The following is a 446773-nucleotide window of genomic DNA, read 5'->3' as shown; positions in this document are numbered from 1 at the left end:
CGTCCGCTACGAGCAGCAGGTCTCCCGCCGCCGCCAGCACCTCCAGCGCACGACCGACGACTGCAGCGCGGAGATCGCACGGCGGTACCGGGACGGAGAGGCGCAGGTGGACGACCTGCTGACGTGAGGGGGCGTGGCGGCGGTGCGGACCGGTGGGCGGGCGGTCGAAATCCCCGCGACACCCCCGCCGCGGTACACCTACCGTGACCCCATGAGCCGCCCCGCCGAAGACATCGACGTCCGTCCGGTCACCGAAGCCGATTTCGCCGACTGGCACCGCGCGCTGAACACCGGTTTCCTGCGGGAGCCGACCGTGTCGCAGGAGCAGCTGGAGGCCCGCCGGCACCAGTTCGTCCCCGGCCGTCTCCTCGGCGCCTTCGACGGCGGCCGGTGTGTGGCGACCTTCCGTTCCTTCGCCCAGGAAGTCACGGCCGTGGGCGGCGCGGCCGTCCCCGCCGACGCCATCTCCAACGTCACGGTCAGCCCCACCCACCGCCGCCGGGGCCTGCTCACCCGCATGATGAGCCGGGACCTCGCCTCCGCGAAGGACCGCGGGGACGTCGTCGCCACCCTCATCGCCGCCGAGTATCCGATCTACGGCCGCTATGGCTTCGGCCCCGCCACCTGGACGACCGAGTGGACCGTGGACGTGGCTCGCACCGGCCTGGACCCCCGTTGGTCGGGCCCGCAGGACGGCGGCCGTATCGACCTCGTCGACGGCGAGGAGGTACGCAAGACCGGCCCCGAACTCCACGAGCGCATACGCCGCACCCGGCCCGGTGCCGTCAGCCGCGACGAGCTGTGGTGGCGGGTGCACACGGGCACCGCACGCTTCGGGGGCGAGTGGACCGAGCCCTTCTACGCCGCCTACCGCTCCTCGTCCGGCGAGGTCGAGGGCCTGGTGTCGTACGAGGCGGACGACAACTGGGACGGCAAGCTGCCGAACAACACGGCCGAGGTGAACTGGCTGCTGGCGACGACCCCGGCGGCTGAGCGCGCCCTGTGGAGATACCTCTGCTCGATCGACTGGATCACCCGGGTCAAGAGCGGCTGGCGGGCTCCGGACGACCTGCTCCCCTTCTTCCTGCCCGACCCGCGCGCGGCCAAGGTCACCACGCACGGCGACTGGCTGTGGGTACGGATCCTGGACGTCGTACGGGCCCTGGAGACGCGGACGTACGAGGGGACGGGCACGCTGGTGCTGGAGGTCGTGGACCGGCAGGGGCTGGCCGGCGGCCGCTACCGGCTGGCGGCGTCGCCCGCGGGCGCGTCCTGCGCACCGGCCACCGAGGAGGCCGAACTGGTGCTGGACGTCGCCGACTTGGCCACGCTGTGGCTGGGCGACGAGTCGGCGGCGCGGCTGGTGGCGCTGGGCCGGGCCCGGGAAGTACGAGAGGGCGCCGCCCGGGTGGCCGACGCCCTGCTGCACACGTCCGGGCGACCATGGTGCCCGGACCTCTTCTGAAGCCCCCTTCCTCTTGACGGCGGTGCTGAACTCATCATCCGTAGCGAACTGTTGAGTTGTGGCTGTGCGGTCGATGTGGAGTTGTCGGTGTTGAGTTGTGGCTGTGCGTTCAGTTGTGGCTGTGCCTCTTGTGCCGCTCTGGTTCGTCACCGGCCGGTCCGGCCTTCCGGGCTCCCGGCTCCCCTCCGGAAGGGAGTCCGGTCGGCCAACCACCGGGAAGTTTGACCATGTTGCTTGAGTTGGCGACCAACTCAACAGTACTTATCTCCGTTTGGGTGCGACTCATAACCACCTTCGCATGAACTGCCGAAAGATGGCGGGAAGTTGTAGGGTTTGTGCGTGGACCCGGAACACGCCTCCGTCAATGGGCGGAAGAGGTCACAGCGGCCACAGAAGTCACATCGTGAGGTGGCCGACGAGCTGCGCACCCGGATCAGGTCCGGCGTGCTGCAGCCGGGTCAGCGCATGCCGACCCAGGCCAAACTGGCCGACGAGTTCGGCGTGGAGCGCGGCGCCGTACGCCTGGCGCTGCGCATCCTGCAGTCGGAGCACCTGCTCACCAACGTAACCAAGGGCAGCCCGGCCACGGTGGCCCTGGATCCGGGCCTGCCCCTGCTCACGGCCGGGCCCGGGGCGCCTCCGCAGCCCACCATGGTGGCCCTGGCCCCGCGGACGGCCGCCGCCTTCGCGGCCCAGCACGTCGAGATCGACGCCCTGTGCCTGACCTCCGTCTCGCTCACGCTGGCGATCGGCGAACCGCTGCGCCAGATCCACGCCGGGCGACTGAAACCGGCCAAGGTCGACGTCCGGGTCCTGCTGCCGAGCCGCGACATCGACCTCGCCTTCCCGGCGCCGGTGGACGACGCCTCGGCCGCGGGCCTGCTGCACCGGCGCTGGCTGGCCCAGCGCAACGCCCAGGGCCAGGTGCTCCGGCACAACCTGCTGGCCCTGCGCGCCACGCACGGCATGGACGTGCACGTCTCCTTCCGTGCCCTGCCGTTCACACCGCCGGTGAAGCTGTATCTGCTCAACGGCACGGAGGCGCTCTTCGCGTACTACACGCTGACGCGGCGCGAGCGGGAGATCGAGCACGAGCACCTGGAGATGTACGACGCAGAGGGCACCCGGTCGATGCTGTTCGCCTTCGAACAGGGTGCCGGCCTGCGGGACACGACGTTCGTGGAGCAGTCCCACCTGTGGTTCAACGCACTGTGGGAGACGATCAGCACGGAACTCGTGCTGACGTCATAGGGCGGGCCCGGCGAGCAGGATCGCGAGGAGCACGGCCCCGGCGGAGCTGACGGCGGGGCTCTTGGCCTTGATGCCTATGGTGAACAGCAGCAGGCCGACGATGCCGGTGGCACCGTACTTCCACTGGACGAGCTGCTCGAAGCCGACGACGAAGACGGCGGAGATGAGGGCGAGGGCAGGCACGATGATTCCCCCTTCGGGCTGCCGGTGGGCGGGAGACAAGGGAAGCAAAACTTCCGCCAACTCAACCAAGTTGGCAACCAACTCTGACTAAGTTGTCCCCACTTGGTGACTACTCATAAACAACTTTCGGACAACTCCCCTTAGATGGATCAGAGTTGTAACGTTTGGTCGTGACTCAGGAGAACGTGGCAGTGAACGGCAGCAGAAGGCTCACTCCCGAGGAGATCGCCGACACCCTGCGGGAGCGGATCCGCGTCGGCGACCTCAAGGCGGGGGACCGCCTGCCCACCCAGGCCGAGCTCGCCGAGGAGTTCGGCGTGGAGCGCGGCGCCGTACGCCAGGCCCTGCGGTCGCTCCAGGCGGACGGCCTCCTCAGCAACGTCAGCAAGGGCAGCCCGCCGCGGATCGCGGAGCCGGCACCCGCCCTGGACGAGCCCCAGCCCACGATGGTCGGCCTCGGACCCCGTCTGGCGGAGGCCTTCTCGGCACCGCGGGTCCGGGTCGACGCGGTCTGCCTCACCGCCGAGAGCCTGATCCCGGCACTGGGTGAACCCCTGCGTCAGATCCATGAAGGCCGCATCCGCCCCGGGACGATCGACGTCCGCATCCTGCTCCCGTCCCGGGACATCAATCTGGCCTTCCCGGTACCCGTCGAGGGTCGCGGCGACGACGACCCCGTCCACCAGCGCTGGCTGGCGATGCGCAACGCCCAGGGCCAGGTCCTCCAGTACAACCTGCAGGCGCTGCGCTCCACGCACGACATCGACGTGCACGTCACCTTCCGCGCCCTGCCGTTCACCCCGCCGGCGAAGCTCTATCTGCTCAACGGCGCGGAAGCGCTCTTCGCGTACTACATGGTCACCCGCCGCGAGGAGTCGACGGACGGCGGAACCCTCGACATGTACGACGTACTGGGCTCCAAGTCCCTCCTCTTCTCCTTCGAGAAGCGCAGAGGCCAGCGGGACGAGGCGTTCGTGGAGCAATCCCAGAAGTGGTTCGACGCCCTCTGGGAAACCATCTCCAAGGACCTGACACTCTCCTAGTGACTTCTGATACGCAGCAGACTGCACCGATGGTGGCGGGAACGGAGAACGAGTCGCAGACCGAGACGGCGGGGCTTCGGGAGCTCGTGGCCCGCGCACGGGTGGTCCTGTGGGACTTCGACGGCCCGGTCTGCCGGCTGTTCGCCGGTCACTCGGCCAACCGCGTGGCCCGCGAACTGGTGGAGTGGCTCGAAGGACGCGGCATGCGCAGGCTGCTCACGGACGACGAACGGGCGGCCCCGGACCCCCATGTGGTCCTGCGCGCCGTGGACCGGCGGCATCCGCGCAGCGACCTGGTGACCGAGCTGGAGGAACGTCTCACCCAGGAGGAACTGCGCGCCGTTCCGTCCGCGATGCCCACCCCCTACGCGGACCCGCTGATCCGTACCTGGTCGGCGGTCGGTGTCCGGCTGGCCGTCGCGACCAACAACTCCCCGCTCACCGTCCGCGAGTACCTGGTGAGCCGTGGCCTGCTCGGCTGCTTCGCCCCGCACATCTACGGCCGCACCGCGGAGCTGCACCGTCTCAAGCCGCACCCGCACTCCCTCAACCGCGCACTGAGCGCGACGGGCGCCGACCCGGCCGCGGCCCTGATGATCGGCGACTCTCCCTCGGACCTCACCGCCGCCCAGGAGGCCGGGGTTCCGTTCCTGGGCTATGCGCGCAACGAGCGGAAGGCGAAGCGCCTGGTGGATGCCGGAGCGCAGCACATCGTCGGGTCGCTCCAGCCCGTACTGGAAGCGCTCCGGCGGTAGCTTCACGCCTGTGCCATGGGGAGCGATCACGACTCCCCCTGCCGTCGGCGACGCGCACCACGGTTCGCCCGCGGGCTCGGTCCTTCCCGCCGAATGAGCGGTTCTCCGCCGCTGCTTGAGTCCCGTGGAGTAACGTGCCTCCACCCTTACCCCATTGGTTCCACCGGAAATGGCCTGAAACCAGAGAATGACTCCGCGACCGGTCTCCGACGTTCGGCAGCGGGCCGACGAGTTGAGTGGCAATGCGACCGTGGTCATCGGCCCGCTCGAGGGCTACCACCACGAAACGTACGTCTTTCCGCTGCCGGACGGGACGCGGGCCGTCAAGTGCCGGGAGCCGCGCGCGCACATCCTGTGGTTCGACCGGCGATGCTTCGTGTCGGAGGAGGAGCTGCTTCGTGCTCTGGCAGGGCGCATCGCGCGTGTGCCCGAGATCGTCGACATGGAGGGCGTGGGGCTGCAGCGGTTCATCGAGGGCCGGACCCTCGGCCGGGGGCGCCGGCTCTCCCGGCGGGTGCCCGAAGCGGCCTTCGGCCAGATCGTCGGCCTGTTCCCGGAGATGGTGCGGATCACGCCGGCCGAGCTCGTCTCCGTGGAGCGCCGCTGCGCTCCCGAGGACCGTGCCGAGGACGGGGACAGTGACGGATTCCTCGAGCGTCTGGTCGTCTTCATCGAGGAGCACGTCTACGCGAGGAACGCCGAGCAGTTCGGGACGCTGTTCCACGCCCTCGGTGTGGGCGAGGATTCGTTCAGTCGCCTCAGGAAGCATGTCGTGGGACTGAAGGGGCGGCCCTTCAGCCTGCTGCACGCGGATCTGCACCGCGAGAACTTCATCGTCGACCCGCAGGGCCTGCTGTGGACCATCGACTGGGAACTGGCCATGCTGGGCGATCCCCTCTACGACCTGGCGACCCATCTGCACCTCATGCGCTACCCGGCGGACCAGGAACTCCGTATGACGCGGGAATGGTGCCGGGGCGTGGAGGGGGTCCGGCCGGGAAGTTCCTATGGATGGGAACAGGACCTGCCGCGGATCCTCGGCTTCAAGCGGGCGCAGTCCGTCTTCACGGACGTCATCCGGGTCTCGCTCTCGCTGTCCGAACGGGGTGAGCCCGGTTGGTTCGCGCTGCACGGAGCCGCTGGGAAACTGCAGCGGGTCCTGATCGCCGCGGCCGAGCCGCTCGGGCTGGAGGAGGTGCCGAGCCGCTCGGAGATCATGGCAGCGCTCGTCCGGCAGCATCGAGAGCGACGGTGACCGCTCGGGTTTGAGGCGCGCGGGGTGTGCCGGGGCCGGTGGAGGTCGAGCGGACCCTGTTCGGGTGGCGGCGGCAGGACCGGCGGCGATGCGTAGGCTCGGCGGCATGGGTGAGGAGATGGGCCTGCGCGAGCGCAAGAAGATGCGGATGTACCAGGAGGTGTCCGCGGTCGCCGTGCGGCTCTTCATGGAGAAGGGGTTCGACGCCGTGTCGGTCGCGGAGGTCGCCGCCGCGGCCGGGATCTCCAAGCCGACCCTCTTCCGGTACTTCCCGGCCAAGGAGGACCTCGTCCTGCAGCAGATCGCCGACCACGAGGGCGAGGCGGCGCGGGTGGTGACCGGGCAGGCGCGGCCGGTCGACGCGCTGCGGCGGCACTTTCTCGACGGGCTCGACCGGTGCGATCCGATCACCGGGCTCAACGACGACCCCGGCGTGCTCGCCTTCCACTCCCTTCTGTACGGGACTCCGGCGCTGGTCGCGCGGCTGTACGGGTACCTGGAGCGGTCCGAGGACGCGCTGGCCGAGGCGCTCGGCGGGGGGCTGGACGCACGGCTCGCCGCCGCGCAGATCATCGCCGTGCAGCGGATCCTCGCGCAGGAGAACTGGCGGCGGGTGGTGGCCGGGGAAGGCGTGGAGCGGATCAGGGAGGACGCGGTGGCGGCGGCCGAGCGGGCGTTCGGGCGGCTGGAGGCCCTGATCAGGTTCGAGACACGGTAAAGAATTTAACTCGGTTATATAATTTCACGTACGGTGGGTCGCATGACGTCACCCCACCCTGTCCTCGACGACTCCCTCCGCGCCGAACGCGACCATCACGACACCTGCCGTGCCGCCCTCGCCGCCATGGTCGACGGCGCGGGCGAACAGGTCGTCACCGGCGAGGACGTCTCCGCCTCCGGTGCCGACGCCGAAGTCCTCGGGTACCAGCTGCGCAGCCGGGCCAAGGCGCTCACCGAACTGCCCGAAGGTCCGCTGTTCTTCGGGCGGCTGGACTTCGGTGCCGACGGCGGCGAGCACGGCGGGCAGCACTATCACCTCGGCCGGCTGCGGATCTCCGAGCATCCGGCCGCCCCGCCCCTCGTGGTCGACTGGCGCGCCCCCGTCTGCCGCGCCTTCTACCAGGCGAGCGCCCGCGACCCGCAGGGCGTGGCCGTACGGCGCCGCTTCGGCTGGGCGCCGGGCAGCCGCGGCGACTCGGCCGACCTCACCGGGATGGAGGACGAGCACCTGGGCAGGGGTGAGTCGGGGACCGGCGACTTCGTCGCCCGCGAGATCGAGCGGCCCCGCGTCGGGCCCATGCGGGACATCGCCGCCACCATCCAGCCCGAGCAGGACGACCTCGTACGCGGCGACATCTCCGGCTCCGTGTGCGTGCAGGGTGCCCCGGGCACCGGCAAGACCGCCGTCGGCCTGCACCGTGCCGCGTATCTGCTGTACACCTACCCGCAGCGCATCCGGCGCGGCGGACTGCTGATCCTCGGCCCGAACCGGACCTTCCTCTCCTACATCGCCGAGGTGCTGCCCTCCCTCGGCGAGACCGCCCGTCGCGGAGCGACTGGTTGGAACTATCGGCAGTCCACCCTCCACGACGAGATCGCCCTCCACCCGGTGACCGGCACCGACTCCGAGCGGGCCGCCGCTCTCAAGCACGACGCCCGCATGGCCGAGGTGCTGCGCCGGGCGCTGTACGCACGGGTGTCGGCCGACACCGGCGAGTCCCTCTCCGTGACGGACGACTCGTACACCTGGCGGGTCCCGGCCCACAGGCTGGCGGAGATCGTGGCGGGAGTGAGGGCAGAGGAGCCGCCGTACGCCGTCGGGCGCGAGCGGGTGCGGGCCCGGGTGGTCCGCTCCATCCAGGCGCGGGCCGAACGGCGGGCCGGACCGCAGCCGGGTGCCTGGGTGCGGCGGATCGAACGGGCGCGGGCGCTGAGCGCGTACCTCGACGCCGTGTGGCCGAAGGTCCGGCCCGAGGAGGTCGTGGCCGGACTCCTCATGGATCCGGGGGCGCTGGCCCGGGCCGCCGACGGGCTGCTGGACGCCGACGAGCAGGCGGCGCTGCGCTGGGCGCGGCCGCCGCGCTCGTACAAGTCCGCGCGCTGGTCGGCCGCCGACGCCGTGCTCCTCGACGAGGTCGCCGGGCTGATCGAACACCCCGAGGGGTACGCCCATGTCGTCGTCGACGAGGCGCAGGATCTGTCGCCGATGGAGTGCCGGGCCATCGCGCGGCGGGCCTCCTTCGGCTCACTGACCGTGCTCGGCGACCTGGCGCAGGGCACCACCCCGTGGTCCGCGCGCCGGTGGGACGTACTGCTGCGGCACCTGGGCAAGCCGGACGCGGCCGTGGTCCCGCTGACGACGGGCTTCCGCGTGCCCACGGCGGTCGTGGAGCTCGCCAACCGGCTGCTGGGACGGCTGGACGTCGACGTACCGGCGCCCCGGTCGCTGCGGCGGGACGGGGAGCTGCGCATCCGGCACACCGACGACGTCCTCGGCGAGACCGTGGCCGCCGTACGGGACGCACTCACCCGGGAGGGTTCCGTCGGGGTCGTCGCGGCGGACGCGGAGGCGGCCCGGGTGCGGGAGGCGCTCACGGCCGCCGGGATCGGGACCGCGGACCCGGACGAGCTGGGCGCCCGGGTCGCGGTGGTGCCCGCCTCCCTCGTCAAAGGCCTGGAGTACGACCATGTCGTGGCCGTCGAACCGGCCGCCGTCGCGGAGGCCGAGGAACGGGGGCTGCACCGCCTGTACGTGGTGCTGACCCGGGCGGTGTCACGGCTGGACGTGGTGCACGGGCGGCCGCTGCCGTTCTAGGCCATCTGGGAGGCGAAGCACCGGGCCCGTATCGACATGATTCTCGGCGCGAAGGGTTTCGATGGCTGATCCTGACTGGTGATGCTCCTGTTCCTCGATGTCGACGGCCCGCTGATCCCGTTCGGGGCAGCCGACCGCCCGCATCCGGTGTACGAGGTGGCGGCTGTTCCTCCGGAGCCCGCCGCCGGCCATCCGCTGCTGTCCCGGATCGATCCCGGCCTCGGCCCGCGGCTGGCGGCGCTGGGCTGTGAACTGGTGTGGGCCACCACGTGGATGGACGACGCGAACGACGTCGTCTCGCCCTGGCTCGGCCTGCCCCCGCTGCCGGTCGTGGAGTGGCCGGACGAGGACGAGCCCCCGGCCCTGCTGCACTGGAAGACCCGGCCCCTGGTCGCCTGGGCGGCCGACCGCCCGTTCGTCTGGCTCGACGACGAGATCACCGAGGCCGACCGCGCCTGGGTCGCCGCGCACCATCGCAGCCCCGCGCTCCTGCACCGGGTCGAGCACTCCTACGGCATCACGGACGCCGACTTCACGACGGTCACGGAGTGGCTGCGGACGAACAGCCGGTCCGCATGACGCCGCGTGGCGCCGGGCCTGCGCCGGTTCGCCGAGTACCAGCCCTACCTGTGGTCGCGCTCGCCGTTCAACGGCACCCCCCGGCACTGACGCGCCGACCCCCCGCAGGAGTGGCGTGACGCACTTTTGCAAGCAGGTGCTTGCAATTGTTAGCGGGGGTGGGGCAAGGTGAGGGCATGGCATCGCTCAACGTCGGCAATCTCGGTGAGTACCTGCGCGAGCAGCGTCGCAGTGCGCAGCTGTCGCTCAGGCAGCTCGCCGATGCCGCCGGGGTGTCCAATCCGTACCTGAGCCAGATCGAGCGCGGGCTGCGCAAGCCGAGCGCGGAGGTGTTGCAGCAGGTCGCCAAGGCCCTGCGGATCTCCGCCGAGACGCTGTACGTCCGCGCCGGCATCCTCGACGCCGAGCGGGACCTGGACGAGGTGGAGACGCGTGCCGTCATCCTCGCCGATCCCACGCTCAACGAGCGGCAGAAGCAGGTGCTGCTGCAGATCTACGAGTCCTTTCGCAAGGAGAACGGATTCGCAGGCGTCGCGGACGGCGACGGTACGGAGGAGACCCGGCCCCACGACGACACCACCGTGCGCGGCACCCGCACGGCCGACACGAGCGACGCCGGTCCGCAGCAGACGGCCAGCTGAACCGGACCAGGGCGCCGGCCGCCCGACCGCGGACCACAAAACCCTCAGCCGAAATGTGAATCCGGGAGGACCATCACCATGGCCATCACCGACGATCTGCGCAAGACCTTGAGCGACCCGACCCCGCTCTACTTCGCGGCCGGCACCGCGGACCTGGCGTTCCAGCAGGCCAAGAAGGTGCCCGCGCTGGTCGAGCAGCTGCGCGCCGAGGCCCCGGCCCGTATCGAGGCCGTCCGCAACACCGACCCCAAGGTCGTGCAGGAGAAGGCCGCCGCGCGCGCCAAGGAGGCAGGCGCCAAGGCCAAGGAGGCCCAGGAGACCATCCAGGCCAGGGTCAACGAGTTCATCGGCGCCCTCGACGGCGACCTGAAGAAGCTCGGCAGCACGATCGACGCGGACCTCAAGAAGCTCGGCGAGTCCGCCCAGGACCTCGCCCTGCGCGGGGTCGGCGTCGCCGCCGAGTACGCCGTGAAGGCCCGCGAGACCTACGAGAAGGTCGCCGAGCACGGCGAGCAGACCGTGCGGGCCTGGCGCGGCGAGGCCGCCGAGGAGATCGAGGAGCTCGCCGTCGCCGTCGAGCCCAAGGGCGAGCCGGACCGGGGCGGGTCCGAGCCGAAGCCGGCCGAGGCCACCCCGGCGAAGAAGCCGGTCGCCAAGAAGGCCCCGGCCCCCCGCAAGGCCCCGGCCAAGAAGAGCACGCCGCCCGCCAAGTAAGGGCGACTACCCGCACGGGCCGGGCACCCTTGGGGTGCCCGGCCCGTTGGACGGGTACGGTGGCCGCGTAGGAGTCGCGAGAGAACGGGCGGTGGGCGGCATGTTGATGTTGGGCTTCACGGGGTTCCTGGGACTGCTGAAGATCGTCCTGATGGCCCTGGCGGCGTTCGGGCTGTTCGACGCCGCGTTCCGGCGCGAGGACGCCTTCCGCGCGGCGGACAAGCAGAACAAGATGTTCTGGCTGATCATCCTCGGCATCGCGCTCGTGGTGAGCTACCTCTTCTCGCTCCTGTCGATCCTGCCCATCGCGGGCGTGATCGCGAGCATCGTCTACATCGTGGACGTGCGCCCCGCGCTCAAGCAGGTCTCCGGCGGCCGCGGCTGGGGCCGCCGCCGCGGAAGCAGCAGCGACGGTCCGTACGGGCCGTACAACGGCGGCCGCTGACCGGATCCCTCACCGCCCCCGGTCCGGTCCCTTGCGGCCCCCGGTCCGGCCCGTTACGGCACCCGGTCCAGCAGGACCACCGCCACGTCGTCCGTCAGCTCCCCGCCGTTGAGCTCGCGGACCTCGTGCACCGCGGACCGCAGCAGATCCTCGCCGCGCAGCCCGGCGGCGAGCTGCCGGCGCACCATCGCCACCATGCCGTCCTGGCCCAGACGCTCCCCGCCCGCGCCGACGCGGCCCTCGATCAGGCCGTCGGTGTAGAGCATCAGGCTCCACTCGGCGCCCAGCTCCACCTGCATCCGCGGCCAGCGGGCGCCGCGCAGCAGGCCGAGGGCGGGGCCGTTGTTGTCGTACGGCAGCAGCTCCGCGGGCCGGCCGGGGCGGGCGATCAGCGGAGACGGGTGACCGGCCAGGCACAGGCCCGCGGTGCGGCCGTCGGGGGAGATGTCCACCGTGCAGAGGGTCGCGAAGATCTCCTCGTCGCCCCGCTCGTGCTCCAGCACTTCCTGCAGCGTGCTCAGCAGCGCGTCGCCGCACAGCCCGGCCAGCGTCAGCGCCCGCCACGCGATGCGCAGCTCCACGCCGAGCGCGGCCTCGTCGGGGCCGTGGCCGCAGACGTCACCGATCATGGCGTGCACGGTGCCGTCGGGCGTGCGCACGGTGTCGTAGAAGTCACCGCCGAGCAGCGCGCGCGAGCGGCCGGGGCGGTAGCGGGCGGCGAACCGCAGCGAGGAGCCCTCCAGCAGGGGCGTGGGCAGGAGACCGCGCTCCAGGCGGCGGTTCTCCTGTGCGCGCACCCGGCCCTCGGCGAGGCGTCGCTCGGCCGAGTCCGACCGCTTGCGCTCCACGGCGTACCGGATGGCGCGGCTGAGCAGCCGTCCGTCCAGTTCGTCCCGGAAGAGGTAGTCCTGGGCACCCACGCGCACCGCCTCGGCGCCGCGCTCGGCGTCACCGGACGCGGTGAGCGCGAGCACGGCGTGCCGGGGCGCCAGCTCCAGCACATGCTTGAGCACGGCCAGCTCGTCGTCGCCCTCGCCGGCCCGGCCGGGCGCCGGGAGCGCGAGGTCGAGCAGGATGCAGTGGACGTCGTCGGTGAGCAGCCGCCCGGCCTCGGTGAGGTTGCGGGCGGTACGCACGCGGATGGGCTTACCGGCCGAGTCGAGCAGTTCGGGCACGATCGGCCAGCCCGCCGGATCGTCCTCGATCAGCAGCAGGGTGAGAGTGGTGCCTGCCGCGGTGCTGTTGGCTGCGGCGGACTCGGTGTGGTTGGCCTCTTCCTTGAGGGGGCCGCCGACTGCGGACGCGGCCTGCGCCTGACCACTCTCCACGGCCGGGATCGCTCTCTGCCGCGGTACGGGTACGGGCATCTCGTTGGTTCCTTCCCTCCCCCCGAGGGCATGGTGGGGGCGAGGGACCTCGACCCACCGACGGGGACCCTAGCGGTACTGGCCACCGCAGCGGAATGGTGTGAGCCGCGTCGCTCCGCCGCAGACCCCTGTCATATGCCGCGTTCCCTACCGCAGTTGGACAGTCCGGGAGCCGAGAGGGGATGACGAAGGTCACGTCCTGCCAGGGGTTGGAAGGTTGTTGACCGTGGACTGGGTCACATGGCGCGTATCACACGTCTGGGCGCACTACGCCCAGAATGGGCATTTCGCCCGCCCCGGCGAGCGTCACCGTCCGTCCCGGGCGCGGGGCATGGATGATCGCACCGTCGCCCACGTACATCGCCACATGGCTCGCGTCGTCGAAGTAGATGATGAGATCGCCGGGGCGCATGTCCTTGATGTCCACGTGCTCGAGCTGCTTCCACTGCTCCTGCGAGGTGCGCGGAATGGGATGGCCGGCCTTCGCCCAGGCCTGTGAGGTCAGGCCCGAGCAGTCGTACGACTCCGGGCCCTCGGCGCCCCATTCGTACGGCTTTCCTATCTGGGCCGTCGCGAACTCCACCGCCTGCTTGCCCTGCTTGGAAGCCTTGCCGTTGATCTCCTTGAGGATGCCGGTGTCCAGCCAGTCGGTCTGCGCCTTGTAGGCAGCCTCCCGCTCCAGCTTGGCGAGGCGCTCCTTCTCCTTCTCCTCCAGCTGGGACTGGAGCTTCTCGGCGGCCGCGATCTGCTGCTCGATCTTCTTCTTGGCGGCGGCCTTGGTCTTGCGGTTGGCCTCCAACTGGTCCCACCGGTCGGAGGCGTCCGTCGCGTACCGCTGCAAGTCCTGCTGGGTGCGGGTCATTTCCCCGATCAGGCCCTTGGTCGCGCGCTGGCCCTGGAGCACCCGCCCCGCACCGTCCAGGAACTGCTGCGGGTCGTCGCTCAGCATCAACTGGGCCGTGGGCGGCAGTCCGCCCGTGCGGTACTGGGCGCGGGCCGCGGCGCCCGCGCGGTCCTTGAGCTCGTCCAGCTTCTTCCGGCCCTCGACGATCTTCTTGGCCAGCTCGACGATCTCGGCGGACTGCTTCTGGGCCTTCTCCTCGGCCGCGTTGTACTCGTCGGTGGCGACGGCCGCGTCGTGGTAAAGCTTGTCGAGCTTCTTGCGGACGGCCTCAAGGTCCTTGTTCGGCGGGAGGGTCGGCGAGGCGCTGGGGGTCGCCGTGGCCGTCGGCTTCGGGGCCGCGAACGCCGTGCCGGGTGCCGCCAGCACGGTCACCGCGCAGACCACGGTCACGGCCGCCGTGATCAGGCCGCGCTTGCCCGTCCCCATACCCGTCCCCCAAACTGATTTACCGTCAGTAACTTACGGTTGCCCGGGGGATCGTGCCACGTCGCGGTGTAAAGCGACAGAGGTGGTACCCGGTGGATCCTCCCCACTTTCCCGCCCGGACATGACGATCTCCCGCCCTTGTGACGAACGCCGCATGAAGATCGTTCCCCGCAGGTCAGGGGCGGGGAGGGGTCAGTTCCGGGGTGCCAACGCCCCCCAGGCCACCGTCACTTCGCCCTGCCGCCAGCGCGCCGCCGAGTCCGTCACCGGCCAGTCGGCCCTCAAGTCCCGCACCGCGCGGATCCAGCGCTGGCGGGCGCCGTAGGAGGCGTAGGGCGCGGCGGCCGCCCAGGCGCGGTCGAAGTCGCGCAGGAAGGCGTGTACCGGTTCGCCCGGGACATTGCGGTGGATGAGTGCCTTGGGGAGGCGTTCCGCGAGGTCGGACGGCCGCTCCAGGGAGCCCAGGCGGGTGGCGAAGGTGACCGTCCGCGGCCCCTCGGGACCGAGCGCGACCCATACGTGCCGCCGCCCGATCTCGTCGCAGGTCCCCTCCACGAGCAGCCCGCCCCGGGAGTCCGCGCCCGCCGGCGCGAGCCGCCCGCACAGCCGCTCCCACACGGCCGAGACCTCGTTCTCCTCGTACTGCCGCAGCACGTTGGCTGCGCGGATGAGGTGCGGCCGCTGGGGGACGGGGATCTCGAAGCCGCCGTGCCGGAAGGCCAGGCCCGCGCGCTCGAACGGCTTGGCCGCCGCGACCCGGGCCGGTTCGATCTCGACGCCGACCACCCGCGCGCGGGGCGCGGCGGTGCGCAGCCTGCCGAGAAGTTCGACCGCCGTCCAGGGCGCGGCCCCGTACCCCAGGTCGATCGCCACGGGGTCGGCGGCCCGGCGCAGTTCGGCGCCGTGCGTGGCCGCGATCCAGCGGTCCATGCGACGCAGGCGGTTGGGGTTGGTGGTCCCGCGTGTCACCGTTCCCACGACGGGGGTGCCCCCGCTCGGGCGAAGCCGAGAGCGGTGGAGGGTGGCTGCGCGGGCTGTCATACGTACGAGGGTATGCGGGCGCGTGTCGGCGAACGCACCCCCGCATCGAACGGTTGAGCGACTGAGGGTAATGATTCGGCAAAGCTCCGTAATCGGGAAATGGAGCAGACCCCTCCGATGTTGCATCCCCTGGAGGGCCGAGGTCCTCCCACCGGCATGCCCGCAGCAAGGAGGAACGCCACGTGAGCCAGTACGTCAGCAGGCTCGGGCGTCGCTCTCCGGCGGCACCCTCGCGGCTCAGGCTGCACCGCAGGCCCCGCCGTGTCGCCATGCTCTCCGTGCACACCTCACCGCTCCACCAGCCCGGCACCGGCGACGCCGGCGGCATGAACGTCTACATCGTGGAGCTCGCGCAGCGGCTCGCCGCCATCAACATCGAGGTCGAGATCTTCACGCGGGCCACGGCGGGCGGCCTCCCCCCGGCCGTCGAGCTCGCCCCCGGCGTCCTCGTCCGGCACGTCGACGCGGGCCCCTACGAGGGCCTGGCCAAGGAGGACCTCCCGGCCCAGCTGTGCGCCTTCACCCACGGCGTGATGCAGGCCTGGGCCGGCCACCGCCCCGGCCACTACGACCTCGTGCACTCCCACTACTGGCTCTCCGGCCACGTCGGCTGGCTCGCCGCCCAGCGCTGGGGCGTCCCCCTGGTGCACGCCATGCACACCATGGCCAAGGTCAAGAACGCCAACCTGGCCGACGGCGACACCCCCGAGCCCGCTGCCCGGGTCATCGGGGAGACCCAGATCGTCGCGGCCGCCGACCGGCTGATCGCCAACACCGCCGAGGAGGCCGACGAGCTCGTACGGCACTACGCCGCCGACCCGGCCAAGGTCGCCGTCGTCCACCCGGGCGTCAACCTCGACCGCTTCCGCCCCTTCCCCAAGGGCTCCGACCGGCCCCGCCCAGGGGGACCCACGACCGCCCGCGCCGCCGCCCGCGCCCGCCTCGGCCTCCCGCAGGACGCCCTGATCCCGCTCTTCGCGGGCCGTATCCAGCCCCTCAAGGCACCCGATGTGCTCCTGCGCGCGGTGGCCGCCCTCCTGGACGAGCGCCCGGAGCTGCGCTCGAGGATGCTCGTACCGGTCGTCGGCGGCCCCAGCGGCAGCGGCCTCGCCAAGCCCGAGGGTCTGCAGAAGCTCGCCGCCCGGCTCGGCATCGCCGACGTCGTACGGTTCCGCCCGCCCGTCGGGCAGGAGCAGCTCGCGGACTGGTTCCGGGCCGCGTCCGTCCTCGTCATGCCCTCCTACAGCGAGTCGTTCGGACTGGTGGCCATAGAGGCGCAGGCGGCCGGCACGCCGGTGCTCGCCGCCTCGGTCGGCGGGCTCCCGGTGGCGGTGCGGGACGGCGAGACCGGATTCCTGGTCCGGGGCCACGATCCGGTCGACTACGCGCGCGTGCTGCGTGGTTTCGCCGACGATCCCTCGCTGCCGGACCGCATGGGCGCGGCCGCCGCCCGGCACGCCCAGTCCTTCGGCTGGGACACCGCGGCCGCCGCCACCGCCGACGTGTACACGGCCGCGACCCAGGCCCATCGCCGTCGCGTACGCTCCCACCATGGGTGAGGCTTCACAGCAGCAGCAACGGGCGGCGCAGGTCATCGAGGGTGTCCTCAAGGACGCCGAACTCGACTGGGAGAGCCCCGAGCCCGGCAACTACGTCGCCAAGCTCCCCGGCACCCGCAAGCTCTCGACGACGGTCTCGCTCCTCGTCGGCCGTCACTCCCTCTCCCTGAACGCCTTTGTGATCCGCCATCCCGACGAGAACGAGGCGGGCGTCCACCGCTGGCTCCTGGAGCGCAACCTCAAGCTGTACGGCGTCGGTTACGCCGTCGACCGGCTCGGCGACATCTACGTCACCGCCCGCCTGCCCCTCGTCTCCGTCACCGCGGACGAGATCGACCGGCTCCTCGGCCAGGTCCTCGAGGCCGCGGACGGCAGCTTCAACACCCTCCTGGAGCTCGGGTTCGCCTCCGCGATCCGCAAGGAGTACGCCTGGCGGGTGGCGCGCGGCGAATCGACGCGGAATCTGGACGCGTTCACCAATCTGATCCAGCGTCCACCGACTGAGTCATCGATCTAGCCGTCGACCGTTGCATCGACTGACCGTACGACCCCTTCCCCGTAGCGGGGATCTGGTGGCATGCTCACCGCCAACGCACATCTGAACGTCGTTCACATCTGTGAAAATCTCCATGGGAGGGCGGGCGGACATGGGCAAGGCGCACCTCACAAGACGGGCTCTGCTCGGCGGAGCCACCGCCGTGGCGCTCGGCGCGGCGACGGGCGCCGCGGCGGGCGCGGAAGTCCCCTCCCTCTGGCGGGAGTTCACCCGCACCCCGTTCACCCACCCGCAGATCCCGTACATCGGCCGGGCCGGCTGCCACGGCGGGGCGGCGCGCTTCCCCCGCCGTCCCGTCGTGGCCGAGGTGACGGACTTCGGCGCCGTGCCGGACGGCACCACCGACTGCGCCCCCGCGATCAACCGTGCCATCGCCGCCGCCGGAAGGGCCGGCGGCGGCACGGTCACCATTCCGCCCGGCACCTTCCGCATCGACGGCCTGATCCGGGTCGCCGACTCGAACGTGGTCCTCAGGGGCGCCGGCAGCGACCGTACGAAGCTGTACGCGACCAAGAACCTCACCGAGCTGATCGGCGTCTACGGCTCCCGCTACGGCGGCGACAAGTCGTCCTGGTCCTGGGCAGGAGGGCTCATCTGGCTGGCCCCGCAAACCCGTTGGGACTCCCTGGTCGCCGCGATCGGGGCCAGGGCCTGGCCGTTCGAGGGCTGGACCGGCAACCGGCGCGACGAGTGGACGACCCTGACGACCGTCGAACCGGCCCGCCAGGGCTCCTGGACCCTGACCGTCGCGGACTCCCGGCAGCTGAGGCCGGGTCAACTGGTCCTCCTCCGCCTCGCCGACGACGCGGACCACACCCTCCTGGAGCACATGTCGGGCGGCGGGCCCGGTCCGCAGGCGTACTACTGGGCCGACAAGACCAAGCTGACCTCCTACGTCCCCTACGAGTGGCCCGTCCGCATCACCCGCGTCCACGGCCGCCGCGTCACCCTCGAACGCCCGCTCCCGCTCGACGTGCGCCCCGATTGGGACCCCCGGCTGACCACCCACGTACCGGAGTTGACCGGCGCGGGCGTCGAGGGCCTGACCCTGGAGGCGATGGAAACCCCGCAGTCGCAGCACCTCCTCGACAAGGGCTACAACGGGGTCGTCCTGCAGTGCGCCTACGACTGCTGGCTGGACGACGTCACCGTCCGGCACGTCGACAACGGCTTCGGCCTGGTCGCCGCCTCCGCCTGCACCCTGCGCGGCACCCGCGTGTCCGGCCGCGGCCCGCACCACCCGTACTTCTGCCGCGAGGGCTCGCACGACAACCTGATCGAGGACTTCACGATCGAGGAGCGGACCGTTCCCGCCCCGCCCAACACGCAGCTGCACGGCATCAACGTCGAGGGCCTGTCCTCCTACAACGTGTGGTCGCGCGGCGACATGCGCATGGGCACTTTCGACAGCCACCGCGGACTGCCCTTCGCCAACGTCCGCACCGACATCACGGTGAACAACAACGGCCGCCACGGCGGTGACGCGAGTGCCGGTCCGCTGTTCGGCGCCCGCTTCACCCACTGGAACGTCCGGGTCACCAACGGCCGCGCGGGCCTGATGAAGATCGACGGCCTGGCACCGTACTCCGCCACCGTCGGCCTCAACACGGTCACCGAGTTCGACCAGATCGACGTACCCGACTTCACGGGCGAGCTGCACTCCCGGCTGGAGCTGTACGGCACGACGGACGCGGTGCGCCCGCGCAATCTGTACGAGGCGCAGCGGGCCTGTGGGCCACGGGGACTTCGGGGGTCCGAACGGCGTTCGTCGACGGGCTGTTAACCTGCGGCGATCCGAATTCTCACCGGAACCTTACCGGTCTCTCACCAGCAAGAGGTTGTGCATGCGCACAGGCAGATCCGGCTCCGCGGTCGTGCTCGCGGGAGCGCTCGCCCTGGGGGCGTTCACCGCGCCGTCCGCGGAGGCGGCGGACACCGGCGTCATGGTGTCGAACCTGGTCGTGAACAAGGGCAAGCCCGTCATCGTGGGCACCACCGCGGAGGTGAGGCCCGGCTTCACCTTCCACATGTCCCTGCCGTCCGGCGTCGGTGCCGACGACGTGACCCCGTTCCCGTACCTGTACCACGACACCACGGCTGCCAAGGGCGCCGAATCCGGCGGCATCTACACGGGCTTCACCACCTGCAACGAGGCCGGCCCGCGCGCTGCCGACTGCGAGGGTGAGCTGTACATCGATCCACGCTGGCGGCTGGACTCCAACAACGACGCGACGACCTGGAAGACGGCTGTCTGGGTGCGCGTCTGGGACTCGAACGACCACCTCAAGAGCGAGGAGTACCTGACCGGCTTCAGCTCCGTGCAGGTCAAGCGCGCGGCGAAGGTGACCGTCAACGCCGCGCCCGAGCCCGTCGTGAAGGGCAAGACGCTCACCGTGACCGGCAGGATCACCCGCGCGGACTGGGTGAGGCACGCCTACACCGGCTTTGGCGGCAAGGCGGCCAAGCTGCAGTTCCGCAAGGCGGGCACCAGCACCTACTCGACGGTCAAGACCGTGTCGGCGGACTCCGCGGGCTACCTGAAGACCACGGTCACCGCGTCCGCGGACGGCTACTGGCGCTGGACCTTCGGCGAGACGACCACCACGGGCGGCGCCACGTCCGCCGGCGACTACGTCGACGTCAAGTGACCCGATGCCGCCTCACCGGCCGCTGAGCCGGTAGCGCCCCGGTGTCACACCGACCAGCCTCCTGAAGTGCCGGGTGAGATGGGCCTGGTCGTAGAACCCGGTCGCCGAGGCCACCTCGCCCGGCGCGCGCCCGTCGAGCAGCAGCCGGCGGGCGCGCTCGACGCGGCGGGACATCAGGTACTGGTGCGGCGCGATGCCGTACGCCCCGCTGAACGCCCGTACCAGATGGGCGGGATGGGCGTGCAGCAGTCCGGCCGCCTCCTCCAGGGAGAGTCCCTGCGGGACGCGCTCGTCGAGCAGCTCACGCAGCGCGCGGGCGACGGCGGGGTTGCGCCGGTCCTCCGTCGGGCGCACCCGGGGGCTGAGGTGCTCACGCAGCCGCTCCCCGATCAGCGTCAGCCGGCTCTCGGCCTCCAGCTCGTCGCCGGGGTGCGCGAGCGCGCCGTGCAACTGCCCCACACGCAGCCGCAGTACGGGATCCCTGAGATCCGGTCCGTCGACCGCGGGCCCGATGAGTTCCTCCCCGAGACGGGTGGCGTCGAGATAGAGGACGCGCTTGCGGAAGCCGTGCGGGGTGGCCGGGGAGCCGTTGTGCGGGACGTGCGGCGGCAGCAGCGAGACCGTGTCGTGCGGGGTGCCGTGCTCGTGCCGGTCGAGGTCGTACCGTACGGCCCCGTCGTCCACGATGAGCAGCGTCCACGCCTCGTGCACGTGCATCGGGTAGGCGTACTCGGTGAAGTGCGCGTGGAACACCTCCACGACACCCGGGACACGCGGGCGCCAGGCGGAGACTTCCGGCTGGGCGGCGGCCATGCAAAGAACGTACAAGACGGTGTCGGGAACGGCCCGGCAGTCTCAACCCATGAACACCGAGCCGACTGCCGCACCGACCTCCGCACCGACCCCCGAACCGATCCGCTTCGACACGAAGATCGCCGTCCTGCTGCGTGAGGACCTGGAGACCTGGCAGCGCCTCAACGTCACCGCCTTCCTGGTCAGCGGCCTGGGCACACAGCTTCCCGAGGTGATCGGGGAGCCGTACGAGGACGCGGACGGCGTGCCCTACCTGCCGATGTTCCGGCAGCCGGTACTGGTCTTCGAGGGCACGAAGGAGACGCTGACCGCGGCGCACACCCGGTCGCTCTCCCGCGCCCTGCCCCGCGCGGTCTTCACCTCGGACCTCTTCACCACCGGCAACGACCGGGACAACCGCGCGGCCGTACGTGCGGTGCGGACAGGGGAGCTGGACCTGGTGGGACTCGCGGTGTACGGCACGCGCAACGCGGTGGACAAGATCCTGAAGGGGGCACGGATGCACCCGTGAGGCGCCCGCCGCCGAGTCGGCCCTACGCCGTACGGACCTCGGGCTCGGCGTCCGCCGGAGCGGGGGAGCCCGCCGCCCCGACCGCCGGAAGGCGTCGCATGACCACGCCGTACCCGATCGCAGCCGCCATGCCGACCACCGCGCACATGCCCCACAGCCACTCCGCGCCGAACCGGTCGATGACGACGCCGGACATGAGCGGGGCGACCAGAGCGGCGACGGACCAGGACAGGGTGTACATGCCCTGGTAGCGCCCGCGCCCGTGCACCGGCGACAGCCGGACGACAAGGCTGGTCTGGGTCGGGGCGTTGATGATCTCGGCGAGCGTCCAGACGCACACGGTGAGCGCGAAGACCCCGACCGACCCGGCGAAGGCGGTGAGCCCGAAGCCGTACCCGGCGAGGACGGAGGAGACGACGAGGAGGCGTCGTGGATCGCGATGCTCGATGAAGCGGGTGACGGGGATCTGCAGGGCGACGATCAGGATGCCATTGACGGCGATGGCCATGCCGTAGTCCGCGGGCGAGAACCCTGCTGCGCCCATCGCCACCGGCAGTCCGACCGAGCCCTGCTGGAAGACGACCGCGACGAGGAAGGACAGCCCGACGACGGCCATGTACCGGCCGTCCCGCAGCACGGTGCCGAGACCGACCTCGTCCCGCGCCTCCTTGGCGGTCTTCACCGGCCGCGACTCGGGCAGCTTGACGAAGACGACGACCGCGCAGACCACCGTCATCCCCGCCTCGATCAGGAAGCCGGCGAGATAGCTGACCTCGGCGATGAAGCCGGCGGCCATGGACGAGACGGCGAAGCCGAGGTTGATCGCCCAGTAGTTGAGCGAGAAGGCCCGCACCCGGTCCGCCGGCCGTACGATGTCGGCCATCATCGCCTGCACGGCGGGGCGGGAGGCGTTGGAGGCCATGCCGACGAGGAAGGCGACGGCGGCGATGGCGACGGGGTCGCGCATGAAGCCGAGCAGCGCCACCGACGCGGCGGTGGCGGACTGGGCGACGAGCAGCGTCGGCCGCCGCCCGAGCCGGTCGGCCATCACACCTCCGCCGAGGGAGGACACGACCCCGCCGAGCCCGTGCAGCGAGGCGACGAGGCCCGCGTAGGACGCGCTGTAGCCCCGGTCCAGGGTCAGGTACAGCGCCATGTACGTCGCGACGAAGGCGCCGAGCCGGTTGACGAGGGTGCTGGTCCACAGCCACCAGAACTCGCGGGGGAGGCCGGAGACGGTTTCCCGGGCGGCGCGTCTCAGGGCGGCGAGTGGCATGGGTCCCCCACGGTCGGACGGTTGGCGAAGACGAGCCGGAAGTAAGTGGCCCTACGGCTCAGTGCAACTTACTGGCCGGGGCCTTCGCCGGGCCACTCGATTAACAGATGCCGTCAACCGTCCGGCCTTCGGGCACTCGAGCGGGGGTCCGAATACGTGGATTACGCTCTGAGGCATGGCCGACGCACCGTACAAGCTGATCCTCCTCCGCCACGGCGAGAGCGAGTGGAACGCGAAGAACCTGTTCACCGGCTGGGTGGACGTCAACCTCAACGAGAAGGGCGAGAAGGAGGCAGTCCGCGGTGGCGAGCTCCTGAAGGACGCCGATCTTCTCCCCGACGTGGTCCACACGTCCCTCCAGAAGCGAGCGATCCGCACGGCGCAGCTGGCCCTCGAGGCCGCCGACCGCCACTGGATCCCCGTCCACCGCTCGTGGCGCCTGAACGAGCGCCACTACGGCGCCCTCCAGGGCAAGGACAAGGCGGCGACGCTGGCCGAGTTCGGCGAGGAGCAGTTCATGCTCTGGCGCCGCTCGTACGACACCCCGCCGCCCCCGCTCTCGGACGACTCCGAGTTCTCCCAGGCGAACGATGCGCGCTACGCCTCCATCCCGCCGGAGCTGCGCCCGCGCACGGAGTGCCTGAAGGACGTCGTGGTCCGCATGCTTCCGTACTGGTACGACGGCATCGTCCCCGACCTCCTGACCGGCCGCACGGTCCTGGTCGCGGCCCACGGCAACAGCCTCCGTGCCCTGGTCAAGCACCTGGACGGCATCTCCGACGCCGACATCGCGGGCCTGAACATCCCGACGGGCATCCCCCTGTACTACGAACTCGACGCCGACTTCAAGCCGGTGACCCCCGGCGGCAAGTACCTCGACCCGGAGGCAGCGGCGGCGGCCATCGAGGCGGTCAAGAACCAGGGCAAGAAGAAGTAACCAGCACCGATCAAGCCCCCGACCTGCGAATTTCTCGCGGGTCGGGGGCTTTTTGGTGGGGCTGGGCCGTCTGTGGGCCGTCGGCTTAGAAGTCATCTCATTTGGCGGCTTCGATAGCCTGTCGGCGTGGGAATCGTTGAGCGACTGGTGCCGGATGAGCTGTGGGAGCTGTTCCAGAGAGTGGTGCCGGAGGCGCCGGTCCGACCTCAGGGCGGCGGCCGGCGCCGACATGGTGACCGGGAAGTGCTGGCTGCGATCGTGTTCGTGGCGACATCGGGCTGCACGTGGCAGCAGCTGCCATCCGCATCGTTCGGGCCGTCGGGAGCGACAGCCCACCGGCGCTTCGCCGAGTGGTCAAAGGCCCGGGTATGGGCGAAGCTCCATCGCCTGTCCTCGACGAACTCGGCTCCCGCGGTGAACTGGACTGGTCCCGCTGTGCGATCGACTCGGTGAACATGCGGGCTCTGAAAAGGGGGAACTGACAGGTCCGAATCCTGTGGACCGGGGCAAGTACGGCTCGAAGATCCACTTGATTACCGAGCGGACCGGACTGCCCCTCTCTGTCGGGATCTCCGGCGCGAACCTGCACGACAGCCAGGCCCTCGAACCGCTCGTACGCGGCATCCCGCCCGTCCGCTCCCGCCGCGGTCCTCGTCGACGACGGCCCGCCAAGCTCCACGGCGACAAGGGCTACGACTACGATCACCTGCGCCGATGGTTACGCCAGCGCGGCATCCGGCACCGCATCGCCCGCAAAGGCATCGAATCTTCCAAGCGGCTGGGACGACACCGTTGGACCATCGAACGCACTATGGCCTGGCTCGCCGGATGCCGCCGCCTGCATCGCCGCTATGAACGCAAAGCCGAGCACTTCCTGGCCTTCACCAGCATCGCCTGCACCCTCATCTGCTACCGCAGACTCACCAAATGAGATGACCTCTTAGCCGAGGACGCCGAACTGATCGTGAGCGAGCTGAGCGCGAACGCGATCCTCCACACGGCAAGCGGCCTGGAGTCCGGAAGGTTCCACCTGGCCCTCGCGATCTCCGGACAAGCCATCGCCCTGTCGGTCACGGACGACGGAGGCACCGCCACGGCCCCGAAGGCCGAGGACCAGGCCGACGATGCCGAGCACGGCCGAGGCCTGAGCCTGGTCGGCGTGATCGCCCACCGGGTCGTGGTCCACGACAGCGACGACGGCCGGACCGTCACCGCAGAGCTCTTCACGGACGCACGCAAGGGAGAGCACCTGTGCTGATCAACGAGCCCCGCCGCGGCTACTGGTGCGAGTGCTGGACGCAAGACGTCGACGAACAGGAGCCGCCGGCACTCCGCGGATCCTTCGATGCCTACTCAGCGCCTCAGGCAGACAGATGGGTGGCGGTCACGCTCCGCACGATCTCCCCCGCGCTGGACCCCGACGCCTCAGACCAGGCATGGGCCTGGCTGTACCAGGGCCGCATAGCAACACGGCATGCCCTGCTGCGCTCCGAGCCCTGCACGGTCACCGTCACCCAGGACAGCATCCGCATCACGTGGACGATCCGACCAGTGGTCTTCCTGCCGCTCGCACACCGTCAGGGTGTTGAACTTCCAGCCTGCGCATACGACTTCGAGCCCCACGCGGCCGACTGAGTTACAACTTTCTCTACTGGTTCAAGCCCCGGCTGCGCTCCGCTCCGCCGGGCGCGCTCACGGCTCCGCTCGGGGCGCCGCTCCTGCCTCCGGCCCGCTCCGCCCCGGCTGCGCCTCCGCGCGCCCACATGTGGATAGGGTCGGTGGCCATGAGCCGAGCACCGTGGAGCGCGGCCCAAGGTCAAGACGATGCCTCCGGCGGGGGATCGGCCGGCACCAGGATGGAGGGGGCGCCGTCGCCGGCCGCGGGTACGTAGTGGCGTGCGCGGGTGCTCCCATCCCATCCACCGTCGACCCAGGCAGAGCCGAGCAGACGCGGCCCAGGGGCGTCAAGGTCGTTCGTACAGTGGCGCGCTCCACCTTGACGCCCCTGAACCACGCCCGCTCCACGGTGTGTGGGTCGACGGCGGACGGGATGGGAGCTGGACAACTGCATCGGCTCTCGGAACACCCCGAGCATGCCTACCAATCACGCCGACCCACCGGGCAACTCCAAGATCCCCGACAGAGTCAAGCTCAGCTATGGACTGTCTGTTTGACGCCGTCCTTGTCGGTGATGCTGACGGAAACGCGCCACCGCGTCCGCTTGTCGGCCTCGATCTTGACCGTACCGCCGAACTTCCGGCCATCCAGGTCTTTCGCCTTCATCGAGGCACCGTAGGTGGCGCTGTCGTCACACACTTCGATCCCGGCGCGCAGCGCTGTCCCACTACTGACCTGCAGACCACCCGGGGGACCGAGACAGTCATACCGCACGGACAATGCGGCAATCCGGTCCGCAGCCACGGGCAGCTTCACCGTCCCCGGACCCAGCCGGCCCGGTGTCTTAGCGCCCTTGTCAGGATTGTCCGGATCGGACACCAGCGCCGCCTTCGAGGCACTCGGCGAAGGCGGCGTACTCTTCCCGCCGCTGCACCCGGACACCACAGCGGCGGACACCATCAGCAGAACGATCCCTGCGCTGCGCGTCAGCTTTTCCCGTGCCACGTCTCGCGGCCCTTGTAGACCAGCCGCGCCGATCCCTTGCGCAGCACCTTGGTTGTGCAGTTGGGCTCGGTCTGGTTGTAGTTCCACTTCGTGTACCTAACCTTCGCCCCGGCGTGCAGGTAACCGTGCCTCATCGTATTCGGCACCTTCCACGACCACGTGTAGGTGGAGCTGTTCGTCCACTGCCAGGCGAAGTGGTAGTCGAACTCAGCCGACGCCTTGACCATCACCACCTTGGCTTCGCCGGAGATCGCCCCGCCGACCGTCGACGTCGTCGTCTTCCCCTTGTGGAAGGTGATGCTGATCGTCGTGCCGCTGTCGCCGCCGGAACGGGGTTCCATGTCCCTGTAATAGTTGTAGCTGCCCGAGAAGTCGTAGCCCTTGTCGGGCGGGCATGTCATCGGATGGGCCGTCCCGGCACTGGCGGGTACAGCACCCACAGCGGCAAGTGCGGTGACGGCGCAGCCGACTGCGACGATCTTGGGTATGGAACGCACGTGTTTCCCCCGTGCTTCTCTCGATGAAAGCGGCCCCGTCGACCGCCAGGAACTGACCCTAGGGCGCAACTCTCCTGCCAGTCACGGCAGTTGAGTGAAACCTGAGGTTCAGGTCACCCTAAGGGTTGTCCCGTAAGTCATCTTGGAGTTGTCGTGGATGCGGCGACCGGAGCGCGATCGGTTCCGCTATCCGTTGAGGGCGAGGTTGTGCAGGCGGGCGATGCCGAGCGTGGCGTAATGGACGCCGTCGCCTTTCAGGCGGCAGTCGCGGAGGATCTTCCAGCCCTTCATGCGGGCGAAGGTGTGCTCGACGCGGGCGCGAACTCGCTTGTGGGAGCGGTTGTGTTCCTCCTTCCAGGCGGGGAGTTCCTCGCCCTTCGTTCCTCAGCGCGGGATGACGAGTCCGGTGCCCTGGTAGCCGTGGATCTTGAGAGTGACCCACCGGCATCCTGCCGTACAGCAGCCAGATACAGCAACCACAGCAACCGGTCCCACCCCGTGGCGTCCCCTTGGGGCCGATGCGAGACCTGTATGACCGTCTCCGATCGAACTCTGTAGAGCTACGGATCAGAAGGCTTCTGACCTCCATGGCTGACGACGCCGGACGGGAGCCCTGTACCGCAGCCGCTCCAGCCGCCGGCAGCAGTCGTAACAGACTCGGACCGAACTCCTGAAGCGGCGTCGTAAGAGGGCCAGCGCCTCCACCTGCTGCGGTCGCTACGCTCGGACTTGTGAGCGAAGACGCCCGACTCATAGCGAACCACCGAGTTCACCTCGTGCCCGTTGTGTTGGCCTTGGCCAATCCACCATGGCAGGGGGACGTGTGGCTCGACCCGTCGACGTTCGAAAACCTGGACCATGTTTTCCACACGCTCTTCGACGACTTCTGTGACGCCGACGAGCCGGACCGGTACCTCGGAGTCAGCCTCCGAAGTGACGAAGAGGTCGTTCTGATGAGAGAGCTCGGTGTCGCGCTCAACGCCGCGGCGGCCGAGGCGCCCAACGACACGGACGCGGAGTATCTCCAGGCCTCTTCCTGGCCGGAAGTCGTGGCAATCGCCGGACGCCTCGCTCAGGTCATGGTCGCGAACGACCTTAGGGAACTCGCCGTGCTGCTCGACGACGCGGCCGTGCCAGACCCGTGCCAGATCGTGCGGGGAACCACAGGGCACAGCGGAGAACGGGCAGGAGGAGATCCAAGCTCCGAGACGGCGTCGCCACAGATCAGCCCGGCAACCACTCGTAAACGCCCCTAGCTTCCCAAGCTGATGTGCTCCCCGCGGACCTCGCACTTGTGTCTCTGCCCTCACTGTGACGGGGAGGTCGTTCAGCGTGGCGTCGCATTAGTCCCGGCCCTATGGCGGCACTCTGGCGACCCATCAAAGGCCGGCTGAGGAGATAGGCCCGTGACGAGGATCGACCAAGTGCAGACGTCAAAGCTTCCAACCGGCTACGCCCAGTTGGCGCTGAGTCCTGAACACCTTCTCGATGCCCCTCTGCCTGAGCTTCTCGCGGAGCTGGACGTCACGCTTGATGAGTCTTCGATCACTGACCCAAGCTTCACGGGTGCTGCCGTGATCACCCGAGACCGTGTGATTCTTTCGATGAGGGCAGGTCAACCGGACTGGGAGCGCGACGCCGTTGCACGGGCGCTGTTGGGGCGCGTACTCGACGTGCCGTTGTCGCCGTTGCCTGATCCGTACCGCATGAGTGAGGTCTGAGCCGGTCGAGTGTCTGGGCCGTCTCTGGGCCGTCCGAGGCCGCTCGACAGCAGCCAACGACGACCACTGTCGACCTCTCAGGCGCAGGCACCCGCCCGCCTGACCAGCAAAAACCCAGCTCACCCAGATCCCCGACAAGACCCAGGGCAAGAAGAAGTAAGCCGGCCGAAGTAGCCCCCTACCTGCGGATTTTCCGTCAGGAGGGGGCTCTTCCATGCGCTGGGACCGTGTCCGGGCCCTCGTGCTCAGATGCGGCGCAGCATCCCCCGGCCCCAGAGCGTGCATGCGGGAACATGGATGTAGCGGTCCACGTGCACGCGCCCTTCGCGCCCGATGAGCGGATGAGATGAGTCTGGAAGGCATGGTCGGCCTGCGCGCGACCATCGACGATGTCCGGGTAGCGCTCCCGTCGCTGAGCGGCGATGAATGGGCTGCTCCGAGCGCCGCCACCGGCTGGTCGGTCAAGGACGTCGCCACTCACATGGCCGATTTGCTGAGCCTCCTGATGTCCGCGGTGAGGGGCGAAAGCGGGGAACGTTGCAAACGCCAAGGTGGCGCACACGTCAACGCCGCGCCGCAGTTTTCTGCTCAGGAGGGGCTGCCGGGGCGGACCGTGAGGTAGGTCCACCGGCTCCACACGCTGCCGGTCTGTGCACCCTTGGTCGGCGGCGTGTAGGAGCCGCGGATGCGGTAGTGGTCGTTGCTCGTGAAGAGATTCAGAGCCCGGCCGTAGCCGTACCAGCCGTCGGAGTACAGGGGCACGCACCTTTGCGCGGTGACCTGGTGCCAGGCCCCCGAGTAGTAATGCTCGAGGTACACCGACGTGCAGCCGTCCGACTGATGGGGTGTGACCTGGAGGTCGAAACCCATGTTGACTTCGGACTTGTAGAACACCTGGTACGTGGTGGATCCGATGCGCGTGGTCCCGGTCGGCCACTGCGTGTTCGTACGGACCGTCGGTGTGAGGGTCGTACCGGTCGTCACGGTGCGCGGCGCGTAGCGGTAGTCCCCCGCGAAGGCCGCGCTGAAGACGGTGTTGCGGGTGGCCTTGTAGTACGCGACGAGGTTTCCCTGCGCGTCGACCTTGCCGCTCTTGAGCTGCGTCCGCGACGCGCCCGCAGGCTGGTCGTACAGCGTCACGAGGCGTGAGTTGTACGTGGTCCCCAGGTGCGCGGTGACCTTGACGGTCGCGCCGGAGTGGTACGACTTCGCGTCGGTCGCCACACTCAGGCTCGGAGTTGCCCGGGACACCTGCACCTTCGCCGACGCCGTGACCGGAAGGTAGGACGTGCCACCGTCGTAGGTGAAGGCGTAGGTGTTCGCTCCGCCGGCCTGTGGAGTGTCGTGGAAGGCGAAGCTGCCGTCGGCGGCGACGGACACGGTGCCCGCCGAGTAGCCGGAGGGGTGCGCCAGGTCGGTCTTGACGACGTGGACCGCGCCGGTCGTCACATGTGCGTGCGGCCAGGTGAGTTGCCCGGTGACGGTCAGCGGTGCGGCCCGGTCGGCGGCGGAGGGAGCAGTCAGCGCCATGGTGGGCGCGTACTTGGCGACGGGGATGTCGAAGGTCTGGTCGGCCGGGGCGTAGTGGCCGCCTCCGGAGTAGTCGACGTGGAAGCTCAGTGGGCCGGTGAGGGGAGCGGTGCCGGCGACGTAGTAGGAGCCGAAGAAGTCGACCGGTCCGTGTGCCGGGGTGGTTGTCGGGTCCGGGATGAGCACACCGTCCGGGTCGGCGTCGTCGTAGCGCGTGATCCGTACGGTGCCCGGGATCATGGATTGCCCGGCGTCGAGGCTGAGGGGCGAATCGAAGCCGGCCCGGAACGAATAGGTCTCGCCGGGAGCGAGCGGATCGGTGGTCGAACGGCCGTAGAGACGGACCCAGGCGATTTCCGGGTTCTGGACTGTCCGGAGCGTCGGTGTGCCCGTGGCGGCGTTCACGCCCACGGCGTAGAGCCGGCTTCCGTCCGGTGCCCAGGCGAGGCCGTGTGCCGCCAGACGCAGCGGGGAATGGATCTCGTACTGGTGGTAAGAACCCTCGCCCGTTTCCGGAAACGTCTCGAACCCGTTGGGGCGCTCGCCGTTGGCCACGGTGCCGTCCGGGGCCACGGCAACCCCGTTGGGGCCCATGGCCATGGCGAATCGCCCGTCCGCCGCCAGGTCCGAGGTGCGGAACCGATTGTTCGTCCAGTCGGCCTGGGACGAGACCGCCAGGTGCTGCCCGTCCGCCGTGACCCTGACATCGGTCAGGCCGGGGACGGGCAGGGTCTTCGCGGCTTGCCGTGTCAGTGCTCCGCCCTCGGCCCGGTACGTGGCGAAGGCGGCGGTGTCGCCCGTCTGCACGGCAGCCGCGAGTACGCCGGAGGGCGTCGGGGTCGTCGCCAGCATGGGCGGTGCTGCCCAATTGCCGGAATCCTGAGGCAAGGTGACCGTACCGGCTCCGTTCACGGACCCGATGCCGCCGGCGCCCGCCGTGCCGTACCCGAACCAGAGGGTGCCCCCGGCGACGGCCAGCGAGTCCGGGTGGGTGCCGGCGCCCGTGCCGTAACGAGCCGCCTCGGTCAGGCTCTCGGTGTTGATCGCTGCGATCGCGTCCTGGTCCGGGAGGGACGCGTACAGCGCGGATCCGTCGTCGGACAGGGCGAGCCCGGTGGCACCCGGCTCACCACTGATCATCGTCGGGTTTCCGCCGTCGAGGTCGGTGACGAGAATGCCGTCGGTGCCGGCGCCGCCGCTGATGAACAGGTGCCCGTGCGGAGCGTCCACGAGCATGTGCGCGAAGTGCGCGATCGGCAGCGGTACGTCCGACGCCCCGTACGACTCGTACGCGCCGGGACCAATGACAGTCGTCAGTCCCAGGAGCAGCGCTGCGGCCGACGGCGTCGAGAATCGCGCCAGTTTCATGAAAGGCCCCCACCCAACCTTCACGATCAAGGAGCGCAACTTAGCACGGGAGAAGCTCGGTTCTGACGGCTGGGGGAGGCGTGCGATGGGCCGGCGAGGAGGTTCGGCGTTCGGAGAACCGCACCATTCGTCTCGTCGCGCTCCGTGACGGCGGCTCGGGTCTTGTTGATCGCCGCGACCAGATCCTTGACCGAGCACCGCGCGTTCGCGGTGCCGCCGGCATGGGCGACGGGTGCCGGAAGTACCGTCACGGCGCCGGCCGCCAGGTGTGGGGCGACAAGATCAACCCGCAGAACTTCCAGCGCAAGGCGCGCGGAATCGAGGGCTTCCTGGTGAAGACCGGTGAGAGGCGCACGGCCCAGCCCGGGAAGCCGGCCGAGCTCTTCCGGGTGGGCTCGGCCCCGTCTCTGTATTCACCTAGGAAGCGGTCGGGGCAACGTGCCCGGACCGCCGGCCTCGCCGACGAGACTCCGGTGTTCTAGCAGGCCGACCACGACAGGCCGCCCCGGGCGCCATCGGTTTCACCAGATCGACAGCGGTACCGGGTGGATCTCGTCCGCCCGGTGGCCCGTGCGTTCGTGGATGCGTTGGATCGCTTCGGCCGAGGGGGCCTCGGACAGGCAGTAGACCGTGCCGGACCCGGGGTCGGCCCAGGCGCGTTCGAAGTGCACGCCCTCGTCCTTCTCTATGGCCTGGTCGGCATCGTGGGCCTGCTGCAGCTGCTCGGCAGTGATGCCCTTCCACCCGTGGTGGACGTCCATGAACTGGGTCATGGCCTCACACCTCTTTCCTGCTCCCTGCCTGTGCCCCCTCCTCCCCTTCATGCTGCGCCTCGGCGGGGTGGAGGGCGAAGGCCCCCGGTGATCTCTCGCACCGGAGGCCTTCGTCGTCGTATCGGATGTGAGGCGTCAGCCGCACTGGCAGGGATTGCCGGACTGGCACCCGCAACCACAGCCCGAGCCACAGCCGCACGCGCCGAAGAGCGGGAGGCTCCTGGTCTCGGTGGGCTGGTCGGTCTCGCGCTGCTGGGTGGGGTCGGGCGTGGTGCTGGGGGATTCGGCCATGGGTCCCCTCCTGGAGGCTAGGGCCTGGTGCCCTTTGCCCACTTCATGCCCGGTCCGCCGGGCGCATGAACGGCGCACAGTGGCGTCCACGCGCCCGGGAAGGGCAACGCGCGACGCCGGGCAACCCTTCGAGCGCCCGCGGTCCCTGCCCGCGGCCCCGAGCCCCCGGCCCGGGAGGGCTACGCCCCCTCGACCCCCGTCACCGGCTGGATGTCGTCCGCGTGCTCACCCGTCACCAGGAACACCACGCGCTTGGCGACCGCCACCGCGTGGTCGGCGTAGCGCTCGTAGTAGCGACCGAGCAGGGTGACGTCGACGGCGGTCTCGATGCCGTGCTTCCAGCGCTCGTCGATCAGGTGCTGGAAGAGGGTGCGGTGCAGGAGGTCCATCTCGTCGTCGTCCTGCTCCAGCTGGAGCGCGAGGTCGACGTCCTTGGTGATGATGACCTCGGCCGCCTTCGCCATCAGGCGCTGGGCGAGCTGGCCCATCTCCAGGATCGTGGCGTGCAGGTCCTGCGGGACCGCGCGCTCCGGGAAACGGAGGCGGGCGAGCTTCGCCACGTGCTGGGCGAGGTCGCCGGAGCGCTCCAGGTCGGCGGACATACGGAGCGACGTGACCACGATCCGCAGATCCGTCGCCACCGGCTGCTGACGGGCGAGCAGGGCTATCGCCCGGCCCTCGAGGTCGTGCTGGAGCTCGTCGACCTTCTTGTCCGCCTCGATCACGCTCTCGGCCAGCTTGAGGTCGGAGTCCAGGATGGCCGTCGTGGCGCGCCCGATCGCCGACCCGACCAGCCGGGCCATCTCCACCAGTCCGTCGCCGATCGAGTCCAGTTCCTCGTGGTACGCGTCCCGCATCAGGGTTCCCTCTCGTACGTGTTCTTCGGGGGTTCCGGGGGCCGGGGCCCGTGGCGAAACCACCGGTACGAACCCCACGCTCCCACGTTCCGGCCCCGACGCGTCCGTTTCTGCCACCTCAAATGAACCATCACTGGCTCCAAGGTGAACTCTGGGCGACGAGTGTTCGAGCTCGCACCTCGACGGCTGTGGGGATGTCGTACGTCATGCCTAACCTGGATGCATGGACGTGAACGCGGCGGTCGCCGCAGCGGCAGCGATCGCCGGGGTGCTTACCGGTGTCATCGCCATGCTGGCGTTCCGCTGGAGCGAACGCGACCAGAAGCGACCGACCAGGACTTCTCTGCACACCGACCCCGTGCTCCCACCGGGCGTGGACACCGTGCTGTCCGTGCTCCGGTCGTCGGCGGTCGTACTCGACGAGGGCGACGCCGTCGTCAAGGCGAGCTCCGCGGCCTACGCCCTCGGGCTGGTGCGCGGCGGCAAGCTCGCCGTGGAGCCCATGCTCCAGATGGCCCGGGACACCCGGCGGGACGGGGAGATACGCCAGGTCGAGCTGGATCTGCCGAGGCGGGGCACCGGCCGGGGCGAGGCCCTCGCGGTGTCCGCCCGTGTGGCGCCGCTCGGCTCCCGGCTCGTGCTGCTCCTGGTCGAGGACCTCACCGAGGCCCGCCGGATCGAGGCCGTGCGGCGTGACTTCGTCGCCAATGTCAGTCATGAGCTGAAGACCCCGGTCGGGGCGCTCTCCCTGCTGTCCGAGGCCGTCATGGACGCCTCCGACGACCCGGAGGCCGTGCAGCGCTTCGCCGGCCGCATGCAGATCGAGGCCACCCGGCTGACCAACCTGGTGCAGGAGCTCATCGACCTCTCCCGGGTCCAGAACGACGACCCGCTGGAGGACGCCGAGCCCGTCCGGGTGGACGAGCTGGTCGCCGAGGCCATCGACCGCTGTCGCCACCAGGCCGGTACGAAGCAGATCACCATGGCCGCCGGCGGCACCGCCGACCTGCATGTGTGGGGCAACCGCGGGCAGCTCGCCGCCGCCCTCGGCAACCTCGTCGAGAACGCCGTCAACTACTCCCCGGCCCGGACCCGCGTCGGCATAGCCGCCCGCCGGGTCGGCGCATCCGGCGGCGACATGATCGAGCTCGCCGTCACGGACCAGGGCATCGGCATCACCGAAAAGGACAAGGAGCGCATCTTCGAGCGCTTCTACCGCGTCGACCCGGCCCGTTCCCGGGCCACCGGCGGTACCGGTCTGGGTCTCGCGATCGTCAAGCACGTCGTCGCCTCGCACGGCGGGGAGGTCACGGTGTGGAGCGCCGAAGGCCAGGGCTCCACCTTCACCCTGCGGCTGCCGGAGGCGGGCGTGGCCCGTGACCGCGCCCTCCAACACCCCGACCTCGACGAAGAGGCCGGACCCACCGCACACTCGTCCCCCGAGTCCTCCCACTCGGCCGCATCTCACCAATCCCCCGACTCAACCGCGTACGAAACGCTTCCCGCCCCGGAGGTCCTTCCGTGACCCGAGTGCTCGTCGTCGAGGACGAGGAGTCCTTCTCCGACGCCCTGTCGTACATGCTCCGCAAGGAGGGCTTCGAGGTCGCCGTGGCGGCCACGGGCCCCGACGGACTCGACGAGTTCGAGCGCAACGGCGCCGACCTCGTCCTCCTCGACCTGATGCTGCCGGGGCTGCCCGGCACGGAGGTGTGCCGCCAGCTGCGCGGCCGCTCCAACGTCCCGGTGATCATGGTGACCGCCAAGGACAGCGAGATCGACAAGGTGGTCGGCCTGGAGATAGGAGCCGACGACTACGTCACCAAGCCGTTCTCCTCGCGGGAGCTGGTCGCCCGCATCCGCGCCGTGCTGCGCCGCCGCGGTGAGCCGGAGGAGGTCACCCCGGCCGCCCTGGAGGCGGGCCCGGTCCGCATGGACGTCGACCGGCACGTGGTGACGGTCTCCGGCTCGAAGGTGGACCTCCCCCTCAAGGAGTTCGACCTGCTGGAGATGCTGCTGCGCAACGCCGGCCGCGTCCTGACCCGTATGCAGCTCATCGACCGCGTCTGGGGTGCCGACTACGTCGGCGACACCAAGACCCTTGATGTCCACGTCAAGCGCCTGCGCGCGAAGATCGAGCCGGACCCGGGTGCGCCGCGTTACCTGGTGACCGTGCGTGGGCTGGGCTACAAGTTCGAGCCGTAAATCGTCCACCTGGACTGACACGAGTGAAGGGCGGTACCCCCGAGGGGGCCGCCCTTCACTCGTGCGGTGGGGTCGTACGGCCGATCAGTGGCCGGACGGCGTGACCGACGCCGACGCCGAGTCGTTCGGGGTGGACCCGGTGGCGGACTCCGTCGCGGTGGCGGTCGCGTGCTTGCCGGGCTTGGCGCTGGTGGACGCCGAGGCGCCGGCGGCGGCCGAGGGCGAGGCCGAGGGCGTCGGGATCTCGCTCGGGCCCCATTCCGTGAAGTAGTGGGTGGCCGGGACGACGAAGGCGCGCAGGCTCACGTCACCGGTCTGGCTGAAGGTGAAGGTGATCTTCTGGGCGTTGCCGTCCTGGACCGACTCGCGGCTGCTGGCCAGCACGGCGGAGGCGTTGTTCTTGCCGCCGAGGATGAGCCGGCCACCGGCCGGGACGGTGAGCGATCCGCCCTTGGCGGGGGAGAGCTGCGCGGTCTTGCCGGTGCCGGGCACGACGAGCGACTGCAGCGTCTGCGGCGTGGTGCCGGTGTTGAAGATGGTCGCGGAGATCACGGCCGGACCGGTGGACTGCAGATCGGGCTGCGTGATGACGGTCGCGTTCTGCACCTTGATGGTGCCGACGCTGGTCGCCGCGTTGTCCGGCTTGACCTCCAGCGTCTGGGAGTCGTTGCCGGCAGCGCAGGCGGCGAGCGAGGCGATCGAGAAGGCGATGGCGGAGGCGGCGAGGGCGCCGCGTCGAAGGCTGCTGCTCACGGCGGCGGCAACTCCTTGAACGCACGGGCGGCCTTCCTTATAAAGCCACCCTAAGTGTCTGTCAGCGGCCATAGGTTACCGAGCCGTTCCGGAGCGCTGGCACCCGACCCTCCCCCAACCTCACAGGCTTCGCTCGTGCAGGGGGTACCCGGGCGCCACAAGTGACTGCCGAGTCACTTTGACTCGGGGCTTGTCCGGCATTCACATAAGGCGTCTCGCAAAATTTCCGTGAAGCAATGCGAGGCCGAACCGGAATTGATCACGTACCGCTCAGTCTGCCGCCCGTGATCAATTCCGGAAACGTCTCGTACCCGACTCAGGCCAACCGAACGGAGTAGCGGAAGTCGCACGCCTGGGAGCGGACAAATGTGGACGTTCAGCCACTTGGAGGGGCCTCCGGATGTGTGTAACGTGCGCGTTTCACCTCGCCCGAAGAGCGGCTCCGACCTGCGAATACCTGCTTCCGCCAGCCTTCCGAAGCACGTTCCTGTTGCTGTTGTCAAGCCCCGAGATATGCCCTGACCTGCGAAAACGCCATTCAGAAGACGCCGTATCCGTGTTACCCTGGATAGCCACGGAAGGGGTACCTGTCACATGACGTTCAAGGTTGGCGACACCGTGGTCTATCCCCATCACGGGGCCGCGCTGATCGAGGCCATCGAAACTCGCCAGATCAAAGGCGTGGACAAGACCTACTTGGTGCTGAAGGTCGCCCAGGGTGACCTGACGGTGCGTGTGCCAGCGGACAATGCTGAGTTCGTGGGCGTGCGTGATGTGGTCGGTCAGGACGGGCTGGACCGGGTCTTCGAGGTGTTGCGCGCGCCGTACGCCGAGGAGCCCACGAACTGGTCTCGTCGTTACAAGGCAAACCTGGAGAAGCTCGCCTCCGGCGATGTCATCAAGGTCGCGGAAGTCGTGCGTGACCTGTGGCGTCGCGAGCGCGAGCGTGGACTCTCCGCCGGTGAGAAGCGCATGCTCGCCAAGGCTCGCCAGATCCTGGTGAGCGAGCTCGCTCTTGCGGAGAACACGAACGAGGACAAGGCCGAGGCCCTGCTCGACGAGGTCCTCGCGTCCTGACGCGAAGCCGGCTGCGCCCGCTCTGCTCAGCACAGTGAATGCCGCGGTGCCCGATGACGTGACTTCTGTCGCCGGGCGCTGCGGCATGTTCGTACTCGGATGCCGTACGCCTGTCACGTACTCGGATCCCCACACTCGAAACCCTCGAAACCGTTGAGTCGAGTATCGGATCCATCGAGTATCAAGTCGAAGGGATTTCCCCCCGATACATGGCGTGCCGGGCCCGGGCAGCAGGCTAGACCGGTGTCACGGAAGGGTCCGGTCAAGGCGTCGCGCCCGGCACTTCCCAGGCCATACCCACGTAGGCCGAGCACACAAACCTGACAGGAACCGATGTCTGACGATTCGCGCCCTTCGCCCGCGGAGTTGCGTACGGCCGCGGTGATTCCGGCCGCCGGCCGGGGCGTACGCCTCGGCCCGGGCGCCCCCAAGGCACTCCGCACGCTGAACGGCACTCCCATGCTCATCCACGCGGTGCGCGCGCTCGCCGCGTCCCGTGCCGTCTCCCTGGTGATCGTCGTGGCCCCGCCGGACGGCACCGCCGAGGTCAAGTCGCTGCTCGACGCGCACGCGCTGCCCGAGCGGACGGACTTCCTGGTCGTGCCCGGCGGGGACTCCCGCCAGGAGTCGGTGAAGCTGGGGCTGGACGCGCTCCCGCCCGACCACGGCATCGTCCTGGTGCACGACGCGGCCCGTCCGCTCGTGCCCGTGGACACCGTGGACGCGGTGATCGAGGCGGTGCGTGACGGAGCTCACGCCGTCGTCCCCGCGCTGCCGCTCGCCGACACAGTCAAGGAGGTCGAGCCCGCGACGGTGGCGGGCGAGCCCGAGCCGGTGCTGGCCACGCCCGAGCGTGCCCGGCTGCGCGCCGTACAGACACCGCAGGGCTTCGACCGGGCGACGCTGGTACGGGCCCACGAGACCGTCACCGACGACGTCACCGACTGCGCCGGCCTGGTCGAACGGCTCGGGGAGCCGGTCGTGGTGGTCCCCGGCCACGAGGAGGCCTTCAAGGTCACCCGCCCGCTGGACCTGGTCCTCGCGGAGGCGGTCCTGGCCCGCCGGAGGCTGAACGATGGCTTCTGACACGGTGCTTCCCCAGGTCGGCATCGGCACCGACATCCACGCCTTCGAAGAGGGCCGTGAGCTGTGGTGCGCCGGCCTGAAGTGGGAGGGCGAGGGGCCTGGCCTGGCCGGTCACTCCGACGCGGACGTCGTCGCCCACGCCGCGTGCAACGCGCTCTTCTCGGCGGCCGGCCTCGGTGACCTGGGCCGGCACTTCGGCACCGGGCGCCCGGAGTGGTCGGGCGCGTCCGGCGTCACCCTGCTCACGGAGGCGGCCCGGATCGTCCGCGAGGCGGGTTTCCGCATCGGCAACATCGCGGTCCAGGTCGTCGGCCCCCGCCCCAAGATCGGCAAGCGCCGGGACGAGGCCCAGAAGCTCCTCTCGGAGGCGGCCGGGGCCCCGGTCTCCGTCTCCGGCGCCACGACCGACGGCCTGGGCTTCCCGGGCCGGGACGAGGGGCTCATGGCGGTGGCCACGGCACTGGTCGTCCGGGTGGACCCGGCCGGCCCCTCCGGCGTCTGAGGACACGAGCCACGGCGCACCGGAACGAAATGGCCGCCGAACCGCCGGAGGCAAACGTCACGAATTCGTGGTCCTTCGGCGGAAGGTCGCAAGGCACTACCCGGCGCCCACTACCCTGGAGTGGTGACTATTCGGCTGTACGACACCAACGCCCGGCAGATCCGTGACTTCGCCCCGCTCACGCCGGGTTGTGTCTCGATCTACCTGTGTGGTGCCACCGTGCAGTCGGCGCCGCACATCGGGCACATCCGGTCGGGCCTCAACTTCGACATCATGCGCCGGTGGTTCGCCTACCGGGGCTACGAGGTGACGTTCGTCAGGAACGTCACCGACATCGACGACAAGATCATCGCCAAGGCGGCCGAGCAGAGCCGCCCGTGGTGGTCGATCGGGTACGAGAACGAGCGGGCGTTCGACGCCGGTTACACGGCGCTCGGCTGCCTGCCGCCGACGTACGAGCCCCGCGCCACCGGCCACATCACCGAGATGATCGAGATGATGCAGGGCCTCATCGAGCGCGGCCACGCCTACGAGGCCGACGGCAACGTCTACTTCGACGTGCGCTCCTTCCCGCAGTACCTGGAGCTGTCCCGGCAGGAGCTCGACAACCTGCTCCAGCCCTCCGGCGAGGGCGAGACCGGCAAGCGGGACCCGCGCGACTTCGCCATGTGGAAGTCCGCCAAGCCCGGCGAACCGACCTGGCCGACGCCGTGGGGACCCGGGCGTCCGGGCTGGCACCTGGAGTGCTCGGCCATGGCGCACAAGTACCTGGGCAGTGCCTTCGACATCCACGGCGGCGGCCTCGACCTGATCTTCCCGCACCACGAGAACGAGATCGCCCAGGCCAAGGCCTACGGCGACGACTTCGCCCAGTACTGGGTGCACAACGCCTGGGTCACCATGGCCGGAGACAAGATGTCCAAGTCGCTGGGCAACAGCGTCCTGGTCTCCGAGATGGTCAAGCAGTGGCGTCCCATCGTGCTGCGCTACTACCTCGGCACCCCGCACTACCGCTCGATGATCGAGTACAGCGAGGACGCCCTGCGCGAGGCCGAGTCGGCGTTCGCGCGGATCGAGGGCTTCGTGCAGCGCGTCGTCGAGCTGGCCGGGGGCGTCGTCGAGCCCTCCGCCGAGGTGCCGCCCGCGTTTGCCGAGGCGATGGACGACGACCTCGGTGTCCCGCAGGCACTGGCCGTCGTGCACACCACCGTCCGGCAGGGCAACTCCGCACTCGCCGCCGACGACAAGGAAGCCGCCGTCGCCCGCCTCGCCGAGGTGCGCGCCATGCTCGGCGTCCTGGGCCTCGACCCGTTCGACCCGCACTGGGCCGGCGACGGCGCCGACCGCGGCGAAACCGTGCTCAACAAAAACGTGCACGGCGTGGTCGACAGCCTCGTACGACTGGTCCTCGACCAGCGCGAGGCGGCCCGCTCCCGCAAGGACTGGGCCACCGCGGACGCCATCCGCGACCAGCTCAACCAGTCCGGTCTGGTGATCGAGGACAGCCCGCAGGGGCCGCGCTGGAGCCTCGGCCAGCGCTGAGGCCCACCGACGGTCCGGTGATCGATTGTGCCGCCCGGGTGTCCGGGCGGCACACTGCATATACACGTACGCACGCTTCCGTAGAGAACAGGTAGGTCATGGCCGCGAACAACCGCCGCATGTCCGGCAAGAAGGGCGCGCAGGTCGGCAGTGGCGGCCAGCGGCGCCGGGGCCTCGAGGGCAAGGGGCCGACCCCGCCCGCCGAGATGCGCAAGGGACACGCCAAGCAGCGTGCCGCGAACGCGAAGGCGCGTCGCGCCGCCCAGGGGCGCACGCCGCAGCGCCGGGGCGGCGGCAAGGCGTCCTCCGAGCTGGTCGTCGGCCGCAACCCGGTCGTCGAGGCGCTGCGCGAGGGCGTGCCCGCGAGCACCCTCTACGTCCAGCAGTTCATCGACAACGACGAGCGCGTCCGCGAGGCCCTGCAGCTCGCCGCCGAGCGCGGGGGCATCAACCTCATGGAGGCCCCGCGCCCCGAGCTCGACCGTATGACCAACGGGCTCAACCACCAGGGTCTGGTCCTGCAGGTCCCGCCGTACGAGTACGCGCACCCCGAGGACCTCGCCGACGCCGCCTACGACGAGGGCGAGGACCCGCTGATCGTCGCCCTCGACGGGGTGACCGACCCGCGCAACCTCGGCGCCGTCGTCCGCTCCGTGTCCGCCTTCGGCGGCCACGGCGTCGTCGTGCCCGAGCGGCGCGCGGCCGGCATGACCGCCGGCGCCTGGAAGACCTCCGCCGGTACGGCCGCCCGTACGCCCGTCGCCCGCGCCACCAACCTGACGCGCGCCCTGGAGGCGTACAAGAAGGCCGGGATCGTGGTCGTCGGCCTCGCCGCCGACGGAGAGGCCGAACTCGGCGACCTGGAGGCCCTGGAGGGCCCCGTCGTCATCGTCGTCGGCAGCGAGGGCAAGGGCCTGTCCCGACTGGTCGGCGAGACGTGCGACTTCCGGGTGCGGATCCCGATGCCGGGTGGCGCGGAGTCGCTCAACGCCGGTGTGGCGGCGGGGATCGTCCTGTACGAGGCCGCTCGGCGCCGGAGCTGACGGCGGGTCGGCCGAGGAGCCGACGACGGGTCGGCGAGCAGCCGACGACGGCTGCGGGCGCGCTTGAACGCGCGTCCGCAAGTTCACCCGTACGGGCCAAATCCGGCGTCCAGGGCAACCTTGACGCGGTCCGGACAGATCCGACCGGTCAAAGCAGTGTCCTAACTCCACGTCACTCGGTTAGATGAGTGTGGACACCAGAACACCCCGCACACCCACGGGGGACCGCTCGTCGGGATTCGACGACGCTCCCGCGCTGAGCATGGTGAAGGTGCCGAGCGATCCGGCGCAGGTCATCGTCAATCACGCGAGCTTCCGCGTGCAACTGGGCGTATCGACGCGGCGTAACCAATCCCCGCGGGTCGCACGGCACTTGAGCGCCACCGAGCACACCGCCCGCATCCCGGTCACCGGCACGGCGGGCAGAGCGGCCCCGGCCGCACGCCGGCGCCGCCCCGTCGTCTGGAGCGGCAGGTCCGCACCCGACGACACCGGCGCCCACCGGCTGCTCCAGGCCGTGCGGGGCGGCAGCGTCCGCTATGCCGACGACCCGTCGGTCGAGGCCGGGGCCACCCGCGTCATCCCGCGCGTCGGTCTCGGCGGCGGCTACGGCGGCGTCGGTTACGACGACTTCGACCGGACCGTCGAGACCCCCGTCGTCGGCCCCCAGCGCGCCCCCGCCTCCGGCGAGAAACGTCTGCTGCCCCCCATGCGCACCGTGGGCAGCGCCTACGACGAGCCCGCCTACGACGAACATCCCTACGCCGACGGCGAGTTCGAGGACTACGAGGAACCGGCCCAGACGCCCCCCGCACCCCGGACCAGGCGCCACGCCGAAGACCCGGCCCGGCACGCCTACTACCCCGGCCGCCGGTTGAACCTCGGCGTGGTCCTGCTCCCCCTCCGGATCTTCCTCGGCTTCATCTCCATCTACGCCGGCATGGGCAAGCTCTGCGACCCCGTCTACTTCGACGGCGGCAAGCGCGGCTCCATGGTGAAGTGGCTCAACACCCTGCACCCCTGGGAAGTCGCCGAGCCGCTGCGGCAGTTCGCGCTCCAGCACCCGGTCGGCTCGGGGCTCGTCATCGCCTTCCTCCAGGTCGTCGTGGGCGTCCTCACGATCCTGGGCTGCTGGCAGCGGGTGGCCGCGGTCTTCGGCGCGCTGCTCTCCGCCGCGCTCATCGTCACCGTCAGCTGGAAGACCGTCCCGGCCTACGACGCGCCCGACATCATCTACCTCGCCGCCTGGTCCCCGCTGATCATCGCCGGCGCCCCCGTCTACTCCGTCGACGGCCGCCTCGCGGGCCGCGCCTGGCGCACCCTCGGACCCCGCTCGGACATCTGGGAGCTGCGCCGCTACGTTCTGCGCCGCGGCGCCCTGATCACGGCCGTCACCGTCGGCCTCACCCTGCTCATCGGCTCCCTCCTGGGCGGCGCCGTCCGCGACTCCAGCCGCGTGGTCGTGCCGGGCCCCGGCGAGGCCCCGCGCAACAATCTGCCTGGCTCCCCGCTCCCGGAGGAGCCCGCCAAGCAGCGCCAGAAGGCTCCGGCGGCCTCCACCTCGCCGTCCGGCGGCGCGACGGCCTCCACCTCGCCGTCCAGCGCGGCGACGACGCCGGGCGCGGCCCACTCGTCCGGCGCCGCCACCGGTGGCGCCCCCAGCCAGACCCAGGGCACCGTGGGCCAGGCCCCGCCGCAGCACACCTCCCCGGCCGGCCGGGCCCCCAGCACCACCTCGGGCCCCACCTCCGGCGGGACCGCGACGGGCGGCACCGGCTCGACCGGCGGCACGGGCACCGGCGGCGGCAGCACGTCCTCGGGCCAGCCGGGCCTGGTGGGCGGCCTGCTGGGCTAGCGGGAGCGGCCGGAGAAGGGGCCCCGCACCTCGTGGTGCGGGGCCCCTTTCGACGTACGGGACCGCGTTTCTACGTACGGGACTACGCCGCCGTACAGGACTGTGGCGCGTGGGCGCGGCGAGCCGCAACGGCCCCGCAGACGACCACGACCGTCAGCGACCCAGCGCCGCCAGCTCCTTCGCGGCCTCCGTCAGATCCTTCGCCGTGTCGATGGCCCGCCAGTACGCCCCCTGCGGGATCGGGAAGCCCGCCAGCCGGCGCTCGCGCGCCAGATGCGGGAACGTGGTCCGCTCGTGGTCGCCCCGCTCGGGAAGCAGCCCGGCGAACTCGGGCGAGAACACGTAGACGCCCGCGTTGATCTCGAAGGTCGACGGCGGGGCCTCGATGAAGTCCGTGATGTGCCCGAAGCCGTCCGTCTTCACGGCACCCCAGGGAATGCGCGGTCGTGCCAGCGCAAGGGTCGCGACGGCGTCGCGCTCGGTGTGGAAGTCCGCCATCTCGCGCAGCGAGAAACGGGTCCAGATGTCGCCGTTGGTGGCGTACCAGGGCCGGTCCGGGTGGGGCAGACGGGCGGCCGCGTACTTCAGGCCGCCGCCGCGGCCGAGGGGCTCCGTCTCCACGACGGTGGTGACACCGACCGGCAGGTCGGCCGAGTCCAGCCACTTCTGCAGGACCTCGGCGAGGTGGCCGCAGGAGACCACCACGTCCGTCACGCCCTCCTCGGCGAGCCAGGACAGCTGGTGGCCGATGATCGGGGTACCGGTGCCGGGGATCTCGACCATCGGCTTGGGCCGGTCGTCGGTGTAGGGACGCAGCCGTGAGCCCTGGCCACCGGCCAGGATGACGGCTTGAGTGGGGCGCGACGCGGCGTTCGGATGGGTCATGCCCGAACTGTACGTGGCGCCCCGCTCGTGAATTTCACCTGCAACCGTTCCTTAACCAGCCGTTACCGAGCTCCCAACCACCGCTTGCCGGGAAGCCGCGGTCGGGTGCGGGTGCGGTCGGCCGGGTGCGGTGCGGTCGGCCGTATGTGGACCGGTCAGCTGTGTGCCGCCAGGACGCCGGAGGCGAAGGAGGTGTCGCAGACCGGGCGCGCGTACGCCTGGGCGCGCGAGGCGCCGTACATGCGGACCGCGGCGCGGCCGAGGGCGCGGGCGATGGAGGTGCAGTGCTTCGCGAGCGACGGGTGGCCGTTGACCGCCTGCTGGAGGTGGGTGAGGACCTCGCCGGGGTTCTTCTCCTGCAGCTCGGTCATCAGCTGGTCGCGCAGCACGTCCTGTGGGGCGCGGGAGACGGCACCGGCCCGGGCGGACGACACCTCCGCCGAGGAGACGTCCGAGGCGGTGAGCACCGAGTTCCGGGGGCTCCCCGTCCAGTTGACTCGGGTGACCGCGAGGGTCCCGGAGAGCACCAGGACGACGGGCAGGACAAGGGCGAGGGTGCGGCCGATCCGGCGGGCAGGACCCCGGTGGCCGCGTCGCGTCTGTTGGGTGGTGGAGTGCTTCACGCGTGTGAGGTTAGCGCCCAGTAATGATTTGGCGACATTTGGTCACCGTTTCGAGGGACGAAGTCGTGCCCCCTCACGGGTGACGGGTTGACGTACGCCGATCGAAATGAACGGTCTTGCCGGGGTATCCGGCGGCGATGGAAAGGGCCCCGCAGCGGTCTGCGGGGCCCTCATCGTCAACCTGGGTGAATTACCCGGGGTTGTTCCACTCCATGCGCGGTCCGAGCGACCGTGCCGGACGGTGCCGGACGGTGTCAGCCGGTGTCAGTCGGAGAGGCGCTCGCCCGTGGAGGTCGAGAACACGTGGGTCTCGCCCGGCCGCGGCACGACGTGCAGCTGCGCGCCCTTCTCCGGGACCTGACGGCCGTTGACGCGGACCACCAGGTCCTTCGTCTGGCCGCCGACCTCGGCGCTGCCGTAGACGTAGCCGTCGGCGCCCAGCTCCTCGACGACGTTCACGGAGACCGCGAGACCCGCCGGGGCGTCCTCGGTGTCCTTGGACAGGGCGGAGGCGGCGGCGCCGTTGTGCTCGACCACGTCGAAGTGCTCGGGGCGGACGCCGACCGTGACGGTGCGGTCACCCTTGTCGGCGGCGGCCTTGAGGGCCTCGCGGTTGACCGGGACGACGCTGTTGCCGAACTTCACGCCGCCGTCGGTGATCGGGACCTCCACCAGGTTCATGGCGGGGGAGCCGATGAAGCCCGCGACGAAGAGGTTGGCCGGGCGGTCGTACATGTTGCGCGGCGAGTCGACCTGCTGGAGCAGACCGTCCTTGAGGACCGCCACGCGGTCGCCCATCGTCATGGCCTCGACCTGGTCGTGGGTGACGTAGACGGTGGTGATGCCGAGACGGCGCTGCAACGAGGCGATCTGCGTACGGGTGGAGACACGGAGCTTGGCGTCCAGGTTGGACAGCGGCTCGTCCATGAGGAAGACCTGCGGCTCACGCACGATGGCGCGGCCCATGGCGACACGCTGGCGCTGACCGCCGGACAGGGCCTTCGGCTTGCGGTCCAGGTACTCGGTGAGGTCGAGGATCTTCGCGGCCTCCTCGACCTTCTGCCGGATCTCCGCCTTGTTGACGCCGGCGATCTTGAGCGCGAAGCCCATGTTGTCGGCGACCGACATGTGCGGGTAGAGCGCGTAGTTCTGGAACACCATGGCGATGTCCCGGTCCTTCGGCGGCAGGTGGGTGACGTCGCGGTCGCCGATGCGGATGGCGCCGGCGTTGACGTCCTCGAGCCCCGCGAGCATGCGGAGCGAGGTGGACTTGCCGCAGCCGGACGGACCGACCAGGACGAGGAATTCGCCGTCCTCGATCGCGATGTCGAGACCATCGACGGCGGGCTTGGTGGAACCCGGGTAGATCCGGGTCGCCTTGTCGAACGTGACAGTGGCCATGGTGAATGGGCCCCCTTCTACCGGCAGGAACGTGCCGGACGATCCGAGTAGGAAGGTGGTTGGTGTAGTCCACAAGAGTGGACTGGGTCAGGACGGTACCTGGCGTTCACCGGTCTGTCAGTAGCTGGAGGACTGTGAACTTCGCGGAAATTTTCGACGAGACGCCCCGGGGACCTGGGTACACTGCACGGGCACGTACGCACCACGCACGCGTACAGGCCTCCTTAGCTCAGCTGGTCAGAGCGCCGCTCTTGTAAAGCGAAGGTCGTCGGTTCGAATCCGACAGGGGGCTCCGTACGCCGAAGGCCACCCGCAGATTTCTGTGCGGGTGGCCTTCGGCGTTCGTGGGGCGGGCGGTCAGCCCGTGCGCAGGAGGGTCGCGAGGACCTTGCGCAGGGCCGCCTCCGGGTCCGGTACGGCGCCCGGTGCCCGCCAGGCCACGAATCCGTCCGGGCGTACCAGGACCGCTCCGTCGGCCGTGGTGCCGTGGACCCGTGCCCAGTCGTCGGTGCCGGAGTCGTAGGTCAGGTCGGCGTCGGGGCCCGGGCCGATCCGGTACGCGTCGAGCCGTACGCCGTCCCGGTCGGCGACCCGGCGGGCGGCGGCGTGCCAGCCCGCGTCGTCCGGTGCGTCGGTGAGCAGGACCAGTGAACGCTCGTAGAGGTCGATCGTGGAGATCCGCTCGCCGGCGCGGTGCAGCCACAGGTGGGGGGCCCGGCTGCCGGGCCGGCCGGCGAGGTCCATGCCCTCGGGCACCACCGGCTGCGCCGGGTCGGCGTCGATGACGGCGCCCTTCGGGTAGCAGTAGCCGAGGACGACGGGCAGGATGCCGCCCTTCTTGTTGCCCACGCCGGGGCTCGGCGAGAAGCCGGGGTGGCTGTGCTCCACGGAGCGGGCCGAGGCGCGGGCGCTGGTGGCGACGGCCACCGGGCGGCGCTCGGTGTCGTAGGTCTCCAGCAGGTGCGGGCCCGCCCAGCCCTCGAGCACGGCGGCGAGCTTCCAGGCGAGGTTGTGCGCGTCCTGGATGCCGGTGTTGGAGCCGAAGGCGCCGGTCGGGGACATCTCGTGGGCGGAGTCCCCGGCGAGGAACACCCGCCCCTCCCGGTACCGGTCGGCGACGCGTTCGGCGGCCCGCCAGGACGCCTTGCCGGTGAGCTCCACATCGAGGTCGGGGACGCCGACCGCACGGCGGATGTGCCGGGCGAGCCGGTCCTCGGTGAACTCGTCGAGCGTCTCGCCGCGCTCGGGGTGCCAGGGGGCGTGGAAGACCCAGCGCTCCTTGTTGTCGACGGGCAGCAGGGCGCCGTCGGCCTCGGGGTCGGTGAGATAGCAGCAGATGAAACGCCGGTCGCCGACCACATCGGCAAGGAGCTTGGACCGGAAGGTGACGCTGACGTTGGCGAACAGGTCGCCCGGCCCGGTCTGGTGGATGCCGAGCCGGTTGCGGACGGGGCTGCGCGGGCCGTCGGCGGCGACGAGGTAGTCCGCATGGACGGTGTAGCGCTCCTCGGTGCCGCGGTCCCGGACGATCGCCGTCACCCCTTCGGCGTCGTGCTCGAAGGCCTCCATCTCATGGGAGTAGCGCAGGTCGCCGCCGAGCTTGCGGGCGCTGTCCAGCAGTACCGGCTCCAGATCGTTCTGGCTGCACAGGCACCACCCCGTGGGGCTGAACTTCGCCAGTCCACCGCTGGGGTCGATGTGTTTGAACAGCCACTCCCCGGCGTCGCCGACCAGCGTCGGGGCCTGCAGGATGCCGTGGTTGTCCGCGAGCAACGAGGCCGCCGTATGGATGTCCGGCTCGATGCCCGCCACTCGGAACAGCTCCATCGTCCGGACGTTGTTGCCGCGTCCGCGCGGGTGGTGGGAGGTGCCTGAGTGCCGCTCGACGAGCATGTGCCGCACACCGAGACGGCCCAGGAAAAGGGACATGGACAGGCCCACCAGAGAGCCGCCCACGATGAGGACGGGGACCCGGTGGTCGGCTTTTCGATGCATCGAAGCCTCCAGAGGCAGGGGTGCGCGCATGAGGCGCCTGTGAGTTTCCATGCCCTCTCGGGCCTTGTGGGAGCGCCTCGGCACGCCCAATCACCCACGTGGTTCATACGAGTCGCGCACTGCTGGGGACCGGCACAGGATCAAGGAACGCTGACGTCGCGTCACCCGCGGCCGACGTCCGCCCCTGCCCTGTGAAGGAGATGTGCGCAGGATGACCACTACGTCTGAGCGTGTTTCAGAAACGCCGTCGCGACAGGTGTCGAAAGTCTCCCAGTCCGTGTTCGACGGCTCCCGGCTGCGGGTCGTCCTGCTGGTCGACGTGTACGACGGAGCCCAGCAGCAGTTCCTGGAGGCCTACGAGCAGCTGTGCAACCAGGTTGCGTCCGTGCCCGGCCATGTCAGCGACCAACTCTGCCAGTCGATCGAGAATCCATCCCAATGGCTCATCACGAGTGAGTGGGAAAGCGCTCCGCCGTTCCTCGCCTGGGTGAACAGCGAGGAGCACGTGCGGATGGTGCAGCCGCTGCACAGCTGCGTCCGCGACACCCGGTCGCTGCGCTTCCACGTCGTCCGCGAGACCGGCGGCGAGGCGACCGGCGCCAGGGCGTCGCAGCGCCGGCTCCAGACCCGGCCGCGGATCGGCGACGGCGTGATCCGCCACGCCCTGACCTTCACGGTCAAGCCGGGCAGCGAGCCGGAGGTCGCGAGGATCCTCGCGAACTACGCCTCGCCCGAGGCCCGTGTCGATGACACCACGCGGCTGTGCCGCACCTCCCTGTTCATGCACGGCAACCGGGTCGTACGGGCCATCGAGGTGCGCGGCGACCTGCTCGCGGCCCTGCGCCACGTGGCCCGCCAGCCCGAGGTGCGTGCCGTGGAGGAGGCCATCAACCCGTACCTGGAGCAGGAGCGGGACCTCAAAGACCAGGAGTCGGCGCGGGTCTTCTTCACCCGGGCGGCGCTGCCCGCGGTGCACCACGTGACGGCGGAGGAGCTGCACGACGGCGAGCGGCACGCGCTGTACTACCCGGCGAAGCCCGGCAACGGCATGCGGCTGGCCGAGCTGCTCGCCCAGCACGACGAGGCGTCGGCCGAGGACCCGGTGAGCCCGGTCCTGCGCAGCACGATCTTCCAGCGCGACGACGTCGTGGTGCGGCTGGTCGATGTGCGCGGCGCCGGCGGTGTCGACCCCGCCCTGCCGGAGTCCGCGCAGGCCGCCGAGCTGAAGAAGCTCCTTTACGGCGCCGCGGTCCGCATGGACCTCATCACCGACCGCCGCTCGCCGGACGCCTGACCCGGTGGCCACGCCCCTATGCCGACGCAGCACACCCATCGGAGGAACGTCGTGATCAAATCCCGTCCGAGAATCGTGGACCTCAGCGAGGTCGAGCCCAATGTCCGGCGCGGCGGTGATCTGCGCGCCATGCTCACCCCGACCACGGTGGGATCGACCAGCGGTTTCATGGGAGTGGCCATCGTGCAGCCCGGCGACCGCATCGGTGAGCACTACCACCCCTACTCCGAGGAGTTCGTGTACGTCGTCTGCGGGCAGCTGGAGGTGGACCTGGACGGCGAGCCGCAGGCGCTGCAGCCGGAGCAGGGCCTGATGATCCCCGCCCACATGCGTCACCGCTTCCGCAACGTCGGCAATGTGGAGGCGCGCATCGTCTTCCACCTGGGTCCGCTGGCGCCGCGTCCGCAGCTGGGTCATGTCGACACGGAGGAGACCGAGGTCATCGGTGCCGCCGCCGTCGTCACGGAGGGAGCCGGGGCGGGCGCCGACCGCTCGGCCGACCGAGGCCGGGTCCGGTCATGACCCGGCGCGTGGCGGTCACCGGCATAGGCATCGTGGCTCCGGGCGGGATCGGCGTACCGGCGTTCTGGGATTTGCTCGCCAACGGCCGGACCGCGACGCGGGGCATCACGTTCTTCGACCCGACAGGCCTGCGCTCGCAGATAGCCGCGGAGTGCGACTTCGACCCCGTGGTGCATGGCCTGGACGCCGAGCAGATCGAGCGGGCGGACCGGTACATCCAGTTCGCCCTGGTGGCCGGGGACGAGGCCGTCCGGGACTCCGGCCTCGACCTCGCCGGGGAGAACCCCTGGCGGGTCGGGGTCTCCCTGGGGACCGCGGTCGGCGGCACCACCCGTCTGGAGCACGACTACGTTCTGGTCAGCCACCGAGGGCAGCGCTGGGACGTGGACCACCGGGAGGCGGAACCCCAGCTGCACCGGGCGTTCTCGCCCAGCACGCTGGCCTCCGCGGTGGCGGAACGGTTCGGCGCGCAGGGGCCGGTGCAGACCGTCTCCACGGGCTGCACCTCGGGCCTGGACGCGGTCGGATACGCCTTCCACACCGTCGAGGAGGGCCGTGCCGACATCTGCATAGCAGGCGCGTCGGACTCGCCGATCTCACCGATCACCATGGCTTGCTTCGACGCGATCAAGGCCACGTCGCCGAACAACGACGACCCGGCACACGCCTCCCGGCCCTTCGACAACAACCGTGACGGGTTCGTCATGGGCGAGGGCGGCGCGGTGCTCGTCCTGGAGGAGCTGGAACACGCGCGGGCCCGAGGCGCGCACGTGTACTGCGAGCTCAGCGGCTACGCCACCTACGGCAACGCCTACCACATGACCGGCCTGACCAGTGAGGGCCTGGAGATGGCCCGGGCGATCGAGGTCGCCCTCGACCACTCCCGGCTCGACGGCTCCGCGATCGACTACGTCAACGCGCACGGCTCGGGCACCCGGCAGAACGACCGCCACGAGACGGCGGCCGTGAAGCGGGCACTCGGAGACCACGCCTACGGCACGCCCATGAGCTCCATCAAGTCCATGGTGGGGCACTCCCTCGGGGCGATCGGCGCGATCGAGGTCGTGGCCTGTGTGCTGGCGCTGGCCAAGCAGGTCGTGCCGCCGACCGCGAACTACGAGACCCCCGACCCCGAGTGCGACCTGGACTACGTCCCGCGCGTCGCCCGCGAACGGAAGCTGGACAGCGTGCTCTCCGTGGGCAGCGGGTTCGGCGGGTTCCAGTCCGCGGTGATCCTGACCCGTCCCAGGGAGAAGGCACGATGAGCGCACCCCATGAACGGCGCGCGGCCATCACCGGCATCGGTGTGGTCGCGCCCAACGGAACCAGCACCGACACCTTCTGGAAGGCCACCCAGGAAGGGCTCAGCGTCCTCGACCGGATCACCCGCGAGGGCTGTGGGCATCTGCCGCTGAAGGTGGCCGGCGAGGTCCGCGCCTTCGACCCGGCGGCGGCGGTCGAGGAGCGCTACCTCGTCCAGACCGACCGGTTCACGCACTACGCCATGGCCGCTGCCGACCTGGCGCTGGACGACGCCCGCCTCGGGCCGGCCTACACCGCCGACGCGCCGTTCTCCATCGGCGTGGTCACCGCGGCCGGCTCCGGCGGCGGCGAGTTCGGCCAGCGGGAGCTGCAGCAACTGTGGGGAAAGGGCAGCCGGTTCGTCGGCCCGTACCAGTCCATCGCCTGGTTCTACGCCGCCAGCACCGGTCAGATCTCCATCCGCCGCGGCTTCAAGGGCCCGTGCTCGGTCGTGGCCGCCGACGAGGCGGGCGGGCTGGATGCCGTCGCCCATGCGGCGCGGGCCGTGCGGCGCGGCACCGATGTGATCGTGGCCGGCTCGACCGAGGCGCCGCTGGCCCCGTACTCGATGGTCTGCCAGCTCGGTTACGAGGAGCTCAGCACCGTCGAGGACCCCACCCGTGCCTACCGTCCGTTCACCACCGCGGCCTGCGGATTCGTGCCCGCCGAGGGCGGCGCGATGCTCGTCGTGGAGGCGGCGGACGCGGCGCGCGAACGGGGCGTCCGGGTCCGGGCGCTCGTCGCGGGGCACGCGGCGACGTTCACCGGGGCCTCCCGCTGGGCCGAGACCCGGGAGGGGCTCGCCCAGGCCGTGCGGGGAGCCCTGGACGAGGCCGGCTGCGCCCCCGAGGAGATCGACGTGGTCTTCGCCGACGCCCTCGGGGTGCCGGAGGCGGACCGCGCCGAGGCGCTGGCCATCGCCGACGTCCTGGGCACGCACGGCAGGCGGGTGCCGGTCACCGCGCCGAAGACCGGCACCGGCCGGGGCTACTGCGCCGCGCCCGTGCTGGACACCGCTGCGGCCGTGCTCGCGATGGAGCACGGACTGATCCCACCCACCCCCAACGTCTTCGACGTCTGCCACGACCTCGACCTCGTGACCGGACGCGCCCGCGCCGCCGAACTGCGCACGGCGCTGGTCCTCAGCCGGGGACTCATGGGGTCGAACTCGGCGCTGGTGCTCCGGCACTGCGCCGCCGACGCCTCGTAGCGGGGCGCCTCGTCGCGGGGAGCGCCGCAGCACTGCCTCGCAGCAAAGGAGAGGAACCGCATGACTGCCCAAATCACCGTGGAAGAACTGGCCGGGCTCATGAAGAAGGCCGCCGGGGTCACCGTCGCCCCGCAGGATCTCGAGCAGCAGAGCGACGTGGGCTTCGACGTCCTCGGTATCGACTCGCTCGGCCTGCTCGGCATCGTGGGCGAACTGGAGAACCGTCACGGCACGCCGATGCCGCCCGACGCGGAGCGCTGCAAGACCCCCCGGCAGTTCCTCGACCTCATCAACAGCACTCTCATGGCAGGAGCCTGACATGGCCGGACACACGCAGAACGAGATCACCATCGCCGCCCCGCTGGACCTCGTCTGGGACATGACCAACGACCTGGAGAAGTGGCCGCAGCTGTTCAGCGAGTACGCGGCCTGCGAGGTCATCTCCCGGGAGGGCGCGAAGACGACCTTCCGGCTGACCATGCACCCGGACGAGAACGGCACCGTCTGGAGCTGGGTCTCGGAGCGGGAGCCGGACCGCGACACCCTCACGGTCAGGGCCCGTCGTGTCGAGACCGGGCCCTTCGCGTACATGAACATCCACTGGCAGTACGAGGAGGTGCCCGCGGGCACCCGGATGGTCTGGACGCAGGACTTCGAGATGAAGCCGGACGCCCCGGTCGACGACGAGTGGATGACCGACAACATCAACCGGAACTCCAAGGTCCAGATGGCCCTGATCCGGGACAAGGTCGAGAAGGCCGCCGCCGGACACCGGCCCGCGCCGGCCCTGGCCGACTGAGCCGGACGGAGGACACGTTCCGATGCATCAGGCCCTCATCGTCGCCCGCATGGCCCCCGGTTCGGCCCCCGACATCGCCAAGGTGTTCGAGGAGTCCGACCGGGGAGAGCTGCCGCACCTCGTCGGTGTCGTACGGCGCAGCCTCTTCCAGTTCGGCGACGTGTACATGCACCTCGTCGAGTCCGAGCGCGAGCCCGGACCCGCCATCGCCAAGGTGACCGAGCACCCCGAGTTCCGGGACATCAGCGAGCGGCTGTCGGCGTACGTCAGCGCGTACGACCCGGAGACCTGGCGCTCGCCGAAGGACGCCATGGCACGCCGCTTCTACGTCTGGGAGCGCCCCTGAGCCGTCCGGTCCCCCCGAACGGCCACCGGTCGCCGGGCCCGCAGCGTCGCGGGCCCGGCGACCGGTGGTCTGCGGGGGTGTGCGGTCACCCCGGTACGTGGCAGTCGAACGCGTGCAGAGAGGGGGTGAACGGAGTCATGCCGTCGACGACCACGCCCGCCGCGGTCAGCCGGCTCACCATGCTCTCGGTGGTGTGCTTCGCCCCGCCGACGTTGAGCAGCAGCAGCAGGTCCATCGCGGTGCTGAAGCGCATCGACGGGGTGTCGTCGACGAGGTTCTCGATCACCACGACGCGCGTTCCGGGGCCACCGGCCCCGATGACGTTGCGCAGCGTGCGCGCCGTGCTCTCGTCGTCCCACTCCAGGATGTTCTTGATGATGTAGACGTCGGCCTTGACCGGGATCGCCGCGCGGACGTCGCCGGGCACGATCCGGGCGCGGTCGGCGAGGTCACCGCCCTCGCGCAGCCGCGGCACGGCGTTCTCCACGACGCGGGGCAGGTCGAGCAGACTGCCGTGCATCGAGGGGTACTTGTCCAGCAGGCAGGCCACCACATGCCCCTGGCCGCCGCCGATGTCCGCGACCGACTTGCTGCCCGACAGGTCCAGCAGGGCCGCGACATCGCGCGCCGACTGCTCGCTGGACGTGGTCATCGCCCGGTTGAAGACGTCGGCCGACTCCGGGGCGTCCTCGTTGAGGTACTCGAAGAACTCCTTGCCGTACAGGTCCTCGACGACGTTGCTGCCGGTGCGCACGGCCTCGTCCAGCCTGGGCCAGGCGTCCCAGGTCCACGGCTCGGTGCACCACAGCGAGATGTAGCGCAGGCTGTTCGGGTCGTCCTCGCGCAGCAGCTTGGACATCTCGGTGTGCGCGAACATGCCGTCCGGCCGCTCGGCGAAGACGCCGTAGCAGGACAGGGCCCGCAGCAGCCGGCGCAGCGGCCTGGGCTCGGTCTTCACCGCGGCCGCGAGGTCCTCCACGGCCATCGGGGCCTGGCCGAGGGCGTCGGCGACCCCGAGCCGGGCTGCCGCGCGGACGGCGGCGGCGCAGGCCGCGCCGAACACGAGCTCTCTGAGCCGCATGGACGGCGGTGGGGCGGTTTCAGCGGTCGTCATGTGCCGCCTTCCTTCCTTGGATGTACGCGGGGGTACGGCCGGTCAGCACAGCCCCGAGGGCTTCGAGGCCGTGCAGGAGTTGCCCTGGAAGGTGTTGTTGCTCTTGGTGTGCTCCTGGTTGACCAGGTCGGCCGGGGCGTTGCCCCTCAGCGCGTTCTCGCTGATCCGGTTCCGCTCGCTGATGACGCCCACGAAGCTCTTGAACAGCACGATCCCGCCCGACAGCGGGGACTTGCCGGAGTTGCCCGTGACCAGGTTCCGGTTCACCTGGGTGTTCTCCACCCCGGTCAGCACGATGCCGGAGCCCTGGAGCGCGGGCAGCCGCGGGGTCTTGGGGCAGGCCTTGTTGTTGGTGGTGACCACGTTGTTCGCCACCGTCAGCGCCCCGGCCCGCGGCACGTTCTCGTCGCCGACGACGAAGACGCCCGCGCAGTTGCCGGTGACGTAGTTGCCCGTGACGGAGAGGTTCCGCAGGCGCCGGACGGTCAGGCCGATCCGGTTGCCCTCCATGCGGTTCTGCTGGACCACCGTTCCGCGGGTGTCCGTGGCGCCCTGTTCCTTCGAGATGGTGTTGGCGAGGAACAGGCCCGCGTCGCCGTTGTTGCGCAGGTAGTTGTTCCGGAACACGCCGCGCACCGACTGCTCCTGGGCGATGCCCCAGACGCCGTTCCCGACCGCGTACACCTTGCGCACGGTCAGCCCGTCGGTCGCCTGGCCGAGCACCCCGGTCCTGGCGAAGCCGGTCACGGTCAGGTGGGAGACGGTGACGCCCTCGACGGCGCGGTTCGCCGCGCCCACCACGCAGATGCCGTTGCCGCCCTTGGCGCAGGTGCTGGAGGCCTTGGCGGCGGGCTCGATCACCGTGCCCGGGCCCATGCCGCGCAGGGTCAGCCGGGACGTGCTCACCGTGACGCTCTCGTGGTAGGTGCCGGGGGTCACCAGGACGGTGTCTCCCGCCCGAGCGGCGTCCACCGCCTTCTGGATCGATTCCCCCTGGTGGACCAGGAAGGTCCTGGGGACAGCGGCCGCCGGAGTGGCGCCGAGCCCCGTTCCGATGAGCGCGGCGGCGCACGCCAGATATGCGAGATGGCATTTCGTCATATCCTGTACGCTATGGCCGATTAGTTGATAAACGTGGTGTATAGACCTTCTGGTGGCGTGTCACCCGCGCAGCGCTCGCCCCATCCCCAGCTGCACTGCCTCCGGAGGGCGGCCGCCCTCGATCTCCCACAGACAGTTCCGCGGCACCGCCCCAGCGTCCATGCCCGGGGCCGCTCCCGGTCGATCGCCGGCAGGTCCGGCAACGCGTCGAAGCGCCGGACGGTGTAGCCGGGGTCGTAGCGGTTGTCGATCGCCGGCAGCAGTTCGAAGCCGGGATTGCCCGCGAGCGGCTTGGGGTCGATGGCGACCCGTCCGCCCGTTCGGCCGTCAGGACGTTGTCGTAGCGCAGGTCCCCGTGCGGCACCCGGTCCCCGGGCTCGCTCACGACCTCCCGCACGGCGCCGCACGGACCGCGAGGAGCCGCCGGTCGGCCGGATCGGCTCCCGCTCCAGCGCCCACGGCATCTGTTCCGGCATGGCCCGCGTGATGTCCCCGAGGCGTCGCAGCCCCGGCGGGGCCGCTGCGGCGGTCAGCCGGGCCGGCAGCCCGTAGATGACGCGCACGGCCTCACGCGTGTCCGGCAGGTCCGTCGGCGCCCGGCTCTCGTCCAGCCGCTCCGGCGGCAGCGTGCAGCTGGGCTCGTCGTGCTCCAGCAGCCGTACGGCCTCGTCGCCGCCCCAGGCCCGCAGGGCGAGCGGCTCGCCCTAGCTCTCGGCGTCCAGCGGCTGGAGCTTCAGCGCGGCCGGAGTGCGGTTGGCACGACCACCGGAAGGACCAGCGTGCCTGGCGGGCCCGTCGAACCGCAGCCCCCACCACCGGAGGAACTCCTCCGCCCGCCGGGGCGGGTCCGCGATGAACGCCCGCCCCGCATCCCCATTGAATTTCTGCTGTGAAGCGGCCGGCTCGCCGGGCACCTCGATCACTTTCCCGACGATACTTACAGGTGTGAACAGGGTCATCCGATTTCGACGTGGGCTCCGGGCGGTGACGGCCTACGTCCGCAGCGCCCCGGGGACTTATGTCTGGTTGCTGATCCTGTTCGTCTCCACCGTCGCCCTGCACCACATGTCGCCGGACTTCGAGGAGGACTTCCTGCGGCAGCGCTCGACCAACATCCACGAGCTGTCGCAGAACCCCGTACGGGTGCTGATCACCAGCGCCATGTGGATCGACGGCGGGCACTGGGTGCCGTACGCGATCCTGTTCACGGTCTTCCACGCCCAGGCCGAACGCTGGATCGGCACCGCCCGCTGGCTGGCGGTGTGCGTGGCCGCGCATGTGTTCGCAACGCTGATCAGCGAGGGCGCGCTGCTGAAGGCGGTCCGGGACGGGATCGCCCCGCACTCCGCGGTCAACACCCTCGACATCGGGGTGAGTTACGCGCTGGCCGGCGTCATCGGGCTGCTCACCTACCGGCTCGCCGTGCCCTGGCGGTATCTGTACCTGCTGGCCGTGCTCGTCTTCTACGGAATCCCGCTCTACACCGACCGCACCTTCACCGACTTCGGGCATTTCGTCGCGGTCCTGATCGGTCTCGCCTGCTATCCGCTGGTCAGGGGCCGAGGAAAAGCATGGAATCCGAAGGAGACACTGGCCGCCCTCAGGGGTTAACGTCCGGCCATGAGCAGCACGGCAAGCAGTGTCGTCAACGGTGGCATCTCCTTCTGGTTCGCGGACGACGGCCTCCCGGAGGTCCGGGAGCCGCTGTCCGGTGACGCGACCGCCGACGTCGTGATCGTCGGCGGCGGCTACACGGGGCTGTGGACCGCGTACTACCTCAAGAAGGCCGCCCCCTTCCTCCGCGTCACCGTCCTGGAGCAGAAGTTCTGCGGCTACGGCGCTTCCGGGCGCAACGGAGGCTGGCTCTACAACGGCATCGCGGGCCGCGACCGGTACGCGAAACTGCACGGCCACGAGGCCGCGGTGCGGCTGCAGAAGGCGATGAACGACACCGTCGACGAGGTCGTCGCGGTCACCGTGGCCGAGGGCATCGACGCCGACCTGCACAAGGGCGGCGTGCTGGAAGTGGCGACCACGCCCGCACAGTTGGCGCGGCTGAAGGCCTTCCACGAGCACGAGCTGTCGTACGGCGAGAAGGACCGCGAGCTGTACGGCGCCCGCGAGACGCGCGAGCGGATCCGGGTCGCCGACGCGGTGGGCTCCACCTGGACCCCGCACGGCGCCCGGCTGCACCCGGTCAAGCTGCTCAAGGGGCTCGCGGCCGCCGTGGAGGCGCTCGGCGTCACCATCCACGAGTCGACTCCGGTGACCGAGATCCGCCCGATGCACGCCGTGACCCCGTACGGCACGGTCCGCGCCCCCTACGTCCTGCGCTGCACCGAGGGCTTCACGGCGAACCTGAAGGGCCACCGGCGCACCTGGCTGCCGATGAACTCCTCGATGATCGCCACCGAGCCGCTCACCGACGAGCAGTGGCAGAGCGTCGGCTGGGACGGCCGGGAGACCCTGGGCGACATGGCGCACGCCTATATGTACGCCCAGCGCACCGCCGACGGCCGGATCGCGCTCGGCGGGCGCGGGGTGCCGTACCGCTTCGGATCGCGGACGGACAACGACGGGCGGACGCAGGAGGCGACGATCGAGGCGCTGCGGGAGATCCTCGTCCGGTTCTTCCCGGGCCTGGCCGGTGTCCGCATCGAGCACGCCTGGTCCGGGGTGCTCGGGGTGCCGCGCGACTGGTGCTCGACGGTCACCCTGGACCGCTCGACGGGACTCGGCTGGGCGGGCGGGTACGTCGGCTCGGGCGTCGCGACCACCAATCTCGCCGGGCGCACCCTGTGCGACCTGGTCCAGCAGGACTCCGGGCAGGCAGGGCGCACCGATCTGACCGACCTGCCGTGGGTGGGCCACAAGGTGCGCAAGTGGGAGCCCGAACCCTTCCGCTGGCTCGGCGTCCAGGGCATGTACGCCACCTATCGCGCCGCCGACGAACGCGAGCGCCTCCACCCGGGCTCGCAGTCGTCACGACTGGCCCGGATCGCCGACCGGGTGGCGGGACGGCACTGACCATGATCCGCACCGCGACCCCCTCGGACATACCTGTCATCCACGCCCTGATCCGCGAGCTCGCCGAGTACGAGAAGGCCCCGCAGGAGGCGAGGGCGACCGAGGAGCAGCTGCACTGCGCCCTCTTCGGCGAGCGTCCTGCGGTCTTCGCGCACGTGGCGGTGGACGAGGCAACCGGCACGACGGTCGGATACGCCCTGTGGTTCCTGAGCTTCTCCACCTGGCGCGGGGTCCACGGCATCTACCTCGAGGACCTGTACGTCCGCCCCTCGGCCCGCGGCGGCGGCCACGGCCGGGCGCTGCTCGCCGGGCTGGCCCGGATCTGTGTGGAGCGGGGTTACGAGCGTCTGGAGTGGTCGGTCCTGGACTGGAACCGGCCCGCGATCGGCTTCTACGAGTCGCTCGGTGCCCGTCCGCAGGACGAGTGGACGGTCTACCGGCTGACCGACGGGCCGCTGGCCGAGCTGGGTGGGTCAGAGCGCTGACTCGGGAACGGGTGCGTTCGCGGGGGCCGCTTGCGTGGGCGGCTTCGACGTGACCATCAGGCCCGCGACCAGGCCCGCCAGGAGCATCACGCCCGCGGCCCACCAGATGGCGACCGTGTAGCCGTGCACGACGCCCTCGGGGACCACGGTCGCCCGCTGGGCGGGGTCGTGCAGGTGGGCGGCGACATAGGCGGTACTGCTGGTGGTGGCGATCGTGTTGAGCAGCGCCGTGCCGATCGAACCGCCGACCTGCTGCGAGGTGTTGACGGTCGCCGAGGTGACCCCCGCGTCCTGCGGGGCGACTCCCGCGGTGGCCGTGGCGAAGATCGGCATGAAGGTCAGGCCCATGCCGAGGCCGATCAGCAGCAGGGCGGGCAGGATCTCGGTGGCGTACGAGGAGCCGACGGCCAGCCCGGTCAGGATGACCATCCCGCCGGCGGCGAAGACCATCCCGGGGACCATCAGCATGCGCGGCGCCACGGACGGCAGCAGCCGGGCCGATATCTGCGTGGAGCCGACGACGATCGCGGCGGTCAGCGGCAGGAAGGCCAGGCCCGTGCGCACCGGCGAGTAGCCATGGATGACCTGCAGGTAGTAGGTCATGAACAGGAACAGGCCGAACACGCCGATGACGGCGAGGGCCATGGTCAGGAAGCAGCCGGACCGGTTGCGGTCCTCGATGATGTGCAGCGGGAGCAGCGGCACCCGGGCCCGGGTCTGCCACCGCACGAACACCGCGAGCAGCAGCACGCCCGTGCCGAGCAGGGCAAGCACCAGCGGGTCGGTCCAGCCGCGCGGCTCGGCCTCGCTGAACCCGTAGACGACCGCGACCAGTCCGCCGCAGCCGAGCACCGCGCCGGGCACGTCGAGCCGGACGCCCGAGTGGCCCGAGCGGCTGTGGAGCAGGGTCAGGGCGCCGAAGACCGCGACGACCGCGATGGGCACATTGACGTACAGGCACCAGCGCCAGTTCAGATACTCGGTGAGCAGGCCGCCGACGATGAGCCCGATCGCCGAGCCGCTGCCCGCGAGGGCGCCGTAGATGCCGAAGGCCCTTCCGCGCTCCCTGGGATCGGTGAACGTCGTGGTGACCAGGCTGAGCGCGGACGGGGCGAGCACGGCGGCGAAGGCGCCCTGCAAGGCGCGGGCGCCGAAGAGCATGCCGGCGCCGGTGGCCGCGCCGCCGAGCGCGGAGGCGGCCGCGAAGCCGATCAGGCCGATGACGAAGGTGCGTTTCCGGCCCACCCGGTCGGCGATCCGGCCGCCCAGCAGGAGCAGGCCGCCGAAGGCCAGCGTGTAGGCGGTGATGACCCACTGGCGGTTGCCGTCGGACATGTTCAGGTCGCGCTGGGCGGAGGGGAGCGCGATGTTCACGATCGTCGCGTCGAGCACCACCATCAGCTGTGCGAGCGCGATGACCACCAGGCCCCACCAGCGGCGGGGGTCGGTGGCCTCGGATCCTGGGGTGGACTCACCTGTTCGGGTGATACGCACGCGGTCAGAAGACCATGAATCGGTATGTACTGCATCCCGGGGTGTTCTGTGCCTGGTCATGGTTCCAGGACCACCTTCCCGACGGTGCCGCGCCCCTCCAGGGCCCGGTGCGCGGTGGCCGCCTCGGCGAGCGGGAAGCGCGTCACGGCGGGGGTCAGCCGCCCCGCGGCGGCCTCGGCGAGCGCGCGCAGTTCCAGGGTGCGTACGGGGTCGGGGCCACCCGCCCGCTTCAGTATCGCGGGGCCCAGGACCTGCTCGGAGACGCCGTCGACGACATATCCCTGCCCGGCGGAGATCCCCTGCGCGGACCAGCCGAAGACGAGGTGCTGCCCGCCGGGCCCGAGCAGGGCGACCGCCTCGCGGGCGACATCGCCGCCGACCCCGTCGAAGACGACGGTCGCGGGCCGCTCGCCCAGATACCCGCGGACCTGCTCCGGCCAGGCCGCACCCAGGTAGTCGACGGCGAGGTCGGCCCCGTTCTTCGCCACCCGTGCCACCTTCTCCGGGCCGCCGGCGAGACCGATCACCGTGGCACCGGCGTTCTTGGCGTACTGCACGAGCAGCGTGCCGATGCCGCCGGCCGCCGCCGGGACGACGGCCACCGAGTCCGGTCCGAGCTCGGTGAACCGCACAATCCCCAGCGTCGTCCGCCCCGTGCCGATCATGGCGACGGCCTGGGCGAAGTCGAGGCCGTCCGGTATCTCGTGCAGCCGCCCGGCGTCGGTGACGGCGAGCTCGGCGTAGCCGCCCGGGGCGAAGCCGAGATGGGCGACCACGCGCCTGCCGAGCCACCGCTCGGGCGTGCCCTCGCCGAGGGACTCGACGACACCGGCGACCTCGCGGCCGGGCACGGTGGGAAGCGGTGTCGGGGCGGGCGCCGGGCCCTGCACGCCCTCCCGCAGGGCGGTGTCCAGGAGGTGGACACCGGCCGCGGCGACGGCGACACGGACCTGGCCGGGGCCCGGCACGGGGTCCTCGACCTGCTCGTAGGTGAGGTTCCCGGCCGGGCCGAAGGCGTGCAGGCGGATGGCGTGCATGAGGACCCCCATCGACGTTTCGTCGGTCGCTGCGTTCGTCGTCCGGGGTCCACCCTTCAACCTCAAGCATGCTTGAGGTCAAGGGCGTGCCGGCCGAGGGCCAGCGACACGGCGGTGAGGGCGCTGTTGAAGGACACCTCCGACAGCACGCCGGGGGCGGCGACCTGGTCACCGGCGAGATAGACGCCGTCGCCCCGGTCGATGGCGGGCCGGTCGCGCCAGCTGGTGCCGGGCAGGTCCACGGCTCCGGTACGGCCGTTGGCGAGGGCCTCGCGCCGCCAGGTGACCCGCTCCCGCCACCCGTCGAAGGCGAGGTCGAGCAGCCGCTCGGCACGGGCGATGCCGTCGGCCCGGGACTCCCCGGGACCGATCGGGATCTGCCCCTGCACGAGCTGCTCACCGGCCGGGGCGAGCGAACGGTCCTGCGCGGTGAACCGCTCGAGCCACCCGGGTGCGTCGAGATCGGACACCGCGAAGGCGTCACCGCGCCGGGTGCGCAGCGCGAGGTCGACGAGGGCGGTACGGCCACCGGTCCAGGTCAGCGAGTCGTCCTTCAGCAGACGCCGGGCCGCCTCGAGGGAGGTGGCGACGACCACGGGGGTGCCGGTGGGAAGGGCATCGACCCGGGACAGGGTCTCCATCCGCACACCGAGGTTCCAGGCCCGTGCGGCCATCCGGTCGATGACATTGGCCCAGCCACCGCGCGGATAGTGCGCTTCCGGCGGCAGCTTGGTGGCGCGGCGCAGACGTTGCTGCACGAAGGCGGCGGACAGCGCGCCCGGATCGTGGTGGAAGAGGGCGACGGCCGAGTAGTTGGCGGCGGCGCGCGCCCCCTCCTCGCCCGCCTGCCGTGTCGCCCAGCTCATGAAGTCGACGTCGACGGGCGCCTGTTGGGCGCTGCGGCGCAGCAGCTTGAGCATCGCGAAGGGCGGGGTGCGGCGCAGGACCCCGTGATGGCGCAGCCGCAGCCGGGCCGCCTCCAGGGGCGGGACCGGAGCGACCGGCCCGATGAGGTCGCGCTGCTTGAGCCAGACCCAGTGCGGGCCGCCGTTGTACAGGGCGTGCGGGCCTTCGTTCGTGCGGTACGGGCCCTCGGCGGTCCGCGCCCGTCCGCCGAGGGTGTGGTGGGCTTCGTACACGGTGACCTTGGCGCCCGCCTCGGCGGCGGTGATCGCCGCGGTGAGTCCGGCGAGGCCGCCGCCGACGACGGTGATTCGTTGCATGGGCGGATGTCTCCCTCTGCTCGGGGTCGCCTCTTCTCTGCAGGTACGACTGCCCGCGCCGCCGAAATGTGACATCGCCGGTGTCTGTGCAGGTCGGGGCGATTGTCAGTGGTGGGGTGCAGCATGGGGGCATGGCGAGGAGAGCGACGGGTGGGGCAGGGGTGCGGTCCGCGCGGCGGCCGGAGGTGCGGCTGCCACCACTGGAGGCGTACGGCGGCGGCGGGCTGGAGCCGGACGGGGACTACGACGGGCTGGATTTCCGGGAGGCGGACTTCGCCGGGCAGGACGGCGGGGGTGCCCGCTTCATGGACTGCGCGCTGACCGGCTGCGCCTTCGACGAGACGCGACTGCACCACGCGCGCATCCTCGACACGGTCCTCACCGGGGCAAGGGGAGTCGGCACGTACCTCGCCGAGTCGACCCTGCGTGACGTCGAACTCGTCGACGCGCGACTGGGCGGCACGCAGTTGCACGGTGCCGTGCTGGAGCGCGTGCTGATCCGCGGCGGAAAGATCGACTGTCTCAACCTGCGCAAGGCGAAGCTCAAGGACGTCGTCTTCGAGGGCTGCGTCCTCGTCGAGCCGGACTTCGGGGACGCGCGACTGGAGCGGGTCGAGTTCGTGGACTGCGCGCTGAAGGGCGTGGACTTCAACGGGGCGACACTGACGGACGTGGACCTGCGGGGGGTCGCTTCGCTGGACATCGCCCGGGGCGTGGGGCGGCTGGCCGGGGCGGTCATCAGCGCGGGCCAACTGGTGGATCTGGCGCCGGTGCTGGCGGGGGAGCTGGGAATCCGGGTGGAATGACCAGCGCGTGGGGTACCCCCTGCCCGTAGAGCTCGGGGGAGCTCGAGGACGAGGCCGTTCAGGCCGGAGCGGGAGGCTTGGGGCGGCAGCCACCAGGGCGGCCACCGCAGCTCATGGCAGCCTGGGAAAGCGAGCCTGCAGCGTCCAGATCGCCGGGTTCTCGGCCAGGGACTCGTGCAGATCGGTGAGGTCGGCGAGCAGGTCGTGGAGGAAGTCCCGTGCCTCGCGGCGCAGTTCCGTGTGGGAGAAGGTGAGCGGAGCTTCCTCGGCCGGCATCCAGTCGGACTCGATGTCCACCCACCCGAAGCGCCGCTCGAAGAGCATCCGGTCGGTCGACTCGGTGAAGTCCAGTTCCGCCCGCTGCGGGCGGGCGGCGCGGGAGCCCGCCGGGTCCTGGTCGATCCGCTCCACGATGTCGCACAGCGCCCACGCGAAGTCCAGCACCGGCACCCATCCCCAGGCTGTGGACAGCTCCCGGTCCGTCTCGGTGTCGGCCAGATACACGTCCCCGCAGAACAGATCGTGCCGCAGCGCATGGACGTCCGCGCGCCGGTAGTCCGTCTGCGGCGGGTCGGGGAAGCGGTTGGAGAGGGCATAGCCGATGTCGAGCACGTACGTGATGGTGTCACGGTCGTATCCGGTCACCGGCACGCCCCGACCGTCACCCCGCACCGTAGGATCTCTGACATGTCCAGATCCGCGCGCCTTGTCCCGGTCGCCGCCGGCGCCATCGCCCTCCAGCTCGTCCTTTCCGCATGCGACGGCGGCGTGCAGGGCACCCCGGGCGGCTCCGGCGTACACGACCCGTATTTCCCCAAGGCGGGCAACGGCGGATACGACGTCACCCACTACGACCTCACCCTCTCCTACGACCCCGGCACCCACCGCCTCACCGGCAAGGCGGTGATCACAGCCCGCGCCACCCAGGACCTGTCCGCCTTCGACCTGGATCTGAAGGGCCTGGACGTCGAGGACGTCACCGTGGAGGGCAAGGACGCCCGCTTCAACCGCTCCGGCCAGGAACTGACCGTCCGCCCCCATGACGACCTGGACAGGGGGGAGACCTTCAGCACCACGGTCCACTACTCCGGCACCCCGGAGAAGATCACCGACCCGGACGGCTCCGAGGAGGGCTGGCTGCGCACGGCGGACGGCGCGCTCGCCCTCGGCGAACCCACCGGCTCCATGGCGTGGTTCCCCGGCAACGACCACCCCTCCGACAAGGCGACGTACGACATAGCCGTCACCGTGCCGAAGGGTCTGCAGGCCGTCTCCAACGGGGAGTTGACGAGCCGGCGGACGACCGGCGGCCGCACCACCTTCACCTGGCACACCGCCCAGCCGATGGCGACCTATGTCGCCATGGTCGCCATCGGCCACTACGACATCACCCGCTACACCACCAAGAGCGGCCTGCCCGTCTACGTCGCCGTCGACCCGAAGCAGACCGAGGCGAGCCGCAAGGTGCTGGCGAAGATCCCCGAGATCATGGAGTGGGAGGAGTACAACTTCGGCCCGTACCCCTTCTCCTCCACCGGCGCCATCGTCGACGGCCCCGACGACGTCGGCTATGCCCTGGAGACCCAGAACCGCCCGGTCTTCCCCGGCGCCCCCGACACCGGGACCCTCGTCCATGAGCTCGCCCACCAGTGGTACGGCGACTCCGTCACGCCGAAGAGCTGGCGGGACATGTGGCTGAACGAGGGCTTCGCGACGTACGCGGAGTGGCTGTGGGAGGAGGACCACGGCGGCGACACCGTGCAGCAGACCTTCGACGCGGTCTACAGCGGCGACCACTTCGACGACCCCGACCGGGCCAAGGCCGTCTGGGCCTACCCGCCGGCGAAGCCGTCGAGCGCGGCGCACATCTCCGACAGCCCGGTCTACGAGCGCGGCGCCATGGTCCTGCACAAGATCCGGCAGAAGGTCGGCGACGACACCTTCTACGACATCATCCAGGGCTGGGCGGCCGCCCACCGTCACGGCAACGCGGACACGGCCCAGTTCACGGCGTACGTCGAGAAGATGGCGCCGGACAAGAACTTCGCCGCGATCTGGGCCGACTGGCTGTACGGGAACGGCAAGCCGGACCACCCCTGAGAGGCAGCCCGGCCTTCACCGGCGTGTGTGCCGCCGGTCAGTTGACGTTGACGGCCTTCCAGGCCGCCGCCACCGCGTTGTACTCCGCGCTGCCGGCCCCGTACAGGTCGCTCGCCGCCTGGAGCGTGGCGGTGCGGGCGCCCGCGTAGTTGGTCGACGAGGTGAAGTACGTGGTCAGGGCCTTGTACCAGATCTGGTAGGCCTTGGTCCGGCCGACGCCGGTGACCGTGGAGCCGTTGTAGGTCGGGGAGTTGTACGACACCCCGTTGATGGTCTTCGCGCCGCTGCCCTCGCTGAGCAGGTAGAAGAAGTGGTTGGCGACACCCGACGAGTAGTGCACGTCGAGGCGGCCGACGGTGCGCGACCAGTAGTCGGCGGAGCCGCCGTCCTTGCTGGGCCTGTCCATGTAGCGCAGGGGCGTGCCGTTGCCGTTGATGTCGATCTTCTCGCCGATGAGGTAGTCACCGGGGTCGGAGGAGTTGTTCGCGAAGAACTCCACCGAGGTGCCGAAGATGTCCGAGGTGGCCTCGTTCAGGCCGCCGGACTCCTTGCTGTACTTCAGGCCCGCGGTGGCCGCGGTCAGGCCGTGGCTCATCTCGTGGCCCGCCACGTCGAGCGAGGTGAGCGGGTCGGCGTTGCCCGCGCCGTCGCCGTACGTCATGCAGAAGCAGCTGTCCGACCAGAAGGCGTTGACATAGGCGTTGCCGTAGTGGACGCGGGAGTAGGCGGCCCTGCCGTCGCCCGCGATGCCGTTGCGGTTGAACGCGGACTTGTAGAAGTCCCAGGTGACGGCGGCACCGTAGGCGGCGTCGACCGCGGCGGTCTGGCGGTTGGCGACCGTACCGTCGCCCCAGATGTCGTCGGCGTCGTGGAAGAGCGTGCCGGTGCCGTTCGTCCCGCCGTTCAGGTCGTAGGTCTTGTGGCCGCCGCGGCCGCCGTCGACGAGGTCGTACCCGCCGGAGGCGGAGGCGGTGCTGCCCAGCGGCACGGTGCCGCTGTACCGGCTGGTGCCCGTGCCGGTGTCGATGGCCTGGTAGGAGTAGATCTTCTTGCCGGTGGCGGCGTCCGTGATGACGTGCAGCTCGCTCGGGGTGCCGTCGTGCTGGAGGCCCTTGACCACGGACTCGTAGGCCAGGACGGGCTTGGTGCCGACGGCCCAGACGACCTTGCGGGCGGTGGTGGTCGTGGCCTCGGTGGAGCCGGCGGCCTTCAGGGCGGACTTCCTGGCGGCGGCGGGGGAGAGGGTGGCGTCGGTGGACGCCACGGATATCCGGGCCTTGGCCGCCTTGCTGACGCCCTCGAGCGTGCCGCTCCTGGTCATGTGGGTGACCAGGTCGCCGCCGAGGACCGGCAGACCGGCGTAGGTCCGCTCGTAGCGGGTGTGGACCGTGCCGTCCGCGTCCTTGATGACGTCCCGGACGACGAGTTTCTCCTGGGCGCCGAGCCCGAGCTCGTGTGCGGTCGAACCGGCCGCGTCCTGCGCCGCCTTGATGGCGGTGGCGCGGGCCGAGGCGGTGAGGGGGAGTGCGGTGGCGCCGGGCGCGTGCTCCGGGGCCGCGGTGGCGGCACCGTTCTGCAGTGCGAGGACGACCATCGCCGCCGAGCCGACGAGGGCGGCGGTGCGTACGGCGGTCCTGCGGGAGGTGCGGGTGGAGCGTGGCTGCTGTCTCACTCGATCTCCTTCGAGCCGGCCTCGTGATGGAGGCACAGGTGATGCACAGGTGGGGCACAGCGTTGCGGCGGCGAGGAGAGGGTGACACCTGGGGCTGTCCGTTCGACAGGGAGCCGTCGAGACTTTACGTGTTCGTATCCGAAAGCCGTCGCCGTGGATCCGTTATGCGGACAAGCCGGGTTGCGTCAACTCCCCATTCGCTCAGCGCACTTGGTGGCCGAACCGTCACGCCCGACGTCCCGCCCCACGCGGGAGGCACCGCCGTCTGTTCAGTCCCACTCGAACGGCATCCGCCCCAGACCCGGCGGCCGGACGGGCTCGGACGGCTCCTCCCGCGTCCACCGGCGCCACGTGAGGATCCGCTCCTCGGCGTGCGCGGTGGCCAGGTCCGGGGCGGTCGGCTCGCGGCGCGGCCCCCGGGCGACGTACACGTGCTCGTGCCGGCGGACGGTACTGGAGGAGGACTGAGCCGTCCGGGTCGACGACGGCTACCCGGGTCGCGCGGCGGGCGTGCGCAGCACCTTGCGCAGTACGGCGCAGGGGCGGCCCAGCTGGAGGTCCTTGCGGTGGCCGATGACCTCGTACCCGAGGGCGGTCCAGAAGGCCATCCCCTTGGGGTTGTTGTCGAGGACGGCGAGACGTACGGCGGTACGGCCCGCGGCGCGGAAGCGGTCCTCGACGAGTGACGCCAGGCGGCGGCCGTACCCGCGGCGCTGCGCCCGCGCGTCGACCATCAGCAGCCCGATCCAGGGATCCGGGTCGGCCGGATCGGGGTGGTGCGCAAGCGTGATCACCAGCCCGACCAGCAGCCCCTCCCCGCGCGCCAGCAGCACCTCGGCATCCGGATTCGCCATCTCCACGGCGAGTGCCGCCGCCACCTGCTCCGGCCGGACGTCGTCCGGGTCCGGGAAGTCGCCGCTCAGGGCGTTGAAGTCGCGGTGGGAGGCGTGCAGCGCGGTGAGTTCGGTGAGGACGGGGCCCGGGATGTCGCGGTCGGGTGTGAGGCGGAGAGGCTCGAGGATCACAGGGGGAACCTAGCGCGGGAACCGCGGAGCCCCCAGCGGTTTCCCGGCTGGGGGCTCCGGCACGGCTTGGGACCGGCTCAGACGTTGACGCCGAAGTCCTGGGCGATACCGACCAGGCCCGAGGCGTAGCCCTGGCCGACGGCGCGGAACTTCCACTCGGCGCCGTTGCGGTAGAGCTCGCCGAAGACCATGGCCGTCTCGGTGGCGGCGTCCTCCGACAGGTCGTAGCGGGCGATCTCGGCGCCGCCGGCCTGGTTGACGATGCGGATGTAGGCGTTGCGGACCTGGCCGAAGTTCTGGCCGCGGTTCTCGGCGTCGTAGATGGAGACCGGGAAGACGATCTTGTCAATGTCGGCCGGGAGACCGGCGAGGTTGACGTTGATCGCCTCGTCGTCGCCGGCGCCCTCGCCCGTGCGGTTGTCGCCCGTGTGGACGATCGTGTTGTCCGGGGTCTGCTTGTTGTTGAAGAAGACGAAGTGGGCGTCCGAGTAGACCTTGCCCTGCGTGTTGACCGCGATGGCGGAGGCGTCCAGGTCGAAGTCCGTGCCGGTGGTGGTGCGGACGTCCCAGCCGAGGCCCACGGTGACGGCGGTCAGGCCCGGAGCCTCCTTGGTGAGCGAGACGTTGCCACCCTTGGACAGGCTTACAGCCATTGTTGGGAGTCCCTTCCCTAGTTCTGTGTGCACGAAGCTACCGTCACCCCGGAGAACGCCGGGAGGGGTCCCCATGGTTCCGGTTCCCTTTACCTTTTTTACCAAGTGGGGGACATTCGGGCCGCGAAATACGGATGACGTGGACCGGACAGAGGCGGGAACATGGGACGCATGTCCGGTCCTTACGTCATCCGCGGCTCCGTCCTCCTGCCCGAGGCCGAGCTCATGTGGCGTTTCTCGCGGTCGTCCGGGCCCGGCGGTCAGCACGTCAACACCAGTGACTCCCAGGTGGAGCTGCGCTTCGACCTGGTGAACACCGAGGCCCTGCCCGAGGTGTGGAAGCGGCGGGCGCTGGAGCGGCTGGCCGGGCGGCTCGTCGACGGTGTCGTCACCGTCCGCGCCTCCGAGCACCGTTCCCAGTGGCGCAACCGCGAGACCGCCGCGGTACGCCTCGCAGCCCTGCTCGCGGAGGCCACCGCACCTCCGCCCAAGCCCCGCAAGCCCACCCGCATCCCGCGCGGCATCAACGAACGCCGACTGCGGGAGAAGAAACAGCGCTCGGACACCAAGCGGGGGAGGTCGGGCCGGGACTGGGGGTGAGCCTTGGCGCACGGCGCCTGTCTGTGGGGCGCCTGCCTGGGCCTGTCTGTGCGGTGCCTGCCTGTACGGCGTCCGTCGCACGGCGCGAGCCCGAAGGGCGCCCGCCTGTCACACCCCCGCCCCGCGATCCGTCACCTCACCGACAGCGGATTGCGGTGAGGGGTGTGAGGGCGATGAGTGACAGTGAGTTTCTGGCTCAGCGTTTCGAGGCGCATCGGGGTCGGCTTCGGGCCGTTGCCTACCGGATGCTCGGGTCGGGGGCCGAGGCCGATGACGCGGTGCAGGAGGCCTGGTTCCGGCTGAGCCGTTGCGATGCCGGGCGGGTGGAGAATCTGGGCGGCTGGCTGACGACCGTGGTCGGCCGGGTCTGCCTGGACATGCTGCGCTCCCGCAAGTCCCGCGCCGAGGAGCCCCTGGAGGCCGCTCCGGCCTCCGCCGCCGATCCCGAGCAGGACGCGCTGCTCGCCGACTCGGTCGGTGTTGCCCTGCTCGTCGTCCTGGACACGCTCACGCCCGCCGAGCGGCTCGCGTTCGTGCTGCACGACCTGTTCGCGGTGCCGTTCGAGGAGATCGCCTCGATCCTGGGCCGTTCGCCGGCCGCGTCGCGGCAGCTCGCCAGCCGGGCCCGGCACCGGGTCCAGGGCGCGCCCGCCCCCCACGCCGACCTCGCCCGGCAGCGGGAGATCGTCGACGCCTTCCTGGCCGCCGCCCGCGACGGCGACTTCGACGGGCTGCTCGACGTCCTCGACCCGGACGTGGTGGCCCGCACCGATGCCGGGGTGACCACGGGCGCGGCGGCGGTCGCGGCCGGTGCGACGCACTTCGCGCAGCTGGCCCGGCTCGCCCGCCCGGTCCTCGTCGACGGCGCGACGGGCCTCGTGGTCCTCGCCGACGGCCGCCCGGAACGCGCCCTGACCTTCAGCTTCGTACGCGACCGCATTGCCGTCATCGACATCGTGACCGACCCGGGCCGGGTGTCCGCCCTCGACATCGGCCTCGCCTAACCGAGGTCCAGCATCCCCACCGTCTGGCCCCTGCTGGTCTCCCCGGTCGTACGGAAGCCGAGCCGCAGATAGAACTCCTCCGGGCCCGTCGGGCCGGGATGCCAGGTGACGTGGAGCTGTTTGCCCCCGCGGCGGCGGATCTCGGCGGCCACGGAGTCGACGGCGAAGCGGCCGTATCCCCTGCCCTGCTCCTCGGCGGCGATGTTCAGCCGCCACAGGCCGGAGCGGAAGACGGTGCCGTCGCCGTGCCAGTCGATGTCCAGGAACGCCATCAGGAATCCCACCGGGCGGCCGTCGTCGCCCTCGCCGTCGACGATCAGGCGCGGCCACGCGACCCCGGGCGGACGCACATACGCCTCGGCCAGGGAGTGCGCGACGGGCTCGACCGCATGCTCCTGGTCGGGCCGGATCCGAATGCCGAGGGCGGCTTCCAAATTCCGGGGTGTGACTTCTTCGAGGCGGGGTGTCATCCGGGCACCTTAGGCGGGCCGTTCACGAGGGTTCCACGGAATTTCCGCGGCCCCTTCCGGACCCTGTCGGCCCGTCCCTTCCACCCGTCTCTTCCGTCCCCGATTACCCCAACTGCCGGTAGCGGCCCCGGAAATAGAGCAGCGGTCCGCCGTCCGCGCTCCGCACCCCGGCGGTCAGCACGCGGCCGATCACCAGCGTGTGGTCCCCCGCCGTCACCCGCTGCTCGGTCCGGCACTCCAGGGTCGCCAGGGCGCCGCCCATCAAGGGGGCGCCGGAGGCCTCGCCGCGGACGTACGCGAGGTCCTCGAACAGGAGCCGGTCGCTGATGCGGCCCTTCATGGCGAAGCGGCCCGCGATGTGGCGCTGGCTCTCGGAGAGGACGGAGACCGCCCACAGGGGCTGTTCGTCGAGCAGGTCGTCCATGCGGGACCCGTTGCGCAGGCTGACCAGGACGAGCGGCGGCTCCAGGGAGACCGACATGAAGGAGGTGGCGGTCATGCCGACGTCCTCGCCGCCCGGCGCCAGGGGGTCGTCCGGGTCCAGCGGCGGCTCCTGCGCCGTCACCAGGACCACGCCCGCGGCCAGCCGGGACATGGCGGCCCGGAACTCGTCGTTGCTCACCCCCTCAGCATGCCCGGGGGCGGCCGTGGCGGTGGGGGAAGGCGGGGCGGAGGGAGTGTTCAGCACGCCGGAAACGCTAATCTCCACTCCGTGCGCGGCGCATCGGACCCCGGTCCGAGGTGGGTCCTAGGACCACGGTCGTGCATCATGTCCCCACACCCGCAAAGCATGCGTTCAGTAAGCCCACAGGGAAAACGCAGAAACTCCACTCAATTGTTCACGTTCTTCTGTGACTTGAGTCACAAGGGCCATTAATTGTTGACCCTGTGTACCGAGTGGGCAGCGCGCTGTGATTCAGTGGCGGGGCAAGATGCAAGGGCACCACTGATAAGAAGCGCCAAAGACAACCCTTGATTCGCTGCGAGGTCTCGGGGGGAGGGCGAGCATGGAGACCGAGTCGGAGCCGTATGTCCGTCTTGCGTCCCTGCGGCAGCTGCACCAGGTCATGGCCGACATGAACACGGCACGCAGCCTGGCGGACACACTGCAGACCGTCGCCGACGGCGCGGTCACCGCCCTCGGGTACGAGATGGCCTGCGTCAACCTCGTGCGTCCCGACGGTGACCTCGTCGTCGCCGCCTTCTCCGGCAACCCCGCGGCCGAGGCCTTGATCACCGGCCGTGTCGGCTCGCGCGAGTCCTGGGAGCGCCGGCTGACCATGGGCGAGGCCTGGGGCGATCTGCGGTTCATACCGCACACCGAGGGCTGGGTGCTCGACGAGGACGACGTACCGCAGTGGTACACCGACGGCCCCGCGCCCCGCTTCGAGGACGAGTGGCACCCCTCCGACCGGCTCTTCGCGCCCATGTACACGCCCGGCGTGCAGGGCGGCTCCTCCGGTGAGCTGCTCGGCGTGATCTCCGTGGACCGGCCGCGCAACGGGCGCCACCCGGGCGCGTGGGGGCGCGAGGCGCTCCAGATGTACGCGTTCCAGGCGGCCATCGCGATCAGCAACGCCCGGCTTCGGGCCAATATGCAGCGCGCCCTGGTCCGCCTGGAGCGGGAGCAGCAGGCGCTGCGCGCCAGCGAGGAAAGCTTCCGGCAGGCCTTCGAGTACGCCCCGTCCGGCATGGCCATAGCCGAGATGGGCGGTGACCAGCACGGACGGATACTGCGCACCAATGACGCACTGTGCCGACTGCTCGGCCGCCCCGCCTCCGCGATGCGCCGCTACTCCTTCTCCGACCTCGTCCATCCCGAGGACATAGGCACGCTTCTGCGCACCTCCGCCGAGGGCGGCCGCGCGGAGCTGCGCCTCGGCCGCCGCGACGGCAGCTATGTGTGGGTGTCCCTGCGCAACAGCGTCGTCGCCGACGCGGCCGACGGCCCCCGCTTCCTGCTCACCCACGTCGAGGACATCGAGGAGCGCAAGCGCCGCGAGCTCCAGCTCGCCCACCGCGCCTCCCACGACTCGCTCACCGGCCTGCCGAACTCGGCCGAACTGCGCTCGCGCCTGTCGTCCCGGCTCTGCCAGCGGGCCGGCCACGCCGGCGAGATCGAGTCCCTGGACGCCGCCTACGGCCACCCCGCCTTCGACGTCAACGGCCACGGTTTCGACTTCGCGGCGGTGGCGCAGTCGTACGACGGCTTCGACCACCATGTGCACACCATCGCGCCCGAGGGCGAGCGGGACGACGGCACCAAGGGCCTCGCGGTCCTCTTCTGCGATCTCGACGGCTTCAAGTCGATCAACGACCGGTTCGGGCACAACGCCGGTGACGCGGTCCTCATCGAGGTCGCCCGGCGGCTCACCCGGGGGGTGCGGGACGGCGACACCGTGGCCCGTCTCGGCGGGGACGAGTTCGTGATCCTGGCCGACGGGCTGGGCAAGGCCGACGCGCAGGACCTGGCCGTACGGCTGCGCAACGAGATCATCCAGCCGATCCGGGCCGAGGGCCGGGCCGTGCGGGTGGGCGCCAGTTTCGGCATCGGGTGGGCACACTGCGGCATGACCGCGGACGAAGTGTTGAAATCCGCTGACGAACGGATGTACGTCGAGAAACGATCTCGTCCCAAACAGCACCGGCGCGCGGGATGATCCGCAGGTCATTGGGTTGAAGCGGTGTGAGTCACCCGTTTGGGCGAGCGAGAACGGGTAGGCTCGCCATTCCATACCCGTACCGCATCCGCCCGCACCTGTTGAGGAGTACCAAGGGATGACGCCCGGCGACAACGGCGCGAGCACGCCCGAGGACGAGGACCCGTTCGGCTATCTGTACGCGGACGGCCAGGCCAGAGGGGCCCAGCCGCCGTCCGGTGGTTACGGCTACCCGAACTCGGTCAGCAGGGTGCGTTCGGTCGGTGAGCGCACCTACGGCGGACAGCAGGGCCAGACCATCCCCCAGCAGGGCACCTACGGCCAGCCGAACGCGCACTACCAGGCACCGGAGACCCTCCCGGGCGGCGCCCCGACCACCCAGCAGCCCCTGCCGGGCGGCGGTGGCCGCGGCCGCGGCAGCGGCCCGAACACCAAGGGCCTGCTGATCGGCGCCGTCGCGGTGGTCGCCGCGGTCGTGATCGGCATCAGCATCGCCATGATCAACGGCAACGACGACGACAAGAAGGGCAACGAGGCAAAGCCCACCCAGTCCCAGTCACAGAGCGCCGCCTCACCCAAGCCGTCCAGCACCAGCTCGGTCTCCGACTCGGGCGAGCTCCCGAAGATCGACGCGAAGGCGCTGCGCCTGGAGGGCGGGGCCACCACGGCGTCCGAGTTCAAGGGCGCCAAGGCCGACGGCGGCGTCTATGTGACCGGCTTCAACCAGGTCGGAGCCAAGGTCACCTGGACTGTGAACGGCATCCAGAAGGCCGGCACCTACCGGCTGTACGCGCAGTACGGCATCCCGGGCACGGACGCCAACGCGACGCTGTTGGTCAACGGCAAGGCCAACACGCAGCCGCTGAACATGAAGAACTTCGGCGGCACGCCCGCAGGTGACTGGGAAAAGGGCTGGCAGAACACTTGGGCCAACGTCAACCTGACCCAGGGAACCAACACGATCGAGATCGCCTGCAACGAGGGCAACCAGTGCAATGCCGTCCTCGACCAGTTGTGGCTCACCAAGTAACAGACGGCAGCCAGAAGGAAGCCCTCCTGCCTGACGGGGGAGCGGCCTCCTCACGTTTTCACGCCGGGCTTCCAGCGGATGCTGACGTCCCGATGGACGTTCCAGCCTCCGCCCCGCTCCTGGGAGGGGTTTACGCGGCGGTGGCCTCGCTCAGCACGGCGACCTGCCCCAGCAACCCCTCGTATGCCGCCCGGTCGAACTCGCCCGCCACGGGCGCCCGTATGGTCGCCACCGCCAGCGCGACCGCGCGGGACAGCCGGTCCGGCCAGGGCAGTTGTTCCACCAGCCCAGACAGCAGGCCCGCGACCGCCGAGTCGCCGGCGCCGGTCGGGTTGCCGTGGACGTGGGTGGGTGGGGTGGCGCGCCAGCGGCCCTCGGGGGTCACCGCCAAGAGGCCCTCCGGGCCCAGGGAAGCCACCACCGCGTGCGCCCCCCGTCGGCGGGCGTCCTGGGTCGCGCGCAACGGCTCGTGGGAGCCGGTCAGTTCGGCCAGCTCCTCGGCGTTCGGCTTGATGATGTCCGGCCGCGCCGCGACCCCGCGCCGCAGCGGCTCCCCGCTGGTGTCCAGCAGGACGGGAACACCGGCGGTCCGGGCCGTCCGCACCAGTCCCGCGTACGCGCCCACCGGCACCCCCGGCGGCAGGCTGCCGCACAGGGCCACCGCCGATGCCTCGCCCAGCAGGTTCTCGTACGCGTCCAGGAAGGCGGACCACTCCACCGGAGTGATCTGTGGGCCCGGCTCGTTCAACTGGGTGGTGTCGCCGGTGAGTTCGTCGACGACCGCGACGGTGCGCCGGGTCGCCCCGCCGACCGGGACCAGCGCGTCCACCACACCGGGTATGCCCGCCAGCCCCTCCCGCACGGCCCGCCCGGTGCCACCGCCCGCGAACCCGGTGACCGTCGCCTCGTGTCCGAGGGCCGCGAGCACCCGGGCCACGTTCAGGCCCTTGCCGCCGGGCCGTTCGGTGACGGCCGAGACACGGTGCGAGGCGTGCGGCCGCAGGGACCGTACGCGATAGGTGATGTCGAGAGCGGTGTTCAGTGTGACCGTGAGGATCACCCGGGCCGACCTCCCTCGAAGTGTGTGCGCCTGCCGTCGTTCCGGGCCCGATCATGCCAAAGAGACGGCGACCGGCCCAGCCCATGGTCGGCCACCGTCTCTCTGTCCGGGGACGGATCAGGGCAGTTGGGGAGGGACCGCCCACTCGCCCCGGCGCATCACGCCCCTGAGTTCGAAGCCGGAGTCCAGCAGCACCAGATCGGCGTCCTTGCCGGGCTCCAGCGAGCCGATGGCGTCGTACATGCCCAGCAGCCGGGCCGGGTTGACGGACAGGGCCGTGACCACGTCCTCCACGGGGAGCTTGTCGACGGTCACGGCCCGCTTGAACGCACGGTCCTGGGTGAGCGTGGAGCCGGCGATCGAGCCGCCCTCCACGAGCCGGGCGACGCCCTCGCTGACCTCGACCTCCAGCGGACCGAGCATGTAGCGGCCGTCGCCGATCCCGGCCGCGTCCATCGCGTCGGTGATGAACGCGACCCGTCCGGCACCCGCGTGACGGAACGCCAGCTCCAGGGCGGCCGGGTGCAGGTGGGTGCCGTCGTTGATGAGCTCGACCGTGACCCGCTCGTCCTCCAGGAGCGCGGCGACCGGGCCGGGGGAGCGGTGCCCGAGGGTGGGCATGGCGTTGAAGAGATGGGTGGCGACGGTGGCCCCGGCGTCGATCGCCTCGACCGTCTGCTCGTACGTCGCGTCCGTGTGGCCGACCGCCGCGATGACCCCGTGCTCCGCCAGCAGCCGTACGGACTCCAGGCCGCCCGGCAGCTCGGTGGCCAGGGTGACCATCCTGGCCCTGCCGCGCGCCGCGTCGATCAGCTTGCGGACGTCCGCCGGGTCCGGGTCGCGCAGCAGTTCCTCGGAGTGGGCGCCCTTGCGGCACGGCGAGATGAACGGGCCCTCGAAGTGAATACCCGCGAGATCGCCCTGCTCGGTCAGCTCGCTCAGCAGCCCGGCCTGCTTGACCAGGAAGTCCATGTCGTCGGTGACGGTGGAGGCGACGAGGGTCGTGGTGCCGTGCCGGCGGTGGGTGCGGATCGCCGTCAGCACGTCGTCGACCGTGCCGGAGAACGACGCGCCGCCACCGCCGTGGTTGTGGATGTCGACGAAGCCGGGGACCAGCCAGTGGCCCGTCACATCGAGGGTCTCGGCGTTCGGTCCCGCGGCGGCCGCGATCTTCGTACCCTCGACGACCACACGCCCGTCGTCCACGGTCCCGGTGGGCAGAACCACCCGGGCACCGGCGAGAACCATGCTGGGGGCCATCAGGCGGTTACCTCCGAAGGGTCAGTGGTTTCGAGGAGATCCCGGGCGAGGAGCCCCGCGCCCAGGCATCCGGCGGTGTCCCCGAGGGCGGCGGGGACGATCGACGGCAGCTTCTGGAAGGTGACGCGCCGCTGGACGGCCTCCCGCAGCGGTGTGAACAAGGTTTCCCCCGCCTCGGCCAGGCCGCCACCGATGATCAGCGTGCGCGGGTCCAGCAGGGTGAGCGCGGTGACCAGGCCGTCGGCGAGCGCGTCCACGGCCTCCTGCCAGATCCGGACGGCGTTCGGGTCACCGGACGCGACGGCCTTCGCGCAGTCCGCGGCGTCCGCGCCCGGGTCTTCGCAGGCGGCCGACCAGGCCTCGCTCACGGCGGCCGCGGACGCGTACCGCTCCAGGCAGCCGCGCTGCCCGCACGGACAGGGGGCACCTTGGGGCCGTACGACGATGTGCCCGATCTCGCCCGCGAAGCCGTGTGCGCCCGCCTCCACCCGGCCGTCGAGGCCGATGGCGCCCGCGATTCCGGTGCCGAGGGGCACGAACAGGAATCGGTCGGCACCTTTGCCCGCCCCGATCCGGCCCTCGGCGAGCCCGCCGGTGCGCACGTCGTGACCGAGGGCGACCGGGACGCCGAGCCGTTCGGCGAGCAGGTCGCGCAGGGGTACGTCGCGCCAGCCCAGGTTGGCCGAGTACGCGGCGACGCCCCGCTCCTCGTCGACGATGCCGGGGACGGCGACGCCGACGGCGGCCGCGGGCTCGCCCAGGTGCCGTGCGCCGTACGCGCGCAGATCGGCGGCGAAGTCGAGGATGCCCTCGACCGCCGCGTCGGGTCCGCGCTCGCGCCCGGTCGCCCGGCGGTCCCGGTGGAGCAGATCGCCGCCGTCCCCGACCAGGGCGGCCTTCATCGCGGTGCCGCCCACGTCGAGGGCGATGACATGTCTCACGGGAACAGTGTGGACCTCCGACCCGCAAGAGGTCTAGTCCACTCGCGTGGTGTAGACCTTGGTGTAGACCTCATGGTCCACATGGTGAAACGACAAGACGACAGGGTTGGGGCAGTAGTAGTGCGGCGGCTAGGTGCAGGAATGATCGCGGTGGTGTCCGCAATGGGCATGACGGCGGTTCTCGGTGGCTGTGGGAGCGCGGGTTCTTCGGACGTGACCCTCAGACTGGTCGCCGCCGACTACGGCGACTCCGCCGCCAACAGCTCCAAGAAGTACTGGGACAAGCTGGTCGAGGAGTACGAGGCCCAGCACTCCGGGGTGAAGGTCGAGGTCAGCGTCTACTCCTGGAACGACGTCGACCGCAAGGTCAAGGAGATGGTCGACGCCGGGAAGGCGCCCGACATGGCCCAGATCGGCGCGTACGCCGACTATGCGGCCGCGGGCAAGCTGTACCAGGTCTCCGATCTGCTCTCCATCCCCGTACAGGCGTCCTTCCTCCCCCAGCTCTCCGAGGCCGGGCAGTGGAGCCACGTCCAGTACGGCATCCCGTTCGCCGCCTCCACTCGCGTGCTCTTCTACAACAAGACCCTCTTCGCCAAGGCCGGCATCACCGCGCCCACCGACTGGAGCGAGCTCGCGGCCGACGCGAAGGCGCTGAAGGCCGAGGGGGTGAAGTTCCCGTACGCGCTGCCCCTCGGGCCCGAGGAGGCGCAGGCCGAGACGATGCAGTGGCTGCTGAGCGGCGGCTCCGGCATCACCGACGACGTCGGCACCTACAGCCTCGACTCCGCGCAGAACGTGGAGACCTTCACCTGGCTCAAGGACGAGCTCGTCGGCAAGGGACTGACCGGGCCGGTCGCGCCGGGCAAGCTCAACCGTGCGGATGCCTTCGCGGCGTTCGCGGACGGCCAGGTCGGCATGCTCAACGGGCATCCCACGCTGATGAAGCAGGCCGCCGGCAAGGGCGTGAAGTTCGGCATGGTGCCGATGCCGGGGCGGACCGGGCAGTCCAGGTCCTCGATGGGCGTGGCCGACTGGATGATGGCCTTCAAGCAGAACGGCCACGCCGAGCAGGTCGGCGACTTCCTCGACTTCGTCTACAGCGAGAGGAACGTCCTCGGCTTCTCCCGCGAGTACGGCCTGCTGCCGGTCACCAGCGCCGCGTCGGACGCCATGTCCCAGTCCGCCAAGGACGCGAACCTCCACCCCTTCCTGAACCAGCTCCCCACGTCGGCGCTCTACCCGGTCGGCAAGACCTCCTGGGCAGGAGTCAGCGCCGACATCAAGAAGACCATCGGCCAGGCCGTCACCCCCGCGGGCAGCCCGGTCACGGTCCTGAACCGTCTCCAGACGACAGCGACCACGGCGGACAGCCGCGACGCGGGGTGAGGCGCTGCCCGGTGGGGGCTGCTGGCCTGGGCATGGAGCGGGAGGGGCCGGGCCGGTTCGGCCCCTCTGCGCTCCACCCCGTCGGCAAGACCCCTGGGCGGCGGCCGGCGCCGGCACAAAGAGGAACGTCGGGTCCGGGATGGACCATCGGCGGGCGTGACTCGCGGCGGAAGCGCGGCCGTCGTCCCACGGGAGCCGCTGTCAGTGGGCCGGGCTACCGTTCCCGGTATGGAGCGGGACGAGCTGGGGATGCGGGAGCGGGGGATTCTTGCGTTGGAGCGGCGGGGGTTTGCGGGGCCCGGGGCCAAGGAGCGGGCGATACGTGAGGAGCTCGGGCTCGCCCCCGTGCGCTACTACCAACTGCTGAACGCCCTGCTGGACGACGAGCGGGCGCTGGCGCACGACCCGGTGACGGTGAACCGCCTGCGGCGGGTGCGGGAGGCGCGGCGCTCCGAGCGGTGAACACCGCGGCGCTTCCGTGTGCGCCCCCCTGAGCCATGGGTGCGCCCGCCCTCCCGTGGATAGGGTCGCCGTATGGGCATCCATACGACGGACTCGACGGACCCGATGGATCCGCTGCCGACCCCCGTGACCCAGGCCGGACGGGAAGGGCTGGCGGCGCTGCTCGCACGGCCGCGCACCGCGCTGATCGGACTCGACTTCGACGGCACACTCGCCCCGATCGTCGCCGACCCCGAACAGGCCCGGGCCCACCCCGACGCCGTACCCGCGCTCGCCGCCATCGCCCCGAAGGTGGCCTCCGTCGCCGTGATCACCGGCCGCCCGGCCGGGGTCGCCGTGCGGCACGGCGGCTTCGCGGGCGTACCCGGCCTGGAGCACCTAGTCGTCCTCGGCCACTACGGCGCCGAGCGCTGGGACGCCGTGAGCGGAACCGTCAGCGCGCCGCCCCCGCACCCCGGCGTCGCCGCCGTCCGCGCCGAACTGCCGGGGTTCCTGGACCGGATCGGCGCCTGGCGGGGGACCTGGATCGAGGAGAAGGGACGGGCGGTCGCCGTCCACACCCGCCGCGCCGAGGATCCGCAGGCTGCCTTCGAGGCCCTGCGCGAACCCCTCGCCGAGCTCGCCACCCGGCACGGCCTGATCGTCGAGCCGGGCCGGATGGTCCTCGAACTCCGCCCGCCCGGCATGGACAAGGGCGTCGCCCTCCTGGAGTACGTCCGCGACATCGGCGCCGAGTCCGTGGTGTACGCCGGCGACGACCTGGGCGACCTCCCCGCCTTCGCCGCGGTCGACAAGCTGCGCTCCGACGGCGTCCCGGGCCTGCTGGTGTGCAGCGGCAGCTCGGAGGTGACGGAGCTGGCCGAACGGGCGGACCTGGTGGTGGACGGTCCGGAAGGGCTCGTTCGACTGCTGCGGATGCTCGCCGCTCAGCTGGACTGATCGGCGTCCAGCGCGTGCAGCTGGTCCAGGAACCACTGCGTCGGCGGTAGCGCCGTGGCGGCCGCGGCCAGCCGCTTCGTGCGCTCCGCCCGCTCCTCGGGGGGCATGGTCAGCGCCTGGTGCAGGGCGCGGGCCGTGCCCACGATGTCGTACGGGTTCACGGTGATCGCGTCCTCGCCCAGCTCCTCGTACGCCCCGGCCTCCCGCGAGAGCACCAGCACGCACCCCTCGTCCGAGACGACCGGAATCTCCTTGGCGACCAGGTTCATACCGTCCCGGATGGGGTTCACGAGCGCCACGTCCGCCAGCCGGTACGCGGCCAGGGAGCGCGCGAAGTCGTCCTTGACGTGCAGTACGACCGGGGTCCAACCCGGCGTGCCGTAACGGGAGTTGATCTCCTCGGCGACACGCTGCACCTCCGCCGTGTAGTCGCGGTACACGGCCAGGTCCTGCCGGGAGGGGTAGGCGAAGGCCACGTGCACGACCCGCTCGCGCCACTCGGGGTGGTCGTCCAGCAGCTGCCGGTACGCCAGCAGCCCGCGCACGATGTTCTTCGACAGCTCGGTGCGGTCCACCCGGACGATCGTCTTGCGGCCCGCGCCGATCTCCGCCCGCAGCGCCGTCATCCGTTCGGCCACGTCCGCCTCGTGCGCCCGCTTGCGCAGGAAGTCCGCGTCCGCGCCGAGCCCGTGCACGCCGATGCGCGTGCCGGCCGGGATGCCGGGGCCGAGCACCGTGTGACAGCAGTCGGTGAACGCGTCCGCCCAGCGCCGGGTGAGGAAGGCGGCGCGGTCGGCGCCGAGGATGCCGCCGAGCAGCTCGGCCGCGATGTCGTCGGGCAGGAGACGGAAGTAGTCCGGCGGGGCCCAGGGGGTGTGCGAGAAGTGGCCGATCCGCAGATCGGGCCGGAGCTGCCGGAGCATCCGGGGGGCGAGGGCGAGATGGTAGTCCTGGATCACCACCGCGGCGCCCTGAGCGGCCTCCTCCGCCAGCGCCTCGGCGAAGGCCCGGTTGTAGGCCTCGTACGACGCCCACTGGCGCCGGAACTCGGCGTCGAAGACCGGCTCCAGCGGGGTCTGGTAGAGCATGTGGTGGACGAACCAGAGCACGGAGTTGGCGACGCCGTTGTACGCGTCGGAGAAGATCGTCGCGTCGATGTCCAGCATGCGCACCTGCTGGCCGCCGGTCGCGTCCACGGACAGCCGCCGGCCGCCGTGCGAGCGGCGCACCGCCTCCCGGTCGGCGTCGCTCAGCGCGGCGCACACCCACACCGCGTCCGTGTGCGGCCCGATGGCCGACAGCCCCGAGACCAGCCCGCCGCCGCCCCGCTTGGCGTGCAGCGCACCAGCCGCGCCGTCGGGGCGTACCTCGTACGAAACCGGGCCGCGATTGGACGCGACCAGCACTTCAGCAGCACCGTGCGTGGAAGCCATACGCCTCAACCTAGCCCGGCCCGGAAACGCTCAAACGTACGTTCCACCCTGAGAGGGGGCCGTATACAGCCGTTCTCCAGCCGATCAGGCCACTCTGCGCGAGGCGTACTCCGCGATCTCCGCCATCGGGGGCCGCTCCTCCGTGTCCACCGAGTAGGTACGCGGCTCGAAGCCGTCCTCGCCCCGCTCGAACTGGGTGAGGGAGGGACGGATGAGGTGACCGCGGGCCAGCCGCAGTTGCGCCGTTCGGTAGATCGCCGCCGCCATCCGGCCCAGCGCCTGCCCGTCCTGGTGCCGGTGCTTGCGCACGCCCACGTCGACCTGGGCCAGGGCGTCCAGGCCCACCAGGTGCAGGGCGTCGACCAGCATGCCCAGCTCCACGCCGTAGCCGACGGGGAACGGGAGCTGTTCCAGCAGGGAGCGGCGGGCCGCGTACTCGCCGCCGAGCGGCTGAACGAAGCCGGCCAGTTGCGGCCAGTGCATGTTCAGCAGCGGGCGCGCCATCAGCTCGGTGACCCGGCCGCCCTGGCCCGCCGTCCTGCCGGAGGCGAGTGAATTCAATTCGGTGCCGAGTGGGCGGTCGTACATGGCCTTGACCAGGTCGACCTCCGGGTCGGTGAGCAGCGGGCCGACGATCCCGGAGACGAAGCCGGAGGAGAACTCCCTCAGGTCGGCGTCGATGAAGCAGACGATGTCCCCGCTCGTGACCAGCAGGGACCGCCACAGGACCTCCCCCTTGCCGGGGACGGCCGGAATGCGCGGCAGGATGTCGTCGCGGTGGACGACCCTGGCGCCCGCGGCGGTGGCCACCGCGGCGGTGCGGTCGGTGGATCCCGAGTCGACGACGACGATCTCGTCGACCAGCGGGACCTGCTGCATGAGGTCGTGGCGGATCACGGCGACGATGTCACCGACCGTCTCCTCCTCGTTGAGCGCGGGCAGCACCACGGACACCGACTGACCCGTCCGCTGCTTGGCGGCGAGGATCTTGTGGAGGGGGCGATCGGTCACGGACCAGGAGCGGGTGGCCAGCCAGCGCTCGACTTCTTCCAGCACAGTCAGCGGCTCCTCACGTTGTCTCGCGGTTCGGACGACTATCTCAACTGTCCTGGCCTTCGGTTACAGTCTTGAACAACGCCGATGACCATCGCATGTCGAGGGTCGTGGGCGTTTACAACCACATACAGCTCATCCAGAGGGGCAGAGGGACACGGCCCGATGAAGCCCCGGCAACCCTCCAGTCGGTTCTCGTTCTCCAGCGAGGCTCCCGGCTAGGGAAGGTGCCAAATCCGTCTCACGGCGAGATGCGTCGTGAGGAAGATGAGGAGAAAGGGCCTCGCCTCCATGGCTGTGCAGACAGTTGCAAGCACCAGCAATCCCACCGTAGACCTCGGCCCGGCCGCTGCGCTGAGCTGTCGCGAGTGCGGTCACCGGGTACCGCTCGGACCGGTGTTCGCCTGCGAGGAGTGTTTCGGCCCGCTCGAGATCGCGTACGACTTCTCGGCGTACGAAACCGAGGAACTCCGCAGGCGCATCGAGGCGGGCCCCGCGAACATCTGGCGCTACGCGCCGCTGCTGCCCGTCCCCGCGGACGTGGCCGGAAAGCCGAACCTGAACCCGGGCTGGACGGAGCTCGTCAAGGCCGACAACCTGGCGCGCGAGCTCGGAGTGACCGGCGGCCTGTATGTGAAGGACGACTCCGGCAACCCGACGCATTCCTTCAAGGACCGCGTCGTCGCCCAGGCCCTGGAGGCCGCCCGCGCCTTCGGCTTCACGACCCTCTCCTGCTCCTCCACGGGCAACCTGGCCGGTGCCGTCGGCGCCGCGGCCGCCCGGGCCGGCTTCCGCTCCTGTGTGTTCATCCCGCACGACCTGGAGCAGGGCAAGGTCGTCATGGCCGCCGTCTACGGCGGTGAGCTCGTCGGCATCGAGGGCAACTACGACGATGTGAACCGCTTCTGCTCCGAGCTGATCGGCGACCCGGCCGGCGAGGGCTGGGGCTTCGTCAACGTCAACCTGCGGCCGTACTACGCGGAGGGCTCGAAGACCCTGGCGTACGAGATCTGCGAGCAGCTCGGCTGGCGGCTGCCCGACCAGATCGTGGTCCCCATCGCCTCCGGCTCCCAGCTCACCAAGATCGACAAGGGTCTGCAGGAGCTGATCAAGCTCGGGCTCGTCGAGGACAGGCCGTACAAGATCTTCGGTGCCCAGGCCGAGGGCTGCTCGCCAGTGTCGACCGCCTTCAAGGCCGGGCACGACGTCGTCCGCCCGCAGAAGCCGAACACCATCGCCAAGTCCCTGGCCATCGGCAACCCGGCCGACGGGCCGTACGTCCTCGACATCGCGCGCCGTACCGGCGGCGCGGTGGAGGATGTGACGGACGAGCAGGTCGTGGACGCCATCAAGCTGCTGGCGCGTACCGAGGGCATCTTCGCCGAGACGGCGGGCGGTGTGACGGTGGGCGTGACGCAGAAGCTCATCAAGGACGGGGTCCTCGACCCGACCAAGACCACGGTCGTCCTCAACACCGGCGACGGCCTCAAGACGCTTGACGCGGTGGCCGGCACGGGGCTGACCGCGACCATCCGCCCGAACCTGGACTCCTTCCGAGAGGCTGGCCTCGCATGAGCGTGACCGTCCGCATCCCCACCATCCTGCGCACCTACACCGGCGGTCGGGCCGAGGTGACGGCCGAGGGCGCGACCCTCGCCGAGGTCATCGAGAGCCTGGAGAAGAACCACACGGGGATTGCCGCCCGCGTGCTGGACGACCAGGGCAAGCTGCGTCGCTTCGTCAATGTGTACGTCAACGACGACGACGTCCGCTTCGAACAGGGCCTGGAAACGGCGACCCCCGACGGCGCGGGTGTCTCCATCATTCCGGCCGTTGCCGGCGGCTGATCATTACCGTGGGTAACGGCAGTTACCGATAGTTCATCTGATTGCCTCCTCCGTGAGAGAAGCGGAGGGGGCAATTCAGTGTGGTTGAGCGCGGTACAGTTGGGGAACTCGCTCCCGATCTCCGGGTCGGAAGCCCTGGATTCATGCCGTAGACCCGACAAGAAGTAGCCAAAGTGTGCGGGCCTTCTGCGGCATTTGCGCCTTTTATGGGGCCCGACTTGCCCTGAATTCGGGTGAATTCTCACCACATTCCGGACCGGTGGCGTCCAGAATTCTCGTCCGATTGACCTGTTGCAGACGGCAGTTGGACAGATACATTCAGCCGCGGTCGACGCGTTCCGGCGCACGCCCCCAAGCCAATGGGGGGTGAGGTCTGACCCGGATCCGCGAAGTGTGGATCTGTGCAAGGGCCAGTAATAGGGGAGTTAGGCATGGCTCAGGGCACCGTCAAGTGGTTCAACGCGGAGAAGGGGTACGGCTTCATCGCGGTCGACGGTGGTGCGGATGTTTTCGTCCACTACAGCGCGATCCAGATGGACGGCTACCGCACCCTGGAAGAGGGACAGCGGGTCGACTTCGAGATCTCGCAGGGCCAGAAGGGCCCGCAGGCGGACATGGTCCGGCTGGCGACCAGCTGAAGCACGCGTCGACTGACAGCGACGTTCTGTTCATCTTCGAAGGGCCCGTACCTCCCGGGGGACGGGCCCTTCGGTCTGCCCGGGCCGTCCGACCACCCCCCTCGAGGGGCCCCGCTTCGCGGGCGCTTCTTGCACTCGGACGGGGCGAGTGCTAATCATTGGCGTTAGCACTCTGAAGGTGAGAGTGACAACGAAGGACCGGGTCGGTGAGGTCCGCAGGCCGGGTGGGGCAAGGAACCACCGGCCCGTGGGCCGTCCGTCGCGGGCGCGGGCGCGGTCCGAAGGAATCACCCCCAGTCCTGGAGGGACCACTTCACATGGCCAAGATCATCGCGTTCGACGAGGAGGCGCGGCGCGGCCTCGAGCGCGGCATGAACCAGCTCGCGGACGCCGTGAAGGTGACGCTCGGCCCCAAGGGCCGCAACGTCGTCCTCGAGAAGAAGTGGGGCGCCCCCACGATCACCAACGATGGCGTCTCCATCGCCAAGGAGATCGAGCTCGAGGACCCGTACGAGAAGATCGGCGCCGAGCTGGTCAAGGAAGTCGCCAAGAAGACGGACGACGTCGCCGGTGACGGTACGACCACCGCGACCGTGCTCGCCCAGGCCCTGGTCAGGGAAGGCCTGCGCAACGTCGCCGCCGGCGCCAACCCGATGGCGCTGAAGCGCGGTATCGAGAAGGCCGTCGAGGCCGTCTCCGCCGCCCTGCTCGAGCAGGCCAAGGACGTGGAGACCAAGGAGCAGATCGCTTCCACGGCCTCCATCTCCGCCGCCGACACCCAGATCGGCGAGCTCATCGCCGAGGCCATGGACAAGGTCGGCAAGGAAGGCGTCATCACCGTCGAGGAGTCCCAGACCTTCGGTCTGGAGCTGGAGCTCACCGAGGGTATGCGCTTCGACAAGGGCTACATCTCGGCGTACTTCGCCACCGACATGGAGCGGATGGAGGCGTCGCTCGACGACCCGTACATCCTCATCGCCAACTCCAAGATCGGCTCCGTCAAGGACCTGCTCCCGCTCCTCGAGAAGGTCATGCAGTCGGGCAAGCCGCTGCTGATCATCGCCGAGGACGTCGAGGGCGAGGCCCTGTCGACCCTGGTCGTCAACAAGATCCGCGGCACCTTCAAGTCCGTTGCCGTCAAGGCCCCGGGCTTCGGTGACCGCCGCAAGGCCATGCTCGGCGACATCGCCATCCTCACGGGCGGCGAGGTCATCTCCGAGGAGGTCGGCCTCAAGCTGGAGAACGCGACCCTGGACCTCCTGGGCCGCGCCCGCAAGGTCGTCATCACCAAGGACGAGACCACCATCGTCGACGGTGCCGGCTCCTCCGACCAGGTCAACGGCCGGGTGAACCAGATCCGCGCCGAGATCGAGAACAGCGACTCCGACTACGACCGCGAGAAGCTGCAGGAGCGCCTGGCGAAGCTCGCCGGCGGTGTCGCGGTCATCAAGGCCGGTGCCGCCACCGAGGTGGAGCTCAAGGAGCGCAAGCACCGCATCGAGGACGCCGTCCGCAACGCCAAGGCGGCCGTCGAGGAGGGCATCGTCGCCGGTGGTGGCGTGGCCCTGCTCCAGGCCTCCCAGGTGTTCGAGAAGCTGGAGCTGCAGGGTGACGAGGCGACCGGCGCCCAGGCCGTGAAGCTCGCGCTCGAGGCTCCGCTGAAGCAGATCGCCGTCAACGCCGGCCTCGAGGGCGGTGTCGTGGTGGAGAAGGTGCGCAACCTGACCCCGGGCCACGGCCTGAACGCCGCGACCGGCGAGTACGTCGACCTGGTCAAGGAAGGCATCATCGACCCGGCGAAGGTGACCCGTTCCGCGCTGCAGAACGCCGCCTCCATCGCCGCGCTGTTCCTCACCACCGAGGCCGTCATCGCCGACAAGCCGGAGAAGGCCGCCGCGGCCGCTCCGGGCGGCATGCCGGGCGGTGACATGGACTTCTGATCCCTCACGGATCAGCCTGTCCTTTCCGAGGGCGGCACTCCCTGTTCAGCAGGGGGTGCCGCCCTCGGGCGTTTTCCGGCTCGGGCGGTCGGCGGGGCTCGTGCCCGGCTGCGCGCAGGCGGTGACGACAGCGCGTCCGGCCGTCGAAGCGTCCGTCCAGCGCACGGAGTCCGGGTCGAAGTGCGCGATCGGCAGTCCGTCCCCGGTCGGCCGGGAGGCGGCGCGGGCGAGCAGTCGGAGCCGGCCGCCGATGTGGTGCAGGCCGCGGACGTATCCGCCTCAGGCCGGTCAGCGGGGTTCGTAGTGGGAGCTCACCGCGGGCTGGCCCGTGTAGTTGGGGCCCGCGTCGGGGTTCGCGCCGGTGCAGTGGAACGGGAGGCGGACGGCTCGCCCGCCTTGCAGGGTGAGCCGGTGGTGCCGGGGGCTGTAGTCGTAGCCGGCCGCGCGCAGGGCGGTGACGGCGGCGCGGCCCGCCGGCGAACCGTCCGTCCAGCGCACCGAGTCCGGGTCGAAGTGGGCGATCAGCAGTCCGTCCTCGGCCAGCCAGGAGGCGGCACGGGAGAGCAGGCCGAGTTGGTCGCCGATGTAGTGCAGGCCGTGGACGCAGGTGATCAGGTCGTACGTCCGGGACGGGGTCCAGGAGGAGACGGAGGCGACGATCTCCTCCAGTGCGGGCGGGGCCGGCCGCGGGAGGAGCGGGCCCACCAGGTCGACGCCGGTGAGGACCGCGTCCGCGGGCAGGGCAAAGGCGGCTTCGCGCAGGGCGCGGCCCTCGCCGCTGCACAGGTCCAGCCAGGAGGGGGCGGGACGGGCCCTCAGCCGGAGGAGGGGGTCGAGGCCCAGCTCGCGGGCGTAGCTGTTGACCCCGGCCAGGCCCCGCTCGCGGTTCATCGTGTTGTTGGCGACCACGGAGGATCGTTCCAGCTCGGGCGCGGAGAGGAGCGGGGGCTTCGGCATACCGGCATTCTCTCGGGGGCGGGCGCGTGGCCGGGAGCACGTGGCCGGGATCACAGAGGTTCCCCGGGCTGGACGGAATGGTGCCGACGGCGGCGGGGTTCTTGTACAGAAGCACTTGATGCATGTGCACATACCATGTGGTACCCCGAACGAGGAGCCCCCCGCGTGAGCGTCACCGAGTCCGCCCCCTCCCGCGCCGCCGAGATCCTTTCCCGGCCGGTCTCGATCAACGGTCTGACCGTCCCCAACCGGATCGCCATGGCCCCGATGACCCGGCAGTTCTCCCCCGGCGGCATCCCCGGCGAGGACGTGGCCTCGTACTACTCCCGCCGCGCCGCCGCCGGCGTCGGCCTGATCGTCACCGAGGGGACCTACGTCGGGCACGACTCCGCCGGGCAGAGCAGTCGCGTCCCGCGGTTCCACGGCGAGGAGCAGCTGGCGGGCTGGGCGAAGGTCGCCGAGGCGGTCCACGCGGCGGGCGGCACGATCGTCCCGCAGCTGTGGCACATCGGCATGGTCCGCGAACAGGGTCAGCCGCCGTACGCCGACGCCCCCGCCGTCGGCCCCTCCGGCCTGCGCATCGGTGCCACCGAGGCCACCGGCAGGGCCATGGACCGGACCGACCTGGACGCCGTCGTCGGTGCGTTCGCCGAGGCCGCGGCCGCCGCCGAGCGCATCGGCTTCGACGGCGTGGAACTGCACGGCGCCCACGGCTACCTCATCGACCAGTTCCTCTGGGCGGGCACCAACCGCCGCACCGACGCCTACGGCGGCGACCCGGTGGCCCGCACCCGGTTCGCGGCGGAGATCATCGCCGCCGTCCGCGAGGCCGTCTCCCCCGAATTCCCCGTCATCTTCCGCTACTCGCAGTGGAAGCAGGAGGCTTACGACGCCCGGCTCGCCGAGACCCCGGAGGAGCTCGAGGCGATCCTGACCCCGCTGGCCGCCGCCGGTGTGGACGCCTTCCACGCCTCCACCCGCCGCTACTGGCTCCCCGAGTTCGAGGGCTCCGACCTCAACCTGGCCGGCTGGACCAAGAAGCTCACGGGCAAGGCGGCCGTCACCGTCGGCTCGGTCGGCCTCGACGGCGACTTCATCAGGGGCTTCATGGGTGAGGGCTCCCCGCTCAAGGGCATCGACGACCTGCTCGACCGCCTGGAGCGTGACGAGTTCGACCTGGTGGCCGTCGGCCGTGCGCTGCTCCAGGACCCCGAGTGGGCGGCGAAGGTCCTCGCCGGCCGCTTCGACGAGCTGGCTCCTTACGACGCGGCGGCGCTGAAGACGCTGAGCTGAGCCCAGGCGGGCCCGGGGCCAGGGGAGCGCCCTGACCCCGGGCCGGCGGTCCGCCGCGGCGGCGGCTCCGGCCGCGGTAGAGGCGGTGGAGACCGCAGGGGTGAAGGTGTAACAGGGTACGAGCAGAACGGAATTGGGCGGTCATCACTCGTTCGAGTGGGGTGTTGGCCGCCCGGCACTTGTGCCCTCGCCCGTCCGTTCCACCGACAACGGATCAAGGAGCGAACATGACGACACCCGTTCCGCACGACCCCCACAACCGGCCCTCCCACGACCCGCACCGGCCCTCCGAGACGGCCGGCCCCGTGGTGCGGACGACCGCGGGCGCGGTGCGCGGCCGCCGGGAGGACGGGCTGGCGGTCTTCCGGGGTATACCTTTCGCCGACCCCCCGGTGGGGGAGGCGAGGTTCGCGGCACCGCGCCCGGTGCGCGCCTGGGACGGGACACAGGAGGCGTACGAGTTCGGGCCGCCGCCCCCACAGGAGGCGGGAATCCAGGGACGCACGGGCATGCCGACGGGGCCCCTGGGCGACGACTGGCTGACGCTCAACGTCTGGACCCCCGACCCGGATGCGTCGGCCCGCCGCCCGGTGATGGTGTGGATCTACGGCGGTGCGTACAAGCTGGGCCACTCCGGCCAGCCGGGCTACGACGCACAGCGCATCGCGCGGGACGGCGACGTCGTGGTGGTCACCTTCAACTACCGCGTGGGAATGGAAGGTTTCGCCCGGATAGAGGGCGCGCCCGCGAACCGCGGCCTGCTCGACCAGGTGGCGGCGCTGGAGTGGGTGCGGGAGAACATCACGGAGTTCGGCGGCGACCCCGGCCAGGTCACCGTCTTCGGGGAGTCGGCGGGAGCGGGCTCGGTGGCGTCGCTGCTGTCGATGCCGAGGGCGCGCGGTCTCTTTCGGCGGGCGATGGCCCAGAGCGTGCCGGGGACGTACTTCTCCGACGAGCTGGCCCGCGACATGGCGACCGCGCTCGCGGCGGAGGCGGGCCTGCGCCCGACGGTGGCGGACCTGTCGGCGGTGGACCCGCGGCGGCTGACGGACGCCGGGCAGGCACTGAGCGCCAAGATGCTCCAGTACCAGGACAGATGGGGCCGGGCCGCGCCCACGGTGACCCCCTTCTCACCGGTCGTCGACGGCGAGGTGCTGCCGACCACCCCCTGGCAGGCGCTGGCCTCGGGAGCGGCCAGGGACATCGACCTGGTCGTGGGGCACAACCGGGACGAGTTCCGGCTCTTCCTCGTCCTCGGCGGAATGCTCGGCAAGATCACGGACGGGCGGGCCACGGAGGCCCTGCGCCTGTTCGCACCCGGCGGAGAGGCGGGCGAGCGGGCCTACCGCGCCGCCTTCCCCGAGGCCTCACCGACCGAGCTGTACGAACGCGTCCACACCGACTGGCTGTTCGGCATACCGACGCTGCGCCTGGCGGAGGCACAGCTCATGGGCGGCGGCCGGGCCCACGTCTACGAACTGACCTGGCCGGCCCCGGGGAACGGAGGCGTTCTCGGGGCCTGCCACGGGCTGGACATCCCGCTGCTGTTCGGCACATTCGGCGCGGACCTCGGGAACCTCCTGTTCATGGGGGCGGAGGTCCCGGCTGAGGCGACGGAACTGTCGTCCCGGTTCCGCCGGTCGTGGACGGCGTTCGCGCGGACGGGGGAACCGGGGTGGCCGGAGTACGACGCAGAGCGGCGACTGGTGCAGGTGCTGGACGTGGCGCCGGAGGTGGTGGCGTACCCGGAGGACAGGAGCCGGAAGCTGTGGGAGGGGCACGACTTCGGGCCGCTCCCGCTGGTCGGCGGCTGAGACGCGACAGGGCCTAGAGGTTGCCCATGGGCTCGATGTCGACCTGCACGGGTGTGCCCCAGATCCGCAGTACCTCGTAGTCCGTGAACTCGTGCACGAGCCGGTACGCCATGGCGGGCCGGGAGCCGCGCCGCTGGGCGGCGAGATACTGCTCGGCCTCGCGCCGGTCCCGTCGGGGCGTACCGCACAGCTGCCACTCCCGTCCGTTCCACAGTTCCGGCAGCCAGCGCTGCTGGGGCTGGGGGCGGTCGGAGCGGACGCCGTAGCGGGACGGGACGGGGGAGGCGGAGTCGGACTGCGGGCGGCTGCCGTGCAGCTCGGACCGGCGCGCGGCCCGCCGCCGTGTCTCGCAGAGCAGGCACAGATCCGGCGCGCTCTCGTCGACGGGTCCGTTCGGATGCTCGGGACACCGTGTGGTGACCGCGCCCGTGGTGACGCTCTCGTCCAGCAGGTCCAGGGCCCTGCGCAGATCGGCCTTCACCTCGTGCAGCCGCGCGTCCGGGGTGTCGGCGGTGAGGGCTTCCCCGTGCTCGCCGACCAGCCGGAGGGCCCGGCCCAGGGCGGTCAGTTGGGCGTGGTTCATGGAGCGCTCCCGTCTTCCGGCCGGCGGTACGCCTTCGAGTACACCCTCAGTATGAATCCGCCAATGGATCCGCCCTGTGCGAGGCCGGCACGTCAAGTGGATCGCCCGGATCTCCGCCACCGGGCCTGACCACCGCATACGTCGCCAGGAAGCCGACGACGTAACCGGTCAGCAGGCCTCCGCCGTAGATCGCCGCCGTGAGGGCCGGGCTCCTGTTGCCCGCCAGCAACGGGAACAGGGCCCAGCCCGACGGCCCGATCGCCGTCGCCCCCACCTTGTCCCCGAGCATCGCGAAGAACCCGATGAACGCCCCGCCCGCCGCCCCGCCCGCACAGGCAGTCAGAAACGGCCGGCCGAGCGGCAGGGACACCCCGTAGATGAGCGGTTCGCCCACGCCCAGCAGCCCGGCCGGGAGCGCCGATCTGATCGTCGTGCGGATGGAGATGTCGTGGCGCAGGCGGACGTACACCGCCATCGCCGCGCCCACCTGGCCCGCGCCCGCCGTGGCCAGCAGGGGCAGCAGGACCGTGTAGCCCTGCTGCTGGATGAGGGTGGTGTGGATGGGGATCAGGGCCTGGTGCAGGCCCAGCATCACGAGGGGCAGGAACAGCCCGCCCAGGACCAGCCCGGCGAACGCGCCCGTCGTCGCCAGCAGCCGGTCCGCCGCCGTGCCGATGGCCGCCGAGACCACCCCGGCCGCGTACATGAGGCCGTACAGCGTCGCCAGACCCGACACCAGGACCGTCACCGTCGGGGTCAGCAGGACGTCCAGCGCGCCCGGCACCCGGCCCCGGCACCACCTCTCCACATACGTCCCCAGCAGCGCCGCCGCCAGCGCGCCCAGCACCCCGCCCTGGCCGGGCGCCAGGTGCACGCCGAACACGGTCACCTTGGCCACGCCCGGATAGACGATCACCGCCGCGACCGCCCCGCCCAGCACCGGTGTGCCGCCGAACTCCTTCGCCGTGGTGTACCCGACGAACACCGCGATCAGCGCCATGAAGGCGGAGGCGATCGCGGCGAGGGCGGGGGTGAGGCCCGGCAGCCGGCCGGCGTTGACCAGCAGGCCGTTGACGCCGGCCAGGATCCCGCAGCCGATCAGCGCGGGGATCAGCGGGACGAACACGTTGGCGATGCGGCGCAGGGCTGTCTTGGCCGGGGTCGCGTTGCGCTGCCGCTGCGCCGCCCGCAACTCTGAGCCCTTCAGCGCGAGTCGGTCGGCGGCGGTCGGCGCCACCAGCCCCTCCAGCTCGGCGGTGACCTCCGCCACCACCCCCGGCCCCAGCACCACCTGGTACGAGCCGCCGTCCACGACGACCCCGAGCACCCCGGGCACCGCCCGCAGCGCCTCCCCGTCGACGGCCGACGGGTCGGCGAGGCCGAGCCGCAGCCGGGTCATGCAGTGGGCGACGGAAGTGACGTTCGCGGGGCCGCCCACCAGGGGCAGGATCGCGGCGGCGGTGGAGGCGGGGTCGTTGCGCACCCACCGAGCGTGCGCGTCAGCGCCCCGCGTCCGCCAGCGCGGCACGCAGATGGCCGCCGGACTCCTCCAGAAGGCGGGCGGCCGTCGGGCCGTCGACACCGGCCAGGATGGTCAGGATGGCGTTCTTCACCTCGCCGCCCGACTCCGACAGCGCCTTCTCGATCTCCTCGTCCCGCGCGCCCGTGGCCAGGGCGACGATGCGGCGGGAGCGGGCCCGGAGCTTGTCGTTCGAGGCGCGTACGTCGACCATCAGGTTCCCGTAGGTCTTGCCCAGACGGACCATCGTGATCGTCGACAGCATGTTGAGGACCAGCTTCTGGGCCGTACCGGCCTTCAGCCGGGTGGAGCCGGTGATCAGCTCCGGCCCGACGACGACCTCGATGCCGTGCTCGGCGGCCGCCGCCAGCGCGCTGTCCCTGTTGCAGGCCAGACCCACGGTCAGGGCACCGAGTGCGCGGGCATGTTCGACGGCGCCGATCGCGTACGGGGTCCGGCCGGAGGCGGAGACCCCGACCACCGTGTCGTCGGGCGTCAGCACCAGCGCGTCGAGATCCTTGCGGGCCAGTTCCTTCGAGTCCTCGGCACCCTCGACGGACGTGACCATCGCCTCCGGCCCGCCCGCGATCAGACCGACGACCTGAGAGGGGTCGGTGTTGAAGGTCGGCGGACACTCGGAGGCGTCCAGCACGCCGAGCCGCCCGGCGGTACCCGCGCCGGCGTAGACCAGCCGGCCGCCCCGGGACATGCGCGAGGCGATGGCATCGATGGCACGGGCGATGTGCGGCAGACACTCGGCGACGGCACCGGGGACACCCGAGTCCTCACCGTTCATCAGCCGAGCGATCTCGAGGGTGGACAACCGGTCGATACCGGCGAGTTCCGGCCGGAAGGCTTCGGTGGTCAGGGCCTCCAGCTCGGCACGGAGGTCATGGGGGTCGGACGCAGCAGTCATGGGGGGCGGCTCTTTCCGGGATCCTTCGAGTGCGGTTCGGGCAGCTTGCCCGGGGCGCGGGGCTGTGACATTTGCGGCTCCGCCGCGGGGCGCGACAAGCCACGACGAACCCGCTGATCCCCACAACGATCAAGCCCTACGGTGGTCTATCGCGGCGAACTCCGGTGCCGATGGGCCAACGCCTCGTAGGAAGCGGCCAGCGCCGGCGCGGCCGACTCGTACGTCCGTTGCGCAACACCCACGAACAGGCAGTCGACCACCAGCAGCTGACTCGTCCGAGAGGACATCGCCGCGGGCCGCAGCTCGCTCTCCCGGGCGGTTGACGTCGTCAGCACATGGTCCGCGTACTGAGTCACGGACGAATCCGGGCGCCCCGTGATCGCGACGGTGGTCGCCCCGTGCTCGAACGCCACCCGCAACGGCTCTATGACGTCCCCCGTCGAGCCCGAGTGCGTGATCGCGATCGCCACGTCCCCGGCGCGCAGTTGCACCGCGTTGGTGACGGCGAGATGCGGATCGCTGTGCGCGTGGGCTATGAGCCCTATCCGCAGCAGCTTCTGGGTCAGATCCTGGGCGACCAGCCCCGAGGCGCCTATGCCGTACACATCGGTCCGCCGCGCCCCGGCCAGCGCGGTCACGGCCGCTCCCAGCTGCGCGGTGTCGAGGCCGGCGGCCGTGTCGGCGAGGGTCTGCTGTTCGTCGTAGGCGAGCTTGGCGACGACGTCCGCGATCGGGTCGTCGACCGCGATGTCGGTCGTGATGGCGGGCGCGCGGCCGGACTGCTGCTGCGCGGCGAGGCCGGCCAGGGCGAGGCGCAGGTCGCGGTAGCCCGGATAGCCCAGCAGCCGAGCCGTTCGGACGACCGTCGCCTCGCTGGTGCCGGTGAGTTCGGCCAGACCGGTGACCGTGAGGGCGGCACAGCCTGCCGGGTCGCTCGCGACGGCCTCGGCGACGCGCTGCATGGAGCGGGTCATGGAAGGGGCGAGCGTGCGTACCTTGGCGGCGAGGGCGGCCGGGGCCGGGGGCGCGCTGCCGGGGTTGCCCGGGCTGCCGAAAATTTCCTTCACGTCCTGGGTCACATATGAAAGATATTTTCGGCTCGGTGTCGGGGTCAAGACCGCGCACAATGGGACCATGGATCCCGTAGGCCCTCTGGAGCAGGCGTTGCACGCGGCCCGCGCCCTGGTGCTCGCCGATCTGGTCGCGGGCGAGGTCGCCGAGGCGGACGTCGTCTCCCTGGTCGAGGACTCCGTCGTACAGCGCCGCTGGTGGGTCGAACAGTGGCCGGACGGTGCGGGCTATCTGGCCGGACTGGTGGCGCAGGACGTGCAGGACGCGCTGCTGGACCGGTACGGCCGCTGGCCGCTGTGCCCCGTCTGCGGCTCGGGCGACCCGCACGCGCTGGACGTCGAGCCGGAACTCGGGCCCGATCCGCACTGGGTGTGCCACAAGGCCGGGGTGAAGGTCGCGGCGGTCGGGTCGCTGGGGCGGGCGACGGGCGGGGCGTCCTCCTCGTGACGCTCTACATCGACCCGCCGACCTGGCCCGGACACGGGCGCCTGTGGTCGCACCTCGTGAGCGATGTGTCGTACGAGGAACTGCATCTGTTCGCCGCGGAACTGGGCGTGCCCCGGCGGGCCTTCGAGCGCGATCACTACGACATTCCGTCGCACCGGTACGCGGACGTGGTGGCCGCCGGGGCGGTGGAGGTGGACAGCCGTGCGGTGGTGCGGCTGCTGCACTCCTCCGGGCTGCGCAGACGCAAGCGGCGGGCCCGCGACATCGGGCGGGCCCGGTAACCGCGCCTACGCGCACGGCAGTTCGTAGGCCAGCTCCTCGTCACTCTCGCTCACCTGCTTGAACCCGGCCCGGGTGACCACACCCTGGGAGGCGGTGTTGTCCCGGTCGACGGTCGCGAACAGGGTGCGTACGTCGTCCCGTGCCAGCGCCCACTGCGACAGCGCGCGCAGGGCCTCGGTGGCGTAGCCCTGGCCGCGGGCGCCCTCGACGAGGTCGTAGCCGATCTCCGCCCGGCCGTCCTCGTCCGGGGCGCCGTGGAAGCCCATGCCGCCGATCGCGCGGCCGTCCTCCCGCCGTACGAGGACGAACAGCCCGAACTCCGGCCGGTGCACGCCCGCCTCGTACGCCTTGACCGTCATCCCGGCGGCGTCCCGCGTGCCCTCGTACGGGCCGCCCTCGATCCAGTCGAAGCCGCCGTAGCCGCCGAGGCGCAGGTCACGGGCGGCGGCCGGGCGGACGCCGGTCAGGGTGAGGCGCTCGGCACGGATGACGAGGTTGTTGCGCCAGCGCCACTCGGTGACCGGGGCGCGGCCGGGCAGCTCGCCGCGGCCGGTCGCCCACAGCAGGGTGGGCCAGGCGGCCGGGCCGGGCTGGACGTGCGGGAAGAGCCAGGTCAGGACGGACTCGGTCAGTTCCTCGGAGGGCTCGTAGGGGAAGCCGAGTCCCTCGGCCATGTCATGCGTGTGCAGCAGCACTTCGGCGATGCCCATCGCGGCGAAGCCCTCGCGGTCCGCGCTGCGGAAGGGATAGGGATGCCAGGCGCGGACGTCGGGCGGGGTGGCGCGGACCGTGGCGGCGAGCAGGGCGCCGGTCGTCTCGATCACATGCAGCAGGCCCGCGTTGTCGGTGCCCTCGTCGAGGGTGATGTCGAAGGGTACATAGGTGTCCCGGGCGCGCCCCGCCAGCTGGCCGGCGTAGGCGATCAGGTCCGAGGCGATGTGGAGCGCCGTCTTGTGGCAACTCCACTCCAGCCGCCCGGCCTTCACCTCCGTCCAGTCCCGGTCCGCCACCGTCCGCAGCGCCGCCGTACAGCCCGCGACGGCCTCTTGCACCTGTTCCCCGCCCAATGCACGCATGGGCCGCAGACTAGGCGGTCGGGTCGGCGGGGGTCGACAGCATTTCCAGCTCGGAGCGGAGGTTGTAACGGGCGGTGGCCTCCCACTTCGCCTCGCCGTACGGCGTCCTGAACAGACGTGGCAGATCGAGGAGTTGGCGCAGAATTGCCGAGCGGCCCTCGCGGAACGCGTCGCTCGGGACGAAGTGGTACTCCTCGCGGACGGCCGCGGTGTAGGCGGCGTACACCGACGGGGCCGCGGCCAGGATCGCCAGGTCGGCGTCGCACAGGACCTGGCCGTCGCGGTCGTCGTCGGCGGGGTCGTGGGTGACGGTGAGCCGGACCAGCCGGGCCACCTCGGCGGTCCGCTCCTCGGGCACCCCGGCCTCGGGGAGCGCCCGTTCGGCGAGCCGGGCCGAGCGCTCCTCGTTCTCGGAGCGGTCGGGGAGGTAGACGGCGTCGTGGAACCAGGCGGCCAGGCGTACGACGTCCGGGTCCGCCGCGTACTCCGCCAGCACGTCGATGTGGTCGAGGACCGCGGTGAGGTGGGGGAGCGTGTGGTAGTGACGCTGGGGCTCCTGCCAGCGGGCGAGGAGGTTGTCGGCGTACGGGACCGGGTCGGGACCGCCGCCGGGGCCGCGGGCTCCTTCCAGGGCACGGGTCCAGCGGGTGCGGAGGGCGTCGAGGTCGGCCATGGGCTCATTCTCCCGCGCAGGCCCGGTGCGGGCCCGGCTCGGTCGCCATGACTGACGTTCAGGATGTAGGCGAGCCCGAACTGCCCGGACTGCTGCTGACCGTCGGGCGCGATGCCCTGATACCCCTGCTGCGGGCCCGGCCCGACGCGGACTTCGCCCTGCCGAGCCGGGTGCCTACTCCGGTGCCGGGGTGCCGTACGCGCTCACCCTGCCGTCCCGGGCGACCCGGAGAAGGGGCATCTGCAGGTGCACGGCGACCTCGATGACCTGGACGAGCCGCTGCGGTTGGGCGGCGAGTGGCTCGCGGACCCGGCGCGGTTCATCGGCGACGGCGCGCTCGTACGGTCTGTACTCGGGGCGAACGGCCGAGGGGGCGTCTTACGAGCCGGTGGGGACGGAGGTCGCGGAGATGAACATCTTCGGCTGACCGGGGGGCCTTCTCGCGGCCCGGGGCCGTCCCACGTACCCTGAGATTGGACTAGACCTGTAGCCGCTCCAGGGAACACCGACGGAAGGGGTCCTATGAGCACCCGTGCACTCCTGGAGGTGATCGCCCTCGGCCCCGAGGACGCGGTCGCCGCCCAGGCCGGAGGCGCGGACCGCCTCGAGCTGGTCACCGACATGGCGGCGGACGGCCTGACCCCGCCACCCCGGACCTTCGCCGGCATCCGGGCCGCCGTCGACATCGACCTGCGCGTGATGCTGCGGCTGGCGGACGGATTCGCCGCCGGGGACGTCGAGGGCCTGGTGCGGACGGCCGGGGAGCTGCGCAGCGCCGGAGCCGACCAGTTCGTGCTCGGCTTCCTCGGCGCGGACGGCGAGGTGGACCTGGCCGCGGTGGAGCGGGTGGTCGCCGAGCTCGAGGGCTGCCGGTGGACCTTCCACCGGGCGATCGACCGGGCTGCGGACCGGGACGCGCTGCGCAAGCAACTGGACGGGCTGCCCGGGTTGGACACCTATCTGACGGCGGGGGCGGCGGGCGGGGTGGATGAGGGACTGTCCACGCTGGTCGCCGAAGCGGCGCTTGGCGGGCAGCCCGGGTATGAGCAGCAGATCCTCGTGGGTGGGGGATTGCGGCTGGATCACGTACCGCGGCTCCGGGCCGCAGGCATCGACGCGTTCCACATCGGTGGGGCGGCCCGGCCTGGCGGGTGGGCGGAGCCCGTGTCGGCGGCGGCTGTCGGCGAGTGGCGAGGCGTGCTCGACGGCTACTGATCCGGGCACCGGCCTCCCATCGGGCCGCCGTCCTCACCGCCGGGCGCACGGCGGGTCGTAGCGCAGTTGTGGGATGTACCTGTGCCAGACCTCCGGCGTCAACAGGTTTCCGGTCGCCCGGCAGACGTAGTCCTCGGCGGTCTGGACGGACATCGGCAGGATGCGCACCGTGTACTCGCCGTCACCGATGAAGAGGTGGTGCCCGTCCGGGGAGAAAACGATCGCGTTGACGTAATTGAGAATGCCCGTCACCGGCATTCCGTGGGCTCGCGCGTGCGTCCGGTCGCGGACGTCCCACAGCCGGAGCGTCTGGTCGAAGCTGCCGCTGACCAGTGTCTGCCCGTCCGGGCTGAAGGCCAGGGTGTACACGGTGTCCGTGTGACCGGTCAGGGGCGGGCCCACCTGGGTGGGGTGCGTGCGGTCAGTGAGGTCCCACAGGTGGATTATGGCGTCGTTGCCGGACGTCACGAGGGTGGGGCCGTCCGGGCTGAAGGCGAGTGTCTGAAGCGGGTCCGCGCTGACGCGCAGCGGTGCCCCCAGGGCGCTCGGGTGAGCAGGGTTGGTGATGTCCCACAGGCGGAGCGTGCCGTTCTGGCCCGCGCCGGCCAGTGTGCGGCCGTCCGGGCTGATGGCCAGGCGGTTGATCCAGCCCGCGTGCGTGACCAACGGCGGTCCGAGGGAGACGGGGTGCGAAGGGTCGGACGCGTCCCACAGCCTGACCGTGCCGTCGCCGTTGCTGCCCGCCAGAGTGCGCCCGTCCGGAGTGAACGCGAGGGCGAGGAAGTTCTCCTGCGAGCCCTTGGCCGCGCGCAGAGGTCCGCTCAGCGGCCTGGGCTTGGCCGGTACGGTCACGTCCCACAGCTGGATCTCCTGTCCGGCCGCGACGGCCAGCGTCCGTCCGTCAGGGCTGAAGCCCACCCAGTTGACGTACGGTGTGCGGCCACGGATCGACTCGCTGACGGGGTGGGGGTCGGCCGGATTCCCGACGTCCCAGAGACGGACGGTGTCGTCCTTGGAGCCTGATGCGAGCAGCCGCCCGTCCGGGCTCACGGCCACCGTGTCGACGTAGTTCGTGTGTCCGGTGAGGATCGTGCGCGGAATCGTCCACAGCCGGATCGTGTGGTCAGCGCCCGCGCTGGCCAGCATGGTGCCCTTCGGGTCGAAGGCCAGCGCCAGCACATGTCCGGTGTGGCCCTTCAGAGATGGTGCGAGATTCCAGACGTCGTCCGGAGCCGTCACGTTCTCGAGCCAGATGCTGTTGTCGTCACCGCCGAAGGCCATGAGGTGGCCGCTGCGGGAGAAGGCAACGGTGTTGACGACGTTGTTGGTGGTCGGACCGCTGAGCGGGGTGGGCTTTGCGGGCTTCGTGACGTCCCACAGGTGGGCGGTCTGGTCGCTCCCGGCCACGGCGAGTGTGCGACTGTCCGGGCTGAAGGCGACCGCCTGGGCGGATCCCGGGAGTCCGGCCGTGAAGGGGATGTCGTCGGGCATCCGGCCGAGGGACGACGGATGCCGTCGGTCCGTCACCTGCCACAGCCGTACCGTCCCATCGCTGCCACCGCACGCCAGCAGCTTGCCGTTGGGGCTGAAGGCGACTCCGTTCACCTCGCCCGCGGAGCCGGGGAGCGGTTTGACGAGGGGCCTCGGGTGCCCGGGGTCGGTGATGTTCCACAGATGGATGTGACCGTCGTGTCCCGCCGTGGCCAGGGTGTGGCCGTCCGGGCTGAAGGCGAGGTTCTTCAGAGTGCCACCACGGTCAGGGGCGAGGACACCGACAACGGCCGGGCGGTGGAGGTCGTGTACGTCCCACAGGAGCCCCCCACCGTTGTCCCCCGCACTGGCGAGGAGGTGTCCGTCGGGGCTGAAGGCGACCGTGCGTATCGCACCACGGGGGCCGCGCAGCGGTGCGTCGAGCGGGGCCGGCTGCCCCGCGCGGGCGGTGTTCCACAGACGGATCGTGCCGTCACTGCCCGCACCGGCCAGCAGACGTCCGTCCGGGCTGAAGTCCACCGCGTTCACCCTGTCCTTGTGGCCGGTCAGCACGGTGGCCAGCGGCTGGTTCTGGGCGCTGAGCAGGTGGGTCTCCGTCGACGCGTCCGGTGACATCCGGTGCGCGACCAGATCCAGCTGGGCGGCCAACGACGCGTCGGCCGGGCGCACCTGGTCGGCCTCGGCCCTGATCTCACGGAGGATCGCGGTGTTGCGTTCATGCTGTGCCGTGTTGCGCTGCTGGAACGCGAGGGCGGCCAAGCCCGCGGCGAGCAGAGCCAGCACGGTCAGACCGGCGACCACTCCTCGGTGGATCAGACGGGCGTGCTGCCGCTGCTGTACCGAGGCAACCAGAAACGCGGACGCGACCGGATCGAGCTCGCCCGTACTCCTGTTACCGGCCAAGGCGCAGGCCTCGTCCAGTCTGCCGCCCCGGTACAGCAACCCCGGGTCGCGGCCTGCCTCCTGCCACGCGGCGGCCGCGTCCTCCAGCCGCTGTCGGACCACGTACTGGGCGCGGTGCTCCTCGATCCACTGCCGCAGACGCGGCCAGGCCCGCAGCAGCACCTCGTGGGTGATGGTCACCGTGTCCTGCTCCCGGGTCAGCAACCGCCCCCGGGTGAACGTCTCGATGACCCGGGCGGCCTCTTCCGAGCGTGTGCCGTGACCCAGCAGGTCGGCGTACCGCACCGGGCGCCGCGTGTCGTCGGTGCCGTCGCCGAACTTGACCAGGCGCAGGAATATGGACTTGGCCATCTCCTGCGCCTGCGGATCCAACCGGTCGAACCAGCGGTCCGCTTCGGTGGTCAGGCTGTGCGCGATACCACCGGTGGATTCATAGCCGTCCACGGTGAGGACATGGCCGGCCCGGCGCAGCCAGGTGGCGCGCAGCGCATGGGCGAGCAGTGGCAGCCGCCCGACCTCGTAGGCGGCCGTCTCGTCCGTTCCCGCGCCCGCGTCTCCCGGTTCCGGGGCGCCGAGATCGCGCAACAGGACCTGCACGAGACCTGGTTCGACGTCCAGCCCCACGGAGCGGGCAGGGTGGAGGATCGCCTCCCGCACCCCGGCCAGGGACAGCGGTCCCACGATCACCTGATTGCGTTCCACGGCGTCGAGGAGACCCGGACAGGCCGCGCACTGGGTGTAGAAGTCGGAGCGCAGACCGAAGACGACCAGGCCGACAGGCGGTTCACGATCGGGCCCGGCCTCCGCCACGCCCAGGACCACGTCCAGGAAGTCCCGCCGCTCCCGCTCGTCGGTACACAGCGTGAACAGTTCCTCCAACTGGTCCACGACGAGCATCAGTCGGCGTTCCGCGCCTGACTCGCCGCCCTCCGTCGCGAGCGCACGCCGCAGCACGGCCGGTCGCCACACCGGACCGTCCGACCCGTTGCCGCACCATCCCAGCGCCCCGTGGGTCACCTCCGACAAGCGGGTACGGAGGGCCGCCATCGGATGCGCGGTCGGGGTCAGCCAAAGCCGGGGCCAGAGCGCCGAACCCGGCAGGGCGCCCCGCGCGACCTCGGGCAGGAGTCCCGCTCTGAGCAGCGAGGACTTACCGGCCCCGGAGGGCGCGACCACGACCAGAGCCCCGCCCACCACGAGGCAGGCGTCCAGCCGGACCAGGAGCTTGGCCACCAGCGCGTCCCGGCCGAAGAACCACTGGGCCTGTTCGGCGCTGAAAGCTGCCAGGCCGGGGTACGGGCAATCCTGGGAAACCGCGGCGGTGCGCACACGACGGGCGGTGCGCACGCCGTCCTCGTAGTGCAGGTGCAGGTCCCGCTCCGACACGTACAGATCCCGGCGTGCCTGGTAGATCCTGGCCCGCTCCGAGGCGTAGGCCTCCAGCCGGATCTCCTCTCCGTGCACGGGCTGTCCGGCTGCGGGGCTCATGGCTCATAAATGTTCTGGTCGTGCCCGGCCTGGTACACCCGGCCGTGTCCGGACGCCTCGGCCCGGAACTCCTGCGGTGCGGCCTGGGCGCCGTCCCCCCGGCGCAGGAGCGGGGCGATCTCCTCCTCGATCAGCCGCCGCAGCTCACCCGTCAGCGCGGAGTCCTCGCTCAGCAGTGCGGTCAGACGGACTTCCCAGGCTGCTACCAATTCCGCTTCCGCATCCTCGTCGTGCGCTCGACGGGCCGTCAGCACGCGGCTGCGGGAGTCCACGAGCGCCGCGTCCACCCGGTCCGCCTGATTCGGACGCATGCGACGCCACCAGGAAACGAGGGCCGCCCGGACCTGCTGCCATGCGTCGGTGGTCATTGCCCCCACCAAGGCCGTGGCCGCCGACGATACGATCGCGTCCATCGCCATCAACCTCGTTATGTCCTGCCTGCAACCAATATACCCAATAGGGTGATATCAAGGCACTTTTGTTGAAGCGTGAAGGAGGTGGGCGGGCGGTGGCCGGGCGGCTAGGCGAGCTGCGTCGGCAGTGGGGCCGCGTGGGTCACGATCAGGCCGGACACCGCTCGGGTCAGGGCCACGTACAGGCGGCGCAGGCCGGTGCGTTCGTCCGGTTCGCCGTCGACCACGGCCCGGGGCTCGTCCAGGACGACGTAGTCGTACTCCAGACCCTTGGCGAGCGAGGCCGGGACCAGGGTCAGCCGGGTCTCCCGGGTCGTCTCCTCACCGGGGTTCAGATAGCCGATGCCGGCGGTGGTGAGCGCCTCGGCGAGGGCCGGGACGCGGGCGTCGGCGGCGATGAGGCCGGTCGAGCCCTCATTGCGCAGCAACTCCGCGCAGGCGGCGACCACTTCGGCCGTACCGGCGATCGTACGGACCTCGAAGAAGCCCGGGTTCTCACGCACCGATGCGACCGGGGTGAGGCCGGGCGCGATGTGGGGCAGCAGGAGTGAGGCGTAGGTGATGACGTCCGTCGGCACGCGGAAACCGGCGGTCAGCTCCTCGACGACCCCGTCCGCCTTCCCCAGGTGGGTCAGCGCCTCGTCCCAGCTCCGGGTCGCCCACGGGGTGGTGCCCTGCGCCAGGTCGCCGAGGACGGTCGCGCTGCCGGTGGTGCAGCGGCGGCCGACGGCCCGGTACTGCATGGGCGAGAGGTCCTGCGCCTCGTCGAGCACCACATGCCCGAGCGAGTGCGTGCGCTGTACGAGGTCGGCGGCCTCGTCGATCAGCACCGTGTCCGCGGGCGACCACTTGGCGGACTTGACGCTGCGCACCGGCTTCGCCCACAGGATCGTCTTCTGCTCGTCCTCGTCGAGGATCCCCTCGGCGTGCTCGGCGAGAAAGTCCGCCTCGGTCAGCAGCCGCAGCACCAGCTTCGCCGGGTCGACGGGCGGCCAGATCTCCTTGACCGCGGCCTTCACCGCGCTGTTGCGGGCCACGGCGTCCTGCACCCGGTCGTCGGGCGCCTCTCCCGACCGCTCCATCTGCACCAGCACGGCGTGCGCGATGCGCTGCGGCAGGACCTCGCGGGCGGCGCCGTAACGGATGTCCCGGGCCAGCAGCTCCCGCACGATCTCCTCGAGTTCGTACGCGGGCACGCGCCACCGCCGCGAGCCGCGCACCACCACGACCGGCTCGCTGGGCATGGTCACGCGCGCGTACACGGCCTTCCGCAGGACGTCCGCCATACGTGCGTCGCCCTTCACGATCGCGGCGGCCGCGTCGTCCGTGCCGCGCACCTCCACATGGGCGACCAGGTCGTCGACGGTGGCCTGGCGCACCGTCAACTCGCCGAGCGCGGGCAACACCTGCTCGATGTAGTGCAGGAAGGACTTGTTCGGGCCGATGACGAGGGTGCCGGTGCGGGCGAGCCGCTCCCGGTGCGCGTACAGCAGGTACGCGACCCGGTGCAGGCCGACCGCGGTCTTCCCGGTGCCGGGGCCGCCCTGCACACAGACGGTGCCGGACAGACCGGACCGCACGATCTCGTCCTGCTCGGGCTGGATGGTGGCCACGATGTCGCGCATCGGGCCGACGCGGGGGCGCTCGATCTCCTGCTGGAGCAGCTTGCTGGTGGTGGCAGCCCCCGATGGATCAGCCGGGTCGGAGAGATGCTCGTCCTCGTACGCGGTGAGGTCGCCTCCGGTGTAGCCGAAGCGGCGGCGCAGCCCGACGTCCATCGGGTCCTTCTTGGACGCCCGGTAGAACGGCTGCGAGACCGGCGCGCGCCAGTCGATGACCATCGGGTCGCCGTCACCGTCGTGCACATGCCTGCGCCCGATGTAGAAGCGCTCGCCCTCCGCGCCCTCGGCCTGGTCGGCGCCCGGAGCGTGCAGGTAGTCGAGGCGGCCGAAGAACAGCGGGGTGTCGCTGAGGTCGGCCAGCGCCTTGATGCGCTCGTCGATCTGACGGGCCAGGACCTCGGCGTTCACCCAGTTCGCGGTGACGTCGCTGATGTCGAGCGACTCGACGTCCTCCCGCATGGCGCGCAGGGCCGAGCGGGAGCCGGCGAGGTGGGAGCGCTCACGCGCGAGGGGGTCGTCGGCGGGCGTGGACAAGGGGGTGCCTCCGGTGGGCCTGCTGCGGCTGCTTGGTGTGTGCTGAGGGGGGTGCCGTCCGGTTTCCGGCCGGGCGGCGGCACTCCGGTGCGGAGGCGGGCAAGAGCGGAGATTCTAGTGAGCCGGGCCGGGCGGGGGCCACTGAATTTCCGTCCCCTAGGGGGCGGGGCCGCCCGGCGTAGGGGAAGGGGTCCGCCTGCGGGTGGACGGAGAGGCGGCGCGGGTTGGCTCTGGAGACCGATGCCGATCACAGGTCACCGGAGCCACCATGGAGACATGAGCGCAGCAACAGTCCATTCAGTCCCAGCCCGACCGTCCGGTGCCACGGCCGTCGCGGGCATCCACCATCACCGCCTGGGCAACGCCCTCCGCGCCATCAAGGTGTTCGCGGAGGCGGCGTTCAGCGTGGTCGTCCTCGGGGAGTACGGCGAGGAAGCGGGCATACACCGCAAGTAATGGCATAGGTTCACCCCCGTGACGCCTCGGACGGTGAAGCCTGCCCTCCCGCCTTTCCTTCCGTCTTTCCTTCCGCCCCTTCTCCTCACGCTCTCCCTCTGCTCCTTCGCCGCCCTGTGCGTCCTACAGCGCATCCCGATGGCCGACGTGCTGGTCTACCGGGCCGAGGGCGAGGCCGTCGCCCACGGCGGCGATCTCTACGGCTTCACGGTCACCGAGTGGCAGCTGCCGGCGACGTATCCGCCCTTCGCGGCGGTCCTGTTCGTCCCGACGACCTGGATCCCCGTCCCGGCCCTGAAAGTGGCGTTCCTCGCGGGCAACGCGCTCCTGCTCGCCGGTCTCGTCCTCCTCTCCGCCCGCCTCGCGGGAAGAACGGCCCCGGCGCCTCTCCTCTGTGCCGCCACCGCCCTGTCCCTGTGGCTGGAACCGGTCTTTCAGACGCTCCTGTTCGGCCAGATCAACCTGCTGATCGCCTGCCTGGTCCTGTGGGACCTCACGCGTGCTCCGGGCGCCCGGGGCAAGGGCGTGGCCCTGGGCCTGGCGGCCGGGATCAAGCTCACCCCGGCCGTCTTCATCGCCTACCTCTTCCTGACCGGGCGCCGTCGGGAGGCGGCCACGGCGACGGCGGCGTTCGGCGGTACGGCCCTGCTGGGCGCGTTGATGCTCCCCGCCGCAAGCGTGGACTTCTGGACCAGACGCCTTTATGAGACCGGCCGGGTGGGCAAGGGCTGGATCGTCGACAACCAGTCCCTGCAGGGGCTCGTCGCGCGGGTGTCGGGTGACCCGGCGCCGGGGCTCGGCTGGCTGCTCCCGACGGTGGTGGCCGGGGCGCTGGGCCTGTGGCTGGCGGCACGGGCCGAGGAGGAGCGGCACGGGATCCTGCTGACGGCGTTCACCGCCCTGCTCGTCTCGCCGATCAGCTGGTCCCACCACTGGGTGTGGTGCGTCCCGCTGACCGCGGTACTCCTCGCGGAGGGCCGCATCCGCCTCGCTGCGCTGACCCTGACGGTCTTCACCGCCCGCACGATGTGGCTGCTGCCGCACCAGGGCGATCTGGACCTGCGGCTGCCCTGGTGGCAGGAACCGCTGGCGGCGCCGTATCCGCTGCTGGCGCTGGCGCTGCTCATGGGATCAGCTGTCGTCCGGCAGCGTCGGCAGGAGGCTGCCCTCGGTGACCGTCCGCTCCGGAAGGATCCGAGAGGCGAGCAGGACCTCGCGGCTCTGCTCGCCGACGCCGAGCGGCGATGAGATGGCCGACCGGCGTTGAGACGCCGGAGCCGGCAGAGCAGTCGCGCCCGCTTCGGCTCTCAGCCCTCAGCTCTCAGTCTCGGCCAGGATCTCGTCCGCGTCCATGATCCGGTAGGCGTAGCCCTGTTCGGCCAGGAAGCGCTGGCGGTGGGCGGCGAAGTCCTGGTCGATGGTGTCGCGGGCGACCACGGAGTAGAAGTGGGCCTGGTGGCCGTCGGCCTTGGGGCGCAGGACGCGGCCCAGGCGCTGGGCCTCCTCCTGGCGGGAGCCGAAGGTGCCCGACACCTGGACGGCGACCGTCGCCTCCGGCAGGTCGATGGAGAAGTTGGCGACCTTGGAGACGACGAGGACGCTGATCTCGCCCTCCCGGAAGGCGTCGAAGAGCTTCTCGCGCTGGGCGTTGGACGTCTCGCCCTTGATGACGGGCGCGTTCAGATGCTCGCCCAACTCGTCGAGCTGGTCGATGTACTGGCCGATGACGAGGATCTGCTGTCCCGCGAAGCGCCGGACGATCGCCTCCGTCACCTTCCGCTTCGTGTCCGTGGTCGCGCAGTAGCGGTACTTCTCCTCCGTCTCGGCGGTGGCGTAGGCGAGCCGCTCGGAGTCGGTCAGATTGACCCGCACCTCGACGCAGTCGGCGGGCGCGATGTACCCCTGCGCCTCGATCTCCTTCCAGGGCGCGTCGAACCGCTTGGGCCCGATGAGGGAGAACACGTCCGACTCGCGCCCGTCCTCACGCACCAGGGTCGCTGTCAGGCCGAGACGCCGGCGCGCCTGGAGGTCGGCGGTGAACTTGAAGACGGGAGCGGGCAGCAGATGCACCTCGTCGTAGACGATGAGCCCCCAGTCACGGGAGTCGAAGAGCTCCAGGTGGGGGTAGATCCCCTTCCGCTTCGTGGTCAGCACCTGGTAGGTCGCGATGGTGACCGGCCGGATCTCCTTCCTCGTCCCGCTGTACTCACCGATCTCGTCCTCGGTCAGCGAGGTCCGCTTCACCAGCTCGTGCTTCCACTGCCGGGCGGAGACGGTGTTGGTGACGAGGATGAGCGTGGTGGACTTGGCCTGGGCCATGGACCCGGCGCCGACCAGTGTCTTGCCGGCGCCGCAGGGCAGTACGACCACACCGCTGCCGCCGTGCCAGAAGTTCTCGACGGCCTGCTTCTGGTAGGCCCGCAGTGCCCATCCGTCCTCGCGCAGCTCGATCGGGTGCGCCTCGCCGTCCACGTACCCGGCGAGGTCCTCGGCGGGCCAGCCCAGCTTGAGCAGCACCTGCTTGATCTGCCCGCGCTCGGAGGGATGCACGACGACGGTGTCCGGATCGATCCGGGCCCCGACGAGAGGAACGATCCGCTTGGAGCGGAGGACCTCTTCGAGGACCGGGCGGTCGGTGCTCGTCAGGACCAGACCGTGGGCCGGGTGCTTGCTGAGGGTCAGCCGCCCGTACCGGTCCATGGTGTCGGCGATGTCGACGAGCAGCGCATGCGGGACGGGATAGCGGCTGTACTGCACGAGCGCGTCCACGACCTGCTCGGCGTCGTGCCCCGCGGCCCGCGCGTTCCACAGCCCCAGCGGCGTCACCCGGTAGGTGTGGATGTGCTCCGGCGCCCGCTCCAGCTCGGCGAACGGCGCGATGGCCCGACGGCAGTCGTCGGCGCGCTCGTGGTCGACCTCGAGGAGCAGGGTCTTGTCGGACTGGACGATCAGCGGACCGTTCACGCGGGCACCCTTTCCATACGGCCATCGTCATGGCCCAAACGTCCAGTGTGCCCTACCGGCCGACGATCACGGCCGGTCGTGGACGGGCCGGTCGGATCATCGGAACCGTCGGCCGGCTCAGTCGTCCGCGAGCTCCGCCACCCCCGTCACCCGGTGCAGCGGATACGTCCGTACCTCGTCCGCCGTGTGGTCGTACGCCGTGACGAAGCCGCCCTCGACACGGATGGGGGCGATGACGCGCTGGCTCGCGGCGCCCTCGGCGTTGACATAGCCGATCCACAGGGCCTCGCCGGTGAGGACGGCGGCCTGCATGGTGGCGAGGGTCTCGGCGGAGCTGGTCCGGGGGAGGTCGCCGCTCGCGGCCGGGGCGCCGGCCGGCTTGCGCGGCGTCGTGGCGGCGAGGTCGCCCGCCCGGATGGCGCGGATCGCGGCCGACAGAAGCGTGGCGTCGGGCGTGGGCGGGCCGTCCGGGACCGGCTCGGGGGCCGTGCGGGGCGGGGTGCGATGGGCGTGGACGCGGGTGATCAGGACGTCGCCCTCCGCGGACTCGGCGGCGGGGGCGAAGCCCATCGAGCGCAGGCCCTCGAGGAGCGTCGCCGGGTCGGCCTGGGCCGCCAGCACCGTCGGAGCCAGGCGGCGCAGGCGCAGCGCGGACGCCCGCTTGTCGGCGAGGATCTCGTTCAGGACGGCGTCGTCGTCGCAGCGGACGTAGGCGGAGGCCGCGCCGACGCGCAGATGGCCGTGCTTGCGGGCCACGTCGTCGATCAGATAGGCCAGCGGCTGCGGAACCGGCGTGCGGGAGTGCGCGGCCAGGAAGGCATGCAGGTCGGAGGCGGCGCGGCCGGCGTCCAGGGCACGGCGTACGGAGGCGGGGGTGAAGCGGTAGACCGTCGCGCCGCCCTTCGACTCCACGTCCGCGAGCACACCCAGCATGTCGGCGAGCGGCCGCTCCAGCGGGCCGGGGGCCACCGCCGTCAGGTCCGCCTGGAGCAGCACATGGTCCAGCGGCTCGGGCAGCAGCGGGGCGAGGAGCCGGGCGGCCGCGGCGGACGCCACCGCCTGCTCCGGCGCGGACAGGGGTTCGTGGGGCGCGGGCGCGTGAGGGTGGTGGCGGACGGGGAGTTTGTCGCCGGGGCCGGACGGCTCGACGGCCGCCTGTCCGTGCGCGGGACGGCCGGGCGATGGGGGTCCCCCCTGCTCGAACGAGGTCGAGAGCTTGGGGGAGGCTCCCAGCAGCGCCCTGCCCTGGGCGGACAGCGCCCCGCGTCCGGTGACGCCGAGCAGCTCCGCCTCCGACAGGGTCCACTGGGCGAGGCGGGTGCGCAGGTCGTCGTCCCGCTCGGGGCCGCGCAGCGGCCGCTCCCAGCGCAGCCGGGCCAGCACGGAGTCGGGGGCGGGGGCCGCGCCCTCCGGCAGGGCGGCCAGCAGGGACAGGACGCGATGGCGTACCTCGGGCGCGGCGGAGCGGTCGAGCCCCGGCCCCAGCGCCGACAGCGCACGGTCCTTCACGTCCCGCCCGCCGACCACACCCGCGGTCCGGGTCGCGGTCAGCCATACCTCGGCGAGCCGCGCCCAGCGTTCGGCCGGGGGCTGCTCCAGCCACTCGTCGTAGGCCGGGGTGGCCGCGTATCGCTCGTCGGCCTCGCCGTCCGACGCGAGCAGGCCCGCCGCGTAGGCGAGCTCGACCCAGAAGGCGGCGACGGGTTCGGGCACGTCGAGTGCGACGGCGGTCCGCTTGAGGTCCCGGACGCTCAGACCGCCCGCCCGCAGTACCGCCGGACCGCCCTCGTCCCAGTCCTTCAGCAACTCCTCGACGGTCGCGAGGGCGCCGTACGCCTGGCCGGCGGCCGTCGCATCCACCATCTGCGGAGCGTGTGTCGCGGCCGGTTCGACGGCGGGCGGTACGGCCTCGGGCGCGCGGTGGGCCCGGCCCGCGCGCAGGTGCAGGGCGACCTCCCGGGGGAGTACGACCGTGCCGGGCGCCGTCGGCAGCAGCAGACCGCGGTCGAGCAGCCAGCGCAGCCGGGGCGCGGGGTCGGGGGTGACCTGGCCGTACGGCGGGCCCCAGACCAGCCGGGTGAGGACTTCGAGGGACTCCTCGGGTGCCTCGCGGAGCAGGGCGGCCATCTTCTTCCGGTCCGTGAAGAGACCGGTCAGCGAGGCCGCGGCGGAGACCGCGTCATGGGTCGAGGGCAGGCCGACGGCGGCGACGATCTCCTGGATGCGGCCCGGGGACATCCCCGCCGTCGTCTCCTGCACGGTCGGGCCCAGGCCCGTCGGTGACGGGTGCTGCGGCGACGGGGCCAGCACCTCACGGGCCGTGCGCACCAGGCGCAGCCGGTCGTCGCCGCCCCAGACCAGGGCCTGCTCGCGGAGGGTGGCCAGGGCGCGGGGGAGGGCCGCGGCCACGGCCGGGTCGCCCTTCTCACCGGCGTCCCCGGCCATCAGGCCGAGCAACTCGCCGTACGTCGCCGGGTCCGCCGCCACCGCCAGCGCCTCCGCGGTCTGCAGCGCGAAGCGGTCCAGTCGTTCCAGGGCGCGCAGCACGGAGGCACGCGTGCCCGCGCGGGTGGCGAGCTGGGTGAGGTCGGTGGGGACGGGGGTGATGAGGTCGGGGCGGCTGCGCAGGAGCGCGGCCAGGGAGGCGTCGTCCCTGGCGCGGAGCGCCTCCGCGAGAGAGCGGGGCGCCGGGCGGTCCTCGGTGCTCATCTGACCCACGGTAGCGGGTCGCCCCCGGCGGTTTTGCCGATGAGGCGCGGGCCGGTGGGGGGCCTTGTCCCCGAATGCCGGATGGGCTGGTCGATGCCGACCTGCGCTACCTTCGTCCCGCCGGTTACCAACATGTCAGCCCCGGAGGGGACTTCGTGGGTATCGAAAGCGACCAGGTCGTCTACGAGTATCTGAGCCGCGTCGGCGATGTGGCGCACCAGCGGCAGCTGTCGTCGGCCGCCCGGATGCGTCTGGTCTCGGAGTTGCGGAACGAGATCGACCGGCGCCGTGCCAAGGTCGCCGTCGACAGCCCCGCCGCCGTCCGTCGCATCATCGCCCGCCTGGGCACCCCGGACGAGGTCGTCGCGGCCGCCGGGGACACCGCCGGTGCGCCGTCGCCGACCGCCTCCGTGCCCGTACAGCCGGCGCGCCCGGAGCCCGAGCCGAAGCGGCTGCGCCGGGTCGTACCGCGGCCGCGCCCCGCGGAACCGGAGCCGCCCGCCCGCTCGGACGTCCCGTCCCCGCCGCATCTGGCCGGGGAGCACGAGCTCGGCGACAGCGCGTTGCAGCCGGACTGGTGGCGGGTGGACAGCAGCCCGTTCGGGGAGGGCGACAGCGTGCCGGGCTTCGTCGGCGGTGTGGAGATCCCCGAGCTGCTCAAGCCGCCGCTGAAGGAGAAGCCACCGGAGCGGGACACGAAGAAGGAGAAGGAGGAGGAGACCGCGTCGGTCGAGCGGGACGCCGACGCCGAGGCCGCGGCCCCCGCACCGGCCCCGCGCCGTCGGCTCGCCCCGCCCCGGCCGGCCGCCGGCTGGACCAACCCCCTCCTCCTGCTCGCCGCCGGGCTGCTCGTCGCCGGTGCCGTCCTCGGCAACTGGTTCGGACTCATCCTGGGCTGGCTCATCGCATACGGCTCGCGCCGGCTGACCCCGGCGGAGACCAAGTGGGCGGTCATGGGCATGCCCGGACTGGCGCTGGCGGCGGGAGTGGTCTGGCTGTGGGGCAGGAACGAGGGCCGCTGGGGCGCCCCCATCGCCCAGGGCCACATGAACACCGCCGTCGCCGAGACCTGGCCATGGGTCGTACGGGGCGCGGCCGTGGCCTCGGCCCTCTACCTGGTCTGGCGCTCGCAGCGCCGGAGCTAGGCCCCGTCGTCACCCGCGCCCTGCCTGCGAACTGACCACAGGACCTGGGCCCGACAGGACCTGGGCCCCGTGGCGTCGCCCACCTCACAGCCCCGGGCGGCCTGGTCGGGGTGCCGTCTGGGCACAATGGCCGATATGACTGCTCCCGCGCCGACCGTCGGCTTCGACCTCGACATGACCCTGATCGACTCCCGGCCGGGCATCCATGCCTGCTACCTGGCGCTGGCCGAGCGGACGGGGACCTACATCGACGCCGACCTGGCGATCACCCGGCTCGGGCCGCCGCTCGCGGAGGAGCTGATCAACTGGTTCCCGGCCGAGCAGGTCGGGCCGATGAGCGATCTGTACCGGGCGATGTACCCCGACATAGCCGTGGCCGCCACGCCCGCGATGCCCGGTGCCCGGGAGGCGATCACGGCGGTGCAGGCGGCCGGCGGACGGGCGATCGTGGTCACCGCGAAGTACGAGCCGAACGCCAAGCTGCACCTGAGCCACCTCGGCCTGGAGCCGGACGTGGTCGTCGGTGACCTGTGGGCGGAGCAGAAGGCGGAGGCCCTGCGCGAGCACGGGGCCGCCGTGTATGTCGGGGACCATGTGGGGGACGTGCGCGGCGCCCGTACGGCCGGAGCGCTGTCCGTCGCCGTCACCACCGGCCCGTGCGACGCGGACGAGCTGCACACGGCAGGGGCGGACGTCGTGCTGGACGACCTGGCCGCGTTCCCGCGCTGGCTGACCGGCTACCGTGAGGCGCCGCGCGCCTGACGCCGTCCCGCCGCGATCGACCGGAGCACCCCCGCGCCCGCGATGAGGAAGCCGACGCCCATCAGCATGCTCAGGCCGAACATGTACGTCGGAAAGGGCTTCGCACCGAGGAACAGCGGTGCCACGGTGACGAGAGTGGCCACGGCACCGATGAAGAAGACGACGGCACCGGTACGGATCAGTCCGTCACCGGGCCCGGTGGAATTCGTTTGGGTTTTGTCACGCACCGGACCAGGGTAGTTCCCAGCGCGAAGGAACAACCGGGCGACGTCTTGTCACCCGCCCGAAGACCATTAGCCTTGGTACCGGCGGGTCACGGACGACCCGCTCTAGTGCTATCAAGAGCCGTTTTCAGAAGCAGTTTTCCGACGAGTACGAGGACGAGGACAGACGTGCCTACCGGCAAGGTCAAGTGGTTCAACAGCGAGAAGGGCTTCGGCTTTCTCTCCCGCGACGACGGCGGTGACGTCTTCGTCCATTCCTCGGTCCTCCCCGCCGGAGTCGATTCACTCAAGCCGGGACAGCGCGTGGAGTTCGGCGTGGTCGCCGGCCAGCGCGGCGACCAGGCGCTCTCCGTCACCGTCCTCGACCCGACGCCCTCGGTCGCGGCCGCGCAGCGCAAGAAGCCGGACGAACTGGCCTCGATCGTGCAGGACCTGACGACCCTCCTGGAGAACATCACTCCGATGCTCGAGAAGGGCCGTTACCCCGAAAAGACCTCCGGCAAGAAGATCGCCGGCCTGCTGCGGGCGGTCGCCGACCAGCTGGACGTGTAGGGCCTGTCCGGTCAGGGGAAGTCGAGTGCCCGGGGGCCGAGGGGCGGGACGAGTCCCTCGGCCGCGGCGCGCGTCAGCAGACCCCTGACCGCCGCGTAGCCGTCCACGCCGAGATCCGACGTGAATTCGTTGACGTACAGCCCGATGTGCTGGTCGGCGACGGCCGGGTCCATCTCCTGGGCGTGCTCCATGACGTACGGGCGGGAGGCCTCGGGGTCGTCCCAGGCAGCGTGCACGGACGTGTGGATGGCCGCGGCGAGCTGTCGCAGCGTGTCCGCGCCCAGTGACCGCTTGGCGATGATCGCGCCCAGCGGAATCGGCAGCCCGGTCGTGTTCTCCCAGTGCTCGCCCATGTCCGCGAGCTTGTGCAGCCCGAAGTTCTGGTACGTGAAGCGCGCCTCGTGGATCACCAGCCCGGCGTCGACCTTCCCGTCCCGCACGGCCGGCATGATCTCGTGGAACGGCAGGACGACGATCTCACCGACCCCGCCGGGCAGCGTGTCCGCCGCCCACAGCCGGAACAGCAGGTACGCCGTCGACTTCTCGCTGGGCACGGCGACCGTGCGACCCGTCAAGTCGGCCCCGGCCTCCCGAGTGAGCACCAAGGGCCCACAGCCGCGCCCCAGCGCACCGCCGCAGGGCAGCAGCGCGTACTCGTCGAGGACGTACGGCAGCACCGCGTACGACACCTTCAGTGCGTCGAATTCGCCGCGCTCGGCCATGCCGTTCGTGATGTCGATGTCCGCGAAGGTCACGTCGAGCGCGGGCGCGCCCGGGACGCGGCCGTGGGCGAGGGCGTCGAAGACGAAGGTGTCGTTGGGGCAGGGGGAGTAGGCGATCTGCAGGGGTCGGCTCTCAGGGCTCATATGGGTTCCAACTCTCCAGTACGGGCGCGAGCTTCCCGAAGCCCTCGGTGAGGGCCGCCAAGGCGTCGCCGATCCGCCAGGCGGCGCGGTCGCGCGGGCCGACGGGGTTGGAGACCGCGCGCAACTCCAGGACGGGCACGCCGTGCGCGGCGGCCGCCTCGGCCACCCCGAAGCCCTCCATGGCCTCGGCGAGGGCACGGGGGTGACGGGTGCGGAGCTCCGCGGCGCGGGCGGTCGTGCCGGTCACCGTCGAGACGGTGAGGACGGCTCCCGGGCGGGCTCCGGTCGCGGCGGCGACGTCTCGTACGAGTGCTTCCGGCGGACGGTGGCTGACGGTCCCGAAGCCCAGCTCGGTGACCGGAAGGAAGCCGTCGGGCGTGTCGGCGCCCAGATCGGCGGCGGTGATCTCGTCGGCCACGACCAGGGAACCGACGGGGGGCCCGGGCTGGAAACCGCCGGCGATTCCGGCGGAGACGACCAGGGCATAGGGGGTGCCTTCGAGGGCCGCCGCGGTGAGGGCGGCGGCGGTGGAGGCGGCGGCGAGGGCCGGGCCGACACCGGCGGCGGCCACATCGAGCCGGGGCAGCCGGCGCAGGGTCACCCCCGGAAGCCGCAGCTCACGCTCCGGCCCCGCAAACGCCCGTGCCACCGCGTCCCGTTCGGCGGGTACCGCGGTGGCTACGAGAACACGTACGGAAGACGTGGTCAGGAGTCCTTCTTGAGCTTGAAGGACCACAGACCCTTGACGTCCTTCTCGCCCTCCTTGATGGAGACCAGGGTCGAGTTGCCCTGGGCGCCGTACTGGGCGTTGAAGAACACGCTGCCCGGGATGGTGCGGTAGGTCTTTTTGCTGGAGTCGGTGAGCGGCTGACCGTTCATCAGGATCGTCCACCCGTTGTCCGCGACCGCCGGGTCGACGCCGAAGCGCACGGTCTCGTCCGGGTCCACCTTGATCGACTTGATATCGGTGTCCTTGAGGCAATTGGCCAGGATGGCCGTGCTCAGGGCGTTGCCGTCGTTGTAGCAGGTGGCCTCTGAGTTGACCGAGCTCGTGCCGACGGTGATCGTCGCGACGGGCGACGGCTTCTCGCAGGCCGACAGAACGAGCAGTCCGGCGGAAACGGCACCGGCAGCGGCGACGGCGCGGCGGCGTCGCGAGGCGGATTGCAGCGTGGTCATGGCCGAAGGCTATCGGGCACTCGGGCCGTCGCCCCATGTGGGGTGCGGCGTGCCCGGTTCGTTACGCCACTCGCGGCCGCGTCCGGCCACCCTGGCGCGCCGAGTTCAGCAATCCGCGCAGGGTGGTCAGCCAGCCGGCGGCCACGATCACGGCGGCCACCGTCAGGCCCAGCATGCCGTTGAGCGGCATCACGATGCCGACCGCGCCACCGAACACCCACGCCATCTGCAGCAGCGTCTCGGAGCGCGCGAACGCCGACGTACGGACCAGTTCCGGCACGTCCCGCTGGATCAGCGCGTCCAGGGACAGCTTGGCGAGGGCCTGGGCGAACCCGGCGACCGCGGCCAGACAGGCCACCAGGAACGCGCCGAAGAACACGGCCGCGACGATGGCCGTGCCCAATACCACCGCCACAACGGTCACGATGATGATCTCCGGCGCCCTCGACCGCAGCCATGCCCCGACCGCCGTACCGAGCGCGTTGCCCACGCCCGCCGAGACGGCCACTATCCCCATGGACACCGCCGCGCTCTCCCCGGTCAGCGGGTGCTCGCGCAGCAGGAACGCGAGGAAGAAGATCAGGAAGCCGGACAGACAGCGCAGGGAGGCGTTGGCGCCGAGGGCGTGGGTGACGGCCGGGCCGACCGTGCGCAGCCCCGGACGTTTGACCGGCTTGCGGTGCGGCCCGTGCAGATGCTCCTCGTCGGCCGCGAGCAGCGCGATGTCCTCGCCCTTGGCCGAGTCGACCTTCGGCGGCAAGGAGAAGGAGAGGAACGTGCCTGCCACGAAGATCACGAAGGCGCCGTAGAGCGGCCAGCGAGAGCCGACGGCCTGCAGTCCCGCCCCGACGGGCGCGGCGATACCGGTGGCGAGGAGCCCGCCCAGGGTGACCCGGGAGTTCGCCTTCACCAGGGAGAAGCGGGGCGGGAGGAGCCGGGGCACGACGGCGCTGCGCACGACCCCGTACGCCTTCGAGGCGACGAGCACCCCCAGGGCGGCCGGATACAGCTGGAGACTGCCGCTGGCCACCGCTCCCGAGATGATCAGCGCGAGCAGGGCACGGGCGAACATCGCGCCGGCCATCGCGGCGCGCCGGCCGTGCGGCAGACGGTCGAGGAGAGGGCCGATCACGGGCGCGAGGACCGTGAAGGGGGCCATGGTGATGGCGAGATAGAGGGCGACGCGGCCGCGGGCCTCGTCGGTCGGCACCGAGAAGAAGACGGTGGACGCGAGGGCGACGGTGATCATGACGTCGCCGGCGCCGTTCACCGCGTGCAGCTCGATCAGCTTTCCGAGCCCGGACTCGCCCGCGCCGTGCGCATGGGTCGCCTTCCGGATCCCGCGGGCGGTGCCGGTCACCGGGAAGTGCAGGGCACGGCCGACGGAGCGGACGGCACCGCGCATCCGGCCCGAACCGCCACCTCGACTGCTCCCCTTGACCCCACCGACCCCGGTGGCGCCTTGGGACGACTTCGCGGCTGCCACGACGTTCATAGTGCCCTGAGATGATGGTTCGTAGTGCGGTTACGGCGCGTCCGGCGGGTCAAACACCGGCTTGAAGCGGCGTACTGTCCCGTCGGTGTAGGCCCAGCGCCTACGAACAGGTAGCGTGCGTATCTCAGCCATCCCGCAGAATGGATGGCAGAGGTGCGCGCGAGAGCGATCGGACGCGGACGTCGATGCGGCCCACAGGTCCGCTCCGTCCGCCCCACCGCCGGAGGCAGGCGCACCCGTGAGACGGCGTAGGAGAGAAGCGATACCTGTGAGCGCAGCGAGCACGCGAAGCCGCACCCCCGACCGCCTGTGCGCCGAGGCCGTCGACCTCGCCCGCGCCGCAGCCGAGGAGGCCGCCGCCCCGGGTGTGGTCGGTGAGCACGTCGGCCTGGTGTCCGAGGGAGACCGCGTCGTCACGCACTTCTTCGAGTGCAAGGAGCTCGGCTACCGCGGCTGGCGCTGGGCGGCGACCGTGGCCCGGGCGTCCCGCGCGAAGGTGGTGACGCTGGACGAGGTCGTCCTGCTGCCCGGCCCCGACGCGCTCCTCGCCCCGGAGTGGGTGCCGTGGAGCGAGCGGCTGCGGCCCGGCGACATGGGCCCCGGCGACCTCCTACCCACGGACGCCGAGGATCTCCGGCTGGAGCCGGGCTACTCCGGCGAGGACCAGCCCCTGCCGAGCTCGCCCGTGTCGCACGAGATGGCGGAACTGGCGGAGGCGGAGGACGCCGAGGTCACCCCCGGCGCGCCCGCCACACTGCCCACGATCCCCTCCCGGGGATCGATCGCCTCGGTGGCGGAGGAACTCGGCATGCGCCGGGCCCGGGTCCTCTCCCGCTACGGCCTGCACATCGCCGCCGACCGCTGGGACGAGGCGTTCGGCGCCAAGACCCCGATGGCACAGGCGGCTCCCGCCTCCTGTGCCACCTGTGGCTTCCTGGTCCCCCTCGGCGGGTCCCTCGGCCAGGCCTTCGGCCTGTGCGCGAACGAGTTCTCCCCGGCCGACGGGCGGGTCGTCTCGCTCACATACGGCTGCGGCGGCCACTCGGAGGCCGCGGTCATGCCCAAGCCGCCCCAGCCGGCGGCGCCGGTCATCGACGAGACGAAGGTGGACCCCTTCCCACTGCGCCCGGCGCCGGACTCGGGCTCGGTCCCGGCGGTGGGCGACGAGGAGACGGCAGAACTCGGCCACTCGTAAGAGGGCGATACACGGCCCCTCTCGGGGAACACTTTCGGCCGACTGGGACGGGGGAGTGGGTCGGCGGACGGTGTGCACGGGCTGAACCCCGGCGGCAGCGGTACGTGGTCCCTGTCGGAGACGACTTTCGGTCCACCGCGACGGGCGAGCGGGTCCGTGGGCGGGGCGCGGGGGTCGGGCCCCGTGGCAGTGGCGCTTGGTCCGTCCCGGGGATGTGTTTCGGCCGACTGGGACGGGGGAGTGGGTCGGCGGACGGTGTGCAGGGGCCGAGCTCCGGCGGCAGCGGCTCGTGGCCCTCTCGCGGACTTGTCTCAGCCCGCTGAGACGGGGAGCGGTCGGAGGTTGGGCGCAGGGGCTGAACCCCGGCGGCAGCGGCTCGTGATCCCTCTCGAGGGCGAGTTTCGGTCCACCGGGACGGGTGAGCAGGGCGGCGGGCGGGGTCCAGGGGCGGAAACCCCATGGGCAGCGGCGCGGTACCTTGCATCGTCACGCCGATGAGGAGAGTGAACGTGAGCAAGTTCGTGCGGCCCGCTGCCGAGGGCGCCGACCCCTTCGGCACCGCCCGTCTGCGCCGCGGTGTTCTCGACGCCTGGGCCACCAGCCCGGCCCGCTTCCGCGAGGACGCCAACGCCGAGGAGGATCTGGTCCTCGGCGGCTACCGGGACCGGCTCGTCGTGGAGCTCGCCCAGAACGCCGCCGATGCCGCCGCCCGGGCGAAGACACCCGGCCGCCTCCGGCTCACCCTCCGCGACGGCGTCCTGGTCGCCGCCAACACCGGCGCCCCCCTGGACGCGGTCGGCGTCGAGTCGCTCGCCACCCTGCGTGCCTCCGCCAAGCGCGAGGCCCACGAAGGCCAGGGCACCGTCGGCCGCTTCGGCGTCGGCTTCGCCGCCGTACTCGCCGTCACCGACGAGCCCGCGGTCGTGGGCCGGCACGGCGGTGTCCGCTGGTCCCTCGCCGAGGCCCGGGAACATGCCGCCGAGAGTGCCCGCCACAGCCCCGGCCTGGGCGACGAGATCCGCCGACGCGACGGGCACGTCCCCCTGCTGCGCCTCCCGTTCGCCGCCGAGGGCACCGCCCCCGACCCGTACGACACGGTCGTCATCCTCCCGCTGCGCGACACGGCCGCCACCGACCTTGCCGAACGGCTACTGCAGGCGGTCGACGACGCCCTCCTCCTGGCCCTCCCCGGCCTGACGGAAGTGGTCGTCGAGATCAACGGCGAGGCCCCCCGCACGCTCACCCGCCGCACCGACGGCCCCTTCACGATCGTCGAGGACTCGCGGGACGGCGTCACCCACTGGCGCACCTCCGCCGCGCACGGCCCGCTCACCCCGGCCCTGCTCGCCGACCGCCCGCTGGAGGAGCGCCTGCGCCCCCACTGGTCCGTCACCTGGGCCGTACCCGTCGACGCCTACGGCAGCCCGGTCCGCCCCCGCACCACCCCCGTCGTCCACGCCCCCACCCCGAGCGACGAGCCCCTCGGCGTGCCCGCCCTGCTCATCGCCTCCCTCCCGCTGGACACCACCCGTCGGCACGCCGCCCCCGGCCCGCTGACCGACTTCCTGGTGCAGCGCGCGGCGGACGCGTACACCGAACTCCTCGCCGAATGGCGCCCGGTGGCCGAGAGCATCATCGACCTCGTGCCCGGCCCCCTCGGCAAGGGCGAGCTCGACGGCGCGCTGCGCCAGGCGATCCTCGACCGCCTCCCGCGCACCGCCTTCCTGCCGCCGGCCGTCGAACCCGAGCCGCATGCCGAGGACCTCCCCGAGGCGCTGCGCCCCCGGGACGCCGAGGTCGTCGAGGGCGCGGGCGGCGACACCGTCCGTGTCCTGGCCGAGGTCCTGCCCACCCTCCTGCCCGCCGGCCTGGAACGCCGCGTCGAGCTGCGCACGCTGGGCGTCGCCCGTCTGCCGCTGGCCGACGCGGTCGACCGGCTGGCCGGGCTGGAGAAGGACCCGGACTGGTGGCACCGGCTCTACGACAGCCTCGCCGGGGTCGACCCGGACCGGCTCTCCGGCCTGCCCGTGCCGCTCGCCGACGGGCGCACCACGATCGGCCCCCGCCAGGTCCTGCTGCCCGCACCGGACGCCACCCGCATCGACCCCGAGGTCCTCGCCCGGCTCGGGCTGAAGGTCGCCCACCCGGACGCCGCCCATCCGCTCCTGGAGAAGCTCGGCGCCCTGCCCGCGACCCCCCGGGCCGTCCTCACCACGCCCCAGGTGCGTGCCGCCGTCGCCGCCTCCCTGGACGACGAGGGCGGGGCGAGCTGGGAGGAGGACGCCCCGGACGCCGAGGAACTGGCCGACATCGTCCTCGCCCTCGTCCGTGACGCGGGCCTGGAGCCGGGTGACGAGCCCTGGCTGGGCGCCCTCGCCCTCCCCGACGAGGACGGCGAACTCGCCCCCGCCGGTGAGCTGGTCTTCCCCGGCAGCCCCTTCGCGCGCGTCATCCGCGAAGGCGAACTGGCCGCCGTGGACGCCGACTTGGCCGAGAAGTGGGGCGAGAGCCCGCTGGCCGCCTGCGGTGTCCTCGCCGACTTCGCCCTGGTGCGCGCCACGGACGTGGTCCTGGACCCGGACGAACTCGAGCCCAGGGAAGGGGACTTCGCCGAGCCCGACGACGCCGGCCTGCTCGACGCCGTCGACGTGTGGTGCGAGGACATCCTGGACCGCTTCCCGGACAGCCCGGTGCCACCGGTGGCCACCGAGCTCGTCGCCGTGCGCGACCTCGACCTCGTCGACGACGAGCACTGGCCGCAGGCCCTCGCCCTGCTCGCCCGCCCGCCGCTGCGCGACGCGCTCACCCAGCCGGTGCGGATCCTGCTGGCGGACGGCACGCACGAGGTCGTACGGCCGTACACGGCATGGTGGCTGCGCGGGCACCCGGTCCTGGACGGGCGCCGGCCCGCCGGTCTGCTCGCGGCCGGCGGCGACCCGCTGCTGCGCGGGCTGTACGACGAGGCCGACGCCACCGGGTTCGAGGACGAGCAGGTGCTGCGGGCCCTCGGTGTGCGCACCTCCGTCGCCGCGCTGCTCGACGAGCCCGGCGGTGCCGCCGAGCTGCTCGACCGGCTCGCCGACCCGGAGCGCCCGGTCACGCCCGCCCAACTGCACGGGCTCTACAGCGCGTTGGCGGACCTGGACCCCGAGCAGGTGACCCTGCCGGACGAGCTGCGGGCGGTCGTCGACGGGCGGGTGGAGGTGGTGGACGCGGCCGACGCGGTGGTCGTCGACTCGCCCGATCTGCTGCCGTTCACCGAGGGCGTGCCGCTGCTGCCCGTACGGCCGTCCCGGGCCGCCGAGCTCGCCGAGCTGTTCCAGGTCCGGAGGCTGAGCGAGTCCGTCACCGGGTCCGTGGACTCCGAGGGCACCGAGCACGACGTGCCGGAGTCGGTACGGGTGCTGCTCGGCCCGCGCACCCCGGGCACCTATGTCGAGCACGAGGAGCTCGTCGTCGACGGTGTGGAGATCGACTGGCGGCTGACCAGCGACGGCGTCCTGCACGCCGCCACCCTGGAGGGCGTGGCCGCCGGTCTGGCCTGGGCGGCCGGACAGTGGCCGCGGCGCTTCGAGGTCGCGGCGCTGCTGGAGGACCCGTCCCGTACGGAGGAGCTGGCGCGGGACCGCTGGTTCGACTGAGCGTCGGTCGCCGGTTCCGCGAGGGGCGGGCGAAGTTTTTCGATGAAAGATTCAACTTCCGTACAACCATCCCCACCCACCGTGGATCTGATCACCTGAGTCAACAGGCTCCATGATCACTTGGGCACCGCGGCGGCGACGAGCCGTGAGGAACGACCCGCCGCGGGGGCCCATTTCTCCAAGCAGGGGAACGCATGCGCATCCGTGCCACCGTGGCTGCCGTCTCCGGCGCCCTGGCTCTCTCCGCTTTCGCTGTGCCGGCCGCGCAGGCCGACAGCTCTTCCCACAGCCCCGCCGACCTCGTGAAGATCGCGAGGGCCGCGCACCAGGCCGCCTCCGGCAAGTCGGCGTTCACCGCCACCACCGCCGACGAGGGTGTGCCCTACCAGCTGGACCTCACCGTCTCCGGCGTGAAGGTCAACAACGGCAAGCCGATCGTCGCGGGCATCAGCAACAAGGTCTCCGTCCCGCTGACCTTCAAGGTCACGCACGGCGCGGACGTCAACATCCACGCGAGCGACTTCGAGCTGGACGTGGACATCTACCGCGAGTCGTCCACCAACCCGGAGGACGGCAACGTGCTGTTCGGCGACAAGGCGCCGACCTGCACCGACACCTCGGCGACCACCGCCGACTGCAAGGGCACGATCGACGTCTACCCGGACCTCGAGCTGACCAACGCGGACGCCGCCACCTGGACCGCCGAGGGCTACGCCTTCGCCTGGAACGGCCAGGACCCGATGTCCGAGACCATCGACTGGACCAAGGTCGGCTTCGCCTACCAGGACGGTCTGGGCAGCGTGAAGCTCCAGCGCTTCTCCAAGCTGACGGTCAACGCCGCGCCGGAGCCGGTGAAGAAGGGCAAGACCATCACCGTCACCGGCAAGCTGACCCGCGCGAGCTGGGACAGCCACAAGTACACGGGCTATGTGACCCAGCCGGTGAAGCTGCAGTTCCGCAAGAAGGGCTCCAGCACCTACACCACGCTGAAGACCGTCAAGACGGACTCGACCGGCAGCCTGAAGACCACGACCACCGCGTCGGTCGACGGCTACTACCGCTACTCCTTCGCGGGCACCGCGACCACCCCGGCGGTCAACGCCACGGGTGACTACGTCGACGTGCAGTAAGCCGTGCGGTAGGAACTGAGTTCCGGCCCTGGACGCCTGCCGTTTCCGGGGCCGGAACGTTGTCTCTCACTTGTCCCATGAGCTGGCAATACGCGGCCAAAATCTGGCCGGGAAGCGCTCTTGCCGTACAACCCGGCACACCCCTCACGGATCTGATCGCGTGAGTCAACCGACTCCACGATCACTTCTCCCTCCAGGGGAACGCAATGCGCATACGTGCCACCGTGGCCGCCGTCTCCGGCGCCCTGGCCCTCTCCGCCTTCGCCGTGCCGGCCGCGCACGCCGCAGGGACGGCGCTCGACGTCACCTTCTCCGATGTGCAGGTCAACAGCGGCAAGGCCATCACCGTCGGCGCCACCTCCACGGTCAAGGTCAAGGCGACCTACACCCTGACGCACCCCTCCAGCGTGAGCGTCGCCAACGTGAAGAGCGGCCCGCTGCTGTACCGCGGCACCACGGCGAAGGACGCCGACACGCTGGTCGGCAGCGACCAGCCGGGAACCTGCACCACGGTCTCCTCCACCACCCTGCACTGTTCGGCGACGATCACCATCCCCGCCGCCGAGCTGTACAACTCCGACGCCGGTACGTGGAAGAAGGGCGGTGTCGCCATCGACTCCAGCTCCCACGCCGAGAAGTGGCAGAGCGACCTGGGCACCCTCCCGGTCCGCCGCGCCGCCAAGCTCACCGCCGACGCGACGCCGGAGCCGGTGAAGAAGGGCAAGACCATCACGGTCACCGGCAAGCTGACCCGGGCCAACTGGGAGACCGGCAAGTACACGGCCTACGTGACCCAGCCGGTGAAGCTGCAGTTCCGCAAGAACGGCTCCAGCACCTACACGACCGTCAAGACGATCAAGAGCTCGTCGACGGGAGCCCTGAAGACCACGGTGACGGCGTCCGCGGACGGCTACTACCGCTACAGCTTCGCGGGCACCGCGACCACGTCGGCGATCAACTCCGCGGCGGACTTCATAGACGTGCAGTAGGCGGATACGCCCCCCGAAAGGGGCGCGGGGCGGTATCGATCTGCGGCTCCGCCGCGCGGGCGCGACCAGCCACAAGGGACCCGCAGTTCCCCGCGGCCCAGCCCACCCCTTCCCCGGCCAAAGCCGAGCGCTAAGCGGGAAAGCGGCGGTCGACCCACTTCCACAGGAATTCCAGGGCGACCGCCGCGACCACGGAGATGGCCACCGCCGTCCACGGCATCGCGACACCGACCAGCTTCAGCGCGAAGAAGCTCTGCAGCGAGGGCACGACGAGCACGAACAGGAACGCCACGCCCATCGAGGCCACCAGGAGCACCCGCCACCAGGTGTAGGGGCGGGCGATGATCGCCAGGACCCACATCGAGATCAGGAAGAGCGTGAGCGTGGCCGCGCTGGTCTCGGCGTCCAGCGAGCCGGCGCCCGTGTAGTAGTGCCGGGCGATCAGATACGTCACGAAGGTCGCCACCCCGGCCACCACACCGCCCGGGATCGAGTACCGCATCACCCGCCGTACGAAATGGGGCCGTGCGCGTTCCTTGTTCGGCGCGAGGGCGAGGAAGAACGCGGGGATGCCGATGGTGAGGGTGGACAGCAGGGTCAGGTGCCGCGGCAGGAAGGGGTACTCCACCTGCCAGCACACCACCAGCAGGGCCAGCAGCACCGAGTAGACGGTCTTCACCAGGAAGAGCGTGGCCACCCGCGTGATGTTGCCGATGACCCGCCGGCCCTCCGCGACCACCGAGGGCAGCGTGGCGAAGCTGTTGTTGAGCAGCACGATCTGCGCGACCGCGCGGGTGGCCTCGGAACCCGACCCCATGGACACGCCGATGTCGGCGTCCTTCAGGGCCAGCACATCGTTCACGCCGTCGCCGGTCATCGCGACCGTGCGCCCGCGCGACTGGAGCGCGCCGACCATGTCCCGCTTCTGCTGCGGGGTGACGCGGCCGAACACGGTGCCCTCGTCGAGGGCGGTCGCCATGTCCGCCCGCTCCTCGGGCAGCCGGCGAGCGTCCACCGTCGTACCGCTGAGCCCGAGCTTGGCCGCGACCGCGCCGACGGACACCGCGTTGTCGCCGGAGATGACCTTGGCGCGGACGTTCTGGTCGGCGAAGTAGCTCAGGGTGTCGGCGGCGTCGGGGCGCAGCCGCTGCTCCAGTACGACGAGGGCGGTGGGCCTTGCGCCCCTGGCGACGTCGGTGTCGTCGAGGTCCCGGGTGACGCGGGCGAGCAGCAGGATCCGCAGCCCCTCCTGGTTGAGCCGTTCGGTTTCGGCCAGGGCCGGGTCGCCGTCGGCGAGGAGCACGTCGGGGGCGCCGAGGAGCCAGGTGCTGGTCTCCCCGTTGCCCTCGCTGAAGGTGGCACCGCTGTACTTGCGGGCGGAGGAGAAGGGCAGCGACTCGACGCAGCGCCACTCGTCGCTGTCCGGGTAGGCGTCGATGACGGCCTGGAGGGAGGCGTTGGGCCGGGGGTCCGACTCGCCGAGCGCCCCGAGGACCCTGCGCACATACGTCTGGTCGCTGTCGCCCAGCATGCGCAGCTCGGTGACGTCCATCCCGCCCTCGGTCAGCGTGCCCGTCTTGTCCAGGCAGACGGTGTCGACGCGGGCGAGGCCCTCGATGGCGGGGAGCTCCTGGACCAGGCACTGCTGTCGGCCGAGGCGGATGACGCCGATCGCGAAGGCGACGGAGGTGAGGAGGACGAGGCCCTCCGGGACCATGGGGACGATGCCGCCCACGGTGCGGGCGATGGCGTCCTTGAGCCCGTTGTTCTTGACGAAGAGCTGGGTGACGACCAGGCCGACGGCGGCCGGGATCATCATCCAGGTGACGTACTTCAGGATCGTCGAGATGCCGCTGCGGAGCTCGGAGTGGACGAGCGTGAAGCGGGAGGCCTCCTCGGCGAGCTGGGCGGCGTACGCCTCCCGGCCGACCCTGGTGGCCTTGAAGGCGCCACCGCCCGCGACGACGAAGCTGCCGGACCTGACCTCGGCGCCGGGGTGTTTGACGACGGGATCGGCCTCGCCGGTGAGGAGGGACTCGTCGATCTCCAGCCCGTCGGCCTCGGCGCACACGCCGTCGACGACGATCTTGTCGCCGGGGCCTATCTCTATGAGGTCGTCGAGAACGAGTCCCGAGGTGCTGACCTCGGTCGTGATGCCGTCACGCCGGACGGTGGGCCGGGCCTCGCCGATCACGGCCAGCGAGTCGAGGGTCTGCTTCGCCCGCCACTCCTGAACGATGCCGATACCGGTGTTGGCGAGGATCACGAAGCCGAAGAGGCTGTCCTGGATCGGGGCGACGAACAGCATGATCAGCCACAGGACGCCGATGATCGCGTTGAAGCGGGTGAAGACGTTCGCGCGGACGATTTCGGAGAGCGTGCGGCTGCTGCGGACCGGGACGTCGTTCACCTGACCGCGGGCGACCCGCTCCGCGACCTCGGCAGACGTCAGCCCGGTCGACGGAGGCACCGACGCGGCCGGCACCGGGTGCACAGGGTCCAGCTCCGCTCCCGCGTCGGTGTGCGTCATGCATTCGACGGTACGTGCGGATCTACGGCTTCACCTGCCGAGTGACGGGAAGATCCGACCTGGGGAGGAGGGGATTCGTGCGCTGGTCGTACGGCCTACTTGGCCGTTGCCTCGCTGAGCGCCGCCGCCCTCTTGATCGCCGCGTCCCGCTTGCGGACGTACCAGATGCCGATCAGGCCCAGGCCGCCGCCGGCCAGGCAGGTCCACAGCCACCAGGTGTGGCCATGGTCGTCGAACCAGCCGTAGAACGGCAGCTGGACGAGGAAGAGGACGAACCAGACGATCGTGCCGCCGGTGATGGTGGCGACCACGGGGCCTTCCAGGGGCTCCGGTGCCTCGTGCTTGGGGGTCCACTTCGTCATGCGCACAGCTTACGAGGCGACCGGCGGCGGCTCGTGAGGCGACCTGGCCGCCCGAGGTCTACGCGCGGAGATAGCGATCTCGTTCTTATGCGTTCATACTGAAACCGTTTGTCTCTGGCCGTTTCTGCTCGTATGAAAGTCCAAAGGGTCCTTGGGGGAGTCCCTTTGGTGATGAGGTCCCGCATGTCCACCTCGGCACCCGCCAAGGTTCCCGCCCCCGAACAGCCGGGGAGCATGCCGTCCTACGGCGCACTCGACCGCTTCTTCAAGATCTCCGAGCGGGGCAGCACCCTGTCGCGCGAGGTCCGCGGCGGCTTCGCCACGTTCTTCGCGATGGCCTACATCATCGTGCTGAACCCGATCATCCTCAGCAGCGCGAAGGACATCTACGGGCACCAGCTCAACAACGGGCAGCTGGTCACGGCCACCGCCCTCACCGCCGCCTTCACGACCCTGCTGATGGGCGTCGTCGGCAACGTGCCGATCGCGCTCGCCGCCGGTCTCGGGGTGAACTCCGTGGTCGCCCTGCAGCTCGCGCCGCGCATGTCCTGGCCCGACGCCATGGGCATGGTGGTCCTGGCCGGTTTCGTGGTGATGCTGCTCGTCGCCACGGGGCTGCGCGAGCGCGTCATGAACGCCGTGCCCTACGGGCTGCGCAAGGCCATCTCCATCGGTATCGGCCTGTTCATCATGCTGATCGGCCTCGTCGACTCCGGCTTCGTCAGCCGCATCCCGGACGCCGCCCACACCACCGTCCCGCTCCAGCTCGGCGCCGACGGTCACCTCAACGGCTGGCCGGTTCTGGTCTTCATCCTCGGCGCGCTGCTCACGCTCGCGCTCATCGTGCGGAAGATCCCCGGCGCGATCCTCATCTCGATCGTCACCATGACGGTGCTCGCGCTGATCATCGAAGCCGTCGCCCATGTGCCCTCCTGGGGCCTCACCACCCCGAAGTGGCCGGGCAACCCCGTCTCCACCCCCGACTTCGGGCTCGTCGGGCAGGTCAGCCTCTTCGGCGGCTTCGGCAAGGTCGGTGTCCTGACGGGCGTCCTCTTCGTCTTCACCGTCCTGCTGTCCTGTTTCTTCGACGCCATGGGCACGATCATGGGCGTCAGCGACGAGGCCAAGCTGACCGACGCCAAGGGCGAGATGCCCGGCATCAACAAGGTGCTCTTCATCGACGGTCTCGCGGTCGCGGCGGGCGGCGCCACCTCCTCCTCGGCCACCACCGCCTTCGTGGAGTCCACGGCCGGCGTCGGCGAGGGCGCCCGCACCGGTTTCGCCAACGTCGTCACCGGCTCGCTGTTCGCCGTCGCCCTGTTCCTGACCCCCGTCGCCACGATGGTCCCGTCCCAGGCCGCCACCCCGGCGCTGCTCGCGGTCGGCTTCCTGATCCTGGCCGGCTCGGTCAAGGAGATCGACTGGGCCGACTACACCATCGCGGTCCCGGCCTTCATCACGATGGTGATGATGCCGTTCACCTACTCGATCACGAACGGCATCGGCATGGGCTTCATCACCTTCGTGCTGATGCGGCTCGTGGTCGGGCGCGCCCGCGAGATCCCGGCCCCGATGTACGTCGTCGCCGCCGTGTTCACCTTCTACTACCTGATGCCCGCCCTCGGCCTCACGTGAGCCGCGCTCAGGTGACCCCGTAGAACTTCTCCGTCTCCTCGACGGCGGCCTGGAACCGCTCGTCGAAGTCGTCCCGAATGAGCGTCCGGACCACATAGTCCTGGACGCTCATTCCTCTTTTCGCCGCATGGTGCCGGAGCCGGTCGAGCAGTTCCCGGTCCATCCGCAGGCTGAGCACTGTGGTCCCCATGCAGATGAGGGTCGCCACATCAGGTCGTCCGGCGCGTCACTTTCCGCGCTCGACTCACTCGTACGGGTGATGAGAGGGTTCAGTGGCCAGGGTCACGGGCATCCGGGCGTGTCGCCGGTGGTCTTTAGCGAGAGTAATGAGTTACTCTAAAGAACATGCCGGACCTTACCCATGGCGACGACGCTGCCGCCGTGAACTCCCTGCGCTCCGCCGTGATGCGGTTGTCCCGTCGGCTCAAGCACCAGCGGGTCGACGAGTCGCTGAGCCCCACCGAGATGTCGGTGCTCGGCACCCTGTCCAACTGCGGCCAGGCCACACCGGGCGAACTCGCCCGCAAGGAGCACGTCCAGCCGCCCTCGATGACCCGCATCGTGGCGCTGCTCGAGGCCAAGGGCCTGGTCCGTCTTGAGCCGCACCCGGAGGACAGACGCCAGAAGGTCGTCACCAGGACCGAACAGGCCGAGGCGATGCTCGAGGAGAGCCGCCGCAAGCGCAACGCGTTCCTGGCCGGCCTGGTCGAGGGCCTCGACGAGGACGAGTGGGCGAAACTCCGCGCCGCCGCCCCCGTGCTGGAGAAGCTCGCGCACCTGTAACCGGCTCCGGCGCCCCGGGGCGAAGGAGCAATCGAAGAAGGAGGCGAACCCACTTTGAGTACGGGATCCGGAGCAGCTTCCGCCCCCGCACCGACCACTCCCACCACCCCTGGCCGCACCCGCAGATCCTCGATGTTCAGCTCGCTGAGGATCCGGAACTACCGACTCTTCTTCATCGGCCAGGTCGTCTCCAACACCGGCACCTGGATGCAGCGCATCGCCCAGGACTGGCTGGTGCTCAGCCTCACCGGCTCCTCTGCGGCCGTCGGCATCACGACGGCCCTGCAGTTCCTGCCGATGCTGTTGTTCGGCCTTTACGGCGGCGTCCTCGTCGACCGCCTGCCCAAGCGCCCCACGCTGCTCGTCACCCAGACGTCCATGGCGGTCACGGGCCTCGCGCTCGCCGCGCTGACCCTGACCGGACACGTCCAGGTCTGGCACGTCTACCTCGCCGCCTTCGCCGTCGGCCTCGCCACGGTCGTCGACAACCCGGCGCGCCAGTCCTTCGTCTCCGAGATGGTCGGCCCGGAGCAGCTGCAGAACGCGGTCAGCCTGAACTCCGCGAACTTCCAGTCCGCCCGCCTTGTCGGGCCCGCCGTCGCCGGCCTGCTGATCACCGGCGTGGGCACGGGCTGGGCCTTCCTCCTCAACGGCCTGTCCTTCGTCGCCCCCATCGCCGGACTGCTGCTGATGCGAGCGCGTGAGCTGCATGCGGTCGAGCGCGCCCCACGTGGCAAGGGCCAGCTGCGGGAGGGTCTGCGCTATGTCGCCGGCCGCCCCGAGCTGATCTGGCCGATCGTCCTGGTCGGCTTCATCGGCACCTTCGGCTTCAACTTCCCGGTGTGGCTGTCGGCCTACGCCGACGACGTCTTCCACGCCGGCGCCGGTGCCTACAGCCTCTTCAACACCCTGATGGCGGTCGGCTCCCTGGTCGGGGCCCTGCTCGCCGCCCGCCGCGGCACGGCCCGGCTCCGCATCCTGATCGCGGCCGCGGCGGCCTTCGGCACCCTGGAGATCGTGGCCGCGCTGGCGCCCTCGTACTGGCTCTTCGCGCTGCTCATGATCCCGATCGGCATCTTCGGCCTGACGGTCAACGTCACCGCGAACACCGCGGTCCAGATGGGCACCGACCCGGCCATGCGCGGCCGGGTGATGGCCCTGTTCATGATGGTCTTCATGGGCGGTACGCCCCTGGGCGCACCGGTCGTCGGCTGGATCACCGACACCTACGGCCCCCGTGTCGGCTTCGCCCTCGGCGGCGCCATCGCGGCAGCCGCGGCCGTCACGGTCGGCCTGATCCTCGCCCGCGTCGGCGGCCTGCGCCTGACGGTGGGCTGGAACCACGGCCACCCGAGGGTGCGGTTCGTGCCCCGCGAGCAGGAACTGGCGGCCGCGGCATGAGCTGCCCTGCCCCGAGGACGGCCTACAGGACCCGCCGGGCCAGGACCTGCCCCGGCCACTTGTCCTCACCGAAAGTGAAGGCCTCGGTTCGGGTGAAGCCGTTGTTCTCGTAGTAGGCGACCAGCTTGCCGTCGTCGCCCGCGTAGCAGTCCACGCGCAGGAGGGAGATCCCGGCTCGGCGGGTTTCCTCGGCTGCGTGGGTGAGGAGTGCGGCGCCGACGCCCTGGCCCTTGAAGCGGCGGTCGGAGGCGAGGATGTGAATGTAGCGCTCGGGCTCGTCGGCGGGCGCCAGATACGGGCCGGGCGAGCCGGTGAGGGTGAGGGTGGCGGCCGGGACGCCGTCCACCTCGGCTATGTACGGGGAGCCCTCGCCGACGGTCCGCTCGATCATGGCCACCGCGCGCGGGTTCTCCGACAAGGGCTCGACGCCCCACTGCCGGGTCCTTCCCTGGGCGACCAGCCAGGCCACGGAACTGTCGAACATGCCGAGGATCAGCGGAACGTCGTCGAGGCTGCCTTCTCGAATGTCGATCACCATGAACCCATCATGCCCGCCCCGTCTGGGAGGGTGACCGCATGAGACTTTTCGCCGCCGTACTGCCCCCGGAGGACGTGATGAACGAACTCGCCGCGGAGGTGGACGTACTGCGCCACCTGCCCGGCGCCGACGGGCTGCGCTGGACCGGCCGACCCGGCTGGCACTACACGCTCGCCTTCTACGGCGAGGTCGACGACGAACTCGTACCGGACCTGTCGGACCGGCTGGAGCGCGCGGCCCACCGCACCGCGCCCTTCCCCCTCGCCATCTCGGGCGGCGGCCAGTTCGGGCACGGACGGGCCCTGTGGGCCGGAGCAGAGGGCGACCTGGAGACGCTGGGGCTGCTGGCCGACCGGGCGGAGGCCGCGGCGCGCAGGGCGGGCGTGCCGATGGGGGAGCACCGCCGCTACAAGGCCCATCTGACGGTGGCGCGCAGCCGGGACTCGGTGGACGTACGGCCGTACGTCGAGAGCCTCCGCGACTTCGCCAGCCGCACCTGGACCGTGGCCGACCTGGCCCTCGTGCGCAGCAACCTGCCCAGGTCCGGTGCGCCCGGGGAGCAGCCCCGGTACGAGGCGGTCGCCCGCTGGCCACTCGGCGGGGCCGGTTAGGCTCGAGTGCGTGGACCCGAAAACCCGGAACCGGATCATGGCCGGTGCGCTTGTACTGATGTTCGTGGTGGTGGCGCTGGCGGCGGCGGTCGGAAAGTAGACCGCCGCCGCTTCGCCATGCCACCCGCCGCGGCTACCAGGCGAAGGCCTCGGGGGACGGCCCCGGACCCGGGAAGATCTCGTCCAGCCCCGCCAGCAGTTCCTCCGGCAGTTCCAGCTCCACGGCCCTGAGGGCCGACTCCAGCTGCTCGGCGGTGCGCGGCCCCACGATCGGGCCGGTCACCCCGGGCCGGGTCAGCAGCCAGGCCAGCGCCGCCTCACCCGGCTCCACCCCGTGCTTGTCGAGCAGATCCTCGTACGCCTGGACCTGCCCGCGGACGGCCGTGTTGGCGAGCGAGTCGGCGGCCCGGCCGGAGGTGCGCCGTCCGCCCTGCGCCTCCTTCTTGATCACGCCGCCCAGCAGTCCGCCGTGCAGCGGCGACCAGGGGATGACCCCGAGGCCGTACTCCTGCGCGGCCGGAATGACCTCCATCTCGGCGCGGCGCTCGGCGAGGTTGTACAGGCACTGCTCGCTCACGAGCCCGATGGTCCCGCCGCGCCGGGCGGCGATCTCATTGGCCTGGGCGATCTTGTAGCCGGGGAAGTTGCTGGAGCCGGCGTAAAGGATCTTCCCCTGCTGGACCAGGACGTCGATGGCCTGCCAGATCTCCTCGAAGGGGGTGCTGCGGTCGACGTGATGGAACTGGTACAGGTCGATGTGGTCGGTCTGCAGCCGCTTCAGGCTGGCGTCCACCGCTCGCCGGATGTTGAGGGCGGAGAGTTTGTCGTGGTTGGGCCACGGCTCGCCGTCGGCGGCCATGTTGGCGTACACCTTGGTCGCCAGCACGACCTTGTCGCGCCGCTCGCCGCCCTTGGCGAACCAGTTCCCGATGATCTTCTCGGTACGGCCCTTGTTCTCGCCCCAGCCGTACACATTGGCGGTGTCGAAGAAGTTGATGCCCGCGTCCAGCGCCGCGTCCATGATCGCGTGACTGTCGGCTTCATCGGTCTGCGGGCCGAAGTTCATGGTGCCGAGGACGAGTCGGCCGACCTTGAGTCCCGTGCGTCCTAGCTGCGTGTACTTCATGGTCCACAAGCCAACGACTTGGAGTGCGCTCTATGCAAGCGGCTCGGTGTCAAGTCCCGAGTTCCCGTGCCACGCCATGCAGTGGCATGACCCGGCAGGCGGCTCCCGGCCTAATGGACACAAGGCCGTTCGGCCTCTCTTCCCCCGACCCCACCACTGCAGGACGTGCATTCCCATGACTCTTCGTACTCGATTCCACCGCCATGCGCTGCTTGCCGCTTCGGTCGTCGTGACCGGAGGCGTGCTGCTGCCCGGCAGCGCGTTCGCCGCCACGGAGGCACCGCCGCCCACCAGCGCGGGCACTGCCGATCACTGGGTGGAGGTCACCGACGCCCCGAGCGGCATCAAGGTCGAGCTGCCCGGAAAACCCGAGGTCAAGAAGTACACCGAGGCCAAGGACGGCATGGACGGTCGGATCTACATGGCGGGCAACGACGACCAGATCACCGGCTTCGCGGTCTTCGACGTCCACGGTGCGAAGGACCTCAAGGACAACCTTCGGGCCTTCCTCGGCGGCTACAACCAGTACTCCCAATCCCCCAGTGACGTGCTCACCAGCACAGTCACCAAGGAGAGCGACGTGAACGGCCGCCGTACTCTCGACGCGCGGCTCACCGCCAAGGACGGAACCGTCGGCTCCACACGCTTCATCGACGACGGCAGCCACTACGTGCAGCTGCTGAGCATCAGCTCCAAGAAGCAGGCGGCGTCGATGACCCCGACGTACCGGCAACTCCTCGACAGCCTCCGCATGCCGGCCCCCGCCGACACCGAGGCCTCCTGAACGCCCCCGACGGCGATCAGTCCCGCGGGAACTCGTCCGTTCTGAGGGTGAGCCCGACGACCGTGTTGGTGAGGTCCAGGTCGCTGCCGAAGGGAACCGTGGTCTCGATCTCGTAGTCGCCTTCCTTGGGCTGGGTGTAGATGTGGCACCGGCGCTGGTACGGATCGGCGATGACATAGACCGGAACCTCCGCTGTGGCGTAGGCGGTCTTCTTGGGGCCGTAGTCGTTGGCCGCGGTGCCCTTGGAGATGACCTCGGCGACGAACTCGACGTCCTCGTGGCGCCAGTGGCCGGCTTCCGTCTTCTCGGCGCTCTCGACCATCACCGTCACGTCGGTGGCGAAACCGTTGAGATGGCCCGGGTAGTCGATCCGGACGTCGGACTTCACCCGTTTCCGGGGGTACTTGGTTCGCAACTGCTCGTAGAGGTCGGCGATGATTTCCCAGTGGGTGTCCCGCTGCGGCGTCATGTAGACGGTCCCCTCGACGATCTCGACCTTGTATCCCTCGGGGACGGGCATCTTCTCGAGCCGCTCGAACATCTCGTCCAGCGTGCTCTCGCTGTCGCTCTCGGCCATCGCGATCCTGTCTTCAAGGACGGTCATCGTGGCGCTCCTCCCCGGCTGCTCCGTCGACGAGTGCAGCCGCGCGGTTCAACGATACGCACAGTGACAAGGAGACGCCGGGATCAAGTCAGCTTGTTCCAGCCACGTACGGCTGTCCGACCCCCCACGCCTCCCACATCGCCCCCGCGAACGCCTCCGCGATCCGGTGCTCCCCGCTCTCGTTGGGGTGCGTGCCGTCGTAGGTGTCGGCATGGATGTCGTACGACTCCGGCGGCGACGCCAGCAGGATCGGCGACCGGGGCTCGTCCAGGTCGGCGGCCGCCTTCGCGAGCAGGACGTTGAACCGGTCCACCTGCTCGGCGAAGGGCGCGTCGGCCGCGGCGCGGACGTTCGGGATCACCGGGAGCACGACCATACGGACACGCGGGTTCGCCTCGCGGGCGGCCGCGACGAAGGCCCGTACGTTGTCCGCCGTCTGCTCCGCGTTCGTGTAGAAGCCCAGGTCGATCAGGCCCAGGGAGACCAGCAGGACGTCCGCCCGGCACTTCTTCACCGCTTCGCCGATCAGCGGAGCCATGTGCTGCCAGCCCTCGCCCCAGCCGGCCAGATGGGCGCGGGGGAAGCCGGGGTCGGCGTAGTAGTACGACGTGGGGGCGTCCGTCGCCTTGTCGTAGAGCGTCTCGCGCGGGCCGACCAGCGTGAACGGGCCGCCGTACGTCGCGCACAGGTGCTGCCACAGCCGGTAGCGCCACGTGTGTTCGCCCGCGCTTCCGATCGTCATGGAGTCACCGACGGGCATGAACCTGAGCATCCGCTCATGATGGACGATCAGGGGGGCGGGTGGGGTGTGAGGCCCACCACGTGGCCGTCGGGCGCCTGCCGCGGCCGTGAACGCGCCGGTGGGATGGCAGGCTTGGGGGCATGCGTCGATCCTTCGCCCTCCTCGCCGGGGTCCTGCTCACGGGCGCCCTCGCCCTGCCCGCCTCCGCCGCAGGCGGTGCCGGTGACGAAGGGTTCACGATCAAGGACTCGCGGATCACCGAGTCCAGCGGTCTCGCCGCCTCGCACCTGCACCCCGGCATCTACTGGACGCACAACGACAGCGACGACGGGCCGTACATCTACGCCGTGGACAGCAGCACCGGCAAGACCGTCGCCACCGTCACACTCAGCGGCATCGGTTCGCCGCGCGACGTGGAGGCCATCTCCATCGGGCCCGGCAACCAGATCTACGTCGGCGACATCGGCGACAACCTCGATGGCAGCTGGCCCTACATCTGGATCTACCGGCTGCCCGAGCCCAAGGTGCTCAAGAACCAGACGATCAAGGCCACGCAGTACGTCGTGAAGTACTCCAACGGGGCGCGGAACGCCGAGTCGCTCGTCGTCCATCCGAAGACCGGCCGTGTGTACATCATCGACAAGAAGGAGAACGGCGGGCACCTGTACGAGGGCCCGGCCCAGCTGTCGTCCTCAGGCGCCAACATCTTCAGGCCCGTCGCCCCCGTCGACCTCTGGGCCACGGACGCCGCCTTCTCGCCCGACGGCAAACAGCTCGCCGTGCGCGGCTACTTCGGCGGCATCTACTACGACTGGAACGGCGGGAGGATCGAGCGGAAGGGACGGCTGGACGTGCCTCTTCAGGGGCAGGGCGAGTCGATCACCTACTCCGCCGACGGCACCAGGCTCATGTACGGCAGCGAGGGCGCGGACAGCGCGGTGGAGGCGGAGAGCGTACCGGGCGACGGCGGGGCCGGGGCCGGCAAGTCCCCTTCCGGAGGGGGGAGTTCCGCGGCTGCCGGGAGCGGTGGCGGTGCTGCGGGCGACGGCGTCAAGGTCGGAGCCATTGCCGTGGCCGTGGCCGCGGCCGCCGTGTTCGGCCTCCGACGGCTGCGGCGACGCGGCTGAGGGGGCGGGCGGTACGCCTGCACGTAGCTCGGGATACCGCCGCCCCGGGCCCCGACTCCCGGTCCTGACACGTCACTTCGCACACCCGGGGGCCGGGAAGGCCGTCGTGCCCGCGGGGTGGCCGCCGCCCTCCATGTTGGTGAGGAGCTTGGGGGCCTTTCCGTAAGGGTCGATGATGCGGGCGACGAAGCCGGCGCTCTTCGGTAGCGCGGGGTGCGCTCGGTTGACGACACCGCCGACGCGCGTGCCGTCACCGGCGTCCTTGAAGAAGGCCGACGGTCCCTTGGGGCCGTTGCTCAGCACGGCGACGGTCCCGGCCCCGATGAAGTTCTCCTCGATGATGGTGCAGCCCCGTGCGTCGGGGGTGCCGACCTTCGGGAGCGGGTAGGTGTGCGTTCCGGTTCCGGCGCTGGTCACCGTGAGCGCGGGGGCGGAGCCCTTGACACCCACCAGGCTCAGGGAGAGACCGCGCTGCTTGGCCGTCCCGTGGGAGCGGTCGAGCTTGTCCAGGACGCGGTACATGTAGGCGTCGCCCTGCCGCCAGGTCGGCTGCACGGTACGAATCCACGCTTCGGGGCCGCCGGCGTCTGGGTTGTTGCGCAGGACGGCCACCATGTCCTGGCCGATGGCGACGGACTTGCCCGCGTAGCGGGCGGCCGGGTTGGTGGCGGGGGCGGCCGAGGCGGTCGCCACCGGCAGAAGGGCGGTGGCGCCAAGGGCGCCCACGAGTACCGAGGCGGTCAGGAGAGAGCGGCGGTGGCTCACGTGCACGGCTGGCATGGAAGAGCTCCTCGAAATGGTGGCCGTGAAACCGGAAGAAAGGAGTCGCATGCCGCTCCTGGCCGTTGCGGCGCCCGGGCGTCATCGCGTGGGGGTTTGCGCGCTTCGGCGGCCAGCAAGAGGGGGGAGGAGACGACGGTTACACGATATGTAAGTGCGGTTCATGGTCTAATCCCGTAATTGTCGCAAAATATCGACAGAAAACAGAATCTTGATCTCCAGGGTGTTGCTCTCCGGGGTGTTGACCTCCGACGTGATGACCTCCGGACACGCGAAGGGCGCCCGGCACATGCCGGGCGCCCTTCGCGTCGTACGAGGAACGGCTACAGCTTCTCGATCACGTAGTCGACGCACTTCGTCAGTGCCTCGACGTCGGCCGGGTCGACGGCCGGGAACATCGCGATGCGCAGCTGGTTGCGGCCGAGCTTGCGGTAGGGCTCGGTGTCGACGATGCCGTTGGCGCGCAGCACCTTGGCCACGGCCGCCGCGTCGATCTCGTCCGCGAAGTCGATCGTGCCGATGACCTGGGAGCGCTTGGCCGGGTCGGCGACGAACGGGGTGGCGTACTTGGACTCCTCCGCCCAGCCGTACAGGCGGGTCGAGGAGTCCTTGGTGCGGGCCGTGGACCAGGCGAGGCCGCCCTGGCCGTTGATCCACTCCAGCTGCTGGTTCAGCAGGAAGAGGGTGGCGAGGGCCGGGGTGTTGTACGTCTGGTTCTTGCGGGAGTTGTCGATCGCCGTCGGCAGGCTGAAGAACTCCGGGACGTGCCGGCCGGACGCGTGGATGCGCTCGGCGCGCTCGATCGCGGCCGGGGAGAAGACGCCGATCCACAGGCCGCCGTCGGAGGCGAAGGACTTCTGCGGGGCGAAGTAGTAGACGTCGGTCTCGGCGACGTCGACCGGGAGGCCGCCGGCGCCGGAGGTGGCGTCGACCAGGACGAGGGCACCCTCGTCGGCGCCCGCGACCCGCTTGATCGGGGCGGCGACACCGGTGGAGGTCTCGTTGTGGGTGAAGGCGTAGACGTCGACGCCCGCCTCGGCCTGCGGCTCCGGGTGGGTGCCCGGGTCGGAGGAGAGCACGGTCGGCTCGGCGAGCCACGGGGCGAGCTTGGCGGCCTTGGCGAACTTGGAGGAGAACTCGCCGAAGGTGAGGTGCTGCGACTTGTTCTCGATCAGGCCGTGGGTCGCGATGTCCCAGAACGCGGTGGACCCGCCGTTGCCCAGGACGACCTCATAGCCCTCGGGCAGGGAGAACAGCTCGGAGATGCCCTCGCGGACCTTGCCGACCAGGTTCTTGACCGGAGCCTGGCGGTGGGAGGTGCCGAGGAGGGACGTACCGGTGGCGGCGAGGGCGTCCAGCGCCTCCGTCCGCACCTTGGAGGGACCCGCGCCGAAACGTCCGTCCGCGGGCTTGATGTCAGAGGGAATCTGGATCTCAGCCACGAGCCGGAGGGTATCCCTTCGGTGAAACGGTGCGGAAACGTGTCCGTTCGATGAGACGACCTCACCCGGCCCGTGGACTTGTGAAGAGCTACGACGTCACGGCGGGTCCGTCACTGTCAGTGGTCGGATGCATCCTGGACGCATGACTGATCTGGCGGCGGAGCTGCGGGGAGCCGTCCGGGGCGAGGTGGGTTTCGACATCACGTCCCGGGCGCTGGTCACCATGGACGCTTCGAACTACCGGCGTGTCCCGCTGGGGGTGGTGGCACCACGCGATGTTGACGACGTGGCGGCGGTCCTCGAGGTGTGCCGGACACACGGGGTGCCGGTGGTCGCGCGCGGCGGCGGCACCTCGATCGCGGGACAGGCGACGGGCACGGGCGTGGTCCTGGACTTCACCCGGCACATGAACCGGGTGCTTTCGGTGGACCCCGAGGCGCGCACGGCCGTCGTGCAGCCGGGCCTCGTCCTCGACCGGCTCCAGGAGGCCGCCGCCCCGCACGGTCTGCGCTTCGGCCCGGACCCGGCGACGCACAGCCGGTGCACGCTCGGCGGGATGATCGGCAACAACTCGTGCGGCTCCCACTCGGTGGCCTGGGGGACGACCGCGGACAGCGTGCGGGAGCTGGCCGTGGTCACCGCGCGCGGGGAGCGGCTGCGGCTGGGGCAGGACTGGGCCGGGGCGCCGCAGGGCCTGCGCGCCCTGGTGGAGGGCGAACTGGCCCGGCTGCGCACGGGCTTCCCGGACCTGCCCCGCCGCATCTCCGGGTACGCGCTGGACGCACTGCTGCCCGAGAAGGGCGCCGACGTCGCCCGTTCCTTCTGCGGCTCGGAGGGCACCCTGGGCATCCTCACGGAGGCGGTCGTACGACTCGTCGAGGCGCCCCGCGCGCGTGCCCTGGCCGTACTGGGGTACGCCGACGAGAGCGCGGCCGCCGAGGCCGCGGCAGGGCTGCTGCCATGGGGGTCCCCCCGCTCGAGCGAAGCCGAGAGTGGGGGAGGCCCGCTCACGGTCGAGGGCATGGCGGCCGACCTGGTGCCGTCCGCGGCCGGGCTGCCCGGGGGCGGCGCCTGGCTGTTCGTGGAGACGGGCGGAAAGTCGCCGGGGGAGGCACGCGCGCATGCGGAGGCGATCGTCCGCGCCGCCGACGTCATGGACTCCATGGTGGTCACGGAGGACGCCGCCCAGCGGGCCCTGTGGCGCATCCGGGAGGACGCGAGCGGCACGGCGACCCGTATGCCGGACGGGGCGGAGGCCTGGCCGGGCTGGGAGGACTGCGCGGTGCCACCCGCGCGGCTCGGCGCGTATCTGCGGGACTTCCGCGGGCTGCTGTCCGCGCACGGGCTGCGCGGCACGCCGTACGGGCACTTCGGGGACGGCTGCATCCATGTCCGCATCGACTTCGACCTGATGACCGAGGCCGGCGTCGGCCGCTTCCGGCGCTTCTCCGGGGAACTGGCCGACCTTGTCGTGGCCCACGGCGGTTCGCTGTCCGGGGAGCACGGGGACGGGCAGGCCCGCGCGGAGCTGCTGCCGAGGATGTACGGCGCGGAGACGGTCGCCCTCTTCGAGCGCGCCAAGGGCGTGTGGGACCCGGACGACCTGCTCAACCCCGGGATGCTGGTCCGCCCCGCCCCGCTGGACGCCAACCTGCGCTTCTCGGTGCTGCCGCGCCGCCCGGTCGACGTGGCCTTCGGCTACCCGGCGGACGGCGGTGACTTCTCGGCGGCGGTGCGCCGGTGCGTCGGGGTCGCCAAGTGCCGTACGACCACGGCGGCCGGCTCCGCCGTCATGTGCCCGTCCTTCCGGGCGACCGGCGAGGAGGCGCACTCCACGCGCGGGCGGGCCCGGCTGCTGCACGAGATGCTCGCGGGCGAGCTGGTGACGGACGGCTGGCGCTCGACCGAGGTCCGGGACGCGCTGGACCTGTGCCTGTCCTGCAAGGGCTGCCGCTCCGACTGCCCGGTCGAGGTCGACATGGCCACGTACAAGGCGGAGTTCCTGCACCACCACTACGAAGGGCGGCGGCGGCCGGCCGCCCACTACACGATGGGGTGGCTGCCGCTGTGGCTGCGCTGGGTGGCCCGCACGCGCACCGCGCCGGTACTCAACGCGCTCGCCTCCGTGCGGCCGTTGGCGCGGGCGGCGAAGCGGCTGGGCGGGATCGCGCCGGAGCGGGAGATTCCGCGGGTGGCGGGGGAGACGTTCAGCCGGTGGTGGGTGCGGCGGTTCGGGGCGCAGCTGCGAGGGCGGGCCGCCGCGGGGTGGACGGGCGAGCCTGCCGAGGCGCCCCGGACCACCGTCCTGCTGTGGCCGGACACCTTCACGGAGCACTTCTCGCCGTCGGTGGGAAAGGCGGCCGTACGCGTCCTGGAGGCGGCGGGACTGGTCGTGATGCTCCCGCCGACGCGACGGATGAGGGTGCGGCGGTCGGCGCGGGGCGATGCGGAGGGGGTCGGCATCAACCTGTGGGCGCCGGGCCGCCGTATGCGCGTCTGCTGCGGTCTGACGTACGTCTCCACGGGCCAACTGGACCGTGGCCGCGCGGTGCTGCGCCGCACGCTCGACCTGATGGAGCCGTATCTGCTGCCGGAACCGGGCGGCGACACACCGCCGGTCGTCGTCCTGGAGCCCAGCTGTGCGGCTGCCCTCCGTACGGACCTGCCCGAGCTGCTGCACGACGACCCGCGCGCGGCACGCCTGGCGTCGGTGGTCGTCACCTTCGCGGAGGCCCTCGAGCGGTACGCGCCCGAATGGACGCCGCCGCCGGTGGACCGCCCCGTGGCCGGCCAGACCCACTGCCATCAGCACGCGGTCCTGGGTGACGCCCCCGACCGCAGGCTGCGCGAGGCGGCGGGCCTCACCGGCGAACCGAGCGGCGGCTGCTGCGGCCTCGCGGGCAACTTCGGCTTCGAGAAGGGCCACTTCGAGGTGTCGAAGACCTGCGCCGAGGAACAACTGCTGCCCTCGGTGCGAGCGGCGCCCGAGGGGACGGTGATCCTGGCGGACGGCTTCTCCTGCCGCACACAGCTGGAGCAGCTGGCCGGGGTGCGCGGGCGGCACCTGGCGGAGGTGCTGGCGGATGCACTGGAGGCGAGGGGGAGTTGAGTACGACTCGGAATACCAGCCCTACGACTTCCGGGGCATCACCGACACCCTCGAGGAGTCCAACCATCTGCTCGGCCTGCTCCGCTTCAAGGCGGGTGCGGGCGGCGAGGCCGTCGAGTACCTGGGGGAGTGGGACTTCCCGCTGAAGCGGCTGTTGCACAAGGCACTGGACGTCTACATGGCCCGCCGCTGAGGAAACACTCAGCCTGCCAAACCAACACCCAGCTTTTCCCAGGGTATTCACAGCGCTCCTTTGCCATTTTTGCCGTCACAGCACATGCAAGCCGTGTAGCTTCTTCGTCATCGGGAGCCGGACGCGGAATTCTCGAATCACTGAACCGCGAAACACTAGGAGTCGGAATGAGCTTCAAGAAGCTTGCCCCGCTGCCCCCCAAGCCCAAGTCGAAGCAGCTCCCTCCGCCGCCGCCGAAGCCGAAGAGGCGCGCGCACAAGCCGCTTCCCAAGCCGCTGCCCGGCCAGGACGGCTGATCCGGCGCTGAGCGAATGAGGGGGCCGATGGTGCACCGTCGGCCCCCTTCGCGCGTTCCTGAATTCAAATAGCCATGAATCTCGGCGACGGAAAGCGGAGGGAATGTGAAATGGACAAGGATGGCAGTGGGAGTGAGGAACTCGAATACGAGGACACTCCGACCATCCCCGCCCGTACCGCCTTTCGCCGTTTCTGGCCGCTGACCAGAGGACTGCGCCGGTGGCTGCTGATCGTCTGGGTGTGCACGGTACTCGCGGCGCTCGCCGAGACCGAGGCCATCCTGCTCTTCAGCGACCTCACCGACCACGCCCTGCAGAAGGGCTCGCTCAGCGCGTTCTGGAGTCCGGCCGTGAAGTGGCTGGGCATCGCCGCGGTCGGCGCGGCCGTCGCGTACGCGGGCAACTCCCTCGCCGCCTGGGTGACGGAGCGCTTCGTGATGCGGCTGCGCGAGCACGTCTTCGACCATGTGCAGCAGCTGCCCCCGCACTTCTTCCAGCGCCACCGGCAGGGCGATCTGCTCTCCCGGCTGACCAGCGACGTCGAGGCGATCGAGACGATGGTCGTGTCCGGTCTCGTCGGCGCAGCCTCGGCCGCCTTCTCCGCCCTCTTCTACGCGGCCGCCGCGTTCTGGCTGCGCTGGGACCTGGCCGCCGCCACCTTCGTCCTGGCCCCGCTGTTCTGGCTGGCGGCCCGCCGCTTCTCCGGCTCCATCAAGGACGTCTCGCGCGCGGGCCGGGTCGCCGACGGCGCGATCACCTCCGTCGTCGAGGAGTCCCTCGGCAACATCGTGCTGACGCAGGCCTACGACCGCCGCGGCGCGGAGCGGCGGCGGCTGAGCGAGGAGGCGAACGCCTGGTTCCGCGCCTCGGTCCGCTCCACCCGCCTCAACGAGGCCTACGAGCAGTTGGTCCAGGTCATAGAGACGGTCTGCGTCCTGGCGGTGATCGGCATCGGCGCCTGGGAGATCTCCACCGGCCGGATGACGCTCGGCCAGCTGCTCGCCTTCGCCGCCTTCCTCGGCTACCTCTACCCGCCCGTCCGGGGCCTGGCCCAGCTCGGTCTCACGGTCACGGCGGCCACGGCGGGCGCGGAACGGCTCATCGAGATCCTGGACGTGAAACCGTCGGTCACCGATCCCCGGCGGGGCGTGGAGACCGGCCGCCCCGACGGCACGGTGCAGGTCCGGGACGTCGGCTTCAGCTACCCCGGCGCCGACGGAACGGCCCTGCAAGGCCTCTCCTTCACGGTCAGCCCGGGCGAGCTGGTGATCATCACCGGCCCGAGCGGCGCGGGCAAGTCGACGGTGTCGAAACTCCTCCTGCGCTTCTACGACCCCGACACGGGCCAGATCCTCCTGGACGGCGTACCGCTGCCGGACTTCCCGCTGGCCCGGCTGCGCGAGTACATCACCCTGCTCCCGCAGGAGACCCTCGTCCTGCACGACACCGTCCGCGCGAACATCGCCTGCGGCCGCCCCGGCGCCAGCGAGCAGGCGATCGTCGAGGCGGCGAAGGCGGCCGACGCGCACGACTTCATCGTCCGGCTCCCCGACGGCTACGACACCAGGGTCGACCCCCACTCGGCCCGCCTGTCCGGCGGCCAGCTCCAGCGCCTCGCCATCGCCCGCGCGATCCTGCGCGACGCACCGGTCCTGGTCCTGGACGAGCCGACGACGGGCCTGGACGCAATGGCCGCACGCCGGGTGGTGAAGCCGTTGCGCCGCCTGACGACGGGTCGTACGACCATCATGATCACCCACGACCTCAACCTCGCTCCCGACGCCGACCGCATCCTGGTCGTCGACCGCGGCCGCATCGTGGAGACGGGCCGGCACGAGGAGCTGCTGGCGCGGGGCGGTGCGTACTCCCGGCTGCACCGCTCGCAGAACAACGCGGCGATGGACACGGCGGAACTGCGCATGCCGCTGTTCGTGGAGGAAGCGCCCGTACCCGCGCACGAGTACACATACGCGTACGACAACGGATACGACCCGTACGCAGGCGCCGCGGTCTGGCTCCGGCCTCCCTACGAGGCCCAGGGGACCGTCCCCACCACCCTCCCGGACGGCCGCCCGCTGTTCCGTGACGCGGACCCCTGGCCGGGCAGCTGATCTCAGCATCCAGGACAGTTACATAAGCGGTTCACACTCCTGACGAAGTCTATTACCCTGGACTCGGAAGTACATCGCGATGAACACATCCTGACTCGAGCCAGCCCCCAGGACCGCCCGTGAGCACCTCAAGCGCCGCCACCCCGTCGTCCTCACCCATCTCCGTGACGGACCACGCGCCCATACCCGCTGGTGGCGCACCCCGCCGGTTCGGCTCGCTCGGGCCGGTCGGGCTGGTACTGGCCGGCGGGATCTCGGTCCAGTTCGGCGGAGCCCTCGCCGTGACGCTGATGCCCCGGGCCGGCGCGCTCGGGGTGGTCACCCTGCGCCTGCTCGCCGCCGCGGTGATCCTCATGCTGGTCTGCCGCCCCCGGCTGCACGGCCACTCGCGCACCGACTGGGGGACGGTGATCGTCTTCGGCGTCACCATGGGTGCGATGAACGGCCTCTTCTACGAGTCCGTCGCCCGCATCCCGCTCGGCCCCGCCGTGACCCTGGAGGTACTTGGCCCCCTGGCCCTCTCGGTCCTGGCCTCCCGCCGCGCGATCAACGCGCTCTGGGCGGGCCTCGCCCTCGCCGGCGTCTTCCTCCTCGGCGGCGGGGGCTTCAGCGATCTCGACCCGGTGGGCGTCGCCTTCGCGCTCGGGGCGGGCGCGATGTGGGCGGCGTACATCGTCTTCAGCGCCCGCACGGGCCGCCGCTTCCCGCAGGCCGACGGCCTGGCGCTGGCCATGGCGGTGGCGGCGCTGCTGTTCCTTCCGCTGGGGATCGTCGAATCGGGCTCCAAGCTGCTGAACCCGACCACGCTGGCCCTGGGTTCAGCGGTGGCGGTCCTCTCCTCGGTCCTCCCCTACACCCTCGAACTCCTCGCCCTGCGCCGTCTGCCCGCCTCCACGTTCGCCATCCTCATGAGCCTGGAACCGGCCATCGCGGCGACAGCGGGCTTCCTCATCCTGGACCAGACCCTGGCGCCCACCCAGGCGGCCGCGATCGCCCTGGTCATCGGGGCAAGCATGGGAGCGGTACGCACACAGGTGGGCCGGGGGAAGACGACGGCCCCGAGGGGCGCTTCCTGACGGCTTGTGGCATGGCCGGGTGCGTGGGGACCGGAGTCGGGCTTGTGCCTTGAACCCCTGGCGCACTGGCCGGCCCGGCCCTCCGCCCTGACGGCCGCTGCACCTCGTTCTGAGGCCTCCGCCTCAGAAGCCCGCGCCGACCCACTCTTCGAACGTCGGCCCCGCCAGCCGCGCCCCCGCTCCCGGCAGCAGCCCCCCGTTCTCGAACAGGTCCCGCTCCGGGTTGGCCGGGTCGCTCACGGCCACCACCTTCGCCGACGGGTCCCGGTGGGACATCAGCAGTCGGGCGGCCTCCTCCAGGCTCTCCTCGCGCGGCCCGGCCACTTGCGGGAACGGTGCCCGCGCCCCCGGCGCCGCGTCGGCCTCCGCCAGGTCCACCAGCGCTTCCGCGACGGTCCGAGCCGCGACCAACTGCGTCCGCATCTTCGGGACGTACACCGTGTCGCCCTGCCGCCCCCACTGCGTCAGCTGCTCCACGAACTCGTTGAACTGCGCCGCCCGCAACACCCGCACCGGCACCGGCCCGGCCAGCACCGCGCGCTCGTGCTCCAGCTTGGCAGCGTTGTAGCCGGCGACGGACCCGTCGATGCCGATGATCGACACGACGACCATCCGGCCGACCCCTGCCTTCTGCCCGGCCTCGTGCAGATTGCGGGCCGCCGCCGTGAAGAACTCCGTCGCCACCTGCTGGTCCGGCGAGGGCGTGCTGGCCGCGTCGATCACGACGTCCACACCCTCCAGCGCCTCGGCCAGCCCCTCCCCGGTCACGATGTCGACCCCGGTGGCCCGGGACATCGACACGACCCGGTGACCGCGCTCCGTCAGCACGTCCACCACATGCCGCCCGAGCCGCCCGGTCGCCCCGGCCACCGCGATCTTCTTGGCCTCGCTCATGTCCATCTCTCCCTCGGTTTCCGTCCCGCGATTGCGTCGTCACCGGTCTGACGGATGAGGGCGAGGGGATGTGACGGGGGCCGCCCGCTTCTTTGTCAGTGTCGTGCTTCCACGCCCCGAGTAAAGGGCGCTCCGCTGTCGCTCCGCGTCGCCTTCGGCGATCGGCCTGCGGCCGACCCTTGACTCGGGCCGCTCCAGCACGGGTGAGAAGCGAGCGGGCGGCCGGGGGAAAGTGGCCGGCTTGGGGCACCATCCCTTGGGTGGGCTGCGTTCGCGTCCGGGGTGGTGGGGGCGCGGTCGCGCCTCGCCAGCACGCCGGGCGGGCTTAGCGGCGAACGGCCGGTGGGCGGTGGGGCGCGGGGGCTGGGTGGCGGCACGCCGGGTGGGCTTGGCGGCTTGCGGGTGGTGGGTGGCGGGGCACGCACGGGCTGGGTGATGGCACGTCGGGTGGGCTTGGCGGCTTGCGGGTGGTGGGTGGCGGGGCACGCACGGGCTGGGTGATGGCACGTCGGGTGGGCTTGGCGGCTTGCGGCCGGTGGGTGGTGGATCGGCAGCGGGGCCGGAGCGAAACCTTGGTGGGGCCTGGGTGGGGGCACGGTGGGGGCTGCCTGGCAGTGACTGGAATGTTTGGGCCACCGTCCGGTTGCAAGTCCGGAGGTCCCATGTCCCCACGGTGACCCAAAAGTGCCAATAGCCCAGCATGGGCTGCGGCTTGAGCCTCCCTCGTCACATTGGGCTCATCCGGCGTCGGGGAGGGGGCACACCAAGCCGTCGGCGGCTGACCTCGGCCGGGGCTGGGTTCCCCTGTTGCTGTGCTTCGCCCCACCGGCAGTGTGCCGCCGAGCTGACCCGGTGCGGTCCCCAGCCGCCGCGCGTCTCCACCCACCGGCCGCTCGCCGCTAAGCCCACCGGGCGTGCAGGCGAGGTGCGACCGCGCCCCATCCACCGGCCGTGAGCCGCTAAGCCCACTCGGCGTGCCGCCACCCAGCCGCCGCGCCTCCACCCACCGGCCGCTCGCCGCTAAGCCCACCGGGCGTGCAGGCGAGGTGCGACCGCGCCCCATCCACCGGCCGTGAGCCGCTAAGCCCACTCGGCGTGCCGCCACCCAGCCGCCGCGCCTCCACCCACCGGCCGCTCGCCGCTAAGCCCACCGGGCGTGCAGGCGAGGTGCGACCGCGCCCTATCCACCGGCCGTGAGCCGCTAAGCCCACCCGGCGTGCCGCCACCCAGCCCCCGCGTCCCCACCGCCCACCGGCCGCAAGCCGCTAAGCCCACCCGGCGTGCCGCCACCCAGCCCCCGCGCCCCGGCCACCCATCACCGGCCGTTCGCCGCCAAGCCCACCGGGCGTGCAGGCGAGGCGCGACCGCGTCCGCAAACCCCGGTCCGGGATGCAGCCGACGGTTGCCCGCGGACCCCGCTCGGCCACCCGTCTTTCCGGGCCGCTCGCTCGCTTCTCACCCGTGCTGGAACGCCCCTAGTCAAGGGTGCCCCGAAGGGGCATCGGCGAAGCCGACGCGACCGGAGGGAGCGCCCTTTACTCGGGGCGTGGAAGCACGACACTGGCAAAGAAGCGGGCGGCCCCCACGGTCACTTCGTGGCGTACGTGACGAAGTCGGCCCAGGCGGTGGCGGAGAAGGTCACGTGAGGGCCGACGGGGTCCTTGGAGTCGCGGACGGCTATCTGGGGGTGAGGTCGGCGACCCCGACGCATTCGCCGCCGCTGCTGCCGCTGTACGACGACTTACGCCACTGCGCGCGCGTCAGGTCCGGCTTGCTCCCCATGGCGTTCCTCCACCACGCGAGCGATCAGGGCAGCCGACTCCCTCGGGGAAAGGGCTTCGCCCTGCAAGCGAGCGTAACCGACTGAACGCCCCCTGATCAGCTGCGGATTGGCCGTCATGTGGCCCGCGTCGTAGCTCGCGCTGTAGTAGAGGTCGGGGGTGATCGTCGAAGCGCAGGAGCGTGAACGAGCCCATCAATCCTGTGTGCTGGCCCGCCGAGAACGGCAGTACCTGGAGTTCCCCCCATGGTTTCGGTTGCTCCCGCCTGAGCATGCGCTGGCGTTCCAGTCGCGCCGCCACCATCTCGTCGAGCCGTTCCGCCTGCACGACGCTGAGCACCGCTCGCGCGTACGCCTCCGTTTGGAGCAGGCCCGTACACCAGCTCACACTGATATGTGGAGATATACGTCGCCTTCGCCTCCAACTGGGCGAACGGCTGAAACCAACTGGGCAACTGGCTCCGCAAAACCAGCCCCGCCAGCCGCGAGAACAACCCATCCGTCCCCAGCGCCGCATCCAACCGCTCCGAAAAGTCCCGCTGCGGAACCTTCGCCGCCGTCTCGATCTGCCCTATCAGCGACCCGGTACAGAAGACAACCGACCCCAGCTGCGCCAACGTCAGCCCCGCCCCCTCCAGGGCCCGCCGCAGCTCATACCCGTAGTAGTCCAGCGGCGACGCAGGCGCCCGGGGCTCACTCGGGTCGAGTTCGCGGCTTCGCATGGCAACCGTCACCGAGAGTAGCGATGCACCTGTAACCGAGTGACGGGTTATGGAAAGACAAATTCATGCAAGCACGCTTGATTGTTTCCGGTGGCGCTGCCATGCTCCCCCCATGTCCGATCCGACGCCCGTGTTCGACGATCTGCGTGACGAATGCGAAGAACTCGACCGGCTCGTGGCCGAGTTGAGCCCGGCACAATGGGCGCTCCCGACTCCCGCGCCCAAGTGGACCGTCGCCCACCAGATCGCCCACCTCGCCTGGACCGACCGCTCCGCCCTCCTCGCCGTCACGGACGCCGACGCCTTCCACGGCCTGGTCGAGAAGGCCCTCGCGGCACCCGAGACGTTCGTGGACGAAGGTGCCGAGGCCGGCGCCCAACTCCCGCCCGAGGTACTGCTGTCGACGTGGCGCGAGGGGCGCGCCGCGCTCGACCGGGCCCTGCGCGAGTCCCGGCCCGGTGCCCGATTCCCCTGGTACGGGCCACCCATGTCCGCCGCCTCCATGGCCACCGGCCGGCTCATGGAGACCTGGGCCCACGGCCAGGATGTCGCCGACACCCTGGGTGTGGTCCGCACCCCCACCGACCGGCTGAAGCATGTGGTCCGCATCGGTGTGCGCGCACGGGACTTCGCCTTCGGAGCCCATGGGCTGCCCGCACCCGCCGAGGAGTTCCGCGTGGAGATCCTCGGCCCCTCCGGTGAGGTATGGGGCCACGGCCCTGAGGACGCCACCCAGCGCGTCACCGGCCCCGCCCTCGACTTCTGTCTCCTGGTCACCCAGCGCGCCCACCGCGCCGACCTCGCCGTACGCGCCGAAGGGCCGGACGCCGACCGCTGGCTCGACATCGCCCAGGCCTTCGCGGGCCCGCCCGGCGGTGGACGTCCCCCGAAGGGGGACACGGAGTGACGCTGCGCATCGGCAACGCCTCCGGCTTCTACGGCGACCGGTTCGACGCCATGCGCGAGATGCTCACCGGCGGTGAACTGGATGTCCTGACCGGCGACTACCTCGCCGAGCTGACCATGCTGATCCTGGGGCGGGACCGGCTGAAGGACCCCGCCGCCGGTTACGCCCGCACCTTCCTGCGGCAGCTGGAGGAGTGCCTCGGGCTGGCGCACGAGCGGTCCGTCAAGATTGTGACGAACGCCGGCGGTCTGAATCCGGCCGGCCTTGCCGAGGCCGTACGGCAACTGGCCGACCGGCTCGGTATTCCCGTGCGAGTCGCCCACGTCGAGGGCGACGACCTCACCTCCGCCCACCCCCATGGTCTCGCCGCCCATGCCTACCTCGGCGGCTTCGGTATCGCCGACTGCCTGCGCGAGGGCGCCGACATCGTGGTCACCGGGCGGGTGACCGACGCGGCCCTCGTCACCGGGCCCGCCGCCGCCCACTTCGGCTGGCGGCCGGGGGAGTACGACCGGCTCGCGGGCGCCGTCGTCGCGGGGCACGTCCTGGAGTGCGGAACGCAGGCCACCGGCGGCAACTACGCCTTCTTCGGGGACGGCGACGTACGGCGGCCCGGCTTCCCGCTCGCCGAGATCCACGAGGACGGCAGCTGCGTCATCACCAAGCACCGCGGCACGGGCGGGTTCGTGGACGTGGGCACGGTCACCGCTCAGCTGCTGTACGAGACGGGCGGCGCCCGGTACGCCGGGCCCGATGTGACCGCCCGCCTCGACACCGTGCGGCTCACCCAGGACGGCCCCGACCGGGTGCGTGTCGACGGGGTCCGCGGGGAGGCTCCGCCGCCCACGCTCAAGGTCGGGCTCAACCGGCTCGGCGGCTTCCGCAACGAGGTCGTCTTCGTGCTGACCGGGCTCGACATCGAGGCCAAGGCCGCGCTCGTGCGCGAGCAGATGTCCGACGCGCTGGCCAAGTCGCCTCCTGCCGACTCCCGGTGGGAGTTCGTCCGGACCGACCGGGGCGACGCGGACACCGAGGAGACCGCGAGCGCGCTGCTGCGGCTCGTCGTACGAGACGCCGATCAAGGGGTCGTCGGGCGTGCGCTGAGCGGGGCCGCGATCGAGCTGGCGCTGGCCAGTTACCCCGGGTTCCATGTGGTCGCGCCACCAGGGAAGGGTGCGCCTTATGGGGTCTTCGAGAGCGTGTACGTCCCCCATGGGGCTGTCGACCATGTCGCGGTCCTCGATAATGGGAGGCGCGTCCATGTGGCTGCGCCCCACGACACCGCCGTACTCAGTGATGTACCGCAGCCGTCCCTCCCGGATCCCCTGCCCTCGGGGCCCACGCGCCGTGCCCCTCTCGGTCTGATCGCCGGCGCCCGCAGCGGTGACAAGGGCGGGAACGCCAACGTGGGGGTCTGGGTGCGCTCCGACGAGGCCTGGCGGTGGCTCACCCACGAGCTGACGGCCGAGCGGTTCCGGGAGTTGATCCCCGAGAGCCGTGAGCTGACCGTGGTCCGCCATCTCCTGCCCAACCTCCGCGCCCTGAACTTCGTCGTCGAGGGAATCCTCGGCGAGGGCGTCGCCGCCCAGCACCGTTTCGACCCGCAGGCCAAGGCCCTCGGCGAATGGCTGCGCTCCCGTCATCTGGACATCCCGGAGGTCCTCCTGTGACCGTCCTCTCCTCCGCCCTGGACAGCAACGGCCAGGACTACCGGGCGAACCGCGAGGCCATGCTCGCCAAGCTCGCCGACCTCGACGCCGAGCACGCCAAGGCGCTCGCGGGCGGCGGGGAGAAGTACGTCCAGCGGCACCGGGGGCGCGGCAAGCTGCTCGCGCGCGAGCGCATCGAGCTGCTCCTGGATCCGGACACACCGTTCCTGGAGCTGTCGCCGCTGGCCGCCTGGGGCAGCGACTACGCCGTCGGCGCCTCCCTCGTCACCGGTATCGGGGTGGTCGAGGGCGTCGAGTGCCTGATCACCGCCAACGACCCGACCGTGCGCGGCGGCGCCAGCAATCCCTGGAGCCTGAAGAAAGCCCTGCGGGCCAACGACATCGCGCTCGCCAACCGGCTGCCCTGCATCAGCCTGGTCGAGTCCGGGGGCGCCGACCTGCCCTCCCAGAAGGAGATCTTCATCCCCGGAGGCGCGATCTTCCGGGACCTCACCCGGCTGTCCGCCGCCGGGATCCCCACCGTCGCCGTCGTCTTCGGCAACTCCACCGCCGGCGGCGCCTACGTCCCCGGCATGTCCGACCACGTGATCATGGTCAAGGAGCGCGCGAAGGTGTTCCTGGGCGGGCCGCCGCTGGTGAAGATGGCGACCGGCGAGGAGAGCGACGACGAGTCCCTGGGCGGCGCGGAGATGCACGCGCGCGTGTCCGGGCTCGCGGACTACTTCGCCGTGGACGAGCAGGACGCGCTGCGGCAGGCGCGGCGCGTGGTCGCCCGCCTCAACCACCGCAAGACGTACGACGATCCGGGCCCGGCAGCCCCTCCCAAGTACGACCCGGAGGAGCTCCTGGGCATCGTCCCCGGCGACCTGAAGACCCCCTTCGACCCGCGCGAAGTCATCGCCCGTGTCGTCGACGCGTCCGACTTCGACGAGTTCAAGCCGCTGTACGGGACGAGCCTCACCACGGGGTGGGCGTCCCTGCACGGCTATCCGGTCGGCATCCTCGCCAACGCGCAGGGTGTCCTCTTCAGCGAGGAGTCGCAGAAGGCCGCCCAGTTCATCCAGCTCGCCAACCAGCGCGACATCCCGCTGCTCTTCCTGCACAACACCACCGGCTACATGGTCGGCCGGGAGTATGAGCAGGGCGGGATCATCAAGCACGGCGCCATGATGATCAACGCGGTCTCCAACTCGCGCGTGCCGCACCTCTCCGTGCTCATGGGCGCCTCCTACGGCGCCGGGCACTACGGCATGTGCGGACGGGCCTACGACCCGCGCTTCCTGTTCGCCTGGCCGAGCGCCAAGTCCGCCGTCATGGGCCCGCAGCAGCTCGCCGGCGTGCTGTCGATCGTCGCCCGGCAGTCGGCGGTGGCCAAGGGGCAGCCGTACGACGAGGACGCCGACGCGGCCCTGCGCGCCATGGTGGAGCAGCAGATCGAGTCCGAGTCGCTGCCGATGTTCCTGTCCGGGCGGCTGTACGACGACGGCGTCATCGACCCGCGCGACACCCGCACCGTCCTCGGCCTGTGCCTGTCCGCCATCCACACCGCGTCCTACGAGGGCGCGCGCGGCGGCTTCGGCGTCTTCCGGATGTGAGGGTCCCAGTGACTTCAGAGACTTCAGTGATCACTTCTGTGCTCGTCGCCAACCGGGGCGAGATCGCCTGCAGGATCTTCCGCACCTGTGCTGAGTTGGGAATCCGGACGGTCGCCGTGCACTCGGACGCCGACGAGCACGCCCTGCACGCGCGCGTGGCCGACACGGCGGTACGGCTGCCGGGTGCGACGCCCGCCGAGACGTATCTGCGCGGCGACCTGATCGTGAAGGCGGCCGTCGCGGCCGGCGCGGACGCCGTGCACCCCGGTTACGGCTTCCTCTCCGAGAACCCCGACTTCGCGCGCGCCGTCCTCGGCGCGGGCCTGGTCTGGATCGGTCCGTCCCCGGAGGCGATCGAGGCGATGGCGTCCAAGACGCGCGCCAAGGAGCTGATGGGGATCGAGCCGCTGCGCGAGGTCACCGCGGCCGATCTGCCGGTGCTGGTGAAGGCGGCCGCGGGCGGCGGCGGGCGCGGGATGCGGATCGTACGCAGCCTGGAGGGGCTCGCCGGTGCGCTGGAGAGCGCACGCGCCGAGGCCGCGAGCGCCTTCGGGGACGGCGAGGTCTTCGTCGAGCCCTATGTGGAGCGCGGCCGCCACGTCGAGGTGCAGGTCCTCGCCGACACCCACGGGACGGTCTGGACGCTCGGCACCCGCGACTGCTCCCTCCAGCGACGCCACCAGAAGGTGATCGAGGAGGCCCCGGCGCCGGGTTTGAATCCCGAACTCACCGCCGAGCTGTACGAGATGGCCGCTCGCGCCGCCCGCTCGGTCGACTACGTGGGCGCCGGCACGGTCGAGTTCCTCGTCGCCGACGGCAGGGCCCACTTCCTGGAGATGAACACCCGCCTCCAGGTCGAACACCCCGTCACGGAGGCCGTGTTCGGCCTCGACCTGGTCGCCGAGCAGATCCGGATCGCCGAGGGCCACGCCCTCGCCGCCGACCCCCCGAGCGCGCGCGGCCACGCGATCGAGGCCCGCCTCTACGCCGAGGACCCGTCCCGCGACTGGGCCCCGCAGACCGGCACGCTGCACGGCCTCGCCGTACCGGACGGCGTCCGTCTCGACACCGGCTACACCGACGGCGACGACATCGGCGTCCACTACGACCCGATGCTCGCCAAGACCGTCGCCCACGCCCCCACGCGCGCGGAGGCCCTCCGCAGGCTCTCCGGCGCCCTGGAGCGGGCGCGGATCCACGGTCCCGTCACCAACCGCGAGCTGCTGGTCCGCTCCCTGCGCCACCCGGAGTTCACGGCGGCCCGCATGGACACCGGCTTCTACGACCGCCACCTCGCCGACCTGACCGAGCCCTCCCCCGACCCGTACGCGCCCCTCGCCGCGGCCCTCGCCGACGCCCACGGCCGCTCCCGCTTCGGCGGCTGGCGCAACCTGTCCTCCCAGCCGCAGACCAAGCGCTACCTCATGGCGGGCGAGGAGCACGAGGCCAACTACCGGCACACCAGGGACGGTCTCGTCGCGGACGGCGTCCGGGTCGTGCACGCGGACGCGCGTCTCGTCGTGCTCGAAGTGGACGGCGTACGGCGGAAGTTCGACGTGGCCCGGCACGGCGACCAGGTCTACGTCAACGCCACCGCCCTCACCGCCCTGCCCCGCTTCCCCGACCCGACCGCACACCACGCCCCCGGCTCCCTGCTCGCCCCCATGCCCGGCACGGTCGTCCGCATCGCCGACGGCCTGGCCGTGGGGGCCGCCGTGAGCGCCGGAGCGCCCCTCATCTGGCTGGAGGCGATGAAGATGCAGCACCAGATCACCGCACCGGCCTCCGGCACGCTCAGCGCCCTGCATGCCACCCCGGGTCAGCAGGTCGAGGTCGGTGCCCTGCTCGCAGTCGTAGAGGAAGTACAGAAGGAGGTTCAGGACCAGTGAGCGCCACTTTGGAAACCGAGGAACACAAGGCCCTACGATCCGCCGTCGCCGCCCTCGGCAAGCGCTACGGCCGTGAATACCTCGCCCGTGTCGTCGCCGAAGGCGCCCAGCCCACCGAGCTGTGGGCGGAAGCGGCCAAGCTCGGCTACCTCGGCGTGAACCTCCCCGAGGAGTACGGAGGCGGAGGCGGCGGCATCGCCGAGCTCTCCATCGTCCTCGAGGAACTGGGCGCCGCCGGCTGCCCCCTCCTCATGCTCGTCGTCTCGCCCGCCATCTGCGGCACCGTCATCGCCCGCTTCGGCACCGAGGAGCAGAAGCGCGCCTGGCTCCCCGGACTGGCCGACGGCACCCGCCTGATGGCTTTCGGCATCACCGAGCCCGACGCCGGCTCCAACTCGCACCGCATCACCACGACGGCACGCAGGGACGGCGCCGACTGGCTGCTGACCGGCCGCAAGGTGTTCATCTCCGGCGTCGACCACGCTGACGCCGTCCTGATCGTCGGCCGCACCGAGGACGCCCGCACCGGCAACCTCAAGCCCTGCCTGTTCATCGTCCCGCGCGACGCCGAAGGCTTCCAGCGGCGGCAGATCGACATGGAACTGCACGGCGCGGAGAAGCAGTTCGAACTGGTCCTCGACGACGTACGGCTGCCCGCCGACGCGCTCGTCGGCGACGAGGACGCGGGGCTGCTCCAGCTCTTCGCCGGGCTCAACCCCGAGCGGATCATGACCGCCGCGTTCGCGATCGGCATGGGGCGCTACGCCCTGTCCAAGGCGATCGAGTACGCCCGCGACCGCACGGTCTGGAAGACCCCGATCGGCGCCCACCAGGCCATCGCCCACCCCCTCGCACAGGCGCACATCGACCTCGAACTGGCCCGCCTGATGATGCAGAAGGGCGCCCACCTCTACGACGCCGGGGACGACATCGGCGCGGGCGAGTCCGCCAACATGGCCAAGTACGCGGCCGGAGAGGCCTGTGTGAAGGCCGTGGACCAGGCCGTGCACACGCTCGGCGGCAACGGGCTCACGCGCGAATTCGGGCTCGCCTCGTTGATAACGGCGGCGCGCGTGGCTCGTATAGCACCGGTGAGCCGGGAGATGATTCTCAACTACGTTTCCCACCAGTCCCTCGGCCTGCCCAAGTCGTACTAGGCCGTACCGGCGCACCCCGTCGCCCGAGGAGGAACCGTGTTCCGCAGCGAGTACGCAGACGTCCCGGCCGTCGAACTCCCCATCCACGAGGCCGTGCTGGGCCGGGCCGCCGAGTTCGGCGACCAGCCCGCCCTGATCGACGGCGCCGACGGCACCACCCTCACGTACGGACAGCTGGACCGGTTCCACCGGCGCATCGCCGCCGCGCTCGCCGACGCGGGTGTGCGCAAGGGCGACGTCCTCGCCCTGCACAGCCCGAACACCATCGCCTTCCCGACCGCTTTCTATGCCGCCACGCGCGCGGGTGCCACCGTCACCACCGTGCACCCGCTCGCCACGCCCGAGGAGTTCGCCAAGCAGCTGCGGGACTCGGCCGCCCGCTGGATCGTCACCGTCTCGCCGCTGCTGGAGGCGGCCCGCCGCGCCGCCGAACTCGCGAGCGGCATACGGGAGATATTCGTCTGCGACAACGCGCCCGGACACCGCTCCCTGCTCGACCTGATCGCCTCCGACGCGCCCGAACCGGACGTCTTCACCGACCCGGCCGAGGACGTCGCCGTGCTGCCCTACTCCTCGGGCACCACCGGCGTCCCCAAGGGCGTGATGCTCACCCACCGGCAACTCGCCACCAATCTCGCCCAGCTCGAACCCGCCGTCACGGCCGGACCCGGCGAACGCATCCTCGCCGTCCTGCCCTTCTTCCACATCTACGGCCTCACCGCGCTCATGAACGCGCCCCTGCGCAAGGGCGCCACCGTCGTCGTGCTGCCCCGCTTCGACCTGGAGACGTTCCTCGCGGCCATCGAGAACCACCGCATCACCGGCCTGTACGTCGCCCCGCCGATCGTCCTCGCCCTCGCCAAGCACCCGGCCGTCGCCCGCTACGACCTGTCCTCCCTGCGGTACATCATCAGCGCCGCCGCACCCCTGGACGCCCGGCTCGCCGCCGCCTGCTCCGAGCGCCTGGGCCTGCCGCCGGTCGGCCAGGCCTACGGCATGACGGAACTCTCGCCCGGCACGCACGTCGTTCCGCTCGACGCCATGCACCAGGCACCTCCCGGCACGGTCGGCAGGCTCATCGCGGGCACCGAGATGCGCATCGTCTCCCTCGACGACCCCGGCAAGGACCTCGGCACCGGCGAGCCCGGCGAGATCCTCATCCGCGGACCCCAGGTCATGAAGGGCTACCTGAACCGCCCCGAGGCCACCGCCGCCATGATCGACGCCGACGGCTGGCTGCACACCGGTGACGTCGGCCATGTGGACGCCGACGGCTGGCTGTTCGTCGTCGACCGTGTGAAGGAGCTCATCAAGTACAAGGGCTTCCAGGTGGCACCCGCCGAGCTGGAGGCGCTGCTCCTCACGCACCCCGGCATCGCCGACGCCGCCGTCATCGGCGTCTACAACGAGGACAACAACGAAGTCCCCCACGCCCACGTCGTGCGCCAGCCCACCGCCGGCGACCTCACGGAGAACGAGGTCATGGCGTACGTCGCCGAACGCGTCGCCCCCTACAAGCGCGTCCGGCAGGTCACCTTCATCCAAGGCGTGCCCAGGGCCGCCTCCGGCAAGATCCTCCGCCGGGAACTGCGGGAACTGCGGGAACTGCGCGAACTCAGGGAGCGGAAGTGACATTGATCGGACGCACGCGCGCGCGTGGCATCGAAACCCTCAGCCTGGACTCGGCCGACACCCGCAACGCCCTGTCGGCCGCGCTCGTCGGCGAGCTCGCGGACGCGCTGACCGAGTGCGCCAAGGACGGCGACGTACGGGCCGTGGTCCTCACCCACTCCGGCAACACGTTCTGCGCCGGAGCGGACCTGCGCGACCCGCCGCACCCCGACGCCCTCGTCGACCTGCTGCGGCAGATCGTCGAGCTGCGCAAGCCCGTCCTGGCCCGGGTGACCGGACACGTCCGCGCAGGCGGACTCGGGCTGCTCGCCGCGTGCGACATCGCTGCCGCGTCCGCCGCGTCCAGCTTCGCGTTCACCGAGGTACGGATCGGGGTCGCGCCGGCCGTCATCTCCCTCTCGGTGATCCCGCGTGCCGATCCGCGCGCCCTCGCCCGTTACTACCTCACCGGCGAACGGTTCGACGCGGCCGAGGCGGCCCGCATCGGCCTCGTCACGGCGGCCGGGGACGACGTCGACGCCGTACTGGAACCCATCCTCGACGGTCTGCGCCGATCGTCCCCGCAGGGCCTGGCCGAGACGAAACAGCTGCTCACGGCTAGGGTGCTGGAAGCCTTCGACCGGGACGCGGCGGATCTGACCGCGCTCTCGGCGCGGCTGTTCTCCTCCGCGCAGGCGTGTGAGGGGATGACGGCCTTCCTGGAACGACGGGATCCCTCGTGGGTGATGTGAGCGCAAGATGAGTGTGAGTACGGCCGAACGCGACCGCCTGCCCAAACAGGACCGCAGCCGGGCCACCCGGCAGCGGCTCCTGGAGGCCGCCGTGGCCTGCCTCGCCGAACACGGCTGGGCGGGCTCCACGGTCTCCGTCGTCGCGGAACGTGCCGGAGTCTCCCGCGGGGCCGCCCAGCACCACTTCCGTACCCGTGAGGACCTGTTCACCGCGGCCGTGGAGTACGTCGCCGAGGAACGCTCCACGGCCCTGCGCGCCCTGTTCCCCGAGGGCGCCGCCGACCGCCGCGCCGTCGTCTCCGCCCTCGTCGGCCTCTACACCGGCCCCCTCTTCCGCGCCGCCCTCCACCTGTGGGTCGCCGCCTCCAACGAGGACCAGCTGCGCCCCCGCGTCACGGAGCTGGAGGCCCGCGTCGGCCGCGAGACCCACCGCATAGCGGTGGAACTGCTCGGCGCAGACGAGTCCCGCCCCGGCGTCCGCGAGACGGTCCAGGGCCTTCTCGACATGGCCCGCGGCCTGGGCCTGGCCAACCTCCTCACGGACGACACGGGCCGCCGCGAACGGGTGGTCGCCCAGTGGACGGCGCTGCTGGAGAACACGCTGGGCTGAGGGCTGGGTCCCACGCTGATGGCGGTCGGGGCTGACGGCGGGTCCGGGGTGCGACGCCGCGCGGCCCGAGCAGCTGATGTCGGGACTGGGGGGCTTACCGCGGGGCCCGAGGGATTTCGCCCTGCTCAAGCGGTACGGCCGGAGCGGCCGCCGCGGAGGGTCGCGGGATTGCCGACGGCGTCTGAGGGCCTCAGGGCGCGGGCCGATGCGTTTGACGCCGGGCCAGGGGCAGGGGCCGGAGGAGCTCCGCCGGTCCAAAAGTACGGCCGGCGCGTGCCGACGGGGTGACGCCGGGACGCGGGCGCCGGCGGGGTGCGGGGCTGTCCTCGGGTTCCACGGGTTTTTCATGGGGCGCGTTACCCTTGGCGCATGCTTCCGATGCTCGTTCGACGCCGTCACGTGGACTACGTGCGCGTCACGAGCATGGGCTGTCGGCTTTCGGCCTGAATCAGCCCCTTTATTCTCCCGTCTTTTACGGCATTCTGGGCGCCGCCCTACCCTCGGCGGCCTGCCCGTGGCCCACACACCCTGTGGACGCATTCATGACGACGCACATCGCGACGACCCCGTCGTACGATCAACTCCCGATCATCGACCTGTCGGCCGCCGACCGCGGCCCCCAGGCCCGCGCCCTCCTCCACGCCCAGTTGCACAGCGCCGCCCACGACGTCGGCTTCTTCCAGCTCGTCGGGCACGGCGTCACCCGTGCCGAGACGGACGCGCTGGTCAGCGCGATGCGCGCCTTCTTCGCGCTCCCCGCGGCCGACCGGCTCGCCCTCGACAACGTGAACTCGCCCCACTTCCGCGGCTACACCCGCACCGGCGACGAACGCACCCAGGGCGCCCGCGACTGGCGCGACCAGCTCGACATAGGCGCCGAACGCCCCGCTCACGTGCCCGCACCGGGCGAACCGGCCTACTGGTGGCTGCAGGGCCCCAACCAGTGGCCCGCCGCCCTCCCCGAACTGCGCACGGCCGCACTCGCCTGGATCGACAGGCTCAGCGGCGTCGCCGGCCGCCTCCTGCACGAGCTGCTCGCCGCCATCGGCGCCCCCGCCGACTTCTACGACCCGGTCTTCGGCGAGAGCGCCCACCCGCACCTCAAGCTCGTGCGTTACCCCGGCAGCGCCGACGACGGCACGGAACAGGGCGTCGGCGCCCACAAGGACTACGGCTTCCTGACGCTGCTGCTCCAGGACACGGTCGGCGGACTGCAGGTCCAGCGCGAGGACGGGCTCTTCCACGACGTGCCGCCGCTGGAGGGCGCCTTCGTGGTCAACCTGGGCGAGCTGCTCGAAGTGGCGACGAACGGCTATCTGATCGCCACCAACCACCGCGTCGTCAGCCCGCCCGGCGCCACCGAGCGCTTCTCCGTCCCGTTCTTCTACAACCCGCGGCTCGACGCCCGGGTGGAGCCGCTGCCCTTCCCGCATGCGACCAACGCCCCGGGCATCACCGACGACCCCGCCAACCCGCTCTTCGCCGAGTACGGCTACAACGAGCTCAAGGGCAAGCTGAGGGCCCACCCGCTGGTGGCGGAACGGCACCACGCGGACCTGCTCAGCCCGGCGTGAAGAGCGACTAGTGGGCGATGGCCGCGTAGCCCTCGATCTCCCGCGGGCTGCGCGGCCCCGGCCCCACATACCGGGCGGACGGCCGGACCAGCCGCCCGGTCCGCTTCTGCTCGAGGATGTGCGCCGACCAGCCCGCCGTACGGGCGCACGTGAACATCGACGTGAACATGTGCGCCGGAACCTCCGCGAAGTCCAGCATGATCGCCGCCCAGAACTCCACGTTCGTGGCCAGCACCCGGTCCGGACGGCGGTTGTGCAGCTCCTCCAGCGCCGCCTTCTCCAGCGCCTCGGCGATCTCGAACCGCGGAGCGCCCAGCTCACGGGCCGTACGGCGCAGCACACGCGCGCGCGGGTCCTCGGCCCGGTACACCCGGTGCCCGAACCCCATCAGCCGCTCACCCTTGTCCAGGGCCCGCTTGACGTAGGCCTCCGCGTCGCCCGTCCGCTCGATCTCCTCGATCATCCCGAGGACGCGGGAGGGGGCGCCGCCGTGCAGCGGTCCGGACATGGCGCCCACGGCACCGGACAGCGCGGCCGCCACATCGGCGCCGGTCGAGGCGATGACCCGGGCGGTGAAGGTGGAGGCGTTCATGCCGTGCTCGGCGGCCGACGTCCAGTAGGCGTCGACGGCCGCGACGTGCTTGGGGTCGGGCTCGCCCCGCCAGCGGATCATGAACCGCTCGACGACCGAGTGCGCCTTGTCGATCTCCCGCTGCGGCACCATCGGCAGGCCCTGCCCGCGGGCGGACTGGGCGACGTACGAGAGCGCCATCACCGCGGCGCGGGCGAGGTCGTCGCGCGCCTGCTCCTCGTCGATGTCTAGGAGCGGTTTCAGGCCCCACACGGGGGCGAGCATGGCGAGCGCCGACTGTACGTCCACCCGGATGTCACCCGAGTGGACGGGAATGGGGAACGGCTCGGCGGGCGGCAGCCCAGGATTGAAGGCTCCGTCCACCAGCAGCCCCCATACGTTGCCGAACGAGACATGACCGACGAGGTCCTCGATGTCGACCCCCCGGTAGCGCAGGGCGCCACCCTCCTTGTCCGGTTCGGCGATCTCCGTCTCGAACGCGACGACTCCTTCGAGCCCGGGTACGAAGTCGGACATCAGGCGGCTCCTAGATGATGTGTGCGGCGCGCGGAAGAATGCCTGGAAGCGGGTGCCGCAGCGGCTCCACGGTCACTCTCGGGACTCGCGGTCCGAAACGGTCACCCCGGTGATGCCCCGAACGGTTGGTGGTCACCCAACCGGAACGGCATCTGAACGATATCTCCGAGTGCCACCTTTGGGGAGCCCAAGCGGCACTCAGTGCCACGCGAAGTCGTACGTGCATACGGCAAGATGACCGCGTGACCGACCATGAACCCATCCTCGACCCGGCCGCCATGCGCAAGCACTACCGGGTCGAAGGCTTCGAGGAGAGCGATCTCGCCGCTCACCCGATGGACCAGTTCACCCTCTGGTTCGAGCAGGCCGCACGGGCTGCCGCGGGTGGCACGATCTACGAGCCCAACGCCATGGTCGTCTCCACGGCGGACGCCGAGGGCCGCCCCAGCTCACGCACGGTTCTGATGAAGCAGTACGACACACAGGGCTTCGTCTTCTACACGAACTACGACTCCCGCAAGGCGCAGGACCTCGCCGCGAACCCGCATGTCTCCCTGCTCTTCCCCTGGCACCCCATCGCCCGCCAGATCATCGTCACCGGCACCGCCCACCGCACCGGGCGGGACGAGACGGCGGCGTACTTCCGCACCCGCCCCCACGGCTCCCAGCTGGGCGCCTGGGCCAGTGCCCAGTCCTCGGTGATCTCCTCCCGGGCCGAACTCGACGCCTCCTACGCCGAACTCTCCGCCCGCTACCCGGAGGGCGAACAGGTCCCGGTGCCCCCGCACTGGGGCGGCTTCCGCGTGGCGCCACGGGCGATGGAGTTCTGGCAGGGCCGGAACAACCGCCTCCACGACCGCCTGCGCTACGTCGCCGAGCCGGACGGCACCTGGAGGGTGGAACGCCTGAGCCCGTGAAGCGCGGGCGGTCCCCGAAACGCAGACGACCCGCGAGCTCGGGTCCTTCGCCTCGGCGAAGAAGCCGGCCGGACGTACCGGCGAGCTCGCGGGTCGGGTGACTGCTGGGATTGGGCCGGCTGCACGCGTGTCTCACGTGCTGGTCCGGCACCGCACTGGGTGTGGTGGCGAGCCGCTAGCCCGCAGTCACCTCACGCGTCCGGTTTTCATACATCTGCCGAACCACCTCCCTTCTCGTGTGCATCACACACTAGGAACCGTTCGGCGACCGATCAACCATTTTTTCTCGACCACGATGGCTCTAGCGTTCCCGCCATGACGGAGCGGCGTGCGGTACTCAGTGGTTCGGTGTTCGAGGAGCAGATCGGGTATGCGCGGGCGGTGATCGACGGGGACTGGGTGCATGTCTCCGGGACCACTGGATTCGACTACACGACCATGACGATCTCCGAGGACGTGGTGGAGCAGGCCGAGCAGTGTCTGCGGAACATCGGGGACGCGCTGGCGCAGGCGGGGTGCGGGTTCTCCGACGTCGTACGGGTGCGGTATCTGCTGCCCGAGCGGGAGGACTTCGAGCCGTGCTGGCCGGTGTTGCGGCGGGTGTTCGGCGAGGTGCGGCCGGCGGCGACGATGATGATGTGCGGGCTCGCGGATCCCCGGATGCGGATCGAGATCGAGGTGTATGCGCGACGGCCCTCGCGATCGGCGCCGGCCTCGTAGTCTGCCCGAGTGACTGATCTTCGGATAACGGCCGTGGACGGCGAGGCCATGCTGGAGCAGTGGCGGCACGTCCACAACGTGATCGTGCCGCCCGCCGCGATGGGCCTGGACGAGGTCCGCGAGCGGGCGGGGCGTTACCTGCTGGAGAACGCGTACGTGGGGGACGTGCTCGTCGGCTGTTCCACCGTGCGGCCGCCGCAGGGGGAGGACGCGGTGGCGACGGTCATCGCCCGGGTGCTGCCGGAGTACCGGCGACGCGGGTACGGGGCCGCGCTGTACGAGAACGGCCTCGCGCACGCGCGCGTGCTCGGTGCCCGGGCGGTCGAGACATGTGTCCTCGCGGTCAACGAGGACGGGCTGCAATTCGCCGCGAAGCACGGGTTCGCCGAGGTCGAGCGGTATGTGCTGGAGGGCGAGAGCGACCTGTGGGTGGACCTCAGGCTGGCGTCCGACGACGGCCTCTAGGGCATGGTTCGGCGCAGTCGGGACGCGGCGGTCTGTTACAACGATTCCTTCAATCTTGTGGGAACCAAGTGTGTGCTGCGTCACGTTCGAGTTGAATGAAAGGGAGTGAGCGAACTTTCGCGCCGTACGTGCGGACGCAGCCTGCAGGGGGTCCAGGTGAGTGCTTCCCGGCGTAGTGGGACCACCGATGAGCTGGGGCCCGACGAGCCCGAGCCCACCGGCGGCGGCCCCGTGACCGACGACGGCCCGGACGGCTCGGGCGGCTCCGATCTGCTCGCCGCCCTGCTGGACGGGATGGACGCGGCCCTGTGCGCCTTCGACGCGGACGGGGTGGTGACGCACTGGAACCGTGAGGCGGAGCGCATCCTCGGCTGGACCGCGGCCGAGGCGGTGGGCAGGCAGGGGTTCGCCGGCTGGGCGGTGCGCGAGGCGGACGCCGAGGAGGTCGAGGAGCGGCTGCTGTCCGTGATGCACGCCCCCGGCCGGCAGGTGCACGAGTTCGCGCTGGTCACCAAGGACGGGGGCCGGGTCCTCGTACGGACGCAGTCCGCCGCCGTACGCGGTCCGGACGGGAAGCCCGCGGGTGTGTACTGCGCCTTCAGCGAGGTGCACGCGCAGATAGACCTGGAGCGTTCCATCGCGCTCAGCGAGGCGCTGTTCGAGGACGCGTCGTGGGGTGTCGTGCTGGTCGACGCGGATCTGCGGCCGGCCGTGGTGAACGCGCACGCGGCCCGGGCGCTGGGCATCGGGCGCACGTCCGTGCTGGGGCGGCCGCTCGGCGAGCTGCTCGCCCAGGGGGTCGAGGAACTGGAGAGCGCGCTCACCCATGTGCTGGCCGAGGGCGCTCCGCCCGCGCCCGCCGAGATGTGGGTGAGCGTGCGGACGCCGGAGGGCGAGAAACGGCGCTGCTGGCGGAGCGGGTTCCTGCGGCTGGCCTCGCCGCTCGCGGAGGAGCCGGTGCCGCTCGGGGTGGGCTGGCTGTTCCAGGACGTGACCGAGGCCAAGCAGGGCGAGCAGGAGGCGGCGATGCTGCGCTTCCGCGCCAACCAGCTGCACCGGGCGGCCCGGGCGGCCGCGGAGTGCGAGGACCCGGCGGAGGCGGCCACCGTGCACCTCGACTTCGCGCTCGCCGGTTTCGCCGACCACGCCCTGATCGACCGGGTGGCGGGCGATGCGCGGGCCGACGGGGAGTCGGGGCCGGTACGGCTGGTGCGGGTGGCCGAGACGCCCGCCGGGGCGCCGGGGCCGAGCGTGCTCACCGGTCATGCCGGGCTGCCCGTGCGCTACGAGGAGGGGCATCCCGCCCTGCAGTGCGTGGAGCGGGCCGGATCGGTGCGGGCCGATGCCGGGTCCGTCCCGGCGGAGCGGGCCCGGGAGTGGGCGCTGGCCCGGCAGTGGCCGGGTGACGCCGTACACGCGATGTGCGCGGTGCTGCGCAGCCGGGGGCGGACGTTGGGAGTCGTGACGTTTCTGCGCGGGGCCGGGCGGAACCGCTTCGAGCGGACCGACGCGACGTATGCGGAGGACGTGGCGGTGCGGATCGGGGCCTCGCTGGATCTGGCCGGGGTGCTGGAGGAGAAGTAGTCCGCAGGGGTGGTCCGCGTACGCGGGTCGTCAGTGCCGGTAGAAGATCCGGTCGCGGTACTCCTCCATGATCTGGCCGTTCCACTCGTGGCCGCCGTCGACGTTTCCGGAGCGCAGGAGCGGGGGCTCGACGCCGCGGTCGGCCAGTGTGGTGGCCGTCGTGGCCATGACCGCCTGGAGGAGGGCGGCGGTGACGACCGTGGAGGCGGGGGCGAAGGGGGCCGGGATGGCCTCGTGGGTGAGTTCCGCGTCGCCGACCGCGATCTTCGAGTCGAGGACGATGTCGCAGTGGTCCTTGAGGTACGTCCCCGAGGCGTGCCGGGACTTCGTCTGCGAGGCGTACGCCACCGACGTCACACCGATGACCCGGATGCCCAGGGCGCGGGCGTTCGTCGCCATCTCCACGGGCAGGGAGTTGCGGCCGGAGAGGGAGATGATCACGAGGGCGTCGCCTGCGCGGATCGGCGCGGTGTCCAGGACGGCGGCGGCGAGTCCGTCCACACGTTCGAGGGCGGAGCCGAGGGTGGCGGGGGTGACGTCGACGCCCACGACGCCCGGGACGGCGAGCAGGTTCATCAGGGCGAGGCCGCCGGCGCGGTAGACGACGTCCTGGGCGGCGAGGGAGGAGTGGCCGGCGCCGAAGGCGAACAGCCGGCCACCGGCCTGGACGGTGTCGGCGAGCAGGGTGCCGGCGGCCGCGATGGCCCCGGACTCCTCGTCGCGGACCCGTTGCAGCAGGCCGATGGCGGCGTCGAAGAACTGGTCGGCCGGCGTGCCGTCGCTCATGCGGTGCCCCTTCGCAGCGTCTGTGTCGCGGATCACCGTGCGGTCTGGACCAGTGCGGTGTCAATACGGCCGGAAGTCCGGGGCGCCGGTGTCGGGTCGCCTGGCTGAGCGGCCGCGCCGCCCCCGTTTTCCCGGTGCGGCACGCTTGTCAGTGGGATCCGGCAGAATTGGTGCCAGGGCCAGCGCACGCGCCGGACTTCCGGCAGAGGTAATCGAGGGGCACGTATGTCCGGACTGATCGACACCACGGAGATGTATCTCCGCACCATCCTCGAACTCGAAGAGGAAGGCGTCGTCCCCATGCGCGCCCGCATCGCGGAGCGGCTGGACCAGAGCGGGCCGACGGTGAGCCAGACGGTGGCGCGGATGGAGCGCGACGGTCTGGTGTCCGTCGCGAGCGACCGCCATCTGGAGCTCACCGACGAGGGCCGCCGCCTGGCCACGCGCGTCATGCGCAAGCACCGGCTCGCGGAGTGTCTGCTGGTCGACGTGATCGGCCTGGAGTGGGAGCAGGTGCACGCCGAGGCGTGTCGCTGGGAGCACGTGATGAGCGAGGCCGTCGAGCGGCGCGTGCTGGAGCTGCTGCGCCACCCGACCGAGTCGCCGTACGGCAACCCGATCCCCGGTCTGGAGGAGCTCGGCGAGAAGGACGGTGCCGACCCGTTCCTCGACGAGGGCATGGTGTCGCTGGCCGACCTCGACCCGGGCACCGACGGCAAGACGGTCGTCGTCCGCCGGATCGGCGAGCCCATCCAGACCGACGCCCAGCTGATGTACACGCTGCGCCGGGCGGGTGTGCAGCCCGGTTCGGTGGTGAGCGTCACCGAGTCGGCGGGCGGTGTGCTCGTGGGCAGCGGCGGCGAGGCGGCCGAGCTGGAGGCGGACGTCGCCTCTCATGTCTTCGTCGCCAAGCGCTGACCGGCTCCGACCTTCGTATATGTCAACTCCCGTGCTGCGAGGGGCAGTTGTGGCGCCCCGTCGAGCGCGCCGAATCCAAGATTCAGTGCGCCGAATCGCAGCGCTCGGGCGCTTCGCGTGCAAGGCTGTCGCGAGAGGCATATGACCTGAGGGGGCGGGGAGGATGTGCCGCAGGCACGTGGATGGCCCCGGCGCCTTGCGGCGCCGGGGCCTGTCCTCCCCTGTGCTGACCCGGAGCCCCGAGCTCTCAGGGTCATCCCCCTCGGACCGTTTTCCCCGAGCGGTCCGCCTCCCGCTGAAGAAATCCCCTCGACAGCGGCGATCATGCCTCAAAAGATGTCACTCGATTGAGGGGTGTTGTCCGCAGAGACAGAATTTTCGAATGGGCATTCGATAATCTGGGGTCGGAACACAGGCAACGCAGCGGTACGACGGCACGACAGCAGCGGTCCGAGCGGAGCTAGGGGGGTGCCAGCCCATGGCACGGCGCATCGACGTGACGGGAGCGGGCGGCGTACGCCTCGCGGCCTGGGAGTTCGCCGACCCTCCCAAGGCGGATCCGGACCAGGCACATCCCGGTGTGCTGTTACTGCACGGCCTGATGGGCCGTGCCTCGCACTGGGCGTCCACCGCCCGCTGGCTCTCCGAGCGGCATCGCGCCGTCGCTCTCGACCAGCGCGGCCACGGCCAGAGCGACAAGCCCCCGCAGGCCGCGTACACCCGTGAGGCCTATGTCGAGGACGCCGAGGCGGCCCTCGAACAGCTCGGCCTCGCCCCGGCCGTCCTCATCGGCCACGCCATGGGCGCGCTGACCGCCTGGCAGCTCGCCGCCAAACGCCCCGAGCTGGTGCGGGGCCTGATCATCTGCGACATGCGGGCCTCCGCTCTCGGCGCGGCCTCGCAGCGCGAATGGGCCGAATGGTTCAAGTCCTGGCCCGTTCCCTTCGCCACGCTCGCCGACGTACGCAAGTGGTTCGGCGAGGGCGATCCCTGGGTGGAGCGGCCGAACGCCGCGCGCGGGGAGTTCTATGCCGAGGTCATGCACGAGTCCCCCGACGGCTGGCGCCCCGTCTTCGAGCCCGAGCAGATGCTCAAGTCCCGGGAGACCTGGGTGTACGACGCGCACTGGGAGGAGCTGGCGCAGGTCCGCTGCCCCGCGCTCGTCGTGCGCGGCCTCGACGGGGAGCTGGGGCGGGCGGAGGCGCAGGAGATGGTGCGGGTGCTGCCGCTCGGCGAGTATGCCGAGGTCGCCGATGCCGGGCACCTCGTTCACTACGACCAGCCGGTGGCCTGGCGGGCCGCCATCGAGCCGTTTCTCGATGCGGTGAGTGTGGAGTGAGGACGCCTGGGAGCTCGGGGGGTTCTGCTGTGTGGCGGCCGCGGGCTCGTGTGGGTTGATCGCGCAGTTCCCCGCTTTCCCAGGGGGGTGCAGGTGCCGTCAGCCCCTGCTTACCGCCGTCAGAATTTCCGGCAGGTGCTCCGCCGTCCGCGGGGCCGCCAGGCGTAGACCGATGGCGGTGACCCCGGCCCCGTAGGCCGCGCCCACCGGGAGCAGCAGCCAGGTCCACGCCTGCCCGTCCGCGCTCACGTTCAGCCAGATGGTCAGGGTGATGACGGGGGCGCACAGGAGGGCCGCCGCGACCATGCCGCCGAAGATCGAGATCCAGGCGAGGCCCCCCTGGCCGGGCGCCACGTTCTTGTGGCCCTCCTGCGGGATCGAGTACGGAAAGCGGGCCGAGGTCCACGCGCCGGTCGCCAGCATCGCCCCGAGCAGCGCGAAGGACAGCCCGAGCACCTCGGGCAGCCGCGCCCAGTCGCCGAGCATCGCCGTCGTCAGGACGGTCACCAGCGTCGCGTACGGCAGGGTGATCACCAGCAGGGCCAGCGCCCGGCCGCGCAGCTCGACATACGCGTCCCGTGGTGACGCGATGACCATGGCCACCATCCAGAAGGCGGAGGTGTCCTGGCCGAACTGGTTGTACATCTGGATGCCGAGCATCCCGGCGGCGAAGCACGCGAAGTAGATCGAGCCGGTGCCCTGCAACGCGTTGAACACGGGCACGATCAGGCCGATGGCGAGCGAGGTCACCCAGGCGGCCTTGGTCTTGGGGTCGCGCCAGATGTAGCGCAGGCTGCGCTCCATGACCGTACCCGTGCGGCCCGCGGGCAGCAGTCGCCCCAGGCCACTGGACGGGCGTTCCCGGGCGCCGGGGTCGGCGGCCTGGAGGGTGGATGAGTCGGGGGAGGTCATCAGCCGGGTCAGGCCGCGTGCCCACACCGCCACCAGGAGCCCCAGCGCGGCCGCGCAGAGCAGCAGTTGGGCGGCCGCCGTCCCGTACGACCCCTCGCTCACCGACTGCACCGCGCCCACCGCCGACGCGGGCGGCAGCCAGCGCAGCACGTCGGCCACCGGGGCCAATTGGCCGAGCCCGGCGGAACCGAGGCGCTGGGCGCCGAAGTTGACCAGCTGCGCCCCGATCGCGATGACCAGCCCGCTGAGCACGGCCAGATCGCGGCCCTTGCGGCTGGTCAGCAGCCGTACGTTGGCGGTGGCGACGGTGCGCGCGAGGGCCACGCAGACCAGCAGCGCGAGGGCGACGCCGGCGACGGCGGTGACATGGGCGGCCGTGCCGTGCGCCACGGAGAGCACGCAGCCCGCCAGCAGGAGCAGGGTGAACAGCGGCCCGATGCCGACCAGTGAGGCCGCCAGCAGGGCCCGTACCAGCGGGCGCGGCCGCAGGGGCAGCATCACCAGGCGGGTCGGGTCCAGGGTCTCGTCCCCGCCCGGGAAGAACAACGGCATCACCGCCCAGCCGAGCGCCAGCACCGACGTCCCCAGCAGGGCGACGGCGTCGGCGTGCGCGTGCCCGCGCAGGGCGAGCAGACCGACCAGTTGCAGGGCCGCGAACAGCAGCGCGACGACGGCCGACGCGACGAACGCGGCCCGCCGGCCGCCCGACTGCCGCAGCCCGTTGCGCAGCAGGGACAGCTTCAGCCGTACGAGGGTGGAGGTGACGCCGCTCATCGGGCCCCGCCGCCCAGCCAGTCGAGGTCGGAGGCGGCGTCGCGCCCCCGGGCGCCCACGAGCTCCAGGAACGCCCCCTGAAGGGTGGGGTGTTCTCCGCGCACCTCGGCCAGCGGGCCGGTCGCGCGGATACGTCCGGCCGCCAGCACGGCGACCCAGTCGCACAGCGACTCGACGAGCTCCATGACGTGCGAGGAGAAGACGACGGTGGCGCCGGAGGCCGTGTACCGCTCCAGGACGCCCCGGATGGTCTGCGCGGACACCGGGTCGACCCCCTCGAACGGCTCGTCGAGAAAGAGGACCTCGGGGTTGTGGAGGAGAGCGGCCGCGAGCCCGATCTTCTTGCGCATGCCGGTCGAGTAGTCGACGACGAGCTTGTGCTGGGCCCCGGCCAGATCGAGGACGTCGAGGAGCTGCGTGGCCCGCTTGTCGACCTCGCCGCCCGGCAGCCCGCGCAACCGCCCGGAGTATCCGAGCAGTTCCCGGCCCGACAGCCGCTCGAAGAGCCGCAGTCCCTCGGGCAGGACGCCGATCCGCGCCTTGACCGCCACCGGATCCCGCCACACGTCGTGGCCCACGACCTCGACGGACCCGTGATCGGGCCTGAGCAGCCCGGTCACCATGGAGAGGGTGGTGGTCTTCCCGGCCCCGTTGGGCCCCACCAGCCCGATGAACTTCCCCGCGGGCAGATCCAGATCGATCCCGGCGACGGCGACTTGCTGCCCGAACCGCTTCCAGAGCCCGCGTACGCGTACGGCTGCCGCTGCTCCCACCACTGCTGCGTCCGTCATGCTGAAACCCTACGGGGGAGCAGCCGGACTGAAGGGGCGCAGGACTGTGCCGATGTGCGGCTCCGCCGCGTGGATGCGAAAGGCGAACCGCTACCGATCCCGCCCGCACGCATAGGCGAGCGGCGAGATCAACTCCTCCGCGTCCGGCAGCCACCGGTTCGCGGGCGTGGGCCGGCGGGCCCACTGCACGGCGCCACCCGACCCGAAACGCGTGGGCGGCGCGGCCACATAGGCCCCCTCGCCGAGCGTCACCAGGTCGAGTGTCGCCGGGGACCAGCCGAGCCTGCGCACCGAGTCCGGCACCTTCGAGGACACGCCCGGCAGCACGAAGAAGTGCATCCGCCGGTCCGGGGTGAGCGTCACCGGCCCCAGCGTCAGCTCCATCCGCTCCATCCGGGCCAGCGCGAGGAACCCGGCGGTCTCCGGGACGGACAGCGCGTCGAAGGTCCGTCCGGTCGGCAGCAGGATCGACGCCGTCGGCTGCTTCTGCCACATCCGGCGGGCGACGGTCGCGCTGCCGGTCGCCTGGGTCTGCCAGTCCGCGCGCGCGGGATGCGCCCCCGGTGCCGCGCACGCAACGTGGTCGCAGGAGCAGCGCTGCACCCCGTCGACGGCTTCCAGCCAGGTGCCTGGGACCACGTCCCAGTGGCGCTCCTCGGCGTAGCGTACGGCGGTCTCCAGCAGCGATTCCCCGCGCTGCTTCGGAATCCGGGCGGCTTCGGTACCTGCGATCGTCTCGTCCACGTTCCACTCAACTCCCGCGCTCACCTGGAGTTACGGGCGTAGCGCGCGCGGGGGAGGAGCATCGATTCGGCGGCCGGGGCGCATGGGTGCACATGCGGGGGCGCGCGGGAGGAACCGTGGAGTGAGGTGGGTAGCCACGTGTGGGGGTCGGCAGCAGCCTTTACCCCGGCAATCCTCGCATGTCCCGCATTTTAGGTATGCCCGCGGGGCATCGATCTTCACGGCCGGATCTTTCCGCTTCAGGGGTTCGCAGGGGGTTATGCCATGGCCGCGAGGCCTCTCGTCGCGCGACAGCCGAACGAACGGCTGCAGGCGCTCATCCAGGAGGCGGGGTGCTCGAACGCCGGGCTCGCCCGCCGGGTCAACATGTGCGGTGCCGAGCACGGTCTCGACCTGCGCTACGACAAGACGTCCGTGGCCCGCTGGCTGCGCGGACAGCAGCCGCGGGGCCGGGCGCCCGCGATCATCGCCGAGGCGCTCGGCCGCAAGCTGGGCCGTACGGTCACGATCGACGAGATCGGCATGGCCAACGGCAAGAACCTCGCCTCGGGCGTGGGTCTCCAGTTCTCGCCGACGGTACTGGGGGCCATCGAGCAGGTCTGCGAGCTGTGGCGCAGTGACGTGGGCCGGCGGGACTTCCTGTCCGGCTCCTCCGTCGCCGCGTCCGCGCTCGTCGAGCCGAGCCGCGACTGGCTGATCTCGGCGCCGGACTCGCAGGTGGCGCGCCAGGCCGGACCGCGCGTGGGGCACTCCGACGTGGCGGCCGTCCGCGCGATGACGCAGGCGCTGACCGACCTCGACCACCAGTACGGCAGCGGGCATGTGCGCCCGGTCGTCGTGCACTACCTCAACAGCGTCGTATCCGGGCTGCTCGCCGGCTCCTACCGGGAGGCGGTCGGCCGCGATCTGTTCGCCGCGGTGGCCCGGCTGACCGAGCTGGCCGGGTACATGGCCGTCGACACCGGCCAGCCGGGGCTCGCCCAGCGCTACTACATCCAGTCCCTGCGCCTGGCGCAGGCGGCGGGCGACCGCGGGTACGGCGGTTATGTGCTGGCCGCCTCCATGAGCCACCTCGCCGCGCAGCTCGGAAACCCGCGGGAGATCGCGCAGCTCGCGCGGGCGGCGCAGGAAGGGGCGCGGGGGCGCGTGACTCCGCGCGCGGAGGCGATGTTCTTCGCCGCCGAGGCGCGCGGCCATGCCCTGCTGGGCGATGTGCGGGCCGCCCAGGCGGCGTCCGGGCGGGCGATCACCGCCATGGAGTCGGCCGACGCCGACTCCGGGGACGACCCGGCGTGGATCGCGCACTTCGACGAGGCCTACCTGGCCGACGAGCTGGCGCACTGCCACCGCGACCTGGGGCAGGCCGAGGCGGCGGCGCGGTGCGCGGAGCAGTCGCTGGCCGGACATCCCGAGAAGCGGGCGCGCCGGCGGGCGATCGGCTATGTGTTGCTCGCCACGGCACAGGTGCAGCAGCGTGAGATCGAACAGGCGTGCAGTACGGGCATGAAGGCGGTCGAACTCCTCGAGACGCTCCGCTCCAACCGGGGCGCTGAGTACCTGGAGGACTTCCAGCAGCGGCTGGAGCCGTACCGGGACGAGCCCGTGGTGCGGGAGTTCGGGGCGCGGCTGGACGTGCAACAGGCCGCGTGAACAAGCGCCCTGTGGGTGCGTGAACGAGCGGGAAACGGCCCGTTTATGCGCAGGGGACACACAGGAGGTGCCATTAACAGCGCGCCACGGGGCGGTTCTGTTACTGCTGTCACAGGGAGCAAGATCGCCGTTGAGCTGCGTGGCACCCGGCTCGGGGGACCCGGTAGCGTGACCCGACGATTCCGAAAGTCCCCCATTCGTAGGAGTCCCGGTGACGCAGAGTGGACAGGGCGAGCCCGCACGCGAAGGCATCGTGCTGCCCTCCGACGGCAGCGAGCCCGTGCTGCCGGGAATGGCGGCCGGACCTGCCGCGCGCCCGGCCGCTCCGACGGGCGGGCCCCCGGCCGGGGCCCCGACCGGCGGCCAGGCCTGGGGTCAGCCGTGGGGTCCCGACCCGCGGCAGGCCCCCCAGCCCGGCGAGGGCTGGCCCCCCGCGGCGGCCCAGCAGTGGGGCACCCCGGAGCAGCCCGCCCCGTGGCAGCCGCAGGAGGCCCCGGCCATGCCCGGCGCCGGTCCGCTGCCCCCGGAGGGCGCGGCGCCGACGTACGGCGGCCAGGACTCGGGCTACGGCTTGCCGCAGCCCTACGGCTCCGAGCAGCACCAGCTGCCGTACGCACAAAGCGGCCAGGCGGCCCAGCCCCTGCCGCCCGCCGTGCCCGACCCGTACGCCGGGCAGGGCGCCGGAGCGGGGGCGTACCCGCAGGCCGCCGCTCCCGTCGACGAGGGCGCCACCCAGTACATACCCCCGGTCCCGGCGGCCGGTCCCGCTCCCGTGGACGAGGGAGCGACCCAGTACATATCCCCGGTGGCAGCGGGGGCGATGCCGCCCGAGGCCCCCTCCGAGGAGACACGGTTCCTGGGGCGCGCGGCGCAGCCCGCCGCCCACCCCGATGCCCAGGCCACGCAGTACATCGCTCCGGTGACCGATCCGTACGGCGGCGGCGACCGGCTGCCGCCGTCCGACTTCGACAACCTCTTCCGCAGCGGGCCCGGTGGCGGCGCCCCGGCCGGGTCCACACAGCAGCTCCCGCGTGTCCAGGAGGCCCCGGGCGGCTACCCCGGGCAGCCCTCGTACTCCCCGCCGGGACCCGGTGGCGGGCGGCGCGCGGACTATGCGGACTTTGACGACGACGATGGCGGCCGCGGCGGCCGTTCCGGCTCGAAGGTGCCGCTCATCGCGGCCATCGGCGTCGGCCTCGCCGTCCTCGGCGTCGGCGCGGGCGCGATGCTCAGCGGCGGTGGCGGCGGCGACCAGGGCAACGCCAACAAGAACGTGGCCGCCTCGGCCCCCGCGACCGGCGAGTCCGCCTCCGCGGCCGCAGACCCGGCCCAGCAGCAGGCCGTCGCGCTGGACAAGCTGCTCGCCGACAGCGGCAGCAGCCGGGCGTCGGTGATCAGGGCCGTGGCCAATGTGAAGGCCTGCAACAACCTGGACACGGCCGCCTCGGACCTGCGTGACGCGGCCAAGCAGCGCAACGAGCTGGTCACCCGCCTGTCGAAGCTGTCCGTCGACAAGCTGCCGAACAACGCCGCGCTGACCGCCGCCCTCAACAAGGCCTGGCAGGCGTCCGCGTCGGCCGACAACCACTACGCGGCCTGGGCCGACCAGATCTCCGGCAAGCACGGCTGCAGACACGGCCAGGCCCGCAGCACCGGCCAGACCCAGGCGGGCAACCGTGAGAGCGGCACCGCCAGCACCCAGAAGGTCACGGCGGCGCAGCTGTGGAACGCGATCGCCGGGAAGTACGGCCTCACCCAGCGCCAGCCGACCCAGCTCTGAGCCGCAGGGGCCCGGGGCCGCACGGCCCCGGGACTCGTCGGCAGGACCTGGGTGTGCTGTCCCCTAGCTGAGGTCCGCGTTCTCCAGCGTCGTCGTCACGTCGACGACCCCGCCCTTCTTGGCCGACACCAGCCTGCCCTCCTGGACGACCTGGAGGGTCACGTGGGCGTTGACCAGGCGGGCGAAGCCGACGCCGGCGAGCTTGCCCGTGTAGCGCTGCCACTGGAGCGTCGGGGTGAGGCCGCCCGTGCTGACCTTGAGGCCGTTGTCGAGGGTCCGGCGCACGCTGTCCGCGCTCACCTCACCGCTGCCGATCCGCTCCAGGACGGCCTTCAAGACGGTGTACGCGATCCACGTGGTCTGCACTCCGGCGTCCGCGGGGTCGATGCGGTTGTCGCCGAAGGCCTCCTCGTTGATCACCTTCTTCATCCGGTTCCAGCGCGCGTCGGAGGTCACGGGGTACCAGCCGCTGATGTAGGACCCCTCGTACGGGCTGTTCGCCCCGCCCGTCGAGTTGATCACCGTCTGGTCGACGCTGCCGAGCACGGTCGCGGTCTTCACCGCCGGGAACTCCTCGCGGGTACGCCGGAAGGAGTCCATGAAGGTGTCCGTGCGTTCCCCGAGCGCGGGCACCACGCACCCCTTCTTCACCGGGTCCTTGGTCGACGCCTGCAGGGCCCGCTCCGACGGCACGCCGTACTCGGTGGAGTCCTCGGCAGCGAGCAGGTCTTCCGCCGGCGTGTGACCGCCCGACTTCAGGCCCGAGTCGAGCAGCGGGGGCAGCTCGTCGCCCGCGATGCTGTCGGGCCGGACCAGTGCCACGGGGCCGCAGTTCACGGCGAGCGCCTTGCCGAGCCCGGCCAGGAGCGCGGGCTGGCCGCCGTTGACGGGGTAGGACGTGACGCTGGTGAACTCGTCGTTCGTCACGCCGTACCCGCCGATGTACGGGATGCCCGCACTCTCCAGCGGGGCCAGGTAGGCGTCGCCGAACTGGCTGTAGGAGCCGACGACCGCGACCACGTTCTCGTCGACCGCGCGCTGGGCGCACTTCGCGGCGTCGACGCTGTCGTTGTGGTCGTTGCAGTACAGGACCTTGAGCTTGCGGCCGTTGATGCCGCCGTGGGCGTTGAGCCAGCGGGCGTACGTCCCCGCCATGGCGGGCATGCCCGGCTTGTTGGTGGCGTTGGTGTTCTCCGGAGCCCAGGTCATGACCTTGATCGGGTCATCCCCGGAGCCCCCCGTGGCACCGGGGATGACCCCGCATCCGGCGGTCAGCGCGGCACACGCCACCAGAGCGCCCGCGGAGAGTGCGGTTGCTCTTCTGACAGGGCGGGTGAAGATGGGGAAGAAGGTGCTGCGCGAGTATCGCCTGCCGGTCATGGACACGCACGATTCCGCCACATCACTAACCCGGGAGTGACCCTCGGTCAACGAAAGGTGACGCCCAGGTGAATTACGGGGGCCGGTGAGACGCCTGAGACGAAGAACGTACGATCGATGACCGTGCAAGGTTCGGAGAACTCTTCCCGTCGCGGCCGTCGCTCATCCACCATGGGCGGCATGCCACTCAACGACATGCCGTGGTGGCGCTGGCGCAGCAATGTGCGCTCCGCGCTGCACATGCTCTCCGATCCGGACTTCCAGCGCGACGTCTGGCTGGCCGGCGCGGACGGATACGGCGATGTGACCGACGCCGTGTACCGGCTGGTGGAGGACACCTGGCTGGACAGCTGGTCCGCCGAGAAGTACGTCGGCACGATCTTCCGGGACTCGCAGGAGGCGGCGCTCGTCGACACCGCCGTGCTGCGGGTGCTGCGGATCATGCACCAGGTCGGGCCGGACGCGCCGGTCCAGGCCTACGTCGAGCACCACGCGTGGCCGGAGGCGGTGCGGGCGGCACGGGACGCGCACGTCAGGATGTCGGCGAGCGACGGGGAGGACCCGGACGCGCCGCCGCGGAGCCTTGAGGTACTGCGGATAATGACGCGGTCCGCGTAGCGGACGCCGAACCGCGGGGCAGGCCCGGTATGGGACCCTGTGGTGCATGAGTGAGCAGTCCGGCCGAGCCGCGGCCCCCGCCGACCAGTACGTCCTCACCCTCTCCTGCCCGGACAAGCAGGGCATCGTGCACGCCGTGTCGAGCTATCTGTTCATGACCGGCTGCAACATCGAGGACAGCCAGCAGTTCGGCGACCACGACACGGGACTGTTCTTCATGCGCGTCCACTTCTCGGCGGAGGCGCCGGTGACGGTGGACAAGCTGCGGGCGAGCTTTGCGGCGATCGGCGACTCCTTCCAGATGGACTGGCAGATCAACCGGGCCGACGAGAAGATGCGCATCGTCCTGATGGTCAGCAAGTTCGGGCACTGCCTGAACGACCTGCTGTTCCGCGCCCGTATCGGTGCCCTTCCGGTGGAGATCGCGGCCGTGGTCTCCAACCACACGGACTTCGCCGAGCTGGTGGGGTCTTACAACATTCCTTTCCGCCACATTCCGGTCACGAAGGACACCAAGGCGCAGGCCGAGGGGCAGCTGTTGGAGCTCGTCCGCGAGCAGAACGTCGAGCTGGTCGTCCTCGCCCGCTATATGCAGGTGCTCTCGGACGACCTGTGCAAGCAGCTCAGCGGCCGGATCATCAACATCCACCACTCCTTCCTGCCGAGCTTCAAGGGCGCCAAGCCGTACCACCAGGCGCACGCGCGGGGCGTGAAGCTGATCGGCGCCACGGCGCACTACGTCACCGCCGACCTCGACGAGGGCCCGATCATCGAGCAGGAGGTCGAGCGCGTCGGCCACGACGTCACTCCGGACCAGCTGGTCGCCGTCGGCCGCGACGTGGAGTGCCAGGCGCTCGCGCGGGCCGTCAAGTGGCATGCGGAGCGGAGGATTCTGCTCAACGGGCGACGGACGGTCGTCTTCGCCTAGGGACTGGGGGTCTGCTTCGCGGGCGGCTGCAGGTGCGTGGGGGCCGTTCGCGCAGTTCCCCGCGCACCTTTGCGGCGGCCGCACGTCGAGGGGCGCGGCGAACTGCGCGATCAGCCACAGACAACCCGCAGCCGTCCGCGAGCGGCAACCGCCCCCTACATCCGGCTACATCCGGCTCAACGAAGCCGCCGCGAACAGCACATCCCTGATCGCCTCCCGGTCGCCGACCTGACCTGCCGCCGCCTCCGCCGGAGACACATGGCCCGCGGCCAGGCGGCAGAACTCGACGCCGTCCAGCGCGACATGGGCCACCTCGTGGTCGGCGGAGCCCACCGCTCCCGGGGCGTCGAGCGGGATCAGCCACTCGCCGCCGCCGGAACCCTCGATCTCCAGGCGCAGGCTGCGGCCGGGCGCGCCCGCGGTGACCAGATGGCGGGCCGCGCCGGGCGAGGCCAGGCCCGCGCGGCGCCTGGCCGCGAGAACGGCCGGGAGCATACGGGCCGCCAGGTCGACCATGCGGTTCAGATGGCGGGGCGAGGGCGGTTCGTACGGGTAGTCCACCGCCTCGGCGATGTCGTGCGCGTGCACCCAGCACTCGAAGGCCCGGTCGAGCATCGCGTCGCGCAGTGGCAGCTCGAAGTCGCCGTACGGGACGGTCAGTTGTCCGCCGCCGCCGGTGAAGGACACGGTCCGTACGATGCTGTGGCTCTGCTCCCGCCACGGTGCCCGCACGGAGCGGGTCGGCGGGAAGCGCGAGGCCTGCCAGAACGCCTCGGTGCGCGCGGCGGGGCTCAGCGGGGCCTCTCCCTCCGCCTCGCCCAGCGGATCCTCGAGGCCCAGCGCGACCGCGACCAGGCCGTCGACGGACATCAGGTGCGCGATCACCCCGGCGACCGTCGTACGGCGGCTGGTCGCCACGTCGCGCTCGAACCACCGCAGCCGCACCGGCGCGTGCCACTCGGCGTCCCCGATGTCCTGGAGCAGCGCGTCGAGACGCGCGGTCTCGGCGTCGTACGGAGCCGCCCACCCGGGCACCGGGATGGCCGGTGGCCGACGCTCCAGGCAGCTCTCCAGGACCCGGGTGCGCAGGGTCGGGTCCAGGTCCAGGCTCTCCGGCTGGTGCAGCAGACCGACCGCGTCGCGCAGCCGCAGCGCCTCGTCCGCGCATGTGCCGCACTCGCCGAGGTGTTCCTCGACGGCCGCCGCCTCCGCGGCCGAACAGGCGGCCAGTGCCCACGCTCCGAGCAGCGACTTCAGGACGTCGTGCGGCAGCACCAGTGGGGCGGGTGCGATACCGGAGGGCTCGGGCAGCGGCAGCCCGCTGTCCTCGACGGAGATCCGGGGCATCGGTATGCGGGGCGGCCGGTCCGGGTTCCTGCCGCCGCCGTTCCCGCCGCCGTCGGTGCCGCCGGGGCCGCCCGGCTCCGACGGCCGCGCGCCGCCGCTTCCGGCGCCCTGACCGTCGTACTCCGTGCCGCGCTCGCTCTCCTCGTCGAAGTCGCCGTCGAAGTCGTCGTCGAAGGGGCCGTCGCAGGAGCCGTCGTAGCCCCCGTGCTCGTCGCGCCCTTCGTGCTCGTCGTACGCCTCGAAGCGTCCCGCTCCGGTCACAGCGCACCCCCGTATCCCGACGGCCGGCCGGCGTCGTGGGCGGTGGACAGCAGCTGCAGGCCCAGGCGGAGCCGGCGGCGGGCCTCGTCCTCCGTGACGCCGAGGTCCACTGCGGTCTGGCGGTAGTCGCGGCGCTGGAAGTAGGCCAGCTCCAGGGCGGCGCGCAGCGGGGCGGGCATGGAGTGGACGATGTAGTCGGCGCGGGCGGCGACCGAGGCGTGGCGCACCTTGCGCTCCAGTTCCTCCGCGGAGCCGGTGTCGCCGCGGGTGAGCGCGGCGGTCTCGGTGGCACGCAGCCGCTGGACGGCGAGCCGGTGGGTCAGCGCGGCGACCCAGGAGCGCAGGGGGCCCTGCTTGGGGTCGTAGGCGTCCGGGTGCTCCCAGACGTGCGCGAAGACCTCACGGGTGATGCCGTCGGCGGCGCGCTCGTCGCCGAGGACGCGGTGGGCGAGGCCGTGCACGAGCGAGGCGAAGCGGTCATAGAGCTCACCGAGGGCGGCCGTCTCGCCGCGAGCGAGCCGCTGCTGCATCTTGCGGTCCCAGCGGGGCGGTGCGTCCTTCTTCGCCATCCGGCCCCCTCCCCATGTCCGTGTCCAGCGTGTATCCACCGTCTCCTCGAATGTAGTCGGCACCTCCGGGAGCGCACGCCCCTTTGTGTCAATGTGCGCCCCCCGAGAGGCCGCGGGTGGTAAGGGGTCGCTGTGCTGCTGCCCAATCCTCTTCCGATCGAACAGGATCGATAGTGACCGAAACAAGACCCTTGTCGATCGCCCTCTGTTTGTTACCCGGGGTTTCAGGGAACGGCCGCTGGGCAGCCGCGCGGAAAGAAACGTAGGAACTGCTTCCGTTTCCGGGCGGTTCCATGAGATCCGGCGAGCGGAGGGCTGGGCCGTGGCATTCAAAGTGACCGGCATCGAGCGGGGCGAGTGGGCCGTGCTTCGGGTGTCGGGCGAACTGGACCTGGTGACGTCGCCGGTGCTGCGGCAACGGGTGCACGACGTGGTGGCCGAGGGCCATCACGCCCTGGTCCTCGACCTCTCTGAGGTCTTCTTCTGCGACTCCAGCGGCGTCGGCGTACTGATCGCCGCCCGCCGCCTGATCCGCTCCTGCCGAGGCAGACTACGCCTGATCCTCCCGGCCCTGGGCACGGCTGACGGCTCGCACGTCAACCGAGTCTTCGCCGCACTCGGCGTCCGCCGCCTGTTCGACGTGTACCCGGACCTGGAATCGGCGACAACGGAAGACACGGAACCCCTGTCGGCCTGAGCCCCGCCCCGGCATGGATGCGACTCGGTCCAGCATGCTCCTGGCCACCGTGACGAACTCGGTCACCGGCGCCCGGGTCGCATCCCGGCGTTCGTCGAGCTCGGTCCGGTCGGGAGCCTTGTGAACCGGGTCCATTCGCCACATGGCCTGCCTGGCCATCACAGTGCGCCACCGCCACACTGTTGTCCCAGAATTCCCCCGGTCTTGGCACAACCGTCGGTTTCCCGTCCGCAAGTGGGCCGGAGCGTCGTACGCTCCCGGTCAGACGTACCCCGACGTGATGTGAGGCGGCCCGAGGAGACATGGTCAGCAGCGAGTACGAGCGAAGGATCGCCGCCCGGTTCGCCACCTTCGACCAGGACGGCAACGGCTGGATCGACCGGGAGGACTTCAGCGGAGCGGCCAAGGCGCTGCTCGCGGAGTTCGGGACCGCGGCCAGATCCGCCAAGGGGCAGGCCCTGTACGCGGGCGCCGAGGCGTTCTGGCAGGGCATGGCGGGCATCGCCGACCGCGACGGCGACCAGCGCATCACCCGCGAGGAGTTCGTGAACGGCGCGGTCAAGCGGCTGCACGACAACCCCGACCGGTTCGCCGAGATCGCCCGCCCCTTCCTGCACGCGGCCCTGGACCTCGCGGCCGCCCCGGACGGCATGGTCACCGTGGAGGACACCGCGCGCGTGCTGAGGGTCCTCGGGGTGCACGACGACATCGCCCGGTCGGCCGCCGGTGCGCTCGACACCGACGGCGACGGCAGGGTGGGCGAAGCGGAGATCGTGCCCGCGGTCGCCCGCTATTTCACCGTGTCCGAATAGCGCTCCCGCAGCTTGTACTTGAGTACCTTCCGCAGGGTCTCGTTGCGCGGAAGGGCGTCCACCAGCTCCAGCTGCTCCGGCAGCTTGTGCACCGACAGCCCTTCCGCGCGCAGGTACGAGGTCACCGCGTCCAGGGTCAGCCCGGCGGCCTCCGGAGACTGTGCCGCCACCTCGATCACCGCGCACACCCGCTCCCCGCGCTCGGCGTCCGGCAGGCCGATCACCGCCACGTCCCCGACGGCCGGGTGCCGGTGCAGCAGGTCCTCGATCTCCTTCGCGGAGATGTTCTCGCCCTTGCGGATGATCACGTCCTTGGACCGGCCCGTCAGCACCAGATGACCGCTGTCGGTCACCTGCCCGAGGTCGCCGGTGCGCAGAAAGCCCTCCCCGTCGAAGGCCTGCGCCGTCTGCGCCGGATCCAGATACCCCTGGCAGACGGCCTCCCCGCGCAACCGCACCTCCCCGTCCACGATCCGGATCTCCATCCCCTGCGGCGGCCGCCCCTCCGTCGTCGCAAGGTTCTCGGCCGTGTCGTCCGGCGACCCCATGGTGATCATCGGGACCTCCGTCATGCCGTACCCGTGCGTGAGCTGCACCCCCATCTCACGGACCACCGCGTGATAGACCTCCGGCGGCTTCGGCGCCCCGCCGCCCGCGAGCAGCCGCAGCGTCGGGATCACCTTCTCGCCCGGCTGTTTGCGCTGCTCGGTGAGGAACATCGAGTAGAACGCCGTCGACCCGCCCGCCACCGTCACCCCGTGCTTGCGGTACCCCTCCAGCGCCTGGGGCAGCGCGAACTGCTCGAACATCACCGCGGGGAAGCCGTAGAGCAGGAGCATCACCGTGTAGTCGGGCCCGGCGATGTGCGCGTACGGGAACGCCATCGAGCCCACGTCCGCCGCCGACAGATGCAGCGCATGGGCGAGGCAGGAGCCGCCCGCGATCAGTGAGCGGTCGGTGTGCAGGACGCCCTTGGGGTCGGAGGTGGTCCCCGAGGTCCAGTAGATCCAGCGGACCGAGGTGCCCTCGGCGGGCGGGGCGGGGAGCACCCCTGGATCGCCGTCGGGCAGGTCGTCGTACGCCTCGAAGACCCCCTTCGCACCCAGCCGCCGCGCCATCTCCGTGTGGTCGAAGCCTCGCCAGGTGCCCGGCACGGCGAAGAACTCCGCCTTGGACTCCCGCAGTGCGAAGCCGACCTCCCGGTCCCGGTAGAAGGGGATGACCGGCGACTGCACGGCGCCCAGCCGGGCCAGCGCGAACGACAGCAGGGCCGTCTCGATCCGGGTGGGCAGCTGCCAGGCGACGACCGTGCCGGGCCGCACCCCCATGCCGTACAGGCCCGCCGCCACCCGCTCGGCGCGCCCGCGCAGCTCCCCGAAGGTCAGCGCCCGGTCGTCCTGGAGGAACACGGCCCGGTCGGGGGTGAGTTCGGCGCGGCGGGCGACCAGGTCCCAGAGCGTGCGGGACGTGCTCAGTTCATGTGCGGTGACGTTCATCCCGACACCCTCCCTCAAGCTGACGCTACGTCAGATCGTGCGGAGAGCGTAGGGCCGCCCGCCTTGTCGGTCCAGAGGCGCGGGGCTAGCCTGCCCGGAGTATCTGACGAAGTATCAGATGGGTGGGGGTCGGAATGGACCTGTCGTACACGCCCGAGGAGGAGGACTTCCGGGCGCGGCTGCGGGAGTGGCTGGCCGAGGTGCTCCCCGGCCTGCCGCCGAAGCCGTCCCCCGACGACTGGCCGGCACGGCGCGCGTACGACCTCGGGTGGCAGCGGATGCTGTACGACGCCGGGTACGCGGAGGTCCACTGGGACGAATCACCGAGCGTCCGCATGATCTTCCTGGAGGAGACGGAGCAGGCGGGCGCGCCTTACGTCGGGGCCAACTTCGTCGGGCTGCTGCACGCCGGGCCGACGATCGCCGCCGAGGGGACGCCCGAACAGCGGGCCCGCTGGCTGTCGCCCGTGCTGCGCGGCGAGGAGGTGTGGTGCCAGGGGTTCAGCGAGCCGGACGCCGGTTCCGATCTCGCCGCACTGCGCACGCGCGCGTGGCGGGACGGCGACCACTACGTGGTGAGCGGGTCCAAGATCTGGACCTCGCACGCGGAAGTCGCCGACTGGTGCGAGCTGTTGGTGCGCACCGACCCCTCGGCGCCCAAGCACCGGGGCATCACCTGGCTGGCCATGCCCATGGACGCGCCGGGCATCACCGTACGCCCGTTGCGCACCCTCGCCGGGTCGGCGGAGTTCGCGGAGGTGTTCCTGGACGAGGTGCGGGTGCCGGTGGCCAACCGGGTGGGCGCCGAGAACGACGGCTGGCGCGTGACCATGGTTACGCTGTCGTTCGAGCGTGGCACGGCCTTCGTCGGCGAGGTGGTCGCCTGCCGCCGGGGCCTGGGCGAACTGGCCCGTGAGGCCCGCAAGAACGGCCGATGGGAGGACCCGGCGCTCCGGCGCCGGCTGGGCCGGCTGAACGCCGAGTTCCGGGCGCTGTGGCGGCTGACGCAGTGGAACGTGAGCGAGGCGGAGGCGGGCGGCGGGGTGCCGGGCATCGGCGGCTCCGTCTTCAAGCTGAGGTACTCGCACGCCCGCCAGGAGCTGTACGACACGGCGGCGGACGTACTCGGCGTGGAGTGCCTCGACCTCGGCCGGCCCTGGGTCCTCGACCGCCTCTCCTCCCTCTCGTACACCATCGCCGCCGGCACCTCGCAGATCCAGCGGAACATCGTGGCCGAACGCATCCTCGGACTGCCGAAGGGGCGGTGAGCTGCACCATGCGCTTTCAACTCACCGAGGACCAGCGCGCGTTGCGCGACGGCGTACGGCAGCTGCTGGCCCGGCGCTTCGACGCGGACGCGCTGCAGGCCGCAGTCGCCGAGCCGGGCCTGGACCGTGCGCTGTGGCGCGAGCTGGGCGCGGCGGGCTTCTTCGCGCTGCGGCTGCCGGAGGCCCGGGGCGGGGTCGGACTCGGCCTGCCCGAGGCCGTGTTGGCCTTCGAGGAGGCCGGGCGGGCCCTGCTGCCCGGGCCGCTGGTGGCCACGCATCTCGCGGCCGGGGCCGTGGCCGGCGCGGCGACCGGGGAGACGGTCGTGACCGCCGTCGGCGGTGGGCCGGTGGAGTGGCTGACGGAGGCCGACGTGGTGCTCGGGGACGCCTCCGGGGCCGTGCCGATGCGGTCGGTGGATCCGCTGACCCCGCTGCACCGGGTGCCGGACGCCCTCCCGGCCGCCACCGACCCAGTCGCCGTGCTCCTCACCGCCGCCGAACAGCTCGGTACGGCCGCGCGCGCGTGCGAGCTCGCCGTGCGCCACGCCCGGACGCGGGAGCAGTTCGGGCAGCCGATCGGGGCGTTCCAGGCGGTCAAACACCTGTGCGCGGAGATGCTGGTACGCGCCGAAACGGCCCGTGCGGCCGTCTACGCGGCGGCCGTCACCGCCGACCCGGTGGACGTCGCGGCGGCCCGGCTGCTCGCCGACGAGGCCGCCGAACGCGGCGCCCGTGACTGCCTCCAGGTGCACGGCGGCATGGGCTTCACCTGGGAGTCCGAGGTCCACCTGCATCTGAAGCGGGCCTGGGTGCGGGCTCAGCGTTGCGGTGGGATTACGGAGAGTGAGAAGCTACTCGCCGTGGACCTGGCGGGCTGAGCCACCCGAACCCCATCTGGGCTGCGGTAACCGTGCGGCGGGTGCGGCGGATGTCGCGGATCGTGGCATACCGGAACTACGGAGCGTCGATACCGGGTTGTGTCCAACGCGTGACTCGTCACGGCCTGGAGTCGGCTGTCCGCTCCGGTACCTTCTGTGGGATGCGAGTGGTTCCGAGCACGCGCCATGCCGGTGTCGCCCCTGGGGCGGCCCCGCATTCGGCGGTGCGCGCCCCTGCTCGCAGGGCGGTAAGGGCTTGTGTCCCCGCCCGTTCGACTCCCCTGAGCGAGCGTCGCACAGTATGCCGCACGCGTACTCCTTCGCGCTGGAATATGCCCGAAGCGCTTGTTGGGGTGACTGTACGTCAACCATGCTGTCTCGTAAGGGAATCACGTTCCGTGACCCTTGCTCTGGCCGTTGTTCTGGCCATGCAGAAAATGGCTACGATCGTGGCCCCCGTCGTGGTGCTCGTCGCGACCCTCGTCGTGGCGTTCGCATGGTGTGGGGTCATGTGTCCGCCGGTTCGGATGGTGTGAGCGGTGCAGGTGCTTCAAGTGCAGCTGGAGATCCGGCCCGACCCCGCGGAGGTGGGGCGGGCCAGGAGGTGGGCCCGCTCGCGGCTCGCCGGGTCCGGGATAGCGGCCGACGAGTCGCTGGCCGAGATCCTGATCCTGCTCGTCTCCGAACTGGTCACCAATGCCGTGGTGCACACCGGCTGTCCGGCCGTGCTGCGGCTGTCGCTGCCCTTGGCGGAGGTCGAAACGGCGACGGTGCGCCTCGAGGTGGCCGACACCAGCAATCGCGCCCCGGTGCCGCGGTGCGTGGACGGGAACGCGACCGGCGGGCGCGGACTTGCGCTCGTCGACGGCCTCGCCGACCGCTGGGGCTGGAGCCCCGACGGCGCCGGCAAGCGCATCTGGTGCGAACTGGACCGCTGCTCCAAGCGCGGGGAGAGCACGGCGGCGTACGGGGGCGGGGTCTCCGAATTCGAGGGGCTGGCTTTCGAGGCCGTGTAGTTCCGGTGCACGGTGATGCGCCGGGTGTGCATCCGTGCGCGTGGGCTCCAAACAGGATGTAAGTAATAAATCGCCGTACCGGTGTTGACGCCTCGTGACCGTTTGATCACGCTTGTGTTCAGCGATTCGCCGCGAGGGGACGGCGAGGGCCTGGGTGACTCAAGCCCTCGTCGAGTGTGGGTCGAACCGGATGGCGGCGCGTGAGACGGTGCCCGCGCCGCCAGCCGGAGCCACCGCCGGCCGGGAGGAGCGGCTCAGAGAACGACCACCGGCGCCACCGGAGTTCCCGTCGCCCCTACGAACGGCTCGGGCATGGCCGACAGCAGGAACGCATACCGCCCTTCTTCTCCACAGGCTGTGGACAACTCTTCGAGATTCCAGTTCTGGCCCTGGAGCATCCCCATCTCCACCAGATCCAGGGCGTGCACGGGCAGCCACAGATTCTCCGTCTCGGGCGGAAATATCTCGAATGTGAGCGTGTCGTTCGCGACGGCAGCGACATCGCGCGCGTGGAACCACTCCGGGGTGCGCACCGAAAGACCCGGCGACGGATAGCCGTACGCGTGCTTGTCCCCGGCGAGATACACCTGGACCTGTCCGGTCCGCACCAGCACGATGTCGCCGGACCGCACCCGCGTACCGGCGAACTCCTCGGCCGCCTCCAGGTCCTCCGGGGTGACCGCGTGCCCACCGTCGAGCCGGTCCACTCCCCGCGCGCGTGCCACGTCGAGCAGCACCCCGCGCGAGACGATGTGCCGCGCCTTGTCGATCCCGCTGAACTCGGCGCCGCCGTGCGCGGTGACGGTGTGCGCGGGACGGCCGTTGTAGAGCTTCCCGGAGTGCGAGACATGGGTCAGCGCGTCCCAGTGGGTCGCCGCCTGCAGCCCCATCGTCACGGTGTCGTCGCTGCACGCCACCGTTCCCGGCCCGAAGATCTCCTGGTTGATCTGCACCATCGCGTGCAGCGGATTGACCCGCCCCGGGATCATCCCGGTCTGCACGCCGTCCTCGCGCAGTGCCAGCGCGAGCGGCACGCGACGGCCGGTGCGGACCGTCGCCGCCGCCTCGCGCACCACCTCGTCGGTGATCAGGTTCAGGGTGCCGATCTCGTCGTCCGCCCCCCAACGCCCCCAGTTGTTCACACGCTTGGCGATGTCGTGGAACTCGTCCGGCAGTGACATCGGGGCCTCCCTGGGGCTTGTCCTTCACGGTCCGACGCGCCATAAAATCTAACGGTCCGTCAGAAATCGCGGGAAGGGGCCGGGCGTGGGGAACTTCTTGGCAGGCAAGGTCGTCGCCGTGACCGGCGCCGGACGGGGCATCGGCCGGGCGGTCGCCCTCGCGGCCGCGGCCGAGGGCGCCCGGGTCGTCGTCAACGACTACGGCGTGTCCACCGACGGCACCGCGCCGACCAGCGAGGTCGCCGAGGCGGTGGTCAAGGAGATCGAGGCGGCGGGCGGGAACGCGGTCGCGGTGGCCGACGACATCTCCACGATGGCGGGCGGCCAACGCGTCGTCGACACGGCCCTGGAGGCGTACGGCCGTCTCGACGGAGCCGTCTGCGTGGCCGGGATCCTGCGCGAGCGGATGCTGTTCAACATGACCGAGGAGGAGTGGGACCCGGTCGTCGCCACCCACCTCAAGGGCACCTTCACGGTGTTCCGCGCGGCCTCGGCGGTCATGCGCAAGCAGAAGTCCGGCACGCTCATCGGCTTCACCAGCGGCAACCACCAGGGCTCGGTGTCGCAGGCCAACTACAGCGCGGCGAAGGGCGGGATCATCTCGCTGGTGCGGAGCGCTGCGCTGGGCCTGAACAAGTACGGGGTGAGCGCGAACGCGGTGGCGCCTGTGGCTCGTACGCGGATGTCGGCGGGCGTTCCCACGGAGTTGAAGGAGATCGGCGAGCCGGAGGACGTGGCCGCGCTGGTGGTCTATCTGCTGTCCGAACGGGCCCGCGAGGCGGGTGTCACCGGGCAGGTGTACACCGTGGCCGGGCCCAAGATCGCGGTGTGGGCCCAGCCCAGGGAACTGCGTTCGGCTTACAGCGAGGGGGCGTGGACGCCGGAGCGGATCGCCGACTTTCTGCCCGGGAGCGTGGGGGTGGACCCCATGCCGATGCTGGTGCAGCTGGAGGCGATGGAGAGGGCGGCGCGGGAGGGGGATCGGCCCAACGCTTGAGAGCTCGGGGTGCGTCGAGGTGTGGCGGCTGCGGGTTGTCCGTGGCTTGTCGCGCAGTTCCCCGCGCCCCTGGGTTGGCCGACGTGACCGGTGTTGAGAGGAGAGCCCCGTGGACTTTGGATTCAACCGTGAGGACGAGGTGTTCCGCACCGAGGCCCGGGCCTGGCTCGCGGAGCACGCCGGAACCGCCCATGACCGCCGCGCCTGGGAACGCACCCTCGGCCAGGCGGGATGGATAGGCCTGGGCTGGCCCGAGCCGGGCTACGGCAACCGCGCCGCCACCCTCACCCAGCAGGTCGCCTGGGCCGAGGAGTATGCGCGGTCGGCCGCGCCGCCGCGTTCCGGGCACATCGGTGAGAACCTGCTCGCGCCCACCCTGATCGCCCATGGCACCGAAGCCCAGAAGTCCCGTTTCCTGCCGCCGGTCGCCGCCGGTGAGGAACTGTGGTGCCAGGGCTACAGCGAACCCGGGGCCGGCTCGGACCTGGCCGGGGTGCGCACCACCGCCGTGCGCGAGTCGCAGGAGCCGTACTACCGGATCACCGGTCAGAAGATCTGGACCTCGCTCGCCCATGAGGCCGACTGGTGCTTCGTGCTGGCGCGCACCGACCCGGACTCACGGCGGCACCACGGGCTGAGCTTCCTGCTGGTGCCGATGGACCAGCCGGGCCGTATCGAGGTGCGGCCCATCCGCCAGATGACCGGCACCAGCGACTTCAACGAGGTCTTCTTCGACGGTGCACGCGCGCACGTGGAACACGTCGTGGGCGGCGAGGGCGCGGGCTGGCAGGTCGCGATGAGCCTCCTCGGCTTCGAGCGGGGCGTGTCCACCCTCGCCCAGCAGATCGGGTTCGCCCAGGAACTGGAGCGCGTCCTGCGCACGGCCGTCGAGACCGGCGCCGCGGCCGACCCGGTCGTCCGCGACCGGCTCGTCCGCCAGTGGGCCGAGCTGCGCGCCATGCGCTGGAACGCCCTGCGCACTCTGGGCGGTTCGGGCGACCCTGGTGCGCCCAGCGTGGCCAAGCTGCTGTGGGCCGGCTGGCATCAGCGGCTCGGGGAGCTGGCGGTGCAGGTGCGCGGCGCGGCGGCGGGCGTGGGGCCCGCGGACTGGTCGGCCTCGGCGCCGTACGAACTCGACGCGGCGCAGCACCTGTTCCTGTTCTCCCGGGCCGACACCGTCTACGGCGGCTCGGACCAGGTACAGCGCACGATCATCGCCGAGCGCGTGCTCGGTCTGCCGAGAGAACCCAAGGGGGTCGTGTGATGCGCGGTGTGATGTTCGACGGCAAGCAGGTGGAGGTCGTCGACGACCTGGAGGTGCGGGATCCGGGGCCCGGCGAGGTGCTGGTGGCGATCTCGGCGGCCGGGCTGTGTCACAGCGACCTGTCCGTGGTGGACGGGACCATACCCTTCCCCGTCCCCGTCGTGCTGGGGCACGAGGGGGCCGGGGTGGTGGAGGCGGTCGGCGAGGGGGTCCGTCATGTGTCGGCCGGCGACCACGTGGCCCTGTCCACGCTCGCGAACTGCGGTACGTGCGCGGACTGCGACCGGGGGCGCCCGACCATGTGCCGCCAGGCCATCGGCCGCCCGGGCAGGCCCTTCAGCAGGGGCGGGCAGCCGGTCCATCAGTTCGCCTCCAACTCCGCCTTCGCGGAACGGACGGTCGTGAAGGCCGTGCAGGCGGTGCGGATCCCCGAGGACATCCCGATGCCGTCCGCCGCGCTGATGGGCTGCGGTGTGCTGACCGGCGTGGGGGCCGTGCTCAACCGGGCCCGGGTGGGTCTCGGGGACACCGTTCTGGTCATCGGGACCGGCGGGATCGGCCTGAACGTCATCCAGGGCGCGCGGATCGCGGGCGCGCCGCGGATCGTGGCGGTGGACGCCAACCCGGCGAAGGAATCGGTGGCCCGGCAGTTCGGTGCCACGGACTTCCTGACCTCGACGGAGGGCGTGAAGGACATCCTGCCCACCGGCGCCGACCACGCCTTCGAGTGCGTGGGCCGGACCGAGCTGATCCGCGAGGCCGTCGACCTGCTCGACCGGCACGGCCAGGCGGTCCTGCTGGGGGTTCCGCCGGCGTCGGCGCAGGCGTCCTTCCTGGTCTCCTCCATGTACCTGGACAAGTCCATCCTGGGCTGCCGCTACGGCTCCTCCCGCCCCCAGCGCGACATCGCCCTGTATGCCGAGCTGTACCGGCAGGGGCGGCTGCTGCTGGACGAGCTGGTGACGGAGACGTACCCGGTCGAGGACTTCGAGAAGGCACGGGCGGACGCGGAGGCGGGAAGGGTGGCGCGGGGGGTGCTCACCTTCTGAGCCACGGCACCGTGGCCCGGTGGTGTGGCCGGATGGTGTGGCCGAATGGTGTGGCCCGATCCTAACGAATGCTGTCCCTCGGGCCACTCGATCACGGGACGCGCGGAACGGACCCTTTATGGCGTGACCCAGACAACCGATGCCATCGCAGCCGCACAGGAACCGAAGCCCCGCCGATCGCCCCGCGTCCACCGGGCGTGGTTCGTCGCCGCCGTCACCTTCGTCACGATCACCGGCGCGGCCGCCTTCCGCTCCCTGCCCGGCCTGCTCATCGACCCGCTGCACCAGGAGTTCGGCTGGTCGCGCGGCACGATCGGCGCGGCGGTCTCCATCAACCTCGCGCTGTACGGGCTCACCGCCCCCTTCGCCGCCGCGCTGATGGACCGCTTCGGCATCCGCCGGGTGGTCGCCGTCGCGCTGACCGTGATCGCGGTCGGCTCGGGCCTGACGGTGTGGATGACGGCGGCCTGGCAGCTGATGCTGTGCTGGGGTCTGCTGGTCGGCCTGGGCTCCGGCTCGATGGCCCTCGCGTTCGCCGCGACGGTCACCAACCGCTGGTTCACCGCCCGCCGCGGCCTGGTGAGCGGCATCCTCACCGCGGCCTCGGCCTCCGGTCAGCTGATCTTCCTGCCGCTGCTGTCCTGGATGGTCGAGACGCACGACTGGCGCCCGGCCGCCGTGACGGTCGCCCTGGCCGCCCTCGCGGTCGTTCCGTTCGTCTGGCTGCTGCTGCGCGACCACCCGGCCGACGTGGGCCAGAAGCCTTATGGCGCCGAGGAGTTCGTACCGAAGCCGGAGCCCGTCACCGGCGCCGCCCGCCGGGCCGTCAGGGTCCTTCTCTCCGCGGTCCGCACCGGCCCCTTCTGGCTGCTGGCCGGCACCTTCGCGATCTGCGGGGCCTCCACCAACGGCCTGATCCAGACACACTTCGTGCCCGCGGCCCACGACCACGGCATGCCGGTCACGGCGGCGGCCTCGCTGCTCGCGGTCATCGGGGTGTTCGACGTGGCCGGCACGATCGCCTCCGGCTGGTTCACCGACCGCTTCGAGCCGCGCCGCCTGCTCGCCGTGTACTACGCGCTGCGCGGGATCTCCCTGCTCTTCCTGCCGATGCTCCTCGCCCCGTCGGTCCACCCACCGATGATCTTCTTCATCGTCTTCTACGGCCTCGACTGGGTCGCCACCGTCCCGCCCACCCTGGCCCTGTGCCGGGAGCAGTACGGCGAGGACAGCGCGATCGTCTTCGGCTGGGTGCTCGCCTCCCACCAGGTGGGCGCGGCCCTCGTCGCCTTCCTCGGCGGTGTGGCACGGGACGTCTTCGGGTCGTACGACACGGTCTGGTACGCCTCCGGCGCGCTGTGCGCGGCGGCGGCCCTGATGGCGCTGGTGATCCGGCGGCGGCCGGCGGTCTCCGTGGCGGTCGCGGCCTAGAGGAAGCGCCCCTTGTGGAACAGCAGGGGAGCCGCGTCCTCGTCGGCCGTGCCCAGCGCGTCCACCCGGCCCACGACGATCAGATGGTCGCCGCCGGTGTGCACGGCGTGGACGGTGCAGTCGATCCAGGCGAGCGTGCCGGCCAGGCGCGGGGAGCCGGAGACCGGTGCCGCGCCGTATTCGACACCCGCGAACTTGTCCGCGCCCCTCACCGCGAAGCCCCGGCACAACTCGCCCTGGTGGGCGCCCAGGACGTTCACGCAGAAGACGCCCGCGCGGGCGATCCGCGGCCAGGTCGTCGACGTACGGCCCACCATGAAGGCGACGAGCGGCGGGTCGAGGGAGAGGGAGGAGAAGGACTGGCAGGCGAAACCGGCGGGGCCCAGCTCGCCGTCGACGGCGGGGGCCGTCACGACGGTGACGCCGGTCGCGAAGTGCCCCAGCACCCGGCGGAACTCGCCCTGGTCGACCGGCGCCCGCTCGTCCTCCCCGACGCACCGCAGCTCCGGGCGCGGCAGTGCCTCGACGGGCCCCGCGGGCGGGGCGTCGACCGACCTGAGGTAGCGGACGGCGGCGGCCGCCATCCCTGCGTGTCCCATCACACCGTCCATTGAAGCTGACGGTGTGTCAGATTGGAAGGGGTGCGACGGGCTGCCGGCAGGGCGTACGTAGGCTGCAGACATGGGGCGGGGAGAAATACGCCGGGACTTCGGCCTGGCCGTGCCGCTGTGCGCAGCGCAGATTCCGTCCGCCGCGCTGTTGGCGTGGATCATCGACGCCAGCGGTGACGACTACGGCAGCGGATACGGCGGCGCCTTCGGGATCCTGTGCCTGCTGGTCTTCGCGCCCTTTCTGCTGCCCTTTCCGGGCCTGGTCCAGACGGTCCTCCTCACCGGGCCCGCGCTGGTGGCCGCCCGGCGGTTCGGCGGGCCCGGCTGGGTCTGGTACCTGGTGGGCCCCGTGGCGCCCGCGGCCGTGTGGGGTGCGCCGGCGGCGCTGCTCCGGGACTGGCCGCCGGTCACCACGGTCATGTGCCTGACGGCCCTGGGCGTCCTGCCCTCGCTCGGCGTCGCCCGTACGTGCGGGCGCACCTGGCAGCCGTGGGGCCTCTGGTGGCGCTCGGCGCTCGCCTCCGTCCCGCTGTTCGTGCTGACCTTCGGCGGCGGCGCCCTGGCCACCGTCACGGGACTGATCCCCCAGTACGTGCCTCCGAAGCTCACCACCGCCCAGCTCATCGGGGTCTGGCACGGGCCGGGCGGATCGGAGCTGCGGCTCGGCCCCGGCGGGCGGGCCGAGGCCACCCGGCCGGCCACCCAGCCCACGGGCGACGACTTCGGCATCAAGGACTACGTCAGGTGCGGCAGCTCCGGCACCTGGGAGCCGGACCGCTCCGGGCGCGACGGCGTGCTCGTACGGCTCGACGGCGACTGCGGGCACGACACCCGCTGGACCATCGGCGGCACCGAGGACGACCCCGAACTGTTCGTGCTCTTCGGCGATCCGGACGCGGGTGAACTGTGGATCCTCAAGCGAGCGGCGGCCGGTTGACACTCACCGCCCGCGGAACTCCGGGCTCCTGCGCTCCACGAAGGCCCTGAGCCCTTCCCGCGCGTCCTGCGTCGTCATGTTGACCTCCTGCGCGGCCGCCTCCGCCGCGAAGGCCGAGGCGCGGTCGGCGTCGAGGGAGGCGTTCACCAGCTGCTTGGTCAGGGCGAGCGCCCGGGTGGGCCCTGCGGCCAGGCGGCCCGCCCACTCCCGGGCCGTCTTGTCCGACTCCCCGTCCGGCACGACCCGGTTGACCAGCCCGAGCCGCTCGGCGTCCACCGCGGAGAGCGCGTCGCCGAAGAACATCAGCTCCTTGGCGCGCTGCGGGCCGATCAGCCGGGGCAACAGATACGCTCCGCCGCCGTCCGGTACGAGTCCGCGCCGTACGAACACCTCGATGAACCGGGCGGACTCCGCGGCGAGCACGAGGTCACAGGCGAGCGCGAGATGGGCGCCGAGGCCGGCCGCCGTACCGTTGACGGCGGCGATCACCGGCTTCTCGCAGTCCAGCACGGCCGCGATCAGCCGTTGGGCACCGAGGCGCAGCGTGCGCGCGACGTCACCGGGGATCCGCTCACCGCCGCCGGTCCCGCCCCGCAGATCCGCCCCCGCACAGAACCCGCGCCCCGTACCCGTCAGGACCACGGCCCGTACGTCCGGGTCCGCGGAGGCCTCCGACAGCAGCCGGATGACGCGTTCCCGCATGTCCGGGGTGAGGGCGTTGAGCGCCTCGGGGCGGTTGAGCGCGATGTGCGACACCCCCTCACCGGTCGTCTGCTCCACCGCGGCCGTCACCGGCACACCGCCAGCGCGTCGAGCGCCACCGCGCCCTGCCCCCGGTCCAGCACCATCAGCGGATTGATGTCCAGCTCGGCGAGTTCGCCCCCGAGCTCCAGCGCCATGCGCTGCACCCGCAGGACGACCTCGACGAGTCCGTCGACATCGGCGGGCGGCCGCCCCCGCACCCCGTCCAGCAGCGCCCGCCCGCGCAGTTCCGCGATCATGTCCCGGGCCTGCTCCTCGCCGAAGGGCGGCACGCGCACGGCCGCGTCCCGCAGCACCTCCACCAGCACCCCGCCGAGACCGACCGTCACGGTCGGCCCGAACAGCTCGTCGTGCGTGACGCCGACGACCATCTCCACGCCCCGCTCGACCATCTGGCACACCAGGACGCCGTCCAGTGACACGTCCTCGTAGCGGGCGATGTCGGTCAGCTCGCGGTAGGCGTCCCGGACCTGGCTGGCGGAGGTCAGGCCGATCTTCACCAGGCCCAGCTCGGTCTTGTGGGCGATCTGCGCGCCGGACGCCTTCATGACCACGGGGTAGCCGACCTGCCCGGCGGCACGTACGGCGGCCGCCGCGCTGGTCACCAGCTGCTCGCGCGGCACCCTTATGCCGTACGCGCGCAGCAGCTGTTTCGCCGCGTGCTCGCTCAGCTGCCGGCCCGGCTGCATCAGCGCCCGTGCCTTCTTGAAGGACGGGGAAGGGGTGCGCGGCGCCTCGTCGAAGGGGGAGCGGTAGGAGCGGACGAAGCGGTGGTGGTCGAGGTAGGCGCGGACGGCGGTGAGGCAGTTGCCGACCGTGCGGAAGGTGGCCACGCGGGAGGAGCCGAGCAGGACCTCGCGGTACGCCGGTTCGGTGCCGACCGGCGATCCCCACACCACGCACACCAGCTTGTCGCTCGCCTCTGCCGCGTCGGCCAGGTCCCGTACGAGCCGGTCGCTGAGGGGCGGGAACGGGCCGGTGATCGGGCAGATGAGGACGCCCACCTCCGGGTCGTCGAGGATCGAGTCGATGATCTTGCGGCCGCGCCGGTCCCCGACCGGATGCCCGCCGTTGTCCACCGGGTTGGCCACGCTCAGGTACTCGGGTATCCACTGGTGCAGCTCGGCCTGCCTGTCCTCGGAGAGCACCGGCAGCCTGAGCCCCGCTCCGGCGGCCAGGTCGGCGACGTGCGCACCGGTGCCGCCCGAGATCGAGTAGACGACGACCCCGTCGGCGAGCGGCGCCCGCGCGCGGGCCAGCAGGGCGGCGGTGTCCTGGAGTTCGTCCAGGCCGTCGACCCGGACGACCCCGAACTGCCGCATGGCCGCGTCCACGACGTCGTCGGCCCCGGTCAGCTTGCCGGTGTGCGAGGCGGCGGTACGGGCCCCGGCCTCCGTGCGCCCCACCTTGACGGCGACGACCGGCACCTTGCGGCGGGCGGCGCGGTCGGCGGCGAGCAGGAAGGCGCGGCCGTCCTTGAGGCCCTCCACGTAGCAGGCGATGGCGCCCACCTCGGGCCGCTCGGCGAAGTAGGAGATGAAGTCCGCGGTCTCCAGGTCGGCCTCGTTGCCGGTCGGGGCCCAGTGGGAGAGCCGGATGCCGAGCTCCTGGAGGGCGAAGACGGGCCGGCCCTGGTGCCCGGACTGGGTGATCAGGGCGATCGCCGGTCCCTCCAGGTCCTCCCGGAACCGCTCGAAGGCGTTGAGGTTGGTGTTCGGCCCGAGCAGCCGTAGCCCCGAGCGCCGGACGGCGGCCGCGAGCCGCTCCTGGGCCTGTGCCCCCGCCTCGCCCGTCTCCGCGAACCCGGAGGCGAACGCGACGGCGAACTTCACCTTGGCCTCGGCGAGTTCCTCGACCACCGGGAGCGGATCGGCGACCAGCAGCACGGCGAGGTCGACCTGCTCGGGCAGATCGGCGACGGAGGCGACGCAGGGGACGCCGAAGACCGACGGCCGGGTGGGATGCACAGGGTGCACCCGCGCCCCGACCCGCTCGGCCCAGGCGAGCAGCTGCCGGGTGATCCCGGTGTTCGGCCGTCCCCCGCCGTCCGAGGCACCGATCACGGCGACGGACTCCGGCTGGAAGAACCGGTCCAGATCCGGTACGTCCGCATACAGCGGCCGCCCGCTCACATCGAGGTCGTCCACGTCGGCGGCCCGGCCGTGGACGGCGGGCCCGGGACGCGGCTCACCGCAGGCGATGACCCGGGCCCGGCGGGAGTCGGTGGTGAGGGTGCCGTGGGTTGATCCAAGCATCGTTCCGCCCGCCCTTTGTGACAGCACAATTAACTGACGCAGCGTCAGATTACTGAACTGACGTAGTGTCAGGAACTGTCCTGCACGCAAAGGTTGACGAACGGTACGACGAGATCGTCCGGGCCGCGGACGTTGTCGTCAACATGGCCGGGCTCTGAGCGCCTGCGGCTCAGGACCGCCCCGCGCGCACTGAGAACGGGTGGCGGGGCCGTTCAGGCGTACGTGCTGTCGCCGGGGACGGTGAGCCGGAAGCCGATGCCGCGGACGGTCGCGATCCAGGCCGGGTCGCCGAGCTTGCGGCGCAGCGCCGATACATGCACGTCGAGTGTGCGAGTAGGGCCGAAGTAGTTGGGGTCCCACACCGCGTCGAGGATCTGCTGGCGGGAGTGCACGGCGCCAGGATCGCCGGCCAGTTGGGCCAGGAGATCGAATTCCTTCGGAGTGAGCGTGAGCGGGCGGCTGTCGATGGTGACGCCCCTGGTCCGCCGGTTGATGGTCAGCGGGCCGAGGCGCTGGACTCCACGCTCCTCGGGGAGTTGCGCGTGCGGGAAGCCTTGATGGGGCACTCCGGTCGCGGCGGTGCCGGTGTGCAACGGGGTGTGCCTCTCGGGGTGGGTGCGGCGGGTGACGGCTCGGATACGGGCCACCAACTCGCGTACGCCGAAAGGCTTGGACAGGTAGTCGTCCGCTCCGACTTCCAGGCCGACGACGCGGTCCGCCTCCTCGCTTCGTGCGGTGATCATGATGATGGGGACCGCGGAGCGGGCACGCAGGGCCCGGCAGACGTCGATGCCGTCCATGTCGGGCAGTCCGAGGTCCAGAAGGACGAGGTCGGCGGGGGAGGCCGACAGGGCCGAGGCCCCGGATTTCACGTGGTCGACGGCGAAGCCGTAGCGGTCCAGCCCTTCGATGATGGGGCCGGCGATCCGGTCGTCGTCTTCGACGAGGAGGAGTCGCATGGTCTCCGGTGCGGGGTCGGCCGGGACGACCTGCTCGCCCCCTGCGGTACACGAGGGATCGGTGTTCGTCGTCATGGGCGTGTCCGTGAATGTCTGTGGTGCGGGGCGGGATGCGGTGCTTACGGGCTGGGAGTGCGGCGAACGGCACGACCCTACGGCCGGGCAGGGCAGCTCAGGGCCAAATGCCGTCCAGCACAGTGTTAGGAGATGGCCAATCTTCGTCCCAGCGCTCACTGTTGCCAGTCGGACACGGCAAGCGGGCGCTCGGCGGGGACGGGCGGCACCCCGTCCTGTCTTCCCCGTATCGCCGACCGCGGACGCCGTGGATGGGCTGTGCGGTGTGCGCCGGCGGTCCTGAGGCGGACAACGGCATCGAGCCCTCCGCCGGAAGCGGCCTGCAAGGTCACCTCGCCCCCAGAAGCACGGGCCAGCTGCTTCACGATGGGCAGGCCGAGCCCGGTGCCTTCGTGGTCGGCGTCGTGCGCCCGCCAGAAGCGATCGAAGGCGCGTCGCCGCTGTTCCTCGCTCATGCCTGGGCCCTGGTCGACCACGTGCAGTTCGACGGTCGCGGGCGCACCGTTCGCCCAGGCGGTGGCCAAGGTGATCGTGCTCTGGGGCGGCGAGACCCGCAGCGCGTTGGAGAGCAGGTTGTCGATGATCTGCTCCAGCGCGTCGGGGAGGGCCCACACCCGGCCGATCCTCGGCCCGGCCACGACGATGTCCACGTAGTGCTCGCCGGCGAAGGCGGCCCACACGGCTGCGCGGTCGGCGATGACGGAGTCCAGGTCGGTGGCATCCGGTGTGGTCGCCGCGTTCTCCAGCCGGGCCAGGGCGAGCAGTCCGTGCACCATGCGGCTGAGCCGCTCCACCTCGCCCACCGCCGCGTCGAGGCTGGGTCGAGCCCGTGGGTCGAGATGGGGCTCGAAGTTCTCCAGTCGCAGCCGCAGCGCGGTCAGCGGGGTCTTCAGCTGGTGGGACGCCTCCGAGGCGAAGGCGTGCTGGGCTTTGAGCAGATGCTGCAGCCGGGTCGCGGTGCGGACGAAGCTGGACGCCAGGCGCCGCAGCTCGGGGGGCCCGAGGTCGGTGGCGGGCAGGTCCTTCAGGGTGCCGTCGGCGAGCTGCGTCGTGGCGTGCTCCAGCGCCCGCACCGGGCAGGTGATCCAGCGGGCCAGCGCGAGAGCTATCAGCGCAACGGCCGCCAGCACCCCCAGCCCCACGGCCGCCAGCGCCAGCCAGGCGTCGTGGACCTTGGAGGTCACCGTGGTCAGGGGAAAGGACGCCCGTACGACGCAGCGGACCGTGCTGCCCGAGGCGCCCGGCACAGTCACGAGGAAGACGTCTTCGTCCAGGGCCGGATCCTGCCGGGTTGTGGACCTGGACCGGTTGGCCAGCGCGGTTGCGATGTCCGGCTGCGCAGACAGGTCCGTACCGGCGGCCACCACGTTGCGCGAGTCGGCGAGCAGATTTCCCTTGTTGTCCACGACGGTGACATGGCTGCCGGTGCGCCGCGCGAAGCTCGCCACCACTTCGGGGACGTCGGTGACGCCCCGCCGCTCGACCTTCTCCTCCAGCACCTCTGCAAGCATGACCGCGGCCTGCTGCCCGTTGCCGGTGAACCGGGACATCTCCCCGCGGGCGTAGACGTAACCGAACGGCACTTCCAGGCACAGCAGCACCAGCAGGGTGAGGCTGAGATAGCTGAGCAGGAGGCGGCGGGTCACCGGTCACCTCCTTGGACGTGCTCTTCGACCTGCCTGGCGGCCGCGGCTTCGGCGGGTGGCGTGAGCCGGAATCCTACGCCGCGGATGTTGTCGATCCAGGCAGGATCACCGAGCTTGCGGCGCAGTGCGGCGACGTGGACGTCCAGGGTCTTGGTGGGGCCGAAGTAGTTCGGTTCCCACACGGCGTCCAGGATCTGCTGTCGCGTGCGGACGGCGCCGGGATCGTCGGCGAGGTAGGCGAGCAGGTCGAACTCCTTGGGCGCGAGGGCGACGGAGGTCCGTTGCAGGTGGACTTGGCGGCCCCGCCGGTCGATGGCCAGCGGGCCGATCCGCTGGGCCCGGGCCGCCGGATCAGGACGGTCGCCTCCCGAAACGGGAAGGGCCGGAGCCTGCTCGGCCGCAGCGGGCCCGGCACGCCGGAAGACGGCGCGGATCCGCGCGACCAGTTCCCGGACTCCGAACGGCTTGGACAGGTAGTCGTCGGCCCCCAGCTCCAGACCGAGAACCCGGTCGACCTCGTCGCTTCTCGCGCTGATCATGATGATGGGCACCTGGGAGCGCAGTCGGAGCGTCCGGCAGACATCGATGCCGTCCATGTCGGGCAGTCCCAGATCCAGCAGCACCATCTCCGCGTCCACCGCGGCGAGTCCGTCGGCGCCGGTACGGGCGTGCTCGACGGTGAAGCCGAAACGGCTCAAGCCCTCCATCAGCGGGCCGGCGACCCGGTCATCGTCTTCGATCAGTAAGAGACGCATGCCGACAGAATCACAAGCCCGCGGTCCGCCGCGCCGGGAAAGCCGCTGAATGTCGCGTGAATTACTTTCGGCGAACCTGAACAACTGTATTCCTTTACCCTCTCCCGCCTGTCATCGACCCTACGGGCCCTGCCGCAGCAGAACGTCAATGAAATGACAGCGCCAGGGAAGCGGACTGTTAAGAAAGTACAGCGAAGGCTTCGGCACCCAGCAACCGCTTCCCGGTCAAGCAGCAGCCCGGCGCGGCCGCTCCGCCCGCCGGGACGGGCAACACGGGACATGCGGCCAATTGTCCGCCGACAGTTCCATTTTTCGGCACGGCGGAGCGGACGGAATGCTGGATCGATTCTGATGCCGGCCTTCCTTTTCTCTGGCGATCGGTTAACTAACGATCCCGTAACGTTGTCGGCAGCTGATCACGGACGGCGCTCGCAATTGCGCTCTCTTTTCGCCTCCGCAGCCTCTCCCTTGCTTTCCTATGCCAACGGGACGGTGAAACATGCCGTACAGCAGCACGATCGACGAGCTGCGCCAGGTGCGCCCCGATCTGGTCGAGCCCTTCATGGCTGCGCTCCCCGGTGCGCGCGCCACGGTGCTCGGCCGGCTCTGGGGCGCACTCGCCCGCGAACCCCTCCCGGGTATCGCCGACCGCAACCACGACGCGGGCACGCTCGCCATCCGCCTCACGGGCGGTGGGCAGCTCACGGGCCCGGCCTCCGCGGCCGAACGATTCGCCCCGGTCCCCGCCGACTTCACCGTGCAGGGCCCCGACGGCCCGATCGACGAGCCGACCCGGCTCCTCTCCGCCCTCGGAGCCCACACGGAGGCCGCGTCGCGTCTGGCCGCCGAGCTCGACAACAGCATCGCCAACCTGGCCCTGGCCCGCGCGGCGAACCACGCGCCGCACGAGGTACGGGACTGCGCCGACGCCGAACAGGCCGTGGTCGACGGCCACCCGCAGCACCCCTGCTGCCGTACGCGCACCGGACTGTCCGTCACCGAAGTGCTCGCCTACGCGCCCGAGCACCACCCCGTCATCGAGCTGGCGCTCGTCGCCGTACCGGCCGACCGCTGGCAGGCCACCGGCGAGTGGCCGCAAGAGCTGCGCGACGGCGACACCGTCCTGATGCCGATCCACCCCTGGCAGCGGGACCACGTCCTCGCGCACCAGCCCGACCTCGCGGTCGTGGACCGTACGATCGCCGCCCGCCCGCTGCTGTCGATGCGGACCATGTCCCCCGTAGACGCCCTGCCCGGCTGCCACATCAAGACGGCGCTGGATGTGCAGGTCACCAACTACCGGCGCACCATCTCCCCGGCCGAGGTGGCCGACGGAGCCCCACTGTCCGAGCTGGTCACCGCCGTCGTCGACAAAGCCGGCCACGGGGAGAGCCTGCGCATCCTGCGCGAACTCGCCGGCGGCGCCATCCGCGTGAACGGCAAGCCCTCGGCGAGCCTGGCGGCGATGATCCGTGAGGCCGGCGAACGGCACCTCGGACCGGCGGAGATCGCCGTCCCGCTCACCGCCGTCCACGCCACCGGGGCCCGCATGGTGAGCGGCGACCCGGTCACCTGGCTGGCGGAGTTCGCAGAACTCGTCCTGCCGCCCGCGCTGACGCTGTTGTCCATGGGCGTGGCCCTGGAAGCCCACGGCCAGAACACGCTCGTCGCGCTGCGCGACGGACGCCCGGTGCGAGTGCTCTACCGCGACCTGGACGGTGTGCGCATCCACCCGGGCCGACTCGCCCTCCACGGCTTCTCGCTCCCGCCGCTGGCCGGCACCCGGGCCGGGAACGAGGAGACGGGGCTGCGCACCAAGCTGTTCGGCGGCCTGCTCAGTGGCGTCTTCAGCGAGCTGGTCTCCGTGTTGTCGCGCACGCACGGTGCCGACCGCGAGCAGCTGTGGGCAGCGGTGGCCACTGTCGGCCGCCGCGTCTACGCCGACCTTCCCGACGCGGGCTCAGACCGGGAGGTGTTCTTCGGCGACACGCTGCCGCTGAAGGCGACCATCGCGATGCGCCTGGCCGAAGCCTCCGGGGTCGCCCAGTGGACTCCCGTCCCCAACCCCCTGGCCCGCCACCGCTGACAGCCCGCTTCCGGCTGCCGGGCCCGGCCGACCTCCTCGCACCTCTCCTTGCACCGACTGGAGTCCTTCCGCATGACCGTCCCCAGTACCACCGGCGCCCTTCTCGCCACCAGTGACAGTCCCGCCCGGGCCGCCGACGCCGTCACCGCCCACACCCTGCTCAACTGCCTGATCCGCGAGGTCTCCGCGCCCGAGCGCCAGGTCACCGTCGACCAGGACCACCTGCTGCTGTGGCTGCCCCGTCGCGACATCCTGCTCCGCGTCCCCCTGCGCCGTATCTCCTTGATCGGCGCGCACCGCTTCGACGGCCCGCTCAAGAGGTACGACGGCGGGGACTGGTCCGCGATCGGATGGCGAGAGCTCGCCGGATACATCCAGGACGAACTGGAACTGCGCACCGGCGTGGCCAACGACGAGTTCCTGGCCCAGGTCACCGACAGCCGGAACACCATCCACACCGTCCTGGAGCAGCGTGCCACGGCGGCCTTGCCACAGGACCCGTACCTGGAGTCCGAGCAGTCCCTGGTATTCGGCCACCGCTTCCACCCCGCGCCCAAGTCGCGCACCGGCGACCCCGAGGACTGGCTGGACTACGGCCCCGAGACAGGCACCCGCTTCCCTCTGCGCTACCTAGCCGTCCACCGGCGTCTGGTGCGCGAGGAAGGCGACCTGAGCAGGCTCGACGCGCTTCGTCCGTACGGGCGACGGGATTACGTGACCCTGCCCGTGCACCCGTGGCAGTACCGGCTGCTCGCCGACCACCCCGCCCTGCGCAGGGCCCTGGCCGCAGGCTCGATCGTCGACACGGGCGTCGTGGGCCCGGACTTCGCCCCCACCGCCTCGGTGCGGACCCTGTACCAGCCGGACGCCGACACGTTCCTGAAGTTCAGCCTCAACGTCCGCCTGACCAACTGCGTCCGCAAGAACGCCGCGTACGAGCTGTCCGGCGCCGTGGCCCTCAACCGGCTCCTCCACCCCGTCTTCGCCGAAATCGGTCAGGCCCATGCCGGAAGCTCACTGCTCGCCGAGCCGGGGTACCGCACCCTCGCCCTCGACGACGACCTCTCCCTCGTGGAGGGCTTCGGCGTCATCGTCCGCACCGGCCTGCGCGAACACCTGCGTCCGGGCGTGACCCCGCTGCTGGCCGCCGCGATCGCCGACGAGCACCCCACCAGCTCGGCCCACATCTCCCGCCTCCTGTCCCGCGGTGACGGCGATGCGCTCGCCTGGTGGGACGCGTATCTCGGCCTGCTGCTGCCCCCCGTCCTGACCGCCTACTTCGAGCACGGCATCGTCCTCGAACCCCACCTCCAGAACGTCGTCGTGGGGGTGAGCGGCGACGGCACCCCCGCCCAGGTGATCTTCCGCGACCTGGAGGGAACCAAGCTCGTCCCCGAGCACCACCGCCCGTTCCTCGCCGCCCTGCCCGAGGACGTGCGCACTCCGATGACGTACGACGCCGAGCGCGGCTGGAACCGGGTGGCCTACTGCCTCCTGGTCAACCACACCGCCGAAGTCCTCGCCGCACTCGCCGACACAGACCCCGCCCTTGAGCCCGGTCTGTGGGGTCTGGTCCACGATCACCTCGACGCCTACTCCCGCAGCGCGGGCGAGCCGCCCCGGCTGCGCGCCCTGCTCTCGGGCGTACCGCTGCCCGCCAAGGCCAACCTGCTGCTGCGCTGGTCCCGGCAGGCCGACCGGCACGCCGACTACGTTCCCCTGCCCAGCCCGCTGGGCGAGGGCTTCCCCCGTGAGGTGACCCGATGAAGCAGCAACTTCTCCAGTACGTCGCCGAGCTGGACGCGGAGGATCTTCCCGCCTACCTCTACGACCTGCGGGACCTGCGCGAGCACGTGGCCGCCATCCGTGCCGCCCTGCCCGAGCGCGTCCAGCTCTTCTACGCCGCCAAGGCCAACTCCGACCCCCGGCTCCTGGACGTCCTGCGCGACCACGTCGACGGCTTCGAGGTCGCCTCCGGCGGCGAACTCCACCACATCAAGTTCACCTGCCCCGGTACGCCGATCGCCTTCGGCGGCCCCGGCAAGACACCCGCCGAACTCGAACAGGCCCTGCGAGCCGGAGTGGACCGCCTGCACATCGAGAGCGAACAAGAGCTCCACCTGCTCACCGGCATGCTCGGTGAGCGCACCGTGGACGTCCTGCTCCGGGTCAACCTCCCCATCGCCCTCGGCCCGGTGGCCCTCGCCATGGGCGGTCGGCCCAGCCCCTTCGGCCTCGACCCCGGTCACCTCGACCGCTGCCTCGCCCTCATCGCCGACGACCCCCGCATCCGGCTGCACGGCATTCACGTCCACCTCGCCAGCGGCCTCGATTGCGCCGCACACCTCGACCTCGCCGGGCAGGTCCTGACCTGGGCGAGGGAATGGGCGGACCAGCAGGACGTGGAACTGAGCGAGGTCAACCTCGGCGGTGGCATGGGGGTCGACTACGCCGGCCCCGACCGGCGCTTCGACTGGGCGGCCTTCGGCGCCGGCCTGCGCCGCCTGCTGGAGGGCCATCCCGACCTGACCCTGCGCATCGAACCGGGCCGCTCGGTCACCGTGTACTGCGGCTGGTACGTCACCGAGGTCCTCGACATCAAACGCAGCCACGACCGCGCCTTCGCCGTCCTGCGCGGCGGCACCCATCACCTGCGCACGCCGGCCACCAAACAGCACAACCAACCGTTCACCACGATCCCCGTCGACACCTGGGACCGGCCCTGGAAGTGCCCCGAAGCCCAGGACGAACTCGTCACGCTGGTCGGGCAGTTGTGCACGCCGAAGGACGTCTTGGCCCGCAACGTGCACGTAGGGCGGCTGCGCGTCGGCGACAGGATCGCCTTCGCCCTGGCCGGGGCGTACGCCTGGAACATCTCCCACCACGAGTTCCTGATGCATCCCGCGCCGCAGTTCCATCACCTCGACCACGCTCCCGTCCCCGCCGGACCCCTCCCGTAGAAGGCCATGAGCAAGCACCGCCGTGTCCGCAGCAGCGACAGGACGCAGACCCTGCGCGCCCGACTTGCCACCCTCGACATGGGCGGCCGGCACCGCAGGGTCCGCCAGGGCGGAAAGCGACGGGCCCCGAGCGAAGCACTCGCCACGCTCGGGGCCCGCAACTTCCGCCGCTACCTGATCGGGCAGCTCGTCTCCAACATCGGCACCTGGATGCAGCGCGCCGCCCAGGACCTGCTGGTCCTCCAGCTCACGGGCAACAGCGGCAGCGCCGTCGGCATACTCACCGCCCTGCAGTTCCTGCCGCAGACACTCTTCGGTCTTTCCGGGGGCGTCTTCGCCGACCGGTTCGCCAAACGCCGCCTGCTGATCGTCACGCAGTCCGCCATGGGAGTGCAGTCGCTCGTTCTCGGCATACTGACGGTCACCGGCGCGGTGAACCTGTGGGGCGTCTACCTGCTGGCCTTCCTGCTGGGCACGGCCACGGCGCTGGACAGCCCGGCCCGAGGCGCCTTCGTCTCCGAACTCGTCGGCAAGGAACGCCTGGCCAACGCCGTCAGCCTGAACTCCGCGCAGTTCAATGCCGCCCGCGCGATCGGTCCCGCCGTGGCGGGCCTGGCGGTCGCCGCCGCGGGTACCGGACCCGTCTTCCTGGTCAACGCGGCCTCGTACCTTGCCGTCCTCTACGGCCTGATCGCCATCCGCGCCGACGAACTCCACGCTCCCAAGGAGAAGAACCGCGGAAACACCCGCCTGTCGGACGCATTCCGAGCCATCCGCGCCACCCCCGAACTGCTGCTGCCGGTCACGGTCATCGCCTTCGTCGGCACCTTCGGCCTCAACTTCCAGGTCACCATCTCCCTGATCGCCACAACCGTCTTCAACTCGGGCTCCGCCGCCTACGGTTACCTGTCCGCCGCGTACGCCATCGGCAGCCTCGTCGGCGCGCTCAGAGGAGCCGGCAAACGAAAACCTCCCACCGCCCGCCGCCTGGTCACCGCCACGGTCGTCTTCGGCGCCCTGGAAGCCCTGGCCGGCTTCATGCCCGGCTACGCCACCTTCTTGCTCGTACTCCTGCCCACCGGGCTCGCCTCCGTGACCGTGATGACCACGGCCAACGCCATGACCCAGCTGAACGCCGATCCGGGCATGCGCGGCCGCATCGTCTCCGTCTACCTCCTCGTCCTGCTCGGCGGCACCCCGGTCGGCGCCCCTCTGGTCGGCCTGGTCTCCGACTCCCTCGGCGCCCGCTTCAGCCTCGTCCTCGGCGGCGCGATCTCCGCCGTCGCCGCCGTCGGCCTGTCGGCCGTGATCACCGCACGCTCCCGCACCACCCGGCAGAGCACCCCGCTCACCACGGTCGCAGCACCGCCGCCGATAGCCATCGACGGCCGCTTCCACCCCGAATCCACCCCACCACCCGTGGCACGCCGACCGGCGGCCTGACGTACGACGGATTCAGCGGCGAGAACGCGTCACCTCCCTCGCCACCTCCACCGGGCCGGCACATGGCCGTTCGGAGTGGGCGATGCCCGGTCCTACAGCGCCTCCAGCACCTCCTTGGCCGCGCGCTCGCCCGACCGCACCGCCCCGTCCATGTACCCGTTCCAGTACGTGGAGGTCTCGGTCCCGGCCCAGTGGATGCCGCCCACCGGCTTGCGCAGTGCGGCGCCGTACTCGGTCAGCACCCCGGGCGGAGCGTAGGCGACCGGCCCGCCCCGCGAGAACCCCTCGTTGTCCCACCGCTGCAGGACGAAGGAGGCCGGGGACTTCGCCTTGTCCCCGAAGTAGTTCGCGTAGTCCTTCAGCACGGCCGCCTTGACGTCGGCCACGCTCGCCGCGTCGTACGCCCGCATCTCGTCGGCCTCGATGAAGCCCATCAGCGCGCCGTACGAAGCGTCGGGCGGCGAGTTGTCGAAGGTCGACCGCACGACTCCGGAGTCGCTGACCGCCTGCCCGTTCAGGCCGTCGGCCCGCCAGAACGGGGTGTCGTAGACGGCGATCGCCTTCCCGACCGACCCCATCGGCATCCGCTGGCACAGCTGGTCGCGCTCGGCGGGCAGCAGCGGGTCGTACGAGATGCGCGCGGCCAGCGGCGGCGGCACCGCGACGACCACCCGGGTCGCCGTGACCGAGATCCCGTCCGCGATCAGCTCGTACCGGCTGCCCGACTGCGCGATGGAGCGCACCGGGGCGCCCAGTACCACCCGGTCCCCGAGCGTCGCCGCCAGCTTGAGCGGCACCTGCTGGGAGCCGCCCACGAAGCGGGAGTCCTGGGCGCCGTTCGCGGTGTCGGTCAGGCGCTCCAGGGTGCCGGCGGTGGCGGCGTTGCCGGCGGCGGCGATGTAGTACAGCACGTACAGGAGGGAGAGCTCGCGCGGCTGTGCCGAGAAGACCGACGTACAGGCCACGTCGAGGAGGAACTTGGCCGAGGGGATGACGGCGTGGGCGTTCAGCCAGCTCTCGAAGGTCTGCTTGTCCCACTCGGCGGCCTTGGCCGCGGTCCACGGTGCGTCGACCGGCACCTGCTTGGCCATGCTGTCGAGCTCGGACTGCACGATCGCGGCGTTGGCGAGCCCGGCCGCGTCCACCGGCGGGACGGAGCCGAGCAGCCCGCTGGTGTCGTACGGGGTCCTCCTGCCGTCCTTGTAGAGGAGGTTGTTCCCGGCGTTGTAGGTGGCGAAGGTCGCCACGCCGAGGGAGTCGGCGAGGGCCTTGATGCGGTCCTGGGTGGGGCCGATGAACTCGCCGCCGCCCTCGGTGAAGCCGCCGCCTGCCAGCTTCAGGTTCACCACCCGCCCGCCGACCCGGTCCCGGGCCTCCAGGACGACCACCGACCGGCCGCCCGCCACCAGGTCACGAGCCGCCGTGAGCCCCGCGAGCCCGCCGCCGACGACGGCCACGTCGACGGTACGGGTGGTCGCCGCGGACGCCGTACCGGCGGTGGTGGCGGTGAGCGCGACGGACCCGGCGGCCGCGCCGCCGAGCAGGGAGCGCCGGGAGAGCTGTCTTTCGCGTGCCACGTGCATCCTCCGTCATGGGCGAGAGGGAGTGGAGCCGGAAAGTTGAGCAGTGCTCATATTCTGGCCCCGTGCAGCGGCGACGTACAGCTCTCCCGTCACATCTGACTCTGAAGTAACAGGACGCGTACGTAAGTGAGTTGAGGACGCCTACGTCAGCCCGGGATCTTGGACAGCCGTCCCGCGGCGGTCCTGGCGACGGCCTTCGCGATCTTCTCCGCGTCGATCGCCATCTCGCGGAACATGCCGCTGATGGGGTTGGTGAAGCCGGTGAAGTAGAGACCGGGGGCGTTCTTCGGGGTGGCGCCGCCGTGGACGACCGGCCGGCCCCGCCCGTCGAGCACGTCGAGGTGACCGACGAGCCCCTCCAGGCCGCGGACGTACCCGGTGGCCGCGACGACCGCGTCCGGGGAGAGCCGGCTGCCGTCGGCCAGGACGACCTTCCCGTCCTCGAACGCCTCGACGGCGGCCACGACCTCGACCCGGCCCTTGCGTACGGCGTCGATGAGGCCGACGTCCAGGACCGGGACCGCCCCCTCCTTCGCCCGGGAGTACAGCCCCGTGTCCGGGCGCGGCAGCCCGTGGACCGACAGGTCCGGCACGCTGAGCCGGGCCATCGGCCTGGCCAGCCGGTCGACGAGCCCCACGGGCAGGCGCCGGATCAGCACGGACGAGTACTGGGCGGCCCACCCGGCGGTCGACCGGCGCACGATGTGCGGAGTGGTACGGATGCTCAGCCGCACCCGCGACGCGCCCCCCTCGACCAGGTCAACGGCTATCTCGGCACCCGTGTTGCCCACCCCGACGACGAGCACGTCCCGCCCGGCGTAGGGCTCGGCGTTGCGGTACTGGCCGGCGTGCAGGAACTCGCCGGCGTACTCGTCGCGCCCCGGCCAGTTGGGCACGCGCGGGGTGTGGTTGAAGCCGGTGGCCACGACCACCGCGCCCCCGGTCAGCTCACGCCCGCCGGAGGCGTGCAGCAGCCAGCCCGTGCCGTCGGCCGAGCGCTCCACGCGCGAGACCTCGACACCCGTGACGATCTCCAGCTCATGGTGCTCGGCGTACTTCTCCAGGTACCGCACCACGTCGTCCCGGGACACCCAGCGCCCGAACCGGCGCGGCATCGGCAGCCCCGGCAGGGCCGACAGCCGCCGGGTGGTGTGCAGACGGAGCCGGTCGTAGTGGTGCCGCCACGAGGCGCCCACCCGGTCGGACTTCTCCAGGACGACGGCCCGTATGCCCCGGGCGCGCAGCGCATATGCGACCGCCAGGCCGCCGGGGCCGCCGCCTATGACGTAGACGGGGCGGTCGGCGGGGTGCGCGGCGGGGTTCGCCGCGGGCTGAGCGAGGGATCTCGCGGGCGTGCTTGAGTCGGTGGAGTCGGCCATGAGCGCGAGCGTAACCACGTCCCACGTTGATGGGTCTCGGTCAAGACCGGAATTGGTTGCGGATTGATCACGCCTGTAGGAGGAGTGGGGGGAACCAGTGGCGTAGGTGACCTGGTTGTGGGCGGGGCGGTGCGGTTGTGGGCGCCCGGCCAATTCTCAACGGGGTCTCGGCTTTCCTCCCGATCTGACGTACCGTCAGTTTCATGGATGCGATCTGGCTCAGTGGCGCGCAGTTACTGGCGGTACTGCGTATCGGCCTCGGCCTGTGGTGGCTGGAGAGCTGGCGGCACAAGGACAAGAAGACCTGGTTCACGGGGAGCGGGATCGCCTGGGCCGCGGACATAGCCGAAAAGCACCGCTGGAACGCGGTGCGCTCCGGCTTCGAGGCCGTGGTCAAGCCGCGCCCGAAGGCGATGGCGTACGTAGTCGCGTACGCGGAGCTGGCCCTCGGACTGGGCCTGATCGCGGGCTTCCTGACCCCGATCGCCCTGGTCGGCGGCCTGCTCCTGAACCTCGTCTACTTCGTCCTCATGATCCACGACTGGGCGGAGCAGGGGCAGAACTCGATGATGGCGCTCATCTCGGTGGTGGGGTTGTTCGGGATGGCGTGGCAGACGTGGTCGCTGGATGCGGCGCTGGGGTGGTTCTGATCGGGGCGGTGGGGTGGTTCTGATGGGATCGGCGAGATTCGACGTGCCGGAGGCGGACGCCTTCACCAGGACGTACTGGGAGGCGGCGACGGAGGGCCGGCTGCTGATACGCCGCTGCCGGGCCCCGGGCTGCGGCCGCGCCCACCACTACCCCCGCGAGTTCTGCCCGTTCTGCTGGAGCGAGGACGTGGCCTGGGAGGAGGCGAGCGGCCGGGCGACCCTCTACACCTGGTCGGTGGTCCACCGGAACGACCTCCCGCCGTTCGGGGACCGCACGCCGTACGTCGCCGCCGTGGTCGACCTGGCGGAGGGACCACGGATGATGACGGAGGTGGTGGGGTGCGAGGCGGGGGACCTGCGGGCGGGGGCCGAACTGGCGGCCGCGTTCCGGGAAGGGATCGCGGTATTCCGGCCTTCGGGCGAGTGACACGGGCCGGGGGACTCAGGACCGGGGGATTCAGGGCCGAGGGATTCAGGGCCGAGGGATTCAGGACCGGGGGATTCAGGGCCGAGGGGATTCAATGGGGCCCATGGCTACAGCGCATGAACACATCCCCGATCCGCAGCGTCCCGAGCTCCACGGTCACGGTCTGCGCCTTCGCCGATGGGACGCGAGCGCGGACCCCGACGCGGTGACCTGGCTGCGCGGCCGGTCCGATCCCGAATTCCGGCGCTGGAACACCCCTCTGCTGGCGGTGACCGACCTGGACGGAGCGCGTGCCTCCCTGCACAAGCAGGCGGAGAACGAGGCGGACGGCAACTGCGCGCACTTCTGCGTCACGGACGCGGACAGCGGTACCGCGCTGGGGCACATCGGCCTCAACATGATCGACCGCGTCACCCGCAGCGCCCGTGTCGGCTACTGGGTACTCCCGGAGGCTCGCGGCAGGCGCGTGGCCACGCGGGCGCTCACCCTCGCCTCAAGCTGGGCATTCACGGAACTTGGGCTGCACCGGCTGGAGTTGGGGCACGCCGTCGGACATGACGCGTCGTGCCGGATCGCGCAGAAGTGCGGGTTTCCGTACGAGGGGACACTGCGCGGCGCGATGTTCGAGGCGGGGCGGCTCGACGCGTTCCGGGATGTGCATCTGCACGCACGGATAGCCACGGATCCCGAGGCGCACGAGGGTTGATGTGCGGGCGTCGCGCATGTCTTGCCGAGATCATGAGACATGGCCCCTGCATACGACTGGCAGCTCACCGAAGACCTGGACGACTTCCTCTCCCGAGCGGGCGACTTCCTGCGCTCCCGGCCGGCTCTGCACACGGTGCAGCTGACGGTGACGGATGTGCTCCGAACGCGTGGACTGCATGTCTACGGCGAGGGGTCACCCCTGTTCGGCGTGCTGACGGAGGAGGACGGGACGGTCCGGGCGACCCTGCTGCACACGCCTCCGCACCAGCTGAACTTCACCGCACTCACCGCCGAGGAGGCCGACGCCCTCGCGGGCCGGCTGCTCGACGCCGGCCACCCCGTCCCCGCCGTCTCGGCCGAGCGGGAGACGGTCGAGACGTTCGTTGCCGCCTGGCAGCGTCGCTCGGGGGCGTCCGGGGAACTGCGCATGCGTCAACGGCTCTACCGTCTGGGGGAACTGGCGGTACCGGAGCCGGTGCCGGAGGGACGGGCGAGGGCTGTCGGCCCAGCCGACCGGGACCTGCTCAGGCGCTGGGTCGTGGAGTTCTCCGAGGCGGTCGGAGAGCCCGGCTTCATCGCCCCCGACGAGTGGGCCGACGCGCGCATCGCCCATGGCGGCACCACCCTCTGGGAAACCCCCGACGGCACGCCCGTCTCCCTGGCCGGGGTGACCCGCCAGGTCGCGGGGCAGATCAGGATCGGCCCCGTCTACACCCCGGCGCACCTCCGCGGACGCGGATACGCGGGCGCGGCGACAGCCGAGGCCAGCCGAGCCGCGCGGGCGGCCGGGGCGGAGGAGGTACTCCTTTTCACGGACCTGGCAAACCCGACGAGCAACGCGCTGTACCGGCGGATCGGCTACCGGGAGGTGGCCGATTTCGCGGCGTACAGGTTTCGGGGGTAGGGGGTTTGAGGGGGGCGTGGGGTGGAGTGAGGTGGGGGGAGTGGAGGGTGGTGGGGGAGTGGATTGAGGTGGTGGGAGTGGAGTGAGGTGACGTGAGGTGGGGTGGAGTGGGTGAAGTGCCCGGTGCTGAGAAGTGACCGTGGGGCCGCCCGCTTCTTTGTCAGTGTCGTGCTTCCACGCCCCGAGTAAAGGGCGCTCCGTTCCACTTCGTTCCACTCCGCGTCGGCTTCGCCGATGGCCCTGCGGGCCACCCTTGACTAGGGGCGCTCCAGCACGGGTGAGAAGCGAGCGGGCAGCCCGGGGAAAGTGGCCGGCTTGGGGCACCATCCCTTGGGTGGGCTGCGTTCGCGTCCGGGGTGGTGGGGGCGCGGTCGCGCCTCGCCAGCACGCCGGGCGGGCTTAGCGGCGCACGGCCGGTGGGTGGCGGGGCGCGGGGGCTGGGTGGCGGGGCGCGCGTGGGCCGGGTGATGGCACGTCGGGTGGGCTTGGCGGCATGCGGCCGGTGGGTGAAGGGCACCCGGCGGCGGCCTGATGGGCAAGCCGTCTGATGGCTGGTGACCTCGTGAGCGAGCGAGCGAGCGACCGACCGGCCGACCGATAACGTGATGGCCGATGTGAGGGTACGGGGTGGGGCGGGGTGGTTGATGGTGACCGTTGACTGGCGCGAGGACCGGATTGGCAGCGCGCTGCGGGGCGAGAACCCTTCGGTGCTCGCGCGGCTGGAGTCGGGGTTCGCGGTGATCGGGGACGTTCAGTTTCTGCCGGGGTACTCGCTGCTCCTGGTGGACGACCCGTCGGCGGGGCGACTGTCGGAGCTTCCGCGGAGCAAGCGACTGGCGTTCCTCTCCGACATGGACAAGCTGGGCGAGGCCGTCGAGCGTGCCTGCAAGCGCCTGGACCCGGCCTTCCGCCGGGTCAACCTGGAGATCCTGGGCAACACCGACCCGTTCCTGCACGTCCACGTCTGGCCGCGCTACGACTGGGAGCCGCCGGACCTGGTGGGCCGCCCGGTCTGGCTGTACCCGAGTGACCGATGGGGAGACGAACGGCACGCGCTGGGCCACCAGCACAACGCCCTCCGCAAGGCAATCACCGACGAACTGACCCAGGGCACGCGCGGAGAGAGCCCCTGAGGTGGGCCCCTGACAGCGATTGGAACCTTTGGGCCACCCCAAGCCCTGAAGACCTGCTCACTCCGCCCCCCTCGCTGTCCCATTCCTCCCAATAACACCCGCCAACGCAACTGGTGTGACGGAAGCGACCAACGAGACACGGCGAAGCGCTGGCGCCGGTGCGATGGCTGGGAGATGCGATGGCGCGGCGCTGGAGCAAGGGCCCACCCCACCCACCCGCCCACCCACGCATCCATCCGCCCGCCCCGCCACCCTCCGGCGGCAAGCCGCCAACCGCACCCGGCGTGCCATCACCCGGCCCGTGCGTGCCCCGCCACCCACCACCCGCATGCCGCCAACCGCACCCGGCGTGCCATCACCCGGCCCGTGCGTGCCCCGCCACCCACCACCCGCATGCCGCCAACCGCACCCGGCGTGCCATCACCCGGCCCGTGCGTGCCCCGCCACCCACCACCCGCAAGCCGCCAAGCCCAGCCGGCGTGCCGCCACCCAGCCCACGCGCGTGCCCCGCCACCCACCGGCCGCAAGCCGCCAAGCCCAGCCGGCGTGCCGCCACCCAGCCCCCGCGCGTGCCCCGCCACCCACCACCCGCAAGCCGCCAAGCCCACCCGGCGTGCCGCCACCCAGCCCCCGCGTCCCGGCCACCCATCACCGGCCGTTCGCCGTTAAGCCCGCCCGGCGGGCTGGCGAGGCGCGACCGCGCCCCCGCCATCCCGGACGCGAACGCAGCCCACCCAAGGGATGGTGCCCCAAGCCGGCCACTTTCCCCGGGCCGCCCGCTCGCTTCTCACCCGTGCTGGAGCGCCCTTTACTCGGGGCGCGGAAGCACGACACTGACAAAGAAGCGGGCGGCCCCACGGCAACCCCCGTGGCTCACGGCCACAGCAGTTCCCTCATCCAGCCCTCCGCACCGTGGCGGTACAGCAGGCGTACGTGTCGTCGGTCCGGGTCGCCCTGGAAGAACTCGACCTCCTTCGGGTCGAGACGGTAGAGCGTCCACGTCGGGGAGGGGGCCGTCGGGTTGTTGCGGGCCCGGTCCCACGCCGCCTCCGACGCCTCCCTCAGCTCTTCCACCGAGCCCAGGACTTCGCTCTGGCGCCCCGTCAGGGCCGCTGCCAGCGCCCCCGTCGAACGGGCCTGAAGGTCCGCCTGGCTCTCTTCCGACGGAGCCGACGTGACCGGGCCCCGGACCCGGACCTGGCGGCCCAGCACCGGCCAGTAGAAGGCCAGGGCCGCATACGGGTGGACGCTCAGGTGGCCGCCCTTGCGGCTCGTCGCGTGCGTCGCGAAGGCCCAGCCCTCCGCGTCGGCGCCGTGCAGCATCACGATCCGTACGTCCGGGTGGCCGTCCTCGTCCGTCGTCGCCAGCGACATGGTGTGCGGCTCGTGCTGGCCCGCCGCCACCGCCTCCGCGAACCATCTCGTGAAGAGCGGGAGGGGCGTCGGGGGTGCCGTGTCCGGGTCGAAGGCGGGTAGCTCCGTGACACCGGGCGCCCATACCCGCAGTGACCTCAGGAGTTCGTGGAGATCCGTTGCTGCCATGGGGTGAGTATCACTCCGGCGCCGCGCACGGCCGCACAAGCTGAGCCGTCAGCACCCCGTGCAGGAGCTCCGCGTCCACGAACTCACCTACCTCGGGCGGCCCGGCCCGCCAGCTCAACGGATACGTGTTGCCCTCCGGCGTCGGCACCCCGATGTACTCGTCCCGCGTCGACCTCGTGAACCTCCGTACTCCCGGCGGCCAGTCGAGCTCCTCGCTCTCCCCGGGTGCCAGGAGGAAGCACGTCCAGCGGCAGCCGCTCAGCTCGCGGACCACCGGACCCGGGTGGCCCTCCGTCAGCGACGACAGGTGGTGCAGTACCGCCTCTCCGCGGATCCCGCAGACACGGATCGCGTCGAAATGGATGCCTGCAAGGCGGAGTTGGAGGCCGGTTCGAGGAACCCAATTCGGGTGCAGTTTGCCCGTCATGACTATGAGGGCCCCGGCGATTGCGTAGCGTCACCAGACGGACGCGGTCCACATTGCCGTTTGCGGGGAGGAAGGTGGTCGTCGTGGGGGCCAACGCTGAGGTTTCCGTGGCTCGGCGCGTGGTGGGGGATCTGCTGCGCATCCACCGGGTGCGGCTCGACCTCACACAGAAGGAGGCGGGGGAGCGGCTGCATGTCTCCGAGTCGTGCCTCGGGTCGTACGAGAGAGCCGAGCGCATTCCGCCCACGGAGTTCTTGAGGCACGCGGACGAGGGGCTGGATGCGCGGGGTGCGTTTCTCGCGTGCGTCGAGATGATGGAGGGGGAGAAGTACCCGCCCCAGTTCCTGGGCTGGGTCCGGCTTGAGCGGGAGGCGCGGGTGATCAGCGCGTACGAGACGATGCTGATTCCCGGGTTGCTTCAGACCGAGGCGTATGCGCGGGCGCTGTACGAGTCACGCGTGCCCGCGTTCGGCGAGGAGGAAATCCAGCGGTACGTCCGGGCCCGACTGGAACGGCAGACGGTGCTGGGGCGGGAGCCGGCGCCCCGCATCGGCCTGCTGGTCGAGGAGTCGGTGCTGGAGCGGCCGGTGGGCGGGGCGGAGGTGCTCAAGGGCCAGCTCAACCATCTGCTGGAGTGCGCGCGGTCGCTCAGCCATCTGATGCTCCAGGTGATGCCGACCCGGCGGCACACGCACGCCGGGCTGAACGGCCCCATGCAGTTGATGGTCACCGAGGAAGGCCAGAGCCTTGTCTACGTTGACGCGCAGGGCTCGGTTACTTTGATCTCCGAGCCATTGCAGGTGACGGATCTCTTCGACCTCTTCGGCATCCTGCGGGCCCAGGCGCTCAACCCTTGGGAGTCCGCGGATCTCATCGAGAGGAAGGCGGCACAGCTGTGAACACGACCGGACTGATCTGGCGCAAGTCGAGCTACAGCAACAACGAGGGCGGCGCCTGCCTCGAAATAGCCCCCACCCCCACCACCATCCACATCCGGGACTCCAAGCACCTCCCCACCCCCGACGCCGCCACCCCCACCCTCACCGTCACCCCCGCCACCTGGACCGCGTTCCTCCAGTGCACCTGATCCCCGACACCCCTTTCCCGGAGCTCGGTTTCCCCTTCCAGGTCACCGAAAGTGCCGATGGCCACTGGCTTGCCGTCAGCTGCCACGCGAGCGGGTCGGGCGGCGGCCGCGTCGCCGTGTACCGGCTGAGCGACCTCGCCCTGTGGGAGCAACTGGAGTTCGAGCACGGCGTGGAGTGCCTGGCCTTCCACCCGAGCCGCCCGGTCCTGGCCCTCGGGACGGAGGAGGGGGACGACGAGTACGAGCGCCAGGGGCAGCTGATCCTCTACGAGCCGGAGACCCGCGTCCGCGCGACCCTGGCCTTCGACGACGTCGGCGTCACCGCCCACCGGTGGACCGATGACGGGAGGAGCATCGAGCTCACGCTCTCCGTGCCGGACGCGGAGGGCAAGCAGGACGGGTTCGATCGATACCTCGTCTGCATCGTCGACGCCGAGACCCTGACCCCCGGTCCGCGCTCCCCCGTCGAGGTCGACTGGACCGCTCCCGAGCGACTTCCCCGCATCCCCGACGCACGCGCCCACCTCGCCGAGTTGGCCGCCCGCCGGGGCCACGCCTGGGCCCCGCGCGACGGAGTCACGGTCCTGGAACCCCTGCGTGACGGACGCGTCCTCGCCGTCCTGAGGTCCCGCACCCTCCTGGAGTGCTGGTCCGGGGACGGGGAGCCGCTCTGGTCCGTGACCGTGCCCGACGAGCACGGTCACGTCGGACGGCAGGTGTACGTGGCTCCGGACCAGGAGACCGCCTGGGTCCCCTACCTCGTGGGGGACAGCGCCGACCGCCGTACGCGGCTGCTGCGCCTCTCCCTCACCGACGGGACCCTGATCGGTACTCGAGAACTGGAGTTCCCCGTCGACATCGTCGACAGGACGGACGGCGCCTGGATCGCCCGCGATTCCCGGGACCTGTTCCCCGGTCCGCAGTGGCCGCCGTACGACAGTGTGGTCTTCACGCCCTCGGGCAGGCGGCTGGCCGAGGTTCCGCTGGGGGAGTGCGACGGCTCGTACGGCTTCCGTGTGCGCAGGTCGCCGTATCTCCTCGTGCTGCGGGGGCTCGGTGACGCCCCTGGCCGTGAGCTTCTCGACAAGTGGGTCTCGAGGGTCACGCCGGACGGCGTCGAGACGCTTTTCCCGTTTGCCTGGGACGCCTCCGTCACCGGGTATCTGCGCAGTGGGCCCGCCGTGTACGTGGACGGCGACGCGGGACTCCACGGCCCCGGGCTTCTCCATGCGTGCAACGGCTCGACCGGGCCGCACGTGCTGCTGCGGGCCCTTCCCGGTGGCGAGGTGCTGTGGGCGCACCGGACCGATGCGGAGGTCGTGGGGCTCGATGTGCACGAGGGGCTGGTGCATGCCGTGACCCGGGCACGCGAGCTGCTGACCATGGGCATCGAGGACGGCAAGCCGCTCGGCCGTACCCCGACCGCCGTCGGTGATCATGTCTTCGCGCCCCTGTGCCTGGCGGTGTCGGGAAGCGGTCGCGTGCTGATCGGCACCGCGGAGGGACGCATCCTCGTGCATGCTCCGTGAGCCGTGCCCGCGGGCTCAGTCCCGCCCCAGCACCACCGTCCCCGACGAGCAGAACCAGCCGCCGGTACCTGACGCCACCCCCAGCCGCGGCAACGCGCCGCCCGGCCGTCGCACTTGCCGCTCCCCGGCCTCCCCGCGCAGCTGCCGTACCGCCTCCACCAGCAGGAACAGGCCCCGCATCCCCGGATGCTGGGCCGACAGCCCGCCTCCGTCCGTGTTCACCGGCAGTTCCCCGCCCCGCACCAGCAGCCGCCCCTTCTCCACGAACGCCCCGCCCTCGCCCTTCCCGCAGAAACCCAGGTCCTCCAGGGTCACCAGCGTCATGTAGGTGAAGGCGTCGTAGATCTCCGCGAAGTCGATCTCCCCGGGGGTCACCCCGGCCCGCTCGAACGCGAGCCGGCCGCTCACCGCCGCCGGTGACACCGTGAAGTCGGGCCACTCGGACATCGCGGCGTGGGAGATGTGCTCCCCGGTGCCGAGCACCCACACCGGCGGGGTCCGGCAGTCCCGTACGTATTCCTCCGCCGCCAGCAGCACCGCCGCGCCCCCGTCGGAGCGTATGCAGCAGTGCAGCTTGGTGAAGGGGTCGGCGATCATCGGGCCGGCGAGGACGTCGTCGGTGGTGATCGGGTCGCGGAACATGGCGTCAGGGTTCAGGGCCGCGTTGGCCCTGGTCTGCACAGCCACCTCCGCGAGCTGCTCGGTCGTCGTGCCGTACTCGATCATGTGGCGGCGGGCCGCCATCGCGTACTTCGCGATCAGCGTGTGGCCGTACGGGACCTCGAACTGGAGCGGTCCCCGGGCGCCGAAGGACAGGTTTCCCGTACGTCTGCCCGCCCGGATGTCCGCGCGCGCCGTCGAGCCGTAGGCCAGCAGGACGGCGTTCGCGTGGCCCGCCGCTATCGCGTCCGCCGCGTGCGCCGCCATCACCTCCCAGGTCGAGCCGCCCACGGAGGTGGAGTCGACCCAGGTGGGGCGCAGGCCCAGGTACTCGGCCACCTCCACCGGTGCCAGGGTCCCCAGGCCCGCCGAGGCGAAGCCGTCCACATGGGCGCGGTCCAGGCCCGCGTCCGCAAGCGCCCGGCGGGCCGCCTGGGCGTGCAGGGCGTACGGCGTCGCGTCGTCCACTCGGCCGCAGTCGGAGAGGGCGACGCCCACCACGGCCACTTTCCTGCTGCTCCCCGGAGACATGAATCTGACGGTACATCAGATTCGGTCCGGCGTGGCAGGTGTCGTCTCTCTGGGCATCCCGGCTTCCTCGCCCTAACATGACGGCCCGTCAGATCGGGCGGTCAGATCGGGCCGGAGGGAACAGCCATGGACACGCGCCTCACCGCCGAACAGGACGAGATCCGCCGCACCCTGCGCGAACTGCTCCACAAACGCTGCGGCCCGGAGGAACTGCGCACCGCCCTCGACACCGACACCGGGCACGACCCCGTCCTGTGGACGGCCCTCGCCGACCAGCTCGGCCTGCCGGGGCTGGCCCTCCCCGAGGCGTACGGCGGGGTCGGCTGCTCGGCCACCGAACTCGCCCTCGCCTGCGAGGAGACGGGCCGCGCGCTGGCGCCGACCCCGCTGCTCGCCACCTCCGTGCTCGCCGCGCCGCTGATCCTCGCCCTCGGAACCGACGCCCAGCGCGCCGGCCTTCTGCCCCGGCTCGCCTCGGGTGCGCTCACCGCCACCCTCGCCGTGCCCGGCAACGCCCTCGCCTCCGTGCTCACCCTGACCGGCGACAACGGAGGGGAGTGGGCCGGCGGCGGCCGAGCGGGGGGTGTGCAGGCCGGCCGGGCGGGGGACGGGTGGCGGCTGTACGGGGAGGTGGGGCAGGTGCTCGACGGGCACAGCGCCGGGCTGCTCGTGGTGGCCGCCCACACCGGGGGGTTCGCCCGGTCGCGGACCCTGCTGTTCCTGGTGGACGGGGACGCGGCGGGGGTGGTGCGGACGCGGCAGACCGCCCTCGACGCCACCCGGCCGCAGGGGCGCGTGCAACTGCGCAACGCCGACGCCCGGTTGCTCGGGTCGGCCGACTCCGACGTGCTCGGCGCCCTCTCCTCCCTCGGTGACACGGTCGCCGCGGTGCTCGCCGCCGAGGCCGTCGGGGCCGCCGACCGGGCCCTGGAGCGGACCGTTGAGTACGTGAAGCAGCGGGAGCAGTTCGGGCGGCTGATCGGGTCCTTCCAGGCCGTGAAGCACCGGCTGGCCGATGTGTACGTGCAGGTGCAGGCGGCGCGCTCGGCCGCCTACTACGCGGCCTGGGCGACGGCCGCCCGGGGCGAGCGGGTCGGCGGACTCGCTCTCGCACAGGCCCTGAAGGCGCTGCGGACGGCCGCCGGTGAGGGGATCCAGCTGCACGGCGGGATCGGGTTCACCTGGGAGCACGAGGCCCATCTGTACTTCAAGCGGGCCGCGGGGGACGAGCTGCTGTTCGGGCCAGTCCACCGGCTGCGCGCCCGCGCGGCCGACTCGGCGCGGCTCTTCGAGCAGGGGGAGGTGGCGGTCTGATGGCCGGTCTGGGTGTCCGCCTGGTGCAGAAGGTGTCCTCGACGCGGGGCTTCGCGAAGGTCGCCCCGCATGTCATTCCCGCGCTCGACCGGGCCGTGCACCGGGTCACCCGGGGCAAGGTGCTGCTCAGCGCCCAGCTGCTGCCCGGTGTGGTGCTGATGTCCACCGGTGCCCGCAGCGGGCTGCCCCGCCGCACGCCGCTGGCCTGCATGCCCGAGGAGGGCGGGCGCGGCTGGATCCTCGTCGGATCCAACTTCGGGCGGACCGGCCATCCCGCCTGGACCCACAACCTGCTCGCGCATCCCGACGCCACGGTGAGCTGGAAGGGTGAGGACATCCCCGTCACGGCCCGGCTCCTGGAGGGTGAGGAGCGGGCGGCGGCCTGGAAGGCGCTGCTGGTGTTCTGGCCGCCGTATGCGACGTACCAGGCGCGGGTGGCGCGGGAGATCCGGATCTTCAGGATCGTGCGGAGGTAGTCCTCACAGCGTCGCCAGTCGCTCCACCAGCAGGAACGCGCCGATTCCGAGCATCGCCGCGCCCGAGGTGCGGGTCACCGCGCGGGCGGCCGCGGGGCGGGCGGAGAGCAGGGCGCGGGACAGGGTGCCGACGGTCAGGTACACGGCGGCGCAGCAGGCCATGTGGAGGAGACCCAGGGTGGCCGTCTGGGCCGGCACGGGAAGGTGGGCGCCCCTGAGGGTGAGGAACTGCGGGAGGACGGAGAGGTAGAGCAGCAGGCCCTTGGGGTTGAGACCGCTGATCGTGGCGCCGCGCAGGAAGGCACGGGAGTTCCGGGTGTCCGGTGCGTCCGCCGTCGCCGCTTCGGGCGCCGCAGGCTTGCGCAGTACGCCTGATCCCAGCCAGACCAGATACCCGGCCCCGGCCACCGTGAGCGCCGTGAGCAGCCGGGGCGAGCCCGCGACCAGTACGGCCAGGCCCGCCGCGGCCAGTGTCGTGTGCAGCGCGTACCCGGCGACCAGGCCGGCCACCGCGCTCAGCACCGAGCGGCCGCGCAGGCCCGCCGCGATCACATAGGCCCAGTCGGCGCCCGGCACGCAGACCAGCAGCAGGTCCACGGCCAGGAAGGAAATCAACGCTCCCGCATCCATGCTAGGGACATTAGGCGTGAATGGCCCGAAAGTGTTGCCGAAGTTTGCTCATGATCGCTGGTTCTGGGCAAATATCTTCTTCATGGACGACGTGGACCAGAAAATCCTTGCCGAGCTCCAGCAGGATGGGCGGCTGACCGTGACCGAGCTGGCCGCGCGGGTGCGGCTGAGTGTCTCGCCGTGCCACCGGCGGCTGCGTGAGCTGGAGCGGTCGGGGGCCATTCAGGGGTACCGGGCGGTGGTGGACCCGGCCGCCCTCGGGCTGAACTTCGAGGCGTTGGTCTTCGTGTCCATGCGGCAGGAGGACCGGGACACGGTCGCCGAGTTCGAGCGGGCGGTGAGCGAGGTGGAGTACGTGCTCGACGCGCAGCGGCTGTTCGGAGAGCCGGACTATCTGCTGCGGGTGGCCACGGCCGACCTCGCCGCCTTCCAGCGGCTGTACGACGAGCGGCTGGCGACGCTGCCGGGCGTGCAGCGGCTGACGTCCACGCTGGTGATGAAGCACGTGGTCCGCGACCGGCCGCTGCCTGCCTAGGCCCGACAGGACCTAGCAGTGCGGGCGGCAGCTCACCGGTGTGAACTGCCGCCCGCCAGACAGGACGTGGGGACGTGGAATGCGGTCCGCTGGTGTGCGGGGCTACTTCGCCGGCTTCTTGCCGGTCACGCCCAGGTGTACCAACAGCGCCAGGTTCGGCTTGAGTTCGGCCTGCTTGACGCCCCAGGTCTGGAAACCCTTCTGGTGCGCGGCCACCGCCGCGAGCATCGCGACCAGCGAGCCCGCGATCGCCGCCGGGTTCACGTCCTTGTCGATCCGGCCCTTGGACTGGAGTTCGGCAATGGAGTCCGAAAGGGAGTTGTTCACCGAATTCAGGATCTTCATGCGGATCTTGTAGAACCGCTTGTCCCCCTCGGCCGCGCCGAGGTCGACGACCCGCAGGATCGCGTCGTTCTTGCGCCAGAACTCAAGGAAACCGTCGACGAGTTCCTGAGCGGTCTGCCAGCCCGCCTTGCCGACCCAGGAACGCCCTTGGAGCAGCTCGGTCAACCCGGCGCCCTCGGCGGCCATTTGCTCGGCGATCTCCAGGACGGCGCCTTCGACGTCCGGGAAGTACTGGTAGAAGGTCGCGGGCGAAGTGCCCGCCTTCCGGGCGACATCGATGACCTTGACGTCCCGGTAAGGGGAGGAGCTGAGCATCTCGCTGAGGCAGTCGAGCAGCTTCTGCCGGGTCGCCTGCCCACGTCGACCGGCCACGCGGCCGTCGACGGTACGCACTTGTCCTGTCATGCCGTCAGCTTACCGAGGGGTGATGGGAGCGCGATTCGGCCGACTGCAAATGGGGTGCATGGGGGTGCGGAGGGAGGTGTGCCTGGTCTGCGGGGTGTGCGCGGCACAGTTACTTTGGCGGCATGGCCGAAAACAGGGCATCGGTGTACGGAGAGGGCGTCCCGTGCTGGGTGGACGCGCAGCTTCCCGACGTGGAGGCGGGAAAGCGGTTCTACGGTGAGCTCTTCGGGTGGACCTTCGAGGAGGGCGCCACGGAGTACGACTCCGCCGTATGGGCCCGCAAGGACGGCTCGCCCGTCGCCGCGCTCGCGCACAAGGCGGACGGCCGTATGCCCACCGTCTGGACGGTGTACTTCGCCGCGCCGAACGTGCAGGCGCTGTGCCGGCGGATCCTCGCGGCCGGCGGCCAGGTGGTCACGGCGCCGACGCCGGTCGACGACCTGGGCACGGCCGCCCTCGCCACGGACCCCGAGGGCGCCGTCTTCGGGCTGTGGCAGCCGGGCAGCCACAACGGCTTCGGGGAGCGGCACACCCCGGGCACCTTCGGCTGGGTCCAGCTCTACACGCGTGACACCGAGGCGGCCAACGACTTCTACGGCGACCTCTTCCACGAGGCCCTGTTCGGCTCGGACACCGAGCCCGACTTCGGCCGGGCCCCCGTCTCCGACGTCTTCCCCGCCGAGATGCCGCCCCACTTCCTGGTCCACTTCCGGGTGGAGGACACGGAGGACTCGGTGGAGGCGGTGCGGCGGCTCGGTGGGCGGGTGCAGGCTCCGCCATTCGAGACGTCGTACGGCACAGTGGCCGTCGTCACCGACAATCAGGGGGCGTCGTTCGCACTGTTGCGGCGCTGAAATGTCTCACTTATCACGAGACACCCTGAATTATCACCGGGTTCGCAACCTGTGCCCGGGCCAGGAAGAATCGGGGTGCGTGCCGCCGCGGCGGTGCGGTGGTGAGACGCTGCACGGGGTCGCGTACATATGTGGGTGACGTGGCCCGTACGGGGAGGTGGCAGGCAAGTGGTGGATCAGCTGACGCAGCACGACCCGCGGCGGATCGGGCCGTTCGAGGTGCTGGGACGGCTGGGTGCCGGCGGTATGGGGCTCGTCTATCTCGCGCGCTCGGCGTCCGGCCGTCGCGTGGCGATCAAGACGGTCCGGACCGAGCTCGCCGAGGACCAGCTGTTCCGCGTCCGCTTCACACGTGAGGTGGAGGCGGCCCGCGCGGTCTCCGGCTTCTACACGGCCGCGGTCGTGGACGCCGACCCGCGCGCCGCCGTGCCGTGGCTGGCCACCGCGTACGTTCCCGCGCCCTCCCTCGAAGAAATAGTGAACGACTGCGGGCCGCTCCCGGCCCAGGCGGTGCGCTGGCTGGCGGCGGGCGTGGCGGAGGCCCTGCAGTCCATCCACGGCGCGGGGCTGGTCCACCGGGACCTCAAGCCCTCCAACGTGCTCGTCGTCGAGGACGGTCCCCGCGTCATCGACTTCGGTATCGCGTCCGGCGTCTCGAACACCCGTTTGACGATGACGAACGTGGCCGTCGGCACGCCCGCCTATATGTCTCCCGAGCAGGCGAAGGACTCCCGCAGCGTCACCGGCGCGAGCGATGTCTTCTCGCTCGGCTCGATGCTGGTCTTCGCCGCCACCGGACACCCGCCCTTCCACGGCGCCAACCCCGTCGAGACCGTCTTCATGCTGCTGCGCGAGGGCCCCGACCTGGAGGGCCTCCCGGACGAGCTGCGCCCGCTGATCGAGTCCTGCATGCAGATGGAGGCCACCGGCCGGCCCAACCCCGCCGACCTCCAGGCCCAGCTCGCCCCCCACCTCTTCGGCTCCGGCTCCGACGACAGCGGTACGGCGTCGGCGTGGCTGCCCGAGAAGGCGGTCGCCCTGATCGAGTCCCGCCGCGGCGGCCGCCCGGCGGCCAAGCCGGCGCCCGCCGGGCCGCGCAGCGGCGGCCGGGCCGCGGCACCCGCCCTGCCCGGCGGGCCCGGGGTGCCGCCCCCGCCGCCGCACGACCCCATGATCCCGGCCCCGCCCGTCCCGGTCGGCGCGCCCGCCGGCGGCCCCGACGCCGGTCCCGTCCGGCTGGCCGGCGCCCAGGTGCCCATCGGCCCCGGCCCGCGCGTCGCCGACGCCCGCGCCGCCGCCGTCAAAGCACCCCCGCCGGAGGCCGGCCTGGTCGCCAACTGGTCGCGTCCCCACCCCGGCGTCAACGGTGCCGACCCCGCCGTACCGGCGCCCCCGGCCGCACCTCCGGAGACGGCGTCCGGCTGGCGCCCGTGGCGCTTCCGGATGTCCAACGACGTCTGGGGTACCCCGTCCGTCGACGGCGACCTCGTCTACGTCACCTCCTTCGAGGTGCACGCCCTGGACGTCGCCACCGGCCGCCGCCGCTTCAAGACCCGCGACGTGGCCTGGTCGATGGCGGTCGCGGACGGCCGTATCCACGCCTCCGACGGCCCCACCCTGTTCGCCCTGGAGGCCCGCGAGGGCGCCGATCTGTGGCGGCTGTCCACGGAGGCCTGGGTGTACTCCCTGCACGCCGACCGGGGCACGGTCGTCACCGGCACCCGCGGCGGCGGCGTACAGGCCTGGGAGGCCTCCAACGGGCAGAAGCTCTGGGAGATCACCGGCTGCCAGACCGACTTCGAGTCCCCCGAGGCCGGACCCGCCGTCCACGACGGCACGGTCTACGTCTGGCAGGACGCCCGGCTGCGCGCCCTGGAGGCCCGCACGGGCGAGGAGCGCTGGTCGTACCCGATCGGCGACGCCGCGTCCTGCGGCGGGGTCCCGGTCCGGCTCACCCGGGCGCCCGACGGCTACCTCTATGTCTCGGCCGGTTCCAGAGTGCTGGCCATCGAGGTGGCGAGCGGCATGGTGCGCTGGCACTTCGAGGCCCCCGCGGTCTTCCTCTGCCCGCCCACCTTCGTCCCCGGCCCCGCGGTCACCGGCGGCGGCATCTACCTCGCCGACTACCTCGGCACGGTGTACGCCCTCGACGCCACCGACGGCCGCGACCGCTGGCGCATCGCCACCGAGTCCCGCGCCTCCATCGAGCCGGTCCTGGTGGCCGCGGGCCATGTCCACGTCGGCAGCGGCAAGGGCCTGTACACGCTGGACGCGGTCACCGGCACGCCCAAGTGGCGCTTCCAGTCGGGCGGCGACATCGTGGGCGCCCCCGCGGTCGCCGAGGGCCGTATCCACTTCGGTTCGAACGACCACCTGCTCTACACGCTCAAGGCCGACGACGGCCGCCTGCGGTGGAAGCTGGCGACCGGCGGTGAGATCACCGGATCGCCCGTCGTGAAGGACGGGGTCGTGTACGCGTGCAGCAAGGACCGCTGTGTCTACGCCCTGGACGCGGAGAAGGGGACGGGCACCGCGCGGACCACGTAGTCCCCCGGTGGGTAGGGTGACGGCATGCGATCACGGGGGCGCACACTCAGGTTCACAGCGGTGTCGGCGTTGGTGGTTCTCTCGCTGACCGGTTTCACGTCGGGACGCGGGCACGGACACGGGTACCACCATTCCGGGAGCGGCGGAGGCGGCTGCAGCAGCTCCAGCCAGGACCACGACGACACGTCGTCGTCCACGTCCGGCGGCGGGACGTACAAGGACGACGACCACGACAGCTCGGGCGGCGGCTCCGGCTCTTACCGGGACCCGGATCCGTACGACGACTCGTACGACGACTACGGCAGCAGCGGCGGCAGCAGCACCAGTGCGCCGGCCCTGGAAGACGCGACGGCGAAGCTGCTGAGCTGCGCGACGCCGAAGAGGCCGTACGCGACCGTCGAGGTCACCAACCCCAACGGCGACGAGGGCAGTTTCGCCGTCACCCTCACCTTCAGGGACGCCCGGGACGCCGAGATCATCTCCCGGGTGGAGGAGGTCGACGTGCCCGCGAACGGCAAGGTGACCGTGAAGGCCGACGTCCGCGGCAGCGCCGACCGTGCCGCCCGCGTCGACCACTGCGACCTGGAACCGGCCGCACCGGCCGTCAGCTGAGCCGTCAACTGACAGGCCCGCGCGTCACCGTGTCCGGAATCCGCCGGGCCGCCGGGCGGCGAACAGATCCGCCTGCCGCTCACCCGGCAGGTTCCCCAGCGCGATCAGATGCGGCGCCTGCGCGTACCCCCGGTCCCGTGCCGCCTCCTTGGCCGCCCACAGCGCCCGCACCGTCCCCTGCACGGCCTCGGCCGGATACCCCGCGATGACGGTCGCACACCGCACCGCCGCAGCCAACGCTTCGCCCGGCTCGGCGAGTTCGGAGACGAGCCCGATCTCATGGGCCCGCCGGGCCCCGATCCGCTCGGCGTTGCCCATCAGGACCATCCGCGCGACCTCCCCGTACGGCATGCGCTGTGCCATCAGCACGGACTCGTACGCGCTGACCATGCCGTACGTCGTGTGCGGATCGAAGAAGGTGGCGGTGGTGTCGGCGACGAGGAAGTCCGACTCCCCCAGCAGATAGAAGGCACCCCCGCAGGCCATCCCGCACACGGCGGCGACGACGGGCTTCCACAGGTCGTTCGCCTTCGGCCCGACGGCGATCAGCGGATCGTCCTGCATGTACGGCGACGAGGGCTGCGGCACGACGGCATCCCGGTCGAGACCGGTACTGAAGGCCCGCTCCCCGGCCCCGGTGAGCACGACGGCCCGCACCGAGTCGTCGAACCGCAACGCCCGCCATGTGTCGCCGAGTTCGGCGGCCATGGCGAGGTCGATGGCATTGAGCTTCCGGGGCCGGTCGAGGGTGACGACGGCGACTCCGGTGTCCTTGTCGGTGGTGACCCGGAGGGTGCTGCTCATGGCCGCTCCAGGACCCACTGGGGAACACCGCTGCCGGGCTCGAAGACGACCTGCACCCGCGCCCCGATCCGGATATGGCTCTCCGGAACGGAGTTGAGCGATGCGCCCGCCGCACTGACGAGATTCCCGACGATCCGTATCCGGGGCAGCTCGTCGAGCTCGACGAGGACGACGTTGTACGGCGCCGACTCCGCGTAGTCGGGCAGCAGCGGCGGATGGGGACGGACGTACGACCAGATGCGCCCCCGCCCGGCCGTCGGCCGCCACTCGCAGGCGAAGGAACGGCAGTGCGGGCAGCAGGGCCGGGGCGGGAAGCGGGGCTCACCGCAGTCGGCGCACGCCTGGACGCGCAGCTCACCTTGGGCGGCGTACTCCCAGAAGGGGGCGCCGTCGGCATCGGTGACGGGAGACAGCATGGCAGGTCAACTCCTCAGCAGGAGAGCGGACGTGGGAACTCCCTCGCCTGCCGTGACCAGGCAGGTGGAGGCGCCCGGGACCTGTGCGGTGCTGGTCCCGCGCAGTTGCTTCACGCCTTCGTTGATGAGGTTGAAGCCGTGGACGTACGCCTCGGAGAGCCCGCCTCCTCCCGTGTTGACGGGCAGCCGCCCGCCGATCTCCAGGGCGCCCCCTTCGGTGAACGCCCCGCCCTCCCCTCGACCACAGAAGCCGTAGCCCTCCAGCGACAGCGGTATGAGCGGGGTGAACGCGTCGTATATCTGGGCGACGTCCACGTCCTCCGGGGTGAGGTCGGCGTGCTTCCACAGGTGGCGGGCGGCGGTCCAGGCGGGACCGGTGAGGGGGTCGTCGTTCCAGTAATTGACCATGCCGTGGTGCTGGGCGGGCAGCCCCTGGGCGGCGGAGTGGACGTACACGGGCGCCCGCCGGCAGTCCCGCGCCCGCTCGGCGGATACGACCACGCACGCCAGCGCCCCGTCCGTCTCCAGGCAGTTGTCGTAGAGGCAGAGCGGCTCGCTGATCCAGCGGGCGGTCATGTACATCTCGCGGGTCAGGGGGCGCTCGTACATGATCGCGGCAGGGTTCTGGTTGGCGCGGTTGCGGCAGGCGAGGGCGACATTGAAGAGATGATCCCTGGTCGCGCCGTACTCGTGCATATAGCGACGGGCGAGCATGGCGATCTCGTCGGCCGGTCTGAGCAGCCCGAAGGGCCGGGTCCACTGGGCGGGCGTGGGCAGCTGCACGGCGGTGTTGGTCCACGGCCGCGGCCCGCTCCCGCGCTTGCGCGACCGCCAGGCGACGCCGACGGTGGCCTGCCCGCTCGCGATGGCCGCCGCCAGATGCGCGACGGTGGCGCAGGAGCCCCCGCCCCCGTACCCGACCTTGCTGAAGAAGGTCAGGTCGCCGAGCCCGAGGGCCTTGGCGAGCTCGACCTCGTCCGTCTCCTCCATGGTGAAGGAGGCGAGGGCGTCGACCTCTCCGGGGTCGATCCCGGCGTCGTCGAGGGCGGCGAGGACCGCACGGCAGGCGAGGGTCCTCTCGTCCTCGGGGAGGCGCTTGGCGAAGGCCGTCTGCCCGATCCCGACGATGGCCGTGGCGTCCTTGATCCCCGACGCTCCTGATCCTCCAGCCATGCTGCGCACACCTCCGGGGCGGTCACCGTCTGCTGACAGGCCGTCAGGCTACAGCTAATCTGACGGTCAGTCAGCTATGCGGTGGGGAGGCCGGTTGTGCGCGGTGACGTGGAATGGGGCAGCATCCCTGGCCTGGTGCGGTCGGCGGCGGAGCGGTACGCGGACGCCGAGGCGGTGGTGGACGGCCGTACGAGGATCTCTTACGCGGAGTTGGGCGCGCGGGTGGAACGCGCGGCGGCGGCCTGCCTCGCGAGCGGGCTGGAGGTGGGCGACCGGGTGGCCGTCTGGGCCCCCAACTCCCTCGACTGGATCGTCTCGGCACTCGGCGCGGTGTCGGCGGGGGCGGTCCTGGTCCCCCTCAACACCCGCTTCAAGGGCACGGAGGCGGCGGACGTACTGCGGCGCAGCGGCACCCGGCTCCTGTTCGTGACGGGAACGTTCCTGGGGACGTCTTACGTGGCCTCGCTGAGGCGGGCGGCGGGGGAGGGGGATGAAGGTCCCGGCCCCCTGCCGGGGCTGCCGTCCCTGGAACAGGTGGTGGTCCTCTCGGACGACGCACCGTCCGACTTCCGGACGTGGAAGGACTTCCTGGCGGCGGGGGAGGGCATCGGCGCGACGGAAGTCCGGACCCGGGCCGGTCGGCTGGACGGCTCGTCGCTCTCGGACATCATCTTCACGTCGGGCACGACCGGCCGCCCGAAGGGCGCGATGATCACGCACGCGCAGACACTGCGGGCGTACGAGGTGTGGGCGGACCTGGCGGGTCTGATCCGGGGTGACCGCTATCTGATCGTGAACCCCTTCTTCCACACCTTCGGCTACAAGGCAGGCGTGATCGCGTGCCTCATGCGGGGCGCGACGATGATCCCGCAGCCGGTGTTCAACGTGGACACGGCGCTGGCGAACATAGCGGCGGAGCGGGTCTCCGTACTGCCGGGCCCACCCACTCTGCACCAGTCCCTCCTGGACCATCCGGCCCGGGACGCCCACGACCTGTCGGCCCTGCGCCTGGTGGTGACGGGCGCGGCGGTGGTCCCGCTGCGCCTGGTGGAACGCCTGCGCGGCGAACTGGGCGTGGACACGGTCCTGACGGCGTACGGCCTGTCCGAGGCGAGCGGCATCGTCACGATGTGCCGCCGCGGAGACGACCCGACGGTGATCGCGTCGACGTCCGGCCGGGCGATATCGGGAACGGAGGTGAAGGTCGTGGCCGGAGAGGGCAGGTCGGTGCCTCCCGGCACCCCCGGCGAGGTTCTGGTCCGCGGCTTCAACGTCATGCGCGGCTACTACGAGGACGAGACGGCGACGACGCAGACGATGATGGTGGACGGCTGGCTGCGCACGGGCGACGTGGGCGTCCTGGACGAGGCGGGCAATCTGAGGATCACCGATCGCATCAAGGACATGTTCATAGTCGGCGGCTTCAACGCGTACCCGGCGGAGATAGAACAACTCCTGGGCCTGCACCCGGATGTGGCGGACGTGGCGGTGATCGGCATCCCGGACCCCCGCCTGGGAGAGGTCGGCAAGGCGTTCGTGGTGCGGAGGGCGGGGGCCGTGCTCACCGGGGACGACCTGATCGCCTGGGCCCGCCGGGAGATGGCCAACTACAAGGTCCCGAGGACGGTGGAGTTCGTGGGCGAGCTGCCTCGGAATGCCGGGGGGAAGGTGGTCAAGGGGGAGTTGCGGGGGCGGTGAGGGGGTGGGTGGGGGCGAGGTGTCTGACCGGTGCCGGTGCCGGTGCCGTTGCCGTTGCCCTGACGAGTGGCCGTTGGGCCGCCCGCTTCTTTGCCAGTGTCGTGCTTCCACGCCCCGAGTAAAGGGCGCTCCCTCCGGTCGCGTCGGCTTCGCCGATGCCCCTTCGGGGCACCCTTGACTAGGGGCGTTCCAGCACGGGTGAGAAGCGAGCGAGCGGCCCGGAAAGACGGGTGGCCGAGCGGGGTCCGCGGGCAACCGTCGGCTGCGTCCCGGCCCGGGGTTGACGGGTGCGCGGTCGCGCCTCGCCGGCACGCCGGGCTGGCTTAGCGGCGAACGGCCGGTGATGGGTGGCCGGGGCGCGGGGGCTGAGTGGCGGCACGCCGGGTGGGCTTGGCGGCTTGCGGCCGGTGATGGGTGGCCGGGGCGCGGGGGCTGGGTGGCGGCACGCCGGGTGGGCTTAGCGGCTTGCGGCCGGTGGGCGGTGGGGCGCGCCTCGGCCGGGTGGCGGCACGCCGGGTGGGCTTGGCGGCTTGCGGCCGGTGGGCGGTGGGGACGCGGGGGCTGGGTGGTGGCATGCCGGGTGGGCTTAGCGGCTTGCGACTGGTGACGGGACGGGTACTCGGCGGTGACGGTGCTTGAGGACATCCCACTGGTCACATCAGCCCCACTGCTCACGCTCAGTGAACCAGTTGGAGGACGTGGGTCAGTGGTGAGGGAGGAAAGCCTAGATAGGCCTGGTGAGGAGCCGCCCAGATCTCCCAAGAGGTCCATCCCACCCTCCCGAACTCACCGCCGGCTCGCCCCTTCACACCCCGAGCCGCCACTGCTCCACCCACCGGCCGCAAGCCGCCAAGCTCACCCGGCGTGCAGGCGAGGCGCCGCCGCGCCCCACCCACCGGCCGCAAGCCGCCAAGCTCACCCGGCGTGCAGGCGAGGCGCCGCCGCGCCCCACCCACTGGCCGTTCGCCGCTAAGCCCTCCCGGCGTGCCGCCTTCCAGCTGCTGCGCCCCGCCCGCCGGCCGTTCGCCGCTAAGCCCTCCCGGCGTGCCGCCACTCACCCCCCGGCGCCCGGGCGAGCCACCACCGGCCGTTCGCCGCTAAGCCCTCCCGGCGTGCCGCCTTCCAGCTGCTGCGCCCCGCCCACCGGCCGTTCGCCGCTAAGCCCTCCCGGCGTGCCGCCTTCCAGCTGCTGCGCCCCGCCCACCGGCCGTTCGCCGCTAAGCCCTCCCGGCGTGCAGGCGAGGTGCGACCGCGTACCCGGCAACCCCGGCCCAGACCGCAGTCGGCGTCCCCGCAAACCCCGTCAGGCGGCCACCGCCTTTCCGGGCCGCTCGCTCGCTTCTAACCCGTGCTGGAGCGGGCCGGGTCAAGGGTGGCCCGTAGGGCCATCGCCGAAGGCGACGCGGAGCGCCCTTGAGGCGGGCCGTGGAAGCACGACAATGACAAGAAGCGGGCGGCCCCCACGGTCACTTGAAATCGACGCGAAACTGGGAAGCCTTCCTTCCCTCGGAAGCCCCACGGGACCGACTCAACCCCGGCCGGCGATGGCGTCCCGTTGTTCCAGCGCGGCCAGCACCCTCCGGATCTCCCCGACCATATGCGCCGGCCGGTGGAAGACCTCCTCGGCGCTGTAGCGGAGGAGCCTCCTGATCTCCGGGCACTGGTGGAGTTGGTTGTAGCGGGCGATGTCCCGTCGGTGGGCGTCCCGGCTGCCGTGATAGGCGTACCCCTCGATCTCCACGGCAAGGCCTGCCGCCCGGAAGAGGAAGTCCACGAAGCGGCGGCGGCCGTCCGGGGTGTGTACCTCGGCTTGGCTTTCGGGGCGGAGCCCGGCGTCGTACATCCGCAGGCGGGCGACGGTCTCGGCCGGTGAGCCCGCGCGAGGATCGCACAGCGCCAGCCACTTGAGGGCCCTGACCGTACCGCGTGAAGGGACTTCGAGCGCGTCGGCGATCGAGTCGAGCCTCGTGAGCGGGGCGCGGCGGACGCGTCCGACCGTGCGGTAGGCGAGGGCGGAGTCCACGGCGACGATCGCGTCGTCCCTGGGCCCGTCCCGGAGCAGGTCGATCAGGGTACGGCCGGGAAGGGTGACCCGCAGGCCCTGGCGTTCCACCACCTCCGTCTCCGCGAGGGGGGTACGGTGCGCGCGTACGCCTCCATCCCGGCGACGGAGGGTGAGCCCCGGGTCGATGAACTCCAGGGGCGCCGTCTTGCCCCCGGTCAGGGTCTCGATCCTCCACAGGGCAGCCGCCGAACGGTGGCTCACCACCAGCCGGGGTTCCAGGAGTTGCGTTGCCCGGAGCCGGGTGAAGAGGTCCGGGTCCCGTCCCGGTTCGACCCAGGCGCCGAGCCGGAGCAGGGTCCAGCCCTCGCCCCGCAGCGCCCGCGTGAGGCTCCGCCGAGGCCAGCCGGCCTCGACAGCCCGTGCGGTGAGGAGGATGCCCCTCACCGCCAACGTCCTTAAGTCCCTTCGCTCCACCCGGCCAAGATCGCAGAATCCGTGATCTGCCGGGTGCCCTGTGGATAACCCGGCGGCGTCAGCCCTTCAGGGCGGCGACGAACGTGGTCCAGGCGGGTGGGCGGAAGAGCAGCACGGGTCCGTCCTGGGCCTTCTTCGAGTCGCGGACGGGGATCACCACGCCGGGGTGAGTGTCCGAGACTTCGACGCAATCCCCGCCGCTGCCGTTGCTGTAGCTGCTCTTGCGCCACACGACGTGGCTCAGGTCAATCCCGGTGCTTGCCATCTCGGTAGTCCTCTGCCGCTCGTTCGACCATGGCCAGGGACGCCTCTGGCGGGAGTGCCGCGGCCCTGAGCAGATCGTACGACCTGCGGTAGTCCTTCACGAGCGCTGGATAGTCGATGAGTTGGCCATTGTGGAGGCCCTCGGTGTAGGCCACGGGCGGGGCATCCGGGAAGGTCATCACCTTCATCATGCCCATCATGAACGGGTAGGCGTTTGCCATTTCCGGGAGGATCTGCAGGACGCCCTGCGTAGAGCGGATCACGTGAGCGATGTGCTCCAGTTGTACCGCCATCTCTGTCGACGGCAGGAGAGGCTTGCGGACGAGGGACTCATGCAGGACCGCCCAGAACGACGGCCGTTCTTCGCGTTTCCAGATCTCCGCACGCTTCAAGCGAGCCCGGACCTGCTTGTCGACGGTGTCGGGTGGCAGCCAGGGCAGCGAGGTGTGAACGACGGCCTCGGCGTACGCCTGAGTCTGCAACAGCCCCGGTACAAGCATCGGAGCCCACTCCTCGATCGTCTCCGCATGCTGCTCCATCTCCGCCGCATCCGCGAAGTACTCCGCATGTCCCGACTGCCGTGCCCTGCGCGCATCTTCACAGCGCCGCTCGAAAAAGCCGTCCGTCCCCAGCACCTTGTCGACGTGCCGCGCCAGATCCAGGGGCATGCGCCGCTCACCCCGCTCGATCTGGCTCAGGAACGGGACGCCTCGGAAGCTTCCCTCCGCCAGCTGTTCGAGCGTGAGGCCGGCCAGCTCCCGTTGGTAGCGCAACTCGGCGCCGTAGAAGGAGGGGACGTTCGCGGACGCGTCGGGGTCCTTGCGTGGGGGCACAACTCATCACCGCCGTTTGCCAGATGCGTTTGCGCAGCCGAAGGGACTTCAACGCTACGCGGCTCGACGTCATGGTGTGACTGATCCGTCACAGAACGCACTGAAAGGTGTAAGCGACCGTGCCGCCACAGCAGTTCCCCTCCGACTCCGGCGTCTACGACACGACCCTCTGTGTGGAGGGACTGCGCGGCGCCCTCGCCGTGCACGGCATCACGCTGCCCTCGCTCCGAGTGGACCTGCCGAGCTTCGCGGCGGCGTCTCAGGCATCCGCGGGCCTCGTCGCGCTCGGCAGCTGCAACATCGCGACCGCGCGCAAGCTCACTGCGGCGTTGTCGCGAGGTGGCGGCCGGGTGCCGAGTCCGTCGGCTCTGGACCTGGATCTCCTCGCCGTACCCAAGGCGGTGTCGTGCCTGCGCCGTACGGTACGCCGGTATCTCGGTGCCCCCTGTGCCGACGTCCAGCTCTGCGTCACCGAGCTCGTCAGCAATGTCATCCGGCACGTGGGGGAGGGCACCCTCATCCGCGTACGGGTGGCCCGCACGGATGGTGACCGCATTCGCGTCGAGGTCTCGGACCCGGCCGAGCGAGCGCTTCCCGTCTCCCTGCCGGCCACGCCCGACGATGAGACGGGACGCGGCCTGACCCTACTGGATGCGGTGACGGTGCGGTGGGGAGTGGAACAGGGGGCGGTGGGCAAGACCGTGTGGTGCGAGCTGGCGGAAGCCGAGTGAGTGGCGGGCCGATGATGGATCGGCTGGGTCCTGCCCCTGGACGCACCTCGGCCGCGGCGGCTCCCCTCCGCGCCGCCGCGGCCGATCCCGTCGGGCACGAGGCTTACTTGCCGCCCAGGTCCAGGGCCGGCGGGACGGGCGCATGGTTCTCGAGAGTGGTGATCTCCTCGTCGGTCGACGGAGTGGACGTCTGGGTGTCCTTTGCCGTGGTGGCCGGCTTGTCGAGAGCCGGCGGCATGGGCGCGTGGTTCTCCATCGTGGTGACGTCCGTCGTCTTCTTCTCGGTGCTGCTCATGTTCAGGCTCCCCCTGGGAGTGATGTTCAAGTGGTGAGATGCCTCTGTCCGGCGATTCCCCCGAGTATCGCCGGACAGAGGACATGAGCCGGACCCACCCCCCGTGGGCTCGGTGCGGCCCTCATGTCCCCCGACACGATGAACCGTTGAGTCGACTCTGGCAGGCGGTCATAAACGTTCGATGAACGCCGACGACGAGCTCACGGTGCGTCCAGCGGCGCCAGCAGGAGGCGCACTTCGGAAGCCTCGGGTGCTCCCGACTGTTCCAGCAGGAGCAGGGCCTCGTGCCAACAGGCCCGTGCCCGGTCCAACTGCCCCAGTGCGTGAAGGCTCTTGCCCAGAGTGTTCAGCACGCTGCCCCGGATTAAATCACCGCCGATGAACCCGATCGCCAGAGCCTGCTCGGCGTGTTGGGCCGCCTGAGCCGGGCGCCGAGCGGCCAGGTGAAGCTGTGCGATGCGGAAGTGCGCCGTCCCCTCCCACAGGCGTTGCCGGTTGTTGCCGAACATCACCAGTGCATCGGTCAGTTGCACGAGGCCGTCGGCGAGGCGTCCGGCCTGGATGAGTGCGACACCGAGGGCGTAGCGGCCATTTGCGAGACGCAGTGTAAGGCCGAGCTGCTGAAAGATGTTGACGCCCTGCTGCGCCAAAGTGACCGCGTCGGAAGTGCGGTTCATGCGCTCGTAGAGCCGCGACAGATTGCACAGTGAGTTGGCCTCACCAGGCCGGTTCCCGTCCGCTCGATATCCGTCCCTGGCCGTGGTGAGGAACTCCTCGGCCTCTTCGTAGCGGCCCTGACTGAGAGCGATGATCCCCCGGTCGGTGGAGGCCCAGCTGATGGGGGCGGCATCTCCCGCTGCGGCAGCCAGTGCGACGGCGCAGCGCGCCTCCTCGTCCGCCTCGAAGTAGCGTCCGGCGGCCAGGTGAACATTGGAGAGTGCTGTCCGGGCACGGCTTTCTGCTCGGACATCGGTGTCTTCCTGCGCGGCATCCCGCAGGGCCACGGCTGCCGTTTCGTATTGCTTCGCGTTCGCTCCCGACTCCGCCAGGTCTTTCGCGGCCCACAGCAGATCAACGGCTCGACCGAGCCCGCTGCCGGTCGTCTGCTGCCTGGCACAGGCCAGTAGGCACTGAGCCTCCGCGAAGAGCCAGTCGAGGGCTTCCGCCCGCCCTGTGAACGAAAGGCCTCGGTAGGAGGTCGGCGCCAAGTGGACGACCATGCGATCCCCGGGCCGCTCGATCGCATAGACCCCCGCCGCCGTAGCCAAATAGAAGTCCAGCAACCGCGACATGGCCGCTTCCCGCTCACTCGGCGGCTGCTCGTCCCTTTCCGCACAAGCACGCGCGTAGAGCCGGACCAGATCATGGAACCGGTACCGGCCGGGCGCCGCCGATTCCAGCAGCGAGGTGTCGACCAAGGCCTCCAACAAGTCCTCGGTCTCGTCCATCGGCAGGTCCAGGACCGCCGCCGCTGCCGCCAGGGACATGTCCGGCCCGTCGGCCAGTCCCAGCAGGCGGAAGGCGCGGGCCTGGGCCGGCTCCAGTTGGCCGTAGCCGAGTTCGAACGTCGCCTTGACCGCCAGGTCGCCGGCCTGGAGTTCGTCCAGTCGCCGACGCTCGTCCGCGAGCTTGGCCGCCAGTACCGACACGGTCCACGTCCGCCGGGCCGCAAGCCTCGACGCCGCGATGCGGATCGCCAGCGGCAGGAAGCCGCACGCCGCCACCACGTCCAGCGCGGCCTCGCGCTCCGATGCCACCCTCTCTTCGCCCACGATCTTCGTGAACAGGGACAGCGCCTCGTCCGGGGACATCACGTCCAAGTCCACCAGGTGGGCGCCGGCCAGGTCCACCATCCGGACTCGGGAGGTCACCAGCGCCGCGCAGCCCTCGGTGCCCGGCAGCAGCGGCCGTATCTGCGCCGCGTCCTTCGCGTTGTCCAGCAGGACCAGGACCCGGCGGCCGTCCAGCACCGAGCGGTACAGCGCCGCCCGCTCCTCCAGCGAGTCCGGAATGGAGGCGTCCGGTGTACCCAGGGCCCGCAGGAAGGAGCCCAGGACCGTCTCCGGCTCCGCCGCCCGCGGGCCCGCGCCCTGCAGGTCCACGTACAGCTGTCCGTCCGGGAACGCCGCTCGCGCCTGGTGCGCCACGTGCACCGCCAGCGTCGTCTTGCCCACGCCCCCGATCCCCGCCAGCGCCGATACGGCCATCACCCGGCCCTCGGCCGAGGCCAGCACGTCGCTCAGCTCGGAGACGAAGGAGGAGCGGCCCGTGAAGTCGGGGACGGTCGCGGGGAGCTGGGCGGGCCGCACCGGGACCGCCGCGGGCTCGGCCACCGGAGCGGAGGGTTCCGCGAGCGCCGGGTCCGCCTGCAGGATCCGCTGCTGGAGTTCCTTCAGTCCGGGGCGCGGGTCGACGCCCAGCTCCTCCGCCAGCAGCCGCCGTGTGTCCGCGTAGACCGCCAGTGCCTCCGCCTGGCGGCCGCTGCGGTACAGCGCCAGCATCAGCAGCTCGCGCAGGCGCTCCCGCAGGGGGTGCGCCGCCGTCAGCGCCGTCAGCTCCGAGACCGCCTCCGCGTGGCAGCCCTGCTCCAGGTCCATGTCCAGGCGGGATTCGAGGAGTTGGAGCCTCCACTCCTCCAGCCGCACTCGCTGCGCGTCCGCGTACGGGCCGGGTACGCCGGCCAGCGGTTCCCCGTCCCACAGTCCCAGTGTCTGGTTCAGTACCTCCCGGGCATGGCACAGATCTCCGGCGCTGCGCGCCTTCTCCGCCTCCGCCGCCAGGTCCTGAGCCGCCGCCAGGTCCAGCGCGCCCTCGCCCAGGCCGCGGATCGCGTAGCCGCCGGACTCGCTCACCAGGACCCCGGGGTCAAGCACCTTCCGCAGCCGCGAGGCGTACGTCCGGACCGCCGCCAGCGCCTGCGAGGGCGGCTCGGCGCCCCACAGGGCGTCGATCAGCTCGGCCGCGGTCGCCGTCCTGCCCTCACGCAGCAACAGGGCGGCGAGCAGCGCCCGCTGCTGGGGGGAGCCGGTGTTGAGCGGCTCCTTGCCGCGCCAGGCGCGCACCGGACCGAGCACGCTGAAGCGCAGCACGGCCGACTCCTTTGAGGAGCCGGGGCGCCGCTGCTCCGGTACCCGCGGTACACCGTCCATGTCCGTCCCCCTAGACATCCCGAACCACTCCGTCAGTTTGCCTTGTTCATGGTGGATGCGTCAGCCGTGCGAGACGCCGATCACAGCCCGGCTCACGGGAGTCCACAACCCCGTCACAAGCTCTACGCACAGTTCCGCACAGACCTCACCATCGCGGACGCCCGCACGATAGCTGACGGACCGTCAGATCGGCGCTACCGTGAGCGCCATGGACACCCGGACAGAACTTCCGGAGATCATCTCCGTCGACGACCACACCGTTGAGCCCGCGCACGTCTGGCAGGACCGGCTGCCGGCCAAATACCGGGACACCGGGCCGCGTATCGTCCGCGCCCCGCTCAAGGACATGTCCTTCCTCGGCGGGCGGTTCAAGCCCGTGATGGGAAAGCAGGGTGACGACGGTCCCATCGGCGACTGGTGGGTCTACGAGGACCTGCACCGGCCCCTCACCCGCCTCGACACCGCCGTCGGCTACAGCAGGGACGAGATCAAGCTGGAGGTCATCACCTACCAGCAGATGCGGCCCGGCTCGTACGACGTCCCGCAGCGGCTCGCCGACATGGACGTCAACCACGTCCAGTCCGCCCTCTGCTTCCCGACCTTCCCCCGCTTCTGCGGCCAGACCTTCACCGAGGCCAAGGACCGCGAGCTCGCTCTGCTGTGCGTCCGTGCCTACAACGACTGGATGGTGGAGGAGTGGTGCGGGCCGCAGGCGCACGGTCGGCTCATACCGCTCGGCCTCATACCCCTGTGGGACGCCCACCTCGCCGCAGCCGAGGTCCGCCGCAACGCCGCCCGTGGCGTCCGTGCCGTCGCCTTCTCCGAGATACCCCCGCACCTCGGGCTCCCCTCCGTCCACACCGACGACTGGGACCCCTTCCTCGCCGCCTGCGACGAGACCGGCACGGTCGTCGCCATGCACATCGGCTCCAGCAGCCGTATGCCCTCCACCTCCGCGGACGCCCCGCCCGCCGTCGGCTCCACCATCACCTTCGCCAACTGCTGCTTCTCGATGGTCGACTGGCTGATGAGCGGGAAGTTCGAGCGCTTCCCGAACCTCAAGGTCATGTACGCGGAGGGGCAGATCGGCTGGATCCCGTACATCCTGGAGCGCGCCGACGTGGTGTGGGAGGAGAACCGGGGCTGGGGCGGGGTCGCCGACAAGGTCACCCGGCCGCCCTCCGAGCTCTTCGCCGGGCACGTCTACGGCTGTTTCTTCGACGACGCCTTCGGGCTGCGCAACCTCGACTCCATCGGCGTCGGCAATGTGCTGTACGAGACCGACTACCCCCACTCCGACTCCACCTGGCCGAAGTCCAGGGAGGTCGGCGAGGCTCAGATGGGCCATCTCCCGGCGGACGTCGTCGAGCGGATCGTCCGCGGAAACGCCGTCGAGCTGCTGGGACTCACGCGTGGCGGACTCTGGAAGGGGTCCGCGTGAGCCTCGCCTACGGCATCCAGCTCCCCGTCCAGTCCCAGAGCACGATCTACGCCGAGGGCTGGGAGGCCGGCGCGGGCCCGGCCGACCTGGTGGAGATCGCCCGGACCGCAGACCGGGCCGGGTTCGACTACCTCGCGTGCTGCGACCACGTCGCCATCCCGCGGCGGCTGGCCGCGGCCATGAGCACGGTCTGGTACGACCCCGTTGCCACCCTCGCCCACCTCGCCGCCGTCACCGAGCGGGTGCGGCTGCTCAGCCATGTCGCCATCGTGGGCCTGCGGCATCCGCTCCTCACCGCCAAGCAGTACGCCACCCTCGACCACCTTGCGAGCGGCCGCCTGATCCTCGGGGTCGGTGCCGGGCACGTGGTGGAGGAGTTCACGGCGCTCGGGGTGGACTTCCGGCAGCGCGGGGCCGTGCTCGACGAGACGATCGACGCGCTCAGGGCCGCGCTGGGGCCGGAGGAGTTCCCCGAGCACCACGGGAAGCGGTACGACTTCGAAGGGCTCGGGCAGCTTCCCCGGCCCGCCCAGACCCACATCCCCCTGTGGGTCGGCGGTTCCTCGCCCGCCGCCGTACGCCGGGCCGCGCTCAAGGGCGACGGCTGGCTGCCGCAGGGGGACCCCCGGGACCGGCTGCCCGCCCAGATTGCCGAGCTCAAGCGGCTGAGGGCGGAGGCGGGCATCGAGGCGCCCCTGACGATCGGAGCCATCGCCGAGCCCCTGTACGTCGGCACGCCCACCTGGGACGTCGGCCGCCGCACCCTCACCGGCACCCCCGACGCCCTCGCCGAATCGCTGCGTGCGTACCGGGCCATGGGCGTGCACCAGCTCCAGGTGCGCTTCCGCTGCCGCAGCCGCGCGGAGCTCACCGACCAGATGACCGCCTTCGGGGCCGAGGTCGCCCCCGGGCTCGACCCAGGCTGAGGAGTGGACATGGGCAAACTGGACGGACGCGTCGTGATCGTCACCGGAGCGGCGCGCGGGCAGGGCGAGCAGGAGGCGCGGCTCTTCGCCTCAGAGGGCGCGAGGGTCGTCCTGAGCGATGTGCTGGACGACCGGGGCGAGGAGCTCGCCAAGGAACTCGGCGCGCCGTACGTCCACCTCGACGTGGCCGAGGAGGCCGACTGGCAAGGCGCGCTCACGGCCGCCAAGAAGGCCTACGGCCGTGTCGACGGGCTCGTCAACAACGCCGGCATCCTGCGCTTCAACTCCCTCGTGGACACGCCCCTCGAGGAGTTCATGCAGGTCATACAGGTCAATCAGGTCGGCTGCTTCCTCGGTATGAAGACCGTGGCGCCCGAGATGACCGACGGGGGCACGATCGTCAACACCGCCTCGTACACCGCGCTCACCGGGATGGCGGCCGTGGGGACGTACGCGGCGACCAAGCACGCCGTCCTGGGGCTCACCCGGGTCGCCGCCCTGGAGTTGGCCGGCCGCCGGATCCGGGTCAACGCCATCTGCCCGGGCGCCATCGACACCGCGATGTCCAACCCGGCCCGGCTCGACCCGGACGCGGATCCCGAGGAGATGACCCGGGCCCTGGACGAGCTGTACCGCAAGCTCGTGCCGCTCGGCCGGATCGGCAGGCCGGAGGAGGTGGCCCGGCTGGCCCTCTTCCTCACCTCGGACGACTCCTCGTACATCACCGGCCAGCCGTTCGTGATCGACGGCGGATGGCTGGCGGGCGTGAGCGTGATCTGACTAATCGTCAGCTATTGACGGTGCATTCCCGTGGTGCCACAGTCAGGCGCTAGTTGAATCTGACGATGTGTCAGAAACAGACGAAGAACAACAGGGACGGTGAACCGCCTTGGAATTCGGGCTCTTTGTACAGGGATACGTGGGCAAGCGCGCCGAGACCGACCCGCTGGCCGAGCACAAGGCACTGATGGAGGAGACCGAGTACGTCATCCAGGCGGACAAGTCCGGCTTCAAGTACGCCTGGGCGTCCGAGCACCACTTCCTGGACGAGTACTCGCACCTCTCCGCCAACGACGTCTTCCTCGGCTACCTGGCCCACGCCACGGAGCGCATCCACCTCGGCTCGGGGATCTTCAACCCGCTCGCCCAGGTCAACCATCCGGTGAAGGTGGCCGAGAAGGTCGCCATGCTCGACCACCTCTCCGGCAACCGCTTCGAGTTCGGCAGCGGGCGGGGAGCGGGCAGCCACGAGATCCTCGGCTTCCTGCCGGGCGTGACCGACATGAACTACACCAAGGAGATCTGGGAAGAGACCATCGCCGAGTTCCCCAGGATGTGGCTCCAGGACGAGTACGTCGGCTTCCATGGCAAGCACTGGCAGCTGCCGCCCAGGAAGGTCCTGCCCAAGCCGTACGGCAAGTCGCATCCGGCGATGTGGTACGCGGCCGGGTCGCCGCCGTCGTACGCCATGGCGGCGCGGAAGGGGCTCGGCGTGCTCGGCTTCAGCATCCAGAAGGTCTCCGACATGGAGTGGGTTCTGGAGCAGTACAAGACCGCCGTCGTGAACGCGGAGCCCGTCGGGGACTTCGTGAACGACAACGTGATGGTGACGACCACGGCGATCTGTGCGCCGACGCACGACGAGGCGATCCGCATCGCGGCGTCCGGGGGGCTGCACTATCTGCCCTCGCTGGTGTTCCGGTACCACGACACGTTCCCCCGTCCGGAGGGCTTCCCGGTGTGGCCGGAGACCCTTCCCGAGTACACGCCGGAGTTCGTGGAGCTTCTGGTCGAGGAGGAGCTGCTGATCTGCGGCGACCCGGACGAGGTGCTGCGCCAGTGCAAGCGGTGGGAGCAGGCCGGTGCGGACCAGTTGAGCTTCGGGCTGCCGGTGGGGGTGCCGAAGGAGGAGACGTTGCAGACGATCCGGCTGATCGGCGAGCACGTGATTCCGAAGATCGATACGGATCCTGTGCATCGGACCACGCGGTTCCGGGCGGGGGCGGGGGCGTAAACGCCGTTTCGGGTTGCGGGTGCGTGGGGGTGGTCGCGCTCACGCGGCGGAGCCGCATATCGAAACAGCCCCGCGCCCCCAAAGCAGGTCGGTCACCGCATCGCAGGTTTGAGGAGACCAGGTTCATGCTCGATCACGTCATTGAAGGGGCGACCGTTGTCGACGGGACGGGCGCACCCGCCTTCACCGCCGACGTCGGCATCCGTGACGGCCGTATCGCCGTCGTCGGCACCGTCACCGAGGAGTCCCGTACCAGCGAGGACGCCACCGGTCTCGTCCTCGCCCCCGGCTTCGTCGACCCGCACACGCACTACGACGCCCAGCTCTTCTGGGACCCGTACGCGACCCCGTCCCTGAACCACGGGGTGACGACCGTCGCGGCCGGGAACTGCGGGTTCACCCTCGCGCCGCTCAACCCGGAGCGGCCCGAGGACGCCGACTACACCCGCCGCATGATGTCCAGGGTGGAGGGGATGTCCCTGGTCGCGCTGGAGGAGGGCGCACCCTGGAGCTGGCACACCTTCGGGGAGTATCTGGACGCGCTGGAGGGGCGCATCGCCGTCAACGCGGGCTTCATGGTGGGGCACTGCGCGCTGCGGCGGTACGTCATGGGGCCGGATGCGGTGGGCGGACAGCCGACGCAGGAGCAGCTCGCCGAGATGCTGCGGCTCTTCCACGAGGCGATGGACGCGGGCGCGTGGGGCCTCTCCACGACCCAGTCCTCGACCCACTCGGACGGCGACGGGCAGCCCGTGGCGTCGAGGCACGCGCTGCCCGCCGAGCTGCTGGCCCTGGCGAAGGCCGTCGGGGAGCACGAGGGCACGCAGATCGAGGCGATCGTCGCGGGCTGCCTGGACCAGTTCAGCGACGACGAGATCGATCTGTTCGTGGAGATGAGCGCGGCGGCCGGACGCCCGCTGAACTGGAACGTCCTCACGGTCGACGCGGCGGTCCCGGAGCGGGTGCCGAGGCAGCTGACGGCGAGCGAGCGGGCGCGGAAGGCGGGCGGGCGGATCGTCGCCCTCACCATGCCGATCCTCACGCCGATGAACATGTCGCTCGGCACGTTCTGCGCGCTGAACCTCATCCCCGGCTGGGGCCCGATCCTCGGTCTCCCCGTCCCCGAGCGGATCGCGAAGCTCCGTGACCCGGAGGTGCGGGCGCAGATGCTCCGGCGCGCCGAGTCGAAGGAGGCGGGCGTCTTCCGGCGGCTGGCGAACTTCGGGCGGTACGTCGTCGGCGACACGTACAGCGAGGCGAACGCCGGGCTGACCGGCCGGGTGGTCCGCGACATCGCGGCGGAGCGGGACCAGGACCCCTTCCACTGCCTGGTCGAGATCTGCGCGGCCGACGAGCTCCGCACGGTCCTGTGGCCCATGCCCACCGACAACGACCCGGCCTCCTGGGCGCTCAGGGCGGAGACCTGGCAGCACGAGGACGTCATGCTGGGCGGCTCGGACGCGGGCGCGCATCTGGACCGCATGTGCGGGGCGCCGTACACCACCCGTTTCATCGGCGACTGTCTGCGCGGCCGGAAGCTGCTGGGCCTGGAGCAGGCGGTGAAGATGCTGACGGACGACCCCGCGCGGCTGTTCGGGCTGCGTGAGCGCGGCCGGATCCGGGAGGGCTGGCATGCGGACCTGGTGCTGTTCGACCCGGAGCGGATCGACGCGGGCCAGGCCACCCTGGTGCACGACCTGCCGGGTGACAGTCCGCGGCTGGACTCCCGGGCGATCGGGGTGCGGGCGGTATGGGTCAACGGGGTCGAGGCGATCCGGGACGACGTGGTGAGCGGGACCGTACCCGGGAAGGTGCTGCGCTCCGGGCGGGACACGAGGACGGTGAGCACCCGGTGAGTTCCTCGTCCGAGGGGCAGCGGCTGTTCATCGGCGGCGCCTGGGTGGAGCCGGACGCGGGTCACCACCCGGTGACCGACCCGGCGACCGAGGAGACCGTCGGCCTGGCGCCGGAGGCGTCGCGGGAGCAGGTGCGCGCGGCCTGTGCCGCGGCCCGCGAGGCCTTCGGCCCGTGGTCCCGGACGACCCCGGAGGAGCGGGCGGCCGTGCTCGGGCGGGCCGCGGACATCATCCGCGGCCGGCTGCTCCCGTACGCGGATCTGGCCCGGGCGGAGACCGGCGCCACGACCGGGACGGCGCGCGCGATGCAGGTGGGCGTGGCGGCGGCCCGCTTCCGCCGGTACGCGCGGGTCGAACCGTCCGAGTGGGCGATCCCGCCGCAGATCAACGAGGCCGGCCCGATGGGCAGGGCGGGCGTGATGGGCGCGTTGGCGATACGCCAGCCCGTCGGCGTCGTCACCTGCATCACGTCCTACAACAACCCGTGGGCGAACCCGGCCGGAAAGGTCGCCCCGGCGCTGGCCATGGGCAACACGGTGGTGGTGAAGCCGGCGCCGCAGGACCCGCTGTCCGTCTACCGGATGGCGGAGGCACTGGAGGCGGCGGGGGCCCCGCCCGGGGTGGTGAACGTGGTCTGTGGCCGGGCGGTGGAGGTCGGCGAGGAGGCCGTGGCGTCCCCCGACGTCGACATGGTGAGCTTCACCGGTTCCACGGCGGTGGGGCAGCGCATCGCCGAGGTGTGCGGGCGGCAGATGAAGCGGCAGTTGATGGAGCTGGGCGGGAAGGGGGCGGCGGTCGTCTTCGACGACGCGGACATCGGGTCGGCGGTGGCGGGGATCGGGACGACGTTCTCCTTCTACAGCGGCCAGATCTGCACGGCGCCGACACGGGTGCTGGCACAGCGGGGTGTGTACGACCGCCTGGTCGGACAACTCGCGGCCTACGCCGCCCGGTTGAAGGTGGGCGATCCGAGAGAGCCGGACACGGTGGTGGGCCCGGTGATCTCGGCGGAACACCGCGACCGGGTGGAGTCGTACGTCGAACTGGCCCGCAAGGAGGGCGCGACGGTGGTGACGGGCGGCGAACGTCCCGCCCTCGAGCGTGGCTTCTACGTCTCTCCCACCCTCCTCGCCGACTGCACGAACGACATGCGTGTGGCCCGGGAGGAGATCTTCGGCCCGGTGGTGTCGGTGATCCCCTTCGACGAGGAGGAAGAGGGCGTGGCCCTCGCCAACGACTCCGACTACGGCCTGATCGACTACGTCTGGTCGGGCGACGTGGCCAAGGCCTTCCGGGTGGCGCGGCGGCTGCGGGCCGGCGGAGTCGGCGTCAACACCGTCGGCCGCAACATGGAGGCGCCGTTCGGGGGTTTCAAGAAGAGCGGGGTGGGCCGGGACGTGGGTGTCCACGCCCTGCACGCGTACAGCGAGGTGCAGGCGATCGTCTGGCCGGGGTGAGGGTCACCCCGTCAGATCCACCCGCACCGTCAGCAGGTCGGTCCCCAGTGCCCACACCGCCGTGCTGTTCAGGCGGGGCAGGGTGCGCAGGCGGGCCAGGGGGTCGTCGTCCGGGAGGAGGTGTGCGGTGCCGGTGTGCCAGCGGCCCCTGATGCGGACGCGGACCGCCGGCTCGGCCTGGATGTTGCGGATGTACTGGGACCTCTCGCCGAACTCCGAGACCAGCCAGAAGGAGTCACCGATGCGGCGTCCGCCCACCGGCGTCCGGCGGGGGAGGCCGGACTTGCGGCCCGTGGTCTCCAGGACCGTCTGGAGCGGGATCCGGCGCAGGACCGGGTTGCCGATGTGGCGCTGGAACCGGGTGACGGCCCGGTGCTTCAGGTCGGTGTATCGGGACATGCGGTCGGGGCCTCTCGCGGGCGGCTGGATCGGTTGATGCGAAGGTACGCCCATGAGCATCGTGAAAGCCGGGATCATCCGCACGGCGCGGCTGGAGCTGCTGCCGCTGCTCGTCGAGCATGCGCAGGAGATGGCCGCGGTGCTCTCCGACCCCGCCCTGCACGGCTGCACCGGCGGCACTCCCGACACCCCGCAGGAGCTGCGCTCGCGCTACCGGCGCATCACCGCCGGCTCCCCCGATCCGGCCGTCTCCTGGCTGAACTGGGTGATCCGGCTCCGGGAGGAGGACCGGCTGACGGGCACCGCCCAGGCGACGGTCGGACCGGCGGGAGGCGGTGCGGGCGCCGTCGCCGAGGTCGCCTGGGTCGTCGGGACGCCCTGGCAGGGGCGGGGCATCGCCTCCGAGGCGGCCCGCGGACTCGTCGGCCGGCCAGCGGGGCAGGGGGTGGAGTGCGTCATCGCCCACATCCACCCGGATCACCGCGCATCCGCCGCCGTCGCCACCGCCGCCGGGCTCACGCCCACCGGTGACATGCGGGACGGCGAGGTCCGGTGGCGCCGGGTCATCGGTCCGCGGCCGGCCCACGCCCCAGGAACACCGGGTTCGTGAAGGCCGCCAGTGAGCCCGGCAGCGGGCCCAGTGCGGTCTCGTGGCGCAGCTCCGCCCGGACATAGGCCGCGTACGCCGGTGTCGTACGCCACTCGACCGCCCCGGAGCCGGTCACCGGCAGCGGGTCGCTCGTCAGCAGGACGCCCTGGTCGGTGACGAGGCGGACGGTGCAGCGCGGGGCGCCCGAGGCCTCCAGGCGTACGGTGACCGGGGTGTCGGGGTCCGCCTCCAGCCGTTCGCCGATGCCCGCCCGTTGCCCGTCCTCGCCCGTCGCCGTGAACGTCAGCGCCACGTTCTTCGACTCGGCGACGTACGAGTGGCCCGCGCGCAGGCCTTCCTGGACCGCCTCCCGTGTCAGGTCGTCGGCCAGGACAACCGTCTGGGGCATGCCGACGACGTCCGGGTCGCGGTGGGCGTCGCTGTTGCCCATCGCCGGGAGCCAGCCCCGTCCCTCCCGCACCGCTGTCACCAGCTGCGCGTCCCAGGTGGCCAGTGCCACCTCGTCGTCGGGCGTGTAGGGGCCGTTCCACACCTCGACCGCGTCCGCCTCCGCGAAGCCGAACTTCCAGGCACAGCCGACGCAGGTGGCGTGCGGATGGGCGGGGACGACCAGACCGCCCGCCCGGTGGATCCGCCGGGCGAAGCGGCCGAAGCGGTTGTCCCGTGCCCGGTAGCGCCAGTCGACGAAGGTGCCGGGGTCGGTGCCGAGGGCCAGTACATGGCCGTTTCTCGTCGTGACCTCCTCGCCCAGCAGGATCAGCAGGTCGTCGCCCGCCGCGGCGGCCCAGTGGGCGTGTGCCGCGTTGGTGTTGTGCTCCGAGGTGTTGATGAAGTCCAGGCCGGCCGCCCGCGCCAGCGCCGCGATCTCCGCCGGGGTGCGGCGGCCGTCGGAGTGCCAGGAGTGCAGATGGCAGTCGCCCCGGTACCAGGCCCGGCCCCGGCCCCTGGCGCGTGCGGGCGGGTACACCGGCGGTACGGCGTTCCCCGGCTCGCCGTGCGTCAGCGTGACCGTCAGCTCGTAGTCCAGGCCCTGTGGCGCCACCGTGTACGGGCCGAGGACGAGGTGCCAGGTGCCCTCCCGCAGCGGGCCGGGGAGGTAGCCCGGTGTCGCCTCGTCCGCGCGGACGAAGAACTCGGTGCGGGCGCCGCCGGACCAGCCCCGGAAGCCCTCGCCGCCCAGCTCGGTGCCGCGTTCGTCGAAGAGGCCGATGTCGAGGGCGTTCCCGGGGATGCCAGGTGGGACGGGAGGCCTGCCGTAGGTGTAGGAGACCTTCAACTCGGCCACGCCTGCGGGGACTTCGACGGGAATGTAGACGTAGTCCGGGGAGCCGGGCGGCAGGGTGCCGCGTATCGTCCTCACCTTTCCCAACCTAGACGCGGCGGTCGGTCCCGTCATCAGTGCGATACCGCCACGCGCAATGCCTACCGGTCGGTATCGACAGGTGGCCCGGGGCTGGGTACACCTGGGACATGCGAATCGCCGTCACGATCTTTCTCACCGACGAGACCATCGCCCCCGTCCGGCTCGCCCGTGAGCTGGAACAGCGCGGCTTCGCCGGGCTGTATCTGCCCGAACACACCCATATCCCCGTCGAGCGCACCACTCCCTACCCGGCCGGGGGCGAGCTGCCGCGCGAGTACGGCCGTACCCTCGACCCGTTCGTCGCGCTCGGGCAGGCCGCCGCGGTGACCGAGCGGCTGGGGCTCGGCACCGGCATCACGCTCGTCGCCCAGCACGACCCGATCGCCCTCGCCAAGCAGATCGCGACCCTGGACCATCTGTCCGGCGGGCGCTTCACGCTCGGCCTCGGCTTCGGCTGGAACGTCGAGGAGGCCGCCGACCACGGGGTCGAGTGGCGCACGCGGCGGGAGCTGGTGCGCGACCGGATGGGTCTCATGCGTGCGCTGTGGGACGAGGAACCCACCGCCTACGAGGGGGAGTTCGGGGGCGTGCGGGCCAGCCGGGCCCACCCCAAGCCGGCCCAGAAGCCCAGGGGCCCGGTCGTCGGCCCCCGTACGCTGGTCGGCGGCGCCGCCGGGCCCAAGTTGTTCGCGCACATCGCCGAGTACGCCGACGGCTGGCTGCCGATCGGCGGCCGCGGGCTCGCCGAGTCGCTTCCCGTGCTGCGCTCCGTGTGGGCGGACGCCGGGCGCGACCCGGCCGCCCTCCAGGTGGTGCCGTATGCCGTTCAGCCCACGCCCGGAAAGCTCGCCCACTATGCCGAACTCGGCGTCGAGGAGACCGTGGTGCAGCTGCCGCCCGCAGCGGAGCCGGAGGTGCTGCGGCTGCTCGACGAGTACGCCCGATATCTGCCCGGTGCCAGTGACACCGTGTAACGACGAGCGGCCCGGGACGAATCGGACAGCACCTCTTTGCCCTGATCAACCCGAACGTATGCTCAAACAATGACGACTTCCGCGACCTCCGGAACCGGCCCGACCGAGAACTCCATGCGTCGCGCCCTCAAACGTGCCCGGGACGGCGTCGCCCTCGACGTCTCCGAGGCGGCGGTGCTGCTCCAGGCACGCGGCGAGGCCCTCGAGGACCTCGCCGCGTCCGCCGCCCGGGTGCGGGACGCGGGCCTCGAGGCGGCGGGCAGGCCCGGTGTCATCACGTACTCGAAGAGCGTCTTCATCCCCCTCACCCGGCTGTGCCGGGACAAGTGCCACTACTGCACCTTCGTCACCGTGCCCGGCAAGCTCCGCCGCGCCGGGCACGGGATGTTCATGTCCCCGGACGAGGTCCTCGACATCGCCCGCAAGGGCGCGGCCCTCGGCTGCAAGGAAGCCCTGATCACCCTCGGCGACAAGCCCGAGGACCGCTGGCCGGAGGCCAGGGAGTGGCTCGACGCGCACGGTTACGACGACACCATCGCGTACGTCCGGGCCATCTCCATCCGCATCCTGGAGGAGACGGGCCTGCTGCCCCATCTCAATCCGGGCGTCATGAGCTGGACGGACTTCCAGCGGCTCAAGCCGGTGGCCCCGTCCATGGGCATGATGCTGGAGACGACGGCGACCCGCCTGTGGTCCGAGCCCGGCGGCCCGCATCACGGCTCCCCGGACAAGGAGCCCGCCGTACGTCTGCGCGTCCTGGAGGACGCCGGCCGCTCCTCCGTGCCCTTCACCTCGGGGCTGCTCATCGGCATCGGCGAGACGTACGAGGAGCGCGCCGACTCCCTCTTCGCCCTGCGCCGGATCTCCCGCTCCTACCACGGCATCCAGGAGCTGATCATCCAGAACTTCCGCGCCAAGCCGGACACGGCGATGCGCGGCATGCCGGACGCCGAACTGGACGAACTGGTCGCCACGGTGGCGGTCGCGCGGCACATCATGGGCCCGGCCGCCTGCCTCCAGGCCCCGCCCAACCTCGTGGACAGCGAGTACGAGCGGCTCATCGGCGCCGGCATCGACGACTGGGGCGGGGTCTCCCCGCTCACCATCGACCATGTCAACCCCGAGCGCCCCTGGCCCCAGATCGAGGAGCTCACCGAGCGGTCCCGGGCGGCCGGGTTCGAGCTGCGCGAACGCCTGTGTGTGTACCCGGAGTTCGTCACGCGCGGCGAGCCCTGGCTGGACCCGCGCCTGCTGCCGCACGTGCGGGCGCTGGCGGATCCGCAGACGGGCCTGGCACGGCCGGACGCGGTCGTGGAGGGGCACCCCTGGCAGGAACCGGAGGAGGCCTTCGTCGCCACCGGGCGCACCGATCTGCACCGCACCATCGACACCGACGGCCGTACCTCCGACCGGCGCGACGACTTCGACGAGGTGTACGGCGACTGGGGCGCCCTGCGCGAGGCGGCCGCCCCGGGGATGGCGCCGGAGCGGATCGAGGCCGACGTCCGCGCGGCGCTGTCGACCGCGGCCGACGACCCGGCGCGACTGACCGACGCCGAGGCGTTGGCCCTCTTCCACGCGGACGGCCCGGCGCTGGACGCGCTGACCCGAATCGCGGACGACGTGCGCAGGTCGGCGGTCGGCGAGGACGTGACGTACGTGGTCACCCGGAACATCAACTTCACCAACGTCTGCTACACCGGCTGCCGCTTCTGCGCCTTCGCCCAGCGCCGCACGGACGCCGACGCCTACACCCTGTCCCTGGAGCAGGTCGCCGACCGCGCCCAGCAGGCGTGGGACGTGGGCGCGGTCGAGGTGTGCATGCAGGGCGGGATCCACCCGGACCTGCCCGGGACGGCGTACTTCGACATCGCGAAGGCGGTGAAGGAGCGGGTCCCCGGCATGCATGTGCACGCCTTCTCGCCGATGGAGGTGGTCAACGGCGCGACCCGTACCGGCATGTCCATCCGCGAGTGGCTCGCGGCGGCCAAGGAAGCGGGCCTCGACAGCATCCCGGGCACGGCGGCGGAGATCCTCGACGACGAGGTCCGCTGGGTGCTGACCAAGGGCAAGCTGCCCGCGGCCACCTGGATCGAGGTCGTCACGACCGCGCACGAGCTGGGCATCCGGTCGAGCTCGACGATGATGTACGGCCATGTCGACCAGCCCCGCCACTGGCTCGGTCATCTGCGTACCCTGGCCCGCATCCAGCAGCGGACGGGCGGTTTCACGGAGTTCGTGACCCTGCCCTTCATCCACACCAACGCCCCCGTCTACCTGGCGGGCATCGCGCGCCCCGGGCCGACGACGCGGGACAACCGGGCGGTGACGGCGATGGCCAGGCTGTTGCTGCACCCGTGGATCCCCAATATCCAGACCAGCTGGGTGAAGCTGGGCACGGAGGGTGCGGCGGAGATGCTCCGCTCCGGTGCCAACGACCTGGGCGGCACGCTCATGGAGGAGACGATCTCCCGGATGGCGGGCTCGTCGTACGGCTCGTACAAGTCGGTCAAGGACCTGATCGCGGTGGCGGAGGCGGCCGGCCGCCCGGCGCGGCCGCGGACGACGCTGTACGGGGAGGTGCCGAAGGAGCGGCAGCGGACGGCGGCGGCGTCGGACGGGCATCTGCCGGAGCTGCTGCCGGTGCTGGACTGAAGCATCGCCCGGGGGTGCTCACAGTACGATGATCCGACCCCCGTGTGATGGGGGACCCGGAGCTGAGGAGATGCGTGCCCGTGCCTGCCCGACTGCCCTCATGGGCCTGGGTCACCGGCCTTACGGCGGGGGCGACCGCTGCCGTCGTCGTCCTCGCGGTGCAGGCGGACAAGGGCCCGCACCCGACGGCCGCGGCCGTCCGGCCGAGCGCCTCGGCGTCGGCCGGCGCGCACGGGTCCGGCTCGTCGAAGCCGAAGTCCAAGCCGAAGACGTCCGCCGTCCCCGCGATACCGGCCGCCTCGGGCACGGGCCGCCGTGTCGTCTACGCGCTCGGGCAGAAGCGGGTGTGGCTGGTCGACGCGAGCGACAAGGCCATCCGCTCGTTCACGGTGTGGCCGGGAACGGTGAGCCCCGATCCCGGCACCTACACGATCTCCAAGACCCTCGCGTCCACGACCGGCTCCGACGGCGTGCAGATCGAGCACATTCTGTACTTCGCGGCGAAATCGGGCCTGTCGATCGCCTTCTCCAACGCGGTCGACGGCTCCTCCCCGGCGCCCGCCGCCGGCAAGCAGACCAGCGGCATCCGCATGCCCGAGGCGGACGGTGCGGCGCTGTGGACCTTCGGTACGGAGCCGAACACCAAGGTGACGGTCGTCAAGTAGCCGACTTCTCGGGCAGCTGCACGAAGATCAGGGTGATCCCGGTGAGCACGAGCACGCGGGTCGCCGCGTCCAGCCCGTTCCAGGTCTTCGACTGCCACATGGCGAACCACTCACCGCCGATCGCCATGAACCCGGCGCCGAACAGCAGCATGAGCATCAGCAGCCCGTAGGTGGAGAGCTGCCGGGCGCGGTCGTGACGGCGTCTCGCCCAGAACCACGTCCCGGCGATCAGCACCAGCGCCGCGACCGTCTCCCACACGATGATGGCGATGTACGCGGCGTCCTGAAGAGCCTTGCTGGTGATCGCCCGCCACATCAGGTCGTCGTCCTTGAACGTGGTGTCCATGGCGAGAACATGCCGCACGAACTGCTGGTTGGTCCCGAAGTCCGTGATGTTCCCTAGGGCGACGAGGGATATGTAGAGGGCGACGGTGGCGGTGAGCAGGGCCGCGGCGAGGGGAACGGCGCGTGAGGTGGGAGTGACCATGGAGGTGATCTTTCCCTGCCCGGGCCGCCGCGTGCCGCTCGGATTGAGCCAGAATGACGGGGCACTGGCTCCGGAGGAGGGGACGGACGGATGGCACAGGCGCGGCCGTCGATGCAGGAGCTGATCGCACGGCGCAGGCGTGCCGGTTTCGTGGGGCGCGGTGCCGAACGGGCCGCGTTCCGGGCGAACTTCGGCATCCCGCCCGAGGACGAGCGGCACCGCTTCCTCTTCCATGTGCACGGCAATGCGGGCGTCGGAAAGACCTTTCTGGTCCGGGAGTTGGAGCAGATCGCCCGGGAACTCGGCGCGCCGACCGTGTATGTCGACGAGGGCGCCGGGAGCGTGCCGGAGACGATGGCCGTGATCGGCCGCCAACTCGCCCTGCAGGGCCACCGGTTGAAGGATCTGGACCGGATGCTGACCGCGCACCGTGAGCGGCGGCACGAGGCCGAGGCGGCCGCCGTCGCCGTACCGGAACCGGACGAGCCGTCGGCGGGCAGCCTGGCGCTGGCCCGGGCCGGCCTGGTGGGCCTCGGCCTCGTCCCGGTGGCCGGTGCCTTCGCACCGGCGCTGGACGCGGACCGCATCGCGCAGGGCGCGGACCGGTTGCGGGCCGGGCTCAGCGCACGCTTGCGCAATCAGGAGGACGTACAGCTGGTGCTGTCCCCGGAGCGGGTGCTGACGCCGGTGCTGCTGGGCGAGTTGGCCGCTGTCGCGTCGGCGGTCCCGTGGCTGGTCATGTTCTTCGACACCTACGAACGCACCGGGCCGCTCCTGGACGGCTGGCTGCACGAGGTGATGACCACCGACCGGTACGGGGTCCTGCCCGCCAACGTCGTCGTGGTGACCTCCGGCCAGCGCCCCTTCGACACCGCCCGGTGGGGCGGCTTCGCGGACTTCATGGCCGACGTGCCGCTGGGGGCGTTCACGGAGGCGGAGGCACGGGGGCTGCTGGCGGACCGGGGGGTGCGGGACGAGCCGGTGGTCGCAGAGGTGCTGCGGCTGACGGGCGGACTGCCGGTGCTCGTCTCCACCCTCGCCCAGGCCCGGCCCGCCGATCCGGACGACGTGGGCGATCCGAGCGCGGACGCCGTGGAGCGGTTCCTGAAGTGGGAGGGCGATCCGGTACGGCGCAGGGTCGCCCTGGCCTGCGCGCTGCCCCGGCGGCTGGACGGGGACGTGTTCCGGGCGGTGGTGGACTGCGAGGAGCGCGAACTCGACTCGCTGTACGGGTGGTTGAGAGGACTGCCGTTCGTCGACGGGCGCGGGGAGCAGCTGCGGTACCACGATGTCGTACGGGCGCCGATGCTGCGGCTGCAGCGGACACGGTCGCCGCGGGGGTGGGCGGAGCGGCACGGACGGCTCGCGGAGGTGTTCGGGCGCTGGCGGGAAGAGGCCGAGGCCGGGCTGGACCTCCTGCGCCGGTGGGCGGACGCCGACTGGCGGGAGCTGCGGCTGGCGGAGTCCTACCACTCCTTGTGCGCGGCGCCCCGGGCCGCACTGCCCGCGATCCTGGCCGACGTCGTCCACGCCTGCGGGCAGGGCGACGAGGTGGCGCTGCACTGGGCGCGGGTCCTGGTCGAGGCGGGTGAGGACGCGGACGCGGAGGCCGTGCGGACCTGGGGAAGCGGGCTGACGGAGACGCTCGCGGGGAGCGGTCCGGCCGAGGCGCTCCGGCTGCTGCTGGATCGCGCGCGGGGCGACGAGCCGTGGCGGGCGGAGGCGATGGCGCTGAGGGGTGACGCCTTCGCACGGGACGGTGACCACGAGCGGGCGCTGGAGGAGTACGACCGTGCCCTCGTCCTCGACCCCGACCTGGTGCGGGCGCATCGCGCGAAAGCCGCGACCCGGGGCGGGCTGGGGGACTACGAGGCCGCGGTCGCCGGTCTCGACCGGGTGGTCGCGCTGGAGCCGGACAACCCGTACAACGTCATCCTGCGCGGTGAGTACCACCGCCTCCTGCGCCACCACGACGAGGCGCTCCGGGACCTGACCGAAGGCATCCTCCGTGACCCCGCCAGCGAGTTCGCCCGGGCCTCGCGCGGCGCCGCCCACGAGCGCGCCGGCGACCTCGACGCGGCGCTGGCGGACCTCGACCGCGCGCTGGAGCTCAAGCCGGATTATGCCTGGGCGCTCGGCCGCCGGGCCCGGGTCTGGCGCGGTCTCGGCGACCACGACCGGCAACTGGCCGACCTCGATCGGGCGATCGACCTGTGGCCCGACTGGGGCTGGGGCCACTGCGAACGGGGCGACGCGCTGCGCGTGGCCGGTCGCGACGAAGAAGCTCTGGCCGACTACGCCCGCGCGCTCGCCATCGACCCCGAGTACGCGTCGGCATACGCGAGCCGAGGGGTGTCGCTGTCCAGCCTCGGCCGCCACCGCGAGGCCCTCGCCGATCTGGACCGGGCCCTGGAGCTCAACCCCTCCTACCCGTGGGCGCTGTGCCGACGGGCGGAGGTGCACCTCGAACTCGGGGATGCGGAGAGGGCGTTGGCCGACGTGGCCTGCGCGCTGGAGCTCAGCCCCGACTACGCCCCGGCCCGCACCCTGCGCGACCGCCTCACCGCTTGACGCTCAGCGCCCCGCGAACGCCACGAAGTCCGCCCACGAGGCATCCGTGAACGCGAGCCGCGCGCCTGCCTTGTCCTTGGAGTCGCGGACGTGGACGGTGGGGGCGGTGGGGATCAAGCGGACCACCCGGACAGTGACGTTACGTACCGGGGTCGTTGCTGTTCAGCGTAGGGACGGATGGCCACTCTGGGTGACATGAACCAGAAATCCCAGCTCCGGATCCAGTTGTCCGCCATTCAAAGGGGTGCCCGGCTCGCGCGCCTGCTCACGGAACGCCAACTGGACGAGTGGGACGTGCCGTTCGGGGAGGCCGCGCAGGTGGTGGCGGAGCTGGCGTCCAACGCCGTACTCCACGGGCGTGTCAGTGGAAGGGACTTCCGGCTCGGGCTGAAGCTGCACGACGACGGCACCCTCCGTATCGAGGTGACCGATGCCCGGGGTGACCGGATCCCGCGAATCCAGGATCCGGCGGCAGGGGACGCGGAAACTGCAGGGGGTTACGGATCGTGGCGGCGTACGCGGACCGTTGGGGCGTGGACGAGGCGACCGCGCACGGCAAGACGGTGTGGGCCGAACTCGTACCGGGACGCCCGGGTCGCGGCGGGGCATGACCCGGTGGTTCCCGACGCCAAAGACCAAAGAACCGGGGAAAGAGCCGAACCCACCCCCACCGCCCCCGTCGATCACCCGCCGGAGTGAATATGCCCAACTCGGCTGGCGCAGCGAGGCAGTTGTGGTGCAGCGTCAGCCGTGACAAGGCCGCACATGCATCGGCCCCCGCCGGGACTGGCATCCCAGTGCGAGGGCCTGATCACCCAGGAAGAAAGCACCTTCCCGATGACTGACAAGCAGCGTAACGCGCCCAAGCACGCGAAGTCCGGCAATGCCGAGCATTCCCACTCCGGTGTCATCCACGTCAATGAACCGCACCACGAGAACTTCACTGTGGTCGGCAATCACTTGGCCCAGCACCCGGAACTGTCGCTGACGGCGATCGGCCTGGCGACCCACATCCAGTCGCTGCCCGCCGGAACGCCCATCGGGATCAAGACGCTGGCGGCCAAGTTCCCCGAGGGCGAGATCCGGATCGCCGCAGCCTTGCGGGAACTGGAGGAACACGGATACCTCACGCGTGCCAGGGAGCGTCTTCAATCGGGCCGAGTGATGACCCGGACGACCTCGTACAACAAGCCACGGCTCGCGGTGGCTGCCGCGGCCGCTCCGCCCTCGAACCTCACCGCACGGTCCCGAAGACCCCAGCTCCCACCGCCCCGCCGTCGCACCGTACGGCCGTCGAGGTGCTCTGCGGCCTGCGCGCCGACGACTCCCGCCTGCTGCTCACCGAACGGGACGTGAAGCGCCTGGCCCCCGCCGTCGGCACCTGGCTGGAGCGGGGCGTGCCGGTCACCGCCGTACGGCGAACCCTGACGAGCTGCCTGCCCGAGGACCCGATCCGGCACCCGGCGGCCTTCCTCGAACACGGCCTCACTGCCCTCCTGCCCCCGCACCTTGCGACCGCCCCACCTCCGCCGAGCGCCCCTCGCCCGGACCCTTTGCAGACCTGCCACGGCTGCGACCGGGCGTTCCGGGCTCCACAGCCAGGCCGGTGCCGGGACTGTCGTGCGTCCGGTGCGGCGGCGTAGGAAACCGGGAACAAGGAGACGAGCCGGATGACGAGCGCCGCGTCAGCGCCGTACCGCCGATTCCACCGGTACCGTACGAGGGCCGAGCCACCCGTACCGGAGGTCACCGTGAGCGCCCAGACCGACGGCCCGTACGGACCGCTGATCCCCATGCCCGAGCTCACGCCTGACGCGCTGCGGGCGGCGGTCGCGCGCATCGCTCCGAGCCGTGTCCCAGCCCTCACCCAGCACCTCTTCGAAGCCACGACGAACGCACAGCAGACGCAGAGCCTTGCGCCGCTGCGAGCCTTCGTGCACTCCTGGGCCGTGTTCGTGGCGATCGAGCGGCATCCGGAACGCGCCGCCCGGCTGCGGGAGCTGGAGCGCATCGTGGACGCGGGGGAGCAGGACCCGGCAGCGGCCATCACCGAGATCCGCGCGATCCGTGAAGCGGCCGAGGCGGAGGCCGGACTGTGACGGACTGGGCCTGGGACTACAACCCCAGTGCCGAGTACGTCACGGGAGGCCTGCCGACGGGAGTCGTGGCGGAGGTGGAACGGCTTGCCGCCGAACTGGCCGCGCTCGGCCGCGACTCCGTCAAGGTGGGCAGGCCGCTCGACCGGGAGGGCGGCCTGCGTGAGTTCGACATCCTCGGTGGGCGCGGCTTCATCGGCTTCCTGCCCGTACCGCGTCATGAGTGTGTCTACGTCTGCAACGTCACTTGGTACGGCTGACACCGGACTCACCCGCTGACCGACTCCCCGGTCACCACCGGCCGCACCTTGGTGAGCATCAGGTCCAGGAATTGGTCCGGATGCCGGAAGGACGCGAAGTGGGCGGCTCCTCGGATCAGGGCGAAGTCCTTGACCGGGGCGGTGACTTCGGCGACGAAGCGGCGGGCCGGCTCCGGTGGGGTGAGGATGTCGCTTTCGCCCTGGAAGACGAAGAAGGGGAGCCGGAAGGCGGTGCCCTCGGCGTACTCGTCGACGGTCACGGCCTGCGGGCCGAGCTGCTCGGAGAAGTTCATGCCCTTCAGGTAGGAGCGCAGCCCGCGCAGGGTGTGCAGGGGTGAGAACCACAGGGAGCGGACGACGACGGTCTTCATGGTGTCGAAGGTCAGGGGGTCGGTGGTGACCACGATCTTGGAGTGCTTCGCCCACTGGTGGGCGGTCCAGGCGGACGGGTCCGGTCCCATCTCCCTGACGGCGGCCAGCTCCTTGCGCTTGCCGGCCTTCTCCAGGCGGGCCAGCAGGGCGTGCCGCGCCGATTCGTCGCGGCCGCCGTCGTTGATGTTCTGGTCGGTGCCGACATAGGCGGAGTACAGCTCGGGGTGGTTGCGCGCGAGGCGCAGGCCGGTGATCGTGCCGAAGGAGTTGGCGACCAGGAGGAGTTTGCCGACGCCTAGGCGGGCGCGGACGTACGCCGTCACTTCCAGGGCGTCCCGGTAGAGGCGGTCGAGGGTCATCTCGCCCTGGTCGCCGCCGCTGAACGTCTTGCCCGCCCCGCGCATGTCCCAGCGCACGATCGTGAAGTGACGCTCCCAGGCCCGCGTGCGCGGAATGAAGATCAGGTTGGAGGCGCCGGGCCCGCCGTGGATCTCCAGGATCACCGGATTGGCGAGGTTCTCCCCTCGGATGGAGATCCACTGGTCGATGCCGCCGATGCGGACGGGTCCGGACTCGTCGATGCCTGTCGGGGTGGTGATGCGCAGCTTCTTCGCGAGGGACCTGCGCTTGAGGGCACGGTAGGTGAGCAGCATGAGTGTTCCCCCTAAACTGTTTATCTCGTCAGCAGTTGTGTTTACGGTATATACAGTTGGTGGACGGAGTCAACGGGCTTCGCCGCGACCAAGGGGAGGAACCGCATGGCCGCCCGGAACAAGGAGCAGGACAAGCCGCGCGACCTGCGGGCGAGCCTCGCGCTGCTGTGGGGCGAGCAGGAGCAGCCCACCCGGGGGCCGAAGCCGAAGCTGTCCCCGCAGCGGATCGCTGCGGCCGCCGTGAAGCTGGCCGATGCGGAGGGGCTGGACGCGGTCTCGATGGGCAAGGTCGCCGCCGAGTTCGGCGTCTCGGCGATGGCGCTCTACCGCTATGTGCCCGGTAAGGCCGAACTGGTCGAGCTGATGATCGAGTCGACGCTCGCCGAGGTCCCCGACCTCTCCGCCGCGGCGGGCGACTGGCGGGCCGGGACGCGGGAGTGGGCCCGCCGGTGCCTGGACCTCTACCGGGCCCACTCCTGGGCGCTCGCCGCCACCGCGATGCGCCGCCAGGTCATGGGTCCGCACCAGCTCGGCTGGCTGGACGCGGCGCACGCGGCCCTGGAGCCGACCGGCCTGCCGGCGGCCCAGCGGCACCAGGTCTTCGTCCTCGTCGTCGGCCTGGTGCGCAGCCTCGCCCAGCAGCTGGTCGACTTCGACGCGGACGAGGACCGGGAGTGGAGCCGCCTCACCGGTGAGGTGCTCGAACGTCACGCAGACCGGTTCCCGGCGCTGACCCGGGCCATCTCCGAGGGTGCTTTCGACCCGGCCGGAATCGACCCCCTCGACTTCGGCCTCGACCGGATCCTGGACGGAGTCGAAGCGCTCATGGCTGTACGGGAATGACCGGGCCGGGGCGATTTGCCCCCGTGAACCGATCGTCCCCGGTCGATTACAGTGCTGAGCTGTCGTACGTACGGACGCCGCTGTGAGGAGGTCTCGGTGGATGCGACATCCGGTGCCGTCTGGGGCCGCGCCGAGCAGCAGGACTTCCGCAGCAGGGTGCGCGGCACCCTCCTCGGCGCCGCCGTCGGGGATGCGCTGGGCGCCCCGGTCGACGGGCTCACCATGGAGGAGATCCAGGCGTCGTACGGCGTGGAGGGCCTCGTCGACCTCGCCTTCGGCTACGGCAGACGCGGCGCGGTGACCCATCACACCCAGCTGACCCTGTTCACGGTCGACGGGCTGATACGCGCCCAGGTCCGCCGTGACACCGGCGCCTGGCACCCGCCGACCGATCTGCACCGGGCGTATCTGCGCTGGGCGGCCACCCAGCGTGACTGGGGCCCGGACGAGCGCCGCAAGGACGACGGCTGGCTGGCCCGCGAGGAGTGGCTGTACGCCCGCCGCGATCCGTCGCGTGCGCTGCTGATCGGCTTCGGGGACGAGAACATGGGCACGCTCGAGGCCCCCAAGGCTCCGGGCGAGCTGGGCCCGGAGGCCGTCGCCCGCTCGGCACCCTTCGGCCTGCTGGTCGGCTGGGAGCCGCAGCTGGTGCTGCAGCTGGCGGTGGAGTGCGCGACCCAGACCCACGGTCACCCCACCGCGTATCTGTCGGCGGGGGCGTACGCCGTGATCGTGCATGCGCTGGCCCGCGGCGACAGCCTGGACGGCGCCGTGCAGCGTTCGCTCGCCCTGCTCGCCGTCCGCCCCGGCCACCAGCCCGTCTCCGACGCCCTCCAGCACGCGCTGGGTACGGTGCGGCAGGGGATGCCCGGCCCGGCGCGGGTGGAGGAGCTGGCGGGCGACGGGGCCGCGGACGGTCTGCTGGCCGCCGCCGTGTACTGCGCGCTGGTGGGGGAGGACGTACGGCACGGCCTGTGCCTGGCGGTCAACCAGGCCGGCCCCTCCGGCGCCACGGGCGCCCTGACCGGCGGTCTGCTCGGCGCCCTGCACGGCGAAACGGCCCTCCCGCCGGCCTGGCTGGCCGAACTGGAGGGCCGCTCCACGATCCTGGAACTGGCCGACGACTTCGCGATGGAGATGACCCAGGGCCCGGCGCTGCACGGTCCGGCGGGGGCGTCTTTGGGGTGGCTGGCGAGGTACCCGAGGGGCGCCTAGCCGTCGCCCTCGTGGCCTGTGGCTACGCGGGCTCGGTCTCCGCCGCGGCCGGGACCGGGATCGCCGCCCCGTCGCCGTCCGTGTTGATCCGCTCGATGATCGCGAGCCGCTCCGGGGTGTCCTCCGGCTTCAGGTAGCCGATGAGGATGTACAGGACCAGGGAGACGGTCAGCGGTACGGACACCTGGTACTGGAGCGGGACTCCGCCGTCGACGTTCCAGTTGATCGGGTAGTTGACCAGCCAGAAGGCCAGCAGACCCGCCGCCCAGCTGGTGAGCGCGGCCGTCGGGCCGGAGCGGCGGAACGGGCGGAGCAGGCCCAGCATCATCGGGATCGCGATCGGGCCCATCAGACCGGCGACCCACTTGATGACGACGGTGATGATGTCCTTGAACGCGGGCGAGTTGACCTGCGTCGCCACCGACATCGACAGGGCGAGGAAGACGACCGTCGTCACCCGCGCCGCGATCAGCCCCGACCGCTCGTTCCAGGCCCGGGCCCGGTCCGAGAGCACCGGTGCCACGTCCCGGGTGAACACCGCGGCGATCGCGTTGGCGTCGGAGGAGCACATGGCCATGGTGTGCGAGAAGAAGCCGACGATGACCAGGCCCAACAGGCCGTGCGGCAGGAGCTGTTCGGTCATCAGGGCGTAGGAGTCGGAGCCGTCCGGCTTGTTCGCGTGCACCAGCAGCGGCGACATCCACATGGGGAAGAAGAGGACCACCGGCCAGATCAGCCACAGCGCCGCCGACAGGCGCGCGGACCGCGTGGCCTCCTGCGGGCTGCCCGTCGCCATGTAGCGCTGGGCTTGGTTCAGCATGCCGCCGTTGTACTCGAAGAGCTTGATGAAGAGGAACGCGAGCAGGAAGACCGTGCCGTACGGGCCGACCAGCGGCTTGCCGTGACCGTGCAGCGCGGGCTCGTCCCAGGCGCCGAGGAAACCGATGTTCTTGTCGTCGAGCTTGACCACGACCGCGACGAACATCGACAGACCGGCCAGCAACTGGATGACGAACTGGCCGAGTTCGGTCAGCGCGTCCGCCCACAGTCCGCCGATCGTGCAGTACACGGCCGTGATGGCACCGGTGATGAGGATGCCCTGGTTCAGCGAGACGCCCGTGAAGACCGACAGCAGCGTTGCGATCGCCGCCCACTTCGCGCCCACGTCCACGATCTTCAGCAGCATGCCCGACCAGGCCAGGGCCTGCTGGGTGGGCAGGTTGTATCGGTTCTTCAGGTACTCCAGCGGAGAGGCCACATGGAGCCTCGAGCGCAGCCGGTTGATGCGCGGCGCGAACAGCTTCGCGCCGATGGCGATGCCGAGTGCGATCGGGAAGGACCAGGTGACGAAGGAGGTGACGCCGTAGGTGTAGGCGATGCCCGCGTACCCGGTGAACATCACCGCGCTGTAGCCGGACATGTGGTGCGAGATGCCGGACAGCCACCAGGGCATCTTGCCGCCGGCCGTGAAGAAGTCGCTGACGTTGTCCACGCGCTTGTGCGACCAGATGCCGATCGCGACCATCACGCCGAAGTAGGCGATGAGCACGGTCCAGTCGAGACCGTTCATATGCCCCCCTTCCAGGGTCCGTCTTGTGAACTCCGCTCAGCTGGCCGGCACTTCGCATAGGCGGAGCGGGGACGGGGAAGGCCGCGAAGTGCCCGCTCATCGTGGGTGCGGTTACGCGGGCACGACAAGCAAGCGGAAGGTCAAGAGCAGGAAAAATTGTTCTGCTTGCTGACCTTGGTTCACCTATATGAACGTCTCGAAAGGCTGGAAGTACTGCCTCAGCGCATCAACTCCCCGGCGTTCACCAGCAAGGACTGTCCGGTGATGGCCCGTGCCCGGTCCGAGGCGAGGAACGCCGCCGCGTCTGCCACGTCGCCGTCCGTCGCCAGTTCGGGGAGGGCCATTCTGTCCGTCAGGCGTTTCAGTACCGCGGCCTCCGGAACGGATTCCGTGTGGGCGGTGAATTGGACGTACGCCTGTACCGGTGGACCCCACATCCAGCCGGGCAGGACCGTGTTGACGCGGATCCGGTGGGGTCCGAGTTCGCGGGCCAGGGAGTACATCGCGCTGGTCAGGGCGCCCTTCGAGGCGGCGTATGCGGCCTGCTTCACCTGTGAGGGCGCGGCGACCGCCGACTGGGTTCCGATGAAGACGACCGAACCGCCGCGCTCCTTCAGTGCCGGCAGGCAGGCCCGGGTCATGCGCAGCGAGCCCAGCAGATTGACGTCGATCACCGACTGCCAGGTCGCGAAGTCCGCGTCCTCGACCCCGCCGAAGTAGGAGTCCCAGGCCGCCACGTGCACCACGGCGTCGATCGCCCCGAACCGCTCCCGCGCCAGCCCCGCCAGCGCCTCGCACTGCCCCTCGTCGGTGATGTCGGTCGCCCGGTACGCCGTGTGTGTTCCGTCCGGATCGATCTCGGCCGCGCTCTTCGCGAGATTCGCCTCGGTGCGCGCCCCGAGGACCGCGTTCCCCCCGTCTCGTACGACCGCCGCCGCGACCTGGTGGCCGAGACCGGCCCCGACCCCCGAGACCACGACGGTCTTGCCCGCGAGCAGTGACATGGCGACCTCCCGACCCTGGCGCTTCATCTGACGGTCCGTCAGAGTATGGGCGAGCGCCGGAGGACGGAAGAGAGAGCGGAAGGGGAACGGCATGAGCGAGGAGACCCGCAGCGAGCAGTACGCCGAACTGGCCGCCGTAGGCCCGTACGGCGTCCAACCCGGCCACGCCCTGATCACCATGGTCGAGCCGCACCCCGGCCACGAGTACGCCTACAACCGCTGGTACGAGGACGACCACTACTACGCGGGCGCGATGGCCATGCCCTGGATGTACGCGGGCCGCCGCTGGGTGGCGACGCGGGACCTCCAGCTGCTGCGCTACCCGGAGAAGTCCGCGATAGCCCAGCCCGTCACCGCCGGCTGCTACATCTCGACGTACTGGATCACCGACGGCCGCTACGACGACCACATGAAGTGGACCGTCGCCATCAACAAGCGCCTCAACCGGGACGCCCGCGTCCACCAGGACCGCACCCACGTCTTCACGGCCTTCCAGGACCACGAGGCGACGGTCTACCGCGACGGCGCGGCGGGACCGAGGGACTTCCACGCCCTCGACCATCCCTACGCGGGCCTGGTGGTCGAGGTCATCGACGCCGAGTCCCCGGACCGGCGCGCCGAACTCCTGGAGTGGCTCCGCTCCCGGCACCTCCCCAAGCGGGTGGCGGCCTCCCCGGCGGCCATGGTGACCGTCTTCCGCCCGACCCCGCTCCCCGGCGACCGCATGACCTATGTGAAGCAGGTCGAGGGCGTCGACACCCGGCTCACCCTGCTGTGGTTCCTGGAGACGGATCCCCGGGAGTGCTGGCAGGGACACTTCACCGGCCTCGACGAACAGGTGAGCGAGTCGGGGCTGGGTAGGGTGGAGCTGGTGGCGCCGTTCGTCCCGACGGTGCCGGGCACGGACAAGTACGTGGACCGGCTCCGCTGAGGCTCACGGGTTCAGGGCGTCCTGAGCTCGTCCGGGCACGGCGTACCCCGCGGCAGCTGGTACGGCGCCGCCAGGTGATACGTCCCGGCCCGAGGAGCGAGCAGCATCGTCCACTTGTCCCCCTGCGTGTCCTGCTGCGTCTCCATCAGACAGCCGTTGACGTTGTCGTACGTCTTCGGCATGCCCTCGGCGCGGTGCTTGGAGGCCTGCGTCTCCTGGGGCGGCTTGAGGCTCTTGCCCTGGGCGTCGACGATGCTCAGCCACGGCGAGTACGGGATGCGGATGAGGATGCGGCCGGCCTGGCGGACCTCGATCGTCAGCTCGCCCTGCTCGGCGCGGTCGACCACCGCGTTGGGCTCGGCGAGCGGTGCTGGGTCGGTCACCTTGAACAGCTGCCAGTTGGCGTCGCCCCAGATCTGCTTCAGATACGGCATACCGCGCTGGACCAGGGCCCGCTCGCGCTCGCCGCCGTCCCCGTCGGGATCGTCCTTGGGCAGCACGACGAAGTGGACGGCCCAGCGCTGGAGCCATTCGTGGTAGTTCGCCGAGTTGAGCGTGTCGTCGTAGAAGAGCGGATTGCGCTCCATGTCGGCCTGGCGGTTCCAGCCGCGGGCCAGATTGACGTACGGCGCGAGCGCGGAGGCCTCGCGGTGCGAGCGGGCCGGGACCACCTCGACACGGCCCTTCTCGGCACCGACCTCCTGCAGCTCGTTCACCAGCGGGGCCAGCTCGCGCGCCCAGGACGCCGCCGGGGTCGTATGGATGATGTCGTCGACCGACTTGAAGCCGATCCAGCCGACGGTCCCGAGGAACGCCAGCACGATCGTGTACCACTTGCGCGAGCGCGGCACGGCGAACGGCAGCGCCGCGATCAGCGTCACACCCCCGAACAGCATCGGCAGCCGCGAGATGTTCGACCCGATCTGCGAGCTGACCAGCCAGACCAGCACCACCCCGATGCTGAAGACCGCGGCGGTCAGCCGGACGGTCGTCCACTCCTTGGGGACGAGGAAGAGGCACAGCAGCCCGTACGACAGCGGCAGGATCACCGAGAAGATCGTCATCGGCTGGGTGCCGGAGAAGGGGAACAGCCAGGCCGAGACGGCGACGACCACCGTCGGCGCGAGCCCCAGCGCCCAGGCGCCCGGCCGCCGCTTCTGCAGGAAGAGCGCCGCCGCGATCAGGCCCACGAACAGGCCCGCGACGGGGGAGCCCATGGTGGCGAGCGCGGCGAGCGGCGCCGCGACCAGCGCCTTCGCCCACCGTTTGTGCCGCCAGCGGTAGGGCCAACAGAACACCGCAGCGACCGCGCCGAGCGCGAACACCGTGCCGAGACCGAAGGTCACCCGGCCCGAGAGCGCGTTGCAGATCAGCGCGAAGACACCGGCCAGCGCGGCCCACAGCGGGTTCTTCACGGCCCGGCTGCGGATGAGGATCATCGTCAGCAGGCCCGCCGAGACCGTGCCGGCGATCATCATCGTCGTACGGACACCGAGGACCGACATCAGGTACGGCGACACCACGCTGTACGACACCGGGTGCATCCCGCCGTACCAGGCGAGGTTGTAGGCCGAATCGGGGTGCCGGCCGACGAACTCGGCCCACGCGTCCTGCGCCGCGAGGTCGCCGCCACTGTTGGCGAACGTGAAGAACCAGATGACGTGGAGCACACCGGACAGCACGGTCATGGACAGCACCGGATGGAGCAGCAGCCGCTGCCGCAGCGGCTCGGCGGCGGCGAGCAGCCAGGTCGTTCTGCCGGCGTGGCCGGCGCCCGTGCTGTCCTCACGACAGTCGTCGTGGCTGTCCGCAGGGCTGTACGGCCGGGTGCCGTGACCGTCCGTGTCAGCTTCGGGCAGGCGTATTCGCGGGCCGGATCCCGGGCCCGGATCGGCGTCGTCGGCGCGTGTCGGCTCCGCTGTGGCCACCTGAAGGCACTCCCCGTGTCCCGTCTTCTGTTCTCGGCCGCGTCCCTTGGTGTTCCCGGCCGCTTCTCGTCCAGTTCGCGGCCGTGTACCGCTGACCGGCGACCTGCCCCGATTCGTGACGCTAGCACGCACCCCGCCGCGGGGCTCCCGGGCGGGGGCTCCGTCGGCGGGGTGCCGTGACGAATCGTGCGGTACGGGTCAGCCGAGACGGGTCAGCTTGCTGGGGAAGCCGGGCTCGGTCAGGTCCTTCTTCAGGGCCACCGGGACCTGCACCGCGCCGCTCTTGCCGTCACCGACGGTGAGCGTGCCGACCTTGGTTCCGGCCTTCGCGGTGTGCGGGACGGTGTTGGAGACGAAGGACAGCTTCACCTTCAGACCGGCCCAGCCGACGGCCGTGACGTCCTCGGTGACGACGACGGGGGTGTGCCCGCCGAGGCCGTCGTCCACGTACCCGACGACGTCGCCCTTCTTCATGATCTTCTGGGCGGTCAGCGCGTCCTTCGCGGCGGTCAGCGCGGTCTGGCTGACCGCGTTGACCGTGTCGAGGATCCCCGGCTTGTACTGGCCGAAGATCGCGCCGACGACGGTGACCGTCTCGCCGCCGACCTTCTTGCGGGCGGCGAACAGCAGGTTGCCGCCGGCCTTGGTGGTGCTGCCGGTCTTGATGCCGATCGCGCCCATCTTGTAGGGCAGGTCGTTGTAGTTCCTGTGGTACTTGCCGTGCGGGTCCGTCCAACTGGCCGCGCTGGTGATCGCCACGAGGGCCGGGATCTTCACGACCTCGTTGCCGAGCTTCACCTGGTCCTGGGCCGTGGAGACGGTGGTCTCCTTCAGCCCGGAGGGGTCGGTGTACGTCGTGTTCGTCATCCCCAGTGCCTTGGCGGTGGCGTTCATCTTCTTGACGAACGCCGCCTCGGAGCCCGCGTCCCAACGGGCCAGCAGGCGGGCGATGTTGTTCGCGGACGGGATCATGACAGCCGACAGGGCCTGCTTCAGGGTGAGCTTGTCGCCCGCCTTGACGGAGTTGAGGGTGGACTCGTCGTCCTTGTCGTAGCCGCCCTCCTTCTCGGCGGTGGCGTCGACGGTGATCTCCGGCCCCTCCTCGCCCGGCTTGAGCGGGTGGTCCTTCAGGACGATGTACGCGGTCATCGTCTTGGTCACCGAGGCGATGGGGACCGGCTTCTGCTTGCCGAAGCTGTCCATCGTGCCGATGCCCTCGCCGTCCATCCAGCCCTGGCCCTCGGAGGGCCAGGGGAGGGAGACCTTGCCGCCGTCGAACTGGTACGACTCCTCGGCGGTCAGCGCGAGGGTCGGCGTGGGCAGCGGGCGCACGGCCTGTACCACCGCAAAGATGATCACCAGCAGGATGACCAGCGGGGTCCAGATCTTGACCCGCCGCACGATGGTCCTGACCGGAGTCTCCGGCGGCGGGGGCGTGTTCGTCAGCTCGGCGAGCAGGTCGAGCGGGGGCTTGGGCGGGAGCGGCTGCTGGGTGGTGCGCTCGGGGCCGACCTGGGGGATGGCGGTGGTCACGTCGGCCGGTGCGGGTGCCTGGGCCGGCGGCTTCGGCTTGCGGGCTGCCGGGTCGTCGAGGGGCTTGAGCGCAACGAACTTGCTGGTGCGCTCGGCGTCGGCCGGCTCGGTGGGCTTCGGCTTCGGCGCGCCGCCCAGCTTGAGCATGGTGGTCGGCTGGTCGACCTGGGGCTTGGGCTTGGGTGCCTTGAAGACGGCGGTGGGGTGGTCGACGGGGCCCTTGGGGGACTTGGGGGCGTCGGCGGGCTTGGCGTCGGCCTCGGCTTCGCCTTCGGCCGTGTCCTTCCCGCCCGCACCGCCCGTGCGGCTCTCGTCGTCGGTTGCGGGGGGCCCCTTGGGGGCGTCCTCGCCGTCGGCGGCTCGCGGGTCGCGGGGTGTTCGGGGGTCGGGCGTCGACTTCGGGGTGGAGCCCTTCGCGTCGGCATCCGCCTTCGGTTCGGACGCCGTCGCGGCGTCAGCGGCCTTGACGGCAGCGTCATCCGCACCGTCACGCTCGTCCTCGTCACCGCCGTCGCCCTCCGAGCCCGCGCCCGCCTCCGGCGCTTCGGCTTCCACGGAGTCGGCCTGGGCAGCGGCGGCTTCGTCGTCCTCGGGCTCGGAATCGGCCTGCGCCGCGTTCTGGTCGTCCTCGCCGTCGGTGTCGGCGCGCGCCTCGGTGTCGGTCTCCGAACCGGTGGCGGTCTCGCCGTCCTTGGCCTCGGAGCTCGCCTGCACCGCGCTCCGGTCGTCCTCGGGCTCGGTGTCGCTCTGGGCCGCTGCCGTCGCCTTGTCGTCGTCGGGTTCGGTGTCGGCCTGCGCCGCGTTCTGGTCGTCCTCGCCGTCGGTGTCGGCGCGCGCCTCGGTGTCGGTCTCCGAACCGGTGGCGGTCTCGCCGTCCTTGGCCTCGGAGCTCGCCTGCACCGCGCTCCGGTCGTCCTCGGGCTCGGAGCCGCTCTGGGTCGCGCTCCGGTCGTCGTCGGGCTCGGAGCCGCTCTGGGTCGCGCTCCGGTCGTCGTCGGGCTCGGAGTCGCCCTGGGTCGCCGCCTCGTTGTCCGCGGGCTCGGAGTCGGCCGCCGACTCGTCCTCGCCCTTCGCCTCGGTGTCGGCCTGGGCCGCCGCCGACTCGTCGTCCTCGCCGCCCGAGTCGGCCTGCGCCTCGTCCTCGGCCTCCGAACCGGCCGCAGCGTCGCCCGCCTTGGCCTCGGAGTCCGTCTGCGCCTGGCTCCCGTCGTCCGCGGGCTCGGAGCCGGCCCGGACCTCCTCGTCGCCCCCGGCGGTCTCCGCGTCGGCCTGGGCGGAGTCGCCCGTGCGGACCCACGTTGCCACCGCCGCGCGCAGGCGGCTGTCCTCGGCCTCCTGCTCGGGGCCTCCTGCGGTAGTCGGCACGTCCCGCACCGACAGGACACGGGTCGCCGTGTCCGCGGTGCGGCGGGACACCGCGAGACGCGGGTCGCGTGCCTCGGGAACCGGACCCCCACCCCCCGGCGTCGGTTCTGCCGACGACTCGCGCTGCTTCGACCTGTCGGGGGACTCGCCCGCCACCGATGCCTCCTCCATGTGCCGCACGCCCTCCGTGCCCTAACCGCGGTCCCGACCGCGCCTCCCCGACGCTGTCCGAACCATGTACCAGTGTCCTGTGTGCGGGCTTAACCCATGCGGGTAGACGAGAACGACATACCTACCGGTTCCCTCACGAACCGGTCACGCACCCTCGACAGACCAATGTGAGAGGGGTCACCCTGTCATACATCCACGCGGGGAGGCATGGATGGGCAGGAGCCGCAGAACAATTCCGGAGGAGCTTCTGTTGCTCGCATTGGACCCGGCCACGGGTACCACTGCGCAGCCGCAGTCGCTCGACCTCGGTCTGGCCGGAGCGCAGCTAGTGGAGCTGGCGCTGGCCGGACGGATAGCCCCAGACGGGGATCGTATCGCCGTGGTGGCACCACGGCCGACAGGAGATCCAACTCTGGACTGTGCGTTGGAGTTGCTGCGAAGGCGCGGCGCTCCGGTACGTGCCGTCCACTGGATCGGCGGGCCGCGTCTCGGGCTCCGCCAGACGTACCTCTCGCATCTGGAGCGGTGCGGCATGGTTGCCGCCGTAGCCGGGCAGATGTGCGGAGTACTGCCGACGACTCGTTACCAGGCGACGGACACCGCCATCAGCCGGGAGATCCGTGCCCGGCTGGATTCCGCGATCCGCACCGGCGTTCCGCCGGACCCGCGGACCGCGGCGCTCGCCGCCCTGGCGCACGCGGTCGGCCTCGGCAAGCACCTGTATCCGGGGAACGAGGGACGCTCGTCCCGCTCCCGGCTGCGGGACTTGATCCGGCACGACCCGATGGGCGGCCTCGTGGCACACGCCGTGATGGACGTCCAGAACGGCGCGGCGGCCCAGCCACGCCGCAACCCGGCCTCCGCCGGCCGGCAGGCCGGACCGGGAGCCAGGGCCGCAGCGGAACCCGCCCGTGGCGTTCCGATGCAACCGCGCCATGGTTCCATGGTGCGCGCCGTGGTCCACTGAGCCGCAGCACCACGGCATCGCACACGCACACACCGCACGACAGCCGCGCCGTCAGTCCCCAGACCCGGTTCGGGAGCCGCTGGTCCGAGCGGGGCGGTGGGACCCCGTGTCTCACCGCCCCGCTCGGCTGCTTGTGCCCGAACTGACGCGTACGCGCCGCATATCCACCGTTTGCCAGCGGTAGTAAGCACCTTGGTGGCAGTCTGCTCAACAGCAGATACGCAAAGTGTTAGGTACAGGCAGGCAGCCGGAGGTGCACGTCCCGTGGCGTCCAATGTCAATCCAACCGTCAGACGACGCCGGCTGGGCCAGGAGCTGCGCAGGCTCCGCGAGCTCAAGGGCATGACGGCCGAGGAAGTGGCGGAACGACTGCTGGTCTCGCAGTCGAAGATCAGCCGTCTGGAGAACGGCCGGCGCAGCATCAGCCAGCGTGACGTCCGCGACCTGTGCGGGGTGTACGAGGTCGAGGACCAGCGGGTCGTCGATTCGCTGATGGAGATGGCCCGGGACTCCCGGCAGCAGGGCTGGTGGCACGCGTTCGGGGACATCCCGTACAGCGTCTACATCGGGCTGGAGACCGACGCCGAGTCGCTGCGGGTGTATGAACCCCAACTGGTCACCGGGCTGTTGCAGACCCGGGCGTACGCGGAGGCCCTGGTGCAGGGCGCGCTGCCGGAGACCTCGACGACCGACATCGAGAAGCGGGTCCAGGTGCGGCTGCGGCGACAGGAACGTATTGCCGCCGAGAACAACCCGCTGCGGCTGTGGGTCGTGCTGGACGAGGCGGCGCTGCGCCGGGTGGTGGGCGGCAAGCTGATCATGCGCGAGCAGCTGGAGCACCTCATCGAGATGTCCCAGCTGCCCCATGTCACCGTGCAGGTCCTGCCGTTCGAGGTGGGCGCGCACCCCGGGCTCAACGGCCAGTACGCGATCCTGGAGTTCGCCGACGCGGCCGACTCCAGCGTGGTGTACCTGGAGGGTGTCACCAGCGATCTCTATCTGGAGAAGGCGCACGACGTCCAGAAGTACGCGGTGATGTATGAGCATTTGCGGGCACAGTCCCTGAATGTGGAGCAATCCCGTCAATACATCGCAGACGTGGCCAAAGACTACGCCCGTTGAGTGGGCTCCCGCGTGAAGCGCCGGATCATACACCGGTGTAACGCTCCAGCGGAAGGCTCACCTGGAATATGCCATCCGGTCGAGTGAACGGCTGCTCCAGGAGGGGATGTTGCCGAGTAGCGTCGATCACGCCAATCGATCGACATGGTTGGCGTGAATCGCACTACAGCAACTCGCTACAGGAGTGGAAATGGCACTGCTTCAGGGCGCCACGGAGACGTGGACCAAGTCCTCCTATTCCGCAGGGAACGGAGCCTGCGTCGAGGTCAAGTCGGCCGCGGCCGTCGACCTCGCCGTGCGTGACTCCAAGGTCGCGGAGGGCCCGGTCCTCGCCTTCCCCGCCGACGCCTGGAACGCCTTCGTGGCCTCGGTCAAGGCTTAGGGGGCTCCCTGACCCTCGCCAACAAGCCCCGGACCATCACACGACAACTGCACAAGCACCACCCAGAGCCCTCTCGACCAGCCCGCCGTCCTTGCCGAGGGGGCTCGCCCCTTTCTTTGGGCTCGGTTCGCCTCCGGCGTGCCCCTTCGGCTCACTCGCCGTGGGCGGCCGTCGGACAGCGCGTCGTCCGAGCTCCTGCCCCGGCCGTCACTTCACCGGGAACGCCACGTCACACACCGGGTCCTCCGCCCCCGATGCCTCCCAGTCCGCGAAGTACACCTCCCGGCACGGCCCGGCCATCTCCAGGCCCTCCCCGGTCATCCACTCCTCCACCGCCTCGAAGGCGGCCAGGATCTGCGGATGGGCCACCTGGGCCTTGGTGATGCGGGTGAACGCCAGCCGCTGGGCCGGCGCCACCTTCACCTTCGTCTCCCAGGTCCGGCCATGCCGGGCCACCCACTCCCGGGCCGCCTGCGCGTCCGCGACCGGTACGCACGACTCCGCGGGGCCGTCGCTCTCCATGGACACCTCGGCGTGGTAGACGACGAACGGGGCCCCCGCGACGCCCCCGCACTCCCGTGCCGCCGACTCCAGCCGCCCCAGCGAAGCGCCGATCCATGCCGGCAGCTCGCCGGACAGGGTGTGCCGCGTCTCGGTGATCACCACCTGCTCGGGCACGTCCACCGTCTCGACCAGGAACTTCCCGTACATCTGCGAACTCCTCCCGGACAACCGTCCACGGAGGTACTCGGCGAGCGTCCGCTGCCCCGCGATCCGCGCCTCGACGTCCGCCCAGTACGCGGCGATCCGGTCCGCGGCCTCGGCCCCGTCCGCCTCCACCACCTCGGCGATCCGCGCGAGCGGCATGTCCAGCTGCCGCAGCAGCGCCACCAGGCGGGCACGCTCCACCTGGTCGGCGCGGTAGTAGCGATAGCCGCTGGCCTCGTGGACGCGCGCCGGGGACAGCAGTCCGAGCCGGTCGTACAGCCGCAGGGCCTTGGCCGAGAGCCTGGTCCGCGCCGCGAACGCGCCGATGGTGAGCAGTTCGTCGTCCACTACGCCATCCTCCGTCACCGGGCGCCTTGCGCCCGGTGACAAGGACGCTCACCCTTGCCCCAGGGGCAAGGTCAACCCGGCTAGGAGAGCTGGGCCTCCACCGCGGCCACGAGCTCGGCCGACTCCGGCTCGGTCTGCGGCGAGAAGCGGGCGACGACCCGGCCGTCCCGCCCGATCAGGAACTTCTCGAAGTTCCAGCGGATGTCCCCGTCGTGCCCCTCGGCGTCGGCGAAGCCGACCAGGCGGTCGTAGAGCGGGTGCCGGCCCTCGCCGTTCACCTCGACCTTCTCGGTCAGCGGGAAGGACACGCCGTACGTCGCGGAGCAGAACTCGGCGATCTCCTCTGCGGTCCCGGGCTCCTGCCCGAGGAACTGGTTGCAGGGCACGCCCAGCACGGTGAAGCCCTGCCCGGCGTAGCGCTCCTGCAGCCGCTCGAGGCCGGTGTACTGCGGGGTCAGTCCGCACTTGGAGGCCACGTTCACGATGAGCACGGCCTTGCCCGCGTACTGCGGCAGGTCCGCGGAACCGCCCCGGAGGGCGCCGATCTCGACGTCCAGTACGGAGCCGTTGTGGTCAGTAGTCGTCATAAGCGGATGCTAACTCCGGTAAGTGTCCCGGAGGTGACCGGTGTGCCGACGGCTCCCGGCCTCGACGAGGACCTGGCCGGCCGCGGTCCGCGAGTACAGCACCGAGCGGCCCGTCCGCCGCCGCTCCACCAGCCCCGCGTCCAGCAGCACCTTCAGATGCCGTCCGACGGACCCGAGGCCCTGCCCGGTCACCGCGGTCAATTGGGTGGTGCTGAGGGGGGAGTCGAGCAGCACCAGCACTCCGGCCCGTGCCGTTCCGAGCAGCGCGCCCAGGCTCGTGGGCACGGGCGCGCCGCGGCCGTCGGCGAGCACTCCCGCGCAGGGGTAGATCACCGCGTATCTGTCCTGTTCCTCCCACGACACCCATCCGTGCCGCTGCGGCGTCACCGGAACGAATACCAGTTCGGCACCGGAGATCTCGCGCGGCGGGTACTCGTGCCGATTCACCTGGAGCCTGCTGTCCCCGAGCCAGCGCGTCCGTCCCGGCCGGATCGAGTCCAGCACGGCCGCCCAGCCACCGCGGCTCACCTGTGCCGTCCGCGCGACCACATCGGCCTCCAGGACCCGTCGGCGCCGCTGCCAGTACGGCCGTACGGTCTCCTCCCAGACGTACTCCAGGAGCGCGGCCGCCCGCTCGGGCAGGTCGTCCCGGTCCAGGGCGGCGGGCAGCGGCCCGGCCAGGGACACCCGCAGATGGGCGCGGGCGTCCGCCGGGCGCGCCGCACGGACCCGTGCCACGCCCTCCTCGAAGGACTCGCCGTCCCGGGGTGTGGGCGTGAGGAAGTCGGCGATCCAGTCCGCACCGAGGCCCGCGCGCACCAGCAGCGCGGTGACCGGGTCGGACGCCAGCCGGGCCCGGTAGCCGGACAGGTGCTTCCACAGCCACTCCTGCTCCCCGGGATGGGCGCCCTCGGCCGCGTGCAGCAGCTTCAGGCACGCGAAGGTCTCGGCGACGGGGGAGAGGACGAACCGGCTGCTCGCGAGCGTGTCCGCGTTGACCTGCCACCAGCCCATCCCCGGTCCCTCCCCATGACGTTTCGCGCCAGGGCGAAACAATAACGGCCGCGTGCGGAGCCGCCGGAGACTCCGCGGCATGCGCAGCTATCAAGTTCTTTTCCGCACACCGGAGTTCACCCCGCTCTTCCTCGCCTCCGCCGCCCACACGGCCGCCCAGACGGTCGGCGGTCTGGCCCTCGGCACGCTCGTGTACCGGGCGACCGGGTCGCCGCTGCTGTCCGCGGTGAGCATGTTCGGTCCGTCGCTGGCCCAGGTGCTGGGCGCGGCCTTTCTGCTCTCGGGCGCCGACCGGCTGCCCCCGCGGGCCGCCCTGACCGGGATCTCCCTGGCCTTCGCGGCCGGTACGGCGGCCCTGGCCCTGCCCGGTCTGCCGGTCGGGGCGGTCTGCGGCGTCGTCCTGGTGCTGGGTCTGGTCGCCTCGCTCGGGGGCGGGGTCCGGTGGGGGCTGCTGACCGAGATCGTCCCCAAGGACGGCTATCTGCTGGGGCGCTCGGTGTTCAACATGATGAGCGGGATCATGCAGATCACCGGCTACGCGACCGGCGGCCTCCTGGTCGCCGTCCTCTCCCCGCGTGCCTCGCTGCTGCTGTCGGCGGCGCTGTACCTGGCAGCCGCCCTGGGCCTCGGTCTGGGCCTCACCGGGCGCCCGCCCCGGGCCACCGGCCGGCCCTCGGTGTCGGCGACCCGGCGCACCAACGCCCTCCTGTGGTCCGCTCGGCCGCGCCGTCTGACCTATCTGGGCCTGTGGATCCCGGGCGGCCTGGTCGTAGGCTGCGAGTCCCTCTTCGTGTCGTACGACCCCGGCGCCGCGGGCACGTTGTTCGCCTGCGCGGCGCTGGGCATGCTGGCCGGGGACGTGACCGTCGCCCGGCTGGTGCCGCCGGCCGTGCGCGCCCGGCTGGCGACGCCGCTGCTCCTGCTCCTGGCCGCGCCGTACACCCTCTTCGCCCTGCACCCGGCGGTCCCCGTCGCCGCGGTCTGCGCCGCCCTCGCCTCCGTCGGCTTCGGGGCGAGCCTGGTCCAGCAGGAGCGGCTGATGGCGCTGACCCCGGACGAGCTCGGCGGCCACGCCCTGGGACTGCACTCGGCGGGCATGCTGACCCTGCAGGGCGTGAGCGCCGCGCTGGCGGGTTCGGTGGCTCAGTTCACCTCGCCCGCGACAGCGATGACGGTGATGGCGCTGGCGTCGACCGGGGTGACGCTGGCGCTGGCTACGGCTGCTCGGTGGGCTCCGGCGCGGGAGCGGGAGCCACGGCCGGCGGCTGCGTCGGAGCGGGGGCCACGGCCGGGGGCTGCGTCGGAGCGGGGGCCACGGCCGGAGTCTGCGTCGGAGCCGGAGTCTGCTGCGCCGGCAGGGTAGGCGGCGCCGGCACCGGGGCCTCCCCGGTCATCCGCTGGGTGGCCTTGTCGAAGTAGCGCAGCAGTTCCACCGGGAACGGCATCACCAGGGTGGAGTTCTTCTCGGCGGCGACCTCCACGACCGTCTGGAGCAGACGCAGCTGCATGGCCTCCGGGGTGTCCGACATGATCCGTGAGGCGTTGGCGAGCTGCTGCGCGGCCTGGAACTCACCGTCCGCGGTGATGACACGGGCGCGGCGCTCACGCTCCGCCTCGGCCTGCCGCGACATGGACCGCTTGAGGGACTCCGGCAGCTGCACGTCCTTGATCTCGACGCGGTCGATGTGGATGCCCCACTCGGCGGCCGGGCTGTCGATCATCAGGGCCAGGCCCTCGTGCAGCCGCTCCCGGTCGGTGAGCAGGTCGTCGAGGTCGCTCTTGCCGATGATGGACCGCAGCGAGGACTGGGCGACCTGGCCGACCGCGAAGATGTAGTCCTGCACCTCGATGGCCGCCCGTACGGGGTCGGTCACCCGGAAGTAGACGACGGCGTCGACCTTGACGGACACGTTGTCCTTGGTGATGCCCTCCTGGGTGGGCACCGGCATGGTGATCACCTGCACGTTCACCTTCCGCATCCGGTCGGCGAACGGGATCAGGAAGGTGATGCCCGGCTGACGGTACGACGGCAGCGCCTTGCCCCAGCGGAACACCACCCCGCGCTCGACCTGGTTGACCACCCGCATCCCACTGCGCAGCACGAGCAGGGCCAGCACGGCCACGACCACGACTGCGACGACGGTGCCCTCCATGGCACTCCATTCTCCGACGGGACATTGAGACACCGGAGATGACACCGGCCGGGGCCCGGCGGATGCGGTGGGGCGCGTCAGGAGTGCGTAAAGAATCCTGGCGCGACACGCGCTCTGTGCTGCCGGGAGCGGGCAGGCGGTGAGTGGTGGCTGAATATATCGGTAGCCGGTATATGCTCGGCACATGACCGAGCAACCGCTGCGGGAGCCGACGCTCCTGCTTCTGACGGCGTTGGCGGATGCCCCCCGCCACGGCTACGCCCTGATGCAGGAGGTCGAGAAGATCTCCCGGGGCCGGGTCCGCCTGCGGGCCGGCACCCTGTACGGCGCGCTGGACCGCCTGCTCAAGCAGGGGCTCGTCCGAGTCGAGAGCGAGGAGGTCGTCGACAGCCGGATGCGCCGTACCTACGCCCTCACCGACGCCGGTTCCGTCATCCTGGCCGCCGAGGCCGAGCGCCTGCGCGCCACCGCCGACGAAGCGGTACGGCGCCTGGGTGCCAACGCCGCCCGGCCGGACGGAGCCACCGCATGAGCACGCCCCCGCTGCACTGGACCACCCGTGCGTACCCGGCCGCCTATCGCCGCGAGTACGCCGCCGAGATCAGCGGACTCATCCTCCGCGTCACGGCGGACGAGGGGCGCTGGGCCGGCGCCCTCGAGCAGGCCGCCGTCCTCGGTCACGCCCTGCGCCTGCGCACCGGCCTGGACTCCGCCCGCCCCGGCGGCCGCTTCCTGGCGAGGCTGCTGCCCCTGGCGATTCCGATAGCCGCCACTTTCTCCCTCACCCTGCTCGTCCTGTGGCGGGTCCCCCCGCTGCCCTGGGACGGTGCGCGCGCCTACACCCCGCTCGCCTACGTCCCCTGGCTCGCCGTCCTCGGCTGCGCGCTCGCGGGCCGCTGGGCGGCCGCCCGGATCGCCGCCGGGGCCGCGCTGCTGGGTGCCGTCGTGTCCTTCCCCCTGGTCCGCTGGACGGACGGTGCGGAAGGCCTCGCCGAGAACCGGTCGACGCTCGTGGGGCTGGCCCTGGTCGCCCTCCTCGCCCTCCTCGCCCCGCCGGACCTGCCGCCGACCACGACTGCCGCCCGCCGGACCATGGCGCTGATCGCCCTGGCCCTGGGCGTGCCGCTGCTGGTGGGGTCGCTCACGGTCTTCCAGGCCGACTCCGGGCCGTCCGCCACCACCGACGCGCGCCCCGATCCGCTGCGCCTGCTGTTCTTCTTCACCCCGCTGGTCCTCGCGGTGCCCGCCGCCCTGGCGATGGCCCGCGCCCGCTTCGGCCCCCTTCTGGCGGCCCTGCTGATGACCGCTTCGGTGCTCGCGTTCGTCCCGGTCGGATGGCTGGCACAAGTGCCGTACGCCGGCGGGGGCCTGCTGGCCCGGCTGATGTTCCTGACCGGTGTGCTGGCCCTGGCCGGCTACGCGGCCCGCACGGTCCGCGACCGCCGACGCGGGCTCGGTCGTCCACGAGTTCGGTAGGTGTCGGGTGCGGCGAAACGGCCAAGGCCCTGCCGAGACCGGTCGCGGGACGGTGGCAGGAGGACTTGAATGAGGGTGTGACGAGGCAGGACGAGGGGAGGGTGTCATGGACCCGACAGTCAAGCCGCTGGCCGTATCGCGAGGTCCCTACCGCCTTCACGCCGAGGTCGTTCCGGGGCCCGGCACCCCCGTGGTCCTGATGCACGGCTTCCCCGACAGCACCCACCTCTACGACCGGCTGCTGCCGCACCTCGAGGGCCGGGCGCCCGTCGTGCTGTTCGACTTCCTGGGATGGGGGGAGTCGGAGAAGCCGTCCGAGTACCCGTACACGGTGGCCGGTCAGGTGGGCGACCTCTGCGCCGTCGCCGAAGCGGTGGCGGAGAACCTGGGCGCCCGCCGGCTCGTGCTGGTGGCGCACGACGCCTCGGGCCCGCCCGCGATCGACTGGGCGCTCGCCCACCCGGACCGCGTGGAGCGGCTCGTCCTGCTGAACACCTACTACCACTGGACCCCCGCGCTGCGCCGTCCGCCCGCCATCGCCCTCTACTCCACGCCACTGGTACGCACCGCGGCGCGCGCCGCCGTGCGGCGCCGACCGGATCTGGACCGGCGCCTGTACGCATGGCAGGTGGGCCGGTTCATCCGCGACTCCGGCGTGCGTGAGCAGTATGTGGCGCGGCTCTACGAGCAGTTTCCCGCCGCGCGGCCGGCCTTCTGGCGGCTCAACGACGAGCTCCTCGCGGCCGTACTGAGCCGCAGACGACGCCTCCCCGAGCTGCGCGCGTTCCAGCCGCCCGTACGGGTCGTCTTCGGGGCCCGGGACCGCTACCTCAATGCGCGGGTGGCACGACAGTTCGCCGACCTGTTCCCGAACAGCGAGCTGTGTCTGCTCGTCGACGCGGGGCATTTCGTCCAGGTCGACGAGCCCGGGCAAGTGGCCGACGCGATCGTTTCCGCGTAGCCCATGATGGCGCAGGAAATCGAACACGTGCTTGAATTTGGCCATGCGACCTTTCCCCGACGACCTCGTCCAGGCGCAGCAGTCGTGGAGCGCCACTTACCGCCAACTCGCCGAGCGACCCGGCCGTACGGAGCTGCGCCGGCGCCTGTACCGGCTCTCGAGCGAGGTGCTCTTCCACCCGTACTGGCAGGAGCGGGGCCGGACCGCCACGGCGTGGTGGGAGTTGCGGAACCTGGGGCGGGGAGGAAGGAGCGGGAGGTGAGCGGCGGCACCCCTTGCGGTGACGGTGCGAGGCATGTCCGCGCTGCCACCTGACGCGCCGCGGCTCCGGGCGATCCTCGCGTACCTCCAGGAGCAGATCGCGCAGAGCGACACCGTCGGCACCTACCTGCGTCTGCAGCGGGACGCGGTACGGGAGGCACTGGCCCGCGCCGAGGGCCGGTCGGCGCCCGGGAGCCCACGGCCGACTGCGGCTGCACGGCGTCCCGCCGCGCTGCCCTCCTTCGCGCCGCACCGGGTCCGGCGGCGGTCGACGGGGTTCGTCGTCCAGCAGAAGCGCACCCCGGGCGGGCCCGAGCCTGCCGTGATCCACACGGACGACTGCACGATGATCGAGGGCACCCCGCACCCGATCGGAGATCACGAAGCCCGTGTCGCGCTCACGGACCCGAACATCGAGCCGTGCGCGTTCTGCCGCCCGGACACCGAGCTGGGGGTCCTGGACTAGAGCCCGCCGCCCATCTCTGCTGGGCGACGTGGTGTTGACCGTGCGGCCGGAGCCCGGGGCCGACGCGTTCGTTGATCCAAATCGGCTAGCCGCGGTCGTGTCGGATCAAGAAAAACCGCAGACGGGCGGGCCTTCACTATGCCAGTGATCATGCAGCGAGACGCTGTCTGTCTCCCCGTGAGAGGAAAAAGGGAGAATGCGTCGTGGCATTCCCCTGGCTGTGATGCTGTCCACCGTGGCAGTTCTGGCCTCCCCCACAACGGCATCCACCGAAGACGCCCCCGTGACGCTGGAAGTGACCGGCGGCGGCCTCGGCATCACGGTCCCGGCGGGACCGGTCGACCTCGGTTCGACCACCGTCAGCTCCAGCCCGCAGACGGTCAGCCATCAACTGGGCAACGTCAGCGTGACAGACCCGTCCCTGGCCTTCTACGGAGGGGCGGCGGGGCTGGTCCTGGCCGGCACGGTCCTGCCCGTCATGGTGCTGCGACGCCGGAGGAACGCCCGGGCAGGCCACCGGGAATCCTGAAACCGGCCCCCGGCCCAGTGACATGGTCGGGGGCCGGCTCGGCTCTCTGTTCTGTGGCTGCCCCGCTGTTCAGTAGGCCCCGGTGCCGGCCACGACGACGCGTACCGTACGGGCGAGCAGCGCGAGGTCCTCGGCCGGGGACCAGTTGTCCACGTATCTGAGGTCCAGGGCGACCGTCTCGTCCCAGGAGAGGTCGGAGCGGCCGCTGACCTGCCACAGACCGGTGAGGCCCGGCTTGACGGCCAGTCTGCGCAGCTCCACCTCGTCGTACCCGGCGACCTCGTCGGGCAGCGGCGGCCGTGGACCGACCAGGGACATGCGTCCCTGCACCACGTTGAACAGCTGGGGCAGTTCGTCCAGGGAGCAGCGGCGCAGCACCCGGCCGATGCGGGTGATCCGCGGATCGCGGCGGATCTTGAACATCCGGCCGTCCTGCTCGTTGACCCCGGTCAGCTGGTGCCGCAGCCGCTCCGCGTCGGCGACCATGGTGCGGAACTTGGCCATGGTGAACGGCTTTCCGTCGCGGCCGATGCGCGTCTGCCGGTGTACGACGGGGCCCGGCGAGTCCAGCCGTACGGCGAGGGCCACCGCCGCGAACAGCGGGGCGAGCAGCGTGATCAGCAGTGCCGCGCCGAGCCGGTCCGTCATGGACTTGAGCAGCATGGCGAGCCCGCGCCGCAGCGGCGGGGCCACGTTCAGCATCGTGAGCCCGGCCACCGAGTGGACGCCCACCCGGCGCCCGGCTACCTCGGTCAGGCCCGGTACGACCACGAGCGGGCGCTCCTCGCCGTGCAGGGCCCACGACAGCCGCCGCAGGCGCGGTCCGGACATGTGCGATCCCGGTACGACGACGACCACGTCCACGTCCAGCCGCCGGGCCGCCTCCAGTACCGGGGCGGTGTCGGCCGACGGGCGCTGCGGCGCCTGGCTGCTGAGGCGGGTGGCGACCGGGGCCAGTGCGTGCGGGTCCTCGTCGCCGACCGGGCACACCCCCACGACGACGAGCTCGTGGTCGGTCCGCCGCGCGAGGTGGCTCACCAGACCGTCGACGGCGTGCGCCTCCCCGATCACCAGGGCCCGGCGGACGGCCAGGCCGTCGCGGCGCCGGGCGACCAGATGACGGTGGATCAGCCTGTGCACCACCGCGCTCGTCGGCGCGCAGGGCACCAGGGCGGTAAGTGCGACGAGGAACGGGGACTCCTCGCCCGTCGCCGCCCGCACCACCGCGAGCAGGCCGACCAGTACCAGCCAGTCCTGCAGCGCGAGGCCGGCGCTGTTGCCCTCACCGAGACTGCGTTCGGCGTAGCGGTTCCGCGCGACGCGCACGAGCAGCCATGCGGCGGCCGCCACCGTCGCGTATGCCGGCGCATTGGCGCCGTCGACCAGTGCGAAGGCCAGGTACACCGGCAGGGCCGCGCCGGTCGCGTCGCCGATGACGGCGGCGGGCGCGTACCAGGCGGCCTTGCCGGTGCGGCGCCGGGTCGGCGGCTGCTCCCGGATGGCCTGTGTCTGCGCAGGTCTTGCCCCGGGCACGTGGGGCATCGTGTCCTCGAACAGCCACATTCTGCCTCCAAGTACATCAAAAAGGACTGTTCGAGTGTGTATGGCTGTGCAATGGGCAGCGGGGCACGACGCTGGGGTGCGGGCAACTCTCACCCGATGAGCAGAGTTCCATGCCGTTCGCATATGCCGGATGCCCGTGTTCGAGCACGCGGTCTCCCGTTCGTCAGGCCGGAATCAAGGCCACTTTGAACATTTTCGGCCAGAATTTTCCGGTGATCAGAAATTGATCCGTGCCGGGGACCGCCGCGATGCCGTTCAGTGCGGACCCCGGGACGAGTTCGTCGTCGCGCAGCAGCCCGGAGGCGTCGATGCGCGCCGTCACCGCTCCCGTGGCGGGATCGATGCGCACGATGCGGTCGGTGTAGAGCACGTTGGCGTACACGGCGCCGCCGACGCACTCCAGCTCGTTCAGCTCCGTCACCGGCCGGCCGTCCTCGGTCACGGTGACCTCGCCCGTCTTCGCGAGCGTGCCGGGGTCACGGAAGGTCAGCCGTGATGAGCCGTCGCTGGTCACCAGCCGGTGCCCGTCCCGCTGGAGACACATGCCCCAGCCGTCGTCCGGGTACGGGACGCGGCGCAGCTCCGCGAGCGTCTCGGCGTCGCGCTCGATAGCGGTCCGGTCCCGCCAGGTCAGCTGCCACAGGGTTGGGCCGAGCACGGTGATGCCCTCACCGAACAAGGGCGCGGGGAGTTGCACGCGGACCGTGGGCTCCTTGCCCGGAGGCCCTGCCCGTACCGAGGACCGGCCGGAGAGGCCGGTGCCCTCGTAGAGCGTGCCGTCGGCCATCTCGAGTCCCTGGGTGAAGGCCTGCGGGTCGTGCGGAAGGGTCTTGAGCACCTTGACCCGCAGCTGCTCGACCCGGTGCGTGGCGGTCTGCCGTCCCTGCCTGGAGCGGTCCGCCGGGTCGCCGGGTGCGCGGTCCGCAGGCGGGCGGGCCGCGAGCAGCAGCGCGGCCACGAGCACGGCCCCCGCCGCGCGGCGCGCACGCTCAGACACGGCAGGCGTCTCCCGGCTTGAGCGTGGTCCGCAGCGGCGTCACAAGGGACTGGCGCAGCAGCGTCGGTGTGCCGTCCGCGTGCGGCTCCTGCAGATGCAGCACCAGGGTGCGGCTGGAGCCGGCGGGCAGCTCCAAGTCCTTTGTGAACACGGAGTGTCCGCGTTCGACGGCCGGCGCCAGCAGCGCCCGGCGGCCGTCCAGGGTTGTGTCGATGAGAGTGGCTCCGACCCCGGCGTAGTACGACACCCGGAGGCGGTTGTCCCCCGGCCGGGTGCGGTAGGGAGGGTGGTCCGCCCTGATGGTCACGTAGTCGGGCAGGCCGGAGGCCGGCGCCCGGTTGGTCAGGGTCATGCGCACGGTGACCGCGCGCCCGCCACCGGAGCAGGCGCCCGCTTCCCAGGTCAGGCTCCGGTCGAGGTAGTAGTCCAGCTTGCCGCCGGCCGCGTTGTTCACCACCATTCCCGCGAAGGGGCCGGGGGTGTCCGGGAGCGCGCCCGAGTAGGGGCGCGACTCCAGGAGGCGCTGCTCCGCCGGGTGGGCGCTCCAGACCTTCAGCCGTCCGTCCCGCTGGACGTCGTTCACGGCGACGAGCAGTGCGGGCAGCCGGTGCGAGTCGTCGAGCGCCCCCATCAGCCGTGCGGCGGCGGCACGGGCGGCGTCGACGAAGAACGCCTTGCGCCGGGCGACGTCGTCATACTTCGCGTAGCTGGTCCGTTCGGTGAGGTCCACGACGTTGCCGGGGGTGAGCTCGGTGCCGTCGGCCATCCGGGCCGGGCCGGTGACCTGCAGGAGACGGCTCAGCGTGACCGGATCCACGGCGATCGCCCCGTCCACGCGCTCGCCGGTGTGCTTGCGCCATGCCGCAGCCCAGATGCGGGCCGCGTAGGGGAAGTGCGGGCTCATGTCGGAGTTGGGCCACGTATGGGCGGGGTCGCTGCCCGCGTAGCGGGTGTTGAACTCGGCTCCGAGGTCGATGTCCGGCTTTACCGTTTCCATCTCCGTGTTGTTGCCGAACCGCTCGAAGGACAGCCGGCCCCGGTCGGCCCGCAGCACGGCGAACGCGCCGGGAAGGCCCCCGGTGCCACGTGACTCGGCGAGGTTCTGGAACGCGAGGAAGTAACGCCGCTCGCCTTGCGTGCCGAGCATGGGCGGCAGGACACGTGCGGCCACGGAGGCGTCGGTCATCACCGGCGCGAGGTGGTCCAGCTGCTGCTGCAGCCCGGCACGGGCCCGGTCGGCCGCCGGCAGCCAGGTGGACCGGGGCAGACCGTGCACATCGGTGCGCACCTCGGCGACGACGCCGGCGGCCCGGGCGATCTCCTGCCTGTGCTCTTGCAGCCCCGCGAGAGCCTCGGACATGCCGCCGCCGCTTCCGTCCTGCGCGGACGGCGGCAGAACGTCGGTCAGTGCGGGCAGCACATCGCCGGCCAGCCGGTCCACGGCGTAGGCGGCGCCGCGCACGGTTCTCACCGGCCCCCCGAAAAAGGGCAACTCGGCGACGGAGTACCAGGCCGGTCCGGTGGTGAGACGATGCGCCCGAGCCGCGTGGTCGGCGGCCGAGCGCACTGCCTGTTCCGCTGCCCGGGCGGGCGCCGTGCCACTCGCGGAGCCCGCCGCCACCGAGTGCCGCAGCGCGTCGAGGTCCTGCTGGGCCGCGAGCAACTCCCGGCGGGCGAACAGCCCGGTGACACCGATCCAGACGGCGCCGGCCAGCGGGAGCAGCGCGGCGGCCAGCAGTGCCGTCCTGAGCAGGCGGCGGCGGTTTGATGAGGGTTCGCCGGGGGAGTCCTCCGCCCCGGGCATGCGGATGGCGTCCCGGCCGTGGCCGGGACGCCGTTGCACTTCAGTACGGATGTCCCGCTCCGTCATGAACTGCCCGTCATGAGTTGCGGCGACGGCGTACGGCCAGCGTGGTGCCACCGCCCGCCAGGAGCAGCGCCGCCGCGGTGCCGCCCAGGGTCAGGGCCTTCGCGTTGCCCGTCTCGGCGAGGCCTTCGCCGTTGTGCTGAGTCTGGTGCTCGTAGCTCGCCGGGTCGGCGGCTACGTCGCGTCCCTGGGATCCGTTGCTTCCGTCGTCAGTGCCGTTGCGTCCGCCGGGGTACTCGGGCTTTTCCGAGTGGGTGGGCCGGCTGGTGGGGCCGTGGGTCGGCTTCGGGGGCTTCGTCGGCTTCGGGGGCTTGGTCGGCTTCGGGGGCTTGGTGTGCGTCGGAGTCGGAGTCGGCGTCGGAGTCGGAGTCGGAGTCGGAGTCGGGCTGCCGACCCCGCCCCTGACGTAGATGGTGACGCCGATGCTCTGGTCAGGGTTGTCCCCGGTGAGCCGGAAGACGTGCCAGCCGTGCGGGGCGTTCGCCGGGACGGTCACCGTCCCGGCCACCGATCCGTCGGGCTCGGCCTGGAAATGGCCGAGGACGATCGGCGTCGATTCCAGCAGCACCGTGATGGTCTGGAAGGGAGTGAAGACTCCCGCGGGCGAGTCGAAACTCAGCAGTCCTCCGGGATCCACCGTCGTGGTGCTGACATTCAGGGGCGGGGGTGATCCCGGGTATGGCTGCGCATAGGCAGCCTGCGCACCAACCAGGGGTGCCGCGATGAGCATGGCAGCTGATGCCGCCGATGCCAGGGCCACCCTCCATCTGGGCGATGTCGTCAACTTCTTCACTCTCCTCGTCTCGACTTCAGTCCGGGCCGGGCTGCAGCGTGGTCGTGATCAAGATTTCGGGTACCAAGGATCTTGATACATGGAATAAGCGGGACATATCGACAGCTATTGGTACGGCGGCACCCAGAAGCCATCGGATGGTGGAGTGCTTGCCCACCGTTGGCCTACGTCGCCTCGTCGGGGGCGGGAGGCCTGCGCCACCGGTGTCGTTGGACGGTCCGACATAGGGGTGGCTCCCCCCGTTTGAGTGCTCTGTTCCCTATGTTCTGCTTTGCCCATAGGGAACAGGGCATTTCATTTCGGATGGATCCCTCGGTCCACGAGGGGTTATGAGGGGTGCAGCTTGGATCTCCACGGATTCCTTAAAGCTATTGCCAGACGCTGGCCGACCTTCCTGGTCTGTCTGGTTCTCGCGATCGGAGCGGCGCTCGCCGTGACGGGGTTGAGTACCCCCGTCTACGAGGCGCGGACCCAGCTCTTCGTCGCCACCCCCACCAGTGATGACACCGCCCAGCTGAACCAGGGACAGAACTTCTCGCAGGCGCGTGTGCAGTCGTACGCCTCGATCGTGACGACGCGTCAGGTGACGGTGCCCGTGGTGAAGAAGCTGAGGCTGCACACCACACCCGAGGAACTGGCGTCCCGGATCACCGCCGTCGCCCCGCTCAACACGGTGCTCATCGACATCACCGTCCGGGACACCGTGCCCAAGCGGGCGGCACGCATCGCCAACGCAGTGGCGGAGCGGTTCAGCGTGGTCGTCGAGCAGCTGGAGACGCCCAAGCGCATCGTCCAGCGGGCGAACGAGGCGCCGCCCGCCTCGGCCGTCTCGCCCGTTTCCCTGGGCGTCACCCAGGAGGCCGTCACCCCCACCGGCCCGGTCTCGCCCCGCCCGCTGCTGAACCTGGCCGCGGGCGCGCTCGGCGGGCTGCTGCTCGGTGCCGGCCTCGTCGCCCTGCGCGAGACCCTCGACACCACGCTCAAGACGAGCGAGGCGCTGGGCGAGTTCACCGCGCTCCCCGGTCTCGGCACCATCCCGTACGACAGGAACGCCCCCAGGCAGCCGCTCGTCAGCACCGACGGGCGCTCCAACCGCGCCGAGGCCTTCCGCAAGCTGCGTACCAACCTGCAGTTCTCCCAGGTCGACGACCCGCCGCGGATCATCGTGGTGACGAGTTCGCTGCCCGGCGAGGGCAAGACCAACACCGCGGTGAACCTCGCCCTCTCGCTCGCCGAGGCAGGCATTTCCACCTGCCTGGTCGATGCCGACCTGCGCCGCCCGTGCGTGGCCAGGACCTTCGGTCTCGTCCGGGACGCCGGTCTGACCACGGTGCTGATCGGGCAGGCCCGCGCCGAGGACGTGATGCAGCAGGTCGGCGGCCGGCTCTCGGTGCTCGCCAGCGGGGCCGTACCGCCGAACCCCACGGAGCTGCTCGCCTCGGCGCGCATGAAAGAGGTGCTGCGCGAGCTGGCGGACACCTACGACGCCGTGATCGTCGACACCGCGCCGCTGCTGCCGGTCGCCGACACCGCCGGACTCGCCTCGCTCGCCGAGGGAGCGCTGCTCGTCGTCCGCGCCGCGAAGACCAGCCGGGACCAGGTCCGTTCCGCCGCGGAATCGCTGGACCGCCTGGGCGTCCGTGTCCTCGGCACCGTCTTCAACATGGCTCCGGTCCCCAGGGGCGACCGCTACGGCGCCTACGGGCCGTACGGCGAGCTGCCCGCTCCCCGTGTGTCGGCTCGCCAGGAGGAGTCCACGGCGCCCGCGGCCACGCATCTCGCGGGCGAAGGATGACATGACCCGGGTCCTGTTCGTCTGCACGGGCAACGTCCACCGCTCGGTGCTCGCCGAGCGGCTGCTGGCCGCGAAGCTTCCGCCCGGCTCGGCCGTACGGCCCGAGAGCGCCGGCACGGAGGCCTGGCCCCGGCCCGGCATGGACAGCTCCACCAGGGCGGTGCTGGAGAAGCTGGGCGGCGACGGGTCCGGCTTCGAGGCCCGCCCGCTCACCGCGCAGCTCGTCGCGGGAGCGACGCTGGTCCTCGGACTCGCGGGGGAACACCGGGAGGCGGCCGTGCGGCTCGCGCCGGCGGCGCTGCGGCGCTGCTTCACCCTGAAGGAGTTCGTGCGGCTTGCCGTTGGGGGAGTCGGCGAAGTGCGGGACGGCGAAGACTCACGGGTCGGGGACGCTTCCGAAGTCGGGGACGCTATCGAAGTCGTGGACGCCACCGAAGTCGGGGACGCTTCCGAAGTCGGGGACGCCACCGAAGTCGGGGACGCTGCCGACGTCGTTGTCGCGGCCGTGGCGGGCCGCCGGGGCACCGCCGCCCCGGTCCCGCCGGCCGAGGACGACATCGCGGACCCGTGGGGAAGGCCTCACCCTGTGCTGTACGAGTGCGCGCGCGAGATCGACGGTGCGGTGAGCACGCTCGCGCAGCTGCTCGGCGGCGGGACGGGCATCTGAACCGCGGGTCACCGAGGCCCCGCCGGGGCCCTCGAACCCGGCGGCGCCTCCTGCGACAAAGAGGAGTCCGACCACCATGCGGATCACCTTTGGGATCGCGGGAGTCCTCTTCCTGGCGACCGGCCTGCACTTCCTGATGCACTGACCGCAGCCGCAGGCGAGCCGCCCGCGTGCGCCACGATGCTGCGCGCCTGGAAGGCCCGTGACCGGTACGACGGCACCCGCGCGTCGGCTGTACCGGATCGCCCACCAACGCCTGCCTGACGGCGCTGGAGGGGCGGGCACGGCGGCCGTTGCCGTCCGGCCTCGGCGCGCCGAGCGAGGACCCCGGGGCGCCGCTCACTCCGGCCCTCGACATCCCCTGGCTGCAGCCGTTCCCCGACGCGCGGTTCGACGCGGAGGCGCGGACCGACATGCGGCTCGCGCTGGTGGCGGCGATCCAGGTCCTGCCGCCGCGGCAGCGAGCCGTGCTGGTGCTCCGCGAGGTACTGGAGTTCACCGCCGCCGAGGTCGCGGAGCAGCTCGGAACCACGGCCGCGGCCGTCAACAGCGCGTTGCAGCGGGCCCGTGCCGCCCTCGCCGGCGGGGGTGGCATGGACCAGGCGGTGCTTCAGCGGTATGTGCGGGCCTTCGAGGCGGCCGACGTCCCCGCGCTCGTGCGGCTGCTCACGGACGAGGCGATCCTGGAGATGCCGCCGGTGCCGCTGTGGTACCGGGGCAGCCGCGACTACGGCCTGTTCATGGAACGCGTGTTCCGGATGCGAGGGACGGGCTGGGCCATGACGCCCCTGACCGCCAGCGGGCAGCCCGCGCTCGCCGCGTACGCACCGGAACCTTGGGCGAGATAGCGGTGTGACTCCGCGCACACTTTGAGGTTACGGCTCAGTAAGGCGTCACGGTTGGCAGCCTTGGTCGCACTACTCATCGTCAGAAGCCGCTGGCACCACACGAGTTGGGTGCCCAAGCGAAGGGGTCGGCCATGAACGGCATACCCGTGACGTCGCTGATCGCAGGACTGATCGCCTGCGGCGGACGCGCGCTGTATGTGTGGTTGCGCGGACGGGCCGCAATCCAGATCGCACAGCTGAACGATCACGGTCTCACCCGCCGCGTGCAGTCGCTTCCTCCGGGCAGCCGCTTGGTCGAGCACCACGCAGACCGCGGCGAGGTAGTGATCGAGGTGGGCCGTCCGGTCGGCAAACGCGGCGGTGGTGATGACTGACTCGAACCCGCCGCTGAGGCCATGGCCGGCGCGTGCACGGCAGGATCAGCTCATCGGCACCCTGCACCGCCCGCATCCTCCGGCCGACTCGGGCACCCGGACGGAGTTCGCCGGCTTCTATGCGAAGGCGATGCCGGGTTTGGTGGTCTTCGTCCTGCGGCACGGTGCCGACATCCATGAAGCCACCGAGGCGGCGCAGGCTGCCTTCGTCCAGGCCTGGGAGCGGTGGGAGACCATCGACCACCCTCATGCCTGGCTGCGGACGGTGGCCTATCGCCACCTCCTGAGGGCACGCGACTGCCGTGAAGGCCCCGTGCAGGATCTGCCGGAGCCTCCCGGCGGGGTGTGCCCGGTCGAACGGATCGAGGTCGGTGCTCAGGAAACGCTCGTCCTGAAGGTGCTGGCCAAACTGCCGATGCAGCAACGACGAGTCTTCGCCTGGATCTACGACGGGTTCTCCACGCAGGAGACCGCTGAACTGTTGCACACGACCCCAGAGGCCGTCAGGCAGAACCTGGCGCGAGCCCGCAAGAGCCTCAAGCAGGCCTGGGAAACGATGAAGGAGGCCCACCAGTGAGCGAGGCGGCACCCCGCCCGGAGACCAACGCCGACGACGAGGCTGCGTTCGATGACTGGCTCGCCGCCTCAGACACCGCCCTGCACGAAAAGGTGGCAACCGCTCTCGATCTCGACACGGGCCGCGCCCACATCTTCGCGGCATCTCTCACCGCCGAGACAGCGTCGACGGTTGATGCGGAGGAGCCGGAGGAATGGGCTCACCTCGAAGCCGTCCTGCGGGAAGCCGCCGACAGCATCGCTCACTGGCTTGCGCTGTCGGCCCCCCACACCCTGTCCCAGCAGCTCAGCAAGGCCCTGTCCACTACGCGCACCATGGTCGTCGTGGGCAGAGCGCTGTTGCCGGACAGCTTGAGCGCCCCCTGGGGGCTCGCCGCGGACTTCCTCACGGAAAGTCACCTGCACCTCACCCAACTCAGGGGCGGAATCCTGCATCGCACCCTGGACCGACAGGAAGCCCTGGGCCTGCACACCGGCGCTCGCAGCGGTATCGCGACCTTCCAGGCGGCGCTTGAGCACACCCTGCAGACGACCGCACCCGGGTCCAAGGCTCACTTGGTCATGAACCGGCTCCTGTCCACCGGCGAAATGCTGCTGCTCCTGTTGCGGTGGACCCGGGAGAGCATCGATCACCTTTTCGACGACATGGACCGACACTCGCAAGTCCCATCGGCCAACCACCGATGATGAGGCCGAGCCGGGCTTCGTTGGTGCCTCGCAGTCGATTCGGTGTCGCCGAGTTCGACGAGACGGTCGGTCCAACCGCGGCATCGGCGCCGAGGTATGCGCACCGCTCCGTGAAGCGGCCGCGGCCCGACCCGGTGACCACGAGGCATGACGCCCTGGTGCCCACGCGCGGGGTCCGGCCGAGTCGGCCGGACCCCGCGCGTCGGCTGAGCTGCCTTCCGGGAGCCCGTTGGCTGGCGCCGGGAAGTGCTATCGGGGGTCCACCCACAGCGCCGAGGCGAACGCGCACAGGTCGCCTCCCGCCGTGGCCAGGGCAACACCCACCCGGTGCTTGCGCCCTTCCTCCGAGAGGACCCACGCATACGAGATCAGCGGCGAGGAAACCGGCACAGGCCGGAGCAGCCGTGCCGTGAGCGAGGCGGTCACCGCCCCCTCCCGCAACCCTCCCAGCAGCTGGCCCGCCGCGTTCCCGGGGCAGTCGAGCGCCCCCCACACCAGCTCCGCCGGCAGCATCCCCTCCGTGTCGGCGAGCGCGGGCCCGGGCGTCCACGCGGCGGCCACCAGATCCCGTTCCGGCACGACCCCGCAGTGCTGGCGCAGCCCGGTGTCGGGCGTGCGTCCGGGTCCACACCCGAAGCAGTCCACGGCGCCCTCCGGCGGAGCCGCGCGGTACGCCTCGGCCGCCGCCGACGCCTCGTCCCAGGAGGGCGGTGCCGGGACTTCGATGTCCAACTCGTCGGGCGTGGCCACCGCGAGCACCCCGTCCGCACCGGTCAGTACGGCCCCGCCGTCGGCGGTCTCCGTGAGCCCCACCGGTACTTCCACCGGGGTCGGCCGTCGGAAGTCCACCCGTACGGTCTTGGCCGCCGCCCGCCCGGCCAGCACACCCGCTATGTATCCACCGAACGCCACCCCGGGATACCCCCGCAGACGGCCGGGCACCGTGATCGTCTCGATGTCGGTCATGGTGCCCACTTCACCACACCCTCGTCCCGGCGGCCGGAGGGCGGAGCACCTGGGGCGGCTGGACGACGACGGCGTGGTGATCGCACCTGATGTCGTCGAATCCGGCAACATCTCCGCCGCCTCGGTCCTGCTGCTCGCCTTCCGAACCGAGACGGACATACGCCGAAGGGCGTCCGTGGTCGTTGATGTCAGCGTTGGATGTCAGCGTCGGATGTCGGCGTCGGAAGTCAGCGAAACAGCGCCGGCACCGGACAGACCTCCAGTGGTTCTTCGGGCCGGTCTGCCCAGCGCCACCAGACATGCCCACCGGCACACCTCCACAACGTCCGGCAGGTTCGCCGACCGTCGTCCTCCCGCCTGGAGAGCACGAAGCCGCCGGATCTCATGGGCCGGCCGCACTCGGGACAGGCAGGGGCGTCGCTGGTCATGAGGGTCCTATGACACCCATCGCACCGAGTACGAGACACCCCGTACCGAAGAGGAAGAAGCCGCCCAGGCCGATCAGGACGGCGCCCAGCCTGACGACGCCGGCACTCCTGCCTTCTTGCGTTATCAGCAAGCCCGAGATCTTTTGCCCGAGATCGAGGTAGGCAGGCAGCCGTCCGTTCCGCCGGAGCATCCGTCCGATGCTGATGAGCGTTATGCCAAAAACCAGGGTGAGCATGCTTGTCTGACCCTGGTAGGCCGGGTCGTAGGCGTGCGAAACCGCGATGATCACTGAAGTCCCCCCAAGGCGCCTGGCAGAGCCACTGCCCGGCGGAAAGAAGCACCCATCCTGCCTGATGTCCGGTCCTGGTCGGAAACCCTTGTGCCTGAGGGCCTTTGACCCGGGTCTCGTTGGCGGTTGCTGCTCGCCCGTTGCCGTTGAACGCCCTCGGACGCCCTCGCACGGTCCAGGGGCGGGCGGTCCAGGGGCGGACGGCCCGGGGTTGGTCAGTGCGGGACCCGCGCTCCGCCGCAGTCCAATGGCCTTGCCACCTTCGGCGAGATACGCACATAAGAGGTAGGTTTGAATCAAGATCGGCAGTGATCTGCCGAAGGCATGCATGCCGGGCCGGAGCACGGGGAGTCCGACCAACTCGCCCGTCCGGCCACGGCTCGCGGAACGGGGGACTCATGACCAGGTACCAGCGCGTGCCCGCATCAAGCTCTCCCTGAAGCAACGGCTGGAACCGCGCAGTCGTCGCGACCGCCACCGCCACCGCATGAAGCGGCTGCCGCTGCCGCGCGCCCAGGTACCACCGTGCCCGCGGTCGGGCTTGCCAGTGTCGGGTCCGGCGTGTCGAGCCCGCCGTGTGTCGAGCCGACTGGGCCGCCCGTAAGGGACCGCCAGCATGCCAAGAGCTCCATACATGTTGAGGAAACATGCGCATAACTCGAATACAGAAGCTACTGATGGCAGCCGGTGCGCTGGTACTGGCAACTGCCACGCCCGCCATCGCCGACACCCCTCCTCCGACTGCACCCTCCACCGGCCCAGCACCCTCCACACCGTCGGATCCCTCCGCACCCTCCACGTCGGCAACACCTGCACCCGCTGCACCCTCTGCTACACGCTCTAAGCCCGCACCCTCCGCCGACGAGGACGATGCGGTCGAAGACGGGCAGTGGACGAGCCAAGCGGCCGAGAAGTTCTGGACATCCGAACGGATGGCCGCGGCCACACCGGACGCTCCTCGCCCCGAGGCGCCCGCCGACTGGAAGCCCGCCGCTCGCCGGACGGCCGCGGCAGCCCCCAAGGACGGCTACTACTTCGGCGGCGTCCCCACCGTCGGCACCTTCTTCCACTACACACGGAACCCCGCCACCGACAAACTGGAAGGGCGTTTCTGCTCGGCCAGTGTCATCGACAGCCCGCAGGGCAACGTCATCCTGACCGCCGCACACTGCTCGGGCGGCAGCAAGGGCATGTTCGTGCCCCGCTACGACGGCGCGGCGACGAACCCCGCACCCTACGGCCGGTTCCCGGTGCAGAAATGGATCCGCGACTCCCGCTGGTACAAGGTGGGTGACAAGCCCACCCGTGACGCTTACTCAGACCTGGACTACGCCTTTGCCCGGGTAGGCACCAACAGCAGCAACCAGAGCCTGCAGAAGGCTGTCGGCGCCGCTCTCAAGCTCGGGCAGGTGAACGGTGACTACAGCCGGACCGTGACCGTGGTCGGCTACCCGGGAAGCCACAACCCGAAGAACCGGCCGATCATCTGCCCCCGCGTCACAACCCGGCAGCTTCCCGGCTACCGGCAGATGCGCATGGAGTGCGGCGGCTTCTACGGAGGCACCTCCGGAAGCCCCTGGATCACCGGCCTGAACACCACGACCGGCAGCGGAACCGTGATCGGCAACCTCGGCGGCTACTACGGCGGCGGCCTGGAGAACGACAGCGACCGCATCTCCTTCGCCGTCACCTACGACAAGCGTGCCCTGGAGATCTACGCCGCCGCGAAGAACAACACCGAACCGCAGAAATACCCGCGCGGCTACAGCATGTACCCCACCGGCGGCGGCTTGTGGACCAAGGCCAAGAAGTTGGCCTCCGGTGATTACAACGGCGACGGCAAGACCGACATGATCGTGGTCTGGGGGGACGGCGAGGTCACCCTCTACGCCGGTGACGGCAAGGGCGGCTTCTCCGGCGAGAAGAGGATCACGAAGTCGGACACCTGGAAGGACGCCAAGGTCATCGCGGGCGGCGACTTCACCGGCAGCGACTCCTCCGACCTCGTCGTGGTCTGGGTGGACGGTGAAGTCACCCTCTACACGGGCGACGGCAGGGGTGGATTCGCCAAGGAGACGCAGCTCCAGAAGCCCAACGACACCTGGCGGAACGCCACCCAGATCACGGCCGGACGCTACAGCGACAACAAGTGGACCGACGACCTCATGGTCCGCTGGGTCGACGGGGAACTCTCCCTCTACACCGACGTCGACGGCCGGGGCCTCCTCCACGAGCACAAGCTCAAGGACCCCAACGACACCTGGGAGCACGCCACGATCCTCACCGCCGGCAACTTCAGCGGCGGTTCCCACTGGGACGTCATAGTGCGCTGGTCGGACGGCGAGCTCTCGCTCTACCGCGACGCGGGCCCCTCCAGTGTGGGAACGGAAGTGCGGATGCTGTCCTCTAACCAGCTGTGGACCCGCGCCTCCGTCATGACCGCGGGCGCCTACACGCAGGGCGAGCCCGACGACCTGCTGGTGCGGTGGTCGGACGGTGAGACCTCCCTCTACACCGACACCTCTACCACCCTCGGCCGTGAACACATGCTCGTGCCGCCCAAGGCCGGCTGACCCCCCTCTCAGGAAGGCGAGATACGCGCGATGTACCTGCGCACTGCGGCGACCGCTCTCACCGCGACCATCATCGGCCTCACGGGCACTCAATCAGCCTCGGCGGCGGACGGTCCGGGCCTGAGCATCAGCATCCGCGAAAACGACGGCGACAGCACCGCAGACGGCCCCCTTCAGCAGGGTGCGCCCGTCGTGGTCACCTCCGACGTCGACCTGACCTCCCTGGCCGCGGACGGCAACGGCAGCTTCACCGTGAAGTCTCCGGCGTTCACCAAGGACGTGACCATGGAGATGCGGAAGAACAGTTTCGGGGAGGGCTACGGCACCATCAGCTGCGACATCCGGCCGGGAAGCTACCCGGTCGACATAGGCGGGCAGCACGAGAAGTCCGCGGCGATCGGCAACCGGGGTCACTTGACCATCACGGTCAAGGACGACAACGACCAGTACTGCGAGCAGGCCGCCGGTTTCTCCAGCCGCACCGGCACCGTTGCCGCAGTCGTCGGCGGCGGCGCGATAGTCCTCGCCGCGGCCGGCTACATCGCCGTGCGCCGCCGGAGGACCAGGAACACCTGACCCCGGCAGTACCGGGGGCCGCCGGCACTGCACGGCGGCCCCCGTCACAGGACCGACCACCGCGCCCCGCCCTCACCTCCCGGCCGACCTGAACGCCTGAACTCGCCCGGGATCACCGGGCACCGGTTTCGAGCTGGGCCGGACTGCGGCCGGCGAGGTGTTTCCAACGGCCTGGATCTTTCGGCTGCCGGCACCCTTCCCTCTCACCAAGGCACGCGAGTGGCGCCTGATCTACTGAAGCTCTGCGGTCGGAGCCCGAGGCACTCTCCTGCCATACTGCTGGGCGCTGCTGTAATTCAGCAGCCGTTGAGTGCCGTCCCTGGACATCGTCGGCCGCATGTCTGACGAGTGCTTCGGACACCCACGGCTGGCCGCGATCCACGACCCGCTCGACCCCGATCGCAGCGATCCGAGTGCGCGCCTGCCAGCCCGGCCACTGGGCGGCATCCCGTGGGACCTGCAGAAACTTGCGCGGGTGTGCCGTGCAACCCTGAAGGGGCTCCAGAGGTCTTGTGGGCATCTTGTCTTCCTAGTGGGGGGTGCATCACTGTGCGTGTGCGCAGCATTTCGGCCGCAACAGCGCTCGCGGTCACTCTCAGTTCTGTCGCCCTGATCGGGTCGGCGGCGGGCGCTGCCGTCGCCGACAGCAGCGCCGCGCTGCCCATCACGTCCAGCGGCGACATCGTCGTGGACGGCGTTCACCGGCGGGTCTTCATCAGTGACCCGTCGGGAGGCAAGGTCGTTGCCACCGACTACAACGGCACCGTCATCGGGACGATCACCTCGCTGCCGCAGGCTGACGGCCTGGAGCTTTCCGCCGACTCGGCAACGGTCTACGTCGCCGTGCCGGGAACTGACGAGATCGTGGCCATCGACACGGCGACGGTCACCGAGGCTGGGCGGTACGCGACGGGTGACGGCACAGATCCGCAGCACCTGGCGCTCGCGGGCGGCAAGCTCTGGTTCGGCTATGGCAGCGTCGGTCACGGCAACATCGGCTCTCTCGACCTGTCCGGCGGGCAGGCGCAGGTTTCGCTCGCCCAGGAGGCCGAGGGGACGTGGAAGGATGCTCCCCTGCTGGACTCGGTACCCGGCGCTCCCGACACCCTGGCGGCCGGCTCGCGCCAGTACTACTTCACCCTCGGCATCTATGACGTGTCGTCCGGCACGGCCGGCCGGACCGCGTTCCTCGGCGGGCAGGACGCCGCCATCGGCAACACCGCGGAGGACCTGGCGCTCACCCCGGACGGCACAGAGCTCGTGGTGGCCACCACGGCAGGCGACTTCCAGCAGGTCTTCCGGACCTCGGACCTGTCGGAGACCATCAGGTATCCGAGCGGCTACTGGCAACAACGGTCGGTGGATGTCGCGCCGGACGGCCTCGTCGCGGTGGGCACCGACACTTACGCCTCCTTCCTCCCCCATGTGTCCATCTACAAGCCGGGTAGCACGGCCCCGAGGCGGACCGCCAATTTCACCGACGAAACGGGTGGAGTCGCCCAAGAGGCCCTGCTCGACCACGGCGACCTCGCTTTCGCACCCGACAGCAGTCGGCTCTTCGCGGTCACACACGGTCTCTCCAGCAGGTACAGCCTGCGCGTCGTCACCGACCCCGGCAAGGCCGTCACCACCGTCACGGCGAACGCCCCGGCGACCGCCGACCGTGCCAAGTCGCTGACCGTCTCCGGCAAGGTCACGAACACGCTCGGGCTGCCCGCGGGGACCACCGTCGCGGTGACCCGGACGGACCTGGAGTCCCCGAACGGCAAGGCGCTCCCGGCCGCGACGGTGAAGGCGGACGGGACCTTCTCCTTCACCGACATCCCGCCCGCGGGCGGCAAGGTCACGTACAAGGTCTCGTATGCCGGCGGCGCCGATCGCACGGCTGCCTCCGCCTCGGACACGGTCGAGGTCTCCCGGAACTCCCCGACCCTGACCGTGAACAAGAACGGCGCGGTCTACGACTACGCCAGCAACGTGACGTTCACCGCCCACCTCGGCACGACGTACAAGAACCGGACGCTCTCGCTCTACGCGGACACCGCGGGCGACGGCAAGGGCAAGTACCTGGTCAAGACCGGCACGGTCAACAGCGCGGGCAACCTGTCGGTCACCTTGCCTCTGAAGCGCGACACCACGGTGAGCGCGTCCTTCTCCGGCGACGCGCGGACCGCCCCGAAGACGGCCACGAGCTGGGTGGGCGCGAAGGTCAAGGTGTCGCTGAGCCTGAGCCGTTACTACAAGACGGCCACGGTCAACGGGTACACCAAGTACTACTTCCGGAAGACGACCAATCCGCTTCTCACGACCACGATGACGGCCTACCCCGGCCGCTCGCAGAGGCTGGAGTTCCAGATCTACTCCGCCGGCGCCTGGCGGTCGGCGGGGTACGAGTACTTCAAGCTTGACTCCACGGGCAAGTCGGTGGTGGAACTGGGCGGCACGCACCAGACCGGCTACTCGATGCGCGTGCGGTCGTCCTACATCAACAACTCCTCGAACGACACCGTGAACTCGACCACGCACGGCTCCTGGAAGTACTTCACCTTCACCAGCTGAGGCACCCCAAAGCCCGGCGCATCCGATGACGCGCCGGGCCTTGGGATACATCTTCCTCAGGGGATGCGATAGAGCCGAGTGTCACGCTCAAGGACACGATGGCGCGCGTCGGCCACTCCTCGGAGCGGGCCACGCTGAATCCTCGGTTCAAGGTCGGCTCGTCTCCTCAGCCCCGATGGGCAGCGGCGCCAACACGCTTTCCAACTGTGTTGGTGGGGTCTTGGGCTGTGCGCAGGGGCGTTCACCTGCGTTCATGGGCGGCTGACGGCCGGGACGCGTGCGCGGGCGTGTCTCGCTTGAACGAGCATGAACGCTGCTGAATGAGACGGAAACTGAGACGGAGCCCGCGCACTACTCGGGTGACGGTCCGCTACGGTCGACGCTGGCGTGCGGCGGTGATCAGCAATGAGGGAGTACGCCTGGGTGCCGAGGCCGCACGTCGCCTGGCACAGAGTCCCTCCCGAGGACGGGCAGACCTGGTCCAGGCCGTGGCCGGAGCGGCGCGGCGGCGATCTGGACAGCCTGCGTCGACAGCTCGACTGGCCGGTCGAGGGTGTTCTGCTCGACGTTGAGCACAACCGGTTCTGGTACGAGGGCTGGGGTGAGCGTCCAGCCGGCGGGACTGCGGCACTGGACACGGCACGGCATCATCTGGCAGAGGCGCCGGTGCTGGTGCCCGTGTATGCCCACCGATACCTGCCTGCCGGCCGGGGAAGCTTCGGGCATCAAGGTGCTCTCGATGTGGCAGACGGACATCATCTATTACGGCCTGGACCTGGCCGACTACATGCACCAGGAGTTCGACGAGGCGCGGAGCGAGGTCGACGAGAGCTGGAACCCGCGAGCGACGGTCCCCTTCTGGCGGGACCTTCTCTAACTCTTCGGGGAGCCCGGGCATGCGGCGGGCGCCCTCAGCTTGGGAAGCTGCGATCATTTGACGCTCGTCTGGACGCTGACCTGGGCGAACGGCCAGGAAGCAACCTCCTCGGGCCGGGCTGCTTTAACCATGATCCCCCGCTGTTCCCCGCTCGATCTGGTGCGCTTGTGGTGCGGAGTGCGGTGCTGCTCAGCGGGCCGCGTCGGTGAGCGGTACTACCATTTTCGCCACTTGTCCGTGAGCTGGTACCGGCCCAGACCGTGACGCGTGGTCAGGCCGACGACATCGACGCCGTGCTCGGTGAGCGACTGGTCGATGTAGTCGCACAGCTCCTCGCGCTCGTCGGTTTCGAAGGCGGCTCCGTCGTGGGCTTCGTGCACCGAGTTCAGGGCCAGGACGACGCGTTCCACGATGGCAAACACCTTCTCGTCGCTGGCCTCGCTCAGTCCAGGAAGCTGATGCTCGAAGCTATCGAGGACCTCATCTGTCGCCGTCAGAAGTGCATCGGGGAACAACCCAGCCATGCAGGCGCGCGCAGGATCCAGGGTGCCGGCGGCAAGCTCCTCGGCTTCCTCAGCCATACCGTGACACCAGCTCGTAGTCGGTCTCTCAGCCATGGGCGGGACCGTACAGCTCGGGACTGACAGGGCTGAGCACTCACAGGGCAGTGAGCGGAGTCCGCACGTGCGCACGCTTTCCAGTCTGTTGGGGGTCCAGTGACCCGCGTGCCCGGGTGTTCACGTGCGTTCATGCCCGTCCAGGTGCTCGGTGTGAGCTGACGGCCGGACTCTCGTGAACGGTGGTGGCCGTTGCTGAATGAGACGGAAACTGAGACGGAAGGCCACCGGCTGACCAGGCTGTTCGAATCAGTGGCCGCAGGCGCCCGCCTCTATTCGCCCAGGTGCGAGCAGTTGCCGAAGAAGTGAAGGGCAGGTCTCTGACCTGCGGCCACATAATCGATCAACGCTGCGACCTGCGACTTAGCCGTCGTTGGTTGTGGGCGTTGGTCGTCGATGAGTACCCCACGACGGCCCCACGACGGCCCAAAGGGATGTTGGCACCACCTGCGATGATCTCTGAATCATCTTGGTGGGAGGGATCATGGGTATCGGCTATAAGACATCATGGCTTGCTGTGCAGGACGCCGCGCCGGAGGAGGTAGCCGACGCCCTTGGTCTGCGACACCGGCGGATCGTGGACTGGGCAAGCGGCACCAGCGCTGCCTACCGGCAGGGAGTCTTCGTGGCCCGGCCAGTCCCCGAGTGGACGATCGCCCACAGCCGGATCCATCTTCCCCCGGGGAGCGACGCCACCGAGCCAGGTTTTTCCGCCTGGCTCCAGACGCTGGGTAGGCGACTTGGGCACGTCCAATTCTTCGCCACCGACCGCATCGGTGAGTATCACGCGTGGGCCAAGTTTGAATCGGGCGGGTTTACCCGTGCCTACTGCTACATCGGCGAGCGCGGTGAAGTTCCGCTCCACATCGGCGAACCCACCGACGTTGAGATGGAACTCGGTGTCGGACGGCGCTGGCTCGAAGACGGATGGCAGGACTGGCAGGAACGCGAATGGGACGCCTGGTTCGCCGCCATGCCCCGAGAAGATCATGTAATGCGAATCGCCGAGGCCTGGAGCATCTGCCCCCTCCATATCCCGGACAGCGCCGTTAACGCCCCAGGGATCTACGGCTTCCCGTCCGGCGTCGAGCCTTGCTACGAACGCGGACTTCAGATCGAAGACGGAGCACTCGCCTCGTGTCGTCATGGCGCGCAGTCCGGCAGGCACCGCAGGTAGCGAGCGGTCGGCGTAGCGACTTCGGCCGGGAGTTTCAATGACTGAGTCAAGGCGGTGGGCGCCGCCCCACCGTGACGACGGCGCCCGTACGAGGTCAAAGTCGCCGCAGGCGCTCGAAGCCGTGGCCCTTGTCCGCCGTGGAGCTTGGCGGGCTTTTGCCGGCCCGTACCGCGGCGGGAACGGAGGGCACCATGTGGATCTCCGTTGGTGCCCCCCGATGGAGCGCGCGGCGATCAGTGCTCTGAGCGGGGCGCGGATTGCCGTCTTGACGCGCCGAATCCCGACTGACGCCGACTGCGGCCGGTGTCGGCGTCGACTGACTACTTGGTGTCGACGTAGTCGCCGGCGGCGTTGGCGGACGCTGTCGTGGTGGTGCCCGCGAAGGCGTAGCGCCAGTAGCCGTCGGCGGCAGCGGTAACGGTGGTCCTCAGGGTGCCGGTGCTGCTTGTGGTGACAGTCCTGACTGTGGTGTAGGTGCTGGCACCCGCTTTGCGGAACTGCAGTTTCACCGACTGGGTGGAGTAGCCGTGATACAGGTTGTCGTCCCAGTTGGCCCTGCTGAGTTTGCCCGTCACGGTCAGGGTCGCGCCCTTGCGCACCGGTTCGGGCGAGGCGTCGGTCGTGAGCTTGGCGTACCGCTTGACGAAGAACTGGTCCTGGTTGTTCCGCGTCGCTAGGTCGTGGTCTTTGGAGCTGACCTCCAGGTAAGTCTGCCAGGCCCCCGCCTGCGCGTTTTCCAGCCCCCTCCCGTAGTAGCCCGGGTCCATGACGTACCTCATCGAGCAGGTGGCGGTGGTGGCGTTGACGGCCTTGCAGCCCAGGTTGTCGTGGTAACCGAAGCCTGTGGCGGTGGCCCTGCTCCAGACGTCGGAGTAGGCCGCGTTGATCCCGGAGCTGTCCGTGGCGGTGATCGCCAAGACGAAGGTCTTCTCCGTCGTGGTGCCGACCACGACGGACTTGCCACCGTTGATCGACACCTTCGTGATCTTCAGATCTCCGTCACCGTTCACGGCCTCGGCGGCCGGAGCGGTCAGAGCCGAGAGTGCCACCGCACACGGCAGCAGAATGCCGACGGCAAGCTTGCGCATGAAACCCCCCACAGGGCAGGCCCACCGTCTTGATCCATGACGGTGGGATGAACAACAGGCGTGCGGAGTGTAAAGGGGCGTGCGCAAGCCGATTCCGGCAGGGCGGCGATGCACGTTGAGCGGTGTTTCCTGTTGCGCCCGGCCTGCCGCTCCGTCGGGTGCGCATGGGACACGTCCATAACAACTTGAGGTGTACGTACAACCAATTCCCCATGTTGATGGTCATCCGCACACCCGGACTCCAAGAATGGAGATCCGGCTCGCCGTTCCTGCTGTTCCTGGAGAACCATGCGCATCCGCACGGCCACGGCCGCCACCGTCGGCAGCCTGGCGCTGCTCACCCTCCTCGCGCCCGCCGCGCAGGCGGACGAACACAAGGGCGACATCGTCTTCACTTCGGTGACCTTCAGCAAGAGCACCGTCAACGTCGGCATCAGCGAGCCCCAGAAGCTGACCGTCACAGCCACCGCCAAGGACGACTCCGGCATCTGGGGCATGGTCGGCCTCAAGCTGGTGAGCTCCGACAGCCGCATCCAGTACGCGACGAAGGCGGCCACGTGCACGCGCCCCACGTCGACGACCATGAAGTGCACCTGGGCGTACAGCCTGGAGTCCGACCGCACCGACTACGCCGACCTCCGCAACAGCTCGGCCGGCACCTGGCACCACGACGCCGACTACTACACGCTCGACAGCAGCGCCACAATGAAGATCAAGCGCTACGCCAAACTGGCGACGACCCAGGCGACGCCCGAACCGGTCGCCAAGGGCGGAACGCTGACGGTGACCGGCGCCCTGACCCGAGCCGACTGGAACACCAACACCTACACCGGCTTCGCCGCCCAGAAGGTCGCCCTCCAGTTCAAGAAGTCCGGTGCCTCGACGTACACCACCGTCAAGACGGTGACCACCGACAGCGCGGGCAAGCTGAGGACGACAGCCACGGCGAACGCCTCCGGCACCTGGCGCTGGCACTTCGCGGGAACGGGGACGACCAGCTCGGCGACGGCGGCAGGGGACGGGGTCGCGCTGAAGTAGGGCACTTCCAGCCACGGTCCCTGCCGCGCAGGCGGCAAGCGAGCACCCCCGCATGGCCCAGAGACGGCCCGCGCGGGGGTGTCGTGCGTTGCACCTCGATGCGAACTACGGGCAGATGGCCGCTGAGGTCTTCTGAGCTGGTCACAGAGTTCTTGGCGATCGAGGGTGATCGCCTGGGGTCTCCACGGTTGCTGTACTTCTGTGCTGTACCGCAGGCGGCCTACCACAGTGGTTCCTCAACTTACGTTCATGGATGAGCACCTGCGCCGTTACCTACGGCGCCATCTCTAAGCAGGGGAAGAGCCGTCGTCGACTGTCGTCATCTGTCGTCACTGGCCACCCTCGGACGGCCCAGGGACGGCCCCAGGACCGAGGACAAACCCGATGTCGCTCGGCAGGTCCGGGTGTCACACTGCGCGGTGTGACGCGACCGGAGATGACGGAGCTGGATTATCTGCGCGAGGTGGAACGCCTGGCGCGGGCTGTTGTGTCCGCAGCTGGAGGCGAGGGCTGGCTTTCGTATGCCCCGGATCCAGCTGACGCGACCGGTCTGCAACGAGCGGTGAATGCTCTCGCCCGATCCATCCGGCACTACCACTTCCCGGGCGACGGCTGCACAGAGGAGGAGGAACGCCCGGTGGTCAAGCTCGCCGGCGTAGTCATCCTCCGTCCCGAAGCGATGCCGACCGGATGGACGGAGACGTACGAGGATGCGTGCACGCGTCTTGGCGTTGGGCCCCGCACAGATGGCTGGGCTGTGTGGAATACCTGGGGCGACAACGACATGCCAGTCACAATGATCGTCTCTGCCGTCGACAGCACCGAGGGCCTGCTTGCGAACTGGTCGCGAGGCCGCACTGTCTATCCGATCATGCCTTTGCCCTCACAAGTCGCCCTGATCCACCAAGGTTGGTCGGCACCCGTGATCCTCTCGCCGCACGGGGCGCAGAAGGTGGGTCTGTCGGGTCGGCCATAAAGCCGCTGCCCTGCCGCTGAGGTCGGCGTAGCGCCTTTGGCCGGTACCGCTCTTTCACCCGCATCGCCCAGTCCGCCGGCCTCCGCGTCATCCGGCTGCACGATGCCCGGCACGGCACCGCCACCCTCCTCACGGCCGCGGGAGTCGCGCCCCGCGTCGTGATGGAGATCCTTGGCCACTCCCAGATCAGCATCACCATGGACGTCTGCACCCACGTCGTCCAGGCCCAGCGTGAGGCCATGAGTCACAGGGACCGGCTGCTGCGGAGGCACCGCGATCGTCAGTGACCGCCTCCGCTGATGATCTCGCCGGCCCGATCCACTGGCTGTTGCTCACCGTAAAGCGCCGCATCGGACACGTCACGCTGAAATGCGCCGTGCAAGGTCCACACGCGCGGCGCGCAGAGCGCGACGCCGAAGGTGTAGGGGGTTCCCTCATGCTTCGGCCGGTCCGACACGGAAAGCTGATCGAGGCAACCGGCTGCCGTGGCGGCGAACCGAACAGAAGGACACCCATGAGACGTCTCTCCGTAATCCGCAACGCAGGGCGCGCAGTGCTTGCGTCGGGAATCGTCGCGGCGCTGATATCGGGCGGCGTCGCGCATGCCACGGATGCCGAACCGGGGCCGGCAGGCACGGCACCGATCAGCAACTCCGCCAGCGGGCCGTCGATCTCCGCCGACGGCCGCTACGTGGCTTTCGCTTCGCCGGCAAGGGATCTGGTGGCCGGCGACACCAACCGAGCGGAGGACGTGTTCGTCCGCGACCGGCAGACCGGCGTCATCACCAGGGTCAGCGTCGACTCCGCGGGCAACCAGGCCAACAACGTGAGCCGGAATCCGTCGATCTCCGCCGATGGCCGCTACGTCGCGTTCGAGTCCGTCGCGACGAACCTGGTGGCCGGTGACACCAACCGCTATCGCGATATTTTCGTGCACGACCTGCAGACCGGTGAGACGACCAGGGTCAGCGTCGGCAGCCACGGCGAGCAGAGCGACAGTGAGAGTTTCCATCCGTCGATCTCCGCCGACGGCCGGTTCGTCGCGTTCGACTCTCCCGCGTCGAACCTGGTGTTCGGCGACACCAACGACATCCACGACGTCTTCGTGCGCGACCGGCAGACCGGTGAGACCACCAGGGTCAGCGTCGATTCGAACGGTCGCCAGGGCGACGGCATCAGCCAACAGCCGTCGATCTCGGCAGACGGGCGCTACGTCGCCTTCACCTCCGAGGCGAAGACACTGTCCCTGTTCCCAGACAACAACCGCGCGGACGACGTGTTCGTGCACGATCAGCTGACCGGGTACACCGACCGGATCAGCGTCGGTCCCGACGGCAACGAAGGCAATTCCGCCAGTAGCACGGCGACCATCTCGGCCGACGGCCGCTACGTCGCGTTCGAATCCGACGCGTCGAATCTGGTGGCGGGCGACACCGGCGGTCCGAACGACACCGACATCTTCCTGTACGACCGGGTTACCCGGACGACGACGCAGGTGAACCTTGGCCCCAATGGCCTGAGCGACAGCAGAACCCCCGGCCAGGAGCGGACGACGCTCTCCGCCGACGGCCGCTACATCGCGTTCGTGTCCGGCGAGGACAAGCTGGTGACCGGCGACACCAACTCAACCTGGGACGTGTTCGTGCGAGACCGGGTGACCGCCACCACGACCAGGGTCAGCGTCGCCAATGACGGCTCGCAGAGCGATGGGTACAGCTACAGTCCCTCGATTTCGGCCGACGGCCACCACGTCGCTTTCACGACCAGCGCGACGAACCTGGGCGGTGACGGCACCAGCCGGAATTTCAACCTGTACGTACGCGACCTCGGCAACTGAGTTGTCGGCCGCCGTGGCGTCCTCAATGACGCGCCGCGGCGGCCCACACGCCGGCCAGAGCAGCACGACCGGAGACGCCGACCTTCGCGTAGACCCGGCCCAGGTGGACTTCGACGGTCTTGGGACTCAAATGCAGCCGCAGGCCGATGTCCCGGTTGGTCAGGCCGTCCGAGACCAGGTTGACGATCTCGACCTCACGGGCGGTCAAGTCGAACCGCTCGGCTCCGCTTTCGGGCCGTGGGCCGCGCGCGTTCAGGCGCCGCTCCTCGCGCGCGACCTGCGGCAGGAACAGTTGGGCGTCACACCGGGTGAACAACGCGCGGGCGGACACGAGGTGCGCACGGGCCTGGTCGATCGCCCCGCTGCCGCCGAACGCCCTCGCGGCGAGCAAGTGCGCCCGCCCGGCCTCCACGGCCGCCCCGATCCGGCCGTACGTGCCAGCAGCGGCGACAGCGAGTGGTGCGGCTGCCGCCGGATCCGTCGGCAGCGTGGCGATCGCGCGGGCCTGCTGTGCCATGGCCGTGCGCAGCGGGAGCTTGAGCTGACCGGCCGTGTCCTCCGCTCGGTCGGCCCATGCCGCGGCTGCGGCAACCCGGCCGGCCGCGGCCTCCGCCTCCGTGAGCATCAGGTACACCAATGGCCTGGTGCGCTGGCCCACCGCGGGCAGCTCGGCCCCACCGCCACTGGTGAGCAGCAGCTCGATGCAAGCGTGCGGATCACCCGAGTGCAACAGCGCCTGCGCCAGCATCGCCTCGGCCTGGCCACTGCGCCAGGAACTCATGGCCGTCACCTGGTCGTCGACGACGATGGCCTCCTTGCCCAGGCGGACCGCTTCGGCCAAGTCGCCGCGCCAGGTGGTGATCCAGCACCCGAAGGTCAACGCCATGACGCGCAGCTCCTCGCTGCCGGTCAGTTCCGCCGACTCCAGGCTGTCGTCGAAGCAGGTCGCCGCCGCCGCCAGCTCGCCGAGGTAGGCATGCACCATGCCGCGGATCGCGGTCAGCAGCGCGATCTTGTGGGACTGCCTGCTCGCGCGAGCCAGTCGCAGGCCACGGCTCATGTGCCGGCTCGCCGCCGTGAGCCGGTCGGCGGAGACTTCCGACCAGCTCAGCCAGAACGCCGCATCGATGTCGCGGACCAGGTCGCTGTCGGGCAGCGCGTCCAGGAGCGCGGCCGCCTCGTCCAGCCGGTCTGCCCGCCGGTCGATGAGCGTTGCGGCCGACAACGCCGTCGCCAGCAGCATCGGATCCCCGACTTCCCGCGCGGCGGCGATCGCCTCGGACACCCGATCCTGTCCGTGCTCGCGCTCGACACTTTCACCGGCAACGAGCGCGACGAGCAGGACGGCCGCCGAGTGGGCGTCAACACCTTCGACGCGTTTCCACTCGCTGTGCAGCATCGCCCTGGCCTCGGTGTAGCGCCCGAGGACCTGCTCCACCGTCGCACAGGCCCGCGCCGTCTGTGCCCGGATCTGGGTGAGTTCGGCGGGCAGGAGCCGCAGCACCTCGTGCATGGTTTCCCTGGCCTGCCGCAGGTCACCCGTGGCGCCCAGTGTCTGTGCCAGCCGGCCGAGCAGGATCAGGCGCTGTGGCGTGGCCGACTCCGAGTCGGGGAGCAACCGGATGGCCGCCCGCAGGAAGTGCCCGGCGGTCGTCGGCGTGGTGTGCATCGTCGCCTCGGCCGCCTCGGTGAGCGCCGCGACCGCCTCGAGGTCACCGCGGACGGCGGATCGCTCCACGTGCCGGGCGAACTCGGCCGGCGGCGTGCCCCGGCTCCGGAGTGCCGACGCGGCCCGGCCGTGTGCCTGAAGCCGCCAGCCAGGACCGGCGTCCTGGTAGGCGACGCTGCGCACCAGCGGATGCCGGTACCGGAACCGGCCGGTGGCGCCGTCCAGCCGCACCAGGTCACGCTCGGCGAGCCGGTCGAGCGCGGCGAGCACGGATTCGGCGTCCATTGCCGCTGTTTCAGCGAGCGAATCAGCCTCGAAGTCGTCACCCACGACCGCGGCGGCGTGCGCGACGACCCGCTCTTGCGGGGTCAACGCTGCCAACTCGGCGGCGAGCACCGCGTGGACCGCCACCGGGATCGCCCCGTCGGGGTGGAGCGCCGCATCACCGACGGCGATACCCCGCTCACCGGCCCGCACCAGGGCTTCCAGGTAGAACGGGTTTCCGCCACTGGCCTGGTAAAGCTCTTCCCGCCGGGAACGGCCCAGCCCTTCCGGCATGAGGTGGCCGGCATCGGCTTGGCTCAGCGGCGCGAGTTCCAGCAGCTCGGCCACCCCGTCGGTCGCGGCGCGGGACAGCGCGTGCCACAGCCGCAGCGACGTCTGCCGGGGCCTGCCCGCCAATGCCAAGACCAGCCGCGCCTGGGGCGGGTGGCGCAAAAGGTGGTCGAGCAGCTCGACCGAACCCTCGTCCGCCCAGTGCAGATCGTCGAAGACGAGCACCAGCCCGGACGGCTCGGCGACCAGTTCCAGCAACGCCCGAACCGCCCGGTGCAGCCGGTACCGCTCCGCATCGACCAGGTCGGCGGGACCGGCGGCGGGAATCGCCGGGAACACGGTCGCGAGAAGTGCGAGCTGCTGTTGCCCAAGGGCGGCGAGACGCTCCGGGCCCAGTTCGGCGAGCTGGTCGTCGAGCGCGTTGACGAACACACCGAACGGGATGTGGGACTCGAACTCCGCCGCGCGGGCGCTGCGGACCGTCCATCCTGCTGTGTCCGCGAGCTTCCCCAGCTCCGTCAGCAGCCGGCTCTTGCCGATCCCCGGTTCGCCGGTGACCGCGACGCACCAGGTGCCGTCTTCGCCCGCCAGCACTGCGCGCAGAATCGCGACTTCTCGTGCCCGGCCGGGTAATCCGCCGACGGGCTGCCCTCTCGTTTCGTCAGTCATGCTGGCGTCGACTCACTTTCCGTCCGCGACCTGGCGATCGTATCGACGCTCACGCGACCTCGGCAGGCGGCCCAGCCGATCACCTCAGTCCACATCGGACAGATGACGTGCTGACCGAAGTCCGTGAATGCCACATTGACGGCGCCTATCGCCCCCATGTGGCATTCACGACCAAAGTCGCGCAGGCATGAGCGCAGTCGCGCAACGTGCGAGCTTCGCCACCCGGGCCCCGGCGACTGGGGCCTCCGGCCGCTCGGTCCAGGCCACGGCCGAGCGCGCCGTCGCCATCGGCGGCGACAACCGGGCCCCCGTCTCCACCGGCAACACCCCCGCGCCCGCCCCTCCCGCACCCGCTCAGCCCGCTGCCGGACCGCACCCCGCCCCGCCAACCGGCCCCGGACACGGTGTCCGCGTCCGGGAACCGTGCGATCGCCATCGGCGGAACCAACTCTGGTCCGCTGTCCCCCGGCGACCAGTCTGGCGGCGCCCACCCGTGAGGTGGCCGTTCCGGCGGGCCGGGACGCAACCGGAACCACCCGCCACCGGACCCGACAAGCGGGTGGCGGCACAGGCCGAGCGGGCCGCCGCCCTCGGGGGCAACAGCCACGCCCCCGTGCTGACCGGGGACCACCACTACTACGGGATATCCCGGGTTCCGGCCACGTTGGCGCATCAGGTCGGGGTGATCCCGCCGCGGGCCGGCTGCTTCCAGGACCGGGCCGAAGCCGCCCGGCTGGCCGCGACGCTTCGTGCGCGCGATCGAGGACCTCGCCCAGCACAGCTTCCCCGAAGCTCTCGGAGCGGTCCGCGCGCCGTCCGGCCGTCATCTCCTCACCCGCCATGATCCGCGCCGATCGGGGCGGCGGGCTGGGACGACGAAGGGGTTGCCAGTGTCATCGCTCCATCAAGGGTCTTCGGCGCCCGGGCCAGCCGGTCACGTGGGCCTGACCGCATCGGGCCTGTCACCTGAGCCCTGGTCCTCCTTCTGACTCCCATCTGTCTTGTCCGTCGAGGCCGTTCTCGACGAGTGCCAGCAGGCGCGGAGCCGACAGCGGGTTCCCGGGGTCGGCGGCAGCGGTCAGCAGCCGGGTAGCCGCTCCGGCCGGCTCGTCCGGTGGGATCACCAGCAGTTCCCAGCGTCCCACGGTGCCGCAGTCCACGGTGATGGCATGCGCCCCGGCGGCGAGGTCGGTCAGGACCACCTCGATCACGTGGCCGGGCGCCATCACCTTCTGCGGGGCATCGGGCCAAGCGGCGGTCCCCACGGTGACGCGGGTGACCGTGCCGACGCTCGGATCCAATGAGCCGACCAGCGAGGGCAGCTCCAGTTCCAGTGCGTCGCAGCGCGGCCACCACGCTCCGTCCAGCGGGCCGTGGCTGACGTCCGGCGTGAGGTTCAGCCGGGGCAAGGGCATCCGGTAGGTGTGTGCGTCACCGGGGGGCGTACCTTCGGCGGGCTTGGTGATGGCCTCCATCGTGCGATCCCGTCCCGGGCGGCTTCCGGCTGCCCGTGTCTGCCACTCGCCGGGAACGGCGCCACCGTGGTCGTGCGCCCGCAAAGCTCTCGGTACGTGCCAGGCTACTCCCGGCCGTGGGGGACGGCGCCGCGCGCCGTGGAATGGCCCTCTTGACCGCTGCGCATGGGTCAGCCCCGCCACCATCACCTACGGCCAGTCCTGACAGGCAGTCAGATTTCGTTCCCGCGGCGTTCCCATCTGGGTGGCCGTCCGGGCTGGCGACGGTGCTTGGGGGCATCGTGCCGCGGGAACAGCCTCGCGTCGTGTTTCTGATCGGGCAGCCCGGGGCGAGCAAGACCGTGACCGCCGGCATGCTGCGGCGGGCGATGCGGCCCGGCACGATCCGGCTGAGCAGCGACGACTTCAAGGCAGCGCACCCCGACTACCTCCAACTGCTGAAGGTCGACCCGTGGGGCGCCAGCGCGGCCATCCGCCCCGACTACAAGGCCTGGTTCTCCCGGGCCGAGCAGTACGTCCGGGACCGGCGTGCCGACGTGGTGATCGAGTCCGCCCCGGGCAGTGCCGGCACGTCGCGCGCATCCTGGAGAAAGACAGGTTCCGGGACAGGGTGCAGGCCGTGATCTCTGAATACGACAGCGGGCTGGTGGTGTCGCGCGGCACCCGGTGGAGGAGATGAGGGGCACGGACGGCGAAGTGATCAGTACTCCAGCTCGGGGCGCAGCGGGCCGCCGACCGTGTGGAGGTACCGCAGTACCTGGGCGTAGGAGTTGAAGAGCCCGGTCTCGTGGTAGGCGATGCCGTGCCGGGTGCAGTACGTGCGCACGAGTTTCTGGGCATGTCGCAGGCTGGGTCGCGGCATGGAGGGGAAGAGGTGGTGTTCGATCTGGTAGTTGAGCCCGCCGAGCACGAAGTCGGTGAACGGGTGGCCGCGGATGTTGCGTGAGGTCAGTACCTGCCGACGCAGGAAATCGATCTTGTCGTCCTTGGCGAACAGGGCCATGCCCTTGTGGTTGGGCGCGAACGAGCATCCCATGTACAGCCCGAACAGCCCTTGGTGCACGAGAAGGAAGCACACGGCCTGGACGGGGGACAGGACCAGGAACAGAGCGGTGAGGTAGCCGCCCAGATGCGCTGCCAGCAGGCCCGCGTCGGCCAGCTTGGTCGTCCGCGAGGTTGTGGTGCCGGTGCGGTCGAGCAGCGCCCGTACGCCGGCGACGTGCAGGGCGAGCCCTTCCAGAAGCAGCATCGGGAAGAACAGCCAGGCCTGGTGACGGGCCAGCCAGGCGTACGCCCCGCTGCGGACGCGCGCATGGTCCCGGGTGAAGGCGATCGCGCCGTCGGCGATGTCGGGATCGCGGTCGACGTGGTTGGGGTGGGAGTGGTGCCGGTTGTGCTTGGCGATCCACCAGCCGTAGCTGAGGCCGATCAGCAGGTCGGCGTGCAGGCGGCCGAGCAGGTCGTTGACGCGCTTGGAGGCGGCGATCTGGTGGTGTCCAGCATCGTGCCCGATGAACCCGGTCTGGGTGAACATCACCGCCAGGAAGGCGGCGGTCAGCAGCTGCCACCACGACTGCCCGATCAGCGCGAACGCGGTCCATCCGCCGGCCAGCAGAAGCAGGTTCGCGCCGACCTTGACGCAGTAGTAGCCCGGGCGCCGCGTCAGCAGCCCGCTCTGCCTCACCTCGCGGGACAGCGCGGCGTAGTCGCTGCCCCGGCTGCCGGGTGGGGACGTGGTCATCTCGGCGGGGCCCGCCGGATCGGGGCTCCGGTCGCTGACGTCAGTGGTCACAGTGTTCCCTTCGGGAGGTACGGCGCTGCCCACGGCGCGAGGGGCGGGGCGCAGGATGCCGCACGCGTCGGGAATCCTGCGGAAGCCGCCCGAGGCAGGCCCGCGGTGCGGGCCTGCCTCGGGAAGGGTGCCCTCAGAGCACGTGGACCTGGTCGGCCTGCAGGCCCTTGGGGCCCTGGCTCGCGGTGAACTCCACCCGCTGGTTCTCCTTCAGGGAGCGGAAGCCGTCGGTATCGATCGCCGAGTGGTGGACGAAGATGTCGGCACCGGCCTCATCAGGGGCGATGAAACCGAAACCCTTCTCCGCGTTGAACCACTTCACTGTTCCTTGAGCCATGTGCTGTCTCCTTCGAGATGGCGGCTGGGTCGGAATGCGCGCGATCACGCCATCCCCGGGCTGTTGGGCGCCGGCCGTCGAAGAAAACCCCGAAACGACGAAACGCCCGCTGTCAGAACTCCGCGGGCGTTTCCACGTTCGCAAACTTCAACTACAACCGCTGCCCACAACGTCCGCAGCGCCGGGAAGGTTCCCGCACAAGCGGGAAGAGCTCGGTGACGTCCCGGCGGGACGGCTCCGGGGTCCGGCATCCGGCACGTACGGACTCCGGAAGGGAGTACGGTTGCGGCACCGAGGGCACCTGGCACGCCGTCATCAGTTTCGGCGTCGCCCTCGGACAACGGCACAGGCCGGCGTACGTCGGATCCGGCCGGAAATGAGCCGCGACATGCCTCTTGGCCCGCACCGTCACGCCGCCTTCCATATCCGGTCCCGCGCAGCGCGGTAGCGGATTTCCCGGCTTCCGGGCTGCCCCGGGGCACTAGGACATCTCGCGCACGACCCTGGGCCGCTCAGCACGGCTGGACCGATCAGCACGACTTTGAACCGATCAAGAGGATGCGGGACGCATGTATTCACAGGACTCGATCTCCGGCCGCCGCCGGGACCGTCCCGAACCGACCGCGGAGGCGCTCTCCGGACTGGCCTGCCTCATCTGCGGCACCGACTACCGCAACGCACCCGACCCGGAGGCGGTGGTGGTTTCCCACCGCGACGACAGGCAGCTCCTCGCCTGCCACGGGACGTGTGCACGCATGGCGAGCGGGTCGATCGACGGTCTGGACGAAACGCCCCTCCCGCTGGCCGAGCGCGTCCGCAGGCACCGGGCCGACGGCTCCTGACCCAGATATCGGGCAGCCACACCAAGCACGCCGAGCGCGCAGCGAACGAAATGATGAGGAAGCGTATGAGCCTGATGAGTCTCGGAGTACTCGCCTCCTCCCACAAGGAGAACGAGTTCCGCCTGCCGTTGCACCCTGCTCACCTCGACCGGATCGCGCCGGACGTACGCGGGAGGATCTTCCTGGAACAGGGCTACGGCGAACGGTTCGGCGTCGCTGACGACACGCTCGGACCGCTCGTGGCGGGCTTGCGCTCCCGCGAGCAACTCCTCGCCGAGTGCGACGTGTTGCTGCTGCCCAAACCGATGCACGACGACATCACCGCGCTGCGTGAGGGCCAGGTGCTGTGGGGATGGCCGCACTGTGTGCAGGACGAGGAGCTGACCCAGCTCGCCATCGACCGACGGCTGACCCTCATCGCCTGGGAGGCCATGAACCACTGGACGTCCACGGGCGCCTTCAGTGTCCATGTGTTCCACAAGAACAACGAGCTCGCGGGCTACTGCTCGGTGCTGCACGCCCTGCAGCTCGGCGGGCTGACCGGCAGCTACGGGCGACGTCTGCGCGCTGTGGTCATCAGCTTCGGCGCCACGGCGCGCGGCGCGGTCACCGGCCTGGGCTCCATGGGGGTCTCCGACGTCACGGTGCTCACCCAGCGCGCCGCGGCAGCGGTGGCCTCGCCCATGCCCTCGGTCGTGATGGGCCACTTCGCGCAGCAGGAGAGCGATTCTTCGCGCCTGCATGCATTCACCGCGGCCGGTTCCGTGCCGCTGGCGGAGTACCTGGCCGGGTTCGACATCATCGTCAACTGCGTCTTGCAGGACACCGACGCGCCACTCATGTTCGTCACCGAAGAGGAACTCGCCCTGTTCCGGCCGGGGGCCTTCTTCATCGACGTCGCCTGCGACGAGGGCATGGGCTTCGCGTGGGCCCGTCCGACCACCTTCGGCGAGCCGATGCTCACGGTGGGGGCGGGCTGCCACTACTACGCAGTAGATCACAGCCCGTCCCACCTGTGGAACTCGGCCACGTGGGAAATCAGCGAGGCACTCCTGCCCTACCTGCGCAAGGTCATGAGCGGCCCCGCGGCCTGGGAGGCCGACCCCACGGTCAGAAAGGCCATCGAGATCCGCGACGGCGTCGTCCTGAACCCAAAGATTCTTTCCTTCCAGCACCGGACAGCCGCTTACCCCCACACCCCCCGAGACCCCGGCCCCCGCAGTCACCCCGGCGCTGCACTCCGCCGCGCAGCCGGCTTGGCACACCCCGAACCGAGCGTGGAGCCCTGTTCGAAAGGGTGACGACGGCCTGCACGCCAGGAACGTCTGCCAGGCACTCGACCTCGGGACCGAGTTCCACCACACCGAAAGCACCCGTGCAAAGCTGAACGCCTGGTCAGCCGAGGCGTCCTCACCGAACCCGGACTGTTCACCCGGCGACGGCGAGCACCGCCGCTGAACGGTACCGGAAGCGACGCACAAGCCGCCAAGCACGCCGCGCCTCCGGGATCGGACTCTGCCAGCCAACCGCCATCGCTCCTCCGGGCGGGCGCGGGCGGCCGGCGGTGCCGAGATCACAACGCAGAGCGGGAGTCACGATCCCGCAGGGCACTGATGCCGCCTCTGGCGTTCTGTTCAGCGGGCCCTGCGTCAGCCGTGCTCAGGCTGTCAGGCCCTCGATGGCCACGGGAAGATGGCGCGGGCCGCGCAGCACCGCGTTGGCGCGGTACGGCGGCGGGTCCTCGAGCAGCCGGGAGAACTTGACCCGGCGGAAGAGTTCGGGCACGGCCAGATGTAGTTCTATGCGGGCGAGAGCGGCGCCGAAGCAGTAGTGGATGCCGGTGTAGAAGCCCAGGTGCTCGTTGTCCTTACGGTCGGGATCGAACCGGTCGGGGTCCTTGAAGCGCCGGGGATCGCGGTTGGCGGCGGCCAGCATGAGCCAGACCGGCGAGCCCTTGGGGATCGTGGTGCCGGCGACGTCGATGTCGGCCAGGGCGGTGATCCACGGGACGAACTGGACGGGAGGCTCGTAGCGCAGCACTTCCTCGATGAGCGGGACGGCCAGGTCCGGGTCCTTCTGGAACCGATCGAGGACGTCGGGGTGGCGCAGCAGGGTGAGGGTCGTATTGGTGATCGCGTTGACGGTGGTCTCGTGGCCGGCGACCAGGAGCAGCACCGCGGTGGCCTCCAGGTCTGCCGGTGTCATGTCGGGGGCGAGCGCGCTGAGCATCCCGGGGCCGGGGTGGCGGCGTTTGGTCTCGATCAGATCGGTCAGGTAGGCACCTATATCCTGGCGCGCCCGATGCGCCTTTTCCAGGCCATCCTCGTCGGCCTGGGGATCGAGTGACGACGCCAGGGCGTCGGCCCAGACGTGGAAGCGTGGTTCGTCCTCGCGCGGCACGCCGAGGACCTTGCAGATGGCAGTGACGGGAAGGGGGTAGGAGAAGTCCTCCACGATGTCGACCTGGTCCTTGCCCTCGAAGGCGTCGAGCAGCTCGGTGACAGCCTTGGCCAGCTCTCCGCGCAGGCCGTCGAGGAACTTGGGGCTGTGCGGCGGACCGAACGGCCGGTTGATGGTGTCGCGCAGCCGGTCGTGGACGGGCGGGTCGGTGAAGATGAAGCTGGGCGGCAGGCCGGACTCCACCGGTTGCCCGACACGGACGTAGCCGGGTGGACGGTTGCTCGTGTCGTTGCTCATCCGCGGGTCGTTGGCCAGGCTCCGCACCTCGTAGTAGGTGCTGACCAGATAGGTGCCGTCGTCCTCCCGCCTGACCGGTTGCTTGCGCAGTTGCGCGTAGAGCGGATAGGGATCGGCTCGATTGGCGTAGTCGGTGATCTGCGCGGAGATGGTGCCGGACGACATGGTGACTCCTGAGGGCTCCGGGCGGTGCAGGGCCGGTGATCAGGCATGCGACGGAACGAACGTGACACGCCGCTCGCTCGGTGAGTGGCCCGTCAGAGTGACGGTGGGCCCGTGGGTGGGCAGATGGGGGTCGGGGAAGGCCGGGTCGATCGGCTGCAGCGTCTCGGTCCGGCGGTCGACCGCGCGGTACTCCGGCGGGAAAGGGGCGCCGGACGCTATCTGCTGTTCGTAGAACCCCAGCCACTTGGCTCCGTCGAAGGACGCCGCGGCGATAACGCGGCCGCGGTACCCGTACACCGCAACGAACCGCTCCTCGTCGAGCGCCCCCTGGGCGACGACCAGCTGGTCGCCCAGCGGGGGAACACCCACCGACTTGATGTTGACACCGAACTGGGTGGACCAGAACATCGGCAGCCACAGGTGCGGACGGCGATCCGGGCCCGCACAGATCATGTTGTGGGCGGCGATCTCGGCCTGTTCGACCGCGTTGCCCCAGTGCTCCAGCGACAGGAACTGGTAGTCGAACAGCGGGTGGGGGCTGCGGGCGACGTCACCGGCGGCGTAGATGTCGTCGGTGACGATTCCGTTGACGTCGAACGCCCGGCAACCGGCGTCGCACGCGATGCCCCGGGGACCCGCGGCCACCCCCGAGCCGGCGAGCCATTCCGTGTTCCGCATGGCCCCGAGCGAGACAACGGCCACGTCCACGTCGATCGCCGAACCGTCGGACAGATGGGCGCGCTTGAGTCGTCCCACGTCGTCACCCTCGAGGGCGGTGACGCTGATGCCGCAGCGCAGGTCGACTCCGTGCTTGCGCTGCAGCCGGTCCGCGACCGCGCCGATCACTCCGCCGAGCGCACCCACCAGCGGTGCCGGGCCGCGTTCGGCGACCGTGACTTGAAGGCCCAGCTTCCGGCCGGCGGAGGCGACCTCCGAGCCCGTGAAACCGGCGCCGATCACCAGCACCCGGGACACGCCCCCGGTCAGCTTCCGGTGCAGGCGAGCGGAGTCGTCGCGGGTACGCAGCACGAACACCCCGTCCAGTGCGGCCTCTTCCGGGTGGAACCAGGGCCGCGCTCTGGTCCCGGTGGTGATCAGCAGGCGGTCGTAGGGGACGGTGTCGCCGTTCGCCAGGCGCACTTGCTTGGCGTCCCGGTCCAGGCCCTCGGCGGCGACGCCCAGACGCCATTCGGCATCGATGTCGCGCCGCCGCGGAAGCGCGGTGTCCTCGGGCCGTGCCCGCCCGAGCAGCGCCTGCTTGGACAGCGGCGGCCGGTCGTAGGGCTCGTACGGCTCGTCGCCGATCATGGTCAGCGATCCGGTGAAGCCCTCCTCGCGCAAGGTCTCCGCCGCGCGCAGACCGGCCAGCGAGGCACCGACGACGACGATGCGGCCCTGGCGCCGCAGGACCTCGACGTCCGTGTCAGCCGACATGGGGCTCCACACCCTTCGTCGGCTCGTCGGAGTAGTCGACGAGGATGGCCTGGACCGGGCAGGCTGCGGCAGCCTTCTCCACCCGGTCACGTTGTGCCTCGTCGAAGCGAGGGGAGAAGAGCAGTGCCTCTTCCCCGTGCAGGGAGAAGACGTCCGGGGCGAGGAAGACGCACTGCGCGAATCCCTGGCACCGGTTGAGATCGACGACAAGCCTCATGGGAATCCGCTCCCTGGACGGGCCGCGGTGGCCGAGCCCCACAGCCGTCTGCGCTCGGTCCATTTGGTCGGTAGGCATGCCTCACGTTCAGCTTCAGCCTTCCGCCCAGGTCTCGCAAGGCGAGGGCGGTGCTGGGAGGCCAGGCCTCGCGCGAGGCGCTGGGCAGCTATTCGGGGCACTCTGATGTGAAACCAGTTCTTCGGCTACTGAACTTGATTGGGTGATGTCGGGACCGGCCGCCCCACATGAGTCGCCCGTCTCGCGGGCCTATGGGGTGTTGCAGGGCAGTCCATCGGGAGAGGAATCCCCCCGTGAACCGGCCCCTGCCGCGGTTGCCGAAGCCCGAGTTCGTCTTGATCCTCATCGAGGCCCCACCTGAGGTGCCCACCCAGATCGCTGCCGATCTCGGGGAGAGTGGCCCCCGGGTCGACCAGCGGAGGGCTTGTTGCCGGCCCGCGGGTCCGGTCAGAAGGAAGGAGAACTGACGACGTCTGGAGGGAGCGGTCGCGCAGGTCCCGCTGACTCGGTGGGCGGATAATCACGGCGTAACTGATTCGGATTGGGGCCTCGCAGTTCCCTGGCCGGGAGTGCGGCCAGGCGCCTGGGTTCCCCGGCTGCCGCAACCTCCATGTCGGGGTCCAGCGCCGAGACCGTCGCGAGGAGTCCCTCGCGCTGCACCCTGGTGACGCCCCGTCGGCTATCTGGAAGTTGGAGGCCACGGCAACGCGGACCGAAGCGGGCTGGGACCTGCACGCCCCCCGCCGCGTACAGACCGGCGCCGAACGAGGCGTCGACCTCGACCTCGCTGCCCGAGCAACGGTCTGCGCCGCCCTCGGCCGACCTTCCGGGCCGCTGCCGCGTAGCTGGCCCGCACCTGCTCATGCAGATCCCGCTGGGTGTCCCCGATCGGTTCCTCCCGGATCTGTGCACGCGCGGCAGCCCGCAACGCCCTGATTCGACGTCTGTCGATACACGTTACTGGCCGCACGGGGACACGACATCATCCTGGTCGCGCGAGACGAGGCAAGGCTGGAGAAGGCCGCCGCGGGGCTGGCCGAGCGGTCAGGACGGAAGGTCTCCACCCTGAGCGCGGACCTGACGACCGCCGAGGGGATCAGCTCGGTCGAGGACCGCCTGGCCGACGACGCGTCGATCGGCACGCTGGTCAACAACGCCGGCATGGCGCTGCTCGGCCCGCTCTCGAAGGCCGACCCGGACCGGCTGGAGAGGCTGATCACGCTCAATCTGACCTCGTTCCCCCGGATCGCGGCCGCCGCGGCGAAGGTATTCGCCGGCCGCGGCGCGGGCACGATCCTCAACATCTCCTCTACGCTCGCGCTCAACATCCTCCCGGTGAGCGCCGCGTACAGCGGCACCAAGGCCTATGTGCTGGCTTTCACCCAGGGGCTGGCCCAGGAGTTCGCCGACTCCGCGGTGCGGGTGCAGGTCGTGCTGCCGGGGGCGCTGGAGACCGCGCTCTGGAATGGTTCGGGCGTCGAGCTCGACCAGCTCCCGAAGGAGATGGTGATGTCCCCGCAGGATGCCGCCCGGGCCGGACTCGCCGGACTCGAGGCGGGCGAACTGGTCACCATCCCCTCGCTGCCGGAGTATGGCCAGTGGGAGTCCTACGACCAGGCCCGCCAGGCCATGCGCCCCAAGCTGTCGCTGTCCCGGCCCGCCGCGCGCTACAGCCGCTGACCAGGCAGGCCGGGCCCGGCACAGTCTTCGTCTTCCGTGCCCCCTCGCCTGGGCTCCGGCCGCCGTGGCCGTATCGCTGTCAGGCTCTGCCGGTCGACTCGGTCGGTGGTGGCCGACTCGACCCCGGCGTGCGACTTCGGCGTCCGCCACTATGTGATCGGCTCCGGATTCGCAGGCCGATCGCGGACCTCCCCGGCGCGCCGTCCAGCGCGTCGCCGACCGATCCGCCGAGCGGCGCTTGACACGCACCCTCTTGACGTAACAAGGTTGGTTTCAACAGAAGCCTTCAGCCGCTCGGAAAGGAAGGGGGTTCGATGAGTGCCAACAGCCGGATGACGGTGGCGACGCACGCCTTGACCTGGATGGCGATGGTCTGCCCCCGGCGTTCCGACGGCATCGTGACCTCCGACCAGATCGCCGTCAGCGTCAACACCAACCCCGTCGTCATCCGCCGCATCCTCGGCAGCCTGCGCGACGCGGGCCTGGTCGTCTCACAGCGCGGCCAGGGTGCGGGCTGGAGGCTGGCGCGCACCCCGGACGCGATCACGCTGCGGGATGTCTACCGGGCCGTCGAACCGGAGCCTCTCCTCTCGCTGCACGCCGCGCCCCCCAACCAGGAGTGCCCCGTCGGGCGGGGCATTCCATCCGTGCTGCAGAAGGCGTACGGCCGCGCGCACGACTCGATGACAGCCGAACTGGCCACCGTCACCGTCGCCGACGTGCTCAAAGAGACAATCGCCTGACCTCTCGAGCGAGCCGCAGTCCACCCCGGCTGGGTTCTGGGTAGGACATGGCGACTTCCTCTCGGGTCGGCGGCGCAGCACCGGTGTATGTCGGTCGAGATCATGACCACACCAGCGTCCATCGTTTGCCCCGGATACACCGTCTGAAGTGGCTTCGCGGTGGACCAGGCGCTGAGATGAGTCATGGCCAGTCATGGCTCCTCCGCCTGACCACGCCACGCACAGACGGGCCGCACGTCTCGGATTCCGGAACCTGCACCGAACAAGGAGTTGCCATGCGAGCCGTCACTGTCCGAGACCCTGACGCTGGCGTCGGCGGCCTCTCCCTGACGGACATGCCCTATCCCCAGGCCGCTGAGAACGACGTCATCGTGCAGGTGCACGCCGCCGGTTTCACCCCCGGAGAGCTCGACTGGCCGGCAACCTGGACGGACCGCGCCGGCCGCGAGCGGACCCCGAGCGTGCCCGGGCACGAAGTGTCGGGTGTCGTCGCCAAGCTGGGGTATGGAACCACCGGCCTCACCGTCGGCCAGCGGGTATTCGGACTGACCGACTGGACCCGTAACGGGGCACTGGCCGAGTACGTCGCGGTGGAGGCCCGCAACCTCGCTCCGCTTCCGGCGGACGTCGACCACACTGTGGCCGCCGCGCTGCCCATCTCCGGGCTGACCTCATGGCAGGGCCTGTTCGACCATGCGCGCCTCCTGACCGGACAGACCGTCCTGATCCACGGCGTTGCGGGCGGCGTCGGGTCGATCGCGGTGCAGCTTGCGCGCGAGGCGGGAGCCAGGGTGATCGGTACCGGCCGGGCGGCGGACAGGGAGACTGCACTCGGTCTGGGCGTGAATGCCTTCCTGGACCTGCAGGCCGATCAACTGGAGGGTGTCGGCGAAGTCGACGTGGTGTTCGACGTGATCGGCGGCGAGATCCTCGACCGCTCGGCCGCGCTGGTGCGCGCCGGCGGCACGCTCGTCACCATCGCTGCGCCCCCCAAGGTCCATCCCAAGGACGGACGGGCGCTCTTCTTCGTCGTCGAACCCGATCGTGCCCGGCTCACGGACCTCGTCCAGCGGCTCCGGGAGGGACGGCTCAAACCCGTCGTCGGAGCGGTGCGGCCGCTCTCAGAGGCGCCCGCCGCGTTCGCCCCCGGCCGGCGCACCCCTGGCAAAACGATCATCAGGGTCGTGGAGGGCTGAATGGGAGAGCAATCGTGATCACAATGCGGGTCTCGCCTTGGCGGCTGTCTTGTGAAGCCGGCTGGTCATCGTTGCCCAGAGCCCGCTCCTCTCGCCCGCCCACTACTTGGGTTCACTGCGGAGTGGTGCGCTCCGAGCCTCCGGGCCGGGGCGAACTTCCACACGCGCGGCCGAATTCAGCAGGCGGGACAGCTTTCAGGATGCCCACGCTGTCGGCGGAGCGGTTTTGGCCGGGAGTTTCAATGCTCCAGTCAAGCGCCGCCGCGCTCGGATCCTGGAGCACTGGTTTGGAAGATCGCGTATGTGGATGCAGTCTGAGCCGGCAAGGCGCTGAACGGGCCATTCCCCGTGCCTCTCCGTAGTTCCCTGCTCTTCCCCGGTGGTCGCCGTTCGTTCGGGCACGCAGGGGGCACGTGTTGTCTTGCTCCCGTCTCACGCCGCTGTGTGGCCTCTTCGAGGCGCACCGCCCATCATCTTTACCCACCATCCTCCCCAACTCCCTTAGTCAGGGGAGCCGGAAGTCCGGGTCCAGCGTATCGTCGATGACCTGCTGGGCGAGTTCAGTCAGGCGCAGGTGGCGTGGGCGGGCGTAGGCACGCATCGAATCGAAGGTGTCGTCGAGGCTGAGGCTGTGCCGTTCGGAGAGGATGCCCTTGGCTTGCTCGATGGCGACTCGGCTGGTCAGGGCGGTCTGGAGCTGCACTTTCTCGACGTGGCTTTGCTGCAGCGCGCGCTGCTGGAGGATAGCGATGGTGGCCATGTTGGAGAGCCCTTGGCCGGCCTGGGCATCGGACTCGATGAGGGGACCGGGCCGTGAGCAGAAGAGGTTCAGCGAACCGACGACCTGGTGGCGCAGTTTCATCGGCAGTGTGTGGACGGTGACGAAATCACCGTCCCGGGCACGAGTTGCGAACGGGCCGGAGTCCTGTGCGACCGACGTCGAGGTCAGCTCAACGTTCAACTGGGCCTGGCCGGTCAGGTAGCAGCGACTGGAGGGTCCGCGGGCGTCCTGGAGGGCAGCGAGCTCCAGAAGCCGGGTGTCTTCGTCGGAGGACGCGACGAGCTGGAGTTCGCCGTGCTGGGTGATGAGCACCACGGCGGCCCCTTCGACGGGAAGGAGTTCCACGCAGCGGATGGACAGACGGTGCAGGTAACCGGGGAGGTCAAATTCGTCCGTGAGTGTATCCACTGCCTCAACCAGGATCTCCAGCATGCGTTGCTGACTTGCTAGGGCCATCAGGTCCTCCCGGACGCCTTGTCGTCCCGCCTTGATTACTCCGGAAATGCAGCCGCGGCCGCCACGTCCTCGGCCTTGGCGAAGACTGCCTGGTTGCGCTCGCCTCCGTCGTGACACTCACTGTCGAGGGTCGGCGCTCCCGGTTCGGGCCCAGGAGCGCCGACCGCCGAGCGCGGGGACATCGCCCAGCCCCCACCTGGGGCGGCGTTCTCACGCTATTCGTCCTCACCCGGCGCCCCGGGAACGGGGGAGGCCGCCCTGGCGCATGCACAGGAGGACGCCGACTGGAGCCGCTTTCCGTCGGTGATACGGCTCCGGCCGTTCTTGGTCGGTCACGACACGACCCGGGGGCAAGGGGCCACAGACAGCGGCGTGGCCAGATTTCCGAAAGCCCGACGCAACTGCTGCTTCCAGGTTAGGGCACCTGGCTCCGGCTTGAACCGTGATTTCAGGCCTTGGCGCAGTCCTCAATCCGGCCCCAAGCTCGCGCGCCTAGGCCGTCCGTGCCGGACACCGGCCGCAGGAAAGAGCTACCACCCAGCGATGACGACCCTGCGGGAGTGATGCGTCCCAGGCGGGCGTCGAGGGTGGTGGCATATCGGGGAAACTGCTCAGTCAGCCCCATCGCCCACAGCAGGAAGTGGATGCCCCGCTGGTGATACACCAGACGGGTCCCGCCACCACGGTCCTTGCACCTGGTCTGTGCCGAGCGCAGTCCGTGCACCCCGCTGGAGTCCATGAACGACACTGGGCGCAGGTCCACCACCAGCAACAACGTTTTTGGTGCGAGGTCGGGGCCGTGCAGCAGTGCGGCGAATGCCACCATGGTGGATAGGTCGAGCTCTCCGTCCGCCCGGACGACGCGGCATTGCCGCAGCGACACGGGATCGCAGATATCCATGGGCACCAGCTTTCCTACGACACAAGCGCGAAAATGCACTGTGCGAAGAAGCCGAGGTCCGGGGCGTATCGCGGAGACCACCGTAGTGGCCTAGCCGCCCGCCGATGTAAAAGTCCCTTGAGTACAACAAAAGTGCGTCACTGAGTACGAAAACATCAGGACAGTGACCGTTCGAGCCCTTTTTAGCCCTGAAATGTGTCAGATCACTGTTCTCGGCGACAGTCGGACGCTGACCCTTCAACCCACCACTCTGCCCAGCTCCCTTCCCGTACGCCGCTACGGACCCGCAGGCGGGAACAGCGCCTCCTGACCGTCTGCGCGAAGGAGTGCTGCGGGGGACTGGGCTGGGGGCTGCACCGGATCTGGGGCACCGACTGGTACCGCGACCGGTCCGGAGCCGAAACCCGACTCCGTACCGCCGTGTAGGCCTTCTGCGGCTCGGGGTACCGGAACTCGGACCGCCGCCGCTTCCGCTCGCTCCGTGTGGCAGAGCGGAACCGTGCCGACTCCACGACGCGAGGAAGCCGACTCTGCCACCCGATACCCGGTGACAGCATTGGCGGAGACATCTCGCCGCCGTGTCGAGAACGAACTGTCCCAGATCCGCGAGTACTTGCGGCAGCCGGAGCCCCCTGGACACCGCCACCGATTACCGGGTGCGCGCCGACAACCGGCGCCATGGGGAGAAACGGTGTGCACAGTTCAAGGAGCGCGCCACCTTCCTGGAGAACTTCCTCAGGGCAGTGCCCTCGACTCCTCGCGCGACTGGCGGACAGATGGTCGCCCCTGGTCGTCTGGTCGACCTGACTTTCGGCGAGTCCACAGACATTGAAGAGTACGAGATCACTTCTCAGAGCCCGACGACGGAGGAGGGTCAGGCGCGCAGCCCGTCCTCGCCTCTCGCCGGTGCTCTGCTGTGGTGCATGGTCGGCTCCCCGGGCGAGTACGAAGACGGCTCGGGGAAGCGGCGGACCGCCCACATCCGACACGTTGGCGACTGAAGGGAACGCCGGGCGTTCTGGGGGTCGGTGAGCGTGACGAACCCAGTCGATGTCATGACCCGTCACCGCTACCCGGAGGTGTTCGGGCTGCTGCCCTTGACTGGCGGCCAGGAGAAGGGCGACCTCGCGGTCCCAGACGACCACGCCGCCTTCATGGACCGCGATCTCTCGGAGGTCGACTTCGTCTACGTGTGGGCCGACGGCATCCACCTTCGAGCCGATCAGCGAGGACGGATCGGTCGGCTACCTCACCGTTCCGTGGTCCATCGGCGGCATCGGGCGCCTGATCACGATCGACGGCCAGCACCGCATCCTCGGCGTCCACCTGGAGAAGGAGCGGATCATGGACGAGGTCTCCCGCATCGACCGGGAGATCCACTGTGCCAACGGGGCCAAGAGCAACCGGCAGGCGCTGCGGCACCTGCACAGCTGGCAGCAAGCAGGGACGGACATGCCCGAGGGCTACGACACCCACGTGCGCTTCCAGGGCCGCCGGCCAGCCTGATCAAGCTGCAGTTGCACTCCGAGTACACCCCTGACCTCACCTTCGTCCATCAGAAGGCCCACGCCGGTCACCCCCTCAACGAGGCCGCCGACTCCCTCGCGAAGCTCGGCCTGCGGTGCGTGAGCGGCGGCGTCCCGCTCACCGAACTCCCACGCCTGGTCCCGTTGTGGGCCCCTGGCGGCCTCGCCGACCACCGGCGCTCCCGGGCTGCCTGACGCAGGGCGAGCACCAACGCCGCCAGAGATCGCTAAGTCGTCGGCTCGGGTCGGCCGTTGCGGGCGGTGGCCCGCGTGACGTCGGCAGGCGGTCGGAGAGGACGTTGCAGAGGCCGACCGCGGGGTCCTGGTCGTGCTCGAGGGCGCCGATGTGGACGGGGCCTACTGACGGCTGTGCGTGAAAGGGGATGAAGGGGGGCAATCGCCAGGGCTCCAGCGCGAGAGGTTGCCCGACGGCCCGTTCCCATGCAAGGCCAAAAAGCCCCTCGGAGATCACATCCGAGGGGCCTTTCTGGTGCATCGCACCGGGTCAGACCTGGTGCCCCCGGCAGGATTCGAACCTGCGACACCCGCTTTAGGAGAGGGCCAAGATCACTTCTGGGCGGCTTCGACGGCGGGCGGCGCTGACCAGGAAGAAGCCGAGAGCGCGGCCTGTGGCCCCTGCTTACGGTGCCTGACCTGCGAGGATTCCACTCCTGTCGCGTCCTGAACAGTCCCGAACACTCCCGCGCCGTCCCACGCACGACGTCCCCGCTGTGTCCCCGACAGTCCCTCACGTCCCCGTCCTGTCCCCGTGGCGTCCCCGTCGACGCCGTTCGGGGACGGACGCTGACCTGCGCGGCTTCGATGCCCTGCTCGGGCGCCTGCTTCGGTTCTGTGAGCACCGCTTGCCCTTCGCGGCGCGGGTTCACTGCCTCTGTCGCCTCGAAGGGCGGTGAACCTCGGCCTCCGTGAGGGGGGTTGCGCGGCTAACCCCGCGGTCCTTCATCGTCAGCCTCGGCCCCGGTGACGGGAGCCGTGTCGATGTGATGGAGGAAGTATATGAAGGCCGAACGCACCGCGATTGCCGCACTGGGTGCTGTGGTTGCCGGAATCATCGCCGTGTCGCACCCCTCGCTCATCCCGGCGATGACGCTGGCCGTCGCCGTGTGGGTGGCGCTCGCTCTGTACCTCAAGGTTTGAACCAGCCCTGCCAGATGTATTGGCACGACAGTTGGAGGAGAGAGATATGAACCCTGACCGCTCTGACGCACCTGGCCAGGCAGAGCCGCCCATCACGACTTGGGAGGACGTCGACGCGCCTTCGGCCCTCGATGACCCTCCGCCGGGTTGGGGAGACGACGATGACGTGCCTCGTGTCCTCGTTGACCCTCTACCGGTCGTCGGCTGGGCGAGCACCGATGACGTGCCGTCGGCGCTTGAGATTCTGGATGGCGACGAGACAGAGGGGGCATGAGTGAAGGGCGGCCCGGGCGTGAGCCTGGGCCGCCCTCGCGGTCACGTGTCTTCTTGGACGAGACGCAGCGTCAAGTGTCCACTGTGTCCAATTTGAGGTGATCTCACGGCCGTTCGAATCCGGCCATTCTTGTCGGCGCCTTCAATGTCCCGTACGGACAGTGAGAACCGGGTGTCGTGGCGGACATCAGGTGTCCGATCGGCTCCTGGGGCGAAGCCGGTCGCCCCAGGTGCGGCGCCGAGGAGTTGGTGTACGGGCGCGCTCGCCGCGGAGCTCGGTCACCTCGTCCAGGAGGAGGTCGACGATGGCGCGCGCTTCGGCGATGAAGCGCGCGTCCGCCTCGGCGCCGGCCAGAGCTTCGGGGTCTCCCTCGTGCACGACGTCGACGGAGGCGACGCGGTCGTCGCTGCTGTCGGCGATGAGGAAGCTGGTCACGCCTTCCTCGATGTCGATCCTAATGACGCCCCAGGGGCCCGGGATGGTCTTGTCTCGCAGGGTGGCGATGGCAGCGAGCTGTTCAGTGGTGAGCACTGCTGACCTCCTCGCGGGTCTCGGAGGGGACGGGTGCGAGATAGCCCCGGCAGCCGCAGTACTCGTAGCAATGGGAGTCCTCGGGCGCGGTGCGAGGAACGCTCTGGTGGACGCCGCGCGCGTGGCCGCAGCCAGGGCGGGCGCAGCGGGGGTGGTGTTGGTTGTCGTGACGGTGGGTTGAGAGTTCGGCCTGGCGGATCGTCTGCCCTGTGCCGCGGGTGGGTTCGGTGTCGGCGTAGCAGCCGGCCCAGCCGCAGTCGTGGTTGAAGTGGAAGGTGCCGGCGAAGGCGAGGGCGCCGCATCGGCCGCAGCGGTATCGCGGGATGCCGTGCTCGTCGGGCGGGATGGGTTCTCCGGTGCAGCAGTCGATCTTCAGGGACTCCCGATAGGTGGCGTGGCGGGCGGCTCGTGCGTTGCGTTCTGCTTCGCGGGCGGACCTGCGGTCCATGGTGGCCTGCCTTTCCCCGAAGAGATCGAGTTGTGTCATGGCAATGCTCAGATCAGTCGATGTGTTGTGGGCGCGCGGGGCGATGCGCGGATCGCCCCGCGCCGAGGGATATTGATCAGTTACTGGTGTTGGTCTCGGTCGGCTGCGGTTTCTTGTTCGCCTTGGTCTCGTTCGTCACGGTCTTCTTGGTGGCTGTCGCCGTGGTGCGCTTTGACCGAGGCGTCGGCGGTTGCTTCTTCGGCTCGGTCTTCTTGGCCGTACGGCGTGGGCTCCTCGCTGGGGCCGTGGTCTTTGCGGTGGCCTTCTCCGGCTTGGGCTGATCCAGGGCTTGCGCGGGTTCGCTGCTCGGTGCCGAGGCGGCTGCTGTGGGCTTCTCCGCCGCTGCGGTGCGGCGGAAGGGCTTCTTCGGGAAGGCGCGCAGCGGTGGGCGCTTGCCGTCGAAGGCTGGCAGGAGCCGGGTGCGGATGTTCCGCGCGGTGGTTGCGGCGGGCGGGTTGTTCGTGAAGCAGACGCCGACGTTGTAGCGGATGCCCGGGGTGAGGTGCTTGAGGCTGTCGGCGTACGTCTCGGCGTCGCCGTCGCCCTCCTCGAACTCGCGGGGCGGGACGTCGAGCGCCCAGGTCTGGACGGCCGCGCCTCGCCAGAGGTGCTTGATGCCGATGCGGCGGCCGTCGGGGTGGGTGAGGTACGCGGACAGTCCGGGGTGGGGCTTGCTGTCGGCGTCCACGGTCCAGCCATCGCCCAGGCCCACCGCGGTCGTGGTGACGAACTCCTCGAAGTCCGCAGGGAAGACGCGCTGCTTCTTCGCGGCATCGTCGTCGGCTGTGGTGGGCTTCGTCGGGCTCACAAGGTGTCCTTCCTGGTTGTGCGGGTGTGGGGTTGGGGCGACGCTCACGCCGCCGTTCCGTCGAGGAGCTGGTTGAAGGCGTGGAGCATCCGGCGGGCCCTATGCTCGAACAGGGCCTGCTCCACGACCGCGTTGCGGTGCTTGATGACCGCCTCGCGCTCGGCCAGTGCCTTGGAGAGGCCGGCGTCCTCAGTGGCGAGGGAGTCGGCGCACCAGATGACGGTCCTGGGGCCGAGGTCCCAGATGATCGCGTTGACGGCGGCGCAGGCGGTGGCGAGCGGGTCGATGTCGTTGCCGAGCCAGGTGTAGTCGTGCGGGTTGAGGTCGCGGAAGCGCAGCGTCTGGGCGACGGAGCGGAACATGCCGCCGCTGCCGAGGGCCGGTTCGCGGATGGTGGGGCCGTGGTCGTCGTGCACGAGGATCTCGGCCATCAGGTCGGTGACGCAGGGCGGCGTGTGGTATTCGCCGCGCCACTTCTTGTCGCTCTTGTGGCGAAGGCCCGTGAGCAGGGGGCTGAGGACGTCGGCCTCCGACCGCTCGTAGGGGTCGTCGCCGGCGGTGAGGTCGAACAGCCCGTTGTAGATCGCGGTGTGGATGACGGCCTGGACGGCACGCAGCTGGTACTCGTCGGGGTTCTCCTCGATCCAGTCGTGCAGGGGACGCGCGACCTCGATGAGGTCTGGGCGGGCCATCCACTGGACACCCCAGATCTCCCGTAGGAGCGGCGGGAGCTGGGCCGGTTCGAGGGTGAGGAGCCAGTCACTGACGAGCGGCTCCCGGAAGAGGGACAACGCGGCGATGGTGCCGAGGGGGACGTCCATACGGTTGCCGCCGTAATGGCTGAACCAGGCAGCGATGACGTTCTCCGCGACTTCCCTGGCTTGTCGGTGCGGGTCGCCCGGGAAGGAGGAGCGCTTACGGCGCGAGGCAGGGGTGGAGCGTGGCCTGGGTGGCCTGGAGGCTTCCTCCTCGCGCCGCTTTACACGCTCTTCGAGTTTCTGCTCCACCTCGCCGAACAGGTCGAACTGGACCACGGCGCTCATCCCTCCGCCGATTCGGTCGTGGCGCCTGTCGACGCGAACGGGTGCGGTGGGACGCCTGCGGGGGCAGGTACCGGGCCCGCCTGGAGGATCGCTGTGGCGCGGTCGGCTCGCTCGATGTAGTAGGCGTGGTCCTCGCGGAGGCGGCGCATGCGTTCCTCGTGCTGGGCGATGAGGCCGCCGTAGCGGTTCAGGGAGTGAGGTGCGCAGTGGTGTTCGTGGGCGCGGCGCAGCTCCGGGGTCCAGGGCTGGGCGAGCCAGTGTCGGGCCAGGGCGGAGACGATGTCGGCGGCCCGGCGGGCGGTGCCTTTCGGGACGCGCACGGGGGCGCTGATGATGAGGCGGTATGGGCGGAGGCGCAGGGCGCTGGCGTTGAGGGCAGTGCGGGTGAAGTTCTCGGTGCCGGCGAGTGTGACGCCGAAGAGGACCGGGGCCTCGTCCATGTGGAAGCCGGCCGGGCCGGTGCCGTAGGCGACCTGGAGGACCTCCTCCATGGGGTCCTGGTCGGCTTCGGGGTGGTGGTCGGGGTCCCAGCCGAGGGTGAAGGCGCCGATGCCGGTGACGCGGTAGACGGCCTGTCCGGTGTCGAAGTCGGCGAACTCGGTGACCTCGAGGGCCGGGCCGCTGCCGACGGTGAAGGTCAGCACAGGGGTGCTCTTTCTCGTGATTGAGGCATGGGTGGGGTAGGGGGCTGGCCGATGTCGTGGGCTCGGCCCCCTCGTGCGGTGTGGGTGGGCTGGGTTATCCGCCGTGTTCGGAGCGCCAGCCGTTGACGTACGCCCCGACCTCCTCGGCGAGGGGCTCCAGGGACATGTCGCCGGGCGGTTCGCCCTCGGCGGTGGTGGTGGCGTAGATGACCTTGGCCGTGCCGTGGGTGTTGTCGATGTGCACGGCCGTCCAGCCGCCGATCTCGGTGCGGTCGTTGTGCCAGGGGAGCGACTCGCGGCCCGCGATGGCGACGTACTGCTCACCGTCGGTCGTGAGCTGGACGGTGATGTTCAGCTCGTTGCCGCACCAGTCCACGCCTACGTCCGTGCAGTGCTGTTCGAGGGCTTCGATGACGTCGGCGTACAGGGCGCGGGCCTTGTCCTCGTCGGCGCGCCGGAGGAGTTGGACAGCGCTGAGGTAGTGGAGGGCCATCACTTGGCCTCCGGGGTCTGGTCCGTGCCGGAGACGTGGTTGCCGCAGACGAGGGAGAGGGGTTCGCCGTCGTGTGGGAGGTCGAGCTTGACGTCCTGGGGCTTGCGGCACAGCAGGCAGGCCAGGGAGACGGTGCGGACCATGCGCAGGGGACGGACGGGGGTGCTGGGCGGGAGGTGGACCGGCTCGGTGTGGCCGGGGAGGACCAGGGCGAGCAGGGTGAGCTCGGGGGAGATGACGGTCTTCTTGACGCCGGCCACGGTGAGGGGCGTGTGCGGTGCGTCGGGGAAGGCGAACACGTCACCGGGGCGCAGCTCATGCGCGTACACGGGTCTGGTGAAGTTGAGGGTGACCACGGCGTGGTTGCTCATGCTGAGGGATCTCTTTCCGTTGGGGGTATGGGTAGTTGGCCGCTCGGTGGCGTCTCGCACACGGCACCGGGCGGAGTTCTGGCTACTCGTCGATCACGTGCCGGGGGCTGTTGATCGGACCTCGGTCGAGTTCCTCGACGATGTGCCGGGGAACGCGGGGCACATGCGTGTCGTGGAGGGCGAGCTCGCCGCTCGCGAAGTCGATGAGCACGGTGCCGTCCGGGTCGACGCGGGTGACGCGGCCGTAGAGGGGCTGTTCGGGGTGCTTGACCCACTCGCGCTCCGTGAGGGGCGGCAGGTGCTGCGGGCACCGGCCGTGGTCGCGGAGCGCGAGGTGGGAGGCCGACGGGTGCCAGCAGGGCTGTCCGTCGGGGCGGGGGTGCTCGCAGCCTCGGGTGATGTGCCCGTAGCCGTCGCACCGGATCAGGACGGGGTCCGGCCAGGGGTCACGAGCGCGCACGATGGCGAAGGTGACGGTGCCGTGTGGGCCCTGGTCGTGGTGGGCGACGTACTCGATGGTCAGGCCGATCGTCGTCGGCCAGGTCTTCAGCACGTTCGCTGCGATGGTCTGGGCGTGGGTGGCGGGAACGGAGGGCGCTGACGAGCGCTCACTGGAGGGCATGGGCATGTCACCTCACTTTTTGCTGGTGCCGGGGAGCAGGAGGAATGCCGTGTGCTCGTCCGGGCCGCCGACGCGTGCCAGATGCCGTGCGCGCAGGTGCGGGAGGGCGTGGACCTGTCGGGCGAGCGCTGTGATTCGCCGCTCGGTGTTCTCCGGCCACAGGGGGCGTTCGTCGGTGGCGCGGATCGGTTTGATGACGCCACTGTCGGCCTGAGAGACGTCCGCGCAGGTGACGTCGAGTACGCGGCACCTGTCACCGGCGAAGTCGACCGTGATGAGTTGGGCGTGGGGATGGTGTGCGCGGACGAGCTCGGCGATCCGCACGATCCGGTCGGCAGGCGGGAAGTCGAGCGTCCAGCGTCGGTCCGGTCTCGGATCCGGACGTACGGCGCTCCAGGCGGCCGAGTGGAGTCCGGCGAGCGCGTCGCTCAGGTCGTCGGCGAGTTCCGCCATGTCCAGCGTGGTGGTGTCGGCGTCCCTGCCGACGTCGAGGACCGGTTCCTCCGTCCCGTCGTGGTGCGTGGTCCACAGGCCGTGCAGCTCGACGGTTCGGTCGTGCGTGGAGTGGTCGAAGGTGAGGTGGGTCGTCTCCGGGTACGCCTCGACGATGCGCGCGGTTACGTGATCGAGGACCGCGATCTCGTACTGGGCCTGGGCTTCGTTGAAGGCGTCGACGGCGAGCTTGCGGTAGCGCAGGGCCGTGGCGACCTTGTTCGCTGCGGTGTCGGTCATGAGGACTGTGTCCTTCCAGGGGACTGCGGTCAGTGGTGGGCGGTGTCGGCGGGGGTGGGCTCCCGGTACGGGAAGACCAGCTGCCACAGCTGCCCTTCGTGATCGGAGGCGACGTCCATGCACGGGGTCAGGTGGCGGCTACGCAGGTGGGGCAGGGCGTAGAGCTGGGCGAGGAGACGGGCCAGTTCGTGGGAGATGTCGTGCGGCCAGGGGTTGTCGTCGGACTCCGGCGAGCAGCGGGGGCACGGGATGTTGACCCTCTCGCCGCCGCTGAGCGTGATCTGTTCGAAGCCGACGGCGACGCCTCGGTGGGTCGCTTCGAAACGGCAGATCAGCGATTCGGCGTCGGGGACGTGGCGGCGGACGATCGCGGCGACGGTGGCGGCCCGGTCAGGGGGCGGGAGGGTGAGCCAGCGGCGGTCGCGGTGCTCGTGGACGGGGTGTGGTTCGACGAGGCCCCAGCGGTAGAGGAAGGCGCCGTTCAGAACGCGGTCGAGGTCGCTGACGAGTTCGTCGACGTCCAGCGGTCCGTCGCGCCAGCTCTGCTCCGTGTCGTCGTGGGGGTCGTAGAGGAGACGGCAACTGCCGATCGCGGGGTCCTGGGCGCTCCAGATGCCGTGCAGCCGGACGTCGCCGTCGGCGTCGAAGCTGACCTCCAGGTGCTCGGCGTCGGGGTGGGCCAGGCGTACGCGGGCGGCGATGTCGTCGTGAATGGCGAGGAAGAGGGTCTCGCCGGCCTGGACGTAGGTGGTCGCGAGGTCGTTGAGTGGGATCTGGGTGGGGCGAAGTTGCCGTTTTTCCACGGAAGTTGGCTCCTGACGGTGGGTGGGATGGTCAGTGCGCGCGGCGCAGGACGATGGCGGTCGCGTTGTCCGGGCCGTTGATGCCGGCGGTGCCGGCGAGGAGTTCGGCGGCCTCGTTCGGGTCGTCGCGGAGGAGCGCGGCGGCGATGGTCCGGTCGTCGACGACCTGGCTCACGCCGTCGGTGCACAGCAGGACCGCGGTGGTGCCGTGCGCGGGCAGCGACGTGGTCACGAACTCGTGGCGTGCGACGGTGCGTGTCACCTTGCGGTCGTAGAGCGGCAGCGGGCCGGGCTGCGTGGTGTGACGGCGGATGCGTTCGCCGAGCGAGTGGTCGTATGTGGCGCGCTGGAGCTGTCCCTCAGCGGTGAGGACGTAGGCCCGGCACAGTCCTGCCCAGGCGAACTGGAGGCGGCTGTGGGCGGGGTCGAACAGCGCGCTGACGATCGACGCGTCCGCGACGATGCCGCTGGCGGCGAGCTGGTTGCGCGCCCTGATACAGCCGGTCTCGGGCGTGGCGACGAGCGTCGCGCCGACCGCCTCCTCGGCGGCGAGGTCGGCCGCGTCGGCCGCGGCCGTGGTGTCGCCGATTCCGTCGGTGACGGCGACGGCGATACGGCCGGTGGCCTGGTCGCCTCCGACGGCGAAGGCGTCTGCCTGCACCTCGCGGCGCCCTTGCCGCTGTGCGCCGCCCACGTGCCAGGGTGTTCGGGACATGACTGGACTGACTCCTTTGCAGACGAGGGGGAATGCAGGGGGCCGCCCGGGGCCGGGCCGCTCGCACCGGCGCGCGGCCCCGGACGGAGCTGTCGCTACGGCACGGGAACCGCAGCCGGATGAGAGGCCGGAGCGATGAACTCTGGGCAGGAGCCGAAGCGTTCGTGCAGCGTGTGCTCTCCCTCCCACTGGCCGCAGCGGGTACAGGTGGGCTGGGTGTGGCCCGGGGCGGGTCGTGCGACGTAGGTGCCGCGCAGGTCGCCATCGGTGAAGGCGACGACCCTGGTGGCCTCCTCGAGGCTCGCCGCGCCCAGTCCGCGCGCGGTGGCCTCGTGCAGGGTGCGGCGCAGCAGGGCTCCGGACCAGTCGAAGCCGGGGCTGATGTCGGCGCGCGGGTCCTCGTAGGTGACGCGGTACGCGGGGAACGCCGCCTCGGCGGGGTCGGTGAGGGGGCGGGCCCAGAACTGGACGGGGCGGTCGTCGGCGCGCTGCTCGGGCTGCGGTGCGATGGCGGAGACGATGCGCATGATCAGTTCACCGTCGTCGCCGAGGCCGGCCTTGCGGGCCGCGTACGCGCACAGTTCCTTGAAGCCGGAGACGCCGTGCGCGGCGAGCCACCGGTCGGGAGTCAGCTCCCCTCCGAAGTTCTTGCGGAAGTCGGCGCGGTCGCGGCGCTGGACGGTGGCGATGACGCCGACCGCGCGGTCGATCACGTCCGGGGCGATGCCGTACTTGGCGGCTTCGGCGTGCAGTAACTGCTCGCGGGTGGGCTGGTCCACTTCGCTCTCTCCTTCGTGGATGCCGGGCTCCGGTGCTCCCGGGGCCCGTGGCCGGCGTCGGCGTTACGGGAAGGCCGGGAACCGCTGGTCGAAGTGCTCGGTCGCGGTGCCGTGCAGGACGTTCAGCCGGGCCGACAGGCGCTTGCCGAGCGTGCGACTGTGCATGTCGATGCCGCTCTCGTGGCTGACGGACTCCAGGCGCCAGCGACGGTGGCCGTCGTCGAGCGTGAAGTCGTACAGCTCGCCGGGGCGGGGGCCGCGCAGCGTCAGGACGCGCACGGGCCTGCCGTCCAGGTCGGCACGGACGGTGGGCGGGCCTTGGAGGTGGGCGGCAGCCACTATCGCGGCGATGTCGGATAGGGGGATGTTCATCGGTTTCCTCGCACTCTGGTCAGGGCCTGCAAATCCGCGAACGGAATCAGTTGTCTGTCACCACACATGTCGAACGCGTGTGAAAGCGCCGGTCTTGTTCAGATGTCGCCGTACAGGTCCGGGCGGCCGGTCGTCTCGCGAAGGGCGCACACGAGGAGCCGGCCGGCGCCCTCGACACCGAGGACGTCGGTAACGAACTGGAGCGGGGTCACCGGGCGGCCGATCGCGTCGCCGTAGGCGCGGGCCAGGGCTTCGCCGATCGTGCGCGCCTGCTCTTTGGCCTGCTCGAACTGCTCGGGCGTGACGCCGTGAGTGGTGAGCCTGGCGGTGAGCGCCTGCTGTTCGCCGGGGGTGAGGTGTCGGAACATCAGTCAAGCCCTTCGGGGTCTGTTGTTGATTGATAATGTTGATAACATTTTATCAATCGCGATTACTTACCGTCAAGTGTTGTTTATTTCGGTGGTCTGTCGCCTCGTGGGCGGTTGCGTCTGAGCGCTTCGCGCGCCGCTTGGCGTGGCCCCTCCAGAGCGCCCTGGGCTTCGAGGTCTGCGGCGCGGGCACGCCGCGCCTGGTCTTCCTGGAACCAGCGGCGGTCCCGGCTGCGGGCACGCTCGTCCTTCTCGCGCTTCTCCTGTGCCGTAGCAGCGGCGCGACGGGCGCGCGGGCTGGTGCCGCAGCCGCGGCAGTTGGCGGCAGGGGAATCCGGATGCGCCGCACAGCCGCCTGCCCCTTGGCGGCCGTCACCGTCCGCCGGGGGTAGGGGGTTTCTCTGGTGGTTCTCTGACGGTTCCCCGGCCAGTTTGACCGGTTCCCCTGTCGCATCTGGCCGCTGGTCAGATTGGCCGGTGGCCGTTTTGGCCGCCTGCTTTGTCCGTCTTCCGGGGCGCTTCTGTCCGCCCTTCTTCGCCTCCTGGGCGGGAGCCTCGGAGCCGGACGTCGACGAACCCGACGCTGGTGGCGCCTGCGGACGAGGGGCGTGGATCGTGTAGCGGTTGCTGGTGCGTCGCCCGTCCGAGAAGCGGGCGCGTGAGACGATGAATCCCTCCTTCTCCAGCCACTCCAGGTGCCGGCGGACCGTGCGCTCTCCCTGGCTCGTCTTCTCCGCCAACGTGGCCTGACCCGGGAAGCAGGACCACGACTCGTCGGCGAAGTCGCACAGCGCCAGCAGCACCAGCTTCGCGCCCGGCTTCGGGATGTCCTGCCGGAAGGCCCACGCCATGGCCTCGATGCTCAACTGCCTTCCCTTTCTTCCCTCTTCCAGGAAGCCCGCCAGCGGGTGACGGTGCGGGGCTCCACGCGGAGACGTTCGGCGATCTCCTCCGCGCCCAGGCCCTCGCGGGTCATGAGACGTGCGGCGAGTTCCTGCTCGGCCTCGTTGAGGCTGGGCAGTGGGAGATCTCCGTTGACGACCCGCTCGACCGCGAGGAAGTCGACCCCGGGGACGCCTGTGTTCGTGGTGCTGACGTAGACGCGGCGTGTGGGCTCGCGGGCGGGGTCGATGCCTTTGATGTGGAACGCGGACGCTGTGGTCCGTGGCCGAGATGGGTGGGTGGTAGGCACGATCTGCTCACCCCTCGTCGTCGAGGTTGCTGCCGTGGTCCGGGGCGTACGTGTCCGCGGGTGCGGACTCGGGCCCCGCCTTCAGGGCCGGTTCGCGGGCGAACGGGGTGTCGCCGAGGCCGAGCGGTTGGCCGTCGCCCTCCAGTACGGCGAGAGCGGGGCCGGGCTGACCAGTGCGCAGGAGCCGGGCCGCCTCGGCGGTCGTCTGCTCCAGAGTGACCGCGAGTGCGCGGGCCCTGTCGCGCTGCGGGACCGCCCGCTCGGCCCTGCCCCGCCAAGCGGCGGTCTCTGCACGCAGCTGGCTGATGACCGGCAGGACCACCTGCATGACGGTGTCGGCGACGTCCCGGGCGTGGCCGGCGAAGTCCATGCGGGGCCAGGCCGCCGTGAGCCTGTCGGCAAGCCGCTGCCGGATGCGGTCGTCGGGCAGAGGGTGAGGCGGCTGGGCCGGGCTTGTGTGCGGTTCGGCCTCGTTGAGGACGGCCGTCAGATGGAGCATGAGGCCGAGGACGTCGTCGCCCTCGTAGGCGGCGAGCGCGTGGAGCGCCTCGTCGATACGGGTCTGTGCGTCGTCGCGCGTCTCGGGCGTCGGGGTGCTCGCGAGGTGTTCGAAGGGCATGGCTGTGGACAAGGTGGTCCCCCTCCAGGGGTGTTGGCTGAACAGTGGGTGCGGGCCGGGGCGCACCGATCGCAGGATTCCGAGCCTCTGCTGCCCCGGCTCGTGATCGAGCGAGCGGATCGAGCGAAGTGATCAGGAGGTCTCGGGCAGGCGCGTGACACCGATCGTGCGGGATGTTCGCCCACCGGGCCGCATGGGGATGTCGATGCTGAGGCCCTCGAGGACGCGGATCATCGCTGCGGGGTCGGGCTCGGGCGGCCGCGGGTTGCCGCCGGACCAGGACAGTTTGAAGGCGCCGTACGTGCCAGCGTCTGCGGCGTCCAGCATCTTGCGGGCCTTGGCCTTGCGCTTCTTCGCGGCGCTCTCCACCTCGGCGGCTTCGGCGTAGGCGTGCAGAGCCTCGGTGATGGCTGCCGTGTCCTCGGCGAGGATCGTCTGCGGGGCGCGGTCGTCGGAGAGCTGGTCAAGGTTCCAACAGGCTGTCTTGAACGGGCAGTTGTCGCAGATGATCGACAGCCCGGGGCCGTCGAGGTCGCGCGGCATGGCCTCCGGTTCGGGACTGGCCAGGACGTCCTCTGCCCATGCCAGGGCCTGCTGGGTGACGTCCTCGTCGTACGCGCGCTGGTGGACGACGACCTGCCCGTACTCGCGGCCGACGTAGCGCAGCCGCACGACGTCGACCGGCAGAGGTTCACCGGTCGGCAGGTGGGGGTGGTCCTTGAGGCCGCCAGCGCGGAGGAGATGGGCGTACAGGTGGACCTGAAACCACTCGGCCTGGCTGGGACCCTGACGCACGACGACGTCGAGGGCCCGGGTGCTCTTGGTCTTCACGTCCTCCACGACGCCCACGTCATCGGCCGGCCCCTCCGTGGACCCGCGCTTCGCGGCCTGCTGTCGGAGGTTGCCCGGAGCCCAGTAGGCATCGGCGTGGCCGAGGATCACGCCGTCGGTGAGCTCCAGCTCAGTGTGGGCGCCGTACTGCTCCCGCAGGACGCGCAGGATGCCCTCGTGCAGCCACGTGCCGAGGATCGCGGCGTGCATGTTGTCGGCGAGGTCGGTCGGCCAGGTGCCGTGGACCTCGTAGGCGGCTCGGCGTCTGCACAGGCCGACCGACGACGGGCCGAGAAGGCGCTGGCGGGAGCGGGGTCTGGCGCGGTCGTCGCGGTGCGCGCCCTTCCACAGGTCGGGTACGGGGACGACGAGGTTGTCGACGACGCTGTCGGTGGTCATGGTGTTCTCGCACTCTGTCGGGAGGTCTGCTCCATCGCCTGACGGGCAGAGGGGCTACTGAGCCGTGGTGGCGTCGGCCTTGCTCCGGGAGGAGCTGCGGGGCGACGCCTTCTTCGCAGCGCTCTTCCGTGACGCCGTCTTCTTCGCGGCGGCCTTGCGCGGCGCCGCCTTCTTGGCCGGGGCACGCCGGCGAGTGGGTGGGGTCTCGGCCGTCGGGTCGTCTTCGGCGGAAGCGTCGCCACCGGTTTCACCGTCCGGCTGCAGCGAGCCGAGGAGGCCACGCAGCTGTTCGGCACTGGCGTCCTGGTAGGAGACGCCGAAGTCGTCGAAGCACCGGTCGTTGACGGTGTCGAAGGCCATGCCGAGGCGGTCGGCCAGTCGCTGAACTTCCCTGCGTGTCTTGTCCAGTTCGGCGTGCGGGTCGGCAGGTGGCGATGTCTTGCTCTCCCGCGCCGACACGGTGCTCGACGTCGCGTCGCCGTTCCGGGTTTCGAGGACTTCGGCCTCGACCACATCTCCGGGCGACGGAGCCTTTCCGGCCGACTGGGCCTTGTCGGGCTGCTCTGTCGTGTCGTTCTTCAGCCGTGCGGCGGCGACCTGGACGCGCTCACGGGACTCCGCCGCGTCGGCCGCGTGCATCTCCTCGTCGACGTGCAGGCCGGAGAGGTCCGCGGGACAGGCCCGGCGCAGGGCGAGCGCCTCCGCGACCTTGCTCAGCTGGCTGGCGGGCATCTGCGGCCACAGGCCACCCAGCTTGTACTCCTGCGCCTCGTAGTCCCACACCTTCGGCGCGTACTCCCGCCAGTGGGCGACGGCTGGGAAGCGAGAGTCACCACGCCAGACGACGACCCGGCAGGCGGCCGGCGGTTCGTCACGTAGCCACACTGTGTGCTCGCCGCCCTCGGCGTCGTACCAGACGAAGTCCTCGTACGCGATGGACTGGCCGGCACGGTCGGCGGCTCGGCGCGCGATGAGCCGGTAGCCGTCGATGCCGGTCTGGATGGTCCAGCGGATCTCGCCGCGCGACTTGCGTTTGATCATGTAGATCTGCCGACCGAAGGGGTCGAGCCCCGACGCCTTGCAGTAGTGGAAGAAGATCCCCAGTTGCGCCGGACTGGCCTCCGCCAGATCCGGGAACGCCGCGCGCAACGCGCGCAACTGCTGGTCCTCGAACGCCTTCTGGTCCTCGCGGATCGCGAGCCAGGTGACCGGAGCGTCGGCCACATCCCCTCCATGCATTGTGGTTCCCCTCGCTTAGACTTCAACTGTCACAACACATGTCGAGATCAATTGAAGTTAATCAAAATCTATTTCACTGACTCTTGACCGTCAAGTTCGAACTATCAATCCTCGTCGGCTGTGCGCAGGCTGCGGAGCTGGAACACGCCCGCCCACTCCGGATGGCGCGCGCACAACAGGCGCGCATAGCGCGAGGTGAAGTCGTTGTTCAGTCGGAATGGCCTGCCGTTCGAGATCTCTGGCCGCGACCAGCGGAGTTGCTCGAACAGTGCCTTGACGCCGATGCGTCCACCGCCGGTTTCGAGCCAGCGTGCCGTGAGGTCTTCCAGGGCTTCCAGTACCCAGGGGTGTGCGGCGTGGAAGTCCTCTGCGCTCGTCGATGGTTGGCTCGTCGTGAAGGTGGGCGTGGTCTGGCTCTGCTATCTCCAGCGGTAGCTCCGCCTGGTGGTGCGCATGCATCCCTGTCCCCCAGAAGACCGAGTTCTGTCACAACACATGTTGACCACACCCTAAGTGCGTTGAGTGCGGTTTGGCACCCTGGTTCGATGACTGCTGTGGCCCCTTGGTGTTGTGTCGCCGTTCGTCTGTCTACTCCAAGTCTTAGAAAGTAGATGGAGTTCATTCTTCAGTAGACAGTGAAGTGGACTGTCTGTCAGGCTGTTTGGCGTCAACCTGCCGTCCGTTGCCGGAGTTTGGGGGAGCCGTGTCTCAGGACCAGCAGTTCATCTCCGTACCCGTCCCTGCCCAGTACGTCACTCGTGTTTACGCCCTGCTTGCTGAACTCGACCTGAAGGAGGGCGAGACGAGTAGTCCGCTGCCTGGTGGCACCCAGGGTGCCGAACAGGACGGAGACTGGCCGGTGGTGGAGTGGACCGTTGAGGACTTCAAGTCTCTGATCGCCACGGATCTGCCATCGGTCCAGCGAGTCGCGACCCTGCTGGACATCCTCGCCCGCGAGCCAGAGCGCTCGTACAGCACAACCGCCGTCGTGGAGCGCCTCAATCTCGACCGCGGTCAGATCAAGGGCGCCCTGTCGGCCTTCACTCGACACCTGCACGCCCACTACGAGCGCGGCAACTGGCCGATGAAGTGGGAGTGGGGTACTGACCCCGACTCCACCTACCAGGCCGAGGCGTTCTACCGCCTTGACAAGGTCAACGCCGCTCGCTGGCAGGAGGCCCGCGCCGCGGCGTAGTGCACTCAGTGGGGTGGGCCCCGGTTTGCGGGGCCCACCCCACTGAGTTGCTGGCTCCGCTACCGCTTCGGTCGTACTGACAGCGAGAAGCCAGCATCCAGCAGCTCTGCTGCGAACGCTGCGACGTCCTCCGCCGAGTGCTCGCCTGGCCGGAAGGTCCTGGCCGTCGGTAGCGGCGGCGGAGTCGCCTTGGGCTCCGTCGAGGGCTTCCGACCGCGAGGCTTGATCTGCTCACGCTCGCCGGCCCGGATACGGTCGATGCCATCCTGCACAGTCGCCCGCCCGCGGCGCTCGGCGTCCTCCAGCACGGTGTCCAGTAGCCACAGCGGCGAGCCGGAGATCATCGCGTCCTCGGAGGCGAAGCTCCTGCGGACCCGCCACTGGTAGACGTCCATGTACTTCTTGCCGAAGACCCAGGGGATCTCCTTGAGGCCGACGATGTCCGGCAGCTCCGCCGCGTCCTTGACCTCATACCCGCCGTCGATGCCGGCCTTGTACTCCTTTAGCCGCTCCGGCAGGTACTCCCGCGTCCCGTCTTCGGCGAGTCCGAGCACGGTTGGCAGGAGCCAGTATGGGTTCCCGGAGATCACCACATCCGGTTCCCCCAGCACGCCACGGGTCTTCCACAGCTGGGAGGTCTGCCGTTCCACGCCGTAAAGGAACGCGATCTCCGCATGCCCCAAGAGGTAGGGGAACCGCTTCTTCGCCACGACGCCTCCGTGCTCGACGATCCATAGAACAAAGTTGACGAATCAAGTCTAATTCTCGTCTGAGGATGCTCTGATCACCCTGGCATCGTGCTGGCAGGCTCATCGACCTTTCGGCGCGTGGCCGGGGTGGTTGAGCTGCCGCATGGTCCGTTCGAAGCGGAGACAGCTCAGGCAGAATGACCCCGGTCCACCAACGCCGAGGCCCGTGCATCCCTTGCATCGCCGCGACGGGTCCTCAGCGGTGCTGGCACGGAAGCGAGCGCGAGATGAGTATCGGACCATCTGGCGCTGATCATCCGCTCGGTCCCAGGCGCGCCTCCAAGCGCCCAAGGCGGTGCCTCTAACCCCGCACGCCCATGCGAAGGCAATCGTGAACTCCAAGCTGGGTATCGCATCTCGATGGAGTACGCGCCCAATGGTCGTATGCGGCAGCAGACCTTTGGCACCAGCCCGTCGGTCTAGCTCCCGGTAGGGCAACGTTCCTTCCTTGTGGTACAGGTCCAGCATGGCTGCGTGTAGCTCGGCGAAGTTGGTGACGTAGTCGACATGGGGCGTGTAGCTGTTTGCACTACCAGTGCGTAGGTGTCTCTCCTCGTACCGGGCACGCTTCCAGAGTCGCTCGGCTTCGTCTGGGTCGGCGCCACACGCTTCGGCGAAGGCGCGGACCACAGACAGTCGTTTGGGTACCTTGCTGCCCGATGCGGCCCTTGAGAGGGTGTCTGCACTGTAGTCGGTACGTGCGGCCAGTTGTTCGAAGGTGAGGCCCGCCTCCTGGCGTCGGGTACGTAGCCACGACGCCAGGGTCTGAAGGGCTTTGCCGCACGCGCCGATCGGATTCTCCCGGCGCCCCATGCCTACATGTGCTTAGGCATGGGCAACTGGCGCAAACGGCGAATGAACCGAATGCCTAGCGAGCACGACTCGCCAAGCAATACGAACACCGCCAGGGACGGCATGCCTGTAGCGACAAGAGCTATGGCGAGGATGAGCACAACGACGACGACAATCAGCTCGGGCCAGGTCAATGGCTGCTGCCTCACCTGCACGCAGGGGGCGCTGGCCATGCGCTGATGGTTCATGAACGTTCCTTCCGGTACCTGTGGGCTCCAACTGAGCTGCCTACGCGGGCGGTTGCCGACGCCCGCATAGGCGCTGACGAGATGGTTACAGGCTCTGAGGGTGCTTGCCCAATCCTCATGTGCGGATCTCGGCGTTTAACCGCAGCCCTGTCCCACGCGGCCGGGACCGACTCGGCGCTTCGCCTGGGCGCCAAGATGCAGGCCAGTGATGGTTCAGACTCGAGATTTCCGCATCGTTGTCCCACCTAGAGTTTGCGTGGCGGCAGCGTGGCCGGAGACCATGCGGTAGCTGGCCAGGTGTGGACAGCGCAGTCGGGCCAGTAGGTCTGGCTCCCCAGGTGTCTGTGGGCTCCACCCGGAACCAGGGGAATTTCGTGATGAGACCGCGTTGCCGCGAGGGTCTCTGTCGCATGCGTGCTGCCGCAGGTGCTTCATCTGCGGCAGCACGTTCGGTTGTGGACGCCTTGAGAGTCACACCAGCTGGGAAATTGCAGCGCAGGCGATGGACCCGTAGGCTTCTTTTCTCTTTCCTTTGTGGAACAGCGCCCCAGGATCTGACTCGCACTCTGCCTGGGGCGCTGCCGCGTTCTGCGCCCTTCACCCCAAGATGTGCACCAGGAACCAGGCGGCGAAGCCGGTCCAAATGAGCGCGAAGACCGCGCGGCCCGAGCGGGTGCGGACGCGAAACCAGGCGCGAACGCGTTCGGAGAGGGTGTTACCGTCCGTGTTGTCCACCAGGGTGAACAGCTCGTACGCGAGACACAGCACGAGCAGATTGGCCCAAATCAGGTCAGGCATGGTCAATCCGGTCTCCTTCTTTTCCGCGCTGCTCGGTGACCGGTGCCGTTAGTGGCCGATCGCGGACCAGATGGCAACACCGAGAGCGGCGAGGCCGGTGATGGTGCTGATGGTGGGAAGTGGCCAGCGGTTTCGTTCGAGGGCGGTCACGCGAGCGTCGAGTTCCTCGATCGCCTTGTCGATCTGGTCGGATCGCTGGACCAGGAGCGCGAGTTGGCCGTCGATGCGCGCCAGCCCGACCTCGAGGGCGCGCCGGAGTTCGGCGAGCTCCAGGGCGATCTCTCCGTCGGGCATGGCGTCTGCTCCGTAGGTCAGTTGATGGTGGTGGAGGCCGGGTCGCTCCTGGAGGGGAGCCACGAAGCCGTACCGGTGCGGCCGAGTAGGGAACCGACGGCTCCCTTCACCACGGCGAGGCCAGCCGGGATCGCGGCGACGGCCGCCGACTGGAGCGCGGACAGGGTGACGACGTTGGTCGTGCCGGACGCGAGGAGGAGGCCGAGGAACGCCTCGACGTACGTGAGGACGGCGCGCTCGGTGATGTCGGCGAGCAGCTTCGGGGTGCTGTTGATGGTGGCCATGGGGTCGGTGTCCTCTCCGGGGGCGAGGGGTCAGGGCTTGGGGACACGGAGCTTGGCCCAGCTGGTCGGGCCCGGGACGCCGTCGGCGTCGTCGCCGGAGTAGCCGAGCTTGCGTTGCCACGCGGCGTACGAGCGGCGGTCGGCCTCGGTCCAGCTCGGGCCGGGGCCCCTGCTGTACTTGCCGCAGCCCTCCGCGACGAGCCGCCTGCCCATCGCAGTGATCAGAGCGGAGCGGCGGCCGATGTGGAAGTAGTCGGAGCCGGGGAACGGGGCGTATTCCGGTTTGTCCTCCGGGGGCGGTGTGCTGCTGCTTGGCGGCTTTCCGCCGAGGAGCTTGGCGACCGCCGTGCGGAATCCGTCCATCGAGATGCCGGCCGGGTCCGGCTTGCCGGGCTGCCACTCCTTGTGGCCGATCACCGACCGCTCGCTCCAGCCGTGGGCCTGACACAGGGCCGCGCTGACCCTGTGCATGGCGTCGAGTTGGGCATCAGGCCACGTCTGGCCGCCGCCGGTGTTGATGCACTCGAAGCCGTAGAAGTGTGGATTGCCGTCGGTGTTGGCCTCGTTGTCCGGCGGGAGGGGCTGCTCGGCGATTACGGCCTTGAGAACGTCATCGTCGCCGGAGCCGGCGTGGTTGGCGCGGCCGTAGCCGACGAGGTGGACGGTGCCGGAGCGGTCGATGACTCCGTGGCACAGCGGGCCTGGCAGGGAGGTGTAGCCGGTGCGGCAGAGTTCCACCATGCTTGCCTCGGTGGAGTATGGGCCGGTGTGATGGATCACGACGCCGTGGAGCGGGCCCCAGGCGCCCTTGTGGTTGCGGTTGTGGGTGCGCCAGTTGCCGTGCTCGACGACGCGGACGCCGGACTTCTTCAGGGCGGCGAGGAACTGGTCTGCAGACAGTGACTGGGCCACGTCGGGACGCTTTCTCCCCCGCGCCTCCGTGCTGTCGAACGACGCCAGGAGCTACCCGGCGGTCCCTCTGTACGGCAGGCACCAAGGTGCCGCGAGTAATGCGGGGCGGAGGGTCGCCCACCGAGACGGAGCCTAACGCACTCCCCGTACGCGTCCGATGCTGTTCGACCCCGGGGCCTGATTCGGCCGACAGGTGGCGAATGAAGCCAGTATTTGTGTCAGGCGATCGGTGTGCGGCATAGGTGCAGCAGAGACCGAAGTTACCGATTCTGGCGCATCCTTCGTGCGCCTTGTGTTATTTATCCGGCGGGAGTTATGAACGACTTGTCGCCGGTTGTCGCCTCCGATGCCGCGGGGGATTCGCCCCGGCGCCGCACAGGAACGTGGTCCTTCATGAAACTTGGCAACACGCTCACCTTGGAGCTGGTCCGCAGTTACGTCGCCAAGCAGGGCTCCACACTCTCGGGCGTGAGCGATGCTGGGTTCGCCGCCGAGTGGCGGCTCGAGGCTTCAGGTCGGCCGTCGCTGACTATTCACGACACACGATGGGACAGCGGTGAACGGGATGTGGTGCTCCAACAGCCGCCCCTCGTCCCGGAGATGCCCGCAGCCCTGGCCAATCTCCACGGTCGGCACCGCGCCGGTATAGCGGAACTCTCTCCGGGCCTCCAGCGGATGATGGCTTATCTGTCGCTGCCTCAGCCAGCCGGTCGGCCGAAGCAGAAGAGGGCCCTGACCACCGCACAGCTGGCAGAGGGCTGCGGCGAGGAACTGCTCAGGGAACTCGTCGCACGCCCAGGTGTATCGCTCGAACCCGCCTTCGACCTCACGAAGCCGCAGGACACGGAGTGTTTCCAGCACACCATCCGTTTCCAGGAGGAGGACAGGGAGACACCCGTCGTTGCCTACGTCCTCACCCGACTCATGCCGACCCTTAGACAGACCGGCTGGGTGCCGGGCCTATAGGAACCCAGCTACTTGACGTACGTGATCCGCAGCTTCGGTGGGTACGTCTGTCCAACCCCTTGCGCGCGTCCGTAGTAGGTCTTGTCCGAGTTGTTGGGATCGAGAGCGATGCCGCGCCAGCTCGTCGAGTCGAACACGGCAGTGATATCGACCCACTTGCCGACGTTCTTGCCCCAGCTGATTGTCTGCGCCTCGCTGTCGGAGCTGAACGTCGACGGGCGGGAGGTGTGCTTGTGGGCCTTGATGACCGCCTTGCCGCCGCTGTTGTAGTACCAGTGGTCGAAGTAGAGGTACACCTCGGCCTTCTGGATGGTGGCGCCGGAGAGGTCGGTGGCGAGGGAGGAAGGGAAGCCGATCAGGCTCGCCTGCATCCCGTTGGTCGAGCTGTAGTAGCCCTGCAGGCACTTGCTTCCGTAGTAAGAGTTGTACGCGCCGCGGTTGGCGTAGGAGCCGGACCAGGAGGCTGCGTAGGTCTTGGTGTAGGTCTTCTTCGGCGGGGTCGTCGTACCGCCGCCGGTGTTGTACTGGCCCGTTTCGGGGACGTACGGGCCCACGTCCTCGACGTACATCAGGCCGGGGTAGTTGGAGCCGCCGAACAGGCGGACGGTCTGGCCGCTGGGGCCGTTCTGGCAGCGGAAGGTGATCAGCAGGCGGTGAAGGCCGGCGCCGAAGGCCGCACCCGAACGGACGGTCTCCATGTGGATGCGGCTGTAGCCGGCCGTGGGCATGGGGAAGATCGCGGACTGGATCTGTGTGGAGGAGATCGTCGGGGTGCTCGCACCACCGTCCTTTAGGGCTAGGACGAGTTCGCCCCCGGCGGCCGAGGGGTCGGCGTAGCAGTCGAGGACGACGCGGTACATGCGGCTCGTCTCGGCGTCGAACGAGAGCTCGACGTAGCCGTAGTCGGTCGTGCCCGCCGACACGGAGGTGGCCTGGTAGTCGACGGCGACCAGGCCGCGGGCGAAGTCGGACAGGTAGGTTTCGATGGGATCCCCGGCGATGGTGAGCCGCCCCGCGACCGCGAGGTCCGCGACGCCGGTATTGCCGTCCTGGTCGATGGTGGCGACGGCCGTGCCGTCGTTCGTCAGGGTGAGGTAGTTGGGGGAGCCGGTGGTCAGGGACACGGCCTCGTCCCCCGACTCGTCGTAAAGGCGCAGCCCTTGGGGCGAGAGCTCGGCGCGGGCTCCGGTTCCCGGGGTGCTGAGGAGCGAGCGGCACTCGAGGTTGTCGAAGTAGGCCCGGCCGGTGGCGGTGGTGTTGCCGGTGGCGTCGATGCCGACGCGCACGTTTGCCTCGGACGCGCCGGCTGGGATGGTGACGATCTTCGAGACGCGTTGCCAGGTGCCGTCGGTGACCGGGACTGACACGGTGACGCCGTCGGAGCCGAGGCGGGTGCTGGCCTCGTCGTAGAAGCCGAGGTACAGCATGACCTTGCCGCCGGTGAAGTCGTTGGACGTTCTGTAGTCGGCGGCGATCCAGTATCGGTCGCCCGGGAGGACGGGCGAGGTGGCGTGCTGGAGCCATCGGTAGGTGTCCGCGCCCGCCGTGATGCGCAGGCACTTGGCGGAGTTGTTGCCGCCGTCCTCGATGGCGAACTCGTCCTTGCCCGCGATGTAGGTCGCGATGACGCCGTTCTCGTACGAGGGGTCGCCGACCAGGTTGCCGGTGGTGCCGATCGCCAGCCGGGAGGCCGACAGGGAGCCCGCGGCAATGTGGCGGGCGGTGAGGGTGTTGGTAGCGATCTCGTCGCCTGTCACGGACAGGGCCTTGATCTCGCGGGCCGTGAGGGTCTTCGCCACCACCTTCTCGCCGGTCACGGACTCCGCGGCCAGTTCCAGGGTGCCGATGGACTCGGCCACCACCATGCCTGCGCCGATGACGGTGCGGATCTGCGCGTTGTCGAAGTCCGCCGTGCCGGCGGTGGCCTGGAAGTTCTGCAGCCACACGGTGGCGGTCACGGTCCCGGCCGGGGCCTGGACCTGCTGGCTCGTACGGGTCCAGTCGGCGCCGGGTGTGGGGGTGGCGATCGCCGTGCCGTAGCCGAGCACTTCCCCGGCCGCGTCCTGCCAGCGCAGGTAGAAGCGGATCGAGTTCCCGGCCCAGTCGGCGGAGACGCGGGAGTCGAAGGCCAGGTAGAACCGGTCCCCCGGGGAGACGGCCAGCTCCGTGACGCGCAGGCTGGGAGAGGCGGGCCCACTGTTGGTGCCGTCGACCCGCAGGCCCCGGGGGGACCCGTTGCCCTCGGTCAGGCGCCACTGGCTGGATGCGGCGATGAGCTGCTCGGTGAAGGCGCCCTCGAAGCTTGGGTCTGGCATGAGGTTGCCGGTGCCGATGGCGAGCTGGTTGTGGCCGACCGCGCCGATCTGCAGTTTCGCGCGGGAGACGGCGTCGTCGGCCAGCGCGGTTTCCGTGATGATGCCGTCGAGGACCGACTGGGCGACGACAGGTGCCGGGCCGACCGGGCCGCTCTGGAGCGAGGGGCCGGAGGATGTGCCGGAGGTGTTGCGGGCGATCAGGCGTACGTACAGTGGCCCGTCGGCGGGGATGGTGAGGGTGCCGCCGAGCGGGGACTCCAGGGTGCCGCGCAGGGTTGTCGGGCCGGGGGTGAACCCATCCTGGGCGGAGGCATGGATCTCGACTCGCGCGAAGTCCAACGGCGCGGCGACGGCGTCTGCGAAGGTGCCTTCCCAGGTGGCGGCGATGCCGCCGAGCACGGACACCGCGGTGGGCTGGCTCGGCGGCGGCGGAGGCGGGGCGTTGACGATGTTGACCGCCGTGGTTCCGTCCGGCTGCTGACCGATGACGGCGCGCAAGGAGCCGTTCTCGTCGTACACGTCCAGCGCGCCGTTCTCGATCGAGGAGTACGCGAGGCGGGAGGTGCGGGTCTGCTGGGTGAGGCGGCGTTCCAGGGTGGCGATGCGGGCCGCCAGTTTCGCGAGGTCGTTGGCCATGGCGGTCAGCTCCCGTAGGTGAAGCGGTCGGCACGGGCGAGGGTCAGGGTGATGCGCTCGGGGTCGTCGCCCTGGGGCGGGCGGAGCGTCCAGGCGGTGATGCGGCACCAGCCGTCGTAGTCCGACCACTGGTCGTGGAGGGACACACGGATGTCGTCGCCGATCTGCCAGCTGCCAACCGGGGCGGCTGGGTGGTCGCGGACCTGGATCTCGGTGACCTCGCCGAGGATCTGGCGGGCGGTGCGTTCGGCGCGGGCCCGGGCGGCCAGGCGATCGTTGGCCTTCTCGGCGGGGGCTTCGAGGACGTGTTCCAGGCGTAGGCGGCCGTTGCGGATCGCGTCGACGGCGCGGCGTCGGCTGCGGCCCTCTCCGGCGCCGAGGGCGATGACGACCTGGGCATACTCGTCGGCGTCGTAGGCCACCGGGACGGTGCCGGCGACGTTGATGCCGGAGGCGAAGGAGATGTCGGTGCGGCGGGTGCCGAGGCGGGGCCAGCCGAGGCGGATACGGCCGCCGGGGCGGCTGGTGGCGGTCCAGTCGGTGGCCTCGGTCCACTCGGGGCCGCCGTCGATCTGCGTCATGTCGTCGACGACCTCGCCCAGCACCGGCGCCTCCCACCACTCGGTGGTGTACGGCTCGGCCGGGGTGCCGGCCTTGGCCTTGCTGGTGATGGCGTCCACGGTCACGCCGAGGTCTCCGTCGGGCTGCGACTGCGCGTACGCCCAGGCGTCGCGGATGACCCCGCAGGGATCGGCATAGGTGTACGGGCCGCGGCCGCCGAGGTTGCCGTGGACGTCGTGGCGTCGGTGTAGGTAGCTGCCCCACCCCGCGGCCTCGATGGGGTACGCGGCACCTTCCGGTTCCGCCCGCCAGACGATGCCGCCCCACAGCAGGCTGTCGTCCCGCTCCGCGGTGAGCAGCGTATTGCCGGGGTCCAGCTGGGACGGGAGGAGGTGGGCGAAGCGCGGCTCCAGGCGGCCCGAGAAGTCGCCGGTCGCGTTGAGAGCCAGGCCGAACTCCACGTCGGACAGTGGTAGGTCAGTGGCCAACGACTCACCGGTCAGGGCGTGCCAGCTTCGGTAGCGGTACGACGTCGTCATCGCCCGGCCCTCACCGCACGCCCTCGGTGAACTCGACATCGGCGATCAGCGAGGTCGCCGCGTCGACGCCGAGGTTGCCCCACTCGGACTTGGAGGGCTGAGTGCGGACGTAAAGGTCCTGAGTGGTCCCGCGAAGCGCCGCAGAAACGCTGATCGTGTCGGCGAGCACGACTGTGTTGCGGCGGGTGTTCGCGCCCTGGTCGTCGTCGATGGCGGTGGTCTGCCCGTAGTCGGTGCCCAGGACCGTCTGCATGTTGGCGAACACGTCGGACTCCGACAGCCGCAGACCCGCGAGCGTCACCACCAGCTTCGCGGTTACCGCCCAGGAGGGAATCGGCACCTTCCAGCGCGCCGCGGTCGGCCAGTTGTACCACTGGCCGTTCTGCGCGGTGAGCCTGCTCAGCGAGCCAGGGTAGGCCGTGTACAGCGTCCGTTCGCGGCGAGGGTTGGCGATCCGCCGTAGGTCCTTGATCATCGAGTCGGTGATGACCGAGGTGTTGGCGGGGATGTCGACGCGGGCGAGTGGGATCGCGGTCATGCCAGACGGCACGGTGGTCGCGGTGGCCGACACGTTGCTGACCACATGGAAGTAGCCGATCTCGTCGGCCTCCGGGTTCCGGGTGCCCTCGTACTCGGGATCCTCCACGCGCAGGCAGACCAGGTCCGAGCGGGCGGTGGCCCCGGTGGGCGCGATGGGCACGGTGGCGTCGCCGACGTTGTACTGCGTGTACGAGCCCTGGCCCCATGCTGCGCCGCGGATCACCGCGGAGCCGTCGACCACCCGTACGCCAGCGCCGGGCGTGGTCAGCTGCTTCACCTTCAGGTCGTCGCCCTCGGTCACGCCCTGCGAGCCGCGGGCGAGGTCGCGCACCATCATCCGGAAGGCGCGGGCAGCGTGGGTGCCGCCGTGGGTGAGCAGCGGTGGATTGATCAGGGTCACGTAAGAGCTCCTCGTGCGGGCTACAGGGCGGCATAGGCCGAGCGCCAGGTCACGGCCAGCCGGGTGGCGTTGGTGTAGTCGCGGGCGGTCCACCAGATCTCGCTGGCTCCGGGCGGGATGACGAAGGTGTCGAGCCGGGAGGCGGGCGACAGAGCGGGGGCGAGGTTGCCGGTTCCGTTGCGGAGGACCCAGCGGGTGCCGGGACGGGTCTCGATGTCGACGTGCTCGCCGCTCCGCAGCGCGACGGACAGCTCGATCACGTGGCCAGACTCGACGTGTCGGATGCGCGGGTTGGTGCACGGGCCGGTGATACGGAGTGAAGGCCATGCCGGTAGGTCGCCGTCGTTGTGAACCCAGCCGCGACGTTCGTCGGGGATCGCGACGCCGGTCGTCAGCGGGGCGGTGAGCGGGGCACGGAAGCCTCCCAGGCCGTCGGCGGACAAGGCGAGGGTGAGCGCGGAGGCTTCGTCAGCGTGAAAGCGTGGGTCGAGTGCCGCGAACTCCAGGTCCAGCGGGATCCAGCCGTGCAGCACGTTCGCGGTGCTGGTGGCCTCCACGCGCCGCAGCCGGCCGTAGAGGCGGCGCGTTGTGCGGCCCGGCCAGCGCAGGCGCAGCACGGTCTGTGCGCCCGAGTCCGTCCGGACGGCGGGATCGTTGGCGGCGCGGTGGAGCCGACCGAGCACGTCGACGGCCGCCGCTGGGTTGCCGGCAGTGCGGATGCCCGCCTCGATACGGATTGTCCGTACGCTGTAGAGATCGACGCCGGGGAACGCGCCGTCTCCGACGGGGTTATCCACATCCTGTGTGCGAAGTTCGGGGACGCCGAGACCTTCCACTTCGCTCACCGGTACGTCCGTTCCGGCGCCGATGAGGACTCCGGCGATCTCGATCTGCCACTCGGCGAGTTCCGGCATCACAACCGGCCTCCCCTCTGTGCGTTTCGGAGGCGGCGCATGACCTCGGCACCCACCTGCTGCGGGGTGACCTGAGTTGAGGCCACGGTGACCGGCATGGTGCCGATCAGTGGCTGCTGCTCCCGTACGACGACGACCTGAACGGATCCAGCCGGACGGGCGTCCACCGTGTGTATTGGCGTTAAGGGGCCGTGTGCTGCAGCGAGTTGGAGGCCGAAGCGCTGCGCGACGTCGGTGAGCACCGTCGTCGCCGCCGCGCGCTTGGCCGGAGCGAGGGGGATGAACGCCTCCCCGCCGGTGCTCGCCTCCGCGAACTTGATCAGCGCGGTCGGGGAGGAGTAGACGCCGGGTTCCCAGATGCCGCCGCTCGCATAGGCCAGGCCCTTGTTGGCCTTGGCTAGGTCGTCAAGGAACTTCGTCGCGCGGGAGCCGAGGGCCGACTTGATTCGGGACTTGCCGAGGTTGCCCACCTCGATGACGCGGTCCTCCTCCAAACCGGTGGTGCCGGCGACCTTGTGAATGCCCGTGCTGCTCGACTTGATCGCGCTGATGATGTCGAGCAGGTCGGCGAGGTCCTCGGCCGCGAGCGTCTTGTCGGCCGCCTTCGCGGCGTCGTTGGCCTTCTTCGCCTTCTTCTTGTCCTTCACCGCCTCGGCGGCCAGGTTCTCCGCGGCTTGGTCACCCTGTTCGGCGAGCCTAGCGGCGAGGTCCCCGTAGCCGAGGGCGGCGAGCTTGGCCAAGTTCTGCTCGAACGTGCTCTGGTCCTTCACGGCCTGCTTGAGCTGGGTGGTGAAGTCGCCCAGGGACGCATTCGCCACGAGACCCAGTCGCTCCAGATCGGAGGCCATGTCCTTGAGGTACTTCGACGAGCCGGTGGCCATCTTGTGGGTCAGCTCGATGCCGTCCTCGCCCATGGCCTCCAGTGCGTCGGCTACGTCCTGGCCCGCGCGCCGGGCTACGGTCCGCAGGTCCTTGCGCCACCGCTCGGTCCTCTTCACCGCCTTGTCGAGGTTCCTCTCGAACTTCGACAGGTCGAAGACCTCGACCTCCTTGCCCTTCCTCTTCACGGTGCGCATGGAGTCCGATCGGATCGAGGACACCGAGATCAGTTCGTCCTCGCCGGAGGGGCTGTAGGACCAGCCGGACAGGCCGCCGCCCGCGTACCAGGTGACGTCACCGCCGAAGCGGCGGACGACCTCCTCGACGATGGCCTTGCTGCGCGGGCGCTTGCTCGCGGCGAGCGGCACGTATGCCTCGCCCTGTGTCTCCGGCTCGGCCCACACTCGCCAGGAGCCGCCAGGGGCGATCTGTGCGACGTGGTCCTCACGCCGTACGCCGCCGTTGGCGAAGTAGTCGACGACCGCGCCGTCGGCGCGGGCCTGGATGGCGTCGGGTATGCCGTTGCCGTCACGATCCCAGGACGTGGGCTTGAGGTAGACGCCCACGCCCACGCTGGTGCCGGTGATGTTGTTGATCGCGCCCTGGATGGTGCCGAGGGCGGTCAGCGGTGGCTGGACGGGGATGGTGACCTTGGCCTGGCCGTTCGGCAAGTTCTGCACCTTGAAGCCGAGGTCCTGAAGCGCCTTGCTGGCCACGGCTGTTGGCGCGCTGATGGTGACGGTCTTGGCGTTCGGCGTCTTGATCAGCTGGGTTTCCACGGCCTTCAAGCTGGTAAGCGCACCGACCGTCGCGGCGTTGACCTTCACCGTCTTCTGGCCGGGAGTGGCGCTGAGCTGGTCGATGAGCGCCTGGAGCGCACCGCGGGCGTCCTTCGTCGGAGCCGTAATCCTGATCTGGCGGGTGCCCGGGATGGTCTCGACCTTGTAGCCCAGGTCCTTGAGGTCCTTCTGCGCCTCCGTACTGAGGGAATCCACCTCGATCGTGGTCTTCTTCGGGACGCGGTCGAACTCGGCTTGGACGGCGAGGAGATCGGCCAGCGTGGAGTCCATGCCTTCTGTTTCCAGCAGGAGCGAGACCTTCGACGGCAGCAGGCCGAGACTGTCGGCCACCGCCTCGGCCTGCGCGCGCGTCAGCCCATAGCCCTGGGCCGCCTCGACCGCGGCCGCCCTCGCCTTCGTCATCTGCGCGCGGGCGGAGGACAAGGACTCGGTGAGCGGCTGGCCGTTCTGCTGGGCGAGGGCGTACGCGGAGACGGACGCGTCCGCGGCGGCGTCGCTCAGAGAGGTAAGGGACTGGTAGAGCCTCTGGCCGTTGCGGGTGGCGGTGTTCAGTGTGCCGTTGTTGTTCAGCAGGGCCTTGCCGTAGCCGTCGGCTTTGTCGATCCCGTCGGCCAGGGCCTCGTTCACGTCGAGGACCGCGCTGTTGACGCGGGCCTCGGCGGCCTGGAGGGAGATGCTGCCGCCGGAGAGGAGGTCGAGGGCGTCCTTCAGGGCGCGAGTGCGCTGGTCAGCGTCTGCTGTCTGGTCAGCCAAGGCACCGACGGCGGCTTTGAGCTTGCCGTAGGCGGTGACGCCCTGCCCAGTGCCACCCTGCGCCTCGGCGAGGTCCTTGGCGCGCTGGACGGACTCTTCCATCTCGCCCTTGACGCCGTCCAGGGCATCGGCGGCGTCCTGCGCCTTGCGTCCCATGACGTCGTAGCCCTGCCAGGTGTCGCCGAACTCGTTGGTCTGCCAGACGTCGTCGTGTGCGTCGGCGACAGCCTGCAACCGGCCCTGGAGGCCCTCGAGCGTCTGGCCCTGACCGAGGTAGGCATCGGTGAGTTCCGACAGCGAGACGCCCGCCTTCTTCATGACGTCGACCAGGCGCTGGTTGCCGTCGGCCGTCTTCGTGTCCATCAGGACCTGGGCGGCCTGGGCGCGGACGTTGGCGTCGATAGCGCCCTTGGAGGCGAGCAGTGCCTCGGTCAGGCTGCTGATGCGCTGTTCGTGCTCGGCCGCCCTCTCGGCGGCCTTCCGCTGCTGGTCGGCGAGCAGCCCGAGACCGAAGGTGGCGGCGACCATGGCGGCACCCCATGGGCCGCCCATGAACGCCACCAGCCCGCGGCCGGCGCCGAGGAGCCCGGCCCCGGCTGCACGCGCCGCGCCGTTGAGCGTGCCGGCGAAACCGGACGTCGGGCCCTGGGCGCTGCGGAAGGCGGCAGCCATCTGACCCACCACAGGGATCCGCGTCTCCAGTACGGCGAACGCCGCCGCGTACCGCGACAGTGACAGCCCGGCCCGCGCGGCCAGGTTCTGCTGCACCTGCATCTGCGCGCCGAAGCCCTGCCAGGCGCCGGTCAGCCGACCGCTCACGGTCGAGGCGAGCCCGCCCAGCATCGGCGTGAGGCGCCGGGCGAGGAACATGGCGGCGATCGCCGTCTGCACGGGCCCGGGCAGCGACCCGAACGCCCGCACCAGGGACCCGACCACCTCACCCACCGGGACGAGTACGGCGGACAGCCCGGCGACCGCGGACATGGCGAGGTCGGCGGTCGTGACGAGGATGTCGAGGCTGTTGCTGGCTCCGCCGGCCTCGTCGCCCAGCAGACCGAGCGCGGAGGCGACGGGTGCGGCACCCTCGGCGGCGTTGTCGAGGACCTCGCCGAGGTCGCGGGCAGCGTTGATGAGGAGGTTCAGCCCGGCGGCCAGGCCGTGCTCGCCGAGGGCCTGGAGCGGGCCGAGGAGCTGCTCGGCCTCGTCGATCAGCTCGCCGAGACCGCTGCGCGCGCTGTCCTTGAGCTCCGGGCCGTAGAGGGTGGCCAGGTCACGCCCGTACTCGATCGCGGCGACGAGGTACGGCGTCGCGCCGGACATACCGCGCGTCAGGAGCCGGGTGACGTACTCCAGGCCCGGCGCCATGGCGTCGTACAGCGCGAGCCCGGTCTGCTGCGTCTGCTTGCGCAGCAGTGTCATCGCACCCGTGAGCCCTTGCCCGCGGGCGGCGGTGATCTGCGCGGCAGCGCCACTCTCCCGTACGGCCTGGCTGAGCGCGTCGAAGGACTCGGTGCCCTGGTGGGCCAGCGCGATGGCGCCCGACATGGCGGGCTTGCCCATCGCCTTCTTCACCGCGGCGGTGAAGTCCTGCTGGGACATCTCGTGCTGGGCGTGGCTCAGCTCCTCGATGACGTACCGCAGGCCCTTGAACCGGCCCTGCGCGTCCCAAGCCTCGATGCCCAGCGCCTCCAGGCCGTCACGCATCTCCTTGGTGGGCGCGGCGAGGTTGGCCATCATGCCGCGCAGCGCGGTGCCGGCCGTCTGGCCGAGGATGCCGGCCTTGCCGAGCATGCCGACCGCGCTGGCCGCGTCCTCCATGCTCACCCCGAGGCCGGCGGCGACCGGACCGGCGTACCGCATCGCGTAGTAGATATCGATGATGCCGCCGGAGGCGTTGTTCGCGGTGGCGGCCAGGATGTCGGAGGCGCGCGCGGCCTGGTCGGCGCCGAGGCCGAACTGGTCCATGATGTCGCCGAGGTAGCGGGCCGAGTCGGCCGCGCTGACGTTGGCGGCGGAGGCCAGCTGGAGCGAGGCGCGGGTGGCGGTGATGGCCTGATCGGTGCGGAAGCCCGCCTTCGCCAGCTCGACCATGGCCTCGGCGGCGTCGGCCGCGGTGGTAGTCGGCAGAGTGAGGTCGTTGCCGAGCCGGTTGGCCATCCAGGCGGCGCGTTGCATCTGCCCGGCGGTGGCTCCCGTCACTGCCTGGAAGGTGTTCATCTGCCGCTGGTAGCGGTTGCCCTCCTCGACGAGCCGGCCGGTACCGAGGACGAGGGCGCCTCCGGCGAGGAGGCGGGTCAGGGCGGTGGCCTGGCGGCCGACGCTCCTGAGGGAGCGCTCCAGCGTGCCGGCGTCGTCGCCCGCCCGACGCAGGCCGCGGCCGGTATGGCCGCCGCGCGCGCCGAGGGCGCCGAGTCGGGTGGCGGCGGTACGGGCCTGGGCGCCGAGGGTGTTGATCTGGCGAGCGGTGCGTCGGCTGGAGGCGTCCAGTGTGTCGAGGCGGCGGTCGAGTTCGCGGGTGCGGCGGCCCAGGTCCTGGGCAGCGTCGGCGGCCGAACGCAGCCCGGAGATGAGGCTGTTGGCTTGTGCCGTCAGCTGGACGGTGAGGTTGTACGTGGCCATCCTGACGGCTCACCGTCCGTTCGCCAGGGCGGTTTGCCCGGACGAACCGCCGCGCTGGACCGCCTCGTAGGCCGACCGGGGCAGGAGCGTGATCTTGATGCCGTAACCGGCCCGCCCCTCGGGCACCTGATCGCGCTCCTGGGCGATCAGCTCGCATCCCGGGCAGCGCAAGGTGTCCGTGACGTACGCGTGCCGGTGCCCGCCCTCGGACGGATTCCACTCGTCGAGCCGGGTACGGCAGTCCGGGCACACCGTGCGCTGCCACTGCTGCCAGGCCAGGGCCTTGGCTCGGTCCAGGTCACTCCAGCGGCCGTCCCCGCCGAGGAACTGCGAGTGAGGGATGCCGTACTGCTCGCACAGCTCCAGCTCGGCCCGCAGTCGCGGGTCGGCCTTCAGCCTTTTCCCAGGTCGGCCCGGTCGGTACGGGCCTCCTGCTGCACCTCCCAGGCGACCTCCCACAGGGCGTTCGCGTCCGGGGCCGACCAGGTGTCCAGCAGCTCGCGGGCCTCGGCCTTGGTCATGCCGTCCGTAGACGACGCCGCGATGAGCGCGGCGGGGAAGGTGTCGGGATTGAACGCCGCCCCGTCGGCGGCCTGTTCATCGGTGGGCGGATGCGCGTGAAGGAGCTCTTCGAGGACCGGGCGCGGCAGGGCGCGGAAGGTGAGGAAGATCGAGGCCGCGCGCAGAGCCTCGGCCGCGGCGTCGTACCGCCGCCTCGCCTCCGCCGCCCGCTCGGCGAGGACGCTGTTGTCCGCGTCGCTCTCGGCCAGGATCCGCGCGCGGTCGGCGGCTCGCCTGGCCTCGTCGTACTCTGCCCGCAGCGCTGCGTCGTCGCAGATCTGCAGAACGCGCTCTGGCAGCGAGCGGCGGCGCAGCCGCTCCATCTTCTGCTCCCACGTCACCGCGCCCTGGGCCTTTCCGGCGGCCATCAGCTGCCTCCGGCAGAGGACGAAGACGAGGACGATGTTGAGGCAGCGGCCGGGACGGCGGCGTCGAGCGCCGGCGGAGAGGTGATGGAGAAGACGGCCTGGAACTTCGCGGCCTCGTTGCCGGCGTTGTACTGCGCTGTGCGGGACGCCACCTGGACCGGGAAGGTGTCCATCGACTTCGACCCGGGGATGTCGCCCTTGCGCAGGAAGACGACGAAGCCGACGGCGCCCTTGGGCAGCAGCGTCTCGATGGTGTCGCTGAGCTGGTCCTCGTAGAAGGTGATCGAGGAGTTCTCGGCCTTGTCGTTACCCGGGATGGAGGACGAGAAGGTCGAGGCCATGTCCGGAGTCTCGATCGCCTCGTTCGTCAACGACCAGCCGTCGACGTCGCTGATCGCCTCGGTCAGGTCGGTGGCGTTCGGTGCTGAGATCTCCGCACGGGTCGGGATGAGGTCGGCGGAGGCGACCTTCGTCAACCAGAAGATCTTGGTGATGCCGCGCCGCATGAAGCGCTGTTGAGCCACGGGGCACTCCTGGACGGGTGCTGCGCCAGGCTCGACAGCCGGGCGTCCGCGTGGCTCCGCGGTGAGGTGTCGTAGATCGAAGAGATCAGGCGGCGGGCGTCACAGTGATCGTGAACCGCTGCACGTAGGTAACGATACTGCCCTGCGAACCGTCAATCGGATCTCCGTCGGCGTCGTAGGTCAGTTCCCGGTCGATGACGCGCATTCCGGCGACCGGGATGTCCGTACGCCAGCCGCCCGGCGTACGGTCGAAGAGCGCGGCACGGACCCGGTCACCGAGCCACTGCACCTGGTCCGCCCGTTCGCCGACGCTTGTCGCCTGGTACGTCCACGTCGCGTCCGCGTGCCAGTTGGCGAACGACGGGCCGGAGAACTCGCCGGGCAGGCTGTCGAGGATGAGGTACGGGAACGCCGCAGGCCCACCGTCCGTCGCGCGTGGCAGGACGGTGAGCCCGCAGGGCCGCCCGGTCCCGGCGGTGAGCACGTCGACGAGCGCCTGGGTCAGTGGCAGTCGGGGAGGGCTCACCGTGGCAGCGCTCCGTTGCGCAGGGCCTCCAGGAAGCCGGGTTCGGTCTGCCGGAAGGCTGGTTCGATGTGCGGGTACGGCGGCTGCCGGTACTGGCGCCCCAGCCGGTCGACACCGACGAAGCCGTACTCCAGCCGACGCGACTGCGGAGCGCTCGTGAACACGACGGCGCTCACCTGCCCTCCGGTCACGGTTACCTTGACGTCCCACGACGCCCGGTACTGGCCGGTGATGACGTTCGGCCCCGGTCGCCCGGAGGCGTTCTTCTGGATGCGGACGCGCAACAGCATGGCGTGATGCCGGGTGATCGCCCGCGTACGGGCCCGCACCGCCGGACCCATCCCCGACAGCGCCGCCGCCAACTCGATCGGGTCCCGGAACGCGGCTGCGTCGGGGTGTGCGTTGGGATGGGAGTTCAGCGCCATCAGCCGATCGCCTCCAGACGTACCACGCGCACCACCGCGTAGGTGCCGACGGCGGCCTCCGCCACCCGAAACCGGCGGCCCACCAGTTGCTCGTCACGCACGGAACGGGCAGCGCTCAGCACGTCGTCGACCATCACCTGCGGCGCGGACAGCGGCAGCAGCGCTTGGTACGCGGTTGGAGCGGGGAACGAGGCGACCGCTCCGTCCAGAGACGGGGCGATCGACAACTGCCCCGGACGCACGATGGCCCCAGCCCCCTTCCACAGCGGCACAGACGCCTGGTCGGCGGGCCTCAGCTCGCCCGTCTCCTCGTCCAGTTCGTCACCCGAGTGACCGTCCGTGTCCCGCCACAACTGGAGCTCGTCATCGAGGAGCCGTTCTACAACGCGGCGCACGCCCGACAGATCAAGCGCCACGGGCCCACTCCACCAACTGCCGCAGCACCGCCGCCGTACCACCACCCGGAACATTCTCCAGATCCATCCGCGCGAGCGCCGCCCGCTCGACTTCCAACGGGTCGAGCGCCTCCAGGAACGCGGCGGCCGCAGGGCCAGGATCTGGAGGCACACCGATCTCGACCTGGGCGAGTAGATCCAGCGTGGCCGGCCACGTTCTGGTCGGGCGCAAGTGCAACACGACGCGTGGGAGATCGTGCGGCACGGCGTGGACATCGACCGCTGTCACGTGCTCGCTCACATCGTGGCCGTCGACTGCGACGGCGTAGGAGCGCCCATCGAAGGAGAGTTGAAAACGATTCGGCGTTGTCACCGGCGGAGCCTAACGGCCCCTGCGCTGTCACTGGTGTGACTTATCGTTCGCCTCATGGCACTCACGGACATCACCGCTTCAGCAGTCATCCAGGCAATCGAGGAATGCGACAGACTCGGCCGCGATGCCTTTCTGGAGACTCACGGTTTCGGACGCGCACGCCGCTATCTCCTGGAGCACAACGGCAAGGTCTACGACTCCAAGGCGATCGTGGGCGTCGCTCACGGATACGTCCCAGGACAGGAGGTGCTCGAATCCAGCCAGTTCTCTGGGGGAGAAGGTCACGCAGTCTCGGTGCTTCGTGAACTGGGCTTCTCGGTCGTCGATGGGGCTGTGGACGGTGCTTGAGGCACCAACTCCTCGCCTCGATTGAGAGCCAACGGTCTCGCGCGGAGCGCGGTCATGCGCCTTGCCATTCCTGATCTATGGCCCCGATGAGCGCCGCGAACGAGTCCACGGCAACGATCAGCACAGGCCCCTGCTGGACCTTGCTGTCGCGAATCGCGACTTTGGTGTCCGCTGTGTCCCTGAGGTCGGCGATCTCAACGCAGTCGTTCGCGCCCCCGCTGTAGGAGCTCTTGCGCCAGCATGCGCCGCAAAGGGCGGCGGCGGGCGGTGCGGGGTTGGGCTTGCTCACGGACGTAGCTCCTTGCTGATCTGTGCGATGCGGGTGCGGGACTCCGATGGGTCGAGGGCGCTGTCCCTCAACTGATCAAAGATTTCCGTGTAGTTGTCTACGTCCTCCGGGGACTCGAGGTACACGGAGTTCTTGGGGTTCTCCAGCCACACCAGGTTCGGCGTGGGGTCCGGGAAGGTCAGGATGACGAACGGGCCGTACAGCCCGGGGTGCGCTCCGAGAGAGAACGGCAGCAGCTGCACGGTGACGTTCGGCTGCTCGCTCGCCTCCACCAGCTTCCGCATCTGGTCGCGCATCACTGCGACGGAGCCGACTGTCCTTCGCAGCACGGCTTCGTCGAGGATCGCCCAGAGCCTGGCGGGGGTATCGCCGCCCAAGCGGCTGTTCTGCCGCTCCATGCGGACCCTGACCAGGGACTCGACCTGCGGCGGGGACAGGTCCTTCCTCATCTGGGAGATCACTGCACGGGCGTAGTCCTCGGTCTGGAGCAGCCCCGGAACGAGCATCGGCTGGTAGCTGGCGAGGTGTGTTGCGCCGGCCTCCAGCGCGAGGTACCCGTCGTAGCGGGTCGGGGTCAGCACCGTCGAGTACTTCCGCCACCAGGGCTTCTGCTGCTCCTTGTCCGCCCGTACGAGGTCGAGCACGTCGGCGCGCCGGTCGTCGTCGACGACGCCGTACAGGTCCAGCAGGGCTCGGACGAGGACCGGTGTTGTACCGCGTTCGCCGTTCTCGATCCGGCTCAGTGACCCCTGGTTGACCTCCAGTTGATCGGCGACCTCGGTGAGGGTGAGCCCGGTCGCGTCGCGCAGTTCCTTCAGCCGTGCTGCGAGCTGTCGCCGGTACACCGACTGCGGGACCAGGCTTCTTTTCAAGGCCATGCTGGAAGTCTCTCCGTACCAACGACGCCTCTACAAGCCATACGGGTCAACTTCTCAAGACATATTGCCTAGTTGGTGGTTGCGTCGGCATGCTGTCAGGAGTCACGACGCGCGTTCGTACGGGTGCGCGCCGCAGCAGACCGATGGGCGACGCCTCGCCACCACCCCGTCACCGGCACGCGCCTCCACGTCGGTCCCGCACGCCGTACCAGGAGGGTGGGCCATGCCACGGACAACGCTGCTCCGGCAGCTGCTCCAGCAACGGCACCTGACGACGCACGAGGCTTTCGCTGCCCAGTACGAGCGGGCCGCCGCCCGGCTGGCGGAGCTCGACCGCGACCCCCGCCTGGCGTCTCTTCAGGTCTCTCCACGCCAGTTCGACCGCTGGTACGGCGGGGAGTTATTGACTCTGCCCCGCCCTGACGCCTGCCGGGTGCTGGAGCACATGCTGGGCAGACCTGTGTCCGAGCTGTTCTCCACGGCGTACGACGACGACTCCGAGCCGGACCGCTGCGAGGAGTCGCGCGCACGCCAGCAGGCGCCGAGTCCCCCTCCGCCAGGCGAGGACGACGAGAACCCGCTGGAAATCGTCACTCGGACCCAGCAGCTCACGGCCAGCAACGCCGACGACGCGACGCTCGCCTTCCTCGACTCCTCCCTGGAGGGCATCACCAGCCGGTACGAACAGGACGGGCCGTACGTCCTCCGCCCCCAGGCCCGCCAGGTGCGGCAGCTCGCCCACACTCTCCTCGACGGCCGCCAGCCCCCACGCGCGCGCCGGGAGCTCTTCCGCCTCGCCGCTCGCGCCTCCGGCCTGCTTGGCTACATGGCCGTGAACACGGGCGACTTCGTGCTCTCGGAGGCGTACTGCACCGAAGCCCGGGATCTCAGCCGCGAGATCGGCGACCTGGACACAGAGCTCTGGGCGTGCGGGACCCTCTCCTTCGGCCTCTACTACGCCGGCCGGTACGACGAGGCGGACGCCTGCGCCGCCGCGGCCGTCGAGCGTGCCCCACGCCATGCCCAGTCCATTCGCCTGCTCGCCAACGGCCGGGCCCGGGCCCTCGGCAAGACCGGCAACCGGCGTGCCGTTGAGCAGACCATCGGACAGGCACTCTGCCTCTCCGACCGCCACGGGGTACCCGTCGGGCTGACCTCCTGCATCTCCTTCGAGCCGTACGGACGGGCCCGGACGCTGGCCAACGCCGTCACGTCACACGTGGCGCTGCGCAACACGGCCCAGGTACTGCGCGACGCCGAGCACATCGACGATCTGGTCGAGCACTCGGCCTCCTCTTGGAGCCGTTCGCTCGTACGCCTCGACGTCGCCACCGCGTTGCTGCAGCAGAGCGCCCCCGACATCGACCATGCGATGGCGCTGGGCAGTGAGGCCCTGCGGCTGTGCGGAGACACCCCGATCAGCTCCGTCTACCAACGCTCCCGCGACCTGCACGAGCAGGCCGGGCCGTGGCGTGATCACCCGGCGGTACGCGATTATGGCGACGAGTTCCGGACCTGGAGCTCGCAGCCAGCGGCCCTGGCCATGGCGTCATCCGCGTCGTAGGCGCCGTCGGTGTCGTCGTACTCCGGGGCAGTGTGAAGCCGAAGGAGTACGTCGGGTGCCCCTGCTCAGCGCCGATCCCGCCGCGTTCCCCGCCGAGCCCCCCGCCGACACGCACGATCCGGCGGTCACCGCGGCCCACGACTGGGCGGCGTTCAGCACACTCGACGAGATGACCGACCACTGGGCACGCCCCGGCTGGTCGGACGGCAGCCGGGCGTACTACTGGATGCTGACCTTCCCGGATGATCAGCGGCTCGCGGGGCTCGCCCGGCACTGTCAGCAGGAGCTGGCGCCCCTCGGCCTCGACCCGGTGCCGACGGACGGACTGCACATCACCCTCGCCCGCGTGGGCAGGCCGGAGGCTGTCGCCCCCGACCAGCTGGACAGCCTGGCGCGGGACGCCGAGGCTCTGCTGCCCTCCGCGTTCTCCGTACGCGCCATGCCGCTCGCCGGCTCCCGCGGCGCCGTGCGCCTGTCCCTCGGCCCCTGGGAACCCCTGCTTCGGCTGCACCACGCGCTGGCCAAGGCTGGGGGCAGGGTCGGTCTCGCCCCGAAGAAGCCGACGTCCGCCTTCCGACCGCACCTGAGCCTCGCCTACAACAACCGTCGGCGTCCCGCCGCCCCCGTCGTGGAAGCGGTCTCAGGACTGCGCGCTCTCCCGGCCGTCGAACTCTCCGTGCTCGCCGTACAGTTGGTGGAGCTCCGCCGCGAGGGGCGGACGTACCGCTGGGATGTACGGAAGAACGTCCCGCTCGGATAGCCCGCCGACGTCCAGGGGGAGAACCACGACCACTTCCTTGCCGATCGCGGTCGGCCAGACCGACCATCTGGAAGTCAACTCCCCGACGAGCAGCAGCCCGAGCCCACTGCCCGTCAGCTCATCCAGCGCCCCCTCCGCCGATCGTGCCCGGACCCTGGAGACATCCCGTCCCGCGTCGTGGACCCGCAGTACCGCCACGTCCCGGTAGACCTCCACACACATGCAGTCCGGTCCGCCAGCTGTGTGCCTGACCGCGTTGCCCACCAGCTCCGAGGCGACCAGAACGGCGTCGTCGACCCGCTCTGGCGAGGCACGTCCCTCGAGGAACTCTCGTACGTGCCTGCGCGCGAGGCCCGAAGGCTCGGCGCAGCCGGCCAGCTTCACCCAATGACGCCGTACTGGTGTCCGCCTGCAGAGGCGCTCTTCGTCCGCCGCGTCCATCGCCGCTTCTCGTTTCCGGTAGGCACTGGACCGATCACCCTCGCCTCGCGTGAGCCGCGGCGGTACGCCGCACCTACGCCTCTTCGCGCGATGCCGGACGGCGGACGAACGGCGTGCTGACGGCGTACCGCCGCCGACTGCCCCCGGCGAGGCTCTTCTCCGAGACGCCGGCCCTTGGCGTCTCGGCAGACCTGGCTGGAGGTAACGCGGAATGAATAGCAGTGCGAGGCAGACCGCACCACACGAGGTGCCCCCGGGCACGCGCCTGGTGCTCTACGCCTGCCTGCCCGCGTCCCTCGGTGTGGCCGCCGACCACAGCGTGGCCAGCACACGGCGGTACGTCGCCGATGCCGGCTGGCAGACGGTCGACACGTACGTCGACCGGGCGGCACCGTTCGAGAGCCGCGCCCTGTGCGAGGGCTGGCACAACGCTCTGGCCGCGGTCGAGCAGGGGAGGGCAGCCGGGATCGTCACCCCCCTGCTCGTGATGCTGGGCCATCTGGAGGAGGACAGGACCAACCTCGCCGCCTGGCAGGCCCGGACCGGGGCGCTGATCACCACGCCGTGGGCGGTCGTCGACGCTGCCGACTCCACGGCTTTACGGAGGCCGGCGGCGTGATGACCACCATGCGGCAACAGCCTCTCCGGCAGATGCTCGGCCAGATCGGATGGGTGCTTCGGCACCCGGCGAAGTACGCCGGCCGGTTCGGCTTTGGCGCCTTCCAGGTGCTGTTCCTGCCCGTCCTGGTGACCGGCACCACGTTGACCACGCTCTACACGGGCCATATCCGATAGCTCCGGCCCGTGTCCTCGGCTCCCCTCTCCGGATGCTCCGAATCCACGTCCCCCACGGAATCCGATCAGCCGGAGAGGGGGCGCACCGAAAGGTGCGAACGCAGAAACCCGCCCCGCGTCAATCAAGACGTCGGCCGGGCAGCACGACGAACCGTTCGGATCCTTCCGACAGGAGGAAGTGCGATGACCGCAGCCACGCTCAGCCCGATCACGACGGCCACCACCGAGGCGTCCGTCACGACGGCCGTCCCCGAGGCGCCCACCGACCCGTTCGACATCGACCTGACCATCGTCACGGAGATCGGGGCCGACCTGCTTCCCAAGGCGTGCGGCACGGGTGACGGGTGCGCGTCGACCTGTGCCTCGTCCTGCGCGAGCGCCGTCTGACGGCGGCTTGTGCACGGGGTCGGGGGCGCTGCCGCCCCCGACCCCGCCCGTTCACAGCACTGATGGCGGAGGCATTGGCATGGGAAGCGACGGAAAGCTCTACCAGCACACGGGCGCGGCGCTGCTCCGGGCCGCCGCGATGCCACTGACGAGTCTGCCGGGATGGTGGCCCGATCCGTCCGACACGGACGCGTGCGGCAGGTGGCTGAGGCAGGTGTGGGCCGATGCGCGGTTCGCCGATGCCGTACGGCAGGCGAGCGGTGATCTCGCCACGCGGGTCGACGAGATCTGCGGCGGGCAGCCGGCACGCTCCAAGCAGGTCCGGCGCGCCGCCATGGCCATCGTCCGCTACTTGTTGCGCGCCACCGGGCGACCGACCCCGTTCGGCCTCTTCGCGGGAGTCGCCGCGGCCAGCGTGGGCTCGACGCCGAACGTGAGGTGGGGAGACGCACACCAGGCCGTGGCACGCGTGGACACCGAGTGGCTGGACGACGTCATCGTCCGCCTCGAGGCGTGCCCGGCCCTGCTGGAGCGCCTGGATGTCGTCCTGAACAACCTGGCGGCGCGCCGCGGTGGACGCCTTCACGTCCCACACGGCGGACCGATGGGCGCCACCATCCGGCGCACCAGCGCGGTACGCGTGATCGAGGACCTGGCACGCCGACCGGTCCACTTCGCCGGCCTCGCCGAGCAGTTGGCCGCCTCCTTCCACCGAACCGAGCCGCAGAACATCCGCACACTGCTCGGCGCGCTGGTGCGCGAGAAGTTCCTGATCACCAGTTTGCGCGCGCCGATGACCAACACCGATCCGCTGTCCCAGCTGATCGAGCGGCTGCACGGCGCGGACGCGGGCACGGTGCCGGAGGTCGAGCAAGTTCTGCACGAGCTGGAAGCAGTGCAACGCGCCGTACACGAGCACAACCGGCGCCCCGCGAGCGCACAAGGGCTGGCTCGGGAGGAACTCACGGGTCTACTGCGTCGGCTCTCCGACGCGGGTCGAAGTCCCTTGGCCGTCGACCTGCGGCTGGATACCGAGGTACGGATCCCCGAGAGCGTCGCACAGGGGATGGAGAGGGCTGCCGATGCTCTACTGCGGCTCACGCGCCGACCGGCGGGCCAGGGTGTGTGGAAGGAGTACCAGGTCGCGTTCTGGGAACGGTACGGAACCGGCACGCTCGTGCCGGTGAAGGAGGTCGTCGACCCGGCGTCCGGGCTCGGCTATCCGGCCGAGTACCCCGGCAGCCGCATGACCGCACCGCCCCCGACAGTCTCCGAGCGTGACGAGCGGCTGCTGGCACTGGCCTGGCAGGCACTGGCCGACGGCAGCAGAGAGATCGTCCTCACCGACGACCTGATCGACCACCTGGCCGGCGATGCGCCGACCAGGCAGGAGGCACCACCCCACGTGGAGATGTGCGCGCGCCTGCACGCCGACAGCTTGTCCGCCCTGGAGCGCGGGGACTTCACGCTCACGGTGACACCGGCCCGCGCCGCGGGCACGCTCACCTCCCGGTTCACTCCGGTCGCCACCGGCACGGGACTCGACGAGGTCTACCGCCAAATTCCCACAGGCGTCGAGGACGCGCTGACCGCGCAGCTGTCCTTCCCGCCGCTGTACCCGCACACAGAGAACGTCGCCCGCATCCCCGCTTATCTCCCGCACGTGATCCCGTTGGGCGAGCACCGCAGCCCCGACGACACCGCGCCGACGCTCATCGACGTCGACGACCTCGCGGTCACGGCCACGCACACCCGGCTGTACTTGGTCAGCATCTCCCGCCGTCGCCTGGTGGACCCGCAGGTCTTCCACGCCATGGCCCTGGACAAGCAACCCCCGCCCCTGGCCCGATTCCTGGCGCACCTGACCCGCTCCTTCGGCCCTGCCTGGACCGGCTTCGACTGGGGGCCGCATGGCGCACGGCTGCCGTTCCTGCCGCGCGTTCGCTACGGGCGCGTGATCCTCTCTCCCAGCCGCTGGAACCTGACCGCTGACGCCTTTCTAAGCCACGGCGCGGACATGCGGGAGTGGGTGGACGCCCTCAGCCGATGGCGGAAGTTGTGGCACTGCCACGGTGCCGTGGAGCTGCGGGAGGACGACCGGACACGGCGGCTCCAACTCGACGTGCCTGCCCAGGCCACCGTCCTGCGCGCCCACCTGGACCGGGAAGGCCATGCCGTGCTCACGGAGGCGCCGGCCGAGGAGACGTATGGCTGGATCGGCGGCCACGTCCACGAGATCGCCCTGCCGATGACCAGCACCCGCCCGCCGATATCCGACCCGCTCTCTGGCTTCCTCCCCGTGCTCACCAACAGCACCCTCGGGCCCGTACCGGGGGCGGTGCAGGCACCCTGGCTGAACGCCAAGATCTACAGTCACCCCGAACAGTTCGAGGAGCTGATCGGCACTCACCTCGCGCGACTCGTGGCCCAACTCCCGAGCACACCCGAGTGGTGGTTCGTCCGATACCGCACCCCGAACGACTTCGACCACCTGCGTCTGCGCATCCGCACCCGCAGCCCCGGGCAGTACGCCGCCTGCACCGAGCTGGTCGGCCAATGGGCCGCCGGGCTGCGCCGCCAGGGGCTCAGCAGCGGGCTCGTGTTCGACACGTACACCCCGGAGATCGGACGCTACGGACCAGGTGCGGCCCTGCGCAGTGCCGAGGCCGTCTTCACGGCCGACTCGGCCTACGCCCTCGCCGCCCTGCAGGGCCCCGCAGCCGAGCGCATCGACGGACGCGCGCTGGCCGCGGTCGGCATGGTGGACATCGCCTGCGGCTTGCTCGGCCCCGACGAGGGCATGCAGTGGCTGGCGGACCGCCCCGCACCTCCGGCCCGCGTCGAGCGAGGCGTCAGCGACCAGACCATCGAACTCGTTCGCTGCACAACGCCTCGGGCCCGCGGCTGGGGCGAAGGGCTGGCCCAGGCGTGGCACAGTCGCGCCGCGGCCTTGGCGCTGTATCGCGAGCGCCTCGCCGCGGGCATGGACCTCGACTCCGTCCTGGAGTCCCTGCTGCACATGCACCACAACCGCCTGCGCGGCCTGGACCGGGAGGACGAGAGGATCTGCCGCCGCCTGGCCCGTCAGTCCGCCGTGGCGTGGGCCGCCTGGCCGGGGGAGAAGCGCTGATGAACCACGACGCGCCGCCCACACCCACCAGGCCCGGCTGGGGCCAGTCGCTGTACTCCGGCGCGGCGGGAGTCGCCCTGCTGCACGCCGTCAGGGCCCACACCGGCGAAGACGACAGGGACGCGCTCCGGCCGTGGGCCGCCGCCATGGTCAAGGGCCCGATCCAGGCCGCCCCCGAAGCCTGCGGTCTGTACGAGGGCGCCCCGGCCGTCGCGTACGTCCTCAGCTTCACGCACACGAACACCGCCACTCGCGCCTTGGCGACCCTGGACACACACCTCGCCGACGCCACACGCCAACGACTCAAGCGAGCACACGCCCGCATCGATCGAGGCGCGTTGCCCACCCTGGGCGAGTACGACCTGATCAGCGGACTGACCGGGCTGGGCGTGTACCACCTGCACCGCGGCCACAAGACGGAACTTCAGGACGTCCTCGCCTACCTGGTGCGGCTGACGGAACCGGTCATCATCGAAGCGCAATATCTGCCCGGCTGGTGGACCAGCGACAGCCCCGATCTACGGCCGTCGCCGCGATGGCCCGGCGGACACGGCAACTTCGGCCTCGCCCACGGCATCGCCGGACCGCTGGCGCTGCTGGCCACGGCACTGCGCCACGGCCACACGGCGTCCGGACAGACGCAAGCCATCACCCGGATCTGCGACTGGCTCGACCGGTGGCGCAACGGCACCGGCTCGCGTGCCTGGTGGCCGGACCTGATCACCCGAGCCGAACACCGACGCGGCGAGCTCCAGCGCCCAGGACTCAGACGCCCGTCCTGGTGCTACGGCACCCCCGGCATCGCCCGCGCCCAGCAACTCGCCGGCCTCGCCCTCGGCGACCGTGACCGGCGACGCCAGGCCGAGCTGGCTCTGGCCGGATGCCTGACCGACGACCAGCAACTCGCCCAGCTCACTGACGCATCCCTCTGCCACGGCTGGGCGGGGCTCATACAGACCGTCTCCCGTGTCGCCGCCGACGCCATCAACGACGAACTCACGTCGCATCTACCTCGCCTGAACGCCCGGCTCAACGAGCACGTGGACCACTGCGGACTGCCGGACGGCGCCGGCCTGATGGACGGCACGGCAGGCATCCACCTGGTCCGCCTCGCCGACCCCGTCAACACGGCGATCACCGCCCCCTGGGACCGCTGCCTGCTCCTGACGGGATGAAGCCGCGACCCGCCCCCGCGCACCAGAACAAATGAGTACGATCTGCCCCTGCCGTACGCACGGCCGGGCACCTTCCGGAAGGACGCGATGAACACCACGACTGGCGCCTCCCCCGAGGACCTGCGCAACCGCCTGGTCGACGCCATCCTGAAAGAGGACCTCTCCAGCCTCCGCGACGCACGCGTCGAAACCGCCATGAGGACCGTACCCCGCCACGCCTTCCTCCCCAACGCTCCCCTCGAGGAGGCGTACGCCAACAAGAGCGTGACGATCAAGGAGAACCCCGACGCGGACGCACTCCCGCTGAGCTGCGCCTCCCAGCCCGACGTCGTGCACTTCATGCTGGTCCAGCTCGCCGTCCGCGAAGGCGACAACGTCTTCGAGATCGGGGCTGGCACCGGCTACAACGCCGCTCTGCTCAAGCACCTCACCGGGAAGTCCGGACAGGTCACCACATGCGACATCGACCCCGACGTGACCGCCTACGCCCGCCGGACGCTGGACGCGAACGGATACGAAGACGTTCGCGTGGTCACGAGGGACGGCGCCCTCGGCGCCGCGGAGTTCAGCCCCTATGACCGAATGATCGCCACGGTCGGGATGTGGGACCTCCCCGGAGCCTGGTGGGACCAGCTCGCCGTCGGCGGACGCCTCGTGGTCCCACTGCGCTGGCGCGGGCTCTCCAGGGCCGTGGCCTTCCAACGCGAGGAGAGGCGAATGCGGTCCGACTCCGTCAAGATGTGCGGCTTCCTCCCGGTGATCGGCCAGGACGGAGAGCGGAACGACTACATCGACGACGACCGGCTCGTCAGGCTCTACTGGGACGAGGACCAGTCCATCGCCTTGGACCTCCTGCGCGACGCGCTCACCCAACCGAAGTCGGTCGCCTGGACCGATGTGACGGTCGGGCCCGTCGAGTCGTTCGACGGCGTCTGGTTGCGGTTGAGCGCCACCGAGCGAGCGACCTGCCGCATCACCGCGAAACCCGCGGCGATGGAGGCCGGCCTTCATCGCCCCGCCTCACCCGCACTGAGCCCCGCCCTCGTAGAGGGCGACTCCATCGCGTACCTCACTCTGGAGCGGACCACCGAAGACACGGGCGCCGAACCCCGGTTCCGGCTGGGAGCCGTCGGCTACGGCCAGGCCGGCGCCGATCTCGCCGAGCGGATCTGCGCGCAGATCCGCGCCTGGAGCCAGGCCCGGGCCGCCGAACCCGTGGTCACGGCCTACCCCGCGGACACACCGGACAGTGACCTCGCCGACGGAGCCTTGATCGAAAGGCCCTCCGTGCGGCTCGTCATCGCCTACTGATCCTGACGCGGGCGGGCGTGGCCGTAGCCAGTGCGGCCGCGCCCACCGAAAGGATCACAGAGCGGCGTCGGAGCACGGTGGTCAGCCCTGCGCGAGGTTCGCCTCACAGTCGGTGCACCGCCGCACGGCCCGTCGCCTCGGATTGCCCGCGGTGGCGGTCGCCGGAGAAGCGCCGCTCAACCGCTCCCAGAGCCCAGGCTGAGGATTTGGGATCCACCCCCACCGCGGGGGTCGTACGTCGTCCTCGGTCATGTGGTCGCACCAGCCGGGCCTGTGCGCGCACTGCGCCGGGGAGATCAGGATCGTGTCATCCGGGTGAGTAAGCCATTCCCTCTTCACGGATGTGCCTACAGAACGCGGGGACGCCGACGAGGACGGACCCGGCGGACATTCGCATCCGAGCCCGATTACGATCTTGCTGCCGCACTCCTCGCAGCGCTCTTCATCCACTGGTCTCGTACCACCCTCACGCGGTGCCGGAGTCGACCCGATAGACGATCTTCCCGTCGAACTCGGCGAACCCGAGAGACTTGTAGAAGGCTCGAGCACCCGGGTTGTCGCTGTCGGTCATCCACTCCACGCGGCTGCACCCGGGGCGCGCCGCAGCGATGGCACGGAGTTCGTCCATGAGGCGAGCACCGATGCCCTGCCGTCGGAGCGTGTCACGGACGTAAAGCTCCTTGAGGAACAGGGAGTGCGAGGAGCCGGCGGCCGGCCAGAGGAACGAGTAGGCGGCGAGTCCGATGATGTCCCCGGTCTCGTCCTCGACGAGCAGCGCGGCGGCCAGCGGCGGCGACCCGAACAGCGCCTCCTCGACCTGGCTTCGGCGTTCCTCTAGCGGCTGGATACTGGTGTCCGTCGCGCCGTAGAACCGCTCGATCTCCTCGATCAGCTCGGCCACGGCTGGGACGTCCCGCTTCTCCGCAGGGCGGATCGTCACACTCATTGGCGCCTCCTGTCGTTCCTCGGTAGCTTCGGTCGCTGCTGCACTCGTTCGATCCAACGCGTGATCCCCCGTGGCGGTACGGCACACGCACCTACGACGACGAGGCGGCCTGCGCATACGGGTTCCAGCCGTGCTGCCGCAGGGAGCCCTGGACGTGTCGGATGAGGTGCTCCAGGTCCGCGCAGTAGACGGACGGGTTCCGGTAGCCCTGGGCTGCGCTGTAACGGTGCGGGAGGTAGCCACCGCCGCACACGTCCACGAGCGGGCAGGCGCGGCACTGCTCGGCGAGCGCTTCCTTGCCGTGCTGCCGGTGCAGCAGCTTTGGATGCGACAGTGCTTCGTCCAAGGAGTGGCGGAGGACGTCGAGCCCGAGCCAGGAAGCCCCCTCCTCGACGGACCGCAGGGTGTCCACGGCCTCGATGGAGCCGTCGGACTCGATCACGACGCTTGTCGGCGGGGCCAGGCCGAGCGTCTCCACCGAGCCGCGCACGCCAGAGCTGAGGGCCACGATGTCCTCCAGCATCCGGACGCTGTGCCCGTACTCGGGCCGGGCGAGCCAGGCGTCGTACACCCTGCTCATCCACAGCCCGTACTCGGGCACGCTCGGGTCGGCGCGGTGCGGCGGGTCGTCGTGGGTCGCGTGCGGCAGGCCGAAGTCGATCACGGGCGGTTCGAACGCCGCCAGGTAGTCGTGGACCTCCACGGGGTCGTTGGCCAGGTCTACGACGGCGAGCAACCCCGCGAACAGGTGTGGCCGCGACCGCAGGAGTTCGATGCCGCGCACGGCGGAGGCGGCGCTCGACCGCCCGGCGTGGGTCAGCCGGTGCCGGTCATTCGCACGTGGCGGTCCGTCGAGGCTGATGCCGACCGCAACCTCGTACCGCTCGAAGAGGTCCAGCCAGGCACCGGACAGAAGAGTCCCGTTGGTCTGGAGCTCGAAGAGGACCCGGGTCCCGGCCGGCGCACAGTCCCGGACGGCCTCCAGCAGGCCAGCCATGTGCCCGACGCCGACGAGAAGCGGCTCCCCGCCGTGCAGTACGACGTGGATGGTCCGAAGGCCGTGCGCGGTGGCGTGCTCACCGATCCGCCGGGCCGCAGCCCGTGCCACAGCGAGGTCCATTCGTGCGGGGAGGCGCCGCGCCGCCTGGTCCTGGGAGTTGAAGACGAAGCAGTAGTCGCAGTCGATGTTGCAGCGGTTGGCGACCTTGAGGATGAACGTCCGGAAAGGAACGGGGCCTTCGGGTTCTGTCATCGAGCGGATGTGCTTACAGCGGCCAGGGCCAGATGAGCGAGGCCGCGTGGGCACCGTCACCGACCCGGCCCGTCGCGCCCTCCTCGGCCTCCAGCCGCTGCCGGACACGGGCGGCCACGCGGTCCAGGACGGCGGTGCCGGCCGCCGTCGGCTCTGCGGATGCCGGGCCGACGGGCGTGATGGTGCGTGGCTCGGTGACGGACGCGGGTGACGGCATTCAACGCTCCTCGTGAGGTACATGCCGGAGGCGGCACGGTGCGACGGGGCTGAAGCGACAGATCAGCCGGAAACGTAGCATCCTCAACGACCCGCCTGGCACAGGAAATTCGGCCACATGGTCGGCGTCAGCCGGACCGCGACACCAGCAACCGTTCGATGTCGTCCACGGCCGCGCTCACTCCCAACCGCCGGTACACGGTCACGGCGGCTCGCAGCGAGCCCACGCCGTGACCAGGCCCGTCAACCGTCCAGTCGCAGCGGCCGATGCCCTCCAGCGCCTTCGCCTCCTCCAGCGGGCAGCGGATGTCCCGCGCGAGTGTGAGCGCCTGACCAAAGTACCCACGGGCGGCCGTCGGCTCATCGGAGGTGAACAGCAGCATCCCCCAGTGGTTCAGTATCTCTGCCTCGCCGCACCGGTCGCCCAGGCCCCGCAGGATCTCCAAACCGCGTTGGAACGCCTCGATCGCGCCGTCGCGCTCACCGACGATGCCGCGCGCCACGCCCAGCTCGCTTAGCGAGGCGGCCTCACCCCCGCGGCTGCCGAGCTCGCGGTAGGCGTCCAGGGCCTCCTCCAGAAGCCGGATCGCCTCTGTCGCATCCCCGGAAATGCGGTCCACGACGCCAAGGTGGCGGACGCTGTTCGCGCGGCCGAACCGTTCACCGAGCTCAGTGAAGTGCGTCAGGGCCTGGCTGTGTGCCGTCCGCGCTCCCTCGATGTCTCCGGTCAGCCGTCGGACGACGCCCAACTCGTTCAGCGCGTAAGCCTGGTGAACTCGGTCGTCCAGCTCCAGGTAGATGTCGAACGCTTCCTGGTGATGCCGCGCGGCCAGGTCGTACGCGCCCATGAGGCAGTGCACGACGCCCAGGTCTCGCAGGGAGTTCGCTTCCCCGTACCGGTCGCCGAGTTCTCGGTAGATCGTCAGGGCCTCGCTCTGCGCCTCCACCGCCGCGTCGAATCGGCTCAACTGGCGGTGTGTCATGCCGAGATCGGCGAGCGCGTTCGCCTGTCCGAGCCGGTATCCCAGCTCACGGTAGAGGGCGAGGGCCTCGGCTTGGGCGCGGGCCGCGTCCTCGTTGTCCGCTGTCAGGTACCAGACGATGCCGAGCTGGTTCAGAGCTTCCGCCTTGCCACGCCGTTCGTCGACCGCTTCGTACGCCGTCACCGCGTCGTTGAGGGCCTCGATCGCCTGTGGATAGGCAGCCATGAAGCGGCGTACGACGCCGAGTTCGGCGAGAGCGTCGCCCCGGGCCCGCTGGTCGCCGGTGTGGCGGGCGGCCTCGGCGGCGGTCCGGTGGAGCCCTACGGCCTGGTCCCAGGGGCCGGCCTGGCGCAGGAAGGGCGCCATGGCCGCGGCGAGCCGGACCACGAGGTCGTACAGGGCGAGGCCGTTCGCCCGCCGGACGCAGGCGAGGATGTTGGCCCGCTCGGTCTCCAGCCAGCTCAGGGCATCCGCCCGCGACTCCAGGACCGGGGTCTCCACCCGCGAGGCGCCGTCCGGCGCCGGTGGCACTGCGGCTCCGCTGCGCACGATGTGCTCGTTCGCGACGGCGAGAGCGGCCAGGTAGTAGGTGCACACACGCTGGACGGCCTGTGCGTGGTCCATGCTGTCTCCCTCAGCGGCGAGACCGCGAGCGTAGTCGCGCAAGAGATCGTGCAGCCGGTAGCGACTCCCCGGGTGCTCGTCGATCAGGTGGTCGTCGTAGAGCGCCTCAAGGTGCAGACGAGCCACCACGACCGAGACCTCACCAAGTGCCGCACCGACGTGCGCGTCGAGATCGGTGCCCGGGAAGAAGCCGAGCTGTCGGAAGAAGCGCTGCCGCTCCGGCGCGAGGTCCCGGTAGGAGAGATCGAACGTCGCGGTGACGGCTCGTTCGCCGGCGCGTAGCTCTCCCAGGCGGTCCCGTGCCGCCACCAGTCGCCCGCGCAGGTCCTCGGCGGTCCAGGACGGATGGTGCCGCAGCCGTGCCGCGAGCAGCGACACCCCCAGCGGCAGACACCCGCACAGCCGCACCAGCTCCTCCGCCACATCCCGGCCGAGAGCGTCGGCCGGCCGCCCACTGAGCCGCACGAAGAGGTCGACCGCGTGATCCGGCGGCAGTGCGTCCACCGACATGACCACCTCCTCGTTCGCCACCAGCCGCTTGCGGCTGGTCACCAACACTAGGCACCCGCTCCCACCAGGGAGCAGCGGCTCCAGCTGCCGGTAGCTGGCGGCATTGTCGAGAATCAGCAGAGCCTTCTTGCCCGCGAGCCTGCTCCGCCACATGGCGGCCCGGGCCTCCGTGACCGCTCCGACGTCATCACCGACGGGAATCTGCTGCGTCGCCACGCCGGCGGCCGCGAGAAGCGCAGCGAGCGCCTCGCCGGCCTGCACCGGAGTACGTCCCGGCGTGTGCCCGTTGAGGTTCACGAAGAGCTGGCCGTCGGGGAACCGCTCGGAGAGCAGGTGGCCGGCGTGCACGGCGAAGGTGGTCTTGCCGACGCCTGGCATGCCGTCGATCACGTGAACCGGCAGCCCCTCACCACGCTCCTGTGAGGCCCGCACCGAGCTCACCAGCCGCTCCAGCTCCGCGGCCCGGTCGGTGAACGCGGCGGTGTCGCGCGGCAACGAACGCAGCACCTGGGCGGCTCCTGGTGGCCCCGCTCCATCTTCTGCTCGCCCGGGTGGTGCCGGCGGCCGTACCGGATACCGCGTCTCCGACAGAGCGGTGAGCAGGGCCGTCAGCCCCGCCAACGCCACGCCCAGCACGACAAACGAGAACCAGGCGTGCTCCTGTAACCATCCCAGCCAGCCGGGCCACCGAGACTCATCGGAAGCGGCGTTCGTAACGAGCCCGACCAGCAGCGTGGTCATGGCGCTTCCGCCGGCGACGACGGCGATCGCGATCCCGCGCCGGAGTCTCACGCGCGGTCTCCAGCGACCGCGGGAGCGGCCGATTCCACCCCGGTGCCGCTGACGAGACACCACACACCGAAAACCGACCTGGTCACGAAGGCAACCCCCGAGTCCGACGCCCCAACTTCCCTAGCGGAACAGCCCTCGTGGACCTTGGTCAAGAGCGCAACTGCGCCACGGTAGCGGTCAATACCTGCCCCAAGGCATCTGCAGCAACTGCCCCCGATGCGGCGGGTTACATCCTCAGCTATCTCACCGTGAGTCCTCGCCAGCCTGCCCGCCGCGAGACGCACATTGAAGTCGTGACCTGACGATCGCCGAGCAGCGCACAGCGCTCACTCGACTCAGCGGCACACCGCTGTCGTAGGAACCGCAGGTCGAAGGAAGTCAGGGGAAGCTCCTTGAGCTCAGCTGCCGCGCCAGCCCGCCCCCCGATCAGCTGATGAGCTAGCGATTGCCCCCCGTGCTGATCTGTCGGCTACTACTCTGCGACCATCCCAACTCCCCGCAAATGCGAGGACGCCATGCAGCAGACCTGGAACAGCGAACGCCGTCTCACTGCAATCGGACGCGCTGCACTCTCCGTCCCCGCTCGCCAAGCGCTTGCAGACCGACAGCTCATTCCGGAGCGGACGATCCTCGACTACGGCTGCGGGCGAGGCGACGACGTGCGCGCACTCGAGCGGCTCGATTGCCGGGTCACGGGTTGGGATCCGTACTACCGGTCAGAGACGAAGCTGGAGCGGGCCGACGTCGTGCTCCTCACCTACGTGCTCAACGTCATCGAGGATCCCGCGGAGCGCCGCCACACCCTGATGCAAGCGTGGCAGTTGGCTAACACCGTCCTCATCGTCTCCGCGCGACTCACCTGGGAGAAGTCCAAGGTTCGGGGGCAGGAGTTCGGTGACGGTCTCATTACCAGTCGGCAGACCTTCCAGCACCTCTTTGGGGCCAGCGAGCTGAGAGATTACGTCGAGGAAGTCACCGGCACCCGTTGCGTCTCAGCGTCCCCCGGCGTCGTTTACGCCTTCAAAGACGACTCGGCGCGGCTCAGCTACCTGGCCCAGCGCATCGTCCCAGATGCTGAATGGTTGGCCTCTGAAGACACTACGTCGGCTATCGCCGCCGTTATCGATCACGTAGAGCGGCGAGGACGCCAGCCCCGCGTCGAGGAGATGCCACGTCCGGTAGCGGAGCTTCTTGCCCACATGAAGCCGAACGAGCTCAGGCGTCTCGTCCGCGACTCCGCCGACCCCGAGAAGATCTCGGAAGGGGCCAAGCGGACAACGCTCAACACGCTGCTCTTCCTCGCCGTTGAGTTGTTCCACAGGCGAGGCCCCTTCAGCAGCCTCCCCTTCAACGTTCAGCTCGATGTGCGTAGCTTCTTCTCGTCGTACAAGGAAGCGTGCCAACGCTCTGACCGGCTTCTCCTCAAGCTCCGCGACGACACCTACATCCGCGGCGCGATGAATGCCTCAGCCGTCGGCAAGCTGACTCCCACGGCCTTGTACGTACACCGGCGCGCCGTCGACCACATGCCGACAGTGCTCCGCCTCTACGAACACTGCGCCTCGATCGCGGCCGGCCGACCGCAGGAGTGGACGATCGTGAAGCTCAAGCACCAAGGCCGCGCCGCAAGTTGGCTCGACTATCCGGACTTCGACAAGGATCCGCACCCGCGGATCCTGTCCTCCTACCACGTTGATCTACAGACGCTGGCGACTTCGCACACGTCGTACGCGAACTCGACGAACCGCCCCCTGCTCCATCGGAAGCACGAGTTCCTGGCTCAAGACGATCCTGATGTTCCCCGATACCGGCGACTCACAGAATCCGAGCTGAGGGCGGGCCTGTACGAGCACCCACACCTCATCGGTACCGAGAACGGCTGGGAGGCTGAGCTGATCCGGTGCGGCCGGGAGCTACGCGGTCACCGCCTGGTGCGCCGCACTGCGGGATAGCACCTCCGCTCACAAAGCTTCGGCCTGAATCTCCGCGATCGTCTTGGCAAGCTGTTCGGCATCGAAGCTGGGAGCTTCGCTGGGGAACCACGAGAAGCGCAGCCCGTTCGTTGCCACTTCCTCCGGCAGCCCCATTGCAGTCAGTACGTGACTTGGCGTGTATGAAGCGCTCGTGCACGCCGATCCCGTCGCGACTGCCACCTGATCCTTCAGTCGAACGATCAGCCTCTCAGCGTCCTGGCCGTCGAAGGACACGTTGAGGATGTGCGGCACGGAATGGTCCGCATCCCCGTTGATCCGGAAACGAGTGCGGCTAAGTGCGGTGAGGAGCTCTTCCCGCATAGCCCTGGCTTGCCGCTCCCAGCTCGCATGCTCAGCATGGAAGATCTTCGCTGCTTCCAGGAGCCCCATGATCAGAGGAACAGGCAACGTTCCGGGACGGAGCTTTCGCTCCTGACCGCCGCCGAACATGATCGGCTGCAGCGGTACTTTGTCCCAGCCCCGCCGTCGGATCACGAGTGCGCCCACGCCCTTCGGCGCCCCGATCTTATGGCCGCTGATGCTGATCATGTCGATGGGTGCCTTCAAGTCTTGCGGGACCTTGGCGTATCCCTGAGCCGCGTCCACATGCAGATAGGTCTGTGTCTTCCGCAACTCCTCCGCCAGCTCCGCTACTGGCTGGATGACGCCCGTCTCGTTGTTCACGTGCATCAAGGACACGAGGAGCGTGTCGGGGCGCAGCCTCTCCAGCACAGCTTCCTTGGAGATCCGTCCCGAGGGACCAGGCTCCAGGAAGTCGACCTCGAATCCTCGGCTCTGGAGATGGAGGAGGGGTTCGATGACCGCCTTATGCTCAATGGCGGATGTGATGATGTGCCGTCGCCCGGACTCTTCGCCGTACGCTGCGAGCCCCAGCAGGGCAATGTTGTTGGACTCAGTCGCACCGCTTGTGAAGATCAGATCTTTCGCTTTGGCTCCGACGGTGCTGGCGAGGAACTCCCGGGCTTCCTGCACCGCCCTCTTCGCCCGCAGACCGTACTCGTGGGTGCGGCTCCCCGCATTGCCGAAATCTTCCGTCATCCAGTGGAGCACCACGTCCGCCACCCGGGGGTCGACACGAGTCGTTGCTGCCACATCGAGGTACGCCACCACAGCGATCCACCAACCTTGCTGATCCTCAGCGAGCTTGTACGTCAAGTCGTTAACGTACACACGTTAGCGGGCAGCGTCTGTCGCACGCCCCGTGAACGTCAACACCGACTCAGCCCGACACCTTCCCCGGGGGCATGGGCAGCGGACTGCCCCCTATCCTTCGATGGCACCCGTACGTCAGTCTGGGCGTGTCGCACGCAAGCGATCCTTGGTGTGTACGTTAAATAGCTGACGTACTTGCGCTAGAGTTGCCGAAGTGCAGACCCAAGCAGCGGCCAAGATCGTCAGTCCCAGGACCTCCGCCGGCTTCGAGTACACGTTCCCCGCCATCCGCGGGATCCAGGCGGGACGCGAGTTCTACGTCTCGATGTGCCCCCTGCGCCTGATCCCGAGGATCTTCCACCTCGACGAGGACGAGCTCACTCCTGAGATGCGTGCCCAGCGCGTCCTCAACAAGGGGCGGCTCCCTGCTCTGACGAAGTACATCCTGGACAATCCGGACGACTACGTCTTCAGTGCGCTCACGGCATCAGTTGACGGAGACATGGACTTCGAGGGGCATGCCACAGAAGGACCCGGCATGCGCACGGGGCAGCTCCACATCCCCATGGATGCCAGGTTCCTGATCAACGACGGCCAGCATCGCCGCGCCGCCATCGAGCAGGCGCTGAAGGAGAATCCCGATCTGGGAGACGAGACCATCGCGGTGGTCTTCTTCCATGATGCGGGGCTCGCCCGGAGCCAGCAGATGTTCGCCGACCTCAACCGGCATGCCGTCCGCCCGGCCCGCTCCATCGGCGTCCTGTACGACCACCGTGACGAGGAGGCCAAGCTCGCCCGGCTCCTGTCACTGCGCTCGCACGTCTTCAAGGGCTACGTCGAGATGGAGAAGAGCAACCTCTCCGCCAGGTCACGCAAGATGTTCACACTCAGCGCGCTCTACTACGGCAGTCAGGCGCTGCTCCAGGGCCTCGACTTGAAGCCGGACGAAGCCACTGAGCTTGCTCAGGCGTACTGGGAGACCATCGATGCGGCCATCCCTGAATGGGAGATGGTGAGAACGCGGGAGCTCTCCGCTTCGGAGATGCGGCGAGACTATATCCATAGCCACGGAATCGCGTTGCACGCTCTGGGGCGCATCGGCAATTCCTTGTTTCGCGAATCAACGAGTGTGGCGAAATGGAAGAAGCGCCTGGCCCCACTCAAAGCGGTGGACTGGTCGCGGTCAAATGGCGACTGGGAAGGGCGGGCAATCGTCGGCGGGCGTGTTTCCAAGAGTCATCAGAACGTAACCCTTACCGTGAACTATCTGCGTCACCATCTCGGCCTCAGCCTCAGCCCTGAAGAGCAGCGAGTTGAAGACGCGTACCTGCGAGGCGACGCATGACCATCCCTCTTCCTCTCTCCATCACGCCAGTGCGGCGCAAGCCCTTCGGCGGGCGGTCCCTCACTGAGGTTACTGGGGAGCTGACCGATGAGATCCGCGAGCTCTACACCGCGGACGAGGTTCCCTGGGTGATTGGTTATAGCGGTGGCAAGGACTCCACGGCTGTCCTCCAATTGGTGTGGCTTGCCTTGCAGTCGCTGCCGGCGGAGCAGCGCACCAAGCCGGTGCACGTCATCAGCACAGACACGTTGGTCGAGAACCCCGTCGTCGCGGCATGGGTCACTCAGTCCCTTGAAACGATGGGTGCCGCGGCTGAGGAGCAGGGTCTGCCGATCGAGCCCCACCGACTGACGCCCAAGATAAAAGACACCTTCTGGGTCAACCTCATCGGCCGCGGCTACCCGGCACCCCGCCCCAAGTTCCGCTGGTGCACTGAGCGGTTGAAGATCAAGCCGTCGAATACCTTCATTCGGGAAGTCGTCGCCGCGCACGGCGAGGCGATCCTCGTTCTTGGTATCCGTAAGGCTGAGAGCCAAGCTCGCGCACGTGCCATGGAGAAGCACGAGAAGCGCCGAGTGCGCGACCGCCTCTCCCCGAACGCCAACCTGCCCAACTCGCTCGTCTACAGTCCTGTTGAGGACTGGACCAACGACGACGTGTGGGAATTCCTGATGCAGCAGCCCAACCCTTGGGGCTACTCCAACAAGGACCTCCTCACGATGTACCAGGGCGCTTCCAGCGACGGCGAGTGCCCGCTGGTCGTCGACTCGACAACACCGTCCTGTGGTTCCAGTCGCTTCGGTTGCTGGACATGCACGCTTGTTGAGCAGGACAAGTCGATGTCCGCGATGATCCAGAATGACGAGGAGAAGGACTGGATGGAGCCTCTCCTCGAGCTTCGTAATGATCTAGATGCCCCCTTCGGGTTCATCGAGGACGAGGATGACCCGGAACTCCCTCCAGGTAAGAAGGTTCCGTACCCGCGTCCAGACAAGCCTGCTCGGGACTTCCGTCGCATGAACGGTAAGATCCAGCTGTTCAATGGCGAGGCCATTCACGGACCGTACCGTCAGGATTTCCGAGAGAAGTGGGTGCGCAAGCTCCTATCCGCCCAGACCTGGATCCGTGCCAACGCTCCTGAGCATGTGCAGAATATCGAGCTGATCACACTCGACGAACTTCACGAGATCCGTCGGCTCTGGGTCTTCGAGAAGCATGAGGTAGAGGACTCCCTACCTCGGATCTACAAGGAGGAAACGGGAGAGGACTTTCCCGGCGATCCTCTCGATAATCAGCTCGTCATGGGCGCCGACGAGATGGAGATCCTCGAAGAGGTCTGCGACGGTGACGAAATCCACTTTGCCATGGTTCGTGAACTCCTTTCCGTCGAGCGTCGCTACCGCACCATGACTCGACGAGCAGGTCTTTTCAAAGCCCTTGAAGACACCATCACAAGGGGTTATTACGCCGACCATGACGATGCCGTCGAGTTCGCCCGACGTAAGCAGCAGCTCCGCGTTGACACGCCGACCTACATGACTCTGGACGAAGAGACCATCACCGATGCTCCTGCATAAGATCACCCTTGAAGAGTTCGGGGCATACAGCGGGAAGCAGACCCTGAACCTACTGACCAAGAAGAATCGCCCGATCATTCTGATCGGCGGGCTCAACGGTTGTGGGAAGACCACTCTGCTCGATGCCATTCAGCTCGTTCTGTACGGTCCGCGAGCCCGTTGCAGCGGGCGCGGCAACCGGGCATATGACACGTACCTGCGGGAGAGTATCAACCGGAAGGCGGATTCCACCCGAGGCGCTGGAATCACCGTTGAGTTCACGGTTCCAGTTGAGGGACAGGAGCACTACTACAGGGTCGCACGGAGCTGGCGTACGAGCGGAAAGTCCGTCAAGGAATTCCTCACCGTCTTCGTCGACGAGACCTACGGTGAGAGGGCTAGGTCCAGTCGTCGTGCAGTGACGCCCGAAGTCAAGCCCAGTCCCGTGCTGAGCGCGAACTGGGCCGATCACATCGAAGATCTGCTGCCACTCGAAGTTGCTTCCCTTTTCTTCTTCGACGGCGAGAAGATCGAATCCCTCGCTGACCCGGAGCGCGCGGCCTCCGTGATCGAGTCCGCGGTCCAGTCGCTCCTTGGCGTCAGCACAGTGGAACAGCTTCGTGCCGACCTGGTCGCACTTCAGCGGCGCCAGCGCCTGTCAGGTGAGGACCAAGAGGTACTGGACAAGATCCAAAACCAAGAGCGTGAGTTTGAGTCTGCGGATCGGGACGTCGAAGTCGCTAATCAGGAATTGTCCAGGCTACGTACTCAGTCTGACAAGGCCAAAAAGGATCTTGCCGCAGTCGAAGCTGCCTTCAAGAGTGAGGGGGGCACGCTCTTCGAGCGACGAAAGGAACTGGAGAGTGAACGGGATCGCGTAGCCCAGCAGCTCGCCGATATCAGAGCAGCTCTCGTGAATGTCGCTGCGGGCCCGCTTCCCCTCCTGATGCTTGGCAAGCAGCTCGACGAAGTGCGCGCGCAGGCAGAACGTGAGCAGGCTGCTGCTCAAGCAGGCCAAGTTCTGGGAGTGTTGGAGCAGCGCGATCAGTGGATCCTCGAACTGCTCGGTGATGATGTGCCCACGCAAGCTCGTGATGCGGTACTCAAGAAACTAGACGCGGACCGGAAGAAGCGGACGAAAACTGCCAAGCTCGAGGTCAACTTCGATCTCCCGCATAACGCACTCTCTCAGCTGTCGGCGCTCGACCAGGTTCTGCTGAGCGATACCGCCCGTGCTCAGGATCTGCTCCATGCAGCGGCTGAAGCCGCTGAGCACCTGGATCAGTTGAAGCTTCAGCTCGAGGGCGTCCCTGCCAAGAGCAAGGTGGCGGCACTTCAGGCAGCACGGGGCCAGCATCAGGACGCCGTGGCCGTCGCTCGAGCCGCAGTGGAGCGTGCCGAGGAACGGGTCGCCGAACTCAAGCGCCGTCGAACGAACATCAGTGATGCCCTGGAACGCAGCCACCAGGAGCGCGTGAAGACCTTGATCAGGGCTGAAGAAGTCCAGCGCATCATCACGTACTCCGAGAAGGCGCGAGGAACCCTGGAGCGTTTCGGCGGGGCGCTCCTCAAGCGCCACATCAGCCGCCTTGAAGTCGCCGTTCTACAGAGTTTCAACGAGCTGATGCGAAAGAACGGGCTCATCCGGGACCTTCGCATCGACACCGACAGATTCACGATTTCTTTGTCGGATGCCGATGGTGAGCCCATCGACCCGGGTCGCCTCAGTGCCGGCGAGAGGCAGCTACTCGCTGTCTCTCTCCTGTGGGGGCTCGTGAAGGTTGCGGGCAATCGTCTGCCGAGCGTCATCGACACTCCACTCGGACGACTCGACAGCCGCCACCGCGAGCACCTCGTCGAGCGCTACTTCCCGAACGCGAGCCACCAGGTGCTGCTGCTCTCCACCGACGAGGAAATCGACGAGCACCTGCTCGGGCGACTCAAGAAATCGATCGCCCACACCTACACCCTGGTTCACGACGACACCACGTTTACCACCACCGTCGAGCCCGGCTACTGGTGGAACACAGGAGAGCAGCATGTCGCTTGATACAGTCCGGCTCTCGCAGCCGGCGCGCGACCGACTCGTACGGCTGAAGCGCACCACAGGTATTACTCAGTGGAACGTCCTGTGCCGGTGGGCTCTGGCACTGTCGCTCAAGGACCCCTCCACGCCGCTGGTGAAGGACATCGTCACTGATTCCAACGTCGAAATGACGTGGAAGACCTTTGCTGGCCAATATGGCGACATCTACCTGGCGTTGCTCAAGGAACGCTGTCTGACCGATGGCGAGGAGCCCACGGACGAAGCCGTTGCCAAGGCACTGGTCGTCCATCTGCACCGAGGCATCGGCTACCTCGGTGGCAACAAGGACATGCAGACCATCGAGGGCATCGTGTCTGCGGCCGCAGCTTGATGCTGCTGCACAGCAAGCTGGGGGCGACGTTCTGACGTCGCCCCCAACCATTCTCACCAGTCGAGTTGAGCCTCCTCGAGCATGCCCGAGACAGAGACCTCTTCCGACGCCGGCGAAGTGGTCAGAGCATCCATCATCAAGTTGCTGACGATCGAAACGAAGTCACGTCGGCCACTTGCGTTCAACTCACCCTGCAGGTACTGCAGGCCCCCGTTGGCGTACTCCTCGAAGATCAGCATCCGTTCCTTGAGCCGGTCATCACCCAGGATCTTGGCGTCCTCGGAGACCTCGGCCGCAGCGATCAAGTTGACCAGTACATCGCCGTACGTGCGGTTCTCCAAGAGGGCAAGCCGGATGGGCTCGCCGGTCTTGTCGAATGGAACGCGCCGTCCCTTGCTCTTGCCCAGGGCCGCCGCAAACATCATCGCGTCGACCATCGCGCGGAACGGCCCGTCCTTGCCGGTCAGATCAGTGAGCAGCTTCTCGTGCTCTGCAGGGCGCCGAAAGCGCTCCTCCACGGCCATCAGACAGTCACCTCTTCCAGGACGGTGTACTCGAAGTCTCCCCGGGTGACGTACGGGACAGCCCGGTTGTTGATCGTGATGAACTGCTCCTGCGCGTCCGGCTTCGACGTCACAGACCGCAGGACATACATCCGTGTGGCCGCCGCCTGCAGATGCTCCATGACCTTGTCGCGCGACTGAGACTGGGAGATCAGCGTGACGATCTGCGAGGTCAAACGGGGGAGCGACTCTGCCACCTGATCCTGGTACTCGATGTCGAGGTTTCCGAACGGTGCATCCATGACGACTGGGTAGATACCGCCTTCACTCAGCGTCTCGCCCCCTGCCTTCGCCTTCCGGTCATGGATCTCCTTGGCCATCTCCGCGACCGCACCCACGAACGACAACCCGAGGAGCTGGTTCTCGCCCGTGCTTCGAATCGCCGCCGGGCCACCCGCGGTTGCCTGCAGCTCCAGTTCGAAGGACGGCTTGAGCTCGGGCGCGAACGGCTTGATGCAGATGCGTGAGAAGACACTCTTCACCTTGGCATCGAGCTGCTGACGTACTTCTTCGGTCTTCACGTTGAGGATTCGGCGGAACGCCTCCAGGACCTCTTCCACGAGGTCCACTTGGCGCTGGACACGGCGTGCTTCCTCATCCTGAGCCTTCGCGGAGCTGAACCTACGCTTCAGCTGCTCGATCTCTGCGTCGAGATCATCCAGCTCAGTCTTGGTGAGCCGGTGACTCGTATCCGCTTCGAGTCGCTTCTCGTAGTACTCCTTGCGCTTCTGCTCAAGGCGCTGGACGTCGATGACGTCAACCCCCTCAAGCTGACGATCGATGTCGCTCTTCTCTGCGTCGATCCGATTGATCGTTCCTTCGACTGCCAGGATGTCCTGAGCGATTCCGCGCAAGTCTTCGAGGAGCTCACGCCGAGCGTCGGCGAGATCGGCAGTCTTGCCTCGCAGGTACATCCAACTGCTCTCGACGTCAGCGAGCCCCGCGTTGTAGCGGCGCTCCGCCAGAGCCTCATGACCTGGAGAACCGGGCGGAACGGGGGTGCCGCACATGCAGTAGCCATCCTCCAGTAGCCCGTCGATGTAGTCCCGCTGGATGCCGGCGGGGAGCTCCCGACGCTTCCTCATACCTTCGGCGAGGTTGATGACGACCTCGTCAACTCCTCCGGTGAAAGCGATGAAGCTGCGCTTGGACAGGATCTCCCGCTTGCGTTCCTGTAGTTCGCGGTAACGCTCAACCTCCTGCTGAAGGTCTGCGTCGAGCCTGGCTCGCCGCTTCTGCAAGGGCGCAGCCTTGCCGTTCTCCAGCAGCGCCTTACTGGCAGCATCTACCTCTCGCTGGTAGCTGGAGATGTCTTCGGACAGCTTGAGCCGCTTGGCATGAACGGCCAGCTTCCGCTGTTCAAGCTGTTCTTTCTCATCCGCCAGGGCTTGCAGCCTGCTGTCGCCGCTCTTCCCGGCCTCTTTGGCGAGCTTTCGTGAGGCGGCCGGGAGATGAACATCGATAGCGCGCTCGATAGTCTCCAAGCCCAGCAGCGTCTTGATCGCGCTCTTGACCTCCTCGCTTCCGTCATCGGTGAACATGCGCTCCATGCGTTCACCGTTGAAGAAGAAGAATCGGCGCAGGCCCTCGGGGAGGATCTTCTCGATCCGGTCTTGCCCGTTCTCGACCCGGAAGCTCTCGCCCAGGCGGGTTTCGGTAACCACCAGCCGCGGATCCGGCAGGTCTTGGTCCTCCGTGGTCTTGTTCACTGCGACTACGCGCTGAACGGTGAACACGCCACCGTCGTGTTCGAAGTCCAGCTGAACTGATGCGCTGACAGGCGAGTCGAACGGTGTCTCCGCCCAAGCGTGATCATTAATGATGCGTTCCTGGCGTTCTACGTCTTTCGAGAATGTTCCGTAGAGTGCCCAGCCAAAAGCATTGAGCAATGTGGTCTTGCCCGCACCGTTGTTGCCGAAGATCAGGACGGCAGGTTTCCCTTCCGCTACATCCAGGTGCAGTACGTGCTTCCCGTAGAAGACCCGGAAGTTGTCGACCGAGAGCCTCAACAGCTTCACTTGGCCAGCTCCTTTGCAGCCTCGACGATCTTGCCGGTGAGGAGGGTCGGGTTCTTCACGTGGAGGTTCTCCCGCTCCAGCTGAAGAACCCTTTGGGCCAGCCTCTTGCCGTCCTGGGACAGCGCGTTGAGGATGTCCTCAGCGGTCTCCTCGGTACTCATTTCGTTCTCCTCCATAGCGGGTATGACCGGTAGACGACTCAGATGTCCAACAGGCCGAATCGGGTTCGCAGAGGCCGCAGAATGTCCAGGGTCTCAGCTTCGTTCTCTGCCAGCCGAGCGAACTCCGTGACTCTGGTGAGCTCTCGTGCCACCATTCGACGCTCGGTTTCTCGTTGTAGCGCCTCTCCATCGGGCGGGACGACGATGAAGTCGACGATGTCCGCGAGTTCCTTACCAGGTGCACGCCGTAGCACGCGGCCTCGGCGCTGGATGAATTGGCGCGGGTTGGTCGAGCTCGCCAGCAGGTATGCGGTACGGGCATCGGGGACATCAACGCCCTCATCCAGGCATCGCATTGAGAGCAGCACCTGCAGGTCCGTCCCAGAACCAAACCGCTTCAGCAGGTCCCGCCGCTTCTCGCGTGGCGTTTCCGAGGTGTACTTGGCGGCGGGCATACGTAGGTCATGGCCAACCAGCCTGAGGGCTTGTTCAAGCTGAGACGGCTCGTCGGGATCTCCGTCTTCGTAGGCGAGCGGATGCCGGCCCTCGGCGCAGTAGAGGAGCTGATACCAGTCGTCCCTCCGCGCGAGAACCTGCCCACGCAGGGCTGCCAGCTTGCTGCGAGCGTGTCCGAGGATGTTGGAACGCTTACGCAGGAGCATCCCGAGCGGGCTGTCGGCGTCCGCCTCCTCCGTGAATCCTTGGACAGCGAGGATCTTTGCGATCTTCTCGGTCACCTCGGCGTACAAGGCCGTCTCGTCGCTGTCGAGCTCCACAAGCACAGGCGTGTAGGTGTAGCGGCACAGCGCTCCAGCTTTGATGGCATCACCGATGCCCATCTCGAAAACGGCATCCCCGAAGTAGCTCCGTAGCGCCTCGGTGCCTTGATCGTCGAACCAACGCTCTGGCGTAGCGGAGAGGCCGAGGCGGTAAGCAGCGGCCTCAGGCAATCGGTTGCGAAGATGCTTGGCTCCCAGGTTGTGGCACTCATCCGCTACGACCAGGAGGTGGCCTCGATGGCGACGCAGCACACCTTGCAGCGGCTCAGCGCTGAATGTCGCGTTCGTCGTCACGATCACACCGCCACGCGCCGTCCCTAGCGCCAAGGCGTCGACCAAGGAAGAGGCCCGTCGATACCAGGAGTCAGTGGATTCATACGCACGGATCGGAGTAACCCCAAACCGCACGATGTCCTTTGCCCACTGGTCCACCAGGTGCTGGAACGGCGCAACTACCACGGTGAGCAAGGGCTGTTGTCGGCCCTGCAGCAGCTTGGACAGCTGAGCAGCGGCAGACAGAGCAGTCAGGGTCTTACCTGTTCCCGTCGCCATGCGGAGAATGCCGCGGCAGTGGCTGCTGAACCAGTTCTGCACGGCCTGCTTCTGGTAGTCACGCACTTGCAGGTCACTTGGGATTGTCAGTATGGCGCCGGCATCCTCCCGAGGCAGACTCAGTACAGTCCCGTCGAGACGTGGTAGCTGTGGAGTCGGCTGGCCCTCTATCCGCTTGGCACAGGCTTCAATCAGGGACTTCGCCGCGTTCGTGAACCCAATGACACGCAGCCGATCTGTTCGATCAGCCCAGAGATCGTCAAAGTCCCTGCTTATGCGAGCAGCTCGTTCGTTGTCTCCGGGGTACCAACTGCGAAACACTTCGATCGATTCGAAGTTCCCCACCAGTCCAGGAAGTGTCTCGTTCGCACTCCCCTTGAATGCCACCAAGTCTCGTTTATCGCGGAACACTCCGATCTTCTCGTGATACATGCCAACTCGATTGCCCGAAGTCACGTACGCCAACTTGATGTCCAGGCGCCCATCCGCAACCAACGTCCCCAGCATCCCCAGACCCGCCGCAGCCCGGGGATCACGGCAGGCGTCTTCCAGATCCCGCAAAGCGGCCTTCTCCAGGACAGCTCGGAGCGCGTATCCAGCTTCAATCTCGGCGACGTCATCCGGGCGCAACTGCGGCGAGGCAACGATCCGCATCTTGCCGCCTCGGTCCGCAAAGTTCCCCACCCCCCGTCCGAGAACAGCAAGCACCGATGCGCTGAAGTAGCCCACCGCACGGTCATAGCTTGATGCAGCAGCCAGCGCAGGAGCATAGAACTCAACAGCAACGTCATTGCGGTCACTGCGATAGTCACCCTGGAGACCAGCTGCCCTCAGCGTCAGATCTGCGCTCATGCTCAAAGTCCCATCAGATTCATCAGGTCATCGGTTGAAGGGCCATCATCGGGCCGGTCTCCCTCGGGGCCGGCTGCGGTGCCATCAGCCAAGGCCAGTTGCTCAGGGTCGGTACCGGACCGGAGCTCCACCAGCTTCTGCACGACGCCGCCACGTGCAGTGAAGGGTGGCCTAGAGATGACTTGTCTCAGGCTCGACTCATTGATCGCAAAATCCCGGGTTAGGATGCGAATGAGTTCGGACGTAGCTACGACGCCGCCAGCTTTATCGAGTTCCTCTTCAACGAGATCTTTGATAGTTGTGTACGGGCGCATGCCCCACTCAGCAAGTGCCCACGCATCGACGTCGCTGCGGACGAAGCGCTGGTCAAGGGCGAGTTGGACCTTCAGTGATCGCACGTTCACGCCCTCCCCCATTTTGCTGGCGAGAGTCTGAGAAGCCAGGGGGTGCTCAGCTGCCTGAAGGACTTTCAACGCTCTCTCCTTGAGGGAGCGATAAGAGGTACCCGCATCCTCACCCGTTGGTGCCGCCGGCGCGAGCGCCGCGGGAACCCAGCTCTCCTCACTGACTTTCGCGCCAAGAATCTGATGCGCTTGCTGCCGGAAGGGATCTGGCAAGTCATCAGCCCTCATCAGCAGCGAGCCGAGGCTCTCTTGCGGTTCGTGCTCGCGTACGTAGGACGCCAAGTTCTGCAACGCATCGGAGAGATCAGAAGCGTAGCGGTTGCCTGCTGAGGCACCAGTGGAATCGTCCCCTCCCTCGTCCTTATCCTCAGCTGCTCGACCAGATCCCGTCTTCGTCGCGGCTTCATAGGCTTCCAGGACCGCAGTAGGTATCCGTCCTCGATCACGCACCGTATAACCCTGTTCACGGGCCCACTCGCGAACACTTGGACCGTCCAATCCCGGGCCAGCCGAGGACGTTGACAGCCCTCCGGTGGTCATCGGCAGATCATCGTCCAGATCCGATCCGTCTGAGTCCTCGAAACCACCACCTACGTGGTCGCCCGGCGGCAGGAGCGCCTCTGCGGGCGCTTTGTCTTGAGGTGCTTCAATTTGGCCATCAGCACATGGGTAGCCACAGAAATGCAGCCACGGCGCGAGATCCTCCACCTCCACCCCGTACTTGGTCAGCAATCCGCCGGCAACGCCTTGGGACATGACCTCCCCCGGTTCGAGGCTGAGAGCTTCCCTCGTCCTCTGTTTAACCTGCTCAAGGTCCCCCTGAAAGAGCCAGTCCCCAACTGTGGCTACCGTCCTCCGGATCCCCAGGAGCAGTGAAAGCAGAGTCAATTCCGTTCCCGATACCCCGCCTCCGAGCCATGGTTGACTTCTGAGCAAAGCCTGGCGACGGATGGGCGACGCTGTTGCTGCATCGAAGGCATCGAGAACGTCAGTCAGCGCCTGAGAATCCGCAGCTGCCGCCTCAAGTTTCCTCGGCAAAGCCTCACAGATCTCCTGCATTCGACTGCGCAACGTGTGATGTTGCACCGCCAAAGTACTCAATGACCTCGGCTGATCGGTGCAGAGATTCGAGACAAGTACATCCTGCTCGCGATCGTCCAGCTCGCCGAACCATTGGATGAGTGCGGCTCCGGGGTCAGCCACATGTGACGCCCCGTTCTCTGAGAGGGCGCAGCGCACAAGGATGCCAAGCAATTCCACAACAGACCCGCGCCTCGGGTAACCCAGAAGATCTTGAAGAGAGTGCGGAGTACGCCCCATCAGTTCGCCTGCGCTCCGAACGTTCGCGGCGGCAAGGGCCAGCTGACGCTGGGGATCCGGATCCACGTCCTGCAGCAGCAAACTCGGGCTCAGCGTTGGAAGGAGATCCCCGATCCGTTCGAAACCCAAGGTACGAGTCCCCAAGAGCACCGAGCCCAACAGGTCGAAGACGTCGTCCATATCCGAACGCCGCGAGCTAGTCTCGGCGGGAGTCTCCTTTGTCCACCACTCCGCCGGACCCCCGAGCCGCTGCATGGCTATGAGGTCCTGAGCACCTAGGCGTTCCATCCAGGGGAACAGAACGACCCAGGTGCTGGTCGGTGATGCGTGGTGTGAAGACATGTCTTGTCCTTGCTGCAGCTCGTGGCACATCTGGAGGGTTCCATGGGAGAGCCCTCGAGGAGAGGTCTTTCAGGCCATGCGCCAGGCATGAAAGGTACATATCGGGATATACGAGGAACGGCCGCTTCCCTGCCCGCGCTAGATGTGGGGGAGGGGCTCGCGCCAGCTGGGCGCGTCAGTCCTTGAATCGCTCCTTCACATACTCCTCGGTGAACATTCCCCAGTAGCTACGCAGGTGGTCGAACTGGTCGGTGTTAGGGTGCATCCCCTCGGCGCGCGCGAATGCAATGAGGAGCAGGTCGATTGCAATCTCCGCCTTTCGAGCGAGATCGATCACTTCCTCCGATGTGATTTCTTCCGCACCTTCATCGGCAACCTTCTTCAGTGGTGCATAAACATCACGGAAGAAGGCGTGCCGTTGATTGATCTTGATCACCGACCTGCCGTTTAGATGCTCAATGTCCATCATTTCCTTGCCAGGCCATGAGCTGTCCAGCAGAGTTACCTTCTTGCTTCGGATCTGCTCCTTGATCTGCTGGATTTTTGCTGCATGCTCCGGTTCCTGCGGATCCAGCTTCGCGTCTACGACTGCTTGATCCGCGACCTCTTGTTCCTTCTCCGGGGAGGTGTTGCGACCGGCTACGCCCTCCGGGAGGCTGCGACGAGATTCAGCACTCTCGACGGTCTCCATGCTGAGTGCATGTGCCCCTTGCTCCGTTCCCTGGACAGCTTCACGCTGGCGCCAGAAGGCTCGGATATCGGCACGGGCCTTCCTCACCGGGCGATCAAGCCACACACGCAGTTCTTGCCTCAACTTGCTGACCGGCTCGGCGCCGCGCTTAACATGCCGAACTTGGAAATACTCATCCAGCTCGGCAGGAAAGCTGACCTCTATTCCAATGTACCGATTTACCTTGTCGGTGCGCCCACCGGGGAGTAGGCGAGGAACCACATCGTAATAGATTTCGCGATCGTTGCGGAGGATGCTGACCTTGCCCGCGTTCTCGTCGCTGATGTGGAACTCTCGGATATCCCGGTCGGCGAAATCCTTGTTTCCGCCGGCGCCCTCCTTTGGGCGAAACTCTTCTGGAACGAGGGTAACCGTCACGTGGACTTTGTAGCCGTCCACCTCCAGATCTGCCTCTTCCACGATCACGCCACGCGGATCGAGCGGCTTATATCGATTGATGATCCGCGGGTTGTCCATGAGGAACAGCGGGTCATGGAGGGTAATCACCTTGCCGTCGAGCTCAAAGACTCGCCCTGTATCGATGTACTTCCGATACGCGCGAGCAATGAACTTGCGTAGGTCTTCGATCCGCTCCGGGAGCGACGTGCGGTATCGCCCTCGACCCTGGAGCCGGTCGATCTTGCCGAAGATCACAACCGTGCCAGAGGTGAACGCTTCGCCGTTCCGGTCCCGCATCAACCTCTCAGCAGCAGCGGGCCAACTCTGCGCAATGGTTGTCGATGTGTACTCCTGCCGGCCATCGCGGATCTCTTCCAGATCGAAGTAACTGTGATAGATCCGCGGATCGTTCGCTCGCTTCGAGTACACGTCAATGCGCTCGCCAAGGCTCAGTGCGGCGAGCTTCAATCCCACACCAAAACGGCCCAGCCCCTTCCTCTGCCCGTAACGCGTGCTGTACCCCATCGACAAGATGTGATGCAGGATCGATGGATCAATCCCGGTTCCATTGTCCGCAAAGATCAGCTCATCGATCGATTTCTTGTCCTCCGAGAACACGGGGACAAGTCGCAAGACTGTGGCACCTGCCTCGATCGAGTTATCCAGCGGCTCGCCAGCTGCTGCGGTCAGATCGAAGCCCGAGTCCCGCATGGACTCCAGAGCCCTGTCGACCTGAATCAGATCCGCTCGGGATTCCTCAGGGGACAGGAACAGGGGGTGTGTAGTCACTGGTCTTCCTTTCACACACAGCTGAGCACGCTCAGCTGGGCAGTACGTGCGCCATCGCAGTGGACGACAGATGAGTGATCCCGCTTGGGGTAAGGCAGTCGGTGTGGACGCATCTCAGTCGCGAGCCCGCGTAAGTCGAGGACGTGGACCGGTGAGCGCTGGTGCCGGGCGGACGAACCGCCCGGCACCGCTGAGCGAGCGTCCTCACGCGGCCAGCCCCAGCTTGGCCCATGCCTGACGCGCGACGCGACGGCATCGGCTGATGCGCTCCCGCATGCGCGTCACGGGAAGACAGTGGCGCTCGGACAGAGTCACAGCGTCCTCCCCCGTGGCAAGCGAGCTGAGGATGATCCGGTCGACCTTGCCGAAGGCAGGTTCGAAGCGGATCCACTCCAGCATCTCAATGCGGTGATAGCCCTGCTCCGTGTAGCCCGGTTCGTCGCCTTCGGTGCGGATGTCAGCCCGCGGGGCGATTTCCTTGCGTCGTTCCAGGGTCTCGTAGGCGTGACCAAGGGCGGAGCGGATGCGGTAGTTGGTGGGGACGGTTTCGTTCCCGGGCTTGCGCAGAATCTCGTCCATGGCCCGCTCAATACGGTCCAGGGCATAGCTGTCCGTGGTGTCCATCGCGCGCTGCTGGAGCTCCGCGACGGCAGCCGTGACGGCGTCACTCATCATGTTGTGTCTGCACTCCGATGTCTGATTGCGGGCCCCATGCGGTGGCACGCGTCCGAAGAAGGAGGCGGTGCTGTGTGAAGTTGTGATGCTGAGCGTAGAGGACGGCACTGACAGTCGGGGGTGGATTCCCTTGTCTCGCGGTGTAGTTGGTGCGCGAACCGCCTCTACTCATAAGGGTCGGGCGAGCGCAGCCGTTGTTGCAGCGTCCTCAGAGATTTTTCGGAAGAGTGAGCGCTTCGGGACCCCTGCCACCTCTGGTCAGTCCTGTGACCTGCGAGTTTGGATGATGGCTCTGGTGCCATCAAGGCGTTGACCCTAGGCCAAGGGACCTCAGCTTCGGGCGTAACGGGGGCGCTGGCTCATCTGGCCCGGGCACGAACGAGCCGAACAGGGTTAACAGTGCCAGGAGTTGCATCCCGTGCGCTGGTCTCGATCTCAGCGATCTGGCGCTCGATCGCCTTGACGTTCTCCGCGTTGTTGACTGTGGCGACCCCTTGGACGGTGACGGCCAGGGGGTCGGACACAAGAGCCGCCTTGCGTTCACGGAGGACCTCGATGGCGACGGCCTGGAGGGAGGCGAGGCGTTGGTACCGGGTGTCGAGATCTATGCGGTCAGCTTCGCCGAGTTGGGAGCGGAGGTAGGCGTACTCGGCGTCGGTGAGGTTCATGGCGCTTCGGCCCTGGCGCGTCGGGACTGGCGGGGCGGCTCCGGTGCCCAGGCATCGGGATGGGTGATCTGTTCAGCGATCGTCGCGTCGTTGACCTCTGTGCCGGGCTGGAGGAGCAGTGTCTCGTGGGTCTTCGGGTTGGTGACGAAGATCGCGGTGGCAAGTGTGCGGCCGGTGGGCATCACAGGACCTTCGCGGTGATGTGGATGTCGGGGACGTACATGACGGGCATGGCGACGGCGGCGCCCTTCGTCCAGACCTGAACCGGGTCGTCCTGGTAGTCGGCGGTGATGACGATGCCCGGAGCGTCCTCACGGGTGATGGCCGGGTTGGTGCCGGAGGACAGGACCAGGGACTCCGCGGTGATGCCGTACTGGGTCTCGGCCCAGGACTCGGGGTGGGGTGGGAGGAGGATCCAGCGGTTCTCCGGGATGACGCGCTGGTAGGCGTCGTCGACGGAGATCTGGACGTCGTAGACCGTGATCGGCGGGAGGTTGTAGCGGGCGCGGACGACCTCGACCTCGTTGGGGGCGAGGACTGCGGTGGGGGTGGTGGAGCCATTGACGCTGCCGTAGTACGCCGCTCGGTAGGCGTCGTTCGCGGCTAGCGTGGCGCGGGCCTTGTACGACGTGACGACGCGGGCCGGGAGCGGGGCGCCGATCGAGCGGAGGTATTCGATCCAACGCAACTCGTCCGCGATGGGGTCGCTCGTCGGGTCAGACCACGGCTTTGCAGCCGTGGGCATGTTGGCGGCCGGCACACCGAAGTCGGCCTCAAGAGTGAGGCCGTTCTCGCCGTTCAGGCTGAACTTGCCGTCGACCAGGAGGTCGCCGGCGGCCAGCTCCATGCGGTTGTGGATGGACTCGACGTGGCGCTCGATGTCGTCGTAGAGCAGCTCGACGAACTCCGACGAGTCGGCGCCGCGGGCGGTGTCGAGGAGGATCTGCTCCAGTTCGCCTACGATCAGCTTCTGGCCGAGTGGGGGCAGCATGCCCTCAGTGATGATCTTCTCGGCCTGGCGGCGGGCGACGGCCGTCTGGGCGTCGTAGGCGCGGAACTTGGCCGCGTTCACGCGGCGCTTGCTGCTCTTGATGCGGAACTTGACGGAGTTCAGGCGGCGTTCGGGCATGACCGTGCGGGTCAGCTCGAAGTCGGCCGGCGTTTGCATCGTGCGGGCGAAAGTGTTGAGGTCGGCCGCGTCGATGTCACGCAGCAGGGTGTCGAGCATGGTGGGTTGGGCTCCTCAGCGGGTCGGGCGCGGATCAGATGAAGTGGATCTGCGCGGTGGAGGCAGTGATGGCGTCCACGTTCAGGCCGCCGGGGATGTGGGTGGCGGCGATCACGCCGTGCCAGAGCAGGGCTGCGCCGGCGCGGGGGCTGCCGGGGGTGAAGGGCACGTCGGCGAGGAGGACGCCAGTGAAGGTGGCGCGGCCGTCGGTGGCGTCCTTGTCCCAGGGGCCGTAGAGGCCAGTGGCGGTGACGCGGCCGAGGGGGAGACCGGCCTGCATGACGTTGCGGGGCTGGCCCACGGTGGGTTGCGTGTAGTGGGTGCCCTCGGTGAAGAGAGAGGTGTCGAGGGTGATGGTGAGCGGGGTGTCGAGTCCGTGCCGGGCTGCCAGCCAGGGGCGGTCGGCGGTGGCGGACTCGGAGTAGGTGATCGGATTCAGATCCACGCCAGGTTCCTCGGGGGCGAGCCGTGTTGGCGGCGAGTCTGTACGGTCACCGGGCGGTGCCGTCGTCCGCGGAGGTGTAGGAGGCCGCGGTCCCTGTGGGTTGCCGGGAGTTCAGGAGCTCTTGAGGTGGCCCCGACGCCGGGCAATGTCGAGGCCGAACTGGCCCAGGCGGGGCGGGGCGCCGCCTGAGCGTCCAGGGACGTTGGAAGGGCTGCCGGAGGGCGGGGCGGCGGGTGGCTGCGGGGCTTGAGCGCCGAAGAGTTCGGGGCGTCGCTGCTTCAGGTCCTCGGCAGCCTGAGCGAGAGTGGCCTCGTCGGCATCCGGTTCGATCTGGCGGGCGAGCAGCACGGCGGCGTCTTCCAACTCCGGTCCGGCGGAACCCAAGCCGACCAGGATGCCCCGGCGGGCGGCGTCGCGCTCGCGGGCGGTGGCCGCCGCTTCCCGTTCCTTGGCCTGGCGCTCGCGCTGCGCGGCTGCCTGTTCGCGCCGCTCGACCTGGGACAGGCGCGCCTGCTCGGCGTCCTTCTGCTGCTGTTCAGCCTGGCGTTGGTTCTGTACGTACTCCGTTAGGGCCTTGGCCGACTCGAAGCCGAGCTGGCCGAGAAGGTCCCGGACGCCGGCGCGGCGGCCCTGGTCCTTCTCGCGGGCGAAGCGGCGGGACAGTTCATCCTGGGGGAGCGTGACCGTCGTGATGCCGGGGTCCTCGGGCGGCGGGTCGCCGACCGGAAGGTTGCCGGGGTCGTCAGAGGATGCCCCGAGGATAGGCAGGATCGGACGGCCGTCGCGGCGGTATCCGAGGGGAGCGAGCGGCAGCGGCGGACGCGTGCCTCGCGTTCGTACGGTCATGGGCAGACGTTCTCCTCGCCCAGACGCCCCCGCGTTGGCGCGGAGTCTAAACCCCTGGGTGCCCGGTGTGCCTACGAGGCGTACGCGGTCAAGCGGCTTGGCCGCTTCCCTCTTTCTCGGCGGTGCTGTTCGCTGCCTGCGTGGGCGCCGAGGAGAAGGCGCTCGCGCGAATGCGTTCAACCTCGAGCGCTGCGTCCTCGATCGGGAACCCCGCCTCGACCAGGAACCGTACCCCCGTCTCCAGCGACAGCACGCCGCCCTGCACACCGCGCACCACCAGATCCAGGGCGGCCGACAGATCCGCGGGCAGGTAGGCGCCGAAGGCGATCGTGGCCCGTGGGTTGTCACCGGGCGGCAGTACGCCGCCGAGCTGGTACAGCCGCTGCACCATCTTCAGCAGCAGGGGGTACTTCGCCTCCCGTGCCAGGCGCATCGAGCGCACCATCGCGTCCAGCGGGCCGAAGCTGAGCTGCAGTGCGTACCCGGACGGCACCTCCGATGGGCGCACCGTGCCCAGCACGCTGGCTGGCAGCCGGGTCACGACGGACAGGCGGTCGCGCAACGCGTCCACGTACGCACGGAGCTCGGCGAGCTGGGCCGATGTGTCGACGGTGCTGAGCTGGCCGTTGTCGCCGAGCGGCCACACCATTCCCGGCTCGACCTCGACGGGCAGGGGATTGCCGGTCCTGCGGTCCACCGGGAGCCGCGCCCCGGACAGGCCGATGATCGGGGAACCGGTGGTCGCCGAGGCCCGTTGGCTGTCGGTGTCGGCCGCAGCAAGGTCGTCGAGGAGCTGGGCGACGGACAGGAGGCTCGACTGGCCATAGTGCTCCGGGCCGTTGACCGTGTTGGGGACATGGATGAGGGGGACGAAGTCCAGTTGGAGGTCGAGCCGGTTGAGGACGTCGCCGTCCGCGTTGGTGCGGAAGCGGGCCCGGGCGAGGGAGAGCGCGTCAATGTTGCCGATCCGGTCGACCTGGTCCAGGTCCCATTCCGCGTCGGTGAGGTAGCAGGTGATGTCACTCGGCCGGCTGGACCACGGATAGGTGCGCCGGCCGCTGTCCTCGATGGGACCGAGTTCGTACGTCACCCGCCGAAGGGTTCCCTTCCGTCCGGTGCTCGGATCCTCCGGGACCTCCCACGCCAGGTGGACGCGTTCCGGGTAGGCGTCAGCGTCGAGCGCTCCGTCCGGCAGGACAGGGAAGTAGAAGCCGGGGTCGAACGTCTTCAGGACCGGACGGCCCTTCGTCCGCGACCAGGCGAGCAGGTAGACGGTGTCGCCGAGCAGCACAGCGTTGCGTTCGGCGTGCTGCATCCGCATCCGGAGGTGCTCCGCCTGAGCCCAGTCTCGGAGCAGTGCCTCCCGACCTTGGGCCGCGGTGCTCTCCTCGGCGCCGTCGATGACGATCTGCTGTGTCTCGCCGAGCATATGGCTGAGCGTCTGATCGACGACAAGGGAGGCGTCACCATACTCGCGCCGGTCGTCGCCATCCTCACCGAGCAGGATGGCGGCCTGGTTGCTGTCGTATGCGGCGAGAACTGTGTAAGCCGCGAGCCGGCGACGTTCAGGCTCCGGCACCCATGATGAGGCGGTTGGCACCGGAAGGCGCGTCGTCCGGCCCTCGGCGGCGGCTCGAAACGCCGGCTTGTACGAAAACGCGCCCCACGGGTCGATAACCAGATCCTTGAAGCCCCGCACGTTCGACCTCACCTCCATCGAGCAGGGGCGGAGCCTAAGGCATCTGGTCCCGTGCCTGCAGCAGCCTGTCTTGCTGCCGCGGCAACCGGAAGGCGAGACGGCGAGGTGGTTGTACAGGAGCGTAAGCCAGATTAGAGACGGAAAACCTTACAAGCTTCACTCTTGATGCGGTCCAGACGTTGATCGTATTCCGCCTTAGTCCACTGGGTCACCTCTCCCAGTTCGCTAGTCAGGCGAACCTTACTTTGCTTGTAATAGTAATCCCGTTTGGTGATGAATGGCTTGTTGCCGGCATCAGAGTTCTCCCCCGGGCCAAAGAAGGTGAGGTTTCCGAGCTGGTGAACATATTCGTTTAGCGCAGGATCATTGTCTCCCGGGAGTGGGTTTTGAGGATAAATGTGCTCAATGGTCACCTGATTCAGGTCGAAGACGGAGATCATGTCAGGATGAGGTCGCCCATTTGCCCCCGCTGCGAGCCAGCCCTTGTGGTCTTCGAGAGTTGTCAGAAACTCCCGAATATTTGCTTTCTGTGCGCTCCCGCGATCGTAGCGCAGGACATTCTCGAGGCTGCTCTTGAAGTGCTCGTCCGGGGCCACTTTGTTTAGGAGGCCCTGCAGCTGGCCACGTAGGCCATCCCAGTCGATAGGGTTTCCATTTGAGTGCTCTTCTCGAATCCTCTTCGCTTCGGCGTAATAGATCTTAGCGGGTGGGGTTGCGTGTCCGCCGCAGATATTCTTGTACCGGAACGCGAAGATCTCCAGCATGAAGACGAGCTCAGCAAATCTCTTCTCGCTCGCGCACTGGGCTGCAGCCAGGAGCAGAGGTACGGCAAGCTCATGCTTAAGGGTGATGACGAGGCGCCTCAACCTGTCCTTCTCCCATTTGGAAGCTGCAGGCTCGAAGCCAGGAGTTGTCGTATCTGCGTAGGGCCAGGAACCAGAGGTAATCTTGAGGAAGCTCTCCTTCTCGTTCGAGAAGGACTGCACTTGCTCGAGAATTACACTCGACGCAATGGGAGGGTTGCCTCCATCGGGGAAATATGCCTCCCTGAGCTTCTTAAATAGCGGAGCGCCGGCACGTACGCCGGTAGTGGATGGGTAATAAGCTTTGAAGAAGTCGCTAACCTTGCTCGAAGGCGTGCCTAGGATGTCGTCCCAGATTGAAGCGGCCTTCTCTTGCTCGCTGCTGTTCCCTTCGAGAATCTCCAAAGTGTAGCTGCGAAGGAGATCGGCATCCTGTAGGGATCGTCCACGGTCATTCAGGACGCTGAACAGCTGATAGGCGCGCTCTCGATCCAAACAAACAATCTGAATGACGTGCGATTGAACGGTCAGAGCGCGCCGAAGCCGGTCAAGTGCCTCGACCTTTTCGACCCATGTGTCAGCCGCATCTACGATGGGTTTGATGAGCTTGGTTCTCAAGGTCTCTTGGGCGGATGCCAGGAGTTCATGGCTCTCCCTGTTAGGGGTCGCTGGAATCCCTTCAAGGATTTCCTGGAAGAAGTCGTTATCCGCTTTCGAGAGTGAAAGGCGGGGACGTTTCTCCACCTTTCCCTGGGCTACATTCGAGTAGTTCCAGTAAACGAATCTATTCCGCGTGTCATCGCCGAGGATTTTGGCGGATGCCTCTACGTGGTGGTCGCTAATCGCTTGTGCTTGGGCCGAAATCCGGTCCGCTGCTGCTGCAATTTCTGACAACGTGAGCACGAAAGTTGTCAAACGCTGTTGTCCGTCGACGATCTCGTAATCATGAGGTCGGGACTCTGTGTGCTTGGTGTGTTCGATGCAGACGAATCCACCAAAGAAGTGCCCTCGCTCGTCAGCTGCTCCATCGAGCAGGTCCCGAATGTCGTCGATGAACGCTTCTGTCTGATTTGACCATGCGAAGGAGCGCTGATATCGGGGTACCCAAAATGGATGGTGTTCCTCAAGGAGAGCCCCTACGCCGACACTTCGAGGCGAGACAGATGCGGCACCAAACGTCATCGCAACCTCTATCAATGATGGGAGATTGAGAAGCTAGCTGGAGCGACACCTCGGGCCAGCCCTCGCACTCCTCGTTCCCCCGTCTGAACGTGTTGAGCAGTCAGGTTAGTTGAGCCCAGAGATGTTTCGCTACTTCAGTGGGAGACGGCCCTGCCCTTATCGCCTTCCACCCAGTCGCCCATCGCTCCACCTCCTTGACCGTTCCGGCGCCGCATCCAGGAACAGATCGGTTAGGGCCCACACGCAGGAGTCGAGTAGGTCCGGCGATTTCTCCTCAGCCTCGGAGGCACCGACGTACGTCGTCATCTGCTCCTCAAGTACCGCGAAGGTGCGCGGCGCGCCGGCGTGGCTGATGCGCGACTGCTCGTACAGCATCGCCACCGGTGCGGCGCGGGCGCGTTTGGCGCGGGTGGCGTGGACGACTCTGCACGGCACGGTGGGGTCCACTTCGGCCAGGAGGGCGGGGAGGTAGTCCCCGCCGTTGTTGGCCTCAATGACCACGCAGTCGGCTTGGTGCTCGTGGTACAGGGCGGCGGCGCGGCGCATTGCGGCCGTGGGGGTGTGGCGGTCCTGCTCGGCGTGGAGGACGTAGCCGCGGGGACGGCGGTCGCCGTACATCTGCTCCAGCGGGTAAGAGCGGCCGGCCACCGTGAAGGCGGTAAGGTCCGCAGAGTCCGTCGTCGTGACGGCCGGGTCGACGGCGACGACCAGGCGGTCGAGCGGCGGGACCGCGGTACGGGCGAGGCGGAAGCCCTCGACCTCGAACATCCACTGCTTCCACAGGGCGCCCTCGACGTCCTCGAGGAGCACGCCGTCCAGCTCTTGGCGGCCCAGGCGGGTGCCGCCGTACTCGGAGTCGAGCTCGGCGAGCGCGGCGGGGGAGAGGTTGGCACGGTTGTCCTCAGTGCGGCCGGTCGTCAGGACGACGGTGGAGCCGGGGCGCCGCCCGCGTTCCACCAGGCGTTTGACGTGGGGGAGCGGCTTGGGCGTGGTGGAGATGACGACCTGAGGGCTTGGTGCCTCGCGCAGGCAGAACCACAGCATGTCGTACACCGACTGGGCCGTGTGCCGGTTCCAGGCCGCGTACTCGTCCAGCCAGCCCTTGTCGAAGGCGAAGCCGCGGAGGTTGTCCGGGGTTTCGGCCCCGAAGCCGTAGATCGCCGAGCCGTTCTTCAGGCGGAGTGTGGTCAGGCCGTTGCCCGGGCTGTAGCGGCGGACGTCCTCGGGCGGGATGACCGCCAGGAGGCCGGACTTGGGGGACTCGAAGCAGATCTCCTTGACCAGGGTGGCGTTCTTCGCGACGACCGCGATCATCGTTCCCGGCGTCGTCGCCCACTCCCGTACGGCCTCTGCCGCGGACTTCGTCTTGCCCCAGCCTCGGCCGGTCAGCATCATCCAGGCCGCCCAGTCGCCCTCGGGTGGACGCTGCGTGGCGCGGGCGTGATGGTGCAGCCAGCCGGAATGGGGCAGGCCGTCGCAGGCGGGGCGGTCGCAGGCCCAGCGGCGCGCCGAGACCGCGTCGGCCTCGATCAGCGCGGTGATCTCGGCGTGTAGTTCGGCGTCGGACATGGCGGCCGCGTCCGGCAGCGCGGCCAGCGGATCGGCGGTCACGGCTGGTCACCGCCCAACGTGCCGATGCGGGACTCGAGTTCGCGGCGCAGCTGCTCCATGCGGGCCCGGCGTTCCTCGTCCGTCAGACCCGACACGTCCGCCGTCTCCGGTCCCTTGGAGGCCGCCGCGGCGGCGTCGGCCAGGTCCATGCCGTACGCCTGGCGCTCGATGCGGATCGTGACCTCCAGCCAGCGGATCACGTCCGACGGGCTGAGGCGTGCGGGGTCGAGCTGCTGAAGCTGGGCGATGATCTTCGATTGGGCTGCGGAGGCGAGGCGGGCGTGCCGGCGGGCCACCTCCCGGGCGGCCTGCTGTTGTTCGCCGCGCCAGAGCCGGTCCTGCTCCCGGTCCCACGCCTCGGCGCGCAGTACCCAGCGGTGTGTCGTCGACCAGCGCTCGATGAGCGTGCGGGACTTGGCCAGACGTTCGGCGACCTTGCCGATGCTGCGGGACAGGCCGAGGTCGCGGTAGCAGGCGAACGCCTCCCACGCGGCGGCCGACTCGCTCGGCTGCCGCTCCCATGCCTCGGCGCTTTCCGCCATCCGATCAGTACTCTCCCGCCTGGTCTGTCTGTCCTCCCGCTCCCCTCCTGCGCAGGGACGTTGTGTCTCAGCTGGACGGGCTGCTCAGGGCCGGGTCGAGGAGGCCGAGGTGCGCTAGGAGGTCGGCGCAGTCGGCGCGACGCTGTGCGCGCTTCTCGTCGGTGGCGCGGGCGGCGACCTGGAGGGCGGCCCTGCGGCGTACGGAGTCGGGCAGCGGGGTGACGGAGACAGTGCGCTCCCACGACGCCGAGTCCTTGGCGAGGTTCATCGTGCGTTCCCTTCGGGGATGTCGTCAGGCTCCAGCTCGCCCGCGAGGAGACGAGCGAGCTGGTCGGCGAGGTGGAACGGTTCGGCCGCGAGGTGTTTGGTCAGGGCACGGGCCAGGCCGGCGGCCGTGCGGTGGATGGTGGTCAGGTGGTCGATCTCGGCGTGGAGCCGGTTCAGCTCGTCGGCGTGCGGGCCGCTCACGAGGCGGGCCTCCGGAAGTTCGGGGGAAGGGCGGCCCGCTGCCGCGCCGGGCCCAGCACCTGCAGGACGGTGGGCAGATCGCGAGGGCGCCATACGGCGACTTCGAACCCGCTGTCGGCGAGGTGGGCCAGCCACTCGCGCTGGGTCGGGCGGATCCGCCCGGCGTCGGTCTTGAACTCGACGAACAGCGTGCGGCGCTGGCCGAGGTGCCCGAACACCTCGTCGGGCCAGCCCGGGTCGGAGCGCCGAGAGTCCGCCGTGTGGTACTGCAGCCGCCAGCCGTAGCGCGTGGCGATGTCGCGGACCTGGCGGCGCCACTGCTCCTCGCTCGTGCCGGTGACCGACACTGCCCGGTCGACGGCCTGCGGGAAGCGCTCGGCTTCCAGTCGGTCGAGTGGCCCGTACCGTTCGGTGAGCAGCTTGCGGTACAGCTCCCCGTTCACGGCGCATCCTCCAGGAGCCGGTAGCCCGTACTCGTCGGCCGCATACGCTCCAGCGCGATCCGGGTCCGCTGCCCGGTCCGTCCGCCGGGTGTCGCTGCGGTGAGCACCGTGCAGTACGCATAGCGGGCATCGACCTCGTCGACGCGCACGGTGCGGCCCTCGCTGCGCTTGTCGTTGTCGGTCCACACCTGGCCGACCCGCACACCGGGCCGCTTCACGCCGCACCCGCCAGGTAGTCGGCGGCCCACAGCTCCAGGGCCCGCCACCGCTGGCCGGCCTCGATGTCGCCGTCCCGCTCCATGCGGTCGATGGCCCGCTGCACGACAGCCGCGGCGTCGGCAGGCATTGTGCGGGTGGCCAGCACCGTCTCCACCGGGGCGGTGCCTTTGCGGGTGGCGGTCTGCTCGTCCGGGTCGTACCAGCCCTCCGTCAGTTCACCGAGGTGGCGTTCGACGAGCGCCAGGATGATCGCGAACACGGCGGCGACGTTGCCGATGTTGTGCGCGCCCTTCACCGTGTCGAGCGTGTCCAGCACGCTCTCGTACTGCTCGATGCGCGCGAGCCAGCGGGCGTCGGCCGAGGCGGCCTTCCGCGCGGCCTCGAAGGCTTTCTCCGCGGCCTCCTTCTCGTCCGGGAGGAACACGATCTGCACTGTCGCGAAGTCGAGATTGGCCTCCGCGAGGCTCGGCACGCTGACCTCGTCCAGCAGGTCGAGTGTCTTGTCGTCCAAGCCGGAGTACAGGCGCATGGAGACGTCCTCCAGCTCCTCGTACAGCGCCTTGAGGGTGGCCGGGTCGTCCTCGCCCACGATCGCGTTGTGCGCCAGCTGCAAGGCGATCTGCCGCTGCCTCGGCAGCGGCTCGGTGATCTCCAACCACCAGATCCGCTCCAGGCCGGCCTCGATGGCGGCCTTCGTTCGGTGGTTGCCCGACAGCACGATCAACCGCCCCGACTCGCTGTCGTTCCACACCAGCGGTGTCGAGGTCAGCGCCCCGTCGGCGCGCACGTTCGCCACGAGGCGCTGGAACTGCTCATGCCGCATGAACCGTGCGTTGACATCCAGCAGCGTCAGCTCACGCGGGTCGCCCTCGACAATGTGGGGCTTGAGCGGCTCACTCATGGGTTCCCGTCCTCCTTCGGTCCCTCGGCCTGTCCGTGCTTGCTCCTCCACTGTGCGAACCCTTCGGCCAGCGACCAGCGGCCCAACTCGCCGCCGTAATCAAGCTGGTAGCGGTAGGCGGGATCGGTGGAGTCCTTGCGGGAGTTCAGGCGCAGCAGCCCGCGGTACTTCATGGAGACCGGGCGCTGGGTGAACGCCGTCGTGTTCAGCCGGGTCAGGCGGGTGTTCATCGCCCGCTGTGCCAGGAACTGGGCCTCCGTCGACAGCGCCGCGTACAGCACGAGCTTGGCCAGGCGCCCGTACGACGTCGGCGCCACCGGGAAGTCGGAGAGCAGGTACACGTTGTGCGGGTCGTACTTCGGCGTCGAGAACGCGAAGGCGCCCACCACGACCCCGTCGACCAGCACCGCGAGCGCCATCGTCGGTGTGCCTGGGCGGATGTTGTGGTTCATGTACTGGGAGCGCAGCGTCGCGAACTGGCCCATCGACAGCGGGGCCAGCGTCAGGGTCTCGCCGAGGCGCTGGCCCGGTACGAGGCGCGGGGCGCGCACCGGCTCCAGGCGCTGGTTGGGTCGTACGATCCGCGACCGCGGCACCGACGAGTACACGTTGATCGGCAGGCCGCGGTTGGCCGTCTGCACCTGACCACGCAGGTGGTCGGCCAGCTCGGCGACGTCGTAGTGCAGGCCGAGGACCCAGTGCGGACGGTCGGTGATGCGCTCGATCAGGGTCTGCTTCGCCGCGTCGTCCAGCGTCGGGTACTCCGGTGCCGGCCAGTCCAGGTGCTTGTCCAAGGCCGCGAACTGGCCCTCGTAGTCCCCGGCGTAGAACGGCGGGAAGGCGACGACAGGAGCGTCCGCCGGGACCTGTTCGGCGAGCCACTGGTTCACGTCCATCGGCGCGTACGACGCCAGCCGCAGCGGGAGCGCCTCGATCTTCGCGACCGTCTTCGCGTGCAGCTCGGGGAACTGCTGCTGGTACGCCGCCAACATCCGTCCGTAGTACGGGTGGTCGCCGCGCCCGATCCACTGGAAGAACCGGGAGCCGAGCAGCACAACGGCGAGTGTCCCGGCCCGGCCGTCCAAGTACGAGGCCAGCCAGTCGAGTTCGTCTGCCGGCTCGGCGCGGGTGGTGATGGGCAGTTCCTGCCCGGCCAGGTACCAGCCGATCGCGGAGGAGTACAGCTGCACGTCGCAGCCGTGGAGCCGGAACCCCGAGTCGTGCAGGACGCGTTCGATGGTGAAGTTGCCCGAGCAGCCGACGTAGATGTCCTCGGCCTGGCCGCGCCAGGTTGTGGCGTGCTCGTGGATGATCGCGCGAAGGTCCGCGGGGATCGAGCCGTGGAACACCGGGCCTCCCCGCTGTGGTGACTTCTTCCTTCTTTTCGGACTTGAGCCCTCGTCGAGGGGTGGGACGCGGGCCCGGAGGGGCAGGGGGCTGGTCCTGCCGTGCCGGACCGCCTGGGAACCAGGAGGCGCGGGGGACGCCTGGAGGGGGATGGTTCCTTGGCTGGTCGGCTCCGCACCACGTGCCTGTGCGGACGCGTCCTCGAGCGCCGGGCCCGACTCGAACGAGCTCCTCCCCACCGGGGGCGGGGCGTGCTACCAGATGCACTACCGGCGCGCGGCGGGGCCAACCGGGAAGATCACCCCGCCACAATCGAACGCTACCAGACGAAGGACTGTCACAACACATGTGGCGGGTGCGATACCGCACCCGCCACATGGATCGTCAGGCCGGGACGACCGGCATCACTGCTCCAGCGCCAGCATGTCCAGCAGGCTCAGCGTCCCCATCGGGCACTTCTCCGGGCGACCCGGCTTCGCCTTCGCCTTCGCCGGCCCAGGCTCGAACAGCTCCATCTGGCCCGGCGGTGCCGGCTTCGGCCGGGGCGGGGCCTCGAAGTCCTCCGGCCTCATCTCGGCCCAGTTGGGCCTGCGCTCATCGCTCACAGCAGCGTCCCCTGCTCGTACGCGGGCCCCAGCGGCCCAAGTTCCCTCACCTTCGCGCCGGTCTTCTCCTGCCACCAAGCGGCGAACATCCGCCGGTGACACCACTGCTCCGGCTTCGACAGGTCCTCGAAGCACAGCAGCACCAGCCGCAGATCCCCGGCCGCCACCGCGATCTCCTGGAACCGCGACGCGAAGAACTCCACGCCGTGCCGGTCCAGTTGGGCCAGATACGCCTCCTCGTACGCCGGGCGCGCCGACCCGAAGTACTCGCGACTCGGCGCCGCCTCCCGCACCTGGTGCTCCAGCGCGTACGGCAGCGTCCACCGCGGCGCGCCCAGGGTGATGCGCACCGGTACGCCCATCGACGGCTCGAAGCCCTGGTACCTGTGCGTGAACAGCTCGAACACGTTCCTCCCTCGCGCCGGTTCTGCCGTACCGCACAGCGGGCAGTCCGGGTCCGGCTTCTCCTTATGGCCCTCGTCGCTGTGGGTGTTCTCCCACCCGGCGAGCTCGAAGCAGGCGTCGCACAGCCGCGCACCGAGCGCGTCCCGCGCGACGCTGCCGGAGCCGAACACGAGGCGACCCTCACTGTCCACCGCCACGGTGTCACTCCCGGGTCCCGATACGGGGCCCACCCGTAGGTGCCGCCCGCACGACCGGCAGGGGATCACCGTGCCCAGCGCGGCTGCCAGCCATCGGCGCCCTGGCGTCACCACGCCACTTGCCAGGAGACCGGCCGCCTGATCCGGGTCCAGGCGCCCGCCCTCTTCGACGACGACTTCCATGTCGCCCACCTTTCCGCGCGTCATGAGGGGCGTCACTGCAAGTCAGCGGCCGGCCGGGGAGCTGCCTCCCTGGCCGGCCGCCGGGATCGTTCCGCGCACCTGCGACGCGCTCGCTGGTTCTCAAGGTGCCGACTTTCGGCAATAACATTCTATCGTCAAGCGGTCCTGCGCGTCAATATTGTTTTATCGTCGAGGTGGCCCACCTGCTGCCCCACCTGCGCCCCACAACCACCCCATCCCGCGCACGCCGCCCCGAGTGCTCGCCGACACGAAACAGCTGGGACCCGCCCCCGGGTCCCAGCTGTAACGCACGCGCCCACGCAGGAGCTCAGGCGGCAGACTCGAGTTCCGCCTCCGAGGGCTCCTCTGTCGCGACCTCGGCGATCTCGGCCTCGCTCGGCTCCTCCTCGCCCTCGACCTCCTCCGGCTCAACCGCCAGCTCCGGCCGCACCGTCAGCTGCTTCGCCTCCGACATCGCCTTCGCCTTCCGCAGCTTCTTCACCGCCTCGGCCGCCGCCTTCCGGACCCTGTCCACCGCGTCCAGCTGCTTGCCAACCTCTCCCTCGAACAGGTCCGCCAGCTCCGTCGGCGTCAGTTTCGCCAGCTCCTCCAGGAGGGTGCCGGCCCGCTCGACCTGGTCCACCTTGCCCTTGGCCTGCTTGCGCTCCTTGGCCTTGTCCTCCTTCTCCTTCTCCGACAGCTCCTTCTCGGAAAAGAAGCCCTCCTGGTTCTCCTTCATCCGCAGGGCCTGCGCGAAGGTGGAGGCGTCCGTCTCGGTCTTGAAGTCGCCCTTCATGTACCGGGTGACCGCAACCTTCTGGTTCGCCGGCGTGAGCTTCGACAGGTACCAGGCGAAGTCGGCCTTGATCTTGCCCTCGGAGACCAGTTCCGCGATGTCCGTGGTGAGGTTCAGCAGGTCCATCCGCCACCGCACGTAGTCGGTGGTCTTGCCGAACATCTCCGCGATGCCTTCTGCCGTGTAGGCGAACCCGACGAGGTCGGCGTACGCCTGTGCCTCCTCCATCAGCGTCATGTCCGCGCGGCCGATGTTCTCGGAGATGCCCATCACGAACGCCTTCTCGTCGTCCACGCTGCCGACGATCTTGGCCTCGATGGTGGTGGCGCCCTCCACCAGGTGCATCGCCCGCCAGCGGCGCTCACCCATCACGATCTGGAACTTGTCGCCGGCCGGGCGGACCACGATGGGCTGGAGCTGCCCCACCGAGCGGAACTGGGCCGCCAGCTCCTCCAGCTTGGCCTCGTCGAAGAACTTGCGGGGCTGGTCCGGGTTGGGCTCGATGTCCGCGAGCGGGATCGCGGTGACCTGGATGTTCGCCTCGGTGACGTTCATGTCGCTGGCTCCTCGCACTCTCGGTCTCGCAGGATGTGTTCCTGTGAGGTGATGACTAAATACTATTGTCAGTCGATCTTGACCGTCAAGTGTTATTTGGAGATGGGTTGCCGGGATTGCCCCGTGTTCGCCGGGGGGTTGAACCGAGTGAGCCCCGGCCGCCTATCGTTGGCGGCCGGGGCTCTTGTCTAAATGAACTTGCTCAGATGGCTCTACTCTTCCTCGACACATGTTGACCCCAAATCCTCGGGCTCGAACTCAACGTCCGCCCCCATCAAGACCTTGAGGATCTCCCCATCGAGCCAGTCGTCCTCGCCCGGTGGATCGACGTCCGTCGCCGGGTTCACCCCGCCCCCGTCGGTCCGTCTGTCCGCCCGCGACGAGTCGCGCCGGTTCATGCTCCTCCCCTTGAGCCATGGCGCAGTCTCGGCCCCCCTGCGCTCCCGACCGCCCTCTGCGGGAGCGTCGCAAGGACGCACCACGAGCGGTGACGAGGTCTTCCACAGAGAGCGAGATCGTCAGCGTATTCGGGGTTACTCGTCAGTGCAAACAAATGTCCGAACGAAGAGTGTCCTGTCCGACACCTCGAACCTCAGTGATCCGTTTGCCAGTTGTCACTTCCATCGCCAGAAGATCTCGAAGCGGGCCTCGTCGAACTTCCGCGAGCCCCGTACGGTGGCCGGCCCAACGCGCACCTCGCGCACGACGAGCTGAACGAGGTTGCGGCGCTGCTCGCGGCCAGCGGTCTCGTTCCACCAGGTCTCGACTCCCTTAGGGGTCAGCTCCGGGAGTTGCTCGAGCGCCTTGCCACGACGTACGTCCGCCATCGCCGCGGTGCGCCGCCCTTCCAGAGCGGCCTTGGCCGTCCTGTACTCGCCGAGGTTCATCTCCTTCGCCCCATAGGCGTGCGCCAACTCGTTCTTGTGTCCGCTCAGTTCCATCAGGAACCGCTCCGCCTCGCGAGCCTCGGCGGCGTACCTGTCGCGGACGGCGGCCAGCCGCTTGAGGTGCGTGGGGCCCTGCAGGCGAGCTACGACCCGCTCCCCGATGTACTCGTCCAGCGGCTCAGCGGAGATCCGGACCTTGCCGCAGCCCTCGGTCTCGCAGACGTACCCCCGTCCGCCGTTCGCTGTAGACCGGGCCACCAGGGGCTGCCTGCACAGGGTGCATGTCGCGATGCCTCCTGACAGGTAGTGGACGTGCTTCGGCTTCGTGCCCTGGCCCTTCTTGTTCTCCTGGAATAGCTCCTGCAGGGCGTCGAACGTCGTGCGATCGATCAGCTGCTCGGCCGGCCCCGGAACCAGTTCGCCCTCGCCGTTCTCCTTGAGGCCGGCGATTGCCGGGTTCCGTAGTCGGCGACGTAGTGTCGTCGGCGACCATGGTCGCCCGGAGACCGTCGGTCCGGCGTTCTCCGTCATCCAGTCCGCGGTCTCTGTGAGCGTCTTCTTCCCCTCGAGAAGACGCTTGGCCGCCGCCGCCAGGTGAGCAGCCTCCTCGGGAACGGCAGTCACGCCGTCCGTTTCGTGGCCGTATGCCCTCATGCTCTCTCCAGCCCAAAATCCCCCGGTGTCACCCATATGGTATGCGAAGGCGCAGCACTGTCAGCCCTACATGTGAACCCTGCCATCCACCGCTTACGTGTTGGGTTTCGATCTGTAGGGCGCAGTATGCCAACTTGAAGTTGGCCTGCAAATGCATGAATTCCCCGCTGGAAGGTGATCGGCGGGTTCTGAGCGGGCGAAACCGCAGTTGAGCGGTCTCGGGAGGCGCGTCAGTGCGCACCGCCGATGTCGAGAAGACCGTACCGCACTTGGATCACGCCCTGCCCAGACCCGCCGACTCGCGTGGGTCGGTGGCGGCGCGAGCTCGCCGCCGCAACGGAGGCGTACGCCAGTGGGCGGCGGCGCCGACGAAGTGCTCCCTCGGGGCAGACCGTCGCTACTCCGGACGCACGCCCAGAGCCGCCCACAGCTCCGACGTCAGCACCCTGCGCTTGCCTTTGCCGTAAGGATGCACGGGCACAGGGAACTCGCCGGACCTGATCAGTTCGTACGTGGTGTTCCGGCTGAAGCCGAACGCCCTGCCAGCCGTCAGTACGTCGACCGTCACGGGCAAGGCCAGGACCTCGTCCCGCGTCATGGACGCACCACCACCGCTGTGTTCTCGGTGGCCGGATCGTTTCGATCTCGCATGGTCAGACTCTCCTGTTCCGCCCCCGCGCCTCCCAGGAAGTCCCGATCGAGTCTAAGTTCTCTTCGGGCGGCCGGACAAGATCGTGCTGGAAGTCGTCGAGCGCGGTCGTCGCTGTCTGCTGCCACACATGTGGTGTGCGGCTTCGTTCGGTGGCCACACGGTCAGCCACGAGTTTTGCGGTCAGAATCTGGGTGAGTCGGATCCGCCTGGCAGTCATCCGGCGCCAAGTCGTTGTCAGACGATTCATTTGTCTCCACATATGATCGCCGCATCGTGGCTGCTCACACGACAGGCAGGAGGGGATGTGTTCAAGGGCTCGGTCTACAGGCGCTGCGGCTGCAAGGAACCCGTCACGGGCGAGGACGGCTCTCCCGTCCTCGACGCCAAGAACAGACCGAAGATGAGGGAGCTCGGGGCAGAGTGCCCCGACCTCGGCAAGAGGGACCACGGCAGCTGGTACTACTACGTCGAACTGCCGCCGGGGTCCAAGGGAGAGCGGCGTCGACCACGCAAGGGCGGGTTCCTTACCAAGAAGAAGGCCGAGGAGGCAGCCCAGGAGATCTGGGACAAGGCCCAGGACGGCATCGACGTGCTCTCGGACGAGACGGTCGAGCAGTTCCTGCTCCGCTGGTTCGCCAAGCGCGTCGACCTCAAGCGGTCCACCTGGAAGACCTACGAAGACCACATCCACCGGGTCTTCATCCCGAACCTCGGCCACATCAAGATGCGCGACCTGCGCACCCGGCACATCCAGGAGATGTTCCAGCAGATCTGGCGCGACAACGAGCAGCACGCCGCCAACGCACACGCCGCCGAGGTCGCCAGGCTGGAGTGCGAGGCCGCCCACCGCGCCTGGAAGGAGGCTGCCAAGCCGCGCCCGCCCGAACTGCGGCAGCGCTGGAACGCGGCCAAGGAGAAGCTGCGCGAAGCCCGCAAGAAGCCGCGGTACATCACCGGCCCCGGCGTGCAGCTCAAGATGAAGAACGAGCTCAGCGCAGCGCTCGACTACGCCAAGAACACCGAGAAGCTCATCAGCGAGAACTGGGCCCAGCACCTGGTCCTGCCGAAGTACGCACCGCCCAAGCCGCTCGTGTGGACCGACGAGCGCGTCGCGCGCTGGCGCGAGACGGGGGAGAAGCCGGGGCCGGTCATGGTCTGGACGGCTGAGCAGACCGGCGCCTTCCTCGACGGCGTCGCCGAGCACCGGCTTTACCCGATGTTCCACCTCATGGTCTTCCGGGGCACCAGGCGCGGTGAGTCCTGCGGCCTGCCCTGGCGTGAGACTGACATGACCGCCGGCACCGTCCATATCAGTGAGCAGCTCGTCGCTGCCTCCTACGACGTCTGGGAGGACACCCCCAAGAGCGAGAGCGGCGCCCGCACCGTCCGGCTCGACAGCCAGACCCACGAGCTCCTGAAGTTCTGGCGGCGACGTCAGCAGGCCGAGCGCGCGGAGTGGGAGGAGAAGCACCGCAAGGAGCCCAAGAAGCACGGGCCGTACGTCGACTCCGGTCGTGTCTTCACGTGGGAGGACGGCCGTCCGTACCACCCGGAGTACCTCTCCCAGGTCTTCAACCGGCTGGTCCAGAAGTTGGGCCTGCCGCCGATCCGGCTTCACGACCTGCGCCACTGCGCTGCGACGCTGTCCCTGGCGGCCGGCGTCCACATGAAGGCCATTCAGGTCCTGCTTGGGCACTCCTCGTTCAAGCTCACCGCCGACACCTACACCAGCGTTCTCCCACAGCTCGAGGTGGAGGCTGCGGACGCGCCCGTGGCGCTCGTCCCGCGCAAGGCGACACAGCAGGGTGGGCAGGGCGGGGACGACGCGCCGCAAGGTCCTCAGCTCGTACCGGCCGCCGAGCCCACGGAGTCCCCGGCTCCCGCTGCGCCTCGCTCCGGCGACGTGGCGGGAGCGGAAGTCCATCCCATGGTCGGCCCCGCAGAGGCCGCACCCGAAGCCGCAGATGAGGCGGCCGCCTAGCCGGACCGTCGGCCTGCGGGAGGCAGCACACATACGGCACACACGCCGTGTCCCCACCCTGTCCCCACCAGGCACGAAACAGGCCCCTCGGAGATCACTCCGAGGGGCCTGTTCGATACATATTGCCTGGTCAGGCAGTGTGCCCCCGGCAGGATTCGAACCTGCGACACCCGCTTTAGGAGAGCGGTGCTCTATCCCCTGAGCTACGAAGGCGGATCGTGGCCGCTTGGGTCACAGGCGTCAGCGTACCGGATCCGGTCGGTGGGGGTGTGGGGGTCAGGACAGTGGGACGTGGGTGAAGCGGGACGCTGTGTGCAGGTCCGTCTGGATTCGGGTTGCCGTCGTCGTGAGTTCGGGGAGGAGCGTGGTCACGCAGTCCTCCAGGGTACGGCGCGCCGCGTGCGTGGCCACGTTCACGGCGGCGATCGTCCTGCCGTCGCGGTCCCGGACCGGTACCGCGATCGAGCGGAGGCCGGATTCGAGTTCCTCGTCGACGAGGGCGTAGCCCTGGGCGCGGACATCCGCGAAGGGCGGGGTGTCCGCCAGGAGGACGCGGCCCAGGGAGGTCGCGGCGGCGGGCAGGCGTGTGCCCACCGTGATGTCGGCCGTCAGGACGCGGGACGTCGTGGCTCTGGCCGTGTACTGGATCTCCGCGTCCGGGCCCGGGTGGGTCAGGATCGCCAGGGAGGCTGGTTCGTTCAGGCTGTCCGTCAGTGCGCGGAGGTGTGGGGCCGCCAAGTGGGGGAGGGTCGTGCGGGACAGGGGTGGAAAGCCCAGGGCGAGGACTCGGGGGGTGAGGGTGAATCCGCCGCCGGGGGTCGGGGTTACCAGGTTCAGGTGTGTGTACGTGATCAGGGCTCGGCGGGCCGTCGCCCTTGTCAGGCCCGTTGCCTTTGCCACATCCGTGAGGGTCAGTTCCGAGCGGCCCTCGCCGAAGGCGGTCAGCACCGTCAGGCCGCGGGCCAGGGATTCGACGAAGTCGCGGCCCAGTTCGTGCTTGGACGCCGTCGTCCAGGTCGCCAGGCCGGACGGGGGCGGGCCGGGGTCCGGCGGGGGCGCGTCGCGCAGTTCCGTCTCCATCGCCGTGACCGCCGTGCGCAGGCGGGGGAGCAGGATGTCGCACAGGTCCGCCGCGGTGTGGCGGCTGGTGTGGCTCACCACGCTGGCCGCGCAGGCCACCCGGCCCGTGTGCGGGTCCCGTACGGGGACGGAGATCGCGACCAGGCCCGGTTCGATCAGTTGGTCGTCCAGTGCCCAGCCCTGGCTGGAAGCGAGCTCCGTGCGTCGTACGAAGTCTTCGTCCGGGGTGGGTGGGTGCGTATCGGCTTTTGGTGGTACTGCCGTGAAGGTGGCGTCCTTTGGGTCCGTCGCCCGGCGTTCGTGCCAGTGGGTCCAGTCCCCGTCGGTCCATTCCGCGGCGAACAGTGGGCCCGGCGCGGTGCGTTCGGTGGGGAGCAGGTCGCCGATGCGGAAGCTCAGGGACATGGCGCGGCGGCGGGTGGCCTGGTGGATGAAGCGGATGCCGTCCCGGTCGGAGACGGTCAGTGAGACTGATTCGTCCAGTTCGTCGGCCAGGGCGTCTGCGTGTGGGGACAGCAGGGTCGGCAGGCGCAGGGCGGACAGGTACGCGTTGCCCAGTTCCATTACGCGGGGGGTGAGGATCGCGTCCCGGCCGTCGAGGCGGACGTATCCCATGCGGGCGAGCGTTGCGGTGATGCGGTCGACCGTCGAGCGGGCGAGGCCCGTGGTCCGTTCCAGGGCGCTCGGGCTGAGGGTGCCGCCGGCGTCGGTCAGCTGCCGCAGTACGGCGATTCCGCGGATGAGGGGCGTGACCGCCTCGGGCGGCGGTACGGCGGCCTCCGTCGGGGCCTGGGCGTCCACTGCGGTGTCGGCGGGCATCGGTCTCGGTTCTCCGGATACGGGCTGCGGCACGCCTACCGTAATCCCCGCCCCACCTGCCTATCTCCGCGTCACCCGCACCTTGTAGTCGCCGGCCAGGTCCGCCGCCGTCACCGCGATGGTGATCCCCCTGCCCGGATCCTTGAAGGTCTCGCCGGGGGCGAAGGTCGCGTCGGAGAGCTCCGCGTGGACGTTGGGGCTGCGGGTGCAGCCGCCGGTGCCGCGGTGGGCGTCGTAGACGGTGATGGGGCCGCGGCCGGTGTCGACGTTCGCGTCGACCCGGTAGATGAGGACACCGGGGTGGCAGACGGTCTCGTCGTTGCCGCCTCGGGCGCGCAGCTCGACGGCGTAGCCGCTGCGGCCGGTGGCCGGCACGAAGACGAGCTTGTGGCCGCCGGTGCGGAACAGCGGCGTCAGCGTGTACTCCCTGCTGCCCCGGGCCGCCGCGCAGCTCACCTGGTTCGCGTCCAGCCAGCCCAGCTTCCACTTGTGCCAGCCGAGCAGGTCGTTGTTGGCGCCCCAGTCCTCGCTCATGATGTCCCAGTGGCCGACCGCGCCCCCGCCCTCCTGGGTGTAGAGGTCGGGCAGGCCGAAGACATGGCCGTTCTCGTGCGGGAGCACGCGGTAGCCGGTCCGGTCGTAGGTGCCGGAGCCGTCGTCCTGGCGGGAGTAGACGAAGGACGCGTTGGCGACGGGGACGCCGTCGGCGACGGGTGCCTCGGCGTTGCCGGCGAAGGTCACGGACAGGACGGTGTCCAGGGCGGACGGGCCCGCGTTGGGGGTCACCAGCACGTTCAGCAGGTCGTACGAGCGGAAGTCCACCTCGGGGTCGGCGGCGGCCACGATGTCCTGGACGAGCAGGCGGTAGCCGGGGTCGAAGGGGGCGCCGCGCTCTATGCCGTACGCCGCGAACGGCTTGGGCATCCGCAGCCAGTGCGGGACCGGGGTCTCGGGGCGGTAGTCGAGGCGGCCGTAGGAGGCGGTGCGGAACCACTCCTGGGTCTGCGGGAAGAACTCGTGGAAGCGGTCGAGCGCGTCGCCCTCGCCGGGCGCGTCGGGGAAGTCGACCATCAAAGTCAGCGCATGGACGGTGCCGGTGGAGCGGGAGTAGCCGCCCGGGGTGGGGATGCCCTCCGTCATCTGGACCTCGAGCTTCCCACTGATCAGACAGGGGCTGAGGGCGGGGGTGCGGGCCAGGGCGATGGGGCCCGCCCCGCGCGAGGTGGAGCCCGCCGTGAGGTGACCGGTCCCGGCCGAGGTGCTGACCGCGAGGATCAGCGCGGTCACGGCCGTGAGGGCCGCCACGCGGCGCGGGCGTATCCGGCGGGAGATCGGCGGCGGCTGCATGCATGGACCTCTCGCTCCACGGCAGCCACCGGTCTCCGGCTGCACCCTTTCGATCACCCTGGGTCGCCGGGGCGGGGGGCGCGCGCTGGAGGGGCCGATCGTGGGTTTCCCGCCGGTAGAAGTGTGACCTAGCTCACATGAAATCTCTTCAGGGGTGGGAAATAACCGGGGATCGTTTCCCCGTTTAGACCTGTGTCCGAGCGAAACGGGGATTGCTTCCCCGGATCGTCCCCGGATCGCCCCCGGCAAGCCGGAGCAACACCGCAAGCCGTAGCAACACCAGTAGACCGACCGCATCGCCACCCGCGAACCCACGACCCGCCCGAGGAGGACGCCGTGCAGACCGTGACTTCTCCGCACCCCGCAACGCGCAAGACGACCCGGCCCCGCGCCGACGCCCTGCGCAACCGGGAGCGGATCGTCACCGCCGCCCGGGAGATGTTCGTCGAGCACGGCCCCGACGTCCCGCTCGACGAGATCGCCCGCCGGGCCGGCGTCGGCAACGCCACGGTGTACCGGAACTTCCCGGACCGCGACGCCCTTGTCCGTGAGGTCGTCTGCTCGGTCCTGGACCGTACGGTGCGCGCGGCGGAGCACGCTCTCGCGGAGACCGGCGACGCCTTCGAGGCGCTGGAGCGCTTCGTGCACGTTTCCGCCGACGAGCGGATCAGCGCGCTGTGCCCGATGATCTCCAGCGCCTTCGACAAGCACCACCCCGATCTGGAGGCCGCTCGGGAACGCGTCGAGCGGATCGTCGGGGATCTCATGGACCGGGCCAAGGAGGCCGGACTGCTCCGCACGGACGTGGGTGTCGGGGATCTGATGGTCGCCGTGGCCCAGCTCAGCCGGCCCCCGGCCGGGACGGGATGCCCCAGCGCCGACCGTTTCGTACACCGCCATCTGCAGCTGTTCCTGGACGGGCTGCGCGCTCCGGCCCGATCCGTCCTGCCGGGCACGACCGTGACCATGGAGGACCTGCGCCAAGCCTGACCAGAGCCTGACCACAGCCAGACGAGAGCCCGACGAAAACATGACGACGCCGAGCCCGACGAAAACCTGACGACGCCCAGTCCGACGATCCATCGCCCGATCGATCAGTTCAGGGCCGTACTCCGGTCATCACTGCAACGAAGCTTCCGGCCGTCCACGAGGACGGGCCGTCCTCACTCAACGCCTTTTTCCGTCACGAAGTCCCGAAGTGGGTACACCCATGTCTGAAACAGCCGCAAAGGCTCCCGGCGGCGTCGCGCAGACCGGCGACGCCAACCGCTGGAAAGCGCTCGTCTTCATCGCGCTCGCCCAGCTGATGGTCGTCCTCGACGCCACCATCGTGAACATCGCGCTGCCCTCCGCCCAGCAGGACCTGGGCATCTCCGACGGCAACCGCCAGTGGGTCGTCACGGCCTATGCGCTCGCCTTCGGCGGCCTGCTGCTCTTCGGCGGCCGGATAGCCGACCTGTGGGGCCGCAAGCGGGCCTTCGTCGTCGGTCTCGTCGGCTTCGCGGCCGCCTCCGCGCTCGGCGGCGCCGCGACCACCGGCGCGATGATGTTCGGCGCCCGCGCCCTCCAGGGTGTCTTCGGTGCCCTGCTCGCCCCGGCCGCGCTCTCCCTGCTCGCCGTGATGTTCACGGACGCCAAGGAGCGCGCCAAGGCCTTCGGCATCTACGGCGCGATCGCCGGTGGCGGCGGTGCCGTCGGCTTCATCCTCGGCGGTGTGCTCACCGAGTACATGGACTGGCGCTGGACGTTCTTCGTCAACATCCCGTTCGCGATCGTCGCGGCGGCCGGTGCGTACTTCGTCATCCGTGAGCCCGAGGGCGGCCGCAACCGCTCCCCGCTCGACATCCCCGGCGTGATCCTGTCCACCCTGGGTCTGGTCTCCCTGGTCTACGGCTTCACCCGCGCCGAGTCCGACGGCTGGGGCGACGCGGTGACCGTCTCCCTGTTCGTCGCGTCGGCGCTGCTGCTGTTCGCCTTCGTCGTCACCGAGGCCAGGGTCAAGGCCCCGCTGCTGCCCCTGCGCGTGGTCACCGACCGCAACCGCGGCGGCATCTACCTCTCCCTCGGCATCGCGATCATCGCGATGTTCGGCACGTTCCTGTTCCTGACCTACTACCTGCAGGTCGTGAAGGGCTACTCGCCGATCAGGACCGGCTTCGCCTTCCTGCCGATGATCTTCGGCATGATGGTCGGCTCGACCCAGATCGGCACGCGTCTGATGATCCGCGTCCCGGCGCGGCTGCTGATGGGCCCCGGCTTCCTGGTCGCGGCGGGCGGCATGTTCCTGCTGACCCAGCTGGAGATCGGCTCCTCGTACGCCTCGACCGTCCTGCCGTCGATGCTGCTGCTCGGCCTCGGCATGGGTACGGCGTTCATGCCCGCCATGTCCCTGGCCACCCTGGGCGTCGAGCCCCGGGACGCCGGTGTCGCCTCCGCGATGGTCAACACCTCGCAGCAGGTGGGCGGCGCGATCGGTACGGCCCTGCTGAACACGATCGCCGCCTCCGCGACGACCTCGTACATCAAGGACCACATCGCCACCGCCACCTCCAAGCCCCAGCAGCAGCTGGTCCAGCTGGAGGGCATGGTGCACGGCTACACCAACGCGATCTGGTTCGCCGTCGGCATGCTGGTGCTCGCCGCGGTGATCGTCACGACCTTCGTCAACGCCGGCAGCCAGGACACCACCACGGTGGCCTCCGGTGAGGGCGTCGAGGACGAGGTGGCGGTGCCGGTCGTCGCCCACTGAGGCGTAGGCCCACCACTCCGGGAGCTTCGCGTACGTATGCGGAGGGGGAACCCCGTACGTACGACCCCGAAGGACCTGCCCCGGCTCCGCGAGTGAGCGGCTCAGCGGAGCCAGGGCAGGTCCGCACCCGCTTCGTCCGGCTGAAGACCCTCGGCGACGATCTCCATGATCTGGCCGAGGGTCTTCTGCTGTTCGGGGCTGAGGCGCTCGAACAACGCCTGGCGTACGGCGGCCACATGGCCCGGCGCGGTGCGTTGCAGCACCTGGGTGCCCGATTCGGTGAGCACCGCGAACTGGCCCCGCTTGTCGGAGGGACAGTCCTCGCGCCGCACCCAGCCGTTCTTCTCCAGACGTGCGATCGCGTGCGAGAGACGGGAGCGGGTGATCTTCGCCTTCATGGCCAGCTCGGTCATCCGCAGCCGGCGGCGCGGGGCCTCGGCGAGCTGGACGAGGAGGCCGTAGTAGATGTGCGGCATGCCCGCGTCGCGCTGCAGCTGACGGTCGAGGTGGTCCTCGAGCAGGGTGGTGGCGTGCAGATACGAGCGCCAGACGCGCTGCTCCTCGGCGGAGAGCCAGCGGCCGTCCGCGGCGGATTCGGATGCCGTGTTCATGCGGTCCACTGTACGAGGAATCTCCTTGAAACTTGAACAAGTGCGGCGTACTCTGTTCGGGAGAGCTTGAGAGTTAAAGCAATGGGTCCGTGGGATCCACCGGAGGGAGCCGCCGTCATGTCCGCCGCCGCCCAGGAGCGCATGCCCGCCCTCTACCTCAGTCACGGAGCCCCGCCGCTGGCCGACGACCCGGTCTGGCCCGGCCAGCTCGCCGCCTGGTCCGCCGGCCTGCCCCGGCCCAGGGCGATCCTCATGGTCTCCGCCCACTGGGAGGAGGCCCCCCTCGCCCTCGGCGCCACGCAGGCCGTCCCTCTCGTGTACGACTTCTGGGGTTTCCCGGAGCACTACTACCAGGTGAAGTACGGCGCTCCCGGCGCACCAGAGCTCGCCGAGTCCGTACGGAAGCTGCTGCGCGCCCCCGGCATGCCGGTCCAGGACATTCCGGACCGCGGCCTCGACCACGGCGCGTACGTCCCACTGGTGGAGATGTTCCCCGAGGCCGACATCCCCGTCCTGCAGATCTCCATGCCCACCCTCGACCCGGTGCGGCTGATGGAGATCGGCCGCAGGCTGGCCCCGCTGCGTGACGAGGGTGTGCTGATCGTCGGCTCGGGCTTCTTCACCCACAACCTGGCCGCGCTGCGGTACACGGGCGACGGGGTGCCCAGCTGGTCCTCCGAGTTCGACGACTGGGGCCGGCGCGCGCTGGAGGCGCGCGACTGGGACGCCCTGCTGGACTTCCTCGACAAGGCCCCGGCCGGCCGGTACGCCCACCCGCGCACCGAGCACTTCGCCCCGCTGTTCGTCACCATGGGCGCGGCGGAGGCCGGCGGTGAGCTTGACGCGCAGAAGTCGGTGATCGACGGGTTCTGGATGGGGATGGCGAAGCGGTCGGTGCAGTTCGGCTGATTTCCCTCCGCGGGATCACAGCTCCTTCTCGTACCAGGCCACGTCCCAGTACCTGCCGAACTTGCGGCCCACCTCGCGCCACGTACCGACGTACCGGAACCCGAAGCGTTCGTGCAGTCGCGTGGACGCCTCGTTGGGCTGGGCGATGCCGGCGTAGGCGCGGTGCAGGTCCTCGCTCTCCAGGGCTTTGAAGAGGGCTTCGTACAGGAGCGTGCCGATGCCGCGGCGCCCGGCGTGCGGGGCGAGGTAGACCGTTACCTCCACGGAGGTGGAGTACGCGGGCTTCGCCCGGTAAGGACTGGATGTGGCGTAACCCAGAATCTCCTGTGAGTCCGCCTCCATGGCAACCATCAGGCGGTACGGGCCGTCTTCCGGGTGGGAGAGCAGCCAGGGGCGCCGCTCTTCCGGCGTGAAGACTGCGGTGTCGAAGGTGATCGGAGTCTCACGTACGTAGTGGTTGTAGATGTCCGTGAGGGCTTCGAGGTCACGCTCGGCTCCTGGCCTGACCTGCACCTCTGTAGGTTCCGACGACATCTCGCCTCCCTGTGTGGCGCGCAGGGTACTGCATGATCAGAAAAATCGGGGGGCGGGTTGGGAATTCTGTCCGGATTCCAGTCGTTGTTTCCATCGGATGCAGGGCACTCGAGCAGAGTCCCAGGAGTTCTCGGAGTGCCGGGCGTCCAGGACCACCCGCTGACCCACCATCGCAAGGGAGCACGCATGGCAACCCGTGCCGTCGCCCGTCGTCAGTCCGCCACCGGCGAGACGGCCGACGCGGCAAGCAGTGTTCGCGCCCATGGCGGCGAGATCGCCGACCGCGACCTGGTCGGCATGTACCTCGACGAGATCGCGCGCACACCGCTGCTCGACGCCGCCAAGGAGGTCGAGCTGTCCCAGACCATAGAGGCGGGTGTGTTCGCGCGACAGGTCCTCGACGGATACGAGGAGTCCACCACGGACGCCAGCCGCGAGGAACTCGAGGCGCTGGTCGCTGCGGGGGAGCGCGCCAAGGACATCTTCATCCGCTCCAACCTCCGGCTGGTCGTGGCGGTGGCCCGACGCTATCCCCGCAGCGGCCTGCCCCTGCTGGACCTGATCCAGGAGGGCAACGCCGGCCTGGTGCGCGCGGTGGAGAAGTTCGACTACCGCAAGGGCTTCAAGTTCTCCACGTACGCCACCTGGTGGATCCGCCAGGCGATCACGCGCTCGATCGCGGACCAGTCCCGCACGATCCGACTGCCCGTCCACCTGGTGGAGGAGCTCGGCCGGATCCGCCGCGTGCAGCGCGAGTTCAACCGCGAGAACGGGCGCGAGCCCGAGCCCGCGGAGATCGCCGCCGAGCTCGGCTCCACCCCGGAACGCGTCACCGACGTGCTGGACTGGGCCCGTGACCCGGTCTCCCTGAACATGTCGGTGGACGACGAGGGCGAGACCCAGTTCGGTGACCTGCTGGAGGACACTTCGGCGGTCTCCCCGGAGCAGTCGGTCCTGACACTCCTGCGCAGCGAGGAACTGGACGGCCTGATCGGCCGCCTCGACCAGCGCACGGCCTCCATCATCAAGATGCGGTACGGCATCGAGGACGGCCGGGAGCGCACGCTCACCGAGGTCGGCAAGGAGCACGGGCTGACGCGCGAACGCATCCGCCAGATCGAGAAGCACGCGCTGCTCGAGCTGAAGAAGCTGGCACGCGACACCGGGTTCGACGCGGCGGCGTAGCGGCACTGAACGGTCACCGGAGCGGACACGTGGGGGCGCGTGTGGCTCCATGGGCGCCGAGTGACGTACGGCCCCTGTCTCCCGCGTACGCCGGGTGGCGGAAGACAGCGCAAACATGGCTCTGTACCGCCGCTTCAACTCTCGGGGCCCAGGGAACAACCTTTCAGGGCCCAGGAGTTCGGGGATCGGGACCGCACTCCCTCGACCCCACGACCACCCTGAGCCACGCGTCCCGACGCATTCCCCCCCGGCGCCGGGACCCTCCCAGAGCCGGGCTTCGGCGCCACTCCCCCCGGGTGCCGGAGCTCGGCTCCTTCTTGTGCCAGGGCCTGTGTCAGGGCCTGCTTCAAGGCGTATGCCGAAGACCTGTGGCCGGGCACGTTGAATCGGCGGGTCACCCCGTACCTGAACCCCGGGGTGGCCCGCCGGATGGCAGATTCTGCCACATGGGCATAGCCTGCCGAAGTGAGCACCCCCAGCCCTGCCGACCACTCCTCTGACCAGCGCTTTCCCTCCGCCCCTCCGGTATCCCTGACGGAGCGCCGCAAGGCGGAGACCCGGATGGAGATCGCCCGGGCGGCGGCCGCGCTCTTCGTCGGCCAGGGGCTGCGCGCCACCCGCGCCGAGGACATCGCCCAGGCCGCCGGGGTCGCCCCGCGCACCTTCTACCGCTACTTCGCCACCAAGGAGGAGGCGGTGGCACCCCTCTACGCGGCGGGCGCCCAGCGCTGGGTGGAGGCGGTCCGCACGGCCCCCGCCGCGCTGTCGGTTCCGGAGGCCCTGGAGCACGCGGTGCGCCACACCCTGACCCCCGGCGCCGGCGTCTCCGCCGCCTCCTGGGAGTGGGTCCGCACCCTCATCGGCCTGGCCCGCACGAGTCCCGCGCTGAGCAAGGTGTGGGCGGAGGTGTGCCAGGCGTCGGAGCAGACCCTGGCGGAGGTCCTGACGGCACGGACGGCTCCCGCCGGCACGGCAGACAACTCTGCCGCCGGGACGGCCGACAACGTTGCCGGCGAGAGGGCAGACAAGTCTGCCGCCGGGATCGCCCCCACCCCGGAACTCCGCTTCACCGCCGCGGTCGTGAGCGCCGCCGTACGCGTGGCGGTCGAGTCCTGGGCCGCGACGCCCGCCCCGCCTTCGGGTCCGGAGGGACCGGCGGCGCTGGCACTGCGGAACCTCGGGGCGTTGCGGGACTTTCCTTGGGGAAGGGGCGCGGGGGAGACCGACGGGTAGGGCGAGGCCGTAAGGCCGCTCAGGCGCCTGCCGCCCTGCTCAAGCGCGCACCCAACTCCCGTACACAGTCGATGAGTTCCGCAGGCTCCCGAACGGTGAAGTCGAGGCCCGTCATCGCCAGCCGGACCGCCAGCCAGTCCACGGGGTCCCCGGTGGCGCCCCGCACGACGCAGCCCTGCCCGGCGTCCGGCTCCGGCGCGCCGAGCCACCGGGGCAGACGCGCGGCGACGTCGTCCGCCGGCGCCGCGAAGGCGACCGTGAACTCGTAGGTCTCCTGCCGCCGTTGGATCGACCGCCGCAGATATTCCGCCGCGCTCCCGGCCGGCAACTCCCGCGGCGCGAACCGCGCCCCCGTGGCGAACGGATCGCTGACCCGGTCGACCCGGAAGGTGCGCCAGTCGTCCCGGTCGAGGTCGTACGCGACGAGGTACCAACGGCGCCCGGTCGACACCAGCCGGTACGGCTCCGTCAGCCGCCGCGACTCGGTGCCGTCCCCGGCCCGGTAGGCGAAGCGCAACCGCTCCCGCCCGGCCACGGTGGACGCCATCACGGTCAGCGTCTCGGGCGCGATGCTCGCCCCGTCCCCGCTGGTCAGCGGTGTCGTTGCGGCCTGGAGCGTCGACACCCGGTGGCGCAGCCGCGAGGGCAGCACCTGCTCCAGCTTCGCCAGCGCCCGCACCGACGCCTCGTCCACCCCCTCCACCGCGTGCCCGGCCCCGGCCCGCAGCCCGACCGCGATCGCCACCGCCTCCTCGTCGTCGAGCACGAGCGGCGGCATGGCCTTTCCGGCGACCAGCCGGTATCCGCCGTCGGCCCCCATGGTCGCCTGCACGGGATACCCGAGCTCCCGCAGCCGGTCGATGTCACGCCGAACCGTGCGACGCGACACCCCCAGCCGGTCGGCGAGCTCGCCGCCGGGCCATTCACGGGGCGTCTGGAGCAGCGAGAGGAGCTGAAGAAGCCGAGCCGGAGTATCCGTCGTCATGCTGTCGAGGATGCCGCACAACTAGGACATGATCTGACCTACTGGGGTCCTACCTTCAGTGCATGACCTCCACCGAAACCCTTGCCGACAGCACCGGCGCGGCGGCCGACCGACGTCGCTGGTTCGCCCTCGCGATCGTGATGACCGCGGCCTTCATGGACCTCGTCGACGTCACGATCGTCAACATCGCGATTCCGTCGATCCAGCAGGACGCCGGCGCCACCTTCAGCCAGATCCAGTGGATAACCGCCGGTTACGCGCTCGCCTTCGCGGCCGGCCTGATCACCGGTGGTCGTCTCGGCGACATCCACGGCCGCCGCCGGATGTTCCTGATCGGCATCGGCGGCTTCACCCTCGCCTCCGCGCTGTGCGGCTTCGCCGCGAACCCGGAGATGCTGGTCGCCTCGCGCATCCTGCAGGGCGGCATGGCGGCGATGATGGTGCCGCAGGTTCTGTCGATCGTGCATGCCACCTTCCCGGCGCACGAGCGCGGCAAGGTCTTCGGCCTCTTCGGCGCGATCGTCGGCCTGGGCGCGGTCTCCGGCCCGCTGCTCGGCGCGCTGCTGACGGAGTGGAACCTGTTCGGCCTCGAATGGCGGCCCATCTTCCTCATCAACCTGCCGGTCGGCATCGCGGCCCTGATCCTCGGCAGCCGCTTCATCTCGGAGTCCAAGGCCCCGAAGGCACTCAAGCTGGACCTGGTCGGTGTCGCGCTGGTGACGCTGGGCCTGCTGATGCTGCTCTACCCGCTCACCCGCGGCCGTGAGCTGGACTGGCCGCTGTGGGGCGATGCGTCGATGGCCGGCTCGCTCGTCGTCTTCGGAGCGCTGGTGGCATACGAGCAGCGCAAGGGCGCGCGGGACGGCTCCCCGCTGGTCGAACTGTCGCTGTTCAAGGTGAAGAGCTTCGCGGCGGGCATCGCGGTGCAGACCGTGTTCGGGATCTCGCTCGGCATCTTCTTCCTGGTGTGGACGCTGTACATGCAGGTGGGCCTCGGCTGGAGCCCGCTGCGGGCCGGTCTGACCGGGGTGCCGTTCTCGATCGCGGTCTCCGTGGCGGCCGGGATGTCCGTGCAGAAGCTGGTCCCGCGGTTCGGCCGCAAGGTGCTCCAGGCGGGCGCGCTGGTGATGGCGATCGGCGTCCTGATCTACATGGCGGAGTCCGAGCGCTACGGCCTCGGCATCGCCTCCTGGCAGATGGCGCTCCCGCTCGTCGTGATGGGCGTGGGCATGGGTCTGATCGTCGCCCCGCTGACGGACGCGGTGCTCTCCGGGGTGCCGCGCGAGCACGCCGGTTCCGCCTCCGGGCTGATCAACACGGTGCAGCAGATGGGCAATGCGCTCGGGCTCGGGCTGGTTTCGGTGGTGTTCTTCGGCGAGATCGGTGACCGGCTGACCCGGGCCCAGGTGGGACCGGCATTCGTGCACGCCTTCCAGCACGCGCTGGGCTGGGTCGCCGCGGTGCTGGGCGTGATCTTCCTGCTGATGTTCGCGCTGCCGAAACGTCCGGCGCAGCATCTGGAAGGCGGCGGGGACGGCGAGGGCGAGCAGCTCCTGGTGGAGGAGGAGCGGGCGCTCGTGCACTGAGGCCCTGCTGAGGAAGGGCCCGGCACCCGAGGGTGCCGGGCCCTTCCGTGTGTCCGGGCGGGGCCGGAAGACATGGTCCCGGACACAGCCGGACGTCCGTTCATGCCCGAATCGGGCCCGAACCTGTTTACTTTCCGGAATTCCAGGCGTAGTCTCCCAACGAAACCACAAATTCGGGCATCACTCGGAGGCAAGCGGACATGTACGCACCGGAGCGACAGCAGGAGATCCTCCGGCTCGCCCGTGAGGGCGGCCGGGTGGATGTGGTGTCGCTCGCCGAGGAGTTCCAGGTGACGGCGGAAACGATCCGCCGGGATCTGAAGGCCCTCGACCGCGCCGGCCTGGTCCGCCGGGTGCACGGCGGTGCCATTCCGGCCGGACGCCTCGACTTCGAACCGGACCTCGCCGAGCGCGAGTCCACCTCGGCCGACGAGAAGGACCGCATCGCCAAGGCGGCCGTCACCGAGCTGCCGACCGAGGGCACGATGATCCTCGACGCCGGTACGACGGTCGCCCGCCTCGCCGGGGCCATCCCCCTGGAGTCGACGCTCACCGTCGTCACGCACAGCCTGCCGATCGCGGCCCGCCTCGCGGACCACCCCGGCATCCAGCTCCACCTCGTCGGGGGCCGCGTACGACACCGCACGCGCGCGGCCGTGGACGCCTGGGCGCTGCGCGCATACGGCGAGATCAGGGCGGACGTCCTCTTCGTCGCCGCCAACGGCTTCTCCGTCGAGCACGGTCTGACCACCCCCGATCTCGCCGAGGCCGCGGTGAAGCGCGCGGCGGTCGCCGCGGCCCGCCGCGTGGTCCTCCTCGCCGACTCCGCCAAGCACGGCCAGGAGCACTTCGCCCGCTTCGGCGACCTGAACGATGTGGACCTGCTGATCACCGACAGCGGGCTGAGCCCCGAAGACGCCGCCGCCATCGAGCGCGGCGGCACGGAAGTAGTGCGCGCATGATCCTCACCGTCACCCCCAACCCGTCCCTCGACCGCACCTACGAGGTCCCCTCGCTCGAGCGCGGCGAGGTCATCCGCGCCACCGGCGAGCGCATGGATCCCGGCGGCAAGGGCGTGAACGTGTCGCGCGCCGTCGCGGCCGCAGGCCGACGCACGGTCGCGGTGCTGCCCCTGGGTGGTGCGCCGGGAGCGCTGGTCGCCGATCTGCTCGACGCGCAGGGCATCGAGGTCGCGCCGGTGCCGGTCGCCGGAGCCACCCGCTCGAACATCGCGCTCGCGGAGGCGGACGGGGTGCTCACCAAGATCAACGCGCCGGGGCCGGAGCTGTCGGCGACGGAGCAGGAGCTGCTGTTCGAGACGGTGCGCGAGCACGCGGGCGACGCCGACTGGATCGCCTGCTGCGGAAGCCTGCCGAGGGGCCTCACGCCGGCCTGGTACGCCGATCTGGTCGCCCGGGTGCACGCCGCGGGTGCGCGTATCGCGCTGGACACGTCGGGGCCCGCGCTGATCGAGGCGCTGCGTGAGCGTCCGGACGTGGTGAAGCCGAACGCCGAGGAGCTCGCGGAGGCCGTCGGGCGTCCCCTGGCGACCGTGGGCGACGCGGTGAAGGCGGCCGAGGAGTTGCGCGCCATGGGCGCGCGCGCCGTACTCGCAAGCCTGGGCGCCGACGGGCAGTTGCTCGTGGACGACGCGGGTACTTGGTTCGGGAGCGCGCGGGTGGACGTCGTACGCAGCAATGTCGGAGCGGGCGACGCCTCCCTCGCGGGCTTCCTGGTGGCGGGCGGCAGCGGGCCCGAGGCGCTCGCGTCCGCAGTCGCGCACGGCGCCGCCGCCGTCCAGCTGCCCGGCAGCGTGATGCCCACGCCCGCCGACCTGGACCCGACGGCGGTGACGGTCACGGCGGAGGTCCCGGTGGACCGCGAACTGACGGAGCCGGTGTCATGAACGTACGCACGAGACGCCGTACGACGGCTGTGGACCGGACGTGGCGCCGCTCCCCGTTACTCGCCACCACCCCCGTATTCCCCGCACTCCCCACATCCCCCGCTTTCCCCCACAGGACCCCCGTCCCCACCCCCGCCCACTCCACTCCACGGGCGATACGCGCGCATAGGAGCCCGCGATGAGCGACATGATCACCGCGGACCTGGTCGATCTCGACCTGTCCGCCGACACCAAGGAAGCGGCGGCGCGTGCCCTCGCCGAGCGCATGGTGGCCCTGGGCCGGGTGACCGACCTGGAGGGCTTCCTCGCCGACGTGGCCGCCCGGGAGGCACAGATGCCGACCGGCCTGGACGGCGGCATCGGCATCCCGCACTGCCGCAGCGCGCACGTGACCGAGCCGACGCTCGCCTTCGGGCACAGCGCCGCCGGGATCGACTTCGGCGCGGCGGACGGTCCGGCCGACCTCATCTTCCTGATCGCGGCCCCGGCCGGTGCCGACGACGCCCATCTGACGATCCTGTCCTCGCTGGCCCGGCAGCTGATGAACGCCGAGTTCACCGACGCGCTGCGCTCGGCGGGTGACGCGGGCGTCGCGGCCGCGCTGATCCGCGGGGACGAGGCGCCCGCGGGTGAGGGCGCCGCCGAGGGCGCCCACGGCGCTTCCGGTGGCGCGCAGGGCGCCGTGAGCGCCTCCGAAGGCACCGCTGCGGCGCCGGGGGCGGCCTCCGCCGGCGCCGCGGCGGGCAGTACGGCACAGGGCGCCGCGGCGGGCGCCTCCGCCGCGCGCGCGTTCCGCGTCGTCGCCGTCACCTCCTGCCCGACCGGCATCGCCCACACCTATATGGCGGCCGAGTCGCTGGAGCACGCGGGCCATGAGGCGGGCGTCGAGGTGCTCGTCGAGACGCAGGGCTCGGCCGGCTTCACCCGGCTCGACCCGGCCGTGATCGCGGCGGCGGACGCGGTGATCTTCGCGCACGACGTCCCGGTGCGCGACAAGGAGCGCTTCGCCGGGAAGCCCACGGTCGACGTCGGTGTGAAAGCGGGCATCAACCGCCCCGCCGAGCTGATCGCCGAGGTGCGTGCCAAGGCCGAGCGCGGCGAGGTGACGGCGGGCTCCGCGCCCGCCACGCCGGTCGAGCGCGCGGGCGACTCCACCGAGGGCTACGGCACCAAGCTCCGCAAGTGGCTGATGTCCGGCGTCAGCTACATGGTTCCGTTCGTGGCGGCCGGCGGTCTGCTGATCGCCCTCGGCTTCGCGATCGGCGGCTACAAGATCAACAAGGCGCCGTCGGTGATGGACCACTTCGTGTGGACGCAGGCCGACAGCTGGGGCGCGCTGTGCTTCCAGATCGGCATCGTGGCCTTTGCCTTCCTCGTTCCGGTCCTCGCCGGATACATCGCCTACGGCATGGCGGACCGCCCTGGTCTCGTGCCCGGCTTCGTCGGCGGCTCCATAGCCCTCACCATCAACGCGGGCTTCCTCGGCGGCCTGGCGGCCGGTCTGATCGCCGGTGGGGTGGTGATGGCGATCCAGCGGCTCGACATCCCGGCGGCGTTGCGCGGCATCATGCCGGTGGTGGTGATCCCACTGATCTCCTCGGCGATCGTCGGATTCCTGATGTTCGTCGTGATCGGCAAGCCCATCGCGTCCGCCCAGAAGGGCATGACGGACTGGCTGAACGGCCTCACCGGCACCAACGCCATCCTGCTGGGCGCCCTGCTCGGCCTGATGATGTGCTTCGACCTCGGCGGCCCGGTCAACAAGGTCGCGTACACCTTCGCCACGGCCGGTATCGCGGTCGCCAGCCCCAGCGACTCCGCGATGAAGATCATGGCCGCGGTCATGGCGGCCGGTATGGTCCCGCCGCTGGCGATGGCCCTGGCGACGACCGTGCGCGGCAGGCTCTTCACCCAGACCGAGCGCGAGAACGGCAAGGCCGCCTGGGTCCTGGGCGCCTCCTTCATCTCGGAGGGCGCGATCCCGTTCGCCGCGGCCGACCCGCTGCGCGTCATCCCGTCCGCGATGGTCGGCGGTGCGGTCACCGGCGCCCTGTCGATGGCCTTCGGCGCCACGCTGCGCGCCCCGCACGGCGGCATCTTCGTGGTCCCGCTGATCGGCAACCCGTTCCTCTACCTGGTCGCCATCGCGGTCGGTGTGTGCGTCACGACGGCGCTGGTGGTGATCCTGAAGGGCATGCGCAAGCAGGCCGTCAGCACCGGGCCGACGGCGAACCCGGCCACGGCGAAGACGGAGACGAAGCAGCCGGTGGCGGCGTAACGGCCCGCCACCCGTGCCCCCTTGACCGCTTTTTGCGCCTTGCCCCCTCGCCCCCTCGCCCCTGTCCCTTTGGAGTGCTGTGAGTCATTCACGGCACCTGCGAGATACGTCACGGTCCGGGACCAAAGTCCCGGACCGTGGTGTGTACTGTGCCCATGCCTGAGCACGTCTCGATTCTCCAGCTGACCGGCGTGGTCGGCCTGGCCCTGGTGACCGCGACCTGGGTCATCATGCTGCGCACCCGGCGTCGCGCCCGCGCCGCGGCCGCCGTACGGCGCTCGGGTCCCGTGCTCCAGGCCCTCCCGCATCAGCGCCAGGCCCCTCCCCACCGGGAGTCCGTCGAACTGACCCCGGCGGAGAAGGACGCGTTCGCGGGCCTGGTACGACGCCTCGGGGAGCGCTAGACCCCAAGGGAGCGCCTCAGGGGAGCGCTTCAAGGGGAGCGCTTCAGGCCTGCCGTGCCGCCCGGCGCTCCATGGCGTCGCGGGCCGCGTCCTCCGACAGGTAGACCTCGCACATGTGCCGTCCGTCGGGCGTCGCCGTGTGCTCGACCTCCCAGAGGGAGAGTTCCTTGCCGTCGCGCAGCAGGAACGCGTGCTCGTAGAGCGAGAAGCACAGCCCCACCCGGCCGGCCCGCCCCGGGCGGCCGAAGGCCTGGGTGATCTGGTGCGCGAACGCCGTCGCCAGCAGCGCGGCCATCTCCGGGCCCGGCCGGTCCGGGTTCTCCGCGCGGCGCAGGAGGCGGCGCGCGTGGTCCGCCGAGTCGTCCGGAACATACACGTGTCGCGGCTCGAGGATCGGCGACAGCTGCGTCAGCACCGGCAGTTCGAAGTCCGGCGCGTCCGGCGGCAGCGGCAGCCGGGCGGTCGCGGCGCGCAGCTCCTCCTCGTCGACATACACCTCGTGCTGGGGCTCGCTGCCGGGTGCGGTGTTGTGGACGAGCTCCCAGAGGGTGACCGCCGAGCCGTCGGGGAGCAGCCAGGTGTGCCGGTACGTCTCGCGGTGCAGCCCCGAGCTGTGGTGCGCGGAGTGCAGCGAACTGTCGTGCGCCAGCGCGCAGTCGAGCTGCCGTATGGCCTCGTCGGGCAGCTCGAAGGAGTTCAGGGCACGACCGAGGAGCCGCGCGAGGTGCTCCTCCGGAGACTCGGGCGACTCGGCTGGTTCGTACGCTGTCGTCTCGTACGGAACGCTCAAGGTTGCTCCCGGCGTTGCTGCATGTCACCTTGTGGGTGCATACCGTAGCCCCTCGGTCGGACATCATGTCCGGGAACCGAGAAAACGTACGTCGGGAAAACGCGTGGGCCGCGCGGTTGGTTCCCGCGCGGCCCGACGACACGTCAAAACCGGCCGGTCAGAAGGCACTTCCCATCAGGCTGCGCTGCCCGCCTGCCACTCGCTCCACGACATGTTCCAGCCGTTGAGCCCGTTGTCCGGGGACACCGTCTTGTCGGGGGAGTTCTTCACGACCACGACGTCACCGATGAGTGAGTTGTCGTAGAACCACTTGCCGGTCGTGTCCCCCTGCGCGCCCTGCACGTCCTGGAGGCCGACGCAGCCGTGGCTGGTGCCCTGCCGGCCGAAGGGCGGGTTGCCCTTGTTGTACCAGTAGTTGCCGTGGACGAAGGTGCCGGACGTCGTCAGGCGCATCGCGTGCGGCACGTCCGAGATGTCGTACTCGCCGCCGTAGCCCACCGTCGATCCGTTCATGCGCGTCTGCGTGAACTTCTCGGAGATCACCATCTGCCCGTTGTACGTGGTGTGCTCGGGGCTGCCCGACGAGATCGGCACGCTCTTGAGCGTCGTGCCGTCCCGTACCACCGTCATCGTCTGCGTGTTGACGTCGACCGTGGAGACCTGCGAGCGCCCGATGGTGAAGGTCACGGTCTTCTTCTGCACGCCGTAGACGCCATTGGCGCCCTGGACCCCGTCCAGGTCGATCTTCATCGTGACCTTGGAGCCGGCCTTCCAGTACTCCTGGGGCCGGAAGTCGAGCCGCTGCGCACCGAACCAGTGGCCGACCACCTGCTGGCCGCTGCTGGAGGTGACCGTGATGTGCGACTGCACGGCCTTCTTGTCGGTGATGACCTTGTTGAAGTTGAACGACACCGGCATCCCGACACCGACCGTCGTGCCGTTGTCCGGCGTGTACGTGCCGATGAAGCTGTTCGCCGACGTGACCGTGGTGAAGATGGAATTGGCCGCGGACGTACGCCCGTCGGCGTCCTTCGCGGTCGCCGAGATCTGGTACTTCGTGCCGCGCTCCAGCTGCTCCTTCGGCTTCCAGGTGGCGCCGTCGGCCGAGATCGTGCCGGGCACGGCCTGCCCCGATCCCGCCACGGTCATCTTCACCTCGGTCAGCTTGCCGCCGCTGACCTTCACGCCGGTGGCGTTGATGGACGCGCTGGTCGAGCCGTCCTTGGCCGAGATGGCTATCTGCGCCGAGGACGTCTTGGCCGAGTCCTTGCCACCCTTGGAGTCGTCGCTCTTGGCGCTGGCGTCGCCGCCGCAGGCGGTGAGGGTGAGGGCGCCGACCATCAGGGCGGCACAGGCCCCCAGTGTGCGCCGCGCTGCAATGTCCGGCGTTGTCACGGGCTGCTCCAGGTTCGTGTGATGTGGGTGATCCGCTCCAGTGCGTGGAGATAGAGGGAACCGAGGCCCGCGAGGGTTCCCTCCCACTGCCCTGAACGCCACCACGTGACAGAACCGGGACAATCCGAAGACGGCAGCCGGACGACAGCGGCCGGGTTACCGGGACCCGTACAACTCCTCGTACGACGGCCACGTTCCACCCGGCCCGTCCACCGACTCGGCGGCGCGTACGGCGCGGACGATCGCGCGCGTCACGAGGTCCGCGCCGGCCGCGAGGACGTCGTTGAGCGCGAGCGGGCGCTCGGCGTCGAGCGGACGCGCTCCCGTGGCCAGCGCGAACACGGTGTCGCCGTCGTTCAGCAGATGCACCGGGCGCACGGCGCGCGCAATGCCGTCGTGCGCGGTGCCGGCCACCTTCTGCGCCTGCGCCTTGGAGAGTTCCGCGTCCGTGGCGACCACGGCGAGCGTGGTGTTCAGCACCGGCGGGGCGTTCTTCGCGGCGGCCTCGGCCAGGCGCCGGCGTGCGGCCTCGTGCACCCGCGCCTCCGGATACTCCACCCGCCCCTGGAACAACTCCCCGTACAGCACCCCCGTTTCCGGATCCAGCACCGATCCCACGGAGTTGGCGACCACCAGCGCCGCCACCGTGATCCCCGAGTCGAGGACGGTGCTCGCGGTGCCGACCCCGCCCTTCAGCCACTTCACCGCGGCGCCCGTACCGGCCCCCACACACCCCTGGGGCACCGGTGCGCCCGCTGCGCTCGCCGCGGCCGCCTCGACCGCCGCCCGCCCCGTCGAAGCGTCCGGCCTGGCCCGGAAGTTCCCGCCCCGGCCGAGGTCGAAGACACAGGCGGCGGGCACCACCGGGACGACATGCGCCGGGTCGGACCCGACCGGGACGCCGCGCCCCTGTTCCTCCAGCCAGGCCATCACCCCGGACGCCGCGTCGAGCCCGTACGCGCTGCCGCCGGTCAGCACGATCGCCTCGACCTTCTGCACCACGTTGCGCGGGTCGAGTGCGTCGGTCTCCTTGGTGCCGGGGCCACCGCCGCGCACGTCCACGGCGGCGACGGCGCCGCCCTCGGGAGCGAGGACGACCGTGGTGCCCGTGAGCCAGCCGTCGCCGCTGCGTGTCGCGTGCCCCACCCGCAGTCCGGCCACGTCCGTCAATGCGTCGACTGTCATGGCAGCCAGTCTGTACCGGCCCGGGCCGCGCCAGGAGGGCTCACGCGGCGGGCGCGGTCGCCTTCGCCCCGTCCGCGCGGGCGCCCGTCCGCGCCGTCAGGATCACTCCCGCCACCACGGTCAGCGCCGACACCAGGCCCGCGGCGAGCACCGCCCAGTCGCCCAGGAAGGTGCAGCAGATCACCAGCAGCGCCATGGCCGGAAGCACCATCTGCTGGGCGATGCCGATCTTGAAGTGGCGCAGGTGCAGCGCCCAGACGGTGAGCAGGTACAGCGCCGTCGGCAGCGTGACGGCCGCCGAGGCGGACAGGACGGAGATGTGCGCCGTGCCGACCGCCTGCTCGACCGCCACCTCCAGACCGGCGCCGATCGCGGCGGCCGAAGAGAAGATCAGGTAGTGGCCGTAGCCCCACAGGAACGACTGCCTGTTGGAGCGCAGATGACCGTGGATCGGCACCGCGAAGTAGATCCACCAGGCGGAGAAGACGATCAGCAGACCGCCCGCCGCGATCGGTAGCAGTTCGCCCAGTACGTCGTGCTCGTCCACGGCGGACTTCACGGCGACCGTGGCCGCGGCGATCGTCTCGCCGAGCACGATGATCGTGAACAGCCCGTACCGTTCGGCGATGTGGTGCGGATGCCAGGACGTGGCGCAGGCCCGCTCCGCGTACACCGGTACGCACAGCTCCGCGATCACCATGACCAGGAACAGCCAGAGACGCGCGGCCTGTGGCAGGAGCACCAGGCCGGACCAGCCCACCTGGCACACCAGGACGCCGAAGGCGTACCGCAGGGCCATGGTTCTCTCCGCGCCCCGGGCCGATCTCGCGGCTCTGAGCCACTGTGTGACCATCGCCAGCCGCATGATGACGTAACCGAGAACCACGACCAGGTAGTCGCGGTCCTGGAACGCCGGGGAGATGCCGGCGGCCAGGACGAGCACACCGGCGATCTGGACCAGCGTGACGGACCGGTACAGCACGTCGTCGTTGTCGTACGCCGAGGCGAACCAGGTGAAGTTCATCCAGGCCCACCAGATGGCGAAGAACACCAAGGCGTAGTTCAGGATGCCCTGGCCCGCGTGCCCCCCGGCCACGGAGTGCACGAGCTGAACGCCGGCCTGTGCGACGGCTACGACGAAACACAGGTCGAAGAAGAGCTCGAGCGGCGAGGCGACACGGTGTGCCTCGTCACGCCCGCGTGCGGTGAGCCGGCGCAGGGGACCGGGAGACTGGTCCCCGCCCGGAGAGGAGGCGGGCGCAGAAGCGGAACTCGGCGTCATGCCTCCCAGCACAGCATGAAACCCCATCTGGAACCGCAGCCAAATCTTGTGCATGGATTCACAAGTGGACCGGGTGACGATGGGCGGGGGGACGGAGGCGGGCCCGTACCCTTGAGGCATGAGCAGCGACCCCGCCCCCGAGCCGCGTGACCCGAAGTCCGCGCTGGTCTTCGACGACCCGCTGAACCAGCAGTCCTCGGACGACACGGACCGCGGATGGGGCGAGCGAGGTGACGGCGGCAGCGCCGCCGACCTGAAGCGGTTCCTCGACGAGAAGCCGCCCCACCACCTCTGAGACCGCCCCGGCGAGACCTCCGCCGCCGCTACCGTTCGCCCCGGACCGGGGCGCCGCGCTGTGCGATCAGCTCGTCGCGGATCTGCTGGAGCACCTCCAGCTCCGTCACCTCGATGACCTCCTGCGTGCCCTCCCGGGCCCTGCGGCGGGCCTCCACCCGGGCCAGGTACTTCGCCATCGGCAGGACCATCAGGAAGTAGACCACCGCCGCGGTGATCACAAAGCTGAGCGTGGCACCGAGGACGGAGCCCCACATCAGCTGGATGCCGTGCGTGCCCTTGCACGACGAGCTCAGGCACGAGCTGTAGTTGTCGAGGTTCTGTGTGCCGATCGCGCCGACCAGCGGGTTGATTATGCCCTTCACCAGCGAGTTCACGATGTTCGTGAAGGCCGCGCCGATGACCACCGCGACCGCCAGGTCGACGACGTTGCCGCGCATCAGGAAGGCTTTGAAGCCCTGCCAGATGCTCGGTTCCTTCTTCTCGCTCACCTCGGGGACTCTCCTCGCGCGCACAGGGTGTGGAACGAAACGCTCCGCAACCTACGGCACGATGCCGCCGTCCTGTCCAATTCCATGGCTCGCTCCGCTGCCCCGACGGGACGTCGCCGAGCGGACGGTGGCGGGTGCTCAGCACAGCGTCACCGCCAGCCGGGCCGTCGCGCTCGCGCCGACGAGGCGCGCCGCGGTGGACCGCGGCACCGAGAGCACCACCAGCGCTCCGCTCTCCGCGGCGCCGTCCAGGGGCTCCGGCAGCCTCGTCACACGTGCCCCGCGCGCGATCACCCGGGCATCCCCGCCGGCAGCCGGATCCCCGGCGGCGATCACGTCGACCCGGTCGCCGGGCCGCAGCAGCCGGACGGTGGCGGCATCCGCGATCCGCACGGGCGCGGTGACCACCTCCACCGCATGATGGCGTCGCGCGGGCTCCGGCACCGGATGCCCGCGTGCCCGCTCGCCCTGGTCCCGGTCCGTCGCGGCGCGCGGTCCGGCCGCCACGAGCGCGGCCGCGGTGACGGCGAGGCCCGCCGCCACGGCCCGCCGGCGATGCCGCACGAGCCGCTGCAGCCGATACCGCCCGCCGCGCACCCGCACCGGCGCGAAGTGCGGGATCTCGCACGTGGAGGGAGCGTCGGTGCCCAGCGGGCGCGGGGAGTGAAGGGGAGAAGGGACGGACCGCGAGAACGGGGAGGACGGGGAGGACGGGGAGGACGAAGAGGACGAAGAGGGAGCGAAGGGCACGAGGAACCACCACCTGCGACGAGGAATCGGCTTGCGAAGCCACGATGAGGCCTCGCGCCGAAGCTCGCCGGAGCCGGTGGGCTACTGGCGGGTTGTGGACAACTCGCTCACCCGGCCGTGGTCACGGCAGCTCGAATCCCGGATTCATCCCGCCGAGCGCGTTCGCGCACAGGCAGTCCCGCGCCTCGTTGTCCGGCAGCGCCGCCACCGCGTCGAACAGGACGCCCCGCATCCGGTCCACGTTGGCCGCGAACACCTGCAGGACCTCCTCGTGCGAGACACCCTCGCCGGTCTCCGCGCCGGCGTCGAGGTCGGTGACGAGAGTCAAGGACGTGTAGCAGAGCTCCAGTTCACGGGCGAGCGCCGCCTCCGGGTGGCCGGTCATGCCCACCACGGACCAGCCCTGCGCCCGGTGCCACAGCGATTCGGCGCGAGTGGAGAAGCGCGGCCCCTCGACCACGACCAGCGTGCCGCCGTCCACGGGCTCCCAGTCCCGGCCACGGGCGGCCTTCGACGCGGCGGCTCGCCCGGTGGGGCAGTAGGGGTCGGCCAGGGACACGTGCACGACGTTCGGCACGGTGCCGTCGGCCAGCGGCAGTCCGTCGAAGTACGTGCCCACCCGGGACTTCGTCCGGTCCACCAGCTGGTCCGGCACGAGCAGCGTGCCGGGCCCGTACTCGGGGCGCAGACCGCCGACCGCGCAGGGGCCGAGGACCTGGCGGACGCCCAGGGAGCGCAGGGCCCAGAGGTTGGCCCGGTAGTTGATGCGGTGCGGCGGCAGATGGTGTCCGCGTCCGTGCCGGGGCAGGAAGGCGACCCGTCGGCCGGCGATCTCGCCGAGGAAGAGGGAGTCGCTGGGTGCGCCGTAGGGGGTGTCCACCTGGATCTCGGTCACGTCGTCGAGGAACGAGTAGAACCCGGATCCGCCGATTACACCGATCTCTGCGTTCGCCATGACGAGCACATTAGCTGGCTGCGCAAACGCGGGGGAGCGGGTCCCGGGGAACGCCGGAACCCTGCCGTCGGGCGACGGCAGGGTCCGCGGGGAGGAGTCTCAGGCGGCGGAGCTGCTGGTGGAGCTCGACGACGGCTTCGAGTCGGAGGTCGACGAGGTGGAGCCCGACGAACTCGACGAGCTCGTCGAGGCCGACGAGGTGGAGCCCGACGGGGACTTCGACGCCGGGCTGCTGCTCGACGAGGAGCCGCGGCTGTCGTTGCGGTAGAAGCCGGAGCCCTTGAAGACGATGCCGACCGCGGAGAACACCTTCTTGAGGCGGCCACCGCAGTTGGGGCACTCGGTCAGGGCGTCGTCGGTGAACTTCTGCACCGCCTCGAGGCCCTCGCCGCACTCGGTGCACTGGTACTGGTAGGTCGGCACTGTCTTCCTCCTGGCACTCTTACTCGATGAGTGCTAACGACGGTCCATAGTGACGTATTCCCGGGGATCAGTCCACCGTCACCGGCACGCGGTGACCGACGCCACGTGCGACGGTGCGGGTCCGCGGCCGGGCGGCCAGCAGCGAGCGCAGCGCCACCAGGGTCGCCAGGGCGAGCACGGTGCCGGCCATCGGAACCAGGAATCCGGCACCGTCCCAGAGGCGGTCCTCCAGTTGCCCGGCCACGGTGACCGCGGCCGCCTGGCCCAGGGCGACCGCGCCGGTCAGCCAGGTGAAGGCCTCGGTGCGGGCACCGGCCGGGACCAGGCCCTCGACCAGGGTGTAGCCGGTGATCAGGGCGGGGGCGATGCACATGCCGACCAGGAGGCCGAGGCCCGCGAGCAGGAGCGCCGAGTGGGCGGTCCACAGGGCGGAGGCGGTCAGCGCGAGGGCCGTGTAGCCGAGGACCAGGCGCCGCTGCGGGGCGACCTTCCAGGCGATCGCGCCGCAGACGATCCCGGAGAGCATGTTGCCCGCCGCGAAGGTGCCGTACAGGACGCCGTTGAGGCCGGGCTCGCCGATCGACTCGCTGAACGCGGCGAGACCGACCTGCATGCCGCCGAAGACCGACCCGATGCCCAGGAAGGTCACGACCAGCACGCGCACTCCGGGGACGCGGAGTGCGGAGGCCTGCTTCACGCGCGCGTGCCCGGCGTCGGTCACCGGCGGCTGGGTGCTCTTCTGCGCGGCGAACAGCAGGCCGCCGATCAGGGTCAGCGCGGCCTCGGTGATCAGGCCGGCGGCCGGGTCCACGGCGGTGCAGAGCGCGGTCGCCAGCAGCGGGCCGACGACGAAGGTCAGCTCGTCCGTCACGGACTCGAAGGCGGCCGCGGTGGCCATCAGGGGTGAGTCCTGGAGCTTCACACCCCAGCGGGCACGCACCATGGGGCCGATCTGCGGCACCGAGGCGCCGGTCGGCACGGCCGCCGCGAACAGTGCCCACAGGGGCGCGTGGGCCAGCGCGAGTGCCGTCAGGGTCAGCGCGGACAGCGTGTGCGCGAGGATGCCGGGGACCAGCACGGCGCGCTGACCGTAGCGGTCGGCGAGACGGCCACTGTAGGGCGCGAACAGCGCCATGGAGACACCGGTGGCGGCCGCGGCGGCGCCCGCGGCGCCGTACGAGCCGGTGGTGTGCTGCACCAGCAGCACGATGGAGAGGGTGAGCATCGCGAACGGCTGGCGCGCCGCGAAGCCGGGGAGCAGGAACGTCCAGGCGCCGCGGGTGCGCAGCAGTTGTCCGTATCCCGGGCGGGCCGGTGCCGCCGAGTTCTTCGACGGCTCGGTGGTGACCGTGGATGCCACGGCCCGTGCCTTTCTGCCGCCTGGTAGCGCGGCCCCTTTTCGGCTTGTTCGCCGTGCGGGGCGCGCCGAGAGCTGTCCTCTTGCGCGGAACTGCGGTAGATACCGGTGCTCACGTGCAGAGGAGAGCGTTCCGGCCGCCATACGGTCGCGCCAGCTCTGCGTCAGGCAGAGTTGGTTCGATCAGGGTGCCTTCATCGTACAGGGGGCAACTCGCCGTACACCTGTGAAAACGAGCACCATCGGGCACGTTCACCTGGGATTGGCAATGGTGTGAACCGTACGAAACACTCGCTTAACGGGAGCCCGCCCCGTCTCTGCCCAGTCCGAGCCAGCCGGCCAGCTTGCCGCCCTGGCCGACCGCGCGCAGCCGGCGCTCCGCGGCGTCCCGGACGGGGTCCGTGGCGACCACGAGCAGCTCGTCCCCGTGCCGCAGCACCGTCGTCGGCAGGGGCACGAACGATTCTCCCTCGCGTACGACGAGGGTGACGGCCGCCCCGGCCGGCAGCCGCAGCTCGTTGACCTCGACGCCGTGCATCCGCGAGCCCTCGGGGATCGCGACGGAGAGCAGATGCCCGCGCAGCCGCTCCAGGGGCGCCGACTCGATGCCCAGGTCGGCGGCCTCCGGGCCGTCGCCCAGCCGCAGCTTGCCCGCGAGCCAGGGGAGCGTGGGCCCCTGGACGAGGGTGTAGACGACGACCAGCACGAAGACGATGTTGAAGATGCGGTGGCTGGCGTCGACGCCGTTCACCATGGGGATGGTCGCCAGGATGATGGGCACGGCGCCGCGCAGGCCGGCCCACGACATCAGGGTCTGCTCCTGCCACGGCACCCGGAACGGCGCCAGGCTGAGCACCACGCTCAGCGGGCGCGCCACCATGGTCAGGACCAGGCCGATGACCAGGGCGGGCCAGATGTCGTCGCCCAGCTCGTGCGGGGTGACCAGCAGGCCGAGCAGGACGAACATGCCGATCTGGGCGATCCAGCCGAGTCCCTCGGCGAAGCCGCGGGTGGCGGGCCAGTGCGGCAGCTTGGCGTTGCCGAGCACCATCGAGGCGAGATAGACCGCGATGAAGCCGCTGCCGTGCGCGAGCGCGCCGCCCGCGTACGCCGTGACCGCGATCGCCATGACGGCGATCGGGTAGAGGCCGGAGGCGGGCAGGGCCACGTGCCGCAGCCCCCAGGAGCCGAGCCAGCCCACAGCGAGCCCGATGGCCATGCCGATGCCCAGTTCCAGCGCTATCTCGCCCAGCAGCACGTACCAGTGCGGGACCGGGCCCGCCTGGGAGAAGGCCACGACCAGGATGACCACGGGGGCGTCGTTGAAGCCCGACTCCGCCTCCAGGGCGCCCGTCACGCGCGCGGGGAGCGGAATTCTGCGCAGTACCGAGAAGACCGCCGCCGCGTCCGTGGAGGAGACCACCGCGCCGATGATCAGCGCCTGCCGCCATTCCAGCCCGATCAGACAGTGCGCGCCCGCCGCCGTGACCCCGACGCTGATCGCGACTCCCACCAGCGCCAGCGTGGAGGCGGCCGGCAGGGCCGGTTCGATCTCCTTCCACTTCGTGCCGAGACCACCCTCGGCCAGGATCACGACCAGGGCCGCGTACCCCATGACCTGGGTCAGCTCGGCGTTGTTGAAGTGGATGTTCCCGATGCCGTCCTGGCCCATGAGGACGCCGATCCCCAGGTAGACGAGCAGGCTGGGGAGCCCGCTGCGCGAGGAGATCCGGACCGCCGCGACCGCGACGAGCAGGACGAGGGAGCAGACGAGCAGGAGCTGGTTGAGGTGGTCGACAGTCAGCGGCGGTTCCCTTCACTGCCCCGCACGCGGGGGACACGCGGGCACACGTACACAAGACCCGAGGCTGCGGCACTCCGCATCCAAGTACTTCGTTACCTTACCTAACTCTTGACGTTTTCTTGACACTCCACGCGGCAAGATCGAACATCCGTCCGTGCCGGTTCACCGACTCCGCGTCAAGTGGCACGGGGCCCTGCGCCTATGGTTGCTCCAGCACTCCAGGACCGCCTGCCGCTCGCGTTAGGACAGCAAGGACAGCGATGCCCCCCAACACCACCGCCTCAACGGGTGACAAGCCCGGCAAGTCCGGCAGGAAGAAGGGGCGCAAAGCCCGACTCATCGTGCTCGTGCTGGTGCTGGCCATTATCGGAGGCGTCGCCTACGGGGCGTACTGGTCCATCAGTACGGTCCGCGCCTCCTTCCCGCAGACCACGGGTTCGATCACGCTCGAGGGCCTCTCGGGCCCCGTCGACGTGAAGCGGGACGGCAACGGTATCCCGCAGATCTACGCCTCGTCCGACGAGGACCTGTTCATGGCGCAGGGCTACGTCCAGGCGCAGGACCGGTTCTACGAGATGGACGTGCGCCGCCACATGACCTCCGGGCGCCTGTCGGAGATGTTCGGCAAGGACCAGGTCAAGAACGACGAGTTCCTGCGCACCCTGGGCTGGGACCGGATCGCCAAGCAGGAGTACGACTCCAAGCTGTCGGCCGCCACGAAGCAGTACCTCCAGGCGTACGCCAAGGGCGTCAACGCCTACCTCGAGGGCAAGGACGGCAAGGACCTCTCGCTGGAGTACGCCGCTCTCGGGTTCGCCAACGACTACCAGCCCGAGCAGTGGACCCCGGTCGACTCGGTCTCCTGGCTGAAGGCGATGGCCTGGGACCTGCGCGGCAACATGCAGGACGAGATCGACCGCGCCCTGATGACCAGCCGCCTCGGCCCCCAGCAGATCGCCGACCTGTACCCCGAGTACCCGTACGGCCGCCACAAGACGATCGTCCGGACGGGCCAGTACAACGCGGCCACCAAGACGTACGAGCAGGGCGGCGCCACGAGCGGCACACGGGCCACGACGGGCACCACGGGCACCTCGAACCCGTCGACCGCGGGTTCGGCCCTCACGAGCCAGCTGGCGGGCCTCTACAAGGTCCTGGACGACGTCCCCGCGGCCGTCGGTGTGAACGGCCAGGGCATCGGCTCCAACTCCTGGGTCGTCGCCGGGAATCACACCATCACCGGGCATCCGCTGCTCGCCAACGACCCGCACCTGTCGGCCTCGCTGCCCTCCGTCTGGTACCAGATGGGCCTGCACTGCCGCACCGTCTCCGCCAAGTGCCAGTACGACGTCACCGGCTACACCTTCGCCGGCATGCCGGGCGTCATAATCGGCCACAACGCGGACATCGCGTGGGGCATGACCAACTCCGGGGCCGACGTCACCGACCTCTACCTGGAGAAGCTCAGCGGCAACGGCTACCTGTACGACGGCAAGGTCAAGCCCTTCACGTCCCGCGAGGAGACGATCAAGGTCGCCGGGGGCGAGTCCAAGAAGATCGTCGTCCGCCGGACCGCCGACGGGATGCCGCTGCTGTCCGACCGCGACGACGAACTGGTCAAGGTCGGCAGGAAGGCCACCGTCGACGCCGCCGCTCCCGACCGCGGCGACGGCTACGGCATCGCCCTGAAGTGGACGGCCCTGCAGCCGGGCACCTCCATGGACGCCGTCTTCGCCATGGACCGGGCGGGCAACTGGAACGACTTCCGCTCCGCGGCCGCGCTGTTCGACGTGCCCTCGCAGAACCTGATCTACGCCGACAAGGACAACATCGGCTACACGCTGCCCGGAAAGATCCCCACGCGCGCGCAGGGCGACGATGGCTCGGTCCCGGTCCCGGGCTGGGAGTCCAAGTACCGCTGGTCCGGCTACATCAAGCAGGACGAGCTGCCGTACGAGTACAACCCCTCGCGCGGCTACATCGTCACCGCCAACCAGGCCGTCGTCGACAAGGACAAGTACCCCTACACGCTCACCGCGGACTGGGGCTACGGCGCCCGCAGCCAGCGGATCACCGATCTGATCGAGTCGAAGATCAAGGGCGACGGCAAGATCTCGACCGACGACATGCGCCAGATGCAGCTGGACAACAGCAGTGAGATCGCCAAGCTGCTCGTGCCCAAGCTGCTGAAGATCAACCTCGGCGACAAGGACGTGCGCGACGCCCAGAAGCTGCTCGAGGGCTGGGACTACACCCAGGACGCCGACTCCGCGGCGGCCGCCTACTTCAACGCCGTCTGGCGCAACATCCTCAAGCTCGCCTTCGGCAACAAGATGCCCAAGGAGCTGCGGGTCAAGGGCCAGTGCCTGTGGGTGGACAAGATCGACAACACCAGCCCGGTGGACGACGACAGCAAGGTGCGCGAGTGCGGCGAGCGTGACGCCGACCAGGCGCAGCCGGACGGCGGCGACCGCTGGTTCGAGGTGGTCCGCAAGCTCATGGACAAGCCGGACAGCGACTGGTGGAAGGCGCCGGCCGGTGTGGGTGACCGCCCCAAGGCCGACAACCGCGACGAGCTGTTCAAGCGCGCCCTGATCGATGCCCGCTGGGAGCTGACCGCCAAGCTCGGCAAGGACATCGACACCTGGAGCTGGGGCCGGCTGCACCGCCTGTTCCTGAAGAACCAGACCCTGGGCACCGAGGGCCCGGGCATCCTGCAGTACGTCCTCAACCGCGGCCCCTGGAGGCTCAGCGGCGGCGAGGCGACGGTCAACGCGTCCGGCTGGAACGCGGCCGGCGGCTACGGCGTCGTGTGGGTGCCGTCCATGCGGATGGTGGTCAACCTCGCCGATCTCGACAAGTCCAAGTGGATCAACCTGACCGGCGCCTCCGGGCACGCCTACAGCGCCCACTACACCGACCAGACCGGCAAGTGGGCCAAGGGCGAGCTGCTGCCGTGGTCGTTCTCGGCGAAGGCGGTCGACGGCAGCACGAGCGACACGCTCGTCCTCAAGCCGTGAGCCCCTGATCGCACGTCACCCGAAGTGGGCCGCCCCCCGCGCGGGGGGGGCCCCGACGCCGCCGGGGGGCCGCCCCGGGGGGGGCGG

The 446773-nt window shown here is 70.2% G+C and carries 417 protein-coding genes, 3 tRNA genes, 12 pseudogenes and 1 riboswitch (1 of these 433 running past the window's edge); of the genes and pseudogenes, 216 read left to right on the top strand and 216 right to left on the bottom strand.

The annotated features are described in order from the left end of the window. The 3 genes from Q8A52_RS06720 to Q8A52_RS06710 form a co-directional block, all read left to right on the top strand. Positions 1-127: the 3' portion of an RsiG family protein gene (locus tag Q8A52_RS06720; RefSeq protein ID WP_316749839.1), read on the top strand. The gene continues 521 nt to the left of window position 1, outside the view; only the last 127 of its 648 coding nucleotides appear in the window; its start codon lies beyond the left edge, outside the window; it ends in the stop codon at positions 125-127. A gap of 84 nt (positions 128-211) precedes the next feature. Beyond that, complete coding sequence (locus Q8A52_RS06715) at positions 212-1465, top strand: GNAT family N-acetyltransferase (RefSeq protein WP_316749837.1); 1254 nt, start codon at positions 212-214, stop codon at positions 1463-1465. A gap of 333 nt (positions 1466-1798) precedes the next feature. Beyond that, a complete protein-coding gene (locus tag Q8A52_RS06710) occupies positions 1799-2716 on the top strand; it encodes a winged helix-turn-helix domain-containing protein (protein ID WP_316749835.1) in 918 nt (305 codons plus the stop codon). Here the strand turns inward: Q8A52_RS06710 and Q8A52_RS06705 are convergent. Next, complete coding sequence (locus Q8A52_RS06705) at positions 2711-2899, bottom strand: hypothetical protein (RefSeq protein ID WP_316749832.1); 189 nt, start codon at positions 2897-2899, stop codon at positions 2711-2713. The two genes, Q8A52_RS06710 and Q8A52_RS06705, sit on opposite strands and share 6 nt — an antisense overlap. Positions 2900-3063: 164 nt before the next feature. On the opposite strand from Q8A52_RS06705, the gene Q8A52_RS06700 reads away from it, so the two are divergent. The 9 genes from Q8A52_RS06700 (at position 3064) to Q8A52_RS06660 (ending at position 11146) form a co-directional block, all read left to right on the top strand. After that, on the top strand, positions 3064-3942 hold the full coding sequence (locus Q8A52_RS06700; RefSeq protein ID WP_316749830.1) for a FadR/GntR family transcriptional regulator: 879 nt from the start codon (positions 3064-3066) through the stop codon (positions 3940-3942). A gap of 29 nt (positions 3943-3971) precedes the next feature. Beyond that, on the top strand, positions 3972-4697 hold the full coding sequence (locus Q8A52_RS06695) for an HAD family hydrolase (protein ID WP_316749827.1): 726 nt from the start codon (positions 3972-3974) through the stop codon (positions 4695-4697). A gap of 187 nt (positions 4698-4884) precedes the next feature. Next, positions 4885-5952: a phosphotransferase gene (locus Q8A52_RS06690; RefSeq protein ID WP_316749825.1), complete on the top strand. Its 1068-nt coding sequence runs from the start codon at positions 4885-4887 to the stop codon at positions 5950-5952. A 106-nt stretch (positions 5953-6058) separates the two neighbouring features. After that, positions 6059-6670 carry a TetR/AcrR family transcriptional regulator gene (locus Q8A52_RS06685; RefSeq protein ID WP_316749823.1) on the top strand — a complete coding sequence of 204 codons (612 nt, stop codon included), beginning with the start codon at positions 6059-6061 and terminating at the stop codon, positions 6668-6670. Positions 6671-6712: 42 nt separating this feature from the next. Next, a complete protein-coding gene (locus Q8A52_RS06680; RefSeq protein ID WP_316749821.1) occupies positions 6713-8767 on the top strand; it encodes a HelD family protein in 2055 nt (684 codons plus the stop codon). 81 nt (positions 8768-8848) lie between these two features. Beyond that, a complete protein-coding gene (locus Q8A52_RS06675) occupies positions 8849-9346 on the top strand; it encodes an HAD domain-containing protein (protein WP_316749819.1) in 498 nt (165 codons plus the stop codon). Between the two features lie 176 nt (positions 9347-9522). Further along, a complete protein-coding gene (locus tag Q8A52_RS06670; RefSeq protein ID WP_316749817.1) occupies positions 9523-9987 on the top strand; it encodes a helix-turn-helix domain-containing protein in 465 nt (154 codons plus the stop codon). A gap of 78 nt (positions 9988-10065) precedes the next feature. After that, the gene (locus Q8A52_RS06665; protein ID WP_316749815.1) at positions 10066-10701 is read left to right on the top strand and encodes a hypothetical protein; all 636 of its coding nucleotides are present in this window, start codon (positions 10066-10068) and stop codon (positions 10699-10701) included. Between the two features lie 91 nt (positions 10702-10792). Then, positions 10793-11146, top strand: a complete 354-nt coding sequence (locus tag Q8A52_RS06660; protein WP_316749813.1) for a DUF2516 family protein — start codon at positions 10793-10795, stop codon at positions 11144-11146. A gap of 53 nt (positions 11147-11199) precedes the next feature. Here the strand turns inward: Q8A52_RS06660 and Q8A52_RS06655 are convergent, their stop codons facing one another. From Q8A52_RS06655 to Q8A52_RS06645, 3 genes are all read right to left on the bottom strand, one after another. After that, the gene (locus tag Q8A52_RS06655; RefSeq protein WP_316749812.1) at positions 11200-12513 is read right to left on the bottom strand and encodes a PP2C family protein-serine/threonine phosphatase; all 1314 of its coding nucleotides are present in this window, start codon (positions 12511-12513) and stop codon (positions 11200-11202) included. Positions 12514-12763: 250 nt separating this feature from the next. Next, positions 12764-13843 carry a C40 family peptidase gene (locus tag Q8A52_RS06650; protein ID WP_316749810.1) on the bottom strand — a complete coding sequence of 360 codons (1080 nt, stop codon included), beginning with the start codon at positions 13841-13843 and terminating at the stop codon, positions 12764-12766. Positions 13844-14035: 192 nt separating this feature from the next. Then, complete coding sequence (locus Q8A52_RS06645; RefSeq protein WP_408649173.1) at positions 14036-14884, bottom strand: class I SAM-dependent methyltransferase; 849 nt, start codon at positions 14882-14884, stop codon at positions 14036-14038. A 182-nt stretch (positions 14885-15066) separates the two neighbouring features. Between Q8A52_RS06645 and mshA the strand changes: the two genes are divergently transcribed. The 4 genes from mshA (at position 15067) to Q8A52_RS06625 (ending at position 19647) form a co-directional block, all read left to right on the top strand. Continuing rightward, positions 15067-16443, top strand: coding sequence for a D-inositol-3-phosphate glycosyltransferase (gene mshA / locus Q8A52_RS06640; RefSeq protein WP_316749808.1), 1377 nt, complete (start codon positions 15067-15069; stop codon positions 16441-16443). Further along, a complete protein-coding gene (locus Q8A52_RS06635; RefSeq protein ID WP_316749806.1) occupies positions 16436-16960 on the top strand; it encodes a type III secretion system chaperone family protein in 525 nt (174 codons plus the stop codon). The genes mshA and Q8A52_RS06635 overlap by 8 nt, the downstream gene beginning before the upstream one ends. A 130-nt stretch (positions 16961-17090) precedes the next feature. Continuing rightward, positions 17091-18782, top strand: coding sequence for a glycosyl hydrolase family 28-related protein (locus Q8A52_RS06630; RefSeq protein ID WP_316749804.1), 1692 nt, complete (start codon positions 17091-17093; stop codon positions 18780-18782). A gap of 61 nt (positions 18783-18843) precedes the next feature. Next, complete coding sequence (locus Q8A52_RS06625) at positions 18844-19647, top strand: hypothetical protein (RefSeq protein ID WP_316749802.1); 804 nt, start codon at positions 18844-18846, stop codon at positions 19645-19647. Between the two features lie 12 nt (positions 19648-19659). Here Q8A52_RS06625 and Q8A52_RS06620 read toward each other — a convergent pair whose 3' ends face one another. Further along, positions 19660-20460, bottom strand: coding sequence for a helix-turn-helix transcriptional regulator (locus tag Q8A52_RS06620; protein ID WP_316749800.1), 801 nt, complete (start codon positions 20458-20460; stop codon positions 19660-19662). A 49-nt stretch (positions 20461-20509) separates the two neighbouring features. On the opposite strand from Q8A52_RS06620, the gene Q8A52_RS06615 reads away from it, so the two are divergent. After that, positions 20510-20971, top strand: a complete 462-nt coding sequence (locus Q8A52_RS06615; protein ID WP_316749797.1) for a DUF2000 domain-containing protein — start codon at positions 20510-20512, stop codon at positions 20969-20971. Positions 20972-20993: 22 nt separating this feature from the next. Here Q8A52_RS06615 and Q8A52_RS06610 read toward each other — a convergent pair whose 3' ends face one another. Beyond that, complete coding sequence (locus Q8A52_RS06610; RefSeq protein ID WP_316749796.1) at positions 20994-22247, bottom strand: MDR family MFS transporter; 1254 nt, start codon at positions 22245-22247, stop codon at positions 20994-20996. A 175-nt stretch (positions 22248-22422) separates the two neighbouring features. Between Q8A52_RS06610 and Q8A52_RS06605 the strand changes: the two genes are divergently transcribed. The 4 genes and pseudogenes from Q8A52_RS06605 to Q8A52_RS06590 all read left to right on the top strand — a co-directional run bounded on the left by Q8A52_RS06605 (position 22423) and on the right by Q8A52_RS06590 (position 24819). Then, complete coding sequence (locus Q8A52_RS06605) at positions 22423-23184, top strand: phosphoglyceromutase (protein ID WP_316749794.1); 762 nt, start codon at positions 22423-22425, stop codon at positions 23182-23184. Between the two features lie 132 nt (positions 23185-23316). Next, positions 23317-24115, top strand: a pseudogene (locus tag Q8A52_RS06600) (IS5 family transposase). A gap of 9 nt (positions 24116-24124) precedes the next feature. Next, a pseudogene (locus Q8A52_RS06595) lies at positions 24125-24442 on the top strand (ATP-binding protein); the annotation flags it as partial. After that, positions 24442-24819: a hypothetical protein gene (locus Q8A52_RS06590; RefSeq protein ID WP_408649176.1), complete on the top strand. Its 378-nt coding sequence runs from the start codon at positions 24442-24444 to the stop codon at positions 24817-24819. The pseudogene Q8A52_RS06595 and the gene Q8A52_RS06590, both read left to right, overlap by 1 nt. Positions 24820-25335: 516 nt before the next feature. Here the strand turns inward: Q8A52_RS06590 and Q8A52_RS06585 are convergent. The 3 genes and pseudogenes from Q8A52_RS06585 to Q8A52_RS06575 form a co-directional block, all read right to left on the bottom strand. Further along, positions 25336-25806 carry a hypothetical protein gene (locus Q8A52_RS06585; RefSeq protein WP_316749791.1) on the bottom strand — a complete coding sequence of 157 codons (471 nt, stop codon included), beginning with the start codon at positions 25804-25806 and terminating at the stop codon, positions 25336-25338. Further along, complete coding sequence (locus tag Q8A52_RS06580) at positions 25788-26303, bottom strand: hypothetical protein (protein ID WP_316749789.1); 516 nt, start codon at positions 26301-26303, stop codon at positions 25788-25790. The genes Q8A52_RS06585 and Q8A52_RS06580 overlap by 19 nt, the downstream gene beginning before the upstream one ends. Before the next feature lie 186 nt (positions 26304-26489). Continuing rightward, positions 26490-26723, bottom strand: a pseudogene (locus Q8A52_RS06575) (transposase family protein); the annotation flags it as partial. A gap of 311 nt (positions 26724-27034) precedes the next feature. Here Q8A52_RS06575 and Q8A52_RS06570 point away from each other — a divergent pair. From Q8A52_RS06570 to Q8A52_RS06560, 3 genes are all read left to right on the top strand, one after another. Next, on the top strand, positions 27035-27559 hold the full coding sequence (locus tag Q8A52_RS06570) for an SCO4402 family protein (protein ID WP_316749786.1): 525 nt from the start codon (positions 27035-27037) through the stop codon (positions 27557-27559). Between the two features lie 150 nt (positions 27560-27709). Next, positions 27710-28024 (top strand): hypothetical protein, encoded by a 315-nt coding sequence (locus Q8A52_RS06565; protein WP_316749785.1) that lies wholly within the window; start codon positions 27710-27712, stop codon positions 28022-28024. Between the two features lie 346 nt (positions 28025-28370). Further along, entirely contained in the window at positions 28371-28646 is a 276-nt protein-coding gene (locus tag Q8A52_RS06560) for a maleylpyruvate isomerase N-terminal domain-containing protein (protein ID WP_316749783.1), read from the top strand. Here Q8A52_RS06560 and Q8A52_RS06555 read toward each other — a convergent pair. Then, the gene (locus Q8A52_RS06555; protein ID WP_316749781.1) at positions 28613-30922 is read right to left on the bottom strand and encodes a hypothetical protein; all 2310 of its coding nucleotides are present in this window, start codon (positions 30920-30922) and stop codon (positions 28613-28615) included. The two genes, Q8A52_RS06560 and Q8A52_RS06555, sit on opposite strands and share 34 nt — an antisense overlap. A gap of 221 nt (positions 30923-31143) precedes the next feature. Between Q8A52_RS06555 and Q8A52_RS06550 the strand changes: the two genes are divergently transcribed. Next, entirely contained in the window at positions 31144-31404 is a 261-nt protein-coding gene (locus tag Q8A52_RS06550; RefSeq protein ID WP_316749779.1) for an NrtR DNA-binding winged helix domain-containing protein, read from the top strand. A gap of 39 nt (positions 31405-31443) precedes the next feature. Here the strand turns inward: Q8A52_RS06550 and Q8A52_RS06545 are convergent, their stop codons facing one another. The 3 genes from Q8A52_RS06545 to phoU form a co-directional block, all read right to left on the bottom strand. Then, positions 31444-31695: an SCO4226 family nickel-binding protein gene (locus Q8A52_RS06545; RefSeq protein WP_316749777.1), complete on the bottom strand. Its 252-nt coding sequence runs from the start codon at positions 31693-31695 to the stop codon at positions 31444-31446. 135 nt (positions 31696-31830) lie between these two features. Next, the gene (locus Q8A52_RS06540; RefSeq protein WP_263210210.1) at positions 31831-31986 is read right to left on the bottom strand and encodes a hypothetical protein; all 156 of its coding nucleotides are present in this window, start codon (positions 31984-31986) and stop codon (positions 31831-31833) included. Positions 31987-32165: 179 nt separating this feature from the next. Next, positions 32166-32843 (bottom strand): phosphate signaling complex protein PhoU, encoded by a 678-nt coding sequence (phoU, locus tag Q8A52_RS06535; RefSeq protein WP_316749774.1) that lies wholly within the window; start codon positions 32841-32843, stop codon positions 32166-32168. 223 nt (positions 32844-33066) lie between these two features. Between phoU and Q8A52_RS06530 the strand changes: the two genes are divergently transcribed. Both Q8A52_RS06530 and Q8A52_RS06525 read left to right on the top strand, forming a co-directional pair. Beyond that, entirely contained in the window at positions 33067-34368 is a 1302-nt protein-coding gene (locus Q8A52_RS06530; RefSeq protein ID WP_316749772.1) for a sensor histidine kinase, read from the top strand. Beyond that, on the top strand, positions 34365-35045 hold the full coding sequence (locus Q8A52_RS06525) for a response regulator transcription factor (RefSeq protein ID WP_010358452.1): 681 nt from the start codon (positions 34365-34367) through the stop codon (positions 35043-35045). Before Q8A52_RS06530 ends, Q8A52_RS06525 begins: the two co-directional genes overlap by 4 nt. A gap of 84 nt (positions 35046-35129) precedes the next feature. On the opposite strand, the gene Q8A52_RS06520 is transcribed toward Q8A52_RS06525, so the two are convergent. Further along, positions 35130-35798: a DUF461 domain-containing protein gene (locus tag Q8A52_RS06520; protein WP_316749770.1), complete on the bottom strand. Its 669-nt coding sequence runs from the start codon at positions 35796-35798 to the stop codon at positions 35130-35132. A 594-nt stretch (positions 35799-36392) separates the two neighbouring features. Between Q8A52_RS06520 and Q8A52_RS06515 the strand changes: the two genes are divergently transcribed. The 6 genes from Q8A52_RS06515 (at position 36393) to Q8A52_RS06490 (ending at position 42903) form a co-directional block, all read left to right on the top strand. Beyond that, entirely contained in the window at positions 36393-36875 is a 483-nt protein-coding gene (locus Q8A52_RS06515) for a CarD family transcriptional regulator (RefSeq protein WP_003953493.1), read from the top strand. A 333-nt stretch (positions 36876-37208) separates the two neighbouring features. Continuing rightward, positions 37209-37961 carry a 2-C-methyl-D-erythritol 4-phosphate cytidylyltransferase gene (gene ispD, locus Q8A52_RS06510; RefSeq protein WP_316749768.1) on the top strand — a complete coding sequence of 251 codons (753 nt, stop codon included), beginning with the start codon at positions 37209-37211 and terminating at the stop codon, positions 37959-37961. Next, a complete protein-coding gene (gene ispF, locus Q8A52_RS06505; protein WP_316749766.1) occupies positions 37951-38463 on the top strand; it encodes a 2-C-methyl-D-erythritol 2,4-cyclodiphosphate synthase in 513 nt (170 codons plus the stop codon). Before ispD ends, ispF begins: the two co-directional genes overlap by 11 nt. A 123-nt stretch (positions 38464-38586) precedes the next feature. Continuing rightward, positions 38587-40005, top strand: coding sequence for a cysteine--tRNA ligase (gene cysS, locus Q8A52_RS06500; protein WP_316749764.1), 1419 nt, complete (start codon positions 38587-38589; stop codon positions 40003-40005). A 98-nt stretch (positions 40006-40103) separates the two neighbouring features. Further along, positions 40104-41048 carry a 23S rRNA (guanosine(2251)-2'-O)-methyltransferase RlmB gene (rlmB, locus tag Q8A52_RS06495; protein WP_316749762.1) on the top strand — a complete coding sequence of 315 codons (945 nt, stop codon included), beginning with the start codon at positions 40104-40106 and terminating at the stop codon, positions 41046-41048. A 184-nt stretch (positions 41049-41232) separates the two neighbouring features. Continuing rightward, positions 41233-42903, top strand: coding sequence for a DoxX family protein (locus tag Q8A52_RS06490; RefSeq protein WP_316749760.1), 1671 nt, complete (start codon positions 41233-41235; stop codon positions 42901-42903). 153 nt (positions 42904-43056) lie between these two features. Here the strand turns inward: Q8A52_RS06490 and Q8A52_RS06485 are convergent, their stop codons facing one another. The 3 genes from Q8A52_RS06485 to Q8A52_RS06475 form a co-directional block, all read right to left on the bottom strand. Continuing rightward, on the bottom strand, positions 43057-43788 hold the full coding sequence (locus tag Q8A52_RS06485; RefSeq protein WP_316749758.1) for a nucleotidyltransferase family protein: 732 nt from the start codon (positions 43786-43788) through the stop codon (positions 43057-43059). Between the two features lie 155 nt (positions 43789-43943). Then, the gene (locus Q8A52_RS06480; RefSeq protein ID WP_316749756.1) at positions 43944-44411 is read right to left on the bottom strand and encodes a hypothetical protein; all 468 of its coding nucleotides are present in this window, start codon (positions 44409-44411) and stop codon (positions 43944-43946) included. 264 nt (positions 44412-44675) lie between these two features. Continuing rightward, positions 44676-45812 (bottom strand): ABC transporter ATP-binding protein, encoded by a 1137-nt coding sequence (locus Q8A52_RS06475; protein WP_316749755.1) that lies wholly within the window; start codon positions 45810-45812, stop codon positions 44676-44678. Between the two features lie 218 nt (positions 45813-46030). Between Q8A52_RS06475 and Q8A52_RS06470 the strand changes: the two genes are divergently transcribed. Continuing rightward, positions 46031-46104, top strand: a tRNA-Thr gene (locus Q8A52_RS06470). A 65-nt stretch (positions 46105-46169) separates the two neighbouring features. Here the strand turns inward: Q8A52_RS06470 and Q8A52_RS06465 are convergent. Beyond that, positions 46170-47807: an FAD-dependent oxidoreductase gene (locus Q8A52_RS06465; RefSeq protein WP_316749753.1), complete on the bottom strand. Its 1638-nt coding sequence runs from the start codon at positions 47805-47807 to the stop codon at positions 46170-46172. Positions 47808-48018: 211 nt separating this feature from the next. On the opposite strand from Q8A52_RS06465, the gene Q8A52_RS06460 reads away from it, so the two are divergent. The 7 genes from Q8A52_RS06460 to Q8A52_RS06430 are packed head-to-tail and all read left to right on the top strand — an operon-like array spanning position 48019 to position 53280. Beyond that, complete coding sequence (locus Q8A52_RS06460; protein WP_316749751.1) at positions 48019-49101, top strand: SchA/CurD-like domain-containing protein; 1083 nt, start codon at positions 48019-48021, stop codon at positions 49099-49101. Positions 49102-49152: 51 nt separating this feature from the next. Then, positions 49153-49623 carry a cupin domain-containing protein gene (locus Q8A52_RS06455; RefSeq protein ID WP_316749749.1) on the top strand — a complete coding sequence of 157 codons (471 nt, stop codon included), beginning with the start codon at positions 49153-49155 and terminating at the stop codon, positions 49621-49623. Beyond that, the gene (locus Q8A52_RS06450; RefSeq protein ID WP_316749747.1) at positions 49620-50888 is read left to right on the top strand and encodes a beta-ketoacyl-[acyl-carrier-protein] synthase family protein; all 1269 of its coding nucleotides are present in this window, start codon (positions 49620-49622) and stop codon (positions 50886-50888) included. Before Q8A52_RS06455 ends, Q8A52_RS06450 begins: the two co-directional genes overlap by 4 nt. Then, positions 50885-52135: a ketosynthase chain-length factor gene (locus Q8A52_RS06445; protein WP_316749745.1), complete on the top strand. Its 1251-nt coding sequence runs from the start codon at positions 50885-50887 to the stop codon at positions 52133-52135. The genes Q8A52_RS06450 and Q8A52_RS06445 overlap by 4 nt, the downstream gene beginning before the upstream one ends. A gap of 60 nt (positions 52136-52195) precedes the next feature. Further along, complete coding sequence (locus tag Q8A52_RS06440) at positions 52196-52453, top strand: acyl carrier protein (protein WP_263210185.1); 258 nt, start codon at positions 52196-52198, stop codon at positions 52451-52453. A gap of 1 nt (position 52454) precedes the next feature. After that, on the top strand, positions 52455-52934 hold the full coding sequence (locus tag Q8A52_RS06435) for an SRPBCC family protein (RefSeq protein ID WP_316749741.1): 480 nt from the start codon (positions 52455-52457) through the stop codon (positions 52932-52934). A gap of 22 nt (positions 52935-52956) precedes the next feature. Next, positions 52957-53280 (top strand): TcmI family type II polyketide cyclase, encoded by a 324-nt coding sequence (locus tag Q8A52_RS06430; protein ID WP_316749739.1) that lies wholly within the window; start codon positions 52957-52959, stop codon positions 53278-53280. Positions 53281-53365: 85 nt separating this feature from the next. Here Q8A52_RS06430 and Q8A52_RS06425 read toward each other — a convergent pair whose 3' ends face one another. Both Q8A52_RS06425 and Q8A52_RS06420 read right to left on the bottom strand, forming a co-directional pair. Continuing rightward, positions 53366-54394 (bottom strand): methyltransferase, encoded by a 1029-nt coding sequence (locus tag Q8A52_RS06425; protein WP_316749738.1) that lies wholly within the window; start codon positions 54392-54394, stop codon positions 53366-53368. A gap of 42 nt (positions 54395-54436) precedes the next feature. Then, entirely contained in the window at positions 54437-55495 is a 1059-nt protein-coding gene (locus Q8A52_RS06420; protein WP_316749736.1) for a right-handed parallel beta-helix repeat-containing protein, read from the bottom strand. A 573-nt stretch (positions 55496-56068) separates the two neighbouring features. On the opposite strand from Q8A52_RS06420, the gene Q8A52_RS06415 reads away from it, so the two are divergent. Further along, complete coding sequence (locus Q8A52_RS06415) at positions 56069-56203, top strand: hypothetical protein (protein WP_316749734.1); 135 nt, start codon at positions 56069-56071, stop codon at positions 56201-56203. Here the strand turns inward: Q8A52_RS06415 and Q8A52_RS06410 are convergent. Next, positions 56200-56418 (bottom strand): hypothetical protein, encoded by a 219-nt coding sequence (locus tag Q8A52_RS06410; protein WP_316749732.1) that lies wholly within the window; start codon positions 56416-56418, stop codon positions 56200-56202. The two genes, Q8A52_RS06415 and Q8A52_RS06410, sit on opposite strands and share 4 nt — an antisense overlap. 61 nt (positions 56419-56479) lie before the next feature. Between Q8A52_RS06410 and Q8A52_RS06405 the strand changes: the two genes are divergently transcribed. The 3 genes from Q8A52_RS06405 to Q8A52_RS06395 are packed head-to-tail and all read left to right on the top strand — an operon-like array spanning position 56480 to position 59007. Further along, positions 56480-57106 (top strand): rhomboid-like protein, encoded by a 627-nt coding sequence (locus tag Q8A52_RS06405; protein ID WP_316749730.1) that lies wholly within the window; start codon positions 56480-56482, stop codon positions 57104-57106. A gap of 9 nt (positions 57107-57115) precedes the next feature. Beyond that, entirely contained in the window at positions 57116-58522 is a 1407-nt protein-coding gene (locus tag Q8A52_RS06400) for an NAD(P)/FAD-dependent oxidoreductase (protein WP_316749727.1), read from the top strand. Between the two features lie 2 nt (positions 58523-58524). Beyond that, entirely contained in the window at positions 58525-59007 is a 483-nt protein-coding gene (locus tag Q8A52_RS06395; protein ID WP_316749725.1) for a GNAT family N-acetyltransferase, read from the top strand. Here the strand turns inward: Q8A52_RS06395 and Q8A52_RS06390 are convergent. From Q8A52_RS06390 to Q8A52_RS06380, 3 genes are all read right to left on the bottom strand, one after another. Then, the gene (locus Q8A52_RS06390; protein ID WP_316749722.1) at positions 58996-60501 is read right to left on the bottom strand and encodes an MFS transporter; all 1506 of its coding nucleotides are present in this window, start codon (positions 60499-60501) and stop codon (positions 58996-58998) included. The genes Q8A52_RS06395 and Q8A52_RS06390 overlap by 12 nt on opposite strands. A gap of 56 nt (positions 60502-60557) precedes the next feature. Beyond that, entirely contained in the window at positions 60558-61538 is a 981-nt protein-coding gene (locus tag Q8A52_RS06385; protein ID WP_316749720.1) for a zinc-binding dehydrogenase, read from the bottom strand. A 62-nt stretch (positions 61539-61600) separates the two neighbouring features. Continuing rightward, positions 61601-62836 (bottom strand): FAD-dependent oxidoreductase, encoded by a 1236-nt coding sequence (locus tag Q8A52_RS06380; protein WP_332845891.1) that lies wholly within the window; start codon positions 62834-62836, stop codon positions 61601-61603. 56 nt (positions 62837-62892) lie between these two features. Between Q8A52_RS06380 and Q8A52_RS06375 the strand changes: the two genes are divergently transcribed. Next, positions 62893-63567, top strand: a complete 675-nt coding sequence (locus Q8A52_RS06375; protein WP_316749717.1) for a pentapeptide repeat-containing protein — start codon at positions 62893-62895, stop codon at positions 63565-63567. 111 nt (positions 63568-63678) lie between these two features. Here Q8A52_RS06375 and Q8A52_RS06370 read toward each other — a convergent pair whose 3' ends face one another. Next, positions 63679-64179: a hypothetical protein gene (locus Q8A52_RS06370; RefSeq protein ID WP_316749981.1), complete on the bottom strand. Its 501-nt coding sequence runs from the start codon at positions 64177-64179 to the stop codon at positions 63679-63681. Positions 64180-64254: 75 nt separating this feature from the next. Here Q8A52_RS06370 and Q8A52_RS06365 point away from each other — a divergent pair, with 75 nt between their 5' ends. Beyond that, the gene (locus tag Q8A52_RS06365; RefSeq protein WP_316749715.1) at positions 64255-65667 is read left to right on the top strand and encodes a M1 family metallopeptidase; all 1413 of its coding nucleotides are present in this window, start codon (positions 64255-64257) and stop codon (positions 65665-65667) included. 37 nt (positions 65668-65704) lie between these two features. Here Q8A52_RS06365 and Q8A52_RS06360 read toward each other — a convergent pair whose 3' ends face one another. From Q8A52_RS06360 to Q8A52_RS06350, 3 genes and pseudogenes are all read right to left on the bottom strand, one after another. Further along, positions 65705-67261, bottom strand: coding sequence for a M4 family metallopeptidase (locus Q8A52_RS06360; RefSeq protein ID WP_316749979.1), 1557 nt, complete (start codon positions 67259-67261; stop codon positions 65705-65707). Between the two features lie 347 nt (positions 67262-67608). Next, a pseudogene (locus tag Q8A52_RS06355) lies at positions 67609-68364 on the bottom strand (GNAT family N-acetyltransferase). Between the two features lie 77 nt (positions 68365-68441). Next, positions 68442-69017 carry a TerD family protein gene (locus Q8A52_RS06350; protein ID WP_316749713.1) on the bottom strand — a complete coding sequence of 192 codons (576 nt, stop codon included), beginning with the start codon at positions 69015-69017 and terminating at the stop codon, positions 68442-68444. 171 nt (positions 69018-69188) lie between these two features. On the opposite strand from Q8A52_RS06350, the gene arfB reads away from it, so the two are divergent. Then, the gene (gene arfB, locus Q8A52_RS06345; RefSeq protein WP_316749711.1) at positions 69189-69617 is read left to right on the top strand and encodes an alternative ribosome rescue aminoacyl-tRNA hydrolase ArfB; all 429 of its coding nucleotides are present in this window, start codon (positions 69189-69191) and stop codon (positions 69615-69617) included. A gap of 173 nt (positions 69618-69790) precedes the next feature. After that, positions 69791-70621, top strand: coding sequence for a sigma-70 family RNA polymerase sigma factor (locus tag Q8A52_RS06340; RefSeq protein ID WP_316749709.1), 831 nt, complete (start codon positions 69791-69793; stop codon positions 70619-70621). Here Q8A52_RS06340 and Q8A52_RS06335 read toward each other — a convergent pair. Continuing rightward, on the bottom strand, positions 70618-71091 hold the full coding sequence (locus tag Q8A52_RS06335; protein WP_316749707.1) for a GNAT family N-acetyltransferase: 474 nt from the start codon (positions 71089-71091) through the stop codon (positions 70618-70620). The two genes, Q8A52_RS06340 and Q8A52_RS06335, sit on opposite strands and share 4 nt — an antisense overlap. Before the next feature lie 103 nt (positions 71092-71194). Next, positions 71195-71779: a flavin reductase family protein gene (locus Q8A52_RS06330; RefSeq protein ID WP_316749705.1), complete on the bottom strand. Its 585-nt coding sequence runs from the start codon at positions 71777-71779 to the stop codon at positions 71195-71197. Positions 71780-72098: 319 nt separating this feature from the next. On the opposite strand from Q8A52_RS06330, the gene cdgB reads away from it, so the two are divergent. Next, the gene (cdgB, locus tag Q8A52_RS06325) at positions 72099-73751 is read left to right on the top strand and encodes a diguanylate cyclase CdgB (protein ID WP_316749703.1); all 1653 of its coding nucleotides are present in this window, start codon (positions 72099-72101) and stop codon (positions 73749-73751) included. A gap of 118 nt (positions 73752-73869) precedes the next feature. Beyond that, a complete protein-coding gene (locus Q8A52_RS06320; RefSeq protein WP_316749701.1) occupies positions 73870-74781 on the top strand; it encodes a carbohydrate-binding protein in 912 nt (303 codons plus the stop codon). A 130-nt stretch (positions 74782-74911) separates the two neighbouring features. Here the strand turns inward: Q8A52_RS06320 and Q8A52_RS06315 are convergent, their stop codons facing one another. The 3 genes from Q8A52_RS06315 to Q8A52_RS06305 form a co-directional block, all read right to left on the bottom strand. After that, positions 74912-75841 carry a 1-phosphofructokinase family hexose kinase gene (locus Q8A52_RS06315; protein WP_316749699.1) on the bottom strand — a complete coding sequence of 310 codons (930 nt, stop codon included), beginning with the start codon at positions 75839-75841 and terminating at the stop codon, positions 74912-74914. A gap of 117 nt (positions 75842-75958) precedes the next feature. Next, positions 75959-77101 carry an N-acetylglucosamine-6-phosphate deacetylase gene (gene nagA, locus Q8A52_RS06310; RefSeq protein WP_316749697.1) on the bottom strand — a complete coding sequence of 381 codons (1143 nt, stop codon included), beginning with the start codon at positions 77099-77101 and terminating at the stop codon, positions 75959-75961. Continuing rightward, complete coding sequence (locus Q8A52_RS06305; RefSeq protein ID WP_316749696.1) at positions 77101-78042, bottom strand: ROK family protein; 942 nt, start codon at positions 78040-78042, stop codon at positions 77101-77103. The genes nagA and Q8A52_RS06305 overlap by 1 nt, the downstream gene beginning before the upstream one ends. An 81-nt stretch (positions 78043-78123) precedes the next feature. On the opposite strand from Q8A52_RS06305, the gene Q8A52_RS06300 reads away from it, so the two are divergent. From Q8A52_RS06300 to otsB, 3 genes are all read left to right on the top strand, one after another. Next, positions 78124-79431 carry an extracellular solute-binding protein gene (locus tag Q8A52_RS06300; protein ID WP_456300740.1) on the top strand — a complete coding sequence of 436 codons (1308 nt, stop codon included), beginning with the start codon at positions 78124-78126 and terminating at the stop codon, positions 79429-79431. A 228-nt stretch (positions 79432-79659) separates the two neighbouring features. Next, entirely contained in the window at positions 79660-79893 is a 234-nt protein-coding gene (locus Q8A52_RS06295) for a DUF3263 domain-containing protein (protein WP_316749692.1), read from the top strand. Between the two features lie 72 nt (positions 79894-79965). Continuing rightward, positions 79966-80832, top strand: a complete 867-nt coding sequence (gene otsB, locus Q8A52_RS06290; RefSeq protein ID WP_316749690.1) for a trehalose-phosphatase — start codon at positions 79966-79968, stop codon at positions 80830-80832. Here otsB and Q8A52_RS06285 read toward each other — a convergent pair. Both Q8A52_RS06285 and Q8A52_RS06280 read right to left on the bottom strand, forming a co-directional pair. After that, entirely contained in the window at positions 80820-82265 is a 1446-nt protein-coding gene (locus tag Q8A52_RS06285) for an alpha,alpha-trehalose-phosphate synthase (UDP-forming) (protein ID WP_316749688.1), read from the bottom strand. The genes otsB and Q8A52_RS06285 overlap by 13 nt on opposite strands. Before the next feature lie 84 nt (positions 82266-82349). Beyond that, entirely contained in the window at positions 82350-83321 is a 972-nt protein-coding gene (locus Q8A52_RS06280; protein ID WP_316749686.1) for a glucosyl-3-phosphoglycerate synthase, read from the bottom strand. A 129-nt stretch (positions 83322-83450) separates the two neighbouring features. Further along, a riboswitch (SAM riboswitch) is annotated at positions 83451-83592 on the top strand. 17 nt (positions 83593-83609) lie between these two features. On the opposite strand from Q8A52_RS06280, the gene thrC reads away from it, so the two are divergent. From thrC to groL, 4 genes are all read left to right on the top strand, one after another. Next, positions 83610-84893: a threonine synthase gene (thrC, locus tag Q8A52_RS06275; protein WP_316749684.1), complete on the top strand. Its 1284-nt coding sequence runs from the start codon at positions 83610-83612 to the stop codon at positions 84891-84893. After that, positions 84890-85165 (top strand): ubiquitin-like small modifier protein 1, encoded by a 276-nt coding sequence (locus Q8A52_RS06270; protein ID WP_316749682.1) that lies wholly within the window; start codon positions 84890-84892, stop codon positions 85163-85165. Before thrC ends, Q8A52_RS06270 begins: the two co-directional genes overlap by 4 nt. A gap of 431 nt (positions 85166-85596) precedes the next feature. Continuing rightward, positions 85597-85803, top strand: coding sequence for a cold-shock protein (locus Q8A52_RS06265; RefSeq protein WP_019057200.1), 207 nt, complete (start codon positions 85597-85599; stop codon positions 85801-85803). 317 nt (positions 85804-86120) lie between these two features. After that, positions 86121-87743, top strand: coding sequence for a chaperonin GroEL (gene groL / locus Q8A52_RS06260; protein ID WP_316749680.1), 1623 nt, complete (start codon positions 86121-86123; stop codon positions 87741-87743). A gap of 288 nt (positions 87744-88031) precedes the next feature. On the opposite strand, the gene Q8A52_RS06255 is transcribed toward groL, so the two are convergent. Then, a complete protein-coding gene (locus Q8A52_RS06255) occupies positions 88032-88700 on the bottom strand; it encodes a methyltransferase domain-containing protein (protein ID WP_316749678.1) in 669 nt (222 codons plus the stop codon). A 165-nt stretch (positions 88701-88865) separates the two neighbouring features. On the opposite strand from Q8A52_RS06255, the gene Q8A52_RS06250 reads away from it, so the two are divergent. Together Q8A52_RS06250 and Q8A52_RS06245 are read left to right on the top strand one after the other, a co-directional pair. Then, positions 88866-89993: an NADH:flavin oxidoreductase gene (locus Q8A52_RS06250; RefSeq protein WP_316749676.1), complete on the top strand. Its 1128-nt coding sequence runs from the start codon at positions 88866-88868 to the stop codon at positions 89991-89993. A 227-nt stretch (positions 89994-90220) separates the two neighbouring features. Further along, entirely contained in the window at positions 90221-91807 is a 1587-nt protein-coding gene (locus tag Q8A52_RS06245) for a carboxylesterase/lipase family protein (RefSeq protein WP_316749674.1), read from the top strand. Positions 91808-91820: 13 nt separating this feature from the next. On the opposite strand, the gene Q8A52_RS06240 is transcribed toward Q8A52_RS06245, so the two are convergent. From Q8A52_RS06240 to Q8A52_RS06225, 4 genes are all read right to left on the bottom strand, one after another. Then, positions 91821-92390 (bottom strand): hypothetical protein, encoded by a 570-nt coding sequence (locus Q8A52_RS06240; RefSeq protein WP_316749672.1) that lies wholly within the window; start codon positions 92388-92390, stop codon positions 91821-91823. Between the two features lie 46 nt (positions 92391-92436). Beyond that, on the bottom strand, positions 92437-93873 hold the full coding sequence (locus Q8A52_RS06235) for a PTS transporter subunit EIIC (protein WP_316749670.1): 1437 nt from the start codon (positions 93871-93873) through the stop codon (positions 92437-92439). A gap of 16 nt (positions 93874-93889) precedes the next feature. Beyond that, the gene (gene murQ / locus Q8A52_RS06230) at positions 93890-94825 is read right to left on the bottom strand and encodes an N-acetylmuramic acid 6-phosphate etherase (protein WP_316749669.1); all 936 of its coding nucleotides are present in this window, start codon (positions 94823-94825) and stop codon (positions 93890-93892) included. Between the two features lie 146 nt (positions 94826-94971). Continuing rightward, positions 94972-95904, bottom strand: coding sequence for a MurR/RpiR family transcriptional regulator (locus Q8A52_RS06225; RefSeq protein WP_316749667.1), 933 nt, complete (start codon positions 95902-95904; stop codon positions 94972-94974). Positions 95905-95959: 55 nt separating this feature from the next. Here Q8A52_RS06225 and Q8A52_RS06220 point away from each other — a divergent pair, with 55 nt between their 5' ends. Both Q8A52_RS06220 and Q8A52_RS06215 read left to right on the top strand, forming a co-directional pair. Continuing rightward, positions 95960-96343, top strand: a complete 384-nt coding sequence (locus Q8A52_RS06220; RefSeq protein ID WP_316749665.1) for a hypothetical protein — start codon at positions 95960-95962, stop codon at positions 96341-96343. Next, complete coding sequence (locus tag Q8A52_RS06215; protein ID WP_316749663.1) at positions 96340-96624, top strand: DUF4031 domain-containing protein; 285 nt, start codon at positions 96340-96342, stop codon at positions 96622-96624. The genes Q8A52_RS06220 and Q8A52_RS06215 overlap by 4 nt, the downstream gene beginning before the upstream one ends. Positions 96625-96630: 6 nt before the next feature. On the opposite strand, the gene Q8A52_RS06210 is transcribed toward Q8A52_RS06215, so the two are convergent. After that, the gene (locus Q8A52_RS06210; RefSeq protein ID WP_316749661.1) at positions 96631-97701 is read right to left on the bottom strand and encodes a GNAT family N-acetyltransferase; all 1071 of its coding nucleotides are present in this window, start codon (positions 97699-97701) and stop codon (positions 96631-96633) included. Between the two features lie 10 nt (positions 97702-97711). Further along, complete coding sequence (locus tag Q8A52_RS06205) at positions 97712-98374, bottom strand: HD domain-containing protein (RefSeq protein ID WP_316749659.1); 663 nt, start codon at positions 98372-98374, stop codon at positions 97712-97714. A 522-nt stretch (positions 98375-98896) separates the two neighbouring features. On the opposite strand from Q8A52_RS06205, the gene Q8A52_RS06195 reads away from it, so the two are divergent. Further along, the gene (locus Q8A52_RS06195; RefSeq protein ID WP_316749657.1) at positions 98897-99589 is read left to right on the top strand and encodes a copper homeostasis protein CutC; all 693 of its coding nucleotides are present in this window, start codon (positions 98897-98899) and stop codon (positions 99587-99589) included. Between the two features lie 33 nt (positions 99590-99622). On the opposite strand, the gene Q8A52_RS06190 is transcribed toward Q8A52_RS06195, so the two are convergent. The 3 genes from Q8A52_RS06190 to Q8A52_RS06180 all read right to left on the bottom strand — a co-directional run bounded on the left by Q8A52_RS06190 (position 99623) and on the right by Q8A52_RS06180 (position 106040). Then, positions 99623-103471, bottom strand: coding sequence for a WD40 repeat domain-containing protein (locus Q8A52_RS06190; RefSeq protein ID WP_316749656.1), 3849 nt, complete (start codon positions 103469-103471; stop codon positions 99623-99625). Further along, the gene (locus Q8A52_RS06185; RefSeq protein ID WP_316749654.1) at positions 103468-103839 is read right to left on the bottom strand and encodes a hypothetical protein; all 372 of its coding nucleotides are present in this window, start codon (positions 103837-103839) and stop codon (positions 103468-103470) included. Before Q8A52_RS06185 ends, Q8A52_RS06190 begins: the two co-directional genes overlap by 4 nt. Positions 103840-103991: 152 nt before the next feature. After that, positions 103992-106040, bottom strand: coding sequence for a HelD family protein (locus tag Q8A52_RS06180; protein WP_316749652.1), 2049 nt, complete (start codon positions 106038-106040; stop codon positions 103992-103994). A gap of 276 nt (positions 106041-106316) precedes the next feature. On the opposite strand from Q8A52_RS06180, the gene Q8A52_RS06175 reads away from it, so the two are divergent. Together Q8A52_RS06175 and Q8A52_RS06170 are read left to right on the top strand one after the other, a co-directional pair. Further along, complete coding sequence (locus tag Q8A52_RS06175) at positions 106317-106496, top strand: hypothetical protein (protein ID WP_316749650.1); 180 nt, start codon at positions 106317-106319, stop codon at positions 106494-106496. Between the two features lie 138 nt (positions 106497-106634). Next, positions 106635-107744: a glycosyltransferase 87 family protein gene (locus tag Q8A52_RS06170; protein ID WP_316749648.1), complete on the top strand. Its 1110-nt coding sequence runs from the start codon at positions 106635-106637 to the stop codon at positions 107742-107744. A 66-nt stretch (positions 107745-107810) separates the two neighbouring features. Here Q8A52_RS06170 and Q8A52_RS06165 read toward each other — a convergent pair whose 3' ends face one another. Beyond that, the gene (locus tag Q8A52_RS06165) at positions 107811-109460 is read right to left on the bottom strand and encodes a DNA repair helicase XPB (protein WP_316749646.1); all 1650 of its coding nucleotides are present in this window, start codon (positions 109458-109460) and stop codon (positions 107811-107813) included. Positions 109461-109577: 117 nt separating this feature from the next. Then, positions 109578-112169: a helicase C-terminal domain-containing protein gene (locus Q8A52_RS06160; RefSeq protein WP_316749643.1), complete on the bottom strand. Its 2592-nt coding sequence runs from the start codon at positions 112167-112169 to the stop codon at positions 109578-109580. Positions 112170-112324: 155 nt separating this feature from the next. On the opposite strand from Q8A52_RS06160, the gene Q8A52_RS06155 reads away from it, so the two are divergent. After that, positions 112325-113314: a hypothetical protein gene (locus Q8A52_RS06155; protein ID WP_316749641.1), complete on the top strand. Its 990-nt coding sequence runs from the start codon at positions 112325-112327 to the stop codon at positions 113312-113314. Positions 113315-113440: 126 nt separating this feature from the next. After that, a complete protein-coding gene (locus tag Q8A52_RS06150) occupies positions 113441-114076 on the top strand; it encodes an HAD family hydrolase (RefSeq protein ID WP_316749639.1) in 636 nt (211 codons plus the stop codon). Here Q8A52_RS06150 and Q8A52_RS06145 read toward each other — a convergent pair. Continuing rightward, positions 114052-114303 (bottom strand): hypothetical protein, encoded by a 252-nt coding sequence (locus Q8A52_RS06145; protein ID WP_316749637.1) that lies wholly within the window; start codon positions 114301-114303, stop codon positions 114052-114054. The genes Q8A52_RS06150 and Q8A52_RS06145 overlap by 25 nt on opposite strands. Positions 114304-114468: 165 nt before the next feature. Between Q8A52_RS06145 and Q8A52_RS06140 the strand changes: the two genes are divergently transcribed. Continuing rightward, positions 114469-114852: a cold-shock protein gene (locus Q8A52_RS06140; RefSeq protein WP_316749636.1), complete on the top strand. Its 384-nt coding sequence runs from the start codon at positions 114469-114471 to the stop codon at positions 114850-114852. A gap of 11 nt (positions 114853-114863) precedes the next feature. Here Q8A52_RS06140 and Q8A52_RS06135 read toward each other — a convergent pair whose 3' ends face one another. The 4 genes from Q8A52_RS06135 to Q8A52_RS06120 all read right to left on the bottom strand — a co-directional run bounded on the left by Q8A52_RS06135 (position 114864) and on the right by Q8A52_RS06120 (position 118302). Then, positions 114864-115718: a 1,4-dihydroxy-6-naphthoate synthase gene (locus Q8A52_RS06135; protein ID WP_316749634.1), complete on the bottom strand. Its 855-nt coding sequence runs from the start codon at positions 115716-115718 to the stop codon at positions 114864-114866. Continuing rightward, positions 115708-116454, bottom strand: coding sequence for a futalosine hydrolase (locus Q8A52_RS06130; RefSeq protein ID WP_316749632.1), 747 nt, complete (start codon positions 116452-116454; stop codon positions 115708-115710). Before Q8A52_RS06130 ends, Q8A52_RS06135 begins: the two co-directional genes overlap by 11 nt. Next, positions 116424-116897 (bottom strand): DUF2771 domain-containing protein, encoded by a 474-nt coding sequence (locus Q8A52_RS06125; RefSeq protein WP_316749630.1) that lies wholly within the window; start codon positions 116895-116897, stop codon positions 116424-116426. The genes Q8A52_RS06130 and Q8A52_RS06125 overlap by 31 nt, the downstream gene beginning before the upstream one ends. 61 nt (positions 116898-116958) lie before the next feature. Next, complete coding sequence (locus Q8A52_RS06120; protein WP_408649175.1) at positions 116959-118302, bottom strand: MFS transporter; 1344 nt, start codon at positions 118300-118302, stop codon at positions 116959-116961. A gap of 358 nt (positions 118303-118660) precedes the next feature. On the opposite strand from Q8A52_RS06120, the gene Q8A52_RS06115 reads away from it, so the two are divergent. From Q8A52_RS06115 to Q8A52_RS06100, 4 genes are all read left to right on the top strand, one after another. Then, positions 118661-119587 carry a DUF3027 domain-containing protein gene (locus Q8A52_RS06115; RefSeq protein WP_316749626.1) on the top strand — a complete coding sequence of 309 codons (927 nt, stop codon included), beginning with the start codon at positions 118661-118663 and terminating at the stop codon, positions 119585-119587. A gap of 509 nt (positions 119588-120096) precedes the next feature. Next, the gene (locus Q8A52_RS06110; protein ID WP_316749624.1) at positions 120097-123228 is read left to right on the top strand and encodes a sacsin N-terminal ATP-binding-like domain-containing protein; all 3132 of its coding nucleotides are present in this window, start codon (positions 120097-120099) and stop codon (positions 123226-123228) included. A gap of 194 nt (positions 123229-123422) precedes the next feature. Continuing rightward, positions 123423-124358 (top strand): hypothetical protein, encoded by a 936-nt coding sequence (locus tag Q8A52_RS06105; protein WP_316749622.1) that lies wholly within the window; start codon positions 123423-123425, stop codon positions 124356-124358. 206 nt (positions 124359-124564) lie between these two features. Next, positions 124565-125347 (top strand): hypothetical protein, encoded by a 783-nt coding sequence (locus Q8A52_RS06100; protein WP_316749621.1) that lies wholly within the window; start codon positions 124565-124567, stop codon positions 125345-125347. A 130-nt stretch (positions 125348-125477) separates the two neighbouring features. On the opposite strand, the gene Q8A52_RS06095 is transcribed toward Q8A52_RS06100, so the two are convergent. Both Q8A52_RS06095 and Q8A52_RS06090 read right to left on the bottom strand, forming a co-directional pair. Continuing rightward, positions 125478-127877 carry an HAD-IC family P-type ATPase gene (locus tag Q8A52_RS06095; RefSeq protein ID WP_316749619.1) on the bottom strand — a complete coding sequence of 800 codons (2400 nt, stop codon included), beginning with the start codon at positions 127875-127877 and terminating at the stop codon, positions 125478-125480. A gap of 95 nt (positions 127878-127972) precedes the next feature. Next, complete coding sequence (locus tag Q8A52_RS06090) at positions 127973-128239, bottom strand: DUF2530 domain-containing protein (RefSeq protein WP_316749617.1); 267 nt, start codon at positions 128237-128239, stop codon at positions 127973-127975. A 183-nt stretch (positions 128240-128422) separates the two neighbouring features. Between Q8A52_RS06090 and Q8A52_RS06085 the strand changes: the two genes are divergently transcribed. Further along, positions 128423-129874, top strand: a complete 1452-nt coding sequence (locus Q8A52_RS06085) for an NCS2 family permease (protein WP_316749615.1) — start codon at positions 128423-128425, stop codon at positions 129872-129874. A gap of 7 nt (positions 129875-129881) precedes the next feature. Here the strand turns inward: Q8A52_RS06085 and Q8A52_RS06080 are convergent, their stop codons facing one another. Further along, positions 129882-130064 carry a ribbon-helix-helix protein, CopG family gene (locus Q8A52_RS06080; RefSeq protein WP_316749613.1) on the bottom strand — a complete coding sequence of 61 codons (183 nt, stop codon included), beginning with the start codon at positions 130062-130064 and terminating at the stop codon, positions 129882-129884. A gap of 155 nt (positions 130065-130219) precedes the next feature. Here Q8A52_RS06080 and Q8A52_RS06075 point away from each other — a divergent pair, with 155 nt between their 5' ends. Together Q8A52_RS06075 and Q8A52_RS06070 are read left to right on the top strand one after the other, a co-directional pair. Further along, a complete protein-coding gene (locus Q8A52_RS06075) occupies positions 130220-130657 on the top strand; it encodes a MarR family winged helix-turn-helix transcriptional regulator (protein ID WP_316749611.1) in 438 nt (145 codons plus the stop codon). 54 nt (positions 130658-130711) lie between these two features. Continuing rightward, entirely contained in the window at positions 130712-132058 is a 1347-nt protein-coding gene (locus Q8A52_RS06070) for an MFS transporter (RefSeq protein WP_316749608.1), read from the top strand. 22 nt (positions 132059-132080) lie between these two features. On the opposite strand, the gene Q8A52_RS06065 is transcribed toward Q8A52_RS06070, so the two are convergent. Further along, the gene (locus Q8A52_RS06065) at positions 132081-132596 is read right to left on the bottom strand and encodes a GNAT family N-acetyltransferase (RefSeq protein ID WP_316749605.1); all 516 of its coding nucleotides are present in this window, start codon (positions 132594-132596) and stop codon (positions 132081-132083) included. A 38-nt stretch (positions 132597-132634) separates the two neighbouring features. On the opposite strand from Q8A52_RS06065, the gene thpR reads away from it, so the two are divergent. After that, positions 132635-133207 (top strand): RNA 2',3'-cyclic phosphodiesterase, encoded by a 573-nt coding sequence (thpR, locus tag Q8A52_RS06060; protein WP_316749603.1) that lies wholly within the window; start codon positions 132635-132637, stop codon positions 133205-133207. A gap of 133 nt (positions 133208-133340) precedes the next feature. Here the strand turns inward: thpR and Q8A52_RS06055 are convergent, their stop codons facing one another. After that, positions 133341-134333 (bottom strand): aldo/keto reductase, encoded by a 993-nt coding sequence (locus Q8A52_RS06055; protein WP_316749602.1) that lies wholly within the window; start codon positions 134331-134333, stop codon positions 133341-133343. A 175-nt stretch (positions 134334-134508) separates the two neighbouring features. Between Q8A52_RS06055 and Q8A52_RS06050 the strand changes: the two genes are divergently transcribed. Next, entirely contained in the window at positions 134509-135117 is a 609-nt protein-coding gene (locus tag Q8A52_RS06050) for a hypothetical protein (RefSeq protein ID WP_316749600.1), read from the top strand. 16 nt (positions 135118-135133) lie between these two features. Here Q8A52_RS06050 and Q8A52_RS06045 read toward each other — a convergent pair whose 3' ends face one another. Then, positions 135134-135721 (bottom strand): Uma2 family endonuclease, encoded by a 588-nt coding sequence (locus Q8A52_RS06045; protein WP_316749598.1) that lies wholly within the window; start codon positions 135719-135721, stop codon positions 135134-135136. Positions 135722-135809: 88 nt separating this feature from the next. Then, on the bottom strand, positions 135810-136493 hold the full coding sequence (locus tag Q8A52_RS06040) for an SGNH/GDSL hydrolase family protein (protein WP_316749596.1): 684 nt from the start codon (positions 136491-136493) through the stop codon (positions 135810-135812). 110 nt (positions 136494-136603) lie between these two features. Between Q8A52_RS06040 and Q8A52_RS06035 the strand changes: the two genes are divergently transcribed. Next, positions 136604-137590 carry a WD40 repeat domain-containing protein gene (locus Q8A52_RS06035; RefSeq protein ID WP_316749593.1) on the top strand — a complete coding sequence of 329 codons (987 nt, stop codon included), beginning with the start codon at positions 136604-136606 and terminating at the stop codon, positions 137588-137590. 72 nt (positions 137591-137662) lie between these two features. On the opposite strand, the gene Q8A52_RS06030 is transcribed toward Q8A52_RS06035, so the two are convergent. Continuing rightward, entirely contained in the window at positions 137663-138370 is a 708-nt protein-coding gene (locus Q8A52_RS06030; RefSeq protein ID WP_316749591.1) for a hypothetical protein, read from the bottom strand. A 323-nt stretch (positions 138371-138693) separates the two neighbouring features. Beyond that, positions 138694-139812 carry a phosphoserine transaminase gene (gene serC, locus Q8A52_RS06025; protein ID WP_316749589.1) on the bottom strand — a complete coding sequence of 373 codons (1119 nt, stop codon included), beginning with the start codon at positions 139810-139812 and terminating at the stop codon, positions 138694-138696. 142 nt (positions 139813-139954) lie between these two features. Here serC and Q8A52_RS06020 point away from each other — a divergent pair, with 142 nt between their 5' ends. The 5 genes and pseudogenes from Q8A52_RS06020 (at position 139955) to Q8A52_RS06000 (ending at position 146597) form a co-directional block, all read left to right on the top strand. Next, positions 139955-142921 (top strand): FAD-binding and (Fe-S)-binding domain-containing protein, encoded by a 2967-nt coding sequence (locus tag Q8A52_RS06020; RefSeq protein ID WP_316749588.1) that lies wholly within the window; start codon positions 139955-139957, stop codon positions 142919-142921. Positions 142922-142943: 22 nt separating this feature from the next. After that, positions 142944-143114, top strand: a pseudogene (locus Q8A52_RS06015) (peptidoglycan bridge formation glycyltransferase FemA/FemB family protein); the annotation flags it as partial. A gap of 167 nt (positions 143115-143281) precedes the next feature. Continuing rightward, positions 143282-143410 carry a hypothetical protein gene (locus Q8A52_RS06010; protein WP_316749586.1) on the top strand — a complete coding sequence of 43 codons (129 nt, stop codon included), beginning with the start codon at positions 143282-143284 and terminating at the stop codon, positions 143408-143410. Between the two features lie 110 nt (positions 143411-143520). Further along, complete coding sequence (locus tag Q8A52_RS06005; protein WP_316749584.1) at positions 143521-145521, top strand: ABC transporter ATP-binding protein; 2001 nt, start codon at positions 143521-143523, stop codon at positions 145519-145521. A gap of 119 nt (positions 145522-145640) precedes the next feature. Then, on the top strand, positions 145641-146597 hold the full coding sequence (locus Q8A52_RS06000) for an EamA family transporter (RefSeq protein WP_316749582.1): 957 nt from the start codon (positions 145641-145643) through the stop codon (positions 146595-146597). A gap of 123 nt (positions 146598-146720) precedes the next feature. On the opposite strand, the gene Q8A52_RS05995 is transcribed toward Q8A52_RS06000, so the two are convergent. The 3 genes and pseudogenes from Q8A52_RS05995 to Q8A52_RS05985 all read right to left on the bottom strand — a co-directional run bounded on the left by Q8A52_RS05995 (position 146721) and on the right by Q8A52_RS05985 (position 149993). Further along, entirely contained in the window at positions 146721-147491 is a 771-nt protein-coding gene (locus Q8A52_RS05995; RefSeq protein ID WP_316749580.1) for an SDR family oxidoreductase, read from the bottom strand. Between the two features lie 1588 nt (positions 147492-149079). After that, positions 149080-149273 (bottom strand): annotated as a pseudogene (locus tag Q8A52_RS05990) (DUF397 domain-containing protein). Then, positions 149233-149993: pseudogene (locus Q8A52_RS05985) on the bottom strand (helix-turn-helix domain-containing protein). Before Q8A52_RS05985 ends, Q8A52_RS05990 begins: the two co-directional pseudogenes overlap by 41 nt. A gap of 112 nt (positions 149994-150105) precedes the next feature. On the opposite strand from Q8A52_RS05985, the gene Q8A52_RS05980 reads away from it, so the two are divergent. From Q8A52_RS05980 to Q8A52_RS05940, 9 genes are all read left to right on the top strand, one after another. Further along, positions 150106-150900 (top strand): TIGR03084 family metal-binding protein, encoded by a 795-nt coding sequence (locus tag Q8A52_RS05980; RefSeq protein ID WP_316749578.1) that lies wholly within the window; start codon positions 150106-150108, stop codon positions 150898-150900. Then, complete coding sequence (locus tag Q8A52_RS05975) at positions 150897-152570, top strand: acyclic terpene utilization AtuA family protein (RefSeq protein ID WP_316749576.1); 1674 nt, start codon at positions 150897-150899, stop codon at positions 152568-152570. Before Q8A52_RS05980 ends, Q8A52_RS05975 begins: the two co-directional genes overlap by 4 nt. Continuing rightward, positions 152567-154165 (top strand): acyl-CoA carboxylase subunit beta, encoded by a 1599-nt coding sequence (locus Q8A52_RS05970; RefSeq protein WP_316749574.1) that lies wholly within the window; start codon positions 152567-152569, stop codon positions 154163-154165. Before Q8A52_RS05975 ends, Q8A52_RS05970 begins: the two co-directional genes overlap by 4 nt. 26 nt (positions 154166-154191) lie before the next feature. Then, complete coding sequence (locus Q8A52_RS05965; RefSeq protein ID WP_316749572.1) at positions 154192-156054, top strand: acetyl/propionyl/methylcrotonyl-CoA carboxylase subunit alpha; 1863 nt, start codon at positions 154192-154194, stop codon at positions 156052-156054. Then, on the top strand, positions 156051-157211 hold the full coding sequence (locus Q8A52_RS05960) for an acyl-CoA dehydrogenase family protein (protein ID WP_316749570.1): 1161 nt from the start codon (positions 156051-156053) through the stop codon (positions 157209-157211). Before Q8A52_RS05965 ends, Q8A52_RS05960 begins: the two co-directional genes overlap by 4 nt. A 36-nt stretch (positions 157212-157247) precedes the next feature. Next, positions 157248-158843, top strand: coding sequence for a 4-coumarate--CoA ligase family protein (locus Q8A52_RS05955; protein ID WP_316749568.1), 1596 nt, complete (start codon positions 157248-157250; stop codon positions 158841-158843). After that, positions 158840-159574: an enoyl-CoA hydratase family protein gene (locus Q8A52_RS05950; protein WP_316749567.1), complete on the top strand. Its 735-nt coding sequence runs from the start codon at positions 158840-158842 to the stop codon at positions 159572-159574. Before Q8A52_RS05955 ends, Q8A52_RS05950 begins: the two co-directional genes overlap by 4 nt. Positions 159575-159581: 7 nt before the next feature. Continuing rightward, positions 159582-160184, top strand: a complete 603-nt coding sequence (locus Q8A52_RS05945; RefSeq protein WP_316749565.1) for a TetR/AcrR family transcriptional regulator — start codon at positions 159582-159584, stop codon at positions 160182-160184. Positions 160185-160726: 542 nt separating this feature from the next. Continuing rightward, entirely contained in the window at positions 160727-161758 is a 1032-nt protein-coding gene (locus Q8A52_RS05940) for an isopenicillin N synthase family dioxygenase (RefSeq protein WP_316749563.1), read from the top strand. A 7-nt stretch (positions 161759-161765) separates the two neighbouring features. Here Q8A52_RS05940 and Q8A52_RS05935 read toward each other — a convergent pair whose 3' ends face one another. After that, on the bottom strand, positions 161766-162866 hold the full coding sequence (locus Q8A52_RS05935; protein ID WP_316749561.1) for a citrate synthase 2: 1101 nt from the start codon (positions 162864-162866) through the stop codon (positions 161766-161768). 278 nt (positions 162867-163144) lie between these two features. Here Q8A52_RS05935 and pdxH point away from each other — a divergent pair, with 278 nt between their 5' ends. The 4 genes from pdxH to Q8A52_RS05915 all read left to right on the top strand — a co-directional run bounded on the left by pdxH (position 163145) and on the right by Q8A52_RS05915 (position 166552). Next, a complete protein-coding gene (gene pdxH, locus Q8A52_RS05930; protein ID WP_316749978.1) occupies positions 163145-163783 on the top strand; it encodes a pyridoxamine 5'-phosphate oxidase in 639 nt (212 codons plus the stop codon). Positions 163784-164098: 315 nt separating this feature from the next. Beyond that, entirely contained in the window at positions 164099-164503 is a 405-nt protein-coding gene (locus tag Q8A52_RS05925; RefSeq protein ID WP_316749559.1) for a RidA family protein, read from the top strand. Positions 164504-164512: 9 nt separating this feature from the next. After that, complete coding sequence (locus Q8A52_RS05920) at positions 164513-164968, top strand: GNAT family N-acetyltransferase (protein WP_316749557.1); 456 nt, start codon at positions 164513-164515, stop codon at positions 164966-164968. 156 nt (positions 164969-165124) lie between these two features. Continuing rightward, a complete protein-coding gene (locus tag Q8A52_RS05915; protein WP_316749555.1) occupies positions 165125-166552 on the top strand; it encodes a PAS domain-containing protein in 1428 nt (475 codons plus the stop codon). A gap of 30 nt (positions 166553-166582) precedes the next feature. Here the strand turns inward: Q8A52_RS05915 and Q8A52_RS05910 are convergent, their stop codons facing one another. Further along, positions 166583-167338 (bottom strand): SIS domain-containing protein, encoded by a 756-nt coding sequence (locus tag Q8A52_RS05910; RefSeq protein ID WP_316749553.1) that lies wholly within the window; start codon positions 167336-167338, stop codon positions 166583-166585. 225 nt (positions 167339-167563) lie between these two features. On the opposite strand from Q8A52_RS05910, the gene Q8A52_RS05905 reads away from it, so the two are divergent. Together Q8A52_RS05905 and Q8A52_RS05900 are read left to right on the top strand one after the other, a co-directional pair. After that, positions 167564-168256: a metal-dependent transcriptional regulator gene (locus Q8A52_RS05905; protein ID WP_116150442.1), complete on the top strand. Its 693-nt coding sequence runs from the start codon at positions 167564-167566 to the stop codon at positions 168254-168256. Between the two features lie 478 nt (positions 168257-168734). Then, on the top strand, positions 168735-169595 hold the full coding sequence (locus Q8A52_RS05900; protein WP_316749549.1) for an alpha/beta fold hydrolase: 861 nt from the start codon (positions 168735-168737) through the stop codon (positions 169593-169595). Between the two features lie 99 nt (positions 169596-169694). Here the strand turns inward: Q8A52_RS05900 and Q8A52_RS05895 are convergent, their stop codons facing one another. From Q8A52_RS05895 to Q8A52_RS05885, 3 genes are all read right to left on the bottom strand, one after another. After that, on the bottom strand, positions 169695-171281 hold the full coding sequence (locus Q8A52_RS05895; protein ID WP_316749547.1) for a transporter: 1587 nt from the start codon (positions 171279-171281) through the stop codon (positions 169695-169697). Next, on the bottom strand, positions 171278-172072 hold the full coding sequence (locus Q8A52_RS05890) for an ABC transporter ATP-binding protein (protein ID WP_316749545.1): 795 nt from the start codon (positions 172070-172072) through the stop codon (positions 171278-171280). The genes Q8A52_RS05895 and Q8A52_RS05890 overlap by 4 nt, the downstream gene beginning before the upstream one ends. Positions 172073-172162: 90 nt before the next feature. Further along, entirely contained in the window at positions 172163-172816 is a 654-nt protein-coding gene (locus tag Q8A52_RS05885) for a bifunctional DNA primase/polymerase (RefSeq protein ID WP_316749543.1), read from the bottom strand. Between the two features lie 264 nt (positions 172817-173080). Between Q8A52_RS05885 and Q8A52_RS05880 the strand changes: the two genes are divergently transcribed. Together Q8A52_RS05880 and Q8A52_RS05875 are read left to right on the top strand one after the other, a co-directional pair. After that, a complete protein-coding gene (locus Q8A52_RS05880) occupies positions 173081-174466 on the top strand; it encodes a transcriptional regulator (protein WP_316749541.1) in 1386 nt (461 codons plus the stop codon). A gap of 211 nt (positions 174467-174677) precedes the next feature. Beyond that, the gene (locus Q8A52_RS05875; protein WP_316749539.1) at positions 174678-176246 is read left to right on the top strand and encodes a hypothetical protein; all 1569 of its coding nucleotides are present in this window, start codon (positions 174678-174680) and stop codon (positions 176244-176246) included. A 63-nt stretch (positions 176247-176309) separates the two neighbouring features. Here Q8A52_RS05875 and Q8A52_RS05870 read toward each other — a convergent pair whose 3' ends face one another. Then, complete coding sequence (locus tag Q8A52_RS05870; protein WP_316749537.1) at positions 176310-177626, bottom strand: ABC transporter substrate-binding protein; 1317 nt, start codon at positions 177624-177626, stop codon at positions 176310-176312. A gap of 117 nt (positions 177627-177743) precedes the next feature. Between Q8A52_RS05870 and Q8A52_RS05865 the strand changes: the two genes are divergently transcribed. Beyond that, on the top strand, positions 177744-178244 hold the full coding sequence (locus tag Q8A52_RS05865) for an SCO4402 family protein (protein WP_316749535.1): 501 nt from the start codon (positions 177744-177746) through the stop codon (positions 178242-178244). 46 nt (positions 178245-178290) lie between these two features. Further along, positions 178291-179172, top strand: coding sequence for a formyltetrahydrofolate deformylase (purU, locus tag Q8A52_RS05860; protein WP_316749533.1), 882 nt, complete (start codon positions 178291-178293; stop codon positions 179170-179172). Positions 179173-179337: 165 nt separating this feature from the next. Here purU and Q8A52_RS05855 read toward each other — a convergent pair whose 3' ends face one another. Together Q8A52_RS05855 and Q8A52_RS05850 are read right to left on the bottom strand one after the other, a co-directional pair. Beyond that, a complete protein-coding gene (locus tag Q8A52_RS05855; protein WP_316749532.1) occupies positions 179338-180780 on the bottom strand; it encodes a maleylpyruvate isomerase N-terminal domain-containing protein in 1443 nt (480 codons plus the stop codon). After that, a complete protein-coding gene (locus Q8A52_RS05850; protein ID WP_316749531.1) occupies positions 180777-181349 on the bottom strand; it encodes a sigma-70 family RNA polymerase sigma factor in 573 nt (190 codons plus the stop codon). Before Q8A52_RS05850 ends, Q8A52_RS05855 begins: the two co-directional genes overlap by 4 nt. 322 nt (positions 181350-181671) lie before the next feature. Here Q8A52_RS05850 and Q8A52_RS05845 point away from each other — a divergent pair, with 322 nt between their 5' ends. Both Q8A52_RS05845 and Q8A52_RS05840 read left to right on the top strand, forming a co-directional pair. Next, positions 181672-182046, top strand: coding sequence for an STAS domain-containing protein (locus Q8A52_RS05845; protein WP_316749529.1), 375 nt, complete (start codon positions 181672-181674; stop codon positions 182044-182046). 302 nt (positions 182047-182348) lie between these two features. Further along, complete coding sequence (locus Q8A52_RS05840; RefSeq protein WP_316749528.1) at positions 182349-182858, top strand: EF-hand domain-containing protein; 510 nt, start codon at positions 182349-182351, stop codon at positions 182856-182858. Here Q8A52_RS05840 and Q8A52_RS05835 read toward each other — a convergent pair. Further along, complete coding sequence (locus Q8A52_RS05835) at positions 182837-184354, bottom strand: class I adenylate-forming enzyme family protein (RefSeq protein ID WP_316749527.1); 1518 nt, start codon at positions 184352-184354, stop codon at positions 182837-182839. The two genes, Q8A52_RS05840 and Q8A52_RS05835, sit on opposite strands and share 22 nt — an antisense overlap. 134 nt (positions 184355-184488) lie before the next feature. On the opposite strand from Q8A52_RS05835, the gene Q8A52_RS05830 reads away from it, so the two are divergent. From Q8A52_RS05830 to Q8A52_RS05820, 3 genes are all read left to right on the top strand, one after another. Beyond that, entirely contained in the window at positions 184489-185622 is a 1134-nt protein-coding gene (locus Q8A52_RS05830) for an acyl-CoA dehydrogenase family protein (RefSeq protein WP_316749976.1), read from the top strand. Between the two features lie 8 nt (positions 185623-185630). Next, positions 185631-186500, top strand: coding sequence for an acyl-CoA dehydrogenase family protein (locus tag Q8A52_RS05825; protein ID WP_316749525.1), 870 nt, complete (start codon positions 185631-185633; stop codon positions 186498-186500). Positions 186501-187054: 554 nt separating this feature from the next. Continuing rightward, positions 187055-187516, top strand: a complete 462-nt coding sequence (locus Q8A52_RS05820) for an ATP-binding protein (protein WP_316749974.1) — start codon at positions 187055-187057, stop codon at positions 187514-187516. A 254-nt stretch (positions 187517-187770) separates the two neighbouring features. On the opposite strand, the gene Q8A52_RS05815 is transcribed toward Q8A52_RS05820, so the two are convergent. Beyond that, on the bottom strand, positions 187771-188697 hold the full coding sequence (locus tag Q8A52_RS05815; protein WP_316749523.1) for a cyclase family protein: 927 nt from the start codon (positions 188695-188697) through the stop codon (positions 187771-187773). Between the two features lie 85 nt (positions 188698-188782). On the opposite strand from Q8A52_RS05815, the gene Q8A52_RS05810 reads away from it, so the two are divergent. The 4 genes from Q8A52_RS05810 (at position 188783) to Q8A52_RS05795 (ending at position 193438) form a co-directional block, all read left to right on the top strand. After that, the gene (locus Q8A52_RS05810) at positions 188783-189694 is read left to right on the top strand and encodes an SDR family NAD(P)-dependent oxidoreductase (protein WP_316749521.1); all 912 of its coding nucleotides are present in this window, start codon (positions 188783-188785) and stop codon (positions 189692-189694) included. 109 nt (positions 189695-189803) lie between these two features. After that, positions 189804-190958: an acyl-CoA dehydrogenase family protein gene (locus tag Q8A52_RS05805; protein WP_316749519.1), complete on the top strand. Its 1155-nt coding sequence runs from the start codon at positions 189804-189806 to the stop codon at positions 190956-190958. Continuing rightward, on the top strand, positions 190958-192007 hold the full coding sequence (locus Q8A52_RS05800; RefSeq protein ID WP_316749517.1) for a Zn-dependent alcohol dehydrogenase: 1050 nt from the start codon (positions 190958-190960) through the stop codon (positions 192005-192007). Before Q8A52_RS05805 ends, Q8A52_RS05800 begins: the two co-directional genes overlap by 1 nt. A gap of 123 nt (positions 192008-192130) precedes the next feature. After that, positions 192131-193438 (top strand): MFS transporter, encoded by a 1308-nt coding sequence (locus Q8A52_RS05795; protein WP_316749515.1) that lies wholly within the window; start codon positions 192131-192133, stop codon positions 193436-193438. Here the strand turns inward: Q8A52_RS05795 and Q8A52_RS05790 are convergent. After that, positions 193435-194037: a flavin reductase family protein gene (locus Q8A52_RS05790; protein WP_316749513.1), complete on the bottom strand. Its 603-nt coding sequence runs from the start codon at positions 194035-194037 to the stop codon at positions 193435-193437. The two genes, Q8A52_RS05795 and Q8A52_RS05790, sit on opposite strands and share 4 nt — an antisense overlap. Positions 194038-194119: 82 nt before the next feature. On the opposite strand from Q8A52_RS05790, the gene Q8A52_RS05785 reads away from it, so the two are divergent. Continuing rightward, on the top strand, positions 194120-194986 hold the full coding sequence (locus Q8A52_RS05785) for a hypothetical protein (protein ID WP_316749511.1): 867 nt from the start codon (positions 194120-194122) through the stop codon (positions 194984-194986). A gap of 3 nt (positions 194987-194989) precedes the next feature. Here the strand turns inward: Q8A52_RS05785 and Q8A52_RS05780 are convergent, their stop codons facing one another. The 5 genes from Q8A52_RS05780 to Q8A52_RS05760 form a co-directional block, all read right to left on the bottom strand. Continuing rightward, on the bottom strand, positions 194990-195778 hold the full coding sequence (locus Q8A52_RS05780; protein WP_408649172.1) for an enoyl-CoA hydratase/isomerase family protein: 789 nt from the start codon (positions 195776-195778) through the stop codon (positions 194990-194992). Next, on the bottom strand, positions 195775-198003 hold the full coding sequence (locus Q8A52_RS05775; protein ID WP_316749508.1) for an acetate--CoA ligase family protein: 2229 nt from the start codon (positions 198001-198003) through the stop codon (positions 195775-195777). The genes Q8A52_RS05780 and Q8A52_RS05775 overlap by 4 nt, the downstream gene beginning before the upstream one ends. Before the next feature lie 212 nt (positions 198004-198215). Then, on the bottom strand, positions 198216-198962 hold the full coding sequence (locus Q8A52_RS05770; protein ID WP_316749972.1) for a response regulator transcription factor: 747 nt from the start codon (positions 198960-198962) through the stop codon (positions 198216-198218). 230 nt (positions 198963-199192) lie between these two features. After that, the gene (locus tag Q8A52_RS05765; protein ID WP_316749507.1) at positions 199193-200683 is read right to left on the bottom strand and encodes a sensor histidine kinase; all 1491 of its coding nucleotides are present in this window, start codon (positions 200681-200683) and stop codon (positions 199193-199195) included. Further along, positions 200680-201438 (bottom strand): response regulator transcription factor, encoded by a 759-nt coding sequence (locus Q8A52_RS05760; protein ID WP_316749506.1) that lies wholly within the window; start codon positions 201436-201438, stop codon positions 200680-200682. Before Q8A52_RS05760 ends, Q8A52_RS05765 begins: the two co-directional genes overlap by 4 nt. 499 nt (positions 201439-201937) lie before the next feature. On the opposite strand from Q8A52_RS05760, the gene Q8A52_RS05755 reads away from it, so the two are divergent. The 4 genes from Q8A52_RS05755 (at position 201938) to Q8A52_RS05740 (ending at position 207927) form a co-directional block, all read left to right on the top strand. Then, positions 201938-203524 carry an IucA/IucC family protein gene (locus tag Q8A52_RS05755; RefSeq protein WP_316749504.1) on the top strand — a complete coding sequence of 529 codons (1587 nt, stop codon included), beginning with the start codon at positions 201938-201940 and terminating at the stop codon, positions 203522-203524. Positions 203525-203596: 72 nt separating this feature from the next. Then, entirely contained in the window at positions 203597-205291 is a 1695-nt protein-coding gene (locus tag Q8A52_RS05750) for an IucA/IucC family protein (protein ID WP_316749502.1), read from the top strand. After that, positions 205288-206484, top strand: coding sequence for a type III PLP-dependent enzyme (locus tag Q8A52_RS05745; RefSeq protein ID WP_316749501.1), 1197 nt, complete (start codon positions 205288-205290; stop codon positions 206482-206484). The genes Q8A52_RS05750 and Q8A52_RS05745 overlap by 4 nt, the downstream gene beginning before the upstream one ends. A gap of 6 nt (positions 206485-206490) precedes the next feature. Then, the gene (locus Q8A52_RS05740; protein ID WP_316749499.1) at positions 206491-207927 is read left to right on the top strand and encodes an MFS transporter; all 1437 of its coding nucleotides are present in this window, start codon (positions 206491-206493) and stop codon (positions 207925-207927) included. Positions 207928-208019: 92 nt separating this feature from the next. Here the strand turns inward: Q8A52_RS05740 and Q8A52_RS05735 are convergent, their stop codons facing one another. Both Q8A52_RS05735 and Q8A52_RS05730 read right to left on the bottom strand, forming a co-directional pair. After that, positions 208020-209510, bottom strand: a complete 1491-nt coding sequence (locus tag Q8A52_RS05735) for a flavin monoamine oxidase family protein (RefSeq protein WP_316749497.1) — start codon at positions 209508-209510, stop codon at positions 208020-208022. A gap of 146 nt (positions 209511-209656) precedes the next feature. Next, a complete protein-coding gene (locus Q8A52_RS05730; protein ID WP_316749495.1) occupies positions 209657-210889 on the bottom strand; it encodes a flavin-containing monooxygenase in 1233 nt (410 codons plus the stop codon). 203 nt (positions 210890-211092) lie between these two features. Between Q8A52_RS05730 and Q8A52_RS05725 the strand changes: the two genes are divergently transcribed. The 5 genes from Q8A52_RS05725 to Q8A52_RS05705 all read left to right on the top strand — a co-directional run bounded on the left by Q8A52_RS05725 (position 211093) and on the right by Q8A52_RS05705 (position 214711). Next, a complete protein-coding gene (locus Q8A52_RS05725; RefSeq protein ID WP_316749493.1) occupies positions 211093-211539 on the top strand; it encodes a DoxX family membrane protein in 447 nt (148 codons plus the stop codon). A 22-nt stretch (positions 211540-211561) separates the two neighbouring features. Further along, positions 211562-211966 (top strand): Zn-ribbon domain-containing OB-fold protein, encoded by a 405-nt coding sequence (locus Q8A52_RS05720; protein ID WP_316749491.1) that lies wholly within the window; start codon positions 211562-211564, stop codon positions 211964-211966. Positions 211967-212069: 103 nt separating this feature from the next. After that, on the top strand, positions 212070-212672 hold the full coding sequence (locus Q8A52_RS05715) for a GNAT family N-acetyltransferase (protein WP_316749489.1): 603 nt from the start codon (positions 212070-212072) through the stop codon (positions 212670-212672). Positions 212673-212711: 39 nt separating this feature from the next. Next, a complete protein-coding gene (locus Q8A52_RS05710; RefSeq protein ID WP_316749486.1) occupies positions 212712-213578 on the top strand; it encodes a GNAT family N-acetyltransferase in 867 nt (288 codons plus the stop codon). Positions 213579-214225: 647 nt separating this feature from the next. Beyond that, entirely contained in the window at positions 214226-214711 is a 486-nt protein-coding gene (locus Q8A52_RS05705; RefSeq protein WP_316749970.1) for an HIT family protein, read from the top strand. Between the two features lie 873 nt (positions 214712-215584). Here Q8A52_RS05705 and Q8A52_RS05700 read toward each other — a convergent pair. Together Q8A52_RS05700 and Q8A52_RS05695 are read right to left on the bottom strand one after the other, a co-directional pair. Further along, positions 215585-216253 carry a pyridoxine/pyridoxamine 5'-phosphate oxidase gene (locus Q8A52_RS05700; protein WP_316749484.1) on the bottom strand — a complete coding sequence of 223 codons (669 nt, stop codon included), beginning with the start codon at positions 216251-216253 and terminating at the stop codon, positions 215585-215587. A 10-nt stretch (positions 216254-216263) separates the two neighbouring features. Beyond that, complete coding sequence (locus Q8A52_RS05695; RefSeq protein WP_316749482.1) at positions 216264-216680, bottom strand: hypothetical protein; 417 nt, start codon at positions 216678-216680, stop codon at positions 216264-216266. An 83-nt stretch (positions 216681-216763) separates the two neighbouring features. Here Q8A52_RS05695 and Q8A52_RS05690 point away from each other — a divergent pair, with 83 nt between their 5' ends. From Q8A52_RS05690 to Q8A52_RS05680, 3 genes are read left to right on the top strand one after another with little or no spacing between them, the layout of a single operon-like run. Continuing rightward, entirely contained in the window at positions 216764-217579 is an 816-nt protein-coding gene (locus tag Q8A52_RS05690) for a helix-turn-helix domain-containing protein (RefSeq protein WP_316749480.1), read from the top strand. Further along, a complete protein-coding gene (locus tag Q8A52_RS05685; protein WP_316749478.1) occupies positions 217576-217767 on the top strand; it encodes a DUF397 domain-containing protein in 192 nt (63 codons plus the stop codon). The genes Q8A52_RS05690 and Q8A52_RS05685 overlap by 4 nt, the downstream gene beginning before the upstream one ends. Then, a complete protein-coding gene (locus Q8A52_RS05680) occupies positions 217758-219296 on the top strand; it encodes a WD40 repeat domain-containing protein (protein WP_316749476.1) in 1539 nt (512 codons plus the stop codon). The genes Q8A52_RS05685 and Q8A52_RS05680 overlap by 10 nt, the downstream gene beginning before the upstream one ends. A 15-nt stretch (positions 219297-219311) precedes the next feature. On the opposite strand, the gene Q8A52_RS05675 is transcribed toward Q8A52_RS05680, so the two are convergent. Beyond that, positions 219312-220487 carry a thiolase C-terminal domain-containing protein gene (locus tag Q8A52_RS05675; protein WP_316749474.1) on the bottom strand — a complete coding sequence of 392 codons (1176 nt, stop codon included), beginning with the start codon at positions 220485-220487 and terminating at the stop codon, positions 219312-219314. A gap of 126 nt (positions 220488-220613) precedes the next feature. Between Q8A52_RS05675 and Q8A52_RS05670 the strand changes: the two genes are divergently transcribed. Continuing rightward, a complete protein-coding gene (locus tag Q8A52_RS05670; RefSeq protein WP_316749472.1) occupies positions 220614-221801 on the top strand; it encodes an acyl-CoA dehydrogenase family protein in 1188 nt (395 codons plus the stop codon). Continuing rightward, the gene (locus Q8A52_RS05665; protein ID WP_316749470.1) at positions 221801-222277 is read left to right on the top strand and encodes a nitroreductase family deazaflavin-dependent oxidoreductase; all 477 of its coding nucleotides are present in this window, start codon (positions 221801-221803) and stop codon (positions 222275-222277) included. Before Q8A52_RS05670 ends, Q8A52_RS05665 begins: the two co-directional genes overlap by 1 nt. Positions 222278-222280: 3 nt before the next feature. On the opposite strand, the gene Q8A52_RS05660 is transcribed toward Q8A52_RS05665, so the two are convergent. Then, positions 222281-222907 (bottom strand): LysE family translocator, encoded by a 627-nt coding sequence (locus Q8A52_RS05660; protein WP_316749468.1) that lies wholly within the window; start codon positions 222905-222907, stop codon positions 222281-222283. An 82-nt stretch (positions 222908-222989) separates the two neighbouring features. Here Q8A52_RS05660 and Q8A52_RS05655 point away from each other — a divergent pair, with 82 nt between their 5' ends. After that, positions 222990-223442, top strand: a complete 453-nt coding sequence (locus tag Q8A52_RS05655) for an Lrp/AsnC family transcriptional regulator (RefSeq protein ID WP_263209944.1) — start codon at positions 222990-222992, stop codon at positions 223440-223442. Between the two features lie 102 nt (positions 223443-223544). On the opposite strand, the gene Q8A52_RS05650 is transcribed toward Q8A52_RS05655, so the two are convergent. Continuing rightward, entirely contained in the window at positions 223545-224180 is a 636-nt protein-coding gene (locus Q8A52_RS05650) for a TetR family transcriptional regulator (RefSeq protein WP_316749968.1), read from the bottom strand. Positions 224181-224314: 134 nt separating this feature from the next. Here Q8A52_RS05650 and Q8A52_RS05645 point away from each other — a divergent pair, with 134 nt between their 5' ends. The 3 genes from Q8A52_RS05645 to Q8A52_RS05635 all read left to right on the top strand — a co-directional run bounded on the left by Q8A52_RS05645 (position 224315) and on the right by Q8A52_RS05635 (position 228205). After that, positions 224315-225046 (top strand): VOC family protein, encoded by a 732-nt coding sequence (locus tag Q8A52_RS05645; RefSeq protein WP_316749467.1) that lies wholly within the window; start codon positions 224315-224317, stop codon positions 225044-225046. Positions 225047-225214: 168 nt separating this feature from the next. After that, positions 225215-227593, top strand: coding sequence for an outer membrane protein assembly factor BamB family protein (locus tag Q8A52_RS05640; RefSeq protein WP_316749465.1), 2379 nt, complete (start codon positions 225215-225217; stop codon positions 227591-227593). A gap of 60 nt (positions 227594-227653) precedes the next feature. After that, complete coding sequence (locus Q8A52_RS05635; RefSeq protein WP_316749463.1) at positions 227654-228205, top strand: hypothetical protein; 552 nt, start codon at positions 227654-227656, stop codon at positions 228203-228205. A gap of 24 nt (positions 228206-228229) precedes the next feature. On the opposite strand, the gene Q8A52_RS05630 is transcribed toward Q8A52_RS05635, so the two are convergent. The 3 genes from Q8A52_RS05630 to Q8A52_RS05620 are packed head-to-tail and all read right to left on the bottom strand — an operon-like array spanning position 228230 to position 230598. Beyond that, positions 228230-229009 (bottom strand): enoyl-CoA hydratase/isomerase family protein, encoded by a 780-nt coding sequence (locus tag Q8A52_RS05630; protein ID WP_316749462.1) that lies wholly within the window; start codon positions 229007-229009, stop codon positions 228230-228232. Beyond that, the gene (locus Q8A52_RS05625) at positions 229006-229425 is read right to left on the bottom strand and encodes a Zn-ribbon domain-containing OB-fold protein (RefSeq protein ID WP_316749461.1); all 420 of its coding nucleotides are present in this window, start codon (positions 229423-229425) and stop codon (positions 229006-229008) included. The genes Q8A52_RS05630 and Q8A52_RS05625 overlap by 4 nt, the downstream gene beginning before the upstream one ends. A gap of 6 nt (positions 229426-229431) precedes the next feature. Next, positions 229432-230598, bottom strand: coding sequence for a lipid-transfer protein (locus tag Q8A52_RS05620; protein ID WP_316749459.1), 1167 nt, complete (start codon positions 230596-230598; stop codon positions 229432-229434). Between the two features lie 96 nt (positions 230599-230694). On the opposite strand from Q8A52_RS05620, the gene Q8A52_RS05615 reads away from it, so the two are divergent. Further along, positions 230695-232296: a FadD3 family acyl-CoA ligase gene (locus Q8A52_RS05615; protein ID WP_316749457.1), complete on the top strand. Its 1602-nt coding sequence runs from the start codon at positions 230695-230697 to the stop codon at positions 232294-232296. 1528 nt (positions 232297-233824) lie between these two features. On the opposite strand, the gene Q8A52_RS05610 is transcribed toward Q8A52_RS05615, so the two are convergent. The 3 genes from Q8A52_RS05610 to Q8A52_RS05600 all read right to left on the bottom strand — a co-directional run bounded on the left by Q8A52_RS05610 (position 233825) and on the right by Q8A52_RS05600 (position 235872). After that, positions 233825-234745 (bottom strand): hypothetical protein, encoded by a 921-nt coding sequence (locus Q8A52_RS05610; protein ID WP_316749455.1) that lies wholly within the window; start codon positions 234743-234745, stop codon positions 233825-233827. A gap of 88 nt (positions 234746-234833) precedes the next feature. Beyond that, on the bottom strand, positions 234834-235040 hold the full coding sequence (locus tag Q8A52_RS05605) for a DUF397 domain-containing protein (RefSeq protein WP_316749453.1): 207 nt from the start codon (positions 235038-235040) through the stop codon (positions 234834-234836). Beyond that, positions 235021-235872, bottom strand: coding sequence for a helix-turn-helix domain-containing protein (locus Q8A52_RS05600; RefSeq protein WP_316749450.1), 852 nt, complete (start codon positions 235870-235872; stop codon positions 235021-235023). The genes Q8A52_RS05605 and Q8A52_RS05600 overlap by 20 nt, the downstream gene beginning before the upstream one ends. A gap of 119 nt (positions 235873-235991) precedes the next feature. Here Q8A52_RS05600 and Q8A52_RS05595 point away from each other — a divergent pair, with 119 nt between their 5' ends. Further along, positions 235992-236603, top strand: coding sequence for an ATP-binding protein (locus Q8A52_RS05595; protein WP_316749449.1), 612 nt, complete (start codon positions 235992-235994; stop codon positions 236601-236603). A 103-nt stretch (positions 236604-236706) separates the two neighbouring features. Here Q8A52_RS05595 and Q8A52_RS05590 read toward each other — a convergent pair whose 3' ends face one another. Further along, positions 236707-236898: a hypothetical protein gene (locus Q8A52_RS05590; RefSeq protein ID WP_316749447.1), complete on the bottom strand. Its 192-nt coding sequence runs from the start codon at positions 236896-236898 to the stop codon at positions 236707-236709. 200 nt (positions 236899-237098) lie between these two features. Beyond that, on the bottom strand, positions 237099-240047 hold the full coding sequence (locus Q8A52_RS05585; protein WP_316749445.1) for an AfsR/SARP family transcriptional regulator: 2949 nt from the start codon (positions 240045-240047) through the stop codon (positions 237099-237101). A 208-nt stretch (positions 240048-240255) separates the two neighbouring features. On the opposite strand from Q8A52_RS05585, the gene Q8A52_RS05580 reads away from it, so the two are divergent. The 6 genes from Q8A52_RS05580 to Q8A52_RS05555 all read left to right on the top strand — a co-directional run bounded on the left by Q8A52_RS05580 (position 240256) and on the right by Q8A52_RS05555 (position 247741). Then, the gene (locus tag Q8A52_RS05580) at positions 240256-241488 is read left to right on the top strand and encodes an amidohydrolase family protein (protein ID WP_316749443.1); all 1233 of its coding nucleotides are present in this window, start codon (positions 240256-240258) and stop codon (positions 241486-241488) included. Next, on the top strand, positions 241485-242414 hold the full coding sequence (locus Q8A52_RS05575; protein ID WP_316749441.1) for an LLM class F420-dependent oxidoreductase: 930 nt from the start codon (positions 241485-241487) through the stop codon (positions 242412-242414). Before Q8A52_RS05580 ends, Q8A52_RS05575 begins: the two co-directional genes overlap by 4 nt. A 9-nt stretch (positions 242415-242423) precedes the next feature. Then, a complete protein-coding gene (locus tag Q8A52_RS05570; RefSeq protein WP_316749439.1) occupies positions 242424-243194 on the top strand; it encodes an SDR family NAD(P)-dependent oxidoreductase in 771 nt (256 codons plus the stop codon). Between the two features lie 109 nt (positions 243195-243303). Further along, entirely contained in the window at positions 243304-244428 is a 1125-nt protein-coding gene (locus Q8A52_RS05565) for an LLM class flavin-dependent oxidoreductase (protein WP_332845890.1), read from the top strand. A gap of 125 nt (positions 244429-244553) precedes the next feature. Further along, positions 244554-246284, top strand: a complete 1731-nt coding sequence (locus Q8A52_RS05560; protein ID WP_316749435.1) for an N-acyl-D-amino-acid deacylase family protein — start codon at positions 244554-244556, stop codon at positions 246282-246284. Beyond that, a complete protein-coding gene (locus tag Q8A52_RS05555; RefSeq protein ID WP_408649171.1) occupies positions 246179-247741 on the top strand; it encodes an aldehyde dehydrogenase family protein in 1563 nt (520 codons plus the stop codon). Before Q8A52_RS05560 ends, Q8A52_RS05555 begins: the two co-directional genes overlap by 106 nt. 3 nt (positions 247742-247744) lie before the next feature. Here Q8A52_RS05555 and Q8A52_RS05550 read toward each other — a convergent pair whose 3' ends face one another. Further along, complete coding sequence (locus Q8A52_RS05550) at positions 247745-248140, bottom strand: nitroreductase family deazaflavin-dependent oxidoreductase (RefSeq protein ID WP_316749432.1); 396 nt, start codon at positions 248138-248140, stop codon at positions 247745-247747. A gap of 52 nt (positions 248141-248192) precedes the next feature. On the opposite strand from Q8A52_RS05550, the gene Q8A52_RS05545 reads away from it, so the two are divergent. Then, positions 248193-248750: a GNAT family N-acetyltransferase gene (locus Q8A52_RS05545; RefSeq protein WP_316749430.1), complete on the top strand. Its 558-nt coding sequence runs from the start codon at positions 248193-248195 to the stop codon at positions 248748-248750. Here Q8A52_RS05545 and Q8A52_RS05540 read toward each other — a convergent pair. Further along, positions 248704-250146 (bottom strand): CehA/McbA family metallohydrolase, encoded by a 1443-nt coding sequence (locus tag Q8A52_RS05540; protein ID WP_408649170.1) that lies wholly within the window; start codon positions 250144-250146, stop codon positions 248704-248706. The genes Q8A52_RS05545 and Q8A52_RS05540 overlap by 47 nt on opposite strands. Positions 250147-250220: 74 nt before the next feature. Here Q8A52_RS05540 and Q8A52_RS05535 point away from each other — a divergent pair, with 74 nt between their 5' ends. From Q8A52_RS05535 to Q8A52_RS05525, 3 genes are all read left to right on the top strand, one after another. Continuing rightward, positions 250221-251087 (top strand): LLM class F420-dependent oxidoreductase, encoded by an 867-nt coding sequence (locus Q8A52_RS05535; RefSeq protein ID WP_316749427.1) that lies wholly within the window; start codon positions 250221-250223, stop codon positions 251085-251087. A 69-nt stretch (positions 251088-251156) separates the two neighbouring features. Continuing rightward, complete coding sequence (locus tag Q8A52_RS05530) at positions 251157-253742, top strand: bifunctional FO biosynthesis protein CofGH (protein WP_316749425.1); 2586 nt, start codon at positions 251157-251159, stop codon at positions 253740-253742. Between the two features lie 80 nt (positions 253743-253822). After that, positions 253823-254407 carry a hypothetical protein gene (locus Q8A52_RS05525; RefSeq protein WP_316749423.1) on the top strand — a complete coding sequence of 195 codons (585 nt, stop codon included), beginning with the start codon at positions 253823-253825 and terminating at the stop codon, positions 254405-254407. Here the strand turns inward: Q8A52_RS05525 and Q8A52_RS05520 are convergent. Beyond that, positions 254400-254894: a DUF2165 domain-containing protein gene (locus Q8A52_RS05520; protein WP_316749421.1), complete on the bottom strand. Its 495-nt coding sequence runs from the start codon at positions 254892-254894 to the stop codon at positions 254400-254402. The two genes, Q8A52_RS05525 and Q8A52_RS05520, sit on opposite strands and share 8 nt — an antisense overlap. A 90-nt stretch (positions 254895-254984) precedes the next feature. Between Q8A52_RS05520 and Q8A52_RS05515 the strand changes: the two genes are divergently transcribed. Further along, positions 254985-257465 carry a tetratricopeptide repeat protein gene (locus tag Q8A52_RS05515; protein WP_316749419.1) on the top strand — a complete coding sequence of 827 codons (2481 nt, stop codon included), beginning with the start codon at positions 254985-254987 and terminating at the stop codon, positions 257463-257465. 3 nt (positions 257466-257468) lie between these two features. Here the strand turns inward: Q8A52_RS05515 and Q8A52_RS05510 are convergent, their stop codons facing one another. Next, entirely contained in the window at positions 257469-257591 is a 123-nt protein-coding gene (locus Q8A52_RS05510) for a DUF397 domain-containing protein (protein ID WP_316749417.1), read from the bottom strand. Between the two features lie 69 nt (positions 257592-257660). Here Q8A52_RS05510 and Q8A52_RS05505 point away from each other — a divergent pair. The 4 genes and pseudogenes from Q8A52_RS05505 (at position 257661) to Q8A52_RS05490 (ending at position 259821) form a co-directional block, all read left to right on the top strand. Next, positions 257661-258076, top strand: a pseudogene (locus Q8A52_RS05505) (ATP-binding protein). Between the two features lie 226 nt (positions 258077-258302). Continuing rightward, positions 258303-259108, top strand: a pseudogene (locus Q8A52_RS05500) (helix-turn-helix domain-containing protein). Positions 259109-259216: 108 nt separating this feature from the next. Next, the gene (locus Q8A52_RS05495) at positions 259217-259564 is read left to right on the top strand and encodes a DUF6247 family protein (protein WP_316749415.1); all 348 of its coding nucleotides are present in this window, start codon (positions 259217-259219) and stop codon (positions 259562-259564) included. Further along, positions 259561-259821 carry a hypothetical protein gene (locus Q8A52_RS05490; protein WP_316749413.1) on the top strand — a complete coding sequence of 87 codons (261 nt, stop codon included), beginning with the start codon at positions 259561-259563 and terminating at the stop codon, positions 259819-259821. Before Q8A52_RS05495 ends, Q8A52_RS05490 begins: the two co-directional genes overlap by 4 nt. Positions 259822-259829: 8 nt before the next feature. Here Q8A52_RS05490 and Q8A52_RS05485 read toward each other — a convergent pair whose 3' ends face one another. Further along, positions 259830-260846, bottom strand: a complete 1017-nt coding sequence (locus tag Q8A52_RS05485; RefSeq protein ID WP_316749411.1) for an alpha/beta fold hydrolase — start codon at positions 260844-260846, stop codon at positions 259830-259832. Between the two features lie 105 nt (positions 260847-260951). Between Q8A52_RS05485 and Q8A52_RS05480 the strand changes: the two genes are divergently transcribed. Together Q8A52_RS05480 and Q8A52_RS05475 are read left to right on the top strand one after the other, a co-directional pair. Continuing rightward, positions 260952-261689, top strand: a complete 738-nt coding sequence (locus Q8A52_RS05480) for a TetR/AcrR family transcriptional regulator (RefSeq protein WP_316749409.1) — start codon at positions 260952-260954, stop codon at positions 261687-261689. Positions 261690-261785: 96 nt separating this feature from the next. Continuing rightward, entirely contained in the window at positions 261786-262904 is a 1119-nt protein-coding gene (locus Q8A52_RS05475) for an ADP-ribosylglycohydrolase family protein (RefSeq protein WP_316749408.1), read from the top strand. Between the two features lie 22 nt (positions 262905-262926). On the opposite strand, the gene Q8A52_RS05470 is transcribed toward Q8A52_RS05475, so the two are convergent. Next, the gene (locus Q8A52_RS05470; RefSeq protein WP_316749406.1) at positions 262927-264474 is read right to left on the bottom strand and encodes a sodium:solute symporter family protein; all 1548 of its coding nucleotides are present in this window, start codon (positions 264472-264474) and stop codon (positions 262927-262929) included. Positions 264475-264692: 218 nt separating this feature from the next. Next, positions 264693-265478, bottom strand: coding sequence for an SDR family oxidoreductase (locus Q8A52_RS05465; RefSeq protein WP_316749966.1), 786 nt, complete (start codon positions 265476-265478; stop codon positions 264693-264695). A 91-nt stretch (positions 265479-265569) separates the two neighbouring features. Between Q8A52_RS05465 and Q8A52_RS05460 the strand changes: the two genes are divergently transcribed. Continuing rightward, on the top strand, positions 265570-266409 hold the full coding sequence (locus Q8A52_RS05460; protein WP_316749404.1) for a hypothetical protein: 840 nt from the start codon (positions 265570-265572) through the stop codon (positions 266407-266409). An 11-nt stretch (positions 266410-266420) separates the two neighbouring features. On the opposite strand, the gene Q8A52_RS05455 is transcribed toward Q8A52_RS05460, so the two are convergent. Continuing rightward, complete coding sequence (locus tag Q8A52_RS05455) at positions 266421-268337, bottom strand: ABC-2 transporter permease (RefSeq protein ID WP_316749402.1); 1917 nt, start codon at positions 268335-268337, stop codon at positions 266421-266423. 198 nt (positions 268338-268535) lie between these two features. Next, positions 268536-271406 (bottom strand): D-alanyl-D-alanine carboxypeptidase, encoded by a 2871-nt coding sequence (locus Q8A52_RS05450; protein ID WP_316749400.1) that lies wholly within the window; start codon positions 271404-271406, stop codon positions 268536-268538. A gap of 211 nt (positions 271407-271617) precedes the next feature. Here Q8A52_RS05450 and Q8A52_RS05445 point away from each other — a divergent pair, with 211 nt between their 5' ends. From Q8A52_RS05445 to Q8A52_RS05435, 3 genes are all read left to right on the top strand, one after another. Then, positions 271618-272373 (top strand): GOLPH3/VPS74 family protein, encoded by a 756-nt coding sequence (locus Q8A52_RS05445; protein WP_316749398.1) that lies wholly within the window; start codon positions 271618-271620, stop codon positions 272371-272373. 264 nt (positions 272374-272637) lie between these two features. Then, a complete protein-coding gene (locus tag Q8A52_RS05440; protein ID WP_316749396.1) occupies positions 272638-273495 on the top strand; it encodes a helix-turn-helix domain-containing protein in 858 nt (285 codons plus the stop codon). A 190-nt stretch (positions 273496-273685) separates the two neighbouring features. Then, a complete protein-coding gene (locus tag Q8A52_RS05435) occupies positions 273686-273877 on the top strand; it encodes a DUF397 domain-containing protein (protein ID WP_316749394.1) in 192 nt (63 codons plus the stop codon). Positions 273878-274084: 207 nt separating this feature from the next. Here Q8A52_RS05435 and Q8A52_RS05430 read toward each other — a convergent pair whose 3' ends face one another. The 3 genes from Q8A52_RS05430 to Q8A52_RS05420 form a co-directional block, all read right to left on the bottom strand. Continuing rightward, a complete protein-coding gene (locus Q8A52_RS05430) occupies positions 274085-274933 on the bottom strand; it encodes a MerR family transcriptional regulator (RefSeq protein ID WP_316749392.1) in 849 nt (282 codons plus the stop codon). 80 nt (positions 274934-275013) lie between these two features. After that, complete coding sequence (locus tag Q8A52_RS05425) at positions 275014-275520, bottom strand: glutathione peroxidase (RefSeq protein ID WP_316749390.1); 507 nt, start codon at positions 275518-275520, stop codon at positions 275014-275016. Between the two features lie 9 nt (positions 275521-275529). Continuing rightward, positions 275530-276534, bottom strand: coding sequence for an ArsR/SmtB family transcription factor (locus Q8A52_RS05420; protein WP_316749388.1), 1005 nt, complete (start codon positions 276532-276534; stop codon positions 275530-275532). A gap of 79 nt (positions 276535-276613) precedes the next feature. On the opposite strand from Q8A52_RS05420, the gene Q8A52_RS05415 reads away from it, so the two are divergent. Further along, positions 276614-277897: an MFS transporter gene (locus tag Q8A52_RS05415; RefSeq protein ID WP_316749386.1), complete on the top strand. Its 1284-nt coding sequence runs from the start codon at positions 276614-276616 to the stop codon at positions 277895-277897. Positions 277898-278162: 265 nt separating this feature from the next. Here the strand turns inward: Q8A52_RS05415 and Q8A52_RS48960 are convergent. Then, positions 278163-278621 (bottom strand): annotated as a pseudogene (locus Q8A52_RS48960) (SPFH domain-containing protein); the annotation flags it as partial. Positions 278622-278871: 250 nt separating this feature from the next. On the opposite strand from Q8A52_RS48960, the gene Q8A52_RS05405 reads away from it, so the two are divergent. From Q8A52_RS05405 to Q8A52_RS05380, 6 genes are all read left to right on the top strand, one after another. After that, entirely contained in the window at positions 278872-279219 is a 348-nt protein-coding gene (locus Q8A52_RS05405; RefSeq protein WP_316749385.1) for a PadR family transcriptional regulator, read from the top strand. Beyond that, on the top strand, positions 279216-280163 hold the full coding sequence (locus Q8A52_RS05400; protein ID WP_316749383.1) for a hypothetical protein: 948 nt from the start codon (positions 279216-279218) through the stop codon (positions 280161-280163). The genes Q8A52_RS05405 and Q8A52_RS05400 overlap by 4 nt, the downstream gene beginning before the upstream one ends. A 106-nt stretch (positions 280164-280269) precedes the next feature. Next, positions 280270-281124 (top strand): alpha/beta fold hydrolase, encoded by an 855-nt coding sequence (locus tag Q8A52_RS05395; RefSeq protein WP_316749382.1) that lies wholly within the window; start codon positions 280270-280272, stop codon positions 281122-281124. A gap of 43 nt (positions 281125-281167) precedes the next feature. Continuing rightward, a complete protein-coding gene (locus Q8A52_RS05390) occupies positions 281168-281386 on the top strand; it encodes a hypothetical protein (protein ID WP_316749381.1) in 219 nt (72 codons plus the stop codon). Positions 281387-281419: 33 nt separating this feature from the next. Then, on the top strand, positions 281420-281851 hold the full coding sequence (locus tag Q8A52_RS05385) for a DUF6233 domain-containing protein (protein ID WP_316749380.1): 432 nt from the start codon (positions 281420-281422) through the stop codon (positions 281849-281851). A 223-nt stretch (positions 281852-282074) separates the two neighbouring features. After that, the gene (locus Q8A52_RS05380; protein WP_316749379.1) at positions 282075-282380 is read left to right on the top strand and encodes a hypothetical protein; all 306 of its coding nucleotides are present in this window, start codon (positions 282075-282077) and stop codon (positions 282378-282380) included. A gap of 69 nt (positions 282381-282449) precedes the next feature. Here Q8A52_RS05380 and Q8A52_RS05375 read toward each other — a convergent pair whose 3' ends face one another. From Q8A52_RS05375 to Q8A52_RS05360, 4 genes are all read right to left on the bottom strand, one after another. Then, positions 282450-283922, bottom strand: coding sequence for a sugar transferase (locus Q8A52_RS05375; protein WP_408649174.1), 1473 nt, complete (start codon positions 283920-283922; stop codon positions 282450-282452). A gap of 184 nt (positions 283923-284106) precedes the next feature. Further along, the gene (locus tag Q8A52_RS05370) at positions 284107-284940 is read right to left on the bottom strand and encodes a glutaminyl-peptide cyclotransferase (RefSeq protein WP_316749375.1); all 834 of its coding nucleotides are present in this window, start codon (positions 284938-284940) and stop codon (positions 284107-284109) included. Then, a complete protein-coding gene (locus Q8A52_RS05365; protein ID WP_316749373.1) occupies positions 284933-286810 on the bottom strand; it encodes a DUF4012 domain-containing protein in 1878 nt (625 codons plus the stop codon). Before Q8A52_RS05365 ends, Q8A52_RS05370 begins: the two co-directional genes overlap by 8 nt. Positions 286811-286820: 10 nt before the next feature. Next, a complete protein-coding gene (locus Q8A52_RS05360; RefSeq protein ID WP_316749371.1) occupies positions 286821-287444 on the bottom strand; it encodes a hypothetical protein in 624 nt (207 codons plus the stop codon). 499 nt (positions 287445-287943) lie between these two features. Between Q8A52_RS05360 and Q8A52_RS05355 the strand changes: the two genes are divergently transcribed. The 6 genes from Q8A52_RS05355 (at position 287944) to Q8A52_RS05330 (ending at position 292547) form a co-directional block, all read left to right on the top strand. Further along, the gene (locus tag Q8A52_RS05355) at positions 287944-289395 is read left to right on the top strand and encodes a polysaccharide biosynthesis tyrosine autokinase (RefSeq protein ID WP_316749369.1); all 1452 of its coding nucleotides are present in this window, start codon (positions 287944-287946) and stop codon (positions 289393-289395) included. Position 289396: 1 nt separating this feature from the next. Then, positions 289397-290062, top strand: a complete 666-nt coding sequence (locus Q8A52_RS05350) for an arsenate reductase/protein-tyrosine-phosphatase family protein (RefSeq protein WP_316749368.1) — start codon at positions 289397-289399, stop codon at positions 290060-290062. A gap of 293 nt (positions 290063-290355) precedes the next feature. Next, a complete protein-coding gene (locus Q8A52_RS05345) occupies positions 290356-290910 on the top strand; it encodes a sigma factor-like helix-turn-helix DNA-binding protein (RefSeq protein WP_316749366.1) in 555 nt (184 codons plus the stop codon). A 131-nt stretch (positions 290911-291041) separates the two neighbouring features. After that, a complete protein-coding gene (locus Q8A52_RS05340; RefSeq protein WP_316749365.1) occupies positions 291042-291284 on the top strand; it encodes a hypothetical protein in 243 nt (80 codons plus the stop codon). Continuing rightward, positions 291277-291861, top strand: coding sequence for an RNA polymerase sigma factor (locus Q8A52_RS05335; protein WP_316749362.1), 585 nt, complete (start codon positions 291277-291279; stop codon positions 291859-291861). Before Q8A52_RS05340 ends, Q8A52_RS05335 begins: the two co-directional genes overlap by 8 nt. After that, positions 291858-292547 carry a hypothetical protein gene (locus Q8A52_RS05330; protein WP_316749360.1) on the top strand — a complete coding sequence of 230 codons (690 nt, stop codon included), beginning with the start codon at positions 291858-291860 and terminating at the stop codon, positions 292545-292547. Before Q8A52_RS05335 ends, Q8A52_RS05330 begins: the two co-directional genes overlap by 4 nt. 249 nt (positions 292548-292796) lie before the next feature. Here the strand turns inward: Q8A52_RS05330 and Q8A52_RS05325 are convergent, their stop codons facing one another. Next, a complete protein-coding gene (locus Q8A52_RS05325; RefSeq protein ID WP_316749358.1) occupies positions 292797-293513 on the bottom strand; it encodes a PaaI family thioesterase in 717 nt (238 codons plus the stop codon). 424 nt (positions 293514-293937) lie between these two features. Continuing rightward, positions 293938-294231 carry a hypothetical protein gene (locus tag Q8A52_RS05320; protein WP_316749356.1) on the bottom strand — a complete coding sequence of 98 codons (294 nt, stop codon included), beginning with the start codon at positions 294229-294231 and terminating at the stop codon, positions 293938-293940. Between the two features lie 932 nt (positions 294232-295163). Between Q8A52_RS05320 and Q8A52_RS05315 the strand changes: the two genes are divergently transcribed. From Q8A52_RS05315 to Q8A52_RS05300, 5 genes and pseudogenes are all read left to right on the top strand, one after another. Then, positions 295164-296804, top strand: coding sequence for a VCBS repeat-containing protein (locus tag Q8A52_RS05315; RefSeq protein ID WP_316749354.1), 1641 nt, complete (start codon positions 295164-295166; stop codon positions 296802-296804). A gap of 30 nt (positions 296805-296834) precedes the next feature. Next, positions 296835-297380 (top strand): hypothetical protein, encoded by a 546-nt coding sequence (locus Q8A52_RS05310; protein ID WP_316749352.1) that lies wholly within the window; start codon positions 296835-296837, stop codon positions 297378-297380. A 337-nt stretch (positions 297381-297717) separates the two neighbouring features. Next, positions 297718-297804, top strand: a pseudogene (locus Q8A52_RS48955) (SAM-dependent methyltransferase); the annotation flags it as partial. A gap of 131 nt (positions 297805-297935) precedes the next feature. After that, a complete protein-coding gene (locus Q8A52_RS05305) occupies positions 297936-299939 on the top strand; it encodes a YncE family protein (RefSeq protein WP_316749350.1) in 2004 nt (667 codons plus the stop codon). Between the two features lie 682 nt (positions 299940-300621). Continuing rightward, on the top strand, positions 300622-300816 hold the full coding sequence (locus Q8A52_RS05300; protein WP_316749349.1) for a hypothetical protein: 195 nt from the start codon (positions 300622-300624) through the stop codon (positions 300814-300816). Positions 300817-301031: 215 nt separating this feature from the next. Here Q8A52_RS05300 and Q8A52_RS05295 read toward each other — a convergent pair whose 3' ends face one another. Continuing rightward, entirely contained in the window at positions 301032-301397 is a 366-nt protein-coding gene (locus Q8A52_RS05295) for a hypothetical protein (protein ID WP_316749347.1), read from the bottom strand. Between the two features lie 520 nt (positions 301398-301917). On the opposite strand from Q8A52_RS05295, the gene Q8A52_RS05290 reads away from it, so the two are divergent. Beyond that, positions 301918-302610, top strand: a complete 693-nt coding sequence (locus tag Q8A52_RS05290; RefSeq protein ID WP_316749345.1) for a hypothetical protein — start codon at positions 301918-301920, stop codon at positions 302608-302610. Between the two features lie 320 nt (positions 302611-302930). Here the strand turns inward: Q8A52_RS05290 and Q8A52_RS05285 are convergent, their stop codons facing one another. Further along, positions 302931-303698 carry a calcium-binding protein gene (locus tag Q8A52_RS05285; RefSeq protein WP_316749344.1) on the bottom strand — a complete coding sequence of 256 codons (768 nt, stop codon included), beginning with the start codon at positions 303696-303698 and terminating at the stop codon, positions 302931-302933. Positions 303699-303986: 288 nt separating this feature from the next. Between Q8A52_RS05285 and Q8A52_RS05280 the strand changes: the two genes are divergently transcribed. The 4 genes and pseudogenes from Q8A52_RS05280 (at position 303987) to Q8A52_RS05265 (ending at position 307549) form a co-directional block, all read left to right on the top strand. Beyond that, a complete protein-coding gene (locus tag Q8A52_RS05280; protein ID WP_316749342.1) occupies positions 303987-304736 on the top strand; it encodes a calcium-binding protein in 750 nt (249 codons plus the stop codon). Positions 304737-305157: 421 nt separating this feature from the next. Next, positions 305158-305712 carry a hypothetical protein gene (locus Q8A52_RS05275; protein WP_316749339.1) on the top strand — a complete coding sequence of 185 codons (555 nt, stop codon included), beginning with the start codon at positions 305158-305160 and terminating at the stop codon, positions 305710-305712. A gap of 44 nt (positions 305713-305756) precedes the next feature. Next, positions 305757-305999, top strand: a pseudogene (locus Q8A52_RS05270) (tyrosine-type recombinase/integrase); the annotation flags it as partial. A 227-nt stretch (positions 306000-306226) separates the two neighbouring features. Further along, the gene (locus Q8A52_RS05265; protein WP_316749337.1) at positions 306227-307549 is read left to right on the top strand and encodes a TolB family protein; all 1323 of its coding nucleotides are present in this window, start codon (positions 306227-306229) and stop codon (positions 307547-307549) included. A 22-nt stretch (positions 307550-307571) separates the two neighbouring features. Here Q8A52_RS05265 and Q8A52_RS05260 read toward each other — a convergent pair whose 3' ends face one another. Continuing rightward, entirely contained in the window at positions 307572-310442 is a 2871-nt protein-coding gene (locus Q8A52_RS05260) for a helix-turn-helix transcriptional regulator (protein ID WP_316749335.1), read from the bottom strand. A gap of 962 nt (positions 310443-311404) precedes the next feature. After that, the gene (locus Q8A52_RS05255) at positions 311405-311917 is read right to left on the bottom strand and encodes a DUF5994 family protein (RefSeq protein ID WP_316749333.1); all 513 of its coding nucleotides are present in this window, start codon (positions 311915-311917) and stop codon (positions 311405-311407) included. A 305-nt stretch (positions 311918-312222) separates the two neighbouring features. Between Q8A52_RS05255 and Q8A52_RS05250 the strand changes: the two genes are divergently transcribed. After that, on the top strand, positions 312223-312540 hold the full coding sequence (locus Q8A52_RS05250) for a zeta toxin family protein (protein WP_316749331.1): 318 nt from the start codon (positions 312223-312225) through the stop codon (positions 312538-312540). A gap of 77 nt (positions 312541-312617) precedes the next feature. Here Q8A52_RS05250 and Q8A52_RS05245 read toward each other — a convergent pair whose 3' ends face one another. Continuing rightward, the gene (locus tag Q8A52_RS05245; RefSeq protein ID WP_316749329.1) at positions 312618-313709 is read right to left on the bottom strand and encodes a fatty acid desaturase family protein; all 1092 of its coding nucleotides are present in this window, start codon (positions 313707-313709) and stop codon (positions 312618-312620) included. Between the two features lie 133 nt (positions 313710-313842). Next, the gene (locus Q8A52_RS05240; RefSeq protein WP_316749327.1) at positions 313843-314046 is read right to left on the bottom strand and encodes a cold-shock protein; all 204 of its coding nucleotides are present in this window, start codon (positions 314044-314046) and stop codon (positions 313843-313845) included. 569 nt (positions 314047-314615) lie between these two features. Between Q8A52_RS05240 and Q8A52_RS05235 the strand changes: the two genes are divergently transcribed. Both Q8A52_RS05235 and Q8A52_RS05230 read left to right on the top strand, forming a co-directional pair. Next, the gene (locus tag Q8A52_RS05235; protein ID WP_316749325.1) at positions 314616-314888 is read left to right on the top strand and encodes a hypothetical protein; all 273 of its coding nucleotides are present in this window, start codon (positions 314616-314618) and stop codon (positions 314886-314888) included. Between the two features lie 65 nt (positions 314889-314953). Further along, complete coding sequence (locus Q8A52_RS05230; protein WP_316749323.1) at positions 314954-316189, top strand: N(5)-(carboxyethyl)ornithine synthase; 1236 nt, start codon at positions 314954-314956, stop codon at positions 316187-316189. A gap of 358 nt (positions 316190-316547) precedes the next feature. Here Q8A52_RS05230 and Q8A52_RS05225 read toward each other — a convergent pair whose 3' ends face one another. From Q8A52_RS05225 to Q8A52_RS05215, 3 genes are read right to left on the bottom strand one after another with little or no spacing between them, the layout of a single operon-like run. Continuing rightward, on the bottom strand, positions 316548-317750 hold the full coding sequence (locus Q8A52_RS05225) for a cytochrome P450 (RefSeq protein ID WP_316749321.1): 1203 nt from the start codon (positions 317748-317750) through the stop codon (positions 316548-316550). A gap of 39 nt (positions 317751-317789) precedes the next feature. Then, positions 317790-319184, bottom strand: a complete 1395-nt coding sequence (locus tag Q8A52_RS05220; protein WP_316749318.1) for an NAD(P)/FAD-dependent oxidoreductase — start codon at positions 319182-319184, stop codon at positions 317790-317792. Continuing rightward, positions 319174-319401, bottom strand: a complete 228-nt coding sequence (locus Q8A52_RS05215) for a ferredoxin (protein ID WP_071378986.1) — start codon at positions 319399-319401, stop codon at positions 319174-319176. The genes Q8A52_RS05220 and Q8A52_RS05215 overlap by 11 nt, the downstream gene beginning before the upstream one ends. A gap of 549 nt (positions 319402-319950) precedes the next feature. Between Q8A52_RS05215 and Q8A52_RS05210 the strand changes: the two genes are divergently transcribed. From Q8A52_RS05210 to Q8A52_RS05195, 4 genes are all read left to right on the top strand, one after another. Next, the gene (locus Q8A52_RS05210; RefSeq protein ID WP_316749964.1) at positions 319951-320355 is read left to right on the top strand and encodes a DUF5990 family protein; all 405 of its coding nucleotides are present in this window, start codon (positions 319951-319953) and stop codon (positions 320353-320355) included. A 24-nt stretch (positions 320356-320379) separates the two neighbouring features. Next, positions 320380-321099 carry an SDR family NAD(P)-dependent oxidoreductase gene (locus Q8A52_RS05205; protein WP_316749962.1) on the top strand — a complete coding sequence of 240 codons (720 nt, stop codon included), beginning with the start codon at positions 320380-320382 and terminating at the stop codon, positions 321097-321099. A 314-nt stretch (positions 321100-321413) separates the two neighbouring features. Continuing rightward, positions 321414-321842 (top strand): Rrf2 family transcriptional regulator, encoded by a 429-nt coding sequence (locus Q8A52_RS05200; RefSeq protein WP_316749312.1) that lies wholly within the window; start codon positions 321414-321416, stop codon positions 321840-321842. A gap of 275 nt (positions 321843-322117) precedes the next feature. Next, positions 322118-323038: an NADP-dependent oxidoreductase gene (locus Q8A52_RS05195; RefSeq protein WP_316749310.1), complete on the top strand. Its 921-nt coding sequence runs from the start codon at positions 322118-322120 to the stop codon at positions 323036-323038. Positions 323039-323543: 505 nt separating this feature from the next. On the opposite strand, the gene Q8A52_RS05190 is transcribed toward Q8A52_RS05195, so the two are convergent. Together Q8A52_RS05190 and Q8A52_RS05185 are read right to left on the bottom strand one after the other, a co-directional pair. After that, on the bottom strand, positions 323544-324251 hold the full coding sequence (locus tag Q8A52_RS05190) for a GAF and ANTAR domain-containing protein (protein ID WP_316749308.1): 708 nt from the start codon (positions 324249-324251) through the stop codon (positions 323544-323546). A 472-nt stretch (positions 324252-324723) separates the two neighbouring features. Beyond that, on the bottom strand, positions 324724-325176 hold the full coding sequence (locus tag Q8A52_RS05185) for an STAS domain-containing protein (RefSeq protein ID WP_316749960.1): 453 nt from the start codon (positions 325174-325176) through the stop codon (positions 324724-324726). 1344 nt (positions 325177-326520) lie between these two features. Between Q8A52_RS05185 and Q8A52_RS05180 the strand changes: the two genes are divergently transcribed. The 4 genes from Q8A52_RS05180 (at position 326521) to Q8A52_RS05165 (ending at position 328134) form a co-directional block, all read left to right on the top strand. Beyond that, positions 326521-326682 carry a hypothetical protein gene (locus Q8A52_RS05180; RefSeq protein WP_316749306.1) on the top strand — a complete coding sequence of 54 codons (162 nt, stop codon included), beginning with the start codon at positions 326521-326523 and terminating at the stop codon, positions 326680-326682. 11 nt (positions 326683-326693) lie between these two features. Further along, positions 326694-326897 carry a ribonuclease H family protein gene (locus Q8A52_RS05175; RefSeq protein ID WP_316749304.1) on the top strand — a complete coding sequence of 68 codons (204 nt, stop codon included), beginning with the start codon at positions 326694-326696 and terminating at the stop codon, positions 326895-326897. An 822-nt stretch (positions 326898-327719) separates the two neighbouring features. Next, on the top strand, positions 327720-327860 hold the full coding sequence (locus tag Q8A52_RS05170; protein WP_164986265.1) for a hypothetical protein: 141 nt from the start codon (positions 327720-327722) through the stop codon (positions 327858-327860). A 46-nt stretch (positions 327861-327906) separates the two neighbouring features. Next, complete coding sequence (locus tag Q8A52_RS05165; RefSeq protein WP_316749300.1) at positions 327907-328134, top strand: hypothetical protein; 228 nt, start codon at positions 327907-327909, stop codon at positions 328132-328134. 186 nt (positions 328135-328320) lie between these two features. Here Q8A52_RS05165 and Q8A52_RS05160 read toward each other — a convergent pair whose 3' ends face one another. From Q8A52_RS05160 to Q8A52_RS05070, 19 genes are all read right to left on the bottom strand, one after another. Further along, positions 328321-328665, bottom strand: coding sequence for a hypothetical protein (locus tag Q8A52_RS05160; RefSeq protein WP_316749298.1), 345 nt, complete (start codon positions 328663-328665; stop codon positions 328321-328323). Beyond that, positions 328652-329152, bottom strand: coding sequence for a hypothetical protein (locus Q8A52_RS05155; RefSeq protein ID WP_316749296.1), 501 nt, complete (start codon positions 329150-329152; stop codon positions 328652-328654). Before Q8A52_RS05155 ends, Q8A52_RS05160 begins: the two co-directional genes overlap by 14 nt. Before the next feature lie 76 nt (positions 329153-329228). Beyond that, positions 329229-329960, bottom strand: coding sequence for a hypothetical protein (locus Q8A52_RS05150; protein ID WP_316749294.1), 732 nt, complete (start codon positions 329958-329960; stop codon positions 329229-329231). 44 nt (positions 329961-330004) lie between these two features. Further along, positions 330005-331003, bottom strand: coding sequence for an N-6 DNA methylase (locus Q8A52_RS05145; protein WP_316749292.1), 999 nt, complete (start codon positions 331001-331003; stop codon positions 330005-330007). After that, positions 331000-331647, bottom strand: a complete 648-nt coding sequence (locus Q8A52_RS05140; RefSeq protein WP_316749291.1) for a hypothetical protein — start codon at positions 331645-331647, stop codon at positions 331000-331002. Before Q8A52_RS05140 ends, Q8A52_RS05145 begins: the two co-directional genes overlap by 4 nt. 94 nt (positions 331648-331741) lie before the next feature. Continuing rightward, on the bottom strand, positions 331742-332140 hold the full coding sequence (locus tag Q8A52_RS05135; RefSeq protein ID WP_316749289.1) for a hypothetical protein: 399 nt from the start codon (positions 332138-332140) through the stop codon (positions 331742-331744). Further along, positions 332140-332511, bottom strand: coding sequence for a hypothetical protein (locus tag Q8A52_RS05130; RefSeq protein WP_316749287.1), 372 nt, complete (start codon positions 332509-332511; stop codon positions 332140-332142). The genes Q8A52_RS05135 and Q8A52_RS05130 overlap by 1 nt, the downstream gene beginning before the upstream one ends. 82 nt (positions 332512-332593) lie before the next feature. Beyond that, the gene (locus Q8A52_RS05125; protein ID WP_316749286.1) at positions 332594-333133 is read right to left on the bottom strand and encodes a hypothetical protein; all 540 of its coding nucleotides are present in this window, start codon (positions 333131-333133) and stop codon (positions 332594-332596) included. A gap of 12 nt (positions 333134-333145) precedes the next feature. After that, positions 333146-333865, bottom strand: coding sequence for a hypothetical protein (locus Q8A52_RS05120; RefSeq protein WP_316749283.1), 720 nt, complete (start codon positions 333863-333865; stop codon positions 333146-333148). 29 nt (positions 333866-333894) lie between these two features. Beyond that, positions 333895-334668 (bottom strand): hypothetical protein, encoded by a 774-nt coding sequence (locus Q8A52_RS05115; RefSeq protein ID WP_316749281.1) that lies wholly within the window; start codon positions 334666-334668, stop codon positions 333895-333897. 31 nt (positions 334669-334699) lie between these two features. Next, positions 334700-335383 carry a PP2C family protein-serine/threonine phosphatase gene (locus Q8A52_RS05110; protein ID WP_316749280.1) on the bottom strand — a complete coding sequence of 228 codons (684 nt, stop codon included), beginning with the start codon at positions 335381-335383 and terminating at the stop codon, positions 334700-334702. 95 nt (positions 335384-335478) lie between these two features. Then, positions 335479-336162, bottom strand: coding sequence for a CBS domain-containing protein (locus Q8A52_RS05105; RefSeq protein ID WP_316749278.1), 684 nt, complete (start codon positions 336160-336162; stop codon positions 335479-335481). Positions 336163-336225: 63 nt separating this feature from the next. Then, positions 336226-336534: a hypothetical protein gene (locus Q8A52_RS05100; protein WP_316749275.1), complete on the bottom strand. Its 309-nt coding sequence runs from the start codon at positions 336532-336534 to the stop codon at positions 336226-336228. 98 nt (positions 336535-336632) lie between these two features. Then, positions 336633-336902 (bottom strand): hypothetical protein, encoded by a 270-nt coding sequence (locus Q8A52_RS05095; RefSeq protein WP_316749274.1) that lies wholly within the window; start codon positions 336900-336902, stop codon positions 336633-336635. Between the two features lie 83 nt (positions 336903-336985). Continuing rightward, positions 336986-337768, bottom strand: coding sequence for a helix-turn-helix domain-containing protein (locus Q8A52_RS05090; RefSeq protein WP_316749272.1), 783 nt, complete (start codon positions 337766-337768; stop codon positions 336986-336988). Beyond that, a complete protein-coding gene (locus tag Q8A52_RS05085; protein ID WP_316749270.1) occupies positions 337765-338094 on the bottom strand; it encodes a helix-turn-helix domain-containing protein in 330 nt (109 codons plus the stop codon). Before Q8A52_RS05085 ends, Q8A52_RS05090 begins: the two co-directional genes overlap by 4 nt. A gap of 7 nt (positions 338095-338101) precedes the next feature. Continuing rightward, complete coding sequence (locus tag Q8A52_RS05080; protein WP_316749268.1) at positions 338102-338725, bottom strand: hypothetical protein; 624 nt, start codon at positions 338723-338725, stop codon at positions 338102-338104. Positions 338726-338845: 120 nt separating this feature from the next. Next, on the bottom strand, positions 338846-339943 hold the full coding sequence (locus tag Q8A52_RS05075; RefSeq protein ID WP_316749266.1) for a PD-(D/E)XK nuclease family protein: 1098 nt from the start codon (positions 339941-339943) through the stop codon (positions 338846-338848). Between the two features lie 54 nt (positions 339944-339997). Next, positions 339998-341167 (bottom strand): recombinase RecT, encoded by a 1170-nt coding sequence (locus tag Q8A52_RS05070; RefSeq protein ID WP_316749265.1) that lies wholly within the window; start codon positions 341165-341167, stop codon positions 339998-340000. Positions 341168-341885: 718 nt separating this feature from the next. On the opposite strand from Q8A52_RS05070, the gene Q8A52_RS05065 reads away from it, so the two are divergent. Continuing rightward, positions 341886-342377: a hypothetical protein gene (locus tag Q8A52_RS05065; protein ID WP_316749263.1), complete on the top strand. Its 492-nt coding sequence runs from the start codon at positions 341886-341888 to the stop codon at positions 342375-342377. A gap of 59 nt (positions 342378-342436) precedes the next feature. On the opposite strand, the gene Q8A52_RS05060 is transcribed toward Q8A52_RS05065, so the two are convergent. The 7 genes from Q8A52_RS05060 to Q8A52_RS05035 all read right to left on the bottom strand — a co-directional run bounded on the left by Q8A52_RS05060 (position 342437) and on the right by Q8A52_RS05035 (position 346454). After that, the gene (locus Q8A52_RS05060) at positions 342437-343087 is read right to left on the bottom strand and encodes a hypothetical protein (protein ID WP_316749261.1); all 651 of its coding nucleotides are present in this window, start codon (positions 343085-343087) and stop codon (positions 342437-342439) included. 99 nt (positions 343088-343186) lie between these two features. Further along, positions 343187-343939, bottom strand: a complete 753-nt coding sequence (locus Q8A52_RS48950) for a helix-turn-helix domain-containing protein (protein WP_408649169.1) — start codon at positions 343937-343939, stop codon at positions 343187-343189. Positions 343940-343941: 2 nt separating this feature from the next. Continuing rightward, entirely contained in the window at positions 343942-344166 is a 225-nt protein-coding gene (locus Q8A52_RS05055; protein ID WP_316749259.1) for a hypothetical protein, read from the bottom strand. Between the two features lie 597 nt (positions 344167-344763). Further along, positions 344764-344964, bottom strand: coding sequence for a hypothetical protein (locus tag Q8A52_RS05050; RefSeq protein ID WP_316749257.1), 201 nt, complete (start codon positions 344962-344964; stop codon positions 344764-344766). 48 nt (positions 344965-345012) lie between these two features. Beyond that, on the bottom strand, positions 345013-345258 hold the full coding sequence (locus Q8A52_RS05045) for a hypothetical protein (RefSeq protein ID WP_316749256.1): 246 nt from the start codon (positions 345256-345258) through the stop codon (positions 345013-345015). A 17-nt stretch (positions 345259-345275) separates the two neighbouring features. Then, positions 345276-345542, bottom strand: a complete 267-nt coding sequence (locus Q8A52_RS05040; protein WP_316749254.1) for a hypothetical protein — start codon at positions 345540-345542, stop codon at positions 345276-345278. A gap of 30 nt (positions 345543-345572) precedes the next feature. Next, positions 345573-346454: a peptidoglycan-binding protein gene (locus Q8A52_RS05035; protein ID WP_316749252.1), complete on the bottom strand. Its 882-nt coding sequence runs from the start codon at positions 346452-346454 to the stop codon at positions 345573-345575. A 393-nt stretch (positions 346455-346847) separates the two neighbouring features. On the opposite strand from Q8A52_RS05035, the gene Q8A52_RS05030 reads away from it, so the two are divergent. Further along, a complete protein-coding gene (locus tag Q8A52_RS05030; RefSeq protein WP_316749250.1) occupies positions 346848-347420 on the top strand; it encodes a hypothetical protein in 573 nt (190 codons plus the stop codon). A gap of 8 nt (positions 347421-347428) precedes the next feature. Here the strand turns inward: Q8A52_RS05030 and Q8A52_RS05025 are convergent, their stop codons facing one another. The 12 genes from Q8A52_RS05025 to Q8A52_RS04970 all read right to left on the bottom strand — a co-directional run bounded on the left by Q8A52_RS05025 (position 347429) and on the right by Q8A52_RS04970 (position 361548). Beyond that, positions 347429-350371 (bottom strand): hypothetical protein, encoded by a 2943-nt coding sequence (locus tag Q8A52_RS05025; protein ID WP_316749249.1) that lies wholly within the window; start codon positions 350369-350371, stop codon positions 347429-347431. Between the two features lie 5 nt (positions 350372-350376). After that, positions 350377-351471, bottom strand: a complete 1095-nt coding sequence (locus Q8A52_RS05020; RefSeq protein ID WP_316749247.1) for a hypothetical protein — start codon at positions 351469-351471, stop codon at positions 350377-350379. A gap of 10 nt (positions 351472-351481) precedes the next feature. Further along, positions 351482-352411, bottom strand: coding sequence for a hypothetical protein (locus Q8A52_RS05015; RefSeq protein ID WP_316749245.1), 930 nt, complete (start codon positions 352409-352411; stop codon positions 351482-351484). Positions 352412-352431: 20 nt separating this feature from the next. Then, on the bottom strand, positions 352432-353325 hold the full coding sequence (locus Q8A52_RS05010) for a phage distal tail protein (RefSeq protein WP_316749243.1): 894 nt from the start codon (positions 353323-353325) through the stop codon (positions 352432-352434). Further along, a complete protein-coding gene (locus tag Q8A52_RS05005; protein ID WP_316749241.1) occupies positions 353325-358376 on the bottom strand; it encodes a phage tail tape measure protein in 5052 nt (1683 codons plus the stop codon). Before Q8A52_RS05005 ends, Q8A52_RS05010 begins: the two co-directional genes overlap by 1 nt. 9 nt (positions 358377-358385) lie before the next feature. Further along, on the bottom strand, positions 358386-358835 hold the full coding sequence (locus tag Q8A52_RS05000) for a hypothetical protein (RefSeq protein WP_316749239.1): 450 nt from the start codon (positions 358833-358835) through the stop codon (positions 358386-358388). After that, a complete protein-coding gene (locus Q8A52_RS04995) occupies positions 358769-359305 on the bottom strand; it encodes a hypothetical protein (protein ID WP_316749237.1) in 537 nt (178 codons plus the stop codon). The genes Q8A52_RS05000 and Q8A52_RS04995 overlap by 67 nt, the downstream gene beginning before the upstream one ends. After that, positions 359305-359829, bottom strand: a complete 525-nt coding sequence (locus Q8A52_RS04990; protein ID WP_316749235.1) for a phage tail tube protein — start codon at positions 359827-359829, stop codon at positions 359305-359307. Before Q8A52_RS04990 ends, Q8A52_RS04995 begins: the two co-directional genes overlap by 1 nt. Positions 359830-359914: 85 nt before the next feature. Next, the gene (locus Q8A52_RS04985; RefSeq protein ID WP_316749233.1) at positions 359915-360355 is read right to left on the bottom strand and encodes a hypothetical protein; all 441 of its coding nucleotides are present in this window, start codon (positions 360353-360355) and stop codon (positions 359915-359917) included. Next, entirely contained in the window at positions 360352-360780 is a 429-nt protein-coding gene (locus Q8A52_RS04980) for an HK97 gp10 family phage protein (protein WP_316749231.1), read from the bottom strand. The genes Q8A52_RS04985 and Q8A52_RS04980 overlap by 4 nt, the downstream gene beginning before the upstream one ends. Then, positions 360780-361196 carry a DUF6093 family protein gene (locus tag Q8A52_RS04975; protein ID WP_316749229.1) on the bottom strand — a complete coding sequence of 139 codons (417 nt, stop codon included), beginning with the start codon at positions 361194-361196 and terminating at the stop codon, positions 360780-360782. The genes Q8A52_RS04980 and Q8A52_RS04975 overlap by 1 nt, the downstream gene beginning before the upstream one ends. Continuing rightward, positions 361186-361548: a hypothetical protein gene (locus tag Q8A52_RS04970; RefSeq protein WP_316749228.1), complete on the bottom strand. Its 363-nt coding sequence runs from the start codon at positions 361546-361548 to the stop codon at positions 361186-361188. The genes Q8A52_RS04975 and Q8A52_RS04970 overlap by 11 nt, the downstream gene beginning before the upstream one ends. A 54-nt stretch (positions 361549-361602) precedes the next feature. Between Q8A52_RS04970 and Q8A52_RS04965 the strand changes: the two genes are divergently transcribed. Then, the gene (locus tag Q8A52_RS04965) at positions 361603-361896 is read left to right on the top strand and encodes a hypothetical protein (RefSeq protein WP_316749226.1); all 294 of its coding nucleotides are present in this window, start codon (positions 361603-361605) and stop codon (positions 361894-361896) included. Between the two features lie 52 nt (positions 361897-361948). On the opposite strand, the gene Q8A52_RS04960 is transcribed toward Q8A52_RS04965, so the two are convergent. Both Q8A52_RS04960 and Q8A52_RS04955 read right to left on the bottom strand, forming a co-directional pair. After that, the gene (locus Q8A52_RS04960) at positions 361949-362185 is read right to left on the bottom strand and encodes a DUF397 domain-containing protein (protein WP_316749224.1); all 237 of its coding nucleotides are present in this window, start codon (positions 362183-362185) and stop codon (positions 361949-361951) included. Beyond that, entirely contained in the window at positions 362182-363063 is an 882-nt protein-coding gene (locus tag Q8A52_RS04955; RefSeq protein ID WP_316749222.1) for a helix-turn-helix domain-containing protein, read from the bottom strand. Before Q8A52_RS04955 ends, Q8A52_RS04960 begins: the two co-directional genes overlap by 4 nt. Positions 363064-363286: 223 nt before the next feature. Between Q8A52_RS04955 and Q8A52_RS04950 the strand changes: the two genes are divergently transcribed. Both Q8A52_RS04950 and Q8A52_RS04945 read left to right on the top strand, forming a co-directional pair. Beyond that, positions 363287-364627 carry a hypothetical protein gene (locus tag Q8A52_RS04950; protein WP_316749220.1) on the top strand — a complete coding sequence of 447 codons (1341 nt, stop codon included), beginning with the start codon at positions 363287-363289 and terminating at the stop codon, positions 364625-364627. Positions 364628-364682: 55 nt separating this feature from the next. Next, positions 364683-365387, top strand: a complete 705-nt coding sequence (locus Q8A52_RS04945) for a 2'-5' RNA ligase family protein (RefSeq protein ID WP_316749218.1) — start codon at positions 364683-364685, stop codon at positions 365385-365387. On the opposite strand, the gene Q8A52_RS04940 is transcribed toward Q8A52_RS04945, so the two are convergent. Continuing rightward, on the bottom strand, positions 365268-365828 hold the full coding sequence (locus Q8A52_RS04940; RefSeq protein WP_316749216.1) for an ATP-binding protein: 561 nt from the start codon (positions 365826-365828) through the stop codon (positions 365268-365270). The two genes, Q8A52_RS04945 and Q8A52_RS04940, sit on opposite strands and share 120 nt — an antisense overlap. A gap of 211 nt (positions 365829-366039) precedes the next feature. Between Q8A52_RS04940 and Q8A52_RS04935 the strand changes: the two genes are divergently transcribed. The 6 genes from Q8A52_RS04935 (at position 366040) to fxlM (ending at position 372626) form a co-directional block, all read left to right on the top strand. Then, positions 366040-366447: a hypothetical protein gene (locus Q8A52_RS04935; RefSeq protein WP_316749215.1), complete on the top strand. Its 408-nt coding sequence runs from the start codon at positions 366040-366042 to the stop codon at positions 366445-366447. Next, on the top strand, positions 366447-366623 hold the full coding sequence (locus Q8A52_RS04930) for a hypothetical protein (RefSeq protein WP_316749213.1): 177 nt from the start codon (positions 366447-366449) through the stop codon (positions 366621-366623). Before Q8A52_RS04935 ends, Q8A52_RS04930 begins: the two co-directional genes overlap by 1 nt. A gap of 183 nt (positions 366624-366806) precedes the next feature. Continuing rightward, positions 366807-367010: an FxLD family lanthipeptide gene (locus Q8A52_RS04925; RefSeq protein WP_316749211.1), complete on the top strand. Its 204-nt coding sequence runs from the start codon at positions 366807-366809 to the stop codon at positions 367008-367010. A gap of 79 nt (positions 367011-367089) precedes the next feature. After that, positions 367090-370140 (top strand): lantibiotic dehydratase, encoded by a 3051-nt coding sequence (locus Q8A52_RS04920; RefSeq protein ID WP_316749209.1) that lies wholly within the window; start codon positions 367090-367092, stop codon positions 370138-370140. After that, positions 370140-371315, top strand: coding sequence for a lanthionine synthetase C family protein (locus Q8A52_RS04915; protein WP_316749207.1), 1176 nt, complete (start codon positions 370140-370142; stop codon positions 371313-371315). The genes Q8A52_RS04920 and Q8A52_RS04915 overlap by 1 nt, the downstream gene beginning before the upstream one ends. An 87-nt stretch (positions 371316-371402) precedes the next feature. Beyond that, complete coding sequence (gene fxlM / locus Q8A52_RS04910) at positions 371403-372626, top strand: methyltransferase, FxLD system (protein ID WP_316749205.1); 1224 nt, start codon at positions 371403-371405, stop codon at positions 372624-372626. Positions 372627-373092: 466 nt separating this feature from the next. On the opposite strand, the gene haaN is transcribed toward fxlM, so the two are convergent. From haaN to haaT, 4 genes are all read right to left on the bottom strand, one after another. Beyond that, positions 373093-373572 (bottom strand): cyclophane-containing RiPP N-acetyltransferase HaaN, encoded by a 480-nt coding sequence (gene haaN / locus Q8A52_RS04905; protein ID WP_316749202.1) that lies wholly within the window; start codon positions 373570-373572, stop codon positions 373093-373095. A 91-nt stretch (positions 373573-373663) separates the two neighbouring features. Next, a complete protein-coding gene (locus tag Q8A52_RS04900; RefSeq protein ID WP_316749200.1) occupies positions 373664-374824 on the bottom strand; it encodes an FxsB family cyclophane-forming radical SAM/SPASM peptide maturase in 1161 nt (386 codons plus the stop codon). Between the two features lie 13 nt (positions 374825-374837). Then, on the bottom strand, positions 374838-375041 hold the full coding sequence (haaA, locus tag Q8A52_RS04895) for a HaaA family cyclophane-containing RiPP peptide (protein WP_316749198.1): 204 nt from the start codon (positions 375039-375041) through the stop codon (positions 374838-374840). Positions 375042-375168: 127 nt separating this feature from the next. Beyond that, positions 375169-377949: a cyclophane-containing RiPP biosynthesis TPR protein HaaT gene (gene haaT / locus Q8A52_RS04890; protein ID WP_316749196.1), complete on the bottom strand. Its 2781-nt coding sequence runs from the start codon at positions 377947-377949 to the stop codon at positions 375169-375171. Positions 377950-378464: 515 nt separating this feature from the next. Here haaT and Q8A52_RS04885 point away from each other — a divergent pair. Further along, positions 378465-379901 (top strand): DNA phosphorothioation-associated putative methyltransferase, encoded by a 1437-nt coding sequence (locus Q8A52_RS04885; RefSeq protein WP_316749194.1) that lies wholly within the window; start codon positions 378465-378467, stop codon positions 379899-379901. A 9-nt stretch (positions 379902-379910) separates the two neighbouring features. Here Q8A52_RS04885 and dndA read toward each other — a convergent pair whose 3' ends face one another. Further along, a complete protein-coding gene (dndA, locus tag Q8A52_RS04880; RefSeq protein WP_316749191.1) occupies positions 379911-381098 on the bottom strand; it encodes a cysteine desulfurase DndA in 1188 nt (395 codons plus the stop codon). A gap of 211 nt (positions 381099-381309) precedes the next feature. Here dndA and dndB point away from each other — a divergent pair, with 211 nt between their 5' ends. The 4 genes from dndB to dndE are packed head-to-tail and all read left to right on the top strand — an operon-like array spanning position 381310 to position 386413. After that, complete coding sequence (gene dndB, locus Q8A52_RS04875; RefSeq protein WP_316749189.1) at positions 381310-382440, top strand: DNA sulfur modification protein DndB; 1131 nt, start codon at positions 381310-381312, stop codon at positions 382438-382440. Next, positions 382437-384017, top strand: coding sequence for a DNA phosphorothioation system sulfurtransferase DndC (gene dndC / locus Q8A52_RS04870; protein WP_316749187.1), 1581 nt, complete (start codon positions 382437-382439; stop codon positions 384015-384017). The genes dndB and dndC overlap by 4 nt, the downstream gene beginning before the upstream one ends. After that, positions 384004-386046: a DNA sulfur modification protein DndD gene (dndD, locus tag Q8A52_RS04865; RefSeq protein ID WP_316749185.1), complete on the top strand. Its 2043-nt coding sequence runs from the start codon at positions 384004-384006 to the stop codon at positions 386044-386046. Before dndC ends, dndD begins: the two co-directional genes overlap by 14 nt. Next, positions 386036-386413: a DNA sulfur modification protein DndE gene (gene dndE, locus Q8A52_RS04860; protein WP_316749183.1), complete on the top strand. Its 378-nt coding sequence runs from the start codon at positions 386036-386038 to the stop codon at positions 386411-386413. Before dndD ends, dndE begins: the two co-directional genes overlap by 11 nt. 53 nt (positions 386414-386466) lie before the next feature. Here dndE and Q8A52_RS04855 read toward each other — a convergent pair whose 3' ends face one another. The 29 genes from Q8A52_RS04855 to Q8A52_RS04715 all read right to left on the bottom strand — a co-directional run bounded on the left by Q8A52_RS04855 (position 386467) and on the right by Q8A52_RS04715 (position 413279). Continuing rightward, positions 386467-386937, bottom strand: a complete 471-nt coding sequence (locus Q8A52_RS04855) for a DNA phosphorothioation-associated protein 4 (RefSeq protein WP_316749181.1) — start codon at positions 386935-386937, stop codon at positions 386467-386469. After that, entirely contained in the window at positions 386937-388994 is a 2058-nt protein-coding gene (locus Q8A52_RS04850) for an AAA family ATPase (RefSeq protein WP_316749178.1), read from the bottom strand. The genes Q8A52_RS04855 and Q8A52_RS04850 overlap by 1 nt, the downstream gene beginning before the upstream one ends. After that, positions 388991-389155 (bottom strand): hypothetical protein, encoded by a 165-nt coding sequence (locus Q8A52_RS04845; RefSeq protein WP_270890792.1) that lies wholly within the window; start codon positions 389153-389155, stop codon positions 388991-388993. Before Q8A52_RS04845 ends, Q8A52_RS04850 begins: the two co-directional genes overlap by 4 nt. 38 nt (positions 389156-389193) lie before the next feature. After that, positions 389194-391338, bottom strand: coding sequence for a DEAD/DEAH box helicase family protein (locus Q8A52_RS04840; RefSeq protein WP_316749173.1), 2145 nt, complete (start codon positions 391336-391338; stop codon positions 389194-389196). Positions 391339-391340: 2 nt separating this feature from the next. Beyond that, entirely contained in the window at positions 391341-393242 is a 1902-nt protein-coding gene (locus tag Q8A52_RS04835; RefSeq protein ID WP_316749171.1) for an Lsr2 family DNA-binding protein, read from the bottom strand. A 337-nt stretch (positions 393243-393579) separates the two neighbouring features. Beyond that, on the bottom strand, positions 393580-395322 hold the full coding sequence (locus Q8A52_RS04830) for an ATP-binding protein (RefSeq protein ID WP_316749169.1): 1743 nt from the start codon (positions 395320-395322) through the stop codon (positions 393580-393582). Positions 395323-395526: 204 nt separating this feature from the next. Continuing rightward, positions 395527-395994, bottom strand: coding sequence for a hypothetical protein (locus Q8A52_RS04825; protein ID WP_316749167.1), 468 nt, complete (start codon positions 395992-395994; stop codon positions 395527-395529). A gap of 362 nt (positions 395995-396356) precedes the next feature. Then, positions 396357-396665 carry a hypothetical protein gene (locus Q8A52_RS04820; RefSeq protein WP_316749165.1) on the bottom strand — a complete coding sequence of 103 codons (309 nt, stop codon included), beginning with the start codon at positions 396663-396665 and terminating at the stop codon, positions 396357-396359. Continuing rightward, entirely contained in the window at positions 396662-396847 is a 186-nt protein-coding gene (locus tag Q8A52_RS04815; RefSeq protein WP_316749163.1) for a hypothetical protein, read from the bottom strand. Before Q8A52_RS04815 ends, Q8A52_RS04820 begins: the two co-directional genes overlap by 4 nt. After that, positions 396847-397893 (bottom strand): major capsid protein, encoded by a 1047-nt coding sequence (locus tag Q8A52_RS04810; protein ID WP_316749161.1) that lies wholly within the window; start codon positions 397891-397893, stop codon positions 396847-396849. Before Q8A52_RS04810 ends, Q8A52_RS04815 begins: the two co-directional genes overlap by 1 nt. A gap of 34 nt (positions 397894-397927) precedes the next feature. Next, on the bottom strand, positions 397928-398338 hold the full coding sequence (locus tag Q8A52_RS04805; RefSeq protein ID WP_316749159.1) for a head decoration protein: 411 nt from the start codon (positions 398336-398338) through the stop codon (positions 397928-397930). Between the two features lie 111 nt (positions 398339-398449). Then, entirely contained in the window at positions 398450-399184 is a 735-nt protein-coding gene (locus Q8A52_RS04800) for a hypothetical protein (RefSeq protein WP_316749157.1), read from the bottom strand. Positions 399185-399272: 88 nt separating this feature from the next. Beyond that, positions 399273-400763 carry a hypothetical protein gene (locus tag Q8A52_RS04795; RefSeq protein WP_316749155.1) on the bottom strand — a complete coding sequence of 497 codons (1491 nt, stop codon included), beginning with the start codon at positions 400761-400763 and terminating at the stop codon, positions 399273-399275. Positions 400764-401014: 251 nt separating this feature from the next. Continuing rightward, positions 401015-402883 carry a DUF262 domain-containing protein gene (locus Q8A52_RS04790; RefSeq protein ID WP_316749154.1) on the bottom strand — a complete coding sequence of 623 codons (1869 nt, stop codon included), beginning with the start codon at positions 402881-402883 and terminating at the stop codon, positions 401015-401017. A 141-nt stretch (positions 402884-403024) separates the two neighbouring features. Beyond that, positions 403025-404479 carry a terminase large subunit domain-containing protein gene (locus tag Q8A52_RS04785; RefSeq protein WP_316749152.1) on the bottom strand — a complete coding sequence of 485 codons (1455 nt, stop codon included), beginning with the start codon at positions 404477-404479 and terminating at the stop codon, positions 403025-403027. Next, positions 404476-405021: a hypothetical protein gene (locus Q8A52_RS04780; RefSeq protein ID WP_316749150.1), complete on the bottom strand. Its 546-nt coding sequence runs from the start codon at positions 405019-405021 to the stop codon at positions 404476-404478. The genes Q8A52_RS04785 and Q8A52_RS04780 overlap by 4 nt, the downstream gene beginning before the upstream one ends. A gap of 67 nt (positions 405022-405088) precedes the next feature. After that, the gene (locus Q8A52_RS04775) at positions 405089-405289 is read right to left on the bottom strand and encodes a hypothetical protein (protein WP_316749148.1); all 201 of its coding nucleotides are present in this window, start codon (positions 405287-405289) and stop codon (positions 405089-405091) included. Next, entirely contained in the window at positions 405286-405489 is a 204-nt protein-coding gene (locus Q8A52_RS04770) for a hypothetical protein (protein WP_316749146.1), read from the bottom strand. The genes Q8A52_RS04775 and Q8A52_RS04770 overlap by 4 nt, the downstream gene beginning before the upstream one ends. Continuing rightward, a complete protein-coding gene (locus tag Q8A52_RS04765; RefSeq protein WP_316749145.1) occupies positions 405486-405932 on the bottom strand; it encodes a VRR-NUC domain-containing protein in 447 nt (148 codons plus the stop codon). Before Q8A52_RS04765 ends, Q8A52_RS04770 begins: the two co-directional genes overlap by 4 nt. Beyond that, complete coding sequence (locus Q8A52_RS04760) at positions 405929-406150, bottom strand: DUF6354 family protein (protein ID WP_316749144.1); 222 nt, start codon at positions 406148-406150, stop codon at positions 405929-405931. The genes Q8A52_RS04765 and Q8A52_RS04760 overlap by 4 nt, the downstream gene beginning before the upstream one ends. Next, positions 406147-407052: a ParB/Srx family N-terminal domain-containing protein gene (locus tag Q8A52_RS04755; protein WP_316749142.1), complete on the bottom strand. Its 906-nt coding sequence runs from the start codon at positions 407050-407052 to the stop codon at positions 406147-406149. The genes Q8A52_RS04760 and Q8A52_RS04755 overlap by 4 nt, the downstream gene beginning before the upstream one ends. After that, on the bottom strand, positions 407049-408401 hold the full coding sequence (locus Q8A52_RS04750) for a putative antirestriction adenine methyltransferase (RefSeq protein WP_316749140.1): 1353 nt from the start codon (positions 408399-408401) through the stop codon (positions 407049-407051). Before Q8A52_RS04750 ends, Q8A52_RS04755 begins: the two co-directional genes overlap by 4 nt. Before the next feature lie 202 nt (positions 408402-408603). Further along, positions 408604-408675: transfer RNA gene (locus tag Q8A52_RS04745), tRNA-Gly, on the bottom strand. Between the two features lie 128 nt (positions 408676-408803). After that, positions 408804-409004, bottom strand: a complete 201-nt coding sequence (locus tag Q8A52_RS04740; RefSeq protein WP_316749139.1) for a hypothetical protein — start codon at positions 409002-409004, stop codon at positions 408804-408806. Further along, complete coding sequence (locus tag Q8A52_RS04735; RefSeq protein WP_316749137.1) at positions 409001-409606, bottom strand: hypothetical protein; 606 nt, start codon at positions 409604-409606, stop codon at positions 409001-409003. The genes Q8A52_RS04740 and Q8A52_RS04735 overlap by 4 nt, the downstream gene beginning before the upstream one ends. 511 nt (positions 409607-410117) lie before the next feature. Then, the gene (locus Q8A52_RS04730) at positions 410118-411140 is read right to left on the bottom strand and encodes a ParB/RepB/Spo0J family partition protein (RefSeq protein WP_316749135.1); all 1023 of its coding nucleotides are present in this window, start codon (positions 411138-411140) and stop codon (positions 410118-410120) included. A gap of 212 nt (positions 411141-411352) precedes the next feature. Further along, complete coding sequence (locus Q8A52_RS04725) at positions 411353-411538, bottom strand: hypothetical protein (RefSeq protein WP_316749133.1); 186 nt, start codon at positions 411536-411538, stop codon at positions 411353-411355. A gap of 216 nt (positions 411539-411754) precedes the next feature. Further along, entirely contained in the window at positions 411755-412681 is a 927-nt protein-coding gene (locus Q8A52_RS04720) for a recombinase family protein (protein ID WP_316749131.1), read from the bottom strand. Between the two features lie 397 nt (positions 412682-413078). Continuing rightward, positions 413079-413279, bottom strand: a complete 201-nt coding sequence (locus Q8A52_RS04715) for a helix-turn-helix transcriptional regulator (protein ID WP_316749129.1) — start codon at positions 413277-413279, stop codon at positions 413079-413081. A gap of 358 nt (positions 413280-413637) precedes the next feature. Here Q8A52_RS04715 and Q8A52_RS04710 point away from each other — a divergent pair, with 358 nt between their 5' ends. Beyond that, positions 413638-415314: a tyrosine-type recombinase/integrase gene (locus Q8A52_RS04710; protein ID WP_316749128.1), complete on the top strand. Its 1677-nt coding sequence runs from the start codon at positions 413638-413640 to the stop codon at positions 415312-415314. 140 nt (positions 415315-415454) lie between these two features. Here Q8A52_RS04710 and Q8A52_RS04705 read toward each other — a convergent pair. From Q8A52_RS04705 to Q8A52_RS04695, 3 genes are all read right to left on the bottom strand, one after another. Continuing rightward, positions 415455-415527, bottom strand: a tRNA-Arg gene (locus Q8A52_RS04705). Positions 415528-415590: 63 nt separating this feature from the next. Then, entirely contained in the window at positions 415591-417213 is a 1623-nt protein-coding gene (locus Q8A52_RS04700) for an IclR family transcriptional regulator domain-containing protein (RefSeq protein WP_316749127.1), read from the bottom strand. Positions 417214-417273: 60 nt separating this feature from the next. Next, positions 417274-418560 (bottom strand): M6 family metalloprotease domain-containing protein, encoded by a 1287-nt coding sequence (locus tag Q8A52_RS04695; RefSeq protein WP_316749125.1) that lies wholly within the window; start codon positions 418558-418560, stop codon positions 417274-417276. Positions 418561-418896: 336 nt separating this feature from the next. On the opposite strand from Q8A52_RS04695, the gene Q8A52_RS04690 reads away from it, so the two are divergent. Together Q8A52_RS04690 and Q8A52_RS04685 are read left to right on the top strand one after the other, a co-directional pair. Beyond that, complete coding sequence (locus Q8A52_RS04690) at positions 418897-419550, top strand: TetR/AcrR family transcriptional regulator (RefSeq protein WP_316749123.1); 654 nt, start codon at positions 418897-418899, stop codon at positions 419548-419550. 220 nt (positions 419551-419770) lie between these two features. Further along, a complete protein-coding gene (locus tag Q8A52_RS04685) occupies positions 419771-421309 on the top strand; it encodes an MFS transporter (RefSeq protein ID WP_316749121.1) in 1539 nt (512 codons plus the stop codon). Between the two features lie 101 nt (positions 421310-421410). On the opposite strand, the gene Q8A52_RS04680 is transcribed toward Q8A52_RS04685, so the two are convergent. Continuing rightward, positions 421411-421920, bottom strand: a complete 510-nt coding sequence (locus Q8A52_RS04680) for a MarR family winged helix-turn-helix transcriptional regulator (RefSeq protein WP_316749118.1) — start codon at positions 421918-421920, stop codon at positions 421411-421413. A gap of 117 nt (positions 421921-422037) precedes the next feature. On the opposite strand from Q8A52_RS04680, the gene Q8A52_RS04675 reads away from it, so the two are divergent. Beyond that, complete coding sequence (locus tag Q8A52_RS04675; RefSeq protein WP_316749115.1) at positions 422038-422829, top strand: dioxygenase family protein; 792 nt, start codon at positions 422038-422040, stop codon at positions 422827-422829. Positions 422830-422844: 15 nt separating this feature from the next. On the opposite strand, the gene Q8A52_RS04670 is transcribed toward Q8A52_RS04675, so the two are convergent. Continuing rightward, positions 422845-423363, bottom strand: coding sequence for a GNAT family N-acetyltransferase (locus Q8A52_RS04670; protein ID WP_316749112.1), 519 nt, complete (start codon positions 423361-423363; stop codon positions 422845-422847). A 186-nt stretch (positions 423364-423549) separates the two neighbouring features. On the opposite strand from Q8A52_RS04670, the gene Q8A52_RS04665 reads away from it, so the two are divergent. Next, complete coding sequence (locus Q8A52_RS04665; protein ID WP_316749110.1) at positions 423550-424548, top strand: sigma-70 family RNA polymerase sigma factor; 999 nt, start codon at positions 423550-423552, stop codon at positions 424546-424548. 561 nt (positions 424549-425109) lie between these two features. Continuing rightward, the gene (locus Q8A52_RS04660) at positions 425110-425781 is read left to right on the top strand and encodes a TetR/AcrR family transcriptional regulator (protein WP_316749958.1); all 672 of its coding nucleotides are present in this window, start codon (positions 425110-425112) and stop codon (positions 425779-425781) included. Positions 425782-425800: 19 nt separating this feature from the next. Here Q8A52_RS04660 and Q8A52_RS04655 read toward each other — a convergent pair whose 3' ends face one another. Next, positions 425801-426766, bottom strand: coding sequence for a helix-turn-helix transcriptional regulator (locus Q8A52_RS04655; protein WP_316749108.1), 966 nt, complete (start codon positions 426764-426766; stop codon positions 425801-425803). Between the two features lie 62 nt (positions 426767-426828). On the opposite strand from Q8A52_RS04655, the gene Q8A52_RS04650 reads away from it, so the two are divergent. The 5 genes from Q8A52_RS04650 (at position 426829) to Q8A52_RS04630 (ending at position 432940) form a co-directional block, all read left to right on the top strand. Beyond that, the gene (locus Q8A52_RS04650; protein WP_316749106.1) at positions 426829-428352 is read left to right on the top strand and encodes an MFS transporter; all 1524 of its coding nucleotides are present in this window, start codon (positions 426829-426831) and stop codon (positions 428350-428352) included. A gap of 200 nt (positions 428353-428552) precedes the next feature. Continuing rightward, positions 428553-429314: a DeoR/GlpR family DNA-binding transcription regulator gene (locus Q8A52_RS04645; protein WP_316749104.1), complete on the top strand. Its 762-nt coding sequence runs from the start codon at positions 428553-428555 to the stop codon at positions 429312-429314. Beyond that, a complete protein-coding gene (pfkB, locus tag Q8A52_RS04640; RefSeq protein WP_316749102.1) occupies positions 429311-430258 on the top strand; it encodes a 1-phosphofructokinase in 948 nt (315 codons plus the stop codon). Before Q8A52_RS04645 ends, pfkB begins: the two co-directional genes overlap by 4 nt. A 178-nt stretch (positions 430259-430436) precedes the next feature. Continuing rightward, positions 430437-432536 (top strand): PTS fructose transporter subunit IIABC, encoded by a 2100-nt coding sequence (locus Q8A52_RS04635; RefSeq protein WP_316749100.1) that lies wholly within the window; start codon positions 430437-430439, stop codon positions 432534-432536. Positions 432537-432691: 155 nt separating this feature from the next. Beyond that, positions 432692-432940: a hypothetical protein gene (locus tag Q8A52_RS04630; RefSeq protein WP_316749098.1), complete on the top strand. Its 249-nt coding sequence runs from the start codon at positions 432692-432694 to the stop codon at positions 432938-432940. Between the two features lie 43 nt (positions 432941-432983). Here the strand turns inward: Q8A52_RS04630 and Q8A52_RS04625 are convergent, their stop codons facing one another. The 4 genes from Q8A52_RS04625 to Q8A52_RS04610 form a co-directional block, all read right to left on the bottom strand. Then, entirely contained in the window at positions 432984-433730 is a 747-nt protein-coding gene (locus tag Q8A52_RS04625; RefSeq protein WP_316749096.1) for a DUF6227 family protein, read from the bottom strand. Positions 433731-433904: 174 nt separating this feature from the next. After that, positions 433905-435125, bottom strand: a complete 1221-nt coding sequence (locus Q8A52_RS04620) for a L,D-transpeptidase (protein WP_316749094.1) — start codon at positions 435123-435125, stop codon at positions 433905-433907. Between the two features lie 156 nt (positions 435126-435281). Continuing rightward, positions 435282-436310, bottom strand: a complete 1029-nt coding sequence (locus Q8A52_RS04615; RefSeq protein WP_316749092.1) for a P1 family peptidase — start codon at positions 436308-436310, stop codon at positions 435282-435284. 40 nt (positions 436311-436350) lie between these two features. Then, positions 436351-437592: a low temperature requirement protein A gene (locus tag Q8A52_RS04610; protein ID WP_316749090.1), complete on the bottom strand. Its 1242-nt coding sequence runs from the start codon at positions 437590-437592 to the stop codon at positions 436351-436353. A 118-nt stretch (positions 437593-437710) separates the two neighbouring features. On the opposite strand from Q8A52_RS04610, the gene Q8A52_RS04605 reads away from it, so the two are divergent. Then, positions 437711-437887, top strand: coding sequence for a hypothetical protein (locus Q8A52_RS04605; protein WP_316749088.1), 177 nt, complete (start codon positions 437711-437713; stop codon positions 437885-437887). A gap of 28 nt (positions 437888-437915) precedes the next feature. On the opposite strand, the gene mscL is transcribed toward Q8A52_RS04605, so the two are convergent. The 6 genes from mscL to Q8A52_RS04575 all read right to left on the bottom strand — a co-directional run bounded on the left by mscL (position 437916) and on the right by Q8A52_RS04575 (position 443666). Beyond that, positions 437916-438377 (bottom strand): large conductance mechanosensitive channel protein MscL, encoded by a 462-nt coding sequence (gene mscL, locus Q8A52_RS04600; RefSeq protein WP_316749086.1) that lies wholly within the window; start codon positions 438375-438377, stop codon positions 437916-437918. A 138-nt stretch (positions 438378-438515) separates the two neighbouring features. Continuing rightward, positions 438516-439127 (bottom strand): CpaB family protein, encoded by a 612-nt coding sequence (locus tag Q8A52_RS04595; protein ID WP_316749084.1) that lies wholly within the window; start codon positions 439125-439127, stop codon positions 438516-438518. A gap of 121 nt (positions 439128-439248) precedes the next feature. Further along, positions 439249-440082: an S-methyl-5'-thioadenosine phosphorylase gene (locus tag Q8A52_RS04590; protein ID WP_316749082.1), complete on the bottom strand. Its 834-nt coding sequence runs from the start codon at positions 440080-440082 to the stop codon at positions 439249-439251. 99 nt (positions 440083-440181) lie between these two features. Further along, positions 440182-440505 carry an FmdB family zinc ribbon protein gene (locus tag Q8A52_RS04585; RefSeq protein WP_316749080.1) on the bottom strand — a complete coding sequence of 108 codons (324 nt, stop codon included), beginning with the start codon at positions 440503-440505 and terminating at the stop codon, positions 440182-440184. A gap of 67 nt (positions 440506-440572) precedes the next feature. Then, positions 440573-441865 (bottom strand): MFS transporter, encoded by a 1293-nt coding sequence (locus tag Q8A52_RS04580; RefSeq protein ID WP_316749078.1) that lies wholly within the window; start codon positions 441863-441865, stop codon positions 440573-440575. A 292-nt stretch (positions 441866-442157) separates the two neighbouring features. Further along, positions 442158-443666, bottom strand: coding sequence for a potassium/proton antiporter (locus Q8A52_RS04575; protein WP_316749956.1), 1509 nt, complete (start codon positions 443664-443666; stop codon positions 442158-442160). A gap of 260 nt (positions 443667-443926) precedes the next feature. Here Q8A52_RS04575 and Q8A52_RS04570 point away from each other — a divergent pair, with 260 nt between their 5' ends. Continuing rightward, positions 443927-446686 (top strand): penicillin acylase family protein, encoded by a 2760-nt coding sequence (locus Q8A52_RS04570; RefSeq protein WP_316749076.1) that lies wholly within the window; start codon positions 443927-443929, stop codon positions 446684-446686. Positions 446687-446773 lie beyond the last annotated feature (87 nt).

Source organism: Streptomyces herbicida, from assembly GCF_032656585.1.
Classification (GTDB): Bacteria; Actinomycetota; Actinomycetes; order Streptomycetales; family Streptomycetaceae; genus Streptomyces; species Streptomyces herbicida.
The sequence above is the reverse complement of the archived record's forward strand: the minus strand, read 5'-3'. Positions and strand labels throughout refer to the sequence as shown.

Excerpts from the sequence above, each read along its gene's own strand:
- Q8A52_RS06715 (WP_316749837.1), top strand. The coding sequence starts at position 212 with ATGAGCCGCCCCGCCGAAGACATCGACGTCCGTCCGGTCACCGAAGCC.
- Q8A52_RS06695 (WP_316749827.1), top strand. The coding sequence starts at position 3,972 with ATGGTGGCGGGAACGGAGAACGAGTCGCAGACCGAGACGGCGGGGCTT.
- Q8A52_RS06690 (WP_316749825.1), top strand. The coding sequence starts at position 4,885 with ATGACTCCGCGACCGGTCTCCGACGTTCGGCAGCGGGCCGACGAGTTG.
- Q8A52_RS06685 (WP_316749823.1), top strand. The coding sequence starts at position 6,059 with ATGGGTGAGGAGATGGGCCTGCGCGAGCGCAAGAAGATGCGGATGTAC.
- Q8A52_RS06680 (WP_316749821.1), top strand. The coding sequence starts at position 6,713 with ATGACGTCACCCCACCCTGTCCTCGACGACTCCCTCCGCGCCGAACGC.
- Q8A52_RS06675 (WP_316749819.1), top strand. The coding sequence starts at position 8,849 with ATGCTCCTGTTCCTCGATGTCGACGGCCCGCTGATCCCGTTCGGGGCA.
- Q8A52_RS06670 (WP_316749817.1), top strand. The coding sequence starts at position 9,523 with ATGGCATCGCTCAACGTCGGCAATCTCGGTGAGTACCTGCGCGAGCAG.
- Q8A52_RS06665 (WP_316749815.1), top strand. The coding sequence starts at position 10,066 with ATGGCCATCACCGACGATCTGCGCAAGACCTTGAGCGACCCGACCCCG.
- Q8A52_RS06655 (WP_316749812.1), bottom strand. The coding sequence starts at position 12,513 with ATGCCCGTACCCGTACCGCGGCAGAGAGCGATCCCGGCCGTGGAGAGT.
- Q8A52_RS06650 (WP_316749810.1), bottom strand. The coding sequence starts at position 13,843 with ATGGGGACGGGCAAGCGCGGCCTGATCACGGCGGCCGTGACCGTGGTC.
- Q8A52_RS06645 (WP_408649173.1), bottom strand. The coding sequence starts at position 14,884 with ATGACAGCCCGCGCAGCCACCCTCCACCGCTCTCGGCTTCGCCCGAGC.
- Q8A52_RS06635 (WP_316749806.1), top strand. The coding sequence starts at position 16,436 with ATGGGTGAGGCTTCACAGCAGCAGCAACGGGCGGCGCAGGTCATCGAG.
- Q8A52_RS06630 (WP_316749804.1), top strand. The coding sequence starts at position 17,091 with ATGGGCAAGGCGCACCTCACAAGACGGGCTCTGCTCGGCGGAGCCACC.
- Q8A52_RS06625 (WP_316749802.1), top strand. The coding sequence starts at position 18,844 with ATGCGCACAGGCAGATCCGGCTCCGCGGTCGTGCTCGCGGGAGCGCTC.
- Q8A52_RS06620 (WP_316749800.1), bottom strand. The coding sequence starts at position 20,460 with ATGGCCGCCGCCCAGCCGGAAGTCTCCGCCTGGCGCCCGCGTGTCCCG.
- Q8A52_RS06615 (WP_316749797.1), top strand. The coding sequence starts at position 20,510 with ATGAACACCGAGCCGACTGCCGCACCGACCTCCGCACCGACCCCCGAA.
- Q8A52_RS06610 (WP_316749796.1), bottom strand. The coding sequence starts at position 22,247 with ATGCCACTCGCCGCCCTGAGACGCGCCGCCCGGGAAACCGTCTCCGGC.
- Q8A52_RS06605 (WP_316749794.1), top strand. The coding sequence starts at position 22,423 with ATGGCCGACGCACCGTACAAGCTGATCCTCCTCCGCCACGGCGAGAGC.
- Q8A52_RS06560 (WP_316749783.1), top strand. The coding sequence starts at position 28,371 with ATGAGTCTGGAAGGCATGGTCGGCCTGCGCGCGACCATCGACGATGTC.
- Q8A52_RS06555 (WP_316749781.1), bottom strand. The coding sequence starts at position 30,922 with ATGAAACTGGCGCGATTCTCGACGCCGTCGGCCGCAGCGCTGCTCCTG.
- Q8A52_RS06550 (WP_316749779.1), top strand. The coding sequence starts at position 31,144 with ATGGGCGACGGGTGCCGGAAGTACCGTCACGGCGCCGGCCGCCAGGTG.
- Q8A52_RS06545 (WP_316749777.1), bottom strand. The coding sequence starts at position 31,695 with ATGACCCAGTTCATGGACGTCCACCACGGGTGGAAGGGCATCACTGCC.
- Q8A52_RS06540 (WP_263210210.1), bottom strand. The coding sequence starts at position 31,986 with ATGGCCGAATCCCCCAGCACCACGCCCGACCCCACCCAGCAGCGCGAG.
- phoU (WP_316749774.1), bottom strand. The coding sequence starts at position 32,843 with ATGCGGGACGCGTACCACGAGGAACTGGACTCGATCGGCGACGGACTG.
- Q8A52_RS06530 (WP_316749772.1), top strand. The coding sequence starts at position 33,067 with ATGGACGTGAACGCGGCGGTCGCCGCAGCGGCAGCGATCGCCGGGGTG.
- Q8A52_RS06515 (WP_003953493.1), top strand. The coding sequence starts at position 36,393 with ATGACGTTCAAGGTTGGCGACACCGTGGTCTATCCCCATCACGGGGCC.
- ispD (WP_316749768.1), top strand. The coding sequence starts at position 37,209 with ATGTCTGACGATTCGCGCCCTTCGCCCGCGGAGTTGCGTACGGCCGCG.
- ispF (WP_316749766.1), top strand. The coding sequence starts at position 37,951 with ATGGCTTCTGACACGGTGCTTCCCCAGGTCGGCATCGGCACCGACATC.
- rlmB (WP_316749762.1), top strand. The coding sequence starts at position 40,104 with ATGGCCGCGAACAACCGCCGCATGTCCGGCAAGAAGGGCGCGCAGGTC.
- Q8A52_RS06490 (WP_316749760.1), top strand. The coding sequence starts at position 41,233 with ATGAGTGTGGACACCAGAACACCCCGCACACCCACGGGGGACCGCTCG.
- Q8A52_RS06485 (WP_316749758.1), bottom strand. The coding sequence starts at position 43,788 with ATGACCCATCCGAACGCCGCGTCGCGCCCCACTCAAGCCGTCATCCTG.
- Q8A52_RS06475 (WP_316749755.1), bottom strand. The coding sequence starts at position 45,812 with ATGGCCACTGTCACGTTCGACAAGGCGACCCGGATCTACCCGGGTTCC.
- Q8A52_RS06465 (WP_316749753.1), bottom strand. The coding sequence starts at position 47,807 with ATGCATCGAAAAGCCGACCACCGGGTCCCCGTCCTCATCGTGGGCGGC.
- Q8A52_RS06460 (WP_316749751.1), top strand. The coding sequence starts at position 48,019 with ATGACCACTACGTCTGAGCGTGTTTCAGAAACGCCGTCGCGACAGGTG.
- Q8A52_RS06450 (WP_316749747.1), top strand. The coding sequence starts at position 49,620 with ATGACCCGGCGCGTGGCGGTCACCGGCATAGGCATCGTGGCTCCGGGC.
- Q8A52_RS06445 (WP_316749745.1), top strand. The coding sequence starts at position 50,885 with ATGAGCGCACCCCATGAACGGCGCGCGGCCATCACCGGCATCGGTGTG.
- Q8A52_RS06440 (WP_263210185.1), top strand. The coding sequence starts at position 52,196 with ATGACTGCCCAAATCACCGTGGAAGAACTGGCCGGGCTCATGAAGAAG.
- Q8A52_RS06435 (WP_316749741.1), top strand. The coding sequence starts at position 52,455 with ATGGCCGGACACACGCAGAACGAGATCACCATCGCCGCCCCGCTGGAC.
- Q8A52_RS06430 (WP_316749739.1), top strand. The coding sequence starts at position 52,957 with ATGCATCAGGCCCTCATCGTCGCCCGCATGGCCCCCGGTTCGGCCCCC.
- Q8A52_RS06425 (WP_316749738.1), bottom strand. The coding sequence starts at position 54,394 with ATGACGACCGCTGAAACCGCCCCACCGCCGTCCATGCGGCTCAGAGAG.
- Q8A52_RS06420 (WP_316749736.1), bottom strand. The coding sequence starts at position 55,495 with ATGACGAAATGCCATCTCGCATATCTGGCGTGCGCCGCCGCGCTCATC.
- Q8A52_RS06400 (WP_316749727.1), top strand. The coding sequence starts at position 57,116 with ATGAGCAGCACGGCAAGCAGTGTCGTCAACGGTGGCATCTCCTTCTGG.
- Q8A52_RS06395 (WP_316749725.1), top strand. The coding sequence starts at position 58,525 with ATGATCCGCACCGCGACCCCCTCGGACATACCTGTCATCCACGCCCTG.
- Q8A52_RS06385 (WP_316749720.1), bottom strand. The coding sequence starts at position 61,538 with ATGCACGCCATCCGCCTGCACGCCTTCGGCCCGGCCGGGAACCTCACC.
- Q8A52_RS06380 (WP_332845891.1), bottom strand. The coding sequence starts at position 62,836 with ATGTCACATTTCGGCGGCGCGGGCAGTCGTACCTGCAGAGAAGAGGCG.
- Q8A52_RS06375 (WP_316749717.1), top strand. The coding sequence starts at position 62,893 with ATGGCGAGGAGAGCGACGGGTGGGGCAGGGGTGCGGTCCGCGCGGCGG.
- Q8A52_RS06365 (WP_316749715.1), top strand. The coding sequence starts at position 64,255 with ATGTCCAGATCCGCGCGCCTTGTCCCGGTCGCCGCCGGCGCCATCGCC.
- Q8A52_RS06360 (WP_316749979.1), bottom strand. The coding sequence starts at position 67,261 with ATGGTCGTCCTCGCACTGCAGAACGGTGCCGCCACCGCGGCCCCGGAG.
- Q8A52_RS06350 (WP_316749713.1), bottom strand. The coding sequence starts at position 69,017 with ATGGCTGTAAGCCTGTCCAAGGGTGGCAACGTCTCGCTCACCAAGGAG.
- arfB (WP_316749711.1), top strand. The coding sequence starts at position 69,189 with ATGTCCGGTCCTTACGTCATCCGCGGCTCCGTCCTCCTGCCCGAGGCC.
- Q8A52_RS06340 (WP_316749709.1), top strand. The coding sequence starts at position 69,791 with ATGAGTGACAGTGAGTTTCTGGCTCAGCGTTTCGAGGCGCATCGGGGT.
- Q8A52_RS06335 (WP_316749707.1), bottom strand. The coding sequence starts at position 71,091 with ATGACACCCCGCCTCGAAGAAGTCACACCCCGGAATTTGGAAGCCGCC.
- cdgB (WP_316749703.1), top strand. The coding sequence starts at position 72,099 with ATGGAGACCGAGTCGGAGCCGTATGTCCGTCTTGCGTCCCTGCGGCAG.
- Q8A52_RS06320 (WP_316749701.1), top strand. The coding sequence starts at position 73,870 with ATGACGCCCGGCGACAACGGCGCGAGCACGCCCGAGGACGAGGACCCG.
- nagA (WP_316749697.1), bottom strand. The coding sequence starts at position 77,101 with ATGGCCCCCAGCATGGTTCTCGCCGGTGCCCGGGTGGTTCTGCCCACC.
- Q8A52_RS06300 (WP_456300740.1), top strand. The coding sequence starts at position 78,124 with ATGGTGAAACGACAAGACGACAGGGTTGGGGCAGTAGTAGTGCGGCGG.
- Q8A52_RS06295 (WP_316749692.1), top strand. The coding sequence starts at position 79,660 with ATGGAGCGGGACGAGCTGGGGATGCGGGAGCGGGGGATTCTTGCGTTG.
- otsB (WP_316749690.1), top strand. The coding sequence starts at position 79,966 with ATGGGCATCCATACGACGGACTCGACGGACCCGATGGATCCGCTGCCG.
- Q8A52_RS06285 (WP_316749688.1), bottom strand. The coding sequence starts at position 82,265 with ATGGCTTCCACGCACGGTGCTGCTGAAGTGCTGGTCGCGTCCAATCGC.
- thrC (WP_316749684.1), top strand. The coding sequence starts at position 83,610 with ATGGCTGTGCAGACAGTTGCAAGCACCAGCAATCCCACCGTAGACCTC.
- Q8A52_RS06270 (WP_316749682.1), top strand. The coding sequence starts at position 84,890 with ATGAGCGTGACCGTCCGCATCCCCACCATCCTGCGCACCTACACCGGC.
- Q8A52_RS06265 (WP_019057200.1), top strand. The coding sequence starts at position 85,597 with ATGGCTCAGGGCACCGTCAAGTGGTTCAACGCGGAGAAGGGGTACGGC.
- groL (WP_316749680.1), top strand. The coding sequence starts at position 86,121 with ATGGCCAAGATCATCGCGTTCGACGAGGAGGCGCGGCGCGGCCTCGAG.
- Q8A52_RS06255 (WP_316749678.1), bottom strand. The coding sequence starts at position 88,700 with ATGCCGAAGCCCCCGCTCCTCTCCGCGCCCGAGCTGGAACGATCCTCC.
- Q8A52_RS06245 (WP_316749674.1), top strand. The coding sequence starts at position 90,221 with ATGACGACACCCGTTCCGCACGACCCCCACAACCGGCCCTCCCACGAC.
- Q8A52_RS06240 (WP_316749672.1), bottom strand. The coding sequence starts at position 92,390 with ATGAACCACGCCCAACTGACCGCCCTGGGCCGGGCCCTCCGGCTGGTC.
- murQ (WP_316749669.1), bottom strand. The coding sequence starts at position 94,825 with ATGACTGCTGCGTCCGACCCCCATGACCTCCGTGCCGAGCTGGAGGCC.
- Q8A52_RS06220 (WP_316749665.1), top strand. The coding sequence starts at position 95,960 with ATGGATCCCGTAGGCCCTCTGGAGCAGGCGTTGCACGCGGCCCGCGCC.
- Q8A52_RS06210 (WP_316749661.1), bottom strand. The coding sequence starts at position 97,701 with ATGCGTGCATTGGGCGGGGAACAGGTGCAAGAGGCCGTCGCGGGCTGT.
- Q8A52_RS06205 (WP_316749659.1), bottom strand. The coding sequence starts at position 98,374 with ATGGCCGACCTCGACGCCCTCCGCACCCGCTGGACCCGTGCCCTGGAA.
- Q8A52_RS06195 (WP_316749657.1), top strand. The coding sequence starts at position 98,897 with ATGAGCACCCGTGCACTCCTGGAGGTGATCGCCCTCGGCCCCGAGGAC.
- Q8A52_RS06190 (WP_316749656.1), bottom strand. The coding sequence starts at position 103,471 with ATGAGCCCCGCAGCCGGACAGCCCGTGCACGGAGAGGAGATCCGGCTG.
- Q8A52_RS06185 (WP_316749654.1), bottom strand. The coding sequence starts at position 103,839 with ATGACCACCGACGCATGGCAGCAGGTCCGGGCGGCCCTCGTTTCCTGG.
- Q8A52_RS06175 (WP_316749650.1), top strand. The coding sequence starts at position 106,317 with ATGAGCGCAGCAACAGTCCATTCAGTCCCAGCCCGACCGTCCGGTGCC.
- Q8A52_RS06170 (WP_316749648.1), top strand. The coding sequence starts at position 106,635 with ATGGCCGACGTGCTGGTCTACCGGGCCGAGGGCGAGGCCGTCGCCCAC.
- Q8A52_RS06160 (WP_316749643.1), bottom strand. The coding sequence starts at position 112,169 with ATGAGCACCGAGGACCGCCCGGCGCCCCGCTCTCTCGCGGAGGCGCTC.
- Q8A52_RS06150 (WP_316749639.1), top strand. The coding sequence starts at position 113,441 with ATGGCCGATATGACTGCTCCCGCGCCGACCGTCGGCTTCGACCTCGAC.
- Q8A52_RS06135 (WP_316749634.1), bottom strand. The coding sequence starts at position 115,718 with ATGAGCCCTGAGAGCCGACCCCTGCAGATCGCCTACTCCCCCTGCCCC.
- Q8A52_RS06125 (WP_316749630.1), bottom strand. The coding sequence starts at position 116,897 with ATGACCACGCTGCAATCCGCCTCGCGACGCCGCCGCGCCGTCGCCGCT.
- Q8A52_RS06120 (WP_408649175.1), bottom strand. The coding sequence starts at position 118,302 with ATGCGCGGTGCCGTCCGCTCCGTCGGCCGTGCCCTGCACTTCCCGGTG.
- Q8A52_RS06105 (WP_316749622.1), top strand. The coding sequence starts at position 123,423 with ATGCGCATCCGTGCCACCGTGGCTGCCGTCTCCGGCGCCCTGGCTCTC.
- Q8A52_RS06100 (WP_316749621.1), top strand. The coding sequence starts at position 124,565 with ATGCGCATACGTGCCACCGTGGCCGCCGTCTCCGGCGCCCTGGCCCTC.
- Q8A52_RS06095 (WP_316749619.1), bottom strand. The coding sequence starts at position 127,877 with ATGACGCACACCGACGCGGGAGCGGAGCTGGACCCTGTGCACCCGGTG.
- Q8A52_RS06090 (WP_316749617.1), bottom strand. The coding sequence starts at position 128,239 with ATGACGAAGTGGACCCCCAAGCACGAGGCACCGGAGCCCCTGGAAGGC.
- Q8A52_RS06085 (WP_316749615.1), top strand. The coding sequence starts at position 128,423 with ATGTCCACCTCGGCACCCGCCAAGGTTCCCGCCCCCGAACAGCCGGGG.
- Q8A52_RS06080 (WP_316749613.1), bottom strand. The coding sequence starts at position 130,064 with ATGGGGACCACAGTGCTCAGCCTGCGGATGGACCGGGAACTGCTCGAC.
- Q8A52_RS06075 (WP_316749611.1), top strand. The coding sequence starts at position 130,220 with ATGCCGGACCTTACCCATGGCGACGACGCTGCCGCCGTGAACTCCCTG.
- Q8A52_RS06065 (WP_316749605.1), bottom strand. The coding sequence starts at position 132,596 with ATGGTGATCGACATTCGAGAAGGCAGCCTCGACGACGTTCCGCTGATC.
- thpR (WP_316749603.1), top strand. The coding sequence starts at position 132,635 with ATGAGACTTTTCGCCGCCGTACTGCCCCCGGAGGACGTGATGAACGAA.
- Q8A52_RS06055 (WP_316749602.1), bottom strand. The coding sequence starts at position 134,333 with ATGAAGTACACGCAGCTAGGACGCACGGGACTCAAGGTCGGCCGACTC.
- Q8A52_RS06050 (WP_316749600.1), top strand. The coding sequence starts at position 134,509 with ATGACTCTTCGTACTCGATTCCACCGCCATGCGCTGCTTGCCGCTTCG.
- Q8A52_RS06045 (WP_316749598.1), bottom strand. The coding sequence starts at position 135,721 with ATGACCGTCCTTGAAGACAGGATCGCGATGGCCGAGAGCGACAGCGAG.
- Q8A52_RS06040 (WP_316749596.1), bottom strand. The coding sequence starts at position 136,493 with ATGCTCAGGTTCATGCCCGTCGGTGACTCCATGACGATCGGAAGCGCG.
- Q8A52_RS06035 (WP_316749593.1), top strand. The coding sequence starts at position 136,604 with ATGCGTCGATCCTTCGCCCTCCTCGCCGGGGTCCTGCTCACGGGCGCC.
- Q8A52_RS06030 (WP_316749591.1), bottom strand. The coding sequence starts at position 138,370 with ATGCCAGCCGTGCACGTGAGCCACCGCCGCTCTCTCCTGACCGCCTCG.
- Q8A52_RS06020 (WP_316749588.1), top strand. The coding sequence starts at position 139,955 with ATGACTGATCTGGCGGCGGAGCTGCGGGGAGCCGTCCGGGGCGAGGTG.
- Q8A52_RS06010 (WP_316749586.1), top strand. The coding sequence starts at position 143,282 with ATGAGCTTCAAGAAGCTTGCCCCGCTGCCCCCCAAGCCCAAGTCGAAG.
- Q8A52_RS06005 (WP_316749584.1), top strand. The coding sequence starts at position 143,521 with ATGGACAAGGATGGCAGTGGGAGTGAGGAACTCGAATACGAGGACACT.
- Q8A52_RS05995 (WP_316749580.1), bottom strand. The coding sequence starts at position 147,491 with ATGAGCGAGGCCAAGAAGATCGCGGTGGCCGGGGCGACCGGGCGGCTC.
- Q8A52_RS05980 (WP_316749578.1), top strand. The coding sequence starts at position 150,106 with ATGTCCGATCCGACGCCCGTGTTCGACGATCTGCGTGACGAATGCGAA.
- Q8A52_RS05945 (WP_316749565.1), top strand. The coding sequence starts at position 159,582 with ATGAGTGTGAGTACGGCCGAACGCGACCGCCTGCCCAAACAGGACCGC.
- Q8A52_RS05940 (WP_316749563.1), top strand. The coding sequence starts at position 160,727 with ATGACGACGCACATCGCGACGACCCCGTCGTACGATCAACTCCCGATC.
- Q8A52_RS05935 (WP_316749561.1), bottom strand. The coding sequence starts at position 162,866 with ATGTCCGACTTCGTACCCGGGCTCGAAGGAGTCGTCGCGTTCGAGACG.
- pdxH (WP_316749978.1), top strand. The coding sequence starts at position 163,145 with ATGCGCAAGCACTACCGGGTCGAAGGCTTCGAGGAGAGCGATCTCGCC.
- Q8A52_RS05925 (WP_316749559.1), top strand. The coding sequence starts at position 164,099 with ATGACGGAGCGGCGTGCGGTACTCAGTGGTTCGGTGTTCGAGGAGCAG.
- Q8A52_RS05910 (WP_316749553.1), bottom strand. The coding sequence starts at position 167,338 with ATGAGCGACGGCACGCCGGCCGACCAGTTCTTCGACGCCGCCATCGGC.
- Q8A52_RS05905 (WP_116150442.1), top strand. The coding sequence starts at position 167,564 with ATGTCCGGACTGATCGACACCACGGAGATGTATCTCCGCACCATCCTC.
- Q8A52_RS05900 (WP_316749549.1), top strand. The coding sequence starts at position 168,735 with ATGGCACGGCGCATCGACGTGACGGGAGCGGGCGGCGTACGCCTCGCG.
- Q8A52_RS05895 (WP_316749547.1), bottom strand. The coding sequence starts at position 171,281 with ATGAGCGGCGTCACCTCCACCCTCGTACGGCTGAAGCTGTCCCTGCTG.
- Q8A52_RS05890 (WP_316749545.1), bottom strand. The coding sequence starts at position 172,072 with ATGACGGACGCAGCAGTGGTGGGAGCAGCGGCAGCCGTACGCGTACGC.
- Q8A52_RS05880 (WP_316749541.1), top strand. The coding sequence starts at position 173,081 with ATGGCCGCGAGGCCTCTCGTCGCGCGACAGCCGAACGAACGGCTGCAG.
- Q8A52_RS05870 (WP_316749537.1), bottom strand. The coding sequence starts at position 177,626 with ATGACCGGCAGGCGATACTCGCGCAGCACCTTCTTCCCCATCTTCACC.
- Q8A52_RS05865 (WP_316749535.1), top strand. The coding sequence starts at position 177,744 with ATGACCGTGCAAGGTTCGGAGAACTCTTCCCGTCGCGGCCGTCGCTCA.
- purU (WP_316749533.1), top strand. The coding sequence starts at position 178,291 with ATGAGTGAGCAGTCCGGCCGAGCCGCGGCCCCCGCCGACCAGTACGTC.
- Q8A52_RS05850 (WP_316749531.1), bottom strand. The coding sequence starts at position 181,349 with ATGGCGAAGAAGGACGCACCGCCCCGCTGGGACCGCAAGATGCAGCAG.
- Q8A52_RS05840 (WP_316749528.1), top strand. The coding sequence starts at position 182,349 with ATGGTCAGCAGCGAGTACGAGCGAAGGATCGCCGCCCGGTTCGCCACC.
- Q8A52_RS05835 (WP_316749527.1), bottom strand. The coding sequence starts at position 184,354 with ATGAACGTCACCGCACATGAACTGAGCACGTCCCGCACGCTCTGGGAC.
- Q8A52_RS05830 (WP_316749976.1), top strand. The coding sequence starts at position 184,489 with ATGGACCTGTCGTACACGCCCGAGGAGGAGGACTTCCGGGCGCGGCTG.
- Q8A52_RS05825 (WP_316749525.1), top strand. The coding sequence starts at position 185,631 with ATGCGCTTTCAACTCACCGAGGACCAGCGCGCGTTGCGCGACGGCGTA.
- Q8A52_RS05815 (WP_316749523.1), bottom strand. The coding sequence starts at position 188,697 with ATGTCACTGCCGGACGAGTTCCACGACATCGCCAAGCGTGTGAACAAC.
- Q8A52_RS05800 (WP_316749517.1), top strand. The coding sequence starts at position 190,958 with ATGCGCGGTGTGATGTTCGACGGCAAGCAGGTGGAGGTCGTCGACGAC.
- Q8A52_RS05790 (WP_316749513.1), bottom strand. The coding sequence starts at position 194,037 with ATGGGACACGCAGGGATGGCGGCCGCCGCCGTCCGCTACCTCAGGTCG.
- Q8A52_RS05785 (WP_316749511.1), top strand. The coding sequence starts at position 194,120 with ATGGGGCGGGGAGAAATACGCCGGGACTTCGGCCTGGCCGTGCCGCTG.
- Q8A52_RS05775 (WP_316749508.1), bottom strand. The coding sequence starts at position 198,003 with ATGCTTGGATCAACCCACGGCACCCTCACCACCGACTCCCGCCGGGCC.
- Q8A52_RS05770 (WP_316749972.1), bottom strand. The coding sequence starts at position 198,962 with ATGCGACTCCTCCTCGTCGAAGACGACGACCGGATCGCCGGCCCCATC.
- Q8A52_RS05760 (WP_316749506.1), bottom strand. The coding sequence starts at position 201,438 with ATGCGTCTCTTACTGATCGAAGACGATGACCGGGTCGCCGGCCCGCTG.
- Q8A52_RS05755 (WP_316749504.1), top strand. The coding sequence starts at position 201,938 with ATGCCGTACAGCAGCACGATCGACGAGCTGCGCCAGGTGCGCCCCGAT.
- Q8A52_RS05750 (WP_316749502.1), top strand. The coding sequence starts at position 203,597 with ATGACCGTCCCCAGTACCACCGGCGCCCTTCTCGCCACCAGTGACAGT.
- Q8A52_RS05745 (WP_316749501.1), top strand. The coding sequence starts at position 205,288 with ATGAAGCAGCAACTTCTCCAGTACGTCGCCGAGCTGGACGCGGAGGAT.
- Q8A52_RS05740 (WP_316749499.1), top strand. The coding sequence starts at position 206,491 with ATGAGCAAGCACCGCCGTGTCCGCAGCAGCGACAGGACGCAGACCCTG.
- Q8A52_RS05735 (WP_316749497.1), bottom strand. The coding sequence starts at position 209,510 with ATGCACGTGGCACGCGAAAGACAGCTCTCCCGGCGCTCCCTGCTCGGC.
- Q8A52_RS05730 (WP_316749495.1), bottom strand. The coding sequence starts at position 210,889 with ATGGCCGACTCCACCGACTCAAGCACGCCCGCGAGATCCCTCGCTCAG.
- Q8A52_RS05725 (WP_316749493.1), top strand. The coding sequence starts at position 211,093 with ATGGATGCGATCTGGCTCAGTGGCGCGCAGTTACTGGCGGTACTGCGT.
- Q8A52_RS05720 (WP_316749491.1), top strand. The coding sequence starts at position 211,562 with ATGGGATCGGCGAGATTCGACGTGCCGGAGGCGGACGCCTTCACCAGG.
- Q8A52_RS05715 (WP_316749489.1), top strand. The coding sequence starts at position 212,070 with ATGGCTACAGCGCATGAACACATCCCCGATCCGCAGCGTCCCGAGCTC.
- Q8A52_RS05710 (WP_316749486.1), top strand. The coding sequence starts at position 212,712 with ATGGCCCCTGCATACGACTGGCAGCTCACCGAAGACCTGGACGACTTC.
- Q8A52_RS05700 (WP_316749484.1), bottom strand. The coding sequence starts at position 216,253 with ATGGCAGCAACGGATCTCCACGAACTCCTGAGGTCACTGCGGGTATGG.
- Q8A52_RS05695 (WP_316749482.1), bottom strand. The coding sequence starts at position 216,680 with ATGACGGGCAAACTGCACCCGAATTGGGTTCCTCGAACCGGCCTCCAA.
- Q8A52_RS05675 (WP_316749474.1), bottom strand. The coding sequence starts at position 220,487 with ATGTCTCCGGGGAGCAGCAGGAAAGTGGCCGTGGTGGGCGTCGCCCTC.
- Q8A52_RS05670 (WP_316749472.1), top strand. The coding sequence starts at position 220,614 with ATGGACACGCGCCTCACCGCCGAACAGGACGAGATCCGCCGCACCCTG.
- Q8A52_RS05665 (WP_316749470.1), top strand. The coding sequence starts at position 221,801 with ATGGCCGGTCTGGGTGTCCGCCTGGTGCAGAAGGTGTCCTCGACGCGG.
- Q8A52_RS05660 (WP_316749468.1), bottom strand. The coding sequence starts at position 222,907 with ATGGATGCGGGAGCGTTGATTTCCTTCCTGGCCGTGGACCTGCTGCTG.
- Q8A52_RS05655 (WP_263209944.1), top strand. The coding sequence starts at position 222,990 with ATGGACGACGTGGACCAGAAAATCCTTGCCGAGCTCCAGCAGGATGGG.
- Q8A52_RS05645 (WP_316749467.1), top strand. The coding sequence starts at position 224,315 with ATGGCCGAAAACAGGGCATCGGTGTACGGAGAGGGCGTCCCGTGCTGG.
- Q8A52_RS05630 (WP_316749462.1), bottom strand. The coding sequence starts at position 229,009 with ATGAGCAGCACCCTCCGGGTCACCACCGACAAGGACACCGGAGTCGCC.
- Q8A52_RS05625 (WP_316749461.1), bottom strand. The coding sequence starts at position 229,425 with ATGCTGTCTCCCGTCACCGATGCCGACGGCGCCCCCTTCTGGGAGTAC.
- Q8A52_RS05620 (WP_316749459.1), bottom strand. The coding sequence starts at position 230,598 with ATGGCTGGAGGATCAGGAGCGTCGGGGATCAAGGACGCCACGGCCATC.
- Q8A52_RS05605 (WP_316749453.1), bottom strand. The coding sequence starts at position 235,040 with ATGGCAAGCACCGGGATTGACCTGAGCCACGTCGTGTGGCGCAAGAGC.
- Q8A52_RS05590 (WP_316749447.1), bottom strand. The coding sequence starts at position 236,898 with ATGAGCAGCACCGAGAAGAAGACGACGGACGTCACCACGATGGAGAAC.
- Q8A52_RS05585 (WP_316749445.1), bottom strand. The coding sequence starts at position 240,047 with ATGGACGGTGTACCGCGGGTACCGGAGCAGCGGCGCCCCGGCTCCTCA.
- Q8A52_RS05580 (WP_316749443.1), top strand. The coding sequence starts at position 240,256 with ATGGACACCCGGACAGAACTTCCGGAGATCATCTCCGTCGACGACCAC.
- Q8A52_RS05570 (WP_316749439.1), top strand. The coding sequence starts at position 242,424 with ATGGGCAAACTGGACGGACGCGTCGTGATCGTCACCGGAGCGGCGCGC.
- Q8A52_RS05560 (WP_316749435.1), top strand. The coding sequence starts at position 244,554 with ATGCTCGATCACGTCATTGAAGGGGCGACCGTTGTCGACGGGACGGGC.
- Q8A52_RS05555 (WP_408649171.1), top strand. The coding sequence starts at position 246,179 with ATGGGTCAACGGGGTCGAGGCGATCCGGGACGACGTGGTGAGCGGGAC.
- Q8A52_RS05550 (WP_316749432.1), bottom strand. The coding sequence starts at position 248,140 with ATGTCCCGATACACCGACCTGAAGCACCGGGCCGTCACCCGGTTCCAG.
- Q8A52_RS05545 (WP_316749430.1), top strand. The coding sequence starts at position 248,193 with ATGAGCATCGTGAAAGCCGGGATCATCCGCACGGCGCGGCTGGAGCTG.
- Q8A52_RS05540 (WP_408649170.1), bottom strand. The coding sequence starts at position 250,146 with ATGACGGGACCGACCGCCGCGTCTAGGTTGGGAAAGGTGAGGACGATA.
- Q8A52_RS05535 (WP_316749427.1), top strand. The coding sequence starts at position 250,221 with ATGCGAATCGCCGTCACGATCTTTCTCACCGACGAGACCATCGCCCCC.
- Q8A52_RS05530 (WP_316749425.1), top strand. The coding sequence starts at position 251,157 with ATGACGACTTCCGCGACCTCCGGAACCGGCCCGACCGAGAACTCCATG.
- Q8A52_RS05520 (WP_316749421.1), bottom strand. The coding sequence starts at position 254,894 with ATGGTCACTCCCACCTCACGCGCCGTTCCCCTCGCCGCGGCCCTGCTC.
- Q8A52_RS05515 (WP_316749419.1), top strand. The coding sequence starts at position 254,985 with ATGGCACAGGCGCGGCCGTCGATGCAGGAGCTGATCGCACGGCGCAGG.
- Q8A52_RS05485 (WP_316749411.1), bottom strand. The coding sequence starts at position 260,846 with ATGCTGCTCACCTACCGTGCCCTCAAGCGCAGGTCCCTCGCGAAGAAG.
- Q8A52_RS05480 (WP_316749409.1), top strand. The coding sequence starts at position 260,952 with ATGGCCGCCCGGAACAAGGAGCAGGACAAGCCGCGCGACCTGCGGGCG.
- Q8A52_RS05470 (WP_316749406.1), bottom strand. The coding sequence starts at position 264,474 with ATGAACGGTCTCGACTGGACCGTGCTCATCGCCTACTTCGGCGTGATG.
- Q8A52_RS05465 (WP_316749966.1), bottom strand. The coding sequence starts at position 265,478 with ATGTCACTGCTCGCGGGCAAGACCGTCGTGGTCTCGGGGGTCGGGGCC.
- Q8A52_RS05460 (WP_316749404.1), top strand. The coding sequence starts at position 265,570 with ATGAGCGAGGAGACCCGCAGCGAGCAGTACGCCGAACTGGCCGCCGTA.
- Q8A52_RS05450 (WP_316749400.1), bottom strand. The coding sequence starts at position 271,406 with ATGGAGGAGGCATCGGTGGCGGGCGAGTCCCCCGACAGGTCGAAGCAG.
- Q8A52_RS05445 (WP_316749398.1), top strand. The coding sequence starts at position 271,618 with ATGGGCAGGAGCCGCAGAACAATTCCGGAGGAGCTTCTGTTGCTCGCA.
- Q8A52_RS05435 (WP_316749394.1), top strand. The coding sequence starts at position 273,686 with ATGGCACTGCTTCAGGGCGCCACGGAGACGTGGACCAAGTCCTCCTAT.
- Q8A52_RS05425 (WP_316749390.1), bottom strand. The coding sequence starts at position 275,520 with ATGACGACTACTGACCACAACGGCTCCGTACTGGACGTCGAGATCGGC.
- Q8A52_RS05420 (WP_316749388.1), bottom strand. The coding sequence starts at position 276,534 with ATGGGCTGGTGGCAGGTCAACGCGGACACGCTCGCGAGCAGCCGGTTC.
- Q8A52_RS05415 (WP_316749386.1), top strand. The coding sequence starts at position 276,614 with ATGCGCAGCTATCAAGTTCTTTTCCGCACACCGGAGTTCACCCCGCTC.
- Q8A52_RS05405 (WP_316749385.1), top strand. The coding sequence starts at position 278,872 with ATGACCGAGCAACCGCTGCGGGAGCCGACGCTCCTGCTTCTGACGGCG.
- Q8A52_RS05400 (WP_316749383.1), top strand. The coding sequence starts at position 279,216 with ATGAGCACGCCCCCGCTGCACTGGACCACCCGTGCGTACCCGGCCGCC.
- Q8A52_RS05395 (WP_316749382.1), top strand. The coding sequence starts at position 280,270 with ATGGACCCGACAGTCAAGCCGCTGGCCGTATCGCGAGGTCCCTACCGC.
- Q8A52_RS05390 (WP_316749381.1), top strand. The coding sequence starts at position 281,168 with ATGCGACCTTTCCCCGACGACCTCGTCCAGGCGCAGCAGTCGTGGAGC.
- Q8A52_RS05385 (WP_316749380.1), top strand. The coding sequence starts at position 281,420 with ATGTCCGCGCTGCCACCTGACGCGCCGCGGCTCCGGGCGATCCTCGCG.
- Q8A52_RS05380 (WP_316749379.1), top strand. The coding sequence starts at position 282,075 with ATGCTGTCCACCGTGGCAGTTCTGGCCTCCCCCACAACGGCATCCACC.
- Q8A52_RS05375 (WP_408649174.1), bottom strand. The coding sequence starts at position 283,922 with ATGCCCCACGTGCCCGGGGCAAGACCTGCGCAGACACAGGCCATCCGG.
- Q8A52_RS05365 (WP_316749373.1), bottom strand. The coding sequence starts at position 286,810 with ATGACGGAGCGGGACATCCGTACTGAAGTGCAACGGCGTCCCGGCCAC.
- Q8A52_RS05350 (WP_316749368.1), top strand. The coding sequence starts at position 289,397 with ATGACCCGGGTCCTGTTCGTCTGCACGGGCAACGTCCACCGCTCGGTG.
- Q8A52_RS05340 (WP_316749365.1), top strand. The coding sequence starts at position 291,042 with ATGAACGGCATACCCGTGACGTCGCTGATCGCAGGACTGATCGCCTGC.
- Q8A52_RS05335 (WP_316749362.1), top strand. The coding sequence starts at position 291,277 with ATGACTGACTCGAACCCGCCGCTGAGGCCATGGCCGGCGCGTGCACGG.
- Q8A52_RS05325 (WP_316749358.1), bottom strand. The coding sequence starts at position 293,513 with ATGACCGACATCGAGACGATCACGGTGCCCGGCCGTCTGCGGGGGTAT.
- Q8A52_RS05315 (WP_316749354.1), top strand. The coding sequence starts at position 295,164 with ATGGCCGCGGCCACACCGGACGCTCCTCGCCCCGAGGCGCCCGCCGAC.
- Q8A52_RS05310 (WP_316749352.1), top strand. The coding sequence starts at position 296,835 with ATGTACCTGCGCACTGCGGCGACCGCTCTCACCGCGACCATCATCGGC.
- Q8A52_RS05300 (WP_316749349.1), top strand. The coding sequence starts at position 300,622 with ATGCCCACCGATACCTGCCTGCCGGCCGGGGAAGCTTCGGGCATCAAG.
- Q8A52_RS05295 (WP_316749347.1), bottom strand. The coding sequence starts at position 301,397 with ATGGCTGAGGAAGCCGAGGAGCTTGCCGCCGGCACCCTGGATCCTGCG.
- Q8A52_RS05290 (WP_316749345.1), top strand. The coding sequence starts at position 301,918 with ATGGGTATCGGCTATAAGACATCATGGCTTGCTGTGCAGGACGCCGCG.
- Q8A52_RS05285 (WP_316749344.1), bottom strand. The coding sequence starts at position 303,698 with ATGCGCAAGCTTGCCGTCGGCATTCTGCTGCCGTGTGCGGTGGCACTC.
- Q8A52_RS05280 (WP_316749342.1), top strand. The coding sequence starts at position 303,987 with ATGCGCATCCGCACGGCCACGGCCGCCACCGTCGGCAGCCTGGCGCTG.
- Q8A52_RS05265 (WP_316749337.1), top strand. The coding sequence starts at position 306,227 with ATGAGACGTCTCTCCGTAATCCGCAACGCAGGGCGCGCAGTGCTTGCG.
- Q8A52_RS05260 (WP_316749335.1), bottom strand. The coding sequence starts at position 310,442 with ATGACTGACGAAACGAGAGGGCAGCCCGTCGGCGGATTACCCGGCCGG.
- Q8A52_RS05255 (WP_316749333.1), bottom strand. The coding sequence starts at position 311,917 with ATGGAGGCCATCACCAAGCCCGCCGAAGGTACGCCCCCCGGTGACGCA.
- Q8A52_RS05240 (WP_316749327.1), bottom strand. The coding sequence starts at position 314,046 with ATGGCTCAAGGAACAGTGAAGTGGTTCAACGCGGAGAAGGGTTTCGGT.
- Q8A52_RS05235 (WP_316749325.1), top strand. The coding sequence starts at position 314,616 with ATGTATTCACAGGACTCGATCTCCGGCCGCCGCCGGGACCGTCCCGAA.
- Q8A52_RS05230 (WP_316749323.1), top strand. The coding sequence starts at position 314,954 with ATGAGCCTGATGAGTCTCGGAGTACTCGCCTCCTCCCACAAGGAGAAC.
- Q8A52_RS05225 (WP_316749321.1), bottom strand. The coding sequence starts at position 317,750 with ATGTCGTCCGGCACCATCTCCGCGCAGATCACCGACTACGCCAATCGA.
- Q8A52_RS05220 (WP_316749318.1), bottom strand. The coding sequence starts at position 319,184 with ATGTCGGCTGACACGGACGTCGAGGTCCTGCGGCGCCAGGGCCGCATC.
- Q8A52_RS05215 (WP_071378986.1), bottom strand. The coding sequence starts at position 319,401 with ATGAGGCTTGTCGTCGATCTCAACCGGTGCCAGGGATTCGCGCAGTGC.
- Q8A52_RS05200 (WP_316749312.1), top strand. The coding sequence starts at position 321,414 with ATGAGTGCCAACAGCCGGATGACGGTGGCGACGCACGCCTTGACCTGG.
- Q8A52_RS05195 (WP_316749310.1), top strand. The coding sequence starts at position 322,118 with ATGCGAGCCGTCACTGTCCGAGACCCTGACGCTGGCGTCGGCGGCCTC.
- Q8A52_RS05190 (WP_316749308.1), bottom strand. The coding sequence starts at position 324,251 with ATGCTGGAGATCCTGGTTGAGGCAGTGGATACACTCACGGACGAATTT.
- Q8A52_RS05185 (WP_316749960.1), bottom strand. The coding sequence starts at position 325,176 with ATGGATATCTGCGATCCCGTGTCGCTGCGGCAATGCCGCGTCGTCCGG.
- Q8A52_RS05180 (WP_316749306.1), top strand. The coding sequence starts at position 326,521 with ATGGACGAGGTCTCCCGCATCGACCGGGAGATCCACTGTGCCAACGGG.
- Q8A52_RS05170 (WP_164986265.1), top strand. The coding sequence starts at position 327,720 with ATGAAGGCCGAACGCACCGCGATTGCCGCACTGGGTGCTGTGGTTGCC.
- Q8A52_RS05165 (WP_316749300.1), top strand. The coding sequence starts at position 327,907 with ATGAACCCTGACCGCTCTGACGCACCTGGCCAGGCAGAGCCGCCCATC.
- Q8A52_RS05155 (WP_316749296.1), bottom strand. The coding sequence starts at position 329,152 with ATGACACAACTCGATCTCTTCGGGGAAAGGCAGGCCACCATGGACCGC.
- Q8A52_RS05145 (WP_316749292.1), bottom strand. The coding sequence starts at position 331,003 with ATGAGCGCCGTGGTCCAGTTCGACCTGTTCGGCGAGGTGGAGCAGAAA.
- Q8A52_RS05135 (WP_316749289.1), bottom strand. The coding sequence starts at position 332,140 with ATGGCCCTCCACTACCTCAGCGCTGTCCAACTCCTCCGGCGCGCCGAC.
- Q8A52_RS05130 (WP_316749287.1), bottom strand. The coding sequence starts at position 332,511 with ATGAGCAACCACGCCGTGGTCACCCTCAACTTCACCAGACCCGTGTAC.
- Q8A52_RS05125 (WP_316749286.1), bottom strand. The coding sequence starts at position 333,133 with ATGCCCTCCAGTGAGCGCTCGTCAGCGCCCTCCGTTCCCGCCACCCAC.
- Q8A52_RS05120 (WP_316749283.1), bottom strand. The coding sequence starts at position 333,865 with ATGACCGACACCGCAGCGAACAAGGTCGCCACGGCCCTGCGCTACCGC.
- Q8A52_RS05110 (WP_316749280.1), bottom strand. The coding sequence starts at position 335,383 with ATGTCCCGAACACCCTGGCACGTGGGCGGCGCACAGCGGCAAGGGCGC.
- Q8A52_RS05100 (WP_316749275.1), bottom strand. The coding sequence starts at position 336,534 with ATGAACATCCCCCTATCCGACATCGCCGCGATAGTGGCTGCCGCCCAC.
- Q8A52_RS05095 (WP_316749274.1), bottom strand. The coding sequence starts at position 336,902 with ATGTTCCGACACCTCACCCCCGGCGAACAGCAGGCGCTCACCGCCAGG.
- Q8A52_RS05075 (WP_316749266.1), bottom strand. The coding sequence starts at position 339,943 with ATGACCACCGACAGCGTCGTCGACAACCTCGTCGTCCCCGTACCCGAC.
- Q8A52_RS48950 (WP_408649169.1), bottom strand. The coding sequence starts at position 343,939 with ATGGGGCGCCGGGAGAATCCGATCGGCGCGTGCGGCAAAGCCCTTCAG.
- Q8A52_RS05055 (WP_316749259.1), bottom strand. The coding sequence starts at position 344,166 with ATGAACCATCAGCGCATGGCCAGCGCCCCCTGCGTGCAGGTGAGGCAG.
- Q8A52_RS05050 (WP_316749257.1), bottom strand. The coding sequence starts at position 344,964 with ATGCCTGACCTGATTTGGGCCAATCTGCTCGTGCTGTGTCTCGCGTAC.
- Q8A52_RS05045 (WP_316749256.1), bottom strand. The coding sequence starts at position 345,258 with ATGCCCGACGGAGAGATCGCCCTGGAGCTCGCCGAACTCCGGCGCGCC.
- Q8A52_RS05040 (WP_316749254.1), bottom strand. The coding sequence starts at position 345,542 with ATGGCCACCATCAACAGCACCCCGAAGCTGCTCGCCGACATCACCGAG.
- Q8A52_RS05030 (WP_316749250.1), top strand. The coding sequence starts at position 346,848 with ATGAAACTTGGCAACACGCTCACCTTGGAGCTGGTCCGCAGTTACGTC.
- Q8A52_RS05025 (WP_316749249.1), bottom strand. The coding sequence starts at position 350,371 with ATGGCCAACGACCTCGCGAAACTGGCGGCCCGCATCGCCACCCTGGAA.
- Q8A52_RS05020 (WP_316749247.1), bottom strand. The coding sequence starts at position 351,471 with ATGACGACGTCGTACCGCTACCGAAGCTGGCACGCCCTGACCGGTGAG.
- Q8A52_RS05010 (WP_316749243.1), bottom strand. The coding sequence starts at position 353,325 with ATGCCGGAACTCGCCGAGTGGCAGATCGAGATCGCCGGAGTCCTCATC.
- Q8A52_RS05005 (WP_316749241.1), bottom strand. The coding sequence starts at position 358,376 with ATGGCCACGTACAACCTCACCGTCCAGCTGACGGCACAAGCCAACAGC.
- Q8A52_RS04995 (WP_316749237.1), bottom strand. The coding sequence starts at position 359,305 with ATGGCCGCCGGAAAGGCCCAGGGCGCGGTGACGTGGGAGCAGAAGATG.
- Q8A52_RS04980 (WP_316749231.1), bottom strand. The coding sequence starts at position 360,780 with ATGGCGCTGAACTCCCATCCCAACGCACACCCCGACGCAGCCGCGTTC.
- Q8A52_RS04965 (WP_316749226.1), top strand. The coding sequence starts at position 361,603 with ATGGCACTCACGGACATCACCGCTTCAGCAGTCATCCAGGCAATCGAG.
- Q8A52_RS04955 (WP_316749222.1), bottom strand. The coding sequence starts at position 363,063 with ATGGCCTTGAAAAGAAGCCTGGTCCCGCAGTCGGTGTACCGGCGACAG.
- Q8A52_RS04950 (WP_316749220.1), top strand. The coding sequence starts at position 363,287 with ATGCCACGGACAACGCTGCTCCGGCAGCTGCTCCAGCAACGGCACCTG.
- Q8A52_RS04940 (WP_316749216.1), bottom strand. The coding sequence starts at position 365,828 with ATGGACGCGGCGGACGAAGAGCGCCTCTGCAGGCGGACACCAGTACGG.
- Q8A52_RS04935 (WP_316749215.1), top strand. The coding sequence starts at position 366,040 with ATGAATAGCAGTGCGAGGCAGACCGCACCACACGAGGTGCCCCCGGGC.
- Q8A52_RS04930 (WP_316749213.1), top strand. The coding sequence starts at position 366,447 with ATGACCACCATGCGGCAACAGCCTCTCCGGCAGATGCTCGGCCAGATC.
- Q8A52_RS04925 (WP_316749211.1), top strand. The coding sequence starts at position 366,807 with ATGACCGCAGCCACGCTCAGCCCGATCACGACGGCCACCACCGAGGCG.
- Q8A52_RS04920 (WP_316749209.1), top strand. The coding sequence starts at position 367,090 with ATGGGAAGCGACGGAAAGCTCTACCAGCACACGGGCGCGGCGCTGCTC.
- Q8A52_RS04915 (WP_316749207.1), top strand. The coding sequence starts at position 370,140 with ATGAACCACGACGCGCCGCCCACACCCACCAGGCCCGGCTGGGGCCAG.
- fxlM (WP_316749205.1), top strand. The coding sequence starts at position 371,403 with ATGAACACCACGACTGGCGCCTCCCCCGAGGACCTGCGCAACCGCCTG.
- haaN (WP_316749202.1), bottom strand. The coding sequence starts at position 373,572 with ATGAGTGTGACGATCCGCCCTGCGGAGAAGCGGGACGTCCCAGCCGTG.
- Q8A52_RS04900 (WP_316749200.1), bottom strand. The coding sequence starts at position 374,824 with ATGACAGAACCCGAAGGCCCCGTTCCTTTCCGGACGTTCATCCTCAAG.
- haaA (WP_316749198.1), bottom strand. The coding sequence starts at position 375,041 with ATGCCGTCACCCGCGTCCGTCACCGAGCCACGCACCATCACGCCCGTC.
- Q8A52_RS04885 (WP_316749194.1), top strand. The coding sequence starts at position 378,465 with ATGCAGCAGACCTGGAACAGCGAACGCCGTCTCACTGCAATCGGACGC.
- dndC (WP_316749187.1), top strand. The coding sequence starts at position 382,437 with ATGACCATCCCTCTTCCTCTCTCCATCACGCCAGTGCGGCGCAAGCCC.
- dndD (WP_316749185.1), top strand. The coding sequence starts at position 384,004 with ATGCTCCTGCATAAGATCACCCTTGAAGAGTTCGGGGCATACAGCGGG.
- dndE (WP_316749183.1), top strand. The coding sequence starts at position 386,036 with ATGTCGCTTGATACAGTCCGGCTCTCGCAGCCGGCGCGCGACCGACTC.
- Q8A52_RS04855 (WP_316749181.1), bottom strand. The coding sequence starts at position 386,937 with ATGGCCGTGGAGGAGCGCTTTCGGCGCCCTGCAGAGCACGAGAAGCTG.
- Q8A52_RS04845 (WP_270890792.1), bottom strand. The coding sequence starts at position 389,155 with ATGAGTACCGAGGAGACCGCTGAGGACATCCTCAACGCGCTGTCCCAG.
- Q8A52_RS04840 (WP_316749173.1), bottom strand. The coding sequence starts at position 391,338 with ATGAGCGCAGATCTGACGCTGAGGGCAGCTGGTCTCCAGGGTGACTAT.
- Q8A52_RS04835 (WP_316749171.1), bottom strand. The coding sequence starts at position 393,242 with ATGGACGACGTCTTCGACCTGTTGGGCTCGGTGCTCTTGGGGACTCGT.
- Q8A52_RS04825 (WP_316749167.1), bottom strand. The coding sequence starts at position 395,994 with ATGAGTGACGCCGTCACGGCTGCCGTCGCGGAGCTCCAGCAGCGCGCG.
- Q8A52_RS04820 (WP_316749165.1), bottom strand. The coding sequence starts at position 396,665 with ATGAACCTCACCGACGCCGAGTACGCCTACCTCCGCTCCCAACTCGGC.
- Q8A52_RS04815 (WP_316749163.1), bottom strand. The coding sequence starts at position 396,847 with ATGCCCACCGGCCGCACACTTGCCACCGCGATCTTCGTCACCAACCCG.
- Q8A52_RS04810 (WP_316749161.1), bottom strand. The coding sequence starts at position 397,893 with ATGCTCGACACCCTGCTGCGTGACATCGACGCGGCCGACCTCAACACT.
- Q8A52_RS04800 (WP_316749157.1), bottom strand. The coding sequence starts at position 399,184 with ATGACCGTACGAACGCGAGGCACGCGTCCGCCGCTGCCGCTCGCTCCC.
- Q8A52_RS04780 (WP_316749150.1), bottom strand. The coding sequence starts at position 405,021 with ATGGCGGAAAGCGCCGAGGCATGGGAGCGGCAGCCGAGCGAGTCGGCC.
- Q8A52_RS04775 (WP_316749148.1), bottom strand. The coding sequence starts at position 405,289 with ATGAACCTCGCCAAGGACTCGGCGTCGTGGGAGCGCACTGTCTCCGTC.
- Q8A52_RS04755 (WP_316749142.1), bottom strand. The coding sequence starts at position 407,052 with ATGAGTGAGCCGCTCAAGCCCCACATTGTCGAGGGCGACCCGCGTGAG.
- Q8A52_RS04730 (WP_316749135.1), bottom strand. The coding sequence starts at position 411,140 with ATGAACGTCACCGAGGCGAACATCCAGGTCACCGCGATCCCGCTCGCG.
- Q8A52_RS04725 (WP_316749133.1), bottom strand. The coding sequence starts at position 411,538 with ATGAACCGGCGCGACTCGTCGCGGGCGGACAGACGGACCGACGGGGGC.
- Q8A52_RS04720 (WP_316749131.1), bottom strand. The coding sequence starts at position 412,681 with ATGAGGGCATACGGCCACGAAACGGACGGCGTGACTGCCGTTCCCGAG.
- Q8A52_RS04715 (WP_316749129.1), bottom strand. The coding sequence starts at position 413,279 with ATGACGCGGGACGAGGTCCTGGCCTTGCCCGTGACGGTCGACGTACTG.
- Q8A52_RS04700 (WP_316749127.1), bottom strand. The coding sequence starts at position 417,213 with ATGCCCGCCGACACCGCAGTGGACGCCCAGGCCCCGACGGAGGCCGCC.
- Q8A52_RS04695 (WP_316749125.1), bottom strand. The coding sequence starts at position 418,560 with ATGCAGCCGCCGCCGATCTCCCGCCGGATACGCCCGCGCCGCGTGGCG.
- Q8A52_RS04685 (WP_316749121.1), top strand. The coding sequence starts at position 419,771 with ATGTCTGAAACAGCCGCAAAGGCTCCCGGCGGCGTCGCGCAGACCGGC.
- Q8A52_RS04680 (WP_316749118.1), bottom strand. The coding sequence starts at position 421,920 with ATGAACACGGCATCCGAATCCGCCGCGGACGGCCGCTGGCTCTCCGCC.
- Q8A52_RS04675 (WP_316749115.1), top strand. The coding sequence starts at position 422,038 with ATGTCCGCCGCCGCCCAGGAGCGCATGCCCGCCCTCTACCTCAGTCAC.
- Q8A52_RS04670 (WP_316749112.1), bottom strand. The coding sequence starts at position 423,363 with ATGTCGTCGGAACCTACAGAGGTGCAGGTCAGGCCAGGAGCCGAGCGT.
- Q8A52_RS04665 (WP_316749110.1), top strand. The coding sequence starts at position 423,550 with ATGGCAACCCGTGCCGTCGCCCGTCGTCAGTCCGCCACCGGCGAGACG.
- Q8A52_RS04660 (WP_316749958.1), top strand. The coding sequence starts at position 425,110 with ATGGAGATCGCCCGGGCGGCGGCCGCGCTCTTCGTCGGCCAGGGGCTG.
- Q8A52_RS04655 (WP_316749108.1), bottom strand. The coding sequence starts at position 426,766 with ATGACGACGGATACTCCGGCTCGGCTTCTTCAGCTCCTCTCGCTGCTC.
- Q8A52_RS04650 (WP_316749106.1), top strand. The coding sequence starts at position 426,829 with ATGACCTCCACCGAAACCCTTGCCGACAGCACCGGCGCGGCGGCCGAC.
- Q8A52_RS04645 (WP_316749104.1), top strand. The coding sequence starts at position 428,553 with ATGTACGCACCGGAGCGACAGCAGGAGATCCTCCGGCTCGCCCGTGAG.
- pfkB (WP_316749102.1), top strand. The coding sequence starts at position 429,311 with ATGATCCTCACCGTCACCCCCAACCCGTCCCTCGACCGCACCTACGAG.
- Q8A52_RS04635 (WP_316749100.1), top strand. The coding sequence starts at position 430,437 with ATGAGCGACATGATCACCGCGGACCTGGTCGATCTCGACCTGTCCGCC.
- Q8A52_RS04630 (WP_316749098.1), top strand. The coding sequence starts at position 432,692 with ATGCCTGAGCACGTCTCGATTCTCCAGCTGACCGGCGTGGTCGGCCTG.
- Q8A52_RS04615 (WP_316749092.1), bottom strand. The coding sequence starts at position 436,310 with ATGACAGTCGACGCATTGACGGACGTGGCCGGACTGCGGGTGGGGCAC.
- Q8A52_RS04610 (WP_316749090.1), bottom strand. The coding sequence starts at position 437,592 with ATGACGCCGAGTTCCGCTTCTGCGCCCGCCTCCTCTCCGGGCGGGGAC.
- Q8A52_RS04605 (WP_316749088.1), top strand. The coding sequence starts at position 437,711 with ATGAGCAGCGACCCCGCCCCCGAGCCGCGTGACCCGAAGTCCGCGCTG.
- Q8A52_RS04590 (WP_316749082.1), bottom strand. The coding sequence starts at position 440,082 with ATGGCGAACGCAGAGATCGGTGTAATCGGCGGATCCGGGTTCTACTCG.
- Q8A52_RS04570 (WP_316749076.1), top strand. The coding sequence starts at position 443,927 with ATGCCCCCCAACACCACCGCCTCAACGGGTGACAAGCCCGGCAAGTCC.